At 33.3% G+C, this 461,373-nt stretch carries 401 protein-coding genes, 10 tRNA genes, 2 rRNA genes and 1 pseudogene (2 of these 414 cut by a window edge); 203 read left to right on the top strand and 211 right to left on the bottom strand.

What is annotated here, in order from left to right; all coding sequences use genetic code 11:
- A protein-coding gene (locus tag OZP06_RS07715) for an SPOR domain-containing protein (RefSeq protein ID WP_269224363.1) crosses the window boundary here: on the top strand, positions 1-172 show its final stretch. Its footprint begins 809 nt before the window's first position; the window shows 172 of its 981 coding nt (coding positions 810-981); its start codon lies beyond the left edge, outside the window; its stop codon occupies positions 170-172.
- Between the two features lie 302 nt (positions 173-474).
- Here OZP06_RS07715 and OZP06_RS07710 read toward each other — a convergent pair whose 3' ends face one another.
- From OZP06_RS07710 to OZP06_RS07675, 8 genes are all read right to left on the bottom strand, one after another.
- Entirely contained in the window at positions 475-2,745 is a 2,271-nt protein-coding gene (locus tag OZP06_RS07710; protein ID WP_281324438.1) for a helix-turn-helix domain-containing protein, read from the bottom strand.
- A 53-nt stretch (positions 2,746-2,798) separates the two neighbouring features.
- Positions 2,799-3,557 (bottom strand): hypothetical protein, encoded by a 759-nt coding sequence (locus tag OZP06_RS07705; RefSeq protein ID WP_269224362.1) that lies wholly within the window; start codon positions 3,555-3,557, stop codon positions 2,799-2,801.
- Between the two features lie 87 nt (positions 3,558-3,644).
- The gene (locus tag OZP06_RS07700; protein ID WP_269224361.1) at positions 3,645-4,199 is read right to left on the bottom strand and encodes an OmpH family outer membrane protein; all 555 of its coding nucleotides are present in this window, start codon (positions 4,197-4,199) and stop codon (positions 3,645-3,647) included.
- A 248-nt stretch (positions 4,200-4,447) separates the two neighbouring features.
- Positions 4,448-5,296: a class I SAM-dependent methyltransferase gene (locus OZP06_RS07695; protein ID WP_269224360.1), complete on the bottom strand. Its 849-nt coding sequence runs from the start codon at positions 5,294-5,296 to the stop codon at positions 4,448-4,450.
- An 85-nt stretch (positions 5,297-5,381) separates the two neighbouring features.
- Complete coding sequence (locus tag OZP06_RS07690; protein WP_269224359.1) at positions 5,382-5,849, bottom strand: hypothetical protein; 468 nt, start codon at positions 5,847-5,849, stop codon at positions 5,382-5,384.
- 268 nt (positions 5,850-6,117) lie between these two features.
- Positions 6,118-7,989 carry a tRNA uridine-5-carboxymethylaminomethyl(34) synthesis enzyme MnmG gene (gene mnmG / locus OZP06_RS07685; protein ID WP_269224358.1) on the bottom strand — a complete coding sequence of 624 codons (1,872 nt, stop codon included), beginning with the start codon at positions 7,987-7,989 and terminating at the stop codon, positions 6,118-6,120.
- A 387-nt stretch (positions 7,990-8,376) separates the two neighbouring features.
- Positions 8,377-8,796, bottom strand: a complete 420-nt coding sequence (ybeY, locus tag OZP06_RS07680) for an rRNA maturation RNase YbeY (RefSeq protein ID WP_269224357.1) — start codon at positions 8,794-8,796, stop codon at positions 8,377-8,379.
- Positions 8,793-11,558, bottom strand: coding sequence for a hypothetical protein (locus tag OZP06_RS07675; RefSeq protein WP_348651444.1), 2,766 nt, complete (start codon positions 11,556-11,558; stop codon positions 8,793-8,795). Before OZP06_RS07675 ends, ybeY begins: the two co-directional genes overlap by 4 nt.
- Positions 11,559-12,264: 706 nt before the next feature.
- Between OZP06_RS07675 and gltX the strand changes: the two genes are divergently transcribed.
- A complete protein-coding gene (gene gltX, locus OZP06_RS07670) occupies positions 12,265-13,776 on the top strand; it encodes a glutamate--tRNA ligase (protein WP_281324436.1) in 1,512 nt (503 codons plus the stop codon).
- A gap of 96 nt (positions 13,777-13,872) precedes the next feature.
- The gene (locus OZP06_RS07665) at positions 13,873-14,862 is read left to right on the top strand and encodes an SPFH domain-containing protein (protein WP_281238390.1); all 990 of its coding nucleotides are present in this window, start codon (positions 13,873-13,875) and stop codon (positions 14,860-14,862) included.
- Between the two features lie 19 nt (positions 14,863-14,881).
- On the opposite strand, the gene OZP06_RS07660 is transcribed toward OZP06_RS07665, so the two are convergent.
- The 4 genes from OZP06_RS07660 to OZP06_RS07645 all read right to left on the bottom strand — a co-directional run bounded on the left by OZP06_RS07660 (position 14,882) and on the right by OZP06_RS07645 (position 18,482).
- Positions 14,882-15,136, bottom strand: a complete 255-nt coding sequence (locus OZP06_RS07660) for a DUF6327 family protein (RefSeq protein ID WP_269224355.1) — start codon at positions 15,134-15,136, stop codon at positions 14,882-14,884.
- Between the two features lie 2 nt (positions 15,137-15,138).
- The gene (locus OZP06_RS07655; protein ID WP_269224354.1) at positions 15,139-15,489 is read right to left on the bottom strand and encodes a competence protein; all 351 of its coding nucleotides are present in this window, start codon (positions 15,487-15,489) and stop codon (positions 15,139-15,141) included.
- Positions 15,490-15,501: 12 nt separating this feature from the next.
- Positions 15,502-15,831, bottom strand: a complete 330-nt coding sequence (locus OZP06_RS07650) for a YtxH domain-containing protein (RefSeq protein ID WP_269224353.1) — start codon at positions 15,829-15,831, stop codon at positions 15,502-15,504.
- A gap of 554 nt (positions 15,832-16,385) precedes the next feature.
- Positions 16,386-18,482, bottom strand: a complete 2,097-nt coding sequence (locus tag OZP06_RS07645) for a glutamine--tRNA ligase/YqeY domain fusion protein (protein WP_269224352.1) — start codon at positions 18,480-18,482, stop codon at positions 16,386-16,388.
- Positions 18,483-18,721: 239 nt separating this feature from the next.
- Here OZP06_RS07645 and folB point away from each other — a divergent pair, with 239 nt between their 5' ends.
- Together folB and OZP06_RS07635 are read left to right on the top strand one after the other, a co-directional pair.
- Positions 18,722-19,090: a dihydroneopterin aldolase gene (gene folB / locus OZP06_RS07640; protein ID WP_269224351.1), complete on the top strand. Its 369-nt coding sequence runs from the start codon at positions 18,722-18,724 to the stop codon at positions 19,088-19,090.
- A gap of 84 nt (positions 19,091-19,174) precedes the next feature.
- Positions 19,175-19,245, top strand: a tRNA-Cys gene (locus tag OZP06_RS07635).
- Between the two features lie 1,300 nt (positions 19,246-20,545).
- Here the strand turns inward: OZP06_RS07635 and OZP06_RS07630 are convergent.
- From OZP06_RS07630 to rnr, 3 genes are all read right to left on the bottom strand, one after another.
- The gene (locus OZP06_RS07630) at positions 20,546-21,223 is read right to left on the bottom strand and encodes a LysE family transporter (RefSeq protein WP_281324435.1); all 678 of its coding nucleotides are present in this window, start codon (positions 21,221-21,223) and stop codon (positions 20,546-20,548) included.
- 127 nt (positions 21,224-21,350) lie between these two features.
- The gene (locus OZP06_RS07625; protein WP_269224350.1) at positions 21,351-22,016 is read right to left on the bottom strand and encodes a head GIN domain-containing protein; all 666 of its coding nucleotides are present in this window, start codon (positions 22,014-22,016) and stop codon (positions 21,351-21,353) included.
- 38 nt (positions 22,017-22,054) lie between these two features.
- Complete coding sequence (rnr, locus tag OZP06_RS07620) at positions 22,055-24,235, bottom strand: ribonuclease R (protein WP_269224349.1); 2,181 nt, start codon at positions 24,233-24,235, stop codon at positions 22,055-22,057.
- A 107-nt stretch (positions 24,236-24,342) separates the two neighbouring features.
- On the opposite strand from rnr, the gene OZP06_RS07615 reads away from it, so the two are divergent.
- On the top strand, positions 24,343-24,576 hold the full coding sequence (locus OZP06_RS07615; protein WP_269224348.1) for a DUF2007 domain-containing protein: 234 nt from the start codon (positions 24,343-24,345) through the stop codon (positions 24,574-24,576).
- A 734-nt stretch (positions 24,577-25,310) separates the two neighbouring features.
- Entirely contained in the window at positions 25,311-25,742 is a 432-nt protein-coding gene (gene rpiB / locus OZP06_RS07610; protein WP_269224347.1) for a ribose 5-phosphate isomerase B, read from the top strand.
- A 69-nt stretch (positions 25,743-25,811) separates the two neighbouring features.
- Here the strand turns inward: rpiB and OZP06_RS07605 are convergent, their stop codons facing one another.
- A complete protein-coding gene (locus OZP06_RS07605; protein ID WP_269224346.1) occupies positions 25,812-26,090 on the bottom strand; it encodes a DUF1294 domain-containing protein in 279 nt (92 codons plus the stop codon).
- Between the two features lie 89 nt (positions 26,091-26,179).
- Between OZP06_RS07605 and OZP06_RS07600 the strand changes: the two genes are divergently transcribed.
- From OZP06_RS07600 to OZP06_RS07560, 9 genes are all read left to right on the top strand, one after another.
- Positions 26,180-27,001, top strand: a complete 822-nt coding sequence (locus OZP06_RS07600; RefSeq protein ID WP_269224345.1) for a Bro-N domain-containing protein — start codon at positions 26,180-26,182, stop codon at positions 26,999-27,001.
- A gap of 52 nt (positions 27,002-27,053) precedes the next feature.
- Positions 27,054-29,177, top strand: coding sequence for a Tex family protein (locus tag OZP06_RS07595; protein ID WP_269224344.1), 2,124 nt, complete (start codon positions 27,054-27,056; stop codon positions 29,175-29,177).
- Positions 29,178-29,196: 19 nt separating this feature from the next.
- Entirely contained in the window at positions 29,197-29,502 is a 306-nt protein-coding gene (locus OZP06_RS07590) for a hypothetical protein (RefSeq protein ID WP_269224343.1), read from the top strand.
- Positions 29,457-29,966, top strand: coding sequence for a nucleotidyl transferase AbiEii/AbiGii toxin family protein (locus OZP06_RS07585; protein WP_269224342.1), 510 nt, complete (start codon positions 29,457-29,459; stop codon positions 29,964-29,966). Before OZP06_RS07590 ends, OZP06_RS07585 begins: the two co-directional genes overlap by 46 nt.
- 541 nt (positions 29,967-30,507) lie before the next feature.
- The gene (locus OZP06_RS07580) at positions 30,508-31,212 is read left to right on the top strand and encodes a Crp/Fnr family transcriptional regulator (protein ID WP_269224341.1); all 705 of its coding nucleotides are present in this window, start codon (positions 30,508-30,510) and stop codon (positions 31,210-31,212) included.
- Between the two features lie 307 nt (positions 31,213-31,519).
- A complete protein-coding gene (locus OZP06_RS07575) occupies positions 31,520-32,965 on the top strand; it encodes an alginate export family protein (RefSeq protein WP_269224340.1) in 1,446 nt (481 codons plus the stop codon).
- A 27-nt stretch (positions 32,966-32,992) separates the two neighbouring features.
- On the top strand, positions 32,993-34,228 hold the full coding sequence (locus OZP06_RS07570; RefSeq protein WP_269224339.1) for a CmpA/NrtA family ABC transporter substrate-binding protein: 1,236 nt from the start codon (positions 32,993-32,995) through the stop codon (positions 34,226-34,228).
- A 389-nt stretch (positions 34,229-34,617) separates the two neighbouring features.
- Complete coding sequence (ntrB, locus tag OZP06_RS07565) at positions 34,618-35,505, top strand: nitrate ABC transporter permease (protein WP_269224338.1); 888 nt, start codon at positions 34,618-34,620, stop codon at positions 35,503-35,505.
- A 223-nt stretch (positions 35,506-35,728) separates the two neighbouring features.
- A complete protein-coding gene (locus OZP06_RS07560) occupies positions 35,729-36,535 on the top strand; it encodes an ABC transporter ATP-binding protein (protein WP_269224337.1) in 807 nt (268 codons plus the stop codon).
- Positions 36,536-36,865: 330 nt separating this feature from the next.
- Here OZP06_RS07560 and tatA read toward each other — a convergent pair whose 3' ends face one another.
- On the bottom strand, positions 36,866-37,039 hold the full coding sequence (gene tatA, locus OZP06_RS07555; RefSeq protein ID WP_281324434.1) for a twin-arginine translocase TatA/TatE family subunit: 174 nt from the start codon (positions 37,037-37,039) through the stop codon (positions 36,866-36,868).
- Between the two features lie 211 nt (positions 37,040-37,250).
- On the opposite strand from tatA, the gene OZP06_RS07550 reads away from it, so the two are divergent.
- The 13 genes from OZP06_RS07550 (at position 37,251) to OZP06_RS07490 (ending at position 52,040) form a co-directional block, all read left to right on the top strand.
- Complete coding sequence (locus tag OZP06_RS07550; protein WP_281324433.1) at positions 37,251-37,763, top strand: peptidase; 513 nt, start codon at positions 37,251-37,253, stop codon at positions 37,761-37,763.
- Positions 37,764-37,824: 61 nt separating this feature from the next.
- A complete protein-coding gene (locus OZP06_RS07545) occupies positions 37,825-39,309 on the top strand; it encodes a GH3 auxin-responsive promoter family protein (protein ID WP_269224336.1) in 1,485 nt (494 codons plus the stop codon).
- 107 nt (positions 39,310-39,416) lie between these two features.
- Positions 39,417-41,096 carry a hypothetical protein gene (locus OZP06_RS07540; protein WP_269224335.1) on the top strand — a complete coding sequence of 560 codons (1,680 nt, stop codon included), beginning with the start codon at positions 39,417-39,419 and terminating at the stop codon, positions 41,094-41,096.
- An 8-nt stretch (positions 41,097-41,104) separates the two neighbouring features.
- Positions 41,105-42,097: a hypothetical protein gene (locus OZP06_RS07535; RefSeq protein WP_281324432.1), complete on the top strand. Its 993-nt coding sequence runs from the start codon at positions 41,105-41,107 to the stop codon at positions 42,095-42,097.
- A gap of 72 nt (positions 42,098-42,169) precedes the next feature.
- Positions 42,170-43,456, top strand: coding sequence for an oligosaccharide flippase family protein (locus OZP06_RS07530; protein WP_269224333.1), 1,287 nt, complete (start codon positions 42,170-42,172; stop codon positions 43,454-43,456).
- Positions 43,446-43,979, top strand: a complete 534-nt coding sequence (locus OZP06_RS07525; RefSeq protein WP_269224332.1) for a class I SAM-dependent methyltransferase — start codon at positions 43,446-43,448, stop codon at positions 43,977-43,979. Before OZP06_RS07530 ends, OZP06_RS07525 begins: the two co-directional genes overlap by 11 nt.
- A 213-nt stretch (positions 43,980-44,192) precedes the next feature.
- Complete coding sequence (locus OZP06_RS07520; RefSeq protein ID WP_269224331.1) at positions 44,193-45,263, top strand: O-antigen ligase family protein; 1,071 nt, start codon at positions 44,193-44,195, stop codon at positions 45,261-45,263.
- Entirely contained in the window at positions 45,247-46,332 is a 1,086-nt protein-coding gene (locus OZP06_RS07515; RefSeq protein ID WP_269224330.1) for a glycosyltransferase family 1 protein, read from the top strand. Before OZP06_RS07520 ends, OZP06_RS07515 begins: the two co-directional genes overlap by 17 nt.
- Positions 46,329-47,594, top strand: coding sequence for an O-antigen ligase family protein (locus tag OZP06_RS07510; protein WP_281324431.1), 1,266 nt, complete (start codon positions 46,329-46,331; stop codon positions 47,592-47,594). Before OZP06_RS07515 ends, OZP06_RS07510 begins: the two co-directional genes overlap by 4 nt.
- Positions 47,575-48,702 (top strand): glycosyltransferase, encoded by a 1,128-nt coding sequence (locus OZP06_RS07505; protein WP_281324430.1) that lies wholly within the window; start codon positions 47,575-47,577, stop codon positions 48,700-48,702. Before OZP06_RS07510 ends, OZP06_RS07505 begins: the two co-directional genes overlap by 20 nt.
- Positions 48,703-48,855: 153 nt before the next feature.
- Complete coding sequence (locus OZP06_RS07500; protein ID WP_269224325.1) at positions 48,856-49,839, top strand: UDP-glucuronic acid decarboxylase family protein; 984 nt, start codon at positions 48,856-48,858, stop codon at positions 49,837-49,839.
- 82 nt (positions 49,840-49,921) lie between these two features.
- Positions 49,922-51,274: an exopolysaccharide biosynthesis polyprenyl glycosylphosphotransferase gene (locus tag OZP06_RS07495; RefSeq protein WP_281238420.1), complete on the top strand. Its 1,353-nt coding sequence runs from the start codon at positions 49,922-49,924 to the stop codon at positions 51,272-51,274.
- A gap of 1 nt (position 51,275) precedes the next feature.
- Complete coding sequence (locus OZP06_RS07490; protein WP_281324429.1) at positions 51,276-52,040, top strand: glycosyltransferase family 2 protein; 765 nt, start codon at positions 51,276-51,278, stop codon at positions 52,038-52,040.
- Between the two features lie 10 nt (positions 52,041-52,050).
- Here the strand turns inward: OZP06_RS07490 and OZP06_RS07485 are convergent, their stop codons facing one another.
- The 4 genes from OZP06_RS07485 to OZP06_RS07470 are packed head-to-tail and all read right to left on the bottom strand — an operon-like array spanning position 52,051 to position 54,528.
- Entirely contained in the window at positions 52,051-52,578 is a 528-nt protein-coding gene (locus OZP06_RS07485) for an ORF6N domain-containing protein (RefSeq protein ID WP_269224324.1), read from the bottom strand.
- Between the two features lie 41 nt (positions 52,579-52,619).
- The gene (locus tag OZP06_RS07480) at positions 52,620-53,930 is read right to left on the bottom strand and encodes a phenylacetate--CoA ligase family protein (protein WP_269224323.1); all 1,311 of its coding nucleotides are present in this window, start codon (positions 53,928-53,930) and stop codon (positions 52,620-52,622) included.
- Positions 53,931-54,233, bottom strand: coding sequence for a HigA family addiction module antitoxin (locus OZP06_RS07475; RefSeq protein WP_269224322.1), 303 nt, complete (start codon positions 54,231-54,233; stop codon positions 53,931-53,933). It lies immediately after the preceding gene.
- Between the two features lie 13 nt (positions 54,234-54,246).
- Complete coding sequence (locus tag OZP06_RS07470; protein ID WP_269224321.1) at positions 54,247-54,528, bottom strand: type II toxin-antitoxin system RelE/ParE family toxin; 282 nt, start codon at positions 54,526-54,528, stop codon at positions 54,247-54,249.
- Positions 54,529-54,643: 115 nt separating this feature from the next.
- On the opposite strand from OZP06_RS07470, the gene purD reads away from it, so the two are divergent.
- Entirely contained in the window at positions 54,644-55,918 is a 1,275-nt protein-coding gene (gene purD, locus OZP06_RS07465; RefSeq protein WP_281238427.1) for a phosphoribosylamine--glycine ligase, read from the top strand.
- A gap of 67 nt (positions 55,919-55,985) precedes the next feature.
- Here the strand turns inward: purD and OZP06_RS07460 are convergent, their stop codons facing one another.
- Positions 55,986-56,219, bottom strand: a complete 234-nt coding sequence (locus OZP06_RS07460) for a uracil phosphoribosyltransferase (RefSeq protein ID WP_269224320.1) — start codon at positions 56,217-56,219, stop codon at positions 55,986-55,988.
- Positions 56,220-56,363: 144 nt separating this feature from the next.
- On the opposite strand from OZP06_RS07460, the gene OZP06_RS07455 reads away from it, so the two are divergent.
- Complete coding sequence (locus OZP06_RS07455; RefSeq protein WP_281324428.1) at positions 56,364-57,293, top strand: DUF6427 family protein; 930 nt, start codon at positions 56,364-56,366, stop codon at positions 57,291-57,293.
- Here the strand turns inward: OZP06_RS07455 and upp are convergent.
- The gene (gene upp / locus OZP06_RS07450) at positions 57,288-57,941 is read right to left on the bottom strand and encodes a uracil phosphoribosyltransferase (RefSeq protein WP_269224317.1); all 654 of its coding nucleotides are present in this window, start codon (positions 57,939-57,941) and stop codon (positions 57,288-57,290) included. The genes OZP06_RS07455 and upp overlap by 6 nt on opposite strands.
- Positions 57,942-58,030: 89 nt before the next feature.
- On the opposite strand from upp, the gene OZP06_RS07445 reads away from it, so the two are divergent.
- Positions 58,031-58,636, top strand: coding sequence for a DUF4254 domain-containing protein (locus tag OZP06_RS07445; RefSeq protein ID WP_269224316.1), 606 nt, complete (start codon positions 58,031-58,033; stop codon positions 58,634-58,636).
- Positions 58,637-58,682: 46 nt separating this feature from the next.
- Complete coding sequence (locus OZP06_RS07440) at positions 58,683-59,696, top strand: glycosyltransferase family 9 protein (protein ID WP_281324427.1); 1,014 nt, start codon at positions 58,683-58,685, stop codon at positions 59,694-59,696.
- Positions 59,697-59,777: 81 nt separating this feature from the next.
- Here the strand turns inward: OZP06_RS07440 and OZP06_RS07435 are convergent, their stop codons facing one another.
- Together OZP06_RS07435 and OZP06_RS07430 are read right to left on the bottom strand one after the other, a co-directional pair.
- A complete protein-coding gene (locus OZP06_RS07435) occupies positions 59,778-60,086 on the bottom strand; it encodes a hypothetical protein (protein ID WP_269224315.1) in 309 nt (102 codons plus the stop codon).
- A 102-nt stretch (positions 60,087-60,188) separates the two neighbouring features.
- A complete protein-coding gene (locus tag OZP06_RS07430; RefSeq protein WP_269224314.1) occupies positions 60,189-61,241 on the bottom strand; it encodes a ferredoxin--NADP reductase in 1,053 nt (350 codons plus the stop codon).
- A 151-nt stretch (positions 61,242-61,392) separates the two neighbouring features.
- Between OZP06_RS07430 and OZP06_RS07425 the strand changes: the two genes are divergently transcribed.
- The 26 genes from OZP06_RS07425 (at position 61,393) to hflX (ending at position 87,964) form a co-directional block, all read left to right on the top strand.
- Positions 61,393-61,728, top strand: a complete 336-nt coding sequence (locus tag OZP06_RS07425) for a helix-turn-helix transcriptional regulator (RefSeq protein ID WP_116796638.1) — start codon at positions 61,393-61,395, stop codon at positions 61,726-61,728.
- 10 nt (positions 61,729-61,738) lie between these two features.
- On the top strand, positions 61,739-62,410 hold the full coding sequence (locus OZP06_RS07420) for a hypothetical protein (RefSeq protein ID WP_269224313.1): 672 nt from the start codon (positions 61,739-61,741) through the stop codon (positions 62,408-62,410).
- Between the two features lie 7 nt (positions 62,411-62,417).
- Entirely contained in the window at positions 62,418-63,089 is a 672-nt protein-coding gene (locus OZP06_RS07415; RefSeq protein ID WP_269224312.1) for a hypothetical protein, read from the top strand.
- Between the two features lie 3 nt (positions 63,090-63,092).
- Positions 63,093-63,782 carry a hypothetical protein gene (locus OZP06_RS07410; protein ID WP_269224311.1) on the top strand — a complete coding sequence of 230 codons (690 nt, stop codon included), beginning with the start codon at positions 63,093-63,095 and terminating at the stop codon, positions 63,780-63,782.
- Between the two features lie 60 nt (positions 63,783-63,842).
- Positions 63,843-65,303: a DUF5687 family protein gene (locus tag OZP06_RS07405; protein WP_269224310.1), complete on the top strand. Its 1,461-nt coding sequence runs from the start codon at positions 63,843-63,845 to the stop codon at positions 65,301-65,303.
- Between the two features lie 69 nt (positions 65,304-65,372).
- Positions 65,373-66,068: an ABC transporter ATP-binding protein gene (locus tag OZP06_RS07400; protein WP_269224309.1), complete on the top strand. Its 696-nt coding sequence runs from the start codon at positions 65,373-65,375 to the stop codon at positions 66,066-66,068.
- Positions 66,069-66,155: 87 nt separating this feature from the next.
- A complete protein-coding gene (locus tag OZP06_RS07395; RefSeq protein ID WP_281324426.1) occupies positions 66,156-68,777 on the top strand; it encodes a tetratricopeptide repeat protein in 2,622 nt (873 codons plus the stop codon).
- A gap of 2 nt (positions 68,778-68,779) precedes the next feature.
- A complete protein-coding gene (locus OZP06_RS07390; protein ID WP_269224306.1) occupies positions 68,780-69,166 on the top strand; it encodes a polymer-forming cytoskeletal protein in 387 nt (128 codons plus the stop codon).
- A 58-nt stretch (positions 69,167-69,224) separates the two neighbouring features.
- Positions 69,225-69,386 (top strand): AtpZ/AtpI family protein, encoded by a 162-nt coding sequence (locus tag OZP06_RS07385; protein WP_281324513.1) that lies wholly within the window; start codon positions 69,225-69,227, stop codon positions 69,384-69,386.
- Positions 69,387-69,910: 524 nt separating this feature from the next.
- A complete protein-coding gene (atpB, locus tag OZP06_RS07380; protein WP_269224570.1) occupies positions 69,911-71,065 on the top strand; it encodes a F0F1 ATP synthase subunit A in 1,155 nt (384 codons plus the stop codon).
- 99 nt (positions 71,066-71,164) lie between these two features.
- The gene (gene atpE, locus OZP06_RS07375) at positions 71,165-71,356 is read left to right on the top strand and encodes an ATP synthase F0 subunit C (protein ID WP_185965906.1); all 192 of its coding nucleotides are present in this window, start codon (positions 71,165-71,167) and stop codon (positions 71,354-71,356) included.
- A gap of 131 nt (positions 71,357-71,487) precedes the next feature.
- Complete coding sequence (locus tag OZP06_RS07370; protein WP_269224305.1) at positions 71,488-71,988, top strand: F0F1 ATP synthase subunit B; 501 nt, start codon at positions 71,488-71,490, stop codon at positions 71,986-71,988.
- 2 nt (positions 71,989-71,990) lie between these two features.
- Positions 71,991-72,524 (top strand): ATP synthase F1 subunit delta, encoded by a 534-nt coding sequence (gene atpH / locus OZP06_RS07365; protein WP_269224304.1) that lies wholly within the window; start codon positions 71,991-71,993, stop codon positions 72,522-72,524.
- 38 nt (positions 72,525-72,562) lie between these two features.
- Complete coding sequence (gene atpA / locus OZP06_RS07360; protein ID WP_077374826.1) at positions 72,563-74,140, top strand: F0F1 ATP synthase subunit alpha; 1,578 nt, start codon at positions 72,563-72,565, stop codon at positions 74,138-74,140.
- Between the two features lie 71 nt (positions 74,141-74,211).
- Positions 74,212-75,072: an ATP synthase F1 subunit gamma gene (atpG, locus tag OZP06_RS07355; RefSeq protein WP_269224303.1), complete on the top strand. Its 861-nt coding sequence runs from the start codon at positions 74,212-74,214 to the stop codon at positions 75,070-75,072.
- Positions 75,073-75,447: 375 nt separating this feature from the next.
- Positions 75,448-75,852, top strand: a complete 405-nt coding sequence (locus OZP06_RS07350) for a GNAT family N-acetyltransferase (protein WP_269224569.1) — start codon at positions 75,448-75,450, stop codon at positions 75,850-75,852.
- 98 nt (positions 75,853-75,950) lie between these two features.
- Positions 75,951-77,420, top strand: coding sequence for an oligosaccharide flippase family protein (locus tag OZP06_RS07345; protein WP_281324425.1), 1,470 nt, complete (start codon positions 75,951-75,953; stop codon positions 77,418-77,420).
- 354 nt (positions 77,421-77,774) lie between these two features.
- Complete coding sequence (locus tag OZP06_RS07340) at positions 77,775-78,935, top strand: IS110 family transposase (protein WP_269222240.1); 1,161 nt, start codon at positions 77,775-77,777, stop codon at positions 78,933-78,935.
- 74 nt (positions 78,936-79,009) lie between these two features.
- Complete coding sequence (dut, locus tag OZP06_RS07335; protein ID WP_269224302.1) at positions 79,010-79,444, top strand: dUTP diphosphatase; 435 nt, start codon at positions 79,010-79,012, stop codon at positions 79,442-79,444.
- 92 nt (positions 79,445-79,536) lie between these two features.
- Positions 79,537-80,547: a sugar phosphate nucleotidyltransferase gene (locus tag OZP06_RS07330; RefSeq protein WP_281324424.1), complete on the top strand. Its 1,011-nt coding sequence runs from the start codon at positions 79,537-79,539 to the stop codon at positions 80,545-80,547.
- Positions 80,548-80,678: 131 nt separating this feature from the next.
- Positions 80,679-82,031 carry a tetratricopeptide repeat protein gene (locus OZP06_RS07325; RefSeq protein WP_269224301.1) on the top strand — a complete coding sequence of 451 codons (1,353 nt, stop codon included), beginning with the start codon at positions 80,679-80,681 and terminating at the stop codon, positions 82,029-82,031.
- On the top strand, positions 82,031-82,834 hold the full coding sequence (locus tag OZP06_RS07320) for a DUF4292 domain-containing protein (RefSeq protein ID WP_281324423.1): 804 nt from the start codon (positions 82,031-82,033) through the stop codon (positions 82,832-82,834). The genes OZP06_RS07325 and OZP06_RS07320 overlap by 1 nt, the downstream gene beginning before the upstream one ends.
- A gap of 23 nt (positions 82,835-82,857) precedes the next feature.
- Positions 82,858-84,102, top strand: coding sequence for a peptidoglycan DD-metalloendopeptidase family protein (locus OZP06_RS07315; protein WP_281238445.1), 1,245 nt, complete (start codon positions 82,858-82,860; stop codon positions 84,100-84,102).
- Between the two features lie 101 nt (positions 84,103-84,203).
- Positions 84,204-85,634 (top strand): peptidoglycan DD-metalloendopeptidase family protein, encoded by a 1,431-nt coding sequence (locus OZP06_RS07310; protein ID WP_281324422.1) that lies wholly within the window; start codon positions 84,204-84,206, stop codon positions 85,632-85,634.
- 160 nt (positions 85,635-85,794) lie between these two features.
- A complete protein-coding gene (locus tag OZP06_RS07305) occupies positions 85,795-86,556 on the top strand; it encodes a Bax inhibitor-1/YccA family protein (protein WP_269224299.1) in 762 nt (253 codons plus the stop codon).
- Between the two features lie 163 nt (positions 86,557-86,719).
- Positions 86,720-87,964 carry a GTPase HflX gene (gene hflX / locus OZP06_RS07300; protein WP_281238447.1) on the top strand — a complete coding sequence of 415 codons (1,245 nt, stop codon included), beginning with the start codon at positions 86,720-86,722 and terminating at the stop codon, positions 87,962-87,964.
- Between the two features lie 41 nt (positions 87,965-88,005).
- Here hflX and OZP06_RS07295 read toward each other — a convergent pair whose 3' ends face one another.
- From OZP06_RS07295 to OZP06_RS07265, 7 genes are all read right to left on the bottom strand, one after another.
- Positions 88,006-88,935, bottom strand: coding sequence for a DUF3078 domain-containing protein (locus tag OZP06_RS07295; protein ID WP_269224298.1), 930 nt, complete (start codon positions 88,933-88,935; stop codon positions 88,006-88,008).
- A 75-nt stretch (positions 88,936-89,010) separates the two neighbouring features.
- The gene (locus OZP06_RS07290; protein ID WP_281238449.1) at positions 89,011-89,520 is read right to left on the bottom strand and encodes a DUF2480 family protein; all 510 of its coding nucleotides are present in this window, start codon (positions 89,518-89,520) and stop codon (positions 89,011-89,013) included.
- An 85-nt stretch (positions 89,521-89,605) separates the two neighbouring features.
- On the bottom strand, positions 89,606-89,929 hold the full coding sequence (locus tag OZP06_RS07285; protein WP_269224297.1) for an SUF system Fe-S cluster assembly protein: 324 nt from the start codon (positions 89,927-89,929) through the stop codon (positions 89,606-89,608).
- 79 nt (positions 89,930-90,008) lie between these two features.
- A complete protein-coding gene (locus tag OZP06_RS07280) occupies positions 90,009-90,422 on the bottom strand; it encodes a GxxExxY protein (protein ID WP_269224296.1) in 414 nt (137 codons plus the stop codon).
- Positions 90,423-90,460: 38 nt separating this feature from the next.
- Entirely contained in the window at positions 90,461-90,883 is a 423-nt protein-coding gene (locus tag OZP06_RS07275; protein WP_281324421.1) for a SufE family protein, read from the bottom strand.
- Positions 90,880-91,308, bottom strand: a complete 429-nt coding sequence (locus OZP06_RS07270) for a hypothetical protein (protein ID WP_269224294.1) — start codon at positions 91,306-91,308, stop codon at positions 90,880-90,882. Before OZP06_RS07270 ends, OZP06_RS07275 begins: the two co-directional genes overlap by 4 nt.
- 13 nt (positions 91,309-91,321) lie before the next feature.
- On the bottom strand, positions 91,322-92,536 hold the full coding sequence (locus OZP06_RS07265) for a cysteine desulfurase (protein WP_269224293.1): 1,215 nt from the start codon (positions 92,534-92,536) through the stop codon (positions 91,322-91,324).
- Between the two features lie 185 nt (positions 92,537-92,721).
- On the opposite strand from OZP06_RS07265, the gene OZP06_RS07260 reads away from it, so the two are divergent.
- Positions 92,722-94,071, top strand: coding sequence for a serine hydrolase (locus OZP06_RS07260; protein WP_281324420.1), 1,350 nt, complete (start codon positions 92,722-92,724; stop codon positions 94,069-94,071).
- 104 nt (positions 94,072-94,175) lie between these two features.
- On the opposite strand, the gene OZP06_RS07255 is transcribed toward OZP06_RS07260, so the two are convergent.
- The 7 genes from OZP06_RS07255 to OZP06_RS07225 form a co-directional block, all read right to left on the bottom strand.
- On the bottom strand, positions 94,176-94,775 hold the full coding sequence (locus OZP06_RS07255; RefSeq protein ID WP_269224291.1) for a Uma2 family endonuclease: 600 nt from the start codon (positions 94,773-94,775) through the stop codon (positions 94,176-94,178).
- A 219-nt stretch (positions 94,776-94,994) separates the two neighbouring features.
- Positions 94,995-96,341 (bottom strand): Fe-S cluster assembly protein SufD, encoded by a 1,347-nt coding sequence (gene sufD / locus OZP06_RS07250; RefSeq protein WP_269224290.1) that lies wholly within the window; start codon positions 96,339-96,341, stop codon positions 94,995-94,997.
- A gap of 83 nt (positions 96,342-96,424) precedes the next feature.
- Positions 96,425-97,177 carry a Fe-S cluster assembly ATPase SufC gene (sufC, locus tag OZP06_RS07245; RefSeq protein ID WP_281324419.1) on the bottom strand — a complete coding sequence of 251 codons (753 nt, stop codon included), beginning with the start codon at positions 97,175-97,177 and terminating at the stop codon, positions 96,425-96,427.
- Positions 97,178-97,291: 114 nt separating this feature from the next.
- A complete protein-coding gene (locus tag OZP06_RS18030; protein WP_348651443.1) occupies positions 97,292-97,462 on the bottom strand; it encodes a type II toxin-antitoxin system YoeB family toxin in 171 nt (56 codons plus the stop codon).
- Positions 97,453-97,650: a DUF2683 family protein gene (locus OZP06_RS07235; RefSeq protein WP_269224289.1), complete on the bottom strand. Its 198-nt coding sequence runs from the start codon at positions 97,648-97,650 to the stop codon at positions 97,453-97,455. Before OZP06_RS07235 ends, OZP06_RS18030 begins: the two co-directional genes overlap by 10 nt.
- Before the next feature lie 41 nt (positions 97,651-97,691).
- A complete protein-coding gene (gene sufB, locus OZP06_RS07230) occupies positions 97,692-99,140 on the bottom strand; it encodes a Fe-S cluster assembly protein SufB (RefSeq protein WP_269224288.1) in 1,449 nt (482 codons plus the stop codon).
- A 117-nt stretch (positions 99,141-99,257) separates the two neighbouring features.
- On the bottom strand, positions 99,258-99,587 hold the full coding sequence (locus OZP06_RS07225) for an iron-sulfur cluster assembly accessory protein (RefSeq protein ID WP_281240383.1): 330 nt from the start codon (positions 99,585-99,587) through the stop codon (positions 99,258-99,260).
- A 207-nt stretch (positions 99,588-99,794) separates the two neighbouring features.
- Here OZP06_RS07225 and OZP06_RS07220 point away from each other — a divergent pair, with 207 nt between their 5' ends.
- On the top strand, positions 99,795-100,652 hold the full coding sequence (locus tag OZP06_RS07220) for an MBL fold metallo-hydrolase (RefSeq protein ID WP_269224287.1): 858 nt from the start codon (positions 99,795-99,797) through the stop codon (positions 100,650-100,652).
- A gap of 69 nt (positions 100,653-100,721) precedes the next feature.
- Here the strand turns inward: OZP06_RS07220 and OZP06_RS07215 are convergent, their stop codons facing one another.
- Together OZP06_RS07215 and OZP06_RS07210 are read right to left on the bottom strand one after the other, a co-directional pair.
- Entirely contained in the window at positions 100,722-102,029 is a 1,308-nt protein-coding gene (locus tag OZP06_RS07215) for an NCS2 family permease (protein ID WP_269224286.1), read from the bottom strand.
- Between the two features lie 129 nt (positions 102,030-102,158).
- Positions 102,159-105,965 carry a T9SS type A sorting domain-containing protein gene (locus OZP06_RS07210; protein ID WP_281324418.1) on the bottom strand — a complete coding sequence of 1,269 codons (3,807 nt, stop codon included), beginning with the start codon at positions 105,963-105,965 and terminating at the stop codon, positions 102,159-102,161.
- Between the two features lie 248 nt (positions 105,966-106,213).
- Here OZP06_RS07210 and OZP06_RS07205 point away from each other — a divergent pair, with 248 nt between their 5' ends.
- Complete coding sequence (locus OZP06_RS07205; protein WP_281324417.1) at positions 106,214-107,809, top strand: S8 family peptidase; 1,596 nt, start codon at positions 106,214-106,216, stop codon at positions 107,807-107,809.
- A 63-nt stretch (positions 107,810-107,872) separates the two neighbouring features.
- Complete coding sequence (locus tag OZP06_RS07200; RefSeq protein WP_281324416.1) at positions 107,873-109,747, top strand: M1 family metallopeptidase; 1,875 nt, start codon at positions 107,873-107,875, stop codon at positions 109,745-109,747.
- Positions 109,748-110,496: 749 nt separating this feature from the next.
- Here the strand turns inward: OZP06_RS07200 and OZP06_RS07195 are convergent.
- Both OZP06_RS07195 and OZP06_RS07190 read right to left on the bottom strand, forming a co-directional pair.
- Complete coding sequence (locus tag OZP06_RS07195; RefSeq protein ID WP_269224283.1) at positions 110,497-113,169, bottom strand: glucosidase; 2,673 nt, start codon at positions 113,167-113,169, stop codon at positions 110,497-110,499.
- A gap of 546 nt (positions 113,170-113,715) precedes the next feature.
- Positions 113,716-114,678 (bottom strand): L-threonine 3-dehydrogenase, encoded by a 963-nt coding sequence (locus OZP06_RS07190; RefSeq protein ID WP_269224282.1) that lies wholly within the window; start codon positions 114,676-114,678, stop codon positions 113,716-113,718.
- A gap of 415 nt (positions 114,679-115,093) precedes the next feature.
- Here OZP06_RS07190 and OZP06_RS07185 point away from each other — a divergent pair, with 415 nt between their 5' ends.
- The 4 genes from OZP06_RS07185 to OZP06_RS07170 all read left to right on the top strand — a co-directional run bounded on the left by OZP06_RS07185 (position 115,094) and on the right by OZP06_RS07170 (position 121,165).
- Entirely contained in the window at positions 115,094-115,735 is a 642-nt protein-coding gene (locus tag OZP06_RS07185) for a hypothetical protein (protein ID WP_281324415.1), read from the top strand.
- Positions 115,728-119,096 carry a transcription-repair coupling factor gene (gene mfd, locus OZP06_RS07180; protein WP_281324414.1) on the top strand — a complete coding sequence of 1,123 codons (3,369 nt, stop codon included), beginning with the start codon at positions 115,728-115,730 and terminating at the stop codon, positions 119,094-119,096. The genes OZP06_RS07185 and mfd overlap by 8 nt, the downstream gene beginning before the upstream one ends.
- A gap of 81 nt (positions 119,097-119,177) precedes the next feature.
- Positions 119,178-120,107 (top strand): AraC family transcriptional regulator, encoded by a 930-nt coding sequence (locus OZP06_RS07175; RefSeq protein WP_269224281.1) that lies wholly within the window; start codon positions 119,178-119,180, stop codon positions 120,105-120,107.
- A gap of 290 nt (positions 120,108-120,397) precedes the next feature.
- Positions 120,398-121,165, top strand: coding sequence for an SDR family oxidoreductase (locus OZP06_RS07170; RefSeq protein WP_269224280.1), 768 nt, complete (start codon positions 120,398-120,400; stop codon positions 121,163-121,165).
- Between the two features lie 87 nt (positions 121,166-121,252).
- Here the strand turns inward: OZP06_RS07170 and OZP06_RS07165 are convergent, their stop codons facing one another.
- From OZP06_RS07165 to OZP06_RS07145, 5 genes are all read right to left on the bottom strand, one after another.
- Positions 121,253-121,969: a (Fe-S)-binding protein gene (locus OZP06_RS07165; protein ID WP_281238469.1), complete on the bottom strand. Its 717-nt coding sequence runs from the start codon at positions 121,967-121,969 to the stop codon at positions 121,253-121,255.
- Between the two features lies 1 nt (position 121,970).
- On the bottom strand, positions 121,971-124,082 hold the full coding sequence (locus tag OZP06_RS07160) for an FAD-binding and (Fe-S)-binding domain-containing protein (protein ID WP_269224278.1): 2,112 nt from the start codon (positions 124,080-124,082) through the stop codon (positions 121,971-121,973).
- 160 nt (positions 124,083-124,242) lie between these two features.
- The gene (locus tag OZP06_RS07155; RefSeq protein ID WP_269224277.1) at positions 124,243-124,899 is read right to left on the bottom strand and encodes an aspartate kinase; all 657 of its coding nucleotides are present in this window, start codon (positions 124,897-124,899) and stop codon (positions 124,243-124,245) included.
- Positions 124,900-125,005: 106 nt separating this feature from the next.
- Entirely contained in the window at positions 125,006-125,365 is a 360-nt protein-coding gene (locus OZP06_RS07150; protein ID WP_281238471.1) for a YraN family protein, read from the bottom strand.
- Between the two features lie 274 nt (positions 125,366-125,639).
- Positions 125,640-126,542 carry an LD-carboxypeptidase gene (locus tag OZP06_RS07145; protein WP_281324512.1) on the bottom strand — a complete coding sequence of 301 codons (903 nt, stop codon included), beginning with the start codon at positions 126,540-126,542 and terminating at the stop codon, positions 125,640-125,642.
- Between the two features lie 231 nt (positions 126,543-126,773).
- On the opposite strand from OZP06_RS07145, the gene OZP06_RS07140 reads away from it, so the two are divergent.
- Positions 126,774-127,886 (top strand): endonuclease/exonuclease/phosphatase family protein, encoded by a 1,113-nt coding sequence (locus OZP06_RS07140; RefSeq protein ID WP_281324413.1) that lies wholly within the window; start codon positions 126,774-126,776, stop codon positions 127,884-127,886.
- 95 nt (positions 127,887-127,981) lie between these two features.
- On the opposite strand, the gene OZP06_RS07135 is transcribed toward OZP06_RS07140, so the two are convergent.
- Positions 127,982-128,932, bottom strand: coding sequence for a 3',5'-cyclic-nucleotide phosphodiesterase (locus OZP06_RS07135; protein WP_269224276.1), 951 nt, complete (start codon positions 128,930-128,932; stop codon positions 127,982-127,984).
- 257 nt (positions 128,933-129,189) lie between these two features.
- On the opposite strand from OZP06_RS07135, the gene OZP06_RS07130 reads away from it, so the two are divergent.
- On the top strand, positions 129,190-130,743 hold the full coding sequence (locus OZP06_RS07130) for an aldehyde dehydrogenase family protein (RefSeq protein WP_269224275.1): 1,554 nt from the start codon (positions 129,190-129,192) through the stop codon (positions 130,741-130,743).
- A gap of 95 nt (positions 130,744-130,838) precedes the next feature.
- Here the strand turns inward: OZP06_RS07130 and OZP06_RS07125 are convergent, their stop codons facing one another.
- Positions 130,839-133,487, bottom strand: a complete 2,649-nt coding sequence (locus OZP06_RS07125) for a TonB-dependent receptor (protein WP_281324412.1) — start codon at positions 133,485-133,487, stop codon at positions 130,839-130,841.
- A gap of 351 nt (positions 133,488-133,838) precedes the next feature.
- On the opposite strand from OZP06_RS07125, the gene OZP06_RS07120 reads away from it, so the two are divergent.
- Entirely contained in the window at positions 133,839-134,726 is an 888-nt protein-coding gene (locus OZP06_RS07120; RefSeq protein ID WP_269224273.1) for an S-adenosyl-l-methionine hydroxide adenosyltransferase family protein, read from the top strand.
- A 95-nt stretch (positions 134,727-134,821) separates the two neighbouring features.
- Here the strand turns inward: OZP06_RS07120 and OZP06_RS07115 are convergent, their stop codons facing one another.
- From OZP06_RS07115 to OZP06_RS07100, 4 genes are all read right to left on the bottom strand, one after another.
- On the bottom strand, positions 134,822-135,319 hold the full coding sequence (locus OZP06_RS07115; RefSeq protein ID WP_269224272.1) for a DUF6646 family protein: 498 nt from the start codon (positions 135,317-135,319) through the stop codon (positions 134,822-134,824).
- 40 nt (positions 135,320-135,359) lie between these two features.
- Positions 135,360-136,091 carry a metallophosphoesterase family protein gene (locus OZP06_RS07110; protein WP_269224271.1) on the bottom strand — a complete coding sequence of 244 codons (732 nt, stop codon included), beginning with the start codon at positions 136,089-136,091 and terminating at the stop codon, positions 135,360-135,362.
- A gap of 384 nt (positions 136,092-136,475) precedes the next feature.
- Entirely contained in the window at positions 136,476-137,615 is a 1,140-nt protein-coding gene (locus OZP06_RS07105; RefSeq protein WP_269224270.1) for an ATP-binding protein, read from the bottom strand.
- Positions 137,616-137,700: 85 nt separating this feature from the next.
- Entirely contained in the window at positions 137,701-138,573 is an 873-nt protein-coding gene (locus tag OZP06_RS07100) for an aldo/keto reductase (protein ID WP_269224269.1), read from the bottom strand.
- A 225-nt stretch (positions 138,574-138,798) separates the two neighbouring features.
- Here OZP06_RS07100 and OZP06_RS07095 point away from each other — a divergent pair, with 225 nt between their 5' ends.
- From OZP06_RS07095 to OZP06_RS07060, 8 genes are all read left to right on the top strand, one after another.
- Positions 138,799-139,803 carry a MoxR family ATPase gene (locus OZP06_RS07095; RefSeq protein WP_269224268.1) on the top strand — a complete coding sequence of 335 codons (1,005 nt, stop codon included), beginning with the start codon at positions 138,799-138,801 and terminating at the stop codon, positions 139,801-139,803.
- Positions 139,804-140,000: 197 nt separating this feature from the next.
- Positions 140,001-140,864, top strand: a complete 864-nt coding sequence (locus OZP06_RS07090; RefSeq protein ID WP_281238481.1) for a DUF58 domain-containing protein — start codon at positions 140,001-140,003, stop codon at positions 140,862-140,864.
- A 158-nt stretch (positions 140,865-141,022) separates the two neighbouring features.
- A complete protein-coding gene (locus OZP06_RS07085; protein WP_269224267.1) occupies positions 141,023-142,651 on the top strand; it encodes a hypothetical protein in 1,629 nt (542 codons plus the stop codon).
- Positions 142,651-143,652, top strand: coding sequence for a VWA domain-containing protein (locus OZP06_RS07080; protein ID WP_281324411.1), 1,002 nt, complete (start codon positions 142,651-142,653; stop codon positions 143,650-143,652). The genes OZP06_RS07085 and OZP06_RS07080 overlap by 1 nt, the downstream gene beginning before the upstream one ends.
- A gap of 148 nt (positions 143,653-143,800) precedes the next feature.
- Positions 143,801-144,835 carry a VWA domain-containing protein gene (locus OZP06_RS07075; RefSeq protein WP_269224266.1) on the top strand — a complete coding sequence of 345 codons (1,035 nt, stop codon included), beginning with the start codon at positions 143,801-143,803 and terminating at the stop codon, positions 144,833-144,835.
- Between the two features lie 66 nt (positions 144,836-144,901).
- Positions 144,902-145,666, top strand: a complete 765-nt coding sequence (locus OZP06_RS07070; protein ID WP_269224265.1) for a tetratricopeptide repeat protein — start codon at positions 144,902-144,904, stop codon at positions 145,664-145,666.
- 71 nt (positions 145,667-145,737) lie between these two features.
- On the top strand, positions 145,738-147,486 hold the full coding sequence (locus tag OZP06_RS07065) for a BatD family protein (RefSeq protein ID WP_269224264.1): 1,749 nt from the start codon (positions 145,738-145,740) through the stop codon (positions 147,484-147,486).
- Between the two features lie 60 nt (positions 147,487-147,546).
- The gene (locus OZP06_RS07060; RefSeq protein ID WP_281238487.1) at positions 147,547-148,290 is read left to right on the top strand and encodes a tetratricopeptide repeat protein; all 744 of its coding nucleotides are present in this window, start codon (positions 147,547-147,549) and stop codon (positions 148,288-148,290) included.
- A gap of 318 nt (positions 148,291-148,608) precedes the next feature.
- On the opposite strand, the gene OZP06_RS07055 is transcribed toward OZP06_RS07060, so the two are convergent.
- Complete coding sequence (locus tag OZP06_RS07055; RefSeq protein WP_269224263.1) at positions 148,609-149,109, bottom strand: CvpA family protein; 501 nt, start codon at positions 149,107-149,109, stop codon at positions 148,609-148,611.
- 176 nt (positions 149,110-149,285) lie between these two features.
- Between OZP06_RS07055 and OZP06_RS07050 the strand changes: the two genes are divergently transcribed.
- From OZP06_RS07050 to OZP06_RS07035, 4 genes are all read left to right on the top strand, one after another.
- The gene (locus OZP06_RS07050) at positions 149,286-149,642 is read left to right on the top strand and encodes a hypothetical protein (protein ID WP_269224262.1); all 357 of its coding nucleotides are present in this window, start codon (positions 149,286-149,288) and stop codon (positions 149,640-149,642) included.
- 120 nt (positions 149,643-149,762) lie between these two features.
- The gene (gene pheS, locus OZP06_RS07045; RefSeq protein ID WP_281238489.1) at positions 149,763-150,782 is read left to right on the top strand and encodes a phenylalanine--tRNA ligase subunit alpha; all 1,020 of its coding nucleotides are present in this window, start codon (positions 149,763-149,765) and stop codon (positions 150,780-150,782) included.
- A gap of 322 nt (positions 150,783-151,104) precedes the next feature.
- Positions 151,105-151,512 (top strand): hypothetical protein, encoded by a 408-nt coding sequence (locus tag OZP06_RS07040; RefSeq protein WP_269224261.1) that lies wholly within the window; start codon positions 151,105-151,107, stop codon positions 151,510-151,512.
- Positions 151,513-151,660: 148 nt separating this feature from the next.
- On the top strand, positions 151,661-156,292 hold the full coding sequence (locus OZP06_RS07035; protein ID WP_269224260.1) for an FG-GAP-like repeat-containing protein: 4,632 nt from the start codon (positions 151,661-151,663) through the stop codon (positions 156,290-156,292).
- A 73-nt stretch (positions 156,293-156,365) separates the two neighbouring features.
- On the opposite strand, the gene OZP06_RS07030 is transcribed toward OZP06_RS07035, so the two are convergent.
- From OZP06_RS07030 to OZP06_RS07020, 3 genes are all read right to left on the bottom strand, one after another.
- The gene (locus tag OZP06_RS07030; RefSeq protein WP_269224259.1) at positions 156,366-157,361 is read right to left on the bottom strand and encodes an NAD(P)H-dependent glycerol-3-phosphate dehydrogenase; all 996 of its coding nucleotides are present in this window, start codon (positions 157,359-157,361) and stop codon (positions 156,366-156,368) included.
- Between the two features lie 301 nt (positions 157,362-157,662).
- The gene (locus tag OZP06_RS07025) at positions 157,663-158,826 is read right to left on the bottom strand and encodes an iron-containing alcohol dehydrogenase (protein WP_269224258.1); all 1,164 of its coding nucleotides are present in this window, start codon (positions 158,824-158,826) and stop codon (positions 157,663-157,665) included.
- Between the two features lie 96 nt (positions 158,827-158,922).
- Positions 158,923-159,693, bottom strand: a complete 771-nt coding sequence (locus OZP06_RS07020; protein WP_281238494.1) for a type 1 glutamine amidotransferase domain-containing protein — start codon at positions 159,691-159,693, stop codon at positions 158,923-158,925.
- Between OZP06_RS07020 and OZP06_RS07015 the strand changes: the two genes are divergently transcribed.
- On the top strand, positions 159,692-160,678 hold the full coding sequence (locus tag OZP06_RS07015; protein ID WP_281324410.1) for a LysR family transcriptional regulator: 987 nt from the start codon (positions 159,692-159,694) through the stop codon (positions 160,676-160,678). The two genes, OZP06_RS07020 and OZP06_RS07015, sit on opposite strands and share 2 nt — an antisense overlap.
- Here the strand turns inward: OZP06_RS07015 and nadD are convergent, their stop codons facing one another.
- From nadD to OZP06_RS06980, 7 genes are all read right to left on the bottom strand, one after another.
- Entirely contained in the window at positions 160,679-161,290 is a 612-nt protein-coding gene (gene nadD / locus OZP06_RS07010) for a nicotinate (nicotinamide) nucleotide adenylyltransferase (protein WP_269224255.1), read from the bottom strand. It lies immediately after the preceding gene.
- Between the two features lie 84 nt (positions 161,291-161,374).
- Positions 161,375-161,947, bottom strand: a complete 573-nt coding sequence (gene gmk, locus OZP06_RS07005; RefSeq protein ID WP_269224254.1) for a guanylate kinase — start codon at positions 161,945-161,947, stop codon at positions 161,375-161,377.
- 97 nt (positions 161,948-162,044) lie between these two features.
- Positions 162,045-162,905, bottom strand: a complete 861-nt coding sequence (locus OZP06_RS07000) for a YicC/YloC family endoribonuclease (RefSeq protein WP_269224253.1) — start codon at positions 162,903-162,905, stop codon at positions 162,045-162,047.
- Between the two features lie 77 nt (positions 162,906-162,982).
- Positions 162,983-163,879: a DMT family transporter gene (locus OZP06_RS06995; protein ID WP_281324409.1), complete on the bottom strand. Its 897-nt coding sequence runs from the start codon at positions 163,877-163,879 to the stop codon at positions 162,983-162,985.
- A 68-nt stretch (positions 163,880-163,947) separates the two neighbouring features.
- Positions 163,948-164,280, bottom strand: coding sequence for a hypothetical protein (locus OZP06_RS06990; protein ID WP_269224252.1), 333 nt, complete (start codon positions 164,278-164,280; stop codon positions 163,948-163,950).
- On the bottom strand, positions 164,270-164,503 hold the full coding sequence (locus OZP06_RS06985) for a hypothetical protein (protein WP_269224251.1): 234 nt from the start codon (positions 164,501-164,503) through the stop codon (positions 164,270-164,272). Before OZP06_RS06985 ends, OZP06_RS06990 begins: the two co-directional genes overlap by 11 nt.
- A 110-nt stretch (positions 164,504-164,613) precedes the next feature.
- Positions 164,614-164,964 (bottom strand): ArsC/Spx/MgsR family protein, encoded by a 351-nt coding sequence (locus tag OZP06_RS06980; protein ID WP_269224250.1) that lies wholly within the window; start codon positions 164,962-164,964, stop codon positions 164,614-164,616.
- Between the two features lie 74 nt (positions 164,965-165,038).
- Here OZP06_RS06980 and OZP06_RS06975 point away from each other — a divergent pair, with 74 nt between their 5' ends.
- Positions 165,039-165,494, top strand: a complete 456-nt coding sequence (locus OZP06_RS06975) for a DinB family protein (RefSeq protein ID WP_269224249.1) — start codon at positions 165,039-165,041, stop codon at positions 165,492-165,494.
- Positions 165,495-165,556: 62 nt separating this feature from the next.
- On the top strand, positions 165,557-166,702 hold the full coding sequence (locus OZP06_RS06970; protein WP_269224248.1) for a cystathionine gamma-synthase: 1,146 nt from the start codon (positions 165,557-165,559) through the stop codon (positions 166,700-166,702).
- A gap of 65 nt (positions 166,703-166,767) precedes the next feature.
- On the opposite strand, the gene OZP06_RS06965 is transcribed toward OZP06_RS06970, so the two are convergent.
- Positions 166,768-167,553 (bottom strand): glutamate dehydrogenase, encoded by a 786-nt coding sequence (locus OZP06_RS06965; protein WP_281238500.1) that lies wholly within the window; start codon positions 167,551-167,553, stop codon positions 166,768-166,770.
- A gap of 278 nt (positions 167,554-167,831) precedes the next feature.
- On the opposite strand from OZP06_RS06965, the gene gdhA reads away from it, so the two are divergent.
- The 9 genes from gdhA to OZP06_RS06920 all read left to right on the top strand — a co-directional run bounded on the left by gdhA (position 167,832) and on the right by OZP06_RS06920 (position 182,359).
- Positions 167,832-169,175 carry an NADP-specific glutamate dehydrogenase gene (gdhA, locus tag OZP06_RS06960; RefSeq protein WP_281238501.1) on the top strand — a complete coding sequence of 448 codons (1,344 nt, stop codon included), beginning with the start codon at positions 167,832-167,834 and terminating at the stop codon, positions 169,173-169,175.
- A 476-nt stretch (positions 169,176-169,651) separates the two neighbouring features.
- Entirely contained in the window at positions 169,652-170,167 is a 516-nt protein-coding gene (locus tag OZP06_RS06955) for a GNAT family N-acetyltransferase (protein ID WP_269224246.1), read from the top strand.
- 287 nt (positions 170,168-170,454) lie between these two features.
- The gene (locus tag OZP06_RS06950; RefSeq protein WP_269224245.1) at positions 170,455-172,749 is read left to right on the top strand and encodes a T9SS type A sorting domain-containing protein; all 2,295 of its coding nucleotides are present in this window, start codon (positions 170,455-170,457) and stop codon (positions 172,747-172,749) included.
- A 71-nt stretch (positions 172,750-172,820) separates the two neighbouring features.
- Positions 172,821-173,534 carry a DNA repair protein RecO gene (gene recO, locus OZP06_RS06945; protein ID WP_269224244.1) on the top strand — a complete coding sequence of 238 codons (714 nt, stop codon included), beginning with the start codon at positions 172,821-172,823 and terminating at the stop codon, positions 173,532-173,534.
- 113 nt (positions 173,535-173,647) lie between these two features.
- Positions 173,648-175,534: a PQQ-binding-like beta-propeller repeat protein gene (locus tag OZP06_RS06940; RefSeq protein ID WP_281238506.1), complete on the top strand. Its 1,887-nt coding sequence runs from the start codon at positions 173,648-173,650 to the stop codon at positions 175,532-175,534.
- 49 nt (positions 175,535-175,583) lie between these two features.
- Complete coding sequence (locus OZP06_RS06935) at positions 175,584-177,503, top strand: hypothetical protein (RefSeq protein ID WP_281324408.1); 1,920 nt, start codon at positions 175,584-175,586, stop codon at positions 177,501-177,503.
- A gap of 333 nt (positions 177,504-177,836) precedes the next feature.
- Complete coding sequence (gene ileS / locus OZP06_RS06930; protein WP_281324407.1) at positions 177,837-181,286, top strand: isoleucine--tRNA ligase; 3,450 nt, start codon at positions 177,837-177,839, stop codon at positions 181,284-181,286.
- Between the two features lie 4 nt (positions 181,287-181,290).
- Positions 181,291-181,671, top strand: coding sequence for a TraR/DksA C4-type zinc finger protein (locus OZP06_RS06925; protein WP_264566230.1), 381 nt, complete (start codon positions 181,291-181,293; stop codon positions 181,669-181,671).
- A gap of 85 nt (positions 181,672-181,756) precedes the next feature.
- Positions 181,757-182,359 (top strand): lipoprotein signal peptidase, encoded by a 603-nt coding sequence (locus OZP06_RS06920; protein ID WP_281324406.1) that lies wholly within the window; start codon positions 181,757-181,759, stop codon positions 182,357-182,359.
- Positions 182,360-182,627: 268 nt separating this feature from the next.
- Here OZP06_RS06920 and OZP06_RS06915 read toward each other — a convergent pair whose 3' ends face one another.
- From OZP06_RS06915 to OZP06_RS06905, 3 genes are all read right to left on the bottom strand, one after another.
- The gene (locus OZP06_RS06915; protein WP_281324405.1) at positions 182,628-183,191 is read right to left on the bottom strand and encodes a 5-formyltetrahydrofolate cyclo-ligase; all 564 of its coding nucleotides are present in this window, start codon (positions 183,189-183,191) and stop codon (positions 182,628-182,630) included.
- On the bottom strand, positions 183,160-184,422 hold the full coding sequence (locus tag OZP06_RS06910) for a pyridoxal-dependent decarboxylase (protein WP_281324404.1): 1,263 nt from the start codon (positions 184,420-184,422) through the stop codon (positions 183,160-183,162). Before OZP06_RS06910 ends, OZP06_RS06915 begins: the two co-directional genes overlap by 32 nt.
- Positions 184,423-184,500: 78 nt before the next feature.
- Positions 184,501-185,487, bottom strand: coding sequence for a succinylglutamate desuccinylase/aspartoacylase family protein (locus OZP06_RS06905; RefSeq protein WP_281324403.1), 987 nt, complete (start codon positions 185,485-185,487; stop codon positions 184,501-184,503).
- Positions 185,488-185,638: 151 nt separating this feature from the next.
- Between OZP06_RS06905 and uvrC the strand changes: the two genes are divergently transcribed.
- From uvrC to OZP06_RS06845, 12 genes are all read left to right on the top strand, one after another.
- The gene (gene uvrC / locus OZP06_RS06900; protein WP_269224235.1) at positions 185,639-187,432 is read left to right on the top strand and encodes an excinuclease ABC subunit UvrC; all 1,794 of its coding nucleotides are present in this window, start codon (positions 185,639-185,641) and stop codon (positions 187,430-187,432) included.
- Positions 187,433-187,483: 51 nt separating this feature from the next.
- Positions 187,484-189,637 carry a patatin-like phospholipase family protein gene (locus tag OZP06_RS06895; protein WP_269224234.1) on the top strand — a complete coding sequence of 718 codons (2,154 nt, stop codon included), beginning with the start codon at positions 187,484-187,486 and terminating at the stop codon, positions 189,635-189,637.
- A 244-nt stretch (positions 189,638-189,881) separates the two neighbouring features.
- Positions 189,882-191,045 (top strand): homogentisate 1,2-dioxygenase, encoded by a 1,164-nt coding sequence (locus OZP06_RS06890; protein WP_269224233.1) that lies wholly within the window; start codon positions 189,882-189,884, stop codon positions 191,043-191,045.
- A 118-nt stretch (positions 191,046-191,163) separates the two neighbouring features.
- Positions 191,164-192,324 carry a 4-hydroxyphenylpyruvate dioxygenase gene (hppD, locus tag OZP06_RS06885; protein ID WP_269224232.1) on the top strand — a complete coding sequence of 387 codons (1,161 nt, stop codon included), beginning with the start codon at positions 191,164-191,166 and terminating at the stop codon, positions 192,322-192,324.
- A 281-nt stretch (positions 192,325-192,605) separates the two neighbouring features.
- Complete coding sequence (locus tag OZP06_RS06880; protein WP_281324402.1) at positions 192,606-193,379, top strand: DUF3108 domain-containing protein; 774 nt, start codon at positions 192,606-192,608, stop codon at positions 193,377-193,379.
- Entirely contained in the window at positions 193,376-194,314 is a 939-nt protein-coding gene (locus tag OZP06_RS06875; RefSeq protein WP_281238518.1) for a tryptophan 2,3-dioxygenase family protein, read from the top strand. Before OZP06_RS06880 ends, OZP06_RS06875 begins: the two co-directional genes overlap by 4 nt.
- A gap of 13 nt (positions 194,315-194,327) precedes the next feature.
- A complete protein-coding gene (locus OZP06_RS06870; RefSeq protein WP_269224230.1) occupies positions 194,328-195,545 on the top strand; it encodes a peptidoglycan DD-metalloendopeptidase family protein in 1,218 nt (405 codons plus the stop codon).
- Positions 195,546-195,795: 250 nt separating this feature from the next.
- Positions 195,796-197,439 (top strand): glucose-6-phosphate isomerase, encoded by a 1,644-nt coding sequence (gene pgi, locus OZP06_RS06865; protein ID WP_281324401.1) that lies wholly within the window; start codon positions 195,796-195,798, stop codon positions 197,437-197,439.
- 300 nt (positions 197,440-197,739) lie between these two features.
- On the top strand, positions 197,740-201,069 hold the full coding sequence (locus tag OZP06_RS06860; RefSeq protein ID WP_281324400.1) for a TonB-dependent receptor: 3,330 nt from the start codon (positions 197,740-197,742) through the stop codon (positions 201,067-201,069).
- 49 nt (positions 201,070-201,118) lie between these two features.
- Positions 201,119-202,174, top strand: coding sequence for a fasciclin domain-containing protein (locus OZP06_RS06855; protein WP_281238522.1), 1,056 nt, complete (start codon positions 201,119-201,121; stop codon positions 202,172-202,174).
- Positions 202,175-202,264: 90 nt separating this feature from the next.
- Entirely contained in the window at positions 202,265-202,693 is a 429-nt protein-coding gene (locus tag OZP06_RS06850) for a hypothetical protein (protein WP_269224227.1), read from the top strand.
- A 74-nt stretch (positions 202,694-202,767) separates the two neighbouring features.
- A complete protein-coding gene (locus tag OZP06_RS06845; RefSeq protein ID WP_281238523.1) occupies positions 202,768-203,262 on the top strand; it encodes a septal ring lytic transglycosylase RlpA family protein in 495 nt (164 codons plus the stop codon).
- Positions 203,263-203,303: 41 nt separating this feature from the next.
- On the opposite strand, the gene OZP06_RS06840 is transcribed toward OZP06_RS06845, so the two are convergent.
- Positions 203,304-203,771: a CYTH domain-containing protein gene (locus OZP06_RS06840; protein WP_269224226.1), complete on the bottom strand. Its 468-nt coding sequence runs from the start codon at positions 203,769-203,771 to the stop codon at positions 203,304-203,306.
- A 195-nt stretch (positions 203,772-203,966) separates the two neighbouring features.
- Here OZP06_RS06840 and dinB point away from each other — a divergent pair, with 195 nt between their 5' ends.
- Entirely contained in the window at positions 203,967-205,049 is a 1,083-nt protein-coding gene (dinB, locus tag OZP06_RS06835) for a DNA polymerase IV (protein WP_281238525.1), read from the top strand.
- A gap of 93 nt (positions 205,050-205,142) precedes the next feature.
- The gene (locus tag OZP06_RS06830; protein ID WP_269224225.1) at positions 205,143-205,658 is read left to right on the top strand and encodes a PAS domain-containing protein; all 516 of its coding nucleotides are present in this window, start codon (positions 205,143-205,145) and stop codon (positions 205,656-205,658) included.
- A 26-nt stretch (positions 205,659-205,684) separates the two neighbouring features.
- Here OZP06_RS06830 and OZP06_RS06825 read toward each other — a convergent pair whose 3' ends face one another.
- The 9 genes from OZP06_RS06825 to rseP form a co-directional block, all read right to left on the bottom strand.
- Complete coding sequence (locus OZP06_RS06825) at positions 205,685-206,635, bottom strand: transglutaminase family protein (protein WP_269224224.1); 951 nt, start codon at positions 206,633-206,635, stop codon at positions 205,685-205,687.
- Between the two features lie 6 nt (positions 206,636-206,641).
- A complete protein-coding gene (locus tag OZP06_RS06820; RefSeq protein ID WP_269224223.1) occupies positions 206,642-207,595 on the bottom strand; it encodes an alpha-E domain-containing protein in 954 nt (317 codons plus the stop codon).
- A 519-nt stretch (positions 207,596-208,114) separates the two neighbouring features.
- A complete protein-coding gene (locus OZP06_RS06815; RefSeq protein ID WP_269224222.1) occupies positions 208,115-208,474 on the bottom strand; it encodes a hypothetical protein in 360 nt (119 codons plus the stop codon).
- 29 nt (positions 208,475-208,503) lie between these two features.
- Positions 208,504-209,940, bottom strand: a complete 1,437-nt coding sequence (locus tag OZP06_RS06810; RefSeq protein ID WP_269224221.1) for a circularly permuted type 2 ATP-grasp protein — start codon at positions 209,938-209,940, stop codon at positions 208,504-208,506.
- 524 nt (positions 209,941-210,464) lie between these two features.
- Positions 210,465-210,538 (bottom strand) — tRNA-Asn (locus OZP06_RS06805).
- 496 nt (positions 210,539-211,034) lie between these two features.
- Positions 211,035-211,316: a GIY-YIG nuclease family protein gene (locus OZP06_RS06800; protein WP_269224220.1), complete on the bottom strand. Its 282-nt coding sequence runs from the start codon at positions 211,314-211,316 to the stop codon at positions 211,035-211,037.
- A 120-nt stretch (positions 211,317-211,436) separates the two neighbouring features.
- Positions 211,437-211,694: a GIY-YIG nuclease family protein gene (locus tag OZP06_RS06795; RefSeq protein WP_269224219.1), complete on the bottom strand. Its 258-nt coding sequence runs from the start codon at positions 211,692-211,694 to the stop codon at positions 211,437-211,439.
- Between the two features lie 59 nt (positions 211,695-211,753).
- A tRNA-Asn gene (locus OZP06_RS06790) sits at positions 211,754-211,827 on the bottom strand.
- A gap of 83 nt (positions 211,828-211,910) precedes the next feature.
- Positions 211,911-213,254, bottom strand: coding sequence for an RIP metalloprotease RseP (rseP, locus tag OZP06_RS06785; protein WP_269224218.1), 1,344 nt, complete (start codon positions 213,252-213,254; stop codon positions 211,911-211,913).
- Positions 213,255-213,453: 199 nt separating this feature from the next.
- Between rseP and OZP06_RS06780 the strand changes: the two genes are divergently transcribed.
- From OZP06_RS06780 to OZP06_RS06760, 5 genes are all read left to right on the top strand, one after another.
- On the top strand, positions 213,454-214,524 hold the full coding sequence (locus tag OZP06_RS06780; RefSeq protein WP_269224217.1) for an NADH:flavin oxidoreductase/NADH oxidase: 1,071 nt from the start codon (positions 213,454-213,456) through the stop codon (positions 214,522-214,524).
- A 114-nt stretch (positions 214,525-214,638) separates the two neighbouring features.
- The gene (locus OZP06_RS06775) at positions 214,639-215,685 is read left to right on the top strand and encodes a Gfo/Idh/MocA family oxidoreductase (protein WP_281324399.1); all 1,047 of its coding nucleotides are present in this window, start codon (positions 214,639-214,641) and stop codon (positions 215,683-215,685) included.
- 308 nt (positions 215,686-215,993) lie between these two features.
- Positions 215,994-217,208 (top strand): MFS transporter, encoded by a 1,215-nt coding sequence (locus OZP06_RS06770; protein WP_269224564.1) that lies wholly within the window; start codon positions 215,994-215,996, stop codon positions 217,206-217,208.
- Between the two features lie 401 nt (positions 217,209-217,609).
- Positions 217,610-220,447: a carboxypeptidase-like regulatory domain-containing protein gene (locus OZP06_RS06765; protein WP_269224216.1), complete on the top strand. Its 2,838-nt coding sequence runs from the start codon at positions 217,610-217,612 to the stop codon at positions 220,445-220,447.
- Between the two features lie 18 nt (positions 220,448-220,465).
- On the top strand, positions 220,466-221,815 hold the full coding sequence (locus OZP06_RS06760) for a DUF5689 domain-containing protein (protein WP_281324398.1): 1,350 nt from the start codon (positions 220,466-220,468) through the stop codon (positions 221,813-221,815).
- A 117-nt stretch (positions 221,816-221,932) separates the two neighbouring features.
- On the opposite strand, the gene OZP06_RS06755 is transcribed toward OZP06_RS06760, so the two are convergent.
- The 7 genes from OZP06_RS06755 to OZP06_RS06725 form a co-directional block, all read right to left on the bottom strand.
- Complete coding sequence (locus OZP06_RS06755) at positions 221,933-224,050, bottom strand: glycoside hydrolase family 97 protein (protein ID WP_281324397.1); 2,118 nt, start codon at positions 224,048-224,050, stop codon at positions 221,933-221,935.
- Positions 224,051-224,334: 284 nt separating this feature from the next.
- Positions 224,335-225,945 carry a DUF6377 domain-containing protein gene (locus OZP06_RS06750; protein ID WP_281324396.1) on the bottom strand — a complete coding sequence of 537 codons (1,611 nt, stop codon included), beginning with the start codon at positions 225,943-225,945 and terminating at the stop codon, positions 224,335-224,337.
- 140 nt (positions 225,946-226,085) lie between these two features.
- Complete coding sequence (pyk, locus tag OZP06_RS06745; protein WP_269224211.1) at positions 226,086-227,516, bottom strand: pyruvate kinase; 1,431 nt, start codon at positions 227,514-227,516, stop codon at positions 226,086-226,088.
- A gap of 5 nt (positions 227,517-227,521) precedes the next feature.
- Positions 227,522-228,010 (bottom strand): IPExxxVDY family protein, encoded by a 489-nt coding sequence (locus OZP06_RS06740; protein ID WP_281238539.1) that lies wholly within the window; start codon positions 228,008-228,010, stop codon positions 227,522-227,524.
- 114 nt (positions 228,011-228,124) lie between these two features.
- Positions 228,125-228,865: a ribonuclease III gene (gene rnc, locus OZP06_RS06735; protein ID WP_281324395.1), complete on the bottom strand. Its 741-nt coding sequence runs from the start codon at positions 228,863-228,865 to the stop codon at positions 228,125-228,127.
- Positions 228,866-230,125: a beta-ketoacyl-ACP synthase II gene (gene fabF, locus OZP06_RS06730; protein ID WP_269224210.1), complete on the bottom strand. Its 1,260-nt coding sequence runs from the start codon at positions 230,123-230,125 to the stop codon at positions 228,866-228,868.
- Between the two features lie 188 nt (positions 230,126-230,313).
- On the bottom strand, positions 230,314-230,550 hold the full coding sequence (locus OZP06_RS06725) for an acyl carrier protein (protein WP_007137004.1): 237 nt from the start codon (positions 230,548-230,550) through the stop codon (positions 230,314-230,316).
- A 178-nt stretch (positions 230,551-230,728) separates the two neighbouring features.
- Between OZP06_RS06725 and OZP06_RS06720 the strand changes: the two genes are divergently transcribed.
- The 5 genes from OZP06_RS06720 (at position 230,729) to OZP06_RS06700 (ending at position 236,345) form a co-directional block, all read left to right on the top strand.
- Entirely contained in the window at positions 230,729-231,304 is a 576-nt protein-coding gene (locus OZP06_RS06720) for a phosphoribosylglycinamide formyltransferase (protein WP_269224209.1), read from the top strand.
- A gap of 16 nt (positions 231,305-231,320) precedes the next feature.
- On the top strand, positions 231,321-231,800 hold the full coding sequence (gene rnhA / locus OZP06_RS06715; RefSeq protein ID WP_269224208.1) for a ribonuclease HI: 480 nt from the start codon (positions 231,321-231,323) through the stop codon (positions 231,798-231,800).
- A 327-nt stretch (positions 231,801-232,127) separates the two neighbouring features.
- On the top strand, positions 232,128-233,144 hold the full coding sequence (locus OZP06_RS06710; protein ID WP_281324394.1) for a cytochrome-c peroxidase: 1,017 nt from the start codon (positions 232,128-232,130) through the stop codon (positions 233,142-233,144).
- 241 nt (positions 233,145-233,385) lie between these two features.
- A complete protein-coding gene (locus tag OZP06_RS06705) occupies positions 233,386-234,309 on the top strand; it encodes a PfkB family carbohydrate kinase (RefSeq protein ID WP_269224206.1) in 924 nt (307 codons plus the stop codon).
- 137 nt (positions 234,310-234,446) lie between these two features.
- Entirely contained in the window at positions 234,447-236,345 is a 1,899-nt protein-coding gene (locus OZP06_RS06700; RefSeq protein ID WP_281324393.1) for an amidophosphoribosyltransferase, read from the top strand.
- Between the two features lie 1,278 nt (positions 236,346-237,623).
- On the opposite strand, the gene OZP06_RS06695 is transcribed toward OZP06_RS06700, so the two are convergent.
- Entirely contained in the window at positions 237,624-238,232 is a 609-nt protein-coding gene (locus OZP06_RS06695) for a superoxide dismutase (RefSeq protein WP_269224205.1), read from the bottom strand.
- A 295-nt stretch (positions 238,233-238,527) separates the two neighbouring features.
- Here OZP06_RS06695 and OZP06_RS06690 point away from each other — a divergent pair, with 295 nt between their 5' ends.
- The 5 genes from OZP06_RS06690 (at position 238,528) to OZP06_RS06670 (ending at position 248,409) form a co-directional block, all read left to right on the top strand.
- Entirely contained in the window at positions 238,528-241,764 is a 3,237-nt protein-coding gene (locus OZP06_RS06690) for a UvrD-helicase domain-containing protein (RefSeq protein WP_281324392.1), read from the top strand.
- A 78-nt stretch (positions 241,765-241,842) separates the two neighbouring features.
- Positions 241,843-243,036 carry a glycine C-acetyltransferase gene (gene kbl / locus OZP06_RS06685; RefSeq protein ID WP_269224203.1) on the top strand — a complete coding sequence of 398 codons (1,194 nt, stop codon included), beginning with the start codon at positions 241,843-241,845 and terminating at the stop codon, positions 243,034-243,036.
- Between the two features lie 111 nt (positions 243,037-243,147).
- A complete protein-coding gene (locus OZP06_RS06680; protein ID WP_269224202.1) occupies positions 243,148-244,608 on the top strand; it encodes an OmpA family protein in 1,461 nt (486 codons plus the stop codon).
- A gap of 66 nt (positions 244,609-244,674) precedes the next feature.
- Entirely contained in the window at positions 244,675-247,440 is a 2,766-nt protein-coding gene (locus OZP06_RS06675; protein ID WP_269224201.1) for a PD-(D/E)XK nuclease family protein, read from the top strand.
- 297 nt (positions 247,441-247,737) lie between these two features.
- Positions 247,738-248,409, top strand: coding sequence for an ATP-binding cassette domain-containing protein (locus OZP06_RS06670; RefSeq protein WP_281324391.1), 672 nt, complete (start codon positions 247,738-247,740; stop codon positions 248,407-248,409).
- Here the strand turns inward: OZP06_RS06670 and OZP06_RS06665 are convergent.
- From OZP06_RS06665 to aceB, 5 genes are all read right to left on the bottom strand, one after another.
- On the bottom strand, positions 248,406-249,188 hold the full coding sequence (locus OZP06_RS06665; protein ID WP_269224198.1) for an alpha/beta hydrolase: 783 nt from the start codon (positions 249,186-249,188) through the stop codon (positions 248,406-248,408). The two genes, OZP06_RS06670 and OZP06_RS06665, sit on opposite strands and share 4 nt — an antisense overlap.
- A gap of 138 nt (positions 249,189-249,326) precedes the next feature.
- Entirely contained in the window at positions 249,327-250,133 is an 807-nt protein-coding gene (locus OZP06_RS06660; protein ID WP_269224197.1) for a TIGR00266 family protein, read from the bottom strand.
- Positions 250,134-250,390: 257 nt separating this feature from the next.
- The gene (locus tag OZP06_RS06655; RefSeq protein WP_269224196.1) at positions 250,391-251,683 is read right to left on the bottom strand and encodes an aminopeptidase P family protein; all 1,293 of its coding nucleotides are present in this window, start codon (positions 251,681-251,683) and stop codon (positions 250,391-250,393) included.
- Between the two features lie 290 nt (positions 251,684-251,973).
- Positions 251,974-253,254 carry an isocitrate lyase gene (gene aceA, locus OZP06_RS06650; RefSeq protein ID WP_269224195.1) on the bottom strand — a complete coding sequence of 427 codons (1,281 nt, stop codon included), beginning with the start codon at positions 253,252-253,254 and terminating at the stop codon, positions 251,974-251,976.
- Positions 253,255-253,328: 74 nt separating this feature from the next.
- Positions 253,329-254,930 (bottom strand): malate synthase A, encoded by a 1,602-nt coding sequence (gene aceB, locus OZP06_RS06645; protein WP_269224194.1) that lies wholly within the window; start codon positions 254,928-254,930, stop codon positions 253,329-253,331.
- A gap of 120 nt (positions 254,931-255,050) precedes the next feature.
- Here aceB and OZP06_RS06640 point away from each other — a divergent pair, with 120 nt between their 5' ends.
- On the top strand, positions 255,051-256,532 hold the full coding sequence (locus tag OZP06_RS06640; RefSeq protein ID WP_281238555.1) for an XRE family transcriptional regulator: 1,482 nt from the start codon (positions 255,051-255,053) through the stop codon (positions 256,530-256,532).
- A gap of 149 nt (positions 256,533-256,681) precedes the next feature.
- Here OZP06_RS06640 and OZP06_RS06635 read toward each other — a convergent pair whose 3' ends face one another.
- Positions 256,682-258,043, bottom strand: a complete 1,362-nt coding sequence (locus OZP06_RS06635; protein WP_269224193.1) for a hydroxymethylglutaryl-CoA synthase — start codon at positions 258,041-258,043, stop codon at positions 256,682-256,684.
- A gap of 379 nt (positions 258,044-258,422) precedes the next feature.
- Here OZP06_RS06635 and OZP06_RS06630 point away from each other — a divergent pair, with 379 nt between their 5' ends.
- The 4 genes from OZP06_RS06630 (at position 258,423) to OZP06_RS06615 (ending at position 262,852) form a co-directional block, all read left to right on the top strand.
- Positions 258,423-259,088, top strand: coding sequence for a succinate dehydrogenase cytochrome b subunit (locus OZP06_RS06630; protein ID WP_269224192.1), 666 nt, complete (start codon positions 258,423-258,425; stop codon positions 259,086-259,088).
- 100 nt (positions 259,089-259,188) lie between these two features.
- Positions 259,189-261,198, top strand: a complete 2,010-nt coding sequence (locus OZP06_RS06625; RefSeq protein WP_269224191.1) for a fumarate reductase/succinate dehydrogenase flavoprotein subunit — start codon at positions 259,189-259,191, stop codon at positions 261,196-261,198.
- Between the two features lie 7 nt (positions 261,199-261,205).
- Positions 261,206-261,967 (top strand): succinate dehydrogenase/fumarate reductase iron-sulfur subunit, encoded by a 762-nt coding sequence (locus OZP06_RS06620; protein ID WP_269224190.1) that lies wholly within the window; start codon positions 261,206-261,208, stop codon positions 261,965-261,967.
- Positions 261,968-262,087: 120 nt separating this feature from the next.
- Entirely contained in the window at positions 262,088-262,852 is a 765-nt protein-coding gene (locus OZP06_RS06615; protein ID WP_269224189.1) for a nitrilase family protein, read from the top strand.
- On the opposite strand, the gene OZP06_RS06610 is transcribed toward OZP06_RS06615, so the two are convergent.
- Positions 262,844-264,517, bottom strand: coding sequence for an Ig-like domain-containing protein (locus OZP06_RS06610; protein ID WP_281324390.1), 1,674 nt, complete (start codon positions 264,515-264,517; stop codon positions 262,844-262,846). The two genes, OZP06_RS06615 and OZP06_RS06610, sit on opposite strands and share 9 nt — an antisense overlap.
- 409 nt (positions 264,518-264,926) lie before the next feature.
- Between OZP06_RS06610 and OZP06_RS06605 the strand changes: the two genes are divergently transcribed.
- Positions 264,927-265,379 carry a 6-carboxytetrahydropterin synthase gene (locus OZP06_RS06605; protein WP_269224188.1) on the top strand — a complete coding sequence of 151 codons (453 nt, stop codon included), beginning with the start codon at positions 264,927-264,929 and terminating at the stop codon, positions 265,377-265,379.
- A gap of 16 nt (positions 265,380-265,395) precedes the next feature.
- Positions 265,396-266,148, top strand: coding sequence for a UDP-2,3-diacylglucosamine diphosphatase (locus tag OZP06_RS06600; RefSeq protein ID WP_269224187.1), 753 nt, complete (start codon positions 265,396-265,398; stop codon positions 266,146-266,148).
- Here OZP06_RS06600 and OZP06_RS06595 read toward each other — a convergent pair whose 3' ends face one another.
- Together OZP06_RS06595 and recJ are read right to left on the bottom strand one after the other, a co-directional pair.
- A complete protein-coding gene (locus tag OZP06_RS06595) occupies positions 266,149-267,417 on the bottom strand; it encodes an MFS transporter (RefSeq protein ID WP_281324389.1) in 1,269 nt (422 codons plus the stop codon).
- Between the two features lie 6 nt (positions 267,418-267,423).
- Complete coding sequence (gene recJ / locus OZP06_RS06590) at positions 267,424-269,112, bottom strand: single-stranded-DNA-specific exonuclease RecJ (RefSeq protein WP_281324388.1); 1,689 nt, start codon at positions 269,110-269,112, stop codon at positions 267,424-267,426.
- Positions 269,113-269,310: 198 nt separating this feature from the next.
- On the opposite strand from recJ, the gene OZP06_RS06585 reads away from it, so the two are divergent.
- Together OZP06_RS06585 and OZP06_RS06580 are read left to right on the top strand one after the other, a co-directional pair.
- A complete protein-coding gene (locus tag OZP06_RS06585; RefSeq protein WP_269224186.1) occupies positions 269,311-269,658 on the top strand; it encodes a helix-turn-helix transcriptional regulator in 348 nt (115 codons plus the stop codon).
- A 2-nt stretch (positions 269,659-269,660) separates the two neighbouring features.
- The gene (locus tag OZP06_RS06580) at positions 269,661-270,953 is read left to right on the top strand and encodes a type II toxin-antitoxin system HipA family toxin (RefSeq protein ID WP_269224185.1); all 1,293 of its coding nucleotides are present in this window, start codon (positions 269,661-269,663) and stop codon (positions 270,951-270,953) included.
- Positions 270,954-271,018: 65 nt separating this feature from the next.
- Here OZP06_RS06580 and OZP06_RS06575 read toward each other — a convergent pair whose 3' ends face one another.
- From OZP06_RS06575 to OZP06_RS06555, 5 genes are read right to left on the bottom strand one after another with little or no spacing between them, the layout of a single operon-like run.
- Positions 271,019-271,363 carry a HopJ type III effector protein gene (locus OZP06_RS06575; RefSeq protein ID WP_269224184.1) on the bottom strand — a complete coding sequence of 115 codons (345 nt, stop codon included), beginning with the start codon at positions 271,361-271,363 and terminating at the stop codon, positions 271,019-271,021.
- Positions 271,364-271,378: 15 nt separating this feature from the next.
- The gene (locus tag OZP06_RS06570) at positions 271,379-272,431 is read right to left on the bottom strand and encodes an FAD-dependent oxidoreductase (RefSeq protein WP_269224183.1); all 1,053 of its coding nucleotides are present in this window, start codon (positions 272,429-272,431) and stop codon (positions 271,379-271,381) included.
- A 3-nt stretch (positions 272,432-272,434) separates the two neighbouring features.
- Positions 272,435-273,148 (bottom strand): 16S rRNA (cytidine(1402)-2'-O)-methyltransferase, encoded by a 714-nt coding sequence (gene rsmI / locus OZP06_RS06565; RefSeq protein WP_281324387.1) that lies wholly within the window; start codon positions 273,146-273,148, stop codon positions 272,435-272,437.
- A gap of 10 nt (positions 273,149-273,158) precedes the next feature.
- Complete coding sequence (locus OZP06_RS06560) at positions 273,159-274,337, bottom strand: leucine-rich repeat domain-containing protein (protein WP_269224182.1); 1,179 nt, start codon at positions 274,335-274,337, stop codon at positions 273,159-273,161.
- Positions 274,338-274,394: 57 nt separating this feature from the next.
- A complete protein-coding gene (locus OZP06_RS06555; protein ID WP_281324386.1) occupies positions 274,395-275,405 on the bottom strand; it encodes a hypothetical protein in 1,011 nt (336 codons plus the stop codon).
- Positions 275,406-275,632: 227 nt separating this feature from the next.
- On the opposite strand from OZP06_RS06555, the gene OZP06_RS06550 reads away from it, so the two are divergent.
- The 10 genes from OZP06_RS06550 to OZP06_RS06505 all read left to right on the top strand — a co-directional run bounded on the left by OZP06_RS06550 (position 275,633) and on the right by OZP06_RS06505 (position 287,427).
- Entirely contained in the window at positions 275,633-276,259 is a 627-nt protein-coding gene (locus OZP06_RS06550; RefSeq protein WP_269224563.1) for a thymidine kinase, read from the top strand.
- Positions 276,256-278,730: a bifunctional UDP-N-acetylmuramoyl-tripeptide:D-alanyl-D-alanine ligase/alanine racemase gene (locus OZP06_RS06545; protein WP_281324385.1), complete on the top strand. Its 2,475-nt coding sequence runs from the start codon at positions 276,256-276,258 to the stop codon at positions 278,728-278,730. The genes OZP06_RS06550 and OZP06_RS06545 overlap by 4 nt, the downstream gene beginning before the upstream one ends.
- Before the next feature lie 74 nt (positions 278,731-278,804).
- On the top strand, positions 278,805-279,233 hold the full coding sequence (gene mscL / locus OZP06_RS06540; protein WP_269224178.1) for a large-conductance mechanosensitive channel protein MscL: 429 nt from the start codon (positions 278,805-278,807) through the stop codon (positions 279,231-279,233).
- 245 nt (positions 279,234-279,478) lie between these two features.
- Positions 279,479-280,468: an aspartate-semialdehyde dehydrogenase gene (locus tag OZP06_RS06535; RefSeq protein WP_269224177.1), complete on the top strand. Its 990-nt coding sequence runs from the start codon at positions 279,479-279,481 to the stop codon at positions 280,466-280,468.
- A 78-nt stretch (positions 280,469-280,546) separates the two neighbouring features.
- On the top strand, positions 280,547-280,891 hold the full coding sequence (locus OZP06_RS06530; protein ID WP_269224176.1) for a hypothetical protein: 345 nt from the start codon (positions 280,547-280,549) through the stop codon (positions 280,889-280,891).
- Positions 280,892-281,250: 359 nt separating this feature from the next.
- Positions 281,251-283,458: a TonB-dependent receptor gene (locus tag OZP06_RS06525; protein WP_269224175.1), complete on the top strand. Its 2,208-nt coding sequence runs from the start codon at positions 281,251-281,253 to the stop codon at positions 283,456-283,458.
- A gap of 292 nt (positions 283,459-283,750) precedes the next feature.
- A complete protein-coding gene (locus OZP06_RS06520; protein ID WP_269224174.1) occupies positions 283,751-284,299 on the top strand; it encodes a 30S ribosomal protein S16 in 549 nt (182 codons plus the stop codon).
- 14 nt (positions 284,300-284,313) lie between these two features.
- Positions 284,314-284,838, top strand: a complete 525-nt coding sequence (gene rimM / locus OZP06_RS06515) for a ribosome maturation factor RimM (RefSeq protein ID WP_269224173.1) — start codon at positions 284,314-284,316, stop codon at positions 284,836-284,838.
- A 94-nt stretch (positions 284,839-284,932) separates the two neighbouring features.
- Entirely contained in the window at positions 284,933-285,652 is a 720-nt protein-coding gene (locus OZP06_RS06510) for a methyltransferase (protein ID WP_269224172.1), read from the top strand.
- Positions 285,653-286,020: 368 nt separating this feature from the next.
- The gene (locus OZP06_RS06505; protein ID WP_269224171.1) at positions 286,021-287,427 is read left to right on the top strand and encodes a carbohydrate porin; all 1,407 of its coding nucleotides are present in this window, start codon (positions 286,021-286,023) and stop codon (positions 287,425-287,427) included.
- A 328-nt stretch (positions 287,428-287,755) separates the two neighbouring features.
- On the opposite strand, the gene OZP06_RS06500 is transcribed toward OZP06_RS06505, so the two are convergent.
- Positions 287,756-288,142, bottom strand: a complete 387-nt coding sequence (locus OZP06_RS06500) for a hypothetical protein (RefSeq protein WP_269224170.1) — start codon at positions 288,140-288,142, stop codon at positions 287,756-287,758.
- A gap of 366 nt (positions 288,143-288,508) precedes the next feature.
- Between OZP06_RS06500 and OZP06_RS06495 the strand changes: the two genes are divergently transcribed.
- The 3 genes from OZP06_RS06495 to OZP06_RS06485 all read left to right on the top strand — a co-directional run bounded on the left by OZP06_RS06495 (position 288,509) and on the right by OZP06_RS06485 (position 291,351).
- Positions 288,509-289,687 (top strand): acyl-CoA dehydrogenase family protein, encoded by a 1,179-nt coding sequence (locus tag OZP06_RS06495; protein ID WP_269224169.1) that lies wholly within the window; start codon positions 288,509-288,511, stop codon positions 289,685-289,687.
- A 91-nt stretch (positions 289,688-289,778) separates the two neighbouring features.
- Positions 289,779-290,561, top strand: a complete 783-nt coding sequence (locus OZP06_RS06490) for a DUF3050 domain-containing protein (protein ID WP_269224168.1) — start codon at positions 289,779-289,781, stop codon at positions 290,559-290,561.
- Positions 290,562-290,613: 52 nt separating this feature from the next.
- Positions 290,614-291,351, top strand: a complete 738-nt coding sequence (locus tag OZP06_RS06485; protein WP_269224167.1) for an SGNH/GDSL hydrolase family protein — start codon at positions 290,614-290,616, stop codon at positions 291,349-291,351.
- 2 nt (positions 291,352-291,353) lie between these two features.
- Here the strand turns inward: OZP06_RS06485 and OZP06_RS06480 are convergent, their stop codons facing one another.
- The 9 genes from OZP06_RS06480 to OZP06_RS06440 form a co-directional block, all read right to left on the bottom strand.
- Complete coding sequence (locus tag OZP06_RS06480; RefSeq protein WP_269224166.1) at positions 291,354-291,671, bottom strand: 2Fe-2S iron-sulfur cluster-binding protein; 318 nt, start codon at positions 291,669-291,671, stop codon at positions 291,354-291,356.
- 44 nt (positions 291,672-291,715) lie between these two features.
- Positions 291,716-292,189, bottom strand: a complete 474-nt coding sequence (locus tag OZP06_RS06475) for a hypothetical protein (protein WP_269224165.1) — start codon at positions 292,187-292,189, stop codon at positions 291,716-291,718.
- Positions 292,190-292,500: 311 nt separating this feature from the next.
- Positions 292,501-292,740: a NifU family protein gene (locus tag OZP06_RS06470; RefSeq protein WP_116759479.1), complete on the bottom strand. Its 240-nt coding sequence runs from the start codon at positions 292,738-292,740 to the stop codon at positions 292,501-292,503.
- Positions 292,741-292,778: 38 nt separating this feature from the next.
- Positions 292,779-293,909 (bottom strand): Mrp/NBP35 family ATP-binding protein, encoded by a 1,131-nt coding sequence (locus OZP06_RS06465; RefSeq protein WP_281238579.1) that lies wholly within the window; start codon positions 293,907-293,909, stop codon positions 292,779-292,781.
- A gap of 270 nt (positions 293,910-294,179) precedes the next feature.
- Positions 294,180-294,512, bottom strand: coding sequence for an MGMT family protein (locus tag OZP06_RS06460; RefSeq protein ID WP_269224164.1), 333 nt, complete (start codon positions 294,510-294,512; stop codon positions 294,180-294,182).
- Between the two features lie 5 nt (positions 294,513-294,517).
- Positions 294,518-295,153, bottom strand: a complete 636-nt coding sequence (locus OZP06_RS06455; protein WP_269224163.1) for a LysE family transporter — start codon at positions 295,151-295,153, stop codon at positions 294,518-294,520.
- 61 nt (positions 295,154-295,214) lie between these two features.
- On the bottom strand, positions 295,215-295,889 hold the full coding sequence (gene trmB, locus OZP06_RS06450; RefSeq protein WP_269224162.1) for a tRNA (guanosine(46)-N7)-methyltransferase TrmB: 675 nt from the start codon (positions 295,887-295,889) through the stop codon (positions 295,215-295,217).
- Between the two features lie 76 nt (positions 295,890-295,965).
- On the bottom strand, positions 295,966-296,472 hold the full coding sequence (locus OZP06_RS06445; RefSeq protein ID WP_281324384.1) for a nuclear transport factor 2 family protein: 507 nt from the start codon (positions 296,470-296,472) through the stop codon (positions 295,966-295,968).
- A gap of 104 nt (positions 296,473-296,576) precedes the next feature.
- Positions 296,577-299,045 (bottom strand): AsmA-like C-terminal region-containing protein, encoded by a 2,469-nt coding sequence (locus OZP06_RS06440; RefSeq protein ID WP_281324383.1) that lies wholly within the window; start codon positions 299,043-299,045, stop codon positions 296,577-296,579.
- Positions 299,046-299,335: 290 nt separating this feature from the next.
- Between OZP06_RS06440 and OZP06_RS06435 the strand changes: the two genes are divergently transcribed.
- Together OZP06_RS06435 and OZP06_RS06430 are read left to right on the top strand one after the other, a co-directional pair.
- Entirely contained in the window at positions 299,336-299,866 is a 531-nt protein-coding gene (locus tag OZP06_RS06435; protein WP_269224158.1) for a porin family protein, read from the top strand.
- A 104-nt stretch (positions 299,867-299,970) separates the two neighbouring features.
- Positions 299,971-301,563, top strand: coding sequence for a L,D-transpeptidase family protein (locus tag OZP06_RS06430; protein WP_281324382.1), 1,593 nt, complete (start codon positions 299,971-299,973; stop codon positions 301,561-301,563).
- A gap of 569 nt (positions 301,564-302,132) precedes the next feature.
- Here OZP06_RS06430 and OZP06_RS06425 read toward each other — a convergent pair.
- The 8 genes and pseudogenes from OZP06_RS06425 to OZP06_RS06390 form a co-directional block, all read right to left on the bottom strand.
- Positions 302,133-302,447, bottom strand: a complete 315-nt coding sequence (locus OZP06_RS06425; RefSeq protein WP_269224155.1) for an HPF/RaiA family ribosome-associated protein — start codon at positions 302,445-302,447, stop codon at positions 302,133-302,135.
- A gap of 222 nt (positions 302,448-302,669) precedes the next feature.
- A pseudogene (gene vsr / locus OZP06_RS06420) lies at positions 302,670-302,998 on the bottom strand (DNA mismatch endonuclease Vsr).
- Positions 302,999-303,112: 114 nt separating this feature from the next.
- A complete protein-coding gene (locus OZP06_RS06415) occupies positions 303,113-303,736 on the bottom strand; it encodes a hypothetical protein (protein ID WP_269224154.1) in 624 nt (207 codons plus the stop codon).
- On the bottom strand, positions 303,733-304,812 hold the full coding sequence (locus OZP06_RS06410) for an HpaII family restriction endonuclease (RefSeq protein WP_269224153.1): 1,080 nt from the start codon (positions 304,810-304,812) through the stop codon (positions 303,733-303,735). The genes OZP06_RS06415 and OZP06_RS06410 overlap by 4 nt, the downstream gene beginning before the upstream one ends.
- Positions 304,809-306,068 carry a DNA cytosine methyltransferase gene (locus tag OZP06_RS06405; RefSeq protein ID WP_348651442.1) on the bottom strand — a complete coding sequence of 420 codons (1,260 nt, stop codon included), beginning with the start codon at positions 306,066-306,068 and terminating at the stop codon, positions 304,809-304,811. The genes OZP06_RS06410 and OZP06_RS06405 overlap by 4 nt, the downstream gene beginning before the upstream one ends.
- Before the next feature lie 2 nt (positions 306,069-306,070).
- Positions 306,071-306,292, bottom strand: a complete 222-nt coding sequence (locus tag OZP06_RS06400) for a helix-turn-helix transcriptional regulator (protein ID WP_281324381.1) — start codon at positions 306,290-306,292, stop codon at positions 306,071-306,073.
- A gap of 448 nt (positions 306,293-306,740) precedes the next feature.
- On the bottom strand, positions 306,741-307,262 hold the full coding sequence (locus OZP06_RS06395) for a threonine/serine exporter family protein (RefSeq protein ID WP_281238588.1): 522 nt from the start codon (positions 307,260-307,262) through the stop codon (positions 306,741-306,743).
- Position 307,263: 1 nt separating this feature from the next.
- On the bottom strand, positions 307,264-308,037 hold the full coding sequence (locus OZP06_RS06390) for a threonine/serine exporter family protein (RefSeq protein WP_281238589.1): 774 nt from the start codon (positions 308,035-308,037) through the stop codon (positions 307,264-307,266).
- Positions 308,038-308,732: 695 nt separating this feature from the next.
- Here OZP06_RS06390 and trxA point away from each other — a divergent pair.
- From trxA to OZP06_RS06360, 6 genes are all read left to right on the top strand, one after another.
- On the top strand, positions 308,733-309,050 hold the full coding sequence (gene trxA, locus OZP06_RS06385; protein WP_269224149.1) for a thioredoxin: 318 nt from the start codon (positions 308,733-308,735) through the stop codon (positions 309,048-309,050).
- 388 nt (positions 309,051-309,438) lie between these two features.
- Entirely contained in the window at positions 309,439-310,365 is a 927-nt protein-coding gene (locus tag OZP06_RS06380) for a DUF58 domain-containing protein (RefSeq protein ID WP_269224148.1), read from the top strand.
- Positions 310,366-310,451: 86 nt separating this feature from the next.
- Positions 310,452-310,525 (top strand) — tRNA-Asp (locus tag OZP06_RS06375).
- A gap of 242 nt (positions 310,526-310,767) precedes the next feature.
- Positions 310,768-310,841, top strand: a tRNA-Asp gene (locus OZP06_RS06370).
- A gap of 578 nt (positions 310,842-311,419) precedes the next feature.
- Positions 311,420-312,640 (top strand): site-specific integrase, encoded by a 1,221-nt coding sequence (locus tag OZP06_RS06365; protein ID WP_269224147.1) that lies wholly within the window; start codon positions 311,420-311,422, stop codon positions 312,638-312,640.
- A 79-nt stretch (positions 312,641-312,719) separates the two neighbouring features.
- Entirely contained in the window at positions 312,720-313,901 is a 1,182-nt protein-coding gene (locus OZP06_RS06360; protein WP_281324380.1) for a cysteine desulfurase family protein, read from the top strand.
- Here the strand turns inward: OZP06_RS06360 and OZP06_RS06355 are convergent.
- From OZP06_RS06355 to dndC, 6 genes are read right to left on the bottom strand one after another with little or no spacing between them, the layout of a single operon-like run.
- Positions 313,898-314,683 (bottom strand): hypothetical protein, encoded by a 786-nt coding sequence (locus tag OZP06_RS06355; protein WP_281324379.1) that lies wholly within the window; start codon positions 314,681-314,683, stop codon positions 313,898-313,900. The two genes, OZP06_RS06360 and OZP06_RS06355, sit on opposite strands and share 4 nt — an antisense overlap.
- Positions 314,684-314,689: 6 nt before the next feature.
- A complete protein-coding gene (locus tag OZP06_RS06350; RefSeq protein ID WP_281324378.1) occupies positions 314,690-316,261 on the bottom strand; it encodes a DGQHR domain-containing protein in 1,572 nt (523 codons plus the stop codon).
- Positions 316,254-316,697: a hypothetical protein gene (locus OZP06_RS06345; protein ID WP_281324377.1), complete on the bottom strand. Its 444-nt coding sequence runs from the start codon at positions 316,695-316,697 to the stop codon at positions 316,254-316,256. Before OZP06_RS06345 ends, OZP06_RS06350 begins: the two co-directional genes overlap by 8 nt.
- A gap of 6 nt (positions 316,698-316,703) precedes the next feature.
- Positions 316,704-318,266 carry a DndE family protein gene (locus OZP06_RS06340; RefSeq protein ID WP_281324376.1) on the bottom strand — a complete coding sequence of 521 codons (1,563 nt, stop codon included), beginning with the start codon at positions 318,264-318,266 and terminating at the stop codon, positions 316,704-316,706.
- Positions 318,256-320,352: a DNA sulfur modification protein DndD gene (gene dndD, locus OZP06_RS06335; protein ID WP_281324375.1), complete on the bottom strand. Its 2,097-nt coding sequence runs from the start codon at positions 320,350-320,352 to the stop codon at positions 318,256-318,258. The genes OZP06_RS06340 and dndD overlap by 11 nt, the downstream gene beginning before the upstream one ends.
- 6 nt (positions 320,353-320,358) lie before the next feature.
- Positions 320,359-321,678: a DNA phosphorothioation system sulfurtransferase DndC gene (dndC, locus tag OZP06_RS06330; RefSeq protein ID WP_281324374.1), complete on the bottom strand. Its 1,320-nt coding sequence runs from the start codon at positions 321,676-321,678 to the stop codon at positions 320,359-320,361.
- Positions 321,679-322,043: 365 nt separating this feature from the next.
- Here dndC and OZP06_RS06325 point away from each other — a divergent pair, with 365 nt between their 5' ends.
- Positions 322,044-322,220 (top strand): hypothetical protein, encoded by a 177-nt coding sequence (locus OZP06_RS06325; RefSeq protein ID WP_269224136.1) that lies wholly within the window; start codon positions 322,044-322,046, stop codon positions 322,218-322,220.
- 6 nt (positions 322,221-322,226) lie between these two features.
- On the opposite strand, the gene OZP06_RS06320 is transcribed toward OZP06_RS06325, so the two are convergent.
- Positions 322,227-322,502, bottom strand: a complete 276-nt coding sequence (locus tag OZP06_RS06320; protein ID WP_269224135.1) for a helix-turn-helix transcriptional regulator — start codon at positions 322,500-322,502, stop codon at positions 322,227-322,229.
- Between the two features lie 135 nt (positions 322,503-322,637).
- On the opposite strand from OZP06_RS06320, the gene OZP06_RS06315 reads away from it, so the two are divergent.
- From OZP06_RS06315 to OZP06_RS06295, 5 genes are all read left to right on the top strand, one after another.
- Positions 322,638-323,390: a hypothetical protein gene (locus OZP06_RS06315; RefSeq protein ID WP_269224134.1), complete on the top strand. Its 753-nt coding sequence runs from the start codon at positions 322,638-322,640 to the stop codon at positions 323,388-323,390.
- Positions 323,391-323,821: 431 nt separating this feature from the next.
- Positions 323,822-324,202, top strand: a complete 381-nt coding sequence (locus tag OZP06_RS06310; protein ID WP_281324373.1) for a helix-turn-helix domain-containing protein — start codon at positions 323,822-323,824, stop codon at positions 324,200-324,202.
- On the top strand, positions 324,189-325,829 hold the full coding sequence (locus tag OZP06_RS06305) for a DNA primase family protein (RefSeq protein WP_281324372.1): 1,641 nt from the start codon (positions 324,189-324,191) through the stop codon (positions 325,827-325,829). The genes OZP06_RS06310 and OZP06_RS06305 overlap by 14 nt, the downstream gene beginning before the upstream one ends.
- 229 nt (positions 325,830-326,058) lie before the next feature.
- Positions 326,059-326,964, top strand: a complete 906-nt coding sequence (locus tag OZP06_RS06300) for an IS1595 family transposase (RefSeq protein WP_269222159.1) — start codon at positions 326,059-326,061, stop codon at positions 326,962-326,964.
- Positions 326,965-327,099: 135 nt separating this feature from the next.
- On the top strand, positions 327,100-327,780 hold the full coding sequence (locus OZP06_RS06295) for a PriCT-2 domain-containing protein (protein ID WP_281324371.1): 681 nt from the start codon (positions 327,100-327,102) through the stop codon (positions 327,778-327,780).
- 146 nt (positions 327,781-327,926) lie between these two features.
- On the opposite strand, the gene OZP06_RS06290 is transcribed toward OZP06_RS06295, so the two are convergent.
- Positions 327,927-328,000 (bottom strand) — tRNA-Ile (locus tag OZP06_RS06290).
- Positions 328,001-328,136: 136 nt separating this feature from the next.
- Positions 328,137-328,538 carry a methylmalonyl-CoA epimerase gene (gene mce, locus OZP06_RS06285; RefSeq protein ID WP_281238591.1) on the bottom strand — a complete coding sequence of 134 codons (402 nt, stop codon included), beginning with the start codon at positions 328,536-328,538 and terminating at the stop codon, positions 328,137-328,139.
- Positions 328,539-328,794: 256 nt separating this feature from the next.
- Here mce and rbfA point away from each other — a divergent pair, with 256 nt between their 5' ends.
- Together rbfA and OZP06_RS06275 are read left to right on the top strand one after the other, a co-directional pair.
- Complete coding sequence (gene rbfA, locus OZP06_RS06280; protein WP_100432845.1) at positions 328,795-329,187, top strand: 30S ribosome-binding factor RbfA; 393 nt, start codon at positions 328,795-328,797, stop codon at positions 329,185-329,187.
- A gap of 3 nt (positions 329,188-329,190) precedes the next feature.
- Positions 329,191-330,390 (top strand): FtsX-like permease family protein, encoded by a 1,200-nt coding sequence (locus tag OZP06_RS06275; RefSeq protein ID WP_281324370.1) that lies wholly within the window; start codon positions 329,191-329,193, stop codon positions 330,388-330,390.
- Positions 330,391-330,439: 49 nt separating this feature from the next.
- On the opposite strand, the gene OZP06_RS06270 is transcribed toward OZP06_RS06275, so the two are convergent.
- The 3 genes from OZP06_RS06270 to dusB form a co-directional block, all read right to left on the bottom strand.
- A complete protein-coding gene (locus tag OZP06_RS06270; RefSeq protein ID WP_269224132.1) occupies positions 330,440-330,742 on the bottom strand; it encodes a type II toxin-antitoxin system RelE/ParE family toxin in 303 nt (100 codons plus the stop codon).
- Complete coding sequence (locus tag OZP06_RS06265) at positions 330,732-330,965, bottom strand: hypothetical protein (RefSeq protein WP_269224131.1); 234 nt, start codon at positions 330,963-330,965, stop codon at positions 330,732-330,734. Before OZP06_RS06265 ends, OZP06_RS06270 begins: the two co-directional genes overlap by 11 nt.
- Before the next feature lie 64 nt (positions 330,966-331,029).
- The gene (dusB, locus tag OZP06_RS06260; protein ID WP_281238594.1) at positions 331,030-332,022 is read right to left on the bottom strand and encodes a tRNA dihydrouridine synthase DusB; all 993 of its coding nucleotides are present in this window, start codon (positions 332,020-332,022) and stop codon (positions 331,030-331,032) included.
- Between the two features lie 496 nt (positions 332,023-332,518).
- Between dusB and lepA the strand changes: the two genes are divergently transcribed.
- The 3 genes from lepA (at position 332,519) to OZP06_RS06245 (ending at position 335,054) form a co-directional block, all read left to right on the top strand.
- A complete protein-coding gene (gene lepA, locus OZP06_RS06255) occupies positions 332,519-334,315 on the top strand; it encodes a translation elongation factor 4 (protein WP_269224130.1) in 1,797 nt (598 codons plus the stop codon).
- Between the two features lie 186 nt (positions 334,316-334,501).
- Complete coding sequence (locus tag OZP06_RS06250; protein ID WP_269224129.1) at positions 334,502-334,723, top strand: addiction module protein; 222 nt, start codon at positions 334,502-334,504, stop codon at positions 334,721-334,723.
- A 4-nt stretch (positions 334,724-334,727) separates the two neighbouring features.
- Complete coding sequence (locus OZP06_RS06245) at positions 334,728-335,054, top strand: type II toxin-antitoxin system RelE/ParE family toxin (protein ID WP_269224128.1); 327 nt, start codon at positions 334,728-334,730, stop codon at positions 335,052-335,054.
- Positions 335,055-335,138: 84 nt separating this feature from the next.
- Here the strand turns inward: OZP06_RS06245 and OZP06_RS06240 are convergent, their stop codons facing one another.
- Positions 335,139-336,071: a 1-phosphofructokinase family hexose kinase gene (locus tag OZP06_RS06240; RefSeq protein ID WP_269224127.1), complete on the bottom strand. Its 933-nt coding sequence runs from the start codon at positions 336,069-336,071 to the stop codon at positions 335,139-335,141.
- A gap of 198 nt (positions 336,072-336,269) precedes the next feature.
- Here OZP06_RS06240 and OZP06_RS06235 point away from each other — a divergent pair, with 198 nt between their 5' ends.
- Positions 336,270-340,328 carry a T9SS type B sorting domain-containing protein gene (locus tag OZP06_RS06235; RefSeq protein ID WP_281324369.1) on the top strand — a complete coding sequence of 1,353 codons (4,059 nt, stop codon included), beginning with the start codon at positions 336,270-336,272 and terminating at the stop codon, positions 340,326-340,328.
- A 553-nt stretch (positions 340,329-340,881) separates the two neighbouring features.
- On the opposite strand, the gene OZP06_RS06230 is transcribed toward OZP06_RS06235, so the two are convergent.
- The 3 genes from OZP06_RS06230 to OZP06_RS06220 form a co-directional block, all read right to left on the bottom strand.
- Positions 340,882-342,078: a C1 family peptidase gene (locus OZP06_RS06230; protein ID WP_269224124.1), complete on the bottom strand. Its 1,197-nt coding sequence runs from the start codon at positions 342,076-342,078 to the stop codon at positions 340,882-340,884.
- A gap of 86 nt (positions 342,079-342,164) precedes the next feature.
- Positions 342,165-344,066 (bottom strand): S9 family peptidase, encoded by a 1,902-nt coding sequence (locus OZP06_RS06225; RefSeq protein ID WP_281324368.1) that lies wholly within the window; start codon positions 344,064-344,066, stop codon positions 342,165-342,167.
- A gap of 124 nt (positions 344,067-344,190) precedes the next feature.
- Positions 344,191-344,604, bottom strand: coding sequence for a hypothetical protein (locus OZP06_RS06220; RefSeq protein WP_269224123.1), 414 nt, complete (start codon positions 344,602-344,604; stop codon positions 344,191-344,193).
- A 237-nt stretch (positions 344,605-344,841) separates the two neighbouring features.
- Here OZP06_RS06220 and OZP06_RS06215 point away from each other — a divergent pair, with 237 nt between their 5' ends.
- The 4 genes from OZP06_RS06215 to OZP06_RS06200 all read left to right on the top strand — a co-directional run bounded on the left by OZP06_RS06215 (position 344,842) and on the right by OZP06_RS06200 (position 349,156).
- Positions 344,842-345,954 (top strand): FAD-dependent oxidoreductase, encoded by a 1,113-nt coding sequence (locus tag OZP06_RS06215; RefSeq protein WP_281324367.1) that lies wholly within the window; start codon positions 344,842-344,844, stop codon positions 345,952-345,954.
- Position 345,955: 1 nt separating this feature from the next.
- Positions 345,956-346,699, top strand: a complete 744-nt coding sequence (gene mtgA / locus OZP06_RS06210; protein WP_269224122.1) for a monofunctional biosynthetic peptidoglycan transglycosylase — start codon at positions 345,956-345,958, stop codon at positions 346,697-346,699.
- Positions 346,700-347,469: 770 nt separating this feature from the next.
- Positions 347,470-348,672, top strand: a complete 1,203-nt coding sequence (locus tag OZP06_RS06205; protein ID WP_269224121.1) for an ATP-binding protein — start codon at positions 347,470-347,472, stop codon at positions 348,670-348,672.
- A 118-nt stretch (positions 348,673-348,790) separates the two neighbouring features.
- Positions 348,791-349,156 (top strand): RNA-binding protein, encoded by a 366-nt coding sequence (locus OZP06_RS06200; RefSeq protein WP_116759447.1) that lies wholly within the window; start codon positions 348,791-348,793, stop codon positions 349,154-349,156.
- 109 nt (positions 349,157-349,265) lie between these two features.
- On the opposite strand, the gene leuB is transcribed toward OZP06_RS06200, so the two are convergent.
- The 10 genes from leuB to leuC form a co-directional block, all read right to left on the bottom strand.
- Positions 349,266-350,327: a 3-isopropylmalate dehydrogenase gene (gene leuB, locus OZP06_RS06195; protein ID WP_269224120.1), complete on the bottom strand. Its 1,062-nt coding sequence runs from the start codon at positions 350,325-350,327 to the stop codon at positions 349,266-349,268.
- Between the two features lie 87 nt (positions 350,328-350,414).
- Entirely contained in the window at positions 350,415-351,938 is a 1,524-nt protein-coding gene (locus OZP06_RS06190; RefSeq protein WP_281238603.1) for an alpha-isopropylmalate synthase regulatory domain-containing protein, read from the bottom strand.
- Positions 351,939-351,973: 35 nt separating this feature from the next.
- Positions 351,974-352,165, bottom strand: a complete 192-nt coding sequence (locus tag OZP06_RS06185; RefSeq protein ID WP_269224119.1) for a hypothetical protein — start codon at positions 352,163-352,165, stop codon at positions 351,974-351,976.
- A gap of 15 nt (positions 352,166-352,180) precedes the next feature.
- Positions 352,181-352,528, bottom strand: coding sequence for an ORF6N domain-containing protein (locus tag OZP06_RS06180; protein ID WP_269224118.1), 348 nt, complete (start codon positions 352,526-352,528; stop codon positions 352,181-352,183).
- Positions 352,529-352,578: 50 nt separating this feature from the next.
- On the bottom strand, positions 352,579-353,370 hold the full coding sequence (locus OZP06_RS06175) for a methyltransferase domain-containing protein (protein ID WP_269224117.1): 792 nt from the start codon (positions 353,368-353,370) through the stop codon (positions 352,579-352,581).
- 5 nt (positions 353,371-353,375) lie between these two features.
- Positions 353,376-354,080: a class I SAM-dependent methyltransferase gene (locus tag OZP06_RS06170; RefSeq protein ID WP_269224116.1), complete on the bottom strand. Its 705-nt coding sequence runs from the start codon at positions 354,078-354,080 to the stop codon at positions 353,376-353,378.
- A gap of 16 nt (positions 354,081-354,096) precedes the next feature.
- Positions 354,097-354,399 (bottom strand): antibiotic biosynthesis monooxygenase, encoded by a 303-nt coding sequence (locus OZP06_RS06165; protein ID WP_269224115.1) that lies wholly within the window; start codon positions 354,397-354,399, stop codon positions 354,097-354,099.
- Positions 354,400-354,475: 76 nt separating this feature from the next.
- Positions 354,476-355,072, bottom strand: a complete 597-nt coding sequence (leuD, locus tag OZP06_RS06160) for a 3-isopropylmalate dehydratase small subunit (protein ID WP_269224114.1) — start codon at positions 355,070-355,072, stop codon at positions 354,476-354,478.
- A gap of 60 nt (positions 355,073-355,132) precedes the next feature.
- Positions 355,133-355,486, bottom strand: a complete 354-nt coding sequence (locus tag OZP06_RS06155; RefSeq protein ID WP_219319148.1) for a four helix bundle protein — start codon at positions 355,484-355,486, stop codon at positions 355,133-355,135.
- Positions 355,487-355,559: 73 nt separating this feature from the next.
- On the bottom strand, positions 355,560-356,954 hold the full coding sequence (gene leuC / locus OZP06_RS06150; protein ID WP_281324366.1) for a 3-isopropylmalate dehydratase large subunit: 1,395 nt from the start codon (positions 356,952-356,954) through the stop codon (positions 355,560-355,562).
- Between the two features lie 884 nt (positions 356,955-357,838).
- Here leuC and dnaE point away from each other — a divergent pair.
- Both dnaE and OZP06_RS06140 read left to right on the top strand, forming a co-directional pair.
- Complete coding sequence (gene dnaE, locus OZP06_RS06145) at positions 357,839-362,362, top strand: DNA polymerase III subunit alpha (RefSeq protein WP_281324365.1); 4,524 nt, start codon at positions 357,839-357,841, stop codon at positions 362,360-362,362.
- A 130-nt stretch (positions 362,363-362,492) separates the two neighbouring features.
- The gene (locus OZP06_RS06140; protein ID WP_269224113.1) at positions 362,493-363,425 is read left to right on the top strand and encodes an outer membrane beta-barrel protein; all 933 of its coding nucleotides are present in this window, start codon (positions 362,493-362,495) and stop codon (positions 363,423-363,425) included.
- Between the two features lie 420 nt (positions 363,426-363,845).
- On the opposite strand, the gene OZP06_RS06135 is transcribed toward OZP06_RS06140, so the two are convergent.
- Complete coding sequence (locus OZP06_RS06135) at positions 363,846-365,942, bottom strand: prolyl oligopeptidase family serine peptidase (RefSeq protein ID WP_281324511.1); 2,097 nt, start codon at positions 365,940-365,942, stop codon at positions 363,846-363,848.
- A 313-nt stretch (positions 365,943-366,255) separates the two neighbouring features.
- Positions 366,256-366,329 (bottom strand) — tRNA-Ala (locus OZP06_RS06130).
- Positions 366,330-366,549: 220 nt separating this feature from the next.
- Between OZP06_RS06130 and OZP06_RS06125 the strand changes: the two genes are divergently transcribed.
- The 4 genes from OZP06_RS06125 (at position 366,550) to OZP06_RS06110 (ending at position 370,724) form a co-directional block, all read left to right on the top strand.
- A complete protein-coding gene (locus OZP06_RS06125) occupies positions 366,550-367,308 on the top strand; it encodes an enoyl-CoA hydratase/isomerase family protein (protein ID WP_281324364.1) in 759 nt (252 codons plus the stop codon).
- Between the two features lie 2 nt (positions 367,309-367,310).
- Positions 367,311-367,481: a hypothetical protein gene (locus OZP06_RS06120; protein ID WP_269224112.1), complete on the top strand. Its 171-nt coding sequence runs from the start codon at positions 367,311-367,313 to the stop codon at positions 367,479-367,481.
- A 161-nt stretch (positions 367,482-367,642) separates the two neighbouring features.
- Positions 367,643-368,503, top strand: a complete 861-nt coding sequence (locus tag OZP06_RS06115; RefSeq protein WP_281324363.1) for a hypothetical protein — start codon at positions 367,643-367,645, stop codon at positions 368,501-368,503.
- Positions 368,463-370,724, top strand: a complete 2,262-nt coding sequence (locus OZP06_RS06110) for a hypothetical protein (RefSeq protein WP_281324362.1) — start codon at positions 368,463-368,465, stop codon at positions 370,722-370,724. The genes OZP06_RS06115 and OZP06_RS06110 overlap by 41 nt, the downstream gene beginning before the upstream one ends.
- 268 nt (positions 370,725-370,992) lie before the next feature.
- Here the strand turns inward: OZP06_RS06110 and OZP06_RS06105 are convergent, their stop codons facing one another.
- Positions 370,993-371,676, bottom strand: coding sequence for a ComF family protein (locus tag OZP06_RS06105; protein WP_281324361.1), 684 nt, complete (start codon positions 371,674-371,676; stop codon positions 370,993-370,995).
- A gap of 96 nt (positions 371,677-371,772) precedes the next feature.
- Between OZP06_RS06105 and OZP06_RS06100 the strand changes: the two genes are divergently transcribed.
- From OZP06_RS06100 to OZP06_RS06080, 5 genes are all read left to right on the top strand, one after another.
- On the top strand, positions 371,773-373,314 hold the full coding sequence (locus OZP06_RS06100; RefSeq protein WP_269224107.1) for a glycine--tRNA ligase: 1,542 nt from the start codon (positions 371,773-371,775) through the stop codon (positions 373,312-373,314).
- A 299-nt stretch (positions 373,315-373,613) separates the two neighbouring features.
- Positions 373,614-374,423 carry a LytTR family DNA-binding domain-containing protein gene (locus tag OZP06_RS06095; RefSeq protein ID WP_269224106.1) on the top strand — a complete coding sequence of 270 codons (810 nt, stop codon included), beginning with the start codon at positions 373,614-373,616 and terminating at the stop codon, positions 374,421-374,423.
- A gap of 174 nt (positions 374,424-374,597) precedes the next feature.
- The gene (locus tag OZP06_RS06090; protein ID WP_269224105.1) at positions 374,598-374,858 is read left to right on the top strand and encodes a hypothetical protein; all 261 of its coding nucleotides are present in this window, start codon (positions 374,598-374,600) and stop codon (positions 374,856-374,858) included.
- A 98-nt stretch (positions 374,859-374,956) separates the two neighbouring features.
- The gene (locus tag OZP06_RS06085) at positions 374,957-376,987 is read left to right on the top strand and encodes a sensor histidine kinase (RefSeq protein WP_348651441.1); all 2,031 of its coding nucleotides are present in this window, start codon (positions 374,957-374,959) and stop codon (positions 376,985-376,987) included.
- 13 nt (positions 376,988-377,000) lie between these two features.
- A complete protein-coding gene (locus OZP06_RS06080; protein WP_281324359.1) occupies positions 377,001-377,696 on the top strand; it encodes a response regulator in 696 nt (231 codons plus the stop codon).
- Positions 377,697-377,763: 67 nt separating this feature from the next.
- On the opposite strand, the gene thiL is transcribed toward OZP06_RS06080, so the two are convergent.
- From thiL to pdxA, 7 genes are all read right to left on the bottom strand, one after another.
- Positions 377,764-378,810 (bottom strand): thiamine-phosphate kinase, encoded by a 1,047-nt coding sequence (gene thiL / locus OZP06_RS06075; RefSeq protein ID WP_269224102.1) that lies wholly within the window; start codon positions 378,808-378,810, stop codon positions 377,764-377,766.
- Between the two features lie 365 nt (positions 378,811-379,175).
- Positions 379,176-380,522 (bottom strand): acetyl-CoA carboxylase biotin carboxylase subunit, encoded by a 1,347-nt coding sequence (accC, locus tag OZP06_RS06070; RefSeq protein ID WP_269224101.1) that lies wholly within the window; start codon positions 380,520-380,522, stop codon positions 379,176-379,178.
- Positions 380,523-380,710: 188 nt separating this feature from the next.
- Positions 380,711-381,190, bottom strand: a complete 480-nt coding sequence (gene accB / locus OZP06_RS06065) for an acetyl-CoA carboxylase biotin carboxyl carrier protein (protein WP_269224100.1) — start codon at positions 381,188-381,190, stop codon at positions 380,711-380,713.
- 22 nt (positions 381,191-381,212) lie between these two features.
- Positions 381,213-382,211, bottom strand: a complete 999-nt coding sequence (locus OZP06_RS06060; RefSeq protein WP_269224099.1) for a beta-ketoacyl-ACP synthase III — start codon at positions 382,209-382,211, stop codon at positions 381,213-381,215.
- Positions 382,212-382,384: 173 nt separating this feature from the next.
- Positions 382,385-382,579: a 50S ribosomal protein L32 gene (gene rpmF / locus OZP06_RS06055; protein ID WP_022828950.1), complete on the bottom strand. Its 195-nt coding sequence runs from the start codon at positions 382,577-382,579 to the stop codon at positions 382,385-382,387.
- Positions 382,580-382,588: 9 nt separating this feature from the next.
- Positions 382,589-383,140 carry a DUF177 domain-containing protein gene (locus OZP06_RS06050; RefSeq protein ID WP_281324358.1) on the bottom strand — a complete coding sequence of 184 codons (552 nt, stop codon included), beginning with the start codon at positions 383,138-383,140 and terminating at the stop codon, positions 382,589-382,591.
- A gap of 84 nt (positions 383,141-383,224) precedes the next feature.
- A complete protein-coding gene (gene pdxA / locus OZP06_RS06045) occupies positions 383,225-384,274 on the bottom strand; it encodes a 4-hydroxythreonine-4-phosphate dehydrogenase PdxA (protein WP_269224559.1) in 1,050 nt (349 codons plus the stop codon).
- A 58-nt stretch (positions 384,275-384,332) separates the two neighbouring features.
- Here pdxA and OZP06_RS06040 point away from each other — a divergent pair, with 58 nt between their 5' ends.
- On the top strand, positions 384,333-384,920 hold the full coding sequence (locus OZP06_RS06040) for a riboflavin synthase (protein WP_269224097.1): 588 nt from the start codon (positions 384,333-384,335) through the stop codon (positions 384,918-384,920).
- A 34-nt stretch (positions 384,921-384,954) separates the two neighbouring features.
- On the opposite strand, the gene OZP06_RS06035 is transcribed toward OZP06_RS06040, so the two are convergent.
- Positions 384,955-385,164: a FeoB-associated Cys-rich membrane protein gene (locus OZP06_RS06035; RefSeq protein ID WP_269224096.1), complete on the bottom strand. Its 210-nt coding sequence runs from the start codon at positions 385,162-385,164 to the stop codon at positions 384,955-384,957.
- 386 nt (positions 385,165-385,550) lie between these two features.
- A complete protein-coding gene (locus OZP06_RS06030; RefSeq protein WP_269224095.1) occupies positions 385,551-386,051 on the bottom strand; it encodes a DUF456 domain-containing protein in 501 nt (166 codons plus the stop codon).
- A gap of 112 nt (positions 386,052-386,163) precedes the next feature.
- On the opposite strand from OZP06_RS06030, the gene OZP06_RS06025 reads away from it, so the two are divergent.
- On the top strand, positions 386,164-386,640 hold the full coding sequence (locus OZP06_RS06025; RefSeq protein WP_269224094.1) for a hypothetical protein: 477 nt from the start codon (positions 386,164-386,166) through the stop codon (positions 386,638-386,640).
- Positions 386,641-386,752: 112 nt separating this feature from the next.
- Here OZP06_RS06025 and OZP06_RS06020 read toward each other — a convergent pair whose 3' ends face one another.
- Both OZP06_RS06020 and OZP06_RS06015 read right to left on the bottom strand, forming a co-directional pair.
- Positions 386,753-387,850, bottom strand: a complete 1,098-nt coding sequence (locus tag OZP06_RS06020; protein ID WP_269224093.1) for a glycosyltransferase — start codon at positions 387,848-387,850, stop codon at positions 386,753-386,755.
- The gene (locus tag OZP06_RS06015; RefSeq protein WP_281324357.1) at positions 387,847-388,824 is read right to left on the bottom strand and encodes a lysylphosphatidylglycerol synthase domain-containing protein; all 978 of its coding nucleotides are present in this window, start codon (positions 388,822-388,824) and stop codon (positions 387,847-387,849) included. The genes OZP06_RS06020 and OZP06_RS06015 overlap by 4 nt, the downstream gene beginning before the upstream one ends.
- A 162-nt stretch (positions 388,825-388,986) precedes the next feature.
- On the opposite strand from OZP06_RS06015, the gene OZP06_RS06010 reads away from it, so the two are divergent.
- The 3 genes from OZP06_RS06010 (at position 388,987) to OZP06_RS06000 (ending at position 390,464) form a co-directional block, all read left to right on the top strand.
- A complete protein-coding gene (locus OZP06_RS06010; RefSeq protein WP_269224092.1) occupies positions 388,987-389,409 on the top strand; it encodes a DUF1003 domain-containing protein in 423 nt (140 codons plus the stop codon).
- 32 nt (positions 389,410-389,441) lie between these two features.
- On the top strand, positions 389,442-389,996 hold the full coding sequence (gene ruvC / locus OZP06_RS06005; RefSeq protein WP_269224091.1) for a crossover junction endodeoxyribonuclease RuvC: 555 nt from the start codon (positions 389,442-389,444) through the stop codon (positions 389,994-389,996).
- A gap of 96 nt (positions 389,997-390,092) precedes the next feature.
- A complete protein-coding gene (locus OZP06_RS06000) occupies positions 390,093-390,464 on the top strand; it encodes a four helix bundle protein (RefSeq protein ID WP_269224090.1) in 372 nt (123 codons plus the stop codon).
- Positions 390,465-390,508: 44 nt separating this feature from the next.
- Here OZP06_RS06000 and OZP06_RS05995 read toward each other — a convergent pair whose 3' ends face one another.
- On the bottom strand, positions 390,509-390,634 hold the full coding sequence (locus tag OZP06_RS05995) for a hypothetical protein (protein WP_269224637.1): 126 nt from the start codon (positions 390,632-390,634) through the stop codon (positions 390,509-390,511).
- On the opposite strand from OZP06_RS05995, the gene hemW reads away from it, so the two are divergent.
- From hemW to OZP06_RS05965, 6 genes are all read left to right on the top strand, one after another.
- Positions 390,587-391,759 (top strand): radical SAM family heme chaperone HemW, encoded by a 1,173-nt coding sequence (gene hemW / locus OZP06_RS05990; RefSeq protein WP_269224089.1) that lies wholly within the window; start codon positions 390,587-390,589, stop codon positions 391,757-391,759. The two genes, OZP06_RS05995 and hemW, sit on opposite strands and share 48 nt — an antisense overlap.
- 148 nt (positions 391,760-391,907) lie before the next feature.
- Positions 391,908-392,285, top strand: coding sequence for a GxxExxY protein (locus OZP06_RS05985; RefSeq protein WP_269224088.1), 378 nt, complete (start codon positions 391,908-391,910; stop codon positions 392,283-392,285).
- Between the two features lie 60 nt (positions 392,286-392,345).
- On the top strand, positions 392,346-393,098 hold the full coding sequence (locus OZP06_RS05980) for a cyclase family protein (RefSeq protein WP_269224087.1): 753 nt from the start codon (positions 392,346-392,348) through the stop codon (positions 393,096-393,098).
- A complete protein-coding gene (locus OZP06_RS05975) occupies positions 393,095-393,493 on the top strand; it encodes a GNAT family N-acetyltransferase (protein WP_269224086.1) in 399 nt (132 codons plus the stop codon). The genes OZP06_RS05980 and OZP06_RS05975 overlap by 4 nt, the downstream gene beginning before the upstream one ends.
- On the top strand, positions 393,493-393,843 hold the full coding sequence (locus OZP06_RS05970; RefSeq protein ID WP_281324510.1) for a DUF4260 domain-containing protein: 351 nt from the start codon (positions 393,493-393,495) through the stop codon (positions 393,841-393,843). The genes OZP06_RS05975 and OZP06_RS05970 overlap by 1 nt, the downstream gene beginning before the upstream one ends.
- Positions 393,844-393,849: 6 nt before the next feature.
- Positions 393,850-394,215 carry an MmcQ/YjbR family DNA-binding protein gene (locus OZP06_RS05965; RefSeq protein WP_269224085.1) on the top strand — a complete coding sequence of 122 codons (366 nt, stop codon included), beginning with the start codon at positions 393,850-393,852 and terminating at the stop codon, positions 394,213-394,215.
- Positions 394,216-394,256: 41 nt separating this feature from the next.
- Here OZP06_RS05965 and OZP06_RS05960 read toward each other — a convergent pair whose 3' ends face one another.
- The 15 genes from OZP06_RS05960 to OZP06_RS05890 form a co-directional block, all read right to left on the bottom strand.
- Positions 394,257-395,336, bottom strand: coding sequence for an MraY family glycosyltransferase (locus tag OZP06_RS05960; RefSeq protein WP_281324356.1), 1,080 nt, complete (start codon positions 395,334-395,336; stop codon positions 394,257-394,259).
- 33 nt (positions 395,337-395,369) lie between these two features.
- A complete protein-coding gene (locus OZP06_RS05955; RefSeq protein ID WP_269224081.1) occupies positions 395,370-396,581 on the bottom strand; it encodes a DUF1972 domain-containing protein in 1,212 nt (403 codons plus the stop codon).
- A 119-nt stretch (positions 396,582-396,700) separates the two neighbouring features.
- Complete coding sequence (locus OZP06_RS05950; RefSeq protein WP_281324355.1) at positions 396,701-397,771, bottom strand: glycosyltransferase family 4 protein; 1,071 nt, start codon at positions 397,769-397,771, stop codon at positions 396,701-396,703.
- A 2-nt stretch (positions 397,772-397,773) separates the two neighbouring features.
- Positions 397,774-399,000, bottom strand: coding sequence for a glycosyltransferase (locus OZP06_RS05945; protein ID WP_269224078.1), 1,227 nt, complete (start codon positions 398,998-399,000; stop codon positions 397,774-397,776).
- Positions 398,993-399,688, bottom strand: a complete 696-nt coding sequence (locus tag OZP06_RS05940; protein WP_269224077.1) for an acyltransferase — start codon at positions 399,686-399,688, stop codon at positions 398,993-398,995. Before OZP06_RS05940 ends, OZP06_RS05945 begins: the two co-directional genes overlap by 8 nt.
- Positions 399,685-402,048 carry a hypothetical protein gene (locus OZP06_RS05935; RefSeq protein WP_281324354.1) on the bottom strand — a complete coding sequence of 788 codons (2,364 nt, stop codon included), beginning with the start codon at positions 402,046-402,048 and terminating at the stop codon, positions 399,685-399,687. Before OZP06_RS05935 ends, OZP06_RS05940 begins: the two co-directional genes overlap by 4 nt.
- 132 nt (positions 402,049-402,180) lie before the next feature.
- A complete protein-coding gene (locus OZP06_RS05930; RefSeq protein ID WP_281324353.1) occupies positions 402,181-403,470 on the bottom strand; it encodes an O-antigen ligase family protein in 1,290 nt (429 codons plus the stop codon).
- A gap of 2 nt (positions 403,471-403,472) precedes the next feature.
- Positions 403,473-404,585, bottom strand: a complete 1,113-nt coding sequence (locus tag OZP06_RS05925; RefSeq protein WP_281324352.1) for a glycosyltransferase — start codon at positions 404,583-404,585, stop codon at positions 403,473-403,475.
- On the bottom strand, positions 404,576-405,805 hold the full coding sequence (locus OZP06_RS05920; RefSeq protein ID WP_281324351.1) for a hypothetical protein: 1,230 nt from the start codon (positions 405,803-405,805) through the stop codon (positions 404,576-404,578). The genes OZP06_RS05925 and OZP06_RS05920 overlap by 10 nt, the downstream gene beginning before the upstream one ends.
- A 10-nt stretch (positions 405,806-405,815) precedes the next feature.
- The gene (locus OZP06_RS05915) at positions 405,816-407,966 is read right to left on the bottom strand and encodes a Wzz/FepE/Etk N-terminal domain-containing protein (protein ID WP_269224069.1); all 2,151 of its coding nucleotides are present in this window, start codon (positions 407,964-407,966) and stop codon (positions 405,816-405,818) included.
- A gap of 10 nt (positions 407,967-407,976) precedes the next feature.
- Entirely contained in the window at positions 407,977-408,705 is a 729-nt protein-coding gene (locus tag OZP06_RS05910; protein ID WP_269224068.1) for a polysaccharide biosynthesis/export family protein, read from the bottom strand.
- A gap of 24 nt (positions 408,706-408,729) precedes the next feature.
- Complete coding sequence (locus tag OZP06_RS05905) at positions 408,730-409,164, bottom strand: response regulator (RefSeq protein WP_269224067.1); 435 nt, start codon at positions 409,162-409,164, stop codon at positions 408,730-408,732.
- A 141-nt stretch (positions 409,165-409,305) separates the two neighbouring features.
- Positions 409,306-413,124 carry a PAS domain S-box protein gene (locus OZP06_RS05900; protein WP_269224066.1) on the bottom strand — a complete coding sequence of 1,273 codons (3,819 nt, stop codon included), beginning with the start codon at positions 413,122-413,124 and terminating at the stop codon, positions 409,306-409,308.
- 2 nt (positions 413,125-413,126) lie between these two features.
- A complete protein-coding gene (locus tag OZP06_RS05895) occupies positions 413,127-414,269 on the bottom strand; it encodes an FIST N-terminal domain-containing protein (protein WP_281324350.1) in 1,143 nt (380 codons plus the stop codon).
- 5 nt (positions 414,270-414,274) lie between these two features.
- Positions 414,275-415,624 (bottom strand): sigma-54 dependent transcriptional regulator, encoded by a 1,350-nt coding sequence (locus OZP06_RS05890; RefSeq protein WP_281324349.1) that lies wholly within the window; start codon positions 415,622-415,624, stop codon positions 414,275-414,277.
- A gap of 330 nt (positions 415,625-415,954) precedes the next feature.
- On the opposite strand from OZP06_RS05890, the gene OZP06_RS05885 reads away from it, so the two are divergent.
- Both OZP06_RS05885 and OZP06_RS05880 read left to right on the top strand, forming a co-directional pair.
- Positions 415,955-416,653, top strand: coding sequence for a PH domain-containing protein (locus OZP06_RS05885; protein WP_269224062.1), 699 nt, complete (start codon positions 415,955-415,957; stop codon positions 416,651-416,653).
- A 126-nt stretch (positions 416,654-416,779) separates the two neighbouring features.
- Entirely contained in the window at positions 416,780-417,982 is a 1,203-nt protein-coding gene (locus OZP06_RS05880) for an FAD/NAD(P)-binding oxidoreductase (protein ID WP_269224061.1), read from the top strand.
- A gap of 56 nt (positions 417,983-418,038) precedes the next feature.
- Here OZP06_RS05880 and OZP06_RS05875 read toward each other — a convergent pair whose 3' ends face one another.
- From OZP06_RS05875 to OZP06_RS05865, 3 genes are all read right to left on the bottom strand, one after another.
- Positions 418,039-419,139: a DUF4407 domain-containing protein gene (locus OZP06_RS05875; protein WP_269224060.1), complete on the bottom strand. Its 1,101-nt coding sequence runs from the start codon at positions 419,137-419,139 to the stop codon at positions 418,039-418,041.
- Between the two features lie 371 nt (positions 419,140-419,510).
- Positions 419,511-421,112: a phosphoenolpyruvate carboxykinase (ATP) gene (gene pckA / locus OZP06_RS05870; RefSeq protein ID WP_269224059.1), complete on the bottom strand. Its 1,602-nt coding sequence runs from the start codon at positions 421,110-421,112 to the stop codon at positions 419,511-419,513.
- A gap of 64 nt (positions 421,113-421,176) precedes the next feature.
- On the bottom strand, positions 421,177-421,578 hold the full coding sequence (locus OZP06_RS05865; RefSeq protein ID WP_281324348.1) for a DUF423 domain-containing protein: 402 nt from the start codon (positions 421,576-421,578) through the stop codon (positions 421,177-421,179).
- A gap of 313 nt (positions 421,579-421,891) precedes the next feature.
- On the opposite strand from OZP06_RS05865, the gene OZP06_RS05860 reads away from it, so the two are divergent.
- Positions 421,892-423,262 carry a saccharopine dehydrogenase C-terminal domain-containing protein gene (locus OZP06_RS05860; protein ID WP_281324347.1) on the top strand — a complete coding sequence of 457 codons (1,371 nt, stop codon included), beginning with the start codon at positions 421,892-421,894 and terminating at the stop codon, positions 423,260-423,262.
- Positions 423,263-423,345: 83 nt separating this feature from the next.
- Here OZP06_RS05860 and OZP06_RS05855 read toward each other — a convergent pair whose 3' ends face one another.
- From OZP06_RS05855 to OZP06_RS05840, 4 genes are all read right to left on the bottom strand, one after another.
- Positions 423,346-424,689: a M56 family metallopeptidase gene (locus OZP06_RS05855; RefSeq protein WP_269224058.1), complete on the bottom strand. Its 1,344-nt coding sequence runs from the start codon at positions 424,687-424,689 to the stop codon at positions 423,346-423,348.
- Positions 424,686-425,057 carry a BlaI/MecI/CopY family transcriptional regulator gene (locus tag OZP06_RS05850; protein ID WP_269224057.1) on the bottom strand — a complete coding sequence of 124 codons (372 nt, stop codon included), beginning with the start codon at positions 425,055-425,057 and terminating at the stop codon, positions 424,686-424,688. The genes OZP06_RS05855 and OZP06_RS05850 overlap by 4 nt, the downstream gene beginning before the upstream one ends.
- A 53-nt stretch (positions 425,058-425,110) precedes the next feature.
- Entirely contained in the window at positions 425,111-425,536 is a 426-nt protein-coding gene (locus OZP06_RS05845; protein ID WP_269224056.1) for a hypothetical protein, read from the bottom strand.
- A gap of 313 nt (positions 425,537-425,849) precedes the next feature.
- Entirely contained in the window at positions 425,850-427,238 is a 1,389-nt protein-coding gene (locus OZP06_RS05840; protein ID WP_269224055.1) for a dipeptidase, read from the bottom strand.
- Between the two features lie 108 nt (positions 427,239-427,346).
- Between OZP06_RS05840 and OZP06_RS05835 the strand changes: the two genes are divergently transcribed.
- Positions 427,347-427,428: transfer RNA gene (locus tag OZP06_RS05835), tRNA-Leu, on the top strand.
- A 162-nt stretch (positions 427,429-427,590) separates the two neighbouring features.
- Here the strand turns inward: OZP06_RS05835 and OZP06_RS05830 are convergent.
- From OZP06_RS05830 to OZP06_RS05705, 26 genes are all read right to left on the bottom strand, one after another.
- On the bottom strand, positions 427,591-427,842 hold the full coding sequence (locus tag OZP06_RS05830; protein ID WP_281324346.1) for a hypothetical protein: 252 nt from the start codon (positions 427,840-427,842) through the stop codon (positions 427,591-427,593).
- A 64-nt stretch (positions 427,843-427,906) separates the two neighbouring features.
- Positions 427,907-428,707 carry an endonuclease/exonuclease/phosphatase family protein gene (locus tag OZP06_RS05825; protein ID WP_281324345.1) on the bottom strand — a complete coding sequence of 267 codons (801 nt, stop codon included), beginning with the start codon at positions 428,705-428,707 and terminating at the stop codon, positions 427,907-427,909.
- The gene (locus tag OZP06_RS05820; RefSeq protein WP_269224053.1) at positions 428,707-429,006 is read right to left on the bottom strand and encodes a DUF6804 family protein; all 300 of its coding nucleotides are present in this window, start codon (positions 429,004-429,006) and stop codon (positions 428,707-428,709) included. The genes OZP06_RS05825 and OZP06_RS05820 overlap by 1 nt, the downstream gene beginning before the upstream one ends.
- 13 nt (positions 429,007-429,019) lie before the next feature.
- Positions 429,020-429,556 carry a PrsW family glutamic-type intramembrane protease gene (locus tag OZP06_RS05815; RefSeq protein WP_281324509.1) on the bottom strand — a complete coding sequence of 179 codons (537 nt, stop codon included), beginning with the start codon at positions 429,554-429,556 and terminating at the stop codon, positions 429,020-429,022.
- Positions 429,557-429,558: 2 nt separating this feature from the next.
- Positions 429,559-430,047, bottom strand: coding sequence for a hypothetical protein (locus tag OZP06_RS05810; protein WP_281324344.1), 489 nt, complete (start codon positions 430,045-430,047; stop codon positions 429,559-429,561).
- Between the two features lie 17 nt (positions 430,048-430,064).
- Positions 430,065-431,075: a TerC/Alx family metal homeostasis membrane protein gene (locus OZP06_RS05805; protein ID WP_269224050.1), complete on the bottom strand. Its 1,011-nt coding sequence runs from the start codon at positions 431,073-431,075 to the stop codon at positions 430,065-430,067.
- Positions 431,076-431,108: 33 nt separating this feature from the next.
- A complete protein-coding gene (locus OZP06_RS05800) occupies positions 431,109-432,620 on the bottom strand; it encodes a serine/threonine-protein kinase (protein WP_269224049.1) in 1,512 nt (503 codons plus the stop codon).
- 3 nt (positions 432,621-432,623) lie between these two features.
- Positions 432,624-434,033: a PP2C family serine/threonine-protein phosphatase gene (locus OZP06_RS05795; RefSeq protein WP_269224048.1), complete on the bottom strand. Its 1,410-nt coding sequence runs from the start codon at positions 434,031-434,033 to the stop codon at positions 432,624-432,626.
- Positions 434,034-434,036: 3 nt separating this feature from the next.
- Complete coding sequence (locus OZP06_RS05790) at positions 434,037-435,089, bottom strand: TerY-C metal binding domain-containing protein (RefSeq protein WP_269224047.1); 1,053 nt, start codon at positions 435,087-435,089, stop codon at positions 434,037-434,039.
- A 120-nt stretch (positions 435,090-435,209) separates the two neighbouring features.
- Positions 435,210-436,064, bottom strand: a complete 855-nt coding sequence (locus OZP06_RS05785; protein ID WP_281324343.1) for a hypothetical protein — start codon at positions 436,062-436,064, stop codon at positions 435,210-435,212.
- 4 nt (positions 436,065-436,068) lie between these two features.
- Positions 436,069-436,767, bottom strand: a complete 699-nt coding sequence (locus tag OZP06_RS05780; RefSeq protein WP_269224044.1) for a hypothetical protein — start codon at positions 436,765-436,767, stop codon at positions 436,069-436,071.
- A 2-nt stretch (positions 436,768-436,769) separates the two neighbouring features.
- Positions 436,770-437,225: a hypothetical protein gene (locus tag OZP06_RS05775; protein ID WP_269224043.1), complete on the bottom strand. Its 456-nt coding sequence runs from the start codon at positions 437,223-437,225 to the stop codon at positions 436,770-436,772.
- A gap of 28 nt (positions 437,226-437,253) precedes the next feature.
- Entirely contained in the window at positions 437,254-437,505 is a 252-nt protein-coding gene (locus tag OZP06_RS05770) for a hypothetical protein (protein ID WP_269224042.1), read from the bottom strand.
- A gap of 353 nt (positions 437,506-437,858) precedes the next feature.
- On the bottom strand, positions 437,859-438,494 hold the full coding sequence (locus tag OZP06_RS05765) for a VWA domain-containing protein (RefSeq protein ID WP_269224041.1): 636 nt from the start codon (positions 438,492-438,494) through the stop codon (positions 437,859-437,861).
- 1 nt (position 438,495) lies between these two features.
- A complete protein-coding gene (locus OZP06_RS05760) occupies positions 438,496-438,654 on the bottom strand; it encodes a hypothetical protein (protein WP_269224040.1) in 159 nt (52 codons plus the stop codon).
- Between the two features lie 11 nt (positions 438,655-438,665).
- Positions 438,666-439,304: a VWA domain-containing protein gene (locus OZP06_RS05755; protein ID WP_269224039.1), complete on the bottom strand. Its 639-nt coding sequence runs from the start codon at positions 439,302-439,304 to the stop codon at positions 438,666-438,668.
- Position 439,305: 1 nt separating this feature from the next.
- A complete protein-coding gene (locus OZP06_RS05750; RefSeq protein ID WP_281324342.1) occupies positions 439,306-439,917 on the bottom strand; it encodes a TerD family protein in 612 nt (203 codons plus the stop codon).
- Between the two features lie 12 nt (positions 439,918-439,929).
- Positions 439,930-440,484, bottom strand: coding sequence for a TerD family protein (locus tag OZP06_RS05745; RefSeq protein WP_281324341.1), 555 nt, complete (start codon positions 440,482-440,484; stop codon positions 439,930-439,932).
- Positions 440,445-441,293, bottom strand: coding sequence for a phosphoribosyltransferase family protein (locus OZP06_RS05740; protein ID WP_269224038.1), 849 nt, complete (start codon positions 441,291-441,293; stop codon positions 440,445-440,447). The genes OZP06_RS05745 and OZP06_RS05740 overlap by 40 nt, the downstream gene beginning before the upstream one ends.
- A 3-nt stretch (positions 441,294-441,296) precedes the next feature.
- Complete coding sequence (locus tag OZP06_RS05735; RefSeq protein ID WP_269224037.1) at positions 441,297-441,962, bottom strand: HAD family hydrolase; 666 nt, start codon at positions 441,960-441,962, stop codon at positions 441,297-441,299.
- Between the two features lie 10 nt (positions 441,963-441,972).
- The gene (locus OZP06_RS05730; RefSeq protein WP_269224036.1) at positions 441,973-442,731 is read right to left on the bottom strand and encodes a TerD family protein; all 759 of its coding nucleotides are present in this window, start codon (positions 442,729-442,731) and stop codon (positions 441,973-441,975) included.
- Positions 442,732-442,739: 8 nt separating this feature from the next.
- Positions 442,740-443,315 carry a TerD family protein gene (locus OZP06_RS05725; RefSeq protein ID WP_269224035.1) on the bottom strand — a complete coding sequence of 192 codons (576 nt, stop codon included), beginning with the start codon at positions 443,313-443,315 and terminating at the stop codon, positions 442,740-442,742.
- Positions 443,316-443,823: 508 nt separating this feature from the next.
- A complete protein-coding gene (locus OZP06_RS05720) occupies positions 443,824-444,090 on the bottom strand; it encodes a hypothetical protein (RefSeq protein WP_269224034.1) in 267 nt (88 codons plus the stop codon).
- A 116-nt stretch (positions 444,091-444,206) separates the two neighbouring features.
- The gene (locus tag OZP06_RS05715; RefSeq protein ID WP_269224033.1) at positions 444,207-444,875 is read right to left on the bottom strand and encodes a response regulator; all 669 of its coding nucleotides are present in this window, start codon (positions 444,873-444,875) and stop codon (positions 444,207-444,209) included.
- 7 nt (positions 444,876-444,882) lie between these two features.
- Positions 444,883-446,601, bottom strand: a complete 1,719-nt coding sequence (locus tag OZP06_RS05710; RefSeq protein ID WP_281324340.1) for a tetratricopeptide repeat protein — start codon at positions 446,599-446,601, stop codon at positions 444,883-444,885.
- Positions 446,602-446,646: 45 nt separating this feature from the next.
- Positions 446,647-446,820 carry a hypothetical protein gene (locus tag OZP06_RS05705; protein ID WP_269224030.1) on the bottom strand — a complete coding sequence of 58 codons (174 nt, stop codon included), beginning with the start codon at positions 446,818-446,820 and terminating at the stop codon, positions 446,647-446,649.
- A 344-nt stretch (positions 446,821-447,164) separates the two neighbouring features.
- Here OZP06_RS05705 and OZP06_RS05700 point away from each other — a divergent pair, with 344 nt between their 5' ends.
- The 3 genes from OZP06_RS05700 to OZP06_RS05690 all read left to right on the top strand — a co-directional run bounded on the left by OZP06_RS05700 (position 447,165) and on the right by OZP06_RS05690 (position 450,016).
- Positions 447,165-448,025, top strand: coding sequence for a hypothetical protein (locus tag OZP06_RS05700; protein ID WP_269224029.1), 861 nt, complete (start codon positions 447,165-447,167; stop codon positions 448,023-448,025).
- 285 nt (positions 448,026-448,310) lie between these two features.
- Entirely contained in the window at positions 448,311-449,096 is a 786-nt protein-coding gene (locus OZP06_RS05695) for a type IV toxin-antitoxin system AbiEi family antitoxin (RefSeq protein WP_269224028.1), read from the top strand.
- Positions 449,087-450,016, top strand: a complete 930-nt coding sequence (locus tag OZP06_RS05690) for a nucleotidyl transferase AbiEii/AbiGii toxin family protein (protein WP_281324339.1) — start codon at positions 449,087-449,089, stop codon at positions 450,014-450,016. The genes OZP06_RS05695 and OZP06_RS05690 overlap by 10 nt, the downstream gene beginning before the upstream one ends.
- Positions 450,017-450,348: 332 nt before the next feature.
- Here the strand turns inward: OZP06_RS05690 and OZP06_RS05685 are convergent, their stop codons facing one another.
- The 3 genes from OZP06_RS05685 to OZP06_RS05675 form a co-directional block, all read right to left on the bottom strand.
- Positions 450,349-452,550, bottom strand: coding sequence for a VapE domain-containing protein (locus OZP06_RS05685; protein ID WP_269224026.1), 2,202 nt, complete (start codon positions 452,548-452,550; stop codon positions 450,349-450,351).
- A gap of 87 nt (positions 452,551-452,637) precedes the next feature.
- Positions 452,638-452,925, bottom strand: coding sequence for a helix-turn-helix domain-containing protein (locus tag OZP06_RS05680; RefSeq protein WP_269224025.1), 288 nt, complete (start codon positions 452,923-452,925; stop codon positions 452,638-452,640).
- A 309-nt stretch (positions 452,926-453,234) separates the two neighbouring features.
- A complete protein-coding gene (locus OZP06_RS05675; protein ID WP_281324338.1) occupies positions 453,235-454,569 on the bottom strand; it encodes a tyrosine-type recombinase/integrase in 1,335 nt (444 codons plus the stop codon).
- 715 nt (positions 454,570-455,284) lie between these two features.
- On the opposite strand from OZP06_RS05675, the gene OZP06_RS05670 reads away from it, so the two are divergent.
- From OZP06_RS05670 to OZP06_RS05650, 5 genes are all read left to right on the top strand, one after another.
- Positions 455,285-456,340 carry a glycoside hydrolase family 130 protein gene (locus OZP06_RS05670; RefSeq protein WP_281324337.1) on the top strand — a complete coding sequence of 352 codons (1,056 nt, stop codon included), beginning with the start codon at positions 455,285-455,287 and terminating at the stop codon, positions 456,338-456,340.
- A gap of 2,682 nt (positions 456,341-459,022) precedes the next feature.
- Positions 459,023-460,536, top strand: a 16S ribosomal RNA gene (locus tag OZP06_RS05665).
- Positions 460,537-460,740: 204 nt separating this feature from the next.
- Positions 460,741-460,814 (top strand) — tRNA-Ile (locus tag OZP06_RS05660).
- Positions 460,815-460,951: 137 nt separating this feature from the next.
- A tRNA-Ala gene (locus tag OZP06_RS05655) sits at positions 460,952-461,025 on the top strand.
- A gap of 187 nt (positions 461,026-461,212) precedes the next feature.
- Positions 461,213-461,373, top strand: a 23S ribosomal RNA gene (locus OZP06_RS05650); it runs 2,728 nt beyond the window's last position.
- The 16S and 23S rRNA genes sit together here with 2 tRNA genes alongside, the layout of an rRNA operon.

The following is a 461,373-nucleotide window of genomic DNA, read 5'->3' as shown; positions in this document are numbered from 1 at the left end:
CAATCAATTAATAGCAAAAGGTTTTAAAGCGCGAGTTTTGGGTATTAATAAAAATGGATTATATCCTGTTTTATATGGCAGTTATTCTACTTTTGCAGAAGCAGAAAAAGAAAAAAATACAATTACAACATCAGATAATCCAGAAGCTTGGATATTAATTCAATCTTTATAGAAAATTAAATAAAGTCAACATAATCAAATCACAAATAGAACCATTATTGAATGGGGATATTTGTGATTTTTTTGCATCAATATTTGACACAATGCCTATTTTGAATTAAAATAATTAGTGTAATTTCAACAATCCATACTTATTTTGACCTAAATTCGGTTTTAGAAATACGAAATATAAATTATACTGTTACATATTTTGAACTGTATTTATAATACTTTATTTTACTTTAGTTAAATTTATAAAAGAAGTTTACCATAACCTGTCTCCACGTTTTATAATAAAAAAAATATTTATAAAATTTATACATTCAAACTCGCTTTAAACATTCTAAGCTCTTCCCAAGAAAATTGGTCTCCGAATTTTTCTTTTAAGGGAGAAACCGATTCCTCTTTGTAACCAGCAAAAGCCTCAGACAGAGCCGTTATTTTTTCTTCAGAAAATACTTCATTAATCCTAATGGTTTTAGATTGAATCAATTTGGTGAGATGTAACAAAATGGTTTCCTGGGTAAACTTGCGGATAGTGGCAATTTCTTGAACTGTTTTCTTTTCCAACCAAAGCTCGTAAGTTTCTTGTACAGTAGATTTTTTGGGTTCCTTTTTGGCTGATTTCTTGGGAGCGTAACGTTCAGCATCTTTTTCGTCCTCAATCAAAGTAATATTCGCCTTTTTAAAATCTTCTATGACGCGTTCTATCTTTATGGCTTTGTACTTTTTTATTTCTTCGGAGGTCAATTTTTCTTTAGAGATCGTTTCACCTTTTACCAATGTGGCCATCATTAATTTGGCTTTCATCAGTTGAAGTACCGCTTTGGTTTGCAAATCGTCAAGTAGGGTTAATTCATCATAAAAAGCTTTGGCCTTTTTGATTCGTTTTACCTCTTCTATTTTCCAAAGGATTTCGTAAACCAACTTGTCCATCGGATCCATAAAATAATTAAAGGCAGCATTTATCCGATCTGAAATATGACTGAACTCCAACTGTTCACTGTGGAACAATCGATCCAATTGCATTAAAAACTTAGAAGAAGGTTCTAACAATTGCCAAATAACTCCAGCTTGGTTGTGAACCCATGCTTTATGTTTATATTTTACAGAGTTTTCGGCATCTTCGTTGTAACTGAACTGGTGATTGCGCCATTCTTGTGCCAACTCGTTCCAATCAAAGCTGTTTTTGAGATAGTTCAGAATAAAATTCTTGGTTTCTCGTTTTAAGGCATTCGCAAGCGCTTCTTCAGTGGCTTTGTTCTCTGCGTAATCCATCACATCCTGATCGTTTGAAATGCCATTCATTCGCAATGGAGAAAGCAAAACAAGCCCGTTTAAGGAACGCAAACGTGATAATGCCACATAAGCCTGTCCAGGCAGGAAAACTTGCGATACATCGAGCGCAGCTTTGTCAAAAGTTAATCCCTGACTTTTGTGAACGGTAATCGCCCATGCCAACTTGATCGGGTAATGCACAAATGTACCCAATACCTCCTCCTCTATTTCCTTAGTCATTTCGTTTACAGTGTACCGAATATTTTGCCATTCGTACTTGTCGACTTCAATGGTTTTATCTTCATCTGGAAAATGAACCCAAATTTCTTTGCTGGTCATTGTTTTGACAATACCCATTTTTCCGTTGAAATAATTTTTATCAAGCGACAAATCATTTTTGACAAACATAATCTGAGCGCCTACTTTTAAATGCAAATTGGGATCTACTGGATATATTTTTTCAGGGAAATCACCAGTAATCTCAGGAAAAAAGGTAGTTAACTTCCCTTCCAAGTCTTCAAGTGATTGCGCATTCATCACATCGGCTTTGGCATTGTGGGTCGTCAAGGTAATGTAACCTTTATTGGATTTCAAATCAAAATTAGGTTTAACAAATTCGTTCAGCATCAAAATATCAATCGGCGTGATTTCATTATTCCGCAGATTATTCAAAACAGAAATGAATCGATCATCGGTTTGTCTGTAAATTTTAGACAATTCGATGTACAATGGTGGAAATTGCTGAATCACATGTGCATGAAAAAAGAATTTTCCTCTGTAATAATTTCGAAGTGTACGCCATTCATCATCTCGAATGATAGGCGGAAGCTGTAATAAATCCCCAATAAATAATACTTGGACACCACCAAAAGGAGCCGATTTCCTTCTAACGGTTTGCATCATATAATCCATTGCATCTAACAAATCAGCTCGTAACATACTGACTTCATCTATGATAAGCAATTCCATATTCCGAATGACTGCGCGTTTTTGTCCACTCATTTTAAAATGCCTACGCAAAGTAGCTTTGGTTTCAAACTTAGTCGTATCAGAAAACTGGGGAGCAGAATTGTCAGGAATAAATCCACCAAAAGGCAATTGAAACATAGAATGAATTGTAACCCCACCAGCATTCAGCGCTGCAATACCCGTTGGAGCCACAACCACAGTATTCTTATGAGTAGTTGCGATGATTTCCTTTAAAAGTGTAGTTTTACCTGTTCCTGCTTTTCCAGTAAGAAAAACAGATTGATGGGTTTGATTGATAAAACGGAGAGCATAAGAAGCGGCTTCAGATAAAGATTGCATTCGGCGTATAAATTAAAAAGTGATACTATTGAAAAAGCTAAAATGATGATTAATTATTTGGATACGATATTTTTAGCCATTTTATTTTTTGAAATAAGTATTAAAATAAAAAGAATAAAAAACAAAACTAATGATGATCCAATTGTTCCGAGGTTAAAGCCTCCTTTTAAGTTAGATTTAGTTAATAAATCACCAAAAGTAGCGCCAAAAGGACGTGTTAAAATAAAGGCGATCCAAAACAAAAAAATGCGAGATATTTTTGTAAAATAATAAGCCAAACTTATTAATAATAATAAAATTCCTATAAAAATAGCGCCACCAGAAAAACCTAATCCAGAATTGTCAGCTAAATAATCTCCAAATGCAGTTCCTAAGGTATTAGAAAAAAGTATGGCCGTCCAATAAAACAATTCACTATTCAAGTTGGTAATAGTAGTAACGGACAACGATTTTTCTTTATAATACCATATTGCTAAAGTTAAAAGTAATAAACCAATTAAAAGTAAAGAACCTTTTGCATAACCCAATTCTAATGTTCGATCCATAAAATCAGAAATTGTAGTTCCTGCAGTGCTAGTTGCAAGAATTACAGCCCAGTATTTTATAGGATCATACTTTTTGGACTTTAATTGAATAATTAAAGAAACAAGAAAAAATCCAAGTAGAAGTAAAGAACTAATAGCATACCCAAAATCTAAAGTCATAGAAAACAAATCACCAGCTGTTTCTCCTAGTGTAGTAGCACAAATTTTCATTATCCAAAAAGAGAATGTAACTTCTGCTAAAGTACTTCTATGTTGTACGTGTGTCATTTTAGGTCCTTTAAAATTCAGTAAATAAACAAAAAAACCTTCAATCTTATTCAAGATGAAGGTTTTATAAATATTTTATAAAAGAAATTACTTTTTAGTTTCTTCTGTTTTAGCAGCAGATTTGTATTTTTCATTTAATAATTTTACAATATCTTTTGTAATATCATATTTTTCTTCAGCATACAAAACAGAAGCAGCATCACCAGTTCCGTAGATATAATCATATCCTTTTTCTTTACCGTAATCCTTAATAAATTTTTTAACTCCTTTTACAAGAGAATCCATTTCTTTTCCACTTTCTTGTTGTAATTGCATTTGCAAACCTTGCTGTGCCTGAGCTAATTGTTGCTCTCTACGTTGCAATTCAGCGCCATTTTTTTGAGCCCATTCTTGTCCATTTGCTTGAGCATTACGTTGAAAATTTGCAGCATCTTGTTTGAATCTGCTAATTTCGGCTTCTAGTTGTCTTCCCTTTTCAGCAGCTTGCCCTTTATATTTTGCTTCTAAATCTTTAGTCTCGGTATATTCTTTCATCAATTCAGCTGTATCTACATACGCTGTTTTAAATTCTTTTACTTCTGATTTTTTATCACAAGAAACAAGTGATATTGAAATTGCGATAAATAATAATGCTTTCTTCATTTTGGTGTATTTCAAGTTTTTTTAGTATGATGACAAAAATATAAAAAAATAGATAGTATTGATAAAAAGTTTTATAAATGCTACTATAAAATTAGCAATAAATTAAAATTATTAAAATATATAAAAATAATCAGGAAAAGCTATTAAAACCAAACTCATCAGCTTAATTCTTATCGATAAAAAAAATAATTCTAATAAATGCTATAAAAAGAACATAAATAAGGCTTTAAAATAGCTTAAAATGCTTTTTAGTTGTTTTTAAGGATGTAAATATGCGATGAATATTCCATTTTTTGTTTTGCTTTCCAATTCGATTGCAAACCTATGATAAAGGCTTTAATATAATTCATTTTTCCTGTTTTGTATTTTTCAGAAAGTAGACTTACATAAAAAGAATCAAACTTCATTGGAAGCACTTTTTCTAATTTCATATTCTCAATAGCAAATAATTTTTGAATAGCCGTTTTTGAGAAATGCCAAAAATGAATAGGCACATCATAAGCAGCCCAAAAACTTTCGTAATATTTTGCATCAAAAGATTTGAAATTAGGAACTGCAATAATTAAAGTTCCATTTGGTTTAAGCAATCGTTTCAACTCTTTGATTTGTTCTTCTAAATTAGGAACGTGTTCTAAAACATGCCACATCGAAATTACATCAAAAATATGGCTTTGCAATTCAACAGTGTTTCCAACAAAAGAAACACCTTTTCCTTTGGCAATAGACTTAGCTTTTTCACTAGGCTCTACTCCTATTGTTTTCCAACCATCCTTTTGTGCAACAGTTAAAAAATCTCCAGTACCAGCACCAATATCCAAAATCAAACCTTTTGAAGGTTGATGGGAATTAATTAAATCGAGTTTATTTTTTAAAGCTATATTTTTAACAAAATGATAAGCCTTCTCAAACAAGGATCTTTTGGAGTCCGTATGTGAAATATAGTCAACACTTTCATAGTATTTTCCTAAAACATCCAAACTAGGTTGTGGATGTGTGATAAGCATATCTAAATCTTCATCATGAAAAAGCTCGAAAACTTCTTGAGAAACTGAAAAATCTTTAACCGTAAGAAAATGTTTTTTGTTTGTAATGTCCATTTGTGTTTTTAAATAAATAAATCCAACTCTATACAAAGAGTTGAAAAGAAATTCTTTTTTATTCTATCATGCAATGAGAATCTTTCTATTCTCTTATCCAACTGATTTTAACAGCTGATATATAATTATTTTCCAATCTTATGTTTTGGTTAACTTTAAAACCATTTTTGATATAAAAATCTAAAGGTGAAAAATAAGTATCCTTATTTTGTTTTTTATCATTTTGATGATCGACTACCCAACCATTCAAATTTGATTTAGATATTTTCAATTCATTTAATAAAAAAGTTCCAAAACCTTTTCCGTGTATATTTGAATTTAAAATAATTGCAAACCAATCTTCTTCTTCTCTAAAAAAAGTAAATGCCCAACCTTTCAATTGATTTTGATCATTTATCAATAAAAAATGATTTGTTTTAGAAAGTCCGTCAAGATAAGATTCAAAATCGGACAATACCTTATAACAAATACTTTCTGGATACTCCAAATTCCAAAGTTCAAACAACGATTGTTTCTGATCTAAAGTTAAACCCGTTACTTCGACAATTTTCATTTTCAATAGAAATATAAACCATTTATTCAACAAATATAGGCATTACAGCCGTAGTTTCACGTGGAACAAATCATTTTAAATCAAAGAAATTAGATTATATGTTCCATTTCAAAAACAAAACAAAAGAGTAAAAATTGCCATTGAAATACAAATTACGAAATTAATTTAAATCCAAAAAAAATCACTTAAAGTAAAACTTGAAATGATTTAAAAATATCGAAAATTTATACAACAATAAAGCAACTCTAAAATCAATAAAAAAAATCCTCTACCTGCCCATATAAATCAAAAGCACCGAAACATCACTAGGAGAAACTCCACTAATTCTAGAAGCTTGAGAAATGGTAACAGGACGTATTTTAGCTAATTTTTGTTTAGCTTCAATTGACATCGATTTGATTTTATTATAATCGAAATTTTCTGGAATTTTCACATCTTCCAATCGTGTAAGCTTATCAGCATTATTTCTTTCTTTTTCGATATAACCAGAATACTTAACTTGAATTTCAGCTTGCTCTAAAATTTCTTGATCTAAATTATTTTCAGCTACATACTCCTTAACCTTTTCAAACTTCATAATATCTTCCAAATCGATTTGAGGCCTAGAAAAAACTTTAAACATTTTATCTCCTTGAGAAATAAGAGCCGTTTCTTTAGATTCTAAAATAGGATTAGTCTCAGCTACAGAAACACTTGTTTCCTTAAAGAAAGAAACCATTTTTTCAGACTCATTCAGTTTATGTTCCATTCTACGCAAACGTGCTTCCGATGCTAAACCAATTTCATACGAAAGTGGTGTTAATCTAAAATCAGCATTATCCTGACGCAACAAAGTTCTATATTCCGCACGAGACGTAAACATACGATAAGGTTCTTCAGTTCCTTTCGTAATTAAGTCATCAATCAAAACACCGATATAAGCTTCATCCCTTTTTAGAATTAATGGAGCTTGTTCATGTACTTTCAAATGCGCATTGATACCAGCCATCAAACCTTGAGAAGCTGCTTCTTCATAACCTGTAGTTCCATTAATTTGTCCAGCAAAATACAAACCTTCTACCAATTTAGTTTCAAGAGTATGTTTCAACTGTGTTGGCGGAAAATAATCATATTCGATAGCATAACCTGGACGAAAGAATTTTACATTCTCAAAACCAACAACAGAACGCAAAGCTTTAAATTGAATATCCTCCGGCAAAGAAGTTGAAAAACCATTCACATAAACCTCACAAGTATTCCAACCCTCAGGTTCGACAAATAATTGGTGTCGCTCTTTATCAGCAAAACGATTAATTTTATCTTCAATAGACGGACAGTATCTCGGACCAATACTTTTTATTCTTCCGTTAAACATTGGAGAGCGATCAAAACCTTCTCTCAAAATATTATGCACCTCATTTGAGGTATAAGTCATATGACACGATTTTTGAATAACTAAAGGTTTGGTCAAATCAGAATATGAAAACTTATCAGGTTTTGCATCTCCTTTTTCTTCATTCATTTTTGAATAATCCAAAGATCGCCCATCAACTCTAGGTGGCGTACCCGTTTTCATTCTCCCTGCTTCAAAACCAGCTTTAATCAAATCTTCGGTAATTCCATACGCAGCACTCTCCCCTGCACGACCTCCGCCAAATTGTTTTTCACCAATATGAATTAAACCATTTAAAAAAGTTCCATTAGTAAGGACAACCGATTTGGAACGAATCTCAACTCCAAGCGAAGTTTTAATACCTTTAATTTTTCCATTTTCAATAATCAACCCCTTTACCATTTCTTGATAAAAATCAAGATTTGGCGTTCCTTCTAACATCATTCTCCATTCTTCGGCAAATCGCATACGATCACTTTGAACTCTTGGCGACCACATTGCAGGACCTTTCGATTTATTCAACATCTTAAATTGAATTGCAGTTCGGTCTGAAACAATCCCAGAGTAACCACCAAGCGCATCAATTTCACGAACAATTTGTCCTTTTGCAATTCCACCCATTGCAGGATTACAAGACATTTGCGCAATGTTTTGCAAACTCATTGTTACCAATAAAGTTTTAGATCCCAAATTAGCAGCTGCTGCTGCAGCTTCAGAACCAGCATGACCCGCTCCCACCACAATTACATCGTATTCTTCTAAAAACATTCTCTTTTTATATTAATCCTACTAATAGGAATTATGGAAATCAAAATTTCGTTCCACGTGAAACATTCTAAACATTCTAAACATTCTAAACATTCTAAACATTCTAAACATTCTAAACATTCTAAACATTCTAAACATTCTAAACATTCTAAACATTCTAAACATTCTAAACATTCTAAACATTCTAAACATTCTAAACATTCTAAACATTCTAAACATTCTAAACATTCTAAACATTCTAAACATTCTAAACATTCTAAATATTCTAAATATTCTAAATATTCTAAATATTTGTTCCACGTGAAACACATATAATAAAAAATAAAAAATTAACAACGTTCCACGTGGAACGTATTGCTTTTTTATATAATTTTATTAGATTTTTAACTACTGTTTCACGTGGAACATAGCAATTTTTTCATCTTCTTTGTTGCGCATAAGTTTTTCATCGGATGAAGATTTATCTTTATATCCACAGTAATGTAAAACACCGTGAACTAATACGCGTTTCAATTCGTCTTCAAATAAAGTATTATAATCTTTTGCATTATCAATAACTCTTTCGATAGATACAAAAATATCACCACTAATTTCATTACCCATAGTGTAATCGAAACTTATAATATCAGTAAGTGTATCATGATTAAGATACTCTAAGTTAATCTTGTGAAGGTATTCATCATCACAAAAGATATAATTAATTTCACCTTCTGTTTTCTTTTCAGAAAGAATAACAGCGCTTAACCAAGTAGCAATTGCATCTTCGTTATCTAAATTAAAATCGGATTCGTAGTTAAAATTGATCATTTATGTTTAAAATATACTTGAACTTTTTGATTAAAATTCGAGCGCAAAGGTAACGATTGTCTATTTAATATTTCGATGCTATTTAAATAATCTGAAAGAACCTTAGGTAAAGGATTAGATTGATTCGAAAAGTTTTTTAAATTGCTCTCCGATTGTCGTTTTGGATCTTCACCCTGCAATCGAATAGCAGTTTCTAATTTTAAAAGTTCTTGTTTAATGTTATTCATTTTTTGAATGGATTCATTACTAAATCCTTTGTTTAATAACAGCTTTTCTAATTGCTTCATTTGTTCTAAAGTATTTTGACCATTATTACCTAAGCCTTTTTTATTTAATTCTTCTTGTAAAGCTTCACGTAATTGCTGCTGCTGTTTATAGATATCCATCGTGGCTTTAGCGTCACCTTCACCATCACTATTTATATCACCATTTTGTCCTTGACCTTTACCAGATTGAGAGCCTTTAGTATTACTGTCTCCGGGTTTGTTTCCTTCACCAGGTTTGCTACTTGGTTTCATTCCTTGTTTAATTTTATCTGACAATTCTCCTTGTTTTTTTATAATATCAGGTAATTGCATTCCTGAACCTTGACCTGGTTTTGGCTTACCGCTACTACTTCCTGACATTTGCATTTGCATACTATTTAAAGAATTACTCAATAAATCAGCCAATTTATTAGCAGATGAAATTGCATATTGTTGTTGTGAAAAACCTTTAGAAAATTGGGATTCTGTTAGACTTTCAATTGATTTATCAATATTGTATTGTACATTAGCGACTTCCTTAGTTACGGATTCAGCAATTTTTGGTTGACGTAAAGACAATGTAAAAAGACTATCGTCTATGTGTTTGAATTGAGTTTTTAAATTCTGTTGTGTTTTTATATATTTATTAAAAGAAGGTGAACCTATTTTAGTTGCTCTAAATTGATTCATTACGTCCTCTTGAGAAAAAGAATAAGCTAATAAATTATCTAATATTTGACGAAGCATTTTTACATCTTCTTCAATTTGATCTTTAGCTGAATCTTCCATAGACTTCTCAATTGATTTAGACATTTCTTGCATTTTTTTTGCAGCACTTTTTTGACTTGGTTTAGCCTTAGTTTTATTGTTGTATTGCAAATCTGAACTTGCTTTGTTAAGATCTTCTTTTATACTTTTCTCCATATCTAAATCAGAAGGAATATCCATAGGAGATTTTAAATCATCATTATCTTTGTTTAAATTTTTCAACTCTTCTTGAATAGCATCAAATTCTTCAGATAATTTCTTTTGTTCCTCAAGCGTATTTTCTTTATCACTCTCAGATAATTTATCTTCTTTTTGAGATAATTTATGTAATTTATCAGCTAATTGTTCAGCCTTTTTTTCTACATAATAACGTTTGGTCAACTCTACTAATTGAGCTAGATTTCGATTTTGACTTTTACTGTTTTCTTTATATTTTTCTAATTTTTGTACAAAGTCTTCATCCTTTATTTTTTTGTATAATTCATTAAGCTCGTCCAATAACTTTTTATTTTTATCAAATTCTTTAGTTGTATTATCTAACCGTTTTTGAAGTAATTCTTTTTTATCATCAAATTGATTAACATTCGATTTATCCAAATTGTTCTTCATTTTATTAGCAAACTCTTTCATTAAATTATTTTGTAATTGCTGTTGATTTACAAAATCATTAATTTTTTGGCGATCTTTAAAATTTAAATCATTCTTTTCTTTATTCATTTGTTGTAATTTATCTAAGTCCGAAAATTGCTTATCTTGTTTAGAAAGCGTTTTTTGCAAACTATTGATAGTACTATTTTGTTCTTTTAGCAAAGAATTTTGTTTCTCTTCATCAGATAAAATTCGATTTGAAAACACACTGGAACGAGAACTTTTAAAATGATGAATAGCATCATTATCAAAAACCTCAAAATAAAAATCATAATTAGTGCCTTTTACTAAATCAAGATTACTTGGGAATTCAAAAACAAATTGATCAAAAGTAGCCTGTTTGATAGCAATTGTTCCACGTTTGGTATTTACAGGTTTTCCAGATTCGTAATATACAATTTGCAATTTTGACAAACCATAATCATCTGATAGTTGACCAATAAAATAAGCATTACTAATAGCCAAGCTGTCTGATGCTTTGGTAATATTAATGGTTGGAAACTGATCTTTGATAACATTTATTTGATAATTTAATTTTTCAAAGTTTTTTATAGCATTATTTGATGTAATTATTTGATATTCTGTATTTTGAACTATGTTTTTAGTCAATTGAAAAGAATTAGAACTCTTTGAGAATGGAAAGGTTTTAAAATCATTAGACCACATCACATTCTGTGTAGCATTAGTACTTATTATCCAAGTAACTTGAGTTCCTTCAGGAATAATGGCGTTTCCAGTACCTTTAATAATAGTGCTTTTTAAATTTAGATAAGCAGGATAAACTAAATTCATTTGAAAATTAGAAATTGTCGGAACAGCTATAACTTTTAATTCATAATCAGAAGATACTACATCATTGGCTTTAATATAAAATGAAATAGTATTTACAGGCTTTGTGATTTTGAATTGAAACTCACCAGGTTTAATAGTTTCTAAAAAATAGCTTTCTTTACCAATAAATATCATAGCACTTTCAGGTACAATTTTACCTTGAGTTTTAATATGTAAAATAAAATCTTTGTCTTGTTCAGTAACTAAAGTTGAATTTAATATTCTAAAAACAAACGGTGCTGGAGGTGAAAAAGCAGCATTAAAATGCACTACCCTATTTAAACTTTGGGATATAATTAAACTATTTCCAGAAACAAAAAAATAGATTAAAAGAAGAATTGGAAAAATAGCTAGCGGTAAAAACTTTTTATTAGCACGAAAATTAATAGCATTTCCAAAAGGTATTGGTCGCAAAGCATTTGCTTTTTGATCAATAGAAGCTAATAATAATTCGGAATTTTCAACTGAAAAATTCGATTTTGACAGTTGTAAATAGTTTATTAAAGTATCGTTTACTTCAGAAAAATGATTTCCAATAATCAATGAAGCCTGTGTATAATCGATTCCTTCTTGAAATTTAAAAATTTTAAAAATTGGAAAAAAAATAAAACGAACTAATAAAAAACCTTCAACAATGATAAAAATCCAAAATAACAAAGTTCTTCCTTGTGGCTTTAACCAAAGGAAATACTCAATAAAAAGAGTAAAAAGAAAATAAATTAATCCTAAACCAATAAAAAAAATGATTCCCCGAATTAATTCATTAGTATAATACTTCTTTATAAAAGCTTCAAGTTTTTGTTGTATCAAATTAGAATGTTCCAAAATTATAGTACTGAATTAATAACCAATAAAAGTAATAATTTTAATGCGTAATAAAATGTAAATAAAACATAATATTAGTCTATTGAATAAACAATTAGTACATCTATTAAAACGAAAATTGAAATTGTATATTTGCAAAAAATTTATAATAATGTCTAAACCAGTTCGTGTGCGTTTTGCACCTAGTCCAACAGGACCTTTACATATTGGCGGAGTACGTACCGCTTTATTTAATTATTTGTTTGCAAAAAAAAATGGAGGAACTTTTTATTTACGAATAGAAGATACCGATCAGAACAGATTTGTACCTGGAGCAGAAGAATACATACTAGAAGCCTTAGAATGGTTAGGAATTTCTCCTGATGAAACGATTGGAAAGAATGAAAAATTTGGTCCATACAGACAAAGCGAAAGAAAACATTTGTACAGACAATACGCAGATCAATTGATTGAATCAGGAAATGCCTATTATGCGTTTGATACAGCAGAATCATTAGATAACCATAGAAAAAAACATGAAGCCGAGGGTAAAACATTTATTTACAACCATCACAATCGTGAAAAATTAGATACTTCATTAGTACTTTCAAAAGAAGAGACTGTGAAAAGAATTGCAAATAATGAAGATTATGTAATTCGTTTTAAAACACCTGTAAATGAAATTTTGCATTTACAAGATAGTATCCGTGGTGAAGTAAAATTTGATACCAATCTTTTAGATGATAAAGTATTATTCAAAAGTGATGGAATGCCTACCTATCACTTGGCTAATATTGTAGATGATCATTTAATGGAAACTACACATGTAATACGTGGTGAAGAATGGTTGCCTTCAATGCCTTTGCATGTAATGTTGTATCGTGCTTTTGGTTGGGAAGCACCAGAATTCGCCCATTTACCTTTAATACTTAAACCTATAGGTAACGGAAAATTATCCAAACGTGATGGAGATAAAATGGGATTTCCTGTTTTTCCTCTAGAATGGACAACTACAGAAGGAGTTTCATCTGGTTATAGAGAAAAAGGATTTTTCCCAGAAGCTGTGATAAACTTTTTAGCCTTATTGGGTTGGAATGACGGTACAGATAAAGAACTGTTTACTATAGAAGAATTATCACAAGCTTTTGATTTAAAAAGAGTGCATAAATCTGGAGCTAAATTTGATCCAGAAAAAAACAAATGGTTCAATCACCAGTATTTAATGAAACAAGAGGATCTGGTATTGGCAGAACAGTTTTCTAAAATTATTGAATCGAAAGATTTGAATCGATATTTCTCATTAGTTGACTTAGCTAAAATTGTATCTCTTATAAAAGAAAGAGCTGACTTCGTTTCTGAATTTTATGAAATGAGTGATTTCTTTTTTATAGCACCAACAAGTTATGATGAAAAAGCAAGTAAAAATTGGAAAGTCGAAACGCCAGCATTAATGCAAGAATTGATATCCGTACTTGAAGAAATAAGTGATTTTACATCAATAAATATTGAAACTATCGTCAAAGATTGGATGACCAAAAATGAAATTGGAATGGGAAAAGTAATGCAACCCTTCCGATTGAGTTTAGTAGGAGCACTCAAAGGGCCTCACCTATTTGACATTGTTGAAGTCATTGGTAAACAAGAAACGATTTCAAGACTCCAAAATGCCATAACCGCATTCTAAAAAAAATAAAAGCTTCCAAATAATTGGGAGCTTTTTTTATTTGTAACTTTAAAGTTATTCTTACGTATAACATGTACAAACTAAAAAACAGAAACTATGAACATTGCTCTAATTTTTTTAATCATTTTTGGATTTATTATTTTCCTCTCTTCCTTTTTTACAGTAAAACAACAAACCAGTATTATCGTGGAACGTTTTGGTAAATTTCATAGTATAAGACAATCTGGTTTACAATTGAAAATACCATTAATAGATCGAATAGCCGGAAGAGTAAATCTAAAAATTCAACAATTGGATGTTATTATTGAAACAAAAACTAAAGATAACGTATTTGTAAAACTAAAAGTTTCAGTACAATTTATGGTAGTTAAAGAAACCGTATATGATGCATTTTATAAATTAGAATATCCACATGATCAAATTACCTCTTACGTGTTTGATGTTGTACGTGCCGAAGTTCCTAAGTTAATTTTGGATGATGTGTTTGAAAGAAAAGATGATATTGCTATAGCTGTTAAAAGGGAATTGAATGAAGCAATGACAACGTATGGATATACAATAATAAATACGTTAGTAACAGATATTGATCCAGATATTCAAGTAAAAAATGCCATGAACAGAATAAATGCTGCTGATAGAGAGAAAACGGTTGCTGAATATGAAGCAGAAGCATCAAGAATAAGAATTGTTGCAAAAGCAAAAGCAGAAGCAGAAAGTAAGCGTTTGCAAGGTCAAGGTATTGCAGATCAAAGAAGAGAAATTGCAAAAGGACTTGTGGAAAGTGTAGATGTTTTAAATAAAGTAGGGATAAATTCACAAGAAGCTTCAGCATTAATAGTGGTAACACAACATTATGATACTTTACAGGCTATTGGAGCAGATGCAAATTCAAACTTAATTCTGTTACCTAATTCACCGCAAGCTGGAAGTGAAATGTTAAATAATATGGTGGCCTCCTTTTCTGCATCTAACCAAGTAGGTGAAATGATGAAAAAAAACAAACCTAAGGTAAAAATAAAAAAAGAAGATAAGTATACAAATCCAGATTTAACAATTCAACCAGAAACAGATACAAATGAAATATAATAAAAATAGAAAAAGAGGCTTAATCGCCTCTTTTTCTATTTAGAAAATAACTGATAATAAATGGAACAATAGTTTTAATAATTACAAGTAGTTTATTAGGAATAGCTTCTTTGTAGGGAGCTAGAAAACCACTAACGATATTTTGAGGAGTAATAGCATCTCTAGTTTGTTGTACACTTAAAACTAATTTTTGATAACTAATTTCTTTTTCTAATTTTAAAATTTCTAATTCACGATCAATTTCTGCGTAGGATGAATACTTTTTAGTTTCCATAATTAATCATTAAAAAAGATTTCCGAAAATTTTTCTAAGATTGGACCTTCAATTATTTTATCTTTAACTAAAAATAAAAGAAAAGTAGCAACAAGATAAAAACCACCAATAAGAAGAAAACCAAAAGCATAACTATTGTAATAAGTACCAATTGCCAAAGCTGCAGCAACAGAACCAAATAGTAAAACCATACTAAAACATAACAAAATTAAAGTAAACTTTAAAATCATAGTAGTAGATTTCATAGCTACCTTAAAACCCCATAACTTATAATATGAGGCTGAAGTTTCAAAATAAGCATGAGCTTGATCTTGAATATTCTCTGTTTTTTCTTTTATTTCATCAAAAGCCATAGATGCTAAAATTTATTTTTGAAATTTAGCATTTTTCAATTTAAGTTCCGCAAGTTTATTTTCTAAAAAAGAAATAACATCTTCAGTTTTATGACTAAGAGTGGAAACAATATTTTCATAATTTCCATCGATATCATCTTTGGCAATTAAAACTTTTCCAATTATTTTATCTGATACATCATACAATTTGTCTTGAAGATTGTGTTTGGCATCATCAAAACCATCTTTTAACTTTTCTCTAGTTTTAGAACCTTTATCTGGTGCAAACAAAATTCCTATTCCTGCACCAATTGCTGCACCTGCTAAAATTGCAACTATTGTATTTCCAGTATTATTTGACATGATAATTACTTTTTTAAAATTATACATATAAATTTACAACTTTATTAACAAGAGTATGTTAACAAGCAGTTAAAGTGTAAAACAAGACTACAAAAGTTAAAATAAAGATCCGTAGTGATTAAAATACACAAAAACGTATAAGAACATTCCAATAAATAAATAGTTCTTTAAAAAAGATATATAGAGCTTGATTTTAATCAGTTAATACTATTGAATTAGTTATAATTATAGAATATATTAATAATAATAAATAATTATAACATCTATATTATTAATAAAAAATTACAATATAATTATAAAAGGAAAAAAAACAATAAATAAAAGAGATAAAAAGGCTTTTTTAAAATAAAAAACGTAAAATAACACTTTTAAGATACTAATTTTAAAAATACATATTTATGTATAAAATAAACAAATAAAGGTCTTAAAATTAAAATATAAAAGTTGTTTTTAATAAATAATATCTATTACTAATAAATAATTAATATAAAAATATAATAATAAAAAAAGCGCTTTTAAAAAAGCGCTTTCAATAGATGAATACTATAATTAGTTTATATAGAATTTAATACTTCCAAGACTTTCTCATTCTTTTCTGTATTTCTTAAATCTGTGATTTGTGATTCAAAAAAGGAATCATTAACAGCATCTTTTTTAATATTCAATAAAACGAAAATACGAACATTAGCTAATTGACTTTTCAAAGACATAGAATATAATTTATGAAGTATATCTTGATCAATATCTTTGGGAGTCACTTTATCAGAAAAATGTAAAAGTAGATTGGCAAATAATAAAGAATTATTATCATTCTTTACATTCTTTGTAACTGTTTGACAAAGCAAACTAAAATTATCTATAGATTTAATGTTATCAACAATATTGTTTAAAAGTATAGAAGCATTTTTTTCCTCTTTTTCTTTTACATATTTATTGATATCTTTTTGGGTATGCATTAATAAATTAGATTCTTTTTTATCCTTCTCTTCCCAGGCATCTTTAAGACCAACTGTTTTATTAAAAACTAAATTTGAATCAATTGTATCTTTATCAACAACAAAATAACCCAAACGTTGAAATTGAAAATGAGTACCAATATTTGCATGTAATAAACTTGGTTCTACAAAACCTTTAACGATTTGTAATGAAGAAGGATTCATAAATTCAAGAAAACTCTTTTCCTTATGACTGTCAGGAGCCTCATCGATAAACAAACGATCATACAAACGAACTTCTACTTCAACAGCTGTACTTACAGCTACCCAATGCAAAGTTCCGGCAACTTTTCTTTGACTCGCTTCACTCCCACTCCCACTTCTGGAATCCTCATCATAAGTTACATGAATCTCCGTTATTAACCCTTTAGAATCTTTTATAACATGTTCACCTTTAATAATATAACCATTTTTAAGACGAACTTCATTACCTATACTCAAACGGAAAAATTTAGCAGGAGCTACTTCAAGAAAATCATCTCGTTCTATGTATAATTCACGAGAAAAAGGGACTTTTCTAAAACCAGCAGATTCATCTTCTTGATTATTTTCAGCTTCAAGCCACTCCTCTACTCCAACTGGATAATTGGTAATTATGACTTTTACAGGATCTAAAACTGCCATAACTCTTGGCGCTGTTTTATTTAAATCTTCACGTAAACAAAAATCCAAAAGAGAAACGTCTATTATATTTTCACGTTTAGCTACCCCAATTACCTCACAAAACTTACGAATTGAAGCAGCAGTATAACCACGTCTTCTTAAACCTGAAATAGTAGGCATTCGAGGATCATCCCAACCATTAACTATATTTTCCTGAACCAATTGCAAGAGCTTTCGCTTACTCATTACAGTATAATTCAAATTTAATCGAGCGAACTCATATTGGTGCGGACGAACTTTATTTGAATCATAAATTTGATCCAAAAACCAATCGTATAATTCACGGTGCATTACAAATTCTAAAGTACAAATAGAATGCGAAATTTGTTCAATGTAATCACTTTCACCATGTGCATAATCGTACATAGGATAAATATTCCATTCATTTCCTGTACGATGATGATGACGATGCAATATTCTGTACATCAATGGATCACGCATTAACATATTAGTAGAAGCCATATCAATTTTAGCTCTTAAAACGTGACTACCTTCTGGATAATCGCTATTTTTCATTCCTTCAAACAGCGTTAAATTTTCTTCGATTGAACGATTTCTAAAAGGACCATCAACACCTGGTTGAGTTGGAGTACCTTTCTGAATTGCCATATCTTCAGAAGACTGACTGTCAACATACGCTTTACCATTTTTTATCATAGTAACAGCCCAATCATATAATTGTTGAAAATAATCTGAAGAATACAATTCTTCAGTCCAATTGAAACCCAACCATTTTAAATCTTCTTTAATGGCATCAACATATTCTTGCTCTTCTTTAGCTGGATTTGTATCATCAAAACGTAAATTAACAGGCGCATTATATTTTAAACCTAATCCAAAATTAAGACATATCGATTTTGCATGGCCTATGTGTAAATATCCATTAGGTTCTGGTGGAAAACGAAAGCGTAATTTGTCTTGAGGAAAGCCGTTAGTTAAACTGTCTTCTATAATTTGTTCAATAAAATGAAGTGATTTCTCTTCTGATGCCATTTTTAAATAATTTTAGCAAAGATAAAAAATAGATGATAGATAATGGCCAATAAGATAATAGACTTTAAAGAAAAAACAGTTCCTTATTTTTAATACATTTGTATAAAAACTTTGTTTAATTAACAAAAAAAGAAAATATTAAAGATGTAAAAATCATTGAAAAAATGATGTCGTTGATAAAATAAATATTTAAAATCAAAATGATTTTAAAAAATTACTTAAATCCTAAAAGATAAAAAATGGGAACAATAAAATTAAAAAACATACGTACATATTCATATCACGGATGTTTAATAGAAGAAGGTAAAATAGGATCAGATTACAGTGTAGATTTAGAAATAAGAACTAATTTAAAACTATCATCTGAGTCGGATAATTTGAATGATACGGTAGATTATGTTCATTTAAATACAATTGTAATAGAAGAAATGGCTATTCGATCTAATTTATTAGAACATGTAGCCAAAAGAATTATCGATAGAGCATTAGCAGAACTTGAAATGATTTCAAAAATAAAAGTAGGTGTTTCTAAAATAAATCCTCCTATTGGTGGTGATGTAGAAGCGGTTACCATAGAAATGGAAGAAGAGCGTTTTTATAATTTATAAGAATTGAGATAAAAAAAGAAAAAAACTAACTTTAAACTTTTAAACTTTAAAATTTTAAGTTACTTTTGCCATCCGTTCAACAATGGCGTCGTGGCCGAGCGGCTAGGCTGGGCTCTGCAAAAGCTCCTACTCCGGTTCGAATCCGGACGATGCCTCTAAAACCTCTAAAGCAATTTAGAGGTTTTTTTTATGTCTCATTTTTAGAAAAAATGAAGTAAACTTAAGGTTCGAATCCGGACGATGCCTCTAAAACCTCTAAAGTAATTTTAGCCGTATTTTTTATGTCTCATTTTTAGAAAAAATGAATTAAAGTTAAGGTTCGAATCCGGACGATGCCGCTAAAACCTCTAAAGTAATTTTAGCCGTTTTTTTTTATGTCTCATTTTTAGAAAAAATGAAGTAAAGTTAAGGTTCGAATCCAAACGATGCCGCTAAAAACTCTAAAGTAATTTTAGCCGTATTTTTTATGTCTCATTTTTAGAAAAAATGAAGTAAAGTTAAGGTTCGAATCCAAACGATAACTCTGAACCTCATAAGCAATTCAGCAGTTTTTTTTATGTCAAATTTTTATAAAAAATGAAGTAAAGTTAAGGTTCGAATCCAAACGATAACTCTGAACCTCATAAGCAATTCAGCAGTTTTTTTTATGTCAAATTTTTATAAAAAATGAAGTAAAGTTAAGGTTCGAATCCGAACGATGCCGCTAAAAACTCTAAAGTAATTTTAGCCGTATTTTTTATGTCTCCTTTTTAGAAAAAATGAAGTAAAGTTAAGGTTCGAATCCGGACGATGCCTCTAAAACCTCTAAAGTAATTTTAGCCGTTTTTTTTATGTCAAATTTTTAGAAAAAATGAAGTAAAGTTAAGGTTCGAATCCGGACGATGCCGCTAAAAACTCATAAGCAATTCAGCCGTATTTTTTATGTCTCATTTTTAGAAAAAATGATATAAAATTTATGTTCGAATCCGGACGATGCCGCTAAAAACTCTAAAGTAATTCAGCCGTATTTTTTATGTCTCATTTTTAGAAAAAATGAAGTAAAGTTAAGGTTCGAATCCGGACGATGCCGCTAAAACCTCTAAAGTAATTTTAGCCGTATTTTTTATGTCTCATTTTTAGAAAAAATGATATAAAATTTATGTTCGAATCCAAACGATAACCCTAAACCTCATAAGCAATTCAGCCGTTTTTTTTATGTCAAATTTTTAGAAAAAATGAAGTAAAGTTAAGGTTCGAATCCGGACAATGACTCAAAATCACTAAAGTAATTAAGCCGTATTTTTGTGATATTTATATAAAAAATGAAGTAAAATTTATGTTCAAATCCGGACGAAGTATCAAAACCAGTAAAGTAATTTTAGCTATTTTTATTAAATTATTTATAATAATTACAAATTATTAGCAAAAAAAAAGAGACTTATTACAGCCTCTTCTATATATTTTTTTATTCAAAAATTATTTCTCTATTTTCTCAAAAGCATTTTTTACCATTTGCTTTTCTTTGGGAAACCAGCCCTGAAAGATTAAAACCAGTCCGAAAATCATTAAAACTATACTTATTCCCCTTTTAATTTTATAGATATTAGTAGGCGTCATTTTGTGTTTTAATTGTTTTGCCAAAACTATTTTTATACAATCAATTCCTAAATAAGTTAATATTACAGAGATAAAAAAGGTAAAAACTCTTGAAGTTTCCATTTCTAATTTTGGACCTACAGAAATAATAACCGCCAACCAAAAACCTAAAACACCAATATTAATAACATTAAGAAAAAAACCTTTTAGAAAAAGTCCCAGATAATTCTTTTTTATAATCTCATTATCGATGTTTTTTGTATTCACTTTCTTTTCTTTTTTGGTTCCAATAAAAGAAATGAAACCATATGCCATCATAATAAATCCTCCAAAAATAAACAAGGAAGAATTATCGTTTAAACTTTGAATCAATCTGTAACTACCCAAATAAGCTATTGTTATAAAAAAAACATCTCCTAAAACAACCCCTAAATCAAAAACCAAAGCAGCTCTAAATCCTTTAATAATACTGGTTTCCAGTAAAATAAAAAATACAGGGCCAATCATAAAACTCAATAGAACTCCCCAAGGAATACCCGTTAAAATATCGTTTATCATTAAAAAATGACTTTAAAAAATTAAAAAATAGTAATTACTAGTAATTATTAAGAGTTACTAAGATACTAAGTCTATATTAAAATTAAATACAAAATTGAGAAAATAAGAATTTAGGTATCTCAGAAACTTATTTCTGAATAACAGTTCCACCCATTAGAGTTTCCTGTCTAATTTCTTTTGGTTTACCATAAATCATAACAGTTCCTCCAGCTTTAACTTTTGCATCAACGAGCGTACTGGCTTTTATTTCAGCACTACCACCTGCAGCAATACTCACGTTAGTTTGGGATGTTTCAAACTCACTTGCTTTTAAAATTCCTCCAGAATTGATTAAAACAGTTTGAGAGACTGCTTTACCTGTTACAATTATTATTCCGCCTGAATACGCTTTAATTGTCGTTTTATCCACATCTAAAACCACTGTAATACTAGCACCTTCTTGAGTACTTAAATCAAAAGTAGTCTGTTTGATAATATCGGCACAGATTACAGTACTTCCTTCATTTGCATCAATAGACTGAATTTTTTTATAATACAAAACTACTTTTGCTTCATCTCCTGTCATCATCTTTGTTAAAGGCATCCGTATTTTTAAAAGTCCATTCTTATTAACAACTTCGACTTTATTATGACTTATTCCTGTGATAACAGCTTTATTTTCGTTTGAAGCAATTAAAGAAACATTTAATTTATCAAATACTTTTACATCATCAAAATCCTTAAGTTCAATGGTTGTTTGAGTAAAAGCGAACTGAATAAAAAACATAAAACTTACTACAATTATCTTTTTCATTTTATAAAAATTTAATTATTTATATCATTTGTATATTCTTATTCATTTCTTTTTATAAAATTGAAATCCAATTGTTTTTTAACTAAATCAGCATTTTTAACCTTAACATAAATCTCATCACCCAACTGCAATAATCGATTAGAATTCGCACCCACTAAGGCATATTGCTTCTCGTCAAATGTATAATAATCTTCTTTTATGTCACGGGTTCTAACCATTCCTTCACATTTATTTTCTATAATTTCTACATAAATACCCCATTCTGTAACCCCAGAAATAACACCTAAGAATTCTTGATCTTGATGGTTCTGCATATATTTAACTTGCATATATTTGATAGAGTCCCTTTCAGCATTCGTTGCTAAACCTTCCATAGTTGAAGAATGTAAACATTTTGCTTCATAAGTTTCTTCATCTACTGATTTACCTCCATCCAAATAATACTGTAATAATCGGTGTACCATAACATCTGGATAACGACGGATAGGCGATGTAAAATGCGAATAATAATCAAAAGCCAAACCGTAATGACCAATGTTATCCGTAGAATATTTAGCTTTACTCATGGATCGAATAGCAAGAGTATCAATTAAATTTTGCTCTTTTTTACCGTTTACTTCTTTCATCAAAGCATTCAATGATTTGGAAATATCACCCTTATTTCTGAAATCAATTTTATAACCAAACTTAGCAATTAAATTTTGCATGGCTATTAATTTGTCTTCATTGGGCTCATCGTGAATTCTATAGATGAAAGTTTTCTTTTGTTTACCAATGTATTCAGCGACTTTTCTATTAGCCAAAAGCATGAATTCTTCAATCAAATGATTGGCATCTTTTGAAACTTTAAAATAAACACCTTCTGGTTCTCCTTCTAGATCTAAATTGAATTTTACTTCTACTTTATCAAAAGAAATAGCTCCTTCGTTCATTCTATTTCTTCTGAATATTTTGGCTAATTGATCCATTTTTAGGGTAGCAGCCACGATTTCATCTGAAACTACATAGGAAGTTCCAGTAATCGAAATATCAACAGGAATTGTATTGTCCTTGGTTTCTATGATGTATTGCGCTTCTTCATAAGCAAAACGCTGATCGGAGAAGATTACAGTACGACCAAACCATTGGTTCACCACTTGACATTTCTCGCTGATTTCAAAAATAGCAGAGAACGTATATTTTTCTTCTTGAGGACGCAAAGAACAGGCAAAATTAGACAGCACTTCGGGTAACATTGGCACTACCCTATCCACCAAATAAACGGATGTTGCTCTTTGATAGGCTTCATCATCCAATATGGTACCTTCTTCCAAATAATAAGAAACATCGGCTATGTGAACTCCAATTTCATAATTTCCATTTTCTAATTTTTTGAAAGACAAAGCATCATCAAAATCCTTGGCATCTTTTGGGTCAATCGTAAAAGTCAACGTATCGCGCATGTCACGACGTTTGGCAATTTCACTGGCTTCAATTGATGTATCAATTTTTTGGGCAAAAGTTTCTACTTCAATAGGAAACTCTGCTGGTAATCCATATTCGGCCAAAATAGCATGAATTTCGGTATCGTGTTCTCCTGGTTTTCCAAGCACTTTTACCACTTTTCCAAAAGGGCTATCGGCTCTGGATGGCCAATCCTCAATATGGACTAAAACAACATCTCCTTGCTCCGCCTCCCCTATTTTATCTTTTGGAATAAAAATATCGGTGTACATTTTAGGATTGGCAGTCGAAACAAAAGAGAAATTCTTTTGAATGTCAATCACTCCAACAAAGTCAGTTTTATATCTTTCGATCACTTCAATTACTTCACCTTCAGCTCTTCGACCACTTCTTTTGTTATAAACATACACTTTTACGGTATCTTTATCCAGAGCGTGATTTAGATTATTGGATGGAATAAAAACATCTTCTTCAAATTCAGGACAAATGAAATAGGCCGTTTTACGACCCGTCATATCAATTGTACCTTCGTAATACTCTTTACTGGCAGCTTTTATTAAATATTTTCCAGGTTCAGATTCTATAATTTTTTTGGATGCGGCCAAAATCTTTAAATCCTTTATGATTTGATTGCGACTTTGAGTGTCATCAAGTTCTAACTTTGCTCCTATTTGCTTATAATTAAATGCTTTATTGGCATTTTGCGATAATATTTTTATAATTTTATCTGAGAAATCTTTCTCTTTCTTTATCGGCTTTCTTAATCTTTTACTCATGTATCTTTTCTTAAAAGTCTAAAATTACAAAATTGTATTCACTATTCCCTATTCTACTTAGAGTTTTAAACTAATAATAACTTTATTACTTTTATAAAAAAAATAAAATGAAAGACTTTAAAACGATTGCAATATTTAATTATCCACATGAAATTGTGGTACTTAGACATATTTTGGATCAGGAAGGAATTCATTATTTTTTTGAAAACGAACACATTGTTTCCATTGACCCGTTGGCAAGCTTTGCTTTTGGCGGAATCCAACTCAAAGTGCATCCAAACGATTTTGAACAAGTTCAAGAAATACTAGACAATTTGAATTCGAAACTTTCAATTGTTTAAAAAATTTAAACTTTCAATTTAATTTTTTTGTTTTCAAATTTCAAAGTTGTCAACATATATTAAATACAACAAAAAGAAAATTTAAATTAAATTAATTTTTTGGTGGTTATTATAGTGTGTTAATAGTTACTATAAATTTCTATAAAAATGTGCTGAAATGAAGTTTTAGGTTTTTATATTGAGTTATTAACATCGTTATTGATACTTAAATATTTAGTTTTTAGGGAGTTTTTTAAAATAATTAACAACTGTTAACAAATCAAAAATTATATAAATTGTAAATAAGTGACTTTGTGTTTTTTGTTTACAACCCAATTTTAAGTATTGATAACTTTTCTAAAAATTCATTAAACTTTATTTGGATTTCTGATATAGGTTTTGGATTACTTATTTTTTGTTTACAAACTCAAAAAACTTCTAAAATTCTATCCAAAGTTATAAACATTTTATGTTAACTTAAGGTTAATTGAATATCAAGTAGTTAGCTTTTACTATTAACAATGCAAAATATTAACATTATAATTATATTCTGTGTACTGATTTGCAGACTATTGTATATTTATAAAAATGTTAATAAACTCCAAAATTTCTAATAATCAATTAGTTGTGTTTTTATTTAAAAAATAGAATTTTGAAGTTTAATCTTTATCTATTATTACAACTGAAAAATACTTTTTGTATTGTATCTAAAATACTTTGGTTAAATTTGCAATTCAAAAACTAATTCAGAAAAAATGAAAATTTCGATAGGGAATGACCACGCCGGACCAGATTATAAAAAAGCAATTGTTCAATTTTTAGAGTCAAAAGGGCATCAAGTGACCAATTATGGTACAGATACAGAAGCTTCTGTTGATTATCCTGATTTTGGGCATCCTGTTGCAACGGATGTTGAAGAAGGTAAAGCTGATTTTGGTATTGTGATTTGCGGAAGTGGAAACGGAATTGCAATGACTGTTAATAAGCATGCAGGTGTTCGCGCCGGTTTGTGTTGGACTAAAGAGATTGCTTATTTAACGCGTTTGCATAATGATGCTAATATTGTAAGTATTCCAGCGCGTTTTACGTCTATTCCGCAAGCTGTAGAAATTGTTGAAACGTTCTTAGCTACCGAATTTGAAGGAGGAAGACATCAAAATAGAGTGAATAAAATTGCTTGTCAATAATAAAATCCGCGGGGTGCTTCGCACCAAAATTTAGTAAAAGCTCAGTCTAAAACTGGGCTTTTATTGTTTTTAAAGTTGAATAATGTAGTTTGATATCAATAAATAAACAGTCAAAATTTGAATTAGTGTAATACTGAAAAATTTTAGCAAGTAACTTGTTTTAGCCGTTTTGTGTCGAAAAATCGACATCGCAAGCAATGAACCAATGGTACCACCAAGCGCCACCCAGAACAGAAGTGTTTGTTCGGATATTCTTCTTTTATTATTTTTTGCTAATTTTTTGTCATAGCCTATTAACACAAAAGCAATTAAATTAACAAGAAAAAAGGTGAATATTAATAATACCATTTAAATAGAAATAAAAGTCAAAGATAGCAGAAGTTTATTATTTTTCTTATATTTAAAGTCTTTATTTAAGCCTTAAAAATGTATGTAGTATGAGCCCAATTAAATTATTTGAACAAAAAAAAGTACGCAGCCATTATGATGCTGAAAAAGAGATTTGGTATTTCTCGGTTATTGATGTAATCGAAATTTTGACGGGAAGTACTATACCTAAAAGGTATTGGACGGATTTAAAAAAGAAACTTACTAAAGAAGGAAGTCAGTTGTACGATGAAATCGTACAACTGAAATTTGAGTCATCTGATGGTAAAAAGTATAACACAGATTGTTTGGATACACAAAAATTATTACGTCTTATCCAATCCATTCCCTCTCCAAAAGCGGAACCTTTCAAACAATGGTTAGCCAAAGTTGGATATGAACGCATGCAAGAATTAGCAGATCCAGCGCAAAGTTTAGATCGTGCCCGCGAAAATTGGCAAAAATTAGGTCGAAGCGAAAAATGGATTCAGCAACGAATGACGGGACAGGAAACTAGAAACAAACTTACCGACTATTGGAAAGAAAGCGGAGTTGAAAAGCAGGACGAGTTTGCAATGCTTACCAATATTATTCATCAAGAGTGGACAGGATTATCTGTAAAAAAACACAAAGAGGTCAAGGGTCTGGAAGCCCAAAACCTTAGGGATCACATGAGTGAGGCAGAATTGATTTTTACCGCATTGGCTGAACTTTCTACCAGACAAATTGCCGAAAGCGATAAAGCCAAAGGGCTTATCGAAAATGCAAAAGCAAGCAAAAAAGGAGGTGCTATTGCTAAAAATGCTCGTATTGCTTTGGAAGATAAAACTGGTAAAAGCGTAGTAACTGGCGAGAATTTTTTGCCTCCCGCAAAAAAAGAATTAAATGAATAGAAATACATTCCTTTTTCTATTTTTACAGGATAATAAAATTACAGCATAATCAATGACCAACTTACAATTCATTTCAAAATACGTTGCCACAGCAACAATCAACATTCAAAATACGGTTCAATTATTACAAGAAGATTGCACGATTCCCTTTATTTCTCGTTATCGAAAAGACAAAACGGGAAACTTAGATGAAGTTTTTATCGAGAACATTGCCAAATTCCAAAAAGAATACGAAGTCATCGTAAAACGAAAAGAGGCGATTTTAAAATCGATTCAGGAGCAAAATGCATTGACACCGGAATTGGATAAAAAAATCCAACAAAGTTTTGATTTACAGGAATTGGAAGATTTTTATCTGCCGTATAAAAAGAAAAAAAGAACCAAAGCCGATGTAGCGAGAGAGAATGGATTGGAACCTTTGGCGAAAATTATAATGGCGCAAAGTAAGGATGATGTTGATTTCTTGGCAACACAATACTTGAATGAAAATGTGATTAATGAGGAATCGGCTTTGCAAGGCGCGCGAGATATTATTGCCGAATGGATCAATGAAAATATTTACGTTAGAAAACAGTTGAGACGATTGTTTGAGCGCAAGGCGACAATCACGACCAAGGTAGTTAAATCCAAAAAAGAGGAGGAAGGCGCCCAAAAATTCAATCAGTATTTTGAATGGGCGGAACCGTTGACCAAAGCGCCATCACACCGTTTATTGGCTATTATGCGAGCTGAAAACGAAGGTTTTATCAAGTTCAAAGTAGATGTAGAACTAGATGATGCTTACGACATTATTGATGAATTAATTATAAAAGGAGACAACAGTACCACGCCGCATATTCAATTGGCGATTGAAGACAGTTACAAACGTTTGTTGAATCCAGCAATTTCGAATGAAGCGTTGCAGGAAGCAAAGGCGAAAGCGGACATTAATTCGATTCAGGTATTTGCTAATAATTTAGGGCAATTGTTGTTGGCACCACCGTTAGGAGAAAAAAGAATTTTGGCAATAGATCCTGGATTTCGTTCGGGTTGTAAAATTGTTTGTTTGGACGAGAAAGGGGATTTGTTGTACAACGAAACTATTTATCCTCACGCTCCCCAAAAAGAGGAAGCCATGGCGATGAAAAAAATCCGTTCGATGGTCAATGCATATCAAATTGATGCGATATCGATAGGAAACGGAACGGCTTCACGCGAAACAGAATTCTTTATTAAGAAAATTGCTTTTGACAAACCAGTTCAGGTTTTTATTGTCTCGGAGGCGGGCGCTTCTGTATATTCTGCATCGAAGATTGCGAGAGAAGAGTTTCCTAATTATGATGTAACGGTGCGAGGATCGGTTTCTATTGGACGAAGATTGTCCGATCCGTTGGCTGAATTGGTAAAAATTGACCCAAAAGCGATTGGCGTTGGACAATATCAACACGATGTAGATCAAAACAAATTAAAGGAAGAATTAGACAATACCGTGATTCGTTGCGTGAACTCGGTGGGAATCAATATCAATACGGCGAGTAAACATTTGTTGAGTTATGTGAGTGGAATAGGAGAGAAGCTTGCCGAAAATATTGTAACGTATCGTTCTGAAAATGGTCCTTTTACTGACAGAAAACAACTCAAAAAAGTACCTCGTTTGGGTGATAAAGCCTATCAACAAGGAGTTGCTTTTATCCGAATTTCGAATGCTAAGAATCCTTTGGACAATTCGGCAGTGCATCCTGAAGCATATGCTATTGTTGAAAAAATGGCCAAAGATTTGAAATTGACCGTAAACGATTTGATTGCCAATGCAGCAAAAACAGCTTTGATAAAACCTGAAAACTACATTACGGCGGATATTGGAGTTTTGACTTTGAAAGACATTATAAAAGAGCTCGAAAAACCGGGATTGGACCCTAGAAAAGCAGCGACGGTTTTTGAATTTGACCCGAATGTAAAAACAATTAAAGATGTTAGAACCGGAATGATTTTGCCTGGAATTGTGAACAACATTACCAATTTCGGTTGTTTTGTGGATATAGGTGTGAAAGAAAGCGGATTGGTTCATATTTCGCAACTCAAAGCTGGTTTTGTGAGCGATGTGAATGAAGTGGTCAAATTACACCAACATGTTACCGTAAAAGTTGTGGAGGTTGACGAGGATAGAAAGAGGATTCAATTGACAATGGTGATCTAAAAATAATTATCTTTGTTATATGAAGAAGGAAATAAGCATAGACGATTTTTCTCCGCATCTTTTTTGGGATGTTGATTTATCTGATTTTGACTTTCAAAAACATAAAATTCATTTAGTTCAAAAAGTATTAGAACATGGCTTAATAAAAGATTGGAATTTATTAAAAGACGTCTATGGTTTAAATACAATTAAGGAAATTTCACTTAATATAAGAAGTTTGGATGCCGTTACACTTTCTTATTTAGCGGCACTTTTCAATATTGATAAAAAGGAATTCAGATGCTACAAACACAGACAGTTGTTCCCGAATTACTGGAACTCCTAAAAAAAATAATGTGCGAAGAATTGTTTCTTGATTATCATTTAGTTGGCGGCACTTCATTGTCATTGCAAATGGGTCACAGAAATTCGATAGATATAGATTTGTTTGGCAATTGTGAAATAAACCAAAACCTATTTATTGATAAACTAAAAGATTACGGTCAAGTTATTGTTACTCAAAGCACCAAAAATATTTTGATTGCTGAAGTGAACGGAATAAAAGTTGATTTTGTAAATTATAAATACCCTTTGTTATCAAATCCTATTCTAATTGGACATATAAGAATGTTGTCTACAATGGATATTGCAGCAATGAAATTAAACGCAATTGCAGGACGTGGCTCAAAAAAGGATTTTATTGACTTATATTTTTTGTTGGAAAAATTTTCAATGCGAGAAATGCTTGATTTTTATAATCTTAAATATTCAGATGGTTCGGAGTTTATGGTTTTGAAAAGTTTGTCCTAATTATGATGATGCCGATGAACAATTAAATCCTAAAATGCTTCACAAAGATTTTAACTGGGAAATTTGCAAACAAAAAATAATTGAGGAAGCTTTAAAACTATAAGTATTTGTCGCGATTATTGATGCTAAAAAGTGTATTTAGTTGGCGGTGGCGATTAAAATTTCTAATAATATTCAAAAAAATCCCAATCCAAACATTTTGGATTGGGATTTTTGTTTCAGTAAAAAACTACAAAACACATAAAACTACGTATTTTTACTTATGTGTAAAGAATTACGGATTTCTAAAAATGTACCGATTCTAAGTAGATGAAATGATAGTTGATGTTATTTTTTCGTGCTCATTTATAAAGAATGCACAAAAAGCAAGCTGTTTTTCGAGCTGATTGGGCGGCCTGTTGGGTTGTGCCAACTATTGTGTATTGCGAAAAACTCATATATTTACTTCAAAAGAAGACAGTTACAGTATTTTTTTTACTGATTTTGTCAATTAACCAAGATTTGTTCATTGGATTAAAAAATAAACAATAAAGAACTACAGATGAAAGAAAATCAAGCCATTTGCAACAGTTGTAGTAATGAAAATTGTTTTATCAAAAAGCATATTCATTTGTCCAACATGCAAAGTTATATAGAGAAGAAACACAGTTTTAGCTGCAAGAAATCGCAACAGTTTATTATTGAGGGGGCACCTATTCAGGGGCTCTATTTTGTGCAAAAAGGAAAGGTAAAAACGGTAAAAACAGGAATCAACGGCAGGGAACAAATTGTAAGGTTTACGACCGATGGGGATACGGTTGGTTTTAGGGGTTTTGGAACGAGCAATCGGTATTTGATTGGAGCTTATGCCTTGGAGGATACCATTTTGTGTAATTTTAATAATGAGGTGATGATGGACATTCTTCAAAATATTCCCGAATTCACTTATGATATGATGCTTTTTTATGCCGAGGAATTAAACAAGAGCGAGAACAACATTCGGAAAATCGCCCACATGAACGTGAGAGAGCGCGTGATTGATACCTTATTATACATTCACCGAAAATTTGGTCAAAAGAATGAGCTGATTAATCTTGATTTGTCCCGTAAAGAGATTGCCGATTTTGCTGGTACGACCGAAGAGCAAGTGACTAGGGTGATTTCGAGTTTGAAAAGAGAGGAATTAATTAAAACGGTTGGTAAGAAAATAGGTTTGCAACAAATTAACAAAATGAAATCGGAAATTATGGAACATAAGTATGTCTAAGTAGTTTTGGATTTACACTTTGAATTTAATAAGCCCTTTTGGGGCTTTTTTTGTGGAAATATATTTCCTTTTTTTGGCAAAATATTTTTTAGGCTTTACAAAATACGTGCTTCTGTTTAAAAGATAAGTATTGGTTGATGCCATTAATCAAAGGACTTCGCGAAAAATTATTGCGTAAACGCAGTTAATGAATTGTTTTCTGGATATTTTTTGTTGTGTAAAAAAGAGGTTTTATACTGTAAAAAGCAAATACGTAAGTATTAATACGTATGTATATTTGCTTCATACTAATCAAAACCAATTTATTATGCAAAAGAGTACTACCACAATACAAAAAATAAAAGCACTAAAAGAAGGCCGAAATTTAAAATCTTTGGTATTAGGTTTGACTATAACATTATTGGGTTGCAATACCGCCAAGGCACAGTTAACCGCGACAGGACAGTTAAGAACACGATCAGAATTTAGAGACGGATACAGTACTTTGCAAGCAAAAGACGCTGAGACTGCCATATTTACTTCACAAAGAACGCGATTGAATGTTGGTTTTACGGGATACAGATTCAAGTTTTTTGTAGCCATTCAGGATGTACGTGTTTGGGGGCAAGATGCTTCAACAATTAACAAAACTACAACAGCAGAAAATAACGGTGTACAACTGCACGAAGCTTGGGGAGAAATTATGTTGAACGACACTATAAGTAACATTCAAAATTTATCTTTAAAAATAGGACGTCAAGAGATTTCGTATGATGATCAAAAAGTAATAGGAGGACTAGACTGGTTGCAACAAGCGCGTTACCACGACGCGATTGTCTTGAAATATTTCAATAAAGGATGGACTGCCGATTTTGGAGCCGCTTTCAACCAAAACAAAGAGCAATTGGTAGGAACAATTTATAATGGTGTTCCAGCGGCAACTTCTGGCTATACCGCAGGTACAAACGGTTTGGGCACCAATTACAAATCATTGGAGTATGCTTATATCGCTAAGAAATTTTTCTTTGGAGACATTTCCTTTTTATTCTTAAGTGATAATTTTAATAAATATACCAATGTAACTACGGGAACTCCGGCGGTGACAACCAAAGTAAATGAGCAAGGAATCTGGACCCGTAACACTACCGGTTTCTACTATAATGTAAATCCAACCAGAAAACTGAAACTAGAAGGTAGTGTGTACCACCAATTTGGACATGACAAAAATGGTCGTAGTTTGAGTAGTAATCTGGCTTCGATTACTACGACTTTGCAAGTGGGCAGAAAATTATTTGTAGGTCCTGGCGTTGATTATTTATCAGGAAATGATGGTACAAAAGCAGTTACAGCAACCTCTACCAACAATCAATTTGACCCGCTTTATGGTACGCCTCACAAGTTTTGGGGAACTATGGATTACTTCTATGCCCCAAGCGGTTTTGGCGCACAAGGTTTGTTAAACTACTTCTTGAAAGCCAAATACAACTTGAAAGACAACCTAACCCTTTTTGCTGATTTGCACGGTTTTGAATCGGCTAACTCTTTGTCAAATGGAGCAGGAGGAAAACAAACCAGTTATTTAGGAACTGAATTGGATTTAAAAATGAATTACAGCTTGACCAAAATGGTCAATATTGAAGCAGGTTATTCTGTAATGAAAGCTACCAATTCTATGGCATCGGCACAAGTCAAAAATGTAGCCAATGCAAATCTTACTCCGCAATGGGCGTATGTGATGGTGAATATTAAACCCAACTTTTTGAACAAAAAATAATGGAATCAATCTTTAAAAAATAAAAAAATGATACAGACTAAAAAACAGAGAAGCACGATTTTTACCACCTTGATGTTGGTAGCGTGCGTGGTTTTGTTCTCTTCTTTCAAAACAAATTCAAAACCCCCAGTTAGCGAACCTATCAAGCTCGGTTTTATTCCCTTAACCGATTGTTCGCCAATTGTCATGGCCAAAGAATTGGGTTTATTTAAAAAATATGGAGTTGAAGTGGTGGTAACCAAAGAAACCTCTTGGGCCAATATCCGTGACAAAATCTTAACAGGCGAATTGGACGGCGCTCACTGTCTTTATACTATGCCTTTTTCTGTGTATACTGGAGTAGGAGGAAAGGCTGGCTCCGAAATGAGAATTGCCATGATGCTAAATGTAAACGGTCAAGCGATCACATTATCGAATGACTTTTGCGGAAAAGTAGGTTTCAAACAAATGAATAAAGTGACTCCAGTTGTGGCCGCCAAATTGAAAGCCGAAAAAGAAGTGACTTTTGCGATGACTTTCCCTGGAGGAACCCACGATTTGTGGTTGAGAAACTGGATGTCATTAGCAGGTTTAAACCAAAAAGCGGTAAAAATCATCACGATTCCGCCTCCGCAAATGGTGGCGAACATGAAAGTAGGAAACATGGACGGATACTGCGTAGGAGAGCCTTGGGGAGGTGTTGCCGTAAAGCAAGGAATTGGATTTACGCAAATTGCTTCACAGGATATTTGGAAAGACCATCCTGAAAAAGCATTGGTTGTCAACAAAGAATTTAGCGAAACCCGTCGTGAGGATCTTAAAAAAGTAATGAAAGCCATTCTCGAAGCTTGTATCTGGCTGGATAATCCGGCCAACCGCAAGAAAGCCGCCGCCATCATTGGGAAATCGCCTTATGTAAATGCCGCTGCAGATGTTATCGAATCGAGATTGATGGGCGATTACAACTTAGGTTGCAACCAAGGAACCGAAGTTTATACCGATGATTATATGTTGTTTTACAAAGGAGGAACCGTAAATTATCCTCGTAAATCTTACGCTATTTGGGCGATGGCACAATATGTTCGATTTGGATATTTGAAAGAAGAACCCAATTACAAAGCCATTGCCGATAAACTAATCATGCAGGATTTATACGAAGAAGTAGCCAAAAGCATGAAGATCAAAATCCCTACGGATGATATGAAACCTTTCTCTCTTACAATGGACAAAACAGTTTTCAATCCAGCAAACCCATCCGCTTATTTAAAAGTGGTGAAACGTTAAAAATAGTTGGGCGTGACCCAGTTGAGCAAAGGGGCTTACTTATAGCACCGCTCATACAGCCCCTTTGCTCAACTCGGTCGGGCTATCCGCGCTACTTCGGTAGCTAGCTTTTATCCCTCACGCAGCTTCACGGATTTCAAGAGCAATTGATCTAATAGGTTTTCAAAAACTGTTAACCTGAGAGCGATCATTACTCTAAAAACCTATTTATAAATAATGTACTTAATACTCCTGCAAGGTTTTTTCAGAACCTTGTAGGTATCTTTTCTTCGGTATTTATACCTACAAGGTTCTGAAAAAACTTGCAGGATATACAATGAAAAACAAATTATTAAATAATCGAAATCAGGTTGTTTGGTAAAATCAAAAAAAAATTAAAATTCACAATTATGTCACATTCAACTACAGCAACAATCGAAACTCAGGGGCAAGATATAGCCCACACTAAGAAGAAAATTATAGGTGGATTAATCAAGAAAAAAACACTTAAAAAAGCGTCACGCTATATTTTAGAAAAAGCAAAATCGATCCTATTTGCTTGTATTGGATTGACCATTTTTTGTGGATTTTGGAGTCTATTGAGTTATTATACCAAAGAGGCGCTTCCTGGGCCAACAGCAACCTTAACCGTATTATTCGAAATGTTAAGCGACCCTTTTTATGATTATGGCCCAAATGACAAAGGAATTGGTTTGCAATTGTTTGTCTCCATCAAAACCGTTTTATCGGGATTTTTATTGGGTTCTTTGTTTGCAATTCCTTTTGGAATTTTGATTGGTGCCAGTTCAATTTTCAAAAAAATATTTTACCCTATCGTTCAGTTCTTAAAACCGGTTTCGCCTTTGGCATGGTTTCCTATTGGTTTGGTGGTTTTCAAAGACACAGGGATGGCGACTATATTCATCGTGTTTATCACTTCTTTGTGGTCTACTTTAATCAACACTTCTTTTGGGGTGAGTACCATTCCGCAAGATCATAAAAATGTAGCCAAGGCATTTGGGTTTTCAAAATGGAGATACTTGACCAAGGTTGTTTTTCCGTACACTTTGCCACACATCATCACAGGATTGCGATTGAGTATCAGTGTGGCTTGGTTGGTTATTGTTGCTGGCGAAATGTTATCGGGTGGAGCAGGAATTGGATTTTTTGTTTGGGACAGCTGGAATGCATTGAGTTTGGAAAAAGTGATTTCGGCCATCATCATCATCGGCTTTGTCGGAATTATTTTTGATGGATTTTTTACAATGATTGAAAATAAAGTGTCTTATAAAGCGTAAAAAAGACTCTAAGATACTGAGACGCTATGTTTCTAAGATTTAGCAACTTCAGTAACTCAACATCTTAAAAAAACAGAATGCTGATTTTTAGCCCCGATAGCAGTGGAAATCCTTGTGGGCTGGGGTTCAGCCCGCAAGATTGCAACGAATAGCGGGAGGACACATGTTAAAAAAACAAATGCTTCTGCTCCCCAAAAACGTAGAAACTTAAAAACTAAAAAAAATGAGCTATTTAGAAATAAAAGATTTGGAAATTTCTTTTCCAACTCCAAAAGGGAAATACATTGCAGTAAAAGATATTAACCTTTCGATCAAAAAAGGTGAAATCATATCCATCATCGGACATTCGGGCTGTGGAAAATCAACGATTATGAACGCGATAGGAGGGATGCTTACCCCAACGGGCGGATCGGTAGTATTAGACAATAAGAATATCAAAGGACCAGGACCGGATCGCGGAATTGTTTTCCAAAACTATTCGTTATTGCCTTGGTTGACGGTGGAAAACAATATTTTTCAAGCGGTGGATTCGGTTATGGATTGTTCCAAAGCCGAGAAACACGAGATTGTGATTCAGAACCTCAAAATGGTTAATCTGTTTCAACATAAAGACAAATTACCGGGACAACTTTCGGGAGGAATGAAACAAAGAGTGGCTATTGCGAGAGCTTTTGCCATCAATCCGGGAGTTTTATTGATGGACGAACCTTTTGGTGCATTGGATGCTTTAACCAAAGGCTCGATGCAACTCGAAGTTTTGAAATTGTGGAATCTAAATAACAGAGAGAAAACCATCGTGATGATTACGCATGATATCGAAGAAGCGCTGTTCTTATCAGACCGAATTGTGGTTTTGCACAATGGCCCAGCTTCTACAATTAGAGAAATTGTTGAGGTTCATTTACCAAGACCCAGAAATAAAATTGAAATTGTAAAAACTCCAGAGTATATTGAGTTGCGAGACCATTTATTGCATTTATTGACGGACCATTTTTCTATTGAAGATATGGGAGTTTCTTATAAAAATTAGTTAAGTTAATTTGTAAAATTCTACTACAATACAAACCGTTTTTAATTTTAAACATATAAGTCATATAAATTATAAAAGAAAGAGTTAATCAAATTACGCGTAAAAGAGAATATAAGTTATAAGGTTCCTAAATAAGGTGAAGCAACTTTACTTAAATGAGCTTTTGATTTTACTTTATCGTAATCAAATTAAAAACTTAAATGACTTATATGTTTTAAAATGTATTAGACTAAATAATGTTGTTTGTAGAATTAAATAAAAAATCCCAAACTCCTTATATAAATAGTGGAATTTGGAATTTAAGATTTAGGAATTTTTTATAAAAAATTCTTATTTCGTTTCTTCTTCTTTTTTGTCAGCTGTCTGATCGTCTTTGGCGGCGTTTTTAAATTCTTTAATTCCGCTTCCTAAACCTTTCATTAATTCTGGAATTTTTTTTCCTCCAAAAAGTAATAATACAACTCCAACTATAACAAGGATTTCTGTAAGACCTAATCTTCCCATGATTGAATATTTAATGCCGTAGCAAATTTGTAATAAATCTAATGTGCAAATGTATATAGAATAACTTAATAGCCACTCATTTTGACTGATTTATTTGCTTTTGATAGCGTTAAATATTTGATAAAATAGTTAGGCTAAGAATGCAACTACTTAAAACAGGCTAGTGTTGGCAACGCTTTTAATTATTATATTTGTGACTTAAACACATCTCATGCCTACTAATCGATTAAAAAGAAAGAATTTTTTTGACAGATTATTAATCAAAAACCGATTAATAATTTTGAATGAGGATACTTTTGAAGAAATTTTTTCGTTCAAGTTGAACATTATGAGTGTTTTTGTTTCGCTTTCATTGGGAGCTATTTTCTTAATTTCAATTACAACCGTATTGATTGCTTTTACACCATTAAGAGAATTTATACCAGGATATTCTTCTTCTAAATTAAAAAGAGACGCGACCGTTTTAGCATTAAAATCAGACTCCCTTTCTTCAGCGCTAAAAAAAAACGAGCTCTATATCAAATCGATTCAAAAAGTATTGAATGGAGATTTAGAATATGCCAAATTCAATAAAGACTCCATACTTTCTAGCAATGACAATACATCAGAGCCAGTAGATTTGTCTCCTTCTACAAAAGAAAATGAATTGAGAGAAAGAGTGAATAAGGAAGAAAAATTAGATGCCAAATCTCAAAAAGGAGATTCTAAAAAGAAAGCGAGATAACATCAAAAGCGATTTCAAACATAAAAAGCACAAATAAAATTTAAAAATAAAGCCCAATAGAATGTCACTAAAATCGGTTGCAGCAAAATTATTTGCACAAAAAATATATAAAAAGACACAGGTTTGGGCCAATTCTCCTGTTGAAACCCAAAAGGCAGTTTTCTTAAACTTGATAAAAGAAGCAAAGCAAACTCAATTTGGAAAAGACCATCATTTTGATGAAATTAAGAATTTTGAAGATTTTACAAAGCAAGTTCCTGTTCGTGATTATGAAGCCTTAAAACCATATGTGGATCGAGTGGTAAAAGGGGAGGAGAACGTACTTTGGAAAGGAAAACCACTCTATTTTGCCAAAACTTCGGGTACAACTTCGGGTGCTAAATACATTCCGCTAACCAAAGAATCGATGCCATATCATATTGAAGCGGCTCGAAATGCGATTTTACTTTATATACACGAAACCAAAAATGCCGATTTTGTAAATGGCAAAATGATATTCCTGCAGGGAAGCCCAATTCTTGAAGAAAAATACGGAATAAAACTAGGTCGTTTGTCTGGAATTGTAGCGCATTTTGTTCCAAAATATTTGCAAAAAAATCGGCTGCCATCTTGGGAAACCAATTGTATTGAAGATTGGGAAACCAAAGTCAATGCGATTGTCGGCGAAACGATTGACCAAGATATGACGGTGATTTCAGGAATTCCATCTTGGGTGCAAATGTATTTTGAAAAATTGCAGCAAAGAAGTAAAAAACCAGTCGGAGAAATTTTCAAAAACTTCAATTTGTTTATTTATGGAGGGGTTAATTATGAACCGTACAGAGCCAAATTCGAAAATTTAATTGGTAGAAAAGTAGACAGTATTGAATTATTTCCAGCTTCCGAAGGATTTTTTGCCTATCAAGATTCCCAAAAAGAAAAAGGAATGTTACTGTTATTGAATGCCGGGATTTTTTATGAATTTATAAAAAGCGAAGACTTTTATGCCGAAAACCCAAAACGTTATACGATAGGAGAAGTAGAGTTGGGGGTTAATTATGTTTTAATTATTTCTACCAATGCAGGACTTTGGGGATACAATATTGGTGATACCGTTCAGTTTACATCATTGAAACCCTATCGCGTTATTGTTTCGGGACGCATCAAACATTATATTTCTGCCTTTGGCGAACATGTCATTGGGAAAGAAGTCGAATGTGCGTTGCAGGAAGCTATGAAAGGGACAACCATAAGAGTGAATGAATTTACTGTGGCACCACAAATTACGCCTACCGAAGGATTGCCGTATCACGAATGGTTTGTCGAATTTGAGAATGAACCCGATGACAGCGACACTTTTGCGGAAGCACTAGACAATGCCATGCGCAAACAAAACATTTATTATGATGATTTGATTGTGGGACATGTTTTAAAAAAATTAGTAGTAACCAAAGTTGCCAAAAACGGTTTTCAAAACTACATGAAATCGATTGGAAAATTGGGCGGTCAGAATAAAATACCAAGATTATCGAATGACAGGAATATTGTTGATTTATTGGCGTTATAAAGCATAAAATATTTTGATTTTAAAAAGGGAATAAAAGAGTTACAATACTATAACATTAACTAAAAGAACAAAATCCCTACATTTGAGAATTATAAAGTTATAAAAAAATGAAAGAGACTAAAAATATATCCAGATCCAGAGCACAAGAATCATCGGCGGCTATTGAAAAAATGTACATCACGATGCGCCATCTTTTCAATAGAGGATTTTACAAACCCATGGGAATTTCTGGTGATACTTTAAGAGAAGCATTATTGGCTTTAAGACCCGAAATTTATGGAAATATAGCCGAAGAGAAAGTCGAATTAAACGGACTTTTATATGTTATAGAACGTCTTCCTGTAGGAATCGAAGAGTGCCGTTTTATTAATTTAACATCGGATGAAGGCTATTCCAAATCGCACTTCAAAGCAATTGTTCCTCCAAAAAGACGTCGCAATTGTTACCGAATTGACGAAGAACAAATGAATGTGGAAATCACTCGAGGGCGATCAGACATTTATGATATTTTGACGCATTTGACCTTTATTTTCATCGAATCACATAAAATAAGAAATAGAGTTTTATTAGACGATGCAGGGGAAGTTTCCCGTGATTGGACAAAACTGGAAGCAGCGGTATTTCAACAAAAAAAACTGACTTTGGTCGAAAAAGAAAAAGCCATTTCGCATGCGGCTAATATTCTGGGAAGAACTTTTGAGGAAGTTTTGGATATTTATGATTCTTTTGGAAATGAAGCGGCACCAGATCGGTTTTTGCATGTTATTTATTGGTTGGGGAAACTAGCCATAGAAGAAGTTATTGACAGTAATAAAAGAACGATTACGTTCAGTCCAATTCTACGGGAGCGTTTGGGACACCATATTCACGGTGAAGTTTGGGCGACCAACATTAAGGAAGTCTTGAAAGAAAACCAACTCTTGGATAGACCCATTCACGTGATTAGTGCCAATATGCACTCAGTGATGAATTCTATTTTTGCCACTCCTATTTTGAAAACAAAATTCAAGGACAAGTCTGATTTTTTTATTTACGAAGAATTGAGTAAATCGGGAGCCAATGAGCTTCGCAATCAAGTAGAAGCTGTAGCACTGAAACAAGGAATGATTTTCTTGCCAGATACTTCAGGAACCAATATAGACGTTCAAATTTTTGACACAGCCAAAATAGATTGGCCCAAAACTTCTTTTCCAAAGGCCGATTTAGGAGAGCAAAAACCAGTGCTTATTGTGATGGATTATGCTTTTGGTGAACAAGCTTATGAAACAATAGACGAGTTGTTAAAACCTTATAAAAAAGAAATCTTACTCAATGTAAAATCGGTTTCGATTATGGGGAAAGCAGGAATCCTTGAAGGGGGAAAAGGAGATATTATGATTCCGAATGCCCATATTAATGAAGGAACCGCGGATAATTATTTCTTTGAAAACGAATTAACGGCTGACATGTTTGATGGCAATGACATTGCTGTTTTTGCTGGACCAATGGTTACCGTTCTGGGAACGTCTTTGCAAAACAGAGATTTATTAAAGTTTTTTCATGAATCAACTTGGGGCGTTATTGGTCTGGAAATGGAAGGTTCCTATTATCAAAAAGCCATTCAATCGGCTTCAAAAATCAGAAAAAGTGTCCCTCAAGATATAAAGGTACGATATGCCTATTACGCTTCGGATAACCCATTAGAAACAGGAAGTACATTGGCTTCAGGTGGTTTGGGAACTACTGGAGTGAAACCTACCTATCTGATTACCATTAAAATTTTGGAACAAATTTTCAATATAAAATAAATTAAGAAATGAGTACAAAAGTACCCCAAAATAAAGAGGACCAAGAAATTGATTTGCTTCAAATTCCTCAAAAAATAAGCGATTTTTTTGGATCTGTAAGTACATCGATTTTTAAAGGGATCCAATTTTTTGTTCGAAACAAGGTTTTAGTTTTGGCTTTGATTCTTGTTGGTTTTGGAATGGGCTGGTATTTGGATTCGAATAAGAAGATATTTGATAATCAAATCATTGTAACACCAAATTTTGAAAGTGTTGATTATTTGTACTCAAAAATTGATTTATTACAATCAAAAATTGCTTATGGAGACACTCTTTTTCTTAAAAATGTTGTTGGAATCAAGAAGCCAAAAGCAATTAAAAAAATTGCAATTAAACCAATTGCAGATGTTTATGGTTTTGTGGAAAACAAAGAACAAAATTTCGAATTATTAAAACTAATTGCAGAAGACGGAGATATAAACAAAGTTTTGATAGACAATGTAACGAGTAAAAATTACACCTATCACACCATTTCATTTACAACAAATGAATTAACAGATGAAGAAAATGTCGTTCAGCCAATATTAAATTACTTGAATAATTCGAAGTATTTTAGTACTGTTCAAAAAATTGGACTAAAGAATTTAGACCAAGAAATTGCTCAAAATGACACCATTATAAAGCAAATAAATGATGTTTTAGCTAGTTTTACAAGCAATAAGAAAAGTGTTCAAAAAGACGGAAAATTGGTTTATTATAATGAAAATACTCAGTTAAACGACCTTATTAAAACTAAACAATATTTAATAGGTGAACAAGGCAAAAACAGGGTTAAATTAGTTAGATATGATAAAACTATAAAACAAATAAACACTGTATTAAACCTAAAAAAAACGAATTTTATCAGTGGTAATTTAAGTCTGATTCTGCCCCTTTTATTTGTATTATTGTTTGTTGCATCGCATTCTTTTTTAGCATTTTACAAAAAGCAATCATTAATAACGGAGTCAAAGAAAGAATAGAATGTATGCTTGAAAACAGTACTGATATTGTATGGTTTATTTGCGTGAAATCGTTTTTAAATTTAGTAACCAATGTTTAAAAACAGACTCATAGAGACACTAGTTTCAAATAAAAGGCATATCAATTCTTCCTTTTTTTTGTTTTTTATCAATCTTTTAAATTTTGTATTTCCACTTTTAATTTCTCCAAGGATCATTCAAAAATGTGGGCTTGAAGGTTTTGGTATTGTTATATTATTTCAGTCTATTGCAATTTTTGTCTCTTCTATAACTGAATATGGTTTTAATATCAATGCCACAAGGGACGTAACTTTAAATCAAGACCATCCAGATTTTATAAACAAACACTTTTTTACAGTTACATACTGCAAAACTATTTTGTTAGGGATTGCTATTTTACTCTCTATTCTTATTTATTTCTTTTTTCCAAAAGCAAATGATTATAGTTTTATATATTTTACATCTTTGTTTATTTTAATCGGTAGGACTTTCAATCCGCTTTGGGTTTTGAGATCGTTACATAAATTGAAATACATTTTTTATTTTTTCATTTTCTTCAAAATAATAAGTCTTTTGGTGATTTATCTTTTTCTTGAAAGTGGAGCTAATTTATATCTTGTTAATTTAACCATAGGATCAATGGATTTATTAACTTGTATATTTTCTATTTTGGTATTGATGAATAGAATGAAATGGAAGTATTATAAACCAGATTTTAAAGCCATAAAAAATGAAATAGTAACTGGTTTTGGGATTTTTGTTCAAGTAATTTCGATTAATGCCAATGCTTATCTTAACCCAATGATTTTGGGATTGTTTGTAAATGAATATGCACTGGGAATCTATTGTGTTGTCGAAAAAGTGATATTAGTAGTACGGTTTTGCGGGTCATTTATAATTCAGAGTCTTTTCCCTAAAGCTTGCGAAATGGCTGGAAAAAATCATCAGGATTATAAGGTTTTTGCTCGAAAATTATTTATTTTTTTAGTAATAAGCATGCTAATAGCAGCAATGTTGTTAGTAGTTTTCTCAAATTTAATAGTTTCCTATTTCGTAAAAATGAATATAGCTGAATGTAGTGCCTTTTTGGTTTATAACTCACTGATTCCTTTTGTAGTTGCTTTTAATATGGTTCCTTATCTTACATTTATGGTGTATAGCAAACAAAAAGCCGTTACAAAAATCATTATTTTATCGGTTTTTATTAATGTTATATTGAATACAATTTTGTCTAAACAATTTGGAATATTTGGAATTTCTGCGGGAATTTATATTACAGAATTATTTGTTTCGATATCTTTATGGGCTGTTTTAATTTTTAAATTCCCAAATCTTAATTTTTTAAAGAATGAAAAATAAGCTTAACATTGGCTGCGGAAATGATATAAAAGAAGGATTTGTTAATTTAGATATTACTCAATTACCTGGTGTAGATGTCGTTTGCGATATTGAAAATAGTTTGCTTCCTTTTGAAAATGAAACATTTGAATATATAATGTGTATAGACGTTTTGGAGCATGTGGATTATCCTAAGGTTTTAAAAGAAATTCACCGGGTTTTAAAACCAGAAGGTATTGTTGAAATCAGAGTTCCACATTTTACATCAAGTAATAATTATATAGATCCTACGCACAAAAGAATGTTTTCGTTTCGAACTTTTGATTTTTTTGTAAATAATACAAGGTATAACAGAAATTATTATTTTGATTTTCAGTTTAGCGAATTACTGTTTTCCAAAATTACATTCATGAACAAGAATCCATTAAATTGGCCTTTTCTTATTTGGGTAAATGCAAATAAAACAACCCAAAAAATATATGAGGAAACCCTTTTGAGAAGTATTGCACCTGCCTATAATGTTGAGGTAAAACTCAAAAAATAGATCAAATAATATGATTAGGAATTTATAAATCAATTTCAATAAGTGAAAATAAAGACACAGCATCTTACAATGATATTGATTGTTTGTTTGATTACATTTTGTATTCAAACAGCAGATATTAAATTCGGCTTTATCAAAGTTTCAGAACTTATTTTATTGCTCTTTTTGCCTTTTTTGATAAAAAAATCCATTAATAAATTCATTTTTTATTTTTTGATATTCTTTACTATAGAAGCGGTATTAGGGTTAATACTAACAGCAACACATGAATTCGACATTCTTGGATCCTCAAGGTTTAAAGCTCCTTATGTGATAACCATTGGGCGTTATATTGAATTAGTATCTTGTTTGATTTTAGGTATAATTACTTTTAGATTATTTCAAAAGCAGTATGCAAATTCTAGAATTATTGTTGATTATCTAGTTAATTGGAATATTGCAATCACAATTGTTTTTGCTGTAATTTATGTTTTGGTTTTTTCGCGGATATTACCTCTTCATAGTTCAATAGTAGTATATGAAAACTATCGGTTAAGGGGGTTTTATAATGAGGGAGGTCCATACGGATTAATGCTTTCATTTATTTTTATGTTAACTTTTTTCCAGCCAAAAAGCAGCAAAAGAATTCTAAAACAAATTTTTCTGTTTTTTATAATTGCATTCTGTGCAAGGTCTAAGGCTGGTGTTTTATTAATTGTTGTGTGGATTGGAATGTTGAATTTTGATTACCTGAAAAATAAATTCAAAGTTCTGGCTTTTCCGGTAATTGTTTTGTTTTTGATAGGGTTTTACTATTTATTTATCAATATTAGTTCAATGTACATTACAGAATTAAATCGAGTAAAACTTTCAGTTGTTGAGCGTCCTACAGATATTAATTTAATTTTGGGTCGTGTTTCGGGTACATACATTGTGCCTAATATGGTCAAAGAAAACCCAGTATTTGGGATTGGTCTTGGGAATTATCCTTTATTGAGAAATAATGCAGAGTACCGTGCTTTTTTTCCAAAGCCACCAAAAGAAGTTCTTAATATAGACGCACACGGTTTTGGAGGATTGGTAGATATTATTGTAGAAATGGGGATTATTGGGTTTATATTATTTGCTTCAATTATTTATCAATTACACAAAGAATTAAAAAAATTAAATAGAGGATATATTTTATTGACAGGTTTTCTATTGCTATTTTGTTTTGGAGTACAAATTTATTTTTTATACCCTTGGGCATTTTTAGGAATCATTTTGGCATACCAAAACAACTATATAGATGAAATTAGTAATTGATATCCGTTTAATAAATGCCTCGGGAATCGGTACCTATTTAAAGAATATAGTACCGGGTATTTTAGACATTTTTGACCAAGTTATAGTGCTAGGTAATACAAAAGAAATAAGCAGATTTCATTGGAATAATCGAGTTGAAATCATTGAATTCAACGCCAAAATTTATTCTTTGAAAGAGCAAATACTTTATCCAATTGTAGTTCCTAAATGCGACATTTTTTGGGCACCACATTTTAATGTACCATTATTACCAATCAAAGCACAAAAAATTGTGACAACAATTCATGATCTAAATCATTTGGCAGGTGTATCTCCTATTTCTATGGTGAAGAAAAAATATGCCGAACTTTTATTTCAAAATGCAGTAAAAAAAGCCAATTTAATTTTTACAGTTTCTGAATTTTCAAAAAAGGAACTCCTAAAATACACGTCGGTATTTCCAAACAAAATAAAGGTAGTCTATTGTGGAGTTAATAAGTATTTTTTTCAAAACACAATAAATGATACCGATTTAAAATTGCCTTCAAACTATATTTTGTATGTTGGAAACGTAAAACCACATAAAAATTTAATGATCCTATTAAAAGCCTATTGCTTATTATCGAAAGAATTAAAATCTAAATACCAACTGGTGATTATTGGCAAAAAAGAAGGTTTTATCACACGAGATAAACAGATTGATAATTACATAAAGAGTCATAATTTACAACACCAAATTACTTTTACAGGATATATAGATGATTTAGATTTGCCAAAGATTTATCAAGAGGCTTCATTATTTGTTTTTCCTTCTTTGTATGAAGGTTTTGGGCTTCCTATTTTAGAGGCATTGGCTGCAGGAACCATGGTAATAAGTTCAAATGCATCCAGTTTGCCAGAAATAGGAGGAGAAGCGGTTATTTATTTTGACCCAAATGATCATACAGAATTGATTCAAAAAATAACGAAATATCTTGAAAAAGGAACTGATAATTCATTTTTAAGAAGTCAGAGCGAAATCCAATTGGGAAAATTTACTTGGGAAAAAGCGATCGAAAATCATATACAAGGATTCAAAATAATAGAATGAAACAGTACATTATAAATCAAAACCGTAAGATTACTTACTTTTTCTTGATTGCATTATCTTTTTTCCCAGTTTTGCCAACAGGAGTAGAAAGTGTCTTGATGATTGCTGCATTTTTGTTTTCACTTTCCTATTTTAGCATTGAAGGAAAGAAATTTTGGAATAGAAAGAAGACTTTATATAGTTTACTTTTTTCAAGTTTATTTCTTATTTATGCATTTTCATTATTTTATACCCAAAATATAGGTAATGGTATAAAGTACATAATTAGACTTTTGCCAACCATTTTATTTCCTGCCATTTTTTTGTTTAATGACAAAGAGATAATTAACAATAAGCAGTTGGAGTTTATAAAATCGATGTATATCATGGCTTTAATTTTGGCTTTGGTTTATTTGAATTTCACTTTATATGATTGCCTTTATAAGAGCGAAATTCAGTTTTGGGACTTTAGGCAGCTGATTGAAAAAAAGATAAAAGTTCACGGAACTTATTTGTCGATGTGGATTGGTTTTGGAGTTATTCTTCTTTTTTTTAAATTTAAAAAAGAGGTCTTTAATAGAAAAAATCTTTTGGTTTATATTGCCATGCTAGCCATTATTAGTTATTTCATATATTGGCAATATCTCATAGGATCCAGAATGCCTTTTGGTGCAACACTTTTGATATCTTCTATTTTGATGTTTAAAAACAGAAAGCAAATGTTTGTTTTTAGTATGTTTTTTATCGTTTTAGGATTCGTTATAATTTTAAAAACAGATAGACTAGGAGATCGTTTTCAAAAATTGTCTCAATATAATTTTTCTTTTCCAGAAGGCAAATACGAAGATAATTATCCTAATATAAGTACAGAACAAATTAGAAATGGAATCTATTATTGCAGTTTCGAAAAAATAAAACAGCAACCAATTTTAGGGTATGGAGTTGGCGATGTTGATGCAGAGTTGCAGTCCTGTTATGACAATACATTTACAAATACGGATACTTATAAAGTGACAAGATACAATTCGCACAATCAGTTTTTAAAAATTATTTTATCTGCAGGTTTTGTTGGATTGGTTTTGTTTTTAATTTCAATTTTATGCTTGATTAAAAATGCTATTGAACATAAATTAGTACTTTATATCAGTTTTATTTCCTTTGTTTTTCTTAATTTTTCCTTTGAAAACATATTAAGCAGACACGATGGTGTACTTTTTTTTGCTTTTTTTAGCGCCCTATTTTTTTTTACAAATACACAACAAAATGAAAAAAGCATTAATTAACGATTGGTATTATGTAAATGGTGGAGCCGAGAAAGTGATTCATTCGTTGAATCATATTTGGGATGATTTTGATCATTATGCTTTAATTGATTTCCTGAACGAAACCGATAGGGATTTTATTTTAAAAGGGAAAAAAGCTAAAACCAGTTTTATTCAAAATTTACCCACCGCCAAGTCCAATCACCGAAAGTTTTTGCAACTTTTCCCGTGCGCCATTGAACAATTTGACTTAAGCGAGTATGATTTAATACTGAGTTCTTCTTCATCAATTGCGAAAGGTGTTCGAACCCGTAAAAACCAGTTGCATATTTGTTACTGTCATTCTCCTATGCGGTACGCTTGGGATCTACAAGAACAATATCTACAGGATTCAGGTCTAAATAAAGGATTAAAAGGAATTTATGCCAAATATGTTTTAAATAATATTAGAAAATGGGATGTAACAAATTCAGAGAATGTCACTTATTTTATTGCCAATTCAAAAAACATTGCCCAAAAAATAAAAAAAATATACAACCGTGAATCAACTGTAATTTATCCTCCTGTTGATGTTGATTTTTTTACATTAGAAGAAAACAAAAAGGAGTATTATTTTACAGCATCCAGAATGGTTTCGTACAAAAAAACGCTCTTAATTGTTGAAGCTTTTAATGAATTACCACATCTGAAATTGGTAGTTGCAGGTTCTGGTCCTGATTATGATGCAATAAAAAAAATAGCCAAAAGCAATATTATACTTATTGGTCATATTGATAAATTAGAATTAAAAAAACAGATGCAAGAAGCAAAAGCATTTGTTTTTGCAGCCGAAGAAGATTTTGGAATTGTACCTGTAGAAGCTCAGGCTTGTGGAACTCCCGTTATTGCTTTTGGAAAAGGAGGAGCACTTGAAACTGTAATTGAAGGTAAAACAGGCGTTTTTTTTAAAGAACAAACAGCCCAAAGTTTAAAAGAAGCCATACTGAATTTTGAAACCTTAAAATTCAATCCAAAAGAAATACGGGAACACGCTTTGCAATTTTCAAAAGAAAGATTTGAAAGCGAAATTAAAGCTTTCGTAACAAAAAAACACAAAGAACATCAAAGTTTATATGCAGATAGTTTATAATAAAATTTTTCTTTTAAGATGAATTGCATATCTCATTCTCACTATATTTGCTGTCTATAATTATTTTCATGAAATCGCCATGACAGTTTTTGTCGCAAACACAAATGAAGATTTGGCGATTCCATATTCCAACTAAAACAATATTATCTTCTTATGAAAAGAATACTCATCACCGGAGCAGCAGGATTTTTAGGATCTCATTTATGTGATCGTTTTATCAAAGAAGGTTATCATGTTATAGGAATGGACAATCTAATTACAGGTGATTTAAAAAATATTGAACATTTGTTCAAACTAGAACATTTTGAATTTTATCATCACGATATCACAAAGTTTGTACATGTTCCAGGCGAGTTAGATTATATCCTGCATTTTGCTTCGCCGGCAAGTCCAATTGATTATCTCAAAATTCCAATTCAAACCTTGAAAGTAGGCTCATTGGGTACACATAATTTATTAGGTTTGGCAAGAGTCAAAAAAGCAAGAATTCTTATAGCTTCTACTTCTGAGGTATATGGTGATCCATTAGTTCATCCTCAAACCGAAGATTATTACGGAAACGTAAATACCATTGGACCAAGAGGAGTGTATGATGAAGCCAAACGCTTTCAAGAATCTATCACTATGGCTTATCATACTTTTCATGGAGTAGAAACTAGAATTGTTCGAATTTTCAATACTTACGGACCTCGTATGCGACTCAATGACGGTCGAGTTATTCCCGCTTTTATAGGACAAGCCATTCGTGGAGAAGATTTAACAATTTTTGGAGATGGCATGCAAACGCGATCTTTTTGTTATGTCAATGATCAAGTTGAAGGGATCTTCAGATTGTTACATTCGGATTATGTTTATCCTGTAAATATTGGTAATCCTGATGAAATTACGATCAAAGATTTTGCAGAGGAAATCATAAAACTAACAGGAACCAATCAAAAAGTAGTTTATTATCCGTTGCCTATAAATGACCCTTTGCAACGTCAACCTGATATTACCAAAGCAAAAGAATTATTGGGATGGGAAGCCACAGTAAATCGTGCCGAAGGAATGAAAATCACCTACGATTATTTCAAGTCATTATCCAAAGAAGAATTATCCAAAGAAGAACATAAAGATTTTTCTAAGTATATCAATTAGTGATTTGACTATGATTCAAATAGTTCAAATTAGATTGGAGAATGACGATACATATTCCATACAAAGTAAATAGTATCTTCAAATGAAAACTAAAACAGGAAGATATTCCGGTTACATTAGGCCTTTTTCACGCTTATTAGATTTGGTTATAATCAATTTCTTCGCAGCGTATTTTTCGGGTATTCCTGTTTTTCAAGATTTTTATGCTCTTTTTATCAGTACTGCTTGGTTTATTATTGCTGCCAATTTAGGGTTTTATGAAGTGTACCGTTATACCAAAGTTATTGCTATCTTGAATTGCACTTTGAAGCAAGCCATTGTTTTTTTAGTTTGGTGTTTTGCTCTAGCTTATTTTTATCCCGATAGATATAGTTTGTATTCAATTTTAGAATTCACATTTCTTTCGGTAATTATGATTCTTGTTTTTAAACTGTTTATCTACTTTTTTCTTAAAAAATACCGAATAATTTTTGGTGGTAATTTTAGAAGAGTTGTACTTATCGGTAAAAATAAAAGCATTTTACCATTAAAACATTTTTTCGAGGAAAATCCAGATTATGGCTATAAATTGATAAAGGTGTTTGATCTGGATTTAAACAAATCCGAACTACTTCAAGAGTGTTTTTCTTTTGTTTTAGAGCATAAAATAGATGAACTTTATTGCTCACAGGTTGATTTATCATTTAAGCAAATAGAAGAATTTGTGTTTTTTGCCGATAATAATTTAAAAACACTAAAGTTTATTCCAGATCAAAAGCAATTATTAGCATTAAACACCACTTTTGAATATTATGATTATATTCCTGTAATATCACAAAGAACAATTTCCCTAGATGAGTCCTTACATTATAATATCAAACGTGCTTTTGATATTGTTTTTTCAACTGTAATAATTGTATGTATATTATCATGGTTGATTCCTGTTTTGGCAATTATTATTCGAATGGATTCAAAAGGCCCTCTTTTTTTTATGCAAAAGAGGAACGGTTTAAATAATAAGGAATTCAATTGTTTCAAGTTTCGGTCTATGGAAATAAATGAATTGGCAGATATTGAACAAGTTTCCAAAAACGATTCAAGAATAACGAAGGTGGGTAAATTTATACGTAAAACAAGTATCGATGAATTGCCTCAATTTTTCAATGTTTTGTTGGGAGACATGTCAGTAGTAGGTCCTAGACCACACATGGTTAGTCACACGAATATGTATGCGGAACGGATTGATAAATTCATGGTGCGTCATTTTATAAAACCAGGAATAACGGGTTTAGCCCAAACAAAAGGATTTCGTGGAGAAATCGAAACGGACAAAGACATTATAAATAGAGTACGATATGATATTTTTTATATCGAAAAATGGTCTTTATTATTGGATTTAAAAATCATCTTCAATACCATTTACAATACTTTAAAAGGTGATAAAAAAGCATATTAGTATGGAAACAGCTTTAGTATCCATTATTACTCCTTCGTTCAACTCAGAGAAATTCATAGCTGAAACGATTCAATCCGTGCAAAATCAAACCTACCAAAACTGGGAAATGATCATAGTTGATGATTCTTCAACAGACCAGACTATTTCTGTTATTGAACAATTTGTTAAAAATGATATTAGAATTCGTCTTTTTCAATTGGATAAAAATTCAGGTGCTGGAATTGCTAGAGAAAAAGCATTGTCTATTGCAAATGGGGATTATATTTCGTTTTTGGATGCAGATGACCTTTGGAAACCACAAAAACTTCAAAAACAACTTCAGTTTTTAAAAGAAAACAAAGTACCTTTTACATTTTCTTTCTACGAATGTATTGATGAAAAAGGAAATGCATTAAATAGAATAGTTGAAGCTCCAAGAAATCTGACCTATCATCAATTGTTTTTTTGTAATTATGTTGGTAATCTTACGGGAATTTATGAAGTTAATTTTTTTGGAAAAATTGCTATTTCTGCAACCCGAAAACGACAGGATTGGATGGTCTGGCTTACGATTCTAAAAAAAATTAGAAAAGCTAAACCCGTTCCCGAAAGTTTGGCTTTTTATCGCATTAGAGATAATTCACTCTCTGCTTCAAAGGTCGATTTATTGAAACATAATTTTGCAGTTTACCGAAACTTTCACGGGTTTAGTTATATTTCTTCTTTATTTATTATGATTGGATTTTTAATCACTCAATTACTAATAAAACCGCGTTATATAAAGTAGATTTAGGAGATTATTTTTTATATCCAATTTTAATTCTTTCGCCTTCATTTTCTTTTTTCTCAGTCAATTCATCCAAATAGGAGAAAACCAACTCGATATTTTTATCATGATTTTCTAGTTTTTTTTGAATTTGAAGGATGTCAATTTTAATTTCAGTAGTATCCAATAACATTTGCCTCACTTTAGTAAAAATGCGCATGATTTGGATATTGGTCTGAATCGCTTTATCGCTTTTCAATACACTAGACAACATCAATACCCCGTGTTCAGTGAATGCTATCGGTACATAACGCAAACCCATCTTGTCCGAATTGGAGGTCGCAAATTGCGACCTCCAATTTTCGAACTCTAATTTAGTAAGCTCAAACATAAAATCTCCTGGAAATCTAGAGATATTGCGTTTGACTTGCTCTTTTAATCTTTTGGTTTCAATCCCATAGAGTTGTGCCAAATCACGATCAAGCATGACTTTTTGATTGCGGATAAAATAAATTTTGTTTGAAATGGTTTCTTCTGAAAGCAAAGACAGTTCACTCATCGTTTGTCAATTTTAACGGCCAATATACGATTTTATTTACATTACAAAAAAGAGGAAAATTGTTTTAATTTTCCGCGTTTACTTCTTTCCAAGGTTTTTTTACGAATAAAAGTAAAGTATAGATTCGGTTCCAAGTACAAAGCTACGGCCTGATTTATTTTTTCGATTTGTTCTGCATTCAATTCAAAATCACTTACATATTCTACTTCAAATTGGTCAATCTTAGTTTGTTTAATGATGAACTCTTTTACATTTCCATCGTCTTCAATGATACTTTTGGTTACATAATAAAATGTTAATCCAGGTGATTTTTTACCACTGGGTAAAATAGCCACATCATTGGTTCTTCCAATTAATTGTTTAAGAATAGGTTTTTTTAAAGTGCTTTTTTCATCCAATATGCCAATGTCACCAATATCGTATCGAATAAAAGGATGCGCTTTGTTAAAGAGGGAAGTAATTACAATCCGACCCGAAGTTCCGTTTGGAACCGCCTGATTATTTTCATCCAAAATCTCCACAAACAATGTTTCCGAGTTGGCTTGCCATTCATCCTCTAGATTTTGAAAAGCAATTAAATCCAATTCTGAAGCGCCATATTCATTGACAATAGGAATGCCAAATTGTTTTTCCAAAAGCAGTTTGTCTTCTTCAAAAAGCATTTCGGAGGTGACCATACATACTTTTAAAGTGGGACAAATTGCTGCTAAAAAGATATCTTTTTTCTGTAAAAATTTAGCAAACAAAACAATCGATGAGGTGTAACCATTTATATAATCGAATTTCTTAGTTTTAAAATGTCTCAAAAAAACCTCCAAAACTTCATCAGATAAATCGAATATGGAAAATCGATACCGATGACTCAAATAATCCTTGAATCTTTCTTTTTGGTTTCCAATAAAATGCATCGGAATACCATAAAATCGCGCTTGATAAGAAGTGTTAAAATCAATTCCATACCAGCCAAAACGATACATATTGGATGCCCAAGTTAGTGCATGACAATATTTGTCTTTGGCAAAAACAAAAGGATGTCCGCTGGACCCCGATGTTTTATTGAGATACACGGATTTTTCCGTAAAACCCAATGAAAGTCTTTCTTTCAAAGGCTTCTGTAAGTTTTTCTTATTTAAAATGGGTAAATCAGACCAATTTGCAAAAGAGTCAGAACCGACCAATTCTTTATAAAACGAATTATTGTTAAGGTGAAAATGGACAATTTCCGCTTTTTTTTGTTCGATAAAACGACTATAGTTTTCCTCAGGAATGGCAAGAATATTTTGCAATTCAGCTTTGGCTTCCTGCATAGGAAAACCGTTTATTAGGAGTGTTAGGTCGAATAGTTTGAACATCTACGCCACTTTTTGATTATCAAAAGGCTTGATACCTTGAATTTCTTCCCCTTTGTTTTCTTGTTCTTCCTCTATATCATAATCGTCTTGTAGTCCAAGCCAAAATTTAGGGGAGTTTCCAAAATATTGACTCAAACGCATTGCTGTATCTGCTGTAATTCTCCGGTTTCCTTTAGTAATTTCTGAAATTCTAGTTTGCGGAATTTTCAATTCTTTAGACAGCCGATATGGAGTTATGTCTAAAGGAATAAGAAATTCTTCAAGTAAAATTTCTCCCGGATGTATATTTTTTAATTTTTCCATTTCAAATCTAATTTTAATGATAATCTACAATTTCTACATTTGAAGCATTTCCATTTTCCCAATTAAAAATGATGCGCCATTGATTGTTAATCAGAATGCTATAAAATTCCTTTAAATTACCGCTTAATTTTTCTAAACGATTCGATGGAGGAATTCTTAAATCTATTAAATCTTGAGAGTTGTTTAACATTCTCAGCTTTCTTCTCGCAATTTGTTGAATTTCTATTGAAGGTTTTTTTACAACAATTCCATTCCAAATTTTTTCGGTTTCTTTTGATCCAAATGAAATTGTCATATCTTTCACGTTACTAACGTCAAAAGTAAGTAAAAAAAATTATTATTTCACGGCAAAACAAACTATTTTTGCACCGTCTGTCAAAAGACAGCAATGCAACTAAAATAACTACATCATGAATATTTTATTACTAGGATCGGGGGGAAGAGAACACGCTTTTGCTTGGAAAATGATTCAAAGTCCTCTTTGTGACACCCTTTTTGTAGCTCCAGGAAATGCGGGAACTGCTCAAATTGCGAAAAATGTTGACATCAGTGCCACCGACTTTGATGCCATAAAAACATTGGTTCTCAAAGAAAATATAGAGATGGTAGTGGTCGGTCCAGAAGATCCTTTAGTAAAAGGGATTTATGATTTTTTTCTAAACGATCAAGATTTGGCAGCTATTCCTGTTATTGGGCCTTCAAAAATTGGAGCAACATTAGAAGGAAGTAAAGAGTTTGCCAAAGAATTTTTGATGAAACACAACATTCCAACGGCAGCCTACGATAGTTTTACGGCCGAAACAGTTGAAAAAGGATGTAAGTTTCTAGAAACATTGCAACCACCGTATGTTTTGAAAGCAGATGGTCTAGCAGCCGGAAAAGGAGTTTTGATCATTCAGGATCTGGCCGAAGCACAAGATGAATTAAGAAACATGCTAGTTCATCAAAAATTTGGTGCTGCAAGTTCCAAAGTGGTTATTGAAGAATTTCTGGACGGTATAGAATTAAGCTGTTTTGTATTGACGGATGGTAAAAGTTACAAAATTTTGCCAACTGCCAAAGATTACAAACGTATAGGTGAAGGTGACACAGGTCTGAACACTGGTGGAATGGGAGCTGTTTCTCCAGTTCCTTATGTGGATGCTGTTTTGATGGAAAAAATCGAAACCCGTATCGTAAAACCTACAATCGAAGGTTTTCAAAAAGACGGAATTGCATATAAAGGATTCGTTTTTATTGGGCTAATCAATGTCAACAACGAACCAATCGTTATTGAATACAACGTGAGAATGGGAGATCCAGAAACCGAAGTAGTGGTTCCTAGATTAAAATCAGATTTGGTTGAATTGTTTTTGGCTGTAGCCAATGAAAAACTGGACGAATTCAACTTAGAAATTGATGAAAGAAGCGCCACAACTGTAATGATTGTTTCAGGAGGATACCCAGAAGATTTTGAAAAAGGAAAAGTAATTACCGGTTTAGAAAAAGTGACGGATTCTATTGTTTTTCATGCGGGAACCAAATTAGAGAATGGTAATGTAGTAAGCAACGGCGGAAGAGTTATGGCTATTACATCTTATGGAGATAATTTTCAAGAAGCTTTGGATAAATCATACAAAAATGTAAATCAGTTGCATTTTGACAAAATGAATTTCAGAAAAGACATTGGGTTTGATTTGATCTAGAAAATAAAAAACGGTTTAAACTTAATAGAAAGTTTAAACCGTTTTTATAATCTATTCGACAAAGAATTTATTTAGTCAAGAAAGAATGAGCAGTTGTATCCTGAAACTCTTCTCCATTTTCTTTATGTAATTTCAATTGTTTGATCCAATAAACGATAGCAACTGAACAAATAATCATAAAGATCCAGTTGATAGTGTTGGCACCAAACCAAGTTTTTAGTTCTAGTGAACGTAAAAAGTCTAAAGGAGCGAATAAAATGTTTACAAATAAATATTGTATTCCTTCAAAAAATGATGTCATAATGTATCTCTTTTATTTTGTTATTTTGTGTTTTGGAATTCAGAACATCAAAAAATAAATTTTCTAATGAATCTTTTTTAATCTTGTCCCGTTCCTTTTTAAACAAGTATTATATTTACAGTCACAAAAGTATAAAATATCCTTATGATAACAAGTGTTTTTAAAAAATCTACACCATTAAATTTTTCATTGGTCGTTATTTTAATGCTGGTTTTCTTTTTTCTATATCAAATTCAAGATGTAACTTGGACAAATTCTGTTATTTCGATACTTCAAAAAATAGGCACATTGGTACTATTATTGGGTGCAATTTTCTTAACTAGTTTTATTTCAAAACGCAATGGTTTGAGTAAAGACAGTACATACACTGCCTATTTCTATTTTTCATTTCTGATTTTTTTTCCTAATTTATTCAACAATCCCAATTTAATTTTAGCTAATTTATTTATACTTTTAGCCATTAGACGATTGATTTCTTTGCAAACCTTAAAACAAACAAAAGAGAAACTTTTTGATGCCTCTCTGTGGATTTTTATAGCGGCATTGTTTCAATTTTGGAGTATTTTATATATTATTTTGGTTTTTACCTCGGTTATTTTTCACGTATCTAGAGATTATAGAAATTGGGTTATTCCTTTTATTGCTCTTTTTGCAGTATCTATACTATTTGTTTTAACCTCCTTAATTTTTGATATCAACAGTATAGCCTTTTTGCAGGAGAGTAGTAAAATCAATTTAAATATTGATTATTTTACTAATAATTATCAAAATGCTGCTTTCTCCATTTATAGTACTGTTGCATTATTTTTTGTTGTTTCAATGTTTGTATCATTATCGAGCCGACCTTTAGTGCTGCTATCTTCTTACAAAAAGGTGATAGTATCGTTCTTTATTGGAATTATTATATTTGTACTTTCAACAAATAAAAGCAATGAGTTATTAGTTTTTACTTTTGCACCGATGGCAATAATGGCGACAGCTCATATCGAAATCTCTCAGCCCAAGTTGAAAGAGGAAATCGTAATGTTTGTGCTTTTAGCTTGTAGTTTTTTTACGTTTTTTTCCCAATTATAACTTATTTCCGTAAGCCAGATCACCTGCATCTCCAAGCCCAGGAACTATATAACTTTTTTCATTAAGTTTTTCGTCTAAGGAAGCAATCCAAAGGTGACAACTATCTGGTAAATGTTGCTTTAGATGTTCGATTCCTTCTGGCGCAGCAATAATCACGGCAATATGAATTTCTTTTGGAGTACCTCTTTCCATTAGTTTATTAAAAACAGCAACTATAGATTGTCCTGTGGCCAACATTGGATCTAATAATAACACATTTTTATCATTAATATCAGCTATAGCTTGGTATTCTACTAGTATATCAAAATAGTCATCATGATTGGGATGGTGTCTATAGGCCGAAATAAAACCATTTTCAGCATGGTCAAAATAGTTTAAAAAACCTTGGTGTAAGGTTAAACCAGCTCTTAAAATAGAACAGAGCACCAATTGTTCAGCAATTTCGGTGGTTTTTTTGATGCCAAGAGGTGTTTGTATATCAACTGCTTTGTAATGCAATGATTTACTCATTTCATAAGCCATAATTTCACCAATTCGCTCAATGTTTCTTCGAAAACGCATACTATCATTTTGAACGCTGATATTTCTAATTTGGCTTAAAAAGTGATTTAAGACACTGTTATTTTCTGATAAATAATGAATTTCCATGGATTTGTTATTAGAAATTTAATTTGTGGAGTTTTTTTTACACTATAAAAGTATAAAAAGTATCTTTGTATTTCTAAAATCATAAAGATATGTTTTCAAAATTAGCTTATTCAGTATTTGAGCAAAGTATAAAAGATTATCATCAATTTGATAATGTTGACCAACCTATAAATAACCCTTTTCCAAAAGAAAAATTCGAGCATTTGTTGTATCTAAAAAACTGGATCGACACCGTACAATGGCATTTTGAAGATATCATTCGTGATCCGAATATTGATCCAGTTGCGGCTTTGACTTTGAAAAGAAGAATCGATGCATCCAATCAAGAACGTACGGATATGGTGGAGTATATTGATAGTTATTTTCTTCAAAAATACAGCCATGTTGCCGTAAAAGACAATGCAAAAATCAATTCAGAAAGTCCAGCATGGGCTTTTGACAGATTGTCTATCTTGGCATTAAAAATTTATCACATGAACGAAGAAGCTACTCGCGCCGAAGCTTCACAAGATCATAGAGACAAATGTCAGGCAAAATTGAACATCCTTTTGGAACAAAGAACCGATTTGTCATTGGCCATCGATGATTTATTGACAGATATCGAAAACGGAGACAAATTCATGAAAGTGTACAAACAAATGAAAATGTACAACGACGATGATTTGAATCCTGTTTTGTATCAAAATAAAAAATAGTTTTTTGGCAACGAATTTGTACCCAAAAATTAAGCATATAGCCGTCATGAGACTTTCCGCAATGGGAGATGTCGCCATGACGGTTCCTGTTTTACGTGCTTTTGTAAATCAGTATCCCGAAGTAAAAATCACGGTCGTTTCTAGACCTTTTTTCAAACCTTTTTTTGATGGGATTCCCAATCTTTCCTTTTTTGCTTTCGATGAAAAAGAAAGACACAAAGGATTCCTTGGTTTAATCAAATTGTTTCAAGATTTAAGAGCGTTGGATATCGACGCTTTTGCTGATTTGCACAATGTTTTGCGTTCCAAAATCGTGAAAACACTTTTCGCCTTGAGCGGAAAAAAAACAGCTTCGGTTGATAAAGGAAGAGCCGAGAAAAAAGCCTTGACCCAATCTGAAAATAAAGTTTTCAAACCATTGACTACCATGTTCGAAAGACACACAAAGGTGTTTGAACAACTCGGTTTTCAGGTGAATTTGGATAACCCAATATTTCCTCCAAAAGCCATTTTAGATTCTGATATTCTGAATATAATTGGTACTTCACATCAAAATTTAATTGGAATTGCTCCTTTTGCACAATACGAGTCTAAAGTTTATCCTTTGGATTTAATACAAGAAGTAATAAACACTTTGTCATTAGATTCAAATAATACTATTTTGCTTTTTGGTGGAGGGAAGAAAGAAATTGAAACTTTGAATTCACTAAGTTCAGGCAAACAGAATGTCATTAATATGGCTGGAAAAATCAAGTTTACCCAAGAGTTACAACTCATCAGTAATCTGGATGTGATGCTTTCTATGGATTCTGGAAATGCTCATATTGCCGCAATGTTGGGTGTAAAAGTCATCACACTGTGGGGTGCAACTCATCCGTATGCTGGTTTTTCACCATTCAATCAGCTTTTAGAAAATGCTTTGGTATCGGATAGAAATTTATATCCAAAATTACCCACATCGGTGTATGGTAATAAAAAAGTGGAGGAGTATGAAGATGCAATGCGGACGATTAAGGTAGAAGATATTGTTTCAAGTATTCAAACAAAGCTTTCAGAGTAAGAGTTCTAAAATTTCAATAAAAAAATTCCAAATTCCAATTTGACACAATTGGAATTTGGAATTTTATTTTTAGACTTTTTTTTACAAATAAATCTTTTCATCCTTACATCTACCATAAATGTAGCGTTTCAAATTTGAAATGGTTTCTTGGTAATTGGGCGCTTCATATCCAAAACGTTCGTGTTCTGCTTGTTCTTTTTCGATAGCATTGCAACCTTTTATGACTTCTTTAAGCATATCGAGCATGGCTAGCTCTTTGTTATTGGTTTTTTCAAATTTGAATTCAACGATCTCATCCTGTAATTGCTCACAATATTCCAATAGCTTTGCCACTTCGGGCTCATCAAGTAGGGAAGGGTTACTTTTAAAAATTTCTCGAGTTGATTTCATAAGTAATGGCAATATCAAAAATCAATTTCAATAACAATAGTTGAATTTCAAATTTACAAACAGCAACTGATTACTAAAAAATGGAACACTGAACACTATTTTTTAAACATCATCATAATCTACACGAATAGTGGCAGAGGTAGGATGTGCTTGACAAGTTAGTATTAAACCTTCGGCAATTTCACTGTCGGTAAGGATAGAATTTTTCTTCATTTCGGCAGTACCTTCGGTAACTCTGGCCAAGCAACTGCTGCATATTCCGCCTTGGCAAGAATAAGGCGCATCAATTCCTTGTTTTAGAGCCGCATCTAGAATGCTTTGTTTTTGAGACATTTCAAAAGTCGTTTCTTCATCATCTACCATAACGGTGATTTTGGAATGACCGCTTAACGATTCTTTGATGGTATTTTCTTGTGTTGAAGTTGTAAATAATTCAAATTTTATTGCTGATTCTTTTACGTTTTTTTCTTTCAAAACACTAGAAACCGTATTGATCATTTCTTCTGGACCACACAAATAGAATTTGTCAAACTCCAATGTAGAATGCTTGGTATTCAAGGCATAATTTACTGTTGATTTATCAATTCGACCAAACAATGCATTTTCAACATTAGCCTGACTGTACACATAATGCACAAACAAACGACCTACATATTGCAATTGCAAATCATGTAATTCTTGGTGAAAAATAGTTTCTTCTGGAGATTTGTTTCCATAAACCAACACAAAAGAACTTTTAGGTTCGCTTTTCAAAACCGATTTCAAAATCGATAAAACAGGTGTAATTCCACTCCCTGCAACAAAAGCAATATAGTTTTTTTGACGATCGTTTTCGGGTTCAAAAGTAAATTTCCCTTCTGGTTTTCCTACTTCAAGAACATCACCTGCTTTTAGTTTGCTATTGGCAAATTGAGAGAAAGCACCGTCTTTTACCGCTTTTACTGCAATTCGTAATTCCCCACTTCCAGGAGTCGAACAAATAGAATACGCACGACGAATTTCTTGATTGTCTAGTGTCAAACGTAAATTTATGTATTGACCAGCAATAAAAGTATAATTGGATTTCAATTCTTCGGGTACATTAAAAAGTATCGAAACGGCGTCTTTGGTTTCGCGTTTTACTTCTTTTACTATTAATTTTAGAAAGGATGGCATAGGAATATTTTTTTACAAAGATACTAAACGTATTACTTTCCTTAAATGATACAGTTTGAAATTTTTTATACCTAATTTAATTATGTATAAGAATCTTATGTATATTTGTAGGAGAATAGAAGAACATTAGGTACTTCGTAACGACCGAAAAATGAAAAATTCACAGTTGTATAAAGGCAGTCTCAATACCATTATTATGAAATTGCTGGAAGAAAATGGCAAGATGTATGGCTATGAAATTACCCAAAAAGTAAAAGCAATTACTCAAGGTGAATTGCAGATTACCGAAGGGGCATTGTATCCTGCTCTGCACAAATTGGAAGCCGAAGGTATATTGGATGTTGAAATTGAAAAAGTAGACAATAGACTACGAAAATATTATAAACTAACAGAAAAAGGCACTACCGAAACCGTAAACCGACTATCCGAATTGGAAGATTTTATCCGAAACATGCAGAGTTTAGTGAACCCAAAACTTGAATTTTAATTTTATAGATATGAAATTAACAGCAGAACAAATAGACTATATCTCTAATTACATTCAATCATTTGACATAAAATGGTATGAACTCCAAGTAGAACTGACGGATCATTTTGTTTCCATTATGGAAGAAATTTGGGAGGAAGATGAGGAGCTTACTTTTCATCAAGTAAAATATAGAGCAGAACAACGTTTTGGAAAAGACTATTTTAAGGAAGTGGAAGAAGAGCGCACAACCATTTTAAGAAAAGAATATAAAAAGCAACAATGGTTTATGGTTGCGGAATATTTGAAATTCCCTAAAATCATTATGAGTTTTTTGTCAGTCATTTTAGTGTATCGAGTATCGTTTTATTTTGAGAATATTTTATTGTACATAAAAATTTTATTTGGAATATTACTTGGGGCTTCTGTAGTTTTATTACTTAATTGGCTTCGGTATAGAAAGATAAATGGAGAAAGATTTTTATCAATTGAAATGACAAAAATAATCAATAATAGTTCCATAATTATTACTCAATTCGTTCTTTTGTTTGTTAATAATTTTAAAGAAACTTTTCAAGAAAATCATTTGTATTTGCTCCCTTTATGTTTTCTATGGGTATTGGGAGTATTACTACTAGTTACAGGTAAGCATTTAACAAATAAAGTTGTTTCGGACATCAAAAAACAATATCAACATACATAATTTAGTTATGAAATTAACTTCCCAACAAATCGCTCAAATAGAAGAAACTTTAGTTTTAAACGGAATTCAATATGATGATATTAAATTGGAACTAACAGATCATATTGCTTCTGCGGTAGAAGAAAAAATAACTTTTCATGGAGTTTCTTTTGAAGTGGCTTGTCGTGAAGTTTTTGAAAACTGGACAGAACAATTAAGACCTACTTCCTCCCATTGGGTTGGGCTAATTAATTCTTCTCCCAAAATTGTTTTGGACAAATGGGTCAGGACGACTAAACAGTTACAATTAAAGGCACTATTAATTGCACTTTTTCCAACAGTTTTTTTTGCTTATTTTTTTAATGGGAAACAAAATAAATTTGATTATACCCTTTTAGTTCAGATTTTTAAAACAATGTGTTTTGCTATTTCACTTTCAATAATCATTTTTAAATTTTTAATTTTCAAATCAAACATAAAGACTTCTTTCAGCCTTTATTTCAATAAAAACTCTACTGTTTTCTTTATTTTTTTATTTTTTTATGGATTAGGGTTTATTCCTATAAAATTAAGTATTTGGGATTTCGGGACTAGTCTGTTCTTTATTTTATTGTTATCTTTTTTATTTGTGTATTCCCTTTTTTGTATAGGGTTAGCCTACCAACATTTACAATTTGTAAAAAAATTAAAATTGTCCTAATCTATGAAACTCAAAACCCAACAAATCCAACAATTATATACTTTCACTCGTCAGCATTATGTAGAATGGTATGATTTGCAATCTGAATTAGTGGATCATTTGGCAAATGCGATAGAACAGGAATTGGAAAGAAATCCAAAATGCACCTTTGATGAAATCCTGAACAAAGAATTCAAGAAATTTGGGGTTTTTGGTTTTATGGATGTGGTCGAGGAAAGACAAAAGTTTTTGAATAAAAAATACACTCGCCTTATCTGGAGTTACTACAAAGAATTTTTCAGCTTGCCCAAAATTATATTAACCATGGCATTATTTATTGGATTACATACTATAATACATTTGGTTGCCAACCCAAATATTTTTCCAACTGTTGTCGTTTCTTTTTTATTAGTTTCTGGATTTTTTACATTTAAAAAACGATACGATTTTAAGAAGAAAGGAAAGGAAACTGGAAAGAAATGGCTTTTTGAAGAAATTATGCTCAACAGGGTTAGTCTTTTGTTGTTTTTATTGCCTTCAGCGATTATTAATATTTTCAATACTTTTAGGGATAAAATTGAATTTTATGATTGGAGTTTAATTCTTGGAGAAATTGCATTTGTTTTAGTTGGACTGCTTATTTTTATTCAGATAAATATAATTCCAAAGAGAGTTGCTGAAGATTTAGCCAAAACGTATCCAGAATATTCTTAGCATCAATCGTAACATTTTCCTACCCCAAACTACTAACTACCAAAACCAAACCAAAAAACCATGTTTGCAAAATTTATTTATCTCGAATGGAAATCTTTTACGAGATCTGCTTCCTTCGCTTCAAATTTGGCGTTAAAAATTCTAATGGGATTTTTAGCCCTTTATTTTATTGTGCTTTTTTTAGCTATTGGGATTGGCGCTTTTTATATTCTAAGGGAAATGAAATTAGATCCTTTGGTAACGGTGAACAAGTTCTTACTTTATTATTTTGTAATGGATTTGATTGCTCGATTGATGCTGCAAGCGATTCCGGTAATGAACATACGTCCGCTTTTGTCTTTGCCTTTTAAAAGGCCTACTATTGTACATTTCTCTTTGTGGAAAACCGTTTTATCTTATTTTAATCTGATTCACGCTTTTTTCTTTCTGCCTTTTTGTGCGGTTTTGATTTACGAAGGTTATGATGTAATTAGTGTGTTGCTTTGGTTGATTGGACTCTATTCAATTATATATGCAAATAATTTTCTAAATATTTTATTGAATAACAAAGACAACTTATTGGGCATTTTTATTACGATAGCTTTGATTTTGGCTGGTTGCCAATATTACAAATTATTTGATATTACGCTCTATACCTATCCCTTTTTTGAAGCATTATTTCACACCAAATGGGTTTTTGCGCTTCCTGTTTTAGTAATGATAGGATTGTATTATTGGACGTATAATTTTCTGAAAGGTGATTTGTATCTAGACGCTGGATTAACAGTTAAAAATGATATTGCCAAAACAGAACAGTTAACTTGGTTGAATCAATTTGGAACTCTAGGGACCTTTTTGAAAAACGACATTAAATTAATCAAAAGAAATAAACGTTCTAAAACTACTATTGGTTTGAGTATTATGTTTTTATTTTATGGTTTAATCTTTTTCAATAGTAATTCTCATCAACCCGAGGTGATGCGAATTTTTGCCGGAATATTTGTTTCAGGTGGATTTTTGATCACATTTGGTCAGTTTGTACCGAGTTGGGATAGCGCGTATTATCAATTAATGATGACGCAAAATATTCCGTATCGAGGCTATTTGAATTCTAAATGGTGGTTGATGATTATTGGCACCGTCATTTCAACAATTCTAGCTTCTTTTTATTTATACTTTGGTTGGCAAATATATTTAACGATTGTGGTTGGTGCAATTTATAATATTGGAGTCAATTCCTTATTAGTTTTATTAGGAGGCGCTTTTACCAAAACTCCAATTGATTTAAGTTCAGGCAAAGGTGCTTTTGGAGACAAAAAAGCATTTAATGTCAAAACAATGCTTATCACTATTCCGCAGTTAATTTTGCCAGTGCTATTGTATTGGTTGGGTACTTATATAATGAATGCAAATTTAGGATTAGCTTTTGTTGCTATTGTAGGTATTTTGGGTTTAGCCCTTAAAAACAAAGTTTTTGTATTTATTGAAAAAACATATAAAAAAGAAAAATACGCTACCATTGCGGCTTATAAACAAAAATAAACTCCAATCAAAAATAGGTATAATTGCAGGTTTTCAATTTAAAATCTTAATTCTAAAATATTACAGTTCATGATACAAGTAAATACTCTTTCCAAAAAATACAATGATACTTCGGTATTACATATAGAATCATTAGCCATTCCAAAAGGGCAAAGTTTTGGACTGGTAGGAAATAACGGAGCAGGAAAAACCACTTTTTTTAGTTTGCTATTGGATTTGATCCAGCCAACAACTGGAAATATTATAAATAATGAAATCCAGGTAAATACTAGTGAAGATTGGAAACCTTTTACGACTTCATTTTTAGATGAGAGTTTCCTGATTGGTTATTTAACTCCCGAAGAATACTTCTATTTCATTGGAGATTTAAGAGGACAAAACAAAGCTGATGTAGACGCTTTATTGGCGCAACACGAAGGGTTTTTCAATGGCGAAATTCTAAAAAACAAAAAGTATTTGCGTGATTTATCCAAAGGAAACCAAAAGAAAGTAGGTATTATTGCCACTTTGATAGGCAATCCTGAAGTTATTATTTTAGACGAACCATTTGCAAATTTAGATCCAACTACAGTAAACAGACTTAAAAAAATCATTAAAGATTTGGCCGAGAATCCTAACGTAACAGTACTCGTTTCAAGTCACGATTTACTGCATACTGTTGAAGTTTGTAATCGAATTGTGGCACTCAATAAAGGAGAAGTGGTCAAAGACATTCAGACTTCAAAAGAAACACTTCAGGAATTGGAATTGTTTTTTGCGGTTTAAATTTATATATTTCAAAAAGAAACGTATTTTTACCAGTCATTATACTAAAATACTTTTTTAAAAGTTTAATGAACTAAACGTTTACCTTTGAATAGTAACACATCAAAATATTTTTTTTCAGTACTATTTTTGTCTTTCTTGATAGCTTGTTCTACCAAGAAAGATACTTTTGTGTCCAGAAATTCCCATGCCCTTAGTACTAAACTCAATATATTGTATAATGGTCAAATTGCCTTAGACAAAGGTGTAAAGGGCATAAACGATAATACTACCGAAAATTTTTGGAAGCGTTTGCCTGTAGAAAAAATGCAAATTAATGATGATGTGCCAGTAGAAGGAAAGCCCAAAAATGTTGATTTTGAACTTGCCGAAACCAAAGCTACCAAAGCCATTCAGAAACACTCCATGAATATTGATGGTCGCGAAAAGAATTATCAAATAGACGAGGCATATTTGCTACTTGGAAAAGCCAGATATTATGATCAAAGATTTATCCCTGCATTAGACGCATTCAATTATATTTTATATAAATACCCTAATAGCAGCAATATATATGATGCTAAAATTTGGCGTGAAAAAACCAATGTTCGGCTTGGAAATGATGCGATCGCCATCAAAAATACTTCAAAACTCATCAAAGACAATGAACTTGGTAAACAAGATTTCGCAAATGCAAATGCAATTTTAGCAGCAGCTTTTTTAAATATTGAAGAAAAAGATAGTGCTGTCGTAAAACTAAAATTGGCCAATGCATATACTAAAGTTCATGAGGAAAGAGAGCGTTATTCTTTTTTATTAGGACAGTTATATGAAGAAGCAGGTCAAAAAGATAGCGCCATTTATTTTTATCAAACCGTTATTGATATGAATAGAAAGGCTGAAAGAAAGTTTGTAATTCAGGCTTATGCCAAAAAAGCAAAACTCAATAATTACAAAGGTTTAGAATATGATGAATTTGTAAAAAAATCTAAAAAGATAATAGAGGATAGAGAAAATCGTCCCTATTTGGATGTAATCAATCACAGCATTGGAATTTTTTATGACAATAACGAACAGAAAAAATTAGCATTAGACTTTTACAAAGCTTCTTTGGATACCAAATCGACTGATCCTTATTTGAATGCATCCAATTATCGAAATATTGGAAATTTATATTTCAAACACACAGAATATGTAAATGCAGCCAAAAATTATGATAAATGTTTAGAACTGTTGGATCCTAAATCTAGAGAATATCTTCAGATTTTAAAAACCAGAAAAAATTTAGATGAAGTTATACTTAATGAAGCTATTGCAAAACGAAATGATAGTATTATTTATGTTGCCCAATTAAAAGAGCCTGAGCAAATAGTTTATTATGAGGATTACATCCAAAAGCTTAAAAGCAGTGATGAGCTTAAAAAAATAGTGGATGAAAAACAAAAGAAAATTGACAATAATATTGCCTTAAATGCTGGTGGTAATATGCCAAAAGAGGCAATTGTGGATTCAAATGGACAAAAAGAAAATGTTCCAGTTTTTACACCAGCTGCAAATTCAAATACATCTGCTACGAATGTTGTATTCTATTTTTACAATCCAAATACAGTTGCTTTTGGAAAATTAGAATTTAAAAAAATGTGGGGCAACAGAGCTCAAAATGGCTATTGGAGGTTTGCATCAGGAACAACACAAAATCAAAATACAATAGAAACAGGAACTTTAACAGAGACTAAAGACAAACCAGTAGTTGTTGAAGAGGTGAATGAAAAATACACCACCGATTATTATTTAAAACAATTACCTAAGACAGCAGCAGCAATTGATAGCATTAGTAAAGAAAGAAATGAAATCTATTATCAATTAGGTGTTGCATATAAAGAAAAATTCAAAGAATACAATTTAGCAGCCACAAGATTAGAACAATTATTGGTGTATCAACCTGATGAAAAATTTATTCTTCCAACAAAATATAATCTATATAAAATTTATCAAATTACAAACCCATCTCAAGCAGAATCTTTAAAATCTGAAATCATAAGTCAATATCCAAACTCAAGATATGTACAGATTATTACCAATACTGCTCCTTTAGATGGAAGTGCAAATGATACTCCAGTTGGTGAATATGAAAATTTATATCGATTGTTTCAACAGGAATATTTCACTTCAGTTTTAGAAAAAGTAGACGGTTTGATTAATCATTTTGCAGGTGAACCAATAATTCCAAAATTCGAATTGCTAAAAGCAAATGCTATTGGTAAACTTTATGGACTTGAAGCTTACAAAAAAGCAATTCAATATGTTGCAGATAATTACGCCACAAGCAATGAGGGAAAAGAGGCCTTAGAAATTATTAAAACCCAAATTCCGCTTTTGGAACAGTTGAATTTCACTAAGACTGATTCTAAAAATTGGAGGGTACTATTTAAAATAGACAAAAATGATGAAAAAAGCAGTGCAGCTATAGAAAGTAAGTTGGCCTTGTTTTTTGCAAATGAAAATGTAGAAAAGTTAAATTACACCTGTGATTTATATACTGAAAAAGAAAGTTTTATATCTATTCATGGAATACATTCAGAATCGTATGCCTTATTTGTAGCAGCCCTTTTTGCTGAAAACGGAAAATTTAAAATTGCCCAACCTGGAATAGTTATTTCAAATGAGAATTATAAAATAGTACAAATCAAGAAAAATCTTGAAGCCTATCTTTCACTAAATAAATCATAATTATGTTTGATAAAAAACCAAAAATGTTAACAGACGTTTTAGGAAAAACCAATAGAATTGTCGAAGGAACTACATTACATGGAGATATTATTTCCCCTGCCGATTTTAGATTGGATGGAGAACTAATAGGGAATTTTACATCCAATGGTAAACTGGTAATTGGACCAGCAGGAAGTGTAAAAGGAGATATCATTTGTAATAATGCAGATATAGAAGGTACGTTTGAAGGCAAAATTCAAGTAGAAGACACTTTAAACATAAAAGAAACGGCTAGTATTATAGGCGAAGTTGTTATTGGTAAATTGTCAGTAGAGCCTGGAGCTATTTTTAATGCATCCTGTGTTATGTTTTCCAAAAAAAGTAAAGAAACAACAAGTGCCGTCGAATAATAATCCAAAAAAAAACAACTACAATAAATGGTTGTCATTGATTAACATACCTATTCAAATGGGGGTGATTATTTTCTTGTTTGCCTATTTGGGAAATTGGATAGATGAAAATCATCCTAGCACCAAAGTATATTATGTAAAAATAATGGTGATGGTCGGTGTTTTTTTGGCGCTGTACAATGTGATAAGACAAGTTAACGAAATCAATAAAAATCAATAAAACCAAAAGTATAATGAACCTTAAAAAGTTGTTCCCATTTCTAACATTAATGGGTATTTCGCTCCTATTTTATACTATTCATAAAATTGTTTTCTTCTGTTTTGATCTCAACCAAGTAACATTTCACTATTCTTTAGAAACGCTTTATTTGTTTTTTTTTATATTATCGGCGATTATTTTTAAGATTTTATTACTAATTAAAGAAAGAAGTTTTGACAATGTTGGAATGTCATTTCTTCTAGTAACCAGTATTAAGATGGTTTTTTGTTATCTGATTTTAAGACCCTTATTGCAATTACCAAAGTCGGATAATTCAATAGAAAGAATAAATTTTTTCATACTGTTTATTGTCTTTTTAGCAATTGAGACCCTTTTCACGATACGCTTAGTAAATGAAAAGCAATAATCAACACTTCAGTAAATCAAATTCTCAAAAAAATACTTTTATATGCTTTTGAGTATTAATAAAAAATGTACCTTTGCACCAAATTTTAGAATCGTTAAAAAAAAGATATTTAAGAGATATGGTGATTTCCAACAAAGCACTTAGATTTATTATAGCGACTTTCGTTATATGTCTTCCTTTTACTAGTATGGCAAATCCTGAAAAGGATACTACAACTGTTCAAACTGAAGTTACACACGGAGCCACATCAGAAAGCCATGAAGCTCATGCCGAACCTACAGATGTTAAATCTAAAGTAAAAGCATTTATTAAGCACCACGTTTTAGATTCTCACGAATTTTCTTTTGCACAAGACGATGAAACAGGAGTGCATTATGGTTTTGCATTGCCTATTATTCTTTGGGATAATGGATTTCAAATATTTTCTTCTTCAAAATTCGAACACGGAGAAGCGGTTGCTGAATCAAATGGTAATTTCTATAAGTTAAACCACCATGACGGAAAAATTTACAAAACGGATGCTGCTGGAACTATAACTGAAGATGAAAAAACAGGTTTTCCAACAAATGTTCGTCCTTTGGATTTATCAATCACAAAAACAGTTTTCTCCATTTTTCTTGCAGCAATTTTGATGTTTGTGATTTTCACAAGTTTGGCAAAATCATATGCTAAAAATAATGGAATTGCTTCTGGTATTGGTCGTATTTTTGAACCAATTGTATTATACGTTCGTGACGAAATTGCAATCCCAAATATTGGAGAGAAACATTATAAGAAATACATGAGTTATTTATTGACTATCTTTTTCTTTATATTGTTCTTGAATATTTTTGGTTTGATGCCTTTTGGTATCAATGTAACTGGAAATCTTACCATTACTTTTTCATTAGCTATTCTTACTTTTTTAATTACCAATTTTACGGCTAATAAAAACTATTGGGGTCACATTTTCTGGATGCCAGGTGTGCCAAAAGTGATGCGTCTTGTTTTGGCTCCAATTGAATTGTTAGGAGTTTTTATTAAACCATTCTCATTAATGATACGTTTGTATGCAAACATTTTTGCAGGACATATTGTATTGATGAGTATTATTGGTTTAATGTTCATTTTCAAAAGTTGGTTAGGAAGTAGTTTGTCTTTTGGTTTATCATTTGCACTTTCTATTCTTGAGATATTAGTTGCTTTTTTACAAGCGTATATTTTCACGATGTTATCTGCTTTGTACTTTGGTAGTGCAGTAGAAGAACATCACCATGAGGAAGCTCATCATTAAAAGTTAGAAATTAGAATTCAGAAATTAGAAATCACTTCTAATCTCTAAATTCTAATCTCTAAATTCAAAAAGAATGTTTAATTTTTAATTATATATATTATGGAAATTCCACAAATCGTAGGAGCAGGATTGATCGTTATCGGAGCAGGTTTAGGTATTGGTAGAATTGGTGGTTCAGCAATGGACGCTATTGCTCGTCAACCAGAAGCTTCTGGAAAAATCCAAACTGCAATGCTTATTGCAGCTGCACTTATTGAAGGTATTGGTTTTGCTGCGTTATTCGCATCTTAATTAAAACTAAAAAAACAATAGTTGCAACGGTTGGTTGTAACTATTGTTTTAATTAAATGTTGAAAATTATATTAAACAGATTAAATTTTATTTTTTAAAATACAATTTACATTATATACAATTTATAAAAAATGGAAAAGTTAATAAATCAGTTTGAGTTGGGTTTGTTCTTCTGGCAAGTATTAATATTTATCGGATTAATAATCTTATTGAAAAAATTTGCTTGGAAACCTATTCTTGATGCAGTTAATGATAGAGAAGAAGGAATTAAAAACGCTTTGCTTTCTGCTGAAAATGCTAGAAAAGAAATGCAAAATTTGCAAGCAGACAACCAACGTATTTTACAAGAAGCAAGATTAGAGCGTGACAACATGCTTAAAGATGCTCGTGAAATGAAAGACAAAATGGTTGACGATGCTAAAACTGAAGCTCAAGCTCAAGGGCAAAAAATGATCGAGCAAGCTAAAGCGGCTATTGAAAGTGAAAAAAATGCAGCTATGGCTGAATTAAAATTACATGTTTCTACATTATCTCTTAGCATTGCTGAAAAATTATTAAAAGATGAACTATCTAACAAAGAAGCTCAAACTAAATTGGTTGAGAAATTGTTAGGTGACGTAAAATTGAATTAATCATGGCAAGTACTAGAGCAGCAATTCGTTATGCAACCGCAATTTTAGATTTATCCAATTCAAAAGGAACATCTGAAGCTGTGAATAATGACATGAAATCTATTGCTTCAACGATTAAAGGAAATGAGGAGTTGAGTACTTTTATTCAAAACCCAACCATTAAAGTAGAAGTGAAAGAGAAAGCACTTTTAGAGGTTTTTGCTACTGTTGATAATGTTACTAAAGGATTACTTCATTTGTTGTTTGAAAACAAAAGGTTCGAAATCCTAGATATTATCGCTGCAGAGTATAGCAAATTATTTGATATCATGAATAATGTTGAAGTAGCAAAAGTAACTACAGCAATTGCTATGGATGCAGCACTTGAAGCTAAAGTTTTGGCTAAAATAGCAACATTATCCGATAAGAAAATCACAATTGAAAATACCGTAGATCCTTCTATTATTGGTGGATTTATTTTAAGAATAGGCGATCAGCAGTATAATGCTTCTGTTGCCAACAGATTACAAATATTAAAGAGAGAGTTAAGTAATTAGTTTTATTACACATAAAAGTGTCTAAATTATAAATTAAGATGGCGGAAATTAAACCTGCTGAAATATCAGCAATATTAAGAAAGCAAGTAGAAGGTTTTGAATCTGGTGCTACGCTAGAGGAAGTAGGAACGGTACTTCAAGTTGGAGATGGTATTGCTCTTATTTATGGGCTTTCAAATGTTCAATATGGTGAATTAGTTGAATTCGAAAACGGATTAGAAGCTATCGTTTTGAATCTTGAACAAGACAATGTTGGGGTGGTACTTTTAGGACCTTCAACAGGAATCAAAGAAGGATCTACTGCAAAAAGAACACAACGTATTGCTTCCCTTAAAACAGGTGAAGGAATGGTAGGACGTGTAGTGAACACGCTTGGTTTTCCAATTGATGGAAAAGGACCGATCGGTGGTGAATTATTCGAAATGCCATTAGAAAGAAAAGCTCCTGGAGTTATCTTCCGTCAACCCGTTACTGAACCATTACAAACAGGAGTAAAAGCAGTTGATGCGATGATCCCAGTTGGTCGTGGACAACGTGAGTTGGTTATTGGTGACCGTCAAACAGGTAAATCTACTGTTTGTATCGATACCATCTTAAATCAAAAAGAATTTTATGATGCTGGGAAACCAGTATTTTGTATATATGTTGCGATTGGTCAAAAAGCTTCTACTGTTGCAGGAATTGCAAAAATGTTAGAAGAAAAAGGAGCAATGGCTTATACTGTGATCGTAGCTGCAAATGCTTCTGATCCAGCTCCGATGCAAGTTTACGCTCCTTTCGCAGGTGCGGCTATTGGAGAATATTTTAGAGATTCAGGTCGTCCAGCTTTAATTGTTTATGATGATTTATCTAAACAAGCTGTTGCTTACCGTGAGGTTTCTCTTTTATTAAGAAGACCACCGGGACGTGAAGCATATCCTGGAGACGTTTTCTACTTACACAGTCGTTTATTAGAGCGTGCTTGTAAAGTGATTGCTGATGATGGAATTGCAAAAGACATGAATGATTTGCCGGATTCTTTAAAAGGAATCGTAAAAGGTGGAGGTTCATTGACTGCATTGCCAATTATCGAAACACAAGCTGGTGACGTTTCTGCATATATCCCAACAAACGTAATTTCGATTACAGATGGTCAAATTTTCTTGGATGGAGATTTGTTTAACTCTGGGGTTCGTCCAGCTATTAACGTAGGTATTTCTGTATCTCGTGTTGGGGGTAATGCTCAAATTAAATCAATGAAAAAAGTAGCAGGTACTTTGAAACTGGATCAAGCACAATTCCGTGAATTGGAAGCGTTTGCAAAATTTGGTTCTGATCTTGATGCGGTTACGTTGAACGTAATTGAAAAAGGAAAAAGAAACGTTGAAATCTTGAAACAAGGGTTGAATGATCCTTATACTGTTGAAGACCAAGTTGCCATTATCTATGCTGGATCTAAAAACTTATTGAGAAATGTTCCTGTAAATAAAGTTAAAGAATTTGAGAAAGATTTCTTGGAATTCTTAAACAACAAACATAGAGCCACTCTTGATGCTTTGAAAGCAGGAAAATTAACAGATGAAATTACAGATGTATTGGAAACTGTTGCAAAAGAAATTTCAGCGAAATATAACTAATCTAGTGAATAGTGAAAAGTGAATGGTTTTGACTATTTACTTTTCACAACTCACTTTTCACTATAAATAAAATGGCAAATTTAAAGGAAATCCGTAATAGAATTACTTCCATTTCATCTACGATGCAAATTACATCGGCAATGAAAATGGTTTCTGCAGCAAAGCTAAAGAAAGCACAAGATGCGATCACAGCAATGCGCCCTTATGCCGAAAAATTAACGGAATTATTACAAAATCTTTCTGCTTCGCTAGATGGTGATGTTGGTGGAGAATTTACAACACAGCGTGAAGTAAAAAAAGTTTTAATTGTTGCCATTACTTCTAATAGAGGTTTATGTGGTGCTTTTAATACCAATGTAATTAAGGAAGCTAAAAATCGTTCTGAATATTATGCTGGTAAGCAAGTTGATATTTTTGCAATCGGTAAAAAAGGAAATGATATTTTGTCTAAAACATTGAGTGTTATAGACAATCAAAGTTCAATTTTTGATCATCTTACTTTTGATAATGTGGCTGCTATTGCAGAAACATTAACACAAAAATTTGTTACAGGTGAATATGATAGAATTGAATTGGTTTACAATCAGTTTAAAAATGCAGCTACTCAAATTGTACAAACGGAGCAGTTTTTACCATTAGCACCTATTCAATCTGATAAACCAGTTTCAACAGGAGATTATATTTTCGAGCCTGCAAAGGACGAAATTGTTTTGACTTTGATTCCAAAAGCTTTGAAAACACAATTGTATAAAGGGATTCGTGATTCATTTGCTTCTGAGCATGGAGCACGTATGACTGCAATGCACAAAGCAACAGACAATGCAACTGACTTAAGAGATCAATTAAAATTGACTTATAATAAAGCTCGTCAAGCTGCGATTACCAATGAGATTCTTGAAATTGTTGGTGGAGCAGAGGCTTTGAAAGGATAATTTTAAAATGCATAAAAAAGAAAAAAGAGCCATTTGGCTCTTTTTTTATGCTTTGTTTTATAGGAACAAATAGCTTTATAGTCCTTAGCTCTGTATTTAAGGGAGATTCTTAGCTTTACCCTGGCTCTGTTTTTTATTGGCGAAACTTAGCTTTGACCATGCTCTGTTTTGTGGGGACCGATTAGCTTTATTAACCCCTTATCTAAATTTTATTTTACAAATATCTGCAATAAAACGGGTTTGTGCAATACCCACTTTTAGTGATATTTCAATTAAATTTCTTTATTCTTTGAATTATTTCTTTTTCAGTATTTTTGTATTTTATTTCTAAACATTGTTCAATTGAATATAGTCGAATTTTCCACCGTTACTGAAATGCTTGCTCAAATTGAGACAATGCAACATTTGTACCCTAATCTCACTTTGGAAAAATATGAATCCTATCTACAACAAATGGTACCTCATAATTATAAACAAGTAGCTGTTTTTGATGGCGATATTTGTGTTGGATTATCCGGTTTTTGGACAGCCGTTAAGTTGTGGACTGGTAAATATATTGAAATAGACAATTTTATTGTTCATTCGGAACACCGTTCTAAAGGGATTGGCAAAATGATGACGGATTATATTGACACTAAAGCCCGTGCAGAAGGTTGTACAGCAATTGTTTTGGATGCTTTTACCGGAAATTTCACAGCACACCGTTTTTATTACAATCAAGGATATGTGCCAAAAGGTTTCCATTTTCTAAAAATGATTAATGAGGAGGGATTAACTTAGGAATTATTTTTTTTGAAACTTTATTCAACCACAAAACACAAAAAATAACCAAAGAATTGGTTATTTTTGTTTTTATAATATTTAACAAATAAATAATTTTGGGATTATACAAAAAGCTTTTTCAACAAACTGCCATATACGGACTTGCCACAGTAATACCTAGAATGTTCAGCTTTTTGCTGGTACCACTTTACACGGGATTATTGCCTCAAGCAGAGTATGGAAAGGTATCCATAATATTTGCTTGGATGATTTTTTTCAATGTGATTCTGGCTTACGGGATGGAAACCGCTTTCTTTAGATTTTATAATTCTGAAAAAAACAAAGATAGTGTAGTAGAAACAACAATTGTTTCTATTTTTTGGTCCACTATTCTTTTTGTCTTTATAGCCTTGTTATTTCGCAATTCATTAGCGCATTGGTCTGGAGTTGATACACAATACATAACCTTTTCTATTTGGATTTTAGCATTGGATGCTTTAGTGATCGTACCTTTTTCTAAATTGCGTGCCAATCAAAGACCAAAGTTTTATGCTTTAATCAAAATTGGAAATGTTTTAGTTAATCTATCTTTCAATCTTTTTTTTCTGTTGTATTTGCCAAGCATTTCGGTTTCGCAACCCGATAGTTTTTTAAGTTCCGTTTATATTGATAATTTTCAGATAGGATATATTTTTCTGGCCAATATTATTGCTAGTTTCCTAACTTTTGTGGTGCTATTTCCTGATTACTTTACAATCAAATGGAAATTTGATTACGAGCTCTGGAAACGAATGATGCAATACGGTTTGCCTATTATGGTTGCCGGCATTGCTTTTGCCATAAACGAACAGTTTGACAAAATCCTTTTAGGAAAACTGCTGCCTGCCAATATCGCCGCAGAACAAGTTGGAGTGTACTCCGCTTGTTATAAGTTAGGACTTTTCATGGTGTTGTTTAGAACCGCTTACACTTTAGGAATCGAACCTTTCTTTTTTAGTCATGCTTCGAATGATAATGCACCACAAACGTATGCAACGGTGACCAAATATTTTGTCATTTTCGGTTCTTTTATTTTATTGTCAGTAATCGTATTTGCTGATCTTTTGAAACAAATTATGATCCCAAATGCTGCTTATTGGGAAGCAATGAAAGTCGTTCCGTTGATTATTTTAGCTAATTTTTTTCTCGGAATTTACACGAACCTTTCAGTTTGGTATAAACTTATCGACAAAACATATGTAGGTGCTTATATTTCAATTGTTGGAGCATTAGTAACCTTAATTTTGAACTATTTATTGATTCCAAAATACAGTTATTATGGTTCTGCGATTGCTACCATTTCGGCTTATGGGAGTATGATGTTTATATCGTATTATCTCGGAAATAAATACTATCCCATACCGTATGACAAGAAGAAAATAGGAGGTTATTTAGGATTATCTATTGGTTTTTCATGTATTTCCTTTTACATTTTTAGAGAGAATTATTATATCGGAATTGCACTTTTGGCAGTATTTATGGGCTTTATATATTACAATGAAAAAGAAACACTTTTACGAATTTTAAAACGTCCAACTAAAAATTAGGAGCTTAATCCTGCTATCCGCTGTATTCCCACTTTAGAAAAACTACGGCAAAAAAGCCTTGTTTTTCTAAAGCGGGAGATGCCGCTTCTATCAGGGCTCATATCTTTGACTATGTTAAAAATATGAAATGTATCTTTGAAATACAACAATTGATAAGCAAAACGAAATGGCCAAATTCTATCGGGGCGAAATACATCTTTTGATGATATTGTAGACATTAGGTTAATCCATTTCGTTTTTATTACATTTCGAGTCACAATAGTACTTAAAGACCAGAATTTAATTTGGATCTTGTATAAAAAATGAGCAAAGATTTATGTAATATTTTGTTTATTGATTCTAAATCAAAGAGTTATGAATTTAAAGTATTCTGTTGGATTAGACGTTTCAAGCAAAAAAATTAATGCTTGTATTAGTGTTATTGATGAAAAACAAAAGGTAACTGTAAAGTCAAGTACCATTATTTCTAACACATTAAAAGGATTTTCTTCTTTGGAAGAGTGGATTTTAAAGCATAAAAAGGAAACTATTCCTGTGGTAATTTGCATGGAAGCTACAGGGATTTATCATGAGAATTGTGCTTATTGTTTGTTTGGGAAAGGATTTGATGTTTCTATAATTTTGCCTAATAAAGCAAAAAAATATTTGGAAGCTATTGGGCTCAAATCAAAAAATGACAGCATTGATGCCAAAGGATTATCACAAATGGGAGCCGAACAGTGCTTAGATTTATGGCAACCAATGGGATCCTTTTTCTATGAATTACGATTGTTGACAAGGCAACATCAAAATGTTACCGAATTGAAAACGGTTTTAAAAAACCAATTAGATGCGTTGAGTTTTGCAATGCACCATTTGGATTCAGTTACAAATCAATTAGAGCAAACCATAATTTTATTTGAGACACAGCTCAAAGAGTTGGACAAAGAAATAAAGATTCATTTGAAATCTAATAAAGAAGTTTATGACAAGACTGAAAATATATTGAAAATGAAAGGATTAGGAATTTTAACATTGAGTACTATTTTGGCTGAAACCAACGGTTTTACATTATTTACGAATTACAAACAGTTAGTGTCTTATGCGGGTTATGACGTAGTTGAAGCACAATCAGGAAAGCGTGTTGGTAAAACCAAAATATCAAAAAGAGGGAATTCAAGAATAAGACGCGCCTTACATATGCCGTCATTGGTAGTTATTCAATGCAAAGTTAAACCCTTCAAAGATTTATATGATAGAACCTATGAAAAACATGGAATAAAAATGAAAAGTTATGTGGCGGTTCAAAAAAAGATACTGACAATGATTTATCATTTATGGAAAAAGAATGAAGCTTACGATGCTATTTATCAGCTAAATATCCAAGAAGAGGAGCAAAAGTTGACCTCTCGGGCAATTGGCTTCGAAGAAGACACAATAGCAAAAAATAGCCCCAACATAAAAATTGAGGCTACACAAGGTAAACATCCAGTGAATAATCGCAAGAAGCTTCCTCTCGGTGTAACAAATATATAAAAATTAACCAAAATAAATTAGGTATTGAAGATAGTACCTAGGGCTTTTTACAATCAATAATATTTAGAGTAAACATGACAATCAATATCATAAACAAATCGCAACACGCATTACCAAATTATGAAACTATTGCTTCGGCTGGAATGGATCTAAGAGCCAATTTGACCGAATCTATAACCTTGAATCCACTGGAAAGAACCATTGTAAAAACAGGACTTTTTATAGAATTACCTATTGGTTATGAAGCTCAAGTGCGGCCAAGAAGTGGTTTGGCAGCCAAAAATGGTATAACAGTCCTAAATGCTCCAGGAACAGTCGACGCCGATTATAGAGGCGAAATTGGAGTAATTTTAGTAAATTTATCTAACGATCCATTTGTTATCCAAAATGGAGAGCGCATTGCCCAACTCATCATTGCCAAACACGAACGTGCGGATTGGATTGAAGTACAAGAATTAACCGAAACATCCCGTGGAGAAGGCGGTTTTGGAAGTACAGGAGTAAAATAAATTAATTTAATAATTTAAAGATTAAATAATTGAATGATTTTTGATTCTAATCTTTCAATCTTTTAATTTTTCAATCTTTTAATAAAAAGAATATGAAAATAATTGTACCAATGGCAGGACGCGGATCTCGCCTTCGCCCACATACATTAACCATTCCTAAACCTTTAATCCCAGTTGCTGGAAAACCAATTGTACATCGATTAGTCGAGGATATTGCTGGGGTTTTAAATCAAGATATAGAAGAAATAGCCTTCGTTATTCACGAAAGTTTTGGAAAAAAAGTAGAAGAAGATCTAGTTGCAATTGCTCAAAAACTCGGTGCCAGAGGAACTATTTATTATCAAAATGAAGCGCTTGGAACAGGACATGCCATTATGTGCGCCAAAGATTCGTTAAGCGGGCCGGCAGTAATTGCTTATGCCGATACTTTAATCCGTGCCAATTTTGATTTGGATGCAAATGCGGATAGTGTTATTTGGGTAAAACAAGTGGATCAACCAGAAGCTTTTGGTGTGGTAAACTTAAACGATGCCAATGAAATAATAGAATTGGTTGAAAAACCAAAGGAATTTGTTTCGGATCTTGCAGTTATCGGAATTTACTATTTTAAAGATGTTGCCGTTCTAAAAAATGAACTTCAATTAGTGATAGATAATAACATTATTCATGGAGGTGAATATCAAATTAATGACGGAATAAAACAAATGATGGCCAAAGGCATGATTTTTGTTCCAGGAGAAGTAGATGAGTGGATGGATTGTGGTAACAAAGATGTAACGGTTGAAACTAATTCTAGAATGCTCGGCTTTCTTCAAAACGACGGAGTGAATTTAGTGGATCCATCAGTTAAATTAGAAAATTCCACCATTATTCCTCCTTGTTATATTGGGGAAAATGTTGTTTTAATAAATTCTACTGTTGGTCCTAATGTCTCTTTAGGGGATGCTTGTCATGTTCAAAATAGCACAATACAAAACAGTTTGATACAAACACATTCGCATATTAAAAATGCCAATTTAGACAATGCGATGATTGGTAATCATGCCAGTTTTGACGGAAATTTTAAAAACATAAGTATTGGAGATTATTCGGTTTTAGAATAATTTGAAATGAGTATAGTACAAAAAATTAAGCAGCATTTTTAAGTTTTTATTATGCTGCTTTGTTGTTTTTTTAATTTATTTTGCACAATAAGAAATCATAACGATTTTATTTTCAAAGACTTCTTTTCTCAATGATAAGTAAATGGACATACATATTCACTTTTTGGGTATTGCTAAGCAATACTTTAAGTGTATTGGCTCAAACCGAACCAGAGGAAATAATAGTGGAAAATGATAAATTCCAAGATTTTTTCTATGAGTCTATTTTTCAAAAAAGTATTGAAAATTATGATAAATCATTAGCAGCATTGGACCAATGTTTAAAAATGAAGCCCAATGAAGCTAGCATTTATTTTGAAATGGGAAAAAATTATTTAGCTTCCAAAGATTATAAAAACGCCTATTCCTCCTTTGAACATGCTACACAAATAGATCCTACAAATAAATGGTTTTGGGTAGGAATGTATGATGTATGTTATGAAACCAAAGATTTCAATCAAGCCATTATCATTGTTAATAAAATCATTCCTTTTGATGCAGAATACAAGGAAGATTTAGTTTCACTTTACATGGCAACCAAACAATATGACAAAGCATTAGTTGGAATTAATGAATTGAATGAAAAAGTTGGAAAAACCGAGAGAAGAGAAATGTATAAAATGGAAATCCTCTCGGAAGGGAAATTTCAAAATTCTGAAATTGATAATTTAAATGCACTGATTGATAAAAACCCAAAAGAAGAATCCAATTACATTGCATTGATTTTTTTATATTCTAATAATAATGAAGAAACTAAAGCACAGGAAGTTGCTAAACAATTGGAAAAAGCAATTCCGGAATCGGTTTGGGCACAAGTAAGTTTATTTAAAAATTATCTCGAAAATAATGACGGTACCAATGCAGTAAAATCGATGAATATAGTTTTGGCAAGTCCTAAAATTGATTCGAAGATTAAGCATAGAATTCTGAATGAATTTTTACTTTTCACCAATACAAATCCTCAATTTATTCCAGATTTGGATGCCGCAATTGGGTATTTTGAAAACGACAATGAGATAAATGTAGCTAAAGAAATAGGCAAGTTTTTTCACAATAAAAAGCAATGGGATAAGGCAATTAAATATTATGATTTATCAGCAAAAAATAATTCAGAAATTGATTTAGAAACCAACTTGCTTTGGCTTCAAGCCAATACAGAACTTAAACAGTTTGAACCCGTAGTCAAAAAAGCAATGGCAATGATAGATAGCTATCCATCCGAACCGCAGTTTTATTATTATGCTGGAATGGCCAACAATCAGTTGAAATTGTTCAAGAAAGCCAAGGAGATACTTGAAATGGGAATGGATTATGTAGTAGATAATCAAAGTTTAGAAATCAATTTTAATATACAACTTGGTGAAGCCTACAGTGGTTTAGGCGATACTACCAAAAAAGAATTATATTTTAATAATGCCAATCAATTAATAAAAGGAAAAAAATAATGAATCGATTTTTAGTAAGAGTACTTTTTGTTTTTATGATTTGTTTGAGTAGTTCACTAACATTAGTGTCCTGTAAAGCAAAAGCAAAAGTGGTAAAAGAAAACAAAAGTGAAGACACAAATCGCATGACAGCGGAGCGAATTATTAAGAAACATTATAACAATAGCAATGAGTTTTCTACCTTATACATTAAATCAAATGTAAAATACAGTGACGAAAAACAGTCACAAAATGTTACTGCCGAAATCAAGATAAAGAAAAACGAACAAATTTTGGTAAGCATCCGTTTCCTAGGAATTACTATGGCCAAAGCTTTAATAACCCCAACGATGGTTAGTTATTACGAAAAAATCGGAGGCACTTATTTTGAAGGTGATTTTAGTTCCTTGAGTCAATGGTTAGGAACCGATTTGGATTTTTTTAAAGTTCAAAATATGTTAATTGGCCAAGCTATGGACGATTTAACCAAAGGAAATTACCAAGACTCTTTAGTTGAACAGTCTTATCGATTAGAAGAGATTTCTAAAAATGATGTAAAAAAATATTTCTTTTTTGACACCGGAAAATTTTTATTAAACAAGCAAGAAATAGCACAAATTACTCAAAATAGAAAGATGGATGTTTCCTATTCCGATTTCAAAATGTATAATGATTCTTCATTTCCTTCCTCTATTTTTATAACGGCAGAACAAGACAAAGGGAAAACAGAAATTAATATGACTTACAATGCAATTACCTTAAATGAAGAACTTTCTTTCCCTTATAATGTGCCAAATGGTTATAAACGAATTTTAATTAAGTAAATTTGAACAAACATATTTGTACGATGCAAAAATTTCTCTTAAGTCTGTTTTTTATAAGTCTGACCTCCGTAATATGGGGACAAGAAACGCAACAAGAAAAACTGGAAAAACGCAAAGCCGAAATTCAACAAGAAATTTTGGCCAATGAAAAACTATTACAATCGGTAAAGAAAAAAGAAAAATCGGCAGTTAATGTGATTATTTTACAAAGCAATAAAATAAAATTAAAAGAAAAATTGATTCATACTACAGAGAAACAAACTAAGATTCTTAGTAATGACATGTATGTTAATCAAATTAAAATCAACAAGTTGAATCGAGAATTGGTAATTCTAAAGGAAGATTACGCCAAGATGATTGTCAAGTCCTATAAAAGCAGATCGGAACAAAGTCGTGCTATGTTTTTATTGTCTTCAGAAAATTTTTTACAAGCCTACAAAAGAGCGCAGTATATGAAACAATATACAAGTTTTAGAAAGATACAAGGCGAAGAAATTAAATCCAAAACCAACGAACTTTTAGGATATAATGATAGACTTAACATTCAAAAAATAGCCAAAAAGAAATTATTAGCCGAAAACACTAAAGAGAAATTGTCTCTTGAAATTGAAAAGAAAAAACAATTAAAGTTGGTTAATGCCATCAAAAAAGACAAGAAAAAAATTACTGCCGAAATTAAAAGAAAGCAGCAAGAATCGCGAGCTATTGACCGACAAATTGATCGATTAATACGAGAGGCCATTGCCGAAGCCAATAGAAAAGCGGCAACCGAAAATGCCAAAGCAAATCCAAATGCTCCAGTTGTAGCTTATACATCTTCAAGGATTATATTAACGGCTGAGTCTAAAATATTGGCAGATAATTTTAGAGCGAACAGAGGTAAATTGCCTTGGCCAGTTGAGAAAGGTTTTGTTTCACTTGGATTTGGTGATCAGCCACATCCCGTTTATCCAAGTCTAGTTATTCACAATAGTGGCGTGGAAATCACTACAGATCAAGGTTCAAATGCCAGAGCAGTTTTTGGTGGCGAAGTAACTAGCGTAATCGTTTTGTCTCCTGTGAATAAAGCAGTAATGATTCAACATGGGGATTGCTTCACAGTATATCAAAATCTATCTTCTGTTTTTGTGAGCAAAGGTGATAAAGTAAGTATCAAACAAAGTTTAGGGAAAATAAGAACCAACGGAGAAGGAAAAACAATTTTAAAGTTCACAATTTCACAAAACACAACCTATAACAACCCTGCTTCTTGGTTGTATAATATGTAATTTCATGTAAACTAAATAAGAGCACTATTTTTTTGAAATGAGAAAATAGTGCAGTTTTATTATTAAATCATTCATTAAGTTTGCACCATATATAATCTAATATGTTAAAATATTTTCTAAGTTTTGTTTTTCTAATTTCAACATCTGCAATTTTTTCTCAGGTCAATCAACAAAAAAAATTAGAAGAAAGAAAAGCTAAAATTCAACAAGAAATTCGTGAAAACGAAACCAAACTTCAATCCGTTAAGAAGAAAGAAAAAACAGCTACCAAAGCGATTGTTTTACAAAGCAATAAAATTAAACTTAAAGAAGAATTAATTGCCACTACAGAAAAACAAACCAAATTATTAGGAAACTCAATAGTTGTCAATCAATCTCAAATTGATAAATTAGAACAAGAGCTTAAGTCACTCAAAGAGGATTATGCCAAAATGATAGTTCAATCTTATAAAAGCCGTTCTGAAGAAAGTCGAGCTATGTTTTTATTGTCTTCCGAAAGTTTTTTGCAGGCATACAAAAGAGCTCAGTATATGAAACAATATACGAATTACAGACGCATTCAAGGCGAAGAAATTTTTTCTAAAACCAACGTATTATATACTTTTAATGCCAAATTGGATGTTCAAAAAAGTGCTAAAGAACAGCTCATTACGGAGAATGAAAAAGAAAAATTGTCTTTGGAAAAAGAGAAACAAGAACAACAAAAATTAGTTGAAACATTAAAAAAAGACAAAAATAAAATTCTAGCCGAAATCAAGAAAAGGCAAAAAGAGGCCAAAACGATTGATAATAAAATTGATAAATTAATTAGAGAAGCTATTGCAGAAGCCAATAGAAAGGCCGCTAGAGAAAAAGCCGCTAAGGAAAAAGCGAAAGCGGATGCGATAGCCAAAGCCAACGCAATTGCCAAAGCCAAAGCAATAGAAAAAGCAAAAGCTATAGCCGCCGCCAATGCTGCTGCTGCTGCCAAAGCCAAAGCCAATTCCAAACCAATTCCAAAACCAATTCCAATACCGAAGGATGTAGCCATCGCCATCGCCAAAGTGGATCCTGTAGTTGTAGCAAAAGCCGCAGTTTCATCTACCAAAATGGAATTAACATCAGATGGTAAAATTGATTCAGACAGCTTTAAAGCCAACAAAGGAAAACTCCCTTGGCCAGTTGAAAGTGGTTTTGTCTCCATGGGATATGGAGATCAAGCACATCCAGTGTATAAATCATTAGTAATTCACAATAGCGGACTGGAATTTTCCACCAGTTCTGGTGCAAATGCAAGGGCTGTTTTTTTAGGAATAGTAAATAGTGTCATCGTAATTTCTCCGGTAAATAAAGTAGTTATGTTACAGCATGGAGACTTTTTTACAATATATCAAAACTTGATATCAGTTAATGTAAGTAAAGGCGATAAAGTAACAGCGAGACAAAGTTTAGGAAGAATAAAAACAAATGGAGATGGAAGAACAATATTAAAATTTGCAATCACTCAAAACACGACATACACCAATCCAAGAACTTGGCTGTCGCCTAAATAGAAGGAATAATTTAATAAAATTTAAAGAGTCTTCTAAAAAATTAAAATTATATTTGATAAAATTTAAAATTATGAAATGAGCATGACCGTATATTGGTAACAAACACCAATGACGATATGCGAATTACATATGACCAATAAAAAACAATAAATATCTACATATGAATTCGAATAACCCTTTTTTAAATAACAAAACATTTTCAACTGCTGTTTCTAGAAAAGACGAAGTACATCAAGCAACAATTATAGATGTCAATCAAGACATGACAGTCGCTGGAACCATCAACAGAAGTTTAATCCTTTTTTTATTACTTATTGCTTCTGCAACTGTAATTTGGTGGGCTACTTTTAATGGAATGAACCCGATTGTTCCTGCATTTGGAGGCGCCATTGTTGGGTTGATTTTAGTAGTAATCGCCGCTTTTAAACCACAATATTCCGCCTATTTAGCTCCAGGTTACGCCTTGTTCGAAGGGTTATTTATCGGAGGTGTTTCGGCTATTTTTGAAGTTCAATATCCTGGCATAGTAACACAAGCTGTTGGGGCTACATTTGTTACTTTTGCGGTTTGTTTGGGATTGTATAAATATAAAATAGTAAAAGTAACAGAGCAATTCAAATCAGTTGTAATGGCGGCCACTCTTGCTATTGCCACTTATTATTTAATTTCTTGGATATTTTCTATGTTTACAAGTTTTACTCCGGTACATTATGGAAATTCTATGATGAGTATTGGGATTAGTGTTTTTGTAATTGTAATTGCTGCTTTAAACTTGTTTTTGGATTTTGATAGAATCGAAAAAGGAGCAGAGCAAAAAATGCCAAAATACATGGAATGGTATGGAGCAATGGGATTAATGATCACATTAGTTTGGTTGTATATTGAATTTTTAAGATTGCTTTCAAAATTATCGAAAAAATAAAATGTAGCAATTGTTTTTATATAATGATGCCCTTCCAAAAGAAGGGTATTTTTTTTGATACTAAAGCATTTTATATACTGTATAGTTTCAATGTATCATTTTATATTAGGATAAAAGGGATTGTAGCTATCAAATCATTAAATTTGTATTCTTATTTAAAGACATGTTAGAAAAAGAAACAATAAATTTCGAGAAAACGGCTATTGTTGGTATAGTTACACAAAACCAAAGCGAAGAGAAACTTAATGAATATCTTGATGAATTGGAGTTTTTGACGTTTACCGCAGGTGGAGAAGTGGTCAAGCGCTTTTCACAGAAGATGGAACGTCCGAATCCTAAAACTTTTGTTGGAACCGGAAAACTGGAAGAAATTTGTCTTTTTGTAAAAGAGAATGACATTTCAACTTTAGTATTTGATGACGAATTGTCTCCGTCTCAACAAAAGAATATTTCTAAGATTATCGATTGCAAAATTTTAGATCGTACACATCTAATACTTGATATTTTTGCTCAAAGGGCCGAAACTTCTTATGCTAGAACTCAAGTAGAGCTAGCACAATGTCAATATTTGTTACCCCGACTTTCTGGAATGTGGACGCACTTGGAGCGTCAAAAAGGGGGTATCGGGATGCGTGGACCTGGAGAAACAGAGATTGAAACGGATAGACGTATTGTGCGTGATCGTATAGCGTTATTGAAAGAAAAGATTAAAACTATCGACAAACAAATGGGTGTGCAACGAAGTAATCGTGGCGCAATGGTTCGTGTTGCTTTGGTAGGATATACCAATGTTGGAAAATCAACATTGATGAATGCCGTTGGGAAAAGTGATGTTTTTGTAGAGAACAAACTTTTTGCAACTTTGGACACGACCGTTCGAAAAGTGGTTATTAAAAACTTACCTTTCTTGCTTTCGGATACCGTTGGTTTTATTCGAAAATTACCTACACAATTGGTAGATTCTTTTAAGAGTACATTGGATGAAGTTCGGGAAGCTGATTTGTTATTGCACGTTGTTGATATTTCACATCCTGAATTTGAAGATCATATCGAATCTGTAAACCAAACCTTGATGGATATTAAAGCCAATGATAAACCGGTTATTATGGTTTTCAATAAAATAGATGCCTACAAACATTTGACCATTGACGAAGATGATTTAATGACAGAAAAAACACCGAGACATTTTACATTGGAGGAATGGAAACAAACATGGATGCACCGATTGGGTGGAGAAAAAGCTTTGTTTATTTCGGCAACAAATAAAGAAAATTTCGAAGAATTCAGAGAACGTGTTTATGAAGCTGTTCGACAAATACACATTACTCGTTTTCCTTACAATAAGTTTTTATATCCTGATTATAAAGATGCAGTAGAGAAAGAAGAGAATGTTGATCAAGATGAATAAAAAAAGACCTTTTAGTAAATTGCTAAAAGGTCTTTTTTTTGTTAAAAATTGTAGTTTAAAGCGACTCCAAACACTTCTTTGGTTTGAAAACCAGCAAAAGCATCGTCATCATAAATCGCTTGGAAATTAAAATTTGCTGATAATACTTTGTTGATTTTCATCAAAATTATCAAGCTGTAATTGATGTCAATATTTTGAGGTTTTTCTAAATAATTGGAATATAAATTCAAAAGATTTTCCGCACTTACGTTTTCCATTATATTAAATTTATAGTAAGCTGTAGCATTGAATCCCAATTGATACAACATGCTTTTGTTGGCATCTACTCCAAAATAGGAGCCATCTACATAACCCGGAATTGAAGTATAGCGGCTATTTACAAAAGTGAATTTGGAGGTTAGAGGAGCCAAATTAATTTTAAAATTCTCATTCTTTTTCCAATACATTCCAGGACCAACAAGCAAATACCCTGGAGACATAAATTTGGTGTTTTCTTCTCTTATTTCTGCACCATTTACATCTTTGTCATACAAAAAACCTCTTGTAAATTGGGACCTGAAATTGACTAAAAACGAATAATACCAATAGCTTTTGGTTTTTTTGGCTACAATTGAATTGATTTCGAGTTGATCATCGGTTTTCTTTTCAAAACTGGAATTTTGTGTTTGTAATAAACCATAGGAAGCCAGAATTCTGTTTTCCCAGGTATAATCATCTTTTTTGTAATCAATTTTATAATCGAGACCAAGATTACCTGAGAAGCTATTCTCTCCACCGGCAATCCAGTTATTGAAGCTGGCTTGATTAAATAGAAATGTAACTTTTCCTTTTGACTTCCAGCCATTTTTAATGGTATCGTCTATGGTTTTTGCTGCATCTTCTGTTTTTTTTATTAGATCTTTTTCAGCAGATTGAGCAGTAATCAAAGTTGAAAGGAGAAACAGACATATTAATAGAATTAGTTTTTTCATTGTAAGAGTATTAGTTGTAATACAAATATAATAAAAAGAATAAAACGTTAAAGGTCAGGTTGTTAAAAAATAAAATTATTTTTTAGGCGATTTGTATAAAGGCACAGCTGAACATGCTTCGCCGAACATGATACTTTTGGCATGCCGTTGCAAATATTGTGCTGCCAAAACATAAGCCAGCATTGGAACAGGTTTTCTAGAACAACCTTTTATAATTACTGGTTTGTCTTGATAAACAGTATAATCGATTCTAGAAAGTATTTCGACATATAAAGCAGCATCTAAATCTTCCAGATAACCATTTATAATTTTTTTGGCAAAGGGAGCCAAATGCATCGTTACCAAAATAATGGCCCATTTGGGAATAATGGCATCAGTGCCACAAGTAACTGCAACATATTGATCTTGGTATTGGGACCAATCTTGTTTGTTAAGCTGTTCTCTAAAGTCTTTTTCTTTCAATAAAAAGCCTTCATAAAGCCATTGTGAAATATCGATTTGCACACGAATTCCAGCTGGATAATAGTCTTCAAGATCGAAAACTTCCAGTGTACTATTTGCTACTTTATTGATTATTTCTTCCATTCTAAATATTTAGTGGTCAGTGGTCAGTATTTAGTAGTCAGTTTCTAACTGAACACTAAAATACTGAACACTGCCTACTTTTTTGTTACAACATTCCCAATTCTAATTTTGCTTCTTCGCTCATCAAATCTTTGCTCCATGGTGGATCAAATGTGATTTCAACTTCGGCATCTTTTACATGCTCTATTGATTTTATTTTTTCCTCCACTTCTCTTGGTAAACTCTCGGCTACCGGACAGTTTGGCGAAGTAAGTGTCATGAGAATTTTTACTTCATAATCGGTGTTGACCATTACATCATAGATCAATCCCAATTCGTAGATATCTACAGGAATTTCTGGATCGTAAATGGTTTTCAATTTTGCTACAATCGATTCTCCTAATGCTTCTGTGTTTATTTCTTCTATCATAATTTATATTTTTTAAACCATATAAGTCATATAAGGTTATTTTTTGTTAATGTTTTAGCTAAATATAAGTTCAAAAAAGTTAATCTTCTAACATTCGATAATATTCATTGACCATTGTTTTTTGACCTTCATAGTAAATGTTTTTTACATTAAAATTAATTAATAAACCAATCGGAGCTTTTAATAAGTTCATATAAGTCAGCAATTGCGCTTCAAAAATGGGACTTATTTCATTTACCGATTTTAGTTCTACAACAAGTGAATTCTCTATAAATAAATCACATCTAAGTTTCGATTCTAACTGATATCCTTTATAATTTAAAGGAATCTCAAGTTCGGAGGAAAAATTTATTTTTCTTAATTCTAATTCTTTTTTAAGACATTGATGATAAACATTTTCCAAAAGACCTGCGCCTATACTTTTATGAACTTCAATTGCCGCTCCATTTACCTGATAGACTAAATCTTTGAGAGTACTTCTGTTTATAATCATATTTTTTATAGAATTAGCTTATATGACTTATATGTTTTTTATTTTTTTTTAGCATCAAATGCCAAAGCGTACATTTTAATATTTTTAATCATTGATACCAAACCATTGGCTCTTGTTGGTGATAGATGTTCTTTTAATCCTATTTCGTCAATAAAATTCATATCGGCGTTTAAGATATCCGTAGCTTTTTGGTTCGAGAAAGCACGGATTAAAATAGCGATTATACCTTTGGTCAAAATGGCGTCACTATCTGCTGTAAAGACAATTTTATCACCGTTTTGTTCTCCTTGCAACCAAACTTTGGATTGACATCCTTTGATCAGATTGTCGTCTGTTTTGAATTCTTCTTTGATTAATGGAAGATTTTTGCCTAAATCAATTATGTATTCATATCGTTGCATCCAGTCATCGAACATGGAAAATTCGTCTATAATTTCGTTTTGTATTTCTTTTATTGTCATTCTTCTTTAATTGAAAAGGATAGTACTGTATTTACTAAATTTTTTATTTTTTCATTCGGAAATCCATTGTCGAAAGTTTGGCTTTCATAGGTTTTCCCTTTATAAGTTATTTTCAAATTGGCCATTGCAGCTCCATCATGAAAGCGCTTTTGAGTCGGTGCTTTTAAACTTGGAATTTCCTCCAAATTCACTTTTTGAAATTCCTTAATCAAGGTATTCCATTGTGAATCTGTTAACGTATTTGAATCAGGTTTTTCATCTCTGGCATTAGTGACCGAAATTGTTTTATTTTGAATCACAATATTTTTATGCAATCCTCTTGAGTTTGCTGTGTATTCTATTTTAGCAGTTTCCATATCTAGATTTTGACTTTGGCAACTTTTTCCAAGAAACAGTGTTAAAAACAAAAGGGATAAAATTTTCATAGCGTTTTATGTTTTAGGACAACATCATTTTTGCTTTTTTGACCGCATCAACCATTATGTCTATTTCTTCTTTGGTGTTGTAAAAAGAAAACGACGCTCTTATTGTCCCTGGAATTCCGAAGAAATTCATAATAGGTTGTGCGCAATGATGGCCTGTTCTTACAGCAATTCCTAATTTGTCTATTATGGTTCCAATGTCATAAGGATGAATGCCTTCTATATTAAAAGAGATTACCGAAGTTTTTGCTTCAGCAGTACCATGAATTTTCAAACCGTCAATTTCTAGTAATCGTTTTGTACCGTATTCTAATAATTCTAATTCTTGTTTCTGAATGTTTTCAAAACCAATTTCATTCATATAATCAATGGCAGTTCCTAAGACAATTCCACCCGCAATATTGGGTGTTCCGGCTTCAAATTTATGAGGTAAATCCGCATAAGTGGTTTTTTCGAAAGTTACTTCTTTAATCATTTCACCACCACCTTGATACGGAGGTAATTTATTCAACCAGGCTTCTTTTCCATATAAAATTCCAGTTCCTGTTGGGCCACACATTTTATGTCCCGAAAACACATAGAAATCACAATCCAAAGCTTGAACATCTGGTTTTAGATGCGGAACTGCTTGTGCACCGTCAATCAAAATAGCGGCACCAACTTCATGTGCTTTGTCAATCATATATTTAATAGGATTGATGGTTCCCAGTGCATTCGAAATATGATTTACCGTTACAATCTTAGTTTTTGGAGAAAGCAACTTATCGTATTCACTCATGATTAATTCCCCGTTTTCATTCATCGGAATGACTTTGAGTAGGGCTCCTGTTTTTTCACAAAGCATTTGCCAAGGCACAATATTACTGTGATGTTCTAGAGCAGAAACCAGCACTTCATCACCCGGTTTTAAAATCGAAGCAAATCCATTGGCCACCAAGTTGATTCCAAAAGTTGTACCCGAAGTAAAAAGCACTTCGTGAAGGAATTTAGCATTAATATGATTCTGCACTTTTGCTCGGGAAACTTCATAAGCGTCTGTTGCCAATTGGCTTAATGTATGAACACCTCTATGAATGTTAGCATTAATTTCTTGATAATAGGTTGCAATTGCATCAATAACCACTTGCGGTTTTTGTGAAGTGGCACCGTTATCGAAATATACTAAAGGCTTTCCGTTTACTTTTTGTGATAGAATTGGAAAGTCGGCTCTTATTTTTTGAATGTCTAACATTTCTTTATTTAGAATTTTTCTAAATACAAAAGTAATACAATTGATTTAGTTTTCTAAGAAACAATAGTTAATAATTGTAAAAATTGTAACAAAGAATGGAGCGATAGTATTGAAAATGGAATAGGATTAAATTGTTTGTGGTTGGCATCCCTTTTTTTATTAATTTGGTGTAATAATCTTTCAATATGAAAAAATATTTTAGAATAGGAGCGCTTGTTTTTTTATTTTTTTTAGGTTATTTGGGTTTTACCAATTATCCTAAGCTTGAATTGATATCTGGATTTTCTGCAAAAAGTATTGCTTCTGGCCATTTCATTGATAATCGTTCACAAGAAATTATCGAAAAAAACGATAATGATTTTGATGTAATTGGTTGGGCTACCAATCAAATCAATGAATCGGGAAAATTTGCTACGGCCAATGTTTTAGGTTTAAAAAAGCGAAAAGCAATTTATAGAGCAGGTTTGGGAGCGACTTTGATTAATGATAATTTTGACATAAACAAACCGTATGCTGTTCCCAAAAGAACTAAATCTAACAATAATTTACCTTTTCCTTATGGAGATGTTGAACCCAAAGACACGGTTTTTACTAATGTCGATTATGACAAATTGAACCGTGTTGTTGCCAATGCATTTGATGCCAAAGGCAATGATTATAAAAGAACACGCTCCGTTTTGGTTATTTATAAAGATAAAATCATTGCCGAGAAATATGCGGAGGGTTTTACGAAAAACAGTGTTATTTTGGGTTGGTCGATGACCAAGAGTATTACGGGGACGCTTTTTGGAATCCTTCAAAAGCAAGGGCGATTTGACATCTACAAACCCGCTCCGATTTCCGAATGGCAAAACGACGATCGAAAATACATTACGACCAATGATTTATTGCATATGAATTCAGGTTTGGAATGGGAGGAGAAATATGACAGAATTTGTGATGCGACAAAAATGCTTTTCCAGTCGGAGGATATGTCAAAAGGGCAATTGCTAAAACCAGCGATTTTCAAACCCAACACGCATTGGAATTACTCTTCGGGAACAACAAATTTATTGTCGGGAATTTTGCGGAAGCAGTTCAAAACCCATCAAGAATACTTGGATTTTTGGTATTCGGCATTGATTGATAAAATTGGAATGCATTCCATGCTTGTGGAAACGGATATGGCGGGGAATTATGTTGGATCGTCTTATGGTTGGGCAACCACAAGAGATTGGTCCAAATTGGGATTGTTGTATTTGCACCAAGGCAATTGGAACGGTCAGCAATTATTTGATCCCAGTTGGGCAAAGTATGTTGCGACTCCCACAGATACTTCACACGGAAGATATGGAGCACAATTTTGGCTTAATGAAGGATACTATTTTCCAGATGTTCCAAGAGATATGTATTATTGTAGTGGTTTCCAAGGGCAAATGGTAGCTATAATTCCGTCTATGGATTTGGTAATTGTGAGAATGGGTTTGACAGAAGAATCTCAATTTGATTTTAATGGATTGTTGAGTGGAATTGTGTGGAGTGTGAGAAAAAATTAACCGCAAGGACACAAGGTAAAAAATCGCAAAGAGCGCAAAGTATTTTTACATATACTTTGCGCTCTTTGCGTAATCTTAGCAAACATTTCGGTTAAAATCACGAATCAATCTCTAAAAATTTCTTCCACATTAAAACTCAATTCTGGAAATAAGGGACTGTTTACCAATCCTTCTTCGGCAATTGGTTTTAGTCCGATGTATTTGTCGTTTTGGAGAGTATAAATCAAAATCGATTTTTGATAAGGTTCTACTATCCAATATTCTTTAACGCCGTTTTCTTCATATAAATCAAATTTGATATCCATTTCTTTTTTAGAATTTCCCGGAGAAAGAATTTCTATAATTAAGTCGGGCGCTCCAATACATCCTCTGTCGTCTAGTTTTTCTTTATCACAAATTACACAAATGTCAGGTTGAAATACAGTTGTAATTTCTTTATCTGAGGTGCTTTTTTTGAAGTTTTTCAAGCGCACATCAAATGGCGCAACATAAACATTACATGGAGTTTTTTTGAAATAATTATAAAAAATACCCGTAAGCTCAATTGATATTTCTTGATGTTTTCTACTTGGAGCTGGGCTCATTTTAAAAATTCTACCTTTCAAAATCTCCAACCTTTCTTGGAAATTCCAAGTAAGATAATCGGCGTAAGTGTATGATTTGCTTAAATCTAAATCATTTATGTCGGTTATAATGGTTGCCATAGTACATTGATTTTAATATTCAAAGATACTGATTTTTTTAATTGATGCGTGTTTTGCCTTTGATGGAAATGGAAAGCGTTTTACAGCAATAGCGCAATTTTTCTAAACAAAAAAGAGCGACAAATCCCGATAGCTATCGGGACTCTTTTTTGTTTTTAGAAAAATACGGTAGTGCCAAAAAGTTTGCAATGTACATCAGGATAAGGCACTTATTATAATTTACAAATCAAATCCAATTTTAACGCCCAATTTGTTAGCGATAATAGTAGTAATTCGTTGTTTCAATTCCGGTATTTTGATGTTTTCGATAACGGCATTTGAGAACGCGTACATCAATAATGCTTTGGCTTCTTTTTTCGGGATTCCGCGTTGTTGCATGTAGAACATAGCGGTTTCATCCAATTGACCAATGGTACAACCGTGCGAACATTTTACGTCATCGGCAAAAATCTCCAATTGCGGTTTGGCGTTAATAGTTGCTTTGTCGCTCAAAAGAATATTATTGCTTTTTTGGAAAGCGTTTGTTTTTTGAGCTTCTCTTTCTACATATACTTTTCCGTTGAAAACTCCTGTTGAACGGTCGGTAAAAATTCCTTTGTAATCTTGAAAGCTTTCACAGTTAGGTGTCGCGTGGTTCACCAAGGTATAATGGTCAACGTGTTGATTGCCACCAATGATTGTAATTCCGTTCAAGGTACTTGTTAGTCTTTCACCAAAATGATAGAAATTCAAATTGTTTCGGGTTAGGTTTCCGCCAAAAGAGAAAGTATGCACCGAAACGTGACTTTCCTGTTTTTGGGAAATATACGTATTGTCAATTAAATTGGCTTCCAGGTTGTCATTTTGAATTTTGTAATAATCAACAATCGCTCTTTTTTGAGCAAAAATTTCGGTAACCGAATTGGTTAAAACTGGATTAGCTTCGCTCCGTTCGCCGTTGGCTCGGGTTTCGTTCAAACTTTGATGGCGTTCTATGATTTGAACATGTGAGTTTTCACCAACAATAACCAAGTTTCTTGGTTGTACCAAAAGAGCCGATTCGCTTCCTGTAGAGAAATACATGATCTCAATAGGTTTGTCAGCAACTTTGCTTTTTGGGATATTGATGTAAGCTCCTTCATTGGCGAAAGCCGTATTCAAAGATGTCAAACTTTCGTCTTTACTAGCCACTTTATTGAAATAATTATCAATAATCATTTTGTATTTTGGCTTGTTTAATGCCGATGACATTAAGCATACATCGATACCGTCGTGAGTAGTTGAAGATAAATGTGAACTAAAGACACCATCTACGAAAACTACTTTGTAGGTATCAATTTCGTGTAAAAAGTATTTTTTTACATCACTATATTGAATGGTATTTTCTGTTTTTGGAAAAACGCTAAAGTCATTTTTTAAGATAGCATTTAGCGAAGTGTATTTCCAACTTTCTTCTTTTTTGGTTGGAAAGCCCTTATTTTCGAAGTTTTTTATAGCTGCTGTTCGCACATCGTGAAGTTCGGAATGAACATCAATACGCTCTTCAAAAGCCATAAAAGACGATAGTAATTTTTCTTTTAATTCCATATTCTTTAATTGTTTAAAGTTTAAGGTTTAAAAGTTTAAAGTTAGCTTGAGTCTACTTTAAACTTTAGACTTTAAACAAATTTTTAAGCTTCTTGTTCTTGTTTAATCCAATCGTATCCTTTTTCTTCCAGTTCATGCGCTAATTCTGCACCACCAGATTTTACAATTTTTCCGTTGTAAAGCACGTGCACAAAATCGGGAACGATATAATCCAATAATCTTTGGTAATGCGTAATTACAATGACAGCATTTTTATCACTTTTTAATTTGTTGACACCATTGGCAACAATTCTCAAAGCATCGATGTCTAGACCAGAATCGGTTTCGTCAAGGATGGCTAGTTTTGGTTCTAGCATCGCCATCTGGAAAATTTCATTTCTTTTTTTCTCTCCACCAGAGAAACCTTCATTAAGAGAACGCGAAAGAAACTTTCTGTCGATTTCTAATAGTTCCGATTTTTCACGAATCAATTTCAGCATTTCGTTGGCAGGCATTTCGTCTTGACCTTTAGCTTTACGAGTTTCGTTGATTGCCGATCTCATGAAATTGGTTACCGAAACTCCAGGAATTTCCACTGGATATTGGAACGAAAGGAAAACACCTTTATGTGCTCTTTCTTCTGGAGCTAATTCGGCAAGATCTTCTCCGTCCAAAATCACTTCTCCGTCCGTTACTTCATAATTTTCGTTTCCTGCAATTACAGCTGAAAGTGTACTTTTACCAGCACCATTTGGTCCCATTATAGCATGAACTTCTCCTGCTTTCACTTCAAGGTTTATTCCTTTTAATATTTCTTTGTCACCTATAGAGGCGTGTAAATTTTTTATTGATAACATCGTTTATTTGGTTTATTCATAATGTCCTTTTAAAGACAATATATCTAATATTTCTACTTTATTTTCTTCTGTAACTCTGTATATAATGCGGTGTTCTTTATTAATTCTTCTTGACTATCTTCCAGAAAGTTGATGTTTCAATTGTTCTGGTTTTCCAATTCCTTCAAAAGGATGCAAAATAATATCTTGGATTAAAGCAGATATTTTATTCATTATTGCTTTGTTACCAGATTTCTTCCAAAATTCTCTGTCTTTCTGAGCTTTTTCAGAATAAATTACTTCCACAAATCCTCTAGCTTTATTTTTATTCCTTTTCCGTCCTTAATGCTTTTTTCGGCTTCCAAAATTTCTTTTACAAATTTTGGATTATAAGGCTTTTCGATTTCTTGAACGATTTCAAAACCCAATGATTTTGCCAATGATTTCAAGACTGGAAAATCTTTTTTCTCAACGTTTTTTAAAATGAGTTCCATAACAATCTGGATATAATAATGTTTATACAAATTTATAAAAATTAACCCACAGAACCTTCTAAACTTATTTCCAATAATTTCTGTGCCTCAACAGCAAATTCCATCGGTAATTTATTCAACACATCTTTACTGAATCCGTTTACGATAAGCGCAATTGCTTTTTCGGTTGGGATTCCACGTTGGTTGCAATAGAAAACCTGGTCTTCACCAATTTTACTGGTTGTTGCTTCGTGTTCAATTTTTGCTGTTGGATTTTTGCTTTCTATATACGGAAAGGTATGAGCTCCACAATGGTTCCCCATTAATAAAGAATCACATTGTGAAAAGTTTCTCGCGTTTTCTGCTCTTGCTCCAATTTGAACCAAACCTCTATAACTGTTTTGTGATTTTCCTGCAGAAATACCTTTAGAAATAATGGTTGATTTGGTGTTTTTACCCAAATGAATCATTTTGGTTCCCGTATCGGCCTGTTGGTAATTATTGGTAACGGCAATCGAATAAAATTCTCCAATTGAGTTGTCTCCTTTTAAAATCACTGAAGGATATTTCCAAGTAATGGCAGATCCAGTTTCTACTTGTGTCCAAGAGATTTTTGCATTTTTCTCGCAGAATCCTCTTTTGGTTACAAAATTGTAAACTCCACCTTTACCTTCTTTATTACCAGGATACCAGTTTTGAACGGTAGAATATTTTATTTCAGCATCGTCTAGTGCAATCAATTCAACCACAGCGGCATGCAATTGATTTTCGTCACGAGTTGGCGCTGTACAGCCTTCTAAGTACGAAACATAACTGCCTTCATCTGCAACTAACAATGTTCTTTCGAATTGACCCGTTCCAGCTTGATTAATTCTAAAATAAGTTGATAATTCCATTGGACAACGAACGCCTTTTGGAATATAACAGAACGATCCATCTGAGAAAACAGCCGAATTCAATGCTGCATAAAAGTTGTCTTTTTGAGGAACAACGGTCCCCAAATATTTACGAACTAATTCAGGATGTTCTCTGATGGCTTCAGAAATACTCATGAAGATTATACCTTTTTCGCCTAATGTTTTTTTGAATGTTGTAGCGACTGAAACTGAGTCAACCACGATATCCATGGCAACATTATTCATCATTTTTTGCTCATCAACAGAGATTCCTAACTTTTTATACATTTCTAAAAGTTCAGGATCTACATCATCAAGAGTTTTATTTGGATCTGCTTTCTTTGGGGCTGAATAATAAGAGATGGCTTGAAAATCTGGTTTTTCATATCGAACATTTGCCCATTCTGGTTCTATCATTTCTTCCCAAGCACGGAAAGCCTCAATACGCCAGTCGGTCATCCATTGCGGTTCGTCTTTCTTTTTTGAAATAGCGCGAACAATATCTTCATTTAAACCAATCGGAAACGTTTCCGAGTCTAATTCGGTGTAGAATCCGTACTCATATTCTTTAGTCTCTAATTCGATTTTTAAATCGTCTTCGGTGTATTTTGACATATTAGCCCCCTAGCCCCCAAAGGGGGAACTCCTATTAGGGGTAAATAGGAATTTATAGTTATTATTAAATAATTTCTAAGTCTTTATAGCCTTTTATTTCCTTTTGGGAGTTGAGTACTATAATGAGAAACTCTCTCCGCAACCGCAAGTTCTATTTGCATTTGGATTATTAAATACAAAACCTTTACCGTTTAAGCCTCCTGAAAATTCCAATATGGTCCCTGCTAAATATAAAAAAGATTTTTTTTCGACAGCGATGGTGATTTCGTTATCCACAAAAATTTTATCGTCTTCACCTTTATTTTTGTCAAATTTCAAATCATAGGACAATCCAGAGCATCCGCCACTTTTCACGCCTACTCTCACGTAGTCGACAGCAGCATCAAAACCATCGTCTTTCATCAAATCGATGATTTTCTTTTTGGCAGTATCAGAAACTTGTATCATTGTTATTTTGATTTTGTCTAAATTAACGACAAAGATATTACTTTTAATGCTTTTTGCCATGATTCATAACATTTTTATAACTAATGATACTATAGAAAAAGTCTATTTGATACCTTTGACGTTATAATTTATATTCAACTGGAAAGATATCAAATAGATTTTCTCCATATAAACATTTAATTATTTAAGTATTTAATTCAAATTACAATGAAATTATATCCTATAGAAACAGGAAATTTTAAACTTGATGGTGGAGCTATGTTTGGTGTGGTACCTAAAACCATATGGAACAAAACCAATCCTGCTGACGAAAATAACTTGATCGATATTGCCGCTCGCTGTTTGTTGATTGAAGATGGAAATCGATTAATTTTGATTGATACTGGAATGGGGAATAAACAATCGGATAAGTTTTTTGGGTATTATTCGCTTTGGGGGACACATTCTATGGATAAATCGTTGGCTCAATTCGGTTTTCATCGCGATGATATTACAGATGTTTTTATGACGCATTTGCATTTTGACCATTGTGGAGGAAGTGTGCAATGGAACAAAGACCGAACAGGCTATGAGCCAGCTTTTAAAAATGCCAAATTTTGGAGTAACGAAAATCATTGGGAATGGGCGACAAAACCAAACGCTAGGGAAAAAGCTTCTTTTTTGTCTGAGAACATTTTACCTATGCAGGAAGGCGGTCAACTGCATTTTATTGCTAAACCTGACGGAGATTTTGGCATTTCAAATGAAATGGGATTTGGCATTTTTTATGCCGATGGGCATACCGAAAAACAAATGATTCCGCACATTCAGTACCAAGGCAAAACCATTGTTTTTTGTGCTGATTTATTAGCTACAGCTGGACACTTGCCCTTGCCTTATGTCATGGGATATGATACCAGACCTTTATTGACGATGCCCGAGAAATCAAAATTCTTGAACGCCGCTGCCGATAATAACCATTATTTGTTTTTGGAACACGATGCGCATAATGAAATTATAACGGTACAACATACTGAAAAAGGAGTACGATTGAAAGAAGTATTCTGTTGTGGTGATATTTTTTAAGAGTAGATTATAATAATTCTAATAGAAAAGTCCCCATTTTCATCGATTTGAAATGGGGATTATTCTTTATTATTTCATCTGAGCAATTACGATGCTTAGAATTGAAAAAACACCTACACCCCACATCATTGGTGTCACTTCTTTAGTATTTTTGGTGAATAACGCCAAGATTATAAAGGAGGAAAAACCATAGGCAATTCCGTTGCTGATACTATAGGTTAGGGGCATCATTATCATGGTTAAAAATGCAGGTACGGCAATATGTAAATCCGTAAAATTGATTCTGGATAGATGTTTGGACATATAGATTCCAACAAGGACTAGTGCTGGCGCTGTTGCATATGCTGGAACGATTGTTATTATAGGAGAGAAAAACAATGCTAAAAAGAAAAACAGTGCTACAAATACCGAACTTAATCCTGTTTTGGCTCCATTGGCAATTCCTGTGGCCGATTCAATAAAAACAACGGTATTACTTGTTCCCAAAATACCGCTGAACATTGTTGCAATACCATCGGCTTCCAATACTTTTTTGAGGTGTGGCATTTTGCCCTTTTTACCAACGAGATTTGCTTCATAAGAACAGGCAATCGCCGTTCCAATAGAATCAAATAAACTTACAAAAAGAAAAGAAAAAATAGCGGAAGCAAAACTTAGTTTTAAAACCCCCAAGATATTTAGTTGCCCAAAAATGGGCGTAATAGATGGCGGTAATGAAAATAGGTGAGTTGGTAAGTGAACAGAGGGATCAAATGCAATTCCTAAACAAGTGCCGAAAATGATTCCAATTAAGATGGCACCTTTTACTTTGTATATTTCTAAAATTATGGTTATTAATAGAGTTACTAAACCAATTACAACAGCTGGTGTAAATTTACCCAATGTAACCAAAGTATCTGGATGAGCAACGATAAGACCTAATTGTTTGAATCCGATAAAGGCAATAAAAAAACCAACACCACATCCCATAGCCACCTGTAATGAGGGAGGAATAGCTTCTACAATTTTATGCCGAATTCCAAAAAATGAGATAATTGTAAAAAATACTCCTGAAAGAAAAACAACGCCCAAAGCATCCTGCCAAGAAACGCCTTGTCCCAAAACTAGGGTAAAGGCAAACATAGCGTTTAGTCCCATTCCTGGTGCCATGGCAAAAGGGACTTTGGCCCAAATCCCAACCAATAAAGTACCAAAAATAGCTGCAATACAAGTAACCGAAATAAGCGCTTCTTTTGGCATACCCGTCATGGAGAGTATGTTTGGGTTTACAAAAATAATGTAAGCCATAGACAAAAAAGTAACCAAACCACCTAGAGCTTCTTGCTTTACAGAAGTTTCTCGTTCTTTTATTTTGAAATATTGAAGTATTTTATTCATTTGGTTTTTTATTTATTACTATTGAACCAGCGTTCTGTTTTTTTCGAAGAACTCAAATTTACGATAAAAAACAAAACCCCCATTTTCAAAATGAATGAAAATGGGGGTTTTGATTATAATTGATATATGTTATTCTACTATAATTTTTTTAGCAGTATTGGCACCTTCGCTTTCTAGATAAACAAAATAAATTCCTTTTGGTAATCCAGTTAAATATATTGTATTGTCTAAGGATCCAGTAGTAAATGTAGTTGTTTTTACTAATTTTCCTAAAGCATCATATACGGTTGCTTTTTTAAGAACAATATTGTCAATATGCAATTCTCCTTTGGTTGGATTAGGAAAAATGGCAACTTTGTCAAAAACAGAATCTTCGATTCCTAATGCAGAACATGTTGTCGAAAAGGTTGCTGTAGCATCTTTGTAAAAAGGAGCTGCAAAAGAATCGGCATAGTTTGCATCATCTACTTGAATACAAGATAAATTTGGGTTTTTAGTTGCTATGAAAGCAGTTATATTTGTGTTATTTCCATTTTTTATATTCAGTTTATTTAGTTTACCGTCACTACAATATAAACTTGTTAACTTTGTGTTTTTCGAAACATCTAAATTTGTAAATTGGTTTAGTCCACATGATAAGTAAGTTAGTACTAAATTATTTGAGAGATCTAAACTTGTTAATTGATTTGTATGACAAATTAAATAATCAAGGTTACTGTTTTTCGAAAAATCTAAATTAGTTAATTGGTTTTTTTCACAAAACAAATTAGTCAGGGCAAAGTTTTTTGAAATATCTAGACTAGTCAGTAAATTATCACTACAATTCAGCCTTTTTAGAGCAGTAAAATCCTGAATACCTGTCATATCAGCAATAGCAGAACTTCTAACATCAAGATCTACTTGGGAGTTAATACTAGAAGTTTTAACTTTTCCGTTTTTACCGTCGGTATCTATTCCTATTGAAATTAATTGATTTTCAAAATTAGAATCTGGTATTATAGTATAAGGCACACAAACAGTGTTATAGGATGCGATTTTATCTTTTGCCAATCCCCAATTTGCAATTGAATAAGCCTCGTTATCTACGAGTATGCAAGTTAATTTTGGGTTGTTGGTAAAATTGCCAAACATCATATTTTGCATATTGGCGTTATTCCCGTTTTGTATATTCAAATACGTCAAGTTGTTGTTTGAACATTCTAATTGTTTCAGCGATTTATTGGCAGTTACGTTTAAGGTAGTCAGCAAATTAAAACTACAACTCAAAACTGTAATGGCAGTGTTTTTTGAAATATCTAAATTTGATATTTTATTTACACCACAATATAATTTGTCTAAACTTTGGTTTTTGGAAACATCCAAAGCGGTAATAGCATTATTGCCACAGGTTAGCGAAGTTATCATTCTAAAATCTTGAATTCCTGTTAAGTCTGTGATTCCACTATAGGAAACATCCAAAGTACCTACATTAAATATACTAGCAGAAAGAACTTTCCCGTTTTTACCGTCTTTATCAATGCCAAGAGCGATTAATTTATCCTCAAATTTTGCGTCAGGGATAGTGGTATAAGTATTTGCTAAAGCGGAACAATCTGATGAATAACCCGCTGTTGCATCTTTAGCTTCCCAATTGCTATTACAAAAAGCAGCGTTGTCTACTTGAATACATAGTAGATTTGGGTTTTGCGCCAAATTTGCAAAATACATGCGTTTCATATTGATGTTGTTGCCATTTTTTAGATTCAAAGACGTCAAGCTGTTTTTGTAGCAGTTAATTTCAGTTAAACCGATATTTTTAGAAACATCAAGAGTAGTAAGTGTATTTTCTGAAACGTTTAATTTGTTCAACACAAGATTTTTAGAAACATCAATAGTTGTTAATTTATTGGTGTTGCAATACAAATCGGTTAAACTAGTGTTTTTGGACACATCCAATGTTGTAATCTCATTAGTTCTGCAATCCAAATAAGTTAAAGCGGTATTTTTTGTAACATTCAAAGCAGTTAGGACATTGTCGCTACAATCTAAATAATTTAAAGAGACAAAATCTTCAATACCCGTTAAATTGGCAATATTGCTGCTGTATACTTCAAGAGAGGTAAGAGCTGCTACGCTGGCTGTTTTTACTTTTCCGTTTTTACCATCGGTATCAATTCCAAGAGCAATTAACTTATCCTCAAAATTGGTGTCTGGTAATAAAGTATATGGAGTACAGTCTGTATTATAAGTTGCCGTAGCATCTTTTTTACTTGACCAATTTGTATCGGCATAAGAGACATCATCTACCAGAATACATTTTAAATCTGGATTATAATTCAGTGTAATTTTGTCATTGGTTATTAAATTGTTTTTTCCATTTTTCAAATTCAAACTAGTAAGTTTATTACCGCTGCAATTTAAAGATGTTAAAGCCGTATTCTTAGAAATATCTAGTGACGCCAATTGATTGTATCTACAACTGATAAAAGTTAAAACGACATTTGCAGAAACATCTAAAGCTGTTATTTTATTAAAATCACATCCAAAAATAGTTAAAGCTGTGTTTTTTGAAATATCTACAGACGTTAATTTATTACTGTCACAGCCCAAATAAGTCAAAGCAGTATTTTTTGAAACATCTAGTGTTGTTATTTGATTTTCGTAGCAATGTAATTCAGTTAGTGATTTAAAGTCTTGTATTCCAGTTAAATCAGTAATGGAGCTAAAGCCAACATTGAGATACGTTACAGAGGCGATACTTTCTATTGCGACTTTACCATTTTTTCCGTCTTGGTCAATTCCAAGAGCGATTAGTCTGTCTTCAAATTTAGAGTCCGGTAGTAAAGTATATATGGTACAGTCTAAACTAAAACTAGCTGTTGCATTTTTTATGGTAGCCCAATTTGTGGTTGCATAATCAACATCAGCTACTTGAATGCATATTAATGCTGGATTGTTTGAGCAATTTAAAGTTGTTAAAGCAGCATTTTTAGAAAGGTCTATTTTTTTTAATAAATTTCCTAAGCAATTTAATGCAGTCAATGCTGTGAATCCTTCAATACCTTTTAAATTAGCAATGGAACTGTTCGAAACATCTAAGGAAGTTATTGCGGCAATACTTGTGTTTAATATTATACCATTTTTTCCATCGGTATCAATTCCAAGCGCTATTAACTTGTCTTCAAAATTAGCATCAGGAATTTTTGTAATAGTTGAGCATTCATAAGGGGAAAAAATAGCAGAAGGATCTTTTTTGTTTTCCCAATTAGTATTTGAATAAGTAATATTATCAACAGCGATACAGGTTAAAAACGGATTTCCTAAAAGATCAATATTATTAGTGGTCAATAAATTATTTCCGCCATTTTTAAGATTTAAACTCCTTAATTTATTGGAACTGCAATCTAAATTCGTCAATACAGTATTTTTTGTAATATCCAAAGCTGTCAGCAAATTGTATTCACAGTTTAAAACTTTTAAGGATATGCTTTTAGATATGTCTAAAGTTGTTAATTGATTTGATTTACAATGTAAGTTAATCAATTTCATATTTTGAGAGACATCCAGTGCAGTTAACTGATTAGAATCACAATATAAGTTTGCTAATTTTATATTTTTATAAAAATCCAGACTTTTCAAATTATTATATCTGCAATCCAGATAGTCCAGAGAAATATTTTTTGAAAGATCCAAACTTGTCAATTGATTACTGTAACAAGTTAATTGTGTCAAAGAAACAAAATCCTGAATTCCTGTCAAGTCAGTAATAGAACTATAAGAAACATCCAACGAAGTCAATTGGTTAACACTATTAGTCAACACTTTTCCATCAGTTGCACCAGAATCAATTCCTAGTGCAATCAGTTTTTTCTCAAAATTCACATCGGGAATAGTAGTGTATTGAGCATAAGTAGTTAATGATGCTAAAAATAGCAAAATAAGTAATTTTGTTTTCATAGGTTATAACGCTTTGAGGTTGGTGCGAATGTACGGTAATTCCTTTTAAATTATAAGAACTTTTTTAAAAAATAGACAAAAGTCTAATATGACTGTCGAATAGCTAAATTATTACATTTTAACAAAAATATTCTAATAAAATTAAGACTGTTTCAGGGTGCTTCCTAAAATTAAGTTAACAATTGCATAATATCTAATTCACTTCCACTATTTTTGAAGTGTATTACAAAAACAAGAAACTACAATCCATGAAAAAAATAAATCTTACAGCTTTAACTCTTCTAGCCGCATTGACTTTAAGCCTTTCTGCCAATGCACAAACAGCCACAAACTATACTGCCAAAAAAGGAAAACTTAGTGAACCTGAATTGCAAAGATGGTCGCATTTGGATTTGGCCAAAGACAGTATTCCAGGGATGAGTGTAGACAAAGCCTATGCCGAATTGCTAAAAGGAAAGAAAAATGTAAAAGTAATTGTAGCTGTTGTAGATTCGGGTGTAGACATTGATCACGAAGATCTAAAAGACGTAATTTGGACCAATAAAAAAGAGATTGCCGGAAACGGAATTGATGATGATAAAAACGGTTTTATAGATGACATTCATGGTTGGAATTTTCTAGGTGATGCGCTACACGAAAGCCTCGAAATGACGAGAATCGTAAAAAAAGCAGATGATGGATCTGCTACTTATAAAAATGCTTTGGTTGCATATAATTTAAAATATGACAAAGCAATGAAGGATAAACAACAAATTGATTTCTTGCTTAGTGTGGATAAATCCATTCAGGAAAATCTAAAAAAAGAAGTTTATACTATTGAAGATTTGAACGGAATTGACACTACTGATCCTGAATTGGGAAGGAACAAAATGATAATGACTCAAATCATGACTGATGCTGGCCCAACTTTTAGAACCGAATTAAACGAATATGGAAAATACGTTTACAATCAACTGAATTACAATTTAAACAAAGAGTATGACGGCCGCAAAGTAGTTGGAGATAATCCTGAGGATATAAAAAACACAAAATACGGTAACAATATAGTTTATGGCCCAGACAAAGAAGAGGCCGATCACGGAACTCACGTTGCGGGTATTATTGCGCAAGTGAGAGGCAATAATCTTGGAGGGGACGGAATTGCCAATAATGTTGCTATTATGGCGGTGAGAGCTGTGCCAGATGGTGATGAATATGACAAAGATATTGCTCTAGCAATCCGTTATGCTGTAGATAATGGAGCAAAAGTAATCAATGGTAGTTTTGGGAAAAGTTATTCTCCACACAAACAATGGGTATACGATGCTATAAAGTATGCTGAAAAGAAAGATGTACTTTTTGTTCATGCTGCAGGAAATGATGGAGAAAATATTGATTTGGATCAAAATGCCAATTTCCCAAATGACTCTGATGATAATAAAATAGAATTTGCTTCGAATGTGTTAACAATAGGAGCTTTAAACAATCAATATGGAGAAGGTGTAATTGCTGATTTTTCAAATTATGGCACTTTTAATGTAGATGTTTTTGCACCGGGAAACCAAATATATGCTACAATTCCAAACAACAAATACAAATATTTGCAAGGAACTTCAATGGCTTCGCCAAATGCAGCTGGAGTAGCTGCCTTGATTCGTTCGTATTATCCGAAATTATCAGCCAAACAAGTAAAACAAATCTTGATGGAATCTGGAACACCACTTCCTGCTAAAGTAATTTTGGGTGAAAACCCAAATCCTGCTCAAGAGCTCAGTGCTGTTGCATCATCCCAATCATCAAAATCGGCAAGAATGGTTAATGCATACAATGCCTTATTGATGGCCGAAAAAATGACTAAGAAGTAATTTTCACTTTTAATTATACAATGGAAGAGACTATTACTCTTCCATTTTTTATTTTTATATACTATGCGCAAACTTTTTTTATTCCTACTCTTTTCGGTTAGTATCGGAAATTTATTCGCCCAAAACACTGGGTATTGGCAACAACATGTCGATTATAAAATGGACGTCACTATGGATGTCAAAACATATCAATACAAAGGGAAACAAGAATTGGTTTATACCAATAACTCTTCAGATACGTTAAAAAGTGTGTATTACCATTTGTACAATAATGCTTTTCAACCCGGAAGCGAAATGGATGCTCGATTGCAAACCATCAAAGATCCTGATGGACGTATGGTCACCAAAATAAAAGTCGATGGCAAAGATGTAAAAGAAAGCCGAATCAAAAACCTAAAACCCAACGAAATTGGATATTTGAAGATTTCTAATTTCAAACAAGATGGCGTTACCGCTGTTGCAAAAGAAGTGGGAACAATTCTTGAAGTGACTTTGGCCAAGCCCATTTTACCCAATTCAAAATCTACTTTTACACTTGATTTTGATGGTCAGGTTCCCGTGCAAATTCGTCGTTCAGGACGAAATAATACTGAGGGAGTTGAATTGTCGATGGCGCAGTGGTACCCAAAAATGGCAGAGTTTGATTTTGAAGGATGGCATGCCGATCCCTACATCGCTCGAGAATTTCATGGTGTTTGGGGGAATTTTGATGTAAAAATCACCATAGACAAGGATTATCTTTTGGGAGGTTCTGGTTATTTGCAAAACCCAAATGAAATAGGGTATGGGTATCAAGATGCTGGAGTTACAGTAGTTTATCCTAAAAAAACAAAAACGTTGACTTGGCATTTTATTGCACCAATGGTACATGATTTCACTTGGGCGGCCGATAAAAATTACCAACACGATATTGTCAAAGGGCCTAATAATGTAGATCTGCATTTTATCTATAAAAATACTCCCGCAGTTGTAGAAAACTGGAAAAAACTAGAGCCTTTGATGTCTCGAGTTATGGATTTTTACAATAAAAATGTGGGTAATTATCCATACAAACAATATTCATTTATACAAGGTGGTGATGGCGGAATGGAGTATGCTATGTGTACTTTAATGCTAGGAAATGGTACAACCGAAGGAATGTTAGGAACTGCCACTCATGAAATGGGACATTCTTGGTTTCAACATATTTTGGCATCCAATGAATCCAAACACCCTTGGATGGATGAAGGCTTTACAACCTATATCGAAGATTTGGCTCTAAATGATTTAAAAGACAAAAAAGAAGAAAACCCATTCAAAGGCAATTATGCGGCCTATTATAAATTAGTAGAATCTGGAAAAGAACAACCACTTTCTACACACGGAGATCGTTATGATGAAAACCGTCCGTATAGTATTGCTTCTTATGTAAAAGGGAGTATATTCTTGTCTCAACTAGAATACGTAATTGGTCAAGAAAATTTAAGAAATACACTTAAAAAGTATTTTCAAGATTTCAAATTCAAGCATCCATCTCCAAACGATATCAAGAGAACGGCCGAACGTGTTTCGGGAGCCAACCTCGATTGGTATTTGGTCGATTGGACGCAAACCTTAAACACAATCGATTACGGTATCAAAGACGTAAAAGAAAATGCAGATAAAACAACTGTAACTCTGGAACGAATTGGTCGTATGCCAATGCCTATCGATGTTTTGGTCGAATACACAGATGGCACCAAAGAAAGTTTCTACATTCCGTTACGCATGATGAGTTTTGAAAAAGCAAACCCAACGCCAGCCATCACTAGAACTGTTCTTAACGATTGGGCTTGGGCGTATCCAACATTTGAATTTAATATTGCAAAACCAAAAGCAAGTATTAAGAAAATTACCATTGACCCAAGTGGTTTAATGGCAGATATCAAACAAACCAATAATAGTTACGATCTAAAGTAATTTTTAGGTTTACATACCAAAGGCTCTTTTAAAAGGTAACGTTTTAAAAGAGCCTTTTTTTGTCTAGAATTAGTAGGGGGTGCCCCCGTTGCGCAAAGGGGCGTACTTAGGGTGCCGCTTATACCGCCCCTTTGCGCAACGGCGTCGGGCTCTCCACGCTACTTTGGTAGCTAGTTCCTATCCCTCACCCAATTCTAACACCATTAGAGAAAATATAGAAACCTAGGTTTTTTTAAACGTTTCAATTTTTATAATTATAAATTTTATTAGTAAATTTACGATATAAAGTAATTTTAATTACTGTAAAATAAAGATTCCTAGACTTTTTTTATTAGTAAGCATAAGTAAAAAAAGTGAATAATTTAACAGGCATACCTTTGTCAAAGTCTGAAACTTTGACAAAGGTTCAAACTAAAACAATTTGAGAACAATTAGAAATACAGTTGTCGCGAACCCACTTTTGTCAAAGTTCAAAACTTTGACAAAGGTTCACAAAATAGCAATATGATAGCTGTTGGAATTTCAGATGTCGCTTTCACCTTTGTCAAAGTCTGAAACTTTGACAAAGGTTCAAAGTAAAACAAATTGAGAACAATTAGAAATACAGTTGTCGCGAACCCACCTTTGTCAAAGTTCAAAACTTTGACAAAGGTTCACCTAAAATAACATGATAGCATTAAGCATTTCAGATGTCAATTTCACCTTTGTCAAAGTCTGAAACTTTGACAAAGGTTCACAAAGGTCTTTATCTATTCCTCTTTTTCATGCAGATGCCTAATAATTTCAGCAATAAGTCCTGTCCATCCTGTTTGATGATTGGCGCCTAAACCTTTGCCGGTATCACCATCAAAATATTCAAAAAACAAATGATTTTTATTAAAAAGGGTATCCTTTTGAAATTTTTCATATTCGCCATACATCGGAATCTTTTTGTTCGTATCTGGGATAAATAGCGCTAATAAACGTTTGGCTACACCCTCTGCGGCTTCTCTCAAATTTACCGAATTTCCGGATTCACTTGGGAATTCTACCTTGAAGTCTTTTCCATAATAACCATGAAATTTATCTAAAGAGTCAAGTATTAAATAATTCATAGGGAACCAAATAGGACCTCTCCAATTCGAATTTCCACCAAACATATCTCCAGTGGCTTCTGCTGGGGTATAATCTACTTGAATGATTCCACCATCATGTTTGAATACATAGGGGTGGTCTTTATGGTATTTGGATAAAGAACGTACCCCAAAATCAGATAAAAATTCCTTTTCGTCAAACATACGTTTAAGGATCATCTTCATTCTATGTCCTCTAAGGGTTGATAGTAAACGAGTTTCACCTTTACCAGGATTGTACCAACTTGATACGAGACCAGCTAAGTCGGGACGGTTTTTCAATACCCATTCTACACGACGCTTGAAAACAGGAAGTTTTTCGAGCAAGTCTGGAGTTAAAACTTCGACAGCAAATAGTGGAATTAACCCAACCATCGAGCGAATTTTCAATAATTCGGCATCACCATTTGGCTTATGAAGCATGTCATAATAAAACTGATCGGTTTCGTCCCAAAGGCTTACGTTGTTGTCTCCCAAAGATTGCATAGCTCCCGAAATATGAAGGAAATGCTCAAAAAATTTGGATGCCATATCTTGATAAACAGGATTTTTCAAAGATATTTCACAGGCAATTCGTAACATATTCAAGCAATACATTGCCATCCAACCGGTACCGTCAGCTTGTTCGAGGTGACCACCTGTTGGCAAATCGGCGGAGCGGTCAAACACTCCAATATTATCCATTCCAAGAAATCCACCACCAAAAATATTATTGCCATTTTCATCTTTAAGATTCACCCACCAAGTAAAGTTGAGCAGCAATTTATGAAAAACACGTTCCAAGAAAACGGTATCACCAACACCTCCATTGGCTTCTTTGTCAATTTCGTATACCTTCCAAGTGGCCCATGCGTGAACAGGAGGATTCACATCCGAAAACGACCATTCATAAGCTGGGATTTGCCCGTTGGGATGCATATAATATTCCCGAAGGATAACCATCAATTGTCGTTTGGCAAAGTCAGGATCTAATCGTGCCAGTGGCAAGGTATGAAAAGCCAAATCCCAAGCTGCAAACCATGGATATTCCCATTTGTCGGGCATGGAAAGTATGTTTGAAGTGTACAAATGTTTCCAAGAACTGTTTCGTCCTTCTTTTCTATTGGCATCTGGCCTAGGAGTAGATGGATCTCCTTTTAGCCATTCGTGTACATTATAATAATACCATTGTTTGGTCCACAGCATTCCAGCATAAGCTTGACGTTGTATGGATTTTAATTTTTCGTCGGCAATATCTTTTTGTAATGGGGCGTAAAATTCATCTGCTTCTAGAAGTCTTTTTTCAAATAGAACATCAAAATCTTCGAATGGTTTTTCTGGTGATGTATTTGTAAAACGAAGGCGGTATTCTTTTTTACCATTAGCAGGTATAACATCATCATAATGAACAGATGCTTTTGTACCAACGGCTTCTGGATTTACACTTGTACGTTTTTGATTGACTATATAATCATTGATCCCATCTTTGGCATAAGGAGATTGTTTAGGGGACTTATATAATTTTTCAAAATTAGTTTCATTGTCACAAAACAAAATTTCTTTAGCATCTTCTGCATACAAGTTAAAGTGTCCTACCAAGCGATGGTTAACTTCTATAACTGATTTTCCAATTCCGGTTAAAGTAGGTTTGTGTTTGTAATTATCATAACCCCAACTCCACGTATTTCGGAACCAAATGGTTGGTAATACAGTTAGAGGTGCTGGCATTTTGGAGCGATTCTCTACAGTTATTTTGATGAGTATGTCTTGCTCATCGGCTTTGGCATAGGCAATTGTGATATCAAAATAATCATTGTTGTCAAAAATTCCAGTGTCTAACAATTCATATTCAGGTTCTAATCTGGATCTCTTTTTGCTCTCTTTGATTAATTTTTCATAGGGAAATGAAGAATGAGGATACTTATAAAGCATCTTTTGATAGGAATGCGTAGGAGTAGAATCTTGATAGAAATAAATTTCTTTTACATCTTCACCGTGATTTGACTCGGCTGGTGTTAAACCAAAAAAGCGTTCTTTTAAAATACGGTCATTATGATTCCAGAAGGCCAAAGCAAAACAAATGTGTTGTTTATTGTCTGAAATTCCTCCAATACCCTCTTCTCCCCATCTGTATGCTTTGGAGCGTGCCATATCATGTGTTACACTTCCCCAGGCATACCCACTTTGTGAGTAATCCTCGCGAACTGTTCCCCATTGTCTTTCAGTTAGGTACGGCCCCCATTTTTTCCAACCTTTATTGTCAATTCTGGATTGTAAACGAATTTTTTCTGCGTTTTTTTCTATTTCTTTTTCTTCAACTCTTTCTGACATTCCCTTTCTGTATTGATTCTAGTGTGCAATTTATATAAATCGCATTTAAAAACTGGTATATAATTATTAAAAATAGAGAGATAAAATTAACGAAATAGCATTAATGGTTTGTTTTATTATTTTATTTACAGAATTGCCTTAGGTATTGAATTTACTGTAGTTTTTTTAATATAATTTTTTACAATTCTCTTCGTTTCCAGATAGAAGATATTTTTGTCTTTGCTCTTTTTTCTAAAAAATTTAAGCTTCAAATGGTTTGTTTCTGAGTAGTAATTTTTTTGAGTTTAATCAGTTCTTGGGTAACAGTTTAGAATAGGTTACAATAGCGTATTGTAATATAAATGGAAAATTGTTTTTTCTAACGAAAAATAGTTTGATAGCACTGATGCCGAGTGAGGGATAGAGCAAGGCGCCAAAGCGCTCGTGATAGCCCGACCGCGATTTGTAAAGGGGGCGAATAAGCGTTGTCTAAAGTTGGCCCCCTTTGCAAATCGGGGGCACTCCCAAATGGGTTTTGACAAACTGATGAAGTAAGTGTTGGGTATTTTATTGTATATCGGTATTGTATTGAGGACTTAGATTTTTTAACATATCTACGGTCATCATTTCGAGATCAAATTCGTGATTCCAACCCCAATCTTCTCGGGCACGACTGTCATCGATACTCGCAGGCCAGCTGTCGGCAATTTTTTGACGAAAGTCGGGTGCATAAGTAACTTTAAGTTCTGGAATGTGTTTTTTGATTTCGGCAGCGATTTCGGTTGGGGTGAAACTGATAGCAGCCAAATTATACGAAGAACGGATCTTGATTTGTTCTACCGGTGCTTTCATAATGTTGATGGTGGCGGCAATGGCATCGTCCATGTACATCATAGGCATTTTGGTTTCAGAGGTCAAGAAACACTCGTATTTGCCTTCGCTTAAGGCTTTGTGGTAAATGTCAACGGCGTAATCGGTAGTTCCTCCGCCAGGTAAAGTAGTCCAACTGATAAGACCTGGGTAGCGAACACTTCTCACATCGACACCAAAAATGTTATGATAGTATTCGCACCATCTTTCACCCGCTTGTTTGCTGATTCCATAAACTGTGGAAGGTTCCATGATGGTGTATTGTGGTGTATTTTCTTTGGGTGTTGTTGGTCCAAAAACGGCGATACTCGAAGGCCAAAATATCTTTTTTATTTTTCCGGCTTTGGCCAAATTCAAAACGTGAAACAACGAATTCATATTCAAATCCCAAGCAAAAGCAGGATTTTTTTCGGCAGTTGCAGAGAGCAGTGCAGCCATCAAATAGACATCGGTGATTTGGTGGATTTCGACTAAATGTTCGATTTGGTTAAAATCTAATGCATTGACTACTTCAAAAGGACCTGAATTGACCACGTCATTATTCAGTTTTCGAATATCCGAAGCTATAACATTATCGGTTCCATAAAGAGCTCTAAGTTGATGAGTCAGTTCGGTACCAATTTGCCCGCAAGCGCCTATTATTAATATTTTTGGATTCATGGTGTGTAGTTTTGAAATGCAAATATAGCGATTTCGCAAATTATCAAGAATAAAGATAATAAATTTTATGAATGTTGTAATAATAAAGGCTGAATTACCGAAAGGTCATAATTCTGGATGTTGTCATTTTGTGACTGAGGCTGTAATTGTATGGGGTAATAAATGACCGCAGATTGCTTCGCCTATTCGTTATCACTCGGGTCACTGATTTTTTTGAAAAAGTAGATTTTTGAAACTTTAATAGATACTAATTGGCGTTAATTCCGCGGAAAGCGGTTAAGTCACAATATAAAGTCACATTAAAATTTGCGAATCAGTTGTAAAAATGACCCGTGTATTTGCCCATATTGCCCTTTATTTTAAGATTGCCATTGTACAATTTACTTTGTAACTTTGTGCTTCAAACAATGAAGAAATGAAGAATAAATTAACGCTACTTTTTTTGGTGCTTATGATGCAGTTTTCGTGTAAAAATGACAACGAAGAGCGACTTGCCGATAACCTGAGGGACGCAAAAAAGAAAGAATTAATTTTTACAACTATTAACAAAGGGTGGAATTTTTTTGACAAGCCTATCAATACTGTCTCTGAAGCCAATATGGCTACTTGGCCAGCTTGGAGGGATTTTATGAATGAATTGGCAATTAAACCCAAGAAAACCATTACTGCTTTTCAAAGAAAGTCAAAAACTTTATCTACCAAAGTGATGGCTCTGAATATCAATATTCCCACACAATTTGACACGCCACAAATAAGAAGCAGAATTGCGACATTGACAACTCAAGTCCGAATGTTGGATTTATACATTAATCTCGATAAAGTTTCGGACAAAAAAGTAACAAAGCTTGTTGCAGAAATAAATATTGAGCTAGTTTCATTGCAAAGACAAATGGATAAAATAATTGAAAAAGGCAAAATACCATTGGAAGTTGGAGAATCAGAAATGTTAATGATGCTGGATACCACAAGAGCTATTCCGTCTGGAAGGCCAATGATTCCAGGTAATCCTGGAGGAGCAACTAGTCCAAAAAACCCTAACGAAGCACACGTTGAGTAAAGTGACTATATATTCGGTTTATGATTCTTCTCCCAAAACGGCTCAAATTGTAGCGCACTTACAGGAAAATAATTCTGTAAAAATGCAATTGGATGGTTTGATTGGGTCGGCAGTTTCTTTTGTCATACAGTCTATTTTTAAGAATGCAGAACTTCCTTTTTTAATCGTTTTTAATAATAAAGAAGAAGCAGCCTATTATTTGAACGATTTGGAACAAATGATTGGTGAACAGGATGTGTTGTTTTATCCCGGATCTTTTCGTCGTCCGTATCAAATTGAAGAAACGGACAATGCCAATGTTCTGCTTCGCTCCGAAGTACTTAACAGAATCAATTCTCGTAAAAAACCTGCCGTAATTGTAACGTATCCAGAAGCACTTTTTGAAAAAGTTGTTACGAGACAAAATTTGGATAAAAATACTTTGAAAGTTACTGTTGGCGATAAAATTTCGATTGATTTTCTGAACGAAGTCTTGTTTGAATACGAATTCAAACGAGTAGATTTTATAACAGAACCAGGCGAATTCTCGGTTCGTGGTGGAATAGTTGATGTGTTTTCATTTTCGAACGATAATCCATATCGAATTGAATTTTTTGGCAATGAAGTCGAAAGCATTCGTAGTTTTGATGTGGGCACTCAATTATCATTAGAAAAAAAGAAAAAAATCACCATTATTCCGAATGTTGAGAATAAAATTTTTCAGGAAAATAGAGAGAGTTTTCTAGATTATATAAACGAAAAAACCGTTTTGTTTTTTCAAAATACAGAGAATCTTTTATACGAATTGGACAAGCAATTTGGCAGAGCCGAAGAAGCATTTGAGAAATTGTCCAAGGATATTAAACATGCCACGCCTGAACAATTGTTTGTAAATCAAAAAACATTTGTAAAACGAGCATTGGATTTTTCAGTTGTTGAATTCAATTCCAAGCCCGTTTTTAAAATTCAGAAGAAATTCGAATTTCACATTCAACCACAACCGTCTTTTAACAAACAATTTGATTTGTTGTTGAATAACTTGAGTGAAAATCAATTTAATGGGTTCAAAAATTATCTGTTTTGTTCGAATGAGGCTCAGGCCAAACGCTTCCATGATATATTTGAGACGTTAGACGAAACCAATTCGGAGAATATTCGTAAACAATATAAAACCATCGTATTGCCTTTGTATCAAGGTTTCATCGATCCCGAAAACCAGATTTGCTGTTATACCGATCATCAAATTTTTGAACGTTATCATAAATTTAGCATTAAAAATGGCTATTCAAAAAAGCAAAATTTAACTTTAAAAGAACTGACCACTTTGTCCGTAGGGGATTATGTGACGCATATTGACCACGGAATTGGGAAGTTTGGTGGTTTGCAAAAAATACAAGTTGAAGGCAAAACACAGGAAGCGATCAAGTTGGTGTATGCTGATAATGATATCGTGTACGTCAGCATTCATTCATTACACAAAATATCAAAATATACAGGAAAAGATGGAACGCCACCCAAAATTTATAAATTGGGTTCGAATGCTTGGAAGTCTTTAAAGCAAAAAACAAAGGCTAGAGTCAAAAATATTGCGTTCAATTTGATTCAATTGTATGCCAAACGAAGATTGGAAAAAGGATATCAATTTGCGCCCGATAGTTACTTGCAAAACGAATTGGAAAGTTCTTTTATTTACGAAGACACTCCCGACCAAATCAAATCGACACAAGAAGTCAAAGCCGATATGGAAAGCGAGCGTCCTATGGATCGCTTGGTTTGTGGAGACGTAGGATTTGGCAAAACCGAAGTTGCCATTCGTGCCGCTTTCAAGGCAGTGGATAATTCGAAACAAGTGGCGGTTTTGGTTCCAACCACTATTTTGGCGTACCAACATTACAGAACTTTTAGCGAAAGATTGAAAGATATGCCCGTTTCTATTGGTTACTTAAACCGTTTTAGAACCGCCAAACAAAAAGCCGAAACCCTTAAACAATTGGCCGAAGGAAAACTCGATATTGTCATAGGAACGCATCAATTGGTGAACAAAAATGTAGTTTTCAAAGACCTCGGATTATTGATTGTCGATGAGGAACAAAAGTTTGGTGTTAATGTAAAAGACAAACTCAAAACCATAGCGGCCAATGTTGATACCTTGACTTTGACCGCGACTCCTATTCCGAGAACTTTACAGTTTTCGTTGATGGCAGCACGAGATTTATCGGTTATTACAACACCGCCACCAAACAGATATCCTATAGAAACCAATGTGGTGAGTTTTAATGAAGAATTGATTCGAGATGCGATTTCGTATGAAATTCAGCGAAACGGACAGGTTTTCTTTATCAATAATAGAATAGAAAATATTAAGGAATTTGCCGGAATGATTCAGCGCTTGGTGCCCAACGCCCGAGTAGGGATTGGTCACGGGCAAATGGAAGGCGCGAAGCTAGAAGAATTAATGCTGGCGTTTATGAACGGAGAATTTGATGTTTTGGTAGCCACGACTATTATCGAAAGTGGATTGGACGTTCCGAATGCAAATACCATTTTCATCAATAATGCAAATAATTTTGGTCTGTCAGATTTGCATCAAATGCGAGGTCGAGTAGGGCGTAGCAATAAAAAAGCGTTTTGTTATTTTATCTGTCCGCCGTATTCGCACATGACTGAAGATGCTAGAAAACGAATTCAGGCTTTGGAACAATTCAGCGAATTGGGAAGCGGTTTGAACATTGCCATGAAAGATCTTGAAATTCGTGGAGCAGGAGATTTGTTGGGAGGAGAACAAAGTGGTTTTATCAACGACATAGGTTTTGATACCTACCAAAAAATAATGAACGAGGCCATCGAAGAATTAAAGGAAAATGAATTCAAGGATTTATATCCCGAAGAAAGCAATATAGAAATCAAGGAATATGTAAAAGACCTACAAATCGACACTGATTTTGAGTTGTTGTTTTCAGACGAATACATCAATAATGTCACAGAGCGTTTGAGTTTGTACAACGAATTGGGAACCGTCAAAAACGAAGAAGAATTGATTGTTTTTCAAAATAAACTAATTGACCGTTTTGGCCCAATGCCACCAAGAGCCCTTGCTTTAATGAACAGTATCCGCATCAAATGGATTGCTACTCGCGTGGGTATCGAAAAGCTGGTAATGAAAAAAGGCAAGATGATTGGTTATTTTGTTTCGGATCAGCAATCGGATTATTACCATTCGGCACGTTTTCACAAAGTGATTCAGTTTGTGCAAAAAAATAGCAGTATTTGTGTCATGAAAGAAAAACAAACGCCAGCTGGTCTACGATTGTTATTGACTTTTGATAATGCCAAAACAACCCGAAGATGTTTGGAGTTGATGGAGTTGTTGGGTGGGGAGTAAAGTAAAAAAAACTTCTGGTTTTTTAAAGAAGATGAGGCACTATTTTATTTTGTATATTTGATTTTTACAAATTCATTTCCAATGAAATCAAAATCAATCGAAGAGTTTTACCAAGATATTGTTAGAGATTCCGATATTAAACCAAGCTCGTTATTACCCAGTGGCATCCAAAAAGAAATTGGACATTTTAATGTTTTTAATATTCAAGAACTTTTTGAAAAGATGAAGCAAAAACCGGTTATGCCTTATGACCGAAGAGCTTATTTTAAAATAAGTTTGATACAGGGTAAAAACAGAGTGGAGTATGCCGATCGGGTAATTGATATTGAAGAGAACGCACTTCTATTCGCCACTCCCAAAATCCCGTATCATTATGTGCCACAGGATACAAAGCAGGCAGGTCATTTTTGTGTTTTTACCACTGAGTTCTTGACCAAAGACAAGAGTGGAATTGATTTGGATAAATTACCAATTTTTCAAACGGACGGCTATCCTGTTTTTCAGCTTACGAAAGAGGAAACAATTGCAATAGATCTGATTTTTAAAAAGATACACGACGAAATCAATTCGGATTATGTGTATAAATACGATTTGATTCGAAACTATGTGGCAGAGTTGATTCATTTTGGGCAAAAATTGCAACCAGTAACCGCCTTGTATTCTAAGCACAATTCGGCAGCCAGAGTTTCTTCTTTATTTGCCGAATTACTCGAAAGGCAATTCCCGATTGAATCACCTCACCAACGGTTGGAATTGAAATCGGCCAAAGATTTTGCTACGCGTTTGTCCATTCATGTCAATCATCTCAATAAAGTTTTAAAAGAAAATACAGGTAAAACCACCACCGAATTGATCAGCGACCGATTGATTCATGAAGCCAAAATTTTATTGAAACAAACCGACTGGAATATCTCGGAAATTGCCTACTCCCTCGGATTTGAAGAGTTGGCTCATTTTTCTAATTTTTTCAAGAAACAAACGGCACTGACTCCCTTATCTTTTCGAGTTTAAATAAATTGTTCCGCCAATTTTTTAAATAAAAAAGCACTATAATTCATTTAAGTTGGATAGTTGCTTAATAAGGAATTCTTAAAAATATAATCTGTCAAATCTGCAAAAATTAGCGTAAAAATAATTAATTGGCACTCAGTTTTTGCAGATTTAAAAGCATGGCTTTTTCTGGCTGTTATTTATCTATACAATTTTCTAATTTGAATTTTGCAAATTATCGATTGATTTTTGCAATTCTGGAGCTTACCCTCTGTTCTAATTTTGTCCCATCAATTTAAAACAAAATAAAGATGGAAATTAAAAAAAGTAAAATAGCATTTGTTACAGGAGGAAGCCGCGGTCTAGGAAAAGACATGGCTTTGAATCTAGCTCAAAAAGGGATGGACGTCATTTTAACTTTCAATAGCCAAAAAGAAGAAGCTGAAGAAGTAGTATCCGAAATCGAAAAATTAGGACAAAAAGCAGCCGCCATTCAATTGAATGTTGCTGAGGTGAATAGTTTTGATCTTTTTTTTCAAAAAGTTTCAGCAACTTTAAAAAACACTTTCAATACCGATAAAATCGATTTTTTAATCAACAATGCGGGAGTTGGTCTTCACGAAAGTTTTTCGACAACCACTGCAGCACAATTTGATGATTTGGTTAATATTCAATTCAAAGGCCCCTTTTTTCTAACCCAAAAAGCATTGGAAATATTGAACGATGGCGGCGGAATTGTAAATATTTCATCGGGATTGACTCGTTTTTCATTTCCGGGATATTCAACGTATGCGAGTATGAAAGGTGCAATGGAGACATTGACGAAATACCAAGCAATAGAATTGGGAGCTAGAAAAATTAGAGTGAATGTTGTGGCACCTGGAGCGATAGAAACCGATTTTGGTGGTGGGGTGGTTCGAGACAATGAACAACTAAATCAGTTAGTTGCTTCATTGACCGCTTTAGGTCGTGCTGGTTTGCCAGATGATATTGGAAGCGTTGTTGCCTTTTTGTGTACTGATGATGCCAAATGGGTAAATGGACAGCGCATTGAAGTTTCGGGAGGGATGAATTTGTAATTATCTAAGAAGTAAATTTCAGGTACAGATTTCACTAATTTTCACAAATTACTTAGTGGAAATTAATGAAATCTGTACTTGCTTTTTTTACCTAGTCACTTCCTCAATTAAATAAAAAATAGATTTAAAATCAATTCCACTCATTTTTTCAAAACCAATTTCACAGGTTCTACTGGTAGAATATCCTTCTTTGCAATTGGTAGGAATTTGAGTTTTTAAATCTCGCAAACCATGTTCGTTCAATTCTGGAACTAGAAAACCTCTATCTCCAGCAAAACCACAACAATTGCTGTCAATAATGGTTACATTATTGGCACACAAATTGGATAAGGCAAGGAGTTGGTCCATCTTCCCGATTTTTTTAACAGAGCAAACTGGAAAAACAACTACAGCATCTTTTTTGTTTTTTATAGTCAAAAGGGGCATTACATAATCCAACATAAATTCAATAGGATCTACTATTTTTAAGTCGCTTTTAAACTCTTCTTTCGAATGGTAAAAACAAGGACTCATGTCATACAAAATGGGATGTTTTCCGTTTTCTGAAACTTTGAGTAGGTCTTTTTCTAAAGCTTCTGATTGGGCATGATTGGCTTCGTCAAAACCTTTGCTGGAAAATGGCATTCCACAACAATGCGTGTCTAAAGCTTCAGGATAAATTATAGTAAAACCTGCACGGACCAATAATTGATGAGTAAGGGAAGTCAATTGAAGATCATCCGAATCCTGGAAACTGTTTTTACCCATGCTTCTGTTGATGCAGGAAGGAAAGTAAACGACTTTTAAATCAGTAGTTGTATTCATTTTAATGCTTTTGATTTAAGTTTATTTTATGGGCTCCTTTTGGCATTTCGGGAATCCATTTCGGAAGTTTTCCAAAGGTAATAAAGTGAGCTGCGTTCGATAATGCAGTCATAATAGTGGTTCCAAGAATGGTATGAAAAACCGAAATTATCTTCAATCCAATTCTCAAAATCGCCGTAGTTCCCGCCATGTGAGAACCAATATAAGCAGCCACTTTTTTATCGTTTGAATCCAACTCGGAGGCACGCCATTCTTTTACAAATTTACCGGTATCGATATGAACGGGACATGCCAATGCACAAAGCCCATCGGTTGCACAAGTCTCATCCAGTTGGTATGTGACATCTTTTCGAATGTCGGCCAATCGCTGTGGATTATCCTTTGTACTCTCTAATCGGCTGATTTCTCTGGCAATCACAATGCGTTGTCGTGGGGATAAAGTCAGTCCTTCGGATACGCAATGCGGTTCACAAAATCCGCACTCCATACATTTGTCAATAATAGCATTGGATTCTGGGAGCGGTTTTAAATTTTTGAGATGCGCTTTGGGATCGGGATTGATTAATACATCGGGATTTATTTTATTGTGAGGGTCAAAAATAGTCTTGATGCGTTTCATAATTTCGTAAGCCGCAGTACCCCATTCTTTTTCTACAAAAGGAGCCATGTTTCGTCCTGTTCCATGTTCTGCTTTTAAGGAACCATTAAAACGATCGACTACCAAAACGGCTAATTCGGACATTAATTTTTCATAACGATCGACTTCGGTTTGGTTCGAAAAGTCTTGGGAAAAAACAAAATGCAGGTTTCCTTCTAAAGCATGTCCGAATAAAACCGCATCGTGGTATTCGTATTTTTTAAACAAATCTTTCAGTGCTAAGCAGGCATCAGCTAGTTGAGGTAGTGGGAAAGCTACGTCTTCAATAATAACTGACGTTCCATTTTTTCTGAGTCCGCCAACTGTTGGTAACAATCCTTTTCTAGCTTTCCAATTAAAATAATATTGTTTAGGATCACTTGTAAATTCATATTCCGTAAATGTTGGTATCGACTGAATTTGTAAACGAACAGCTTCCTGTTTTTTATTTAAAATAGCCAAATCATTGTCACGGCATTCTACTAATAAAGCACATGCCGATTCTGGTAATGTTTTAAAATATTCAGGCGCATCATCGTCATTTTCTACAGAACGAATGGATTCCCTATCCAGTAATTCAACCGCAGCAACGGGAGCAGATTTTAATAAAATAGTGGCATTGCAAGCATCCTGTATTGTATTAAAAATGAGTAAGGAACAGGATTTGTGTTTTTCGTCTATAACCGTTTTGAAAGTTACATTCGAAATAAAAGCCAGCGTACCTTCAGACCCTACCATTAAATGCTTTATAATCTCAATTGGTTCTTGATAGTCGACCAAGGCATTGATGCTGTAGCCCGTAGTGTTTTTTATTTTGAATTTATTTTTGATCAAATGATACAGCGTTTCGTTGCTTTTGATTTGGTCTCTGAGATTTTCAATTTCTTGAATTAAAACGATTTTATTTTTTGTAAAAGCATTTACACTCTCCTCATTTGCAGTGTCTAGAATGGTTCCGTCATTCAATACAATTCGGATATCAGCTATGGTTTGATAGGAATTTTGGGCTGTCCCACAACACATTCCACTGGCATTATTGGCAACAATTCCGCCTATCATTGCAGCCCCGATTGAGGCAGGATCAGGACCAATTTTGAGTCCATGAGGAGCCAAATAATTATTGGCTTTGGTACCAATAATTCCAGGGTCTAATTTAATTTTTTGATTGTTCTCCAAAAGCTCAAAACTTTTCCAACCGTGAGTAGCTACTACCAAAACAGAATCTGTAATTGCCTGTCCGGACAAACTAGTTCCTGCCGCACGAAAAGTTAATGCGATATCAAGTGATTTGGCTTGTTTTATAATCTCGATTACTTCCAACTCAGTGTGGGCCAGAATAACAATTTTTGGAATCAGTCTGTAAAAACTAGCATCGGTTCCATAGGCAAGTGTTTGCAACGGATTGGTTAAAATACGTTTGGGATCAATAGTGGCTGATAGTAGGTCTTTTAACTTTTGATAAGAAGGAGCTAACATGGTGATTGTGTTTATAAATAGACTGATTTTATTGCACAGAGGCGTACTCCACACTTTTTGTGATAAAAATGTAAATTTAGGAATTAGCGAATGTTATATCAGGATTTGAACAAAAAAAAACGAAGCAATAAGCTTCGTTTTCAATTATAAGAACTAATTTTTAATTTTTCAAGTCTTTAATCACTTTAAAAGCAACATCTACTTCATTTTCACTAACCAAAATAGTAAATTCATTCGAAGTCGAAATTACCTCATTGATAATAATTCCTTCCCATGCCAAACGTTGAAATATGAAATAATAAATTCCAGGAACAACAATGTTTTCTTTTGGTAATTTAACGGTAATGGAAGCTAAATTATCCAGTTTTTGGATCATTTTTTCAGCAGTAAAATGTTTTTCAACCAAATGATTTACACTATTACTAACCACAATATTAGTCTCGTTTACTCCTTTGGACGAAGTGTAAAAAATATCAGGTAACGAATTGATATCGGTAATTAAGTCAGCTTGTTTGTTCAAAACAGTATCCGAAACGGCAAATGTATAATCAGTCAGTGCAGATCGAACGGTAATTTCACCAATGTTTTTTATTACTTTATTGATTTTATGATTCAATCTAAAATCTAATTCTTCTGTTAGTCTTTTTAGTGCCATTACAACGGCTCCTTGTTTTACTTCTTTTCCAAATTCACTTTCCAATTCGGTCATGATATTTCGGGACAAAGAAGTCAAATTGATGATTCCAAGTGACAATGCATTCAGCAAAAAAGGCTTTGTTTTGATGTAATTTTCAACAATAGATGAAACTGTTTTCATAATGTATAGTGGTTTTTACGTAGTTAGTACTTAGTTTTTGTGTCTAATTTTATTGCAAATATACATAAAAAACAATTTGTTACAAATATAACATTGTTAAATTTCTTTAAAAGTGATAAAAAGCATCTATAAGGTGTTCAATTGCAAAGGATTTCCCTTCTTTATTGATGGCAATAATATCAAAACGGACATCAATATCCAAATCTCTTTCAATTACGTAGGCGTCTACGGCTTTTACTAAGAGTTGAATTTTTTTTGGCTTTACAAAATCTTGAGGCAAACCAAAATCCAATGACGAACGGGTTTTTACTTCTACAATGGCAAGTGTATTTTCGATTTGGGCAATAATATCAATTTCGGCTTTCTGAAACGTCCAATTGGTTTCCAAAATAGTATATCCATTTTTCCGAAGATATTCTACTGCAAGATCTTCTCCCAGCTTTCCCAGTTCATTGTGTTCTGCCATTTTTAAAGTTAGAAATTATTGATATGAAGTTATAAAATAAAAAAAAGAGTAAAATTATTTATTTTTTGAAGCAGAAAGATTAGGCATTTTTGTTAGCATCGTCCCGCTTTTCGTTACAATCTCCCGAAGAAAAATCGGGAGGATTTTCACTGCAATCGGGGCTAGAAGCAAGCATTTTGTCTTTTTTGCCATCATTTAAAAAAGAAAAATAGTAATAATCGAGTTCAGGCAATTATAAAATTGCTTTATTCACTACAATTCCCCCTTTCGAGATTTAGGGGGCTTCAAAAACCACCGTATTACAACTCTCATTCACATCCATAGTCACAATGTTGCCCATGATCAAGGCTCGATTATCGTGAACGTGTCCTGCAGGAAAATTATAAAGAATAGGAATATTGTATTTTTGAGTCACATCTTGCACAATTTCATTGGCATCTTTGCCCCACGGAATATCATTGTCTTTCATTTTGGTCATTCCGCCCACAATGATTCCTTTGATACTTTCGAGGCAACCATTGCGTTTCAAGTTCATCATCATTCGGTCAATATGATAGAGATATTCGTCCAAATCTTCAATAAACAAAATTTTATCAGTACAATCAATAGCCGATTTAGAACCTAACAAACTGTATAAAATCGATAAATTACCACCTACCAATTCTCCGGTTGCTTTACCAAAACGATTCATCGGGAACGGATCAATTTTATATCCCAAAGGATCACCAAACAAAGCTGTTCTCAAACTAGAGATCGATTCGGGAGCTGTTCTTTCAACACTTACCGGCATCGTGCCGTGAATGGATTTGTAGCCCATGGTATTGAGATGATTGTGCAAAACCGTTACATCACTAAATCCAATAACCCATTTTGGGTGCTGTTTGAATTTGGTAAAATCCAGTAAATCAATCATTCGAACCGTACCATAACCGCCACGTGCGCACCAAATTGCTTTGATATTTGGGTTGTCCAATTGCTGTTGAAAATCGGCAGCACGTTGTTCATCTGTTCCTGCCAATTGATTCAAATCTAATCCGATGGTACTCCCAATAACCACTTCCAAACCCCAAGAATGCAGTAAGTCAATAGTAGGTTTCAGGTTGTCATCAACATTTTTTCGGGCTGTTGCCACAATAGCAATGGTGTCGCCTTTTTGCAAATAGGGTGGTGTAATCATGATAGTTTGAGCTTGACTGTTTGTAGATTGTAAAACAAAAATAAGCAATAGAAATTGATACAAAACACATTTGTTTGTCATAAATAGAAATGGATTAGTATGCATGCTTAATTTTTTGGTATAATTTTTTATAAAGACAAAAACAAATATAGACAATTCTAAAACAAACCCAATAATTGTAATCAATTTACTATTTTTACGAAATACAAACCAAATTTTATACCTTAACTAATGATAAGAGCAACCGTTTCATTCTTATTTGTATTTCTTTTTTTATTTAAAGGCAATGCACAGAACAAATCTTTTATCATTCATACTGCTGCCTTTTATAATTTTGAAAATCTTTTTGACACAATTAATGACCCTATTACCAATGATGAAGAATGGACACCAGCGGGAGACCAACATTGGAATACCAAAAAATACCATCAAAAATTAGAAAATTTGGCTCGCGTTTTATCCGAAATTGGAACCTCCGAAAATCCAAATTCCCCAACATTCATAGGCGGTGCCGAAATAGAAAATCAAGACGTTTTGGAAGATTTAATCAAGCAACCCAAACTGATCGACAAGGATTATGGAATCATTCATTTTGATTCTCCCGACAAAAGAGGTATTGATGTCGCCTTGCTGTATCAAAAAAAACAGTTTCAGCCCACCAGTTATTTGAACATTCCATTGTATGTATATAAAGGAGAACAACCGATTAAAGAAGAAGCAAAAACGGATTCATCTGAGAATTTAGAAACCGAAGACGTTATCCAAGTCAGTGCTAAAAACCATCGGGTTTACACTAGAGATCAATTGCTGGTAACTGGTTTTCTAAATGGAGAAGAAATTCACATTATTGTCAATCACTGGCCGTCGCGATCTGGAGGTGAAAAGAAATCGAGTCCATTTCGAGAAGCTGCAGGAGCTTTGAACCGAAAAATCATTGATTCTCTGCAACGCATCAATCCAAATGCGAAGATAATTACCATGGGCGATTTAAACGACAGTCCTTTTAATAATAGTGTAAAAAAAGCATTGGGCGCCAAAGGCAAAGTCCAAGATGTTGATTCCTTTGGAATTTACAACCCTTTCGAAGAAATGGCCAACAAAGGACTCGGAACAATTGCTTTTCGGGATTCTTGGGATATTTTTGACCAAGTCATGGTTTCGGGTTCGCTGTTGCAAAAGGATTACAGCTCCTTTCAATATTGGAAAGCTGGAATTTACAACAAACCTTTTTTAATTCAGAAAAGCGGAAAATACAAAGGGTATCCGTTACGGCATTCCCTCACCGAAATTGGTTTCAGCGACCACTTTCCAGTTTATGTTTATTTGATAAAAGAGAAAAAGTAAAGGTTGCTTAACCGCAAGGGTTCGCAAAGTATTACGCAAAGTTCGCAAAGCTTTGCGGGCATAGCGCTTCCTTTGCGAACCTTGCGGTTAAATAGCTACAATTCAAAACGTTCTCCTTGTTCGGGAAACACTAATTGCACTCCCAAATCATTTTGTTTTTGCAATTGTTCTTTGATTTTTACCCTGTTTTTGGTTGGCGGTTTCAAATGAGTAATGATAATTTTAAAATTCTTCAAAGAACCTTTTCCGCTAAAATCTTCCAGTTTGTGCAATTCTGCCATTAAATAATTGGGAGTTAAATGTCCAAATAGAGAAGAGTCTGGTTGTTCATTTGGAAATGAAACTTCAATGAAAATACCTCTCAACTGTTTGCTTTGAATCAGAGGAGTAATTGTTTTCCATAACTCACTTAAAGTATTGTTTTTTTCAACCAAATCTGGACCTGTATCCCCCAAATACAAAACAGCATCTTTTCCGTTTTGAATCAAAAAGGCAGTGCTCTCAAAAGGATTTCCGTGACTTAAGGGAAAAGCTTTTACAGTCATTGTGGTATTGGTAATTTTCGTTTCCTCCCCGAGAGTAAGCGTTTGAAAATGGTATTTTTTCAATTGAAAACCGGGACCTTCATCTCCAAAATTGGCCCAAGTCTCTCCATTAAAATAATGGTTTTCCATCATTTCCATGCATTTCTTTGTGGTGTAAACCGTTTTGGAAGAATCGGCTGGAGAGTTAATAATCAAACCCGATACATGATCCAAGTGGGCATGAGAAATACAATATCCTTTAATGTATTTTCGCAAAACTTCACTTGCCGAAACTTTGAAAACTTTGTTCGAAATGGCTTTTTCAATACCAGCATTTATAGTTCCGGCATCGAGACAAATGTAATCATGGGTATTTATGGGAGCAACCAAATAGGCCGAAAGATTTGTTTCGTCAATTCCACCTTTTACGCCTAATGGAACGATATCAAATGCTGCTTTTTGAGCAAACAATTGAATGGATATTAAAAACAAACCAATAAAGTATCGATTAATAGAAGTCATGTTTGAAGCTGTTTTAAATTTAATTTCAGTTTATAAAATTACTTCCTTCTTTTTTAATGAAAGTATTTTTTTTGTCAAAAATGACAACATCCGATTAAAAATGCTATAATTTTACTATTCGTGAATCTAAAGGTTGGATGTTTATAAGGAGGTAGGTTTTGTACCGATTTTGATTTTAACATCAAAAGAGTATCAATATTGACCTTAAAATAATATCTTTACGCAAAAATATAACAATTTTAACTAAAAAAGTTACAATGACAACAATAGCAGATCAATTTGGGATGAAAGAGGCATTAGCGCAATTGGGAGTTAAAGCCATAAACGAAGGAACTTCAACAGGGATTAATCATTTTTCAAACGGAGCAATTCTTGAAAGTTTTTCGCCCGTAGATGGTCAATTAATTGCTTCTGTAAAAATGAGTACACCGGCAGATTACGAAAAAGTAATGCAAACGGCTACCGAAGCTTTCAAAACATTTCGATTGATGCCAGCACCGCAACGTGGCGAAATTGTACGTCAGTTTGGAGATAAATTGCGTCAAAATAAAGAAGCTTTAGGGAAATTGGTTTCTTACGAAATGGGGAAATCATTGCAAGAAGGATATGGCGAAGTACAAGAGATGATTGATATCTGTGATTTTGCAGTTGGATTGTCACGTCAATTGCATGGATTAACCATGCACTCCGAACGTCCAGGACACAGAATGTATGAGCAATACCATTCTTTGGGAGTTGTAGGAATCATTTCAGCTTTCAATTTTCCAGTAGCGGTTTGGGCTTGGAATACGGCTTTGGCTTGGATATGTGGTGATGTTTGCGTTTGGAAACCATCAGAGAAAACACCATTGTGTGGAATCGCCTGTCAAAATATTATTGCTGAAGTCATCAAAGAAAATAACCTTCCAGAAGGAATTTCTTGCTTGATCAATGGAGATTATACGATTGGTCAATTAATGACTGCCGACAAACGTGTGCCTTTAATATCGGCTACCGGTTCTACTCGTATGGGTAAAATTGTAGCACAAACTGTTGCAGGTCGTTTAGGAAGATCATTATTGGAATTAGGTGGAAACAATGCAATCATTGTAACGCCAGATGCCGATATCAAAATGACCGTTATCGGTGCTGTTTTTGGAGCCGTTGGAACTGCAGGGCAAAGATGTACATCTACTCGTCGTTTAATCATTCACGAAAGTATTTATGATAAAGTAAAAGATGCCGTAGTATCTGCTTACGGACAATTGAGAATTGGAAATCCATTGGACGAGAAAAATCATGTTGGACCGTTAATCGACAAACAAGCCGTTGAAATGTACAATTCTGCATTAACAAAAGTGGTTGCCGAAGGAGGAAAAATCCTTGTTGAAGGAGGCGTTCTTGCTGGCGAAGGCTACGAAAGCGGTTGTTATGTAAAACCTGCAATAGCCGAAGCGCAAAATTCATTCGAAATTGTACAGCACGAAACGTTTGCTCCCGTTTTATACTTAATTAAATATTCTGGAACTATAGAGAATGCAATTGATGTTCAAAACGGAGTGGCTCAAGGATTATCTTCTGCAATTATGACCAACAATTTGCGTGAAGCAGAACATTTCTTATCTGTAGTAGGATCGGATTGTGGAATTGCCAATGTAAATATAGGAACTTCAGGAGCCGAAATTGGTGGTGCTTTTGGTGGAGAAAAAGAAACAGGTGGCGGTAGAGAATCTGGTTCTGATGCTTGGAAAGTGTATATGCGTCGTCAAACCAATACAATTAATTACACCACAAGTTTACCTTTGGCACAAGGAATCAAATTTGATTTGTAGTACTTATAATTTTTTGAATCTCATTAGGAGTTCGTAAATAAAAAGAGCCGTCTAAATTTTTACTTTTAGACGGCTCTTTTATTGGTTTTACTTTTTTATAATTTAAAACTTAATCTACCAAAATAGTAAGCACCTGTTGTTCCCATTTGGACTGGAGCATATTTAAAAACTCCAAAATAGCTGTTCTCATAAACTTGTCTGTCTGGGAAAACATCAAATAAATTATTAGCACCTAAAACAAATTGGATTTTAGGAGTTATTTTATAGGCCACTGATAGGTCGGTTACTGTTTTTCCTTTGTGGGTTTGAGAAATTCCAAAAGGAAATCCGTTTCGAATAACTTCACCAAAATAAGTATTTCTTACTAAAAAGTTGAATTTATTTATGGCGTAATTTAAAGATAGTGTTCCTTTATTTTTTGGGGTGTTGGTTTCTATCAAACTTCTTTCCTGAGGACCATAATACACATCTTCTTGACCAATGAAGATAGAAGGAATATTATTTAATTTATCATCTACTTTATTTTCGTTGAAGTTGTATAATAACGAAACGGCAAGGTTTCCATTTCCTATATTCATGTCATAATCTGCCACAAAATCGATACCTTTAGTTGAAGTATTAATGGCATTGGTAAAGAAACGACCCGTTTGTGCACCATACGTTTCAAATAATGCTTGTAGTTCTGGAACTGGATCGCCATAAGGATCATTCCCTAAATTTCCAGTTAGGATAATTCTATTGTCTATTTTAATTTGATAAGCATCAACTGTAAAATGTAAATTTTTTAGTGGAGAATATACAATTCCAAAACTGTAATTTTTAGAAGTTTCTTCTTTTAATTCAGGAATTCCAAGTTGTTTGGCAATATCACTATCGTTTCTAAAAATACCCGAATTTAAATTTTTTCCATCTACAATATCAGTTGCAATATTATTGAAATATTGTTGTTGCAATGATGGAGCTCTAAATCCTGTACTTATAGAGGCACGTACAAAAAAGGTATCCGTAATTTTATATCTAGAAGATAGTTTTCCATTAAACGTATTTCCAAAATCAGAATAATTTTCAAAACGTCCTGCAACACCTACCAAAAATTTATCTGAAAAATCTACTTCAACATCAGTGTAGATACTAAAGTTATTTCTCTTTTGGTTTACCTCATTCAAAGGAGAAAATCCTGGGAAAGATTGTGCACCACCATTAATATAAGAAGCCTCTTCGCCTTTACTAATTTGGAATTTTTCTGTACGGTATTCTGTTCCAAAAGCAAATCTCAATTCGTTAAAAATAGTTTTAAACGAACGAGAAATATCGGCATTCAAAGTGTTTTGTAAAAAAGAGTGATTTCCGGCATTAAAATCAGTTGGACTATTTACGCCTAAAGAAAAATTATTGGTATTAGACACTTCATATTTAAATACATTTTGACCTACAGTATTACTAACGTCTAATTTCCAATCTGAAAATTTAAATCTCAAACCCGAAATCAATGAGGCATCAGAGATGTCCGATTTTAATTCTGGTTGAAAGCCAAAAGGGAATAATTCTGGCACAACATTTTCGGTCTCACTTGGTAAACGTCTAAATCCAAAACCAGTACCATTTCTTTGGCTAAAACCACCTGAAGCGTAAAATTCGATATTTTGGCTTAAAGGAATCATTGAATTTACAAATCCTTGTATGTTTTGTATTTTGGCATCACCAATTTGAAAATTAAAATCATCTCGAGAAAGACCTGAAGCCGCAAGTAAATCATCGTCTATTTGGCGTGCATTTGGATTACTGAAATCGTATGCAAAATAATTATCATAAGCAGATTGATCAAAAATAATTAAATTATGATTTTGAGAACGATTCGTTTTTTCACGATTGTTAAATTCGGCGGTTAGATTGATAAAACCTCCTTTATCACCCAATTTATGACCGTAATTCAAATTCAAGTTGGTTGTTTGTCCATCGTTTCGAGAAGTTTGCCCATAAGTAGTATTGACTTCCAATCCTGAATTTTCTTTTAAAACTAAATTAATAACTCCTGCAATTGCATCGGAGCCATATTGTGCAGCAGATCCATCACGAAGTACCTCAATACGTTTTATCGCAGATGCCGGAATGGCACTTAAATCAGTTCCTACAGATCCATTACCTGTTGTATTTTGATAATTGACTAATGACGTAGTGTGCCTTCTTTTACCATTTATCAAAACCAAAGTTTGATCTGGACCTAAACCTCGTAACGACGCAGGGTCAATATGTTCGGTTCCATCAGAAGAGGATTGACGATTCGAATTAAAAGCGGGAATCATATACGTTAAGATGTCGTTTATGCTTGTTTGTGGCGTAACGTTTCTAATTTTCGCTAAATTCACGACATCAATGGGAACTGTAGTTTCGAGCTTACTTTTATTCGGGTTTCGGCTACCAACTATTACAATCTCATCAAGCGTATTGTCTTGTGCAATCAGTTGAATTTCGGTATTATCACCTTTAACTTCAACATGTTTCGAGTTATAACCAATCAAAGAAACTATTAAAACGGCAGTGTTTGTTGGTGCCGTAATAGTGAATTTTCCAAACGCATCACTTGAAGCGCTAGTGTTAGTTCCTTTGACAACAATTGTTGCCGATTCTAATGGATTTCCTTTTTCATTCGTCAGAATTCCGGATATAACATGGGTCTGACCGTAGAATTGTGCGCTGAAGAAAAATAGTAATAAAGGAATAATAGTTTTAGTAATTTTTTCCATACTTTTTTGTTATTGATTTTAATTAATTTAAAAACATAAACCCTCTGTTTTTGGCAGAGGGTTTATTGTCTATTTTAATGATTTAAAATGATGCAATACGATTACTCTGCAGAAGTTCCCCACATCATCATACAAATATTACATATTAGTAATTTCATTTTTTTTCGATTTTTTTCTGCTACAAATTAAATGTTTTTTTTTATTTAAAAAAAACAAACAGCAATAAAAATAGTGGTAGTTACAAAGTTGAGTTAATTGTAAACGCTAAGTAAAATAGCTTTTTTCAAATTTTTGAAATTGAGAATTCACTCAAAATAGAATATATTTGCAAAAATTATAAAGTATAAAAATATGAAATTACGTTTTCTAATCCTTTTGTGTGCCTTTTCTTTTTATGGTTTTTCACAAAACAATGTACTGGTTTTCCAGTCGGATTTTGGCACAAAAGATGGAGCAGTTTCTGCTATGAAAGGAGTTGCCTTAGGGGTTTCTACAGATATCAAAATATTTGATTTGACACATGAAATACCTGCATTTAATATTTGGGAAGCATCTTATCGTCTATCTCAGACGGCTCAGTATTATCCAGCAGGAACTGTTTTTGTTTCTGTTTGCGATCCTGGAGTTGGTACTTCAAGACACTCCGTAGTTCTGCTTACAAAATCAGGGCATTATTTTGTTACGCCAGATAATGGTACTTTGACTTTGATTTCAGAACAATTAGGAATACAAGAAATTAGAGAAATTGATGAAGTTAAAAACCGTCGTAAAAATTCGAATGAATCTTATACTTTTCACGGTCGTGATGTATATGCTTACACGGGTGCAAGACTGGCTTCCAAAGCAATCAAGTTTGAAGAAGTTGGGCCTAAATTGCCAAATGAGGTTGTAAAAATACCATACCAAAAACCTGTTTTTGAAAATGGAATTATTAAAGGCGGTATTCCAATTTTAGATATTCAATATGGCAATGTTTGGACAAACATTGATAAAAAAACATTTGAGAACCTAAATTTAAAATCGGGTGATTTTGTAAAAGTGCAACTATTTAAAGGAACCGAAAAAGTATATGACAATCAATTACAATTAGTAAACACTTTTGGACAAGTTGCTGTTAACAATGACATTTGCTACTTTAATAGTCTTTTGAATTTTTCATTAGCTGTAAATCAAGGTAGTTTTTCTGAAAAACATAAAATTTATAGTGGATCAGAATGGAGTATCATTATAAGTAAATAATTGATATTGCATCTGTTTATATAAATATTAATTTCCAATAAAAAAGCGTCTTGTTTTAATCAACAAGACGCTTTTTCTTTTACTATAAATTCAGCTTACATACTAAATGAAGCACCAATATTGAATGTGAATTGATTGTTTAAATTTTCAAATCCTGAAGCATCCGTATTGTATTTTGCAATTGGGAACCCAGCTTCGGTAAAAAGTCCAAATCCTTCTGTAAAGAAATATCGTGCTCCAATATGTGCACCAAAGTTTTTTAGACCTAAATTCAAACCTGGATAAATGTCTAATTTTTCGTCAATGTTAAGGACACTTCCTAAGTTAGCATTGATTCTAAATTTGGCATCAAAACGATCGTGAAATTCAGGTGTTTGTCCTAAAACTTCATCTACATTCAATAAGTATGAACCAACTAAGCCATACGATAAGTTTTCACCTAATCCAAAATCAGTTGAAATTTGAATTCCAGTTCCACCATTTTGAAGGTTTGCTCCAACATTAAATCTAGCATCTCCTTTTCCTTTAAAGGCTTGTTGTGCATTGGTTAAACCAAAAGTAACCAACGCTAAAAGTGTTATAATTTTTTTCATAAATATAAAAATAGGTAATAAATTTTTACAAATATAGTATTTACATTTTATTTCTACCTTTCTCGTTCGGATATAAAGTTGGTAAAGGTTCACTTTGCCAAAATTCTTTGGTGTCCACATCCATTATCGTTAATGGCCCTTTGAAAGCTGCACTAGTGTCAATATTCCAGATATTGGCTTTTTGAACGGGAGTGGTTTGACCAATTCGTGAAACAGGAGTATGGCCAATATAAATCTCTTTGTATAATGTGAATCGTTTGGGATAGTACAAATGATCTGGTTTCATATTTGGATCCAATGCCAATGCAGTTTCCCAAAGTGTTCGATCCCAGTAAAATAATTTAGGGAAATATTCGAATATAACTCCGTTCATATTAGTAAATCCAGCATGGATAAACATCCTATTTTGCTCGTCCAAATAATAATTCTCCAATGATTCTAAGAATTTTATATGCTTATTTTTGGTTTCACCATTCACATTTTGATATGCCAAAACAGTAGCTTCTCCGCCATGTTGGTACCATTGTTCATTGTCTTTGCTGTCTTTGAGCCATTCTCGTAACAATTCGTCATGATTTCCTCTTATGCAAATAATGTCATGTGTTTTTTTTAATTCAATCAAAAAATCGATTACTTGTGGTGATTGACTCCACCCATCTACATAATCTCCCAAGAAAATAAGTTTGTCTTTCGGGCTTACATTAGCTCTCTCCATTATTTGGTGCAATGCTCTCAAGCCACCATGTATATCTCCTATTACTAATGTTCTCATTTTATGCGGTATTTGTTCTTTTGCAAAAATAAGGGAAAAGAAGTGTGTTTTCTGCTTTTTTTAATAGAGATGATACAAGTGACTTCATTTTGATGATTTTAAGTTTTTATTAAGAATAAATCCGTTGAATTGCTTGTTATATCCGTTGAATTCTAAGCTTGTATGGTGTTATGGTATATTATTTTTAAGTACATTTGACTTTCAAAAATATCACTGTTTTTAGTGATTGCTCAGTATAAAGAATCATTGTAATTTTACTTAAAATTTATAAAATGAACGCACTTCTTACCTTATTGCTATTAATGACCAATTTTATTTGCCAAGTTATAAATGAAATAGTGGTTTGGATAACAGGATTATTCAGTTAAGCAACTCAGCTGTTTTTTATTGAACATCATATTTCATTTTTCTTAGTATGCGGAGTGCTTCTTTAAAAGAAAGGTAAACTTGTGAAAACGGTTTTAATAGCAGTTTTGCATCAATTAGTTTTTGCTTGGCATCTTCAAAACCATTGAGGTAGCATATCATAAAAGTAGAGGGCAAATTATTCAAATCTTTTCTTTCCCGATCCGATAATTTAATATTTTTTTCAAGTTTTCCTAGTAAGGCTAAATTTGAATTGTAGATATGGTAAAGCATTTTTTTGTTATATTCTGGCGGCTCAAAAAGTATTTTTCGATCAATGTTATAATAGCCATTTTCCTGAAAACGGATGGTTTGTTGTTCAAGAGGGTAATAACTGGTTCTATCGTTCAAACCTAACGGTACATATTCAACAATGGTAAAACTATCGTCATCATAACTAATCTCAACGACATCTTGAGCCGAATAAAACAGCTTAACTTGTTCGTTAATTAATTCAATATCCACTCGGGACAAATAGGTTTTGTTTCTTGATTTTTTTGTAATTCCAGCCCAGCACATTACAAATAGTTCTTTAAAAACTTTATATTTTGGACTCATGTCTTTGTGGCGAAAATTCATAAAATCAATTACGCCATCCAGTGTATATTTGATACTGTTTCTCGAATTGTTTTCGATGCCAATTACGGTTTCAATATTCTGAAAATTCTTCTCAATTTCTCCTTTCGCTGGCATTGTATTACTGCCTTGTCTGATAAAAACACTATTGATAGGAATGGTATGAATTCCTTTTTTAAAATAGGATGTTTTATTATTGGGTTTTATCGTTACAAGGCCAACTACTTTGTCCTTTGGTAAATTAGGGAAAGGGACATTTTCGTATTGAATTTTGGGTGGATTTTCAAGAAAAGCATTCACTAAATTTTGAATTCTGCTATCATCAAAAAAATCATCTCCAACAATTTGATTGTTCTCATCTTCTACACCCACAACGATGTATGAATTATTGGTCGGATTCGAATTCGATAAGGCACAAATGTGCTTCAAAAATTTGGCTTTTCCTTCTCTTGAGTGCAAATTCAACTGCCTTTTTTTATCATAGAAACTGCTCTCATCGTTGTGAGCCAGTAAGTTTTTGATAAGAATACGCTTATTGATCATTTGAACTTTGCAATTTTTATGAATACTTTAAATCTTCTAATTTATTAATGAACCATTCTATTTTGCAACTAAATATTAAAAATAGCTATGGAATTTCATTTCCAGTACTCGCTGTCCAAAGTGCAAACCAATCCTGCAAATCCATTTCAACGGTTGTGGCTTTCATCAAAAGCGAAAGTCTCTTTTTGTCTGAGGTGCCACAAACGGGTAAGATTCCTGCAGGATGTTTTATGATCCATGCCAATAAAATGATATCCTCAGACACATTATATTTAGCAGCCAATTCATGAGTTACTTTCTTAATACGTTGTGATTGTTCATTCTCATTTCGAAAAACGGTTCCAAGTGGTGACCAGCACATAGGCGTGATTCGGTTGGTTTGCATGTGATCCAAACTGCCATCGAGCATTGGTTCTAAATGGGTAATTGAAAACTCAATTTGATTGTAATTAATTTTTGTTTTTGTTTCAATCAAATTGCTTTGACTTGGTGTAAAATTAGAAACACCAAAATCTAATATTTTTCCCTCAATTTTAAGCTTTTCAACGGCTTCAGCAATTTCATCTGCTTGTATCAGTGGACTTGGTCTATGCAATAGCAAAAGATCCAAATAATCCGTTTGCAAATTTTTTAAAGATAGCTCTGCTGAGGCTATGATATATGCTTTTGAATATTGATAATGTTTGATAGTATTTTTTCTGCTTTCAGAGACCATTTGGATCCCACATTTAGAAATCAATTGGATGTCTTTACGGTTGATTTTACTTTCGTTAAATGCTTTTCCAAAGGCTTCTTCTGTAGTATATCCCCCATAAATATCGGCATGATCAAAGGTTGAAATGCCATTTTCAAGGCATATATTCATTAGTTCTATCATTTGTTCAGTGGTGCAGTTTTTGCCCCAAACTCCCCAAGTCATTGTGCCTGCAATAATTTTTGAAAAAGGTATTTTGCTCATGGTTTCATTTTTAGATTACCCCTTGAAAATTAGGGGTTTATTCAACTAATTTGAAGTTAATTTTTTTTAGTTCTTAAAAATAGACAAATACAATCATAATTCGTCCTTAAAATTAGGGGATTTGTCGAAGTTTTAACCATTCTTTAACATCTTACTTCTAAAAAAAAATTCAATTTGCACCATCAAACAAAACAGACAATAAAACAAGGGTTTAAAAATAACAATATGGAAGAAAATACAGCGACTTTAGACATTAGAGCAATCAATGAAAAAATCGAAAGAGAAAGTGCTTTTATTGACCTTCTCACTATGGAGATGAATAAAGTTATTGTGGGACAAAAACACATGGTCGAAAGATTATTAATTGGACTTTTGGGTCAGGGACATATTCTGTTAGAAGGTGTGCCCGGATTAGCAAAAACATTAGCGATTAATACCCTTTCTCAAGCCATTCAAGGTTCTTTTAGCCGAATCCAGTTTACTCCCGATTTATTACCTGCGGATGTTGTAGGGACGATGATCTATAATATCAAGCAAAATGAGTTTTCTATCAAAAAAGGACCAATTTTTGCTAATTTCGTTCTTGCCGATGAGATTAACCGTGCGCCAGCCAAAGTGCAATCAGCATTATTAGAGGCCATGCAAGAAAAACAAGTCACTATTGGTGATACTACATTTAAATTGGACCGACCATTTTTAGTATTGGCAACTCAAAACCCTATTGAACAAGAAGGAACCTATCAATTGCCGGAAGCGCAAGTCGATCGTTTTATGTTAAAAACGGTTATCGATTATCCGAAGATGGAAGACGAGCGTTTAGTTATTCGTCAAAACCTTAAAGGAAGTTATGATAAAGTAAATCCGGTAGTTTCTGTAGAGCAAATTTTACGTGCTCAAGAAGCAGTTCGAGAAGTTTACATGGATGAAAAAATAGAGAAATACATATTGGATATTATTTTTGCAACTCGTTATCCTGAGAAATATAAATTGGCTGATTTGAAACCTTTGATCAGTTTTGGAGCATCACCGCGTGGAAGTATTAATCTAGCTACCGCTGCAAAATGTTATGCATTTATCAAACGTCGCGGGTATGTAATTCCAGAAGATGTTCGTGCTGTAGTTCATGATATTTTGCGCCATAGAATTGGAATCACTTATGAAGCCGAAGCCGAAAACATTACATCGGTAGACATCATAAATAAAATCATAAACGAAATCGAAGTACCATAAGAAAGTGTTCAGTGTTCAGTTTTTTAGTATTCAGTCAGGCTTGTTTCAAAAAGTGTGGTTGTAAAAAGATTTTAATTTTAAAGACTTTGGAGAATAAACTTATAATAAAAAATTTGCTGAATTCAATTTACTGAATACTTATTGTTGATCGCTAAAAAACTGAACACTGTTCACTGAACACTGATCACTAAAGAAAAATGGATACAAAAGAGCTTTTAAAAAAAGTACGTAAAATAGAAATAAAAACCCGAAGATTGAGTGATCATATCTTTTCGGGAGAATACCATACATCGTTTAAAGGACGAGGAATGACCTTTAGCGAGGTGCGTCAATATCAATTTGGTGATGATATTCGTGCCATCGATTGGAACGTAACTGCGCGTTATAACGAAGCACATGTCAAAGTTTTTGAAGAAGAAAGAGAATTGACCATGATGTTAATGGTCGATATTTCGGGTTCTGAAAGTTTTGGTTCCAAAAATCAATTCAAGAAAGAAATTGTTACCGAAATAGCTGCAACAATGGCATTTTCGGCTACTCAAAACAATGACAAAATAGGATTGATTTTGTTTTCAGACCAAATAGAATTGTATATTCCACCCAAGAAAGGTAGATCTCACGTATTGCGTATCATTCGAGAATTGATAGAATTTGAGCCTAAAAGTTATAAAACCGATATTGCTCAAGCTTTAAAATTTTTATCGGGTACCCAAAAAAAGAAAGCGATTGTATTTGTTATTTCGGATTTTATGTCGGGAGATTATGAACAAACGTTGAAAATCGCTTCTAAGAAACACGACATTACGGGTATTCGAGTGTATGACATTCGAGAAGAAAAAATGCCCAATCTAGGAATGGTTTCAATGACCGATGCAGAAACAGGACAAACAAAATTGATTAATACAGGTTCAAAATCCGTGCGTATGAATTATGAAAAATACTATCATGATAATGTACACTATTTTAAAGAAACTTTCAGTAAATCAGGTTCAGGTGTTGTAAATACTAGAGTGGATGAAAGTTATGTAACCAAATTATTAGGCTATTTTAAATCCCGATAAAGATTTCAGATTTTTGATTAACTATTTATAAGTATAAAAACAGCAAAAACAACTTTGAAATAATATTTTTTTGGATTGAAAATAATCTTTTATTTATAGAGAAATCGTAAATCAAAAATCGTTAACCTTCAATCAAAAATCAAAATTTCCCAAAATCAATGCTTAAAAAATTAATAATATTCTTACTGCTGATTTCGACTTCTATTTTTGCACAGCAAAAAGTAGTTACCAGTATTGATACCACAAAAAACAAAATTGGAGCTGAGTTTAAATTGACTTTAAAAACTTCGGTAGATACGTTGTCTAAAGTGGTTTTCCCAAGACTAAAAAATATTGGTGCGCTCGAGGTAATTCATTCCTATCCAATTGATACTATTAAAAAAGACGATCGGTACGAATTAATCAAAAAATACGGTTTGACTCAATTTGATTCCGGAAGATATACGATTCCAAGCTTCAAAATTCTGATCAATAAAAAAGCATTTTTGACTGATTCTATAAAAGTTGAGGTGGCTAATGTTCAAGTAGATACATTAAAACAAAAAATGTATGACATTAAAGACATAGTAAAAGCCGAAGATTCATTGGGAGATTGGTGGAAATATCTTTTGGGAATTTTATTAATATTAGGAATTGGAGGTTTCATTTATTGGTATGTCAAAATTCGTCAAAAGAAAAAAATTGAAGAAGAAATCTATAAAACTCCCATAGAAAAAGCGACCAGTTTACTCAACACTTTAGAGAAAAAAGAACTTTGGCAGCATGGTGAAGTAAAAGCATATTACAGTGAATTGACGGATATTGCCCGAAATTATATTGAAGAAGCTATTGAAATTCCTGCCATGGAAAGCACTACATCAGAATTGATTGCAGGACTAAAAGCGGCATCGTTAAAAAAGAAAATGAAGCTCTCCCAAGAAACAATTGAGAATTTATTCACTGTTTTAAAACAAGCCGATTTAGTGAAATTTGCTAAATCAAAACCATTAGAATTCGAAATTACCGAGGATAGGAATAAAATTCAAAGAGCAATTCTAACACTTGATGAAGCGATTCCTGTTGAAGTGCCTGTGGATGAAGATTTGATTTTGAACGAAGCTCAGAAGCAGAAACAAATCAAAACAATGTTAAGGAAGAAAAGAAATCAACGAATTGCAATTTCGGTGGCTTCTGTGCTTTTCCTGCTTTTTGCTACAGCAACTTATTTTATTGCAACCAAAGGATTTGATTTTGTAAAAGATAATATTCTAGGCCATCCAACCAAAGAATTATTAGAAGGGGAATGGGTAAAAAGTGAGTACGGAAATCCAGGGGTAATTATTGAAACACCAAAAGTGTTGAAACGAATGGATTTGACCAAAACATTACCCAAAGAGGGAATGGCTTTGATAAAAGAGATGCAATCTTTCGGATACGGGAGTTTATTGGATAATTTTTATATCATGGTATCAACCATAAAATACAAACAAGAAGGTGCTTTAGATTTGTCTAAATCTATAGAAAGTTCTTTAAAAGCATTAGAATCACAAGGTGCTCAAAACATGATTGTCAAGCAAGAAGATTTTCAAACGGCTAACGGGATTACTGGTAAAAAAGGATTTGGTACTTTCTCAAGAATAGATGGAAACAGTCAGAGCAGTACTAAAATTTATTATGAAATCCTTCTCTTCGGACAAGCTGGAGGATTACAACAAATTTTGATTTTGCACGAAGAAGGAGATCGTTATGCAACAGAATTAACAGACCGTATTTTGAACGCTGTAGAACTTAAAACAACTAGTAACTAATGGAAAAAATAACCTTTTTAAATCCAGAATTTTTTTGGTTGTTTCTTTTGCTTCCATTTGCTATTGCTTGGTTATATTGGAAAAAAAATCAACAAACGGCTACTTTAAAAATAAGTTCGCTTCAAGGATTCAAAGGAACGGAATCAGTACTCGCAAAGTTAAAACCCGTTTTGAATGTGATGCGAATAGTTGCATTGGCTTCATTAATTATAGCAATGGCAAGACCAAGAACGGTAGACATTAGCAATAAAACCAAAACGACAAAAGGAATCGATATTGTGGTTGCGGTCGATGTGTCAGGAAGTATGCTAGCCAAGGATTTGAAACCAAATCGAATGGAAGCACTAAAAAGAGTTGCAGCCGATTTTGTTGAAGAAAGGCCCAATGATAGAATTGGATTGGTAGTTTATGCTTCTGAAGCCTATACAAAATCACCCGTAACAAGCGACAAAGCTGTAATTCAAGATGCCATTCGAAGTATAAAATATGACAATGTTTTGCAAGATGGAACTGGAATTGGAATGGGACTAGCTACAGCGGTTAATCGTTTAAAAGACAGTAAGGCCAAAAGCAAAGTGGTGATTTTATTGACAGATGGTGTAAATAATGCGGGATTTATCGAACCAGAAACCGCATCAGATATCGCTCAACAGTATGGCATAAAAGTCTATACAATTGGAATAGGAACTAATGGAATGGCGGAATTCCCATACGCGATTGCACCAAATGGTCAATTTCTATTTCAAATGATGAAGGTAGAAATTGATGAACAATTAATGAAGAATATTGCCAGGAAAACCGGAGGTAAATATTTCAGAGCAACCAGTAATGATAAATTGGCTGAAATTTACAATGAAATCAATAAACTCGAAACCACAGAAATTGAAGAATTGAAGTTCTATGATTATGACGAAAAATTCAGACCTTTTGTTTTACTTGCAGGGTTTTTATTGTTGTTGGAAATAGGGTTGCGCAATACAGTTTACAGAAGTTTTATATAAGCCCCTAACCCCCGATTCAGGAATTTGGAGCAACTAAATTAAATAGGAAAATATCAAAATTTAGATTTATAATTTTAGAATAAAAATCTAAAATCTAAATTCAGACCCGAGCCAAAGGCGAATTGGCGAAGCAAATCTAAAATTAAAAATGGAATTAGACGAACAAAATTATTTATACCTTCTTTTTATATTACCGCTTGTGGTGGTGGTTTTTCTATTTAATTTATATTGGAAAAGAAAAAAACAACGCGAGTTTGGAGATTTAGAAATCATTAAAAGATTAAGTCCTGAACGTTCTATTTTTAAGCCTGTTTTGAAATTGGGTGTACTGATTTTAGCTTTGATCGCTTTAATTGTTGGATTAGTAAATCCGAAGATAGGAACCAAAGTAGAAACGGTTAAAAGAGAAGGAATTGATATCGTTTTTGCAATGGATGTTTCCAAAAGTATGCTTTGTGAAGATGTTGCTCCAAGCCGATTGGATAAAAGCAAACAAATCGTATCTCAAATCATCAATCAATTAGGGAGCGACAGAATAGGAATTGTTGCTTATGCAGGTAGTGCATTTCCGGTATTGCCAATTACAACTGATTATAGTGTTGCCAAAATGTTCTTGCAAAGCATGGGTCCAGGATTGGTTTCGTCTCAGGGAACTTCACTAGATGAGGCCATTAAATTATCGGGTACTTATTTTGATGATAAAAGTAAGACCAGCAAATTAATGATTATGATTTCTGATGGTGAAGACCATTCTGAAGGAGCCGAAGCAGCCGCTGAAGAAGCAAAAAAACTAGGAATGAAAATCGTTACCATAGGTTTGGGCACCGAAAAAGGAGGGACTATTCCTTTAAAAAGAAATGGTGTTGTTGAAAGTTACCAAAGAGATAATGCAGGTGAAATTGTAATTACTAAATTGAATCCAAATAGTTTAGCGACTATTGCCAAAATTACCGGCGGAGGTTATGTCAACGGAAACAATACCAAAGAAGTATTGGAATACATAAAAGCGACATTGGATAAAATACAAAAAACCGAATTTGAAGCCACGGAAATGGCCGATTTTCAATCGCAATTTCAATGGTTTTTAGGATTGGGGTTTGTGCTGTTATTTTTGGATATTTTCTTTTTAGAGAGAAAAACCCAATGGGTCAAAAAATTAGATTTATTTAACGAGAATAAATAAAGTATCAAAAGAGCATTAACGAAAATTGAAGTTTTTTAAAATACGTTGAAAGGAACATAAATAGAAATGAAAAATAAAATCATATACATATTACTATTACTTTTTGCTTTTGGCGCCAATGCCCAAGAGAAAGATAAAATATTGCCTAATGCAAATGAAGAATATACAGCTAAAAATTATGTAGAGTCTGAAGCAAATTATAGAATTTCACATTCAAAATTCCCCAATCGAACAGTGGCTCCATATAATTTAGGAAATGCAATATACAGGCAAAATCAATTTTCAGAATCCAAATTTGCGTATGCAAATGCGTTAAAGAATTTAAAAACAAGATCCCAAAAGCATAAGGCATTTCATAATTTGGGTAATGTTTATATGAAAGAGAAGGATTATACGCAAGCAGTAGAAGCTTATAAAAACGCATTGCGCAATAACCCAGAAGATGATGAAACTAGATATAATTATGCTTTGGCCAAAAAAATGCTAAAGGATAATCCTCCTCCAAAAGACGATAAAAAGAAAGACAAGAATAAGGACAAAGATAAAAATAAAGACAAAAAAGACGACAAGAATAAAGATAAGGACAAAAAAGACGATAAGAAAGACGGCGATAAAGACAAGGACAAAGATAAAAAAGACGGCGATAAAGACAAGAAAGACGGTAAACCAAAAGATGATCAAGGGCAACCTAAACCAAAACCTGGAGGAATTTCAAAACAACGAACCGAAAATTTATTGGATGCTGTAAATAATGAGGAAAAGAAAATTCAAGATAAAGTAAATGCCAAAAAAGTAAAAGGTTCACCTGTGAAAACCGAGAAAGATTGGTAGTTTTTTATAATAGGAATTGACAAGAGATATTTTAAATTTATACAAATAAAACAGTAACGATTAAACCAGTAATGAAAAGATTTTTAATTCTATTACTATTATGTTTTCAAGGACTTATGGCTCAAGTTCAATTTGAGGCAAGAGTTAGCAAAACGACGCTTGGACTCAACGAGAGACTTCGTATCGATTTTGTAATGAATATTGATGGCGATAATTTTGTGCAACCTTCTTTTGAAGGTTTCCGAATTATTGCAGGACCGAGTCAACAAGTGAGTCAATCATGGATTAATGGAAAAACATCTTTCGAGAAAAGTTATTCCTATTATTTGTTGCCCAATCAAAAAGGAAATTTGGTCATCAAACAGGCTATGATTGAATATAATGGGCAGATTTACAAAACACAACCTATAAAAATCAATGTTACAGCAGCCACGGAGCAACCAAGAGATCCAAACGATTCTCAAGTTTCTGCCGATGACAATCTGTATTTAATTGCTAATATTTCGAATACCAATCCCTATATTAATCAACCTATTACAGTAGTATATAAATTGTATTTTAGTTATAATATTGGAATTAACAATTGGAATGAACTCAGTAAACCCAAATACAATGATTTTTGGAGCCAAAACATTGACATTAAACAATTAGTTGGCGAGGAAGGAATGTTTAAAGGGGAAAAATACCGTTTTGTAGTATTAAAAAAAGTTATTTTATATCCACAAAAGTCTGGTAAACTAGTCATAGAGCCTTTGTCGTTAGACATAAGCGTAAAATTACCAACCAATCGAAGAGATATGTTTGGTCGGGTATTATTAGTCGATGGGAATAAGAGAGTTTCAGCAGGAGCTAAAACTATTAGTGTAAAACCTTTGCCAGAAGCAGGAAAACCAGCCGATTTTACAGGAGCTGTTGGTAAATTTGATTTTAAAGCAATACCATCCAAAACAACTTTGAAAAATGGCGAAAGCTTGGATTTAACTTTGAGCGTTACAGGTACTGGAAATTTAAAATTATTTACTTTACCAAAACCCGAAGTACCAAATGCATTAGAAATGTATGATGCGGTTCATGATGAAAAAGTAAACACACCACTGTCTGGAATGAATGGCAAAATCTCAGATTCTTATACTATTATTCCACAATACAAAGGGGATTATGTTATAAAACCAATGCAATTTTCATACTTTGATTTGAGTTCAGGAACTTATAAAACCATTAGTTCAAAAGAAATTAAAATTAATGTTCTAGATGGTCCTACCCAAACTGCCGAGGCTCCTTCTAATACCAATGTAGGTAAAAATAAAATTGAAAAAATTGAGCAGTTTAAATTTATTGACTTAAAAACAGAACTTCTAGCAAGAAAACAGCCTGAATTTTTTGGTTCTACGTCATTTTACACCTTGTTGTTTTTGCCCTTTTTAATACTTCCTTTGATTGTTTTATTCAAAAAGAAAAAAGAAGCAATTGATAGTGATGTTTTTGGAAACCGAATTAAAATGAACAATAAATTGGCTAAGAAATATTTATCAGAAGCCAAAAAGCAAATTAATAACAAAGCCCCTTTCTATGTAGCTTTAGAAAAAGCAATGCATAATTTCCTGAAAGCCAAGTTGCATATCGAAACTTCAGAAATGAGTAAAGATAATATTCAGGAATTATTATTGTCTAGAAAAGCCAATCCAGAAGTAGTAAATAGTTTTATTGCACTTACTGAAAACTGTGAGATAGCCCGATATGCGCCATCATCGAGTGCAACGATTCAACATGATTTTGATAAAGCGGTAACTATTATTTCCGAATTAGAAAAACAGATTTAACACCTAAGAAACTTAGAATCTCAGCAAATTAGAATCTTAGCATCTTAAAAAAAAATGAAAATGAAAAATATTTTTTATATACTATTATTAATCTCGCAAGTTTTCTTTGCACAAACGGGTTTCGAAAAAGGAAATAATTTGTACCAAAACGGGAAATATGATTTAGCGGCCAAAGCTTATGAATCAGTTTTAAATGACAATAAGGAATCTGTTGAATTGTATTTTAATCTGGGGAATTGTTATTATAAATTGCACCAAACTGCTCTTGCAATTTATAACTATGAGAAAGCTTTAGTTCTAGATCCTAGCAACCCAGCCGTTTTAAACAATATTAAATTTGCCCAAAAGCAAACCATAGATGAGATTAAAGTAGTCCCAAAAGTGGGTTTTGCAAAGTTGCTTCGTGATTTTACGGGTATTTATCCTTTCGAAACTTGGGCTTGGATTTCAATAAGCTTCTCAATGTTGGTATTGGTTTTTTTTATAGGCTATTATTTTTCACAAAACGTAGTGATGAAAAGAGTTTTCTTTTTTGGAATGTTTGTAATTCTATTGCTTGTTGTGATGAGTATTTCGGCTGCCTTTTTTGAGAAAAGCCATTTTGATAATGAAAAACCAGCTATCGTTTTTGCAGAATCATCCGATGTAAGAAGTGAACCTCAAAAGGCTGGTTCAGTCATTTTTGTTTTACACGAAGGAACCAAAGTATATGTAGAAGAAACGCTAGGCAACTGGAAAAAAATTCAATTGACTGATGGAACCGAAGGTTGGATTGATAGCGGAGCCATTAAGGAAGTGAAGTAGTAGTCAGTATTCTGTCTCCGATCTAAAAAAATGATAAGACTGTCCAGAAAGTGTACCCAATATATTTTTATGCTATTGATAACACTGAATCTCATAGGTTTTATATGCATTATAAAAGAAATCTGTGTAAATCTTTTGAATCTGTGATCTACTTTTTCGTTTTGGGATTAGTCACGGATACTGATAAAAAATTATTATATAAAAGAATAGCCCGTAGTTTTTGACTATGGGCTATCTTATTTTAAGAACGCATTCAACTGATTGAACGGAAAAAGATAATCCTTTCGACTAAAATCGGATTACTGAAAACTTCGAACGCTACTTCCTCGCTTTGTCATACCATTTTTCGATAGAAGGAAAAATATATCCAGCTACTTTTTGAATCGGGTTAAAGAAAATCGATTTGTCAAGGGTCTCTTTTTTGGCTAAATAATTATGGTAATTCATTTTTTCGAAAATTGTTAGAAATATACTCATGATTAAAACAGTTTTCAATACTCTAAAAAAACCACCACCTAGACTGTTTATCCAACCCAGAAAAGCAAAATCGGCAATATTGGTCAGGAATTTGCCCAACATATAAATCCCAATTACAACCACAATAAAAGTCAAAATAAAGGCAAAAAACTGTACCGTGTAAGGATTCCAATGCAGCCAATTCGATAAAAAATCTTTGACAATTGAAGAAAATTTAATAGCAATGTATATTCCTAATATTAGTGAAAGCAAAGAAGCCAATTCTACAAAAAGTCCGTTTCTAATTCCTTTGTAAAATGAATAACATAAGAACCCACCAAGAATAATATCAAAAAAACTCATTTTTTTTATTTTAAAATTTAAAAGCGTAAAGATAAAAGAATTGTTCGGTAACCATTGTCAAATTTCAAGTTCTTATCTTTGCTGGAAATAATTTTAGATTGAAGTGTTCGGATTGTAGATAAAGAAATCTACACAACAACTAGTATAAAATCTAAAATCTAAAATCTATAATAAAAATGTCAAGAGACACACAACTGAAAGAACGCTGGGAACGGCTTGTCGATATACTTTCCAATCAATTTTCGCAAGGAGAAGATTTAGATTTGGATGCTATTATTTATTTAATTGGAGTACAGGAACTCGGGAAGGTTCATCGTGAATACAAAAAAGATGAAAAACTCAATTTGATGCACATTGCTATTTGCCGTTTATTAGAACCTTATGGATTTTATGAATTCGAATTTTTTGATGAAGACGGCTGGCCACACTATAAAGTAAAAGAAGAATTACCTCCTTTGAAAGCGGGCGAACAATCCGTTTTGATGAAAGAAGCAATTGTTAATTATTTCTTGGAAAGAGAATTGATTGATTAGGAATTAGTTGTAAGTGATTAGAAATTAGCTTTATTGTTAATTTTTTTTAGACTTATCACTAATTACTTTTCACGAATCACTAAAAAAAGCTAAATTTGCACTCTCAATTACGGATCGAAAATGATAGACAAGATAAAAGAATATATTGGCGAAGCACAGGCTTTCTCTACACAAAATCCTGCAGAATTAGAAGCATTTAGAATAAAATTCTTAGGAACTAAAGGATTGTTGAAAGACCTTTTTGCCGAATTCAAAAATGTACCAAATGACAAAAAAAAGGAATTTGGACAAGTGATTAATTTACTTAAAACTTCTGCCGAAGATAAAGTAAAATCAATCCTAGAAACATTAGAAAACAAAGAAGAAAGTAAAGGGTTTTATGGCGATTTAACGCGTACAGCCGAACCTACAATTATTGGTTCTCGTCACCCAATTTCATTGGTAAAAAACCAAATTATTGATGTCTTTTCAAACATTGGATTCAACGTTTCCGAAGGACCAGAAATTGAGGACGATTGGCATAATTTTACGGCATTAAACTTGCCAGAATACCATCCGGCGCGTGATATGCAGGATACTTTTTTCATACAAACCAACCCAGATATTTTGTTGCGTACGCACACTTCATCCGTGCAAGTGCGTTACATGGAGAACAATAAACCGCCTATTCGAACTATTTCTCCAGGGAGAGTTTTTCGTAATGAAGCTGTTTCTTCCCGTTCACACTGTATCTTTCACCAAGTGGAAGGATTGTATATTGACAAAGACGTGTCTTTTGCCGACTTGAAACAAACCCTTTTGTATTTCACCAAAGAAATGTTTGGAAAATCAAAAATTCGTTTGCGTCCATCCTATTTTCCATTTACGGAACCTAGCGCTGAGGTTGATATTTATTGGGGACTAAAAACAGAAACCGATTATAGAATTACCAAAGGTACTGGTTGGTTAGAAATTATGGGTTGCGGAATGGTAGATCCTAACGTACTTAAAAATTGCGACATCAATCCAGACGAATACAATGGTTTTGCATTCGGAATGGGAATTGAAAGAATTGCGATGTTGTTGTATCAAATTGGTGATATCCGTATGTTTTATGAAAATGACGTACGTTTCTTAGAGCAATTCAAATCAAGTATATAAAGATTTTAGATTAACGATTTTTATTATCATAATCCAGAAAATGAGCTATTTCCAGCTGTCCACAATATCTTTTATGCCGAACACCGGCATAAAAGGATATTTGCTCCCATCTGGGCTAGGGAATTCCGTAATCAATATATTTAGTGGAATAGATTATCCTGCAAGGTTTTTTTAACCTTGTAGGAATTACATAAAAGACAAATACCTACAAGGACTGGAAAAAGACCTTGCAGGAAAGCAAAAAACAAAACATACAAGCGTTTTTTAATTTTAGAAGTTTAAATCTAAAATCTAAAATCGTTAATCTGTAATCAAAGATCAAATGAAATCTGACATCACCATCCCCGAAGTAGAAAACGTATTCCTTGCTGCCGTTCAAGAATGGAGCGACGATTTTATGGAAAAAGTATGGTATGCCTATTTGATAAACGACAGTGATTTTCAATTGGACAGCGTAATGGTAGTTTCTAAAGCTTTTGGTACGATTGACGGAGAAATGAAAAAAACATCACTTTTGCGTCATGCTTTTATAGAAGTTCCAGCAGTCTCGGCAGTAAAAATCGAAATGATTGAAAAAAGTGTTTTGGCACTCAACAATGAGTTTATGGTGACTTATTTCATCGGCAACACCTTATACGATAAAAAATTTATTTTCAAAGCCAATTCTATCAATGAAACCGCAGTCGAAGAAGTACCTCTTTTATTTGTAGATGGAGTGGTAGTGTATTAAAAAACAGCGCTTTATATTCTAAAATTTAATAAAACTTTCCAAAATATGGAAAGTTTTTTGTTTTAAAAAAGTTGGCAGTCCTTGAAAACACTATATATGGTAATTTAGGCACAAGTATTGATTTTGATTTTTCGTAAAATCAAATATCATGAAAAAAACTTTATTTTATTTTTTACTTCTCTTCTTGACGACAAGTAAAATATTGGCTACGGGCGAACCGTCTACGTATTTTCAAATTTATCTTTCTCCAAACAACGATGCTGTAAAGAGGGACGTTTGTCTAATAGTCACGGCTATTTATGATGACACCCAATTTGAAATTATTGATGATGGAGCTGATGGTGACACCGATGATAGTAAGACGGGTGTATTGAAAGCTGGACAAAGTTACATTCTGTACATCAAAGACAACGGTATCAATGATGATGCCCGTTATGCTTCTGGCGGAGTTCTAAAATGGGATGGAGATTATTTTATTATTAAATCAAATAAATTAGTCTACGCTTCCCAAAGTACCAATAGCGATTGGCAACACGATTGGGTTCCTAGTGTCGATAAAAGTTCAATTGGGCAAAAATTCATAGTTTATGCTCCAATGATTAGTTCTTCAAATCGGGATATTAATGTGTTTGCTTATCAGGATAATACAGAGGTACAGTTTCATAAAATTTCTACACAAGCCAAAATCAATACCGGATTTACGGATGTAAACTCAGAAAATCCAATTCTAATTTTCAGTAAGAATTTAAACATAGGGCAAGACCTTATTTACAGTTCCGCCGAAGGGAAGAATGTTATGATATCCGGCGAAACGTATGTTGTTACTTCGAATAAACCCATTACGGTCCAATACGGTGCATTATTTCAAAACGAAAGAGACGGAGGTGGTTATGTACCAACTTCTAATGGTAGTTCCTCTGGTGAGTTACTGTATTTTGGAGTGCCTTATCAATCTGGAGGTGAACAAGAAATCCGAATTGTAAGTTGGGATGATTCGAATGCCATAAAATTGGATCGATACTCCAATGGGAATTGGGTTGCTGTCAAAAGTTTCACCCTAAATAAATCAAAAGCAGGAGACTGGGTTGGAAAAACAGATGGAAATGTTTCATACAATACCGTTTTTAGAATCAGTTGCAGTCCAGGTAAAAAAGTATCTGTTTTTGAAGGGAATTGGTTTGAAACGGGTTCTCCAGGAACTTCCGATATGGCTACTATGGTTTCTTCAGACAATGGAACTTCGGCTGGAAAAAATTTCTTGGCCTACATTCCGCCACCAGGCAACGAAGCAAATGCAGTCGATCCTTTTACAGGCTTAAAATTTGGAGGTCAATTTTCGCATTTGTACTTGTTTTCAAAAAATGGTGCAACGGTAACAATAAAAGATGCCAATAGCGACGGGAAAAAGTTCAAGAAAACCTACACAATTCTTCCAGAACGTTATGCCGATTGCTCCATAAGTTTAGCGGAATGGAAGGCAATTTATAACGGTACAGGAACCAATTCGGGTCCGGATAAACCCTATTTATCCGTGACCAGTGATGCTGATATTTCTGTAATGAATAGTAATTTCAACGACAATTGGATGTGCTATACCGGAAGTTCTCTTGGTCATTCGTTTACCCAAACGGGTTCCATAAATGACAATACTTTGATTCCTACTGAAAAGGCAAAAGCGGTTTCTGTCATTACTACGACTTCAGAAGTTACAGAACCATTAATTGAAGTTATTGTTCAAGATGGATTAAAAGTGATTGATTCTAGAATAATTGATTCAAATAATCAAAGCACAATTGGAGAAATTCAAGAACTTACCGACAAAACTAAAGTAGTATTTAACGACCTTAAAACCTTAGAACCTAACGCTGTTTACTCAGTTGAAACTACTGTTGTTGCTACAGTCGGGGCAAATAATGGTGAGATTTTAAGTCAAACTATTAATGCAACAATTGAAACCGTTATTACAGGAAAAATAAATAATGAAATTCAACAATCTACTATTGCAAATTCTATTTCTGTAAATACAAAAAACACTTCAAAATTGATTTTTTCTCATTTTGAAGATGCTGTGTTTAATTTGAATGCAACAAATTCATGGACAGTAAGTTGGGTAGATATCGACTCTGATGGTTGGGACGATTTGTTTGTAACCGATACAGATTTAACGGCTCCCAATTCCATTTTCATGAATAATAAAAAAGGAGGTTTCACAGCAGGTCAAGTGTTGCCAGAAGCAGGAATTTCAATGAGTAATACTTGGGCAGATACAGATAATGATGGCGATCCAGATTTATTGGTATTGAACAATACAAGAACTTCAAATAGTTTTTATAGAAATGATAAAGGGACTCTGGTTTTAGACAACACAAAATCATTTACTAAAGACGTTTCTTATTATCATGGCGGTACTTTTGCAGATTATGATAATGACAACAAAGTTGATTTGTTTATGTGCAATTATTTTCCAACGAAATATAATGAATTGCATAAAAATAATTCCAATGGAACCTTTAGTAAAGTCACCACCGAAGCAATTCCTCTAGAAGCTAATTCTTCTTTGGGACCAACATGGGCAGATTATGATCAAGATGGTTTTATGGATTTATTTGTTCCAAATGGAATTGGGAAAAATAATTCTTTATTTCATAATGATGGAAACGGAACATTTTCAAAAGCAAATAATGTTATTAATGCCGAGGGCGGAAAATCTGTAGGAAGTTGTTGGGGTGATATAGACAATGACGGTGATTTGGATTTGTTTGTAACCAACTCAAATAGTACTACTAATTTTTTATATAAAAATAACGGAAAAGGAAGTTTTGAAAAAATTTCAAATTCGGTTGTAAATCAAGGAGGAAGCTCACACGGTTGTAGCTTTGCTGATATTGATAATGATGGTGATTTGGATTTGTTTGTAACCAATGATAAAAGTCGAAAATATCTGTATTTTAATGACGGCAAAGGAAATTTCACTGAAGATCAAAGTGAAATGATTACGTTTAATTTTGGATTATCATTTGGCCATTCTTGGAGTGATTTTGATCATGATGGTGATTTAGATTTAGCCGTTGCCACACATTCTAATCAAAAAAATCACATTTTTGTAAACAACGGAAATGTCAATAATTGGGTAGAATTCAAATTAAAAGCGACAGTTAGTAACGGATCTTCAATTGGAGCCAAAATTAGTACTCATACTACAAATGGTATACAATATAGAGAAATAAACAGTCAAAGCGGTTTTGGAGGACAGAGTTCTTATAACCAGCATTTTGGATTGGGAGCTACAACTGTCATAGATTCAGTTGAAGTAAAATGGCCAAGCGGAATAAGACAAATAGTAAAAAATGTAGCTATCAATTCAATAGTTGAAATTACGGAACCGTATCAGCAAAAAGTAAATGGATTGGTTTATTTTGATGCAAATAATGATGGACAAAAACAAGCAGAAGAACCAATTATAACTCGAGCTGGTATAAAAATCATGCCAATGGATAGTAAAGTTTATTCAGATGTCAATGGGTTATTTAGCTTTTTTAGCACGGATAAAAAATGTAATTTAAGTATACTTGAAGAAAATGGCTTGTCTGCTTCAGCAACTGCAAAAGAAATCGATCTTACAACTTACAATGTTTCAGATGTATTAGAAATTCCTGCGATTCCAGTTTGTAGCACTTCAGATTTGAAATTGAGTATGGGAGGAACTGCGATACGAAAAGGATATACTAATGGACAATTTAATATTGTAGCTACAAATCAAACCAGAAATGTTGCACAAAATTTTACAGTGAATTTTGTAGCACCATCAGCAATTACAATTCAAAACCCATCGATACCGTATTCTCAACAGCAATCCTTTGTCGAAAACGGGATTACTTATAATAGATATTCATGGTCAATAAGTAATTTGAATGCGTTCGAAAACAAAACAATTTCATTCTCTCATGGCAATGATGCTTCGGTACAAATTGGGAATACATTTGTATTTAAAGGAGAAATTCTGTCGCCAGACACGGATTGTACGCCATTAAATAATCTTGTAGAGCAAACCTATTTGGTTTATGGAGCTATTGATCCAAATGATATTTTGGTTTCGCCAAAAGGATATGGAGAAGAAGGATATATTTTGCTAGACCAAGTTTTGAATTATACCATTCGATTTGAGAATGTTGGAAATTTCCCTGCTCAAAAAGTGATTATAGTAGACGAATTGCCTGCCGAATTGGATATTAATTCCTTAAAAGTGATGGCATCAAGTCATCAAAATGTAAAAACTGAAATTGTAGGCAGAGAAGTGAAATTTACTTGGGATGCCATCAATTTACCTTCTTCAATAGAAAACAGTTCAGAAGGACAAGGTTATATTTCGTTTTCTGTGCAACCAATAGCGGGATTGAATTCGGAGACTAAGATTGTAAATACGGCAAGTATTCAATTTGATCAAGATGCTGCATTGGCAACAAACAAAGTTATCAATACGATTCAATCCAAAACGGTTGAGAATGATTTGGTAGTAGTCAAAATGTATCCAAATCCAGTCAATGATGTTGTATTTGTAAGCCTAAGACATGAAAAAGGAAATGAATTTACAACAAAATTAATTTCTAAAGTTTCAATAATAACAATGCAAGGAATCACCGTTTTAGAAAAGAAATTTGAAAACGAGACCGAGATTAGAATGGATTTGCCTTTGGAATTACACGGTTTCTATTTTGTAAAAATAATGGATTCTGAGGGTCAAAGTCATGTTGAAAAAATGATTGTCAAGGATCGTTTTTGATGTATCCCAAAACGACAAAAGGCCCTATTTAAAAATTTTAAATAGGGCCTTTTTATGTTTTTTAAAATAGGTGTTAATCCAATTCCTCAGTCAATTTTTTAAATACCGCTTTGGCTTCTTTTCCTTCATATAAAATGGCATAAACAGCATCGATTATTGGTGTTTTGGCTCCATAACCTTGGTTGAGTTTATAGGCGCTTTTTACGGCATAGTATCCTTCGGCAACCATGCTCATCTCCATTTGTGCCGATTTTACTGTATATCCTTTTCCGATCATATTACCAAACATTCTATTTCTCGAAAAAACAGAATAACCCGTAACCAATAAATCGCCCAAATAAGCCGAATCATTGATATTTCGCTTCATTTTATGCACTTTCTTGATGAATTTTTTCATCTCCCGAATTGCATTACTCATGATAACCGATTGAAAATTATCACCATAACCTAATCCATGTGCAATACCAGCGGCAATGGCGTAAATGTTTTTAAGCATTGCGGCATATTCGGTTCCGATAATGTCATCAGTAATTTTTGCTTTGATATAATTACCTGATAAATTTTTGGCAACAATCGAAGCTTTTGCAGGATCGCCACAAGCAATGGTTAAGTAAGATAGTCTTTCCAAAGCAACTTCTTCTGCGTGACAAGGACCGGTAATTACACCAATATTGTAATACGGAATGTCATATTGAAAATGAAAGTGTTCACCAACAATCAAACTGGTTTCAGGAACAATTCCTTTTATGGCAGAAAAAATTATTTTGTCTTTTAGGGAAACAGTTAATTTTGCTAATTCACCATCTAAGAAAGCAGACGGAATAGCAAAAATAATATAATCTGCGTATGCAACCGCTTCGTTTATATCATTGGTAAGTTTGAGTTTTGTGTTGTCAAACTCAACAGAACTTAAATAATTTGGATTGTGTTTGTGTGTTTTAATGTGTTCTATTGCAGCATCATTTCGCATATACCATGCAATCTCAGGAAGATTTACGCACAACATTTTAGCTATAGCAGTTGCCCAGCTTCCACCACCAATTACTGCAAATTTTAAATTATCGGCCATTTTTTTATTAAATTTAATCAAAAGTACTTAAAAATATACCAATAATACAAATTAATTTTTTTTGCGAAGCCTAGAATTTAGGGGGCTATATAAATATTTTATTAAAAAATTAAAATATTTATATTTTTTTTAGATTTTACACAATATAAATACAATACTTACGTTGTAAGTGATTATAAATAAATTGTTTAGAATTTTAAATATGAAAATTGAGTTAGTTAGTTTTGTTTTAGTATTTTAAAAAGGCGTTCTTGTTGGTTAAGTGAACGCCTTTTTTTTATGTATTATTTTATTGTAGCAATTAATAACTCATCGTTACAATTTCTTTCACTTTTTCTAAAGTAATATTTTGCTTTTCTCCTAGAGCTTTCCAGCCTCTTTTCTCAAAACGGTCCACTATAAAATCAGCTGTTTTTTCGATATTTTCTGCATTTTCAGATAACAAGGTTTTCATTCCCATTGTATGAAAGAAAGCTACAGTTTTATCTATGGCAGCCAAAGCAATTTCTTCTTCAGTACCCGTTAAATTGAATACGCGTTTTCCGTATTGTGCTAATTTTCCTTTTTTAGTTTCAAACATAACTTTGTATAAGTTTGGTCCTATAATAGCCAATGTACGGGCATGGTCAATTCCGTAAAGTGCTGTCAATTCATGACCAATCATGTGAGTAGCCCAATCACTTGGAACTCCTTTTTGTATCAAACCGTTCAATGCCATCGTACAACTCCACATAAAATTAGAAGCCAAAGCATAATCAGTTGGTTTTTCTACTACATCTGGTCCTATTTGAAGTAAGGTTTGCAAAATACTTTCCGCAATTCGATCTTGCAGATATCCTTCGTGTACATACGTTAGATATTGTTCGAGAACGTGTGTATACGCATCTACAACTCCATTTTGCAATTGTCTTTTTGGTAAAGAAGCAATTACCGTTGGATCACAAATTGAAAACTTTGGAAATAAAGCCGCACCTCCAAAATCTAATTTTTCTTGAGTAGCAGCAATAGTTACCACGGATCCCGAATTCATTTCACTTCCCGTTGCAGGCAAAGTTAATACGGTACCAAACGGAATTACATTTGATCCTTCTTTAAAAATAATTCTCTTTTTAAGAATATCAATTGGGTCTCCTTCAAAAGGAACAGCGGCCGAAATAAACTTCACACCGTCAATAACGCTTCCGCCACCAACAGCAAGAACAAAATCAATTTTTTGTTCTCTGATGATTGCAACGGCTTTCATCAAAGTCTCAAAATGTGGATTGGCTTCAATTCCTCCAAATTCAACAATTTCAAATCCTTCCAGACTTTTACGAACTTGCTCGTGGATGCCGTTTTTAAAAATACTTCCTCCACCATAAGCAAGAAGAATTTTTGCATTGGCAGGAATCAGTGTTGGTAATTTTTCTATTTGTCCTTTTCCAAAAACCAATTTGGTAGGATTGTATAATTCGAAATTTAACATGATGTTTTTTTTAAGAGATACTAAGTTACTGAGAAGCTAAGAAACTAATTTTTTAAATCTTAGCAGCTTAGCTTCTTGGCATCTTAGCAACTTTAATTATTTTTTTGAATTCAATTGAGCTAATAATTTTTCAGCCACTAATTTTGACGAAGCAGGATTTTGACCCGTAATTAGTAAACCATCTTCTACTGCATAAGGATGCCAATCGGCTACTTTACTATAAGTTGCGCCATTGGTTTGTAATGCATCTTCTAATAAGAATGGAACAATTTTAGTTAATCCAACTGCTTCTTCTTCGGTATTAGCGAATCCAGTTACTTTTTTTCCTTTCACCAAAAATTGGCCATTTACCTTTACATTTTTCAAAGCTGCTGGTGCATGACAAACAAAAGCAACTGGTTTTTTATGAGTATAAAAATCTGAAATCAAAGCAATAGAAGTTGCATTCTCAACCAAATCCCAAAGTGGACCGTGACCTCCTGGGTAAAAAACCGCATCATAATCAGCTTGATTTACGTCTGCTAATTTTTTGGTGTTTTTTAGTTTTTCCAATAAAACGGTGTCAGCATCAAATCGTTTGGTGTCTTCGGTTGCCGATGCTGGATCAGCACTTTTTGGGTCAATTGGAGGTTGTCCTCCCTTTGGAGTTGCTATGTCTATTGCTACTCCTTGATCAAGTAATGCATAATAAGGAGCAGCCAATTCTTCTGTCCAAAATCCTGTTTTTTCTCCTGTGTTACCCAATTGATCGTGACTCGTAACTACAAATAATACTTTTTTCATCTTTTTGTTATTTTGTTTTTGTGCTGTTGCTATAAAGCAACTTACGGTTAATGCTAGAATTGTTAATACGGTTATTTTCCTCATGACTGATTTTTTGATACTGCAAATTTATGGCGAATATGGTATTAGTAAAAATAATTTAAATTATGTTTGTGATAAATATATTTATATCATGGTTAATCTAGAGTGGTACCGAACGTTTAAATCGGTGTATAAAAACGGAAACTTTTCTTTGGCTGCCAAAGAATTATTTATCAGTCAACCAGCAGTAAGTCAGCAAATAGTGATGTTGGAGGCACATGTGGGTTACAAACTTTTCAATCGAAAGTCCAAGGGGGTTGAACCGACAGAATATGCTAAGTTACTCAATAATTTAATCATTGATGCCTTAGATCGACTGGAAAATGTAGAAAATGGTTTTCGAGCTAAAGCTTTCAATGCCAATCGTTTATTGTCGGTCGGTATTTCCAGACATTTAATGAGCAGTATTGGGAGCGCATTGATTGCCAAATTTGATTTTATCGATTTTACATTCCATACTAATGATGCATTGTTTGATTTGGTAAATTCCAAAAAACTTGATTTTGCTATAGTAACCAAGAAATTTGACACTTTTGATACGCTTCAAAAAAAGGTGGGTGAAATCAAACAAATTATCGTGGGTTCAAACAATATTGATCTTTCGAGCATCCAACAAAATTGTAAGATCAATGATTATGTTTCCGTTGAAAATTGGCTTAACGATCAAAAATGGTACAGTCATGATGCTGGAATTCCGCATATTAAATTATTTTGGTTGCATGTTTTTGCCAAAAAAAGACCTTCGATAGTAGCCAATTATATTATTCCATCCGAATACGAAATGCTTGAAATCCTTAGCAAAAACACAGGTGTTGCAGTTACCTGGAATATCAATGCGAAAAATTTGATCCAAGAAAATAAATTGCAATTGATCTGGGACAGCAAAGAAATGCCCACTACCGATATGTTTTTATTGTCGGGAAAAAATGATAATTTGAGTGCTATTTTTCAGGATATTGAAACTGAATTAAAAGCAGTTTTAATCTAACTACTTTCTATAAAAATTATTATGATCAATATATTCCCAAACTTTATGAGGTAAAAGAGGCTGAACATTTTTTCCTCTCTTAACATTTTCTCGAATAAAAGTCGAAGATATTTCCACAACAGGAGCATCTATCATGTGTACTTTGGGATGGTTTTTCAAATCCAAATTTTGATGCACTAGCTCGTCTTTAAGGCTTGTGTCAGCTTCGGAAGAAATCCGGGGATATACATAAATATCATGGTGTGCCATAATCACTTCAAAGTTTTTCCATTTGTGTAATGACTTTAAATTGTCTTCTCCCATAATCAAGGAAAACTGGTGATCTGGATATTTTTCCTGTAAATGTGCTAAAGTATGAACGGTATAGTTGGGTTGTGATAATTTGAACTCTATGTCCGAAGGTTTTATTTTAGGAAAATCCTCAGTGGCCAAATACACCATTTGTAAACGGTGATAATCATCGAGCAAAGTGCTTTTCTTTTTCAGTGGATTGTGTGGCGTAACCACCATCCAGACCTGATCCAAATCGGCATGTTCGGCCATGTGATTGGCAATGATAAGATGCCCAACATGAATGGGATTAAACGTTCCGAAATAAAGTCCGATTTTCATGAGTTTAATTGAAAGATTTAAGAATTGAAAGATTTAAGAATTACGAAAAGTGAATTTAATTTTTAAATCTTTCAATTTTTAAATTTATTTGTTTACAAAATCCTTCACCAATTGGTACGCCTCTTCCAGAGCAATTGTCAAATCGTAATTTTTGATTATTACATCAAATTGTGGTGCTGTAGCCAGTTCTACTGAAGCTTTAGCAATTCGCATATTGATTTTGTCTTCGCTTTCGGTGGAGCGTTCTTTCAGTCTTCTCTTGAGTTCATCAACACTTGGTGGCTTTACAAAAACAGCCAATGTTTCCTCTGGAAATTTATGTTTGATACGCAATCCGCCGGCAACGTCAATATCAAAAATTACGTTTTTCCCTTTGGCCCAAATGCGTTCTACTTCGCTTTTTAATGTACCGTAGAAATTATCTCTGTAGACTTCTTCCCATTCTACAAAATCTTCGGCTTTGATGTGTTTTTTAAACTCTTCCAAAGACATAAAGTAATAATCCTTGCCATTTACTTCTTCGCCGCGGGCTTCACGTGTAGCTGCCGAAATCGAAAATTCAAGATTTAAATCTTCTTTTCCTAATAAATGTCTAACTATAGTTGTTTTTCCTGATCCCGATGGTGCCGAGAATACGATTAATTTTCCTTTCTTCATTGCTTTATGCTTTTCTTGCAAGGTTTTTTTGAACCTTGTAGGTATGGTTTTAAAATAGGAAACCTACAAGGATTAAAAAAAACCTTGCAGGTTGACTTTATAGTACATTCAATACTTGTTCTTTAATTTTTTCCAATTCATCTTTCATCTGAACCACTAGTTTTTGCATTTGTGCGTGATTCGATTTAGATCCCATAGTGTTGATTTCGCGACCCATTTCTTGAGTAATGAAACCAAGTTTTCTACCATTGGCTTCGGTTCCGTTGATGGTTTCCAGGAAATAATCCAAATGATTGGTCAAACGTACCTTCTCTTCGGTGATGTCCAGTTTTTCTAGATAATAAATCAATTCTTGCTCAAAACGGTTTTCATCTACATTGACTTTCAATTCGGTAATGGCAGTTTGCAATCGGTCTTTTATCGCTTGAACACGCTCAGGATCCAGTGCCAAAGCCTCGTTCATATATTGACGAATATTCCCAATACGCAATTGAAATTCGTTTTCCAAAGATTGCCCTTCGTCTTTACGGAAATTCAAAATATTTTGTAACGCTTCTTCGATTACGGTTTGGATTTGAATCCAATCATTTTCGTCGATTTCCTCGCGTTCAATTTTCATGGTGTCGGGCATGCGCACGGCCATTTTCATCAATTCGGTTTCATCAGCATTGGCATATACTTCTCTCAATTGATTGATGTATGCTTTTACGATAGGCACATTAACTTTGGTCGAAGTTTGTTCTGCGGTACTTTCGATAAAAATAGAAAAATCTACTTTACCTCTTTCTAGTTTCAGTGCGATTTGGTTGCGTAAACCCAATTCCATTTCGCGATATAGAGAAGGCATTCGTACATTTAAATCCAAACCTTTACTGTTTAAAGATTTTACTTCTACTGTAATTTTTTTGGATGGTAATTGCAAAGTGGCTTTACCAAAGCCTGTCATCGATTGTATCATGTGTTTTTCTAAAAGTGTTCAAAGATAAGAAAAAAGTTTCTCAGTCTCAGTCTCCGTTTTCAGTCTGCAAAAACAGTTCAAAATTGTGACTGCGACCTCTTTTCCATGGTTACCAAATAAACACCCGAAAAGATCAATAGAGCGGAACCGATCTTAACTAAACTCAAGGTGTCTTTACCTAAACTAATGGCAAAAATGGAGGCAAATAAGGGTTGCAAGTAAATGAAAACGGCTACTGTGGTTGGTTTTAATTCTTTCATCGAAAGTAAATTTAACAAATAAGTTAAGAAGGTAGAAATTACGACCACAAAACCTATTTTCCAGTAAATAGCTGTTGGAACAATAGTCCAATCAACAGTTGAAAATTGACTCCATCCAAAAGGCAAAACCATTATAAAACCAAACAAATAAATCCATTTTACAAACGTAAAAACACTGTATTTATTCATTAATTTTTTGACGATAATTAGGTAGAATCCATATGATATGGCGTTGACCAAAACCAAAAAATTTCCTAATCCAGATTGCGAAGTGTCGCCAATCGATTTTCCGTAAAGAATGAGTGAAGCCGTTCCAATTAATCCGAGAATAATTCCCAATACCATTCTTTTTTTTAGGCGTTCTTTCATAATGATGGCTGAAAGTACCAAGACAATCATTGGTGTCGAAACCATAATGACCGCGGCCGAAATAGGAGAGGTTAAGCTTAACCCTTTGAAAAAAGTCAGCATATTAAAGGCAACTCCAAAAAATGCAGCAGCAATTATTCGAGGAAAATCATTCAGTGCAATTTTTTCTTTAGGCATAAAAAGCCAAACCAACCAAAACAAAAGCATGGAACCTCCAGCGCGCATAAGGATGAATCCGTAGGCATCGATGTATTTTGGCATTACATCTTTGGCAATGGTAAAAGTGATGCCGTAAATTATAGAAACTATAGTGGCGCCAATTAAGGCAAGATTTCTTTTAGACATTACTAAATTTGGGGTTTTGATTATTTTAAATCTCCATCTATTTCGAAGAAGAGTTGAGGTTGGGTCTTTTAATCTAAATCTAGACTTTTTATCAAATCCCGAATAACAGCATCAGAAATTGAAGTGTGCTCGGATTTGTCGTAAATAGAAAGTAAATAAACCGTTTCTTCTTGAATATAAATATAAGAAATTACTCTAGCACCACCACTTTTACCTTTCCCTTTGGAAGCAATTGCCATTCGGATTTTATAGCAATTTTGAAGAATTTCATCACCCCTTTTGGGGTTTGATTCCAAGTCGTCCAAAAGTTTTTCATAGTCTTTTGGAATTGAGCGATGTTTTTTTGACAATGATTTTAGTTCTTTATCAAATGTTGGGATAGCGATTATTTTATAGCTCATCTAGCAACTCTCTTGCGGGTTTTCCTTTTAGTTTACCAGCTTTTATCAACTTCATTTCTTCAACAGCTTGGCGGATGTTGTTTAGGATTTCTTCTTCGGTTTGTTCTGGTTCATCCCAAGTTTCCAGATCTTTATACTTTGCTTTCATCTGTTTCCATTCTTTTATAGGAATAAAAACTCCCGCAGCTTTTCCTTTTTCGTTTTGAATGATTTGTAAACTCATGACATTGAAATTTAGAGTGTAAAGATAAAGAAAAAAGTGTTCAGTGTTCAGTCGTAATTTAGAGTTAAGTCACTGTATATTGTTTTGACCCCAGAGTAATCCTTTCTTTTTTACACCAAGGCTTTCATTACTTGAAGTATATTTTGTTGTGTATTGCCAATGTATATTTTTTCATTAATGATAAAAACTGGACGACTCAAGAAGGTATAATGCTCTAGTATGAATTTTTTGTAATCGGCTTCGGTAAGGGATTTGTTTTTTAAATCCATCGATTTATACAATTGTGCTTTTTTACTAAACAAGGCTTCGTAACTCCCTGAAAGGCGATGCATTTCCTCTAGTTCTTCAATAGTAATAGGGTTTTGTTTGATGTCATGAAAAACCAAATCATGATCTTTTGGTAGTGATTTTATAATTTTGCGGCAGGTGTCACAAGAAGCGAGATAGTATATTTTATTCATTTTTTTCTTTTTTCTGAATGCAAAGGAAATCATTTGACACTTAAAATGTTTAATTTTATGCAAAAATTACAATCATGCAAGATACATTTGAAGTAAACAGAACAGGCAGAAAAATGTTGAGTTCTTATTTTGAAAATTACACATTAGAACAACTGAATAAAATTCCAGATGGATTCAGTAATAATTTAATTTGGAATTTAGGTCATATTGTGGTGACGCAACAATTATTAGTTTATAAATTATCAGGTTTGCCAATGGCGGTGTCTGATGAGATGGTTGAAAAATATCGTAAGGGTACCAAACCGGAACACGATGTGACACAAGAAGAAGCCAATCAAATCCAAGCATTGTTATTTCAAACAATAGACCAATTAGAAGTTGATTATAAAAACGGAATTTTTGTGAATTATCAAGAATATCCAACTTCTACGGGGTATATTTTAAAAAGCACAAAAGGAGCAATTGAATTTAATAACTTTCACGAAGGCTTGCATATTGGAATTATGATGAGCATCAGAAAGTTTATTTAACTTTGCAGGTCAATTTATAAAAAAGAGGTTAGCTAAGAACTAACTAAAAAACAAAAATCCAAATGAAATTCAATACCAAAGTTATTCATGGTGGACAACATCATGATCCAAGTACAGGAGCGGTAATGCCTCCAGTATACCAAACCTCGACCTTTGTACAAACAAGTCCAGGAAAGCCTTTAAATCCAGATTACGAATACAGTAGAGCCGCAAATCCTACACGTACAGCGCTTGAGAATGCTTTGGCGAGTATCGAAAACGGAACACGCGGATTGGCTTTTTCATCAGGATTGGCCGCTACGGATTGTATTTTAAGATCGTTTAAAGCGGGTGACGAAATCATCGCTATGGATGATTTATACGGTGGTACCTACAGAATGTTTACCCGTATTTATAAAGATAGCGGAATTGTATTTCATTTTGTCGATATGAATGATTTGGATAAATTCAAGAAGTTGATTACTAAGAAAACCAAAATGGTTTGGGTAGAAACACCAACAAACCCTTTAATGAAATTGGCCGACATTCAAGAAATTGCCAAAATTACCAAAGCGCATAATATCCTTTTTGCTGTTGATAATACTTTTGCAACACCTTATCTACAAAAGCCTTTGGACTTAGGAGCTGATATTGTTATGCATTCGGCCACTAAATATTTAGGAGGGCATTCAGATGTAATTGCTGGTGCTTTGATTGTAAAAGACGAAGCTTTGGGAGACCAATTGCATTTTCAGCAATTTGCTACGGGAGCGACCTTGGGGCCAATGGATAGTTTTTTGGTACTTAGAGGTATAAAAACCCTGCATTTAAGAGTGCAAAGGCACTGTGAAAATGGCGCTAAAGTGGTTGAATTTTTGAGTAATCACTCCAAAATAAAAACAGTTTATTACCCAGGATTGCCGAGTCATCCACATCATGAAATCGCGATAAAACAAATGAGCGGTTTTGGAGGAATGGTTTCGTTTACATTTGTTTCAGGTAAAAAAGAAGAAGCAATTGATTTTCTAGAAAGACTAAAAGTATTCACTCTAGCAGAATCTTTGGGTGGAGTTGAATCCTTGGCCAATCATCCAGCACTAATGACGCATGCATCAATTCCGGAGGACAAAAGAAAAGCAATTGGAATCACAGACGATTTGGTACGATTGAGTGTTGGTATCGAAGATGCTGATGATTTGATTGCCGACTTGATTCAGGCATTAGAATAAAGGTGTAAAAAAAATCCCAATTTTATTAAACGAATAAAATTGGGATTTTTTTTGAACTATTTTGTCTAGTATTCTAAATAATAGATATAACCCACACCAACAAATGTTAGCCAGTCATTTTGTTTATTTTCTAGATACAATTCTTTATTTGGATTAAGACCATCAACCCAATCTGAATTGAAATATTGAACTCTTAGATCAAGTACAAGATCCGACATTCTATTTAATTTATATCGTGTTCCGATATTTACAGTTTCCGAAAGAACGGCTTTACTTTCATTAGAAAAGCCATGAGGACGACCTTCAGATGGAACCAAATATTTAGGGTGAGTAGTAGTCGCATTTCCTAATTCTCCCATAGTCGATGTCGCAGTCGCTGTATAATAGCTCATTTGAGCTCCCAATCCTATATAAGGCGCGAAACTTCCAATTGTATTTTCAAAATCATGAATATGCAAAGGGAAATATTCCAGTTGGAAACCTAAATTAATCAATTGAGTAGTACCTCTCATCGCTTCGAGCTGCTTGGATCCAATGGAATTTTTTTTGATCCATTCGCCATAGTGCTTCAAACTTGATTTGCTATAAGATAATTCGGATCTTAATTTGAAATGTTCTTTAAAATAGATGTTCTCATTGTCGTTGTACGAGAAGTTCATATAATCGACAATTGCAATACCAAAGCCCATATTGTTTAAATTGGTTTGGGTATTGTCACGTTGCCCATAATCGGACCGGAATTCGACGCGGCCAGTAATTACTCCAACTTCGTGTACAATTCCAGATTGGGGGAAAGCTGGAACGATACATCCAAATAGGATAATGATTACTAATAGTTTGTGTTTGATCATAGTAGGTTATTTTTCAAAATGGCGCAAAGATATAAAAACTATGTGCACTCAAATTATTATTCTCAAATATTTAAAAAACAGTAGGTTTTTATCGATTCATTACGAAAACTACATCGATTTCGTAAAATACATGGGCCATATATTGAATTTATTATAAATGATTAATAAAAAGATAATTTTGTAGTAAATGATCAAAAAAAAAGTTAAAATATTTAAAGAAGATGTATCTTTGCAAAACTAACGGAAGCGTTTTTTGAAACGTTTATAATTTAATAATCATGTCACAAAGTATTACAGATTTTATCGAATTAGTTGCCAAAAGAAATCCGAACGAGCCGGAATTTATGCAAGCTGTTACAGAAGTTGCTGAAACAGTAATTCCTTTTATCGAAGAAAACAAGAAATACCAAAACAAAATGCTTTTGGAAAGAATGGTCGAATCAGATCGAATCATAATGTTTCGAGTAGTTTGGACAGACGATAAAGGTGATACACAAGTAAATAGAGGATACCGTATTCAAATGAACTCGGCAATCGGACCATATAAAGGAGGAATTCGTTTTCATCCATCAGTAAATTTAAGTATTTTGAAATTCTTGGCTTTCGAGCAAACGTTCAAAAACAGCTTGACTACATTGCCAATGGGTGGTGGAAAAGGTGGAGCCGATTTTGATCCAAAAGGAAAATCAGATAATGAAGTAATGCGTTTTTGTCAAGCATTCATGACCGAATTGTCTAAACACATTGGCGCTAATACCGATGTACCTGCAGGAGATATCGGAGTAGGTGGAAGAGAAGTTGGATACATGTTTGGTCAATACAAAAGACTGAGAAACGAATTTACTGGAGTTTTAACCGGTAAAGGAATTTCGTTTGGAGGTTCATTAATCCGTCCAGAAGCTACTGGATACGGAGATGTATATTTTGCACAAAGTATGTTGGCAACCAAAGGAGAAAGTTTTGCTGGTAAAACAGTTGTAATATCAGGCTCTGGAAATGTAGCACAATATGCTGCTGAAAAAGCAACTCAATTGGGTGGTAAAGTAGTAACAATGTCTGATTCTGCTGGATATATCTACGATGCAGACGGAATTGATGCTACCAAATTAGCACACGTAATGGAAATCAAAAATGAGCTAAGAGGAAGAATTAGCGATTATGTTGCTAAATATCCAAATGCCAAATATGTAGCAGGTAAGCGTCCATGGGAAGTAAAATGTGATGTAGCCTTGCCATGTGCGACTCAAAATGAGTTAAACGAAGATGAAGCCAAAACTCTTGTGGCCAACGGATGTATCTGTGTTGCCGAAGGAGCAAATATGCCTTCTACTCCAGAAGCAGTTCACGTTTTCCAAAAAGCAAAAATCTTATTCGCTCCAGGAAAAGCATCAAATGCTGGTGGAGTTGCAACTTCAGGACTTGAAATGTCTCAAAATTCATTGCGTTTAAACTGGACTTCAGAAGAAGTAGACGAAAAACTAAAAACCATCATGAAAGACATTCACGCATCTTGTGTGAAATACGGTTCGGATGCCGCAGGTTATGTAGACTACGTAAGAGGAGCCAACATCGCAGGATTTGTAAAAGTTGCAGATGCAATGCTTGCTCAAGGAGTGGTATAATTTTTGACTTCAGAATTTAAATATATTGAAATGCCTTTTTTCTGTAAAGAATAAAGGCATTTTTTTGTGCTTATAAAATTCAGTTTTAAGATCATCAACTTCGTCAGTTCGCAAAAGCTCGTGTGGGCGAAACCCCATTGTAGAAAGGGAGCTATTTTAGACACCGCTTATTCGCTCCCTTTCTACAATGCGGTCGGGCTATCCACGCTACTTCGGTAGCTAGTTCCTATCCCTTTCGCGAACACCACAACTTCAAGGAAAATGACATATTTATGTTTTTTCAAGACCAAAAGCAAAATCACATATTCAAAAATTTTTCAAGAAATTATAAGTATTATTGAATATATTTGAGAACAGTACAAGTAAGTTATGGAGATGTATGTGTTCATTCAGTTTTCGGTGGATTTAATTAATCCCAACCTCTTTTTGCAGCACTAGATAGTTACTGCAATTGTATAAATAAATAAATTACACTAATGGAATACCACTTTAGAAAAGCCAAAATAGCTGAAATCCCTTCAATATGGGCTATTTTGCAATTGGCTATAGAAAGGAGAAAAAAGGACGGAAGTAATCAATGGCAGGATGGTTATCCAAACCCCGATGTGGTACAAAAAGATATTGAAAAAGAGACAGGATTTGTATTGACCGATGGAGAAACAATAGTTGGTTATTGCGCCATATTGATCAATGATGAACCTGAATATGCAAAAATTGAAGGAAAGTGGTTGACCAATGATGATTTTGTTGTGTTTCATCGTGTGGCTATTTCCGAGGCTTATTTAGGGAAAGGTTGTGCCCAAAAAATGATGGAACATATAGAAGACTTTGCTCGCCAGAACACTATTTATAGCATAAAAGCAGACACAAATTTTGACAACTTTGCCATGATTAAAATTTTCGAAAAGTTGGGTTACACTTTCTGTGGTCACGTTTATTTCCGAGGTGGACAAAGAAAAGCATACGAAAAAATGTTAGTTAAATTTTTCTAAGATTGGATAGGTACAAAATCTCCTAAAACCATCAGCAGTCATTTTTTAAACCGAGATTCCTCAATAGGAAAAATTTCATAAAGATGCGCAAAGGATTCGCAAAGACACGCAAAGGGAAATCGAATTCATTGAATGGAGCTTAAAAAACTTTGTGATTCTTCGTGTGACTCTGCGTAATAATGTCTATTGCTGAATCCGGGTTAAACTCATGCGTTTAACCGAGAATCATTATTCCAGAATCTTTATTTCTTTCCTTTGTACTATATTTGTGAATCAATATCCATTCCATGCAAAAAAGGCTTTTATACCTACTTTTTTTATTCGTATTACAAAACACTTTTGCCCAAAGTAATTTGTCTTGGCAAGGCTATTTTTCTTTTACCCAAATCAAAGCATTATCTCAATCGCCAACTGCTATTTATGCTGCTTCCGAGAATGTACTGTTTTCCAAAGACAGCAATACAAATAGCATAAAAACCACCACAACCGTTGATGGTCTTTCGGGCGAAACTATAACAGCGCTTTATTACAGTCCAACTTTTAACAAAACGATTGTTGGTTATCAGAATGGATTGCTCATTGTCATCAACGAAGCCGATGGATCGATGCTCAAAGTGGTCGATATTATTAATAAAAATTTACCTGCCAACATTAAGCGAATCAATAACTTTGATGAATTTAATGGAATTGTTTATGTTGCAACCGACTTTGGAATCGTGCAATTCAATTTGGCCTCGTCCAAGTTTGGAGATACCTATTTTATTGGTGACAATGGCTCCGAAATAAAGGTAACTCAAACTACAGTTTTCAATGGAGTTATTTTTGCTTCCACTTCGAGCGGAATTCGAAAAGGGGATACCACCAATCCTAATTTAATCGATTTCAAACAATGGCAAGTGACAACCGCAGGTGATTGGTCAGGGATCACTGCTTTTGGCACCGATTTATATGCTGTAAATTCAGTAGGTTACGTTCATAAATACGATTCGGGTTCCAATACGTTTATTGGTTTTTTGCCATTGGCGGAAGTAATCACTAATTTTCGTTCTACTACCGATTACTTTATCATAACGACAGCCTATAACATCTTTATTTATAACAATCAAATGGTATTGCAACGGCAAATTAACAGAAACCAAATTCCAGAAATAAATTCAAGTTTTAGCAGTACTACGATAATAAAGGATACGATTTATATTGGTACAACCGCAAACGGATTGATTACGACTTCGCTTTCGTCCACATCAACCTATGAAAATATAACACCGATTGGGCCATCCCGAAACAATATTTTCTCGTTGCAAGTGACTCCAACACAACTTTGGACAGTATATGGTGATTATGATGTTTTTTACAATCCGTATCCACTAGACTATTATGGCATAAGTAAATACAGTGCTTCTGGTTGGTTGAATATTCCTTATGATTCAGTTTTTGGAGCCAAATCGATGACCCAAATTGCAATCAATCCAACCAATGAGAATAATGTGTACGCCAGTTCATTTTTCTCGGGTTTGTTAAAAATTGAAAATGATATCCCAACAATTTTATACAATAAATCCAATAGTAGTTTAGAATCATTAGCTATCAGTCCGCCAGATCCTAATTATATTGATATCAGGATCAATGGTTCTGCCTTTGATAAATCGGGTAATTTATGGGTGACGAATTGCAGGGTTGCCAATGGTTTAAAAATGCTTAGTTCTAGTGGGCAATGGAAAAGTTATGCCATGGATAAAATATTATCGGACTTTAATAGCAATGATTTTGCCACTATGGTCATCGATAAATATGGTACAAAATGGATGGCAACCAATAAAAATGGTGTAATCGGATTTAATGAAAGCAGCAATACCTTCAAGAAAATCACTTTTGGCACAGACCAAGGAAATTTACCGATTCAAGACGTTCGAGCAGTTGCTGTAGACACCAAAAACCAGCTTTGGATAGGAACAACAAAAGGGTTAAGGGTTTTATCAAACGTAAATAATTTTCAAACCGAGAGCCAGTTGACAACCCAAAGCATTATTATTTTGGAAGATAATTTGGCTCAAGAATTGTTATACGAACAATTTATAACCGCTATCGAAGTTGATGGAGCCAATTATAAATGGATAGGAACAGCCGATGCAGGTGTATTTATGGTGTCGCCAAATGGTCAGGAAACCAAGTACCATTTTACGACAGACAATTCGCCATTACCGAGTAATGTAATAAACGATATTAGTATCAACAGCAGTACAGGAGCCGTTTTTATAGCGACTTCCAAAGGATTGATTTCTTTCAAAGGAATTGCAACAACAGCCAGTAATGACTTGAGTAATGTATATGTGTATCCCAATCCTGTTCGCCCAGAATATGAAGGTACTGTAAAAATTAACGGATTACTCAATAAAGCCAATGTAAAAATTACAGACGTGGCAGGCAATCTGGTTTATGAAGCGACTACCGAAGGTGGAACTTTAGAATGGGACACAACAGCTTTTGGAAAATACAAAGTAGCATCGGGAGTATATATGATTTTTGTTTCTGCTCAAGATGGCGTAGAAACCAAAGTCAAAAAAGTGATGATTATAAGGTAGTGTTCAGTGTTCAGTTTTTTAGTGATCAGTGAGCCGTATAACTGATAACGTATAACACATAACCCAACAAAATGTTAGTCAAAACCAAAGCCATAGTCATTTCGTCCTTAAAATTTCAAGAAAAAAGCTTGATTGTAAAATGTTTTACCTTATCGAGCGGACTGAAATCTTATTTTGTTCGGGATGCTTTTTCGTCTCGAAAGGCGAGTCAAAAAATGGCCTATTTTCAACCTTTGACGATCATCGAAATTGAAGCAGTTCATAAAAACAAAGGGACTTTAGAAAACTTCAAAGAAGTAAAAATTTCGTCTCCTTTTCATTCCATCCATTCCGATATTTACAAAAGCACCATGGTGATGTTTCTTTCCGAAATTTTACACCATTCAATACATGAGGAAGAAAAAAACGAATCCTTGTTTACTTTTCTCGAAACTGCTTTGCATTGGTTGGACCAACACGATGAAATTGCCAATTTTCATTTGATTCTAATGCTGGAAACCTCAAAGTACCTTGGTTTTTATCCAGACACTTCGGATATGGATATGCCTTTTTTCGAAATGACCGAAGGAGTTTTCGCTCCTTTTCATGCCATTAGTTCCCTTAGTGAACATGAAAGCCAATTGTTTAAAAAACTAATTCAATTGAAATTCGACACCGACCAAAAAACGTTTCATGTCATAGAAAGACAATTGCTTTTGAAAATTTTAATCGATTATTACAGTTTTCATCTCGACGGATTCAAAAGACCAAAATCTTTGGATGTTTTGAAAGAAGTTTTTTCCTAAAATAAATATAAAATTATATATTTGCTTTCAATCAAAATGCATTACTTTTTTTGTGAATTTATTGCATTTTAATAGAAAAAACAAACCAAAAGTTATTTAAAAAAACCAACAAAATGAAAAAAATGAAGTTTTCAATGTTGCTGATTCTATTTGTCAGCATATCGGTGTTTTCACAAAGAAGTTTCGATGAAGTTATTAAGACAGATAGCAATATCTCAGATTTGGTCCAAAACGAAATTACTGGAATTATTGTGTTTAAAGGAAGTGGAAAAATTAGCGGGATAGATGCTGAAACCAAAAAAGTAGTATGGACATTAACCAAAGAGGATTATGGAAATCCATCAACTATGGAAATTTTAGGGGATGGCGATTTTGACAAGATGTTTAAAGAAAAAAAAGAATTAAAAAGTGTTCCTAATAGCCCTTATGTAGAAGCTTATATCAATTCTAAATTCTTAATCATAAACACTGATACTGGAAAAATAGTTTACAATTCATCCAATGAATCTTTTTGGGTTGTACAATCTGATTTTCTTCCTGAAACGAATGAATATTTGATCACTGTAAGAGAAAAAGGAAATATGAATATTGCCTTAATAGATATGTCAACAGGAAGTATCAAGTGGAAAACTGCTGTTGATAAAGCAAAATCTATATTTAGTTTGTCTCTAAAATCAATTATCAATAAAGCTCAGGTAAATGGAGCTACAATTTATTACCTATTATACGGAAAACTATATTCTTTTAATAGAGAATCAGGAAAATTAAATTGGCAAGCCGAAGAAGAATATACTAAATTTTTCCCAACTCAAAACGATAATAATATTGTTGTAATTAATTCTGCTGGAACATTTTCATCAAAAGAGTACCTAAATGTTTTGAGTACTGAAACTGGAAAAAGTATCTGGAAAGAGTCTATAAAAACAAAATATGTAGTTTATCTTGAAGATTGGGGAACCAAATTATTGATAGCACATTTCGGAGGATTTAACTTTTTCGACCTAAAAACAGGTGAAAAAATATGGAAAAAAGATGCTCGTGGAGATGGATTGAAAAAAGTGATTCCTATCGATAAAGACTTTTTGTATGTTGCCGAAAATGAAATGATGTTGATCAACAAAGACGGAGAAAAACTTTGGAAAAACTTTATTGAAATTGCAGATGACAAAGAAGATCCTATTTTCTACTTAGGAAAAGTGGGAGAAAAAGTAATGTATCTTACTGGAACTTATGGGAATATGGTAGATTACAAAACGGGTAAAAAATTATGGAAACGTAACATACAGTTTAATAAAGATCGTCCAGTTTTACCAACTTTTGATGAATTAACCAATTCGTACTTAGTATATAATGACGAGAAATTATACAAATTCAATCCAACAATTGATGATAAACCAGAGCCCTTTGCAAAAGTGAATATCAAAAGAGAGAAAGAATTAAACAGTATCGAAATGTTTCCTTGGGGAGTTGCGCTTTCTGGACCTGTAGAAGTAATGGGTGTTGCACTTGATGGAACAATAAAATACCATGTTACGTACAGTCAACCGGGTGAAACTGGAAGACAGTTTATAAAAGGAGGTGCAATGTTAGCTAGTTTTGCATTGGGAGCCACATCTGTAGCCACAGGAATTCAAGGTTCTGAATGGACTATGACTACTCGTGATGCCGATGGTAACGAAACTACATCTGTAGTAAAACAAAAAGACAAAGCAAAACTAAATCAATCTGCTGCTGCTGCTGCTGGAGCTGGTGCAATGGCAATGGTAGCCGAAAAATTTGGATCTCGTTTTAATGCGATGAAACAAAATAAAGATTTTGCCTATATTTTTGCAAAAACCGAAACTGGTGAAAAAATGCTAGTAAAAGTTAGAAAATCAGACGGAGTTGAAGTTGATAAATTAATATTTAAAAACAATCACCCCGTTTATGAAATTGATCCAGCCACACAAAACATTTTTTATGTTTTGGATGATTCGATAGAAATTTTTAATAAAAAATAAAAACACTAGAGCCATCAAAATTTAATTTGATGGCTTTTTTTTTACACATATGAAAAAAACACTACTGCTACTTTTACTATTTTTAGGATTTAATACAATCCATGCGCAAGATAAAGTTGCCTCCAAAAAAGGCAAATTTTTTATACCTACAATTCTGTATTCGCAGTATCCTAGCTTAGACAATGTGATCACTCAAACCACTTTTTATCAAATAGATCCGGAATTAAAAACGGAAGAGCAAGTTTTGAAAAAAAATTATTTCAATATTGATGGTTATTTAAAGGATCCTTCAAATGGGAAGTTAAAAATTTATATCACTATTCCTCTTCCAAAATATACCGTTACTCAAATGGATAGTGTTTACAATTCTAAAACCAAAGATTGGGACTATTATCCATATTCTAAATTTGATGTAAAAATTAATATTGAAGTGAAATGTGCCGATAAATTAATTTATTCCAATGAATTTGTAAGTTCTGAGAAAAACGTTTTTCAAGGGAATTATAAAAAAAGTGAAGCCACAGAAGCCGTATCCAACAATAGAAAAATAATGAGTCATTCGGATATTAAAAATGACTTCAGTATTGAGGAATTAGGAATGGATGTGGTCATTTATGCAACAATGGATCGTATTCAAAATTTATTAAATTATAAATTGGGATATTCAAGTGAAGAAAGAAAAGAAAAGTTTGAGTTTATGACCTCCAAGTCGCATCCTGAATACCAACAAATGCTAGCATATGAGAATGAGATTACCCAGCAAATGAATAAAGTGACTTTAGAAAACGGTTTAAATGCCAAAGCATTAATGCCTCATTTGCAGTATTTGGAAAGCCTTTTGACTAAATATCCTCAAATTCCTGAAAATGAAAACATTCGATTTATAGTCTCTTATGATTTGGCTTTAACGTATTTGCTTTTAGAAAATAAAGAGAAAGCATTGTATTTTGCTGATGTCTTAATAAAAAACGACAAACAAAGTTCGAAAGGAACAAATATTATAGATCGTGTCAATAAAGCTAACTTTGTTGATAAAATAGTCAGAACACATACCAATCGTTTTGTTGAATTAAAAAAATTAGGTTTTAAAATTAAGGAAGAAAAGGAAGAAGCTCGACTTGCTTTTTTTGAGCGAATAATTCAAGAAGATGCCGATTGGGAACAAGAGAAAATAGACAGACGAAACGCTATTGAGAAAAGTATTTCGGAAAGAATGAATATACTTGACTCTGTTTATTTTCAAAAAAATTCTGAATTATTGAGCAAAATCATAAATAGTTTGGGAGGAAATGAAGCTATAAAGAAAATAGAAAAAACACATATTTTATCGAAATTAAAATTAGATGATAATAACATGCCTCAAACGGAAGAAAAGTGGTCAACGGCAACAAATTATCTTTTAAAGAAAAAAACACCCAATAATTATTTTGAAATTGTGAATGGACCAGAATCATGGATGCATGACGATTTGGATAACAGTACCGAAAAATGGAAAAAAATAAATAGTTCCGATTATTCCAATATTGTTACCAATCTAGATCCACTAAATTTGTTGACCTCATTTCGTATTGACTTATGGAATAAGTTTGATTTAGTTGCGGATGAAATGGCAGACGGGAGATCGTGTTATCACCTTACTTATTTTGAGAAAACACTGAATTCCAGTAACCGAATGGTTCCCAAAACCGAATATAATCTCTATATAGACAAAGAAAATTTCACCATTGTTTCTTTTGAAAAAACAGAATATTTCAAGGGAAACAAAAGTTCATTTGAACGTAAAATATTTCAAGATTACAGAGAAATTGGAGCGTTAAATAACGGAAAAATTCCACATAAAATTCTGAATGAAATAGAAGATTATTATGGAGAAACCTCCTATCAAGAACTTAGAGAAAAAGTAGAGGTAAATCCTGTTTTTGGCAATAGGATTTTTATGAAAGAAGTTTATTTTGGTGGATTTAAATAAAACTAAATTTTTAAAAACCCGAACTGAAATTGTATTTAGTCGGGTTTTTTTATGCAAATTAAAATCTCTTTGCACACCAAAGTCGTTATAAAGGAAAATCAATTTTGGGTTTTTAAAAGTCCTTTTTCGATTCATGACCTTGTTTCCGTTATGGAAACTGTCAGAATCAGTATTATTTTCAATAGTTTCAAGCACTTCAGTGTGAAGGATAGTTTTTTTTACGTTGGAAATTAATTCAAAAAACAAAAAAAGCAATATGTAACTTTTGCCTATGTCTTTGTCTTTTTATTTTAAAATTTCTTACTTTCGCACCACGATTAAGAAAAGGATAAAATGAGCACAAAATTTACTGAATACAAAGGACTTGACTTGCCAACAGTGGCGTCAGAAGTACTGGATTTTTGGAAGGAAAAAAACATCTTTGAAAAAAGTGTAACCACTCGCGAAGGAAAAGAACCTTTCGTGTTTTTTGAAGGTCCTCCTTCGGCTAACGGATTACCAGGAATTCACCACGTAATGGCACGTGCGATTAAAGATATTTTTTGCAGATATAAAACCCAAAAAGGGTTCCAAGTAAAGCGTAAAGCAGGTTGGGATACCCACGGATTGCCTGTAGAATTGGGTACAGAGGCAGCACTTGGAATTACCAAAGAAGATATTGGAAAAAAAATAACCGTAGCCGAGTATAACGAAGCGTGTAAAAAAACCGTAATGCGTTATACCGATGTATGGAATGACCTTACCGAAAAAATGGGATATTGGGTTGATATGGAAGATCCGTATGTGACTTACAAATCCAAATACATGGAATCGGTTTGGTGGTTGTTGAAACAAATCTACAATAAGGATTTGATGTATAAAGGGTACACCATTCAGCCGTATTCTCCAAAAGCAGGAACTGGTTTGAGTTCTCATGAAGTGAACCAACCCGGAAGTTACAGAGATGTAACTGACACTACAGTTGTGGCACAATTTAAAAGCCCCCTAACCCCCGAAGGGGGAAATGAGGAGAACTCAATTTCAAAAGCATTCGGTCTTAGCTCCCCTCTTTCGGAGGGGCTGGGGGAGGCTTTTTTCTTAGCATGGACTACTACGCCTTGGACTTTGCCAAGTAACACGGCCTTGACTGTTGGTCCTCGAATAGAATATGTTTTGGTAAAAACATTCAATCAATATACGTTCCGTCCATCGAATGTGATTTTGGCGAAGAATTTGGTTGGGAAACAATTTGGCAAAGGATTTTTCGAAAGTAGTGAACCATCCGATTTTGAAAATTTCAAAGAAGGAGACAAAAAAATACCATTTCTAATCCTTGCCGAATGCAAAGGAGCTGATTTAGTTGGAATTCGTTACGAACAATTAATGCAATATGCATTGCCTTACCAAAATCCAGAGAATGCTTTTAGAGTAATTTCAGGAGATTTCGTAACCACCGAAGACGGAACCGGAATTGTGCACACTGCCCCAACTTTTGGAGCCGATGATGCCAAAGTAGCCAAAGAAGCTACACCAGAAGTTCCGCCAATGTTAGTATTGGATGAAAATGAAAACCCAGTTCCATTAGTCGATTTGCAAGGAAGATTCACCTCACACATGGGAGAGTTTGGCGGTAAATATGTTAAGAACGAATATTATACTAATGATGATGCGCCAGAACGTTCTATCGATGTAGAAATTGCCATTCGATTAAAAGAAGAAAACAAAGCATTCAAAGTAGAAAAATACGTGCACAGTTATCCACACTGCTGGAGAACCGACACGCCAATTTTATATTATCCTTTGGATTCTTGGTTTATAAAAATTACCGAGGTCAGAGATCGTATGTTCGACCTGAACGAAACCATCAATTGGAAGCCGAAAGCTACAGGAGAAGGTCGTTTTGGGAATTGGTTGAAAAACGCTAACGATTGGAATTTATCCCGCTCTCGTTATTGGGGAATTCCATTGCCTATCTGGAGAACCGAAGATGGAACCGAAGAAATGCTAATCGGATCCGTAGAAGAATTATACAACGAAATCGAAAAAGCAGTTCAAGCAGGAGTACAAGGGGAGAATCCATTCAAGGAATTCCAAGTTGGAAATATGTCCGAAGAAAATTATGATTTGATTGATTTGCATAAAAATGTTGTCGATGAAATTACCTTGGTTTCTGCTTCTGGAAAAGCAATGAAGCGTGAGGCTGATTTGATAGATGTTTGGTTTGACTCCGGTGCCATGCCGTATGCGCAATGGCATTATCCTTTTGAAAACAAAGATAAAATAGACGAAAACAAAGATTTTCCAGCCAATTTTATTGCCGAAGGTGTGGATCAAACCCGTGGTTGGTTTTATACACTACACGCTATCGGAACTTTGGTTTTTGATAAAATAGCGTATAAAAATGTAGTTTCCAACGGTTTAGTGTTAGATAAAAACGGACAAAAAATGTCCAAACGTTTAGGAAATGCCGCAGATCCTTTCGAAACCTTAAAAGAATACGGTCCAGATGCTACGCGTTGGTACATGATATCGAATGCCAATCCTTGGGACAATTTAAAATTCGATTTAGAAGGAATTGCTGAGGTGCGTCGTAAGTTCTTTGGGACTTTATACAATACCTATTCATTCTTCAGTTTGTATGCCAATATTGATGGTTTTAAATACGCAGAAGCTGAGATTCCTGTAAACGAAAGACCGGAAATTGATCAATGGATTATTTCAGAATTAAATACTTTGATTGCAGCCGTTGATAGCTATTATGACGATTATGAACCTACAAAAGCGGCTCGTGCGATATCCGAATTTGTACAAGAGAACTTGAGTAACTGGTACGTTCGTTTGTGTCGTCGCCGTTTCTGGAAAGGAGACTATGCACAAGATAAAATTGCAGCTTATCAAACACTTTATACCTGTTTGTTAACCATAAGTAAATTAGGTGCACCAATTGCTCCTTTCTTTATGGATAAACTTTACAAAGATTTAACAGGAGCTACACAGAGCGAAAATTTTGAGTCTGTACATTTGGCACTGTTTCCAGTTTCAGTTGAAAAGTATGTTAATAAAATGTTAGAGAGCAAAATGCAGAAAGCACAGACGATTTCGTCACTGGTTTTGTCACTCAGAAAAAAGGAGATGATCAAGGTACGCCAACCATTGCAAAAGGTAATGATTCCAGTACTTGACGTGAATCAAAGACTCGAAATTGAAGCCGTTTCAGACCTCATAAAAGCAGAAGTAAATGTAAAAGAAATCGTACTTTTGGACGATGCTTCGGGAATTTTGATCAAACAAATAAAACCAAATTTCAAAGCTTTAGGGCCTCGATTTGGAAAAGATATGGGATTGATTTCCAAAGAGATACAAAATCTAACTACAGAACAAATCTCACAATTTGACAAGGAAGGATCTTTAACTATTGTAATTGCGGGAAATAGTGTAATTTTATCACTAGAAGATGTTGAAATATCCTCTCAAGATATCGAAGGATGGTTAGTCGCTAATTCAAACGGAATAACAGTTGCGTTAGATATTACGATTTCTCCCGAGTTGAAACAAGAAGGAATTGCAAGAGAATTGGTCAACAGAATTCAGAATATCCGTAAAGATGCAGGTTTTGAAGTAACGGATAAAATTAAAGTGCATTTGCAAATGAATGATACTTTGGAAACAGCAGTAAAGGCCAACGAAGACTATATAAAATCGGAAACATTGACAGAAGTGCTTGTTTTTGAAGAGAATATAGCTCAGGGCACGGAAATTGAGTTTGATGGAATAACAACAAATATAATCATAACAAAAAATTAGTATTATGGTAGATGAAATTGCAAGATACTCTGACGCTGATTTGGCAGAGTTTAAGGAGATCATTCAAAACAAAATCGAAAAGGCTCAAGCCGATTTGGATTTGATAAAAAGTGCCTATATGAATGACCTTAACAATGGAACGGATGATACATCTCCCACTTTTAAAGCATTTGAAGAAGGTAGCGAAATCATGTCTAAAGAAGCTAACTCTCAATTGGCCATTCGTCAAGAAAAGTTTATTCGTGATTTGAAAAACGCACTTTTCCGTGTTGAAAATAAAACATACGGAGTTTGTAGAATTACAGGAAAATTAATCGGAAAGGAAAGATTAAAAATCGTTCCTCATGCCACAATGAGCATCGAAGCCAAAAATTTACAACGATAAATTTCTTTTCATAAAATAATTAACGCTCCTTTGGGAGCGTTTTTTTTGATTAAATTAGTACTTTTACGCCATTAAATTTTCAAAAATGTCATTATTCAAAGCATACTTTCTCATCATTATTATATTATTAGTTGATCAATTTTCTAAAATTTATATAAAAACAAATTTTATTTTAGGCGAAGAAGTCCATGTCTTCAATTGGTTTCAAATTCATTTCATCGAAAATGAAGGGATGGCTTGGGGCACCAAAATACCGGGGGAATACGGAAAATTAATTTTAACCGTTTTTAGACTGTTTGCCGTTGTCGGAATTGGATATTGGTTGTGGGACGCCGTAGAGAAAAACAGCTCTAATTATCTCATAGTTGCCATCGCTTTAATACTTGCCGGCGCATTCGGGAACATCATCGACTCTGTTTTTTATGGCGTGATTTTTGACGACAGCCACCAGCAATTAGCCACTATATTTTCAGACAAACCCTATGGCACATGGCTCAACGGTCAAGTAGTCGATATGTTTTATTTTCCATTCATAAAAGACTATCCAATGCCAGAATGGGTTCCATATTTTGGTGGACGAAATTTCACTTTTTTCAATGCCATTTTCAACGTTGCCGATATGGCCATTTCAACTGGAGTTGGAATTTTAATCGCTTTCAACAAAAAAGCATTTCATAAAAACAATTAGTATTTATATCCCATTTCTTTTCAGAAGAATTTGGGCAAGACCACAATAAAAAATGGGGCTACTTTGCATACGTGCTAGTGGCCCCATTTTTTATTGCGGTCGGGCTATTGCCATTACTTCGGTAATTTGGCGCTATCCCTCTTGCGGTCGTAAAACAAGATCATTTGTTTAATAAGAATCCTTTTGATTTTAAACCATTAAGGCATTAAGAGTAATTAAGCTTCAAAACTTAATTGCTCTTAATGCCTTTTAATTTTTGCTTCATATTCTAAAACGCCCAAACTCCATTTGGAGTTACACAATAATCCAGCAACACATCACTCTCAAAAACATCCGAAATTTGTTCTTCGGGTGCAAAGAACGAAAGACCAATTTTTATAGTTTCTGGTTTGCAGTCGGCCAAGAATTTATCATAGAAACCTTTGCCGTAACCCACTCGGTTTCCCTTTTTGTCAAAAGCCAAAAGCGGGACAAAAACCACATCAATTTTTGTAGCAGGAACTTCTAGGCCATCAACAGGTTCTGGAATGTTGTACTCGTTTTTTTTTATTTTGGTATTGTCCGTCAAAAGAAAATGAGTCATTTCTCTAGTTGCAAAATTACTTTTCGAAATCACAATTTCCTTGTCTTTTCCAGCCAGTAGGTGAAGAATAAATTCAGTATTGATTTCCTTTTGCTCTTCAATAGGTAAAAAAATGTGGAAATACGTTTTCTCCCAAATAGTAAGTTTGATTATTTCATTGGCAATAGCCAAACTCTTTTCTTCAATTTCAATTTCAGAAAGGTGGTTGCGTAAGGCCTTATATTTCGCTCGTAATTCTTTTTTTAGCATAAAGTGATTCTTTTAGATCGGTGATAAAAGTACTCAAATGATCTACTTCTACGTGATCCATAATCACAATTTTATACCAGGAATTATCACCATTGTGTTTTTGAGGAACCAAATCGAATTTTTTGACCAAACTTTCTTCGATAAATTGCGCTTGAATGGTTACAATATTCATAAACGGTTCTCTAAAATACCCTACTTTCAATTCGTCCAATTGATCACAGAGCCACTGTGTTCTCATTTGTAAAATTCGAACTTTTTCACACCATCCAAAAGGTCCATAAGTAAACAAAATCATCCAAACTGCAACTGCATTGGCTCCCGATCGACTGCCACAAAGGGTTAAGTCCATTCCTTCTACATACTCAGCTTCTTTGGTCAAAACGTTTTCTATTAAGCCTTTTCGGCATAAAAATATTCCGGTTCCATAAGGAGCTTGGAGCATTTTATGTGCATCAATGGTTATTGAACTAATTTTTGGATTTTCAAAATTCAGATCACTTTCTTTATTGCTAAAAGGGTAGATAAAACCTCCGTAAGCGCCATCAACATGGATTTTATACAGTAAATTGTGTTTTTCCAGTATATGGATATAATCGTTAGGATCATCAATAGCACCAAACATAGTAGTTCCCATATTTGATATGACAATAAAATATTTCTTTCCTTTTTCTTTGGCTTTTATAATGATGTTTTCTAGTTGAAACGTATCAATTTCACGAGTATTAAAATCAACAGGGACTTTCAGCCAATCCAACATTAGTATATTGGCAGCTTTTGGAATAGAGTAGTGGGTATCTTCAGAGGCAAGTATGGCAATTTCTTGAGGATTAGCGCCTAGTTTATAACTAAAATAATTACGATACATCCAAATGGCTTGTATGTTGGCTTCGGTACCTCCTGGAGAAATATACCCGTCATAAGTTTTGGGTTGCGCCTTAAAAACATCTACGGCGAGTACATTCAAGACCTCACGTTCCATTTCTTGAGTGCCTTTAAAAGCTTTTTCTGATGTGCCTAATGTGTGGCAACCTATATGATTAGGATTGGCTACATAGGTTTTCAGAGTTGGAGCGTCTTTTAAGAAGGAAGCTTCCTCATTGTAGACTTTACTGTCGAGTTTTGAGGCGGGATATCCTAAAGAAGTATCTAAAGAAAAATTTACATTCTCTTCTAGGGCTTTTTCAATGCGGGCTTTTTTCTCTTTTTGAGATAATTTTTTCCAATACAACATAATCGCTATAATTTGTCCAAAATTACAAGTATAGAATTTTAGAAAATATGATAAATGTTAGTTTTTGGTTTCTAATAGTTAAAGTGTTTCTTCTATGGCATTTTCAGCAGTATTCGAAAGGTGATAAATGGCATCTCCTTGATATACAATTGGTGAGTGGTTGGCATTGAGTACATAACCATCGTTTGGTGCTTTTATTTTTCGTTCAAATTTTCCAAAAGGGTCAGTTATCATGCCTAATACGGTTCCTTTTTTGACAAATTGACCTACCAAATTTTGATCAATTAACAAACCTGAACATTTGGCTCTTAACCATCCTGATTTTTCAATATATATAGTTGGTTTTTTTTGGATTGGTACATCATGTTTTGGATCGAGCATGTCTAAATGGTTCAAAAGTCGCTTGATTCCATTGATTCCTTCTTGTGCAACATCGTGATTAATATCTAAAGATTTTCCACCTTCAAAGAGCAACATTTTTACATTCAGTTTCTCGCTGGAACTTCTAAAAGAGCCTGCAATATTTTTTGAAAATAAGGTAAAAGGCGCATTAAAAGCATCGGCCAATATTTTTACATTAGGGTTATTTGGTGTAAGCCTAATTTGAGGCGCGTTAAATCGGCTGGCACCGCCCGCATGAAAGTCGACGGCATAATCTACAAGCGGCATGATGTCGGTTATGATATGATAGGCAAATCGGCTGGCTAATGATCCTTTTTTGCTGCCAGGAAAGACCCGATTCAAATCCCTTCCATCGGGGAAATCTCGAGATCGATTGATAAATCCGTATATATTAATAATGGGGATACAAATTATAGTTCCTTTTTTGGGTTTGTTTATTTTTTTACTGATGATTTGCCTTACGATTTCGATGCCATTAAATTCGTCTCCATGAATCCCTCCAGAAAAGAGAACAACAGGACCAGCAATTTTGGAACGTTTAATAATTATCGGAATTGTTAATTTTGTTGTGGTATGTAGTCGAGCTATTTCCAGTTGGATGGTTTTACTTTCGCCAGGCAAAACACTTTCGCCAAAAATTACTAAAGGTTTATAATCTTTCATGGTTTAAAAATAAAAGCTAAATATAGAAATTATTTATTTGGTATTAAAAATTTGATTTTGGTTTACGTCAATGTTATTTGTAAATTTGAAAAAATGAAGAATTGAGATTTGTCTACTGCAATCTATTAATTATCAGAAGTTTTAAAAAAAAATGACCAATCCTAATTTAGCCCTGCAAATACAAACCCTACCTGACGGTCCTGGTGTATATCAATATTACGATAAAGAAGGGAAAATTTTATATGTAGGTAAAGCTAAGAATTTAAAAAAACGAGTTTCTTCTTATTTTAATAAAATTCACGATACCGCGAAAACCAATGTATTGGTCAAGAAAATTGTTACTATCAAGCATATCGTGGTTCCTACGGAAACAGATGCTCTTTTGCTAGAAAACAATTTGATAAAAACCTTGCAACCCAGATACAATGTGTTATTGCGTGATGATAAAAGTTACCCTTGGCTGTGTATCAAGAAAGAGCCTTTTGCGCGCATTTTTGCCACCCGAAGAATGGTCAAAGATGGATCAGAATATTTTGGGCCTTACACCAGTTTTAAGACCGTACACACTATTTTAGATTTGATAAAAGAATTGTATCCCTTGCGGACTTGTAATTATGATTTAAGTAAAAATAATATTGACAGCGGTAAATTTAAAGTCTGTTTAGAATACCATATTGGCAATTGCAAAGGCCCTTGCGAAGGGTTTGAAACATTAGAAAATTATCAAAAACAAGTCGATGCGATTCGGGAAATTTTAAAAGGGAATTTCAAGGAAAGCATGAAAGATTTCAAACGTCTCATGACCAGTTTGGCACAAGACATGCATTTTGAAGAAGCCCAAAAAATAAAAGAAAAAATAGAAGTGCTCGAGAATTACCAATCTCGTTCTACAATTGTAAATCCGAAGATAACCAATATTGATGTTTTTTCTATCGTTTCTGATGAAAGTGCGGCTTTTGTCAACTTTTTGCAAATTTCTCATGGTTCCATTATTCGATCGCACACGATGGAAATCAAAAAGAAGCTTGAAGAAACAGATGAGGAATTATTAGAATTGGCTATAATCGAATTGCGGGAGCGCTTTCAATTATTGTCCAAAGAAGTGATTGTTCCTTTTGAAGTAGATTTGGGACCAACATTAAAAATTACAGTACCACAACTAGGAGACAAAAAACAGATACTTGATTTATCCATTCGAAATGCCAAGTTTTATAGAATAGAGCAACTCAAACAATTGCAAATTGTAGATCCAGATCGCCATACCAATAGAATTATGGCACAGATGAAAAGTGATTTGCGTTTGCCAGTGGAACCGAGACATATAGAATGTTTTGACAACTCTAATATTCAAGGAACCAATCCCGTGGCGGCTTGTGTGGTTTTTAAAGACGGGAAAGCAAGCAAAAAGGATTACAGACATTTTAATGTAAAAACCGTAGTGGGGCCAGATGATTTTGCTTCGATGGAAGAAATCGTTTATCGCCGTTACAAAAGATTGTTGGACGAAAACGAGCCTTTGCCCAATCTAATTATTATTGACGGAGGAAAAGGGCAATTGTCATCAGCATTAAAGAGTATTGACGCTTTGGGACTTCGCGGTAAAATTGCTATTATCGGTATTGCCAAAAGGCTAGAAGAATTGTTTTATCCTGGAGATTCTATTCCATTATATCTGGATAAAAAGTCTGAAACACTGAAAGTCATTCAGCAATTGCGTAATGAAGCCCACCGTTTTGGAATTACATTTCACCGCGACAAAAGAAGTAAAGCGGCATTGAATTCTTCTATAGAAAGTATTCCAGGAATTGGCGAAAAAACAATGCTGACGTTAATTCAACATTTTAAAAGTGTTAAAAGATTGAAACTGGCAACCGAAAAAGAAATTTCGGACGTTATAGGAGTATCAAAAGCCAAAAAAATTACCGACTTTTACAACACAAAGTAACCTGCCCTTATGTATAGAATAGTGTTTTTTATTATTTTATTTTTTTCTTGTTTGAATTCATTTTCTCAAGACACTGTAAAAAAACCTAAAATAGGTTTGGTGTTGAGTGGAGGTGGAGCCAAGGGACTAGCGCATATCGGAGTTTTAAATGTGCTTGAGGATGCTGGAATTAAGTTGGATTATATAGGTGGAACCAGTATGGGGGCTGTTATTGGAGGTCTTTACGCAATGGGATACAATGCCAAACAGATTGATTCTATAATTGATGTGACCAATTTTAGTAATGTTATAAATGATTTTATTCCACGTTCTTCTAAAAATTTTTATGAAAAAAGGAATGATGAATTATATGCATTGACGCTTCCATTTAATAAGTTTAGTATTGGTACGCCTGAAGCATTGTCCAAGGGGATGTATAATTTTAATATGTTAAGCCGATTGACCTTGCCAGTGCGGCATGTTAGGGATTTTAAAACCCTTTCTATTCCTTTTTTGTGTGTTGGAACTAATATTGCAATAGGAGAACAAGTGGTGTTTGATAAAGGAATTTTGGCACAGGCAATAACAGGAAGTTCATCCTTGCCTTCGGTATTTTCACCAGTGATAATTGATAATAATCTTATTGTGGATGGTGGCGTGATAAATAATTATCCGATAGATGAAGTTCGAAAAATGGGAGCTGATATTATAATTGGTGTAGATGTTCAATCCGGTTTGCTTAGTAAAGACGAATTAAAAAGTGCTTCAAAAATTTTCTTTCAAATCACCAATTTGCAAATGATTGAAAGGATGAAATTAAATGCAAATTTAACAGATGTTTATATCAAACCCGATGTAAAAAATTACGGAGTGGTTACTTTTGATAAAGCTACAGAAATAATAAAAAAAGGAGAAGATGCCACATTTGCTGTTTATGAAAAAATAGATCTTTTGGCAGATAAAACAAACCCGTATCATAAACCTAAATTAAAGATCGAAACCGATAGTTTGACTATTGTTGATATCAAAGTAAATGAATTGATAAATTATTCTAGGGATTATGTTATCGGTAAATTAAATTTTAAACCAGGTGCCAAAATAAGTTTCAAAAACTTAGAAACAGGAATTAATAATCTGAATGCCACTCAAAACTTTAGTGCGGTGAGTTATTATTTTGAAAAAAATGGTATGTATGATGATTTGATTCTGACATTGACCGAAAGTCCTGTAAAAACTAATTTAAAATTTGGATTGCATTATGACGGTTTGTTCAAAAGTGCTATTTTGGCTAATGTTACCAATAAAAAAACATTTTTTAAAAATGACTTTTTATCAGTGGATTTGGTAGTGGGGGATAATGTGAGGTATTATTTTGACTATTATATTGATAATGGATTTCAATTGAGTTATGGTTTCAATTCACATTTAAGCCGATTTAATAAAAACATTCCGGTAAAAGTGATAACTTTTAATAAAAAAGCCTCAAATTCTATAAATGTTGATTATGTGGATTTGTCTAATCAAGTGTATATTCAATCGGTATTTGCTCAAAAATTTCTTATTGGAATTGGAGCTGAATTTCAGTATTTAAATATTACCTCAGAAACACTAGAATTGAATTCTACAATTACAAAAAGTGATTATACCAGTGCATTTGGCTATATAAAATACGATAGTTACGATAATAAATACTTCCCGAAAAAAGGGTGGTATTTTTCAGGTAATTCCCAATTTTATATGTTTTCATCTGAAGATTCAGATACATTCGAACCTTTTTCTATTTTGAGTGCAGAAGCAGGTATTGCTCAAACAATTTTTAAAAATGCAACTGTTAAACTTCAAGCAGAAGCTGGAGCATCTATTGGGGATAAAAGTTTGCCTTATTTTGATTATATGTTAGGTGGCTATGGATTTAATACAACAAATAATTTTAGGTATTTTTATGGATATGATTATTTGAGTCTATCAGGAAATAGCTATTTGGAAACTACAATCACTTTAGATTATGAGATATTCAAAAAGAATCATCTCAACTTTTCAGCCAATTATGCCAATTTAGAAGATGATTTATATGATTCCTTAGATTGGATTTCTTGGCCCAAATACTCAGGCTATGCGCTTGGTTATGGTTTAGAAACCATTATTGGTCCTGTGGAAATAAAATATTCATGGTCACCAGAAATATCAAAATCGCACCTTTGGTTTTCGGTTGGATTTATTTTTTAATTTGTGTTTTTTATCGATAAAAATTACGACATTTGTAATTATGAAAACAAATTGGATCGGTTTATTAGAGTATCTTCAATTCTTAATCAAAAGAAATCCAGAGTGATTCTTTGGGTTTTATCCCTATTGTAGGATCATAGAATAAGATGCTTTTATGATGTTTAGCAATGCATTTGCAATGCAAAAGGCAACTTTTATATGGACTATTGCTTTAAAGAATTGTTTACTATCTAATCTAATTGTTATGCCAATATATCACAAACTAGGAAATATTCCTCCTAAAAGACACACCCAATTCGAAAATCCAAACGGTGGCTTGTATTTTGAGCAACTCTTTGGTACCGAAGGTTTTCACGGTCATTCTTCTTTATCCTATCACATTCACAGACCAACTCAGGTAAAAGAAATTCTTAATTCCTATTCCGTTGAACCCAAAATTGCAATTGGGAAAAACATAAAATCATTATTACTTAAAGGCTTCGAATTGAAACCGGAAGATGATTTCCTAGACAGTCGTAAAGCCATGTTGGTCAATAAAGATTGTACTATTGGACTGGCAGCACCCAGAAAATCATTGACCAGCTATTTCTACAAAAATGCCGATGCCGATGAGATGCTATTCATTCACAAAGGCAAAGGAAAACTCCGTACGATGTTGGGAAATATTCCTTTCGAGTATGGTGATTATTTGATCATTCCACGTGGTATTATTTATCAAATCGAGTTTGAAACCGAGGAAAATCGCTTGTTTTATGTAGAGTCTTATGCTCCTTTTTATACTCCAAAAAGATATAAAAATGACTCTGGACAACACTTAGAACATTCACCATTTTGCGAACGCGATTTTATTTTGCCAACCGAACTAGAATCGCATGACGAAAAAGGAGACTTTGTTATCAAAATGAAAAAAGAAGGGATGATGCACGAAGTGGTGTATGCCACTCACCCTTTTGACGTAGTGGGTTGGGACGGCTACAATTTTCCGTACGGTTTCAGCATTCACAATTTCGAACCTATTACAGGTCGTGTGCATTTGCCACCTCCTATTCACCAAACTTTCGAAACTAGCACTTTTGTGGTCTGTTCTTTCGTTCCAAGATTGTACGATTACCATCCAAAAGCCATTCCGGCACCTTACAATCACAGTAATATTGACAGCGACGAAGTGTTGTATTATGTAGACGGTGATTTCATGAGCCGCAACAATATTGAGCAAGGACATATTACTTTACACCCAAAAGGGATTCCACACGGCCCAGCTCCTGGTGCTATGGAACGTAGTATCGGACACAAAGAAACGCAGGAATTGGCCGTAATGGTTGACACCTTCCGACCACTTATGGTGACCGAAGAAGCAATGGGAATAGACGATGGACAGTATTATAAATCTTGGGTAGATGCCCCCTAGCCCCCAAAGGAGGAATTATAACTTCTCAACACTAAATAGAACGTAAAGTATAAATTGTTAACTAAAATCCTATTTACCCCTAATAGGAATTCCCCCTTCGGGGGCTAGGGGGCTTATCATGGCAAAAGAAGTAAAATCAGTAGAATACGGATTAGAAAAAATATTCGAAGGAGCTCAAGATTTCCTTCCATTACTAGGAACCGATTATGTCGAATTCTACGTAGGTAACGCAAAACAATCGGCACATTATTATAAAACCGCTTTTGGGTATCAATCATTGGCCTATGCTGGACTGGAAACAGGCGTAAAAGACAGAACATCTTATGTCTTAAAACAAGACAAAATCCGAATTGTTTTAACCACTCCCTTAACACAAGATTCGCCACTACACGACCATTTAAAAAAACACGGTGACGGAGTAAAAGTTGCCGCACTTTGGGTAGAAGATGCAAGAAGTGCCTACGAAGAAACCATGAAACGTGGCGCTCGTTCTTTTATGGAGCCAACGGTGGAACAAGATGAATTTGGTGAAGTAGTTCGCTCTGGAATTTATACCTATGGCGAAACTGTGCATATTTTTGTAGAACGAAAAAACTACAACGGCGTTTTCTTACCAGGCTACAAGGAATGGAAATCCGATTACAATCCAGAACCAACTGGTTTGAAATACATTGACCACATGGTAGGAAATGTGGGTTGGAACGAAATGAACACTTGGGTAAAATTCTATGAAGACGTCATGGGATTTGTGAATTTCCTTTCTTTTGATGACAAACAAATCAATACCGAATATTCGGCTTTAATGAGTAAAGTAATGTCAAACGGAAACGGAAGAATCAAATTCCCAATAAACGAACCAGCTGAAGGAAAGAAAAAATCACAAATTGAAGAATATTTGGATTTTTATGGTGGACCTGGAATTCAGCATATTGCTATTGCAACTGATGATATTATTAAAACAGTGTCAGAGCTAAAAGCAAGAGGAGTTGAGTTTTTGTCTGCTCCACCTCATACCTATTATCAAGCTATTCCCGAACGATTGGGAGTGCACATGGAAATGATGAAAGAAGATTTGAACGAAATTGAAAAATTAGCCATTATGGTCGATGCCGATGAGGATGGTTATTTGTTGCAGATTTTTACCAAACCCGTTCAAGATCGTCCAACTTTATTTTTTGAAATAATTCAAAGAATGGGAGCCAAAGGGTTTGGTGCTGGGAACTTTAAAGCGCTTTTTGAGTCCATAGAACGAGAGCAGCAATTACGAGGTACATTATAAAATTTAGTTATTTTTGCGGTATCAATAAAAATAATAGTTAATTAACCCTTAAAATTGCAAATGTTGTGTTAAACTTGACTTTTCGCTAAGAAAACCTTGATTTATACAATACCTTTGCACTCGCAAATCAGGAAGGGGTGGTTTCCTTCTTAGTTTCATATAAATTTTCATAATTTATAGTTTTTTGGTTAGTTAATAGCATAAAAACTCAGTCATTAATTTGACTGAGTTTTTTTGTTTTAATACATTTGAGGTTATTTTAGTTATAATGTATCGAATCTATGAAAAAAAATATAATTTTCTCGTTGTTGCTTTTCACTTTAGGTTTCGATACACAAAAAGATGAAGCTTTTTCATCAGGTGAATATCTAAAGTTTAGAGTGCATTATGGAATCATAAATGCCGGCTATGCCACAATCGAAGTTAAAGATGCTACGCTAAACGATCAGGCTGTTTTTCATGTTATAGGGAAAGGGTATTCTACTGGTATGACCAAATTCTTTTTTAATGTAGAAGATATTTATGAAAGTTACATTGATAAGAGTACAAGGAATCCCTATCGATTTGTTCGAAAAATCAACGAAGGAGGGTATACCAAAAACCAGGAAGGTTTTTTTAATCAAAAGACCAATAAAGTTTTGGTAAAAGATTACAAGCATAAAACCGAAAAAACTTTTGACTTTCCCAAAAACGTTCAGGACATACTTTCTTCCTTTTATTATTTACGAAATTATCCCAATGTTAATAAAATTAAGATTGGAGAGTCGGTCATTATTGATATGTTTTTTGACAATGAGACTACAAAATTTAAGTTAAAATTCATCGGGAGAGAAGATATTAAAACTAAATTTGGTGTTGTATCCACTATGATTTTTAGACCTTTGGTGCAGTCTGGACGGATTTTTAAGGAAGAAGAAAGTTTAACAATTTGGATTTCAGATGACTATAATAAAATACCTATTCGGATAAAAGCAAACCTTTTGGTAGGATCACTCAAAGCCGATTTGGAGGAATACAAAGGATTGAATAATCCGTTTAAAATTAAATCAAAATGACAATTAATGATACCACAGCATCAATTTTGGATGAAATTGATCATAAATTTCAAGCTATAAATCAAAAAACAGATACGCATCTTGAAGGACTACTTTGGTCCAAACCTATAACCTATTGGGATTACATTCAAACAGATGCTTTATTGAATTTGCAAATTCAAAGAACAACATTGCCCGACGAAATGGTTTTTATTATGTACCACCAGGTCAATGAATTGCTTTTTAAAATGATACTTTGGGAAATGCATCAAATCTCTTATGCCGAAAAATTAACAACAGAGTTTTTCACAGAACGGTTAATGAGAATAAGCCGTTATTTTGATATGTTGACCACTTCTTTTGATATAATGGGAGACGGTATGGAAGTAGAACAGTATATGAAATTTAGAAATACGCTTACACCTGCAAGTGGTTTTCAAAGTGCACAATATAGAATGATTGAAATTGCTTCAACCGATTTAATCAACCTTATCGATTACCGTTTTCGAGCAACAATAGACAGAAATACACCTTATGAGCATGCCCTAGATCACATGTATTGGCAAGCAGCAGGGAAAGATCATGAAACAGGTGAAAAGTCTTATTTGCTTTTGGAATTTGAGCGTAAATACAAAACTGCATTCATAACTCAAATGCAGGAATATAACACCATTAATCTTTGGCAAAAATTCAAACAATTACCCGATGCTGATCGTGAAAATCCAGATTTGGTAAAAGCAATGCGCCATTATGATCATACGGTAAACATTACATGGGTGATGGGGCACCTCAATGCAGCCAGAAAATATATAGACAATGGTAAAGGTGATGGAGAAGCAACCGGGGGAAGTGACTGGAAAAAATACATGCATCCCAGATACCAAAGAAGAATTTTCTTCCCGGAATTATGGAGCGAGGAAGAATTGAGGAATTGGGGAATTGAAAACTTAAATTAAAAGTAAGCAAAGTTTGAAAAAGATAATTCTAATTTTAGTACTATTGTTTTCCATCATATCCTGTAATAGGAAAGAAGAAATTATGGAAAACCAAGTAATTGCAAAATCCAAAAAGAGTGATTTTGGATTCAAGTTTTCTGATTTTAATGTTGTCCAAGATTCTGTAAAATCAGGAGATACTTTTGGTAGTATTTTGCAAAGACAAAATATTGGCAATAAAAAAGTATTCGATATTGTAGCGCAAGTAAAAGATACTTTTGATGTTCGAACCATAAGATTAAACAAACAGTACACCCTACTTCGTTCAAAAAACAAAACTAATACGCTGGCTGTTTTTATATACCAACCGGATGCATTAAATTATTACGTAGTAGATTTGAGAGATTCAATAGCAAAAGCCTATAAAAAAACAAAACCTTTGACATTAAAAAGGAGAACTATAGGCGGGATTTTAAAGGGTTCGCTTTCGGAAACATTAGAGTCTGCAAATGTGGAAGGAGCATTAGCCACTAGGATTTCAAAGATATTTGCTTGGTCTATCGATTTTTTTAAAGTAAAAAAAGGAGATCGATTTGGTCTGACTTTTACCGAGAGGTACATCAATGATTCTATTTATGATGGTGTAGACAGTCTTGAAGCCGCTTTTTTTGAATATAAAGGAAAAATTATTTATGCTTTTCCATTTGAACAAAATCCTGGTTCAGGTAAAATGGATTATTATGACGAAGATGGTAAAACGCTAAAGAATTTTTTTCTTAAAACACCTATAAAATTTAGCCATATTACTTCTCATTTTTCGATGAATCGTTTTCATCCCGTACAACAAATTTGGAAAGCACACAAAGGGACAGATTATGCCGCACCAACGGGTACTCCAATTTCTACTACAGCTGCAGGTATTGTTGAGCAAACGGGCTATACTGCGGGTAATGGGAATTTTGTAAAAGTAAAACACAATAAAACCTATTCTACTCAGTATTTACATATGTCTCGAATACTAGTTAGAAGAGGGCAACATGTGAATCAAGGGCAAACTATAGGACTGGTTGGAAGTACAGGATTGGCTTCAGGACCACATGTGTGTTATCGTTTTTGGAAAAATGGTGTTCAAGTAGATGCCCTGCGTTTAAAATTACCAAATGGAGAACCAATGAGCTCAAAAAATAAAGAGCGGTTTTTAAAGAAAATAGAGCCATTGAAGTTCGAATTGGATAGTGTGTCGAATTTATAAATATTAAAAATAAAGAAACTATTCTAAGTTGTGTTTTTTAGGTAGTGTATAAAGTTAATTTTAATGCAGATTTCTCAAGTTATTACAGTTTATTTTGTGATTTTTTGAGAAATCTGTTTTCTTTTTTTAACAAGGTTGTTTTTAAAGCATTTCTGTTTTTTTTAACTATTTAATAGTTATATAATGTCCTGATTTTAGTCCATTCAAACTTATTTCAGTAAATTTGCACAATTATAAAAAACTAGAATAAATGGCTTTAAATACAATAAACCCAACTGAAACTTCTGCTTGGAAAAAACTTCAAGCACACTATACTGAAATGCAAAAGGCTTCAATGACAGCAATGTTCCAAGCCGACATGTCAAGAACTGAAAAGTTCCATTTGAAATGGAACGATTTTTTAGTAGATTATTCCAAAAATAGAATCAATCAAGAAACTCTAAATTTGTTAGTTGAATTGGCTAATGAAACAGGTTTGAAAAATGCAATCACCGAATATTTTGGAGGAGCAATTATAAATCAAACAGAAAATAGAGCAGTTTTGCATACTGCATTACGAGCCACAGCAACGGCTGTAATAAATGTAGATGGTGTTAATGTAATACCAGAAGTATACGAAGTAAAAAACAAAATTCAATCATTTACAAACGAAGTAACCTCTGGACAAAGAACAGGGTACACCGGAAAACCATTTACCGATATCGTTAACATTGGTATTGGTGGTTCCGATTTGGGACCTGTTATGGCTGTTGAAGCTTTGCAATATTATAAAAATCATTTGAAGGTTCATTTTGTGTCCAATGTTGATGGAGATCACGTTAATGAAATTATAAAAAAGCTAAATCCTGAAACAACATTATTTGTTATTGTTTCCAAAACGTTTACCACGCAAGAAACCTTAACCAATTCTGAAACCATCAAAGCTTGGTTTTTGAAATCGGCAAAACAGGAAGATGTTGCCAAACATTTTGTAGCGGTTTCAACCAATTTACAAAAAGTAACCGAATTTGGTATTAATCCAGACAATGTGTTTCCAATGTGGGACTGGGTTGGAGGACGATTTTCTCTTTGGAGCGCAGTCGGACTTTCTATTAGTTTGGCGGTTGGTTTTGATAACTTCAACGATTTGTTAAGTGGTGCTAATGAAATGGATGAACATTTCAAAACTGCAGATTTTGATAAAAATATTCCTGTAACACTTGCTTTATTAAGTGTTTGGTATAATAATTTCTTTGGTGCCGAAAGTGAAGCTTTGATTCCTTATACACAATATTTGCAAAAACTTGCACCTTATTTACAACAAGGAACGATGGAGAGCAATGGCAAAAGTGTAGGTCGTGACGGAAAACCGGTAAATTATGAAACGGGAACCATTATTTGGGGTGAGCCAGGTACAAATGCTCAACATGCATTCTTTCAATTAATTCATCAAGGAACCAAATTGATTCCTTCTGATTTTATTGGATTTGTAACTCCTTTATATGGTGATGAAGATCATCATGATAAATTGATGTCCAATTTTTTTGCTCAAACTGAAGCTTTGATGAACGGAAAATCTCAAGAACAAGTACAAGCTGAATTTGACAAACAAGGATTAAGTGCTGAGAAAGCAAGTGAACTTTTGCCTTTCAAAGTTTTCTCTGGAAACAAACCAACTAATACGATTTTGATTCAAAAATTGACTCCTAAATCATTAGGTTCACTTATTGCAATGTACGAACATAAAATATTCGTGCAAGGAATTATTTGGAACATATTTAGTTTTGATCAATGGGGGGTAGAACTTGGAAAACAATTGGCGAATTCAATTTTAGACGAGATTAACACCAAACAGGTAAAAAATCACGATAGTTCAACACAATTTTTATTGAATCATTTTTTAGAAAATAAATAGATTTATTAAGAAATATAATAATTACAAAAGCCTTGATATCTGAAAATCAAGGCTTTTTTTTAGTCTAAAAACGAATAAAGATTTCAAGTATTCAAAGTAATAATATTGTTTTGCAAAATTTTGTTATCATATTCATATTTTTTAATTCTTAATTCAGAATAAATCGCAAAAAATTAATTAATAAACGTAAATATGTTTATTTAGTATGCGTGTATTGTAAAAGGAGCATTTTCTTAATACAATGTTAACATTTATTGATTCAAATGTTATAATTTTGCCAAACTAAACAAACAAAATAATATGAAAAAAATCACCTTTATTTTTATTTTTTTTCTGTCGGTTATTGGTTACTCTCAGGTAACTACTTCAGGAATTTCAGGAACAGTGAAGTCTGTTACTGGCGAGAACATAGCGGGAGCGTCGGTGCAAGTGATTCACTTACCTACTGGAACAAAGTATAATGCAATTACAAATTATACAGGCGGTTACTCAGTTCAGGCTATACGTCCAGGAGGGCCATATACTGTTAAGTTTACTTTCATTGGTACAAGATCAAGTGAAATTACAGATATTACAGCTCCTTTAGGAAGTACGATTACTGTAAACACAGTTCTCGTAGATGAAACAAGTCAACTAAAAGAGGTTGTTGTTTCTTCTTCAAAATCAAATGGTGCTTTTTCTAAAGGAAAAACAGGTGCTTCCCAACAGTTTTCTAATAGACAAATTAATGCTGTACCAGTTATTGGAGCTCGATCTATTAATGCTATAACTAAATACAATGCCAATGCTGGAAGCGGTGGTACTTTTGGAGGTCAAGATTCAAGGTTGAATAACTTTACTATTGATGGTTCTGTTTTTAATAATGGTTTTGGTTTGGGTAGTGATGCGCAAGCAGGAGGTAGAACGGGTTCTACAGCAATCTCTCTAGATGCTATTGAACAATTACAAGTAAACATTGCTCCTTTTGATGTACGTCAAACGGGTTTTACGGGATCTGGAATCAACGCGGTAACTCGTAGTGGAACAAACGAAGTTGAAGGATCAGTCTATAACTCATTCAGAAGTAATAAAGAAAGTTTTGTTGGAACAAAGGCAGGTGAAGTAAAAATTGTACCAGCTACTTTTGATGAAACAATTTGGGGGGCTAGAATTGGTGCTCCAATTATAAAAGACAAATTATTCTTTTTTGGTAATTTTGAAACGATTGAAAATACAAGTCCTGCAACGACTTGGACGTCTACAAATTCTCCAAATGGAGGTGCACAAGTATCTGCTCCAACATACGATCAAATGCAAGCGCTTTCAACTTTTATGCAAGACAAATTCAATTATACTACAGGGCCTTGGGAGAACTATGACGCTAAGAAAGAATCTAAAAAATTCCTTGGTAGAGTAGATTGGAACATCAATGATGATCATAAATTATCGGTACGTTATGTACATAGTGATTCTTCCTCGGATGAAGTTACATCATCATCGAACTCTTTAGGATTTGGGGGTAGAACAAAAAATGTAAATTCGATGTCTTTTAAAAACAGTGGCTATGTAATTGAAGACAATACTAGGTCTATCGTTGTACAATTGGACTCTAAACTGTCTGATACATGGAGCAATAACTTTATTGCTGGTTATGATAAACAAATCGAAGATAGATCCCTACAAGGAGGAGGATTGTTCCCAACCATTGACATCAAAAATGGAACGCCTAGTACTGTTGGTAATTTAAACTTTATCTCTGTAGGTTTGGATCCATTTACTCAAGGAAATAAATTGAGATATTCTACTTTGCATTTTACAGACAATGTAACTAAAACTTTTGGAAAACATAGTTTGTTGTTTGGTGCCAATTATGAGCATTTTAAATCAGAAAATTTATTTTTCTCTGGATCAAACGGAGTTTATATTTTTAATTCTTTGGATGAATTTTATAATGCAGCAAACGAATCTTTAGCTCTTAATGGAGCTCCTTCTAAAGTGAATTTGCCAGTTCGAACTCAATTTCGATATTCTGCATTGGATGGAGGTGTAGAGCCTATGCAAATAATGGAATCTGATAAGATAGATTTATATGCACAAGATGATTTTAAAGTAAATGAAAATTTCAGAGTTATTTTTGGTTTACGAGCTACATCTGTTTCATTTAAAGATACAGCAATAGAAAATAAAGCTATTACAGGCATGACTTTTGCAAATGGAGAAAAATTTAACACAGGTGATATGCCTGATACACAATATTTATTTGAGCCTAGACTAGGTTTCAACTTGGATGTTGCTGGTGATTCAAAAACTCAAGTGAGAGGGGGAACAGGAATTTTTACCGGAAGACCTCCTTATGTGTTTTTGTCTAATGCTATTGGAAACAATGGGGTCCTGACTGGATTTGTTGACGCAAGTGATGTAGCAGTTGCTACTGGTGGATATGGATTTACTGCTAATCCTTCACAATATTTTACACCTGCAACACCTACTTTGCCATCTACATTTGATTTAGCATTTACTGCTAAAGACTATAAATTTCCTCAAGTTTGGAAAACGACTATTGCTGTAGATCAAAAATTACCTTTTGGTTTTGTAGGAACTGTAGAAGGAATTTTTAGCAAAAACATCAATGAAGTAGGGTACTATAATGCGAATTTAGCCAATCCAGTTGGAAAAATTGCTGGGCCAGATAACAGACCCTTATATGCAGGTAATGATAATGGTGTTCGTATAAATAATACTGTTTCAAATGCTATAGTGTTGACAAACACGAATCAAGGGTATTTTTATTCTACTACTTTTAAATTAGAATATCCATATAGTAAAGGATTGTGGGGTTCATTTTCTTATACACATTCTGCAGCTTATGATTTGCTTTCAGCTGGTTCTATCGCTTCTGGTTCTTGGACAGGTGCAAAGTCTATTAATGGAAACAATGATTTGGCTTTAAGTCTATCTAATAATAATACTCCTCATCGTTATGTTGGTATTATTGGATACAAAATTGACTATGGCACAAAGTATGGTGGATCTACTTCTATAAATTTAGGTTATATTGGAGAACAAGCCAGCCCATTTACTTATGCCTATGGAGGAGATTTAAATGGAGATAGAGTAAATGGGAATGATTTACTTTTTGTTCCTCTTAAAGCTACAGACATAAGATTTAGTCCAATTACTCAAAATATAGCTGGAACTTCAGTAGTACTGTATACTGAAGCGCAACAACAAGAGGCTTTTGATAAATTTATAGATCAAGATTCTTATTTATCTAAAAGAAGAGGGCAATATGTAGAAAGAAACTCTAATATCTTACCAATGTTGCATAAAATAGATCTTTCTGTTACACAAGATTTCTTCGTGAATATCGCTGGCAAAAGAAACAGTTTTCAGTTTAGAGCAGATATCTTAAACTTTACAAATTTCTTGAACAGAAATTGGGGTATTTCTCAACGAGCTACTGCATCAAATATATTGAGTGTAGCTCAAGCACCAAGTGGAGCTAATGGTAATATTCCTTTTTATACTATGGCTCTTCAAACAGATAATGAAGGAAAAAGATTTTTAGCTAGAGACACTTTTCAAAAAAATGCATCTATATTTGATGTTTGGCAAGCTCAATTTACCTTAAGATATACTTTCGGGAAATAATATTTATTAAAAACTAGACGAATACTTTATAAACAGAAAAACAAAAATTATGAAATTTAAAAATCAAATCCTATATTTTGTTGCCGTTTTATCGGTTGCATTAATGACTTTTTCTTGTACTAATGATGATAACAAAGATGTAGTAAAACTTCCTTCTATAGTTGATATTGCAAAAGCAGATCCTGCTAATTTTAGTATATTAGTAGATGCATTAAATAAAACTGGATTAGCAACTACATTAAGTAATCCGGGTTCTTATACTGTTTTTGCTCCTACAAATGCTGCTTTTACAGCTGCAGGGGTTACAAGTGCGTCTATTATTGCTCTTGACCCAGTTGTTAATGCTCAACAAATTGCTGATTTAAAATTATCTCTTCAAAATCACATTATAGGAGTAGGAACAAGATCGGCAGATTTAGTTGCCACAGCTTCTTTTAAAACTTTTGGATATTATAGAAATAATCCTTTGGCTTTTACAGGTGCTAACTTGAATATGACTATTAGTAAAACTGGAACAGATATTTTAATAAATGCCGGGGAAACAAATGGAGGTGCCAAAATAACTAGTGTAGATATTGAGGCTAGTAATGGAATAGTTCACGTAATTAATAGCGTATTAAAATTACCAACAATAGTAAATCAAATTATTTCAACCCCAAGTTTATCATCTTTATTAGGAGTTGTAAGTAGCCCTGCTCAAGCAAGTGTATTAGCAATTTTAACAAATGCAACATTTACATCCACTGGCGCTGTTACGGTATATGCTCCAAATAATGATGCTTTTACAACTGCATTGGGAACAGGTGGTTATTTAGTTGGAAAAACAGATGCTGAAATTACAAATATCTTAAAATATCATTTACAAACAGGAAATAATACAGCAAGTTCTGCAACCTCTTATACTTCTTCAACGGCTTTTGCAGACGTTAAGGTTAATACTTTATTTAGTACTCCTGCACCTGCTAAAACATTTACTATTACCAAAGGAACAGTTAAAATTACAGATTTAGTTACTCCCGTAGTTAATGGAAATATTAAAGTTATAAATATTCAAGGTACTAATGGTGTTATTCAAATAATTGATAAAGTATTACAACCAATGTAGAATATATTTTTTTTCTAAAAAACCCAGAAATTTTTTCTGGGTTTTTTTATGACTTTTTTGCTTATATTTGTTTAAATTAAAAAACTATTTATGTACACTATTTTACAAAAATTTCACTCTGGCTGGGCATATATTGCATTGTTAGTTCTTGTTATTGCTGTTGTTAATGCTTTAATTGGATTGGCTACTAAAAAAGAATTTACGGCCAAAGACAGAAAAATTGCGCTGTTTGGTTTAATTGGAATACACACACAATTGTTGTTTGGTATAATTTTATACTTTGTATCTCCACTAGGACTTGCCTCTTTTGGGCTAATGTCTGATAAAGCTTTACGTTTAACTTCATTGGAGCATCCGTTAATCAATCTAATCGCAATTGCCTTAATTACAATCGGTTGGTCAAAACATAAAAAATTGACTACAAGTGAATCAAAATTCAAAACCTTCTCTATATTTTACGGTCTAGGGTTGTTATTGGTATTAAGTAGAATTCCTTGGTCGCTATGGTTTAAAAACTAATGAAAAGTCCTGAAAAGGACTTTTTTTACCCATAATTTTTTTTATAAATCAGAGTTTCACCTAATAAACTATAAATGAAAAAAATAATCACATTGTTGTTTTTACTTGCCAATATTGGTCTAGTAAGCAGTCAAAGTTCCATTATAAACAGCAAAAAATTTACCATTAATAAAGACACCGTAAAAAAATCAACAAAGGTTGTACTAAAAGATGTTGAGCCAATTGCTGTCGCCCCAGACTCAGCAATTATCGAAACTGGTAAATTTGTTTTCTTCAAAAAAAATGCACATGCTTCCTATTACCATGATAAATTTAATGGAAAGAGAACAGCAAGTGGCAAACGTTTTGATAATCAAAAATTAACTGCAGCTCATAGGAAATTCCCTTTCGGAACCAAACTAAAAATTACCAATGAAGCCAATGGAAAATCCGTTATTGTAGAAGTGATTGACAGAGGCCCTTTTGCCAGAGGAAGAGAAATTGACTTAAGTAAAAAAGCTTTTATGGATATAACGTCCAACAAAAGGAGTGGTGCTGTTAATGTGAAAATTGAGGAATTGAGAAAATAATTGCTTTTTTAGGAACTAGTAAAAAAATATTACTCAAACAATTACCAACTCTTAAAGGGATTCTTACTCAAAAAAGCATTGTAGTATCTGTTGTCATTAGTGACTTCTTCTCCCAGCCAAATTGGTTTTTCAAAGGATTCTTCTTCTGACTGTAATTCAATTTCAGCCATAATCAATCCTTCATTTTCGCCATAGAACTCATCTACTTCAAAAATATGATGGCCCGTTTTGATTTCAAAACGGGTTTTGTCTATTACGCCCTTTTCACATAAAAGCAATAATTTCTCGGCTTCATCAACAGGGATCTCTTTTTCCCATTCAAATCTGGACATGCCTGATTCGTTTGATATTCCTTTTATAGTCAAAAAACCTTTGTTGCCTTTCACACGAACGCGAACCGTTCTTTCAGGAATGGAGCTTAAATAGCCTTGCTTTATTCTGTTTTGATTGAAAGCCACTTCTTTGAAAGCTTTCGAAGTAACCAAAAATTTTCTTTCTATTTCTACCATTTATTTGAAGTATAAGGAGCTTTTTCCAGCTGTACACTATATTCCCAATTAACAAAAACTACGACAAAAAAGTTTTGTTTTTCTAAATCGGGAGATGCCGTTTCTATCTGGGCTAGTCAGTGCATCAAAGATATTCATTTATTTTTTAACAGTTCCGTTGTTCCATTTTTTTCAAAACGTTTTTAAATTTGTAAAATGCTCGAACCACCTCCATATAGAAAAATCATACACATTGACATGGATGCTTTCTATGCTTCAGTCGAGCAAATGGACAACCCTGATTTAAAAGGAAAACCTATAGCAGTAGGCGGTGCCGAAAATCGAGGTGTCGTTTCTGCGGCTAGTTATGAGGCTAGAAAATTTGGTGTTCGTTCAGCTTTGAGTGGAGTTTTGGCTAAAAAAAATTGCCCAGAACTTATTTTTGTAAGCCCTCGTTTTGACCGATACAAGGAAATATCCAAAAAAATCCATAAAATATTTCGAGATTATACAGATTTGATTGAGCCTCTATCTTTAGACGAAGCTTATCTGGATGTTACTCAAAACAAGAAAGGAAATCCTAGCGCCAGTTTATTGGCACATGAAATTCGCCAAAGAATTTTTAATGAAGTTGGGCTTACGGCTTCGGCTGGAATTTCGGTCAATAAGTTTGTCGCCAAAATTGCCAGTGATTACAATAAACCCAATGGTCAAAAAACGGTAAATCCTGACGAAGTTATTCCTTTTCTGGAGCAATTACCCATTCAAAAATTCTATGGAGTGGGGAAGGTAACAACCGAAAAAATGTTTCAACTTGGGATTTTTACAGGCTTAGATTTAAAAACAAAATCAATCGAGTTCCTTGATAAACATTTTGGAAAGTCTGGCGGTTTCTATTACAATGTAGTGCGGGGCATTCACAACAGTGAAGTAAAATCAAATCGGATTACAAAATCAGTGGCAGCAGAACATACTTTTGATATCAATCTTTCTTCTGAAATATTTATGATTGAGAAACTTGAAAAAATTGCGGCCGAATTAGAACGCCGTTTAAAAAAACACCAAATTTCAGGCAAAACGATTACGTTGAAAATAAAATACAGCGATTTTACTCAACAAACACGAAGTAAAACAATGCCTTATTTTATTTCGAATAAATCGCTTATTCTGGAAATTGTAAAGGAGTTATTGTACCAAGAAAAGATGAAAGACTCTGTTCGACTTCTTGGAATTTCCTTAAGTAATTTGAATACAGAAATTAAAAAAACAATTGTCGTACAGCTTAAATTTGATTTTTGATCAATAAAACTTTGGTTCAACAATAGTTAAACCCTAACGAATTGTATTGTGTTCTTTGTATTGTTTTTATATTTGAACCTTAAAATCAATATTATGGCAATTCAATATGACAATAATAATCCTAAAGCAAAGTATCTCTGCTCCTTAAAGTGGAATGCCATTCCTTTAATTTCTTGGGGTTTTAGTGCTACTTATAAAACGGAACTAAAAAATGTAGTTTTGGATTATAATAAAATCGCGATAATTTCCAATTCAAAAAAATGGAAAAATGCAGATTGGGATTTCAAAAATAAATTGGAAGAAAAGGTCATTTTGATCACAGATGCCAATTTGAATATTGTTTTTGCATCACATAGTTTGCATAAAATGAATGGATATAGAGAGCAGGAAGTGCTTGGCAAAAGCCCAAAAATGTTTCAGGGTAAAGAGACTGTTATGACAACCTCCCTTGAAATCAGAGAAGCTATTTCGCTTCAAAAACCATTCGTTAAACAAGTTTTAAATTATAAAAAAAGCGGAGAACTATATTATTGCAATATTGAAGGTTTCCCCATTTTTAATAAAAAAGGAGAGTTAGTAAACTTCATAGCATTTGAGCAGGCTGCTTAACTTATAAAAGATACTTATTTAGAATACTATTGTTGTTGCTGCTGCTGATGTTGTTCTATATAGCTTATTTGTTCCTTAACTTCCTGTGGAATTTCTTCAAGAAGAACATCGTTTATTTCTTCATAATGTCTGCCGTCTTCATAGCCTATTGATACACATACAGAGAGCGTTTGTCTTGCAAGTCCTTTAAAAGTTCCTTTAATTGGGGTGCAATCATAAAAATTTCTTCCTACAGCCAATTTTACATGATTGTCCATTGTCCATATATTATTGGTGGGATCTAAACCTAACCAGCCTTGCGAAGGGGTGTAAATTTCGACCCAGGCATGTGTTGCACCTTCGCCCCTTAAGCCGCTTTCGTAGGGGCAAATGTATCCACTCACGTATCTGGCAGGAATGCCAAAAGTACGAACTAGTTGCAATAATACATGCGCAAAATCTTGGCATACTCCCTTTTTAAGGGTTAGAATTTCATCAATTGTAGTTTCGATATTCGTAATTCCTTTAGTGTAAGTAAAGTTATCGAATATGTACTGATTGCATAATTGTGCAATTTCTATAATTGGTTTATTGGCTACATCTATTGATGTCAAAATGGTTTTTATCTCCTCTTGTTTTACAATAACCTCTGGATAACTAAGTCTTAATAAGGTTATGTTTTCACTTTTTTCTTTCTCAATGTCTTTTATGGTATTACTGTCAAAAGCGGGTATTTTTAGAGAATGATTCACTTGAACAGTCATTCTGGATTCAATGACCATTTCTTCATGTGCCTCAAGATTGTTAAAATTGGCAACTTTATTACCGTAGTAGTCATGATAATATTCTACTTCTGGATTATGAGTGATTAAAAGTTGGTAATCGATGACGTCTTGATTGCTAAAATTATGAGGAAATAGGCGTAACTCGTTTATACTTTCTTTTATTGGCCAGTTGTATTGGTATTTTGTAATGTGAACTATTTTGAATATTGCCATAAGTTATTAGGTGTAGGAAAAAAATAATTTTGAGAAGTCAACTGAAAACTGATTTAATTGTGTTTTTGTAGTTTCCAGAACCTCTTCTAACTGTGTGCCAGTTAGGTGATGATAGTCTGTAAAGTCAACATAACTTTTTAATCTTCCAAATTGATTGTATAATTTTCGAGCTTCACTTATTTCACTGTCTTTAACGAGGCAATCCAAATATTTATTAATTAAATCTAACGTATAGATTACAGAATGAGCAAAATCGCGATTGAAAATCACATGTTGAACTATTTTTCTGTTGTGTTTAAGGTTACTGTAACTTTTTAGATATAATTCATATCCAGATAATGAAAGTAATAATCTTCTCCAGTACATTACATCTTCATTTCCTTCCAAATTGTATTGTATCGGTGCATAATAGGCTTGAGTCATTGAGATGGTTTGTAAGCATCTCTCAATTAGTTTTCCAATATTCGAAAAACTCCATCCAAGTCCTCTTGGCATAGTAACATGTAATATACCATTATAGAGCAAGAGGTCTTTATTGAGTTTATTTACAATTTGTAAAGCATCTGAAGTTTCTAGTTTTTTGGGAAGATCTGGGGAATTCATAAAGTGATACAATGAATTGATATGTTCCCAAAGCTCTTTGGTTATTTTGTCTTGAGATCCTCTCGCATTTTCCCGAGCTTTTAAAATCAAATTTTTTACCGAATTGTGGTTTAAGCTATCGCAAATAATGTATTTCAAAACAAAGTTAGTATCGTATTGAAATTCGTTTATCTGACTGCATGTTAGGTCAGTGTAGTATTTTAACAGCGGTTTGTAGCCTTGGCAATCCTCGGTTTCTTTGTCGAATGACAATATGTAACTGGTATTAAGAGTTAGCAGCATGCCATCGGTTCTTTCCATATATCTGTTGAGCCAAAACATTCCGTCTGCAACTCGACTTAGCATATTTGCTTTCATTTGATCCGATTTATAAAATGTAAAAAAACTTTGTTTAGTAATAGATTTGGGATAGCTTTTCAATCCTAATTATTGGGGCGTGACTCTGTTGAGCAAAGGGGCTTACATACAGTGCCGCTTATACAGCCCCTTTACTCAACAGAGTCGGGCTATCACGAGCGCATGGCGCCTTGCTCTATCCCTCACGCAAAATGACGTTAAGTTTAGATGTTTTAGATTAAGGATTGCCGATTTTTTATGACAGAGCTAGTTTTGAAAAAATATTAGATTGTCTATTTCACGACCATTTTTATATCTGTTGTCTAAAAGCGTAGATCAAAAATTTGCAATCATTTTATCCTTAACTTTATCAAATTGCCTCGGTAAACCCCATAAATCATCAGCTCGTAAATAGTTGCGAGTTCATAATGATTGGAGAATAGTGCCTAAATGATGCTCTATTTTAACATTTGTAGATAATAGGCTCCACAATTGATTCTATTATAGATTCTATAATAGCAGCTTGATTTTCAATTTGACTTAACATGTTTGTTTCCATTTTGTTTGATTTATAAATTGATAATAGTAGTTTTTTAATTTATGTAAAAATTGCATTATAGAATTTTCTTCTGATTTGCTTTTTGGACTTTCCAAAATTGGTTCAAGAGTTGTTTTAGACGGTTTTCTTTTTTCTTTTTTTGGGATAATTTCAATATTGGATTCTAAATTCGGGATTTCTGGTTCTGCTGATATTGTTATTTTTTGGATTATCGGTTCTTCTGAAATCTCTGCTATAAGTTCATTTGGTTTCGCTTCGTTTAAATGGGTTAAAACCATTTCTGGTAAAAAAGCAAACATTGGTTTGTCGTTTTTTTCTGAGTTTAAGATTTTCTTTTTCATTTTGATTCATTTTAAAATTTAAAACGAAATTACTTTATGATCCAAGTGTCTTTGCTTCCTCCACCTTGAGAAGAGTTTACAACCAATGAACCTTCTGTTAGTGCGACTCGAGTAAGTCCTCCAGGTACTATTTCTACTCCATTGGGTCCACATAAAGCATAAGGTCTTAGATCAACATGGCGTAATTTCAATTGGCCATCTATTAAGCAGGGAACGGTGCTGAGTTGAATGATAGGTTGTGCGATAAAATTTCTGGGATTGGCAAGAATGGCTATTTTGCCATTTTCAAGTTCTTCTTGGGAAGCTTTGTTTCCCATAATCATTCCATAACCGCCGCTGCCATTGGTTTCTTTGATTACCATATTTTCCATATTTGCAAATACCAATTCTCTTTCTTCTTTGTTTTCCATTTGGTATGTTGGAACATTTTTAAGTATGGGTTCTTCGTTAAGGTAATATTTTATCATATCAGGAACGTAAGCATAGACCGCTTTGTCATCGGCAACTCCATTACCTACAGCATTGACTAATGCTACGTTGCCGTGGCGATAGGCGCTAATAAGTCCGGGTACGCCCAGTGTGCTTTCGGGTTTAAAAACCAATGGATCGAGATAATCATCATCTAAACGTCGGTAAATTACATCCACTTGATGCAGTCCCGAAGTGGTTTTCATATATACTTTGTTATTATTAACTACCAAATCTCTTCCTTCTACAAGCGGAATTCCCATTTGGCGGGCCAAAAAAGTATGCTCGTAGTATGCCGAATTGTAGACACCCGGTGTAAGTAAAACCACGTTAGGATTGGATATATTTCGGGGAGATAGCGATACTAGTATATTATGAAATATCATTGGATAGTTTCCTACCATGCTTACTTTGTTGGAGGTAAGCATGTCTGGAAAAATTCGTTTGGTAATTTCGCGATTCTCCAACATGTAACTCACACCGCTGGGACATCTCAAGTTGTCTTCAAGAACGTAAAATTCACCTTTTGCACCACGAATTAAATCAATTCCAGCAATATGTACATGAATGTTATGAGGTACTTTTATTCCGTGAACTTCCTGTATATAATGCGGACAAGAGGCTACTAATGAAGCAGGAATTATTCGATCTTTTATGATGTGCTGTCCATTATAGACATCTTCCAAAAATAGATTAAGGGCTTTTAGACGTTGTTTAATCCCCGTTTCTACTTCGCTCCATTCGGCTTTTGTTATGATTCTTGGAATGATATCAAAAGGGAATATTCTTTCTATCCCTTGATCATCATCACTATATACTGTAAATGTAATGCCCTGGTTCATGAACAAATCCGAAGCCTGAATTTGTTTGTCGTTTAGGTTTTCTGGATTTAATCTTTGTAAGGTTTGAAGAACTTGAGCATAGGAATCTCTCACGCCTTCATTGGAGAACATTTCATCCCATCCTTTTGGGTTTAGTTTTGGCATCACTTTCATCATATTTCTCAGTATTAAATAATTAATAAGTATGATTCAAAATGGCTTTTAGAGCTTAATTTTGAACTAAAATATTAAATTATTATCACCAAAAAATACAATGTTGTGATTATTTGGTAATTTATATGACTTTCTTTTTGAGGGAATCATTTTTTGTCAATTCTAATTTTTTTGATTGAATTTTTTTTTGATTTCGCATTTGGAAAATGGAATTTATTGACAACACCCTTGTTTAGTGATGGGTGTTATAAAGTTTATATCGAAAATTACTTGAAAATTTCAATTTGTTTTTCAATATTTAGTGTTTGTGCTTTGTTTTTATAGGGAGTCTGAGGAAATGACTCTCAATCTTATGCGTTTTTATGAAATTCAAGTCTCATATCAAAATTAGAAGTGAATCCAATATAGAAACGTTTTTGACTTGATCCGTTTTAGTTTTGCTGAATATAGAATGTAAACACAATTTATAGTTTTGGATTTTATGCAAAAAAAAAAGACCATCATTGCTGATAGTCTTTTTAATAATGCTCCCTCTCTTGGGCTCGAACCAAGGACCCTCTGATTAACAGTCAGATGCTCTAACCAACTGAGCTAAGAAGGAAAGTGTGATTCACTTTTGAAGCGGTGCAAAGATATAATTTTATTTGAATGTGGCAAACATTTTTTTTAAATTTTTAAAAACCTTTTGAGGTGTTGGATTTGCTGTATTTTAAATAGAAAAAAGGGTGTTATTTTTAATAAATTATGTTTCTCATTAGCTTTTAATTTTTTTATTGATCGTAATGGAATCTTTCGTTTGGTTTCTTGTTGAACTCTTGATGCTTGTGTAGATTTTATGGGTGGTGTTTGTTCTAAATTGTTCTAAAATGTTTTATTTTTTATAGCTTAAGAAAAGGAGTTATTTATAGAAAGGAAAACTTTGCCTGATAATTAGTTTTACGGAATATAGAATGTAAACGCAATTCATAGATTTGGGTTTTATGCAAAAAAAAGACTATCATTTCTGATAGTCTTTCTGCTTATTGCTCCTCCCGATAACTATCGGGACTTGGGCTCGAACCAACCCCGATAGCTATCGGGGCTTTGATTAACAGGCCTTATTTGTATTTATCTTTAAGTTTTAAAATAATATCTGGATACTTTACTAGATTTTCGATATAAGTTTTGCTTTTCATTTTTTTGATGTGTTTTTCAATGCTGAGGCCTTGTGTTTTATTTGCGCAGGGAATTCTAAGGAATAATTCCCAATCTTCCGCTTTTGCAGTAAATTTATGCGATTCTGCATTTTTATGAAAATCAAGCCTCGTGTCAAAATCAGATGTAAATCCAATATAGAAGCGGTTTAGTTTTGCGGAATATAGAATGTAAACGCAATTCATAGATTTGGGTTTTATGCAAAAAAAAAGACTATCATTTCTGATAGTCTTTTTGCTTATTGCTCCTCCCGATAGCTATCGGGGCTCTGATTAACAGGCCTTATTTGTATTTATCTTTAAGTTTTAAATAATATCTGGATACTTTACTAGATTTTCGATATAAGTTTTGCTTTTCATTTTTTTGATGTGTTTTTCAATGCTCAGGCCTTGTGTTTTATTTGCGCAGGGAATTCTAAGGAATAATTCCCAATCTTCCGCTTTTGCAGTAAATTTATGCGATTCTGCATTTTTATGAAATTCAAGCCTCGTGTCAAAATCAGATGTAAATCCAATATAGAAGCGGTTTAGTTTTGCGGAATATAGAATGTAAACGCAATTCATAGATTTGGGTTTTATGCAAAAAAAAAGCCTCACATTTCTGTAAGGCTTTCTGCTTATTGCTCCCTCTCTTGGGCTCGAACCAAGGACCCTCTGATTAACAGTCAGATGCTCTAACCAACTGAGCTAAGAAGGAAAGTGTGTTCACTTTTAAAGCGGTGCAAATATATGACTTTATTTAAATGTAGCAAATAAAAAAGGCAAAAAAAACATTCTTTTTTACTTGCCCACAATAGCTTTGTAGATGTCATTTCCATTGGCAAAAAGCAACAGACTGATAAGTAATACGAAACCAACCATTTGAGCATTCTCTAAGAATTTATCGCTTGGTTTTTTACCGCTTACAATTTCAAATAATAAAAACATTACGTGACCACCATCAAGTGCTGGAATAGGCAATAAGTTCATTACACCAAGCATAATCGATAAAATCGCTGTGATGCTCCAGAAAGTTTCCCAACTCCAATAACTTGGAAAAATATCAAATATTGCTTTAAAACCACCTACTTGTTTGTAGGCTTTGGTTTCAGGATTGAAAATCATTTTTAATTGTTTTCCATAACCTACTAATTGATCTTTCCCTTTTTGAATGCCAAAAGGAATCGATTCCATAAAACTGTATTTTTGATGTGTAATGGTATAATAGCCAAGTTTTTCTAAAGAGTCAAGACCTAAACCACCAAGTTGTACTCCTAGTTTTCCTTCGCCATTTATTTTTACTTGAACAGGAACTTGTTTTTCTTCTCTTAGAACAATTGCAGTAACTGTTTTATTTTTGTTGTTTTCTAAAATTACTTTGGCTTGATCAATATACTTAGTGGTTTGACCATTTAATTTCAAAAGAATGTCTTTTGCTTTAAGCTCTTTGTTTAAAGATTCATCAGGAATGTTTCCAATAACAAATGGGCTTCTGATAGTTAGTAAAGAAGATTTTTCAAATTTAGACAGTTGATCTATAAAATCATTTGGCATTTTTATCGTTTGTAGTGCGCCATTTCGTTCAACAACTACTTCTTTTGCCATAACCACTTTTGAGTTCATCTCCTTGTCAAAGCGTACTATTTTTTCACCATCAACAGCGATTATTTTATCACCAGTTTTAAAACCAGCATTAATCATCGCTTGGTTTTCTATCAAAACACCATCTTTCAAATCTGAATTAGCAATATAGGAATCCCCATATACAAAAGCCATACCAATATATATGATGAAAGCTAGTATAAAGTTGACCGTTACACCACCCAACATAATAATCAAACGTTGCCAAGCCGGTTTGGATCTAAACTCCCAAGGTTGCGCAGGTAATGCCATTTGCTCCTTGTCCATACTTTCATCAATCATTCCGGATATTTTTACATAACCACCAAGAGGCAACCAGCCAATACCATATTCGGTTTCACCAATTTTCTTTTTTAGAAGGGAATATTTTACGTCAAAAAATAAATAAAATTTCTCGACTCTGGTTTTGAATAATTTTGCAGGAATGAAATGTCCTAATTCGTGAAGTATAATAAGTAATGATAAGCTCAATAAAAATTGAGAAAGCTTGATAACTATTTCCATTTTTTAATTTTCGGTTCTTTAATGACTGACAAAAGTACTATTTTCTATTTTATTATTTACGGTATATTTTTGGGTATCGTTTTAAATGTTTGTTAATTAATTCATTTTTCATTTTTATTTTCGTGTTAGTACGATAACTTTACTAGATATAAATCTAGTTTTAATTCAAAATGGTTAAAACATTAATATACTTATATATATGTCTTCACAATTATTTTCTCGTCTACAAATAAAAAGTATTGTTTTCAAAAATAGAATCACAATTTCCCCTATGTGTCAATATTCTGCACAAGATGGTTTTGCAAATGATTGGCATTTGGTACATCTTGGAAGCCGCGCTGCAGGTGGTGCTGGTTTAATCATTCAGGAAGCTACTGCTGTTTCTCCCGAGGGAAGAATTTCTCCAGGCGATTTAGGGTTGTGGAGTGATGACCACATCAAGAAATTACAGGCTATCACCAAATTTATCATTAGTCAGAATTCGGTTCCCGGAATACAATTGGCTCATGCGGGTAGGAAAGCCAGTGTCTCGTCTCCGTGGTACGGCAATAAAAAATTGACTCAAAATCAAGGCGGATGGGAAACGGTTGCGCCAAGTGCGATTGGGTATCATGACAATGAGCAGGCTCCTGTAGCCTTGGATAAAATTGGAATTCAGAAAGTTATTGCTGATTTTAAATTAGCTACACGAAGAGCGGAGCAAGCAGGGTATCAAGTTCTTGAAATTCATGCTGCCCACGGATATTTATTGCATCAATTTTTATCTCCTTTGTCTAATACACGTACCGATGAATATGGTGGCTCTTTTGAAAACCGTATTCGGTTGCTTCTGGAAGTATTGCAAGCCGTACAGTCTGAATGGTCAAAAGTATTTCCTTTGATGGTTAGAATCTCAGCTACAGATTGGGCTGATGAAGGTTGGAATGCTGAAGAATCAGTTCAACTTTCTAAAATTCTAAAAGAAAAAGGTGTTGATTTAATTGATGTTTCTTCAGGCGGATTGGTATCGCATCAACAAATTCCTTTGGCGCCTAATTATCAGGTACATTTTGCCGAAAAAATCAAAAAAGAAACAGGGGTTTTGACTGGAGCGGTTGGTTTAATAACCACTTCTCAACAAGCCGAAGCTATTGTGGCGAGCGGGAAGGCTGATCTTGTTTTCTTTGCCAGAGAATCGCTTAGAAATCCAAATTTGGGATTGACTTTTGCGCAAGAATTAGGTGTTGATGTTCAATGGCCAAAACAATACGATAGAGCCAAAACGAGATAAATTATTTTCTATTCAATTTTCCTGCAAGGTCTTTTTTGACCTTGTAGGTGCTAAATTAATTATACCTACAAGGTTTTTGGAAACCTCGCAGGATTGTAAAATACCATAAAAAATATGCAAAAAATAAAAGCTGCATTACTGTCTTATGGGATGTCTGGAAAAGTTTTTCACGCTCCTTTTTTGGAATTTCATCCTGGATTTGAATTGGTTGGTTCTTGGGAAAGAAGCAAACATTTAATTCAATTGGATTATCCAAATGTAAAAAGCTATCCAACTCTTGCGACATTACTTCAGGACGATATAGATTTGGTCATTGTAAATACGCCGGTAGGAACTCATTTTGAATATGCTAAGCAGGTTTTGCTTGCTGGGAAACACGCTGTAGTAGAAAAAGCGTTTACGACGACGGTTGCTGAAGCTCAGGAATTGGTGAATTTGGCCAAAGAAAAAGGATTAAAACTTTCGGTTTTCCAAAATCGAAGATGGGACAGTGATTTTAAAACGGTACAAAAAGTGGTTACCGATAAAGTGTTGGGAGAATTGGTGGAAGCTGAGTTTCATTTTGATCGCTATAATCCGCTTTTGAGTCCGAAGGGGCATAAAGAAACGGTTAATTCTGGTGCCGGCATTCTAAAGGATTTAGGACCGCATATAATTGATCAGGCATTGTCCTTATTTGGATTCCCCCAAAGTGTTTTTGCGGATATTCGAATCACACGAGAGCATTCTTTGGTCGATGATTGGATAGATATTTTGTTTTATTATTCGGATTTTAGAGTGCGATTGAAAGCTGGTTTTTTTGTTCGTGAAGCAAACCCTGCGTATGTTATTCACGGTAAAAAAGGGTCTTTCCTGAAACCACGTGGTGATGTGCAAGAAGACGAATTAAAGCTCGGAAAGAAACCAAACCTTGATTCATGGGGGAAAGAAGTTTCTGGTAACGAAGGATTGTTGCATACGGAGATTGACGGGAAAATTATTAAAGATAAAATTCCAACACTGCAGGGAAATTATTATGACTTTTTTGATGGTGTTTATCATTCGATTGTGAATGATACCAAAGAACCAGTTACTGCTCAAGAAGGTTTGCAGGTAATGCAAATAATAGAAGCTGCTATTGAAAGTAATGCTCAAGGGAAAATTATTGGGTTGAAGGAATGATGTTTTTAATACTCAATATCTCGTTTTGCAGTTTGGGTGAGGGATAGCGCCAAGTTACCGAAGTAACGGCAATAGCCCGACCCCGTTGAGTAAAGGAGCGGAATAAGCGGTACTAAAAATTAGCTCCTTTGCTCAACGGGGGCACCCCCACACGAGCTTTTGCGAACTGACGAAGTAAATGATTTTTACTTTGGATAGAATTGGATTTATTTTCTAACAATAACGTTATAAATAATACTTACTGATGGGTTTGCGCCTTTGAAATGTTTCTTTTTGTATTTTTGATGACCACAATCCCAAAAACAAACATTTTGACAGATTTAGATCTTATTGGTAGTTCTCAGCCCAAAGGCAAATACAAGAAAATATATAAGGATGCAAAAGCCTCTTATTTATTTAGAATTCGTGGAGCAGTTTCTATGTTTTATTTTGCTATGGGATTGTGTTTCGCTACTTGGGCAAGTAGAATTCCAACTATCAAATCGGATCTGCATTTAAGTGATGGTCAATTAGGAACCATTCTGTTTGCTTTGCCTGTTGGTCAGTTATCGATGATGTATTTTTCTGGTAAATTAGTAACTCGTTTTGGTAGTCATCGTATTTTACTTTTTTCTATTTTGATGTATGCGATTAGTTTGACTAATTTGGGATTGGCACAAAATGCATGGCAACTTGCTCTTGGATTGTACTTTTTTGGAGTTTTTAGTAACCTAACGAACATTTCTGTAAACACACAGGGGGTTTATACCGAAGGACTTTTTAAAAGAACCATTATGTCTTCCTTTCATGGAATGTGGAGTATGGCTGGATTTACTGGTGCATTGGTAGGATTGGGAATGTTAGCATTAGGTCTTAGTACGTATTCTCATTTTCTTATTGTTGCTTTCATTGCTTTTTTGTTGATAGCATTCAACTTTAAATTCTTAATTAAAGCCAAAGAAACTATTAAAACAGAGAAGAAAAAGGGATTCCGAAAACCAGATACGACTTTAGTTTTACTTGGTATTATTGGATTTTGTAGTATGGCTAGCGAAGGAATCATGTTTGATTGGAGTGGCGTATTCTTTAAAGATATAGTCAAAGTTCCTGGAGCTTTAGTGATTTTAGGGTACACCTCTTTTATGATTATGATGGCCAGCGGTCGTTTTTTTGGAGACAAATTAATCAATAAATTTGGACGAAAAACGGTAATGCAAATTAGTGGAATTATGATTTCATCCGGTTTTTTTACAGCGGTTATATTTCCATATTTGATACCTTCAATGATTGCTTTTATGGTTATTGGTTTAGGGGTTTCAACAATAGTTCCTACTCTCTATAGTATTGCAGGGAAACATCCAACGATACCTACTGGTGAAGCTTTAACAGCTGTTTCTAGTGTAAGTTTTCTTGGTTTTCTAATGGGACCACCTATGATAGGATATATTGCAGAAGCTTCTAGTTTGCGTTATTCCTTTGCTTTTATTGGCATTTTTGGTGTTTTCATTGCATTTATGGTAAGCAGAATTAAGACAATTAATTAAAAAACAAAGAAAATAATTACTTTTTACATACAACTTAATAGTTTTTTACTTAAGTTTATCGCTTGAATTTCAATCGGATGTTATTTTTTTGATTGAAAATTCAAAATACCACATTTTTTCCAAAACTTTTTTTTCTTTTTGGTTCTACCACGAATTGTGTGGGGTTTTTAAATTTAAGATTAAATTTAAAACTCTAAGCCATTAAGGAATTAAGATTCATCAAGGTTACAATGGCTTAATGAATCTTAATTCCTTAATGGTTTATTATTTATCAAAATTTATTTTGATAAAAGTCTCTATTTGATAAAACCCACACAGTTGAGGTTAGAACCTACTTTTTTAAACGAATCTAATTCTTGGATGCGCCACTTGCTGTATCCAAATAAGTTTACAAAATAAGTATGGGTAAATCTTTGTTAGGAATGCTTTTTTTATTGAAAATTACTTTTGTGTTTTCACAAAAACCAACTGGAATTAAAGGGAAAATTATTGATGCTAAAACTCAAAAACCATTAGAAAATGTAGTGGTTACGATTGAAAATACGCAGTTGATGCAACTCACAACAACTGATGGTATTTTTAGTTTTTATGCAGTAGTCCCCGGAAATCAATTGTTGCTTTTGCACAGTCAAGGGTTTAAGGATATGATACTGCCAGTTGTTATTATCAAAGATGAAATGGTAGATTTGGGTACTATTCCATTAGAAGACAATCAAACATCAGAACAACAAACAGGAATAATTATACTTCTTGAAAGTGATTTGAGTGATGATAATAGTGGTTCCGAAAGCACTTCGGGGCTTTTACAATCTTCCAGAGATGCTTTTCAGCAAGCCGCAGCTTTCAATTGGGGACAGGCTCGCTTTAGAATTCGGGGGTTAGACAGTCAATTTGCAACGACCATGATTAATGGGGTTACAATGAACAAACTGTTTGACGGAAGACCACAATGGGGGGACTGGGGTGGGTTGAATAATGTGGTTCGGAATCAGGAATTTACTGTGGGTTCCTTTCCTTCGGATTATGCTTTTGGAGGGATTTTGGGAACACAAGAAATTAATACTAGAGCTTCGATTTATAAGCCAGGGACGATTCTTTCTTTTACAGGAACCAATACCAATTATTCTTGGCGAATGGTAGGTACTTATGCTTCTGGAATGAATAGCAAAGGGTGGGCATTTGTGGTTTCAGCAGGAACTCGCTGGGCCGAAGAAGGGTATTTTGAAGGAACCAATTATAAAGCTTTAGCGGGTTTTGTTAGTGTTGAAAAGAAAATAAGCGACCATCATTCATTAAATTTCTCAGGATTTTACACACCCAATTCACGAGCCAAAAATTCACCAAATACCGCTGAAGTCACAGAATTAACAAGCTACAACTACAACTCTTATTGGGGTTGGCATGAAGGAAAAAAGCGAAATGCCAGAATAAAAACTATCGAGGAACCCATCTTGATGCTGAATCATTTTTATGCAATTAATGAATTTACGACTCTAAATTCAAGTTTGACATATCAATTTGGAAAAATCATCAACAGCAATATTGATTACCAAAACAGTAATAGTCCGGATCCAACGTATTACAGAGAGATGCCGAGTTATTATAGTTCCCAGTATGCACCAGATAATGGTTCGTTTTCAGGAGAATTTACTCCAGATTATGTAAATGCGGGCAAAAGCAAGGAACAGTTTTTAGCCAATAATCAAATTGATTGGAAGGCCCTGTATTTTGCAAATCAAACTCCAATTATAGATGCAAACGGTCAAATAACAGGATATGCTCCCGCCAAAAGCAATTACGTTTTATATGAAGATCGTACAGATGACCAAACGACAACGGCTGCTTCGACTTTCAATTCGCAAATAAGTGACAATCTTTTCTTGACAGCCGGTGGTTTTTACAGCCATTTAAAATCACATAATTACCAACAATTAACGGACTTACTGGGAGGTTTGTATTTTGACGATTTAGATGTTTTTTATAATGGAAGTCAAGCGCAATCCGATTTGAATCATCCCGATAGACAGGTTGTGGAGGGAGATAAATATGGTTACAACTTTAATTACAATGCAAATACGTTAAACCTTTTTACCAACTTTAAATTCACCTATGACAAAGTTGATTTTTATTTGGCTCAAAATTTTATAAGCACCAATTATCAAAGAGAAGGCTTGTACCAAAACGGAATTTATTCAACCAATTCTTTCGGGAAAAGTGAGAAAGTTCAATTTGAGAATTTTGGATTTAAAGGTGGAATACTTTTCAAAATTTCTGGTAAACAACAATTGAATTTTAATGGAGCGTATCTTTCTAATGCACCAACTATCAGGAATACATTTCCAAATTCGAGATTGAACAATTCGGTTGTTTCTGGTTTAGAAAGTGAAAATATAAGCAGTTTGGATGCGAGTTATTTTTACAGGACTCCAAAATGGCAAACCCGTCTCACTCTTTTTTATGCCAAAATAAAGAACATCACTCAAACTTCGTTCTTTTATGCCGAGGGAATTTTTGATGATGGAGCAGGATATGCCAATACAGACGCTTTTGTGAGTCAGACTTTGAAACATTTGGATAAGAAAAATTTAGGTGTGGAATTCAGTTTTCAATACCAATTAAGCCCAACACTAATGGCAAATTTCTCGGCTGGATATGGTCAATATACAATTGACAGCAACCCGAATGTTACGATTACCAATGATGCTCAGGCAACTTCTGAAAATCCAAATCCGGTATTTGATTTTGGAACAGCATCATTAAAAAATTACCATCAGGCGGGAATGCCCCAGCAAGCTTTTGCATTAGGAATCGAATACAGAGATCCAAAATATTGGTGGATTGGTGCCAACTTCAATTATTTGGCTGACAGTTTTATAGATATTTCTCCTATTTCCAGAACGGCAACTTTTTATAAAAATCCAGCTAGTGGTTTTAATTTTCCAGAAGCCTCAGAAGAAAGAGCGAGGGAATTATTAAAACAAGAAGTATTTGATCCAACAACTTTGTTAAATATTTCAGGCGGAAAATCATGGAAAATAAAGGGAAAGAATATTGGACTTTTTGCTACAGTAAATAATGTTTTGGATCTAACGTATAAAACCGGAGGGTATGAGCAAGCTCGAAATGCCAATTTCAGACAATTCAATCAAGATGTTTCTAGTGGAACTCCCAATTTTGGAAACAAATATTTTTACGGTTATGGGAGAACGTATTTTGTAAACCTGTACATCAATTTATAAATTTTAAAATAAAAGAATATGAACTTAAAATTCTATACTGTTTTTTTAGGAATTACATTGACTTTTGGCAGTTGTGCTACAGAAGAATTTGATATACCAAAATTAACTTGCACCCAACCCGATTTGAAAGTAAACCGCACCGTTGAAGAAGTTCGAGCCGTTACAGGTTCCATTGTAACACAATATACGTACGATGATATTATTGAAGCGTATGTGATTTCGAGCGATGAGGCTGGAAATTTTTTTAAGACCATTTCGTTTCAAACTTTGGCTACAGCCGCAACCCCAGCAGTAGGTTTTAGTGTTCCTGTAGATGCTTCGTACACTTATATTGATTTTAGATTGGGTAATAAAGTCTATATCAAAATGAAAGATCAATATACGGATGTTAATTTTGGAGGGATGCGAATAGGAAGCATTTACGTCAATACGTACAATGAAGGAGGTGTGGGTAGAATTTCTCCAAATGATTATAAAAAAGTACTGAACGCTTCTTGCACAATGGTGAGTGAGGAACTTTTAGTGCGTCCTGTTTCTATTCCTGATTTGTTGCAGGATGCCAATATAAATACCTTGGTAGAATTGTCTGATGTGCAATTTACTTCTGATGCCATTGGACGCCATTATTACGAAGAATCGAACGATGTTGGTGGAGCGACCAACTGGAGTTTGACCGATAGATTGGGAAATCAAGTGTTATTTAGAACCAGTAGTTTTGCTGATTTTGCAGATAAAATTGTTCCCGACGGAAGTGGAAAAGTACGAGGCGTTTTGACCAAGTTTGGCTCGGATTATCAATTGTTGGCACGATTTGAAAAAGATGTTGAGTTTACAGGAACGGCTGTAGTTCCGTTCTTTGCAGAAAATTTCCAAAGTGTGGAAACCAATACCAAACTCAATCTTTCAGGTTGGACAAATTTGGTGCAAAAAGGAACGAAATATTGGTTGGGAACCGTGTATGCAGGCAATGGTTATGCCGAATTCAATACTACAGGAACCAAAGTAGTATCCAATATTGCATGGCTGATTTCTCCAAAAATTGATATGGATTTGCATACCAAAGAAGTACTCACTTTTAGATCGGCGCAACATCACTTAGATGTGGATTCGTCATTAAATTCACTCGAAGTTTATGTTTCCCAAAATTTTGATGGTTTGAATATTGACAAAGCCACTTGGATTTCGCTAAAAGTTGTATTGCCTAAACAAGCTACGCCTTGGTATCAGTTTGTGGGTTCGGGAGGAGTTGATTTGTCATCGTATACTGGAAAAATAAACATTGCTTTCAAGTACACAGGCTCAGGAAAAAACCTTGCTTTGGATGGCGCTTTTCAAATAGATGATGTTCAGATTTATGGAGATAAATAATATAAACTTTAAAATTTTAAACCATTAAGAAATTAAGGCTCATTAAGTTTTTAATCCTTAATGAAGCTTAATGTCTTAATGGTTCACTTTTTTTAATCCGTTCGGATTAGGAAAAAATTATTTCTTATTTTGAATGATGCTTATTGCGTAACCGCCTCCAGCTGCACTTAGTTGAGAAAGTTTAGAAGTATTGGTTACCTCTATTTTTCGAACGGTATAAGCCTGTGGATTTGTTTTGTAATTAGCGTCTTTCCCATCAGCATAAATCGTGGCTGTGTATTTTTTTCCTTTTTCTAAAAATGAAAAATTGATACTTGAAGTACGAGGTTCATAACCATTTACATTCCCAACAAACCAGTTGTTGGTTCCTTTTGCTTTTCGGGCTACGGTAATATATTGACCAGGCTCAGCTTCCAAATAATTGCTTTCGCTCCAATCTACAGCTACGTCTTTAATGAACTGAAATGCATCCGGAAATTTATTGTAGTGTTCAGGAAAATCGGCAGCCATTTGCAACGGGCTGTAAAGGGTTACATATAAAGCCAATTGATTGGCAATCGTGCTGTTTACGTGCGATTTATTGTTGGGACTAAATTTACTTAAATCCATTTCAAAAATACCGGGAGTATAATCCATTGGGCCACCAATTAATCGAGTAAAAGGCAATAATGTTACATGGTTTGGTTTGGATCCAGCAAAAGCTTGATATTCTGTTCCTCGAGCAGATTCGTTGCCAATTAGGTTTGGGTAAGTTCTGCAAATACCCGTTGGGCGAACTGCTTCATGGGCATTAACCATAATTTTATAATCAGCTGCTTTTTCTAAGGCATATTGATAATGGTTTATCATAAATTGATTGTAATGATTGTCTCCATTAGAGATGATGCTCCCTACATAACCACTTTTTACCGCATCGTATCCATTGTCTTTCATAAATTGGTACGCTTGATCCATATGACGTTCATAGTTACGAACCGATCCGGAGGTTTCATGGTGCATAATCATTTTCACACCTTTGGATTTTGCATATTCTTGTATGCCTTTCACGTCAAAATCGGGGTAAGGCGTTACAAAGTCAAAAACATAATCTTTAGAATGACCAAACCAATCTTCCCAACCTTCGTTCCAACCTTCAACCAATACAGCACCAAATCCATTAGCAGCAGCAAAATCAATGTATTTTTTCACATTGGCATTATTAGCACCATGTGTTCCGTTTGGTTTTGCTTTAGAATAATCAGTAACACCCAATTGTACCGAGGGAAATTCATCGGTGTACGACCAGGAACTTTTTCCGCTAATCATTTCCCACCAAACACCAACATATTTTATGGGTTTTATCCAAGAAGTATCTTCAATTTTGCAAGGGTCATTCAAGTTTAAAGTCATTTTGGAAGCCAGAATTTCTCGAGCATCATCACTCACGATAATGGTACGCCAAGGCGAATGCATTGGAGCTTGAATGTTCCCTTTATCTCCTTTTTCATCAGGAGTTAACCAAGATTCAAAAACCATATTTTTATCATCCAGATTCAAGTGCATACAGGAATAATTAATCAACGCCGCTTCATGTAAATTGATGTATATTCCATTTGCTGTTTTCAGCATTAGAGAAGTTTGAACGCCAGTTGGAGAAAAGGAGGTTTGCGATAAATTACTGGTTTTAGCTTTTTCAGTTAATCCTTTTATTTCAGATAATTTCGAAATGGTGTAATCGTATTCTTGGGTGTCATAATCTCCCGGAATCCAATATGCAGTATGGTCTCCCGTCATAGCAAATTGTGTTCTTTCTTCTTTTATAACAAAATATACCAAGTTTTTTTGGGTTGGAAATTCATATCGAAAGCCCAATCCATCATTAAACAATCGAAAACGGACGATGATTTGTCTATCTGTTTCTTTCTGGTTTAGCGTAACAGCCAGTTCGTTATATTGATTTCTAATATTTTCCACTTCTCCCCAAACGGGTTTCCAAGTCTCATCAAAAGTGGCAGTTTTGCTATCAATTATAGTAAAATCATTCAACAATGATTTTTTATCATTTTTAAGTTCAAGTCCTAATTTACTTGGTTTTATAACCGCTTTGTCTTTATAGTTTAAACTATAACTTGGAGTGCCGTCATTTTGTAATGTAAAGTCCATCGTGAATTTTCCATTAGGAGATTTCAACTGTTGGGAATTCGCAGACTGCAAAACCAAAAAGCAGAACAGCGCTGTATAAAGTAAATGTTTCATTTTAAAAAAATAATTAGAGGTTGATTTTTCGAATGGCTTTTACGAAAACGATTTATCAAGGTGCTAAAGTGAGATATCGTTTTCGTGAAAGTAAAAGTAGATGCTTTGTAGTTTAAAAAAATTTGTCACTTTAAAAAAGTAGATTGTGATTTTTAAAAATAACTTAAAAATACTAAAAATCAATACTTTAAAATTATTTTGATTTAAAAAAAAGTGGTAATGAAGTAAAAATATATTTTAAATTAGGATAAATTTAAATCCAATAAATTCTTAGATGAAGCGTTTTATTTATTGCTTGTTCCAATTCGCATTACTTTTTCTTCAAATTCTTCTCTTGGCCCAGCCGATTTGTTTTTGAGTTGTGATCGGTAATTGTAAATGGTAGAAATGGAATAACGAAGAAAAACAGCAATTTTAGCGCTATCTTTTATCCCCAAACGAATGAGTGCAAAAATTCTCAACTCGGTATTGAGTTGTTCACCTTCCTTTAGTTGAATGGTTTCTTCTGAAATTAATAAAGTATTAAAATCACGAATAAAATTAGGGAAGAGTTGCAAAAAGGTTCGGTCAAAGTTGGTATAAAAGTCTTTCAGTTCATTTTCAATGTATTCTTTTGATTTTACTGCACTTACCAAATCTTTAATTTTTCCGGTAGTTGCCAATACATTTAGTTTTCGTTGGTATTCATCCAGTTTTCCTAAATAATCGGAACATTGATCCATATAGCGACCAATGTATATTTCCTTCAAAAAATTAGCTTCCGTCAAGGTGTTGTTCGAAAGATTTAATTTTTCATTAAATGTGTTTAGTTGATCGTTCAATTCTGAAAGTTTATTATTAGCGAAACTTAAATCTTTTTTTGCCGTTGACAATTTTTTCATTTGTTTGGATAATAAAAACAAGAGTGCAAGCAAAATAAGTACCAAAATGCCTGCACTAACTAGAAATAGAACCAATTGAAATCTGTTGGTTTCGTTTTGTTTCTGATAGGATTCGCTGATAATAGGCAACATCTTAGAAATCTCGTACGTTCTCAAGCGGGCATTACAAAAAACAGCATCGTCAAGAGAACGTTTTATATAGGTATAGGATCGCTCAATGTCACCCTCTTCATAAAGCAGGAACGCTAATGATCGTAACGAAATGTATTCTTTTTTGTCCAATTGCAAATCCGATAATGTCGAAATGCTAAGCCATTTTTTTTCCAGTTTTCTATCTTTTTTCTGCTTGTAGGCTTGTGAAATGATATAAGATATAATAGCCCGATTGGGGTCGTTTTGATGAATTTTTGAAAAAAAAGGAAGTAATAAATCTAGCGTTTCGTTCTGTTTGGCATGGTCTAAATACCAATCAGCCTTAGCGATAATGTATGGTACCGTATTTGTTGGGTAATAACCCACACAGGAATCTCGGTATTGTTTGGAAAGCAAAAGATATTTTTCTTTTTCTTGTTGCGAGGATGCATTATCGGCCATTTGTCCATAAATGACTCTAGTCATACCATAAAAAGAACCTTTTAAATTGGGCGTAGATGCAATATTTATGGCATTCAGTACATCAATTCCTTCTTTGTACATACCCAATGTTCCCATTATGGACACGAGATTCAATTTGGCCTGATTTAATTTTTCAGGTTCGTTTAGATTTTCCGCTATTTGAAAATTCTTTCTGGCATAAACCAAAGCAGAATCAGATTGATACGACTGGTAATCATTGTATAATTTTCTCGTTATATCATATTTTTGCTCTAGACTAGTAGTATGTTTTAAAAATGCTTTGAGCTGAGTAATCTTGTGTTCTTTCTTTTGGGTATAATACGTTTTGTTTTCTATGGTTTTGTCTATTTCAATCAATAATACATTTGAATTGTTTTGAGCAATTAAATGGAATGACATTAATAAAAAAATACAAAAGAATATAAAACGATTCATTGAGGGAAGATTTATTTCTTGTAAAAATAATTAAAAATTTAAATGCAAAAACCGTCTTGAATTTTTAAAATCAAGACGGTTTTACAATTTTTATGTACCAAAAGTTATTCTATTTCTGAAACTCTTAAGGTGTTTACCATTCCTTTGTCAGTAATCGGCATAGCGGCCAAGTTGATCAAGAAATCGCCTTTTTTTACATATCCTTTATCTTTAACAATATTGTTAACATCGGTTACAGTATCGTCAGTGCTTACAGATTTTTCATAATAGAATGATTTTACTCCCCATAATAGGTTAAGTTGAGTTAAAATTCTTTTATTAGATGTAAATACAAGAATATGTGCTGATGGTCTCCAAGCTGAAATTTGAAATGCAGTATATCCACTATTTGTTAATGTACAGATTGCCTTAGCTTTAATTACATTAGCCATAATCGCTGCATGCTGACAAACAGTTTTTGTTATAAAACGATTTGTTCTTACTTGTGGAGAATTTTGAGGTACTTGAATAAGCGGAGAATCTTCAACTGCTTCAATGATTTGAGTCATTTTTTGAATTACTTGAACTGGATAATTACCTGCTGCTGTTTCTCCAGAAAGCATTACTGCATCAGCTCCATCCATTACAGAGTTAGCTACGTCATTTACTTCAGCACGAGTAGGAGTCAAACTAGTGATCATTGTTTCCATCATTTGTGTGGCAACAATAACTGGAATTCTTGCAGTTTTTGCTCTTCGAATTAATTCTTTTTGAACTAATGGTACTTCATGTGCAGGAAGTTCAACTCCTAGATCCCCTCTAGCTACCATCAAAGCATCACAATAGGCAACAATTCTATCAATGTTTTCTAATGCTTCTGGCATTTCGATTTTTGCAATAATAGGAATTTTATGTTCAGAGTGTACAGCAATTAGGTCTTGTAAATCTTGTAAATCTCTTGGAGTTTTTACAAAAGAAAGAGCAATCCAATCTAATTTTTGTTCAATAGCAAATTTTGCATCAGCTACATCTTTCTCTGTCATTGCAGGCAAAGAAATTTTTGTATTTGGTAAATTAACTCCTTTCTTAGATTTTAATTCTCCTCCTTGGATAACACGTGCTATTACCTCTGTTTTTTTATCTGTCTCAACGATTTCGAAAATTAATTTTCCATCATCAAGTAATATTCTTTCGCCAGGATTTACGTCATTAGGAAAGTTTTTATATTTCATAAAAACTTTCTTAGATGTACCAAGAATGTCTTCTGCAGTGGTGAAAGTGATAAGATCTCCATCATTTACAACTACTCCGTCTTCCATTACTCCAACTCGAAGTTTTGGCCCTTGTAAATCTCCAAGAATTCCTGTAGTGTATCCAAATTCTTCGTTTATTCCACGAATAATGTTTATTTTATTTTTTACATCTTCATAATCAGCATGTGAAAAATTTACTCTAAATACATTTACACCTGCCTCAATCATGTCTTTTATGATTTCTCGTGTACTACATGCAGGCCCAAGTGTGGCTACAATTTTGGTTTTTTTGTTTGTAAGCATTTGTATTAAAAAATTAAATTGTTTTTAGATTTTATTTTATTAGTATCGACTATATATATTGTCGATATGTTTTCTATTGAATTCAATGTATTTTGTATTTTCAAAAGATTCAAACTCTCATCGGTGTTTTCTATTTTTAAAAAGTAATCTACTTTTTTAAATTCTGGAAGCATAAATACTTTTGTAGCAACTTCTATATTAACATTCGAAAATAAACTTTGGTTTTCTTCATTTTGTTGTTGAATGACTTCGTTTTTATTCTGTATCAAATCCCATGTGATTTCTTTCTTTTTTTCATAATAATGAAATCTAGAAAAATGAGCTTCTCCTTCTTTAACAGCAATCTGAATATCTTTTATAGATTTATTCAGATTTACATGAAGCCCTTGATTAATAAAATAAGCCAATCTGTAATCCTCTAATGTGGTGTGAATAGCAATTAAACTATAATCTATTTCGTCAAATTCGCCAAAATCTAGTTTATGAATTGCCATTTCATTAAAAAATAAGATGTAAAGATACTATTTCTAATTTAGCAAAAGGATGCTTGATGGCTAGGATTTTGATATTTTATTAACGAAAACGATGTAGTATTGATAATAGAATAGTTATTTTCTGTCAATTTTCTCTTGAAATGCAAAGTAAGCTCGTTGGGATGCTTTTTCTTCTGCTTTCTTTTTTGAAGTAGCTCTAGCTTTAGCAATGACTTTATCATCAATACTTAGTTTTACTCCAAACAACCGTTGCCCATCTATAGCATTGTCTTCAAAAATATCATAGTGAAACAGTTTTTTTTCTTTTTGACACCATTCTATTACGAGGCTTTTATAGCTGATTACTTTTCCTTCAAGACGAGCAATATCTACATATGGAATGATAACTCTCTTCTGAATGAATTTTTCGCAATATTCATATCCCCTGTCCAAATAGATAGCACCAATTAAAGATTCAAATATGTTACCATGGATGTTTTCGCCAAAATGTTGTACAGGGACTTTACTTTCAACAAATTTTATCAAGTTCAAATCTTTTCCCAATTCATTTAAATGTTCTCTGCTGACAATTTTAGAACGCATCTTAGTCAAATATCCTTCATCTCCTAAAGGTGCTTCATTGAATAAATAAGCCGCAATTACTGCACTTAACATGGCGTCACCTAAAAACTCAAGTCTTTCATAATTAATTGGATTTCCTTTTAAATCAAGGCGATTTGAGGAACGATGAGTGAATGCTTTTTTATAACATTCTAAGTTAACGGGATTGAAACCTAGAATGGGTTGAATAGCATCAAAAAAAATCCCGTCTTCAAGAGAACGGGATTTTGAGAATATTTTTCTAACTATACGCATTTATGATTTGTAATCTAATTTTTTAACTAATACGCATGCATTATGTCCGCCAAAACCAAAGGTATTACTCATTACCACATTCATCTCTCTTTTTTGAGCTACATTAAATGTAAAGTTTAATTTAGTGTCAATGTTTTTATCATCTGTAAAATGATTAATAGTTGGAGGGACGATACCATGCTTTAATGATAATATGGATGAAATGGTTTCTATAGCTCCAGCAGCACCTAGTAAATGCCCTGTCATTGATTTTGTGGAATTCAAATTCATGGTATAAGCATGTTCTCCAAATACATGTTGAATCGCTTTTGATTCTGCTAAATCTCCTAATGGAGTTGAAGTTCCGTGCATGTTTACACCATCAACATCGGTTGGTTGCAAACCAGAATCTCTTAAGCAGTTTAGCATTACATTTTTGGCGCCCAATCCTTCTGGATGTGGAGCAGTTATATGGTATGCATCTGCAGACATACCGCCACCACCAATTTCGCAATAAATTTTTGCGCCACGGGCTACAGCGTGTTCGTATTCTTCCAAAATTAATGCTCCAGCACCTTCTCCAAGTACAAAACCATCTCTGTCTTTGTCCATTGGTCTAGAAGCAGTTTTTGGATCATCATTTCTTGTAGATAAGGCATGCATTGCATTAAAACCTCCCATACCAGCAATTGTTACTGCGGCTTCTGAACCTCCAGTTACCATAATATCGGCATGACCCAAACGAATATAGTTGAAGGCGTCAATAATAGCATTTGTTGATGAAGCGCAAGCTGAAACGGTTGCAAAGTTAGGGCCTCTAAATCCATATTTTATAGAAATATGCCCACAAGCAATATCCGAAATCATTTTAGGTATAAAGAAAGGATTGAATTTTGGAGTTCCATCACCTGCAGCAAAATTTAGGACTTCAATTTGAAAAGTTTCTAATCCGCCAATTCCAGATCCCCAAATTACTCCAGCACGATCTTTGTCTATAGTGTCTAGATTAAAATTTGCATCTTTCATAGCTTCTTCAGATGAAACCATCGCATATTGCGCATATCGGTCCATTTTACGAGCTTCTTTGCGTTCTATAAAATCTTCAACATTGAAGTTTTTTAATTCGCAAGCAAAGTGAGTTCTGAATTTTGAAGCATCAAAGTAAGTTATCGGTGCAGCTCCACTGATACCGTTAATAAGTCCATTCCAATATTCTTCTATAGTATTTCCAATGGGAGTAAGAGCACCAAGGCCTGTTACAACAACTCTTCTTAAAACCATAACGTTTTTATTTTTGTTATCTTTTAACAAATAAAGCCCATGCTTTCTATACTAAAAAGAGTAACTAAAAGAGTCATGGGTATTATTATGTATGTAATTTGATTGAAATTCAATCGAAAAATTTTTTATTAAAATAAGAACACCCGATTCTTAAAATTTTAAATTTTTAGAAATCGGGTGTGTCATTATTATTTTTTAGCTTCCTCGATGTAAGAGATAGCTTGACCTACAGTAGCGATGTTTTCTGCTTGATCATCTGGAATTTGAATATCAAATTCTTTTTCGAATTCCATAATAAGCTCAACAGTGTCTAATGAGTCAGCTCCCAAATCATTAGTGAAGCTTGCTTCTGTTACAACTTCGTTTTCGTCAACACCTAATTTGTCTACGATAATCGCTTTTACTCTTGATGCAATGTCTGACATAATCTTTTAATTTTAGAATTTAATTTGTTGGCAAAAATAAAACAACTTTATTTTAAAACAACTATTTAGTTAATAAATATGACTACTAATTTATAAAATTTATTTCAACAAAGATTTCGCAAACCTATTTATTTTCGTTTTTTATTCCTTTTTTTGCATAAATTTATAAAAAATAATTATGAAAAAAATACTGATATTTGCTTCTGGATCGGGTACTAACGCTGAAAATATTATTAATTTTTTTGCAAAAAAATCTACAGGAACTGTAGTGGCAGTTTTTACAAATAATTCTACTGCGTCCGTTATTCAGAAAGCAAATAAGCTACAAGTTTCAACAGTAATTTTTTCAAAAGACGAGTTAAATTCAGGAATAGTATTACAAAAAGTTAATAACTTTGAGCCTGATTTAATTGTTTTAGCTGGTTTTTTATTAAAATTTCCTCAAAATTTGATCTTTGCTTACCCAAATAAGATTATAAATATACATCCTGCATTATTACCAAAGTTTGGTGGTAAAGGAATGTACGGTATGAATATTCACAAATCTGTAGTTGAAAATAAAGAAAAAGAAACTGGAATAACCATTCATTATGTAAATGAAAATTATGATGAAGGAAATATTATATTTCAACAAAGTGTTTTGCTTGCTGATAATGAGACACCAGAATCAGTAGCTATAAAAATTCATACCCTGGAGCAAGAATATTTTCCTGAGGTTATTGAAAAACTTCTTACCGCTACTTCAAACCTCTAACTTGAAATCTCTGACTTTGAATTACGATGTACATATATATACGGATGGAGCTGCAAAAGGGAATCCTGGAAATGGCGGTTATGGTGTAGTCATGGAATGGGTTGGTAAACCTTATAAAAAAGAATTCTATGAGGGTTTTCGCTATACTACTAACAATAGAATGGAACTGTTAGGTGTTATTGTGGGTTTAGAAAAACTAAAAAATGATAATACGAGCGTTTTAGTAATCTCTGATTCTAAATATGTGGTAGATTCTGTGCAAAAAAAATGGGTTTTGGGATGGGAGAAAAAAGGTTTTGCAGATAGAAAAAATGCGGATTTATGGAAAAGATTTCTCATTGTTTATAGAAAACATAAAGTCGATTTTAAATGGATTAAAGGACATAATAATCACCCCCAAAATGAAAGGTGTGATGAATTGGCTGTTATGGCTTCTATGCAAAAAAGCCTTTCTGTTGATGCTTTTTATGAAAATGTAGAGGGAAAATTGTTGTGATTTGTTTGTGTTTTAATATATGATTGGGAACCAATTTTTTTTCAACAAAATTGCATTTCTAAATGCAAATTACTTATTGTTGTATATTTCAATTCTAATATAATTGTTACTATGAAAGTATCTAATTTAAGTTCAATGTACATTTTAGAATAAAATAATATTTGACTTGTTCTCTTTCTTTAAATGTACTAAATATTGATTTTTGTAGTAATTTCAAAAAGTACTTTTTTGTAGTCTTAATGTTTGCTTAAAGGATTATCTAGCAAGTGTTTGTAATTTGTATTCTACTAAGTTCTAATCTAACTTTGAATAATAAAATTTATTAAAATGAAAAAGTTAGTTTTTATTATCCTAGGGTTAGTTTTTTTTGGTTGCAAAAAAGAAACTAAAGAAGATTTCTCAATAAAGCCAATAATTGAGAAATCAGAACTCGCAAAAAAAGCAAATAATTTTTTTAAATCCATTTCAACTATAGAGCCTGTGACGATTGCTCAAAATAAAATTGATTTAGGGAAAAAGTTGTATTTTGATAAAGCTTTGTCAAAAAACGGAACTGTTAGCTGTAATTCGTGTCATAATTTGGCAACTTATGGGGTTGATAACAAATCGTTTTCACTTGGAGACACCAAACAATTAGGAGGAAGAAACTCTCCCTCGGTAATTTATGCTTCATTACATGCAATGCAATTTTGGGATGGTCGTGCCAAAGATGTTGAGGAACAAGCTGGAGGGCCGTTATTAAACCCAGTTGAACATGGAATTCCAAACGAAGCTTTTTTAGAAAAAAAGGTAAGAGATCTGCCTGAATATCAAGCCGCTTTTAAGATCGTTTTTCCAAATGATAAAGAACCCATAACTTTTGCAAATTTAACTAACGCTATTGGGGCATTTGAGCGCCAATTAAATCCAAAAAGTAAATTTGACGATTACTTAGATGGCAATGAAAAAGCCTTAAATGATCAAGAGAAAAAAGGATTAACTGCCTTTATCGACAATGGCTGTATTACTTGTCATAGTGGAGTTGCGGTAGGAGGTCAATTGATGCAAAAATTTGGAGTGTATGGCGATTATGCTAAATTGACACACAGCAAAAAAATAGATATGGGACTTTATGATAGAACTAAAAAAGAAGGGGACCAATTTATGTTTAAAACTCCAAGTTTAAGAAATAGCGAAAAGACGTATCCTTACTTTCATGACGGTTCTGTTGCTTCACTCAAGGAAGCTATAAAAGTAATGGGAAAAATTCAGCTCAATAAAGAGCTTTCAGATGCCGATATCAACGATATTGAGAAATTTTTGAAAGCTTTAACGGCTGATGTAGATGCCAAATACAAAGAATAATAAGGGTTTAAAGTTTTGATTTAATAAACATTATATACTAAAAAGTCTGAGATTTATTTTTCAGACTTTTTTTATGATTTTTTTATTTTTAGAACTATTATTAGATCTTTACAGTAGTTGTGATTTAGTTTTAAAGAGCATCTTTTTTTTGTGAAAACTTTGAGAGCTTCATCCTTTGCAACTCTAAAACTTATAAACTATCTTTGCGCCTTAATTCGAATCACCTATATTGAAACTATTTATGAATAAATTATTGATTGTTGGAACAGTAGCTTTCGACGCCATTGAAACTCCTTTTGGGAAAACAGATAAAATTCTTGGTGGAGCAGCCACTTATATTGGTATCTCCGCTTCTTTTTTTAATGTAAAATCTGCTATAGTTTCTGTAGTTGGCGATGATTTTCCTCAAGAATATTTGGATTTATTAGTAGATAGAAATATTGATATTTCAGGGATAGAAGTTGTAAAAGGAGGTAAAACATTCTTTTGGAGTGGGTTGTATCATAATGATTTAAATTCTAGAGATACTTTGGTTACAGAACTTAATGTTTTGGCTGATTTTCAACCAAAAGTTCCTCAAGATTATAAAAACGCCGAAATTGTGATGTTAGGTAACTTGCATCCCTTAGTTCAAAGCAGTGTTTTAGATCAAATGGAAACCAAACCAAAATTAGTGGTTTTAGATACTATGAATTTCTGGATGGATTGCGCTTTGCCTGAATTATTGGAAATTATCAAGAGAGTAGATGTTATAACGATAAATGACGAAGAAGCACGTCAGCTTTCTGGAGAATATTCATTGGTTAAAGCAGCTGCCAAAATCCATAAAATGGGACCTAAATATGTGGTAATCAAAAAAGGGGAACATGGTGCGCTATTGTTTCATGGTGAAGAGATTTTCTTTGCTCCTGCATTGCCTTTAGAAGAAGTATTCGATCCAACAGGAGCTGGAGATACTTTTGCTGGTGGTTTCTCTGGATTTATTACACAAAGTGAAAATGTTTCTTTCGATAATTTGAAAAAAGCAATAATTTATGGTTCAAATTTAGCTTCTTTTAGTGTAGAAAAATTTGGAACGGAACGAATGATCGGCTTAACTGAAAATGAAGTGTTAACAAGGTTGAAGCAATTCAAAGCTCTGACCCATTTTGATATAGAATTATAATATCAAAAAGCCTCTAAAATGAGGCTTTTTTTAATTAGTACAGTCAATATTTATAAAATAACGTGCGAATTTGCATCGTTATATTAAGAGTATAAATAGACACACCATTAAATACAATAACTACAAACAAAAAAACAATGAGCGACGCTTTAAAACACGAATGTGGGATAGCTTTAGTTAGACTTTTAAAACCTCTTGAATTCTATAAAGAAAAGTACGGCACTGCATTTTATGGTATCCAAAAAATGTATTTAATGATGGAGAAACAGCACAACCGTGGTCAAGATGGTGCTGGTTTTGCAAGTATAAAAATGGATGTAGAACCTGGTGAAAGATACATTAGTCGGGTACGATCCAATCATGCACAACCCATTCAAGATGTTTTTAAACAAATCAATGATCGTATAAATGAAGAAATGGTGGCTCATCCTGAATATGCAGATGATGTGCCAAAATTGAAGGCAAATATTCCTTATATTGGAGAACTGTTCTTAGGCCACGTCCGTTATGGTACTTTTGGTAAAAACAGTATCGAAAGTGTTCATCCTTTTTTGCGTCAAAGCAATTGGATGCATCGAAATCTAATTTTGGCTGGAAATTTTAACATGACTAATGTTAAAGAGCTTTTTCAAAACCTTGTAGAATTAGGACAACATCCCAAGGAAATGGCGGATACCGTTACAGTTATGGAAAAAATTGGTCATTTTTTGGACAAAGAAGTGATGCAATTGTACCAGGATTGTAAAACGGAGGGGCTGTCAAAAAGAGAAGCTTCGCCTGTTATTGCTGAACGATTGGATGTTGCCAAAATTTTAACCCGTTCTTCAAAAAATTTAGACGGAGGATATGCTATGGCTGGTCTTTTAGGGCATGGCGATGCGTTTGTGTTTAGAGATCCTGCAGGTATTCGTCCAGCATATTATTATCAAGATGATGAAATTGTAGTAGTAGCATCTGAACGCCCTGTGATTCAAACTGTTTTCAATGTTCCTTTTGATAAAGTTAAGGAAGTAGAACCAGGTAGCGCTTTGATTATCAAAAAAAACGGAGACGTTTCTATGAAAGAAATCCTTACTCCTACTGTAAAAAAAGCGTGTTCTTTTGAACGCATCTATTTTTCTAGAGGAAGTGATGCCGAAATTTATCAAGAAAGAAAAAAATTAGGAAAACTTATTTTGCCAGCCGTTTTAGAATCGATAGATAATGATACTGATAATACCGTTTTCTCTTATATTCCAAATACAGCTGAAACTTCTTTTTACGGTTTAGTTGAAGCTGCTCAAGATTTTTTGAACCAAAGAAAGAAAAATTATATTCTTGAAAACAAGGAGGTACTGAATGCGGATTCTTTAGAAAAATTATTGTCTGTAAAAATCAGAACGGAAAAAGTAGCCATAAAAGATGCGAAATTAAGAACTTTTATCACCGAGGATAGTAGTAGAGATGATTTAGTGGCGCACGTCTATGATGTGACTTATGGAGTTATAAAGCCATCAGATAACCTTGTTATAATTGATGATAGTATTGTAAGAGGAACTACTCTTAAAATGAGTATTATCAAAATGATGGATCGTTTGAATCCTAAACGAATTGTTATTGTTTCTTCTGCTCCTCAAATCCGTTTTCCAGATTGTTACGGAATTGATATGGCAAAACTAGAAGGACTGGTAGCTTTTAAAGCAGCTTTAGAATTATTAAGAGAGCGAAATTTGTATCACATTGTAGACGAAGTATATGCAAAATGCAAAGCACAAGAGAACTACAATGATTCTGATGTTGTAAATTATGTTACCGCTATATACGAACCTTTTTCAGCTCAAGAAGTTTCGGATAAAATAGCTGAAATGCTTAGTTCTCCAGAAATTAAAGCAGAAGTGAAAATTATATTCCAAACGGTAGAGGATTTACATATTGCATGTCCAAAAAATCTTGGCGATTGGTATTTTACTGGAAATTATCCAACACCAGGAGGGAATCGTGTAGTAAATAGAGCTTTCATGAATTTCTATGAAGGCAAAGACGCTAGAGCATATTAATTAATTTTCCCGATAATCGATTATATGGGTACTTAGTCGGATTTATTTTTAAAATTTTATTTATAAAAGTACATTTGTTCTACCATGATTTAGTAGGTTAAGTTTATGGTAGATTTGGGGCAAAAAGGGTGAAAGTAAAATTTCACCTTTTTTATTGGAATAAAGTCAGGGTTTAGTTTTTTTGTTTCAATTTTCAGAAACTAAATTTTTTTAAGTGTGCTGAAAATCAATATTTTAGTAGGTTATCGACTATTTGAGGAATTTATCGACTATATTTTTATTCATAAACTTATCATAGTATATTTGACTACCATGATTTTAGTAGGTTAAGTTTATGGTAGATTTGGGGCAAAAAGGGTGAAAGTAACATTTCACCTTTTTTATTGGACAATAGTCAAGATTTTAATGTTCAATAAAATTTTTAACCATAAAATAATTGCTAAATACACTATTAAAAGTATTGAAAATCAATTAGATAGTAAATAAACGAGTATTTAGGATGTTCATCGAATATATTTCTATTAGCAGTAATACTATCGTATATTTGACCACCATGATTTTAGTAGGTTAAGTTTATGGTAGATTTGGGGCAAAAAGGGTGAAAGTAACATTTCACCTTTTTTATTGGAATATAGTCACCTTTTAAATTCTATATGTTTGGCATCAATACCTATTAATTACAATAATAAGTGCTATAATGAATCTGTAAATCAGTTAATTATCAATTAAACGAGTATTTAGGATGTTCATCGAAAATAATTTTATAACAGTATATTTCAAATTATATTTGACTATCATAATTTTTAGTAGGTTAAGTTTATGGTAGATTTGGGGCAAAAAGGGTGAAAGCAACATTTCACCTTTTTTATTGGAATATAATCAAGATTTTAGTTCTATAAAATATTTTTTGAATTCTATAATTAAGAATATAATAACAAGTCAAATACTCTGAAAATCAATTATTTAGCATATAAACGAGTATTTTGGATGTTCATCGAAAATATTTTAAAATAAAGAATTACCATCGTACATTTGAGTACCATAATTTTTAGTAGGTTAAGTTTATGGTAGATTTGGGGCAAAAAGGGTGAAAGTAACATTTCACCTTTTTTATTGGAATAAAGTCAAAGCCCCATAACCCTTAAAGGAGGAATAAAAAGCAATTATAAGAACAAATTTTCGAGGATATTAAAAAAAAAGAGGTAAGTAGAAGATTTTTAAAATCCTTTTCTTACCTCTTTTTTTTATTCTATAATTCCCCCTTGAGGGCTAAGAGTCTTATTTTTCTAAAGCAAAACGTCTAGCCACTTCAGTCCAGTTAATTACATTAAAAAATGCTTCAATATAATCCGGTCTTCTGTTTTGGTAATGCAAGTAATAAGCATGTTCCCAAACGTCCATAGCAAGAATTGGAGTCCCTCCACATCCATTTTCTGGCATCAAGGGATTGTCTTGATTTGGAGTTCCGCAAACTTCAAGTTTACCTCCTTTTTGTACACACAACCATGCCCATCCAGAACCAAATTGTGTTGCACCAGCCTTCGAAAATTTCGCTTTAAATTCTTCAAAAGTACCAAAAGAACTTTCAATAGCGTCTAACAATTCACCAGTAGGCAAACCTCCACCATTTGGCGACATTACTGTCCAAAACAAATTGTGATTGTAAAATCCACCACCATTGTTACGAACCGCTGCATTCGTTTTATCTAGGTTAATTAAAATGTTTTCAATCGTTTTTCCTTCCAAATCAGTTCCAGCAATAGCTGCATTCAAATTGGTGGTATACGCATTGTGATGTTTTGTATAGTGAATTTCCATTGTACGAGCATCAATATGAGGTTCTAATGCGTCATACGCATAAGGTAATTGTGGTAATTCAAAAGCCATAATATAGTTGTTTAATGATTTATAAATATTTTATTCAAAATTAAACATTTAACTTTGGAATATATAATTCTATTTTGTTATAATTTCATCAAATAAAATGATAGTGTAATTCTTACTATAAAATCTCTAGTAATTAGGAGCTATTTCCTGCTGTACACTATATCTTTTTATCTCGTCCAAAAAAAAGACGAGATAAAAAGGATGCCGTTCCCATCAGGGCTAGGGCATTAGGCATTTTAGGAACCATTAGTAAAATTCAAAAATATAAATCGTTAATCCTCATTCAAAAATAAAAATGGAAAGACCTTCTTTCGCCATATACGATGCTTCCGCAGGTTCGGGAAAAACATACGCTCTTGTCAAAGAATACCTCAAAATTATTCTTACGGCAAACAAGAACGACGCTTACCGAAATATCCTTGCCATTACGTTTACCAACAAAGCGGTGCACGAAATGAAAAGCCGAATTGTAGGTAGTTTGTCCGAATTTGCCAAAGACGAACCCAATGCCAAAGCGTTGGAATTAATGCAGGATTTGGCAATAGATACGGCACTTTCAATCCTTCAAATTAAAACCAAATCCCAGCAAATCATCAAGCATATTATTCATAATTATGCTGCTTTTGATATATCCACGATTGATAAATTTACGCACAAAGTCATCCGCGCATTCGCACACGATTTAGGATTGCCCATGACTTTTGAGGTGACTTTGGATACCGAAAACCTTTTAATTGAAGCCGTAGATGCGATCATTGCACAAGCAGGTGAAGACGAAACTCTAACCAAATTGCTCATCGATTTCACAATGGAAAAAATCGATGATGATAAATCGTGGGACATCTCACGTGAAATTCTGGAAACAGGAAAATTAGTGCTGAATGAAAATAACCGAAACGAGATTGTCCATTTTCACGATAAATCGATAAGTGATTTTATAGCTGTAAAAGAAAAATTAGTTAAGGTCTGTGCAACTTTAGAAAAAGAAAATGCAACCCTTGCCGTAACTTCGTTGTCATTAATTGATAAAAATGGAATCGATTTAAAATCTTTTTCCAGAGGAACTTTTCCCAATCATCTTCAAAGTATTGCTGATGAAAAGTTCAATCCGAAAAATAAAATGTTTAGGGAGTTCGAAGACATTGCTATCAATAAAACAGCCAAAGACCGAGCTTTAATAGAAAATATCATCCCTGAATTACTACAAACTCTTGCTGAAATTTACAAGAACTTCGAAAAAAGGAATTTTTACAAGGCGTTCTTAAAAAACATTACACCTTTATCTTTATTGAATACAGTAAGTAATGAATTGGCTAAAATTCAGAACGAGCAAAATGTGCTTTCGATAACGGAGTTCAATGCGATTATTCATCGCGAAATACAAAATCAGCCTGCTCCTTTTATATATGAACGATTGGGCGAGCGCTACCGTCACTTTTTTATTGACGAATTTCAGGATACTTCCGAAATGCAATGGCAAAACTTGATTCCGCTTATTGATAATGCGCTTTCGGGTCAAGATGATTCGGGTCAAAAAGGAACTTTAATGATTGTGGGCGACCCAAAACAGTCCATTTACCGCTGGCGTGGCGGAAAAGCAGAACAGTTTATTGAGTTGAGCAAAGACCAAAATCCTTTCAACAATCCCGATAAAAAACTGGAGCATTTAGACAAAAATTATAGAAGTTTTTCGCAGGTAATCGAATTCAACAATGATTTCTTTCAATTGTTGTCGAATGAGTTTAACAATGCAGATTATAAAGATTTATACGAAAATCACAGCCATCAAAAGATAAATAATAAAGTAGGCGGTTATGTAAATATTTCATTTTTGCCCAAAATTGAAGAGCCAGAAACCGAAGACGAAGACGTCCTGGATAAAACGGCACAATATGTTTTGGCTACTTTAGAGACCATTAAAAAAGTAACTAATGAAGGATTTGAATACAAAGATATTGTAATTCTGACCCGAAAAAGAAGTCAGGGAATTGCGGTTGCCAATTATTTAACGGAGCAAAGCATTCCGCTTTTGTCTTCCGAAACATTAATGATTCAAAACGCCACCGAAGTCCGATTGATTATTCATATTTTAAAATATTTAAAAAACAGTTCCGATTTAGAATCAAAGGCTAACTTTTTGCAATATTTGGCACAACACAAACAAAAGGAATTGCCTATTCATGACTTTATAGCCAAAGGAATGGAATTGAAAGAGGAACTGGCTTTTGAACAATGGTTGGAGAACTGCAATATTGAGCTTTCTTTTCAAAATATTAGAAAAAAATCATTGTATGAAGCGGTTGAGATTATTGTTTCAAAATTCCTAGCCTCCCCCGCACCCGAAGGGGGAGCTACTAAGATTGAGGAAATGCTTACGTCTAGTTTGTCAGCTCCCCCTTCGGGGGCGGGGGGGGCTTGTGGTGGGGCTTATGTTCAGTATTTTCTAGACATTGTTCTAGAACGCGATGTTCGTAATCAAGCAGGAATTTCAGATTTTCTCAATTATTGGGATAAAAACTCGGAGAAATTTAGTATTCCTTCTCCCGAAGGAACAAATGCGGTTCGAATAATGACCATTCATAAATCAAAAGGATTAGAATTTCCGGTGGTTATCATGCCTTTTGCCGAAGAAGATTACAACAGAAAACCAAAAGATAAATTATGGTTGAACTCGGAAGAGCAAGATTTTGATATGCCGAAAGTGCTAGTGGATAACAGTAGCGCTATTGAGGAATTTGGTTCAGAAGCTTCAGCGGTTTATAATTTAAAGAAACAAGAGGAATTGTTGGATAATATTAATGTGTTGTATGTGGCTTTGACCCGAGCTGAAGAGCAATTGTATATAATCTCTCAAAATCTAAAGCCAAGAAAAGATGGTGAATATCCAAGCAATATGGCTTCTTTTTTTATAAAATATTTGATTCAACAAGGACCTTACGATGAAAATCAATTGGAATATCCTTTTGGAAATCCTGCAAAGTTGTCTGCTAAAGAAAAACATATTGATACGACCAAGAATATCCCAGTTGTTTTGGAGGTATTGAATCCTAAAAATATAAAAATAGCACAAAAGGAAGCATTAATGTGGGGAACGCATCAGCAGGAAGCAATCGAATTTGGTAATGTAATTCACGAAATTCTTTCTTTTGTAGCGACAAAAAAGGATGTAGAACAAGCTATAAATAGAGCGCTAGAAAGTGGATTAATTTCGGCACTTCAAAAAGAAATTGTTTACAATGCTATAATTGAAATAGTAAATCATCAAGATTTAGGAATGCATTTTGCTGAAGGGAACGAGGTTTTGAATGAAAAAACGATTATTCAAAAAGAAGGAGGAACAATAAAACCGGACCGAATAGTGTTTAATAAAGCCAAAGAGGTTTTTTTATTGGATTATAAAACTGGGCTTTCTAGTCCAAAGTATAAATTTCAATTGGATAATTATCAAATGGCTATTGAGAAGATGGGCTACAAAGTGGTAAAAAAAGCTTTGGTATATATAGGAACCGAAATCGATGTAGTACATTTGTAAAAAATAAATTAATTGTCAAATAATAGAAGTTTGCAGTACTTTTGGGCTCTAAACTTTTAGCTTTTAAATCAAAATAAAATGTACGGTAAAATTCAACAACATTTACAATCTGAACTTCGAACTATTGAAGAAAACGGAATTTTCAAAAAAGAAAGAATAATTACTTCACCACAAGGAGCTGAAATCACTATTTCAACGGGAGAAACAGTTTTAAATTTTTGTGCCAATAATTATTTGGGACTTTCTTCACATCCAGAAGTAGTTCAGGCGGCCAAAGACGCTATGGATACTCATGGTTTCGGAATGTCATCGGTACGTTTCATTTGCGGAACTCAGGATATTCATAAAACCTTAGAAAAAAAGATAGCCGATTTTTACGGAACAGAAGATACTATATTATATGCTGCAGCTTTTGACGCCAATGGAGGCGTTTTTGAGCCTTTATTTGGAGAAAATGACGCCATTATATCGGATAGTTTAAATCATGCTTCTATTATAGACGGTGTTCGTTTGTGTAAAGCAGCTCGTTATCGCTATGAAAATAGCAATATGCAAGATTTAGAGCAGCAACTAATTAAAGCAAATGAGGCAGGAGCTCGTTTTAAAATAATAGTAACTGACGGTGTTTTCTCTATGGATGGAGTTGTAGCGCCATTAGATAAAATATGTGATCTTGCAGATAAGTATGATGCTTTAGTTATGGTGGATGAATGCCATGCTGCGGGATTTATAGGTGCTACAGGCAAAGGAACACTTGAAGCCAAAGGAGTTATGGGGCGTGTCGATATCATTACGGGGACACTAGGAAAAGCATTAGGAGGAGCAATGGGAGGTTATACTACCGCTAAAAAAGAAATAATTGAATTGTTACGTCAGCGTTCTAGACCTTATTTATTTTCGAATTCGTTGGCTCCGGCTATTGTAGGTGCATCTATTAAGGTTTTTGAATTGCTAGAAAAGGATACATCACTAAGAGATCAACTAGAATGGAATACCAATTATTTTAAAGCAGGGATGAAAGAGGCTGGTTTTGATATCGTAGAAGGAGATTCCGCAATCGTACCAGTTATGTTATATGATGCGAAATTAGCTCAAAATATGGCTAATGAGTTGTTGAAAGAAGGAGTTTATGTTATTGGTTTCTTTTTCCCAGTGGTGCCAAAGGATAAGGCTAGAATAAGAGTACAGTTATCAGCAGCTCACACAAAACAACATTTAGATAAGGCAATTAGTGCATTTGTAACTGTAGGCAAGAGACTTGCTGTAATATAATTGTTAAATTTTACAATTCCGAGGTGTATTATTTAACATTTTATTTTGATGTTACAGAAAATCATCCTACTTTTGTTTGAAATTAACTAATTGTAATTAAAATATCAAAGTATGAAACATCTTAACAAACTTTTAGTTGCTGGTATGATGGTGATGGGATTAAGCTCTCAGGCACAAGACAGTAACAATAAATGGGCTATCGGTTTCGGAGTAAACGCGATTGACTACAGATCTAGTGCTGGAGGTGACTTTATGAGTCATTTTGATCAGCCATTTAAAGTAAGCGACAACTGGAATATTCTTCCTTCAGTTTCTTACATCAACGTTTCAAGATACGTAGGAAGTGGTTTTATCGTGGGAGTTACAGGTTCTATCAACCAAGTAGATAAATTTGTTGTTCCAGTTGCTGGACGTACACCAGATAAAAGTGATTATTTAGCAGTAAATCCTGGAGACTTAATGTACTACGGAGTAGATGCTACACTTACTTATAGTTTCATGGAATTATTAAAATCTAAAGTAATTGAGCCTACGTTAAGCGTTGGTGGAGGTTATACTTTCTTAGGTGACGAAAGCTACGGAACTGTAAACCCAGGAGTTGGATTAAACTTTTGGTTTACTGAAAATGTAGGTCTTTCTTTATTAGGAGTTTACAAAAAATCTTTTGGAGACAGACAATATGCTGGTACAAATACTCCTGATGCTCCATCTTACACTCAATATTCTGCAGGACTTGTTTTCAAGTTTGGTGCTAAAGATACTGATGGTGATGGAATCTATGATAGAGATGACGCTTGTCCAGAAGTGGCAGGTTTAAAACAATTCAATGGTTGTCCTGACACAGATTCTGATGGTATTACAGATGCTTCAGATAAATGTCCTACAATTGCTGGTCCAGCTGAATTCCAAGGATGTCCTGATACAGACGGTGACGGTGTAGCAGATCCTGATGATGCTTGTCCTACTGTTGCAGGTTTGAAACAATTCCAAGGTTGTCCTGATACTGACGGAGATGGTATTACTGACGCTTCTGACAAATGTCCTACAGTAGCTGGTCCTGCTAGCAATAATGGATGTCCTCTTCCATTAGATGCTGATAAAGATGGTGTACCTGATACAGAGGATGATTGTCCTATCCTAGCTGGTCCTGCAAGCAACAAAGGTTGTCCTGAAGTAACTGAAGAAGTAGTTAAAGAATTAAGAGTTCAAGCTAGATCAATTTTCTTTGTAACTGGTAAAGCTACTTTAGATGCTGCTAAACCTGCAACTGCAACTAGTTTGGATGCTATCAAAGAAATTTTGAAAAACTATCCTAATGCTAGATTTGAAGTTAATGGACATACTGACAATGTTGGTAAACCAGCAATGAACAAAAAACTTTCTGAAGCTAGAGCAAAAGCAGTTGTTGATGCTTTAGTATCAAGAGGAATTAATCCAGCTAACTTGACTGCACAAGGTTTCGGAGATACTAAACCAGTAGCTTCAAACAAAACAGCTAAAGGAAAAGCTGCAAATAGAAGAACTGAAATTGTATATGTTGGTGGACCTTCTGGAATGAAAGTAAACCCATAATACTATTTAAATATTATTTTTCTAAAAAGCCGTTCTTAATTGAACGGCTTTTTTTATATTTATAAAATGAATACTATTTCTTTTTTAGATAAAATTGCAACTGTACTACTTACAGATTATAGAAATATACTAGCCGAGACGGTTATAGTTTTACCCAATAAGCGAGCCAAAATATTTCTTATTGAAGCTTTAAAAAACCAAACTGAGACAAATATATTTTCGCCTGAAATTATAAGTATAGAAGATTTTGTTCAAAACATTTCAGGAATAAGAACTATTGATCCTATAGAATTGTTATTTGAATTCTATGAAGTTTATTTGTCTATTACGGAAAAAAAGAATCAACAATCTTTTGAACTTTTTGCCAATTGGGGCAAAACCTTACTTCAGGATTTTAATGAAATCGATCGTTATTTATTAGACTCCAAACATGTCTTATCCTACTTGAAAGATATTGAAGATATTAAAAAGTGGGGAATTGAAGTCGAAAATAAAACTCAGTTACTCGAAAACTATATTGATTTTTGGAAATTATTACCCAATTATTACCAATCTCTTTACGAACATTTGTTAAAAAAAGGAATCGGATATCAAGGATTGATATATAGAGAGGCCGTAAATAATATGTTGAATTTTTCAAAATTAATTCAAGGGAAACAATTTGTTTTTGCTGGTTTTAATGCATTGAATGCAGCAGAAGAAAAAATAATTCAACATCTTATTGCTAATGAGCAAGCTAAGATTTATTGGGATTCGGATCAAACTTTTCTTAACGATCCATATCATGATGCGGGCTTGTTTGTACGTCGTTTCAAAGAAAGTTGGAAACATTATAAATCACACCCCTTTGAATGGATAGTAGATGATTTTTCGGCAACCAAAAACATTCACGTTATTGGTACACCAAAAACGATTGGTCAAGCCAAAATTGCTGGGAGTATTATTGAAAAAATCAATATTGAAAATCCCAATACTCCATTAGATAAAGTGGCTATTGTATTAGGAGAAGAGAATTTATTGATTCCACTCTTGTATTCTCTTCCAAATTCTGTTGGTGCTTTGAATATTACGATGGGATATTCTAGTAAAAACAATCCAGCGCAAATATTGATCGCTAAATTGTTTAAAATGCACACCAATGCATTGTCTAGAAGCAATAGTAGTTACGTTTTTTATTACAAAGACGTTTTGGATATTCTTACCCATCCATTAATTGAGCCATATGCCAACACTAGTGCTTTGGTTAGCATTATCAATAAGAACAATTACACATTTATCAGTCATCATAAATTATTGGAATTAAATGATAATGCCAGTGATTTATTCTCGCTTGTTTTTCAAAAATGGGAAAGTGGTTCTATTGCTGTTTTAAAAATAATTTCGAGTTTGTTACTAAAGGTGAAGAGCAATTTGAGTGATGAAAATGAAGAGGAAAAAATAACTAAATCTTTTGTTTACGCCATTTTTAAAGTAATTAATAAGTTGATTAATTATTATTCTCAACACAAAGAAATTGATACAATTGATACTTTACATACCATTTACAAACAAGTAATTGATCTGGCTGAAGTTTCTTTTGAAGGAGAACCTTTGAATGGACTTCAAATCATGGGTGTTCTCGAAAGTAGAGTATTGGATTTTGAAACGGTTATAATCACTTCTATGAACGAAGGGAAATTCCCTGCTGGGAAATCACAGAATTCTTTTATTCCTTATGATGTGAAACGTGAATTGGGATTGCCGACTTTTAAAGAGAAAGATGCCATTTACACCTATCACTTTTACCATTTGTTGCAACGCGCCAAAAACATTTATTTATTGTATAATACCGAAAGTGAAGGTCTTGATGCAGGAGAGAAAAGTCGTTTCATAACTCAACTAGAAGTAGAGAAACAACCCAAACACAATTTAACCCACGAAATTTACAATGCTGTTTTGCCTGAAACTGCGTATCAGCCAATGGTTATTCCGAAATCAGAGAAGGTGGTGATGAGGCTGAGAGAAATTGCTGAAAAAGGTTTTTCACCTTCGGCATTAACAAGTTATATTAGGAATCCGATTCAGTTTTATTTTCAAAAGATTTTGCGGATTAGTGAAGTCGAAGAGGTTGAAGAGAATATTGCTTTGAATACGTTAGGTACAATTATACACGAGACTTTACGGGTTTTATACGAACCTTTCGTTGGTAAGTTTATTTCAGAAATGGATATTCAGAATTGCATTAAGCGAATTGATTCTGAAGTTTTGATTCAATTTAAAGTGGTGTACAAAGAAGGGGAAATCAAAAAAGGAAGGAACTTATTGGCTTTTGAAGTAGCAAAACGAAATGTTTTCAATTTCTTGAAAGTAGAATTAGAAAGTATTAAAAACGGAGATGCTATAAAGATTCTGGAACTTGAAAAAACGTTTGAAAGAATGGTGCAACATCCGAGTTTGCCTTTTCCTGTTTTGATTAAGGGAAATGTGGATCGAATTGAAGAACGCAACGGTATCATCAGAATCATTGATTACAAAACGGGTAAAGTAGAGAAATCCAGTGTTACGCTTAAATCTTGGAAAGGATTAACGGATGATATTAAAAATGACAAAATCATTCAGGTTTTGGCATACGCCTATATGTATGAGGAAAATGCAAAAGGCAAACCTATTGAGGCAGGAATCATTTCGTTCAAAAATCTAAAATCAGGTTTTTTGCCCTTTAATTTTAAAGAAGAAAAAGAGAGTGTTTCCATTATTAACAATGATATCCAATCCAATTATTTGGAGCAAATTGTTTTGTTACTGAATGAAATTTTGGATGTCACAATTCCTTTTGAGGAGAAAATTTTATAAAGGAATGAGTAGAAAATGGAACAACCTGTTTGCGTTTTTCAAAAGCACGCTTGTGATTAATTTTGCAGCTAGTTTTTTTGTCTTTCTTTTTGGTGGACTTATAGCTTTTAATTATTCGGTTCTGACTTTTGGTTTTGGTTTAAGTTTACTCTTTAAAGAAGTTAACTCCAAAAATGAATACGTGTTTTATTTCAATAATAAAATTTCTAAAATGCAGCTTTGGATGTATTCTTGGTGTTTTACTTTTGCTTTTTTAATTATTTCGGTTTGTATTTTTAATGTAATAAAGAGGTTGTTTTGAAAAATCATTTTTTAGAAATAGATAGTGTTCAGAAATCTTTTGACAACAAAAACATTTTGTCGGATGTTTATTTAAAATGCAAGACTAATGATATTATTGGACTTCTAGGTAGGAATGGTTCGGGGAAGTCAACTTTGCTAAAAATTATTTTTGGAATTGAATCTGCCGATTTTAAGTTTGTTAGAATTGATGGTAATGTAAAAACAAAGACTAAGGATTTATTCGATGAAATTAGTTATCTGCCTCAAGATAATTGTATTCCGAAGAGGTTGACAGTTAAAAAAGCGATTCAACTTTCAGTTTCAAAAGAAAATATTTCAGCTTTTAATGCAGATGAAATGATTGCATCGATTTTAGATAAAAAAATTGCGCATTTGTCAGGAGGTGAATTACGTTATTTAGAAATTAAAATTATACTGAATAATTCTTCAATATTTGTTTTGTTAGATGAACCTTATAATGGTTTATCCCCTTTGTTAGTTTCTAAAGTGAATGAATTGATAGTTGCCAATTCAATAAAGAAAGGGATTATTATTTCTGATCACAATTATGAAAATGTAATCAAAGTATCAAACAAATTGGTTTTGCTCAAAGAAGGCAAGGCGCATCATCTGCTTTGGAAAGAAGAATTGATTGAGAAAGGCTATTTGAAAGAAGGAATGCTTTAAATTTTTTTGAAAAAGTTTCCTAAAACAGTTAGTAATTCGGCTTGATTTTCAATAGAACTCATATGTCCATCTTCAAAAGTGACCAATTCAACATCAGTGCCTTTTATTTGTTCGAGGTTTTCTTCGTAATTGAGAACGGGATCTTTTTCCCCTAGAATCAATAATTTTGGATAAGTAGTGGTGTGTAAAAGAAATTCTCGGTCTTTTCGAACTTTCATTCCTTCCAATGAGGCGACAATTCCTTGCAAAGGAGTTTGTAAAGCTTGAATTTTGACTTCTTCAATTTCTTTGATAAGTATTTCTCTGTTGTCTTCGCTAAATAAATTGGCAATAGAAAGTCTGATAAAGGTTTCGTAATCTTTCTTGACAGCTTTGATGGCGCGGTCTCTGTTTTTCTTTCTTTCGGGACTGTCTTCTTTGGAAGTAGAGTTGAGCAATACCAATCCTTTCATTTTTTCTGGATACAATTCGGCGAAAGCCAAAGCGACATAACCGCCCATGGAATGTCCCACAAGAATGGCTTTTCGAATTCGTAATTTGGATAAAACCTCGTGAACCACATCGGCGTTTTCTTCCATGGTTTGTATGTAACCCAAACTTTGGGTTTTGCCGTGTCCCAATAAATCGATGGTTATGATTCGGTTTCTTTTGCTTAATTCAGGAACAAAAGCATCCCACATGGTTTTGTTTTCTAGAAAACCGTGCAGCAATACTACAGTCGTTCCTTTTCCGGAATCCGAATACGAAATTTGCGTGTTTTTGTAGAGAAGTGTTTCCAAAAGAGTGAAGATTATGTTGATAGTTTACAATTGCAAAATTAATTTTTTAAATTCCTAAATGCTACATTTGAGGAAAGCATTTTATAAATAAAAACGGCTCCCATTTCTGAAAGCCGTTCGTATTAAATTTATAAAAAATTAAAAACGATTATCCCCATCCAAAAGATTGCCAAGTCCGCCTAGCAAACTTCCTTCTTCGCGACTGTTACCGCCAGATCTAGGTGCCGATGCAATGATTCTATCGGCCAATCTGCTGAAAGGCAATGACTGAATATAAACTGTTCCTGGTCCTTTCAAGGTAGCATAAAACAAACCTTCTCCTCCAAAAATGGAGTTCTTGATTCCGCCTATAAATTCAATATCATAATCAACATCTTTGGTAAATCCGATGATGCAACCGGTATCTACTTTTAGGACTTCGCCTGGAGCCAATTCTTTTTTGGCCATTGTTCCGCCAGAATGAACGAAGGCCATTCCGTCTCCTTCTATTTTTTGCATGATGAAACCTTCACCTCCAAAGAAACCACGACCGAGTTTTTGGGAGAATTCTATTCCAACCGAAACACCTTTGGCAGCGCATAGAAACGAACTTTTTTGGCAGATAAACTTCCCTTGAAATTGTGTTAAATCAATTGGGAGAATTTTTCCGGGATAGGGAGAGGCAAATGAAACCTTACTTTTGGTATTGCCTTGATTTAAAAAAGCGGTCATGAATAAGCTTTCGCCTGTAAGAACTCTTTTTCCAGCATTTAGAAGTTTTCCAAATAATCCTGAATTTGATTGTTGCTGGGATCCATCTCCAAAAATGGTTTCCATTTGGATGTTGTTTTCCATCATCATAAAACTGCCAGCTTCGGCAATTACGATTTCTTGTGGATCCAATTCTATTTCGACATATTGCATTTCTTCGCCAAAAATCTGGTAATCTATTTCGTGTGCTTGCATGATTTCTAGAGTTTTAATTTTTTTAATGAGTCGGTTAGAGATTTAGAATGTTACAAACGGTTACCAAAATATGTGGTTTTACGCGCGAGGGATAGCAACGGAAAGCCCACAGTCCCGACTTTTTTCGGGACGAGGACTTGTAGTGAATAGCCCGACCCAACTGGAGTTTACGGAGGTTGGGACGCGCCCAAATTATGTAGGAACAAAAAAACGGCTTCCATTACTGAAAGCCGTTTAGGATAGTATAAAATATAGATTTAAGAATGCATCAAACTTTCGATTTCTTCTACTTCAATCGGGATATTTCGCATTAAGTTGAAAGGCTCGCCAGTTTCTTGAATGACTAAATTATCTTCAAGTCGAATACCGAAACCTTCGGCCGGGATGTAAATTCCTGGTTCAACGGTAAAGACCATGTTGGCTTTCATGGGTTCGTGCAATAATCCGTAATCATGCGTGTCTAAGCCCATGTGATGTGAGGTTCCGTGCATGAAATATTTTTTGTATGCTGGCCATTCTGGGTTTTCATTTTGTACGTCGGCTTTGTCAATCAATCCTAGACCCAGTAATTCGGAAGTCATGATTTTGCCCACTTCTATATGGTATTGTTTCCAAAGTGTTCCAGGAGTCAGCATTTTGGAAGCTTCGTTTTTTACTCTCAAAACAGCATTGTACACCTCTTTTTGTCTGTCTGAATATCTTCCGGATACTGGAATTGTTCGGGTCATGTCGCTGGAATAGTTGGCGTATTCTGCTGCTACATCCAATAAAATCAAATCACCAGCTTTGCATTGTTGGTTGTTTTCGATGTAATGCAACACATTGGCATTATTTCCAGAAGCAATAATTGGGGTATATGCAAAACCTTTGGAACGGTTGCGGATGAACTCGTGAATTAATTCGGCTTCGATTTCATATTCGGTTACGTTTGGTTTTACGAAAGAAAGCAATCTTCGGAAACCTTTTTCGGTAATGTTGCAGGCGTTCTGAATCAAATCTATTTCTTCAGTTTCTTTAACCGAACGGATGCGTTGCAAAATAGGGTTGCTTTTGGCCACTTGATGCGCAGGGTATTTGGCTTTCCACCATTTTACAAAGCGTGCTTCGCGGGTTTCAGTTTCTACAGCAGCGCGGTAATGTTCGTTGGTGTTGATGTACATGATGTCTGAATATGTCATCATTTCGTTTAAGATTTTTTCAAAATCTTGTAACCAATACACGGTTTTGATTCCTGAAACTTCAAAAGCACGTTCTTTGGTTAGTTTTTCACCTTCCCAAATTGCGATATGCTCGCTGGTTTCTTTTAGGAACAATATTTCTCTTTGATTTGCATAAGGCGCATCCGGAAAAAGTAATAAGATACTTTCTTCTTGATCTACACCCGATAAATAAAAGATATCACGATGTTGTGCAAACGGCAAAGTACTATCTGCAGAAACCGGATAAATATCATTGGAGTTGAATATAGCTACACTATTTGGCTTCATTTGAGCCGTGAATTTTGCTCTGTTTTTTATAAAAAGAGCACGATCTATTTGATGATATTTCATACGAATTTATTATTTGCTTTTTAATGAATATGGAATTGCCACTTTTTTTGGAAATTTGTGTTTTTAAATTGTGGCAATTTCATTCTAAAACGAATTATGGTATTGAATTATCAAAAATACTAACTTTAAGGATGTAATTAGGTTTTGTTTTAGTTTTTTTAAGATATAAATTAAGGTTAGTTTTATAAAATAATGAAAATCTTTATGTTGTCATTTTTAGTGTTTTTTTTAAATATAAAAAGCACGAAGAAATGAGCGTATCTTCGTGCTTTTGAGAAAAGTATTTAAAATTAAAACTGGGCTGTTTCAGTAGAATCTTTCATGGCTGTAGTAGACGATTTTCCTGTAGTAACCGTGTTTTGTACAGCATCAAAATAAGAGGTTCCTACGAAATTTTGGTGTTTTACAGCTCTAAATCCATGTTGTTGTAGTGCAAATTCTCTTTCTTGTAATTCAGAATAGCCTGCCATTCCTCTTTCTTTGTAAGCTTTAGACAATTCGAACATACTGGTGTTCAAAGCATGGAAACCTGCCAAAGTGATGAATTGGAATTTGTAACCCATTGCTGCCAAGTCTTCTCTGAATGTTTCCATTTCGGCTAAGGATAATTTGGCAGCCCAGTTGAAAGAAGGCGAGCAATTGTAAGCTAACATTTTCCCTGGAAATTCTTTGTGGATGGCATCGGCAAAGCGTTTAGCATAAGCCAAATCAGGGTTGCTGGTTTCCATCCAAATCAAATCGGCATAAGGTGCGTAGCTTAATCCACGGTCAATTCCTTGTTCAACACCGCAGTTTACATAGAAAAATCCTTCGGCTGTTTTTTCTCCAGTGATGAATTTGGCATCTCTTGGATCAATGTCGCTGGTTAGTAAATTGGCAGCATCGGCATCAGTTCTAGCTACTACTAATGTTGGAGTTCCCATAACATCGGCAGCCAAACGTGCAGCAATTAACTTGTTGATTGCTTCTTGAGTTGGAACCAATACTTTGCCGCCTAGATGGCCACATTTTTTGGCAGAACTCAATTGATCTTCAAAGTGAACACCTGCAGCACCAGATTCGATCATAGATTTCATTAATTCGAATGCGTTTAAATTCCCACCAAAACCTGCTTCGGCATCGGCCACAATCGGCACTAAATAATCTTTTTTATCAGCAGTTCCATTCACTACTTGTATTTGATCGGCACGTAAAAGTGCGTTGTTGATTCTTTTTACTACCAAAGGAACGCTGTTGGCCGGATATAAAGATTGGTCTGGATACATTTCGCCAGCCACATTGGCATCGGCCGCTACTTGCCACCCGCTTAAATAAATGGCTTCAAGACCTGCTTCAACTTCTTGAATAGCTTGGTTTCCTGTAAGTGCGCCCAATCCTGCTACAAAATCTTGAGAATTTAGTTTGTCCCACAATTTGTTGGCACCAATTTTGGCAACACTATGCTCAATTTGGTAGGAGCCTTGCAATTTGATAACTTCTTCGGCGGTGTAAGGACGTTCTATTCCTTTCCATCTTGGGTTTGTAATCCAGTCAGTAACTAATTCTTGAATTCTTGTCTCGGTTGTTTTCATAATTTTAAGTTTAATAGCGTTTGTTGGTTATTTTTTTTTGGTTTATTTTTTATTTTAAAATTGATATTGACATTTTACAGGTATTTATAACCGATAAGAGTTAGAAACTCGATAAAATTTTCATTTACAACCAAAGTATCTAGCAATTGTTCCGCTAAGTGATAATTTTGGGTTTCATGATTTTCGTCTCCTACACTTTTTTTAATTTTTTCAAATTCTTCCATGGCAATACGATGGTAATAATCTTCGGTCAATGTTTTTCCATTGTCTAAAATCACTTCATTTTGAAGCCATTGCCACAATTGAGATCTTGAAATTTCGGCAGTTGCAGCATCTTCCATTAAGTGGTGTAAGGCCGCAGCACCTTGTCCGTTAAGCCAAGAAGCAATGTATAAGACAGAAATGCTGATGTTTTTTCGAACCCCTTCTTCTGTTATTGTTCCTTTTGGGATAGCCAACAAATCTTCAGCGACCACATTTACATCCTCCCTGGTTACAAAGATTTGGTTGGGAGTAGGCATGTATTTGTCGAAAACAGATTTCGCTAAAGGCACTAAATCAGGATGGGCTACCCATGTACCATCATGTCCGTTTTTTACTTCTCTTCTTTTGTCGGTTACTACTTTGTCAAAAGCGATGTTGTTAGCTTCTATGTTGTTTTTAATCGGAATTTGTGCTGCCATTCCTCCAATAGCATGTATGTTGCGTTTGTGACATCTTTGGATAACCAATTGCGAATAGGCACTCATAAATGGCGTAGTCATGGTTACTTGATCACGATTTGGAACGATGTAGGTTTTGTTTCTTCTTAGTTTTTTAATGAAAGAAAAAATATAATCCCAACGGCCACAATTTAGTCCTACAATATGATCTCTTAATTCGAATATGATTTCGTCCAATTGAAAACTTGCTGTAATTGTTTCAATCAAAACGGTCGCTTTGAAAGTGCCATTTTGTTCCCCCAAATATTCTTGGGCAAATTCGAATACTTCATTCCACCATCTTGCTTCTAAATAGTGTTCTAATTTTGGCAAGTAGAAATACGGAGAAGTTCCGTTTTTGGACAATTGTTCATGATTATGAAAAGCATAAAGACCGAAATCAAGTAAAGAGCCTGAAGTTTCCTGACCGTCAATTGTAATATTTTTTTCGTTCAAGTGTAATCCTCTGGGCCTTACAATTAAGATTGCCGTATTGTCATTTAGTTCATATTTTTTGTTTTTGGCTGTATCTTCAAGTGTAATAGTTTTGTTTACGGCATCTATGAGGTTTTGCTGTCCTTCTATCAAATTTTTCCAAGTAGGAGAAGTACTGTCTTCAAAATCAGCCATAAATGTATTGGCGCCAGAATTGAGTGCATTGATGACCATTTTGCGATCCACTGGTCCTGTAATTTCGACTCTTCTGTCTAATAAATCTCTAGGAGTTTTGGCGGCAATCCAATTGCTTTCTCTAATCATTCTTGTTTCGGTAGGGAATGAAGGCAAAGCACCTGCATCAAAGAGGACTTGTTGTTTTTTGCGGTCTTCTAATAACGAAAGTCTTTTGCTATTGAATTTTTCATGCAATTCTGTCAAGAATTCGATCGCTTCTTCCGTTAAAATTTCAGGATACTGTTGTGTGATTCCATTTGTGATTTGGAATTTTTTTTCTGTGGTTTCAGTTTGGTTTTTCATAACAAATTCATTTTGATACTGCAATACTACAAAAAGTTTTTTACAAAACAAGCGAACGTTCGCTAAAATTGAAAAATATTTTTTTTGAGGATTTTATTTTTTTAGTTTATCTTTGATTTTATGAATGTAGAAAAAGAGTATATCAAGTTGATTTTTGGCCTTAAACTCAAGCAGGCTCGAACAAATAAAGATTTGTCATTATTTGGCTTGGCCAAAATAACGGAGCTGTCTAAGTCGTATTTGAATGAAATAGAAAAAGGAAAAAAATATCCAAAAACGGAAAAGATTATTCTTTTGGCAGAGAAATTAGATGTTTCTTACGATCATATGGTGTCCTTAAAACTCGATAATAATCTCGCTCCAATTGGAGAAATATTAAAATCGGGAATTTTAAAAGAGATTCCATTAGATTTATTTGGTATTCAAGAAGCCGATTTAATTGACATTATTGCCAATGCTCCTGCGAAAGTCAATGCCTTTATCAGTACCATTATTGAAATTGCACAACATTATAACTTAACCCGAGAAAGTTTTTTCTTGGCTTCCTTGCGCTCCTATCAAGAAGCGTATAATAATTACTTTGAAGATCTGGAAGAGAAAGTTTTGTTGTTTTGCAAAGCATTTCATATTACAAACACAACCAATATTTCAATTGATGAATTGTCTGCCATCTTGATTGAAGAATATGGATACTCTATAAAAGAAATTGTTTTTTCGGAACAAGAAGAATTGGGGGATTTGAGATCTATTTTTGTACCCAAAAGCAGGACTTTATTGCTTTCATTAGGAATTGACGATTCTCAAAAAGCGTTTATTTTGGCCAAAGAAATTGCATATAATTTTCTTGAAATAACAGAACGTTTGTATACTTTCAGTTGGATCAAATTTGATAATTTCGATCAGGTTCTCAATAATTTTTATGCTTCCTATTTTGCGGGAGCGTTATTGTTGCCAAGACAACATTTGATAGATGAGTTAAATGTGTTTTTATCCAACAGCAATCCAAAGCCTCAAGAAATGGTTCAATTGATGGGAAAATTCAATGTTTCTCCAGAATCTTTCTACCAACGATTGACCAATATACTGCCGAAAGATTTTCAAATAAAGAATCTCTTTTTTCTTCGCTTATCACATGATATTGGAACAGATACCTATCAAATTAAAAAAGAATTACACATTACCAATCAGCAAGAACCTCACGCCAATGAAATGAATGAGCATTATTGCAGAAGATGGGTTTCTATTAAAACAATAGTAGAATCTTTGAAGCAAAAGAAGGCACATTTTTTTGATGCTCAAATTTCTCGTTATGAAAATAGTAATAATGAGTACCTCGTTTTTTCGTCGGCAACACCAGATCCTTTTAAGAAAAATTGTTTGCGTAGTATTTCGGTTGGAATCTTAATTACACCTTCGGTTAAGAAAAAATTCAAATTCATCGAAGGCGATTCGGTAAAAAAACAATTAGTAGGGGTTACTTGCGAAACCTGTTCGGTTAAGGATTGTTTGGAAAGGGCTTCACCTCCAATTCATCTAGATCGCAAAATTAGAAACGAAAAGACGGATGTTACTGTTCAGGACTATATGGCTAAATATAGTTAAAGTAATTAGTATTTGCATGGATGCAAATTCAATTTTAGATTTTTTTAAACCCTTAAGAAATTAAGAATCATTTAGACTGAATGCTTAATGATTCTTAATTTTTTAATGGTTAAATTTTTGGACTAAAGCTTTTATTAGTAATGCTAAAGTTACTCAACCCATTTGTAATAGCGGGCTCCAATTAAATTTGGTATTTCGCTTTCAATTCGATCCAGAATCCATTCGTTTTTGGGTGCTTGAATGCTTTGTTTTTGTTCCTTTTTGTGTAATTTTTCATAAGTTTCAAAATCAATTTCAAAGCTATTTTCCAGTGTTTCAAAAAGAGAAACAGTAGCTAGAGCTGATTTCCATTCGGATTGAATAGTGCCTTCGAAAACTTTTGATTTAGAGCCACTTCCATAAGCAAGAAAGCCAAATTTTTCGGCTGCAATTTCTTTTTTGGAATCATAAAAATGCGCCAAAGTAGAAAGTAATCCCATGAAAATAGAACCAGTATATAAGTTTCCAATCAAAGAAGACGCGATTTCTGCAGGTTGTAATTTTTCGGAAACGAATGTTTTGTACTCCTCAGATTTGCTGATTTCTTTTAATTTGTTTTGGTATTCAGAAGCGGTTTCTTCTCCTGAAATAAACGGAGTTGAAGCATCCAAAGCGTATATTTCAGACAACATTCTTCGGCCTTGAAAAGCATAAGGCAAATGCATTACAATACTTTTCCAAGAATGGTAAATAGTATCTTGGGTGTTTTTTAGTTTCTTGAATGAAAAATAGGCGTCTCTGGTTCGGTCCATATAGCACTGATTGGAGTATTGACCATCAAAAACGGGTTGGTCTTTGTGGATTTCAATTTCGCTTTCTAAATTGTCAAACCAAGATTCGTTATTTGTATTTCCAGTAATCTCTTGTTTTGAAACCGTTCTGTATGGTTTGAAAAAATCAAAAACACCTTTTGTGCTTACTCCCCAGTGATTTTCAAAAGTAATAATTCTTGGGTTTGAAGCAATCAGCATCGCTACTGCACCTGCGCCTTGTGTGTATTCGCCTGTAGAATTTAAGTCGTATTTGGCAAAATCTGTCGTAACAACTATCGCTTTTTTGGTTGGATTAAGTTGAACAAAATCAAGGCAGTTTTGCATCGCATCAACACCTCCAATGCAGGCAAAAGTAAAATCAACCACATCACATTCTGACAAAGTACCTTCTCCAAATTTTTGTTCCATCAGGGAAATCAAAAAAGAACTTATGGGTTTTGAACTGTCAATAGCACTTTCGGTACCAACGTATATTCGGGCAATATCTTCTAATTTTATGTTATTGTCTTGGACTAATTTTGTCAAGGCATTGGCTCCAAACACTACGGTATCTTGGTGCGCATCTGGCAAAGTCATTTTTAATAGGCCCAATCCTTTTTCGAGTTTCTCGGGTTCTATATTTCTAGCAAGCGCTAATGTTTTTATGGGTAAGTGTAATTTGGCAACATCAAAAGCTATTGCATCAATTCCGATTTTCATCTTTAATTTTTTTGGCAAAATTATAACACCACTTTTGAATATCTATTGTTTTGACATATAAAAAATGATGATTTGGTTGTTTTTATTTATTTGAACTCTAAAAGCTCATTTTTTAAGATTTTTGATAATTTTTATTCCCTTCCTAAAGTTTTTTTTGAGTTATTTATAAAGGATAAATTAGTGTTTTTTTAAGCTTTGTTTAATTAACATACGGATTTGCAAAGTGTTAAGCTTTGTTTTTTTTGCACTTGAAAATAGGCAGGTTAAACACTTTAAAATGATTATAAATAGAGCAGTAAAAAGGGTTAAAAGGTTGTGATTCTTTATTAATTAACCTAAATTTGTTCGACTTTTTAAAAAATAAAACATTTATATTATTATGGCAAAATCTGCAATATTGAAGTCGTCTATAGCTAAAAAAGTAGCTATGGCGCTTTCAGGACTTTTTTTGATTATGTTTCTATCGCTACACGTTTTTATTAATTTCGTTTCGGTTTTTAGTGCCGATGCTTTTAATGCGATGTCACATTTTATGGGTTACAATCCGTTAATCCAATTTGTAATGCAACCCATCTTGGTTGCAGGAGTAGTTTTTCACTTTGTTATGGGATTCGTTCTTGAATTGAAAAACAGAAGTGCTAGACCTGTTGCTTATGCAAAATATGATGGTGCTGCAAACGCATCATGGGCTTCTAGAAATATGATTATTTCCGGTTTAGTTGTGTTGGCTTTTTTAGGTTTGCATTTCTATGACTTTTGGGTTCAAGAAATAGCATACAAATATTGTTTAGGGAATCCTATAGATGAAACTCGTTATTATGGCGAATTGGTTCATAAATTTGAAAGCCCAGTTCGTACAGGTTTATACAGTATTGCTTTCTTGTTATTATCCGTTCACCTTTGGCATGGATTTACTTCTTCTTTGCAATCAATAGGATTCGATAATAAAATCGGAAAATCATTGCATAAAATCTGCTATGCTTTTGCAATTATAGTTCCTTTTGGATTTATTTTCATTGCACTATTTCATCATTTTAATAATTAATATCACTCTATAATGAAATGAGCATTTCTAATTTGGTTTCTTAAAATCAAATTAGTTAAGTGAATTACATAAGACCGATAAAAAAAATAAAGATCAACTTATGAAACTAGATTCTAAAATACCTGAAGGTCACATTTCACAAAAATGGACTGATTATAAAGATCACTTAAAGTTGGTTGCTCCAAACAACCGACCAAAAATAGATATTATCGTAGTAGGAACGGGATTGGCGGGTGCTTCAGCAGCAGCGTCTTTTGCCGAAATGGGTTATAATGTAAAAGCATTTTGTTACCAAGATTCTCCACGTCGTGCGCACTCAATCGCTGCACAAGGAGGGATCAATGCTGCAAAAAATTATCAAAATGACGGTGATAGTACGTTCCGTTTATTTTATGATACAATCAAAGGAGGAGATTACAGAGCACGTGAAGCAAACGTTCACCGTTTAGCCGAAGTTTCTGGAAATATTATTGACCAATGTGTGGCTCAAGGTGTTCCTTTTGCTCGTGATTACGGTGGATATTTAGATAACCGTTCTTTTGGAGGAACTCAAGTACAACGTACTTTTTATGCAGCAGGTCAAACAGGTCAACAATTGTTATTGGGAGCGTATTCTTCTTTGTCTAGACAAATTGGTTTAGGTAAAGTTGATATGTACAACCGTCACGAAATGTTAGAATTGGTAAAAGTAAACGGTAAAGCTAGAGGTATCATTGCTCGTAACTTAATTACCGGTGAATTAGAAAGACATTCTGCTCATGCTGTAATTATTGCAACTGGAGGATATGGAAACGTTTACTTTCTTTCTACCAATGCAATGGGATCAAATGTAACTGCTGGTTGGAAAGTTCACAAACAAGGCGCTTTGTTTGCAAATCCTTGTTATGTTCAAATTCACCCAACTTGTATTCCTGTTCACGGTACCAATCAATCTAAATTAACTTTAATGTCTGAGTCCTTAAGAAACTCTGGACGTATTTGGGTACCAAAGAAAAAAGAAGATGCTGAAGCTATTCGTGCTGGTAAAATGAAACCAACTCAAATCGCAGAAGCAGATAGAGATTATTATTTAGAAAGAAAATATCCAGCATTTGGTAACTTAGTACCTCGTGATGTGGCTTCAAGAGCAGCAAAAGAAGTTTGCGACGCAGGTCATGGTATCGAAGCTAATGATACCAATGAAGGAGTTTATTTGGATTTCTCTACAGAAATTCAATCTAAAGGAAAACAAACGGCTTACGCCAAAGGAAATCATAATCCTTCTCAAGAAGAAATTCTTTCATTAGGAAAAAAATGGTTAGAGGAAAAATACGGTAACTTGTTTACCATGTACCAAAAAATCACCGATGAGAATCCTTATGAAACTCCAATGAAAATTTATCCTGCTGTTCACTATACCATGGGAGGTGTTTGGGTAGATTATAATTTACAATCAACTATTCCAGGTTGTTTCGTTGCAGGAGAAGCGAATTTCTCTGATCACGGAGCGAATCGTTTAGGAGCTTCTGCTTTGATGCAAGGATTAGCCGATGGGTATTTTGTATTGCCATACACTGTTTCAGATTATTTGGCAGATGATATTCGTACTGGAAAAATCTCTACAGATTTACCAGAATTTGTTGAAGCTGAAAAAAATGTAAAAGATTCAATTGATAAATTCTTATCTAATAATGGAACAAAAACGGTGGATCATTTCCACAAACGTTTAGGTTTAATTATGTGGAATAAAGTAGGAATGGGTCGTAATGAAAAAGGTTTACAAGAAGCTATTACTGAAATTGCTGCTTTAAAAGAAGAATTCTACAAAGAGGTTTACGTTCCTGGAAGTGCAGATGAATTAAATCCAGAATTGGAAAAAGCACTTCGTGTGGCTGATTTCATTGAATTGGGACAATTAATGGCTATCGACGGATTACAACGTAAAGAATCTTGTGGAGGTCACTTCCGTGAAGAATACCAAGATGCCGAAGGAGAAACACTTCGTGATGATGAAAACTTTAAATTTGTTGGTGCTTGGGAATACAAAGGAGACGACATCAGCAAAGAAGAGCTTCACAAAGAAGAATTGAAATATGAATTTATCAAAATAGCCGCAAGAAATTACAAATAAAAAAATTATGAGTGCAGCAAAAAATATCAATATAACCCTTAAAATTTGGCGTCAAAAAAACTCCAAAGAAAAAGGGAGCATGGAAAGTTATAAATTAGATAATGTTTCTACTGCTAGTTCATTTTTGGAAATGTTAGACCAATTGAACGAACAATTAGTAAACGAAAGAAAAGAACCAATTGCTTTTGACCACGATTGTCGTGAAGGTATTTGCGGAATGTGTTCTTTATACATCAATGGGCGTGCTCACGGACCAGATACTGGGATCACAACTTGTCAATTGCACATGAGAATGTTCAATGACGGAGATACTATTGTAGTGGAACCATGGAGAAGTGTTGCTTTCCCAGTGATCAAAGATTTAGTGGTAGATAGAACTGCTTTTGAAAGAATTCAACAAGCTGGTGGATTCGTTTCAGTGAATACTTCTGGAAACACAATCGATGCCAATACTATTTTAGTACCCAAAGATGATGCAGACAAAGCTTTTGAAGCGGCAGCTTGTATCGGTTGTGGTGCTTGTGTAGCTACTTGTAAAAACGGATCAGCAATGTTATTTGTTGGAGCAAAAGTTTCGCAATATGCATTATTGCCACAAGGAAAAGTAGAAGCTACAAACCGTGTATTAAACATGGTACGTCAAATGGACGAAGAAGGTTTTGGTAACTGTACCAATACCGGAGCTTGTGAAATCGAATGTCCTAAGGGAATTTCATTGGAAAATATTGCTCGTATGAACAGAGAATATTTATCTGCAAGTTTGAAATAGTATTTCAATATAGTTTATATCAAAAACGTCCCAATTATTGGGACGTTTTTTTGTTTAATAAAACCTTTGTGAATCTCTTTTTATCTTTGTGTATCTTTGTTTAACAGTAAAGTATTCAAAATGAAAATCGCACTCGTACAATCGGCATTGTCCTGGGAAAACGCAGAAAAGAATCGAAAAAAACTTGGTGAGAAAATCAATGCTATTACCGAAAGTATTGATTTAATTATACTACCCGAAATGTTTACTTCGGGCTTCACCATGCAACCCAATATTGTTGCCGAAACGATGCAAGGAGAAACGATTATTTGGTTAAAACAGTTGGCAAAAGACAAAAATTGTGCCATTACAGGAAGTTTGGTTATTTCTGAAAATGGTAATTTCTATAACCGATTGGTCTTTGTTTTTCCAACAGGTGAAATTCAATTTTACAACAAAAAACACTTATTTACACTGGCAGGAGAAGATGAAGTTTATACTGCTGGTGACAAAAAATTAATTGTAGAATATAACGGATGGAAAATTTGTCCGTTAATTTGTTATGATTTACGTTTTCCTGTTTTTGCTAGAAACGTCGAAGAATATGATGTGTTGCTTTATGTTGCCAATTGGCCAAAAGTACGAATCAATGCTTGGGATGCTTTGCTAAAAGCACGTGCTATAGAAAACATGAGTTATGTCGTTGGAGTCAATAGAATTGGTGAAGATGCCAACAAATTTGAATATAATGGTCATTCCCAAGGGATCAATTTTATGGGGGATTATATTTTAGAACCAGTTGAAATTAAAGGAGTTATTATAATCGAATTAAATAAAGCAGAACTTCTTTTAGCAAGAGATAGATTTAATTTTTTAAGCGATCAAGATTCTTTTTCTTTAAAATGAACTAGATTTCTTTTTTTCTTTTTCTTTTTTCTTTTTCGGTTCTGGAGTAAATGGAATACTCAAATCAAATGTTTGCGTGACATCCCAATTTGTTCTTACATCTACCTCCTTCGAAAGATAGATCACTTCTTCGGCCTGTTTTTTTTCAAGATAACTTCCAGTATCCCATTGTTTATTTTTATTGTCATCATAAATCGCTCGAAGCGTATATAAAAAAGGTTCAAGAAGATTGAATTCTATTTCTGTTTTACTGTCTGTATACTCAGTTGCTTTGACAATGGTGCCTTTTTCATCCGTCAATTGAATGATAACTGGGAAACGTTTTACGTTTTTCAAACTCAAAATAAGATTCCCGTAATCAGCACGATTTCTTGTAGTGGTGCTAAATGATATGGTGTCATTTGTTTTTTCAAAAAAATCAGTAACAGCACCTGGCATCATTTTCAAATTGTATTTCTGTGCTTCTTCAATTTTAAAATCAATATATAATTCTTGAGTGTATTCATCATATGCTGTTGTAAAGTTGACTGCTGCCGAATCTTTATCAATAAGTTTTATTTTGGATTTATCAAATTTCACCAATGGTGTATTGGATTCCAATGTAAATCGGTCTCTAAAATTCAATAAACCACTTTGTACTGCTTTGAGTGTCAAAGTATCGTTTTTTTGATTTTTAATTTTAAAATTAAAGTCCTTTTTGTAATTATCTTTTACAACATTTAAGGAAAGAGAATCGACTTTCAACGGTTTAAACCAGATTTGTAATGAGTCTTTTTTGGCTATTTTTGTTACAATTGTTGGTAATATGTCGCCTTTGCTTTTTAATGTTATTTTAGGTTTCGTTTCTTGGGTATAATTCTTGCCTTCGTAGCCCATAATTATTCTGTTTCCAGACACTTGTACGGGTTTTATAGCTTTAAATGGCAAATCTTCCTTGAATAATTCCAGTTCAAAAACAGTATCATTGGGGATGGTCACAATTTGTTTGTTAAACCCAATTCGATCTGATTTAGGATTGAATTTGTTATTTTTATTGTTGTCTTTCAAAGCAATCAAAAAATATTTACCCGCTTTTAGATTCTCCAGTCGAAACGTTTTTAAACTGTCTAAAGTATTGGTAACATATCTAGGGTTTTCTTTGTAAATAGTAGAATCATTAAATTTTTCATTAGCTTCATAAAGCATAATCGACACAAAAGAAGCAACTTCTTTATCGTAGGCATCTTTTACTTTTCCGCCCAGTGCCAATGAATCAATATAATCGCCTGTAGAAAACACATATTTGAATTGGTTGTACGGATTTCCCTCGTTATTATCAGCAATACTCTGTCCAAAATTCAAGCTATAAGTTGTATTAGGAAGTAAGGTGTCTTTTAATGTAATAGTAAGATTCTTTGTTGGAGTTGTCGGAATGATTAAGGGTTCATTCTTCATCGGAGGCGAAATAATCAACTGCTTGTTTAGATCTTTAAGTTTGATATTTTCATCAAAAACAAGTTTAATTTTATTGCCTTGAAATTTAATCGAATAATTTTCAGGAAAACTAGATTTCAAAGTTGGTGCAATAGTATCTTTTGCACCGCCAGTTATAGAACCCCTTTTTGCGCAACTCATAAAAAAAAGCAAGAGTAAAAAAGGAATATATTTAAAAATGTTTTTGAACATAATACGTCGAAATTTGATTCTACAAAATAACAATTATATTTACTGTAATCGAAATATTTTGCCAATTATTAGGAGCTATTTCCTGCTGTACACTATATCTTTTTATGAGGTGAAGAAAAATCACCTCATAAAAAGGATGCCGTTTCCATCAGGGCTAGGGCTTTACGGTAAAATACCTATTTTGAAAACCAATCAGCCACAGACGAAACACTCACACTTTTTTCTTGTAAATTCGCTACAGCTACATTAGGAGTTTAGATACAATTACCAAACGATCCTAAAAATCTTTAAGGGTCTTTATGAATACTTCGAGAATCTTTGTGAAATTATTAAACAAAAACGTTTGTCCAACATTTACGGGTCATTTCTCATGCTAATTCATTAAATTTGCAACCAAAATCGATCTTCAATGAGCAATATTAGAATCACCAAACAATTTAATTTTGAAACCGGTCACGCTTTATACGGTTATGACGGGAAATGTAAAAATGTTCACGGTCATAGTTACAAATTATCGGTTACAGTTATCGGTAAACCAATTACGGATCGGAATAATGTAAAGTATGGAATGGTCATTGATTTTTCGGATCTAAAAAAAATTGTCAAAGAAGAAATTGTCGATCAATTTGATCACGCTACCGTTTTCAATGAGACAACTCCTCATATCGAATTGGCAAACGAATTAAAAAATCGCGGACATCATGTTATTCTGGTTGATTATCAGCCTACTAGTGAAAATATGGTGGTCGATTTTTCGCAACGAATCATTCGTAGATTGCCCAATAATATTCAATTATTTTCTTTGAAATTACAAGAAACCGAATCGTCATTTGCCGAGTGGTTTGCCAGCGACAATCAATAATATACACTTCATTTTCATGCAATTATCAAACCATAAAAAAATCTATTTCGCTTCCGATCAACATTTTGGAGCTCCAACCCCAGAGTTGAGTTTTCCAAGAGAACAAAAGTTTGTAGCTTGGCTCGATGAAGTCAAACAGGATGCCGAAGCTATTTTTCTTTTAGGTGATTTATTTGATTTTTGGTTCGAGTATAAAACCGTTGTTCCCAAAGGCTTTGTTCGAATTTTAGGAAAATTGGCCGAAATTCGTGACAGCGGTATTCCTATTTATTTCTTTGTAGGCAACCACGATTTATGGATGGCAGATTATTTTGAAACAGAATTGAATATTCCAGTATATCATGATAATCAAGAATATACTTTTGGAAATAAAACTTTTCTAATAGGGCATGGCGATGGAAAAGGACCAGGTGATATGGGATACAAACGCATGAAAAAAGTATTTACCAATCCCTTTTCAAAATGGCTTTTTAGATGGCTACACCCCGATATTGGAGTAAAATTGGCACAATACCTTTCAGTAAAAAACAAACTTATTTCTGGAGCTGAAGATGTTAAATTTTTAGGTGAAGAAAACGAATGGCTGATGCTTTATGCCAAACGAAAATTGGAAACAAAGCATTACAACTATTTTGTTTTTGGCCACCGTCACTTACCAATGATTAAATCAGTAGGCGAAAATTCTGAATACGTTAATCTTGGGGATTGGATCAGTTATTTTACCTACGGAGTTTTTGATGGGGAAACATTTGAGGTCAAAAAGTATTAATTACTCTTGTTTTTCATGGTCTTCCAGATCTTTTGTTAAATCTAAGTTTCTAAATTCGGGAGAAATAAATCCAGTAAATAATACAATAATTAATGTCATAGTTCCGCCAAAAACGACTGCTGTTACTGTTCCCATTAATTTGGCTGTCAATCCGCTCTCAAAAGCACCCAATTCATTCGATGAACCTACAAAAATCGAATTTACTGACGCTACACGACCTCGCATGTGATCCGGAGTTTTGAGTTGTAAAATGGTTTGACGAATCACCATTGATATTCCATCTACAATCCCACTAAAGAATAATACCAAAAGCGAAATCCAAAAGATTGTTGAAAGTCCGAAAATAATAATACAAACACCAAAAAGAAAAATAGCAGTTAGTAATTTCATTCCTGCATTTTTATTCACAGGAACATAAGCTGTAAAAAACATGGTCAAAATAGCGCCAACTGCTGGAGCTGCCCTCAAGAAACCAAATCCTTCTGGTCCTACTTTTAAAATATCTAATGCAAAAATAGGGAGTAGAGCAACAGCGCCTCCAAACAATACAGCAGCCATATCGAGTGTCAAAGCACTCAAAATGGTTTTGTTGTTATACACAAATTTAACTCCCTCAATCAAACTGTCCATTACAGGTTCTCCAATTTTTGGATTCAAAATAGGTTTTTTTTCAATTTGTGTTAGCAGAAGCGAAGCAAATACAGAGCATCCAAGAACGGTGCTCAAAGACCAATGAACCCCAATTAAATGAATAGAAAATCCCGCAACGGCAGGTCCTACGACAGAACCAACTTGCCAAACCGAACTACTCCAAGTTGCAGCATTCGAGTATGCTTTTTTAGGAACGATCAATGCCAATAGCGAAAAAACGGTTGGTCCCAAAAAGGAACGAACAATTCCTCCTAAGAATACCAAGAAGTAAATGGTGTATAATACAATTGGGGTAGATAATCCTGTATTTACTATTGGCCAAGTGATTAAAAATAATCCTAAACTGATAACAGAGAAACCCAAAATGCACTTGAGTAAAAGTCCTTTTTTTTCATTTTGATCGACAAAGTGACCAGCAAATAATGAAACTGCGATAGCAGGAATAATCTCCATTAATCCAATAATTCCAAGGGATAAAGCACTTTTCGTCATTCTATATACTTCCCATTCAATAATGATAAACTGCATGGACCAAGCAAATACCATGGCGAAACGAATTAATAAAAAAGTATTAAATTCTTTATATCTCAAGGCTGCGTAAGGGTCGTTTTTTTTCATTTTAAATTATTTAATATCTTTTAATCGTAATTGAATGCTCACTTTGTCTTTCCATTCATTTTCATCGATGCAATATACGGCTTCAAATTCTTTTTGGTTGTCAGTAATTTCTTTTTTATTTCCTAGTCCAAAACCTATAGCTGTTAAGCCTTCGGAGTTGTTTTGTTTGACGAATAGTTTTAAATGCTCCTCATCAGAACCCAAAGTTTTAGCATAGCCAGTATCTTTTATTTTTTTGGTTAAAAAAACAGGAGTCATATTCAATGGACCAAATGGTTCGAATTGTTTTAAAATCCGAATTAATTTAGGAGTGATATCACCAAAACTAATTTCGGCATCAATAGCTATTTCCGGCGTTAATTGATCGGGCTGAATGGTTTTTTGGACTATTTTCTCAAATGCATTTTTAAAATTTTGGTAATTCTCTGCTTTCAAAGTCATTCCTGCAGCGTACATGTGTCCTCCAAATTGCTCTAAATGTTCGGAACAGGCTTCGAGAGCATTATACACATCAAAGCCTTTTACGGATCGTGCTGAAGCGGCATATTTGTCACCACTTTTTGTAAAAACTAGAGTGGGACGGTAGTAGGTTTCTATCAATCGCGAAGCTACAATCCCGATTACTCCTTTGTGCCAATCTTCTTGAAAAACGACTGATGTGAAGTTTTTTTCTTCTTGATTTTCGATTATTTGCAAAAGTGCTTCTTTGGTGATTTGCTTGTCTAAATCTTTTCGATCCGAATTGTATTGCTCAATTTCGGAGGCAAATTGTTGTGCTTGTTCAAAATTGAATTCAGTCAATAATTCAACTGCATGGTTGCCGTGTTTTATTCGCCCCGCTGCATTGATTCTTGGAGCAATTATAAATACAACATCTGTTATATCGAGTGTTTTCTTTTTTACTTGATGTACTAATGCCTTGATTCCAGGTCTTGGTTCTGCATTAATAACTTGAAGTCCGAAGTAAGCCAAAACCCGGTTCTCTCCGGTCATTGGGACAATATCTGCGGCAATTGCTGTAGCCACCAAGTCAAGGTACAATACGAGGTCTTCAATAGTTTGATCCCGGTTTGTTCCTAAGGCTTGAATGAGTTTGAATCCTACTCCGCATCCGCATAGCTCATCATAAGGATAATGACAATCTTCTCTTTTTGGATCCAAAACGGCAACTGCTTCTGGCAGCGTTTCTCCTGGTCTATGGTGGTCACAAATTATGAAATCGATGTTTCGTTCTTTTGCGTAAGCGACATGATCGATTGATTTTATACCACAATCCAAAGCAATGATGAGTGAAAAGCCATTATCATCTGCAAAGTCAATCCCTTTATACGAGATGCCATATCCTTCGGCATAACGATCTGGAATATAGGTAGCAACGTTTGGGTAAAAGGTTCTTAAATAGGAAGAAACAAGTGATACGGCGGTGGTTCCATCGACATCATAATCACCAAAAACGAGTATGTTTTCTTGATTTGCAATCGCCTTTTCAATGCGTTCGACGGCTTTATCCATATCTTTCATCAAGAAAGGATCATGCAAATCATCTAAACTTGGTCTAAAAAAAAGACGAGCTTGCTCAAATGTTTCAATACCTCTTTGTATTAATAAAGCAGCAACAAATTCTTCTACATTCAAAGCTTGAGCTAGATGCTCTATTTTTTCTTCAGTAGGTTTTGGCTTTAAAGTCCAACGCATTTTTTATGAAAATTTGATAGGTTAGGTGTAATAAAGAGATGTACTCAAGTAAGAATCTTTGGAATACGAATTTAAAATTTTTAAATTAAATACAGCATTAAAAAAGGTTTTTAATTTGTTTGTAAAGATGGTTGAAAACAAAATAAAATTTGTATTTTTGATACAAATAAGCGTCGTTATAGTTTAATTTATGATATAATGGAACAAAAAAGCTACTACAAAAATTGGTATGCATTAACAGATAATGCTATTGTGGAGACCCTTTGCAAAAGCATAAAACAAATGCGTTTGAATAAAAACATTTCGCAGGAAGAACTTTCGGAAAAATCGGGTGTTAATAGAATTACCATAAGCAGAATGGAAACAGGAAAAGCAATCAATTTAATGACTTTGATACAGTTGCTGCGTGCTTTAGAAAAATTAGAATTATTAAATTACTTGAATGAAGAACCCGAAGTAAGCCCGATAATGGTTATGGAAGCTCAGAGAAAGCTTCGTAAAAAAGCTTCACCTACTTCAAGAAATTCGGATCCTAACTCCTATTAATTATGATTGCAATTGCCGATGTAAAAATTTGGAATCACAAAGTTGGGGTTGTTCTTTGGGATCAACAAAGGAATTATGGTGTTTTTGAATACGACAAACAGTTTTTTAAATTGGGATTGGATCTTTCTCCTTTAATGATGCCTATTGCAGACGCTCAAAGAGGTAGAAAAGTTTTTTCGTTTCCGTTATTAAATCCGGATACTTTTAAAGGATTGCCAGGATTATTGGCAGATAGTTTACCGGATAAATTTGGTAATCAAATCATTGATGCTTGGCTGGCACAACAAGGTAAAAGCAGTGACGATTTTAATCCTGTGGATCGTCTTTGTTATATTGGCAAAAGAGGGATGGGCGCTTTGGAATTTGAACCTGCAAGTAATGCTACTGTTGAAAAATCGAATCCTATCGAAATTCAGGAATTGGTAAAATTTGCCAAGGAAGTTTTGGATACGCGCAGTGATTTCCATTCCAATATGGATTCCGAAAAAGGGTTTTCGGATATTTTGCAAGTGGGAAGTTCTGCAGGAGGAGCAAGGGCCAAAGCCATTATTGCGTACAATAAAACTTCGGGTGAAGTACGTTCTGGACAAGTTGATGGACTGGCAGGTTTTGATTATTGGCTGATTAAGTTTGATGGTGTTACCAATCATCAATTAGGAGATCCCAAAGGGTACGGAAATATTGAATATGCTTATTATTTGATGGCTATCGATGCTGGAATTGCTATGTTTGAGAGTAAATTGATGACAGAAAATAATCGTTCGCATTTTATGACCAAGCGGTTTGATAGGCAAAACAATCAAAAAATTCACATGCAAACGCTGTGCGGGATTGCTCATTTTGACTACAATCAACCACGGGCTTATTCTTATGAGCAGGCTTTTCAGGTAATGCGTCAAATGCGTTTACCGTATTCGGATATGGAAGAATTGTACAGGCGTATGGTTTTTAATGTAATGTCCAGAAATCAAGACGATCATACCAAGAATATTTCTTTTTTGATGTTTCCGAATGGGGATTGGCAATTGTCTCCAGCCTATGATGTGACTTATGCTTACAACCCAGACAATTTTTGGTTAAAAGCGCATCAAATGAGTGTGAATGGAAAAAGAGAAAATATTTTATTGGAAGATCTTTTGGCAGTTGCTAAAAACATTAACCTCAAAAAGCCAAAACCAATAATTGAGTTGTGTAACGAAGTACTTTCGAATTGGAAAGATTATGCATTTAAAGCAGGAATAGACCAAACACAGATAGAGCAAATTGGCAAACAAATTATGAATTATAAAATGTAGCATTTATGTTTCGTTATAGTCATATATATATAATAGCGAAACATAAAAGCTACAGAAAGTATATTTTATTTTTGCACTAATGCTACTCCTTCAAATTGAATTCCGTCCCAACCTGTTTTTATAAAGTTGCGAATGTTTTGATGATTGGTTCCGTTTGGATCTCCTAAAACTTCTTCAAAATAATAGGCTCCAAAACAAGCTAATGTTTCTGCAGCAGATAGTTTTTGCAATTGTGCAAAAGCAAATAATTTACAAGAACCTGAATTTTCTTCAGCATTATTAAGTTGTTCTCCGTTTTGAAAAGCGGTTGGTGTAAATGTGTAGTTTTCTTCTATTGTTGCAATAGTTTCTGCAAAGGTTATAGATTTTGGAATTTCTTTTAGTTTTTCTAAAAATGTAGATATAGACATGTTGATGAATTTATATTAAAATTGAGAGGCAATAGTTTGAGCAGCGTTTACTGCTCCATCCATGTAGCCTGGATTCTGTGTGGCTGTTTCTGAACCTGAAATGTATAATTTGTCTTCAAAAAATTTATTTTTATACATTGCATGCCCATTGTTTTGATGCGCCATTATTAATTGTTCATAGGGAAGAAAGGCAAGGGGCTCCTCTCTCCAAACTTTCTCATAATAGACAGTATAATTTTTCGCTTCCACACCAAAAAAGGCAATGAGTTGTTGAATTACTTTTTCTTTTCTTTCTTCTTTCGAAAGGGTGTTTGTCCCGCCATTCAAGAATCCTTTTAGTGCAAATTTTGTGTGATCTGCACTACTGTGATCGTACATTTCTTGAATGATGCTAGCTTGACTGAATAAGGTTCCCGAAAAATTATTTTCTTTCCAAAAGGCAGTTGGATATTCTACTGCAAATTTAATGGATTCTCCCATCCAAGTATGCGTTTTCTTGGCCAATTGTAATAAAGAATCAGGTAAATTGGGTTCAAATACTATTGTTTTTACTAGCAAATGAGGGGGTAAGGTAGATATCACTTTATCGGCCAAATAGGTTTCGCCTTTTTCAGTTGTAATTTCGATTTGGTTATTTAGCAATTTTAAAGCAATCACTTTTGAGTTGTTTTTAAGGTTGTCCAAACCAATTTTTGCAATCAAAGTGTTTATTAGTTTCGCAGTCCCACCCTCTATTCGATAGGAAGCCGCCTCTGCATCTGGAATTTCAAATTTTTGAGGAGGCACAAAAGACATCGTTTCAAAAAGTGAAATACCACTAGTATGTTGTTTAAAATAAGATAGCTGGAGTTCGTCTAATAAAGCCAAAAGGGAAGGATGTTGTTGACTGAACCACGTAGCACCCATTTCTATAGTTACGCCAGATTCTCCTGAAACAGTCTCAATTCGTCCGCCAATTCTAGAATTAGCTTCTAATAATTGACATTGAATTCCTTTCTTTTGAAGTAAATAGGCAATGGTCAGGCCAGTTAGTCCAGCACCAAGAATGTAAATTTTAGGTTGAGGCATGATTTATTCGTCTTTCGAAAATTTACTTTTCTTGGCTTCTTTTACAATTGGTTTTCCAGCTACCACGACTACAATTTCACCACGAGGTGCAATTTTTTCAAAATGAGTTAAAACTTCACGAGTTGTACCTCTTACGTTTTCTTCGTGTAATTTTGATAATTCTCTACTCACACAAATGCTGCGTTCTTCGCCAAAATAAATTATAAACTCAGCTAAAGTTTTGACTAACTTATGTGGGGAAACATACAAAATCATGGTGCGAGTTTCTTCGGCAAGTTCTAAATATCGGGTTTGTCTTCCTTTTTTTTCGGGAAGAAAACCCTCGAAAACAAATTTGTCATTGGGTAAGCCACTATTGACAAGAGCAGGGACAAAAGCCGTCGCACCAGGCAAACATTCTACTGTTATTCCGTTTTCGATGCAAGCACGAGTCAGTAAAAAACCAGGGTCTGAAATGGCCGGTGTTCCTGCATCCGAAATCAAAGCGATTGTTTCTCCCGCTTTCATTCTAGAAATTAAATTCTCGATAGTTTTGTGCTCGTTGTGCATGTGATGGCTGTACATGTGCGTGCCAATCTCGAAATGCTTGAGCAATTTTCCGCTGGTTCTAGTGTCTTCAGCTAGTATTAAATCTACTTCTTTTAGAATCCGAATGGCACGAAAAGTCATGTCTTCGAGATTGCCAATAGGAGTAGGGACGATATATAATTTTGACATTTTTTTTAAATTAAAAACAATTTGTGGTTACTTGACAATTATATCCATATGTATTAATTAAATTTTTAACATATTCAAGTTCAGTTGGGTTACAACAAATTGAATTTAAATTTGGATTTAAATAAAATGAATAACTAATCGTTGAGCCATTACCAGTACCAATAGTTTTAACAATCAAGTATTCTAATTTATTTGAATAGCAATTTAAATTCGTTAATAGGGGGCAATCACGTGCATCTAAAGTTTTTAATTGGTTAAAAGAACAGTCAATATAGTTTAGTTCTTTTAATCCCTTTAAATTCAAGGATGATAATTGGTTTCCATCGCAATTAAGGGAATTCATTTTTGTACAATTATCAATTATTAATTCTGTTATAGCATTATGATTGCAATCTAACCATCCTAGGTTTGTACAATTGGAAGTATTTAATTTCGTTATTTTATTTGAACTACATTGTAAATCATGAATAATTTTTAAGTCGCTAATGTCTAATGAAGTTAATGAATTATAATTCACACTTAAATATTCCAAATTAGCTAAATGTTTTACTGAGAGTGTAGTTAATAAATTATTGTCACCAGTTATATATTTTATTTTATCAGAATTGTTAATATTTAAGTCACTAATTTTATTACTCTCAAATCTTACTATTTCTAATTTTGGTAATGATTTCAAATTTAGAGATGTTAATTGATTGCCATAGCATAAAAGTTCTTGCAGATTGTTTAAACCTTGTACGTTTAAATTTGTAATTTTATTAGAATGGCAATATAAAATTTCTAATTTTTTAAAACTAGAAACATCTAGGCTACCAATATTGTTATAGCCACAGTATAATCTTTTAAGATTAGGAAATGATTGTAAACCTTCTAAATTCGTAATATTTGCACTTTGAAGATCTAAAGCGCTAACATTTTCGGCTTCACAAACTTGAATAATCCCGTCATCATTTGTATCAATTTTAAATTGAAAACCTTGTAAATTTGTGGCTATAGAGTTAATATCATTTTTTGATGATAACAGTTTTGCTTTAAAATTGGCGTCAGGTATGTTAACTATTTGTTTGCAATCTGGATCAGAATTTATTGTTTTTAATTCATCATTTAATTGATTGTCAGAATTAGAGCAACTTAGGATTACTAGGCTAAAACAAAATAAGAAATAAAAACCAATTGATTTGATATTCATTTTTTTATGCAAATTTAGGATTAAAAAAACGTGAAATAGTATTAAAAATGGAAATTGTTAAAAAGACAGAAACTTTTTCTCAATGATTTCCACAAAGCGAAGTTCATATTCTTCTTTTCCTTCCCAATTATTATAATCAGGTTTTACCATTTCGTCAATAAAAGTTTTGGTTTCTAAAAAAGTGTCAAATGTAATGAGTTGATTAAGAACTCGGTTGTAATCTTCATTATTTCCTCCAAACAAATGTTTGACAAAAGCAATTCGGTCATTTAGTCCAATGGTGATTTCCTTTGCTAATTTGTCATTCAGAGGAACTGGTTTGGGCTCTTCTTTTTCAAATGGTGTTGGTTCAGCAGTTGTAGTCGTTTCTTTTTTAAAATTAAATGAAGGGGCGGAATTACTGGAATCAGATTCTTGCTTTTTTTCCGATGGAGAAACTTTTACAAAATCGGGGTCTATATATTTTCCACCAAGAAGATCATCAAAGGAAATTTGAACCGCTTCTTTTTTCTTTTGAGTTTCTGGTTTTTCAGATTCTATTGGCTTAGTAATAGGTTCAATTTCTGTTTTTTCTAAAACGAACAGTGGTGCTTCAAGGGAGGCAATTTCTTCTTTTTTTTCAGCTATAACTTCTTTTGATTCTTCAATTTCAGCTATAGGTTCTACAGGTATTGATACTGGAATATCATCTTTAGTAGCAATGACTTCTTCTAGTTGCTCTTTGGTTTGTTCGTTTTTGGTTTCTTCAATTTCTGCTGTAGGAATAGGTTCTTCCTCTATGATTTTATCTTCAGGAGATTCTTCTACGGCGGATTTGATAATTGCAGGGGGTCTTTGAAATTCTGGTACAGCAATGTTTTCGAAAAATTCTTTCATTTTCGCTACAACTTCTGCTTGACCAATGGTTGGTTTAGGCTCCCCAAAATGTTCCTCAACAAAACGTAGAACAGCTAATTTTTCATATAGTTTCTGGGTTTCTAAAAACAGTTGATTGACATCAGATTTGTTTTTAAGTTGCAAAATTCTATGTGCTATGCTGATTAAGTCGGCTTCCAATTTTTTTTTCATGGCTTCTGAAATTATAATGAATATGGCTTTTTGTACTATTGTTCTTTGTTTGTAATTGTTGGCAAGGGATTAACTTTTTTTTATTATCGAAATAAGACCTCTCAAATTTCTGAATTGATAAAAATTATCTACTTTTGAAACGAGGTAAAATTGAAGTTTACCCAATTGATTTATTACCGTTACAAAGTAATAAAAACTATTCATTTTTTAAGGTAGAAAAATACAAAATGTTTCTCGAAAACACAGTAAATCATAAAGAGCAGTTTGGTTGGATTGAAGTCATTTGCGGCTCCATGTTTTCGGGAAAAACCGAAGAGCTTATTCGTAGATTAAAGCGAGCACAATTTGCCAAACAAAAAGTAGAGATTTTCAAACCCGCTATTGATACCCGTTATCATGATGAAATGGTAGTGTCTCATGACAGTAATGAAATTCGTTCTACACCCGTTCCTGCTGCAGCCAATATTTCGATTTTGGCACAAGGCTGTGATGTGGTTGGAATTGATGAAGCACAGTTTTTTGATGATGAAATTGTAACCGTTTGCAATGACCTTGCTAACCAGGGAATTCGTGTGATTGTTGCAGGTTTGGATATGGATTTTAAGGGAAATCCTTTTGGTCCAATGCCAGCGCTTATGGCCACTGCAGAGTATGTAACCAAAGTGCATGCCGTGTGTACCCGAACGGGGAATTTAGCCAATTATAGTTTTCGAAAAACCGACAATGATAAACTCGTAATGCTTGGTGAAACCGAAGAGTATGAACCTTTAAGCCGCGCGGCCTATTATCATGCAATGCGGAAAGATGATAAAAATGAGGAGAGTCAAAAAACTAAAAATAAAGACCAAAATTGAATTTAAATACTGCAAATATTGAAAGTATCCTAAAATCGAAATGGAATGGAAATCCAATAGCAGAAACTATAGACACCATTTCAATCGACAGTCGTTCTTTGCAAAATAATCAAAAAACACTCTTTTTTGCATTAACAGGAATCAATAACGACGCGCATATTTACATCAAGGATTTAATTAGCAAGGGAGTTCACAATTTTGTTGTAACCCATATTCCTGAAGGGCTTGAAGGGAAGGCTAATTTTTTAATTGTCCAAAATACATTAGAGGCTTTACAACAAATTGCGGCCTATTACCGAAGCCTTTTTTCATTTCCAATTATTGGTGTGACAGGAAGTAACGGTAAAACGATTGTGAAGGAATGGCTTAACTTTCTATTGAGCCCTGATTATAACGTTATTCGAAGTCCTAAAAGTTATAATTCGCAAGTAGGCGTTCCCTTGTCAGTGCTTGCTATCAACGAGCAGCATAACCTTGGGATTTTTGAAGCAGGAATTTCGACCGTTTCAGAAATGGAGAAACTGCAAAAAATCATTCAACCCACAATTGGAATTTTAACCAATATAGGTTCTGCGCACGATGAAGGTTTTACTAATTTGGAAGAAAAAATAAAAGAAAAAATACTGCTTTTCCAACAATCGGAGGTTTTGATTTATCAAAAAAGTAAATTAGTTGATAACTGTTTATCTTATTGTAGTGGACATATTCCCCATTCGAAGGCTAGAGAGCTTTTTTCTTGGTCTTTCACAGATACAACAGCTACAGTTTTTATATCCAAAAAAGAACATACCCACGACAGTACGATTGTCGAATGCCATTATAAAGGGAATGTTTCGACTTTGCAAATTCCTTTTGTAGACGATGCTTCGGTCGAAAATGTAATGAGTTGTCTTTTGGTTTTACTGTATTTAGAATACGATACCAAAACCATTCAGAATAGAATTGAGTTGTTGTATCCGATTGAAATGCGCTTGAAAGTAAAAAAAGCAATCAATAATTGCAGTATTATCGATGACAGTTATAGTTCCGATTTTCAATCTTTAAAAATAGCATTGGATTTTCTGGAAAGTCAAAAACAACATCAGAAAAAAACCGTCGTGCTTTCAGATATCTTTCAGAGTGGATTGTCAAATGAAGTATTGTATTCTAAAGTCGCCGAATTGATAGTCTCTAATAATATCAGTCGCGTTATTGGAATTGGCGAAACGATTTCAACTTTAAAAACCAAGCTTCCCAATGCAGTTTTTTATAAAGATACCGAAGCGTTTTTATTGCATTTGGGGCAATTGAATTTTGAAAACGAAACTATTCTAATCAAAGGAGCGCGATCTTTTCAATTTGAAGAAATCGTGGCGGCATTGGCTGAGAAAACACATGAAACGGTTCTGGAGATTAATCTGAATGCGATAAGTCACAATTTTAATTTCTTTAAATCAAAACTAAAACCCAAAACCAAAATGATGGCGATGGTAAAAGCATTTGGTTATGGAAGTGGCGGTTTTGAAATCGCAAAATTATTAGAACATCACAAAGTTGATTATTTAGGTGTGGCTTTCGCCGATGAAGGAATCTCTTTGAAAACGGCGGGAATCAAATTGCCTATCATGGTTTTGAATCCTGAAAATACGAGCTTTCCTGCAATTATTCAGCATCAATTGGAGCCAGAGATTTACAGTATAAAAGGACTGAATGCCTTCTTGAAAATCGCAGAGCAAAAGAAACTAAAAGATTTCCCGATACATATAAAGTTAGATACTGGAATGCATCGTTTGGGTTTTGAAGCCAATACAATCGATGATTTGATAACTACTTTGAAAGGAAATCAATCGGTAAAAGTAAAAAGTATTTTATCTCATTTGGCTACAAGTGATGATTTGCAACATATAGATTTTGTAACATATCAAATTAATTTATTCGAAAAATTATCGTCTCAGTTGATGAATGAATTGCAAATTACACCCATTCGTCATATTTTGAATACTTCCGGAATTAGTAATTTTCCACAAGCACAATATGATATGGTTCGTTTGGGAATTGGACTTTATGGCGTTTCTAATGATCCAGAAGAACAAAAATACCTTGAAAATGTAGGGACTTTAAAATCCATTATTTCTCAAATTAGAACCATTCAATCGGGAGAAAGCGTGGGCTATGGCAGACGATTTATAGCAAACCGAGAATCGAGAATAGCCACCATTCCTATTGGTTATGCCGATGGTATTGCTAGGAGTTGGGGAAATGGAGTGGGATTTGTAACCATAAAAAATAAAAAAGCACCCATTCTAGGAAGTGTGTGTATGGATATGCTCATGGCAGATGTCACTGAGATTGATTGCAAAGAAGGGGATTCGGTAGTGATTTTTGGCGAAAGCCCAACAGTAACTTATATGGCGGAGCAATTAAAGACGATTCCGTATGAAATCATGACGAGTATTTCACAACGGGTAAAACGTGTTTTTTATAGAGAATAATAACATTTTGTTTTCAAAAAATAAGTATATTCGTTATTCGATATCTTTGTAAAACTAATTAAAACCAATATGTTATGGGATTCATAAGTGATTTTAAGGCCTTTTTAATGAAAGGTGAAATAGTAAATTTGGCAACAGCAGTAATCGTTGGAGGTGCTTTTGGAAAAATTGTAACCTCTTTTACCAATGACGTTTTAATGCCGCCAATTGGGTTGTTACTAGGGAAAGTAGATTTTAAAAATCTAAAAGTGGTACTTCAAGATGGCGTTCCTGCAGTCATGGAAAAAGGAACGGAGAAAGTTCCTGCAATTGCTGAAGTCGCAATTAATTATGGTGCTTTTGTTCAAACCATTTTTGACTTTGTCATTATTGGATTCTGTATTTTTATGGTATTAAAAGCATATGAAAGGACCAAAAAACAAGAAGTTGTGGTTGAAGCTCCACCTGCTGGACCAACACAAGAAGAATTGCTTACACAAATTAGGGATTTACTGAAGAAATAGACTCTAAGGAACTAAGTTATTAAGGTTTTAAGTTAAATAAAAAAGAACATAATTTCAAATCTCAGGAACTATTTCAAACCCGCTTTACACTATATATTCTAATCAAACCACTCTGTAAAGGGGTGGTTTTTCTATTTTGTTTGATTTATAACAATTTGTTAATTTTTGTGAATCCCCTTGTTATCTTTTGAATATTACTTACTTTTGTACTTCAAAAATAAATATACAAATATAAAACATATACGATGAGAATAGCAGTTGTTGGTGCTACCGGAATGGTTGGCGAAATAATGTTGAAAGTATTGGCAGAAAGAAATTTTCCTGTAACCGAATTAATTCCAGTTGCTTCTGAGAAATCAGTAGGAAAAGAAATTGAATTTCAAGGAAAAAAATACAAAGTGGTAGGAATGCAAACAGCCGTTGATATGAAAGCGGATATTGCATTGTTCTCTGCAGGTGGAGGAACATCATTAGAGTGGGCTCCAAAATTTGCTGCAGCAGGAACAACTGTTATTGATAATTCTTCGGCTTGGAGAATGGATCCAACTAAGAAATTAGTAGTTCCAGAAATCAACGCAGGTGAATTGACAGCAGCAGATAAAATCATTGCCAATCCAAACTGCTCTACTATTCAAATGGTATTGGCGTTGGCTCCATTACATAAAAAATACAACATCAAACGTGTGATTGTTTCTACTTACCAATCCATTACGGGTACTGGTGTAAAAGCAGTTCAACAATTTGAAAACGAAGTTGCTGGTATCGAAGGTGACATGGTTTACAAATACAAAATCAACAGAAACTGTATACCTCAATGTGATAGTTTTGAAGATAATGGTTACACCAAAGAAGAAATGAAATTGGTAAACGAAACCAAAAAAATCTTAAGTGATGATTCTATCAAAGTTACAGCAACTGCTGTTCGTGTGCCAGTTGTTGGTGGACATAGCGAAGCTGTAAATGTTGAATTCACCAATGACTTTGATGTAAACGAAGTAAGAAACATTTTGCACCATACAGATGGTATCGTTGTTCAAGATAATTTAGACACTTTTACTTACCCAATGCCTCGCTATGCTGAAGGGAAAAATGAAGTTTTTGTAGGTAGAATTCGTCGTGACGAAAGCCAAGACAATACATTAAATATGTGGATTGTAGCTGATAACTTGAGAAAAGGAGCGGCAACCAATACGATTCAAATTGCAGAATACTTAATTGCAGCAAAATTGGTTTAATCCATTTTTAGATATTTTAAATCAGAAAACTACAACTTTAAGCGGTTGTAGTTTTTTTGTTTTATTACCTTTGCGGTGATGAAAAGAAAACAGCTCCTACTTAATCTTTCTTTGATTGTTGCAGTATTGTTCTCAATAGTGTTTCAGTCGGTGGACAGTATTGGGCATTTACGAGATAAATTTTCTCAAAAACAATGTCATCATACCTATAATTCTAGCTCTGAATTTACCCATCAGCATCACAGTTTTGAGCATTGTTATGTATGCGAATTTGGCTTCAGTAGTTTTATAATACCAACAAATTATTCCCCAGCATTCTACGCTGACAATTGGAATATCCCTTATTTCTTTGCTAATCCTAAAACCATTATTTCGTTTTCGGGTAGTTTGTATTCCCTTCGCGGACCTCCAAATCGAATCTAAATAATCCTTTATTTTATTTAAAGATAGTACAGTCAAAAGTTATTAGAAACGAAAGAATTGGCTTTATCAGTAAACATAGTTCCTGCCCTTGATAGCTATCGGGGTTCTAATCTTTTTGTCCGCTGGAAAAGCGTTCAAAAAGGATTTTCCCTTTCATCAGGGTTAAAAAGCCAGTATATTACATTTTTACAAACATTGCCCAACATAACGATTTGGGTTGTTGTTTCATTATTACTGTATTTAAGGATAACTTTCTTTTCTAAAAGATTTTTTCGACTGTGTTATTATTCACAAAACCATTTCCAATCACTTGTTACTCTTTTATAGTACACTTTGATTAGGAGCAATAAATTATTCAAATGAAACAATATATTTTGGCTCTATTTCTGGGGCTTACCTCTTTTGTACAAGCCCAAAATTCGATAACAGGAAAAGTTACGGATTCAAAAAACAATCCTTTGATTGGAGTTACCGTCGATGCCTCCGATTTGCACAAATCAACCAAGACAGACGAAAATGGAGTGTACACTTTGTCGGCACTTCCAAATGGAAATTTAACTTTAGTTTTTACTTATTTGGGTTTTTTAACTTTAAACAAGAAGATTGAAAAAGCTCAAAACACAAAAACACTAGATGTTATTTTGGATGAATTGGCTTTTCAAATGGATGAGGTAATTGTCTCTACACCATTTTCTAAATTACAGTCCCAGAATGTGATGAAAGTGGATCGCGAAAGTGTCAAATCGATGCAGGAAAAAGGGAGTGCTACTTTGATAGAAGGCTTAGCTACTATTCCTGGAGTTTCTCAAGTTTCTACAGGAACTTCAATCGGGAAACCTGTAATTCGAGGATTGAGCGGCAATCGAGTGTTGGTCTATACACAGGGCGTACGATTAGAAAATCAACAGTTTGGAGACGAACACGGCCTGGGGCTAAACGATGCAGGAGTAGAAAATGTTGAGGTTATAAAAGGACCAGCTTCTTTGTTGTATGGTTCTGATGCTTTGGGTGGTGTCTTGTTTTTTAATCCCGAGAAATTTGCTTTGGCCAATACTTTTCAAGGCGATTTTGGACAACGATTGTTTTCGAATACGCTTGGAAGTAGTACTACTTTGGGTTTAAAAACATCTACTACAAATTGGAAATACTTAATTCGCGGCGCTTATAATACCCAATCCGATTATAAAATCCCAGATGGAGATCGTGTTACCAACACGCGCTTTCAGGAAATGGATTTCAAAGCAGGAATTGGATACAGTAATGCTAAGTTTTCGAGTGTTTTGAGATACAATTACAATAATTTGGATATTGGAATCCCAGAAGATGGTATTGCAGATCAAACTACAACCAAGAAGACTACTTTCCCCAAACAAGGTGTTTTTAATAATTTATTCTCTTTAAATAATACATTGTTTTTTAGCGATTCAAAATTAGATGTGAATTTAGGATATATTCAGAACGATCGAAGCGAATTTGAAGATAGCAATGTTGCAGTTTTACACATGATTTTGCATACTTTCGATTATAATGTCAAATATTATTTACCAAAGATTGGTAAAGTAGAAACAATTGTAGGTGTTCAAGGAATGTCTCAGGAAAATAAAAACCGTGCCGAAGAGTTTTTAATTCCAAATGCGAAAACCAATGATTTTGGAGTTTTTGGAACTGGAATTTATGACTGGGGTTCAAATTCCTTGCAAGCGGGTATTCGCTTTGACTATAGACATTTAGTTGCTGAAGAGCATGGGGTACTTGGAGAGGAAGGTTATTTTGAAGCACTTCATAAAAATTATGATAGTTTCAACGCTTCATTGGGATATAAAACCAATTTTGATAAGGATTTGACCTTCCGATTGAATGCTGCAACTGGGTTTAGAGCGCCAAATTTGGCAGAGTTGTCTTCAAATGGAGTACACGAAGGTACTTTCCGGTATGAAGTAGGAAATCCTAATTTAAGAACGGAGCAAAATTTACAAACCGATTTGGATTTGGAATATAAAAGCACTCATTTTGAATTTAGTGTTAGTGGTTTTTACAATCATATTAACGATTATATTTATTCATCGCCAAGTGGTGCTGAAATAGGTGGATTTAAAGTGTATGACTACATTCAAAACAATGCCAATTTGTATGGAGGGGAAGTTGCATTGCACATTCACCCGCATCCTTTAGATTGGTTGCATATAGAAAGTAGTTTTGAAACCGTAACTGGAAAATTGCAAACGGGTGGATATTTGCCTCAAATTCCAGCTAACAACTGGGACAATACCATAAAAACTGATTTTGAAATTGGAAAATGGCTTCAAGAAGCATTTGTTACTTTTAATGTTTCAACTACTTTCAGTCAGGATAAAGTTAGCGGTTTTGATATTTCTTCGGATGGTTATACTCTACTGAATATGGGTTTTGGAGGAAAAGTTAAGTTGGGAAAATCTACTTTTGATCTAAATTTAAACGGAAATAATTTGCTCAACAAAACCTATATTCCTCATTTATCGCGACTGGCAACAGCTGGAATACCGAATCTAGGAAGGAATTTTGTTTGCGGTGTAGCTTTTAAATTCTAAAGTGAAATCTGTCGACAAACCACTATTGGAATCATAGAATTGAATTTCACAAGGGATTAAAATAATGCGGAATCAAAACAAAAAACGTATTCCTAATAATTTATTTAGAGTAGTAAAACTAATTAAATTAGATACGATTCCTAGTTTTCTTTGAGAAACAAAATGTCTTAAAAAGAGATAATAAACTATGAATCATAAAAATATAAAAGATTTAAAATTATTTGGATAAAAAATGTATCTTTGCACCCTTAATTAATCGAGGTCGAGTACCTCAAAATTTAATCATAAGATTATGTCAGTAAAAATTAGATTACAAAGACACGGTAAAAAACAAAAACCTTTTTACTGGGTTGTAGCAGCAGATGCTCGCTCAAAAAGAGATGGTAAATACTTAGAGAAAATCGGTACTTACAATCCAAATACTAACCCAGCAACTATCGAATTAAACCTTGATAGTGCAGTGAAATGGTTGCACAATGGTGCTCAACCAACGGATACTGCAAAAGCAATTCTTTCTTACAAAGGTGCTTTATTGAAACACCACCTTGATGGAGGTATTCGTAAAGGAGCTTTAACTCAAGAACAAGCTGATGCAAAATTAGCTGCTTGGTTAGAAGCTAAAGCTGGAAAAGTGGATGCTAAAAAAGAAGGTTTGACTAAAGCTCAAGCTGCTGATAAAGCAAAAGCATTCAAAGCAGAACAAGAAGTAAATGCAAAACGTTTAGCTGCTGCTGCTCAAGCTGAAGCTGACGCAATTGCTGCTGCAACTCCTGCTGTTGAAGAAGTAGAAGCTGAAGAAGCTCCTGCTGCAGAAGAAAATAACGAAACAACTGAAGCATAATTTAGTAGGCGACGATGCGTAAAGAAGATTGTTTCTATTTGGGTAAAATCGCCAAAAAATTTAGTTTCAAAGGGGAAGTTCTTGCTTATTTAGACACGGACGAACCTGAGTTGTACGAAAACTTGGAATCAGTGTTTGTTGAATGCAACAAACACTTGGTTCCTTTTTTTATAGAAAATAGCTCGTTACACAAAAATGATTTCCTAAGAATTCGTTTTGAAGATGTTAACACGGAAGAAGAAGCGGATGCCATTTTAGGCAACGATCTTTATCTTCCTTTAAAAATGTTACCCAAACTTACGGGTAACAAATTCTACTTTCATGAAGTTATTGGCTTTGAAGTAGAAGATAAACGTCTGGGAATTGTTGGTCAAATTCAATCGATCAACGATACCACTGCGCAACCACTATTTGAAGTATTAAATGGTGATGTTGAAATTTTGATTCCCATGATTGACCATTTCTTGGTTAAAATAGACCGTGAAAACAAAAAGGTCGTGATGGATTTACCAGAAGGACTCATTGAAATGTATTTATAACAAAAAAAATAATTTTTTGAACCATTAGATTAAAGAGATTAAGAATACACTTAATGAAACTTAATTTCTTAATGGTTTAATTTTTTTAAATATCATGAGTGTGTCAAAATTTTCCTTTAAACAATTCTCAGTAGAACAAGACCGTTGCGCCATGAAAATTGGCACTGATGGTGTTTTATTAGGTGCTTGGACCCCAGTAGGTCATAATCCTTTTAGTATTCTAGATATTGGAACAGGAACAGGAATTATCGCTTTAATGCTTTCGCAAAGAAGCTATGCCGAACAAATTGATGCACTAGAAATCGATGAGGATGCATACGAACAAGCAGTAGATAATTTTGAAAATTCACCTTGGAGTGATCGACTTTTTTGCTTTCATGCTGGACTTGATGAATTTGTAGAAGAGCCAGAAGATGAATATGATCTTATTGTTTCCAACCCTCCATTTTATACTGAAGATTATAAAACTGAAGACGGGAAACGTGATTTGGCTCGATTTGCTGATGCCTTGCCTTTTGAAGATTTAATTGAAGCTGCAGCATTGTTACTTTCAGAAAATGGTGTTTTTTCGACCATAATTCCATTTAAAGAAGAAGAAAAATTTTTGGCTCTTGCTATTGAATATGAATTGTATCCAATGAAAATCACCAGAGTTAAAGGTACACCTTCCTCTGATATCAAACGCAGTTTGTTGGCTTTCAGTCGCGATAATAAAACATCCGTTATCATTGAGGAATTAGTTATCGAAACTGCAAGGCACGTCTATACTCCTGAATATATTGAACTGACAAAAGATTTTTATTTAAAAATGTAGTTTAATGTTTTTTTTATTTCTATGCTGTTTCTTAATTTATAATCATGATATTTGATTATCCATTTTAATCACATTTGTTATTATAAATCAATTAATGGGTTTCTTTCTTGAAAAACATGTTCAGTAAGGTGTTATTATTTAGTAGTTTGAAAAAAAATAATATTTTTTTTGAGAAAATTAACACAAAAAAACAATTTATTCCTTGTCCTTCAATTCTTTATTTTAAATCTTATTTTTTTTACTAAAAATTACTTAAATTTGATTTGAATCAAAAATTCAATCCTTTTGAATTCTATTTATCAATACGGATTAGTTATCATAATTGATAAATATGAAAATGCTTTTGGATTTCATTTAATATTTGAGAGATGAAAAGACATTTAATACTTCCATTCGTTTTTGCTTTATCACTACAAATAATAGCACAATCTCCGACAATATCGAATAAAAAAATTTCACTTGGAAGTTATGGTCGAGTTGGAATAGGGTATAGTCTTGGAGCTGAAAATAGTGATTTTCCTCAAGCTCTTAATTTGAATGGTATGGGGTCTATTGGAGGTCGTTTTGAAGAGAATGACTACTTTGAATTAGCGGCTGCCATGCACTTTACTCCGACAATTGCAAATAAAGAAACTACCCAGATTAATGTTCAATCGCGATTTTCATTTTATACCACTCGAGGGCAATTGATTGGCAATGTTTCTAACAAATCAATAGGAGGAATTACAACCGCTCTGCCGGAATTATATGCTGAAGCCTTAAACATAATGGGAAGTGATTGGAGTGTATGGTTAGGAGCACGATTATTTAGAGCAGATGATATCCAGATTATAGATCATTTTTATTTTGATGATCATTCAGGTCAAGGAGTAGGTGTTAAATACAAAAAAACTCAATTTTCACTTATTTTTACTGGCTCAATAGATACTACATCGACTTTGCCACCCAATTTCTATCTTAATATTGTAAACGGGACACCTACATTGGGATTGCGAAACAGATATGTTTCCATCTTGGAACATACAATAGATGTAAAAAATGGAACTGTCAAGTTAATGGGTGAATTTCAACGTTTACCTTCTGGTACCACAAAAGATGCTAATTCAAAATATAATTATCCAGCCGATTTTGGCTATGTCGTTGGTGCAAAATACTTCAAAACCATCCCATCCAAAATTTCTGGTTCTTTTAATGCTATAAGTGCTCGATATGGTGCTGGTATTGCCAATGGCGGAGATGGAGGTAGTAGTAGAACTTATGTTACTTATGGAGGACCCAATCTGGAAACAAATAGTTTTAGGAAAGCTTATTCATTGGCATTGACTGAAACTTTCTTGTTGAATATTAATAAAAAATATTCCTTGAATGGATATGCTATTTATACCAAAAGTAAAGGGGCAAGTGATAGTCTAAACACCACTAGTGATTATCTTGGAAAACAAAAATTATTCAATAGAAAACAAGATATCGCTTTTGGAGCACGAGGAACTTGGTATATTAAAAACTGGCTTCACCTGCTTCACGAATTTGATCTTACTTGGAGGAAAGATGGTACGCAAGATTTTGCACAAATGACAAAATTTACTATAGCCCCAACAATAGTGCCTACTGGTCAACAAGATGTTTGGGCTAGACCCCATTTTAGGCTAGTGTATAGTGTAGCACATTATAACCAGTTTGCTGCAGACAACCTATATTCTCCCTATCTAGCTCAGAGTGGTACCAAAAATTGGGGACATTATTTAGGCTTTAAAGTAGAGTGGTGGGTTTGGTAAATAATACTGAATAACCCGTTTTGTGAAATTTAAATTAAAAATAATAATCATATAGAATTATAGATATGTGCTAAATAGGCAAAGAATAATTGGGAATAGTACTTTTTCAGACGTAGAATATCTATTTGAATAGTAAAACTTCTATTTTTTTGTTTTAAAAACTATAAATTATTATGTTTATGTGTTGTAAAAAAAATAATTTCAGCCAATGGGTATTGAAAAATTAAAAATCCCTATCTATAAATAAATAGTGGTAGGGATTTTTAAATGTCAAAAAAAATAAGTTGACAATAATTTGGACTAGAGTAAAGTTTACTTCATATAACTGTTATTTCGATAAACAATAAGTACTCCCTGGATCTATATCTCCTTCTGGAAAGTTTTTACAATAGAAAGTTCTTTTGAGAGTAAAACAATCACCGTCTATACTTACAATATCCATTACTATTCTATCGCCAACTTCGATTTGATTCTCCACTGTTTTTTTAGTGCAGGTTACTTCATATTGACAATCTGTTATCCATTTTACACTCCATACCATTTGAAGGATGCCATTGTCATAACTTTCTTGAGTTGCCCCTTTTATCAGAAAAGTCTTTTTCGGATAGTCTGGATTGAATGCTTTAATATTTTTAAATTTACTGCAATCAAGAGTTTGTGAATACCCAATTGCTCCTACTAGTAGTAATAAAATAAGTGCTGCCTGCTTTTTCATATTTATTTATTGATTAATTTCTTCTTGTATTACTAAATTAAATTATTATTTTGATTGACTTTTCTTTTTTAAATGTTAATAATGACTAGCCTTAATTTGAATTTTTAAAAAAGCTAAAATGCTAATATTGTATAGATTAGATGTTTGTTTTTTAAAATTTAAGTGAACTTTAAAAACTTTTCAAATATATATGTTTATTTAGACAAATGAAAGATGAAATTAGGAGTAACAATTGTTAGTTTTAAACATTCGTTTTTTAATGCCTATCCAACAAGTATATAAAACATCTGCTTTTGCATTTATAACATTTTAGATTAGTTTTGTTATATTTCTTTGTGTAGATTTGTATCACTAAAACGTTTTATTATGAGACCCGATTTATTTCAAGCCCCAGATTATTACAATCTTGACGATTTATTAAGTGAAGAACACAAACTTGTTCGTGACTCAGCTCGTGCTTGGGTAAAACGCGAAGTTTCTCCCATCATAGAAGAATATGCTCAAAAAGCCGAGTTCCCGAAACAAATCATAAAAGGTCTTGGAGAAATTGGTGGCTTTGGTCCTTATATCCCAGAAGAATATGGAGGTGCAGGATTAGACCAGATTTCTTATGGCTTAATTATGCAAGAAATAGAAAGAGGGGATTCTGGTGTTCGTTCAACTTCTTCTGTGCAATCTTCTTTGGTTATGTATCCGATTTGGAAATATGGAAACGAAGAACAAAGGATGAAATACTTACCCAAATTGGCTACTGGTGAATTTATGGGTTGTTTTGGATTAACAGAACCCAATTACGGTTCTGATCCTGGAAGTATGATTACCAACTTTAAGGACATGGGAGACCATTATTTATTGAATGGTGCCAAAATGTGGATTTCGAATGCTCCATTTGCAGATATTGCCATCGTTTGGGCAAAAAATGAAGAAGGAAGAATTCATGGATTAATCGTAGAACGTGGTATGGAAGGTTTTACAACTCCTGAAACACATAACAAATGGTCGCTACGTGCTTCGTCAACTGGAGAATTGATCTTTGACAATGTAAAAGTACCTAAAGAAAATTTACTTCCTAATAAGTCTGGACTTGGAGCACCTCTTGGTTGCTTAGATTCGGCTCGTTATGGAATTGCATGGGGCGCAATTGGTGCCGCTATGGACTGTTACGATACAGCTTTACGTTATGCCAAAGAAAGAATTCAGTTTGACAAACCTATTGCAGGAACTCAACTTCAACAAAAGAAATTGGCTGAAATGATTACTGAAATTACCAAAGCACAATTATTAACGTGGAGACTTGGAGTTTTAAGAAACGAAGGAAGAGCGACAACGGCTCAAATTTCTATGGCAAAAAGAAACAATGTAGACATGGCTATTCATATTGCACGCGAAGCGCGACAAATGCTTGGCGGAATGGGAATCACTGGTGAATATTCAATCATGCGCCATATGATGAACTTAGAATCGGTAATTACTTACGAAGGAACGCATGACATTCATTTATTAATTACTGGAATGGATATTACTGGAATTCCAGCTTTCAAATAGCACTAAACAACTATTAAAGTATTTATAAAGTTAATAGTAAAAGCTTCTTGGAAACGAGAAGCTTTTTTAATTTTACATAAAAAAATCCCCAATGAATATTTCAGCTATAAATTCGAAAATACAAAATCATAAACAGCAATTATTAGATCATTCTTTATATGAAAAAGTAAATACGATTGATGATTTACATTATTTTTTGGAAAACCATGTATTTGCAGTTTGGGATTTCATGTCATTATTAAAAGCATTACAAAATAAATTAACGTGCACTACTATACCTTGGTTTGCTACAGCAAGTCCAGAAACTAGATATTTAATTAACGAAATTGTATTGGCCGAAGAAAGTGATTTAAGCTTTGATGGTCGTCGTTTAAGTCATTTTGAAATGTATATTGAAGCCATGCAAGATTGTGGAGCTGACACTTCTGGTATAGACTGTTTTTTAGAAGAGGTAATTTCACTTCAAAATATATTTGTTGCCATTAAAAAGAGTACACTGCATCCAAATATAAAAGCTTTTCTAGATTTTACATTTAGAGTAATAGAAGAAGGAAAACCACATGAAATAGCTGCGGCATTTACATTTGGCAGGGAAGATTTAATACCAAGTATGTTTACCGAAATTCTAAAAAGTTTTCAATCGAATTTTCCAGAAAGAGATTTGAAAAAATTGCTTTATTATTTTGAAAGACATATAGAATTAGATTTGGATGAACATGGACCAATGGCAATGACAATGATCACAGAACTTTGTGGGGATGATTACAAAAAATGGTCAGAGGTAGAAGCGATTTCAATTTTAGCATTAGAAAAAAGAATTGGCCTTTGGGATGCCATAGAAGAACAAATTATTCGAAGACCTGAAATGGCTTAAGAGGTAATAGGATGACTTTCAGCTAAAAACAAACAAACATAAAATACTGAATATGTTTCGAAAATCAAGGTTGCTAGTTTGTATAATAATTCTATTGAATAGTAGCTGTCAAACGGATAACAGTTCAAGTCAGCAAACAACTATTGTTCCATCCACAAATATACCAGTATTAACTTTAGATACTAAAACGGATGTCATTAAGTATTTAGCGCTTGGTGATAGTTACACTATTGGTCAAAGCGTATGCGAAACCTGTAGATTTCCAGAACAATTAAAAAATAATCTCTTTAACTTAAACAAACAGAATACTTTTTATTTGAATATCATTGCGAAAACGGGATGGACAACAGGAAATTTAATCTCATCCATAAATAGTCAAAACCCAAATAATGATTATGACTTAGTTACTTTGCTTATAGGAGTAAACAACCAATATCAGGGAAACTCTTTTTCCGTATATGAAAAAGAATTTCCTGAATTAGTAAATAAAGCCATTTATTTGGCCAAAGGGGATAAATCAAATGTAATTGTTGTTTCTATTCCGGATTATGCTTTTACTCCTTTTGGAAATGGAAATAAAACAATTACTGCTGAAATAGATCTTTACAATGCTTATGCTGAGAGTTTTTGTTCAAAAAACGGTATTGCTTTTATAAACATAACAGATATTACACGACAAGGGATTATTGATCCAAGCTTAGTAGCATCCGATAATTTGCATCCTTCTGAAAAAGCATATCGTTTATTTGTAGAACGCATAATGCCAAAAGCGGTTATGATACTACAATAAAATTAAGATTCGGGTGCCAATTCCAATTCTAAGCCTACTAAACTTTCCGTTATAGGAATTTGACAACCTAAACGACTGTTTGATTTTACATAAAAAGCTTCCGAAAGCATCGCCTCTTCGTCCTCGCCCATTTCAGGTAACACAACATCATTAAGAACATAGCATTGGCAAGATGCACACATGGCCATTCCGCCACAAGTTCCTTCAACTGGAAGTTCATAAGCTTTGCATAATTCCATTATGTTCATTGCCATATCGGTTGGAGCTTGCAATTCATGAACTACACCTTCTCGATCTTTTATCTTTATTAAAACGTCCATTCGTTTATTTAATTTTTTTCACAAAGTGGTTTCCACTTTTATTTTTATTCTTTTATTTCAAGATTTAATAAATATTCTTTATTATTTTCCTTGTTAACAATTCTAAGTCCAATTACATCTGCATTGTTGATGATAAATGTAACTTTTGAATTGGGAGTATAAGTTCCGTCATGGGTTTTAAACACCAATTTCCCTTCATAGGTCACATTTAATAAGCCATTTTTTTCTTCTTTTTCTTTGGTTAGAATTTGAGAAGATAAAACAGCTGTGCTATACGCACTATCATCTAGCATATTGGCCTTTCCTCCACTAAGGTCAGTCAAAAATTCTGCATTTTCAATTTTTAGCTGTCCTTTTCTATTTGAAGAAATATTTACCATTTTACTAAAATTCAGTTGACTCCATTCTTCATCAACAACGGTTAACATCTTGGACACATAAGACTCTTGAATTGGTTCTTGCCCGTAATTTTTATAAAAACATAAAAATAAAACAATCAATAAGTACTTCTTTTTCATAATTCAAATTTGTAGGTTAGTGCTACAAAAGTAAATTTTTATTTGAATTTTCAAAGTAAAAAAAAATGAATTATTTATATTAGTTTTTGAATAAAACGAAATTATCCTTGATTTTATTGGTAATTCACTAATAATAATTACTAATATAATTTGAATTTGTCACTATTTAACAAGTAATACCAAATCTTCTAGAGTAGTAAAAATGATTTTTATCTTATAATAAAAGATATTAATTCGCTATTGAATTTAATTATCGAAGCTATTATAGTGTTAAAAAAAAATAGCTTCAATAATTAATTATTAGAAAAATATTACAAAACATTTACAACTGTTTCAATTTGAGGGGCATATTTTTTAATTGTAGTTTCTACTCCTGCCCTTAGCGTCATTTGATTTACGCTACAACTTGTACAAGCTCCTTCAAGGCGGACTTTTACATGTTTTCCTTCGTCAATTGAAATAAGGGTAATATCACCTCCATCTGAATTCAAAAAGGGTCTGATTTCATCTAGCGCTTTTAGAACATTATTTGTCAATTCTTCTGTTTTCATACTTTTTAAATTTCTTCTTTAGATAGAGATTAAGAATCTTATTTCTTAACTGATGAACATCCTGCCATTGTTGTGATTTTGATTACTTCGGTGGGTTCTAAATTTTCATTTCTATTTACTACTTCATTTACTACATTGCGGGTAATATCATCAAATACATTTTCAATAATTGAGCCTGCTTGTAATGCAGCTGGACGACCAAAATCACCTGCTTCACGAATTGATTGAACAATTGGTACTTCTCCTAGAAAAGCAACACCTAAATCTTGTGCCAAATCTTTTGCACCTTCTTTACCAAAAATGTAATATTTATTATTAGGCAATTCTTCAGGGGTGAAATAAGCCATGTTCTCGATAATTCCTAAAACGGGTACATTAATTGCTTCAGACATAAACATAGAAACCCCTTTTTTAGCATCGGCCAAAGCGACTGCTTGAGGAGTACTTACTACAACTGCTCCAGTTACTGGCAATGACTGCATAATTGATAAGTGAATGTCTCCTGTTCCTGGTGGTAAATCAATTAACATAAAATCCAATTCGCCCCAATTTGCATCAAAAATCATTTGATTCAAGGCTTTGGAAGCCATAGGACCTCTCCAGATTACAGCTTGACTTGGTGAAGTAAAAAATCCTATCGAAAGTATTTTTATTCCATAACTTTCAACTGGTTTCATTTTTGACATTCCATTAACTTCAACTGATAATGGTTTTTCATTTTCAACATCAAACATTATTGGCATTGATGGCCCGTAAATGTCTGCATCTAATACTCCTACAGCAAATCCCATTTTGGCTAATGTTACTGCTAAATTTGCCGTAACAGTAGATTTTCCAACTCCTCCTTTGCCTGAAGCTACTGCTATGATGTTTTTAATCCCAGGAATTGATTTTCCTTTAATTTGATTTGGATTTTCTGCTGCTTCTACTTTTATGTTAACTTTAATTTTTGCGTCTGGCGAAACTAATTCTAGGATTGTTTTTTTAATATCATCTTCGGCTCTTTTTTTAATGTGCATTGCCGGAGTATGTAAAACCAAATCCACAACGACTTCGTCCCCAAACGTAACTACATTTGCAATCGCTCCACTTTCAACCATGTTTTTTCCTTCTCCAGCAATTGTTATTGTTTCTAATGCTTTAAGAATATCTTTTCTTTCTAATTTCATATTTAAATATTGTTTTATATTGAAAATTCTTTTTTTTTTTTTATTAAAATTCTTTTTTGTAGCTTACAAGATCATTTTATTATTTTTTATACTAAAATATAAAAGTAACTATTCTTATTTAAACTAATTTTAGATTACAAAGATAACGGATTAAGTTCTTATTTTAAAGGATTTGGATTGTATTTATTGATCGTATTATTCAATAAATGATATATTTCATTTTCTATTTATCAACTTTAAAATCTACCAAAAAAAGGTGTGTTATATTATTTATTCCTTTAGTATTGGTTCCCAAAAAACAGATTCCAAATCGATGATTTGATTCTCTTTAACAATAATGCCTTCACTTTCCAGTAATTGTTGCATGAGATTGGTTCCATCAAAATGGTGTTTTCCTGTTAATAATCCTTTTCTATTGACCACTCTATGCGCGGGTACATCTTCTAGATTATGTGCTGCATTCATTGCCCAACCTACCATTCTTGCAGAGCGTGTTGCGCCTAATACTTTAGCAATTGCGCCATATGAGGTTACTTTTCCATATGGAATTTGCCTAACGACTCTATATACTCTCTCAAAAAAATTGTCGCTATTTGATTCCATTGGTTTTATCCAAAATAGGCTTTAATAAGTTTAAATAGTGTGATTATCGAAACAATTCCAGTTATTGTACCTATAATATAATTTCCGTTATTCATTAAAAAAGAGGACTTAGATTCCCTTTTTTTAAAGTAAATAATATAAAGATAAAAAACCAAAAAGGAACCTGAAACTACTCCTGTTACAAAGGAATATATAAAATATTGAGTAAAGTAAAAATAACCGTAACTACTGAGTGTTATAGATACAAAAACATAATAAGGTACGGGAAACAAATTCAAAGCCGACAATAACATTCCCAAAAACAAACGGTTTGTTTTACTGCGAATTTTTGTTTCAGACTCTGGTATTTTTGGTTTTTTGGCTTTCCATAAGAAATAAATGGTCAAAGCGATAAAGATAAACAACCCAATTTCTTGAAGTCTATTGATAATATCTGGCCTGCTATTGATGAAATTAGCAAATAATATTGCCAAAAGTGTTTGAAAAAACACAATTAGTGTAGCGCCAATAGCAAAGAAATATGCTTCATTTTTGCCATCTTTTAAACTCACTTTTGCAGCTGTCATATTGATTAGACCTGGAGGAGCAATACCGATTGCAGCAACAATAAACCCGAGTATAAAAGGTAAGATTAGCGTCATATATAGATTTTACAGTCTAATGTACAGTCACAGATTTGTTGCTAAAGGCTGTAACAAAAAACTATTTTATTTTAAAACGAATGTACGTAATTGCTTTATTAATTTCTAAATATTGTTTTTCATAAAAGGTCTGAAAAGCGGTAACTTCCTCAGGACTTCCTTCGTTTACATACACATTGTGGTTGGCATATAAAACTTCATGTCCTTCACCATGAAGCAATCCTAATGTATAGCCGTGCATAAACTCACTATCGGTTTTAAGGTTTACAACACCGTCTTTTTTCAATATTTTTTTATACAATTGTAAAAATTCAGAATTGGTCATTCTGTGTTTTGTTCTTTTGTATTTTATTTGAGGATCTGGAAAAGTGATCCAAATTTCGTCGACTTCATTTTCTGCAAAAATATGGTTGATTAATTCGATTTGAGTTCGAATGAATGCTACATTATGCAATCCCGTTTCAACAGCTGTCTTTGCACCTCGCCAAAAACGAGCCCCTTTGATATCGATTCCCACAAAGTTTTTGTTAGGATATCTCTCGGCCAAACCAACGGAGTATTCTCCTTTGCCACAACCCAATTCCAACACTAATGGATTTTCATTTTTAAAGAAATCTGAATTCCATTTCCCTTTTAGCGGAAATAAATCTCCTACTACTTCTTCTCTTGTTGGTTGAAAAACATTATTGAATGTTTCGTTTTCCTTGAATCTCTTTAATTTATTTTTGCTTCCCACGATCTAATTACTATTTCGGCAAAATTAAGGAATTATATAAGAACGAAAGCTCAAGTATCGAAAAAATCAGAAATTATCATTTGATTTGCTTATTTTGTATCAATACATCTTCTATTGGCGCAATGATTTTGATTACTTGGTCGGTATTTTCGTTGGGAATTGTCATGGATAGAACATAATGCTTTATTTTCCAATCTATACCAATTTTGACCAAAACTCCAGAACCCCTACAAATTTTCATTTGTGTATTTAAAAGTTCATCAAACCAAGCTATTTTTCCTGATTCATCAAAATAAATATGACGTTCCATTGCTTTAAAATTCCATGCCCTGCCTTTATCGAAAAAGGGTTTTGCAAAAGCTTGAAAGTTTTTATAATTCCAATTCTCAGACGGATCTGTCCCAATAAAAATGGCATCTTCGGTCATTAATCCAAAATAGGCATTAAAATTTGCTTCGGAAGCCGCTTTGTGCCAAGCATCAAGTGTTTTATTTACCTCTTCTTTTTTGTCTAATTCTTTATGTTGAAAAGCGTCAAAACTAAAAACTGATAATATTGCTAAACTTAAAAAAAATACTTTCATATGTAGTTACTATTTGTTCTTTATAGGATTCCGATAGCTATCGGGAGGTATTGTTATATCTTCATTGGTGTTTGCAACCAATTTACAGTCATGCTCCTTTCATATTACTGTAATTTTTTATCTGGGAGACTTCCTAATTTAATTTTCATTTCGTCATTTTTTCCGTCGACTACTAATAGATGCAATACAATCCCTTTATAACGTTTTGTTTCCCTTTCTTTTAAATCTTTAATTTTTAAATCATCTGCTGGGTTTCGCAGCGGTATCACTACTCCCAATTTGGTTCCTTTCTGGAATGAATAGACACCTCCAACGTCAAAATTCAATACATTCGAACTTACTTTAAAATAATCAACTTCAAGAAAATTTCCTTTAACGGTAACACTTCCATACAAATCATTAAAGACAATATGTTTCACATCTCTGTTAGGAAAGGCAAATTTACCGATTTTGATAATGGGATTAAAATTGATTAAAGATCCGTTTTTGATTTCATATTTTAAGTTTCCTCTCGCAGATTCATTTATTAAATCTCCGTTTGAGGTAATTTTTAATGACAAATCGGCCTTTGCCGAAAGTTTTCCATTAATATTTTGAGGGTCAAAAGATTTGACACCAAAATTATTAAAAGACGATAAAAATTGAGGAATATCAACTGATGAGATAGTTACTTTGGTTTTTACATCATATTTATTTTGTTGTGGAATAAGCTCTGAATCAAAGGTGATTTTTCCTCCGCAACTTTCTATTGATCCTTGCTTGATGAAAAAGCGCTTGTCATTGGCCGAAATGATAATTTTTGCATTCTTGGCCGTCAAATTGGAATACACCATTTTATCCAAATTCAAATTCAATACTACTTGGCATTTTTGTAAAAAAGCAATTCTTTTTTTTATAGTTATCTGGTTCGTAATTGTATTCGTTTTGCCTCTTTTTTCATTACTTGCTAAGATACCCATAAAATTCTTTACATCCATAAACGGACTCTTGAGGTGGAGTACAGCAATCATTTTTTCGGGATTGTTATAATACAAATTTAGAAAGTTATCTATTCTACCATCCAAATAAACAACGTTTTTGTCTCTTTGATATTTAATGTTTCGAAGGAAAAAGGCTTTATCTGTAAAATCCAGTAAGATATTCGTTTGAAAAGTCAAGTTCTTGGGAACATAAAGTAGGTTAGCATTTTTTATATCCACTTTTCCTGTAAAATGAGGTTTTGAAATATGCAAGTCCACAATATCAACATTGAATTTAAAGTCAACATTGGCTGTTCCTCCACTGAATTTAAAAATATCTTCTCCAATAACCTTTCCTAATTTATTTACTTCAAAATTTGAATGAAAATCTCCAGTGGCAATGGGTTTTTCTAAATTATTGATGGCAGCAACAGGAATAGAAACTGGAATTCCCTCGTAGTTTCCTTTAAAATTTTTAATGATAACCGCAGAGTTAATGTCATTATTACCTAACTCTTTATTAAAATTATTTATATATCTCCCTATAAAATTGCATGCTGTAACAGTTCCATCAGGAAAAACTAATGTGTTGTTTTTTATTTGTGCATCAACTATAATTTGAGGATCTCCTTCGGCGTTCATATCTCCAATAATACTACATTGCGCATCCAAGGGTTTTGTGATATTAAAATGATTTAGAATTTTAAATAAATGCGGATCCAATAAATGAGCAGCATTCAACCACAAAATATGCGTTTTTATGTTGAGATTCATCATCGGGCGAACCTTTTCGAGACCAAAACTTGCTTTTATGTCAAAATCGTCGTCACCTATTTTAAGAGCTTTGGATACAACTTCAATTTTATTCTTTTTATCAGTGTATTGAACAACAAGTTTTCCCTTAACTCTTTGGTTTTTTATAAAACTGCCCTTAATAGTATTGAAAGCCATGTTTTTGGCAAAAACATCCAAATATATATCGGTATGAAAACCATCATCTGTATAATCAATTTTACTTTTTAAAGAAGCCACTTCAAAATGGAACAATTTATTTCTTTGGAGATTTTGAGAAATAAACACTACATTTTTAAAATTCACCTCATCGATTTCTGTTTCTGTATCTGTTTTGGGCCTACTTATTTTGTCTTTCTTTTTAAATATATTAAAATTAGATATGCCATTTTTATCTTTAAACAAATCAATTTTTGCGTTAATCAATATTACTTTGTCAATGTTTACCTTTTTATGCAATAAACTCAGCACATTCAAACGCACTTCAATTTCTTGAGCTTTAAGAACGCTTCTTTTATGAACGGCATACAAACTGTCTTGTATTTCTACTTTTTTTAGGACTACCGTAAAATTTGGAAAACCAGTCAAAAACCTATAGTTAATATCTTCGATACTGGCATGACCCGAAATAGTTTCATTGATTTTCCGATTGATTTCGGTTGTTATAATGTCTTTATTTTGAATGAAATACATTCGCAAACCAATAAAGAAAATCAAGATTATTCCAAAAAAGCCAATGATAAAAAAAGCCAATTTTTTTAAAACCTTTTTAAATCGTTTTGTCTTCAAAAATTGTTTTCCTTTTTCTATAAATTCTTTCATACAAATGCTATAAATAGTATAATAAAAAAACATTTTGGTTCCAATCAGCAGCATTTTATTATCTGCAAAGCAAGTCGCTTCTTATCAAATCTAACATAATATTTTTAGAAAACAGCCGTTATATCTTAAAATGTTTACATTGTATTGTATTTAATATCAATATTTTATAAACTATCATTATCGAACAACGAATACTCGATTGAAAATATTTATCAGTATAGTAATATGAAAATTGAAAAATTATAGTACTTTTAAATGAAGAACGAGTAATTAATTTAAAAACAAAAAATATGCGATTATTTAAAATTTTACTACTGGGTGCGTTTGTTGTATTAGTTTCTAATACCTTATCAGCACAAGCGATTGGAGTTAGGGCAGGAGCCAACATTTCGAATATTGATGTAAATGGCTTGAACACAAATGCCAAAACAGGACTTTATGTTGGTATTTATAAAGAAATCCCATTAATTAAGGGCTTGCTTTTTGTACAACCGGAACTTCAATACTCACAAGAAGGATTCTCCACCAAAAATGCTCCAGACACAAAGATAGATTACCTTACTGTGCCCATTTTAGCAAAAGTATATGCTGTTAAATTATTGAGTTTTGAAACAGGACCACAATTTGCATTTAAAGTCTCAGACAATGCGAATTTTTTAGATGCAAAAAGTTTTGTGCCTTCATGGGCATTTGGAATGTCGCTAAACTTACCACTAGGATTATCCATAAATGGCCGTTACATTTCTAGTTTAAATGATACTTTTAATAATGTGGATGGAAAAAATCAAGTTTTTCAAATAGGTGCTGCTTTTCAATTTTAAAAAAGAGCATTCCATATTCCTACACTTAAAAAGTTGCCTTAAAGTTCATTTCTTTAAGGCAACTTTTTTTGTACTTTTATAGTGTCACTTAATTCATTCGATCTATGAGAAAATCAATTGTGTTGCTTGCCCTCTTTGTTTTTGGTTCCTCACTTTCTGTACTTTCTTGCAAAAAAAAGGACGATGACACTATAAAATCACCACTTGCTAGTACTACTCCTGCCAAAGCATCCAGTCTAATTCCATTTGACAGCACTTTGGTAACTGTTTTTTTTAAAAAGTATCCAGAATTAAATAAATATCATCAAGAAACTACCGAATTATATCAAAAACGAAATTATCAATACGTTTGGTTTGATTCAAAAGGAATGCTAGAAGTTGGTCATTTGCTGTATAACAAATTAAACAATATTGAAGAGGAAGGAATTAAAACTACTATTCCGTATAAAAATAAATTGGACAGTCTTTTTCTGACCAAGGTAGAGAACAACAAAATAAATATTGATGATGAATTATTACTGACCACACTTTATTTTTTTTATACCCATAAAGTATTAAAAGGAATTGATCCCAAAAAATCAATAGAATTGGGTTGGTACTTGCCTAGAAAAAAGGAATCGTATGTTGGTTATTTGGATTCTATTATTGCTAATCCTTCCTTGATTAACAAAAACGAGAAAGAACAACTAAGCCAATATTACAAATTAAAAGAGGTATTGCAAAAATACAGAACGTTACAAAAAAACGATTCTTGGACTCCTATAGAAATGGATTCAAGTCGAGTGGCATTAAATCCTGGAGATTCTACCACAACTATTGCGCAAATCAGAAAACGGTTGTATCAGTTAGAAGACCTAACAAAGGACTCGAAAAGTGCAATATATGATGAAGATCTAAAAGCAGGAATTCTAAAATATCAAGCTCGAAATGGAATAAAAGAAAACACCACAATAAACAAAAAACTAATTACCTCATTGAATGTTTCAATAGAAGATCGAATTAAAACCATCATGGTCAATATGGAACGTTGCCGCTGGATTGACGTAGATATTTCAAAGGTCGCAGCCTTGATTTTAATTAATATTCCTGCATTTCAATTGACTTATTTAAAAGAAGGGAAAGTAGTTTTAAACTCCAATGTTGTGGTGGGGAAAGATATAAATAGGACTGTAATTTTTAGTGCAGACATGCGCTATATCGTTTTTAGTCCGTACTGGAATGTTCCCAAAAGCATCATCACAAAGGAAATTAAACCTAGCATAGCCAAAAATCCAAACTATCTGGCCCAACACAATATGGAATGGCATGAAGGGGGCATTAGACAAAAACCAGGTCCGAAAAATTCATTGGGATTAATAAAATTCTTGTTTCCCAATAACAATTCAATTTACCTGCATGACACGCCTTCCAAAAATTTATTTAACGAAGAGAAAAGGGCCTTTAGCCACGGCTGCATCCGAGTAGCTAAACCTGTAGAACTCGCAAACGAAATACTAAAAGACGATAAAAACTGGACACCCGAAAAGATCGACGCCGCCATGCATAAAGGCAAAGAATCTTGGTACACACTAAAGAATAAAATTCCGGTTTACATTGGTTATTTTACCGCATGGGTAGATGACAACGGTGAAATCCATTTTTATGATGATGTTTACAAAAGAGACGATCGGCTAGCTACCATGTTGTTTGAGGAATAATACTATCTAAGCATAGAATTTACTGCAATAAAACATTCTTTTTTATGACTGTCCGTAACTCATACCAAGAGTCTAAAAATTGAAAATATACCTTTGCGCCTTTGCGAGCCCAATTTCACGCAAAGGCGCAGAGACGCAAAGAACAGAAAGGGAAAGTTTTGTGAATAACATTCAATAATTAATCTATTCTTTGAAATGGTACTAGTCACGGATAGTCATATTTTTTTTTTACTATCTTATTCAAAATAAAAAGAAACCGTAGTCCAGCTATGCTTGATTTTTTTTTCTGATAAAAAAAACGGCTGTTTTAATTAACAGTAAATTCTAAACTTAAATGGTACAAACCCAGATTCAGCATTAGACATTATTACGCAGAGTCACACGAAGAATTCGCGAAGAATCACAAAGTTTATTAAGCTCCATTCAAAGAATTCGATTTCCCTTTGCGCATCTTCTTGAAATTTTTTCTATTGCGGAATCTTGGATAAAAGGATTCAAAATAAATGCCAAAGGCTGTCTAAATATTAGACAGCCTTTGTTTTATGTATTACTTACGTTAGAATACTCTTTTAGTGTGCTTTTTGTTTATCGAAGGTTGTGTTTAGCACTTTTTTGATTTTGTCTAAGGCGCCATTGAATGCTTTTTCAATAGAATCCGAATGTTCTGTTACGGCTATTGGTTGCATATTAGCCGGTCTAGCCTCAATAATACAACGTTTGTCGCCAAAACCTGTCTTGGCATTATTCTCGTCTCCAAAATGCACTTCAATACGTGTTACTTTTTCATCAAAACGGGATAACACTCTTTGGATTTCTGTAGAAAAATAAGCTTCCAATCTATCGCTACCCTCAATATTCTTGTCTGTGTTGATTTGTACTTTCATATTATTTTTTTATTAATTACATAATGCTATATCTCAAAGTTAAGAAATTTTCTTCATTTTTTTAGCCTTTTAATAAAAGATTATGAAAGAAAAAACCCGTTTTTTGATTTAAAGACAGAAGTGTCTGAAAACGAAAAATTTAGTTTTTATTTGATTGGTAATTAGCCTTGTTTTTGCATTAAAATAATTTCTTGTTGGTTTACGGCAATATAATTCTCTAGATTATTTTTCTATTTCGAGACTCCAAAAACGGATAACTTTCCATTTTTGAGCTTCCAGATAATTGTTTACATCAACATCTTTTTGAATGTTTCGTTCTATTTTCTTTTGCCAAAATTCTGTATTGGTTTTGACACGATCTTTTTGAATTTCCCAGTCTTTGCCGTAGAAGAATTCACTATCGACAAATATGGCAATTTTTAGTTTTTTGAAGGTTAAATCGGGTGTGCCAAAAACTGCTCTATTGTTTTACGATAACGGTAACCGAGATGCCACAAGGCTTTGCCCAATCGCACCTCCTCTTTGGTATTGGTGGAGTGAATGGCAGACATGATTTTGGAACGTTGGGCAGATGTAATACGATCCATGATGCAACGATTTAAAAATTGCTAGTTAAAGTTAAGGAGATTGTTTGGGAAATTTTACAACAAGAAATGAAACCTTTTTTATTTGAGATTTAAAACCTTTTCCCTAGTTATAATTTGATTACTTTCGATTACTTTAACTATTGGAGGATCAGAAAATTTATATTGTTTTAATTCATCAATTAAATCATTGAATTCATTACTAGTGGCTACAACAACTTTATCAATTCCAATAACATCTCCAGTTTTAATTTTTTCTTTAACTTTTTTGGCTTCACTAACATCAAGAGTCACCAAATAACATAATGCTTTTCTATGAACATATTTTAAAGCGATAGCTTCGAGGTCTGCTTGTTTATATCTTTCTCGCAAACTTGTCTTTGCTGAGATACATATTGGACCTCGTTCTGTCGTATAAAACATCAAATCATATACTACGTTCGGCACGAATGCAACATTTGCATTTAAATATAATGGCAAAATATTTTCACGAACACATAAAGTAGCAAGAATGTATTCAAATATCTTCCCATTAAGACTTTTATTCCCTTCAGAATGCTTTTTATATGCTTCCCAATAAATCGAAATGTATTCGGATGGTTTACTATATTCAATTTCTAAAAAATTTAAAAATAGACTATCAAATATAATATTGGCTTTCCCACTTTTTCCTACGACTATACCTAGTTGATTCAGTTTACTCATTTTATAAATCGTATTTGTAAATTCAGTTTAAAAAATAGTTCTTCATTTTCTTGGTAAACGATACCAAATCCATGTCTAGAAGAACTTGCAGTGTCCAATTTTGTGTTATTTATCAAATAGTTTTCAAATTCATTTTTGTTATAAACATGATAACATAATACTTCGCCATCTTCCTTTACTATCAGATAACCTCCCGTTGCATCATACTCTCCAGCCCAAACCTTTGATGGCATCATTCCTAAAGCAATATCCGTCAAAAGTCGTTTAGTTTTGTATTCATAAAATTTATGCTTGTTTGAGATATCAAAATTTAAAGGATTATCCTCTTCTACTTTTGAAATTAAATCGATAATTTTCGAAGAGTTACTTGTATAAAAATTGTAAATTATATTTGCTAAGATCTCAGGTAGTAAACTATCAATTAAAATCAAATTATTAGAAAAAACTTGTTGTTCAGTCCCAATAAACTGAAAAACACCGCCTTTATTTACTACGTATTCAATACGATCTTTTATTTTACTTCTTGTATCAATGGTATTAATCGTATCTATTTCATCCTGATTAAGATTCAATCCATTAATTTTAAAAATAAAATTTGTTGTTTTTCCTGCATTAAGAAGAGTTGAAGGATTCCCTAACTGTGATTTAATGCTAAACCCAAGAGTTGGTTGCTGATTTGTCCTTTGGTCGTGAACAACAATTGTAATATCAGTTTTAGCACTTGAATCTGCCTTTAAAGAAATACAATTAATACTAAGCATAAACTGTTCAATCTCGGGTACAGAAAAAGTAGTTTCTCTGTTAGATTTAATTAAATTTAACAATGAAATAGCCTTATCCTTAAACTCTTGTATAGGGATTCTTAAAACTTCTTCATTGCCTGAAATTAATACGATGTCATCCTGAATAGAATATTCAAAATCGCCATTTGTACCTGAACGCAATATTCTAATAATAGGGTAAAAGACATTTTTTATTTTTATGATATTTTCATCTCCAGGATGGAGAATCTTATCCCCCAAGAGTTTGAACAAAGTGTATATTTCACTCCATTCCCCTTTATTTCCTGTTATCATAATTTAGCTTTTATTAATTCAATAATTTTCTCCGCCGTTGCCTGAATTGCAGGAACTGCAACAGAATTTCCAAATTGTTTATAAGCTGAAGCATCTGCAACTGGAATAATAAAATTATCAGGAAAGCCTTGTAATCTTGCCCATTCTCGAGGAGTCATTTTTCTGATTCCTTCACGATTAACTTCGCCTTTAATATGTGTTGTTGGCGTAAAATCTGTTATTCGTTTATCAATAACAAGATTTCTTTCTCTTCCCATTCCACCAACTAGAATCGAATTTGATATTTCATCATCTTTAATAATTGCGAAACCAAATCCATTTCCTTTACCAGCATGTCTCGCTTTGTGATTAATCAGAGTTTGTAAATACTGAGTTGATAAATAATATTTAGTTGGAACAACTTTTTTCTCTTTTACATTTTTAAAAAACACCTTTTCTTCAAAAGGTTCAGGATATTCAAAAGAATTTATTTCCAAATCTTTTCTAAAACCTACAATGTAAATACGTTCTCTATTTTGTGGCACACCAAATTCTTTGGCATTAATTATTTGTGGCTCTGGAACAAAATATCCTAAATCATTTCTCAAAACGTTTAAAATGGTCTCTAGAGTTTTTCCTTTATCATGGCTTCTTAATCCTTTAACATTTTCTAAGAAAATTGCTTTTGGTTTCCTTGTCTTTATAATTTCTGCCACATCAAAAAAGAGAGTTCCTCTTGTATCTTCAAAACCGCCTCTTTTTCCAGCTATAGAAAATGCTTGACATGGAAAACCTGCACATAGAACATCAAAATTATTTGGTATATAATTTTTAGTGCTTACTTTTGTTATATCTCCAAAAGGAGTTTCTCCAAAATTTGCTCTATAGGTTTTTTTAGCATTTTCATCCCATTCGCTTGTAAACACACACTTTCCTCCTAGATTTTGCATTGCCATTCTAAATCCACCAATTCCAGCAAACAAATCGATAAATTTGAAAGTATAATTTTTTGGAGTTGGAAAAGGAACATTTTCTACTTCAAATAACAATTGTTGCAAGGCTACATCAGAAACAATATCTAAATTTTCTTCTTCATTTTTATATTCAACAATCTCCTTTAAATAGATTTTAGCTTCTTTTTCATAGTGTTTTTTTACACCATTATGATAATTATGAAGATAATGTGTCACAACAGCTTTCTTATTATCATCTTCTTCCAATGTTCGAATCTTAAACTTTTTCCCGTCAAACTCTTCTATTGATATCTGCTCTTTCATTTTCATTTCTTAAAATCTGATTCGTTAAAAAAAGTTGCAAAATCACTATCCAATGCGATGATTATTTTATCTAAAATCTTTACAGTAACATTCCTTTTTCCGGTTTCTACTTTCGTCATATATGTTCTATCTACTTCCGCAATGTTTGCTAATGCTTCTTGCGACAAGCCTTTAGCCTTTCTTAGTTCACGAATTCTATCGCCAATTTTGATATTAATATCCATTAATTTTTAAGTATTGAAGTGAAACAAATCTATCCGAATGTTGCTTTTGGTGCAACGGCATAAGAGTCACTTGTTGTTATTGTTTATAAGTTTTCATGCAAAAAAAAACCGCCAATCTTTTGACTGACGGTTTTCTCAAAGGTTTTAATAATCCAATAATTCCCTTTTTATATTTTACAATCAAATTGCCATCGGCAAGAATTTAGCCCAAAAGCGTCAAATTTGGAGTTGTAGAGGTCATACACGGAGTTTTAGACCTCAAATTTGGTATCTCGAACGTCATTTTTGGAGTTTTTTACGTCATTTTTGACGTCACGAACGTCAAATTTGAGGCTCAATACGTCAAATTTGACGTAAAAAGCTCCAAATTTGACATTTTAGGGAATTTTTCAGACCAAAAAAAAACGCCAATCTTTCGATCGGCGTTTTGAGTATAAAAATGTTTATTCTAATTTTCTTCTTCTAAGTTTTCGAGTTGTTTCTCGAGAACAGCATCAACTTTTATTCGCTTCACAGTTTCCTTACGGGTGATAAGCATCGGGATCGCAACTCCTGCGGCCAATGCCAAAATGATAAATAAAGCTTTTAGTCCATTGCTTGTTGTTTCAAAAAAAAGTTTGGAGTACAGTTCAGGATCCTTTTCGGCAGTCAATTCCATAACGCCTACCATGGCTTTATAGGCAAACAATCCCGGAATCATTGGGATTAATGCCGGTAATGCAAATGTCATTGGGGGCGCTTTTCTATAATGAGCGGCCAGGACACTCAAAAAACCAATGGTGCTGGATCCGCATAAGGCTGCAAATACCAATCCTATTTCTTGTGAAATCAAATAAAATTTAATCAATCCGCCAAGAGCAGCTATAATGTAAATAATTCCTAAAGTTCTACGAGGCACATTGAATAATACTGCAAAACCTATTGCTGCACAACCCAGCCAAATTCCTTTTTCTAATAATACAAAATCCATTTTAGTGTAAATTAAAAATTAATAATGAAGTCATCAATCCTAAAGCAATGGCAAATGCAATAACAAGCACATTTACGCCTCTGGTGGTTCCGTTTAATATGTTACCGTCAATTAAATCGGAGAAAGAATTGATCATTGGAACTCCAGGAATTAAGAACAATACTGAAGTGGATAAGGCATGAACGTAGGTTGCATCTGGATTCAAAAAAGAATATAGACCTACAGTAAAAGAGGAGGTTAGTGCTGCAAAATAAACGCACAAATAGAAGTTAAATTTGAGCTTCATGGTTTCTTGTCTTGCATAAAGGCCTAAGAAACTCCCTAGGAAACAAATTATCATTTCGATTAATTCTCCACCTAGAATTCTACAAAAAGAAGCTCCTGCCAAAGCCACCAAAAACAAGACAGCAAATCTAGGGTATAAAGCTTTCCTGTCTAACGATTTCATTTCTTTGTTGATGCGTTCGACAGACCATTTTTCTTCTACAATTTTCCAACTCATGGTGCTGATATCGGCAATAAGGTTGAAGTTAAGATGCATGTTGGGCACCCATTTTACACTGGTAAAGGTTTTGATTTTGTTTTGATAGGTCAAAGTAATCATTAAGGCATGATTGGTAATCATCAAATCAGAATCACAACCAAATGCACCAGCTATTCTGCTAATCGTCATTTTGACACGTTCTGTATTGGCTCCAGAGACCATAAGCAAGGAACCTATTTCTAGGAGCATTTCTCCTAATTCATATTTATTGGGTTTTGCAATTACTTCCATTTAAAAGTGGTTATTTATTATACCTTCAAATTTAAAAAAATAAGACCTTAAAAAAGATGATATTTCCCCATAAAACGATAATTTATTTAGAAAATAAATAACAAGGCATTTCCAACGTTTTCGCTTGTTGTAAATTGTAAAAAAAAGAACATTTTGATTTATTTTGACGGTTTTTGAACAGCCTTTTTACCGATTTTAAAAAGATTTCCCCAGTTTTAAAACTCAAAAAACGTCAGCAAAACGACTTTGGTTTGTCAAAAACGCATTTTTAGATATGCTTTTTTATTGAATTTTTGATTTCGACTGCTATAAAATAAAGTTATGAGAATATTGAAAAAAAAATAAAACATTAAGGCTTTCATTTATCATAGAATGTAGTTTGCCCCCTTTTGAATACAAAACCGTTGATGCCCTACTATATCAAACAACAACTTTTTTTAAAATAATATCCAAATGCATTAAAACAAAATGAACTGCAAAAAAATTAAAACAAACTAGAAAATGAAATTATTCTATCGCTAGGCTACCAACAGTAAGGTCATCCAATTTAAAAACAATCATTTGTACAAAATAACTATTAGCAATGTATTTATAATGAAAACTAATTTAAGAAAGACGTTTGATTGGGTTTTAATTTCTAAATTTGTACCTAAGTTAATAAACAAACAGGGAATTTAAATAAAAATAAAAATAGTATGGCATTAGCAATAACAGATGCTACTTTTGAAGAAGTAGTTTTGAAATCGACACAACCAGTTATGGTTGATTTTTGGGCAGCTTGGTGTGGACCATGTAGAATGGTTGGACCAATCATTGACGAGATAAGTAAAGAATACGAAGGAAAAGTGGTTGTTGGTAAAGTAGATGTAGATGCTAACCAAGAATTTGCTGCAAAATACGGTGTTAGAAACATACCAACTGTATTGGTTTTCCATAATGGAGAAGTAGTAGGGAAACAAGTAGGAGTAGCTCCAAAACAAACGTATGCAGATAGCTTAGACGCATTGTTGTAATCGTAAGATTAAAATTTATATAGAAAGGTTTGGCGAAAGTCAAGCCTTTTTTTTTGATTTGTATTTAAATCAATTTCTCAAAGTGATTTTCTATTTGCAATCTTTATAACTATTCAGTCTAACAAAATTTTGACACAAATTTCACGAATTAGCACAAATTAGATACAATTAGAAAATAATATATCACTAATTTGATTTACATTACTAATTTATGAAATTAAAACAACTGTTGTTTCGTGTAAATTTGTGCAATTTGCATCTGCTTTTATACAAAATCCTACATTAATTTCCTGTAAGCTGAATAGATCCCAATCTTTTAATTTTTAAATCATTCAATCTTTCAATCTTTCAATTTTTAAATCATTCAATCTTTTAATACATTTGGAATATGAAGATCGAATCGCAAATAGAAAAGATATCCAGTTTTCAGCATTTGGAGTTGTTGGCTAATCAAGTGGTGGAAGGTTTTATTTCGGGAATGCATAAAAGTCCGTTTCATGGATTTTCAGCCGAATTTGCCGAACATAAAGTATATAATATAGGAGAAAGCACCAAACACATAGATTGGAAATTATTTGCCAAAACGGATCGTTTGTACACCAAATGCTTTGAGGAAGAAACCAACTTGAGGTGTCATATAATAATTGACAACTCTTCGTCGATGCATTATCCTAAATTGAAGGACAATCAGCCCTTTTACGAGAGTAAAATAGGATTTTCGGTATTGGCATCGGCAGTTTTGATGAATTTGTTAAAAAAGCAGCGAGATGCCGTAGGTTTAAGTGTGTTTTCGGATCGTTATGAATATTATGCACCAGAGAAAGGAAGTGATCGCCATCACCGAATGATATTGAACAAGCTCGAAGGTCTTTTGGAAACCACAAAAGAGAGTAGGCAAACCGATACTATTACGTATTTGCATCAAATAGCTGAAAAAATTCACCGCCGATCGATGATTATTTTGTTTACAGACATGTTTCAATCCGAAAATGAAGAAGCACTTTTTAATGCCTTGCAACATTTGAAACACAACAAGCACAAAGTTGTTTTATTTCATGTGATAGACAAAGAAACGGAGCTAAAATTTGATTTTGACAATGCCCCTAGAAAGTTTATTGATCTGGAAACTGGAGATGAGGTTGTCATTTTTGCCGATAATGTGAAGCAAGAATATGAAAAACAGGTGAGCGATTACTTCAAAAAGTTGGCTTTAACCTGTGCTCAAAACAAAATAAAGTACATTCCGGTGGGTGTTGATGAAAGTTTTGAAAAAATTTTAACGGCATACTTAGTTGAAAAACAAAAGTTTGGATAAATCGGCCGAAAAATATTTAAAATTCTCTAATAAAAGGCTTGTGTAAACGAAAATCTATTGTATCTTTGCCACCGCAATAAAGCAGAGGTTTGGTAGTTCAGTTGGTTAGAATACATGCCTGTCACGCATGGGGTCGCGGGTTCGAGTCCCGTCCAGACCGCAATATTGGGGAAAGCCTTTCGTAACAGAAAGGCTTTTTTGCCCAAATACGGTATCTAAAGCTAGTTGTGTTGTTTCTCGTCCATTATGACGAGATCGGTTTGTAGTTAGACCAATGAAAAGCTTTCCACTTTGTGGATGGCTTTTTTGATTTTAGAGTGTTTGTTATTTTTTTTAAAGTTGTGTTATAAAATAGTTGTGGATACGAAAATCTATTGTATATTTGCACTCGCAATAAAACAGGGTTTGGTAGTTCAGTTGGTTAGAATACATGCCTGTCACGCATGGGGTCGCGGGTTCGAGTCCCGTCCAGACCGCAACATATTGTTTGAAGCCTTTCCTAACGGTCAGGCTTTTTTTTATGCTTAAAAAACAACTGTTGCTTTTATTAAACGAATGCATTTCAAAAGTTGTGAACTAAGAGAGATTCCATCAGATCCGGAAATTGCTTATTTTGTTTTCACGCAGATTTTGCAGATTTACGCAGAAAAAGGAGTGTAGAATGTGCTGATTTTGTGATTCCTTTTTTTTTCTTCTTAGTTTAATTCTTAACTTTTAAACTTGATCCAAAAGTTGGCAAGTTGACTATTTCTGAAAATCTACAATTATATAGAAATCCTTATTTTACTGGGTTTAGTGTATAAAAAAAGCCTTTCAATTGCTTGAAAGGCTTGTAATCTGTGGTCCCACCTGGGCTCGAACCAGGGACCACCTGATTATGAGTCGTAATCCATCCTTTTTCTTCTGTTTTCTTCTCTTTTCAAATAGCTTCCAAAGTACTATAGAATATGACAAATATAAAAAATCCTTTTTCATTTAGTTTCTTTCTTTTTCTTTTTTCTGCTACTTTTGTGTGCAACGTGTGTGTTCCATTACACACAAAATCCAAAACTATATGTTTAGTTACTCAAAAGATGGTATTACTATAGCCTCAATCCTTGATAATCGTAAAGAAAACAAAAAAGGAACATATCCTATAAAAATACGTGTTACATACAAAAGGCTAAGAAAATATTACTCAACTGGTAAAGATTTAAAAATTGAGGAATGGGATTCATTGCCCACAGTTAAAAGCCGTAAATTAAAAGAGACTAGAGAGAGTATAGAAAATAGTTTTTCTTTGGTTAAACTTAATGTAGAAACTCTTGCGGAAAAGGGAGGTTTTTCTTTTGATAGCCTAAATTTACGATTAAGCAGAGCTACTGGAGATACAGTCAATAGTGCTTTTAGAGCCAAAATAGAAAATTTAAGACACGACGAAAGAATTGGCACAATGCATATCAATGAAAATGTTATAAATACTATTGAGAAGTTTGCAGGTAAAAATTTGACATTTGAAAATATCTCTATAGATTGGTTAAAGCAATATGAAAAATATCTCCTTATTGATAAAAATCATACTACTGTGGGGATACATATGAGAGAGATTCGTACAATAATGAATCAGGCAAAAAAAGCTGGTATTATCAAAGAAACCCAATATCCGTTTGGTAAAGATAAATATGAGATTCAAACTGGGGAAGGAAATAAAAAAGCTTTAACTTTAAGTCAAATAGGTCAAGTTGTAAATTTTACCGATGGTACTGAGACAACTGATAGATATAGAGACCTATGGTTTTTTATATACTTATGTAATGGAATTAATGTCGCCGATGTGATTAAATTGAAATTCAAAAACATTAAAGATGGTGAAATCTATTTTATTCGACAAAAAACTGAAAGGACTACAAAAACCCGCAAAGAAATTCGAGCCACAATAACTGTTGAAATGGAAAATATAATCAAAAAGTGGGGTAATAAACCTCACCCAGAAAGTTATATTTTTCCATATATCACTGGAAAAGAAGATGCAGAAAAAAGAAAAAGCATGACTAAGAGCTTAACCAAACGAATTAATATGCGTATGAAAATAATCGGCAAGCATTTAGGAATAGGAGACATTACGACTTATACTGCCCGTCATAGCTTCGCTACTGTGTTAAAAAGAAGTGGAGCTAATATTGCCTCCATTAGTGAAAGTTTAGGTCATAATGATTTAAAAACTACAGAAAGTTATTTAGCTAGTTTTGAAAAAGAAGAGCGCACTAAAAATGCGGGCTTGTTGACTAATTTTTAATTTAAATAATAAAAAATATTTCAAATATAATTTAGTTTAATTTTGCTTAAAGGATTTGAAACCTGACTCACAATAAATTATGAAACCTGAAAAAAGATTAATCTACCTTGACAATAACTCTACTACTCCTGTTGACCAAAGGGTTTTAGATACTATGATGCCATTCTTTGCAAACAATTTCGCAAATGCAAGTAGTACTCACCAATTTGGAGTAGGAGCTCATGAGGCTGTTAAAAAGGCCCGTAATCAAGTTGCTGATATAATTGGTGCTGAAACGAATGAAATTGTTTTCACTAGTGGCGCAACAGAAGCTATCAATATTGCAATAAAAGGTGTTGTTGAGAATTATTCGGAAAAAGGGAAACATATTATTACTGTTCTTACTGAACATAGTGCCGTTTTAGACACATGTAAATATCTTGAAAAAAAGGGATTTGAGGTTACATATCTAAAAGTTAAATCTGATGGTTTGATAGATTTAGATGAATTAAAAAATTATTTAAGAGATGATACTGTTTTAGTTTCTGTTATGTATGTTAATAATGAAACTGGAGTTTTGCAACCAATAAAAGAAATATCAAATTTAACTCATAGTTTTGATGCGCTTTTTATGACAGATGCGACTCAAGCTGTTGGGAAAATACAAATAGATGTTGATGATTTAGGTATAGATTTACTTTGTTTTAGCGGTCACAAAATTTATGCTCCAAAAGGAGTGGGTGCACTCTATGTAAGACAAAGACAAACTAGAATTAAGATTCCTGCTTTATTTCATGGTGGTGGACATGAAAGAGGTTTACGAAGTGGAACTCTAAATGTACCTGGGATAGTTGCTTTAGGAAAAGCTTGTGAATTATCTAAAGAAGGGATGAAGTCTAATGCTGAGCAAATTAAAACAATGCGAGATTATATCGAGTCAAAGTTACTTTTAATATCCGACACATTTGTTAATGGTAATATTTCACACCGTTTATATAATGTGACTAATATTTGCTTTGTGGGGGCAGATAGCGAAGCTGTAATTATGGGACTTAGTAATTTAGAAAATAATTCTCCTCTAATTGCTGTAAGTAACGGTAGCGCTTGTACATCAGCTAGTATTGAACCATCTCACGTTTTAATTGCTATGGGCTTAGATGAAAACAAAGCATTCAATAGTATTCGTATTTCTTTGGGGAAATTTAATACTATTGATGAATTAGATATTGTTATTGATGAAGTTAAAAAAGTCGTTGAAAATTTAAGAGCAATGATACACTAACAATGTCGATATGATTTTTTATGAAGATTGATAATAAATTTGTCCGCTTTAGCTCCAGCTTCTTCATCTTCATGTAATTGAGGTACTTTAAAACCTAGATTATTATTAGCATACAGTAACATTTGCATTGTAAATAATACAATTCTACTACTTGCTGAAATAATTTCTACATCTAATGGTTTAGTACCATTCCATCCTTCGGGCTCGCTAAAAGTAAAAGCACCATGAGCAAATAAATTTCTGATCTTATAAACTATCTTTAATCCCAATAGTTCCTCAACTTCGCATACATTTGGTTTAAATAATATTTCACTGTTACCATACCATGGATTAAGAATAATCATTTTTTTCAAAGTGTCAACCACCTTATTATAATGTTCAGGTATCGGATGATTATTTAAATATTTTTCCTTTAAAAAATAATTTATTTTATTAATTTCCCCTCTATATTTTTTACAATTAGGTAAATCTAAAGTGTCTATATATGCCTCAAATCCTCCCCAGACAAAATTAAAAAATGTTAAAGCATGAATTAATTTTGAATGAAATTTTGATTTTTCATTTTCATAATCAATTGCAGGCCCACACCATTGAACATAATTATCATATTTATCACTAACATAATGAACTTTATTTATTCCTGAAGCAATTCTAAACCAAGGACTAATTAATTCTTCATCATAAATGTTTTCATAAATTAAAAAACGAGCAATATTATGAGCGTGTCTATCTAGACCAATCAAAGGACCATGTTTGACGCATAATATTGATTTACATTCCATAATAAACTATTTCTGCCAGCCAATTTTTTTCAAATTATCTTCATAATCAATTAAACAGCTTGAAACTAATTCCTCAACATCAAATTTTTCCCTTTGTTCCTCAGCATATTCATTATCACTTGGTAGGCTTGACACATATGCCATCTCTGCAATAAGAACTAATTTATTAAAGAATTCTTCATAATTCTTTAATTTAACTACATCATCATATTCATATCCTTCAAACAAACTGGCAGTATTATCATCATAATTCCAATTTAGATTTTCTAAACTACTTATAACAGCATTTTCCGCTTCTTCTTCCCAAAATAATTTTTCTTTTAAAGTATTTGTGTCTTGACCAATAATCAATGCATCATAAAAAGGAATATCATTTTTCTTTATTTTTTCTTTACTAATAAGTCCTGATTGAAGTCCAATAGTATTTTTTATTCGACTTCTTCCTATACCAGAAGCTTGATAGAATTTGTCTCCGAAGTTTATATTTTTTGCTTTTTCGATATATTTTTTAAAATCAATTTCATTTGGTTGTAATAAATTTTTCTCTTTAAGTAGAATTAATTTTAATATATCAAATAAAGCCTGAATACCGACTGTTTTATTTATGTATGATTTTGAACTAACATTTTTAAACAATTGCTCATCAACAATCTTAAAATAAATTATTATAGTATCATAAATCGTTTTGTCTTGATTTTTTAGAAATAAGGTTCGTAAAGGAGAATAATCTTTAATTTTTACCAACATTTCTCTATTTCTGCCCGTTAGCATTTGCTTTTGTTGCATAATTACCCTGTCCCTCTTAGGATTAGAACTAATTAAACCACAAATACCATCAACTACGGTTGCAGTTGAAACAACCCAAGTATTTATATTCTCATTGTTAAAGAGAATTTGAGAATTAAGAGGCGCAACCTTTATGTGTTTATGTAATGCGGAGTTCTCAGAGTCAATGTTTAATTTTCTAGATAGAAATACGGAAAATTTTTCTGGAGTCCAAGCTTTTTCAGGTTCATCATCCACATTATATCCAAATTGATCTAAAGCTAAACTTCTATCTACTTTTTTTTGATTAGAATTAATTGTTGCAAATAAAAATGCCTGGTATGAATTAGGCAAATCAAAATATATTGAAACTAGTAATTGTAAATCAGTAAACCTTTCCTCATTTGTAACAAATTCAAAAGCATTTAATCTATGTTGACCATCAATGATCGCAGCAAGTTTAACTTTTTTAGGTATAATTAGTTTATAAGTGCCGGTTCCTTCATTCTCAATAACTTTCCATCGCTCATTTTCATCTTTTGAAATTTCGCCATTTTCATTATAATTTGCAGCTAAAATTATTGAGTTCGGAAAAGCCATTTCAACAGAATCAATATATACTGCTATATCTTTGAGTCTTTTTGGATCTTGTGGTCGTTGACTACCTTTTACGTTGCCTGAATTATCAATGTATTTCATTGGTTCAGAAAAGGTTATCTCCAATAACTCTTTAGCAGATATTGAAATGACAAAAAAATCTCCTAAAGGTTGTTTAACTTTTAAAGCTGGTATTTCGAGAAAATTTTTATCCATTTTTTAAATCATTATTTGCATTACCTCCTAAAACACTATTCCCTGGTATAAAATTAGGATTAGTCTCATTTGCAATCCACCAAATTCTATATGAAATCAAAACCCCTATAATCCCTAAGAATAATGAATAAAAATCATGATGATAAATATTAAGTAAGATGGATCCAATTACTAAACCTAAACCTAATATTACGATTGTAATTAAATTAAAAAAAACATTAATTACCCCATCTATATTTACATCTCTAACCTTATTTAAAAAATAATCAATACATCCTGCAAATAATAAACTGACAAAATATGTAGTGACATTAGATGGTATTTTATTTAATGTTACTTGCTTTTCTATTAATGCTTCTAATCCTATAGGCATCCAAATACCTACGGAACCAATTAAAACAACCGCAATAAAAAAATATTTTGATCTTGTACCCATAATAAACTATGCTTTAAATAGTTCCCCAACCTTAAACTCTTTAAGATTAGACACTAATTGATATTTTTGTATTTTCTCCATACTCGTTTTCAATCTTATGGCTTCTTTTTCACCAATTCCCATGAACTTTTGCATCATCTTTAAATTGGTTTTGTCTTTAATATCAAATAGAAAAGCTGTTTCACACATACTACTGAAATCAAATGATGGTTGGTTAAACTCTTCAATGCCTTGAGATAATAAAATAACTGACACTCCTTTCGAGCGTATTTCACGCAGTATTTTTTCTAATAAATCCTGTGATTTTTTTTCTTTAAATATTGTATGAGCCTCGTCAATTAATAACACATAACGCATTCCTTGGTAATCACCTTCTATTGGTGCATTATCCATATTCATAAATGTATTATAAATGTAGTTAATTATTAAAAAAACTGATGTAAAACGAACATTTTTAGGCAAATCACCAGATAAGCTTAAATAATAATTACTATTTAAGAAATTGTTTTTAATATCAACAGTAGTTTCAAATAAATCCAATTCACTTAAACTTTCTAAAATCTCTCTTAAAGTGCTAGCTTTATCTCCTTCGTAATCTAATACCTTTTCATAAATTTGTTTGAATGAAGGGTATTGTCCACCTTTCATGTCCGCAAAGACATCTTTAGTAGCATCCTTTAAAGTTTGTTGTTGGTTTTTACCAATATTACTATAACTAGTAATAATGTCAACAAATTTATTGATTCCCATAATTTTATTTTTCTCATTGATATTATCAATAAAAGAAAGAGGATTTACAGGGAATGGTTTATGAGGTGCTTTGATTAATTCACAATTAGTAGCATTAAAAAATTCGCTATTTTTCTTTTCATCTTCTTCGGTTATTCCTTTGAAATCTAAAAAGATAAAATTTACTTGACCCTTACTTTCCTTTACAACTTGTTTTAAAATGCTATTGGCAAAATAAGTTTTTCCGGTTCCAGAATTTCCAGCTACGGCAATATGTGCATTATTATGAATTGAAGTATCATTAAGCTTAAAATAAATATCTTCATCTTCAAAAGATTTTCCAACCAATAATTTAATACTTTCGGCAAAGTAGTTTTTGTTAACTATTCTATTTTGCCTAGTATGCTCATCGTAAATTATAGGTTCATTAGAAACTTCATTCTCTTCAAGCTTTTCAATACCAGTCTCTATGTGTTCTAAAAGAAAGTCAAGACCTGAATAATTTTTATTTTCTTCAAATATCTTATTCATTATAGTCAAACCATGATCGATATGCATTTTAATATACTTACCAATGTCTTTATCAGTTTTATATAGAGCATAATGTTGACAAATCAAAGCAATATAATAATCACGATATTTTCCGAATAGAATATCGTCTTTATACTCTTTCCCTTTACTATCAAACAAATCTTTTTCTAAATCAAGCTTAATGTTTTTTGATAATGAGAATGAGAAAGCAATTCTTGAAACGACATTTTCAGCACCTAAGTTTAAACGTCGTGTTAATTCTTGGACAACAGGTTTGTTTGCCTCTGATGTTCTAATATTAATCAGCATTGTTATACATTTTGTTGTATGTTGAAATAAAATCTTTTGGTTCTAATGGCAAAAATTCGCTTTTATCTTCATGAATATTAGTAATCAGGAATGTTTTAGCAATATTATTTGATAAAATATTGTATTCTCTTTCGGTTAATTCTTTATTGATTAAAGGAAAAATTACAACTTGATCGGATATATTTGGATAGAAATATTTGACAATATTTTCAGCATGTTGTTCGTCAAATTTTTGCATAGGAGAATCTATGAATACAGGAAATTGAATATCACTTCCTTCAACCAAAGCACGAAGTAAGGCGGTAGCATACATTTGTTGCTCTCCCTTGCTTAATGATTCTTTTTTGATTTCTTCGCCACGAACATTTTTTAAAATAATATCAATCGTTTCTCCAATGATTTCGACTTCTACTTTTTTTACAAAACCTTTTTTGTGGAGTAATGTTTCTAATCCTTCAAGAATTTGCCCCTCTAATGACTCTTTCTTTTTAGTTTTAAATTTTTCAATAAAGTCTCTAAGATTACCTATGTTTCTAGTTATAATTTCATCTTTAACTTTATTCTTTTCAGAAACTTTAAGTTTTTTAGAAAGTTCTTCGATACGCTTTCCTTTTTGAGTTTTTTCATTAATAAACTCACCAATTTCGCGATTTAAAGAACCAATAGTTTCATCAATCCTAATGATTTCTTTGTCTAAAACTTCTTTATCTTTTCTGAACTCAGCAATCATTGGACTTTCTTGATTGGTCTCAGCATCTCTAATTTTTTTTCTAATAGAGTTGATCTCATTTCTGGCTAGATTATATTCAGAAGTAATTCTTTTAAATGATTCTTTAAATGAGTATCTAATATTATTAAATAAAGCTTGGAGTTCATTTTGCTCTAAATCGGAGAATTCTTGAAGCATTTTAAAATCTTCGGGGAGTTCTGGAGCATCAGAAAAGAAATGCTTGCGAATTAATCTTTCAAATGTCTCGGCAAAATGTTTCTCAATTTGATAGTCAATTACCAAGTCATTTGGTTTAGGCTCCTTAATCAAATCAGTTAAAATTTTATTTGTGACACCTCTTACGTTGTCATCTTTAAATTTTGCTGTCTTAAAATTAGCCTCATTTACAAGTTGATTACTAACTTCCAAAAATTTCTCTCCTGCAATTGCGAAGGGGATAATATCATAAGAATCTTTTAATTCATTTTGTAACTCAGCGAGTTTCTTAGTTAGCTCTTCTTCGTTAGTTCTAATTGTTTGTAGTTCTTCTACAGTGATTAAGCTACCAGATTTTATAAGTTTTTCCTGTATATCTCTAGAATTTTTATTCTTTTCACTTCTCTTTTCTTTTAAATCTAGGATTTTAAATTCGTTTTCTTTGATTTTATCGTCACAGTTATCAAAATCTGCTTCAAGCGATCTTAACTGACTTTTTTCTGAAGCACTAGCGGAATCTTGTCTTATTTTTAATTGTAAACCTTCAAGTTCACCTTTAATATCTTCATATTTTTTTATTCCTAAAACTTCTGAATAAGCTTTACTTAGTCTTCGTTTTTGTTCAGGAGTATTAACTTCTGCAAGACTTACTATTTTTTCAGCATCAAAAAAGAAGAATTTTGCTATTTCAATTGGCATAATGAATTCACGAATGAATATTTCTTGTCCAACTTCTTTTGCTAATTCACTAGGAGAACCATCAATTAAAACTTCTACTTCTTCTGATGTACTTGTTTTTGTGTTATAACTTCTCTTAATAACAATTTCTTTACAAGGAACTTCAGGAATATTAAGATTGTGAAATGTAATAGAAACATGAAATTTATAATCACCTTCAGATTTTGACAATCTATTTAGTGAATTAGCAATATATTTACTATAACCGCCTTGGTCATCTATTTCTTTTTTGTAAATATCATCAACATCTTGCATTTGTCTTCCATACAAACACCAAACAAGAGACATTAAAAATGTTGTCTTTCCAAAACCATTTCTACCACTAATTACAAAAATATTTTTATCTTCTTGGTTAGAAAAATCGACCTGATTAGAATTTTTGTAAATTCTAAAATTGTATAATTCTATTTCTTTTATTGTCATCGGTAATTATTTGCTTTTTTTAGCGGCATCTATATATTGGTCAAGACGATTTTCAATATCAGCTTGTAGTCCTCTTTTTTTAATCATTAAGATTTTTGTTTTTTGTAGAGCTAAAAGGTCATGAATCAAATCAACATCATCTATATTGTCTTTACAAGACTCCTTTAACAAGTCAGACTCTTGCTTAAATTTTTCTTCTTGCTTGCTCATATCAATTTTAGTTTTATATATGGAGTTATAAATATCCGATACTTTTGTTTTAAAATAACAATCTCTAAACCAATAATATTGGATCATTACAAGTTCTTGATGTGTTATCAATTCAATCCCTTCTTCGCGTTGAATATCACGTTGTGCTCTTAAAATTCTAGTTAAAATTTTAACTCTAGTATCAAAAGTATAAGGACCCCACAGATTTTCTGAAACAGTTTTATTTCTTCTTTCTTTTTGTCTGTATTTTTCAGGATTGTCTCTAGTAACAACTAAAAAGTTCCTAATATCCATCAAGGGAGTCATCCATTCCTCTCCGTTTTCAATTAGCCCCTCCATACTTTTGTCTTTACTGACAACCGTGCAAGTCCAACAACCAAATCGGCTATTTCCACAACTAGGAGTTGTTTCATCTATTACTAAAGGACAATCGCCGGCATTAGCATTTCTATAAAGTGTAATTAATTCTTTATTAGTCCCTCCCCATGGAGGAGAAACTTGATTCAAGTATTGCCATAATTCATTTGTTGTAACATCTTTTATAGGAGCATAAACATAGGAGTTTGGCAACTGATGTTTTCTCAATCGTTGTCCTTTTATTTCGTGTTTTTTTATTGATGCAGCTCTATTAGAACTTTCAGCACTTCTAGTTCCTAAAAGAATAATGGCCTCCCCATTTTCATGAATTTTTTCAGTTATAAATTTAGTTGTTGGACTGATCTTTAAACGTTCTGTACACCATCTGTAAAATTTATTTGGAGCAGGATATCCAAGACCTATAAGTTTGACCCAAAAACTTTCTTCTAATACTGGTGTTGTTTGATGAACCGTTATAGGTAATTCATATTGAATAGCAGCTTCTTGTATTTTTGCCAAAGTTGCATTTATGAATTTTACGATTCTAGGATTTTCAACCAATGTGTCATTACAGACAACATAAATTCTTCTTGATTGTCTTAGAAAAGGATCTATTTTTAAGAGAGATCGCCAAACTACTTGCAGCAACATTGTACTGTCTTTCCCCCCACTAAATCCTATAATCCAGGGTCTTTTTGAATCATCAAATAAAAACTGATCAATAATTTCATTTTCTAAGTGGTTCAAGTCTAACGACATATATAAATTTACTTTTTGTAGTTCTTAATAAAAATTCTTAATCGAACAAAGTAACAAAATATTATAAGGTTTTTAGCATTTAAACCTAATATTAATTGCTTAGAGTGGATTTTTTTTGATTTTTATTTGTAATAGTGAAGTAAGTGAACTAAATATTTAAAAAAGAAATTATAAAAAGAAATAGTAATTTTTAAAATATATAATTTTTTTAAATATTTAGTTCACTATTATAAAAAATTATAGTATTTATTTTTTTAAATATTTTAGTTCACTTACTTCACTTTTAACAATCAAAAAAAATCAAAAACTCTTATAAAAATTAAATATTTCGGATATATACTGATATAACTTAAATCATTTGAATTATGAAAGGATTAATTGATCATTACATTATTTCGTTAGATAAAATTGAAAAAGAATTACGAAAGGATTCTAACGAAAAAGCAACGTTGTCTATAATAGAATCAAATTACACAGGAGTGTCCGACGAGGATTTAGACAATGCAATTACAAAAATTTTAGAAGGGAATAATTGTGTTTGAGGATTATTAAAATCTAAAAAATTCGATTACATCTACTTCTAAAGCTTTAGAAACAGTCTCTAATGTAGAAAGTGTTGCATTAGATCTTCCTGCTTCTAATCTTGACATGTTACTTTTTTCAAAATTACATTTCGCAGCTAAATCTTGTTGAGATATATTCTTCTCAATTCTGATTTGCTGAATGCGTTTTCCAACTTCTATTTGCAGGGATTTTTTCAAATTTTGACTTATCATAAATGATAAGTCAAAATTTGTTTTATATTTGCTTATAGCGGTTATCATAAAAGATAACTTATTTTAATTCAATGAGGAAACCCGTAATGGGCGTATCCTTAAAAGAGCTAAAATTGCATATGAAACAAAAATACATTGCTTTGACAATGTATAAATTAAAACTAAAAACACACATTACTCATTATGAAAAGACTATTAGTACTATTATCATTATCACTTGCCCATTCAATATCTTTTGGTCAAACTATTTGGGATAAATCAAATTGCGAAAAATGCAGTGAAAATCAATTCACATTTGATAAAGTAACTATATTGAAACTTGAAAAAGATCCTTCATTTAACAAATTCGACAATCAAATTTATAAATATAATTTGTCTTTGGGAGCAATGATTATAAAAAACGAGAATGATGATGAGTCATTAGGCAAGTACATTAAATTGTCTGACATCCCAAGTACAGATAAGTTTATTTTGATTGGTGACTCATTCAAAAATGTTTTGATTCAAAACGTGAAAACTAAACTATTTTACGTGACGAACTCAGCAAGTTTTAATTATATGGATTACAGTAAATCAGATGAAAACGGTTTTAAAACATTGATTAAGCATGTCCCTAAAGCTCTTACAGTTAATGAACAAGAATTACTAAATAGATATAAATCTTTAATTAAAAGTGGACAAGCAAACGCCAATGTACTAAAGTCAATACAAATAAAATGTATGACAAGAGGATATTTTGATCCTCAAAAAATGAATAAAACACATAAACAAATCTGGAATAAAAATATTTTAGCTTTAAAAAGCAAGGCTGATAAATTATCCGACATTAAATATGAAGATACAGACAATAAAGCACTGGATAAATTGACAATGTCTGAACTTGGGTCAATTCACAATATAAACCAATGGGATTCGAATTTTTCAACTATTGAGTAAATTACTGGATTAATAAAAAGATGAATGTGGTTTAGTCCATTACTTACGATTACTTAATTTTTAAAAGCTGCTTAGATACTCTAAGTAGCTTTTTTTTTGCTCAAAATAATTTTCAAAATCATGAATCAAAATGTGTTTTTTCTCTCTTTTATTTATCTTTAAAAAGCTACAAAAAGTAAGGTTTTTTCAATCAAAAAATTCGACAATATAACAAAAACAACTTTATATGTTTAATTTACAACAAAAAATGTTAAATTTTATTTTATTTATTAAATTTTAATATACTGATATTTAGATATTAGTAAAATTAAAGTAAGTTAATACTCGTGAAATCACATATTGAAAAATTGAAAAATTGACTTCTTGTCAAAAGTACGTGCATATATAACTCGTGATTTGAACGATTCAAATTGCTTTAAAATATGTATGATATGAATAATTTTGAAGAGCTTAGTTTTGAAAAACTTCCAGCAGCAGTTTCAAAAATCTTGTTAGATTTAGAAGACATAAGAAAATTGCTTTTGCGAAAACATACAAGAGAACCTACTGATAATGAAATTTTATCTTTAGAAAAAGCACTTGCTTTTCTTTTAGATAATGGTTGTGCAATGAGTAAAAGTAAAATTTACAAATTGACTTCTAAACAAAGAATACCACATGCTAAACTTAGCAATAAATTGATTTTTAGCAAACATGAACTAGCTCAATGGCTGGAATTACAAACTGCTAAAAATCCTAATACTCAAACTGAATCAATTATAAATTCAGCAATAATCTTATCCAAAAAAAATTATAAACATGGAAAAAGATAAAATTTTCATACCTCTTGATACTGATTTTAATAAAATATCAATCACGGAAAAAGAAGAAATTAAGAAAGAAGGACTCCTGAAAGCTGAGGTTGCAGAAATGCCAATTTTTGAGAATCTGATGCAGATAAATATTCGGCAAGACGATATTTTTAATAATTTATTAGAAGAAATAGAGCCAATTGATTTTGAATATGAGACTTATGGTAATGATATTAATATTCTGAGAGATCAAATAACTGAAGCTTCCGATTCTAAATACAAAGCTAGATTTCAAAAAAATTATGAGAAATTTTCGTTGATTATTTCGAAAAAGTTTGTCATTATCATACAGTTTTTGTTGTCGATCGCACATGAAAAAGGGTATGGTATGGGCATATCGCGTGGAAAATTTTACTTTTATAACAAACGTTTTTGGGAAAATAGGGATTATGAATTTCTCTATAGTTTTTTAGGTGAATTTGCTCAAAAGGCCGGATTAGATCGCCTTGACGCAAAACAGTTCAAAAACAAAGAGCTTTTACTCAAACAATTTGAGTCTGATGCTATGTTACCTACATTTAATGATAAACCAAAAGACAATTTGATACCTCTACAGAATTGTGTATTGCTTGTTGAAAATGGAGAAGTTGAACTAAAGTCTTTTAAAAAAGAATACTATCTGAAATCTCTATTGCCTTTTAAATATGACCGAGAAGCGAAAGCACCAATTTTCATCAATGCCTTAAACAGAATTTTGCCCGACCCTATTTTACAAAATATACTGTTTGAATTTTTTGGTTCGGTTTTTATAAAAAACCTAAAACATGAAAAAATGCTATTTCTGCACGGAAATGGATCTAACGGCAAATCACTGATCCATAATGTCATAAATGCCGTTTTTGGTGAAGAAAATGTAACAAATCATACCTTACAGAGTTTATGTGATGCTGATGGTCAAGCCAGAGCTTCAATTGAAAATACCCTAATCAATTTTTCATCTGAAATTGGAAATGGTAAATTTGATATTGATACTTTTAAACAATTAATTAGCAATGAACCTGTTTATGGAAAGTTCTTGTATAAGGATAAATTTAGAGTTACAAACTATGGTAGATTTGCGTTTAATGGTAATACACTTCCTTCTTTTGTTGAAAACACAGATGCATTTTATCGGAGATTTATAATAATACCTTTTAACGTACATATTACCGACGAGGAGAAAGATCCTTATTTGTCTCAAAAAATCATCTCTGAGGAATTGCCAGGAGTCTTTAATTTGATACTCGAAGGAATGAAGCGATTGCTTACCCAAAAAGGTTTTTCTAAGTCCGAAATTATCGACGAAGAAGTAAAAAAATACAGGAGAAAATCGAGTAGTATTTTATCATTTTTAGATGACGAAAGCTACATTAAATCTACTAAAACACATATGAGTTCCGAAACTTTTCATGTATTATATAAAGACTATTGTATAAAAAACGGATTTCATCCCTTTTCAACAAGAGCATTTAATGATCAATTGAGAAATATGGGTTTTGAAATCAAGAGAAGTACAAACGGTTACTATCATATAAATGTTGAAAAAAGCATACCAGGTATTGATGATTCATCTATTGTTATCAATATAAATAGACATATAAATCTTTAATTAACTTTAACAGACTAGCTTTTTCTAAATATTCAGAGGCTAGTCTGTTATTAATAATATAAAATCATGAAAAATATATTAGTGAGCAAATTTGCCAATTATAAAACTCCTATTCCTGTTGAAAACGTAAATCTTTTAGAATATTTAAAAGATGACACTTATAAAAATATTTGATTGTCCGTAATCACTCATAATTAATAAAAAGTGTTATATTTGATAAAAAAAAGCGATGAATTTATTCAGTTTTACAGCAAATTTCGGGAGTGAAGAATCTTGTAGACTTCATTTTAAAGAGGAAAGAGATAAAATCGGAGTTCAATGTAAATGCGGATGCAAAGAACATTTTTGGATAAAAAGCAGATGGAGTTATGAGTGTAAAAAATGTAGAAGTAGAATATCATTACGAAGTGGTACGATAATGCAAAGCTCTAATTTGTCATTTTTGATTTGGTACAAAACCATGTTCTTATTAACGGCAACTAAAAAAGGTTTTTCAAGTAAAGAAATTCAAAAACAATTGGGATTGAAGCGATACGAACCGGTTTGGTCTATGGTTCATAAGTTGCGAAAAGCAATGGGCAATAGAGATGCGCGTTATACTTTGGAAGGGATGATTGAATTTGATGAAGGATATTTTACAATTGAATCTACCGAAATAGAACAAGAAAAAGGAATTCGTGGACGTGGTGCTGTTGGTAAATCTAACGTTGCAATTATGGCTGAGTCGACTGTTTTAGAAGATATTGAAACTGGTAAAAAATCAAATCAATGCAGGTATTTTAAAGCAAAAGTTTTGACTGATCACACATCAGAACTGATAAATCAAACAATTCAGGAATCCATTTCGGAAAAAAGTATTCTTTTTACAGACAAAAGCACATCATATATAGATATTGCAGATTACGTGGAAATTCATATTACTGAAAAATCGAATAAAGAAACAACTACGGAAACTTTAAAGTGGGTGCATATTGCAATTAGTAATGCTAAAAGGAATTTTCTAGGAAATTATCATAAAATTAAAGGCAAATATCTTCAACTGTACCTAAATGAGTTCGTCTACAAGCTTAATAGAAGATATTTTGAGGAACAATTATTCGATAGGCTAGTAATAGCAAGTATTACAGGGTTATGACTAAAAACGGACAATCAAAAAAATATTGTTGAATACATTAGAACTTTAACTGATAAAGATGAAATTAGATATAATAAGTCCAAACTTCCTGCTATTACACCAAGTGGCACCTTTCAAGAACGAAATAAAGACGGATTGATAGAACATAGTGGTTATATCTGTATTGATATAGACGGAGGTGGAGAAAATCAACACATTAGTGACTTTAATATGGTTAGAGATGAATTAAAAAAATGTTTAAATGTTTTTTACGCTTCTCTTTCGGTTAGTGGTAAAGGTGTGTTTTGTATAATCCCTATAAAAGAACGAGAAAAACATAAAGAACATTTTGAAGCTTTAAAAATAATTTTTAAAACTTTCGGAATCACTATTGATAAGGGTTGTGGAGATGTAACTAGACTGAGGGGCTATTCTTATGATTCAAATGCCCATATTAATGAGGATGCTGTAGTTTTTAATCAATTAGTTGAATATAAACAAAAAACTTCGCAAACTCAATCGCCGAAAAAAGAAATAAAACCAGCTTATAAGAGCACGTCAAATAACACGGAAGCGAGAGTAATTGAAATTATTCGTGAAATAAATAGGAAGGGAATTGATATTACAGAAAATTATGAGCAGTGGTTTCAAATCGGTTGCGCACTAGCTAATGAATTTGGGGGAAGCGGAAGAGATATGTTTATTCTTGTTTCTCAAAATCATCCTAAATATCATCCTGAGGTTGCTGATAGTATGTTTGACAAATGCCTTGAAAACTCGTACGGATATAACATAGGAACGTTTTTTCATTGGGCAAGTCACTATGGCTTAAAATAGTATAAACCTCTAAATTTGAAAAGGCCACATTAACTTTGTTAATGTGGCCTTTTTTGTGTTTTATCAATAGTTGTGTGTAATCTGTGTGCAATGAGCAAAAAAATAGCACCTACAAATTACTTCGTAAGTGCTTGATTTTCAATTAGTGGTCCCACCTGGGCTCGAACCAGGGACCACCTGATTATGAGTCAGGTGCTCTAACCAGCTGAGCTATAGGACCGGTTAAGAGTTTGCAATATTACTACATTTATTTTATTGTTACAAGTATTTTGGGGGTAGATTTTAATAATATTTCAGTATTAATCGCAAACGATTTGGAAGAAACTGATTATGAATATACTAATTCTTCCTTTTTTTTATTTTATTTCCTGACACAGTTCGATTAATACGCCATTTGTACCTTTTGGATGCAAAAAAGCGACCCATTTATTGTCGGCTCCCTTTTTTGGGGTTTCGTTAAGGACGGTGAAACCTTCGGATTTGAGGCGCTGGATTTCGGTGTGGATGTCTTCTACGTCAAAAGCGATGTGATGGATTCCTTCTCCTTTTTTTTCTAGGAATTTGGCAATAGGGCTTTCGGGATTGGTGGCTTCGAGTAATTCTATTTTGTTAGGACCGTTCATGAAGAAAGATGTTTTTACACCTTCGCTGGCAACTTCTTCCTGCTTGTAGGCGGGTGCGCCAAAGAGTTTTTCGAATAACAAATTGGATACTTCAAGGTTTTTGACTGCGATGCCAATGTGTTCTATTTTTCTCATGGTGTGCTGTTTTGTGTTTTTTAAATAGTTTCATAGAGAAACCATCGCTTCTCTTTAGCTCTGATGGGAGGGAAAATCCTTTTGTCTTGTCCTCAAGCAAGACAAAAGATTAGAACCCCGATAGCTATCGAGGGGCAGGAACTTTGTCTCCTAAAAAGCCTAATTTTCTGCTCCTAAATCATAAAACAAATATAAAAAACTTTATGAGTTTATGACTTTGTAAGGTGGTCTCTCAAAAAAATAGTATTTTTGCAGGATGGAAACAAATAGACAGAAAAAAATAGGTGGGGTGATCCAAAAAGATTTGGTTGACATTCTGCAAGGTGAAGTGAGAAAAAATGGAATTACGAATTTAATAATTTCAGTATCCAAAGTTGTTGTGACTACAGATTTGTCTGTGGCGACGGTGCATTTAAGTATTTTTCCTCAGGAAAAAGCAGCGGAAACGTTGGTGGGGATTAAGGCTAATTCGACTTTAATTAAGCACGATTTATCGCAAAGAGTGCGTTTGCAATTGCGCAAAGTGCCAAATTTGGTTTTCTTTATCGATGACTCTTTGGATTATATCGAAAAGATTGACAATGCCTTGAAAAATCAAGAAAACCCGATAGAGAATAGAGATTTGTTGGACAAACGCAGATTTCAATAAGATTTGAATTTCCCTCTTTACATAGCCAAGCGGTATATTTTTAGCAAAAGCAAAAATAATGCTATCAATATTATTAATCGTATTGCTAGTATGGGGATTGTTGTGGGAGCCATGGCATTATTTGTTGTGCTCTCGGTTTTTACGGGTTTGAAAGAATTTAGTCTTTCGTTTACCAATGATATTGACCCTGACCTTAAAGTAAGCAGCACACTTGGGAAATCTTTTTTTGTGGTACCCAATCAGGAAAAAGAGATTGCCGCAATTGAAGGTGTTGCGCACTATTCTAAAATTGTTGAAGAACGGGTATTGTTTACTTTTAATGGAAAACAAGAGGTTACTTACTTAAAAGGTGTCGACTCTACTTTTAACTCCGTTAGTGATTTTAATAAAAAACTTTACAATGGACAATGGCTAAAGCCAGACACTTATCAAGTGGTGGTAGGCTATGGCATTGCTCAAAAGTTCTCGATGGGTTTGTTGGATTACAATAATGCCTTTGAGGTTTTTGTACCAAAACCAGGTAAAGGAACTATTGAAAATCCTGCTCAAGCGTTTAATTCGACGGATGTTTTTCCGGTTGGGATTTATGCAATTAGCGAAGATTTGGATTCTAAATATGTGTTTGCCGATTTGGGTTTGGCACAGGAATTATTAGAATACAAGACCAATCAGATTTCGAATCTTGAAATCAAATTAAAGAAAGGAGCTGATGAAGATGCCGTTATCGCGAAACTTCAGTCGATTTTCCAGAATAAAATTACTGTAAAAAACAAGGAACAGTTGAACGAAGCTTTGTATAAAATGTTGAACACCGAGAATATTGCGGTGTATTTGATTTTTACTTTGGTGATTATTGTGGCGCTTTTTAATTTGATTGGTGCGCTTATTATGATGATTTTGGATAAAAAAGGAAACCTAAAAACCCTTTTTAATCTAGGTACGGATATCAAAGATTTGCGAAATATATTTTTACTGCAAGGAACACTGTTGAGTGTTTTTGGTGGAATTATCGGTTTGTTATTGGGTGTTGTATTTGTAGTATTGCAACAACAATACCAACTGATTATGATAACCCCTACACTGGCTTATCCGGTGGTTTTTACATTAGAAAATGTAGGGATTGTAATGGCAACTATTGTTACGCTTGGTTTTATTGCTTCGCTTATTGCAAGTAGTCGAGTGAGTAAGAAGTTGTTGGATTAGAGATTTATAATTAATGATTTCTGGTTTTTGATTTTTTTTAAAATACCGATTATAAAATCTGTAAAATTTTGTTAGGAATGTCTTCTTTTGTATGCCAAAACGCTAAGATTGAAACCTCATTATTTTTCCAAATATAATACAAACCATAAGGAAATTTATTCAGCCAAAATATTCTGACTTTAGAATAACGGCATTGGAAACTTTCGGGGTTTTTTGCAATAGTTTTAAAACCTAATCGAATTTCCTTTTCTATTCGTTTTGCTAGAATGGTGCTTTTTGAAGCATAATTGGAAATTATATTTTCGATTTCAACCGCTGCATTTGTTTTTAAAAGGAGTTTATTATAACTCATATTTAGATTTTAAGGAATCTAAAAAATCAAATGCATCAATTCCTGATCTAGGGTTTTCTTGATGTTCTAATAATCGTTTATCGAGTTCTTTTTTTTGATTTTCTGATAAAGAAACAGGCTCGATTTCGTGCAATATAAAATCCTTCACTTTCTGAATGATAGAAGCGTCATTGATGTTTTGAAGTAAATCAATTAAAAAAGATTTTTCGGTTTGAACACTCATAATAAAGATTGTTTACAACAAATATAATGAAAATTAGAAAACAATATTTTAGGTTGATTAATTTTTACACCACTTCATAACCACTATAAGTCTCTTCTATTTCTTTTAAAACGGCAAATAATTCTTCGGGATGATCTAGAGTTACTAGTTTTTGTTTGAAGGGTTTGAACGAATGGATTCCTTTGAAATAATTGGTGTAATGCGGTCTTGTTTCTACAATTCCGAGTCTTTCGCCTTTCCATTCCATTGCCCAGGTGAGGTGATTTCGCACTGCTTCGGCACGGTCGGCAACGGTAGGTTTTGCAAGATGTTCGCCTGTTTTAAAGAAATGTTTGATTTCGTTGAAAATCCATGGATAACCAATGGCGGCGCGACCAATCATAATCCCGTCGATACCGTATTCATTTTTATAATGCAATGCTTTTTCGGGTGAATCGATATCGCCGTTTCCAAAAATGGGCATGGTAATTCTTGGGTTGTTTTTGACACGGGCAATGTGTGACCAATCGGAATGGCCTTTGTACATTTGGGCACGTGTACGAGCGTGTATGCTCAAGGCGGCTACGCCAATATCTTGCAAACGCTCGGCAACTTCGTCTATATTTATGGAATTGTCATCCCAACCCAAACGGGTTTTTACGGTAACTGGCAAATGGGTGCTGTCGATAACGGCTTGAGTCAAGCGAATCATTAAATCAACATCTTTCAAAACTCCGGCACCGGCGCCTTTGCAAACGACTTTTTTGACAGGACAACCAAAATTGATATCGATCAAATCTGGGTTCACGGTAGATACTATTTTTGAGGAAAGTGCCATTGCTTCTTCGTCTCCACCAAAAATTTGGATTCCAACTGGGCGTTCGTAATCGAAAATGTCTAATTTCATTCGGCTTTTGATGGCGTCACGGATTAGACCTTCGGAAGAAATGAATTCGGAGTACATTAAATCGGCTCCATGCTGTTTGCATAATCTACGAAATGGAGGGTCGCTCACATCTTCCATAGGTGCTAACAGTAGGGGGAATTCGGGTAATATAATGTTGCCAATCTTGATCATCTTCCTTAAATTTTTTGCAAAATTACGGTTTTTAGACGAATAGAAGAAAGAGTAAAGAAGAAAGACTTCTTATTAAACGTGTTAGTTTACGAATTCGACACTTTGAAACTGTTTATTTTAGACTATATTTGCAGATTAATTGTCGCTTTACGGTACGCGCGTGAGGGCAATGTCATTAAGTTAAGCTTTGTTTTTTCTCGCCAAGACGCAAAGGCGCAAAGTTAAGAGCCGATTTCTTAGCGTCTTTGCGAGAGTTATATTTTGAAAAAGCGTAGTAAGAAACCCTTAACTTAATGACATTGCGCGTGAGGGATAGTAGCGAAAAGCCCACAGTAAAGTGTAGCGATAGCGGAACTGAGCGAGGACTTGTAGCGGATAGCCCGACCCTTGTGGTCACGCCCATACAAAGGCTACGCTCAGGAGGACATAAAATTTGATATTAGGATAAGAGACTTGCGGAGCATTGCCTGTTCCAAAAAGTAAATAAAAATGACACATGAAACATATTAGGAATTTTTGCATTATTGCACATATTGATCACGGAAAAAGTACATTGGCAGACCGATTATTGGGGGCAACCCAAACGGTAACTGCTCGTGAAGAAAAGGCGCAATTGCTTGATAATATGGACTTGGAGCGCGAACGTGGTATCACGATTAAAAGTCATGCCATACAAATGGAGTACACTTACAAAGGCGAAGAGTACATCTTGAACTTGATTGACACTCCGGGTCACGTGGATTTCTCATATGAAGTTTCCCGTTCTATTGCGGCTTGTGAAGGTGCGTTATTGATTGTGGATGCGGCACAAAGCATACAGGCACAAACAATATCCAATTTATATTTGGCGTTAGAAAATGACTTGGAAATTATTCCTGTTTTGAACAAAGTAGATTTGCCAAGTGCCAATCCGGAGGAAGTAAGTGACGATATTATTGATTTACTAGGTTGTAAGTTGGAAGATATTATTCACGCTTCGGGTAAAACTGGTTTTGGTGTAGAAAATATTTTGGCAGCCATTATTGAAAAAATTCCACATCCAAAAGGGGTGAAAGACGAACCGTTGCAGGCATTGATATTCGATTCGCATTACAATCCGTTTCGTGGTATTGAAGTAATTTTTCGTGTGAAAAACGGGGAAATTCGCAAAGGACAAAAAATAAAATTCATGGCTACTGGCAATGAATATTTTGCCGATGAAGTAGGGACTTTGAAATTGAATCAAGTGCCTAAAAATGTAATTTCGACAGGAGATGTTGGGTATTTGATTTCGGGTATAAAAGAAGCCAAAGAAGTAAAAGTAGGAGATACAATTACGGATGCCAAAACGCCTACAACGAATATGATTACTGGTTTTGAGGATGTAAAACCAATGGTATTTGCTGGAATTTATCCTGTAGATACTGAAGATTATGAGGATTTGCGTTCTTCGATGGAGAAACTGCAATTGAATGATGCGTCATTAGTATTTGTTCCGGAAAGTTCTGCTGCGTTGGGATTTGGTTTCCGTTGCGGGTTCTTAGGAATGTTGCACATGGAGATTATTCAAGAGCGATTGGAGCGTGAGTTTGATATGACAGTAATCACTACGGTTCCTAACGTTTCGTATTTGGCTTACACCAAAAAACATCCTGAAACTGCTTTTACGGTAAACAACCCGTCAGATTTGCCAGAACCATCTCGTTTAGACCGAGTTGAGGAACCTTATATCAAAGCGACTATTATTACCAAAGCTGATTTTGTTGGAAATGTTATGAGTTTGTGTATCGAAAAACGTGGTCAAATTACAAATCAGACGTATTTGACAACCGAGCGTGTAGAATTAAATTTCGATATGCCTTTGGCAGAGATAGTATTTGATTTTTACGATAGATTGAAAACGGTTTCAAAAGGGTATGCTTCATTTGATTATTCTCCGATTGGAATGAAAACTTCTAAATTAGTTCGTTTGGATGTTTTATTGAATGGTCAAACGGTTGATGCACTTTCTGCGTTGATACACGAAGACAATGCGTATAACATTGGTAAAAAAATGACCGAGAAATTGCGTGAATTGATTCCGAGACAGCAATTTGATATTCCGATTCAAGCGGCAATTGGTGCTAAAATCATTGCTCGTGAAACGATCAAAGCTTTACGTAAAGATGTTACTGCTAAATGTTACGGTGGGGATATTTCCCGTAAACGTAAATTGTTGGAAAAACAGAAAAAAGGTAAAAAACGTATGCGCCAAGTAGGAAATGTAGAGATTCCGCAGGAAGCATTTATGGCAGTTTTGAAATTGAATGATTAGAGCCTCCTAACCCGCCAAGGTGGGAAAATAACAATATTGAGAAACCTGATGATGTAAAAATTGTCAGGTTTTTTGTTTTTAGTAAAAATCTTATTTATTTTCAAACTAATAATAAGACTTATTATACTTTAGAAAATAGCTTAAGGTAAACAGGTTACAAAACCTTTTTTCGTTAACTTTGTTTTTATGGAAACAATAAAATTAAACATTGATTTAAGTGTAAGTCAATTACTTGAAGCAGTTAAACAATTATCTCCAAAAGATCGATTGAAAATCAATGATGCGCTTTGGAATGAAGATGTTGAAATTCCTATAGAACACCAACAAATTGTTTTAGATCGAATAGCTAAAGCCAAAACTAATCCTGAACGCCTTTTGGATTGGGACAAAGTATCTAAAACACTATAAAGGTTTGGACTATAAATTAAAGATAGATATTGACGCATTCAATGACATCCTTGAAACCTCCGAATGGTATGAAATACAATTAAAAGGTTTGGGTTTTCGCTACAAAGCTCAAGTTAAAATACAAATTAATTCTTTAAAGAAAAACCCTTACTTATACGCTATAAAATACGACGAGGTGAGATGTCGGAAAATTGAAAAATTCCCTTTCCTAATTCATTATCTAGTACACGAAGAACTAAAGTTAATCACTATTTTTGCCATTTTTCATACTTCAAGAAATCCCGAAATTTGGAAAAACGAAATAAGTAACTTGTTTTTTCTGCAAATATAGCTTTAGCTTTTATGACAAAAACAGAAAACCTGATGATGTAAAAATTGTCAAGTTTTTTTGTTCCCCCTTTGGGGGCTAGGGGGCTTATTTATCCTTCAACCAATCAAATAAACGTTGCGCATCAGAACCTTTAAACAATTGAGTTCCTTCGTTCATGGTGGCAGCAGAACCACAGGCAACGCCCCAACGAATGACTTCTTTCAGGCTTTTATTTTGAGAAAGCGCCCAAACCATTCCACCCACCATACTATCACCTGCACCAACGGTACTTTTTTTGGCGACATTGGGAGCGGGAACAAATTCATAATGATCTTTGGTTACTAGCACTGCACCTTGAGGTCCTAGAGAAACCACAACTATTTCGGCTCCGCCTTTGGCAATAATTTTTTTGGCAGCTTCATTGACTTCTTCCATTTCTAGACGTTCAACACCTACTAATTTGGCCAGTTCTCCTACGTTTGGTTTGATGAGATAAGCTCCAGTTTCTAAGACTTTTTTTAAGGCATCTCCCGAAGTATCAACTATCAATTTTGAATTGGATTTTTTAGCAATTTCGGCTACTTTTTGATAAAAATCTGCAGACAAACCTTCGTTAAGACTGCCGCTGGCTACCATGAATTTTGGTTTCAAGTTGGCTATGGCGTCAAGTACAGCTTGTTCTTCTTCATTGGTGATTTCTCCTCCAGTAAAACCAAAACGATATTGAGAATTGGTATTTTCATCTACAGCAACAAAACTTTCTCTAGTCCAAGTTTGAATAGGAATGGCTTGAAAGGCGATGGCTTCTTTGGCAACCAATTCTTCTAGCATTTTCCCCAGTGGTCCACCTGAAGTGAATACAGCTAAAGATGATCCACCCAAACGCGAAATAGCTTTAGAAACATTGATCCCGCCACCTCCGGCATCAAAACGAGGTTCGGAGCAACGAATTTTTTGTTCAGCAACCAATCCTTTAAAATGAGTGCTTTTGTCTAAAGCTGGATTTACGGTTAGGGTAACAATATCGAATGAGTTCATTGTATGTTTTTTAGTTGTGTTAGGATCCTCTAAAAAGAGTTTGTCTATTTTATGCAATTTACTAAAATATAAACCAATAATAGATTGTATAATCCGATTAATGAGAATGATTTTTAAATTTTAATATACTGAAATTCATCATATTAAAATTTAAAATAATCGTATCTTTAATGTCCCCAAACTGATAAAATCGGAATTATGAGAAAAACTCTACTTCTACTTTTATTATTTTGTTCGACTAAATCTTTGTCACAGGGAATTATTGTCGATACTACTTCGTTGACTATACCCCAACTTATTCGTGAAGAGCTTATGCAAAATGCATGTGCTAATGAAAGTAACTTTCAATTTTCATCACACCAAGGCATTGGGAAATTTATAAATACCAATCCCAATTTCCCAATATCGGAGGGTATTATTATTCGAAATGGTTTGGCCAAATATACTGAAGGAACTTATACCGGAATTAATGAAAGTAGTCAATTGAACATCAAAACAGATAATGATTTACAAGCCATAAGTGATAGCAACGGACAAGTAGTCCCCATTATTGATGTTGGCTATATCCAGTTTGATTTCACTCCTTTGTCGAGTAATTTTAGTTTTGATTTCCTGTTTGCCTCCAATGAATATGGCGAATTTCAATGTGGTTTTAGCGATGTTTTTGCTTTTGTTTTAACCGATTTAACTACAGGAATCGCTACCAATCTGGCTGTTTTGCCAAATACAACAATTCCGGTTTCTGTCAAAAATATCCGTGATGAACAATACAATACCTCTTGTTTATCTGCCAATGCTAATTTGTTTGACCATTATAACGTAACCAATCCTGGAGCATCAGCTATTAATATGAGAGGGGAAACTAAAGTTTTGACTGCCTCGTCTACTGTCATTCCGAATCGGACTTACAGCATAAAACTGGCCATCGGCGATTACAATGACAGCAGTTATGATTCGGCAGTTTTTATAAAAGGAGGCAGTTTTAAAACGACTATGGATCTAGGTCCCGACAAAACCATTTGCGAAGGCGAAAGAATTACACTTCAATCCAATCTTGTGGGGAATTACACTTATGTTTGGACATTCAATGGTACTGAAATTGCAGGAGAAACTTCCAGTTCCTTGATTCTAAACAAAGCAGGGATTTATGGTGTTACCGCAACACTTTCGGGTTGTGTAATAAAAGATGAAATTGTGATTACCGATTTAATAATTAATACACCCAAAAATCTAATCACTTGTTACACGGGAAATTCAACGTATCAGTATGATTTAACCCAGAACAATTTAATCACATTAGGTTTAAATCCTGCAGAATATTCACTTAATTATTTTGATTCTTTGGCAGCAGCCAACTCAAATGGCCCAACAATTCCTGATAATCAATTGGCTTCATTCAACAGTGTGGGCAACCAAACAATCTATATTAAACCTGTACATGTTGCTAATAAAAATACGTATTGCAACAACTTGCTTTCCTTTGATTTACTAATCACCGCACCAATTAATGTTGCGATACCACCCGATTTAAGTTTTTGCGATACAAATTTTGGGAGAGTACCCGTTGATTTAACGGTTCAAGAAACTCCAATTCTCAATGGGCTAAATCCATCAGACTACAAAATCACATTTTATAACAGTCAGGCAGACGCAAACAATGCTTCCAATGCAATTGCCAGTCCGCAAAACTACATCACCTCATTATCCAAATCTCTAGAAACTATTTGGGTACGAATAGCGGATACTAAGAGTTCCGTTTGTTTTGCAACCGTAAATTTTAAAGTTATGGTATATTCACTTCCAACCGTTGATGATATTCCAGATGTAATTGCTTGTAGTAGTTACATATTACCACCAATAGTTTCAGGAGAATATTACACTGGACCAAATGGAACAGGTATTAAACTGAATATTGGCGATGTCATTACCAAAACAGGAACCTATTACATATACAGCGGCCCAACATCGACCAATTCGTGTACCAATCAAAATACATTTAGGCTTACTTTTATCAATCAAATTAATTTCCCAAAAGAAGGTTGCGGCAAATATTTCGTGCCAATTGTTGATGCAGGCGCTTTTTATACATCAACTGGAGGTACTGGAAACCTAATTCCTGCAGGAACAGCATTAACAACAAACCAAACTATATATTATTATGCGGTAATAAATGGAGTTGTTTGTCGGGATGAAGCTATCCCAATAACAGTCTATCCCTTGCCGTTGGTAGATCAGCCTAAGGATGTTATTACCTGTGATGCTTACACTTTAGAACCACTTACTTTTGGTCATTACTTCACACTTCCAAATGGTTTAGGATCAGCTTTAAATGCAGGGGATATTATTAATTCAAGCCAAGTAATTTATGTTTTCGCGAATGACGGCAAATGTACTAACGAAAACTCCTTTAGGGTTGACATTATAAATTCTGCTGCATTTATTCCAATAAGCAATTGCGGCAGTTATACGTTACCCAATTTGACTATTGGCGGTTATTTTGATCAACCCAATGGCAAAGGAAATTCGATACCAGCAGGAACAATACTAACTACTTCACAAACGGTTTATTATTATGCGGTAACCACCACTACTCCTAATTGTACCGATACTCTAAAATATGAAATCACTATAAAGCCATTGCCTTTAGTAGACACTCCTGTAGATCGATTAGAGTGTCAAAGTTACATTCTCCCTCCTTTAACCAATGGAAAATATTATACTCAACCACAAGGAAATGGCATTTCGTTAAAGGCAGGAGATCTTATAACCAAAACCCAAATTTTATATGTTTATACTATTGGAACCGATTGCAGCAATGAGCATTCTTTTAAAATAGAGATCAGACCTCTTCCAGAAGTAGATAGTTTCACAGATGTTGTTAGCTGTAGTGATTTTATATTACCTAAGTTAAAAAATGGTGCTTATTTCACCGCAACAGGAGGACCTCATGGTCTAGGAAAACCATTAGCCGTTGGAACAGTTATAAATACTACTCAGACCATTTATATATACAATGAATGGACTGATTTTACCAAATGCAGCAATGAATCTTTTTTTAAAGTTAATATAAACGGGATCGATGTTGGTCCTTTTGCAGATATAAACGCTTGTGATAGTTACACATTACCACCATTAAAAATTGGCGACTATTATTCGCAACCTAATGGGAAAGGCTCAATAATACCAATGGGAACCCTTTTGAGAACCTCCCAAAAAATATATGTGTACGCCAAAGTCGGTAATCGTTTAACCTGTTCTAGCGAGAGTAATTTTTTTGTAAATATTGCAACGGCACCCGTTTTAGTAGCGACATCAGATGTTGCTGTTTGCGGTAGCTATACTTTACCAACATTACCGATTGGCGATTATTATTCGGAACCAAATGGAGGTGGAATACTTTATTTAGCAGGCCAAACTATTACTGCCAGCCAAAAAATATACATTTTTGCCAAATCAGTAACCAATTCCAATTGTGTTTCTCAAGATGATTTTAATATTACCATTTATCCTTTAAAAAATTTGCCATTGAGGGACGGGGTAATCTGTGTCAATTATCAAACAAAAGCGATTATCAATCCAGCACAATTAAGTTCAGGACTTAATCCAATAGATTACACCATAGATTGGTATTTAGAGGGTGCTAAAATAAGTACGGGACCAACATATTCAGCCATTCAAGAAGGAACTTATACCGTCATTAGTACCAAAAATACCCCTAAAATTGGGAATGATTGTGGTTATAATCCTGCGGCAATAACCGTAGAAAAATCCAGTCCCGCCATTGCAACCGTAACCGTAACCGATTCTTTTGAGGACAACATCGACATTATAGTCTCCATTACAAATGGTTTTGGAATCTACGAATTTCAAATGGATGGCGGCAATTTTCAGACCAGCACTGTTTTCTCCAATGTAGATTCGGGGCAACACATTATAACCGTAAAAGATACCAAGGGCAACTGTGACAATAGTGTTTTAATTGCCAATGTACTCAAATATCCTAAATTTTTCACCCCAAACAACGACGGTTTTCACGATACTTGGAACATCATAGATCTGGCTTTTCAGCCGGAAGCAATAATAAATATTTTTGACCGTTACGGAAAATTTCTAATTGAAATCAGTCCATCAGGGCCAGGCTGGGACGGCAATCACAATGGGAATCCACTTCCCTCTACTGATTATTGGTTCCAAGTTTTCTACACTCAAAACGGAACACCACAGGTCTTCAAATCACATTTTGCCATGAAACGTTAATCTTTATTCGATCCAAACGAATATGCAAATAAGGGCGTGACCCCAATGGTATTACGTTAAGGATTTCTCACTACGCTTTTTCAAAATAGAGCACTCGCAAAGTCGCGAAGACGCAAAGAAATCGTCTCTAAACTTTGCGTCTTTGCGAGAAAAAACAAAGCTTAACTTAACCGAGATTCCGCAATAGGAAAAAATTCAAGAAGACGCACAAAGGGAAATCAAATTCTTTGAATGGAGCATAAAAAAAATTGTGATTCTTTGCGAATTCTTCGTGTAACTCCGCGTAATAATGTCTAATGCTGAATCTGGGCTTAATGACCTTGGGCGTGACCCTGTTGCGAAAAGGGGCTTAGATACAGCACCGCTCATTCAGCCCCTTTGCACAACAGCGTCGGGCTATCACGAGCGCTTTGGCGCCTTGCTCTATCCCTCACGCAAACTGCAAAACAACAACTTCAGTTTGAACAAGAATAGTTCCTTAACCGTTTTTCGAAAACAAAAAAAATCCCGACTTTAGATTAAGTCGGGACTATAAAATTTAAAAAATAAAAAACTAAGCTCCTATTTTCTTAGCAATATCTGCTGGAACTCCACCTTTATTTACCATCAATGAAGTAGTTTTGTATTTTACAAAATTCTTACTCACATACAAATAGCCTTTGTAGTCATTTGTAGCTCCCCAAGAATTTTTTACAATATAATACTCTTTACCCATTTGGTCTTTGGCAATCCCAACAATGTGCATGGCGTGATCATCTGTTGTTTGATAATTGTCAAAAGCTTTTTGACGGATTTCCTCAGTGATTTCCAATTCTTCTTTTGGACCATTAAACATGTTCTCTTTTTCAATAGCAGTCATGTCCTCATATTTTTTGGTAGGAACAAAAGCCACACCATTTTTCCAACTGAAACTTTTCTCACTCACATCCGAAGCCCACGCAACAGTGTAACCGTTTTTCAAGGCATTGTCAATTATTGCCGTCATATCATTCATTTTGATATTATAAACCATGTCAAAAGACCAGTTGTCTGGAACCATCATCATTGTTTTGGTATAATAAGGCACATTGGCATATGAGGCAAACTCTACATATTCATCAGCATTAATGCCTACAATTTCTTTTGCAAAAGATTGTGGAGTATAGCTTTTTCCTTTATACATAAAATTTTCAGGAACTTGACCTAAATAAGAATCAATAACTGCGGCATATGCTTTTTCCCAGTTTGGCGTCAATTCTCCATTAGGATTTTTTACCACTGCTGCTAATAATGCTTCTGTCAAAGCACCCATTTCAGCAAATTTATTTTTAGAGGTTCCATAATTCAAACCAGTATACACTTCTTGAGGAACAGCTCCGTATTTTTTGTACATATTAGTTACATCATGCAATTCGCCACCATCTCCCAATGTTACAGCACCATGCATGCGTACATAATTTTTCCCTTTTTCGATGTAAGCATTTCGAGCAGAGAAAACTTGTGATAATTCTACTGGCTGTTTACCCAATCGTATCATTTCAGATTCTAAAAATGAATTGGTAGAATAACTCCAACACGTTCCAGAAGAACCTTGATTTTTTACAGTCGTATTGGCCAAATTAATTACATCAGTAAATTTGAAACTTTCTACACTTTTTTCACTAGCATTTGCCTTCAATGAATTGACTAATCCATCTTGAGCCATTATGGTATTCATTCCAACAACCAAAGTTGTAGCAATAAATAATGATTTAATTGGTAATTTGAACATTTTGAAAAATTTTATGGTTTAATAATTTGTAACAATACTACTTGTTTTGTTACATTTATTCGAGTTAGTTTTTTATTTTAAACGAATTACAAGGTCTCTTTCAGCCATTTATAAAATTCTTTTTGCCAAATTTGAGCATTCTGAGGTTTTAAAACCCAGTGATTTTCTTCTGGAAAATAGAGAAATCTACTTTTAATACCACGAATTTGAGCCGCTTGAAAAGCTTCTTGCCCTTGCCCAATCGGCACTCTAAAATCATTACCGCCTTGTATAATTAAGATGGGAGTATTCCAGTTTTGAACAAAATTAATTGGATTGAATTTTTCATACGTTTTTTGGGCGACTGCATTGTCTTTTTCCCAATACGGACCTCCAAAATCCCAATTATTAAAGAAAACTTCTTCGGTTGTTCCAAACATACTTTGTAAGTTAAAAACACCATCATGAGCAATAAATGTTTTAAATCTATTGTTGTGAATTCCCGCCAAATAAAACACAGAATAACCGCCATAGCTTGCACCTACACAACCCAAACGCGATTTATCTACATAGTTCTCCTTGGCCACATCATCTATTGCCGAAAGGTAGTCCTCCATTACCTGACCACCCCAATCTTTGCTAATTTGCTCGTTCCATTCTACTCCATGTCCTTGCATTCCGCGACGGTTAGGTGCTACAACAATATAACCATTAGCAGCCATCAATGAAAAATTCCAACGGAAAGAATAGGATTGAGTCAATGGAGATTGTGGTCCACCTTGACAAAATAATAATGTTGGGTATTTTTTGGAAGCATCAAAATTAGGTGGTAAAGCTACCCAAACTAACATTTTCTTTCCATCGGTAGTGGTCACGTAACGTCTTTCTATTTTACCCAACTGTAAGGAAGCGTAAGTTGCTGTATTTACATTTGTTAATTGTTTCCAAGTATTTTTCTTTAAGTTGAAAGAAAAAATTTCAGCAGCATGATTCATATCGGTTTTGGTCACAATAATATCCTCTCCTGAAAAGCCTACTAAATCATGTACATCAAAATCTCCACTTGTAATTTGTTTTACTGTAATTGCAATTTTTGTCATTCCAGGGAAGTTAACCTCAAAAAGTTGTACTGTTCCATCAATTGGAGCTAAAAAATAAATCTTTTTTCCGTCTTTACTCCACAGGAAACTATTTACAGTTCCATCCCAATGTGCAGTAAGATTCATATTTATCCCTTTAAAACTAACGATTAAGTCATTTTTGTCAGCTTCATAGCCATCTCTTTTCATTTGCAACCAAGTCAAATCGCCTGATGGTGAAAATTGAGGCGCAGTATCATACCCTAAATTTTCTTCTGTTCGGTTAATCGTTTTTCCTGATTCAAGATTGTATTCATAAATATTGGTGTCTGTAGAAAGAGCATATTGAGTTCCTGCTTTTTTCTTGCATACATAAACTATACTTTTTCCGTCTGGAGACCAATTATAATCTTCATCATCTCCAAAAGGTTTTTGTGGACTATCAAAGTTTTCTCCTTTTAAAATATCAATACCTTCAGATCCTTCTTTGTTTTCTCTGTAAAAAACATGGTTAAATTTACCTTCGTTCCAAGTATCCCAATGGCGATAATCGAGACCATTATATATTTGAACATTGGATTTATCTAAATTAGGGTAGAAATCTTTCCCCAAAATATTATCAATTTTAACTTCTTGGTTGTAAACTATGTATTTCCCGTCTGGAGAAACGTTTTTATCTGCCAAAATTTCTTTGGTATCCTTAATTTCCAATATGGTTCCTGTGCTAATTGCAACAGTATATAATTTTGAATTGGATTTGTTTTCTTCGACAGAAGGTGTCGATACTTTATAGACAACATTTTTGCCATCTTTTGAAATTCCTAAAGGTGTAATTCGTCCTAACTTCCAAAGTAATTCCGGAGTCATAACATTTTGAGCGATTGCATTTAAACTCATCATTGTTAGCATTAAAAAGAGTAATTTTCTCATTATTATTGAAAATTTATGTTCAGATTCCAAATATAGCACTATAATTCTCAAAAAGAATAGATAGTCTAACATAAAAAAACCTTAATTTTTCAATACACTCAAGTGCTAACAAATCTGTAGAAAATTAAGATACTTTAAAAAATTGAATAGTCAAGAATGTGATTACAAAACACAAAACCAAAACAGCAACACCAACGATAATGGCTCTTTTCAAGAAAGATTTCTTTATTTTTATAACTTCGGAATCTATATTCACAATGGTTTTGAATTTATCAAAGGATTCAATAGTTTCCAAATATTTTATCCAACCACCACTCTCATATATTTGCTTGCCAAATTCAGTTAAATCACACCGAAACTCTTGCTCTTTTTCTAAAACAACAAGGCCTTTCTTGTCAAGAATTTCAGCAAATACTTTAGAATTTTTTAAATTAAAACCACATTCATCTTTAAAATTGATTCGCATCATAAATTGAGATTTCGATAAATAAAGTAATTTTAAATTTACCTCAATAATTTCATCGATATTTTCCAACATAACAAATATTTTATATTTACATTCATGCCCCATTTATACTTTTACAAATTATAAAAGCGCTTTTTTCAGGGTCTTTTTTCATTAATCAATTATAATGCCAAAGACTTCATTTTCATAAATTTAACACATTTCTATTTCAAAACTGAAGTATTCTAAAAAACAATACTATTCAATACATATTCATATAGGAAGTTTATATAACTAGAAAAATTATTTAATTTTATAAAAAAAAATAAGATGGAACTAAGCTATTGGGAATTGAAAAATTGGTTTAGCCAAGTTGATTATACTATTGTTGGTAGCGGTATAGTAGGATTGCATGCTGGATTGCGCTTGCGTGAAAAATACCCCAACAGTAAAATATTGATCCTCGAGAAAGGAATGTTACCACAGGGAGCCAGTACCAAAAATGCTGGATTTGCTTGTTTTGGAAGTATTTCTGAAATCATCGACGACCTAAAAACACATACTGAAGAGGACGTAATTCAGTTGGTACAAAAAAGATGGAGTGGTTTGCAATTACTCAGAAAAAGACTTAATGATACTACAATAGATTTCAAACCTTATGGTGGATATGAGTTGTTTTTAAAAAATGATGAAAATAGTTTTAGTGAATGTTTCAATAAGTTACCGTTTATAAATGATATTCTAAAACCACTATTCAAAACCGATGTATTTGCCAAAGAAATAGACCGATTTGGTTTTGGAGGCATTCAGGAATATTTAATTTTTAATCCTTTTGAAGCTCAAATTGATACCGGAAATATGATGCAAGCCTTATTGAAACAAGCCATTGCTCAAGACATATTAATACTGAACCAACAAACCGTTACTTCTTTTTTGGATAACGAAAAAAATGTTGAGGTAGCACTAGGCGATTTTAGTTTTACTACCAAAAAATTATTGTTTGCCACCAATGGTTTTGCCAATACGCTAACAAAAGGGGAAGTAAAACCAGCGAGAGCACAAGTTTTAATCACCAAACCAATTCCTAATCTGGATATAAAAGGTACATTTCATTTGGATAAAGGATACTATTATTTTAGAAACATCGGTGATCGTATTTTACTGGGAGGCGGAAGGAATCTCGATTTTGAAACGGAAACCACAACCGAGTTTGGTCAAACAGAAATTATTCAAAAAAAATTGGAAGATGTATTAAAAAAAGTAATTTTGCCCAACCAAGATGTCCAGATTGAACACCGTTGGAGTGGTATTATGGGAATTGGCAATAGCAAAAAACCAATTATTACTCAATTGTCTGAAAACGTGTATTGTGGTGTACGACTTGGTGGTATGGGAGTAGCAATAGGCAGTTTAATAGGAACCGAATTAGCAGATTTAATATAAAATGGCGACCAAAATAACACCAAAAAAAACGACAAAGAAACCCGTTAAAAAAAACACGGGAAATTTTATTACCAAAGTAAAATGGTTTTTATTGAAGGCTTTGCTATGGTTTTTTGGGATTTCGATAGCTTTTGTAGTATTATTTAAATTTGTACCCGTTCCATTCACCCCTTTGATGGTGATGCGTTATTTTGAAAACAAGGCCGCTGGAAAAGAAATATACTTTAGCCATAATTGGGAACCGCTGGATAAAATTTCGATGAATTTACAAAAAGCCGTGATTGCCAGCGAAGACGGAACTTTCTTAACCCACAATGGTTTTGATTTTATCGCTATGCAAAAAGCTTATAAAAGCAACGAACGCGGTCGAAAAATAAAAGGTGGAAGTACCATATCGCAACAAACCGCCAAAAATGTTTTCCTTTGGCAAGGACGTAGCTACCTTCGAAAAGGTCTGGAAGCTTATTTTACCGTGCTAATAGAACTTATTTGGGGTAAAGAACGCATCATGGAGGTCTATCTCAACAGCATCGAAATGGGTGATGGTGTTTATGGTGCCTATGCCGCAACAGAACATTGGTACAGGAAAGATGCTTCAAGCCTTACAATGACACAAGCAGCAGGAATCGCAGCGATATTACCTAATCCTAGAAAATACAAAGCCACCAGTTCTTCTTCGTACATCAACAATAGGAAAACAAAAATTGTTCGAATTATGAGGCATATCGGTAAAATTGAATATTAAAAACAAACCTCAATCATAAGACTACCCCCAAAAAAGTTAAACACTATTTGGGGGTATTTTTATAAATTCCCACTTAAAAAATCATATACAAGTAAAAGAATAACATTGCAAAAGGATTCATTTTAGACATCCAGCAAAAATTGTTTTTTTTAAATGTAATTTTTTTTTTGGCATCCTCTAATGGTTGTGCTCAATATCGTTACGTTAAGGATTTCTCACTACATTTTTTCAAAATATAGCTCTAGCAAAGATGCGAAGGCACAAAGAAATTGTCTCTAAACTTTGCGCCTTGGCAAGAAAGACAAAGCTTAACTTAATGATATTGACATCAAGCTGTACGTACTCGCTTTTTTTGTGAGCCTAAAAAGGCTTACAAAAAAAGAGTTCCACTGCCATAACTTACGAGACATCAAGACATAGTATCGTATTTGTATAAATAATTACCTTCATAAATGGAGTTAAAACAAAATATTTTTAAAAAAAACATGATTTTATTAAAAAATACTAAAACTGGCATTGTTATTGTTTTGATTATAACCCCGATTCAATATTAGATTTCGCTATGATTCTGGATTATTCAATAAAAAGAAGTGCCCAAGAACTTTTTTAGAAATAGAAGATTTATTTCTTTCAATTTTAAAAATAGAAGAAAGTGCTTGGCTTTGAAGAAAAGAATCCAAACAAAGTAGATTTCTAATATAGCTGGGTTTATTATATTATGTACAAACCCCAATTTATTCGGATTTCAAATAAGTTACAAAAGAGAAACTATGATATCACCTACAATTCCAGACAATGAAAAAATACGTATAAAAGCTTTAAAGTCTTTCTCTATTTTGGACACTTTTTCCGAAAAAGAATATGACGAAATAACCCTTTTAGCTTCAGTCATTTGTGATACCCCAATATCTTTAATTTCTCTTATTGATGAAGACAGACAGTGGTTTAAATCAAAAACGGGAATCGATATAGAAGAAACACCACGTGAGTTTTCTTTTTGCGGACACGCAATTTTGGATAACAGTCAACTGTTTACAATTGAAGATTCTCGGCTTGATGAAAGATTTCATGACAATCCATTAGTAACAGGTTATCCAAATGTGGTTTTTTATGCTGGAGCCCCATTGATTACATCTGATGGATTGGCTTTGGGGACTTTATGTGTTTTGGATAATAAGCCAAAAACACTAACGCCCATGCAGCAACAAGCAATGAAAGTACTTTCTAATAAGGTAATAAGCCTTTTTGAACTCAAAAAAGCGAATTTACTTTTAAAACAAAAAAATAAAGAGTTGGAATCACAGCGAACCGAATTGGAAATGTTTGCAAATGTGGCGGCCCATGACATTAAATCTCCTTTAAAAAATATAGGTAGTTTAACCCAACTTTTACTTGAAGAATATGGACCCAAATTAGATGAAGGAGCGAATGAAATGTTGAATATGTTGCACACATCTTCCCTTATTTTGAATAGTTTAGTCGATGGAATTTTAAATCACAGTAAAGCAGGATCAATTTTAGAAATTAATAGAGATAAGTTTGATTTAAAATACTTCATAGACAATACAATACAACTTATGAATAGTCGAGGGCAATATGAATTCATAACCTTATTTGAAAATCAGTTCATAGTCGTTAATAGAGTCGCTTTGCAGCAAATTTTTATTAATTTAATCGGTAACGCAATTAAGTATAATAATAAGGAACAAATTGAAATTACAATCGGTTTTTCAGAAACCAAAAGTCATTATCATTTCTATATATCGGATAATGGAATGGGAATGGTTAAAGAACATCAATCAAAAATATTTAAAATTTTCGAGATTTTAGGGGTCGAAGATCGATTTGGCAATAAAGGAAATGGAATTGGACTTTCTACTGTAAAAAAAATAATTGAAGGTCTTGGCGGTAGTGTTTCAGTTGATTCTGAAATTGATAAAGGAACAAAAGTTAGTTTTTCAGTGTTGAAATAATGATTTGTTAAAAAGTTAAATAGCTCTAAATCATAAAAGATTTCACAAATATGCTAATTTATAGTTGATTAGAATAAAAATAGAGTACATTTGCTTCAATTATTATAAATAAGTACTTATGAATATTTTTGTTGGAAGCCTTCCATTCAGTATTGAGGAAGCAGATTTAAGAGAGTCTTTCGAGGCTTACGGAGCAGTTGATTCAGTTAAAATTATCACAGATAAATTTACAGGAAGAAGTAAAGGATTCGGATTTGTTGAAATGACAAATGATGATGAAGCTCAAAAAGCAATTGACGAATTGAACGGAGCTACTGTTCAAGGACGTGCAATCGTAGTAAACAAATCTGAACCAAAACCAGAAGGTGAAAGAAGAAGTTTTAACAATAACAGTCGTGGTGGAGATTCACGCGGTGGTTATGGTGGTGGAAACAGCCGTGGTGGAGACAACCGTGGAGGTGGAGACAGAGGAGGAAGATATTAATATTCTTTTCAATCATATAAAAAAAGGTGTCAATGTAAATTGACACCTTTTTTGTTTACTCACTTTCCACCCTCTCCAAAGGAAAGGGATTGAAAGCGGACATTTTATGTTACAAATTAGCAACCAACCAGTCACCAACTTCACTAGTTTTATATGCTTTTGCGCCTTTAGATACTAAATCTTCTGTCACAATTCCTTGTTCCAATGATTTGTTCACGACGGTTCTGATTGCTTCGGCTTCTTCTTTTAATCCAAAAGCATCTTCAAACATCATTGCTGCCGATAAAACAGTTGCTAATGGATTGGCAATATTCAAACCAGTTGCTTGTGGATAAGAACCGTGAATTGGTTCGTATAATGAAGTGTGTTCCCCAACAGAAGCTGATGGCATTAATCCCATTGATCCTGAAATAACAGAAGCCTCATCAGTCAAAATATCTCCAAATAAATTTTCTGTAATCAATACATCATAAGAGTTTGGCCATTGTACCAAACGCATGGCTACAGCATCCACAAATTCGTAAGACACTTCAACTTCTGGATAGTCTTTTTCCATTGCCTGAACAGTTTCTCTCCACAAACGAGATGTCTCTAATACATTGGCTTTATCCACACAACATAATTTTTTGGAGCGCGTCATAGCCAATTCAAATCCTTTTTTGGCCAAACGCTGCACTTCAACTCTAGTGTACACACAGTTGTCAAAAGCAGTTTCTCCGTTGTCTCTTCTTCCTTTTTCTCCAAAATAAATTCCTCCAGTCAATTCTCTAAGGAAAACCAAATCAGTTCCTTCTATACGCTCTCTTTTTAATGGAGAATTGTCAATTAATGATGGGAAAGTAAAGGTTGGGCGTACATTGGCAAACAAGCCTAATTTTTTACGCATCAATAATAATCCTTGCTCTGGACGAACAGGAGCGCTTGGGTTGTTATCGTATTTTGGGTGACCGATAGCTCCAAAAAGAACCGCATCGGCAGCCATGCAAATTTCATGCGTTTCGTCAGGGTAAGGAACACCAACGGCATCAATAGCACAAGCTCCTGTAAGTGCAGGTGTCCAAGTGATTTCGTGGTTGAATTTTTTTGCAATGGCATCCGAAACTTTAACGGCTTCGTTAATTACTTCTGGTCCGATTCCGTCTCCGGCTAAAAGGGCGATATTTAATTTCATTATAAAATATTTTATTTAAAGATTGAATTATTTAAAGATTTAAAGATTGAAGTTTTAATTTTTCAATCTTTAAATCATTTCATTTTTTTAATTAGTAACCACATTGAGCATTTTTTGCGTAGCAATGATAGCGGCAACGGTTTGATCCGAGTCTAATCCTCTTGTTTTAAATTCTTTTCCATTATTAGTCCAAGTGATAATGGTTTCGCATAATGCATCCGAGCTACTTCCTGGTGGAATGCGAACCGCATAATCAATCAATTTAGGCAAAATCATTTTTCTGGATTTGTAAATTTTAGAAAGGGCATTCATGAAAGCATCAAATTGACCATCTCCTTGTGCATTTTCTTCAAAAATTTCACCTTCAATTTTTAAACATAGCGTTGTCGATGGGCGCAACCCTTTGGCATGAACCAATATATAGGATTCGACTACAATTTTTTCTTCATAAGACTGACTGTCCAATACATCCGAAATGATATAGGGCAAATCTTCTTTAGTAACGGTTTCTTTTTTGTCTCCCAATTCGATGATTCGTTGGGTTACCAATTTTAAATCCTCAGGGTTTAGTTTCAATCCCAATTCTTGTAGATTTTTTTCGATATTGGCTTTCCCGGATGTTTTTCCTAAAGCATATTTTCGCTTTCTTCCAAAACGTTCTGGAAGCAAATCATTAAAATACAAATTGTTTTTGTTGTCACCATCGGCGTGAATTCCTGCCGTTTGTGTAAAAACATTATCACCTACAATAGGCTTGTTGGCAGGGATTCTATAGCCAGTAAAGGTTTCAACAAGCTTGCTTACAGAATATAATGAGGATTCTTTGATGTTGATTTTTACCTCGGGCATAAAATCATTAATCACTGCAACGGTACTTTCCAGCGGAGCATTTCCAGCGCGTTCTCCCATTCCGTTTACGGTAACGTGCAGTCCGCTGATGCCTGCTTTTACAGCTTCCATCACATTGGCAACACTTAAATCATAGTCATTATGGGCGTGAAAATCAAAATGAATTTCAGGATATTTTGTGGTAATTTTAGAAATAAATTCAAAAGTATCGGATGGAATAAGCACACCTAGTGTATCTGGCAAAAGTACTCTTTTGATGGGCTGCGTTACTATAAAATCCAAATACTGAAAAACATATTCAGGAGAATTACGCATACCATTACTCCAATCTTCAAGATACACATTGGTGGCGATTCCATTTTCGTTAGCCAAAGCAATAGATTGTGCGATTTCGGCAAAATGTTGCTCCGGTGTTTTTTTTAATTGATGCGTCAAATGATTCAGAGAACCTTTGGTCAATAAATTTTGCACTTTGGCCCCCGCTTTTTTCATCCATTCGATAGAAATTCCGCCATCAACAAATGCCAATACTTCAATTCTGTCAGTATATCCCTTTTCTTCAGCCCAAGACATAATTCCTTTAACGCCTTGAAACTCTCCTTCGCTCACACGAGCGGAAGCCACTTCTATTCGATCAATGTTTAATTCTTCTAATAATAATTGCGCAATGGTTAATTTTTCTGTAGCAGAAAAGGATACTCCCGAGGTTTGTTCACCGTCGCGAAGTGTGGTATCCATTATTTCAATTTTTCTTTTTTCCATGTTTGATATTACTATTTGCTTTTGGCTAGTATATTCTAATCGTTTTTGTATCCAATTTTCACTCGTGGTTTTTCATCTTCCTTTTTCTCATTTAGTTCATCTAAATAAGAAAACACCAATTCAATATTCTTATCGTGATTTTCGAGTTTCTTCTGTATTTGCACTATGTTTAACTTCATATCACTTGTATCCAAAAGCATTTGCTTTACTTTTGTGAAAGTGCGCATGATTTGAATATTAGTTTAGCTTCGCTCCGTTCGGCTCTGCCTCGGGTGAATGGCTTTGTCGCTTTTAAGAACACTAGAAAGCATCATCACACCATGTTCAGTGAAGGCCAAAGGAAGTTTTCTTGTTCCACCCCAACTTGATGTCACAATTTGTGATATCAAGTTGTCAAATTCAACTTTTGAGACCTCAAACATAAAGTCATCAGGAAATCGACCGATGTTTCGTTTAACGGCTTGATTTAAAACTCTTGTTTCTACCCCATAAAGTTTTGCCAAGTCTCTGTCTAGCATTACTTTTTGGTTTCGAATAATGTAAATCTTATCCGTGATTATTTGTTCAGGAATTGTTAAATTCTCATTCATAATTTATACAGAATCTATATTTTCAGTATTTTTTAATAATCGATATAATTTTATATTTTTCCTCGCACTTCGTTTAATTTCATTGTCATAGAAATTGCTTCGGTTTCTATCCAATGGTTGTATTCTTCTATGGCTTTCAATCGCAAGTCATTTTCCAAATAACCTTCTTCTACCATTTGAATAGAACCAGCTACTTTCGACCAAATTCCTATTTTTGATTTATAATCCAATCGCTCTTCATTATATAACTCATCGGAATTGATTTTCTCTATCGAATGAAAACCTGCTTCTTCTAATAAACGAGGTAAATCTTCGGCAATTTTATTGTTCATTCCAGCATCTTGTCTCCATTTTAGAAAAGTATTATAAAAAGCTTGCATACTTTCTGGCGGCGACGGATTCCAATCTAGATTCGTATGGTCATAATCTAAAATTGAAATTTGACCGTTTGGTTTCAAAAGGGATTTCATTTTTAGTAAAGCCTCTTTTGGATTGCTCAACCATTGTAATACTCTTGCTGAAATAATTAAATCAAATTTTTCTTCTGGATTAAAATCAAATAAATCAACGTGAATTAATTCTAAATTTGTGACGTTTTGATGCGATTCTTTCCCACTTAAAATTAAACTTTCGGTATTGTCAATCCCAGTAACTTTTCCGTTTACTCCAACTATATTTGCAATGTCTTTTGAAATAAAACCTGTCGCACAGCCGATATCCAAAACTTTCATTCCTGGTTTTAAAATAGAGGATAAATGCTTGTAATCATTTATTAGGCTTCTGTCATTATATACTTTATTGGCTTCTTGATCGTCTCTTTGTATGTGTTTGTTAGCTTTCATGTGATTTATTTTATACCTCCAAACACGGAAAAATTACTATTTTTATGCAATACATCCACATAATGAAAACCTGCTTTTTTCAAAACCTCTAATTGATATATTACTGATCTTGGCGTATCTTCTTTTGAGATATATGCAAATACATTTTCTTGATACGCTTTGCCTCCAACACCTTCTAAATAATCAGCATAACGTTTCCACATCAATTGGTCAATGGCGGGATGGTCGTGCTTGATTAAATCGCATATCCAAAAGCAGCCTCCTTTTTTGAGACTTTTATATATTTTAGAAAAAACTTGTTCCCACTCTTCATCCGATCTTAAATGATGCATTGCTGCTCCTGTAACCACAATATCAAAAGTGTCTTCGGGTAATTCCATATTCAAAAAATCAGTTTGAATAGTAGTAATTTTTCCTTCTGAAACTTCAAAAATTCTTTCTTTTGCTTTATCCAACATTGGTAGACTTAAATCAATCAAGGTGGCATCAAAGTCAGGAATAAGCCCTAATAATTTTAATGTATAATTACCCGCACCACAGCCTAAATCCAAAACTTGTTTGGCATCAGGACAACAAACGCTAGCAGCTTGGGTCAATAATTCTAAACTCAAAGTGGCATCAACGGTACTGATTTGGCCTGTTTCTAAATTTGAAAAACGGGCTACTTCGTTGTCAAAACGCTGTTGTATTTCAGATAATGTTGATTTCATTTTATATGATTTAAAATTATTTTTTAGACTCCAAAACCATTTCATAATGCTCCACAATCGGGAACGGGTTATAATAATGATGCAACAATTTTTTCCATTCTAAATACGCTTCAGATTCTCTAAAGCCGATGGTATGATTTTCCAATTTCTCCCAATTAACAAGCAATAGGTATTTGTTTTCTTGCTCTAAACATTTTCTCAAACTGTGGTTTACATACCCAGGAATCGATTGTATGAATTGGCTGGCAATTGTAAAGTCTCTTTCAAATTGAATACCTGAACCTTCTCTAACCTGCAGAGTAGCCATTTCTAAAATCATATCTATTTTTATTTATAAACCCGACAGATTTAAAAAATGTGTCGGGTTTTTTAACTAAAACTAATTGTATTTATTTTTAGTAAGGCAGTTTGTCTGCAAACCCTGTAATCTCTTCTTTAATGTTTTGCAAGTAGTCAATATCATCAAATCCGTTAATCATATTGTCTTTTTTGTAACCAGAGATATCAAAAGACTCTTTTTGACCCGTTACTTTAAGTGTAATGGTTTGCTCTGGCAAATTGATTTCCAATTCTGTTTTTGGATCGGCTTCGATTGCTTTGAAAATAGTTTCAGCAAATTCTGGACTAACTTGAACAGGTAAAACACCAATGTTTAAGCAATTTCCTTTGAAGATGTCTGCGAAGAAACTAGAAACAACGGCACGGAATCCATAATCGTAAACCGCCCAAGCTGCGTGTTCTCTTGAAGAACCTGAACCAAAGTTTTTTCCGCCGACTAATATTTGACCGCTGTATGTTGCGTCGTTCAAAACGAAATCTGCTTTTGGAGTATCGTCTCCATTGTATCTCCAGTCTCTAAAAAGGTTGTCTCCAAAAGCTTCACGTTTAGTAGCTTTCAAGAAACGAGCTGGAATAATTTGATCCGTATCTACGTTTTCTATTGGTAGTGGCACTGCACTACTGGTAAGGATGGTGAATTTATCGTATGCCATTTTTATTTGTTTTTGGCAGTCGGCTTTGAGCTTTGAGCTTTGGGCAAAACTGCACTAATTTTATTGATTTAATTTTAGTCTTAATTGGTAAATCTGTTTTCTAATTTGAATAACTTTGCTTTCTAAAGTCTGATGAATTTCAGGTTTTAAATATTTCAAGTCAGAAGAAAGTAATAATAAATATTCAACTTCTGAGCAGGAAGCAATTGCAATATTCAAATATCTTGCAAATTCTTTTTCGGAATTAGAACCACAACCTTCAGCAAAATTTGTTGGAATAGAAGAAACTGCTCTTCTCAATTGACTTGTTAATCCAAATAATTCTTCTTTTGGAAACTCTTTTGTTACTTGATAAACTTCAAGTGTAAACAAATGACTTTCTTGCCAAACATTATATTTTCTAAAATCTCTCATATGGGCTTTGGGTCATCAGCTTTTAGCTTTCGGCTGATAGCCCATAGCCGAAAGCCCAAGGCCGACTGCTTTTTTACATCAATTCTCTTGGATCTGTAAGTTTTCCGGTAACGGCAGCAGCCGCCGCCATAATTGGACTAGCCAATAGGGTTCTTGAACCTGGACCTTGACGACCTTCAAAGTTTCTGTTGGATGTACTTACCGCATATTTTCCGGCAGGAACTTTATCATCATTCATTGCCAAACAAGCCGAACAACCTGGCTGACGCAATACAAAACCAGCTTCGGTAAGAATGTCTAGAAGACCTTCCTCTTTGATCTGAGCTTCTACAACGTGAGAACCTGGAACCAACCAAGCGGTAACATTGTCTGCTTTTTTTCTGCCTTTAACAATTTCTGTAAAAGCTCTAAAATCTTCAATACGACCATTAGTACAGCTTCCCAAGAAAACGAAATCAATTGGTTTGCCAATCATTACGTCATTTTCGTGGAAGCCCATATAGGCCAAAGATTTTTTGTAGGTTTCCTCGCCACCTTCTACTTGGTTGGCGTTTGGAATATTTTTTGAAATACCAATTCCCATTCCAGGATTGGTTCCGTACGTAATCATTGGTTCAATATCCGCGGCATCGATATTCAATTCAGCATCAAAAACAGCATCAGCATCCGTTTTCAAAGTTTTCCAGTATTCAACTGCTTTTGTCCAAGCTTCCCCTTTTGGAGCATATAAACGTCCTTCTAAGAAATCGAAAGTTTTTTGGTCAGGAGCAATCATACCACCACGGGCACCCATTTCGATACTCAAGTTACAAACGGTCATACGACCTTCCATAGACATCTCTTCAAAAACATTTCCGGCATATTCAGCAAAATATCCTGTACCTCCAGAAGTAGTTAATTTTGAAATAATATATAGTGCAACGTCTTTTGGGCCAACACCTTTGCTCAAAATTCCGTTTACGTTGATACGCATTTTTTTTGGTTTTGGCTGCATAATACATTGCGTAGCCATAACCATTTCCACCTCAGAAGTTCCGATACCAAAAGCAATCGCTCCAAAAGCACCGTGAGTAGAAGTGTGAGAGTCACCACAAACGATAGTAGCACCAGGTAAAGTAATTCCGTTTTCAGGCCCTACCACGTGAACGATACCATTTTTTTGATGTCCCAATCCCCAGTGCGAAATTCCATATTCGGCAGCATTATCTTCCAATGCTTTCAATTGATTCGCAGACAAAGCATCAGCAACAGGTAAGTGTTGGTTTATAGTTGGTGTGTTGTGATCGGCAGTTGCAAAAGTGCGTTCCGGATACAATACCTTAATGCCTCTTTCTTTCAAACCTAAAAAAGCAACAGGACTAGTTACCTCGTGAATAAAATGACGGTCAATAAAAAACACATCTGGTCCATCTTCTATTTTACGCACCACGTGCGAATCCCATACTTTGTCGAATAATGTAGTACTCATTTTAACTATTTTTTAGTGTATTTTTCTTTTATAATTTAGATAGTTTCCTACCAATTATATCATTGGCAACAAATTTAAAAAAGAAAAGAGAGTTGTCAATTTCGAAAAGCGGTTATATACGATACCCAAAAGAATATTACAACACTATTGTACTTTGGTTCGCTGTTTTTGGTCAAAAAATACGCTTTCTTGTTTTGACTTTGAATTTCTTTTCAAAGTAGATTTGATGCTGTTGACTCTGTTTTTAATAATTTGCAAATTTATTACAAATAAAACGCATAAACAGACAATTTGTTTAAAAAATAACAACAAAAATTTAAAAAATAGTGATTATTGTTATATTTTATGTTGAAGATATTTGATATAAAAGAGTAAAAAAAACAATTTAGGGAGCTGAAAATAATGCTATTTTTGAGTTTTTAGACCTCCTTTTTTTTGCTAAAATACTACGACATCCAAAAAAGAGAAGAGATGAATATTTGATAGTAAAGAAGGTTTTCGGATGAAATAAAAACTATAAATCAGTTGGGCGTGACCGCGTTGAGAAAAGGGGCTTGATTATGATACCGCTCATACAGCCCCTTTCCTCAACGCGGTCGGGCTGTTGCTGCTACTTCGGTAGCTTAGCCCATCCCTCACGCGATCGCAAGAACATTTAGGAAGTTCTGTAAAAATTTATTTTACGAATGAGATTTAAAACGTACAGACAAGTGCCTCTTTTTTGTTAATAACTTAAGGCTTTCAATCCCCATAAAAAACCTAAATTTGAATTTCATTTTTTGAATTTACAATTAATTTTAAAGTGTTTATAGCCAGTTAAATGCACTGTTAAAACCATAAAGGTTTTAGCCCCCTCCCTTTCGGGGAGGGCTGGGGAGGGGCTTATGTACTTAATATTCGATACCGAAACCACAGGATTACCCAAAAAATGGGGCGCACCCATTTCTGACACCGACAACTGGCCCAGATGTATACAAATCGCGTGGCAGTTGCATGATGACATGGGGAAACTCATCGAGCATCAGGATTATTTGGTAAAACCCGAGGGATTTAATATTCCCTATGATGCCGAGCGTATTCACGGAATCTCCACTGAATTGGCCGAAGCCGAAGGAATTTCATTGGGCGAGGTTTTAGAGAAATTCAATGTGGCGCTGGGCAAAGCCAAATTTATAGTGGGTCAGAATCTAGGTTTTGATATCAATATTATGGGCTGTGAATTCTATAGAATGGGTGTGACTTCGACTATGGGTTCAATGCCAATTCTGGATACTTGTACCGAGGTTACCGCTTCGTTATTGCGTTTACCCGGAGGACGTGGCGGGAAATTCAAATTGCCTACTTTGACGGAATTACACTCTTATCTTTTCGATAAACCTTTTGCGGAAGCACACAACGCTACCGCCGACGTTGAGGCAACTACGCGTTGTTTCTTGGAATTAATTCGTCGTGATATTTTTACCAAAGAAGAGCTGGATGTAGAAATTGGTTATTTCAAGGATTTCAAAAATAAGAATCCGCATGAAATTGAGCTGATAGGGTTAAAACACATTAATTTAAAAGAAGCTTCGGAGAAAATCCGACTTCAATTTGGCGAGAAGCAAGCCGTCTCCGTTTCCAAAGAAGAACTAACGGAGAATAAAAAAGTATTGGTAGATGCCTCTTTTGTGCATTTACACAACCACACACAGTTTTCGGTTTTGCAATCGACTATTGGGATTGGTAATATAGTTTCGGTCACAGCTCAAAATAAAATGCCAGCTGTAGCCATGACCGATACAGGAAATATGATGGGGGCTTTTCATTTTGTGAGTGCAGTGATGAATCACAACAAAGCGGCATCAGCTAAAAACAAAGCCTTAGTAGAAAGTGGTGAGGAGCCTACAGAGACCGAGATAAAACCAATTGTAGGTTGCGAATTTAATATTTGCGAAAATCATTTGGATAAAACTAAGAAGGATAATGGTTATCAAATTGTGTTATTGGCCAAAAATAAAAAAGGCTATCACAATTTGGCCAAGATGGCTTCGATTGCCTATACTGAAGGTTTTTATTATGTTCCAAGAATTGACAGAAACATTGTTGAAAAATACAAGGAAGACATCATGGTTTTGTCCGGGAATTTATACGGAGAGATTCCGAGTAAAATTCTGAACATTGGAGAGAACCAAGCAGAGGAAGCTTTAATTTGGTGGAAAGCACAATTTGGGGATGATTTGTATCTCGAAATTATGCGTCACAATCAAGAAGATGAAAATCGTGTAAATAAAACCTTGGTTGAATTTTCCCAAAAACACCAAGTAAAATTAATTGCCACCAATAACACCTACTATTTAAAGAAAGAGGATGCGAATGCGCACGATATTTTATTGTGTGTCAAAGATGGTGAAAAACAAGCCACCCCGATTGGTCGAGGTCGTGGCTATCGTTATGGTTTGCCCAATCAAGAGTATTATTTCAAGTCGGGCGAAGAGATGAAAAAACTTTTTGCCGATTTGCCTGATGCCATAATTAACATTCAGGAAATTGTAGATAAAGTCGAAATCTACTCGCTGTATCGCGACGTATTGCTACCTAAATTTGATATTCCAGAGGAATTCATAGTTCCCGAAGATGAAGCGGATGGTGGAGTGAGAGGAGAGAATGCTTATTTGAGGCATCTAACAATGAATGGTGCCAAAAAAAGATATGGCGAAATTACTCCTGCTATTCAAGAACGATTGGATTTTGAGTTGTTGACCATTTCGAATTCTGGATATCCAGGTTACTTTTTGATTGTTCAGGATTTTATTGCCGAAGCTCGAAATATGGATGTTTCGGTAGGACCTGGTCGTGGTTCTGCGGCGGGTTCTGCAGTGGCTTATTGTTTAGGGATTACCAATATTGACCCGATTAAGTACGATTTGCTTTTTGAGCGTTTCTTGAATCCGGATCGTGTGTCCATGCCCGATATTGATATCGATTTTGATGATGAGGGTCGTGGTCGAGTTATGGATTATGTGATCAATAAATATGGTAAGAATCAGGTAGCACAAATTATTACCTACGGTAAAATGGCAACCAAATCAGCGATTCGTGATACGGCCCGTGTATTGGACTTGCCATTGTTTGAAGCCGACAGGATTGCAAAATTGATTCCAGGAATGATGCCATCCAAATGGAATTTGGCACGTTTTATTTCTGAAAGTGAGGATGAGGTTAAAAAAGCCTTACGTTCAGATGAATTTGATAATGTAAAAGAGTTGATCGCTATCGCCAATTCGGGGGATTTGGCTGGAGAAACTATTCAACAAGCGAAAATTTTGGAGGGTTCTATGCGAAACACCGGAATTCATGCTTGCGGGGTGATTATTACACCATCGGATATTACGAATTTTGTTCCGGTTACTACGGCCAAAGATTCTGATTTGTATGTTACTCAGTTTGATAACTCAGTAGCAGAAAGTGCCGGATTGCTGAAGATGGACTTTTTGGGTCTGAAGACCCTAACTTTGATAAAAGATACCGTAAAATTGGTAAAGTACAGAACCGGAATTCAACTCGATCCTGATACTTTTCCGATTGATGATACCAAAACGTATGAGTTGTTCCAAAGAGGGGAAACCGTTGGGATTTTCCAATACGAGTCACCAGGAATGCAGAAATACATGAAGGATTTGAAGCCAACGGTTTTTGGGGATTTGATTGCGATGAATGCTTTGTATCGTCCAGGACCTTTGGAGTATATTCCATCATTTGTTAGAAGAAAAAATGGCGAAGAAGAAATCAAATACGATCTAGATGCCTGCGAGGAATATTTAGGGGAAACTTATGGAATTACCGTTTACCAAGAGCAGGTAATGCTTTTGTCCCAATCGTTAGCAGGATTTACCAAAGGTGAAGCCGACGTATTGCGTAAAGCGATGGGTAAGAAGCAAAAAGAGGTGCTGGATAAAATGAAACCCAAGTTTGTTGCCCAAGCTGCCGAAAAAGGCCATGATGCAACCGTTTTGGAGAAAATTTGGAAAGACTGGGAAGCATTTGCGAGTTATGCATTTAATAAATCCCACTCCACTTGTTACGCTTGGATAGCCTATCAAACCGCTTATCTCAAAGCGCATTATCCAGCTGAATATATGGCGGCGGTACTCTCTAATAATATGAATGATATTAAACAGGTGTCCTTTTTTATGGAAGAATGCAAGCGTATGGGCTTACAGGTTCTTGGGCCTGATGTAAATGAATCGTTCTACAAGTTTACCGTAAATGATGATTATGCGGTACGTTTTGGAATGGGTGCCATAAAAGGGGTTGGTTCTGGAGCGGTTGCGACTATTGTGGAAAACAGAAAAGATGGAAAATACAAGTCTATTTTTGACTTGACCAAGCGTATTGATTTGCGCGCTGCTAATAAAAAAGCACTGGAGAATTTAATTTTGGCGGGTGGTTTCGATTCGTTTGAGGGAACGACCAGAGCGCAATATTTTCATGATGATGGTGACGGAATAACCTTTTATGAAAAATCCATTAAGTATGGATCTAAATTTCAAGAGAATGAAAATTCATCGCAAGTAAGTCTATTTGGAGAAACTAGCGAGGTGCAAATTGCCGAACCCGTTGTGCCTCCTTGTGAAGACTGGAGTACGATGGAAAAATTGGCCAAAGAGAAAGAAGTGGTTGGGATTTATATTTCGGGGCATCCGTTGGACGATTACAAATTTGAGATGAAATATTTTTGCAATGCTAAACTCGAAGCCCTCAAAAACATGGAGATGTATGTGGGTAAAAATCTAACTTTTGGAGGGATCATTACCAATGTACAACACCGTGTAGCCAAAAACGGAAAAGGATGGGGGACTTTTGTGTTGGAAGGCTATGATGAGAGTTATGAGTTTAAAATTTTTGGCGAAGAATATTTAAAGTTCAGGCATTTCTTTATTCAAAACAATTTTACTTTCATGAAAGTGATGATAAAAGAAGGTTGGGTAAATCAGGATACAGGTAAAAAAACCGATCCTAGAATGCAATTTGTATTAGTGCAATACCTTCAGGATGTGTTGAGTACTTTTGCGAAAAAACTCATTCTTTTGTTGAATATAAAGGATTTGGAAACCGATTTTATCCACCAATTGAACCGACTGTTTCAAGAAAATAAAGGAGACAACACCGTGACTTTTGAAATTATGGAATTAGAAAAAATAAAACGAATCGTCGAGACCACTTCTGAGTTTGAAGAGAGCGAGGAGGAATCTTTTGTGGATGAAAACGAAGAAGCAACCGAAGTGATTGAAACAAAAACAGTCACCGAAGTTGAAGAAATAAAAGTGGTGACCAAATTATCGATGCCAAGTAGAAAATTAAAAGTTCAAATTTCAAATGAATTATTGTTTGAATTGGAGAAAATGCAGATTAATTTTAAATTGAATTAAAAATAACAATTAAAAATATGCTCGCATAATATATTTTTACTAATATTGCCGTGAATTACAACGATTTCGCATCAATTCAATTAGATACAAAGTCTTGTCAATTTGAATAACTTAAATAACTCATACATACATGAAAACAAAATTATTTTTATTAGGATTACTAGCTTCTACAATGACTATGGTAGGGCAAACTTCAAACACTAGCGATAGTAAGCCAGAAACTTGGTATTTTAAATTAGGCGGTTCTTATTTTATGCAAACAGTTGCTACAGAATTTCCAACTGTTGGAGGAAATCTTCCTTTAGATCAAACTTATGTTGGAGGGAAATTAGTTTCAAAAGAAAGTGTGACTGGTTCTTTTGGAGAAGGTTTTAGAACAGGACTTACAGCAGGATATAGAATTAATTCACGTTTAGGAGTAGAAATGGGTATAAACTACTATTCAAGTAAAGACAAAACTATGGCACAAACAAAATCAGATTTACCTATCACACCAAGTGGAGTCTATAGTTTTAAATCCGTAGGACAAATTACAGCATGGGATTTGTCTCCATCGCTAGTTTTGTTTTTAGGAGAGCACAAAGGATTTGAGCCTTATACAAAAGTTGGTGTTTTAGTGCCAGTTCATGGTGATTTAGAAATCACTTCTGATGCGTATGCACCAATTGCATTTAATTCTTCGGGTGTTCCTGTTGCTTTTGGAAATGTTCACAGTGTTGATCAAGTAAAGCCAAATCCAACATTAGGATTTACTGCAACTTTAGGTACGTCATATAAATTAGCAAAACACATTTCTCTTTATGCTGAATTAGAATACCGTAACTTTACAGTACACGGAAAGACTAAAGAGACTACAGAATTTACTGTTAATGGTAAGGATGCTATGGCTACTAGAAGTCAAGCACAACTTCATACTAATTACCAAGACCGCTTAGATGTTAATTCTAATAACGCAGCAACCAATCCATCTGGTTTGGACAAAACTAAACCAACTGATGAATTAAGTTCTTACGTTGGAATTTCTGGATTAGGTATGACTATTGGAGTGAAATACAGTCTATAATCAAATACGATTGAAAATATATTGAAGACCTTCTGAAAAGAAGGTCTTTTTTGTTGCCTAATGTTTTTTGAAATTCGAAGAAGCTAATTCTGCAATAGAAATCCACTATATCTGGATTCTTCTGAAGAGCCCAAATTTACGCCTAATCTTAGAATCGAAAGAGAAGATTCTTTCATTATTAAAATAATCCGTCAGTACTTGTTTTATTGAGTAATCTAGCTTCGTAATGAAATATAATGTGGAATTTTAGGTTGAAGCCCTAGCCCTGATGGAAGTGAAAAGCCTTTTGAAATAAAAGGCCCTTTTTCTTGAACAAAAAGAGCGACCAGAGGAAGCTCCTTTTTATTCTTAGAAAAAGGGCGTTTTATGATAAAGCTTGTAGCAAACAGCAGGATTAAGCTCCTTATTACTACAGCTTCTTTATTTTGGCAATGCTGTAAATCCCATATTGTATAAAGTAAAGGCTTGTATATCGCAACTTTCCTGAATGGTAGCAGCCAATGATTTTCCGGCTCCGTGACCTGCATTGATGTCGATTCGGATTAAAACGGGGTTGTTTCCGGTTTGCTTTTCTTGTAACTCGGCTGCAAATTTAAAACTGTGTGCTGGAACTACCCTGTCGTCATGATCACCCGTAGTGACCATCGTGGCGGGATATTGAACTCCTGCTTTTACGTTGGCCACTGGTGAATATCCTTTGATGTATTCGAACATTTCTTTGCTGTCTGCCGAGGTTCCATAATCAAAAGCCCAACCGGCTCCCGAGGTAAAGGTGTGGTAACGCAACATGTCCATTACACCAACGGCAGGCAACGCCACTTTCATTAAATCGGGGCGTTGTGTCATAGTGGCGCCTACCAATAACCCTCCGTTGGATCCTCCGCGAATGGCTAGAAAATTGGATGAAGTATATTTTTGCGCTATTAGATATTCGGCTGCGGCGATGAAATCATCAAATACGTTTTGTTTTTGCATTTTGATTCCTGCATCGTGCCATTTTTTGCCGTATTCTCCGCCTCCGCGCAAATTGGCTACTGCGTAAATACCGCCGTTTTCCATCCAAACGGCATTGGAAATACTAAAACTAGGCGTTAAACTAATGTTGAATCCGCCATATCCATAAAGAATAGTTGGGTTTTTGCCGTTGAGTTTTAATCCTTTTTTGTGCGTGATAATCATTGGGATTTTGGTTCCATCTTTGGACGTATAAAACACTTGTACGGATTGGTAATCTTCGCTTTTGAAATCAACTTTTGGTTTTTGATACACAGCCGATTTTCCTAATTTAGGTTCAAAAGAATAAATTGAAGGCGGCGTAATATAATTGGTAAAGGAATAATACAGAATTTTTTCTTCTTTTTTACTTCCAAATCCAGAGGCTGTACCTATTCCTGGTAATGTAATTTCGCGAACCAATTTTCCGGAATAATCATATTGTTTAACGACCGAAACGGCATCTTTCATGTAATTGGCAAAGAAATACCCGCCTCCTGTTGTTGGGGTCAACACATTTTCGGTTTCGGGAATCAGATCTTTCCAGTTTTCTGGTTTTGGATTGTTCACATCTACACTTACAATGCGTTTGTTGGGCGCATTTAAGTCGGTTTCTATGAATAATTTTTCACCTTCGTTTTCAATGATGTTGTTGTCACTATTAAAATTATCCACAATCGTTACTATCGGACTGTTGGGTTTGGTCAAATCCTGAATGTACAATTCGTTTCCGTAAGTGGCATTGGAGGCAGAAATCACTAGATAATGATTGTCTTCGGTCACGCCTCCGCCTACATAACGGCGTTTTTGGTCTGCTCCAAAAATGACCTGATCGTCTTTTTGAGCCGTTCCCAATTTATGGTAATACAATTTGTGTTGGTCGGTTTTGGCCGAGAGTTCACTTCCTTTTGGTTTGTCATAACTGGAATAATAAAATCCTTCGTTCCCTTTCCAGGAGATACCGCTAAACTTGACATCGACCAAAGTGTCTTCGAGTTTTTTGAAAGTGTTGACATCCATAAGGACTACTTTTCGCCAGTCACTTCCGCCTTCAGAGATAGAATAAGCTACTTTGGAGCCGTCTTTAGAAAAATCTACTCCTCCCAAAGAACTGGTTCCTAATTTTGAAAAGGTATTCGGGTCCAGAAAAACTTCTTCTTTGCCTTTGGAGTCTTTTCGATACAAAACCGATTGATTTTGCAAACCGTTATTTTTGTAATAATAAATAAAACTTCCTTCTTTGAATGGTGCACCAATTTTTTCGTAATTCCACAGTTTTTCGAGTCTGGATTTCAAAGCGTTTCTAAAAGGGATTTGATCCAAATAATCGTAGGTTACTTTGTTTTCTTCTTTTACCCAAGCAGCTGTTTCGGGAGATTTATCGTCCTCGAGCCAACGGTAGGGATCGTTTACTTTGGTGTCAAAATAGACATCAACCGTTTCCCCCTTTGCTGTTTTGGGATACGTTAATGGAGTTGCTTTTTGGTTTTGCCCTAGAGAAGTTAACGAAGTTGATACTGCCATCAGAAATAAGATTTTTTTCATTTTGAAGTTAGTTTAAGTACCTAACAAAAATAGGCAAAGTTTTTTTAGTAAATTGTATCGAAGGAAGGATTGGAAAACAAAAGTTCTCATGGTCAACAAAGAAATTTGGGGCATTACCAAAAAGGTCATAGCCATTCTTTTTTTTAAACCATTAAGAAATTAAGATTCATTAAGATTCGAGGTCGTTCTTAATGAATCTTAATTTCTTAATGGTTCAATATTTCTGAGAATTTATTGCTCCCTTTTTTTCAGGACTAGGCATAAAAAAACCCAAACAAGGTTTGGGTTTTTGTGGAGAATATCGGATTCGAACCGACCACCTCTTGCCTGCCAGGCAAGCGCTCTAGCCAAATGAGCTAATCCCCCAATATTTTAATAGAATTCAAAAGTTTTATAACTAATTAAAACCGAACCTTCCCGATCATTATCGGGACGCTCTAGCCAAATGAGCTAATCCCTCAAGTACGGCGCAAATATAACATTTAATTATAGGAATATGCAAATTTCAAAATCACTATTCTTCAATTCCTAAAAAAATATATTTTGCTATGATTCCTTTTTTTAACTTTACATCAAAATATACCTTATGCTTACACCAGACAAAAACGGAACATTACTAACAACTATAGAAAACAAAATTGCTACGGTTCAGTTTGGTCATCCAGCAAGCAACTCTTTTCCAAGAGTATTACTCGATAGATTGACAAATGAGCTTACTTTTTTGAGTGATAATCCAGAGATTTCTGTAATTGTATTAAAAAGTGAAGGTACAGGCGCTTTTTGTGCAGGTGCTTCTTTTGATGAACTTTTGGCAGTAAGTACACTTGAAGAGGGGACACGCTTTTTTTCTGGATTTGCCAATTTGATCAATGCTATGCGTACTTGCAAAAAAATAATAGTAGGGCGGATACACGGAAAAGCAGTGGGAGGAGGAGTTGGTATTGCTGCCGCTTGTGACTATGCATTGGCCACCTCAGAAAGTGCCATAAAATTATCTGAATTGGCTATTGGTATTGGCCCTTTTGTAATTGAACCTGCTGTGAGTCGAAAAATTGGAAAAATGGCAATGTCAGAAATGGCTTTGGACGCACACGAATGGAAATCGGCTTCATGGGCTCATCAAAAAGGACTTTTTGCTAAAATAGTGAATTCACAAGAAGAATTAGATAAAGAAGTTGTTGCATTCTCCAGAAAACTGGCACTTTATAATCCAGAAGCACTTTATGAAATAAAAAAAGTATTTTGGGAAGGAACGGCGCATTGGGATAAACTTTTAAAAGAAAGAGCTGCAATTTCAGGTAAATTAGTACTGTCCGATTTTACAAAAAACGCTTTAATCAAATAATAATGACTCATATTATTCTATTACTTCAAAATGTAGATATTGCAAAAAAAATTAAACAAGCTCCCGATGAAGGGTATCAAATTGGGGTTCTAATTGGTTCTTATTTGCCTTTTGTAATTTTAGTAGTATTGGCTTATTGGACCTATAATCGAGCCAAAAACCGAAAAGAGTAACTTTTAAATTTCCCCTTTTGAAAAAAATAGTTCTTATTGGGCTCATAGTCTGTTTCTTTTTTTCCTGCCAACAACAAGAACAGCCAATTGTCTCTTTTTATTATTGGAAAACAATTTTTAGGCTTTCACCAAAAGAAAAAAATACCCTGATATCAAACAAAGTGCAGCGAGTTTATATTAGATATTTTGATGTCGACTTAAATCCAAAAACACAAAATCCGTATCCTAAAAGTCCAATTCGTTTTGAGGATTCAACTCTTAATTTTGAAATCGTACCTGTAGTATATATCAAAAATAAAGTAATGCTTGATAAAAAAGTAGATCTTTTGGATTTGGCACAAAAAACAAACCATTTTATCCAACAAATCAATACTAAAAACAATATCAGCATTGAAGAAATTCAAATAGATTGCGATTGGACTTTGAGAAGTAAAGATAATTATCTGCGATTTATTCAAATTTTTAAAAAAATTTCAAGCAAGCAACTCTCCGCAACGATACGACTTCATCAAATAAAATATTTCAAGAAAACAAAAATCCCTGCTGTAGATCGGGGTGTTTTAATGTACTATAATATGGGCAAAATTGCTCCAGATTCCCTAAATTCAATTTACGATCGCAACATAGCCAAACGTTATTTAGCAAGTCTAAAAAATTATCCACTACCAATAAATATTGCATTGCCAATCTATTCTTGGGGTATACATATTAGAGACAGAAAAATAATTGGTTTAAGAAATAAAATTGATGTTAATAATTTAAAAAATAACAGTAGTTTTGTTCTTACAAATAAAAATTGGTTTTTAGTTAAAAAAGCAACCTTTCAAAATGGTATTTATTACAAAGAAAAGGACCAATTAAAAATAGAAACCATTTCAGAGTCTGATTTGTTTGAAATGGGAAATGATCTTAAAAAACACACAAATCAAAATCCAAAAGAAATTATCTTTTACGATTTAGATGAATTTAATTTAAAAAACTATGATGCAGCCATTTTTAAAAAAGTTATTGATTGCTTTTAGCACCATTTCTCTTTTGGTTTACGGTACCATTTATGCCTGTTCAGATGGTGATTGGGGGTGGTCTTTTGATTCCAACTTTGCTCCAGAAACTTTTGTAGATAAATCGTATTCTCCTTTGTTTTTGTCTACCGATTTCTTTTATGAAATAGGGTATGATACCGAACATCGCACCCGTTTCAACTCAGATAATATCAAAGACTGGAATACGTATCTTGAAGGGAAAATAAAAGAAAAAGAGCTGACTTTTTTCTTAACCGATTCCAGTAGTGCTGATGTGGCCGATTTGATGGTATATTATAAAAAAGAGAAACCGAATAAAGTCTCTGAGAAATGGAATAAAAAATTCAAATTAAGTGAAGCAAAAATTAAAGATTTTTTCTTTTTTTTAAATGAAGCACAAATTATTGAAACCTATTCCACCCAGCAATATGATTCTTGGAATTATGATGAAACGGTAAAACCAGAAGTTTTATCCGATAGCAATTGGATTAAATCACTGGAAAAAAAATACAACGATACCAAAGATCCTTTTCTAAAAAACAGGTATTGGTTCCTTGTTATAAAAGCAAGTTTTTATAGTGATAGACAAGTAAATGGGGTGACATTTTTCAATCAAACTGAAAAGACAATGCCAAAAAACACCTTGTATTATAGAGCACTTGCTTATGTTGCCGGAATTGAATACAAACAAAAACACTATGCGAAATCCAATTATCTGTACAGCCAGGTTTTTGATAAATGTTCTGCAATGCGCGTAGTTTCAGCTTATTGTTTCCATCCTCAAGAAGAAAAAGACTGGAAACAATCCTTGGCGATGGCCAAAACGAATGACGAAAAAGCGGCGCTTTGGGCTATTCAAGGGTATTATAACGATGAAGAAAAAGCAATTAGTGAAATCTATAAATTACAACCCAAAAGTCAGCATCTCGACTATTTATTGACTCGATTAATAAACAATCAAGAAAATAAAATAGACCGTAATTTTAAAGACAAATCCGTTCTTGAAAATAAAAAAAGCAACAAAGACAGTATTAATAAAACGACAATTGATCTGGTTAATAAAGTAGCACAATCCGATAAAACGACAAAACCCTATTTGTGGAATGTAGCAGCTGCTTACCTTGAAACCTTAAATGGAAACTTCAAACAAGCCGACAAAAATTTTGACAAAGCCGAAAGTAAGATGCCAAAAACTCCTCTGGCCATTGCTCAAGTTCGTTTGCTTCGTTTTGTAAATAACCTTAGCAAAATAGATCAATTGAATCCTGAAAATGAAAAAACAATTCTAGCCGATTTGAATTGGTTGTATCTAGAATTGCCAAAAAGTACGATTGAGAATCTTAGATATGAAAATGCAACCGCTTGGAGCAAAAATTATTTAGCAGCGCTTTACCGCTCTCAAAAAAATAGTGTGATGAACGAAGTTTTCAATCATAATTCCAGTTTTTATGATTCAGAGCAGCAACTTTTAGATATGAAAGCATTTCTTTCTAAAGAAAATAAAACGAAAATTGAAAAAATTGGCGCTTCCATTTATGAAATAAAACTAGCCGATATAAATTATTTTCAAGGAGTCAAAGCAACTTTCGAGAACAAAATTCCGGAAGCCATTGCTTTTATGAAACAAGCAGAAGGAATTCAAACAACGGTTTTTTACGGGAATCCATTTTTAGGGAACATCAAAGATTGTCATGATTGTGACCATCAAGCTCCACAAAAAAAGAAATACAGCATGCTTGATTTTTTGACAATAATTCAAAAAATGCAAGACAATTTAGCCAAAAAAGTGGATGTTTACAACAGTAGTCTTTTACTTGGAAATGCTTTTTATAACATTACACATTTTGGTAACGGTCGCCTTTTCTATGAAGGAAAAATAGCAGGAGAAGGTTCAACTCCAGACTATTTTAGAGATCCTATTCGAGATATGATTATCAATAGTTCTTTGGCAAAAGCCTATTACGCAAAAGCTTTTCAAGCAACCAAAAACAACGAACAGAAAGCCAAAACCCAATACTTGTTAGCCAAATGTGAGCGCAATGATTATTACAACAAAAAATATTATTCACTGAATTTATCTACTTGGGACATTCAAGATGACCAAACCAATTTTATCGCTTGGCAAGGCTTCAAAAATCTAAAAGAAAATTATTCGAAAACTAAATATTATAAGGAAATTATCAATGAATGCGGGTATTTCAAGACCTATGCACGAAAATAGTTTTAAAATTATTGGGGCGTGCCACCATAAGGAAAAGTGGCCTAACTTAGAAACCGCTTATTCGGCCACTTTTCCTTATGCTGTCGGGCTGTTTGCGCTACTTCGGTAGCCAGCGTCCATCCCTCACGCATATTTACAAGGCCTTTTAGTCTAACCCAGATACAGTAGATTTCTAACGCTGAATATGGCTTTTATCTAGATATTTAATTTTTCTAACACATATTTCATCCCCTAACGGGCCTCCATGACTGGTTAAAAAAAAAGGAAATCAAGAATGTGCCATCGCCATACAAACAATACTAATTTTTGCTCCCGGAATTTTAAGCAATGCTTTTGAACAAGCTTCGAGCGTAGCGCCTGTGGTCAATACATCATCAATCAATAGATAATGTTTGTTCCAGTCTTCTTCACAGAAATCAACATCAAAAACCGTTTCAATTCCTTCGATTCTCCCCAAAAGATTCTTTTTTGATTGCGTTTTTGAATATACTTTTCGCATTAGAATGGAATCGTTCAACGGAATTTTAAAATTTTCAGACAAAGCCAAACCAAAATTAGTGACTTGATTATAGCCCCTTTCTTTCATGCGTTTTTTATGCAATGGAACAGGAATGATACGATCCACATCCTTTATAATCGGATTGTCTTTTAGCTCGGAAGCGTACCATTCGCCCAAAACGGTTCCGATTTCTTCATGACCTTTGTATTTCAAATTATGTATGAGTTCTTGAACCATTCCCTTTTTATGAAAATACAACAATGCAGAAACATGTTCTACGGGAATTCGACCATAAAACTTTTTAAAGGCTTCATTTTCTGGATTCAAATGATGATTGGTCAAAGGCAATTCATGACGACATACGGTACAAATTACATTTTCATTTGTACCAATGAATGATTTGCAGCCGGCACAAACGGGCGGAAAAAACAGATTGATCAAGGAATTAAGCATATAAAAGTAGATTTATCCATAAAAATAAGAAAATCACCATTTCTAACTTCATTTTTTTTCTTTTATTAATTTCCCTTTTTATATTTTTGCACTATTATGGCAAAACAAGAAGATTTATTTAAGAATGTAGTTTCGCACGCAAAAGAGTACGGATTTATTTTTCCGTCAAGCGAAATATACGATGGTTTAAGTGCAGTCTATGATTATGCACAAAACGGAGTAGAATTAAAAAAGAACATACGCGAATATTGGTGGAAATCGATGGTTCAAATGAACGAAAACATCGTAGGACTAGACGCGGCTATATTGATGCACCCAACCACTTGGAAAGCATCGGGTCACGTGGATGCCTTTAACGATCCATTGATAGACAACAAAGATTCCAAAAGAAGATACAGAGCCGATGTCCTGATTGAAGATTATGCCGAAAAGCTAAATCTAAAAGCTATCAAAGAAATCGAAAAAGCGCGTGCTCGATTTGGGGATGCGTTCAACGAACAAGAGTTTGTGACCACCAACGCAAGAGTGATGGAATACAAAGCAAAAGAAAGACAAATTCTGGAAAGAATGGGTCGCTCTTTAGGAGCTGGTGATCTAGACGATGTAAAAGTATTAATCGAAGAACTGGAAATTGCTTGTCCAGAATCAGGTTCTAGAAATTGGACCGAAGTGCGTCAATTCAACTTGATGTTTGGTACTAAATTGGGTGCTTCTGCAGATACTGCAATGGATTTATACTTGCGTCCAGAAACAGCTCAAGGTATTTTTGTGAATTTCTTGAATGTTCAAAAATCAGGAAGAATGAAAATTCCTTTTGGTATCGCTCAAACTGGAAAAGCGTTTCGTAACGAAATTGTTGCCAGACAATTCATCTTCCGTATGCGTGAATTTGAGCAAATGGAAATGCAATTTTTTGTACGTCCAGGCGAAGAAATGCAATGGTACGAACACTGGAAAACCACTCGTTTGAACTGGCATTTATCCCTTGGTTTAGGAAAAGAAAATTACCGTTTTCACGATCATGAAAAACTAGCTCATTATGCCAATGCAGCGGCTGATATTGAGTTTAATTTTCCTTTTGGTTTCAAAGAATTGGAAGGAATTCACTCCAGAACTGACTTTGATTTAAAAGCGCACGAACAATTTTCGGGTAGAAAATTGCAATATTTTGATGCCGAATTGAATCAAAACTACGTTCCTTATGTGGTTGAAACTTCCGTAGGATTGGACAGAATGTTCTTGGCCGTTTTCGCTACTTCCTTAAAAGAAGAAACACTAGAAGATGGTTCAACAAGAACTGTATTAAAATTGCCAGCCGTTTTGGCTCCAACAAAAGCAGCTGTTTTACCATTGGTTAAAAAAGATGGATTACCTGAAATTTCCAAAAAAATCATTGATGATTTGAAATGGGATTTCAATGTTTCCTACGATGAAAAAGATGCAGTAGGAAGACGTTATAGAAGACAAGATGCTTTGGGAACTCCATTTTGTATCACTGTTGATCACCAAACAATAGAAGACCAAACGGTAACCATTCGTCATAGAGATACTATGAAACAAGACCGTGTCGCTATTGCCGACTTGAAATCAATCATTGAAAATGAGGTTTCTATGAAAAATTGGTTGATGAAAATGTAATTTTTTATTTAAAATAGATGAAAATGCTTCTCAGTTGGGAGGCATTTTTTTTTGCCTGAAATTTTAAAAAATAAGCTGATACAGTGATTGTTTGAATTTCTAAACCAATGCATATTAATTTTAAATTATTTTTATTAACCCATACTAAAAAAAACATAACTTTGAATGTTTTTCTTTAAAATTATATCGTAATTAGTGTGATTTTTGTTAATTAAATAGGATAGATATTATAAATGGTTATTTTGAATTTTAGAAAAAGTAAATAAGAGAACATAAAAATAAAGTATTCCAACGAAAAAATGAATTATACCTACATAATCATAGACGATGATCCAGAAAGTGCTTTGCGAACAAAGGCTATTGCCAGTGAGTTTTCCGAATTAAATTTTCTCGGTACTGCAGATAATTATGCAGACGGAGTAAATCTTATTTTAGAACACATGCCCAAACTGGTTTTCTTGGAAATAGATCCTATTAATAAAAATAGCAATTTATCCTTACAGTTAATCAATGGATTATTGATGTATTTAAAGGAGTTGCCTAAAATAGTAATTACAACCAAGAAAAAAGATTTTGCATTTGATTGCATCAAATATGAAGTTATAGATTATTTGCTAAAACCATTATTAGTAATCGATTTTGTAAAATTGATTCATAAATTAAATAAAATAAATACTGATGATGAAGTATTATTGGTGCAAAGTCCAAATGCAAAGGAAAGACTAGCGCTAGAGAATTTTGAAATAAAGAAAAATAAAAAATCATTTATATTATGTGTTAAATCATATGGCGATCATAGGTATATTGATTCGGATGACATTTGTTACTTTCAAGCAGATAATAATTCTACTGATATTCATTTAAAAAGTGGTGAGATGATAACAGCTTTCAAGACATTAAAGCATTTTGAAACTGTTTTGACAAATCCCTTTATCCGAATACACAATAGTTATATTGTCAATCGAAATTACATCTCAAGAATCCATACGGGAAACTCGTTATGTTATATAAAAAAAACCACTATAAAATTGCCTTTTTCAAAATCTTACAAAACCAATGTTGACTTTATAATAGCTGAATTTGCCAATGAAAATTATATCGAAACCTAATTAATTGTCATTTGCCCTGATTTGCTATCCATTCACTATCAAACGAATACCATTGACCATAAACGCCTTTTTTTGAATTGATTATCTCGGTTTACTGTTTAGTTTTACAAAAGAATTCCAACACAAATGGAATCAAAAAAGTAAAAAATAACAACAACATAAACCCCAGAAATCATGAAAAAAGCAACTTTAACAATCGGATTATTTACATTAGTATTGTCATTAACTTCATTTGCAAATCCTACAACAGCAACGGCCTCAAATCTTGAAAATACAGTTATAACTGATGTTGACGGAACGGGAACTCAAGATACTGGAGGAAATAAAAAAGTTGATTTTTTTGGTAATGTTTCTAAAATTGAGGCATCAAAAACTTTAGTTTCTATTGATGGTACCGGTACACAAAGTACTGGAGGAAACAAAAAAGTTGACTAACAATTAAATTATAATTTAAGATAAAGACTGTCATTTACTTGGCAGTCTTTTTTTATATGAAAAGTTTTAGTATTTTTGATATAATTCAAATTATACTATTGAAAAAACAATATTACATACTATTCCTTTTATTAGTTATTTTTATTAGTTGCACGAATAATAAAGTGGTCAAACAAAATTCAAATAGCAAAAATGATAGTCTTTCTGCCTATCTTACTTTGGCCAATGATGAAAATCTGTCTTTTACTTATAAAAAAAAATATACTCAAAAAGCATTAGCTATTATTCTAACTCAAAAAGATGACTCCATTAACAAAGTCAATCTTTTTAAAGTGGCCAATCGCTATTACAATATGAGCGAATGGAATGGCTATCGCGAAACTTCAAAGCTTATTTTGGAACGAACCAAAAATAGTAATGACTCTGCGAATATGGCTAAAGCATTTACCTATTTAGGGGATTATTATGTCGAAAAATCCATTTCGGATAGTGCTTTCTATTGTTATTTTAAAGCTGAAAGACTATATCTTAAACTCAATGCCAATTACAATTTAGGAAAAACATTAATAAGTAAAGCTAATTTACAATTCAATGAAAGTGATTATTTTAATAGCGAAATTGCTGTTTTTAAGGCATTACGTATATTAAAAGGTGAAAAGGCTAATGATTTACTTTATGAATCCTATAATCTTTTGGGGATTTTATATAACGAGCGAGAAGAATATGGTAGAGCTTTAGAATACCATAATAAAGCACTAGTCAGTATTGATGATAAATCTATTCCATCAGTATTCCAATCGAAAGCCTCTTCTTTCAACAATATGGGCTATGTTTACTTGAACTTAAAAAACTACAATCAAGCTAAAAATTATTTTGAAAAGGGACTGCAACAAGAACATTTATTTGTGGATAAGCCCAAACTATATGCGATGTTGTTGGATAATTTGGCTTATGCCAAATTTAAACTTAATGAATCTGAAGGTCTTCCTGATCAATTTTATCAAGCATTAAAAATTCGGGATAGTTTAAAAATTACATCTGGGATTATTGTAAGTAAAACTCGTTTGTCAGAATATTTCGCTTCTAAAAAGGATACCTTAAAAGCGGTTCAATATGCCAAACAAGCGCTATTACTTTCTCGTAGTACCAATCGCTTGAGAAGTATTTTGGAAGCGCTGAAACAAATGGAAGCGGTAGATCCCAAGAATGCTTCTACTTATTCCAAAGAATACATCCTTATTAATGATCGTTTGCAAAAAGCAGAACGTAAAATGGGGGAGAAGTTTTCTCGTATAGAATTTGAAACAGATGAAATAAAAGTTGAATACATTAATTTAGAGGGTCAAAACAAGACACTTTTATTGATTTTTGCTTCTTTTGTGATCTTAGCGGTATTATTATATACCATTAAATTACAAAAAGTTAAACAACGCGAATTATTATTTAAGCAACAGCAGCAACAAGCCAATGCCGAGATATATAATTTATTAATCAATCAGCAAAACACAATTGAAATCAATAATATAAAAGAAAAAAAAAGAGTAGCAAGAGAATTACACGATGGTGTTTTAGGAAGAATGTTTGGAGTTCGAATTAATCTAGACAGTTTAAATAAAATTAAAGACGATTCTGGAGTAGAAAGGCGATTGAATTATTTGACAGAACTTAAAAATATTGAACAAGATATTCGTGAAATTTCACATAACTTGAATAGAGAAAAATCAGAATTAATTAATAACTTCGTTGCTATAGTCGCTAACTTATTTGAAGAACAAAAAAAGACATATGCTTCAAAGTTTCTTGCTCACATAGACGCTGCAATTAAGTGGGAGTTTATCGATAACACTATAAAAATCAACATTTACAGAATTATTCAAGAATCTCTTCAAAATTGTAATAAATATTCTAAGGCTACAAAAATTAAAGTAGAATTTAGAAAGCAGGAAGATAATATAGTATTAAAAATAAGTGATGATGGAATTGGGTTTAATGTTTTACGTGCAAAAAAAGGTATTGGTCTTCAAAATATAAAAACAAGAACTATAGAATGTAATGGGACTCTAGATATTAAATCAAAAAAAGGAGAAGGCACGACCTTAACAATAGTAATACCAATTAAAAAAATATAAAACCTACAATATAATGATAGAGGATATTAAAGTGGAAAGATTAATTAAAAAAAATATTTTAATAGTTGACGACCATCCCTTTATAATTGACGGATATAAAAACGCAATCACCCGATATAAGCCGAATCTTTATGAATATTCATTTTCGCAAGGTAAAGATTGTAAAACAGGTTACACTATTATAACAGATCCTGACACCTTACCTTTTGATGTTGCTTTTTTAGATATAAGCATGCCAGTATATGAAGAAGAAGGCATTTATTCAGGTGAAGATTTAGCCAAATTGATCATGGAATTAATGCCTGATTGCAAAATTATCTTGCTTACCATGTTTAATGAGTTGCTGAAAATTAAAAACATTATTGATACCATAAATCCATCAGGATTGGTAATAAAAAGTGATTTAACCTTTGATGAATTGCTTTTTGGTTTTGATATTATTTTGAAAGACGAAATTTATTACAGTCACTCCGTAATTAAAATGGCCAATCAAGATATTACTGATGTTGAAGGAATTGATCAATTTGATAAGTTAATTCTTTTTCATATTTCTAAAGGAACCAAAACCAAAGACATCCCGCAATATATTCCCATATCCTTGCAAGCAATTGAAAGGCGGAAAGTAAATCTTAAAGAACTTTTTAAGATTGAAGAAGGTAGCGATATCGATTTGATTCAGGAAGCAAAAGTTAGAGGAATCATTTTTTAATACTTATATTGAACAAAAAACGACACTATTTTAGTGTCGTTTTTTGTTGATTAGAATGTGAATTAATCTATTCGCTTATGGCATCCCAGCCTCTGGCTTTTAAAGGTATTTTGGTATTGGCGCGTGTTATCAGATGTATGCCTTCACTTTCTTGAGTCATATGCCCAATAATGCTGAAATTTGGATTCCCTTTTATTTTTTCGAAATCTTCCATAGCAATTGTAAATAGTAATTCATAATCCTCACCGCCATTTATTGCAACTGTAGTACTATCAATATCAAATTCCTCGCAAACATTTATGAATTGTGGATCAATCGGTAATTTATCCTCATATAAATTACATCCAACATTTGATTGTTTACATATATGTATAATTTCAGACGATAAGCCATCGGATATGTCGATCATTGATGTGGGTTTTATTTCTAGCGCGTGCAATAAAGTTCGAACGTCTTTTCTAGCTTCTGGTTTTAATTGACGCTCAATAAGGTAGGTGTAAGCATCCAAGTCAGGTTGTGAATTGGGGTTTACTTGAAATACTTGCTTTTCTCTTTCTAATACTTGTAATCCCATATAGGCCGCGCCAATATCACCAGTGACTACTAAAAGATCGCTTTGTTTGGCTCCATTTCTATACACGATTTCGTTTTCATCCGCCTCGCCAATGGCAGTGATACTGATGATTAATCCTTTTTGTGAAGAGGTTGTGTCTCCTCCAATTACATCAACTTTGTATTCTTGTGCTGCGTGTGTAATTCCTGCAAATAATTCTTCTAATGCTTCTAGAGGGAAACGATTGGAAACAGCAATAGAAACTGTAATTTGAGTTGGTTTAGCATTCATCGCACAAATATCCGAAACATTGACAACTACCGCTTTATACCCTAAATGCTTTAGAGGCATATAAGATAAATCAAAATGCACACCTTCTATCAATAAATCTGTTGAAATGACTACTTTTTTATCTTTGAAATCCAATACTGCGGCATCATCTCCGATCCCTTTTAGTGTTGAAGGTTGGTTGATTTCGAAGTTTTTTGTTAAATGGTCTATTAGACCAAACTCGCCTAATTGGGCTATACTGGTGCGTTGTGGAGTTTTATCTTCAATCATTATGTTTGTATATTTTTTGTTTTTACAAGAAAGCAAAGGTACGAAGTTGATTATGTATTAGCTATAAATATATAGGAAAGGGAATTGTTGGTGAAAAAAATATTTAGTTTAATGGTAGAATTAATGGTCTACGGAAAGTTGGATATGTTGTTTATTCGAATGGTTTTGCGAGCGCGTGAGGGATGGGCTAAGCTACCGAAGTAGCAGCAACAGCCCGACAGCATAAAGAGAAGTGGCCGAATAAGCGGTGTATATGTTGGGCCACTTCTCTTTATGGTGGCACGCCCAACTATTTTTTATACTTGATATTTGAAATATTTTGTTTAAAAAAAATCCCATTCATTGTAAGAATGGGATTTAATTTTTTATTCTGGATCATTCATTTTGAAAGTATCCATGAAGGCAGTGGTGTACTCTCCTGCGATGTATCTAGGTTCATCCATTAATTGTCTGTGAAATGGAATGGTTGTTTTTATACCTTCGATTACAAATTCGTCTAAAGCTCTTCTCATTTTACTAATAGCTTCTTCACGAGTTTGTGCTGTAGTAATTAATTTGGCAATCATAGAATCGTAATTTGGTGGAATCGTATATCCAGAATACACATGGGTATCTAGACGTACACCGTGTCCGCCTGGCATATGAAGTGTAGTGATTTTTCCTGGTGAAGGTCTGAAGTCGTTGTAAGGATCTTCGGCATTGATACGACATTCAATAGCATGTAATTGTGGTAAGTAATTTTTACCTGAAATTGGCACGCCAGCAGCAACTAAAATTTGCTCTCTAATTAAATCGTAATCAACTACTTGTTCAGTAATAGGGTGCTCTACTTGGATACGAGTGTTCATTTCCATGAAGTAAAAGTTTCTGTGTTTGTCTACTAAAAACTCAACAGTTCCTGCACCTTCGTATTTTATATATTCTGCTGCTTTTACAGCTGCTTCACCCATTTTGGCACGTAACTCGTCGGTCATAAATGGAGAAGGAGTTTCTTCGGTCAATTTTTGATGGCGACGTTGTACCGAACAATCTCTTTCTGAAAGGTGGCAGGCTTTACCGTAAGAATCACCAACAACTTGGATTTCGATATGACGAGGTTCTTCAATAAGTTTTTCAAGATACATTCCGTCGTTTCCAAAAGCAGCCGCAGATTCTTGACGTGCACCTTCCCATGCTTTTAGTAAATCTTCTGGAGCCCAAACAGCTCTCATTCCTTTACCTCCACCACCAGCAGTGGCTTTTAACATTACAGGATATCCAAATTTATTGGCTAATTCTGCTGCTTGTTCGAATGATTCCAAAATCCCAACTGAACCTGGTACACAAGGTACTCCTGCTTCAATCATAGTGGCTTTTGCGGAAGCTTTATCTCCCATTCTGTCAATCATTTCTGGAGAAGCACCAATGAATTTTATGTTGTGTTCTTGGCAAATTTTAGAAAATTTAGCATTTTCTGAAAGAAACCCGTAACCTGGATGTATTGCATCTGCATTTGTAATTTCTGCAGCTGCAATAATATTAGACATCTTTAAATAAGATAAATTACTAGGAGGAGGTCCTATGCAAACAGCTTCGTCAGCAAATTTAACGTGTAAGCTTTCAGCATCTGCAGTAGAATAAACCGCTACTGTCTTGATACCCATCTCTCTACAAGTACGGATAACACGAAGCGCTATCTCTCCTCTATTGGCTATTAGTATTTTTTTAAACATATTTTTTAAAATTAGATAATTAGACGGTTTAGAGAATTAGACAAACCGATTATAGAAAAATGAAAAATAGATTCATAGTATAAGTGAAATTTATTTTCAAAAATGACAACTACATAAAACCTAAAACACTATTTCAGATTTAAAAACCTGAAATCTATAATCTGAAATCTATAATCTAAAATCTAAAATTAAGAAGGGTCTACTAAGAATAAAGGTTGGTCAAATTCAACAGGAGACATATCATCTACTAATATTTTTACAATTTTACCAGATATTTCAGATTCAATTTCGTTGAATAATTTCATGGCTTCAATAACACAAAGAACATCTCCTTTTGCAATAGATTTACCAACTTCTACAAACATTGGTTTGTCTGGAGACGGTTTTCTATAAAAAGTACCAATGATTGGTGATTTTATTGTAATATAATGTGCGTTTTCTACAACAGCAACTTCTGGAGTAGCTGCAACTGGAGCAATTTGTTGTGGAGCAGCAGCTTGTGGAAGTGCATTTTGAGAAGGTAGCTGTTGAACATATGTTGTTTCGGTTACACTTCCTTCTAAAGTAGTTCTGATGGTGATTTTAACATCATCCATTTCTAATTTAACTTCTGCAACACCTGAATTTGCTACAAATTTGATTAGATTTTGAATTTCTTTTAAATCCATAATTATTTCTTTTTAGTTTAATTTATTTTTTATCGTAGGCCCAAGTTAAGTAAATAGATCCCCAAGTAAAGCCACCACCAAAAGCGGCAAAGATTATGGTATCTCCTTTTTTGAAAAGGTGTTCAAAATCATAAAGTACTAAAGGCAATGTTGCTGATGTAGTGTTTCCGTATCTTTCAATATTCATCAATACTTTGGCATCCTCTAAGTTCATTCTATGCGCTGTTGCATCAATAATACGCTTATTTGCTTGGTGTGGAACTAACCAATTTACATCTTCGTTGGTTAAATTATTTCTTTTGAGAATTAATTCGCTAGCATCGGCCATATTGGTAACTGCATATTTAAAAACGGTTTTTCCGTCTTGTATAATATTATGCATATTGTCATTTACAGTATCTAAACTCGTTGGAAGAAGTGAACCTCCAGCTGGAATTTTCAAGAAATCACGACCTACGCCATCGCTTCTTAAATATTCATCTTGTAAGCCATATCCTTCGTAATTTGGCTCAAACAATACTGCTCCAGCACCATCTCCAAAGATTATACATGTAGCTCTGTCTTTATAGTCGACTATTGAAGACATTTTATCAGCTCCAATTAGTAATACTTTTTTGTATCTTCCAGATTGAACATATGCGGCAGCTGTAGACATTCCGTAAAGAAAACTAGAACATGCAGCTTGTAAGTCGTAGGCAAAAGCATTGGTAGCTCCTATTGCGGTTGCTACATATACACCAGTAGAAGCTACTGGCATGTCTGAGGTTGCAGTTGCCATTAAAATTAAATCAATTTCAAGAGGGTCAATGTTTGCTTTTGCTATTAAATCTTGAGCAGCTTTTATTGCAAGAAATGAAGTTCCTTTATCACTATCTTTTAGTATTCTTCTTTCTTTAATTCCTGTGCGTGTGGTTATCCATTCGTCATTTGTATCGACCATTGTTTCTAATACTTTGTTTGAAAGAACAAAGTCGGGAACATAACCACCAACTGCGGTAATTGCGGCTGTAATTGTACTCATTATATGCGATTATTTATTGTCAAATGTTGCCATTTGCAAAATTTTTAAAAGACTTTAAAATTACAATAAAAAAACTAAACTAGCTGTTTTTAAGTTTTCTTATTTGGGGAAATTATAAACAACAAAAAAAACTCTCACGTAGTGAGAGTTCCAATATTATTTACAAAAACGTATTAAGCAAGAGCTACAGATTTATCTATAACAACTTGTCCTCTGTAATACATTTTTCCTTCATGCCAGTAGGCTCTGTGGTATAAATGCGCTTCTCCAGTGATAGGACATGTAGCGATTTGAGCTACAGTAGCTTTGTAATGTGTTCTTCTTTTGTCTCTTCTTGTTTTCGAGATTTTTCTCTTAGGATGTGCCATTTTACTATATTATTTATCCGTTAATAGTTGCTTTAATTTGTCCCAACGTGGGTCTATATTCTCTTCTTTTTTCTCTTCTTTTTTTTTCTTCTTTTGTTCTTCAATTGCTAATTCTTTCAGTTTTGTCAAAGCTTCTGTTTTTAAACTTCCATCTTTGATTCCTGGATGAACCCTTCGTAATGGAATTGAAAGAACGATCATCTCATAAATATATTGAGAGATGTCAATCTCAAATTCGCCAAACGGTACGATTAACAATTCCTCATTATCATTATTATAAGTATCTCCAAATCGAACAATTAATTTTAATTTCCCTTTTACGGGTAAATCAAAATCTTCACTTGTTAGATCACAAGGCACATTAACTGTTCCTTTATGTTTGAAATCAATTTCTAAAAGGTTGCTTTTTTTGTCTAAAACTACACTTACTCTGATATCTGAATTTTGAAATTCATTATAATCAAAGATTTCAAAGAACGCGTTATTTATTTGATACTCAAATTTGTGTTTTCCTAGCTTCAATCCTACGAAAGGAATTACATATTCTTTAGTCTTGCTCATTTCAACAACAATTTGCCCTAAACTTCGGGAGTGCAAAGATATAAAATAAATGGAAATCTAATAATGTTATTCACCTTTTTTTGTTTACAACTGTTTTTCTTTTGTTTTTAGAGGCTTTTGGCTGATTTCAGCATATTGATTTCTGGAATTATAGATATCAATTGCAAGATAAACCGCTTCTTTGAAAGAATTATAGTCGGCTTTATTTTTGCCAGCAATGTCATAAGCAGTTCCATGATCAGGAGAAGTCCTAATTTTATTTAGACCTGCTGTATAGTTTACGCCGTTTCCAAATGAAAGTGTTTTAAAAGGGATTAGCCCTTGATCGTGATACGTAGCGATAATGGCATCATATTTTTCATATTGATTGCTTCCAAAGAAACCGTCAGCGGCAAATGGGCCAAAAACTAAAGTGCCTTTTTCGAATAATTTTTTTAAAGCCGGCTTCAGTACAGCATCATCTTCGGTACCTATAACACCGCCATCTCCACAATGGGGATTTAAGCCTAAAACTGCAATTTTTGGTTTATTGATACTAAAATCTTGAATTAAGGTTTTCTTTATTGTTTCTATTTTCTTAAAAATCAACTCTTCAGTTAAATGAGAAGCTACTTCGTTAATAGGCACATGATCTGTCAATAAACCAACTCTTAAGTTGTCTTGAACCATTAACATTAAAGCATTGCCTTCCAATTCTTGATCCAAATAATCTGTGTGTCCAGGAAATTTAAACGTATCTGATTGAATGTTGTATTTGTTGATAGGAGCAGTTACCAAAACATCAATAGTTCCTTCCTTTAGTGCTTTAGTGGCTGCAATAAAGGACTTAATGGCATATTCCCCAACTTTTTCGTCATTTACTCCAAGATTTATATCAATCCCTTCTTTCCATAGATTAAAAACATTGACTTTGCCAACGACAATTTGATCTAATTTATCTATGCCATGAAGCGCAACAGTAGATTCAAAATTTTTTCTAATAAACGACAGTATCTTTACATTGGCAAAAATAACTGGGGTACAAAGTTCAAGCATACGAGAATCCTCGAATGTTTTTAGAACCACTTCGCTTCCAATACCGTTCAAATCTCCTATTGAAATCCCTACGATTATATTTTCTGCTTTTTTCATAATGTCCTTAAGTTATTTATTGCTATTTTTGAAGTGCAAATTTAGTAAAATAAAACAAGAAATGTTTACAGGAATTATTGAAACACTAGGAACTGTTCAAGAAGTTAAAAAAGAACAAGATAATCTCCATATTACTATCGATTCTTCCATCACTGAAGAATTAAAAGTAGATCAAAGTGTGGCGCATAATGGAATATGCTTAACCGTTGTTGCTATAGATAAGGATCTTTATACTGTTACTGCTATAGGAGAAACAATAAAGAAGACAAATATTTCAACTTGGGACGTAGGTGATAAAATTAATCTAGAACGAGCGATGAAATTAGGTGATCGATTAGACGGTCACATCGTACAAGGACATGTTGACCAAGTAGGGTCATGTGTTGCGGCAAATGAAACTAATGGGAGTTGGTTTTATACCTTTGAATACGATTCTTCATTACAAAATATTACTATTGAAAAGGGATCTATCACTGTAAATGGGGTTAGTTTGACAGTTGTGGATTCAGGTAAAAATAATTTCAGTGTTGCAATTATACCTTATACTTATGAGCACACCAATTTTCATACTTTTGTAGTTGGAACCAAAGTGAATTTGGAATTTGATGTAATTGGGAAGTATGTCTCTAGACTTTATAGTAACAAATAAATTACAGATAATGTCTGTATCAAAAAAGCGTCAATTAAATTGACGCTTTTTTGTTTTTTATGTGTTTGTAAATTGTATACAAGCCGTATAGAGTTACTATTGTTAATACAATTGTTAAATTCTCGTCTATTGGTAGATCTGGAGGTTTTCCTTTACCTGTTGGTGAAGGGGGATTTGGTCCAGCAAATCCAAACATACTGAACAGCAAAAGAATAAGTGTGCTAAAGGATTTTTTGAAGACCATATTTATAACTTATTGTAAAAACAGAAAATAAATTTATATTAATTCCAGAAGTAATTTAGTTTTTCTAAAAAAAACATTCTTTACTAATTTTAATGCGCAAACTTACAACTATTTTTTTTATAAGCTTAATTGAAAATAGCGTCAATCTGCATAATTTAACGCTTAAAATTTAACTTATTGCTATTTTTGTATGAAAAGTAAGGGTAATTTAAAAAATAGTATCTTTTTTAATACAAACCAAAAAGCGTAGAATTTCATAAATTCTTTTTTTGAATAGTATGATACCAGCGAAGAGGATTCAATTAAACCTCATGGTGTTAAAAATTAATATTGTTCTGTAAATTTGATTAAGGTGAAAATATCTGTTTTTTAAAGAAGTTATTTTTCTAAAACAATGCATTACTATTTTTCCACACAATCCAAAGAAACAATCCCAAATACATCATACAAACCACAAATTTCATAAAAGAAGAAGCCAGAAAGCCCAGAAGGGAGCCTGTTGCCGCTTTCAAAGCACGTTTGTGGTTTTTGTTGTCATATATAAGTTCTCCTATAAATGCACCAACAAACGGCCCGATAATAAAGCCCAAAGGAATTGGAGCAAAAATACCAATAATCAAACCAATATTGGTTCCCCAAATGCCATAGGAACTTCCGCCAAATTTTTTGGTTCCCTTGGCAGGAATGATATAATCCAAAACGGTAAGCACAATAGTAATCAACAAGGAAATGCCCAAAATCCAATAGTTGGCGGGAACAGCAGTTGTAAAATACAACAATACAATTCCAACCCAGCTTATGCTTGGTCCAGGCAGAACAGGCAAAAAACTCCCAAAAACACCTACAACAACACAAACAAAACCCAATAACAAAAGCAGGATATCCATAAAAATATTTTTAGTAATTTTGATGCCAATAATACAAGACCTTAATCATATACGAATATGAGGAAAATAATTGTATTTTTATAACATATTTGTCCCATTCAAAAAACAAACATTGAAGCAGTTTCCCTTTTTTATAGTCTTTATACTTTTTAATTCCTGTCAATATTTTGACAAGCAGGTTCCTTCCGAAAAGGAATTGCTGCAAAAGGAATTGAAGTCCATCAATTGGAAAGAGGTAGACGAATATCCATCGGTTGTCGATTGTGACAAAATCGAGGATAAAAAACAACGCCAACAATGTTTCTTTGAGGTTTTAACCCAGTTAATTCAAGAGAAATTGTGCAATGACACCTTAGCCATGCTTTATCCGGAGTTGGACACGATTGAAGTCAAAGTGACCGTTTTCCCGAATGCCACCATGAAATTTGAACCGCAATTCCCAAAAGATTCAGTGGCTTATGATAAAATAAAAATTGACAGTATCCTGAAAGCTCGTTTAGTCGATTTTCCTAAAATAAATCCAGCAATCAAAAGAGGATTACCCGTAAAAACCCAGTTTATACTTCCTGTAATTTTAAAGGTCGAGTAGTTTTTTAAGGAGCAATTTCCAGCTGTACACTATATCTGTTGCCCTGAACCCCAGGACAACAGGATGCCGTTTCCATCTGGGCTAGGGCATTCATTTTCATTACAAGATTTGTTTAAAACCGTCTTCCTTTCCATTCGTATTTTCCGAACAAGCAATACAAAGCCACAGCAGTGCTGAAAACGGGATACCACAAACTACTTAAAAGCAAATAATGGATTTTATGCTTAGTCAAGAATCTATTTGTTTGCTGAATCAGCACAGTGTCAATTCCAAATTTGATCAGGAAATAAAACACAGGAGAAAAATAGGGAAGAATTCCAAAAACGGTCAGCCCCAAACAACAAACCAACCCAAAATTCATCACAAACACAAGCAGTCCCAATCTTTTTCCAAAATCACTTTGGTACGAAGTAGTTTTGGATGCCCAGCGCACGCGTTGGTAAAACAATGATTTCCAGTTGTTCAAAGGTTTTGTAGTCACAATGGTATCTTTCGATTTTAAATACGCTACTTTTTCAGGGTATTTGGCAATTGCCTTTTGCAACAGAAAAACATCATCGCCACTGGCTATTGCAGAATTTCCATCGAAACCTTTTAACTTTTGAAAAAATGATTTGGTATAAGCAAAATTGGCGCCATTGCACATAAAACCCTTTTTAATTCCAAAACTTCCTATGGTAGCCCCTTGCAAACTCGCCAAATCCAATTGCTGAAAATGATGCAAAAACGAATTTTGGCAATCATAAGTAACTGCTCCAGCAATCATCGAAGCGTGATGCAACTGTATAAAATTATCCAAAGCCAGCAACCAATTTTTATGTACCACACAATCAGCATCAGTGGTGATGACCCATTCAGTTTTTACGATTTGCATAGCCGTTGTAATGGCATCTTTCTTTGGTGAATTTGAAATCCGAACATTATTAACAACCGAAACTTTAAACTTTAAACCTGAAACTTTAAACTCTTTATCCGATTGATCATCAACCAGAATCACTTCAAACAAATCCGTCGGATAATTCAATTGTGAAAAGCTTTCTAATAAAATGGGCAAATTTTCAGCTTCATTCCGAAAAGGAACAATAATGCTAAAGCTCGTTTTTGGCGGCAAGCCAATGTATTCGAATAAATTTATTTTGGTAAAACCATAAATGAGCCAACTTATAGTCAGCACATAAACGATTGCTATGCCTAGTAAAGCAAAAATCATTGTTTTTCTTTGAGATTAGCAATTGTCCCTTCGGGGGCGAGGGGGCTTTTGAAATTCAGCACATAATAGCTCCCAATCACCACCGGTAAAACTACATTCAAAAACCACATTAACGTAGTGACAAAAACCACTACCCATTCATTAACGCCCAATATTCCAAAGAAATAAACTGCCACACTTCCTTTTACAGCAAAATCCAAAAACTGGAATGTAGGCAAAGAAGAAGCTAGAAAGTAAACACTGGAAATGGCTGAGATGAGAATTAAATAAGGTAAATCAACATCAAAAGCCAAAAACAAAAAGTAGTATTGATGCGAGAAAACCAAATACCGTAAAATGGCCAAAAGGGTATTTTTTTGATGAATCGATTTTGGAATTTCGTTAATTTTATGAATCAGTTTTTCTATCGAATAGCCTTTGATTTTGATTTTTTTGACTGAAAATAAAACCACAAATAGGAATATCAGAATTCCGAAAAGTACAGCAACCGTTTTGGTCGTAATTACATTGTATTGTGCATTGAAATACAACAATCCAAAAATCCCAAAAACGACAGTTAAGATCATTTGTATTCCATTGCAAATCAAATTTAAAAACACGACTTTCTTGGCTTCTTTTTTGTCAAAATACAATGCTTTTCCGGCATATTCTCCAACGCCATTTGGAGTAAATAATCCTGCAGTCAAACCTGCCAAAACTTGCTTGGTGGCTTCTGCCAAAGAAATAGGATGGAGGTAGGAAACCAAATATTTCCATTTTAAAATTTCAAAGAAGCGGTTCAAGACACTCAAAAGCAGAATAAATCCAATTCCCAAAACAGACTGATTTTTATGAAACAATACCAAGAATTTTTGCCAGTCGAGTTTGTCATTGTTGGCCAATTGATTGTATATAAAATAAAAGGCACCACCTACAATCAAAAGTTTGACTAGAAGTACGAGGAATTGCTTAGTTTTGTGTGAAATTGAAATCATACCGCAAAGTAAAGGAAAATCGTCGTGAAAATGCTATTTCGCAAAGATTCGCAAAGACTCTTTATTTTGTTAGCGAATTCAAACTTCGCGAATGGCTGTGTGCACTTCGAGTATCTTTGTCTAATAACAGAAATGATTCAAATAAAACAAATTTTAAAAGAGATGAAGAATAACAAAACTTGGCACGAAAAACATATAGAAGCATTAAGTTTTGGCAGTCGTTTGGCTGATTCTGTTGCTAAAGGAATGGGGTCTTGGAAATTTATTATTATTCAAAGTGTTTTTGTAATAGTATGGATGGGATTAAACCTTCTCGCGTATATGAGTCATTGGGATGTCTATCCTTTTATTTTGCTGAATCTAGTTTTCTCCACTCAGGCGGCTTATGCAGCACCAATTATTATGATGTCGCAAAACAGACAAAGTGAAAGAGACCGAATTCAAGCGCAATCCGATTATCAAACCAATATAGATGCAAAATTGGAAATTGAAGCTTTGACCATTAAGTTGGATAAAATTGAAGCCGAAAAATTGGATAAGATAATTGCCATGTTGGAAGAGATGAAAAGCAATTCTAATAAATAAAAAATATCAGTACCACAATTTAAAAACAAAAGGTGACAAAAGAACGCATTATATTAGGAATTGACCCTGGAACCACGATTATGGGTTTTGGATTGATAAAAATTGTGAATAAGAAAATGGAATTTTTGCAACTTAACGAATTGCAATTGTCCAAATATGACAACCATTATCAGAAACTAAAAATAATATTTGAACGAACCATAGAATTAATAGAAACGCATCATCCAGACGAAATTGCGATTGAAGCTCCGTTCTTTGGCAAGAACGTACAATCGATGCTGAAGTTGGGTCGCGCGCAAGGTGTGGCAATGGCTGCGGGACTTTCCAGAGACATACCAATAACTGAATATGAACCCAAAAAAATAAAAATGGCCATCACCGGAAACGGAAATGCCAGCAAAGAACAAGTGGCCAAAATGCTTCAACAATTATTGGGACTGAAAGAATTACCTAAAAACTTGGATTCAACAGATGGCTTGGCAGCAGCTGTTTGCCATTTTTTTAATTCTGGGAAAGTGATCGGTGAAAAAAGCTATACAGGTTGGGATGCTTTTGTAAAACAGAATGAGGAAAGAGTTAAGAAATAGTGATCAGTGGTCAGTTTTTTAGTGATCAGTCGCAAAAAGTAATCAGTTTTCAGAAGTAGTGTTTAAAATAGAATATTCAATTTAAAAAATCCATATATGAGATTTCAGGATTTATTAGCTTTTAAAAAATCATTTTCGTTAGCAATGAAGATTTTTGAAATAACAAAAAGCTTTCCAAAAGAAGAGACCTATTCATTGACTGATCAAATTAGACGTTCATCCAGAAGTGTTCCTGTTACTATTGCCGAAGCGTATAGAAAAAGAATTTATCCAAGACATTTTCACAGTAAATTAACCGATTCTGACGGCGAAAACTCAGAAACACAAGTTTGGTTAGAATTTGCATTTGCGTGTAAATATATTTCAGAGACGATTTATCAAGAACTTATTTCGGAGAGTTTAGAAATCGGGAAACTCGTTAATTATATGATATTAAATCCAGAGAAGTTTGGAGTAAAGAAAGAGTAATTAGTGTTCAGTTTTTTTAGTATTCAGTAATAATCCGACGAAATTCAATAAGTCTGACCACTAAAAAACTGACCACTTATCCTAGACTGATCACTAAAAAACTGAACACTGAACACTACTAAATGAGCGGCATCTACATACACATACCCTTCTGCAAGCAGGCTTGTCATTACTGCGATTTTCATTTTTCGACTTCAATGAAGAAGAAAGAAGAGATGGTTTTGGCTATTGCCAAAGAATTGCAAATGCGCAAAACGGAATTTCAGGACGAACTTGTTGAAACGATTTACTTTGGTGGAGGAACACCTTCTGTATTGACCACAGAACAAATTGAATTTTTGATTGCCGAAGTTTACAATCATTATAGCGTTGTTGAAAATCCAGAAATTACCCTCGAAGCGAATCCAGATGATTTGACAAGTGAGCGAATTGTAGAATTGTCCAAAAGCCGAATCAACCGACTCAGTATAGGTATTCAATCTTTTTTTGAAGATGATTTGAAGATGATGAATCGTGCTCATAATTCGGTCGAAGCCAAAAAATGTTTGGAAGAAGCGACACACTATTTTGATAATATTTCCCTCGATTTAATTTATGGAATTCCAAGAATGAGCAATGAAAAATGGAAGCATAATATCGAAACTGCTTTGTCTTTTGGAATACCGCATATTTCCAGTTATGCCTTGACTGTCGAACCCAAAACGGCTTTGAATAAACTCATTCAAACTGGAAAAATAGCCAAACCCAATGACGAATCGGCTCAGGAACACTTTGCCATTTTGGTCGAAACATTGGAAGCGAATGATTTTATTCATTACGAATTGTCCAATTTTGGAAAAGAAAATTATTTTTCAAAGAATAATTCGGCCTATTGGTTGGGGAAAAAATATTTAGGAATTGGCCCATCAGCCCATAGTTATGACGGTGTTTCTCGAAGCTGGAATGTCTCGAATAATTCCTTGTATTTAAAATCCATACAGGAAGATAAATTACCCAATGAAATTGAGATTCTCTCCGTTGCCGACCGTTACAACGAATATATTATGACTGGTTTGCGAACGATCTGGGGTGTTTCTTTGGATAGAATTGAAACTGAATTCGGAAGTGATTATTTAGAGTATTTATACAAACAAGCGAAAAAATATCTAAACGATGATTTGCTTGAAATCGTCACTTCGAGTGATTCCGCTTTTGGGCGGAATAGTATCGAGAAGATTTTGAAACCAACTCCAAAAGGAAAATTTTTGACAGATGGAATTGCAAGTGATTTGTTTTATTTAAATTCGGAGGTTTAACCGCAAGGTTCGCAAAGTTTTACGCAAAGAACGCTATTTAAATATTTTTCTTATATTTATTTCCTTGAAAAGATTTAGGAGTCTAGCTTTGCAAACTTTGGTTAAAACTTTGAGCTCCTTGCGGTAAAAAAACCTTGCGGTAAAAATTATGACTGAAAATGAATTATCTAGAGTTGTTTTTGATTGTGCGCTAAAAGTACATCAAACTTTGGGTCCAGGACTTTTAGAAAGTGCTTATGAAGAATGTTTGTTTTATGAATTAAAAAAGACAGGATTAGAAATTCAAAAACAGAAACCTTTACCTTTAGTTTATGAAGAAGTTAAATTAGATGTGGGATATCGTCTAGATATTATAATAGAAAACAAATTAATTTTAGAAATAAAATCCATTGATGCTTTAAATGACATTCATTTTGCACAACTATTAACCTATTTGAAATTAACAGATTGTAAATTAGGTTTGCTTATAAATTTTAATGTTGTTTTAATAAAAAACGGAATTAAGAGAGTAGTAAATAATCTCTAGTTAAATAATAATTTCTTTGCGAACTTTGCGTAAAACTTTGCGGACCTTGCGGTTAAAATTATGATAGCAACCATCAACAACGAATTTAAAGTCGATCTATCAAAACCGATTGATATTTCGATTCCGTTAACTAATTCAGACGAGAATCCTATTGCTTGGTACATCGAAAAACCAGAAATAGAACCCGTTGTTTTTGGCGATTGGATAGGAAGCATAAAAGAAGGAGCCTCTACAAATTTCAATACCATTTCCTTCAATCCTCACGGTCATGGAACACACACAGAATGTCTGGGTCATATTACTCGAGAGTTTTACAGCATCAATCAATGTTTGAAACAGTTTTTCTTTTTGGCCGAACTGGTTTCAATTGTGCCGGAAATGCAAGCGGAAGACTGGGTGATCAGCAGAAATCAGGTTAAAAAAGCATTGGGCTTGAAAACTCCTGAAGCAATCATTATTCGAACATTACCCAATTTTAAAATAAAAAAATCACAGAAATATTCCAATACCAACCCGCCTTATTTGGCAGAAGATGCGGCGCTTTTTATTCGCGAAAACGGAATTAAACATTTGCTGATCGATTTACCGAGTGTGGACAAAGAACATGATGAAGGAAAATTATTGGCACACAAAGCATTTTGGAATGTAAAAGATGTCAACATTTTAAATGCTAGTGCGAGATTGGATTGCACGATTACCGAAATGATTTATGTCGCTGATGAAATAGAAGACGGCAGTTATTTGCTGAATTTGCAAATTGCTTCTTTCGAGAACGATGCGAGTCCGAGTAAACCTATTTTATACCAAATATGATACAAGTTTCCACCGATAAAAAGAAACTCGACGTTCCTTTTATTCAAAATTTTCTAAAAGATATTTATTGGGCTGCGGGCAGAACGATTGAAGAAGTGCAGAAAACAATTGACAGTTCCATTTGTTTCGGGATTTATTTGGATGAGCAACAAATTGGTTTTGCTCGGGTAATTACCGATTATGTGGTTTTTGCCTATGTGATGGATGTTTTTATTACTGAAGAGCACAGGGGAAAAGGATATTCGTCTATTTTGGTTTCGACAATGATGGAAGAACCTATTTTGCGAAATATTAAAATATGGAGATTGGCAACCAAAGATGCTCATTTTTTATATGAGAAATTTGGGTTCAAAGCTTTGGCATACCCAGAAAGAATGATGGAAAAAATAGTATGATGAAAACAATTATCAAACTCGAAGAATTAGGTTTATTTATACTCGGTATTTATTTTTTTAGCCAATTGAACTATGCTTGGTGGTGGTTTTTGGCACTAATTTTAGTTCCTGATTTCTCTATGATTGGCTATGTATTTGGAGATAAAGTTGGTGCTTTTTGTTATAATTTGGCTCATCATAGAGGCATTGCCATTGCGGTATATTTGATTGGAATTTATTTTTCTAATACTGCAATTCAGCTTTCAGGAGTAGTTTTATTTGCCCATTCGTCTATGGATAGATTGTTTGGTTATGGATTGAAATATGAATCGGGTTTTAAGTTTACCCATTTGGGCGAAATCGGAAAATAATTAAATATGAACCTAGAAACCTATTACGAATATTGCCTTTCTAAAAAAGGAGTCACGGAACATTTTCCTTTCGACGAAGACACTTTAGTTTTTAAAGTAGGCGGAAAAATGTTTGCTTTATCCTCTTTATTACAATGGGAAAAGGGCAATCCCTCTATGAATCTAAAGTGTGATCCCGAACGCGCACAAGAACTACGAGCCGAATACGATGCCATACAACCCGGTTTTCACATGAGCAAAATACATTGGAATACAATTGCTATAAATCAAGATGTTCCTGATGTTTTATTGAAAGAATTGATAGATCATTCGTATAACTTAGTATTTAAAAGTTTAACCAAGAAAATTCAAAAAGAGGCCGAAGGGTGGTAAGACCTTCGGCAGATCTTCACATTCAGGATTTGTTTTTGGACTTATCGCTGTTCTAATTTTTTTAAAGTATTTTTCCATTCTTCAAGTTTTTTTATCATTAATAAAAACCGAATAATGGACCAAAACACCAAAAAAGTAGTTATAATTATTAAAGTAATGGAGAAAAAGGAAATTAGCCCAAAACCAATAAAATAGAAAAGCAAGCTAAGTGCAACTACTACTATCGAAACTTTTTTGTGAGTTAAGCCAGCTGTCAATAGCAAATGATGTAGATGAGATTTATCAGCACTAAAGGGTGAGTTTCCTCTTTTAATGCGCCCCATATAGACTCTTAAGGAGTCCAATACTGGGATAGCAAAGAAAGCCAGTAATAATATAAAACCATAACCATAACTAGTGTTTGTTACATTTGATTGTTTTTCCATGAGTTGTATTCCTAAGGAAATTAATATAAAGCCCAAAAAGAGAGAGCCTGCATCACCCATAAATATTTTTTTTGCAGACAAATTGAATCTTAAAAAACCAATAATTGCTCCGATAAATACAATACTAATGTACCCTAAATTTGCATCTTTGAAATAAAAGGAGGATAGCAAAAACATGGTGAATCCTAGTAATGATAAGCCGCCAACAAGGCCATCAACACCATCCATTAAATTAAAAGCATTGACTACACCTGTAATCACAATGATCGTTAACACATATTGTGCCCAAACAGCAATTTCATAAATGCCAAATAAACCAAAAAGAGATGTAATTCGAATAGAAGAGGCAGCAATTATAAACGACAATAACAATTGAATCGCTAATTTGTATTTAGCTTTTACATCCATTTTATCATCAATAATGCCGACGATTAAAAGTATAAATGCTGACACTAATATGGTTATGTATCCTTTTGTATAGGTAAACAATAAAGATTGAATTGCGAATACTAGAAAAAAAGTGATTGCAATTGCAATTCCACCAACAAGAGGAACAGCATCTTGATGTATTTTTCTGTAATTGGGTTTGTCTACAAGATTGACTTTTACTGCTATTTTTTTAAAAAATGGAATAAGAATTAAAGTAAGTAGAAATGATAATATTCCAAACGATGCATATATAATATTAGTTTTCATAATTTTTCTTTTTTAAAAAGGTATGCTTTATAATTATCGATTTTCATAAAACAAGAAGTTATTGTGTAAGTGCGCCAATTGATATTCTTGTAAAAAGGAAAGTTCTAAACTTTTTATTTCAGCATGTACGCTATGTTTGTTTTTTGTAACTAGAGCTTCTTGAATTAATAATTCATATTGTTTGGCAATTACTTTCCAAGTATATCTTCGATTGGCAATGCTTTTCATTTCATGTTTTAAAACCTCTTTCTGTGCAATTGATAACGTATTTAGTTTTTGGATTAATTCTTTGGATGTTGAAAAGTATATTGCTTTGTTTTCGGTAGTTGTGATATTATAAGAAACTTTGAAAGCAAGAACCGGAAGTGCCAAATACATGGCCTCTACAAGTGAAGGATTTGTTCCTCCAGCCGAATGGCCATGTATGTATAAAGTGGCATTTCCTCGAATTAAATCGATTTCTCGTTGATTGTAAATGGGGTCAAAAAGGGAAATGTTTGGGGTATTCATGTAGGTTTCTTTTAATAGTTTTCCATAATCGCTGTTGTTCCAATTGCCAACAATTACCAAATTTATTTCTTGTTGCATTTTAAAGGCTTCCAGAACCAAATGGACGTTATTTTCGGGTTCGATTCGGCAAACTTTTACAGCATAATCATTTTTTAAAAAAGGATACTTTTCAATATCTTGAAGTGTAGGTTTTACTTCAAGCGTATGATCGGCTCCATATTCAATCACTCGACTTAAGGTTTCGTATCGTAGTGCAGTATAATCTTGTATGGATTCATTGTCAGAAATGTCAATATGCGAAAATCGAACCGCCATTTTTTCGGCCCACCACAAATACAGTTTAGCTAGCATGGACCATTTATCTCTTTTCCATTCAATACCATCAATGGAGATAATGATTTTTTTGTTGGAAAATAAACGAACAAATGGCAATATCCAAGCACCAGCCACTCCCAAAATAAGCAATACATCTGAAGTGAATACAGCATGAAGTATTGAAATCGTATCGTAAGGAATACTTTGTACTCCATTAGCTTCTAATGATATGTATTTCAATTTGGCTCCTTTATAGTTTTTAATTTGCTCTTCCTTTTTGTATTTTTTTTGAGAGCAATAAACCGTAAAATCATATTGATCAGACAAATGGGATACCAAGTGTTCTGCAAGGGTTTCAAATCCGCCGTATTTTGCGGGTAATCCTACTGTGCCAATGATGGCTATTTTATCTTTTTTCATTTTAGTTCCATTTGATATTAGTATGCCAATAATCATGCTATTTTTTACAAATCCAACAAAACAGGGGGTTCATTAAATTGGCACAATTAAATATTTTCCATATTTTGGAATATTTGCAATTAATTGGAAAGAATTCGGGTAGATTCATTTTCAAAATAGTCCTCACAAAAGAACTTACTATAGGCCAATGCGCTTTCACTCATTTGAGAATATAATGTAGAATTTAGCAAAAGATCATTTAGTTTTTTTGAAATAAGAGCAATGTTTTTACTGTCTATTAAATACCCATTTTTACCTTCTTCAACAAGTTCTATGACACCTCCAATTGGAGGTACTATCGTTGGTAATCCATACGCCATTGCCTCAAGAATGGTTAACCCAAATGTTTCAACCCATAAATTAGTATCGGATAAATTGAGTACCACACTCGCTTCTTTATAAAAGGAATGAGTATCTTTTTGAGTGGGATAGATAATTAAATTACTCGGAATATTTTCTTTTTTAAAATAATCATTGATTTCATTTTGAGAGGCATTTACAACCAGTTTAAAGGTGAATTTTGAATTAACTTGTGCTAGTTTTAGAAATTCATTTACTCCTTTGTAGGCTTTTAGCGAACAAATCATTAGGACTATTTTGGATCGTTTTTCTGGATTAAAATTCAAGCGGGATTGTTTGATAAAACTGCTTTCCAGAACATTATAAATTACATTTTTTTTCACTTTCAAAGGTTCCTGATTGGCCAGAAAATTGGAAACATAAACGACTTCCGATGCCGTTATTTTTACAATCCCAAAAAGGAATGATTTTAAAATTTTTGGTTTCATTGTAGTTTCATGTATATGATACATTACTTTGCAACCTCTTAATTTGCCTGCAATTGCCGCTCCAAAAGGCAGAACAGTATTGATATAGACAATATCATTTTTTTGTAATTTAAAAAGTAATTTAACAAAAAGGAGAAATTGACTTGTCATTAAAAACAATAGTCGGATAAAGGGATTTTTAGCAAAACGATACCAATAAAAATGGTTTTTTACCTGTGTAATATTTGATAAAAATCCATCTCTCCCGCTGCAGGTGTATAGATGAGTTTCTATATTTTTTTTAGTCCAGCCTTTTAGTAATTGCATTAATACTTTTGGGCTTCCGCTATAATCGTTTAATAAATGGATGGCTATAATTCTCATGGCTATAATTGATTATAAATGGTTTGTAAATGTTGACCTCGGCTATTCCAAGTAAATTTTTCTTCGTATTTTTTTCTGGCATTTATACTCATTTGATGTAATAAATCCGGATTTGAATATAATTTTTGAATGGCTTTTTTTAAATCAGTAATTGTTTCTAGGTAATCTGATTTAGGAATTGCAAATCCACAATTGTTGTCAATATATTGTCCTGGACCTTCGTTGTCCAGGCAAATGATGGGTAACCCAAAGGATAATGCCTCAGCGACAACCATTCCGGCTCCTTCATGGGACGGGAATAGAAAAACGGCTGATTTTTCATATAATTTCATTAATTCAGATCGGTCAATCCATTCTATGATTTCCACATAGTCTTGAATATTGTTTTGAATCATTATTTTTTTATATAATTCTTTTTCTGGTCCAGATCCCACTAGGGTAAGTTTGCATATTTTTCTCTCTGATAATGTGAGCGAATTAACAAAAGCAGCATAAGAGTGCAACGTTAAATCAAATCCTTTGAGAGTCACAAAACGACCTACACTTATAATATGGAAGTTTTCCTTTTTTGGAATAACATTAGTATAAAAATCCTCAGAAGCTACTGATGGAAAAATAGAGAAGGACTCATTTTTTAGTTTTAAAGCACTTGGAACACCATTATTCATGCACCAAATATGATTGGCATTTTTGATGGTTTTGTTCAATGCAGGTGACCATTTCCAAAAGAAATTTTTCACAAGCCAAGTTAAACGGTCTTTTACTTTAAATGAAGTGGAGGCCAATTTTAGATATTGTTGTGGAATAATGGGATGATGTCCAACAGGTCCCCAAACCATTGGTTTTTTTAATTTATATAAAAAACTCGGGGTCCAATCATTATGAAAGTTTACGTTGTGTGCAATATCAAAATCAATATTTTTATTTTTGATGAAACGTACAATTCCTTTTTGCCACATATAATAATAAAGCATTGCGCCACGGCCTCCTTTTTTCCAGAATCGCATCCAATAGGGCAAATCAAAATAAAGAAATGTAATATTGTTGTACACATCATCTGGGTTTTGACTCATATATTTCTCTATAGATTCTTGGTTATTTTCTCTTGTAACAGCAAATACTTTATTGAAACGGGCAATTTGGTAAACAAAATTCCATCCCATCCCGTCTTCAGAGCCTTTGTATGGATTTATGGCATAGCAAGTGGCTACTATAGTTTTGTTACTCATGATTTCTATTTTTTAAAAGTTTGGCAGGAACACCACCAATTATACTATTCTCAGGAAATGATTTGTTTACGACACTCCCAGCGGCTATGATGCTACCGTCTCCTATTTGTACTCCATCCAGTATGGTTACTTTGCTTCCAATCCAGCAATTTTTTCCAATTTTAATACCTTTTCTAGTCACTCCTTGGTGTCTTATAGAAACATTTAAATCTTCATAATTGTGGTTTTCGGGATGACAGCTCCAATATTGGCCAACAATGCATTCGTCGCCAATTTCAAGACCGCCAGCACCACCCAAATACGCAAATTCTCCAATTCCTACGCTGTTGCCAATGATGATTTTATCTCCAAGATCGTGTAATGAAGTAGAAACAATAATCCGACTAAAGGCTCCAATGCTTACATTATCGCCCAATTGAATACCATTTTTACTCAAAGCAGACAAAGAGACTTGATTGCCTAATCTTAGAAATTTTCCCCATTTTATTTTGGAACTATTAAAAAAAGAAACCCCAGTTCCCAGCAACATTCCTTTTGGATTTCGGAACAAAAAAAGAACTTTGCACCCTCTCAATAAACTCCAAATTTGAATCCAAATAAATTGAATCAACGCGCCAGAATTTAATGCTTCATCAAAGAAAAAGGTAGGGTTTCTTAATTGGATGATTTTTAAGAGGAGTGTTTTCATTTTTCATTTTGTATTAAAGTACCTACTATTCTATTTAAAGTAATTTCCAATTCTATGTTGTTAATGGTTTCATAAGTTGAGAAATGACTTTTTGAACTCAACGATTCGAATAATGAATGATAGTCATGTGTCAGTTTTTCGATGGTTATTTTACTCAATTCTTGCTTTCTTTTTAAAATAATGTCCGCATCTGCAAAAAGGAAAAAATTGAATTTTGGTTTTAATAAAAAACGATAGCAAAACACCGTTAGTTTCTTTGGTAATTCAATATTGCTTCGCTTACTATCATTTATAAAATCAAAATAATATCGGTCATAAATTACCACATGACCTCGAAAAATGTGTTTGAAATAAACAACAAACTGACCCAAAATGTAATCCGTATAATAATAAGAGAATCGAAATAAAGAAGATACCAAACTATTGTTTTTTCCTTGTCTCGGTAAACTTTCTATGGCGTCTTGATGTGCTTTTTCTTTCCCTTTTGTCCAAACACTCAATATGGGCAAAACCGAAGGACGGTGACGCAATACAACCACTTTTTTGCGCAATTGTTTTTCGACTCTTACCGCTATATTTTCTATGACAGTAGATTTTCCGGCACCATCAACACCGCTAAAGGTGATTACAAAACCTTTGTTGTTCAAGCTATTTTTTAGGGTATCCATAAAATAATTCATTGTGTTTTTGATGTAATGAAACGAGGTATTTGGTTTTTCTTTTTTAATAAAATTCAACACCTCTTTTGGGCTGTTTTGAAGCATTACATCAAAAGAAGAAGTTGTGTTTTTAAGGTAATTTTGTGTTGCCAGATATTTTGTTGGAATTTTTGAACCATTGAGTAAATAGAACAAAGCGATAAATTGTGCCGTATCTCTATCTGATGCATTTTTAACGCCGTATCTATTTCGAGAGCCGCTTGCAATTATTTTTTTTGCATCCATTATCTCAATGTTTTTTACCTTCAATTGAGTGATTAAGTCTAAAGCCAATAGCGAACCATCCTTTAAAAAAACAAGAATACTAGTCATAAACGATTTCTTATTGGTTTTGATTTTTGAGACTAGTGCATGTTTTTTTAGAAAATAGACTAAACTTTTACTGGTGTTTTTATTTACAATCAAGTCAATATCTGAATTCTCGTTTAAGGATTCAGGAAAACCAAATTCTAGTTTCAAACCGGCATATTCTTGGTTTTGAATACAATCAAAAACATCCATAATCAGTAATTCTCTTGACGATTTTTCATCGGATATAAATTCATTCAATGCCTCATTCCAAACGGGTAGTAACCACTCAATTTGTGCATGCCATTTGGGTTGTGCAGCATATACTTTCAAATAATACATGCAATTCAATATGAGATACCATTTTAAGTATTGTTTCATTTGATCAATGTCATTATCAAATAGTGTAGTTGCAAATGCGCCAGAACAGTTTTCTTTTATGGATTTATAAATTTCTGTCCAACTTTTTCGCTCTACCATAATGCCATTTTGAATGATGAAATGGAAATAATCAAAAGCTTTTGGCCGATCAAAGCTGGCAAGTTCCCAGTCATAAAGAGCGATTGTTTCGTCTACTTTATACATATTCCATTGTGTAAAATCGCCGTGGGAAAGTGTAAGGGTTACTTTTTCATATGGGTTCGCATTATCTAAAAGGATATTCATCTTTCGAATCATATTTACTGGGATTCTATCGTCATTTATATTCTGAAAATTATTTTTTAAGGTTTTATAAAACTTCCAATCTTTTAATAAAATGGTATTACTTCTTTTAGAACTTATGGCTGATAAAATGTTGAGGTGTGTTGGAGTACAATTTTTGGATCTTTTACCATCTTTTGAAACATCCGTTAAGAGAATTATTTCATTTGATATTTTGATGGATTGTGGAGTTTTCAAATTTGGAATTGATCCATGTACTTCTTGCAACATTTGATGCTCATTGTCTATTAATTTTTGCGCCGAAAGGGAAGTGGCGATTTTATAAAATGAATTATTAGTATATAAAATGGCTTTATTATTGGGGCCAACTGTACCGGTAAATAAAGCCCAGTTATCATTTAAGTTGAATAATGGATTCAGTTTGTTTACAACAAAAAACTTTTTGCTAGGGAAAACTAATTTTTGAAGTTTTGCATAAAACAATACACGAATCATTGCCGCAAACATTTTTGCTCTAATACTGCTAGTGGAATAGAATTTTAAAAATAATGGTTGATTTTGGGTTTTACTCCAAATCCATCTTGGAGTGCCATCAGGATTTTTGATATAAAGAAATTCGACTACTTTTTCTGTAGAATTAATTGAGGCTTTAGAAATAGTGTATCCAAGAGTTTTAAAAATAACTTCCATAATATTCGTTTTATAGTATGACTATTAGAAAAACCGTGCCAGAAAACAAAAACCCATATATTATAAGGGTTTTATGGTTTTTGCTATTGTGCTATTTTCCATAATTTGGAAAAATTTTGTTTTTTGGAAATTTTAAATCACTAAATCAGGTCTTCTTTTTCTTAAATACAGTTTTTGAAGTGAGGTTAAATGAGGATTGTTTTTAAAAGAAACTGAGAAAATTATCATTTGGTAAAACATGATTCCATAGTTGCTTTCGCCAAAAATTCCAAACTCGGTAAAGGAATTGATTATAATTGGGATCAGTATTCCAATCAGCATTAAGCGCGTTTCTTTGTTCTCTGTAGTGAAAGCACATAAGGTAAAAAACATTTGAAGTAAGGCAATACACAAACCTATAAATCCTAAGTTCATCAGTACTTGCATGAAGGTGTTGTGCGTCATTTTGCCCGGATAGGTATGTACACTTTGAAAAAATTCTTTATAATCAATTCTCATATACCCAAAACCCAATAGTGGTTCCCTTGGAAGTCCTTCGGAAATTAGCGCTTGCCAAAATGGTAATCTTCCAGTTAAAGTTAATATTTCTTCCATTCTAGCTTTGTCTCCTCCTTTTAGAATGATTTGATTGATGGCAAATGGAATTACCAATAAAACACATCCTATAATCGCCATTTTTAAACCTTGTTTTTTGGTTTGATTAATGTGGAAAAAGATGATTATTAAAACACCAATTAGTGAAGAACGTGATCCCGTCATGAATAAGGCATAGAAAATAACCAAAATTTTGATAATGGTCCACGCTTTGTTTTCTTTTCGGTACAAATCAAAGATTAAGCAGGCTACACCAACTCCAGCAAGCATACCAAGCTCATTCGGGTTCATCATTACACCACCCAAACGCGCTTCTTCTCCTCCATTTGTCAATCGGAAGAAAGTATCTGGATCAATCCACATTCCCACCACAAATATCAATTGTAAAACGAAAACGGTATTCCCCAAAAGATGGTACAAACGAATGTGGTGACCTTCAAAAAAAGAGTCTAATAGTTTGATACTTTTTATAAAAAAATAAGCAAATACAAAACTCTGAAAAGTCATAAACCATTGCAAAGCACTAAAGCCAGGGTTGGTACTCCACATAAAAGACAAAAAGCCTAAACCCAAATACCCTAAATAGAGTAATGGAGAAAAAGTATTTTTATAGCCCAAAGTGTTTACCGCCCCGTAGCGTATAATTTTATAATAAATACCAATGGAGGATAGCATCAATCCCATTCTGCCCACCACTTTTATAGCTCTAGTAATGTTTATATTTTCACTCCAGGTAAAAAAACAGGCTACCATCAATAGTAAAATGATAAACATATAGTTGTTTATTTTTTTTAGGAAAGCATCGTGAATGGTGGTACTGGTTTGCATGACTAATGGTATAATTCGATGTTAAACCGAGATATAAGTTGTTTCCAATTGTAATTTTGTTTCACCATTTTGATGGCATTGTATTGCATTTCGATAAAATAGTTTGGATTTTTCCAGCAAGAGAATAAATCTGACATAGCATTTTCCAGTAAATTACTGCTTTGTGCATATATAGTTTTTCCTGCTTGGTTTTTAGTAATTAGTTGACCAATATTTGTCGCATCGGTTACAATACAAGGTTTTCCAAAACTAGCTGCTTCAATTACTGAAAGTGGTAGCCCTTCATTGCGGGAAGGATGTACAAAAACATCTATTTTTTGAAGTAAGTCGTTTTTTTCTTCTCCAAATTTACTACCAAATAGAACAACGTTTTGTGCAAATGCTTTGCCTTTTAGTTGTTGTTCTAATAGCACTTTTTCTGGGCTATCACCTATAATCCAAAGTTTTGAATTGGGTACTTTTTCTTGAAATTTCTGAAAGGCTTCGAGTAAAGTATCTAAACCTTTGGTATAAATATCCAACCGACCGATAAAACCAAAAATAATTTCAGGGTTAGTCGATTTTTCTATTACAACAATCTTTTCATTCTCATAACCATAGGGTAATAAAATAGATTTGCTGTTTTTGAAAATCCTTTTTAAACCAATAACTTCGCTTTGGCCAATACAATGAATTTTTGATGAATTGTTGAGTACTGTTTTTTCGAATAATAAGAAATATACTTTTTTTCTCCAAGAACTTCTTTGCATGGCAATTGTATTGTAAGCACCATGAGGAGTGAAAACAAAAGAGATGTTGTTTTGGTGTAATAATTTAGACAAAGTATAAAAAATAGGAATCCAACCACCGTGAAGATGAAATACAGCTTTATCTTTTTTTTGGATAATGGCGCTTTTTAATTCTTCAGAAATGGCAAAAGGATTTCGTTGTTTTAAAAACAATTGGGTTTTGTAATTGCGTTCACCATAATTGTTTTCTAAATCTTTGGTAATGCCCCAAACTGCAACTTTTTCTCCAAATTCAGTTTGCTTGGTCGCTAATTGATGCACTACTTTATTAACGCCATTCATTCTTTGAGGATTTGCTTTTCCTAATACGATGTGAATTATTTCCATAACTGAAATTGATTTTTTTTCAATTGATTTTGCCAAAACAAAATCATAATGATTTGATTCATAATAAGTCCCGAAACTGCTCCATAAAGACCAAAACTGTTTAATAAAAAATGAAAAGAAATTAAAGAAGAGACGAATGAAAGCACATATCCAAAAAAGAATATTTTGTTCAACACCAATATTCTTACCGCTATTCGAATGGGGTAACTCAAGAAAATAAAGAAGTATAAAACCGAAATAATTCGGACCACATAACCGTAGTTTTGATATTTCTGGCCACCTGCCAAAACAATTATTTCATTAGAGAAAATAGAAAAAATACTCAAAAGGGTAGCAAATAACAATGCTCCAAATAAGGTGATTTCCAATAGATATTTCTTTGCTTTAGCGCTATTCTCGTTATAAATTGCTGCTACTTTTGGCAAATAATAGTTTTCAATTGTTTGCAGTCCTATATTTAGAATCCCAAAAAAAGATTGAACCAATCGTAAAGCACCAAGGGCTTCAATACCTAAATAGACACCAGAAACCAATACGAAAAAATTGCTGGAGCACCACTGCAAAAGAGCCACACTAAACAACCATTTGCCTTGAGCAAAATGATGATTTAAGAATAATTTCCAAGAACTGGGACGTTCAAAGTTTTTCGCAATAAAGTACATTCCCGGTAACGCAGTAATAAGATTTGACAATCCAATGATCCAAAGGGCATTTGATAATTGAATTGTCTCATCCAAGTAAAAAATAACAACAATTAACAACAAAAAAATAAAATCCATGGCAAAAACAATTCTTACTTTGTTAATGCCTAAAAGTAATTTTCGGAAAAAATCATTTATGATAAAACCCAATATGAAACAGCTTATAGCATAAGTATTTATTCGATATTCATTGCCATTAGATAAAAAAAGCACTGCAAATTGAATTATAAAAAATATGAAAACAGACAATCCTATCAATCCATAAGTCAAGAAAACCTGGTATTGTTTTTTTTCAATTATTCTAGAAATGGAAACCTGAAAAGGTTGAATGAGCAAGGCATTTGTAATGCTAACGATTAAATAGCTGACCAAAACTATGGCCGAAAACACACCAAAACTCCTATTGTCTAATTTTTGAGCCAAAAAAAGAGTCAACAAAAAAGTGGTTCCACTACTAATTGCTTGGTCAGCAAAGACCAAGAGAGTGGGAGATGACACTATTTTTTTTAGTAGGCTCATGTTTAGCATTTTATTTTGTAATGTATTTTTTCCAAAGTTTTTTTACTTCAAAAAACACGCTTGGGCTGTAGTTTAATTTATTTAATACAAACCAAACATTTGGTAATTTGTATTCATCTTTTAATAGTTCGATTTTTAGAACTGTTTTTTCGGCAGATTTTCGGCTGTCTAAAACAATTAGGTTTTCGCTTGCCAAACTCATAAAAAGCAACGCAAGTTTGTCTTCTTTTATAGCTTGATTGTGAATGATGCACAACTCAAAATAGCTCATTATTTCCTGAATTTCATTTTGAAATGCAGTTTTGGTATAGCTTAAGTATTTTGGATCTGAAAAATTGCGGTATTCAGCAGTTTCAAACTCATTTTCTAATTGTCCTGTTACATCAAATACAACGATTTTTCGTCCTTGTTTTTTGAAAGCATAGGCTAAATTTTTGGAGTGAAATAAATGATCTTTATCACTGTCATAAGAACTTATGGCCAAAATATTTTTGTCTTTTATCATTCCTTTCAACTCCATTTGAATGGCTTCTTTCAAAAAGTTAGTTTTAATTTCTATTTCTGATTTCAAAAAAGGGGTTGCTATTGCTACTGGAATAGTGCTATTTTTTTCGATGGTGTAGATGTCATTTACTTTTGCTTTTGCAAAATGAACAATATAGATCAGAACAACAGATCCAAACAATCCCATCAATGCAGCGACTACAATTATTATTCCGCGAATAGGAGAAACTGGAGTTTTCGAAATTTCGGCTGGAGTGATAATTTTATGAAAAGCAATTTTTGCAGATCGTGCAATTTCAGCATCAATTCTTTTTTCATTCAAAAAATTATAATTCGATTCATAAAGATTAAATTCTCGGTTTAAAATGGTTAATTCTTTTTCTTTTTCAGGCAAACCGATAAATACTTTTTCTGATTCGGTTATGTCATTTGTAAGATCGTTGTATTTTATTTGTAAATTTTTCTCCGTGTTTTTGATACTTTCAATTTGATAATCGATGAGGTCTTTTAGTTTTGCATCTATAATTTTTACTTTTTCATTTTCGGGTGTATAAGTCATCAATAAATCCTTTTTGTCCGATTGTAGTTTTTTGATGTTTTTTACCATTTCTGTTGAAAGTAAATCAGTAAAAGCTTCAAAATTGGGAGCCAAATCCAAATAATTGGTTTTTCCGGCTGCGATATATTTATTCAAATCTTTGATCGCATTTAGGTTCATTTTTATATTGGTTTGCTCAATTTTTAATTGTGATATTTTGCGTAAATCGGTTTCGGTTTCTTGTCTTACATTGACAATGTTTTTTTTATCTCTATAATTTTGAATATTATTTTCAGAACTGGATAATTTTTTATTTGAGTTACTGATTTCTTTTTGTAAAAAATCCACTGTGGTATTTGCGGCTCGAAACTTATTTTCGATATAATCTTTGATATACATTTCGGCCAATTTATTTACAAAAAGAGCTGCTTTCTCAGGCACATTACTTTTCATATTAATGCGAATCACAGGTACATCCTTGTCAACCGGGACGATATCTAAATTTTTGTTGATTTTTTCCATCAATTTTTGGTTACTCAAAAATTCAAATTCGTAAGTGTCAATTATTTTTACTTCTTTTTTGGATAGAATAAAAGGTTCGTTTAATGTAATTAAGAAGGTAGCACCATTAATTTTTAAAGGTTTGCCAAATTTCCCGGGTATGCTTTGATTTGAATTAGGGTAAAAAAATTGAAATTCTTTATCCGAAATGACATTTAAGGAATAGCGTTTGTCCAATGCTTTTTCGGTCTGAAAAGTACCTTCTATCAAAATAGGAGAGTTGCCAAACAATTCAACGGTTAGCATATCGCCTTTTCTGTATATTTCTTTATTGAAAGGGACTTCTTTTAAAGATTTTTGAATCAAATTTGCTGATTTTAATACTTCAATTTCAGTTGCAATTTTATTGGCAGATGCAAATACATCCAGATCCTTGAATAAATTAGCACTTGGCACTCCTTCTTGCACATCGGCTAGTTTGAGCATGGTGGTGCTTTCATACATAGGAGTTACATAATTTAAATATTTTTTGGCCGCCAAGACAGATACAACCATGACCAAGATGATGATTGGTAATCCTCTTAAAAAAGGCTTAAGTAATCGTATGTTTTCGTTCATGTTTCCTTTTTTAAAATAAGCCAATTAAAATCGCAGCTGTTGTTATCGTCGTGGTAAGAGGTATAATAGTGGCTATACGTTTGTCAAATTCTTTGTTCTTTTTGGAAGGAACAATTACTACGTCGCCAGGATGAAGCTGTATATTGGTGTTTACAATATCATTATCATTGGTCAAGTCAAGATTGGTTATTTTTACAGTTGTTCCTACTTGGCGAAGTATTTTAATTGATTTTAAGTTGGCATAAAAGTCGAAACCTCCCGATTTACTGATCATTTCGAATAGTGTCACATGATCTTTATCTATTTTTATCGTATTTGGATTTTTGACTTCACCAAGAATTGTAATTTCTTTATTCAATACTTTGATATCTACTATTGGATTCACCAGCCATTTTTTAAGAGCAGTTCTCAATTCTTCTCTCAATTCAGGAATTGTTTTGTTTACTACAATAGTTGGCCCAATTTTAGGAATTTCGATACTGCCATTTGTATCGACCATAAGCCATTTTCCATATACTTCATTTGAATCATATATTCCATAAACCGAACCTACGCTCAAATTATCTTCGCCCCAAACAGAAATAGACAGTTTGTCATCTACTCTTATTTTATATTGATACGTTGAATCATATAGAAATGCAGCTTGATCTACAACAGGTTTTTTGCTGACCAATAGATTTTCTGTTTTACAAGATGTAAAAAATAAAGACAGTAAAAGTATTTTTAAAATTGTTTTCATTTGGGGTACTATTTAATAATAATCCTAGAAAATGGATAAAAATCGTCTTGTTAAAGAAGGATTCGTTTTTTTGAGTTCTTCTTTTACTTTTATGATTTTAGAAATAATTAAATCCATTTTTTCACAAACCATTTTATCCTTTATGATATAATCAAAAGCGCCATATTTTAGTGCGTCCACTGCTGTTATGATGTTTTCTTGACCAGAAATCATCACCACATAAATATTGGGATTTTGTCTTTTTATTTTTTTCAATACTTCAAAACCAGTAATGTCTTCCATATTATGGTCCAAGAAAATAATATCTGGTTTTTTATCAAGATTGTTTAAACAATCATTTCCATTACTATAATAAGTAATATCCGTATAATTTAAGTTCAATAAGTATTGTTCGTACATATTGGCATAAAACATATCGTCGTCTACGATAAAGAATTTAAATTGAGCTGAATTTTTCATAGTATATGTTATTTTGATAACAGCTATACCAATATCAAGCCAAAATTTCTAAATCATTGAAAAACAAGCGATTACCTGTTTTTTATGTTTTTATTTTTTCCATATTTTGGAAAATTTTTCCATTTAAATAAAAATAAAGAATTATTTATTAAGCTCATTTTCATTAAGTAAGGAAATGACTTGGAGTAAAGTAGATTTGATAATCGAAAAAAGAGACGTTATTTGTTCTTTGTCTATAGTTTCCTGTGCTACTTTTTCAAGGGATTTCATCTCCTCTTCGATAGATTTTATACCTAAACTTTCTACACTTGGTTTTATTTTATGAATCAATCTGCCTATTTCGGAAAAGTCATCAACAGATATTGCGGTTGTGATGTTTTCTATTTCAGTAGTAGTTTGTTTTATAAATAGGTGAATCATTTTGGTTACAAATTCCGAGTTTCCTCTGCTTAAGTTGTTTAGAGAGTTAAGGTTATAAAGATTTTCAGTATTCAAAGGTTTGTTTTCTTTAAAATTCGCAATTTTTTTATGTACAGTATACTTTGCAATGGTATTTAACAGAATTGTTTCGTCAAACGGTTTTGTCACATAATCATTCATCCCAGCTTTTTTGCATTTTTCGATTTCGGCTTTAAAGGCATTGGCGGTAAGCGCAATAATAGGAGTAGTCAATTTAAAATCGTTTCTAATAATTTGGGTGGTTTCATATCCATCCATTTCAGGCATTTGAAGATCCATTAGGATAATGTCAAAATTTTGGTTTTTCAAAATAGTAATGGCTTCCATTCCATTTTCCGCCTCGGTAACAGTACAATCATAATATTGCAGCGTATTTTGCGCAACCATTCGATTCATTTCATTATCCTCAACCAATAAAATAGAAAGTCCATTGAGTTCTACCATCTTTTCTTGTTGTTTTAAATTCGCAATGTTTTCAGGATTTCCTTTTATAAAACTGGCATAAATACGAATAGTGGTTCCTTCATTTTTTTTACTTTGAATGTCAATTTTTGCATTCATTAATTGAATAAGTTCATAGGTAATTGCCATACCTAAACCAGTTCCGCCAAATTTTCTAGTAATGGTTTTGTCTTCTTGCGAAAATTTCCTGAAAATATTTTCAATAAAACTTTCATCCATTCCTATTCCCGTATCAGATATAGATAGGCATAATTCCTGAAAGGTGATATTGTCCTTAATTAGTTCACATTCTATAGATATTTTGCCTCTTGAAGTAAATTTTAAAGCATTTCCAATGAGGTTATAAAGTATTTGCTCCAATCGTAAGGTGTCCCCTTTTAATACGGTATTTACTTGATCCGAAATTTTAAAATTGAGTTTTAATCCTTTCTCTTTGGCTTTTGGTTTTAGAATTCGGATAACATTTTTGATAGAATTTTTAATAATAAAATCTTCTTTTTCAAGGGCCATTTCACCTGCTTCAATTTTAGAAATATCCAATATGTTATTAATTATGGAAAGCAAATGTTTGGATGCGATAGAACTGTTTTCTATGTATCTTTTTTGAATTTCAGTAAGTTCCTGTTTTTCTAGTTCTCTCAAAAAGCCAATAATTGCATTTAGAGGAGTTCGTATTTCATGACTCATATTGGCCAGGAAGGTTTCCTTTGCTTTAGACGCTTCTTCGGCTTTAATTTTCTCTGCCTCAAGGTCTATTTCAAGTTGCTTTTGCTCAGTAACATCTAAATGAATCCCTACTGAACCGATAAGGTTTCCATTGTCGTCATAATTGGGACCTCCACTGATGGTCCACCACTTGAGTTCACCTCTTTTGTTTTTAATGGGAACTTGATATAAGTCGGATATGCCTTGTTCTCGTAATTCTATTTTCGAGGATATTTTTTCTTTATTTTCCCCAAAAACAAATATATCTGATGGGTTTTTCCCCAAAAGCTCACTCACTTCGTATCCAGACATCGTGGCAAAACTCTGATTGACAAATTGTATAATCTCATTATTGTCAACTTCTATTAAGCCTAAATTCATGTTGGCAATAATATTTCGATATTTTTCTTCTTGAAATCTTAAATTGGATTCCGCTTTTTTTCTTTCGGAAATATCTTGAATAAAAGAACAAAAGAATAACTCATCATTTTCTCTAATAGGTACTATTGAAATTTCAATTGGAAATTCTATACCCTTTTTGTGCAAAGCTGGAAGCTCTATTTGTTTGTTTAATATTGGACCTTCTCCCGTATCAATATAATGTTGCATTCCTTTAGCATGTCCAGCTACATGTTGTTTTGGAATAATGGTTTGATTTAGTGTTTTTCCCAAAACCTCATTTTCGGACCAACCAAAAATAGATTCTGCTTGACTGTTCCAAAAGGTAATCTTTCCTTTTGTATCAATCATTATTATTGCATTCAAAGAGGCGTTCATAATATTACGGGATCGCTCTTCGCTTTGTTCCAGAAGTTTTTGATTTAGAATTCGATCGGTGACATCCGTATATTTCCAGAGATGTCCTTTGTATTTGTCATCAATAAAAAGAGGGATATAATCTCTTTCATAAAATGTATTTTTGCTTGTTTCTATTAGTTCTCCAATTATAGTTTTTCTCTGTACTAAAATTTCTTTAACTCTCGATACAAAATTATCGGGTTGTTTGTATAAAAGTTTATTTTCTTCAAATTTTATCGAAAAATCAATACCTTCTTCGTTCTCAGGGGTTGTTTTTTTGTTTTTCTGATCCCAATACAACTGATTTGAAAAAAGAATAAATTGGTTTTCATCTTCAACCAATATTCCAGATTTGAGGTTATTTAGTAATGTTTTTAAGAGTTCAACAGTTCGATAAAGCTGGTTTTCGGCTTCTTTTCTTTTAGAGATATCTTGAATAAAGGCACAGAAAAACGTTTCTCCATTCTGATTGATTGGAATAATGGAGACTTCCGTTGGGAATATAGTTCCTTCTTTATTGATGGCATCCAGTTCTACTTGTTTGTTTAAATAATAGTCTTCACCGTTAGCCAAATAATGCTTAATTCCATTGTCATAATTCTCTTTACTATAATTAGGAACGATGTAATCTGAAAATATTTTACCTACTATTTCTTCTTTTTTCCATCCAAATATAATCTCGGCTTGTTGGTTCCAAAACGTTATTTCTCCTTTGTCATCTACTGTGAGTATGGCATTTAGCGAAGCATTCATGATCTGTCTGCTTCGTACTTCACTTTGTTCTAATGATATTTGGTTTTGAATTCTATCGGTTACATTATTATATTTCCAAAGATGTCCTTTGTATTCATTATTTATATAAATCGGGATGTAATCTCTTTCTAGAAATCGATTGTCCGAAGTTTCTAGTAATTCATTGGTCACAATTTCTCTTTTGGCTAATATTTCATTAATTCTGGAACAAAAATGTTCTGGTTTTTTGAACATCAATTTTGAATCTTCGGCCGAATTTGTGCAATCAAATCCAATCATAGATTCTGGATTTAAAGGTATCGAGAAAATAGAACAGAACATTAAGTTGGTAAACAGAATACTACGGTTTTCATCTTCAACTAGTATTCCAGAATTAAGATTGGCCAGTAAAGTTTTTAATAATTCTACTGTTCGGGATAGATTTTCTTCAGTTGCTTTTCTTGATTCTATTTGTTGGTTCAAATACCTAGAAATAAAGAGTAAATCATCAACATTGTCATCTGGATTTATTCCTAAAAAACTGTCGTCTAAAGTTTCAATACTGTCGTATAAATTTGAAATGGATTCTTGTTTTAAAGCATACTCTTTTTTCAAATTTTGATTGATTTCATGGTATTCTTTCTCGCTTTCCTGAAACGAATGATCCATCAATTCTTTATCTCTTTCAAATGAAAAATAGGAATCGTTAATGGATTGTAGAAAAGTTTGCAACATTGGATCATTTACCAATTCATTTGGTAGATACTTTTTGATTTGTTTTTGTAGTTGTTTATGAAAATCCATACTTAATCGATTTCGTTTAAACATGTAATAGTCATGGTTTGATTGTGTAATTCACAATTAGCCATTGGTTTGAGAGGCGAAATTTCACCATAGGAATAGAAACCAGTGAGTAGGGTTTTGTCACCAAATATTTCCGAAACGGCTTCAATTTCTTCTTCGGTTCTATTGCTTAATATGAGTTTTCTTCCTACACAACTTATTAAGATTGCCAATTTTGGATTACTCGTATTCATTTTTAAACAAGTAGAAGCAGCATCGCTAGCAGCATCAATCAAACGATCAAAATTGGCTTTCATAAAACGAACTTTACTTCCTAAAGGAATGTCACCTGCAAAAGTCATCGACTGATTTTTTTCGTCAATAGATAATATGGTACGTACAATTGGATCTTCACTTTCATTTAATTTTATGGATAAAGGAAATAATAATGCAGACCCTGGTAGTTCATCAGCATATTTGCCCAAGTAGGTTTTATACAAATCAAGCGCATTTTTGCCGTCTATCTCAAATAGCACATTATCGGTTGCTTTTGTAACAGTTCTTTCGAGTCCAAAACTTTCCCAACCCCCAAGAGATCCATGAGATACTTCCAGTTGGGAGCCATAAAAACCAACTGCAATAATTTTGCCTATTTCTGGCACTTTATTTAAGCCTACATACGTTTTTTCAAATTTGGCACCATCTCCAGCTAATCCTCCAGTAATTAATACGGATTCCTTTTTGGCATGATTCATCCCTTTTACTAGTTCACTGCCATTTACTTTTCCTCCATCAGAAAGCACAAACACAAGCTTTAAATCTTCCTGGGGGAAAGTATTTATTAAGGATGAACCAGCTTCAAAACTGGTTGAAAAATCATTAATATCTACTTCAGATGTTTTTATTTTGGTTTTTGAAAATGATATAGCTGTAATTGAAATGGTATTGTCAATAACTTCATTGTCATAAATTTCTCCAGAGGAGGAACATAAAAGTATTTCTGCATTTGGAAATTTATTCTTTATGGCATCAAATGAATTTGGATTCGATATCAAGTCACGTGACCCGAATCCAAGGACTAAATGTGCTTGATCCAAAATTAAATTTTCTTTATTTTTTCCTTCAATAAATGAATTTTCTTTATAAAGTGATGCTGCTACTTTCATATGTTTTATTTTTTTAAATCCAAAGACTGAATTAAATTGTAAATGGTTGATTTACCTATGTCTAGTTTTTTTGCCGTTTTTAAAACATCATTGTTATTCTTTTTTAGGTAGTGCATTATAATTTCAGCATTATATTCTTTTAGTGTTTTCTCTTCCGAAAGAAAAAAATCGGTATCATGAATACTGTTAAATGAAAAATCATCGGCAAGAATTTCATTTGATTCACACATTACACAAGCTAGATCTATAACCGACTTCAATTCACGAATATTTCCCGGAAAAGGATATTTCAATAATTTATCCTTTGCTTCTTTAGATAGTATAATTGGTTTCATTTTATTATCTTTTACAAACAAATCAATAAAATGCTTTGCCAATAGCAAGGTATCATTTCCTCGTTCTCTTAAAGGCGGCAACTCAATAGGTAATCCTATAATTCTATAATATAAATCTTCTCTAAAAGTTCCTTTTTTGACCTCTTGAGCCAAATCTTTATGAGTTGCAATAATTAACCTTGCATTGAATTTTATTTTTGTGGATCCACCTAATCGTACCACTTCTCTTTCTTGTAAAACTCGAAGTAACTTACTTTGAAGATTCAAATCCAATTCAGCTATTTCATCCAAAAAAATAGTGCCTCCATCGGCTTGTTCAAATTTTCCAATACGTCTAGTATCAGCACCTGTGAAAGCCCCTTTTTCATGCCCAAAAAATTCACTTTCTACTAATTCTTTTGGAATGGCGGCCATGTTTACCGCAATAAAAGGCTTGCTTTTTAATTCGGAATTATAATGTATGGCTTTGGCAACTACTTCTTTACCTGTTCCGGTTTCTCCAGTTATCGAAACATTTATATTGGTATTGATCGACTTGTTTATTTTATTAAAAACACTTTTTATAGCTTCACTTTGACCAACAATTGTTTTTTCAAAGCTAAATTTCTGTTCTAATTTTTCTTTGAGTTCTTCAACTTCATGGACTAAGTTTAGATTCCCTTTAATTTTAATAATCGAGTTCCACAACAAGTCTTTGGTGTGGTTGTTTTTTACAATATAATCGTCAGCTCCAGATTTTAAGAATTCTACAGCTACTTCAATATCTTCTTGTCCACTTATGATTATTATTGGAATCGAATTATTGATTTCCTTTATTTTTTTTAAAAGCAAATCTCCAGAAATGTCCGGCAAACCAAAGTCCAAACAAATAATATCGGGCTTTAAATACAAATGACTTAAACACTCTTTTCCTGAGTAAAAAAGATGAACTTCAAAATCTGGATTTAACTTTAAATGGTATTTTAAGGTTTCACCAAAAAAAGCATCGTCTTCAATTAGAAATATTTTTATTAGACTCATAGCGTTTTTTATTTACTTTCATCAATTAAAGGTATGAAATAAAAGTAAAGCTTTTCTGTTTTATAACAAAAAAAACGGTATTTAGTCGATATAAAATGACATTTAATAGCTAAAAACGGTTTTTTTAGTCTGAGAATTTCAAATTATTGTGTCGAATTAGAAAATAGACATTACTTTTGTAGTGAAGATAAGAATTAAAAATATATTTTAAAATATATTCTGCACACTATTAAAAGGTTATAAAAAAATTTGATAAAGTGCATCTGGAATTCAAAAAAAATTCTCTCGATAATTTTCGTGGGGTTATAAATAAAAAAACATTATTTACTGATGAAAGAACAAATTAAAAAGTTTTTAAACGAAGAACAAGATCCAAAAGCAATTGAGAAAGTTACATCAAAATTGAAGGATATTTTAATGAAAAATGAGGAAGTTGGATATATTGCTGTGCAAAAAAAACCTGCATTGACCGTTCTTCCAGACAGTATTGTAATGACCAATAAAAGAATAATTATCTGTCAGCCTAAAAATTTGGGCTTGTCTATGAATTTTATTGATTACACATGGGATGATATTGAAGGGACTTTTGTCAAAGAAAATATTCTTGGATCAGAATTTTCTTTTTCAACTAAAACCGATATGCAAGTTTCGATTGATTATATTCCGAAGATTCAAGCCCGTAAAATATTTACATATGCCAAAGAACAATTGGATATTTTAAAAAATCATACAAATTTTGTTTCGCCTGTTACCGAAGAAATTGCTCCGACATTAATTGAAGAGTCTGAAATGATTGAAGAAATGGAAACAGAAGAAATTACGGATTATGCCGAAATTATGCCAGTAGTTTCAAATTATGCGGAGCCTATAATTGACAATACCTTCACTTCAACCGAAAAAAGGCCAAGTGAATTGACACAAGACGAACTTTTTGCAAAGCTTCAAAACTATAAAAAGTTACTCGATAATGGTTTAATTTTACAAGGCGAATACGACGCCTTCAAAAAAGAGATTTTGAGTTATATGTAGTCTATTACAAAAAAAATAAATCAACCCGACACTTCATACATGTCGGGTTTTTTTTGGTCTTGTGTGATAATTGTTACTGTTTAAATTATTTTGTGAATTTAACTTTACACTATAAAATTTAAAATTATGACAACGACAGTAGTAGTAGGAGGGAGCTTTGCTGGAATGACGGCAGCACTCGAAATAAAAAGAAAAGGCAAAGAGGAGCACAAAGTAATTTTGATAGACAAATCCCCTTTGTTTTTATTTATTCCATCCCTTATTTGGGTGCCTTTTGGAAGAAGAGAAATAAAAGATATTTCTTTTAAAAAAGAAGAAGTATTAAAGAAAAAAGGTGTTGATTTTGTTCACGCAGAAGCCCTAAAAGTTGATACTACAACCCAAACGGTGTCTACAACCAAAGGGGATTTTAAATACGATAATTTAGTAGTGGCCACAGGTCCAAAAGTGAAATATGATATCGCCCCAGGAGTTGAAGAATTTGCTCATTATATAGGTACTCCAAACGGGGCTATGAAAATCCGAACTACCTTGGAGGAATTCAAGAAAAACCCAGGGCCTATTGTAATTGGTGCTACTCAAAATGCAGGTTGTATGGGAGCTGCTTATGAATTTTTATTCAATATCGAAAAATGGTTACGGGAACAAAATATTCGCAAAAAAGTCGATTTGTATTGGATTACTCCCGAAGATTATTTGGGACATTTTGGAATAGGAGGAATGCCAATGGGTGAAACCATGCTCAAAACTTTTATGAAAATGTTCAATATTCACTACAGAACAGAAGTCGGTGTAAAAGAAGTTTTTGCTGATGGAGTAGAATTGTCTAATGGTGAAGTTTTACCAAGCCGTTTTACCATGTTGATGCCGCCCTTTGTAGGTGTTGAGTTTGTTACAAATTCGCTAGATCTTAAAGCTACTCCTGCAGGCTATATCCCAATTGGAGACGATTACAAACATCTTTATGTTCCAAATGTTTGGGCAGCAGGAATTGCTGTTGATGTAAAGTTGCCTTTTACCCCAAAAAGCATCCCGTTTGGATCTCCAAAAACAGGCTACCCATCTGATGAAACAGGAAAAATTGTAGCTGAGAATATTATACGTACTGCCAAAGGAAGAACAGATTTGGTGAAAAAATCTTGGGGACGAATTCCTGGACTTTGTATAATGGATGCTGGAAAAAAAGAAGTACTTATAATATCCAGTTCCTTGTTTAAACCGCGTTCTTTTGCAATTATGATTCCTAATATTCTGTATGATTTTAATAAAGTTTTACTCGAAAAATATTTTCTTTGGAAAACTAAAAAAGGATTTGCATTTTTGCCCTAACTTGATTTTGATCAATAAAAAAAAGCCTTTCAGTTAATGCTGAAAGGCTTACTTAATTATAATGTTTTCATTTGCTTCTCCACAAAATTATTCGATTGCTGCTCTAATAATTCGGTTGCATTCTTTCTTTGCAAATTATAAAGCTGTTTATCTTCGGCAATATCAGCATAAACTTTATCATGCATCGTTGCACTGGTTTTTATTAAGAGCTGACGTTGGTATTTGTCTTGTTCGATAGTAGCTTTGAGTGCCGTTTCTAAGTCTTCCAATTTATAATCATATTCTCCTCTGGGTGATAATAATTTTGCAATAATAGGAGAGGTTTCTATTGCCAAAAACAATAGCATAATAAAAAAGGAAGGAAGCCAAGGCAATTTATTCAAGGCATTTATTCGAGCCATCAATCCATCAAATCCATCAATGATAGGTTGTGTTTCAGTTACTTTTTTGTCCAAATCGGTTTGCAAAGTTTTAGTTCCTTTTTCCAAAACAGCAATTTTGGCCAAATTGTTTTTCCGAATGGTATCCAATTCATTTTTTGCCAAATCGTGTTTGGCTATTTTTTCTTTAAAAACGGGGCCTTTGCCTAGTTTTTTTGTACCGGCAGTTCCTTCAGCTTCTTTAATGTAGGTTTCATAGAGTGTGTTTACTTCCTTTTCTTTTGCTATGATTTCTGCTTTTAGACTTGTAATTTCGGTTCTGTTCTTGGCTAAATCCGATTGAAAATAGTTAGCGACTTCTTTTTTGTTGTTTAAGGCCATCGCATTTTTTTCTTTTAATAAAACCGTATTGATTTCTTTTTCAAAAATTTTGATTTCCAAAGGTTTTGAAATCACAATAGCAATGATGAAAGCCAATATAATTCGTGGAGTAGCTTGCAGAAATTCATTGGAAAAACTATCTCTTTTTCGAATAGTGGAGACAATAAAACGATCTAGATTAAAAATGAGTAAACTCCATACAAAGCCAAAAAGTAAAGCGGGAATAACGTTGTCAAAAACGGTAAAAAGGGCATAAGCGCTGGCAATAAAAGCCATTACAGCAGTAAAAAAAACAGTGGCACCAATACCAACAAATTTGGTTTGTTCGCCATCAGAGCAGCCTTCAAGTAGCTTCTTGTCGGCCCCTGAGCAGAGGATGAAAAATTGTTTTAACATGATTGATTTGATTTTTGATTGATGATGCAAATTTAAGGCCAAAAAGTTAATATAGACCTAAAATGTTGATTTGTTTTTGGTTATGTTTTTAATTCAAAAAAAAAAAGAGCTGTTCAGTAACGGAGGGCACTGAAAAAGTCCCTATTTTCAAAAATCATTAAAAAAAGCGATTAAATAAGGCTTTGATTTTATTTAATCGTCTTTTTTTAGTCAAATTTAATCTTCTTAGATTACAAGGGGCTTATAATAACTAAAAGGAGCGAAACCATAGTGTTTTCGCTCCTTTTCAGTTATTTTCATTTTCCTTATTCGAGAGACTTTTTCAGTGCCCTCCAGTAACGAACAGCTCTTTTAATAAATTAATAATAAACTTAGGCAATTGGAGCACCAGCCAATATTTCGGCATTGGCGAATTCTTTAAATTTAGCAAAATTATCTTCAAATTTTTGAGCCAGTTCACTGGCTTTTTTATCGTATAATTCCTTGTCTTCCCAAGTATTTCTAGGATTTAAAATTTCGATTGGAACTTCTGGACAAACTTGTGGAATAGCAATTCCGAATACGTCATGATTTACAAATGCAACAGTATCCAATTCTCCATTTAAAGCTGCAGTAATCATGGCACGGGTATATTTCAATTTCATTCTACTTCCTGTACCATAAGGGCCGCCAGTCCATCCTGTATTGATAAGCCAAACTTTTACATTGGCATCTTTCATTTTTTTGCTCAACATTTCGGCATATTTTGTTGGATGCAGTGGCATGAATGGAGCACCAAAACAAGCTGAAAAATTGGGTTGAGGTTCAGTAACTCCTGCTTCAGTTCCCGCTACTTTTGCGGTATATCCAGATATAAAATGATAGGCCGCTTGTCCAGCAGTTAATTTTGAAATTGGAGGTAAAATTCCATAAGCATCTGCCGTTAAGAAAAATATGTTTTTTGGATTTTCCCCAATAGATCCTGGTTGAATGTTATCAATATGCTCGATAGGGTAGCTAACTCTTGTGTTTTGCGTGATGGAAACATCTTCAAAATCAACTTCATTGGTTCCTGATTTGAAAACAATATTTTCAAGAATGGCTCCTTTTTTGATAGCTCTAAAAATATCAGGTTCGTTCTCCTCAGTAAGATTGATTACTTTGGCATAACAGCCTCCTTCAAAATTGAAAACGGTATTCTCATTTGTCCATCCATGCTCATCATCACCAATTAATTTTCTCTCAGGATCTGCAGATAATGTTGTTTTCCCTGTTCCTGATAAACCAAAAAAGATGGCTGTATCTCCATTTTTTCCAACATTAGCGCTACAATGCATTGGCAAGGTATTTTTGAAAACAGGTAAAATAAAGTTCAAAGCCGAAAAAATCCCTTTTTTCATTTCTCCTGTATATCCTGTACCACCAATTAAAGCAATCTTTTTTGTGAAATCTAAAATAGCAAAATTGCCTTGACGTGTTCCGTCGATTACTGGATCTGCAACAAAACCAGCTGCACAAATTACGGTCCACTCAGGAGTAAAATGCTCTAGCTCTTCTTTTGTAAGTCTCAAAAACATATTGTGACAAAACAAATTGGCCCAGGCAGTTTCTGTTACCACACGCACATTTAATTTGTAATTGGTGTCTGCGCAAACATAAGCATCTCTTACAAATACTTCTTTGTTTGATAAGTACGTAGTCACTTTTTTGTATAAAGCATCAAATGCTGTAGGCTCAAACGGAATATTTACTTTACCCCACCATACTTTGTCTTGGGTGATGCTATCTTTAACAATAAAACGGTCTTGTGGAGAGCGTCCAGTAAATTCTCCTGTAAGAACTGCTAAAGCTCCAGTAGAATTTTCAACTCCTTGTCCAGTTTGAATAGTAATGTCTTGTAACTCATTTGGAGTCAGCTGATATTGAATCGTTGCATTTTCAATTCCCAATTCTTTTAACGAAATCGATTTCGTAATTAAGGCGTAGTTGTCCATAAAAATAAATATTTTTGAGTGTTGTTTATTTCACTGCAAAAGTATAATTATTTTTTTATTCTATTTAAATATTATTTTTCTTTTTTTTAGGCGCTATTAAGTCAAATATTAAAACAAACCATGCTGAAATAAGAAATAAACCACCAACAGGAGTAATGAAACCCATCATTTTGAAGTCAATATGGGTCAAAGAGTTGGTCGCAAGGAAATAAATAGAGACAGAAAAAAAAGTCACTCCATAAACAACTAAATTATAGATTCTTTTTTTGATTTTTTGATTGATTATCGTAGTTGTTCCAATAAATAATAAAAATAAAGCATGGTACATTTGATACCGTACACCCGTCTCAAAAGTGGTGAGTTGTTCTACAGACAGTACTTTTTTTAGGGCATGTGCTCCAAAAGCACCTAATATTATAGCAACCATTCCAAATAGTGCGGCTGTTGTAACTATTTTTTTATCCATTTTTTATGTATTTTTCTTAGACAAAAGTATTCTATTATTTTTAAAGAAAAAGAATTTATGGCTGAACTTTGAACGTATTTTTTTTAAACATAATTGCATAATTTACTTAGGTTTTATTCGTTTTTAAGAAAAACTAAATTTTATTTAAAATGTTTTTTCAAAAACAACTTGTTATAAATACAACAATATTGTATGTTTGTGTTATAATTATGTATTTCATTACGAATAATACAATTTTAAATAAAGATAAAAATATCCGCTTTTTATTTAATGGCAGAATCTTTTAATCGCGATTGTAAAATAAAGACAACTCATGAGAACAATTCTTATTATTGGTGCAGGAAGATCGGCTTCTTCTTTGATTCAATATCTTTTGAATAAATCGGAATCAGAAAATTTGCATCTTGTAATTGCTGATTTATCTTTGGCTTTAGCCGAAAAAAAGACAAAAAATCATCCGAATGCTACTCCTATTGCTTTGGATATATTAGATAAGGAGCAAAGGGGGAAAGCCATTCAAAACGCAACTATAGTAATTTCGATGTTGCCCGCTCACCTCCATATAGAAGTAGCTAAAGATTGTATTGTTTATAAAAAACATCTGGTTACTGCATCCTATATAAGTGATGCGATGCAAGAATTGGATGAACAAGCCAAAGCAAACGGCCTAATTTTTATGAATGAAATTGGACTTGATCCTGGAATTGATCATATGAGTGCGATGAAAGTAATTGATGAAATTAGGGATCAAGGTGGAAAAATGCTTTTGTTTGAATCTTTTTGTGGTGGTCTTGTAGCTCCTGAATCGGATACTAATCTTTGGAATTACAAATTTACTTGGGCACCAAGAAATGTTGTGCTTGCTGGACAAGGCGGTGCAGCAAAATTTATTCAGGAAGGGGCTTATAAATACATCCCTTATACGAGTTTGTTTCGAAGAACAGAGTTTTTAGAAGTAGAAGGGTACGGTAAATTTGAAGCGTATTCGAACAGGGATTCACTGAAATATAGAAGTGTTTATGGCCTTGATGATGTGCTTACCTTATATAGAGGAACTATTCGTAGAGTTGGTTTTTCCAAAGCTTGGAATATGTTTGTTCAATTAGGAATGACAGATGATAGTTATAGTATGGAGAACACGGAGAATATGACTTACAGACAATTTGTGAATTCCTTTTTGCCTTACCATCCAACTGATTCCGTCGAAATTAAAATGCGTTTAATTCTAAAAATTGATCAAGATGATATCATGTGGGATAAGCTATTGGAATTGGATTTGTTCAATCGCAATAAAAAAGTAGGGTTAAAAGATGCCACACCTGCTCAGATTCTTGAAAAAATATTAGCCGAAAGTTGGTCGTTACAGCCCAATGATAAGGATATGATTGTAATGTATCACAAATTTGGATACGTTCTTGATGGTGATGAAAAACAAATTGATTCCAAAATGGTTTGTATTGGCGATGATCAAATCTATACTGCAATGGCAAAAACAGTGGGATTGCCGGTAGCGATGGCTACTTTGTTGATATTAAATGGAAAAATAAAAACACCAGGTGTGCAACTTCCTATTCGAAAAGAAGTATATCAGCCAATTTTGAAAGAATTGGAAGAATATGGTGTGCTGTTCCATGAGCAGGACATGCCCTATGTGGGATACAATCCCGATAAAGTTTTTAGTTAAGGTTTTTTTTTAATTTTTTTTAGATTTTTTTTTTAGATTTTTTTTCAAATCCGCTCCGAAAGAGGCGGATTTGTTGCTATTATCTATTTGTTTTCTGGTTCGATTTGAATTGGCAAACTGTATTTTACCCTTACCATCTCATTTTTTTCTTTTCCTGGTATCCATTTTGGAGATAATTTTAATACTCGAATAACTTCATCCGCAGTTCCAAAACCCATATCCTTTAGAACCTCGAATTCAGAAAGTGTTCCGTCTTTTTCTACTATAAAAGTCAAAAAAACTTTACCACCAGTTTTTAATTCTGCAGGGACTTTAAAATTGGTACCAATAAATTTATAAAATTCTAAAACTCCTCCTGGAAATTCTGGTTGTGTTATCTCCGTTATAGGATTGGCTTCAGTATTAATAGAATCTATAATTTGATTTTTTTGGGCTATATTTTTTTCTATTATAGTTGGATTTAATGTATTTGTTTCTTGAAGAGATTCTTTTTTATTTGGAAGATTTTCTTTTTGAATTTCATTTTTGGAAATGCTGTTTTTAGTCTGAACTAAATGTATGGATGGGTTTTCTCTAGCCACAGTTTTAATTGAAATACAATAGAAAACAGCACCGAAAACTGGAATTAAAGCGATTTGTTTTAGAATGGCTTTGGTTTGTGTTGTGTTTTTTGTCATCATAAGAAGTCTTTTTTTGGTCGCTAAAAAGGTTAAGTTGCTAACTAAAAGAAGAGGCTGCTTTACATTTGCTTTGGATACCAGTAAAGATTGATAAAACGGAATGTTTTCATAAGAACGTATCACAAATTCATCGGCCAAGAATTCATGGTTGAGTTGAATGGCTTTTTTATAAAAAATGAAAATCGGGTTAAACCAAAATATTGTTTTCAAAAATTCGATTAATAGAACGTCCAAAGTGTGAATCTGCCTTACATGTGTAAGTTCATGAGCATATAATTCAGCTTCGATGTTTCTGTTGTTATAATCAGTTTCATTAATGAAGATATAATTAAGAAAAGTATATGGAAGTATTTTTTCTGGTATCAAAACGAGTTTGGCATTATGATAATCTAGCGTTGTATTCGTTTTTATTTTGGCAGTGATTTTTAGAATATTCCTAATGAATCGGATGCTCCAAAATAGTGTAATTATTCCATAAATTATCCAAAGCCAATAAGTGGTATAATTTGTTTCCTTTATTATTTGTGAGCTTCCTTGTAAAAACAGAATGTTTGCTGGGTTTTTTACAGATTGGATTATTTCGGTTGAAAGTTCTATTGTAATGAAAGGAATTACAAATGAAAAAACAAGACTGAACAATAAGTAAAACCTATTGAATTGGTTCATTTTTTCTTTTTCTAACACTAAATGGTAAAAGATTAAAAGAGCCAAAAGGCTGATCGAGGATTTGATTAAAAAGTCAATCATTTTTTCTTTTTTTGAATTTCACTATCAATTATTTTTTTGAGTTCTTCCAATTCAGATGCCGATAAATTGGTTTCGGTGGTAAAGAAAGAAGCAAATTGCGAAGCCGAATTATTAAAGAAATTGCTAATCAATCCGTTTACGTGTTTCGAGAAATAATCGGTTTTTTTGACCAATGGATAATATTGTCTTGAGTTTCCAAATTCGTTATAAGCAACGAATTTCTTGTCAATCATTCTCTTTAGTAAAGTGGCAACTGTTGTAGTGGCCGGTTTGGGCTCTGGGTATGCTTCGAGTAAATCCTTCATAAAGGCTTTCTCGAGTTGCCAAAGATGTTCCATTAATTGTTCTTCGGAGTTGGATAGTTGCATGTTTTATTTTTTTATATTTATAATTGAAATTGCCATTGCCTTTGAAATTGTAATTATTGAATCAGTTCTACTTCGGAAATTAATTCTCCATTATTGTATTTTTTTACAATAGTTGGTTTTCCTTTTTCATTGTAGAAATTCCAAATTCCATCATAAAACCAATGAATTTCAATATTATTTGTGGTTGTTTTGGTATGTCCTTTTGATTGAATTTTTCCGTTTTCAAAATAGGTTTTTGTTTTGCAAATGGTTCCCTTGTATTTTTCTCTTTTGATAATTTTTCCATTTAAGTAATAACGCCACTTTTTTATGGGATCATCATTTTTATACTTTCCAACCGATTTGTATTGTGTGCTGTCAATTGAATATTGTTCAATCCAAAGCCCTTCTCTTTTCTTGTTTACCTTTTGATTGATGGGAGCTGTTTTGCATCCAATAAGGCTAAATATAAAACATAAAGTAATGAATAAGTGTTTCATGAATTGATTTTGCTCTACAGAAATAGATGATACTCTACAAATGTAGAATAAAAATTAATTCAGCAAAATTTTTTGAATGTTTTTTTTATAGAAAATATTTATTTCTTATGCAGGTTAATATTTAAAACCAATGTTTTATGAAAACGAAAAGGCCTAGCCCTGATAGAAGTGAAAATCCTTATGAGCCGGTGTTCGGTTTATAAGATTGTAACGAATAGCAGGAAATAGCTTCAAATTAAATATATATCATTTCAGAAAAGCATAAAAAAAATCCGCTCTTTGCAGAACGGATTTAGTTATTTTTAAAGAAGTCTTATTTGGATAGCTCCACAAAATATTTGTAAAATAACGGAATGGTTTCAATCCCTTTTAGGTAATTGAAAATCCCAAAATGCTCGTTTGGCGAGTGAATGGCATCACTGTCAAGACCAAATCCCATAAGTATTGTTTTGCTTTTCAGCTCTTTTTCGAACAAGGCAACAATAGGAATACTTCCTCCTGAACGTACCGGAATTGCGGGAACACCAAAGGTATCGGTGTAAGCCATATTTGCTGCTTTGTAACCGATGCTATCTATTGGAGTCACATAGCCCTGACCTCCGTGATGAGGTGTAACTTTTACGGTAACTCCCGCGGGAGCAATATTGATGAAATGTTTGGTGAACAAGTCAGTGATGACTTCCCAATCTTGGTTGGGTACTAATCGCATCGAGATTTTGGCGAAAGCCTTACTTGCTATTACTGTTTTTGCACCTTCTCCTGTATAACCTCCCCAGATTCCGTTTACATCCAATGTTGGGCGAATTGAGTTTCTTTCGTTGGTCACATAGCCGCTTTCTCCATAAATATCGTTTAGGTTCAATGCTTTTTTGTAGTTTTCAAGACTAAACGGTGCTTTGGCCATCTCTGCTCTTTCTTCCAGAGATAATTCTTCTACATTATCATAAAATCCTGGAATGGTAATGTGGTTGTTTTCATCATGTAAAGAAGCAATCATTTTTGCCAAAACGTTAATTGGATTAGCAACGGCACCCCCATATAGTCCAGAGTGTAAATCACGATTTGGCCCTGTAACTTCAACTTCTACATAGCTCAAACCACGAAGACCCGTAGTGATAGATGGTTGCTGATTGGAGATCATTCCAGTGTCTGAAATTAAAATCACATCGTTTCTAAGTTTTTCAGTGTTGTTTTCTACAAAGGTTTTAAGGTTGACACTACCAACTTCTTCTTCACCTTCAATCATGAATTTCACGTTGCAAGGCAATGAATTAGTCTGGATCATATATTCAAAAGCTTTTAAATGCATGTACATTTGACCTTTGTCATCACAAGCTCCGCGCGCAAAAATAGCGCCTTCTGGATGTATCTCGGTTTCTTTTATGATTGGTTCAAATGGTGGGGAAGTCCAAAGTTCTATTGGATCTGCAGGTTGAACATCATAGTGGCCGTAAACCAAAACAGTAGGTAATTTTGGATCGATTGTTTTCTCTCCATAGACAATTGGGTAGCCTGCAGTTTCGCAAATTTCGACCAAATCGCATCCAGCTTTTACTAAACTTTCTTTTACAGCCATTGCAGTGTCAAGAACATCTTGTGAAAAAGCGGTGTCGGCACTTACAGAAGGAATTTTTAATAATTCAATTAACTCGTTGATAAAGCGATCTTTGTGTTTTGTAACATATAATTTTATATCATCCATGGAATCAAATTTTTTTAAGAATCAAAAATACAAAAAATAGAATGAATATTTTTTTTAAAAAAACCTTTGAAAATTGGAAGATATGATTATCTTTGCACCCACAATTACGCGGATATGGTGAAATTGGTAGACATGCCAGACTTAGGATCTGGTGCCGCAAGGCGTGTAGGTTCGAGTCCTATTATCCGCACTTTAAAAACCTCTAATCTCTTGTTTTTCAAGATTTTAGGGGTTTTTTGTTTCTATTTTTGCCGAAATTTTGCCGAAAATATTTTTTTTAAAATAAATAAATACGGATCAAGAAATTTTGCTTTTTTTGTTTTCTACTTTTTTTTAAATTCATTAAAACGAATTAAGTAAACTTAATTCTAGTATTTGTTCCAAGTTTTTTTTCAACTGTGTTTATTTTTTCTATTTTTTCAGGTAAGCCATAATAGATGAAATAGTAGCAGCTGATTCTTTTTGTGTGTCTTTCATACAGTACTTCAATTCCTATGGCATCATTTGATTTTTTGGCTAGTCTATATTTTGAATAATACCACCAACTACTTCCAAGCAGTAGTGTCATCACTATCATAACTATTGACCTTGATTTTTTAATCATTTTGTAGTAGTATACTAAATAGTGTGGGTATTAAAAATTATATTTCAATTTTAGCTGTCATCTATTAATTTAGAGCAAATTCCATCCAAATCGGAATGTGGTCTGATATTTTTCTGGCTTCTTGTAGGGAGGGGAAGCTTTTGTAAAAATGAATCACTCCGCCATTTTTCTTTTGAATCGGTTTGGAATACCAAATGTTGTCAAATTCTGACGCCAGACTTTGACCGTTTTTGGTTTCCCTTTTTAGAGATGTTTTTTGGTTGATAAGGAGTGGTATATAGCCCATTTTTCGTAAGGGATTAAAAACAGTGTGTGATTGGGGACAATTGAAGTCGCCTACAAAAATCAAATTCAACGTGGGATATTGGGCAGGTAAGAATTTGAAATATTTGATTTCGGTCTCGGGTTGTTTGCTCTTGGTAATGGCGTGAAAGTTCACCACGGTGAAGGACTTGTTTTGGTATTGGAACGTGGCATAAAACGGTTCGCGATCTATTTCTAAATGGAACTTTTTCTCCAACCAAGGGCGCCCTATCTTTTTAAGTTGTGCCGTTTTCCATAAAAAGGCATAGCGCTCGGTTTTGTAGGCACTACTACTTGTAGGGTCGCTAATCACATAGTCCCATTTACTCCCTTTGCGATTTAGTTCATCGGCTAAAAGTGCTACCGCCTGAGCACCACCATAGCCCGCTACCACTTCTTGTAGGGCTACAATATCGTAGTCTTTGATGGTTTGCGCCATAAAAGCAATCTCTTGTGCTGATTTTGATTTTCCTAAATTTTCGATGTTCCAGGAGAGGATTTTGATTTGGGAAAAGGAGAGTGTTGTAAAAAGGAAAAGGAGTAATACAAAAGTGTTTTTCATTATTTTGCTTTATCGTCATTTTGAAAAAGAGACCACAATAGGCCTATAGCTACAATTACATCAACGAAATTCCATAGTTCTCTACCTAATGCTATTTTGAAAAAAGGCTGAAACAGCAAAGCAAGACCTCCATAAAGCATTATTTCGTTTGTTTTTCCATGTTGGTTGGACTGGTAAGCTAAATAGGAAAACCCCATGAACGCAGCAAAGCGAACGAATTGGAAATAGACGTAGGGCATTTCAAGTACACAAAGGAAAAGTATTATTGATAAGAAAACCTTTAAGAGGCTTGTAGTCATAGTTAAATTTGATTTAAAATGTAATTTTTGATTGAAATTCTTTTGCTTTTTTCAGATAAATAATTAGTAATGCAACTCCAAAATAAGCAATAAAAAGCCCAATTAAAGACCAGGTAAATACATCATATAACCCGTGAAGAATTGCAGGAATAACTATTGCTAATAAAAACATAGCATATCTTTTTGTTGGATATAAGAAGTAGAAAGCAATAAAGTATGAGCTAATTCCTGACCAAACTGCGTGAAGAAATGGAAGAGAAGTTAATCTAGCAATGTTCATAAAAAAGGAGCTGTTATAATCTAATTTTGAATTGACACTTATTTGATATATAACACCTTCAAATACACCAAAACCAATCCCTGAAATTAAACCATAAAACACAACAGTTTGTGGAAGTAAGGGCTCTTTAGAATGTTTAATAAAAAAAAATACTGGAATTAATTTTATCAATTCTTCAAATATGCCAACACCAAAAACATAGCCGATTACCTGATTAATAAACGAATCGTTTTCGTCAATTAGTCTGTAAAAAGGATTGAATTGATTTATATTTAAGATATCGACACTAATAAAGACAAGAATTTGTACAGTAAAAAAAATGAAAATTGTTTTTTTACTGAAACTTGGGTTGTTTTAAAAACGGTATAAAAAAACAATCCCCAAATGAGAGAGAAGTATAAAGCAATTGCATAAAATGTAAAAACAGATGCACTTGTAATTCTAATCAAAAAAGCAGGAGCTAAACCAATAAATGATATTATTAATAGTTTACTATCTCCCTTCAATGTTTTGTATGAAATGGAATCTTTTGGTAAAAGCAAATTCAGTCCAAAGGACTGAATTTGACTAAAAAAATTACCAGTTTTTATTCTATATTTTAACTTATTCGATTTTAAAACATCTCTAACAGATAAATCTTTTCCATTAGTATTGACAACTTTGTCTTGTAGCAAAATTTTACCTTCACTAACATACAATTGAATGGTACTTATTTCATAAGGACCAAATACTTGATTATTTCGAATAATAGAATATTGCATTTTTTATATTGACCAATTTATTTTGCTAATTCTTCCTCCTCTTTATTAGGAAACATAATAGATGCAAGTACAGATAAAGCTAAAATACCACCAATAACCATTAATGAGTAAACAGACTCAATGTGGTAGAAAGGTGCTATTATCATTTTAATTCCAATAAATGAAAGTATGAAAGCTAAACCATAAGTTAGTTTACTAAATAAATGAATGAAATTATCTAAAAGAAAAAACAAGGCTCTTAAACCAAGTATCGCAAAGATATTAGATGTATAAAGTATAAAAGGGTCGCTTGATATTGCAAAAATTGCAGGTATTGAATCCACTGCAAAAAGCAAATCTGTAAATTCAATTACAGCAACAACTACTAACAATGGAGTTGCTAATTTTTTACCATTCTCAATTGTAAAGAATTTATCACCTACATAATTATCACTTACGCTGAAAAATCTTCTAATTAACTTGGCTCCTCTAGTATCATTATAATCTTCATCATCGTCTTCATCTCCAGCTGACCAAGATTTAATTCCTGCATAAACTAAAAATAATCCGAAGAGAGTCATAATTATATTAATATCGTATTTGAAGCCTTGAATTCCTGCAAGACCTAATAGTTTGTTTAAATAAGTCAATTCAATTAAAAATGCTCCCGAAAAAATAAAAATTGCTCTTAGCACTAAAGCACCAATTATTCCCCAAAATAATACTTTATGCTTATTTGAATTTGCTACATCAAAAAATTTAAAGACTAAAATAAATACAAATAGGTTATCTACTGATAATGCTTTTTCTATCCAATAGGCTGATTGGAATTCATAAAACTTTACCGATCCAGCATAGTAATATACCAACCCACTAAAAAGCATGGAAAGTGATATCCATACTAGAGACCAAGTTACAGCCTCCTTATTTGAAACTTCATGACTTTTTTTACTAAAAACGCCTAAATCTAGTAAAAGCATTACTACTATTGAAATTGCAAAGGTTACTATTAACCATGGGTGTTCCGATATTATTGGATGATTGTTCATTTGTTATAATTTAAAAGTTATTTATTTATTTATTTATTTATTTGCCATTGTTATTACTACTACTCTTCCGCCATCTTCTTTTGATAATAAGAGTTTTTTTCCATCGGTTAATTCAACCATTGACCCGATTGGGACTTCTTTATTTTCCGTTACATCTTTCATAGATGTTAATTTTTGATTTACGAAAACCCATTTATTATTATGAAATGTGAAATAACCTACTGGAACTTTCTGTTCTGCGGTTGTTTTTTCGTTTCTGGTAACATTTCGATTAACGTGCCATTGAAACAAATATTGATTATCATAAACCATTAATCTATGATTTTCAGGTTTCCAAACAGATTCTTTAAATTGATAGTACAAATCTAACATTGGCAAAGTACCTTTATGAGCGGTGCCACAAAATGGGCATTTAGGTGTATTTGTATTATCAAAGACATACCATTTTTGTTCACAAGAAACATTGTGGCATTTCTGCATTAAATCGGTTGTTTTCAGCAATCCTATTTCCCATTCTTCAGCAGTTGGTCTTTGCATTGGATTGTGTAAACCGTCAATAAAAACTTTGTCAAACAAAGTTTTTAAATACGGACCAGTAATAGAATATGGAAGTTTTGCAATATCTGCCCAAGGCAAATCCCATTTAGAAACTTGGTTTAATTTAGGTCTATTGGTTGCGTCTTTTGGATGCTCAATAAACATTGCTTTCTCACCCATCGATAATAAATCATCTTTTTCAGTATCTAAATCGTGAACTTTACCTCCTTTTAGTGGATGTCTATGTAAAAGAAACATATAAATAAGTACTGGTAAGGCGTGTAAATCTGTTAGTCTGTTTGGTAATTTTCTATTAGGGTCTGTTTTGTTTAAATGTTTTGAAGATAGTACTTCAGGTGCTATAAATTCAGCTGTCCCAATTACTTCTGCAGGAAACATCCCAGGAACTACCAAACCATCTAAATCAATCATACAAGCAGATTTTTCTACTGGATCTATAAGAACATTATTGTATGATAAATCAGAGTGAGCCAATCCCATTGCGTGCATTTTTTTGACTCCACGAGTTAAATTAACACACACTTGAAAATAGCTTAACCAATCACCTAATTCGGATTTAGCCACTTTCAAGGGAAATTGAGGATTTCTAAATTTTGCCCCTGCAAACCACTTACCGTTTTTTTCGTTCCCTTGAATCAAATCACTGCTTTCGTACCCTTTTTTAAAGAAAAATTTGGAATTATATATAGGAACAATTATTCCTGTTAAACCTTTATGTTCAATGACATCTGTTGGCCATCTATATACTTCATTTAAATAATAATCTCCTGCTTCTTTATTTTGAATTTGAGGTAAGTAATGATTGGTTATTCTTTGAAGTCTTTCCTTTTGATTAAAATCTAACTTATCTCTAAAAATAGCTACAACATATTTTTTATCAGGACTAAAAAATACATCTTTTACTCCACCACGCATCGGTTCGCCATTATCTACAAACTGATATGTTTTAGAGGTATCGTTAATTGATTTTACTGTTATTATACTCATAGTCTAATAGATTATTGCAAGTGTTCTGTCATCGTGATTCCCTGGATTCCAAAAATCCATCCAAGTAGAAAGTTGATTTGCAATTTCTGTATTTTCTTTATTGAAATCAACTTTACAATTTTCTTCGTTTTTCCCATTTAAATCTTCAAGGAAATCCTTCCAATTTTCTATTTTTTCCAGATTTGCTTCAACTACAAATTTAGGGTCATAGATTCCATCAGTCATTAATATTAAATAAGAGAAATCATCGACTAATTTAAAACCAAATCGAGTTGAGAATTTATCGCTTTGGAATATTTCCGGCATCGTAATAAAACGAGTTCCTCCACCAAATTCTCCAACATCCAACCAATTCATTAATTTTATTTCGGTTAAATCTTTGTTTAATATACCTATTGGACAATCTCCTACACCAAAAGTTAAGATGGCATATCCAAAATCATATTTTTTGACTAATGCAAAAATTAAAGTGGCGTGTAAATCTTTTAATGGTCTTTCAAGTTTTATCGCAAATTTCTCTAATTCCTTATGGACATACCACGCTGCTTTTGAAAGATTGTCATAAACAAAATGACTTATTTTCTTTGATGAATCTTCATCTGTTTTATTATGATGATTTAAAAGGTTATCGTCAAATTCTTTTAAAAATTCCTCCGTGAAGTTTTCTTCAAAATAAGACACCACTAAATCGCAAGACATTTTAGAACCTTGCCTTGATAAACTAGCAGAACCTGCTCCATCTGACACTGCTAACACACTCCAACCTGTTTCGTTGATATTCTTGAATGCAAAATCATCGTCTCTAAAAGAACCCACATTAGCGTGACTTCTGCCACGTTTAGAAGATATTACTATATTTTTATCTAAAAAACTAGCAGACACATTAACATTATCCTCTTTCCAATAAGGATCATTTTTATCACTTTCAATGTCTTTCCACAATGATTTAGGGTCAGGATTTATAATAATTGTTATTATTTTTTCATTTAATTTAGAATCTACTGCTTCTCCTTCAATTCTAAATAACAATTTTATTTTTAAATCTCCACTTATTAATGGATTTCCAAAAAGCAATTCTTCATCATTATTAAATTCAAGACCTGTTTCTTCTAAATCTTTAATTTCAGAATAAATAACGTCATTCCAACCTAAGGTAATAAAATCAAATTTTGCTTCGTACTTTTTATTTACTGTACCGTTTGGTAACGAAATTTGATGAGAAATTATATCATCAATTCTTGTTTTTAGTTTCCAATTTGCCATAATTACCTTCTGATTTTCTTGAATTATTTTAACTGAATTTATATTCTGTTCATTAGCAATAAATTCATCAAAAAGGGACAATTTATTTGGCGGAACTTCTATTTTATTTTGTGATAAAAATGCCTGAATATATTTTTTTGTTTCTTCCATGAATTATCCTTGTGTTCTATTTACATCAAAACCACCTTCACCACTTCCATAAGTCCCTTGATTACCACACCAAGGACAAGTACTCAATTCTTCATCACCAATACAATGAATTTTACCACAGCTACAAACAGCGAAAGCAATTTGATTACCACAACACGGACAAGTTGGACCTCCAATTAATTCATCTGTATTTACTTTATTAGAAAAATTAGTGTTGTCTGCCAATTCAAAATAAGAATTATCAACTTGATACGCTCCAACTAGTCTGTAACTTTTAGTCCCTAATTCAATACCAGCAAAACTTGAAGGCGCAATTGTTTTACGGTATTTCATTAGGTAGGGTCTTTTGGTATTTTGACATTTACCATTTAGTACTACAAAATTATCATCTACAAATTGGCGGTTTGGTTCTGATTTTGTTAAGTCAATCTTTTCAATAGTAACACCATCCAATTTTGCTAATTCAAATCCAGTTGAATTACTCTCAACACTTATACTACTTGTCTTAATAGAATCTGTAACCCATTTGAAAAATTCTTTATAAGATTGCACATTAGTGTTTTTGAATTCTAATACCGTGTCTGTTAATTCACCGAGTAGATGAGCATCCGTATTGTTTCCAAAGGAAACAGCAATTAAATTGGCAGTTCTTTGCCAATTTTGTTTCCACTCATTTATGGCTGCTTGGCTATCATCCGTTGGCACACCATCAGTAAATAGAAATACAATTGGTTTCCAATCTCCTTTTACTTCATAAGTTGTTTTGACAATATTAGTTCTCAATTCATGCATTAAATGCCCCAAACCTTTACTTAGTGAAGTTCCGCTACCGATAGGGAATTTTGGAGGATAGAAACTGACAATTTCTTGCAAAGGGACTAATGTTTTTGGTTGGCCAGCAAAAACTATAATAGAAACAAAAACAGTTTCCAAAGCATGTGGATCTGTTTTTAGTGCTTGGATAATTGTTGCTAATCCTTCTTCAACTTGTTGAATAGGTTCGCCAACCATTGATTCTGAAATGTCTATTAGGAAATATATTGGTAATCTTCTCATAGTTTTTCTGTTATTAAATTCAAATACAACTCTAAATTTTCTAAAAACATGTTAGTAATAAAATTCATTATTAAATTTTAGTTCTCTACTTTAATATATGGCTTAGACATATATTTTTTTTCATTTTATTGATGTTCCCTTGTCAGTTTTATTATAACCTGCACAGATATTCATTAATTGAGCAATTTTTAAATTTATGTCAGCTGTTGGTGTAATTTTGTTTGAACTTATTTCGTTCCAGAATTGCTTTAATATTGGTTGTCTTGATACGAAGTTATTTATTTCAGAATATTTTGTTGTAAAAACACTATTATTTACATTTAGAACTTTTCCAACTTCAATTATTCGTCGTGTTTCTGTGTAAACAATTTCTGCATCGGAAAATAATTTATTAATTATAGATATTACACGTTGTTTTTCTCGTTGTATTTGTTTTCTCTGTTTCTGTATTTCACCATTATACTTTAAAGCCTGTGAAAAACCTTCGAATATTGTCTCAATTGCAACTACCCCAGCTTCTAACAAAAATTCATCTTTTGAAATATCTTTAATGTTTCTACCTTTATGTCTTTTGAATGAGTTTTCGACAGAAGTGGAAAAAGTATTGGTTATTGCTTCCAAATTTTTACCAAAACTATCATTGTAGTTAAAATTTTCCTGTTGAAAATCCTTAATTACTACGTTTGTGACATTATCAATTGTTCTTGAATTTTGATTATTACTAACATTTTTAAATTTTTTTAATAAATTTTTTGCAATTACAAAATTTCTATGCGCTTCAAGTCTTTCATGTTCAAGATTTGTGTAAGCTTCTAAACGATCTTTGTATAGATCTGAAAAAGAAGAGCTTATATGAGAATATCTTTTTTTTAATATTTCAAATTCTATTTTTTCATCTTCTAATCTACCATAACCACCACCAGTAATTATGTTTTTTCCAAGATCTATTATGCCGTCTAATATATTGTCTAACATATAGTTATTGTTTCCATTGATTGTATTCTTGTAACATTAAATTATTGTTAATTTCTAATGATTTTTTGATTTCTAAAAAGGCAAGTTCTCTTTCCTTTGAAATTTTAGGAGAAATATTATCTCTAAACGATTTATTTATTCTAAAAACTTGAATTGAAATAGTAAATAAATCAATAGTAGCAAAAAATAAAATCAGACATATTATAACTTTACTGGCTAAATTTTCATTTATCGTATAAATTAAAACACTTGGATTATTATAAAAGTTTGAGGTAATAAATGTGTTTATATGTAAAAACATTAATAACAAAATAGAGTAAATCCAATATTTCCAGTATTTACCTAAATATATAAAATGGCCACCAAAAAAGGATGAAAAAATAAAATATAAATAAGCGGTTTTAATCTTTCGAGTATCATAAATGGTTTTACTAACTTTTGAATTTAGTTTATTTCCAATTAAAAAATATATCACTGAAAATAAAACCCAATACTTGTATTTGTTGAAGAAACCTTTTGAATTCCAATTAGCTAAAGCTTCTTTTTTTAATACTGTATCAACCTTATTTAGCTCTTCTACCTTAAAATTGAGAGATGTTATATTCTCTAAAATTTTAGAGTCTAATATTTGTTTTTCAGAATCTGTATTAGAGATACAAGACACAAACATAATAGATAGTAATATGTAAAATATTTTTTTCATTTTTAAAAATCTAATTCAAGTGTATCGTTGCTTTCTAAAATACTTAATGTATTTTGGATCTCTTGTAAAGGATCTGTGATTACTAAACTATTTACAGCTGATAACCCCATCAAGACTAAATTATCATTACCTGTTTCAAGGCCTTTATCAATTACCTCAAAGTATTTTGAAAAAACTAAACCTCTTTCTTCAAATCTTTTTTCAATTACAGTCATATTTCTTTGATGTTTATAAAGAATTTGACTAAATTGATTTTGAAGATTTATCCTTTCATTATCTAATCTTTTATTTTCATTGATTAATTCTCCAACAGTTACAAGTTTTCCAGCAAAATCAATAACCTTGTCAATTCTTTCATTATTAAATTGGATGATTTGAAGTTGTTTTTCCTGAATTATTTCTATTTTATTCGAATATTCAATTAATTTATCAGCATCATTTTTGGCTTCGTTATTCATTTTTTTTTTTATTGGTTAGTTGCTGTTGCTATAGTGAAGGTGAGTGTTTTCCTTTTCCACTACCGTTTGGATGTCTATGACAAGAATTTCCAGTTAATCCAGAAATATTTGATGAAGAAGTGCCACAATATTTACAACTATATTGGTTTTTTTCAGTTCCTTCATACAATTTATGCTTCCCTTTTCCACTTCCTAAAATGTGACGATGACAAGAGTTTGCAGTTAAACTTGAAATACTTGAGCTTTTAGTTCCACAGTATTCACAATAGAAATTTGACATTAGTTTTATTGTTATTTAATACTTAATTCGTTTTTATTTTATTAGTAAATATCACACTGTGTTTAATTATACCAAATGGTAGTCCAAAATACAATCTTCATTTTAAAAAAAATTTAAGAGCATTAAAAAGATAATTAAAAGCACAATTTGAGACATATCAACAGACAATCCTATTCCAATTTGAAAAGGTTTAACCATATTTTTTAAAAAAATAAAAATTGGAGAAAAAAGACTGTTGAAAAAATCAAAAATATTTTTGTATTGTGGATTCAATTTGTCTTTATACGGCAATAATTTTGAATATAAAAACAACCCAACAATAAGAATATTTATAAAAATCGGAATTAATTGCATCATATTACAACCGTTATTTCACTTGGTGGTGGTGGTAATGTTACACTTTCTCCTGTTCCTTGACTTTTATTGCCTTGTTCAATCGTTTCTGAAACCCATTTAAAGAATTGTTTTAGGGTTGAGCTATCAGCTGAATCTAAATGAACTACATTATCTGTTAATTCTTTTAGGATATCATCGTTAGCCATATGACCAGCAGCACAACCCACAACAGCACCAAAGTTTAGACTCTTAATTTCGGGTGTTTTTTCTCTGTATAATTGTATATCAGAAGGTTTGCCATCAGTAAAAACAAAAAGTAGTGGCTTCCAATCTCCTTTTTGAGAGGATGAACCTTTTATAACATCTTTTTTTACTTTTTGAATAACAAATTCTAAACCTGCTCCAGTATTTGTCGGACCGCTTTGCGGGCATGTTATTTCTGGAAGTTGAAAACTAACCAATTCTGTTAATGGGACAATTTCCTTTACTTCCCTGTCATAAGTTATAATACTTATCCAAAGAGAATCTAACGCTTGAGCATCTGAACGTAAAGTGTTAATCATACCACTCAAAGCATTATTTAATGCTTGAATCGGTTCACCGTACATGGAACCTGATGTATCTAATAAAAAATATACTGGTAGTCTTCTCATATTATTTTTTTCCGAATAACGATTTAATTATTAAATTGCCTAATTTTCTCTCTACACCACCTCTAGTGGTTGGAACGCCTGTTTTTCTAGCAAAACTTTGTTTGGCACTAGTAATACCTAAAAGTCGATTTAAAGAAAATGAAAATCCAAATTTGCTCATATTTTTAGGATTTAAACGACAATATTTAATTCAGATGGTGGAGGAGGCAATTCATTCAGTCCTGTAACTTCTTTTCCGGAATCTTCTACTTTTGTAGAGCTTACTCCAATAGAAGCAGTCACCCATTGAAAGAATTTACCAATGCTTGCACTATCAGCAGTATCTAAACTAACTACATTATCTGTAATTTGTTTCAAAATATTAGCATCAGCTCCACTTCCTGCTGCACAAGCAACCGTAAAAGCAACTTTAGATTTTTTGAATTCATTTAATCCATTTTGCCAGTCATCAGTAGGAATCCCATCAGTCATAATGAACACCAGAGGTTTCCAATCACCTTTTTGTTCAGTAGTTGTTTTGGCTACTTCAGTATCAATTTTATGGGCTACTAATTTTAAAGCTTCTCCAAGAGCGGTTACTCCAGTTGCTTTAATATCGACCATTTGAAAAGATGCTAAATCCGTCAACGGAATAATTTGTTGAGCTGTACTATCAAAAGTTATAACACTTAAAAAAGCTGTTTCGATAGCTTGTGGATTTTGGCGTAATGAACTAATCATTATTTGAACTCCATTTTTTACTGCTTCAATTGGTTCTCCTGACATTGAGCCAGAAGTGTCCAATAATAAATATACGGGTAGTCTTCTCATTTTATAAATATTGATTGGTTACAGTGCTTAATGTTTGTTCTAATTTTTTGTCTCTTGTAGGTTCTCCAATGGCATTGAATTTCCATTCGTTATTTTTCTTGTAAAAAACACCCATAACCATAGAAACGTGACCTGCAAAACCTGAACCGTTTGCAATATCAAATGTTGCGAAAACCTCGTTTACTCTTGTTGGTGTTCCTTCGTAAATTCTAATAGAAGCAAATGGAATTGTTCCAAAATCGTGTCCTTGAAAACTGTTTAAAACGAAAGCTACATTACTAACTGAAGGATTTAGTTTTGAAAAATCAAGTGTAATAATTTCATTGTCTAATCCATCATCCCCACCCAAATCTCCTGTTAAATCATCTCCACTATGGGCTATGGAACCATCTTTAGAGCGAAGATTTCCGAAGTAAATAACTTCTAACAAATTTTTATTATCATCATACAAAGCACAAGATGCATCCAAGTCAACTGCTTCTTTTTTGGTGTTACCAAAAAAGCCTTTTTTTTCTATTGCCCCCCAGTTTATACCAACACAAATGTTTTGTAATGTACTTCCACTACTTTTTACAAGGTTTATTCTTTGACCTTTTTGAAGATTTATTGCCATTTATATATTTATTTAGTTGTATTTATTTAAAAAGTCTTCCAATCCACCTTTTTGCCCCATTCCAATAGCTTCAAATTTCCATTGCCCATCTTTATTATAAATTCTTCCGAATTCGACAGCTGTTTCAATTGAAAAATCTTCTTCTAATTCATATTTCACTAATTCTATATTATTGCTATCATCAACAATTCGAATAAATGAATTACGAACTTGGCCAAAGTTTTGTTTTCTAGCTTCTGCTTCGTGAATTGTCACAACAATGCAAATCTCTTTAACAGCAGAATTAATTTTTGTCAAATCAATTTTAATTTGCTCATCATCGCCATCGCCATCGCCAGTTAGATTATCACCAGTATGGATAACCGAATCATCTGGAGACTTTAAATTGTTGAAGAAAACAAAATGTTCATCTGAAACAAGTTTTTTATTTTCCCCTAAAATAAAAACGGATGCATCTAAATCAAAACCTGATCCAGTAGAGCTACTGTTTGTGTCCCATCCTAATCCAATTGTGAACTTTGGAGCATTTATATTTTCTCTTTGTCCTTTTTGTAAGTTGATTGCCATAATTGGTAATTATTTATTTGATTAATATTCGTTTGATATTCAGAAATTTGATGATAATTGTTACTAATAGCTAAATGAAACAATTCATCACATTTAGCGATTGATATATTATTCATCAAGAAATTAAATTGTTCTCGATCAAGCTTCAATATGTATTTAATTATTCTTGTGTTATATTGAAATTTATTTTTGTTAATAATAGTTACTATATCCTGTAGATTTTTTATAGCGAAGTAATTGTAATGATTTTCAATTTTTGGATGAATATTTTTGTTTACTAATTCCGCAAAATAGACAAAAACAAATTCTCCTTTTACACCATATTGATTCAATATTTTATTAACTGTGTGCTCATGACTTCCAGTAATCTTAATGTCATCAACAAAAATACACAGCTTATCATTTATGAATTTTTGGTCTATATAATAAGTATCATTTGAAATTAATTGTAACCTTTCATCAAAGCTTAAATTACCATAATCAGTAACATAAGTTTGATTTCTGTAAATTTTAGATTCAATACTTGCTTTTCTATTATTCTTAAACAGAAAGCAATTTAAATGCTTTTTAAAATAATGGCACAAAAAATTCGAAGCTGTAGGTATTGATAAATAAGGACTTGGCAGAATGACAATTTCTTTGTTAGATAAAAGCAAATCGCTGTATTTTTCTATAAATCCCTCAAACAATTCTCCCGCGAATTTTTCTGCATAGTGCTTATCGCCAAATTTAAACCAGCTATATTCATTTGCATCAAATGGATATTCGTTTTCATGGATAATTTTATGTAAACTATAACTACTCTTCACTTTTTAAATTTTAATTAACAAAGCCTCAAAACCAAATTTGATTGCTCCACTATAATCTGCTATTATATTATCTCCTATGTGTAAAACCTGCTTTTTCTCTACTATTTTTAAACGCTCTATTTGATTATAAACCAACTGAAATATTTCATTATTTGGTTTTGATAATCCAGTTTCATCAGAATAAATTTGAAATGAAAAGTAACTATTCAATTCGTAATACGAAAGCAACTTTTTTAAAGTTTCACCTTTTATAAATCCTGTGTTACTTAAGATGCTTATCGTTTTTTCTTGTTCAACAATTTCATCAAACAGTAATCGAATTTTTGGATAAATTAAATCGGGTTTGAATTTCATAAATAACAATTCTGTTTCTTTATAAAAGGCACTTAATTTCTCAATTTCAAAATCATTAACCTTAACATTTAAGGCATTTAGTATTAAATAATAAATCTCAAACGTATCAATGTTTAACCCTGTCTTCTCATTTATATTGTTACACAAAACATCATAATACCTTACAACCTCTGTTACCTTCTCAATTGTACAATCTACTTCAAAAAAATCTTTAAATAGTAAATTCCTCTTACTCTTAAATTGTGGATTTGACTTTATTAATGTTAACCATAAATCAAAAGAAAGATGTTGATAGTTTGAATATTCTAATTTCAATTTCAATTTTTTAGTTCACATATTTTTTTAGAATATCCACAAAATTATCTGTATGAAGTGGTTCTCCAATCGCTCTGAATTTCCAACCTCCATTATGTCGATAGGTTTCTCCAAAAATTAAAGAGTGTTTGTTTTCTAACTCTGGACTATTTGATAGTGTATATTTTGCAATTTCTTTGTTATTCTTATCGCATGCTCTAATAAAAGCATTTTCTACTTTACCAAACTGTTGATTTTTACTTATCCCTTGATAGATACACACTAAAAAGATTATTTTTTCAATTTTTGCTGGTAATGCATCTAGCTTAATAATAATTTGTTCGTCATCACCATCTCCTTCTCCAGTTAAATTATCTCCAGTATGAACGATAAGTTCACCATTATTTAAAAGTTGGTTGATTTTTTGCTGCATAGTATATTTTGAAGCACCCTCTGGAAAAAGCATATTTGAAGTACCTGTTCCTGATGGATAAGTCATACTGTTAAAATAAACAACATCACCCCCGTGTAACCCAACTTTATTGCCATTTGAAAAAGTTAAATCACGACCAAGATTAGCGACTTTTCCATTTGAATCAAGCAAAAATGCAATAACATCTAAGTCGTACTCTTCTTCATTGGAACCTCCAAAAAGTTTACTTAAAAAACCATTTTCTTTTTGTTTTACATCCCAACCTAAACCAATTGTTACTTGTGATAAATCGAATGTTTCGCCTCTATCGTTTTTTCTTAGATCAATTGTTTGACCCTTTTGAAGATTAATTGCCATTTTAATGTTTATTTAATAATAGTACCTGAATAATATTTTTCTAGAAAGAATCCTAAATCAGCTTTGTAACCAATTCCAGAAGCTTCAAATTTCCATTGACCATTTCTTTTGTATAATCTGCCGAATTCAACTCCTGTTTCTATTGAAAAATCCTCATCCAACTCATATTTCGCAATCTCTTGACAAGTAGCATCATCAACGATCCTAATGTATGAATTTCTAACTTGTCCAAAATTTTGTTTTCTTCTTTCAAAATCTTCAATTGTAACTACAAAAAGTATTTCTTGAACTTTGGTGTCAATTTTGTTTAAATCAACTTTTATTGCTTCATCATCATCACCATCACTATTACCACCAGTTGGGTCATCACCAGTATGTTCCAAAGCACCATCTGGAGAATTTAGATTGTTGTAAAAAATAAAATAATTTTCTCCTAAAAGTTTACGTTCTGAATTAATCATAATTGCAGACGCATCTAAATCAAAATCATTTCCTGTTCCTTCATTTGGATCCCAACCCAACCCAACAGTGATTTTCGATAACCCAATATCGATTTTTTGTCCTTTTTGTAAATTAATTGCCATTTTAAATTAAATTTTAATGTTTTATGTTATTAAACAATAGTATTTGATTAATCTTATCGCTTGAATGTTTAAAATTTTATTGATTATCAGATTCTTAACTAAATTATTTTTATTAACTTCTTTTTTCTAAAGTTATAGAAAAAAAAATATTAATTCCTATCCCCATTTCTAATGATTTTTTACTTTTTTTTAAGAATTGCAATTTTATTTAAAAACTGGGTCATTATATATGATTAATATCAAAGTTGGGCATTAAAGTGTAAATAATCATTTTGTTCTTAAGATATTAGGCGTCTAATAACTGCGATCTGAAAAGTTTTAAGGAATAGAAGTTTTAATTTTTTTTCCTTAAATCTTGATACCATTTCTTAGTCTGACCCTTTTTTTGTTTAAATAGATTCCATTTAATGAATTGATCTCTGGACTCCATTTTATTTAATCTATCAAACTTAAACAGTTCAAAATTCAATTCCTTACGGTTTCCCTCATTTTGTAAAAAAATGGGTTATTATTCTGTAAAGGCTATTTTTCCTTTTCGTTTTTTAGAGAATTTAATTCTTTTAGAAGGCATGAAATAAGTGTTTTGGAATGCTTTTAGTGCAGGTAATTGCATATAAGAACAGCAATCATTCGGATCTTTTGAAAATGTTGCGTTGCCACTATATTCATCAATTTCGATTGATAAAGATTGAGCAACTTTTCCTTTGGCCCAAACAAGCGAAAAGCAAGATAATAAAAGACAAACTAACGTTTTGGTATTGTAAGAAGGCGACATAGGGATTATTTTTGAACGAAATCAAAAGTAGTGTCCTATGCCAAAACTTCCTTACGGGAAACCGTAAAGGGGTGTTTTTTTATTACCGTAATTATTGGAGGAAGAGGATTTTTATTTTAAATCAACCCTAAATCTTTGGTAATCGATACCAAATGGGTTGTATTAAGTGCTTTGAAGTAGATTTTGAGTTTACTGATGCGTTTTTCGATGGTGCTTTTGCTATTGGGCGTAATACCGGCTTGTTTCAAAACGGATTCCATCGCTTCCTGAGAAACGCCTTTTGAGAGATACTCCAGCAGTTGGATGTCATAATCATCAATTTCGTTGATCAATTTATCCTGAAAAATATACTGCAAATCTGCGGGTAAGTAGGGAGCGTCTTGACTCGCCACGGCTTCTACGGCTTTGCGTAGCTCGATCATGGTGTTGCGTCCTTTCATGACAAAAGCGTTGATGTCCAATTGGTCAAACAAGGATTTGATGCGATAGGATTTGTCTTCGATAGAAAAAGCAATGATTTTGATTTCCGGAAACAATCCTTTTACCGCTTCGATTAAGGCTTCACCCGATGTAAGTTGATTGGTTCGATGGTCGGCTTTGAACGATAAATCGGTAATCAATAAATCATAAGGTTCATGCTCTAGATAGCCTCTTTTGAGTTTGAGCAAGGCATCATCACAGTATTTAGCAAAGTCTATTTGAGGTACAGCCAAAGCTTCTAGTACACTGACGGCTGCTACATCATTGAAATCAATATCATCTACGATCAAAACTTTTTGAAACATACTTGGTTTATTTAGGAAACGTTAGTTTGATTTTAAGCCCTTTTGAACTTGATGTGTCAAAAATAATACTTCCGCCAATAGCATGAATACGGTTTTCCACATTATGAAGGCCATTTTTTGAAGGAATCGGATCGGGAATACCGATGCCATTGTCTGAATAGTGCACCAAGTATTGTTTGGAATCGGCTTCAAAACGTAGGATTGCAAAGGAACCATGGCTGTGTTTTTTCATGTTAACCATGAGTTCTTGTAGGATCCGATAGAGTGCAATTTTTTTCTCATCTGCCACTTTGTTCCAAGGAATTACGTTTACGTCTTTTAAAATGATTTGTACATGGGAAGATGAAAAGCCCGAAAGCATTTCTTTTAACTCCATTTCGTAGGAATCGCCGGTACCAATGAGACTGTTTTCACGGGATATATTTCGCGTTCGTGTGTAAATTTTATCCAAATTATCCAATAGCGTTTCTTTCTGCACAGGGTTGTGCAAGTCTTGAGTTTCAGCAAAAGCAATGGTTTGATAGACATCATTGGCCAACTCGTCGTGCAGTTTTTTGGCAATCCGAGTTTCACTTTCATAAATAGCGGCTTGTTTTTCTTTCTTGCTTTTGTTTTGCAGGTAGAAATACAATAACACCACCGAGATCATTAGTAGCAACAATATAAAAAATAGTATGTAATTGTTGAATTTTTCATTTGCTAAGGCCAAGTCATTTTCTGCTTTTGCCGCTTTTAATTGTAAATTCTCATTGCGCTCTTGAGTCGCATCGTATTTGATTTTGGCAAACTGATTTTTCGCGATTTGCTTGACTTTGCTAATACTGTCGTTAAGTTGCAGGTAGTGTTTAGTGTAGGTAGGAAGTTGTGAAGGCGTACTTACTTCCATTAAGAGGGCTAGGGCTAACAAACGATCTTCAGTACTCTGGATGGCAGTAGCTTTGGTATAGGATTGTTGGGCATAGGTAAAAGCCAATTGGGGTTGACTCTTTTGATAGTATTTTGCCAAATTGCTGTAACTGGTAATCAAGCCATAATCAAATTGCAACTGTTGATGAATAGCTAATGCTTTCTTTAAATAAGCACCACTTCTGGAGTCTTGGATTTTAAAATAACAAACGCCCAAATTGTCCAAAACTCGGGCTTGATGCTCCAAATTATTCGGTACGATAGGAGATTGAGAGAGAATAGTCAATAGCTGAATAGCTTGCTTGTAGCGCTTTTGTTCCATATACACCACAGCGATGTTGTTTTGAATGACTGCTTTTTGTAGCGGTGTGTCGGCCAAGTTACTTGCTTTTTGATAATACCGAATGGCATTCGCGTAATCAAAAAGATGTTGGTAATTAATACCTAGGGTGTTGTAAATGGCCACTTTGTATTGGGCTTCGGTGTTTTTTTGAAAAAACGATAAGGCTTCGGTAGCCGTAGCTTCACTCCCTACATAATCACCTTGCGTTTGCTGAATAGCTGCCATTTTGAGCAAGGCATAGACAATTTTATCCCCTTCAATTTTGGTATTGCTCTGCGTTCGAATTTGATTGTAGTAATAATAAGCACTATCGTATATACCCTTGGCATAAAAATCTTCTGCGGGGGTAATATATTGATGATAAGGGCTAACTGGGGTTACCTCGTTTACAGTAGGAGTTTTACGAGTACAAGAAAAGAAAAAACAACCAAAAAGGAGTAGAGAAATAAAAAACGGGAAATGTATTTTTTGAAACATTCCCCGAAAATATCAAATTAATTCCAATTAATAGAACATCATATTTTATTTTTTTGGCGGAGTTGTTGGGGTTTGACCCGTTGAGTTTCCTCCTAAATCACTATCTGCAGTTAGTTGTTGTTTTGAAGGGGTTGTAGTAGACTCTAGATCATCATTGGTACAGGAAACAAAAGTAATACTGCTTGTTATAAAACATAAAAGGACAATTATTTTTTTCATTGGATTTGATTTAAAAATTAGACATAGGAAGGGCTGTTCGATCATGAAATCGAAAATTTTTGGATAAGGAGTGTTTCCTTAAAAGCCCTTTGGATTGATGCTACTGGGAAGTGAAGTGTGCTAAAATAGTTGATCCAGAATTTATACTTCCCGGATAAATCTAACCCACTGTTTAGCCCACTTTTTTTAAACTAGTTTTGTACATTTGTTCGTATCGCGAAATAGAACAAGAACTAATTCTGAAGCAAAGGAATGATGTTTCTAGGTGCTAAGACTAAGGTGATTCCGATAATTCCAGTAATTCCATTGCGTTCTACTAATTCTAATACAATCCGTTGGTGTTTATGAGTACAATTACTTTTGAAGAATATAAAGAGGGGATAAAAGCGCAATTTCAAGCGATAAAAAGAGTGGGTGTTTATGGTAGTGGTGATTTGTCCAATGTAACACCTGCACAACTGAGAGATTTGTGTTTGAGGAAGGCAGAAAACGAGTTGAATCCAAAAGATGAAATGGTCTTCAGGTATTTTTTTAATGCAAAAGAAGGGGAGAAATTGACTAGAGCCATAGAAAATTTTGAAATTGGAAAATTAAAATCGGTGATTTCCTTTTTAAAGGGAGAGAAGAATTCTGAAAATAGAAACAGAATAGAATTGGCCGCCATTTTGGTGGATTTTAGTCCAAGACCTTTTCATAGTTTTTTTACAAATGTTGGGAAGGAGATAAAAATAGAGGAGGAGTCTTTACAAGTGATAAAAGGCAAAAAAGAAGAAGCGGTACTATCTTTAGTTTCTGAAGAGGGCATAGCGATAAAAGGTTATCAAAATAAATCAATACTAGACCGATATAAAAAGGTATTGACTAAAGGTGCTGTGTTGTGTAGTCTAGGAATTGGAGTGGTCACATTACTTCCTAAAAAAGAATGTATGCAATGGAATACCAATCATTATGAAGTAGTAGATTGCTCCACAGAGAGCAGTAGTTTTTTAGACCCACGTATACCAATAAATAAAGAAAGATTAAGTTTAAAAAAACTAGATCCAAAGACCATAAAATGCTATTTTGAAAATGGCGAACCATGCGTTTGGTATACTAAAATTGAGGGCAAGATAGAACTTTTCAATCAACCAGGATTGCATCCCACTACTGGAAAAACTTTAAAGCCGATTACAAAATATATGATTAATAAGTATTTAAAACCATGATCAAGATAGGGTAATCATTCGGTAAATAATGAGTGTTTTCATGATTTTGAAGCACGCAGTAAAGATTCTGAGCAAATCTCTATTTCTAGTAATTTACTATAAATCGAGTTTGCTTATTTATAAATATTCAATCAATAATTAATTTGAAAAGGTTTTAACTCTATAAAGCGATAAGCCTCAAATAACGGCGATTATCGCCGTTATAGCAACGTTTTGTAAATAGATTTATTTATATTATCTTTGTTTTGCGGCGATAATCACCGCAGTAATCAATATTATTAAATTATGGCACTTAATGTAACCCGCAGAAAAGAACTATATGACATGATGCCTGAAGGAGTGGTTGCCACCAGAAAATGGCTAATGGAAAAGAATTTTAGTCGTCATGCAATAGACAATTTGGTAAAGAGTAATCAGTTAGAATCCATCAGTAAAGGAGTCTATGTTAGAAATTCTTCCAAAATAACTTGGCAGTCGGTGGCATTTTCTTTGCAGACGATATTGAAAACAGATTTGGTTGTGGGTGGTTTAACTTCACTTGAATTGCAGGGTTTGGCCCATTACTTGTCCTTATCTGACGCAAAAATAGTTCATTTGTATGGGAAAGATCCACTGCCCGAATGGGTTACTACTTTGGCTTTGAATGTGAAATTTGTTAAACATACAATCAAAGGCCTACTTGAAATACACCAAGAAGAGAATAAGCCATACTATGCATTTACAATGCAAAGGGATTGGGGAAATGAAAATAAAAATCTACTACTTTCTACCCCCGAAAGAGCCTTTTTGGAAGTGCTTTTGGATGTTCCCCAAAAAACAACCTTTGAACATGCTGACCAACTCATGCAAGGATTGACAACCTTATCACCACGAAGCCTTCAAAAACTATTGGAAGGATGCCAAAACGTGAAAGTCAAACGACTTTTCTTTTGGTTTGCGGATCGCCATAATTATGTTTGGTTAAATAAAATAAACAGAGAAACCATAACATTGGGTTCAGGAAATCGATTGATCGTAAAAGGGGGTAAATTAGAACCTAAATATAAAATAACAATTCCGCAATGGCTATAGACAGTAACAATATATACAGCAAACAAGTACAACTTTTAGTTCGTGTTTTACCGTTAGTGGACACCGAAAAATGTTTTGCACTAAAAGGAGGTACGGCAATTAATTTATTTTACAGAGCACTTCCTCGCCTTTCGGTTGATATAGATTTATTATACATACCAATGGATAATCGTGAAAATGCACTAATAAACATTAGGGCTGCTTTATCAAACATTAGCAAACTAATCACGCAAACAATACCAGGAAGTAAAGTACAGGATGCACATGAACAAAGTGATGCATTAAGACTAATTGTAAGCCAAGGCGAAGTTCGCATAAAAGTAGAATTATCACCTGTAATTAGAGGTACAGTTTTTCCTGAAGAAAGAAAAGAAGTAAGTGTAGAAGTAGAAAGAGAATTTGGATATGTAGAAATGCAAGTGGCCTCTCTACCTGATTTATATGCTGGTAAATTATGTGCCGCGTTAGACAGACAACATCCAAGAGATTTATTTGATGTGAAATTCCTTCTTGAAAATGAAGGTCTAACTGAAAATCTACGTAAAACTTTCCTAATATTCTTGGTAAGCCATCAAAGACCCATGTCAGAACTCTTGGCGCCAAATCGTAAAGACATCAGTGAAATTTATGTTTCGGAGTTCATGCAAATGGCGAAGGTAGATGTTCCTTTAGAACAACTAGAAGAAGCAAGAGAAAATCTAATACACCAAATTAACTCACAAATGACAGAAAATGAAAGGGAATTTCTTTTGTCTTTTAAAAACAAAATGCCTGATTGGAATTTACTAGAAATGGAAAATATTGAAGTTATCGCCAAACTTCCATCGGTGCAATGGAAAATGATAAATCTGAAACAAATGCCAACTCAAAAGCATAAAGAAGCATTTGATAAATTAAAGAATGTACTTTATCCTAAATAAGAATGATTTTCAAAGTAATTTTTCAGCAAGAAAGTAAAGTTAATTCTTTAAAAAATCTCATTAGGTCAAAAACAACGAAAAAACCTTACCCATCTTACCCAACCCAATGATAACAAGAGATTGCAGTAAAAAAGGCAATCTTACCCTTGTTACCCATCTTACCCACTTTATTTTTGTGTTAAGGCAAGAAAGGGTAAGATTGGGTAAGAAGAAAAAGTTATAAGTTACCCTAGTTAGGGTCAATGATTATAGGCCTTTACAAAGATTGGGTAAGATGGGTAAGAAGAAATGTGTTTTTGAAATGATTTTTTGTTTTTACTGGAAATTATTTGTCAAATCGTTTTCTTGATTACCCAGTATCCGTAGACTTGGTTGCGTTTTTCTCTTTTAAAGCCAATGCTTTTTAAGGCTTTTCCGATTCCCACGTTCGAAAGCCTGATGCCAGCCGTATACAAGTTGATATGGTGTAACATTTCGGTGGAGGTGAGGAATTCTGCCTGTTCTATTTTTGATGGAATGTCAAAATATTTATGAATCAAATCTTTCTCAGGGGAAATAATTTGGAATTTTTCATTTCGCAATTCATTTTGACGGATATCTTCGATGCTCAAGGTTTCATCAAAGGTGTTGTCTTTAGAAAGAAAATAAGCCTGTGCCCACAAATTATCAATCACGAATTCACTTTTATACTTCCAATTGATGGACTTTACAATAAAACACAACCAACGAACCGAACCAGTTTCGTCCTGTAAAAAAGTAGTCATATTGGTAGAACCGATAAAACTAGCGACTCTTTGAATAATGGAGTTTTTTCTATCATAGGGCAAGCGCTCATTGATTTGCGCCTTGCTAAAATAAGATTTCAACTGATTTATTTCCTTTCGGGATAAAGCAGCCAATTCGTCAAGGTTGATTAAAAAGTTTTTGCAAAGCAAGATACGTGCATCTTTGTCATCGCTCATGTCTTCGGCTAGATAGTTGGAAAGTTCGCTTGGACAAAGAAACCTGCACCACGAACTTTTGCCTATATTTTGTCCATTCCCATCATCGGTTAGCACAAAGGCTTGCTTGTTGAAATAATTATCAATAGTGGCGCATTTTACCGCACGAACACACCATTTTTTAAAATGATACTCAAATTGTTCTTTGTCTTCTTCTTGTTCGAGTTGAATGTATTCTGAGAATTGTTTGATAAAATCTGTTTTTTGATCCCATTGGGGTAAACTCGTGAAGTAATTGATTAGTGGGTTATAGTTCTGCACAAAATCACTTTTCAAAATAGCAATCAAAGAGTTAATGGGGATTTTGATGCTTTTCTTTTGAATTTCGAGCCAAAGAGAATTTTCATTGCAGGAAGTCCATTCGTTTTGATCTTTAGGACTGCACTCAATTTCGAGGGAAATAATATTGTTTCTGAAATCATAGTGCTCTTTGAGGTATTTTTCAGCGATATGAAAAATGGTAGTCAAATCATTTTCAGGAATCACTTCGACTTTATTTTGCAGGGCTATGTCCATCAACTTTCTAAAATCTTCAGAAGAATAGTCTTGAAAATAATCGGTGAGATCATATCCTTTAATGTTGTCATTGGGTGGTAAGGCAATTGGAATAATCTTTGGAAAACGTTGCACCATGGTCTGACTGCCTTTTTCTCCTGTAGCATCGTTGTCATAACAAATAAACAGATTTTTGCAAAGGGTTTGGAGTTTCGTTATTTGTTCTTCTTTGGGATAAATGGATTCACTCCCAAAAGTGACCGCATGAAATCCACGTGAATGAGCAACAATGGTGTCTTTTTCGCCTGCGCAAATAATAATGTCTTGCTTTGTTTCGGTACCTAATTGTGCCAAACCAAAAATACCATTTGGGAAAGGTGGTAATACATTTTTCTTTACTCCAACTTCGATTTGATTGGGGATGTAGAGCTTGAAATTTCCATGGAGTTCAATAGCAAAAGCCACACTTTCTTTTTTAGTGTACATTGGCTTTTTGCCAGTCCACGCATAACTAGAAATGGAATGCAATTGAAATTTTTCAAGAATCTCCTGTTTAACGCCTAATTGGTTCCAATACGCCAAGTCTAATTCGGTGAAATTTCGTTTTTCTACAGTTAAAGTCGCTCCTCCTTTTTCCTTTGCAACGGGTTTTGCGTTTTGTTGCAATGGTGTTTGCAATGGTTTTTGCAAAGCCTTTGCAAAATTTTGATTTCCCTTTGCAACACTTTTATATGGCGTGGCATCGTCCAAAATAATATTCATTTCAGAGGCAATACAGTTTAAAACTTCATGGAATTGGGTTTTACAATCTAATTTTTCTAGGTCGGCCACCAATTGAAAAACATCTCCTTGATGGCCTGAACTAAAACATTTGAAGCTTCCGTTTTTGTACACTTTAAAAGAAGGATGAGCATCCTTTGTATAAGGACTTGAAATGTTTCCCTTCGGAAAATCGTTAAGATTTAGGAACTTCCTATAAATTTCCTCAGGAGTTGTTTGGTTCAAAATGGCTTCTTTGGTTGCATTTTTTTCTAACATATTTTACTTTATTAGCTTTAAAAAAAGTTGGGCGTTACGATTTTTTCTGCTTAATTGCTTTGCTATTGAAATAAGCATAGATGTTTTTTATTTGAACTTGTTCATTTTTTGTAAAGCTTCCAGTACTTCCCCTTTTTTGTAGCGTACTTTATTCCCAATTCTATAAGCGGGGATGAGGTCTTTTCTAGTCCATTCCCAAAGCGTCACTAATGAAACGGATAGCATTTTTGCAGTTTCTTCTCTTGTGAGTAATTTGTTGTCTTCTTGGTTGTTGAAATTTGGTGAAAATTTCAAGAGTAAATTTTCTAAAACTTCTGAAATTTCGTTTTTAAAATCTACAGCAGTAGTGTTTTCTAATTGTAATACAGTTTTCATTTCTTAATGTTTTTAGGTTAATGATTAAGCAAACTTAACTTGCATTAAATGAAACTTTTCCGGATTGGACAGGATAGGGAAGGATTGATTAAGATAGCTTAAGGTTGGAAAGGATAGAGCAGGATTGTTGTTAAGTTTTTTCGGTATGAAAAAGTGGTTTTGGGTTTAAAATGAATTCAATGGAATTATCCTAAAGATTTATAAGGGTGTTTTTTCTTCCCTAAGAAAGGAGAGGTTTTTGTCAGGATTATATTTGAAGTTTGTTTTGTAGAAAAGAGATTTTATTGACTCTTATATAAGGTTATCGTGTTAGAGAGCTTCGTCCTTTTTAGCTTGTTTTTCAATTTCTATTTTTTGCCAATGCTCTTTGAGTTTTTCAGCATGTTCCCTAGGTGTGATTTTGATATATTTCAAAAACATTGCTTCGGTTTTATGCCCTGTGATGGCCATTATGGTATGATTATCTAATTTCCCATAAAGATTACTAGCAAAGGAACGTCTACAGGTGTGAGAAGTGATTAATTCATGTTTTGGAAACGTACCAAACACTTTTCTCATCTTACTTTTTATTTTGACTTTGCTATCACCAAAAAAGTCTTTTTCGTCTTTTTTGTTGACCATTTTTGCACCTTCAATCATTTCATTAAAGCCTACTATTTGGCAAACTTCTTTTATGTATTCATTGAATTTTGCGTCAGATATTTGATGTGGTAAGTTCCCGTTTCTTTTTGCTAAGATGCTTTTTATTTGGTTATGTAGTGGAATCACCACAGGGTGTGAGGTTTTTTTAGTTGTGATTTCGATAAAATCACCAATGAAATTGTATTTTTCTAGACTTAAAAAATCTGAAATTCTTAATCCTGTGCGCAATCCAAATACAAAATTATCTCTTACATTGTCCAATCGCTCTGAATCACTAAAATCATGTTGGTAAACTTTATTGATTTCGTTTTCATTGAGGTAGACATCCTTTGTTACATTGGAAATTGTTGAGAATTCAGAATGTCTGTATTGGGGGTTTATAGGAAGACCTTCAATATCAATAATCTTGCACCATTTTTTTAAATTTGTAATGTATCCCCCAATAGTATTATTATTGATTTTTTCAATGTTTTGAGAATAAAAAACAAAGTTGCGGTAGAAATCTAAGTTTATATCTTGAAATCTAAGTTTTATATTGAAATGTTTTTCGTAACCTTCAAGTTTGTATTTTGTTGTTGTGTAATGTTGTATGGTTCTTTTTTTTACCGGTTCTCCTTTGTAAAGGCGAGTAGGACATTCGTCTATATATTTTTGGACCCAATCTGTAAAGTAGATTTTATACAATTCTTCTTTGTCAGCCTTGCCAAAAAATGTTTTTATTTTTTCCTTTAGCCAATTTTTATTGGTCGTTTTTTGGTTGATGTAGTCGGTGTTGTATTGTTCAATTAGAAAATTTTCTAGTTTTCGAATGGTGTCGTTTATTAAATCTTTTTCAGGCGTAAGAATGTTGTTTTTTACTTGTTTTTTGGATTCACTCCAATTACTATATTTAACAGTTAGTCCTGTTTTTGTTTTTTGGTCAATGCGATTGCTATCCCAAAATCGTACGTAAATGCTTGACAATTCTGTTTTTGATTTGATGACAAAAAATCTAACTCTCATAGTGAATATCTTGAAAAACAAATATAAATATTTTGCCGAAATATTGCCGAAAAAAAGCTTGTTTTTGCTAATTTGTCTTAATCTTGCCTAATTTTTTTGTAAGAACAATATCTTTTAAAGTCTTAATATATTTGATTTTATTGTGGTTTTTATGATTTTTTAAATTCTTACAAATTCGATAGGTGGTCAAACTATTATCCGCACAAAAGCCCAAACTTACGTTTGGGCTTTTTTTTATGAAAATAGGTAAGGAGTTTACTTTTTTTTTAAGGGTTGTAGGATTAAAATAAAATGGATCCCAAAAAACAGCTTCTGCATAAATCTGCAAAATCGGAGTGAATATAAAAATAGCATTTTCTTGATGTAACGGAATTGCTCTTAATTCCCAACTTTCGAACTTGAACCCGACTTCTTTTATGCAATCAAAAGTTTCTGTACTCGAAAAGCTTTTTCTGTTTTATTTATCTTGTTAGTAAAATCCTCCGTATCTTAGTGTGATTAAATCGGTTAGAAGCAATAAATCTAAATTTCATTAATTCTGTTTTATAAATTCAAGCTGATTTGTGAAAGCTGTTTTGGTTTTTTAAATTCCTTAATAAATTAATTTAGAATGGTATGAAATCGCCATGAAAGAAGCTGTTGCAAGCACCAATGAAGATCTGGCGATACCTCCCGATAGCTATCGAGATCCATAAAAAACAAATAGTATCTGTATATGAAAGATATTGCTAAACGTTTTCCTGAAAATCCATTATTATCCCCCGCAGATATAGTACCCAGTCAGGAGGGTTTGCAAGTAGCTTGTCTTCTTAATCCAGGTGTTTTTCAATTTGATGGTAAAATTTGGATGATTGTTCGTGTTGCCGAAAGACCGGAACAAAGAGGGGATGCAATTTCATTTCCAATTTTAACAGAAACCGGGGTCAAGATCATAAATATCCCCATTGACGATCCGGAATTAAATGCCAAAGATGCTAGAGTTATTAAGTACAAGGGAATCGATTATTTGACAACTTTATCTCATTTAAGATTAGTTTGCAGTCAAGATGGTCGTAAATTTATCGAACCAGAAGGCTATTACCCATTAATAGGTCAAGGTCTTTTGGAATCATTCGGAATAGAAGATTGTAGAGTGTCCTATATAGATGGTGTTTATTATTTGACTTACACCGCAGTGTCACCAAATGGCGTTGGCGTTGGTTTACGGACAACGAGAGACTGGAAAAATTTTCGATCTCATGGAATGATTTTTCCTCCACATAATAAGGACTGCGCTATTTTTGAAGAAAAAATAAAAGGAATGTTTTTTGCTTTACATCGCCCGAGTAGTCTTGAGATTGGAGGGAATTTTATTTGGATAGCCTCTTCAATAGATGGAATTCATTGGGGAAATCATCAATGTATCCTAAAAACTAGAGAAAACTCATGGGATAGTTCTAGAATTGGGGCAGGAGCTTCTCCTATAAAGACCGAGCAAGGTTGGCTCTCTATATATCATGGTACTAATCGCGATAATCAGTATTGTCTAGGAGCTTTTTTGATGGATTTACAAGATCCTTCAAAAGTAATTGCAAGAACCTTAGTTCCCATTATGATGCCAATAGAAGAATATGAACTGGCAGGATTCTTCGGAAATGTAGTTTTTACTAACGGTCATGTCAAAAGTCCAGATAATGATACACTAATAGTATATTACGGCGCTTCTGATGAATTTGTTTGTGGAGCCGAATTCTCAATCAAGGAAATCATTTCGCTATTGCAGTATAGTTAATGAATTCTGGCTACAAATAATATTCAGTATCGTTTAGATACTATTTCACAAAAGGGCATCGCGAATTCTCTCCTATACATAATCACGAAAATTTCAACCGTCAAAGCCATTCGATTTGATTAAAGATTAATCTTAGTTTAGGTAAGGAGCTTAAACCTGCTATCCGCTTCAATCTTATGAGCCGAACACCGGCTCATAAGGATTTCCACTACTATCAGGGCTAGGACATTCGTTTTCATGAGGTCGTATTCATAAATAAAACAACACCTAATATATAGGTAAAGAAGAAACAAAGAAAATCCGCATCTCACCCCGCCGAATTAGATTAAGTTAAGCTTTGTTTTTCTCGCCAAGACGCCAAGGCGCCAAGTTTAGAACAATTTTCTTTGCGCCTTCGCGCCTTTGCGAGAACTGTGTTTTTTAATAGGACACAGCTATAGATAGCTACAAAGACCACATTATATTAAGGAAGGGAATAAAAATCCGCGCTCCTCCGTGCCTTCGCATTAGCGAATCAATAAAAACCGCGTCCCACCGCGCCGAATTAGATTAAGTTAAGCTTTGTTTTTCTCGCCAAGACGCAAAGGCGCCAAGTTTAGATCTGTTTTCTTTGCGCCTTCGCGCCTTTGCGAGACCTATATTTTATAATAAGATACAGCTATAAAAGCCCCACTATATAAAGGAGGGAATAAAAATCCGCGCTCCTCCGCGCCTTCGCATTAGCGAATCCGTCAAATCCGCGTCCCACCAAACTGAATTACATTGAGTTAAGCTTTGTTTTTCTAGCCAAGACGCCAAGGCGCCAAGTTTAGAACAGTTTTCTTTGCGCCTTCGCGCCTTTGCGAGATCTATATTTTATAATAAGATACAGCTATAAAAGCCCCACTATATAAAGGAAGGGAATAAAAATCCGCGCTCCTCCGCGCCTTCGCATTAGCGAATCCGTCAAATCCGCGTCCCACCGCGCCGAATTAGATTGAGTTAAGCTTTGTTTTTCTCGCCAAGACGCCAAGGCGCCAAGTTTAGAACAATTTTCTTTGCGCCTTCGCGCCTTTGCGAGAACTGTCTTTTTTAATAGGACACAGCTATAGAAAGATACAAAGACCACATTATATTAAGGAAGGGAATAAAAATCCGCGCTCCTCCGCGCCTTCGCATTAGCGAATCCGTCAAATCCGCGTCCCACCGCGCCGAATTAGATTAAGTTAAGCTTTGTTTTTCTAGCCAAGACGCCAAGGTGCCAAGTTTAGAACTGTTTTCTTTGCTCCTCCGCGCCTTCGCATTAGCGAATCAATAAAATCCGCTTCCCACCGCGCCTAATTATATTGAGTTAAGCTTTGTTTTTCTAGCCAAGACGCCAAGGCGTCAAGTTTAGAATAGTTTTCTTTGCGCCTTCGCGCCTTTGCGAGACCTATATTCTATAATAAGATACAGCTATAAAAGCCCCACTATATAAAGGAGGGAATAAAAATCCGCGCTCCTCTGTGCCTTCGCATTAGCGAATCCGTTAAATCCGCTTCCCACCGCGCCTAATTATATTGAGTTAAGCTTTGTTTTTCTCGCCAAGACGCCAAGACGCCAAGTTTAGAACTTTTTTCTTTGCGCCTTCGCGCCTTTGCGAGACCTATATTTTTTAATAGGACACAGTTATAGAGAGGTACAAAGACCACATTATATTAAGGAAGGGAATAAAAATCCGCGCTCCTCCGCGCCTTCGCATTAGCGAATCCGTCAAATCCGCGTCCCACCGCGCCGAATTAGATTAAGTTAAGCTTTGTTTTTCTCGCCAAGATGCCAAGGCACCAAGTTTAGAACAATTTTCTTTGCGCCTTCGCGCCTTTGCGAGAACTGTATTTTTTAATAGGACACAGCTATAGAGAGGTACAAAGACCACTTTATATTAAGGAAGGGAATATAAATCCGCGATCCTCCGTGCCTTCGCATTAGCGAATCCGTTAAATCCGCGTCCCAAAGAGTGATAAAAGTCTATTAGTAAAACCCAGGCGAATACAACCAGGAACAAAGAGTAGTACTAACAAGCGGTAAAAAGGGCGATACATCTGGTATGAATCCCTTCTGAAAAGGCACAAAAAGTAATAAAACCGTAAAAAGGGCCTAAAATTTTCAGTAAAAACGATGGATTTGATAAAAAAGGGGTTGTATAAAGCTCAATATACCAATAGATTAAAAAATAAATCAAAAAAACCTCAAAAAAGTCATTGTTTAAAGGGATAAAGGGTCTACTTTTGCACCCGCAACAGCGACTAAGTTCTTTAAAACACTGACAAGTAATAAAAATCACAAAGAAGATTTATTTTCAAAAAAGATTAAAAAAAGCTTGTGGGAATTAAAAGAGTATGTTACTTTTGCACCCCGCTAAACGCGCAACGTTCCTTGAGAGGCTGATAAGAAAAGAGAAGAAACTGAGAAAAATATTTTTCAAAAAAACTTCAAAAAGTTCTTGCCAGTTACAAAAAGAATTGTTAGTTTTGCACCCGCTTTGAGAGACAACGAAAAGCGGATTAAACGATAAGAATACGTTCCTAGACATATTGAATTGACAGCCGTTTTAACAGAGATGTTAGAACAAAAGAATAAGAGTAATAGAATCGAAAGATTTGAGAATAGACCACTAGAATTGGAGTCGCATAATAATAGCTTAAGCAATTAAGCGTACAATATACGATGAAGAGTTTGATCCTGGCTCAGGATGAACGCTAGCGGCAGGCTTAACACATGCAAGTCGAGGGGTATTGTTCTTCGGAATGAGAGACCGGCGCACGGGTGCGTAACGCGTATGCAATCTACCTTTCACAGAGGGATAGCCCAGAGAAATTTGGATTAATACCTCATAGTATAGCAGTTTCGCATGAAACCACTATTAAAGTCACAACGGTGAAAGATGAGCATGCGTCCCATTAGCTAGATGGTAAGGTAACGGCTTACCATGGCTACGATGGGTAGGGGTCCTGAGAGGGAGATCCCCCACACTGGTACTGAGACACGGACCAGACTCCTACGGGAGGCAGCAGTGAGGAATATTGGACAATGGGCGCAAGCCTGATCCAGCCATGCCGCGTGCAGGATGACGGTCCTATGGATTGTAAACTGCTTTTGCACAGGAAGAAACAACATTACGTGTAATGTCTTGACGGTACTGTGAGAATAAGGATCGGCTAACTCCGTGCCAGCAGCCGCGGTAATACGGAGGATCCAAGCGTTATCCGGAATCATTGGGTTTAAAGGGTCCGTAGGCGGTTTAGTAAGTCAGTGGTGAAAGCCCATCGCTCAACGGTGGAACGGCCATTGATACTGCTAGACTTGAATTATTAGGAAGTAACTAGAATATGTAGTGTAGCGGTGAAATGCTTAGAGATTACATGGAATACCAATTGCGAAGGCAGGTTACTACTAATGGATTGACGCTGATGGACGAAAGCGTGGGTAGCGAACAGGATTAGATACCCTGGTAGTCCACGCCGTAAACGATGGATACTAGCTGTTGGGAGCGATCTCAGTGGCTAAGCGAAAGTGATAAGTATCCCACCTGGGGAGTACGTTCGCAAGAATGAAACTCAAAGGAATTGACGGGGGCCCGCACAAGCGGTGGAGCATGTGGTTTAATTCGATGATACGCGAGGAACCTTACCAAGGCTTAAATGTAGATTGACCGGACTGGAAACAGTTTTTTCGCAAGACAATTTACAAGGTGCTGCATGGTTGTCGTCAGCTCGTGCCGTGAGGTGTCAGGTTAAGTCCTATAACGAGCGCAACCCCTGTTGTTAGTTGCCAGCGAGTCATGTCGGGAACTCTAACGAGACTGCCAGTGCAAACTGTGAGGAAGGTGGGGATGACGTCAAATCATCACGGCCCTTACGCCTTGGGCTACACACGTGCTACAATGGCCGGTACAGAGAGCAGCCACTGGGTGACCAGGAGCGAATCTACAAAACCGGTCACAGTTCGGATCGGAGTCTGCAACTCGACTCCGTGAAGCTGGAATCGCTAGTAATCGGATATCAGCCATGATCCGGTGAATACGTTCCCGGGCCTTGTACACACCGCCCGTCAAGCCATGGAAGCTGGGGGTGCCTGAAGTCGGTGACCGCAAGGAGCTGCCTAGGGTAAAACTGGTAACTAGGGCTAAGTCGTAACAAGGTAGCCGTACCGGAAGGTGCGGCTGGAACACCTCCTTTCTAGAGCTTTAGTGTTAGTTGAAAGACACGCTAAAGAAAGAAGACGAAGAGACTATTGGTTACAGATTTAAGGTTATATTACTCTTGCTGTTAATTTAAAAAAATAATTGAAAGATTTAAAAATTTAAAAATTTAAAGATTAAAAAATTCGCAAGAATGGTTCAATCTTTAAATCATTTAATCTTTAAATCAAAGAAAAAAGAGTGTCTCGTAGCTCAGCTGGTTAGAGTACTACACTGATAATGTAGGGGTCGACAGTTCGAGTCTGTCCGAGACAACAAAACAGTTACGAATTTGTAAATTACGAATTACGAATTGAAAAGTTCATAAACATAGATTGAAAGGAAATTCTAGGGTTGAAAGATTACGAATTACAACAATTCATAATTCATAATTCACAATTCATAATTAAATTGGGGGATTAGCTCAGCTGGCTAGAGCGCCTGCCTTGCACGCAGGAGGTCAACGGTTCGACTCCGTTATTCTCCACTATTGTAGTGAATAGTAAAGAGTGAATGGTAATTAGTTTAGGCTAATCACTACTCACTAAAAACGACTCACTTAGAAAAAAGTTCATTGACATATTGAGATAAGAAATAATAAAAAGTAGAAAGCAGTTTTCTTTAATTTATTAGAGAGAACGAAACAAAACGGCATTCTTAAATGAATGTTGGTACAATAAGCAAAATAAGGGCGTATGGGGGATGCCTTGGCTCTCAGAGGCGATGAAAGGCGTGATAAGCTGCGAAAAGTTACGGGGAGCAGCACACATGCATTGATCCGTAAATACCTGAATGGGGCAACCCACTATGTTGAAGACATAGTACACCGATAGGT

Source organism: Flavobacterium sp. IMCC34518 (genome assembly GCF_027111095.2).
Taxonomy (GTDB): domain Bacteria; phylum Bacteroidota; class Bacteroidia; order Flavobacteriales; family Flavobacteriaceae; genus Flavobacterium; species Flavobacterium praedii.
The sequence above is the reverse complement of the archived record's forward strand: the minus strand, read 5'-3'. Positions and strand labels throughout refer to the sequence as shown.

Bases quoted from the DNA above. Each gene is read 5' to 3' on its own strand.
- OZP06_RS06615 (WP_269224189.1), top strand. From the start codon at position 262,088: ATGAAAATCGCACTCGTACAATCGGCATTGTCCTGGGAAAACGCAGAA.
- OZP06_RS06910 (WP_281324404.1), bottom strand. From the start codon at position 184,422: ATGTTGTATTGGAAAAAATTATCTCAAAAAGAGAAAAAAGCCCGCATT.
- trxA (WP_269224149.1), top strand. From the start codon at position 308,733: ATGGCATTAGCAATAACAGATGCTACTTTTGAAGAAGTAGTTTTGAAA.
- dnaE (WP_281324365.1), top strand. From the start codon at position 357,839: ATGTACTTAATATTCGATACCGAAACCACAGGATTACCCAAAAAATGG.
- OZP06_RS06445 (WP_281324384.1), bottom strand. From the start codon at position 296,472: ATGAAAGTATTTTTTTTAAGTTTAGCAATATTATCAGTTTTTAGTTTT.
- OZP06_RS07420 (WP_269224313.1), top strand. From the start codon at position 61,739: ATGAAATTAACAGCAGAACAAATAGACTATATCTCTAATTACATTCAA.
- OZP06_RS07035 (WP_269224260.1), top strand. From the start codon at position 151,661: ATGAAAAAAACTTTATTTTATTTTTTACTTCTCTTCTTGACGACAAGT.
- OZP06_RS07030 (WP_269224259.1), bottom strand. From the start codon at position 157,361: ATGGCCGATAATTTAAAATTTGCAGTAATTGGTGGTGGAAGCTGGGCA.
- OZP06_RS07275 (WP_281324421.1), bottom strand. From the start codon at position 90,883: ATGACAATAAAAGAAATACAAAACGAAATTATAGACGAATTTTCCATG.
- OZP06_RS07540 (WP_269224335.1), top strand. From the start codon at position 39,417: ATGAAAGAGACTAAAAATATATCCAGATCCAGAGCACAAGAATCATCG.
- sufC (WP_281324419.1), bottom strand. From the start codon at position 97,177: ATGTTATCAATAAAAAATTTACACGCCTCTATAGGTGACAAAGAAATA.
- OZP06_RS06940 (WP_281238506.1), top strand. From the start codon at position 173,648: ATGAAAAAAATGAAGTTTTCAATGTTGCTGATTCTATTTGTCAGCATA.
- OZP06_RS07455 (WP_281324428.1), top strand. From the start codon at position 56,364: ATGATAACAAGTGTTTTTAAAAAATCTACACCATTAAATTTTTCATTG.
- OZP06_RS06925 (WP_264566230.1), top strand. From the start codon at position 181,291: ATGGTAGATGAAATTGCAAGATACTCTGACGCTGATTTGGCAGAGTTT.
- OZP06_RS06485 (WP_269224167.1), top strand. From the start codon at position 290,614: ATGTTTCGAAAATCAAGGTTGCTAGTTTGTATAATAATTCTATTGAAT.
- thiL (WP_269224102.1), bottom strand. From the start codon at position 378,810: ATGATTGAAGATAAAACTCCACAACGCACCAGTATAGCCCAATTAGGC.
- OZP06_RS06740 (WP_281238539.1), bottom strand. From the start codon at position 228,010: ATGGCAATTCATAAACTAGATTTTGGCGAATTTGACGAAATAGATTAT.
- OZP06_RS07320 (WP_281324423.1), top strand. From the start codon at position 82,031: ATGAATCGATTTTTAGTAAGAGTACTTTTTGTTTTTATGATTTGTTTG.
- OZP06_RS05915 (WP_269224069.1), bottom strand. From the start codon at position 407,966: ATGAACGAAAACATACGATTACTTAAGCCTTTTTTAAGAGGATTACCA.
- OZP06_RS06185 (WP_269224119.1), bottom strand. From the start codon at position 352,165: ATGCGCACTTTCACAAAAGTAAAGCAAATGCTTTTGGATACAAGTGAT.
- OZP06_RS06200 (WP_116759447.1), top strand. From the start codon at position 348,791: ATGAATATTTTTGTTGGAAGCCTTCCATTCAGTATTGAGGAAGCAGAT.
- OZP06_RS06965 (WP_281238500.1), bottom strand. From the start codon at position 167,553: ATGATCAAACACAAACTATTAGTAATCATTATCCTATTTGGATGTATC.
- OZP06_RS05775 (WP_269224043.1), bottom strand. From the start codon at position 437,225: ATGAATAACGAAGCCAAAAATGATGCTGATAAATTAATTGAATATTCG.
- OZP06_RS07160 (WP_269224278.1), bottom strand. From the start codon at position 124,082: ATGTTAGCTCCTTCTTATCAAAAGTTAAAAGACCTACTATCAGCCACT.
- OZP06_RS06415 (WP_269224154.1), bottom strand. From the start codon at position 303,736: ATGAGTAAACTGAATCAACTAGGTATAGTCGTAGGAAAAAGTGGGAAA.
- OZP06_RS05745 (WP_281324341.1), bottom strand. From the start codon at position 440,484: ATGGCAATCAACTTACAAAAAGGACAAAGAGAAAATATAAATGCTCCA.
- OZP06_RS07025 (WP_269224258.1), bottom strand. From the start codon at position 158,826: ATGTTAAATTTCGAATTATACAATCCTACCAAATTGGTTTTTGGAAAA.
- OZP06_RS06425 (WP_269224155.1), bottom strand. From the start codon at position 302,447: ATGAAAGTACAAATCAACACAGACAAGAATATTGAGGGTAGCGATAGA.
- rbfA (WP_100432845.1), top strand. From the start codon at position 328,795: ATGGAAACAAATAGACAGAAAAAAATAGGTGGGGTGATCCAAAAAGAT.
- OZP06_RS07575 (WP_269224340.1), top strand. From the start codon at position 31,520: ATGCAAAAGAGTACTACCACAATACAAAAAATAAAAGCACTAAAAGAA.
- OZP06_RS06395 (WP_281238588.1), bottom strand. From the start codon at position 307,262: ATGGATTTTGTATTATTAGAAAAAGGAATTTGGCTGGGTTGTGCAGCA.
- rnr (WP_269224349.1), bottom strand. From the start codon at position 24,235: ATGAGTAAAAGATTAAGAAAGCCGATAAAGAAAGAGAAAGATTTCTCA.
- OZP06_RS07325 (WP_269224301.1), top strand. From the start codon at position 80,679: ATGATAAGTAAATGGACATACATATTCACTTTTTGGGTATTGCTAAGC.
- OZP06_RS05690 (WP_281324339.1), top strand. From the start codon at position 449,087: ATGGCTATAGACAGTAACAATATATACAGCAAACAAGTACAACTTTTA.
- OZP06_RS07310 (WP_281324422.1), top strand. From the start codon at position 84,204: ATGTTAAAATATTTTCTAAGTTTTGTTTTTCTAATTTCAACATCTGCA.
- OZP06_RS06060 (WP_269224099.1), bottom strand. From the start codon at position 382,211: ATGAGTACAATTACAGCCGCAATTACCGCAGTTGGTGGTTATGTTCCC.
- pgi (WP_281324401.1), top strand. From the start codon at position 195,796: ATGGCTTTAAATACAATAAACCCAACTGAAACTTCTGCTTGGAAAAAA.
- atpA (WP_077374826.1), top strand. From the start codon at position 72,563: ATGGCGGAAATTAAACCTGCTGAAATATCAGCAATATTAAGAAAGCAA.
- OZP06_RS05710 (WP_281324340.1), bottom strand. From the start codon at position 446,601: ATGTTTCAAAAAATACATTTCCCGTTTTTTATTTCTCTACTCCTTTTT.
- mnmG (WP_269224358.1), bottom strand. From the start codon at position 7,989: ATGTTTTTAGAAGAATACGATGTAATTGTGGTGGGAGCGGGTCATGCT.
- OZP06_RS05765 (WP_269224041.1), bottom strand. From the start codon at position 438,494: ATGAGAAGACTACCAGTATATTTTTTATTAGATACATCAGGTTCCATG.
- OZP06_RS06550 (WP_269224563.1), top strand. From the start codon at position 275,633: ATGTTTCTCGAAAACACAGTAAATCATAAAGAGCAGTTTGGTTGGATT.
- OZP06_RS07060 (WP_281238487.1), top strand. From the start codon at position 147,547: ATGAAAAATATTTTTTATATACTATTATTAATCTCGCAAGTTTTCTTT.
- OZP06_RS06305 (WP_281324372.1), top strand. From the start codon at position 324,189: ATGGAAAAAGATAAAATTTTCATACCTCTTGATACTGATTTTAATAAA.
- OZP06_RS07105 (WP_269224270.1), bottom strand. From the start codon at position 137,615: ATGATCAATAAGCGTATTCTTATCAAAAACTTACTGGCTCACAACGAT.
- OZP06_RS06810 (WP_269224221.1), bottom strand. From the start codon at position 209,940: ATGATGAAAGTGATGCCAAAACTAAACCCAAAAGGATGGGATGAAATG.
- mce (WP_281238591.1), bottom strand. From the start codon at position 328,538: ATGAGAAAAATAGAACACATTGGCATCGCAGTCAAAAACCTTGAAGTA.
- OZP06_RS06855 (WP_281238522.1), top strand. From the start codon at position 201,119: ATGAAATTTAAAAATCAAATCCTATATTTTGTTGCCGTTTTATCGGTT.
- OZP06_RS06830 (WP_269224225.1), top strand. From the start codon at position 205,143: ATGGCAATTCAATATGACAATAATAATCCTAAAGCAAAGTATCTCTGC.
- OZP06_RS07040 (WP_269224261.1), top strand. From the start codon at position 151,105: ATGAAATCTGACATCACCATCCCCGAAGTAGAAAACGTATTCCTTGCT.
- OZP06_RS06500 (WP_269224170.1), bottom strand. From the start codon at position 288,142: ATGAAAAAGCAGGCAGCACTTATTTTATTACTACTAGTAGGAGCAATT.
- OZP06_RS07705 (WP_269224362.1), bottom strand. From the start codon at position 3,557: ATGACACACGTACAACATAGAAGTACTTTAGCAGAAGTTACATTCTCT.
- OZP06_RS06520 (WP_269224174.1), top strand. From the start codon at position 283,751: ATGTCAGTAAAAATTAGATTACAAAGACACGGTAAAAAACAAAAACCT.
- OZP06_RS06030 (WP_269224095.1), bottom strand. From the start codon at position 386,051: ATGGATATCCTGCTTTTGTTATTGGGTTTTGTTTGTGTTGTTGTAGGT.
- OZP06_RS05920 (WP_281324351.1), bottom strand. From the start codon at position 405,805: ATGAGCCTACTAAAAAAAATAGTGTCATCTCCCACTCTCTTGGTCTTT.
- lepA (WP_269224130.1), top strand. From the start codon at position 332,519: ATGAAACATATTAGGAATTTTTGCATTATTGCACATATTGATCACGGA.
- OZP06_RS05995 (WP_269224637.1), bottom strand. From the start codon at position 390,634: ATGACAAGCCTGCTTGCAGAAGGGTATGTGTATGTAGATGCCGCTCAT.
- OZP06_RS06015 (WP_281324357.1), bottom strand. From the start codon at position 388,824: ATGATTTCAATTTCACACAAAACTAAGCAATTCCTCGTACTTCTAGTC.
- OZP06_RS07150 (WP_281238471.1), bottom strand. From the start codon at position 125,365: ATGGCAGAACACAATGAACTGGGAAAGCTGGGAGAAGATCTTGCAGTA.
- OZP06_RS07225 (WP_281240383.1), bottom strand. From the start codon at position 99,587: ATGATACAAGTTTCTGATACTGCCAAAAAGAAAATCATCGATTTGATG.
- OZP06_RS06000 (WP_269224090.1), top strand. From the start codon at position 390,093: ATGAGATTTCAGGATTTATTAGCTTTTAAAAAATCATTTTCGTTAGCA.
- OZP06_RS06625 (WP_269224191.1), top strand. From the start codon at position 259,189: ATGAAACTAGATTCTAAAATACCTGAAGGTCACATTTCACAAAAATGG.
- OZP06_RS06140 (WP_269224113.1), top strand. From the start codon at position 362,493: ATGAAAACAAAATTATTTTTATTAGGATTACTAGCTTCTACAATGACT.
- OZP06_RS06120 (WP_269224112.1), top strand. From the start codon at position 367,311: ATGACTCATATTATTCTATTACTTCAAAATGTAGATATTGCAAAAAAA.
- OZP06_RS06300 (WP_269222159.1), top strand. From the start codon at position 326,059: ATGAATTTATTCAGTTTTACAGCAAATTTCGGGAGTGAAGAATCTTGT.
- OZP06_RS06250 (WP_269224129.1), top strand. From the start codon at position 334,502: ATGGAAACAATAAAATTAAACATTGATTTAAGTGTAAGTCAATTACTT.
- OZP06_RS06495 (WP_269224169.1), top strand. From the start codon at position 288,509: ATGAGACCCGATTTATTTCAAGCCCCAGATTATTACAATCTTGACGAT.
- atpG (WP_269224303.1), top strand. From the start codon at position 74,212: ATGGCAAATTTAAAGGAAATCCGTAATAGAATTACTTCCATTTCATCT.
- OZP06_RS06975 (WP_269224249.1), top strand. From the start codon at position 165,039: ATGCAAGATACATTTGAAGTAAACAGAACAGGCAGAAAAATGTTGAGT.
- OZP06_RS06875 (WP_281238518.1), top strand. From the start codon at position 193,376: ATGACAATTAATGATACCACAGCATCAATTTTGGATGAAATTGATCAT.
- recJ (WP_281324388.1), bottom strand. From the start codon at position 269,112: ATGCGTTGGACTTTAAAGCCAAAACCTACTGAAGAAAAAATAGAGCAT.
- OZP06_RS07315 (WP_281238445.1), top strand. From the start codon at position 82,858: ATGCAAAAATTTCTCTTAAGTCTGTTTTTTATAAGTCTGACCTCCGTA.
- nadD (WP_269224255.1), bottom strand. From the start codon at position 161,290: ATGAAAATCGGACTTTATTTCGGAACGTTTAATCCCATTCATGTTGGG.
- kbl (WP_269224203.1), top strand. From the start codon at position 241,843: ATGTACGGTAAAATTCAACAACATTTACAATCTGAACTTCGAACTATT.
- OZP06_RS07525 (WP_269224332.1), top strand. From the start codon at position 43,446: ATGAAAAATAAGCTTAACATTGGCTGCGGAAATGATATAAAAGAAGGA.
- OZP06_RS06890 (WP_269224233.1), top strand. From the start codon at position 189,882: ATGCCAATATATCACAAACTAGGAAATATTCCTCCTAAAAGACACACC.
- OZP06_RS05865 (WP_281324348.1), bottom strand. From the start codon at position 421,578: ATGGATAAAAAAATAGTTACAACAGCCGCACTATTTGGAATGGTTGCT.
- OZP06_RS05925 (WP_281324352.1), bottom strand. From the start codon at position 404,585: ATGGAAATAATTCACATCGTATTAGGAAAAGCAAATCCTCAAAGAATG.
- OZP06_RS06640 (WP_281238555.1), top strand. From the start codon at position 255,051: ATGAATGTAGAAAAAGAGTATATCAAGTTGATTTTTGGCCTTAAACTC.
- OZP06_RS06405 (WP_348651442.1), bottom strand. From the start codon at position 306,068: ATGAAAGAGCAGATATCAATAGAAGAGTTTGACGGGAAAAAGTTTAAG.
- OZP06_RS07265 (WP_269224293.1), bottom strand. From the start codon at position 92,536: ATGTTAGACATTCAAAAAATAAGAGCCGACTTTCCAATTCTATCACAA.
- OZP06_RS06020 (WP_269224093.1), bottom strand. From the start codon at position 387,850: ATGATTTTTGCTTTACTAGGCATAGCAATCGTTTATGTGCTGACTATA.
- OZP06_RS07200 (WP_281324416.1), top strand. From the start codon at position 107,873: ATGCGCAAACTTTTTTTATTCCTACTCTTTTCGGTTAGTATCGGAAAT.
- OZP06_RS06800 (WP_269224220.1), bottom strand. From the start codon at position 211,316: ATGAATTGCGTTTACATTCTATATTCCGCAAAACTAAACCGCTTCTAT.
- OZP06_RS07085 (WP_269224267.1), top strand. From the start codon at position 141,023: ATGCTTAAAAAATTAATAATATTCTTACTGCTGATTTCGACTTCTATT.
- OZP06_RS05805 (WP_269224050.1), bottom strand. From the start codon at position 431,075: ATGAACAATCATCCAATAATATCGGAACACCCATGGTTAATAGTAACC.
- OZP06_RS06980 (WP_269224250.1), bottom strand. From the start codon at position 164,964: ATGAATAAAATATACTATCTCGCTTCTTGTGACACCTGCCGCAAAATT.
- OZP06_RS07505 (WP_281324430.1), top strand. From the start codon at position 47,575: ATGAAAAAAGCATTAATTAACGATTGGTATTATGTAAATGGTGGAGCC.
- OZP06_RS07660 (WP_269224355.1), bottom strand. From the start codon at position 15,136: ATGGAAACTAAAAAGTATTCATCCTACGCAGAAATTGATCGTGAATTA.
- OZP06_RS05760 (WP_269224040.1), bottom strand. From the start codon at position 438,654: ATGAGCAAATTTGGATTTTCATTTTCTTTAAATCGACTTTTAGGTATT.
- OZP06_RS07690 (WP_269224359.1), bottom strand. From the start codon at position 5,849: ATGAAAATTGTCGAAGTAACGGGTTTAACTTTAGATCAGAAACAATCG.
- pyk (WP_269224211.1), bottom strand. From the start codon at position 227,516: ATGCTTACAAACAAAAAAACCAAAATTGTAGCCACACTTGGGCCTGCA.
- OZP06_RS06985 (WP_269224251.1), bottom strand. From the start codon at position 164,503: ATGAGTTTACAAATCATTCAAAACGAAAAAGGAAAAGCTGCGGGAGTT.
- OZP06_RS06620 (WP_269224190.1), top strand. From the start codon at position 261,206: ATGAGTGCAGCAAAAAATATCAATATAACCCTTAAAATTTGGCGTCAA.
- aceA (WP_269224195.1), bottom strand. From the start codon at position 253,254: ATGAAAACAACCGAGACAAGAATTCAAGAATTAGTTACTGACTGGATT.
- OZP06_RS06950 (WP_269224245.1), top strand. From the start codon at position 170,455: ATGCAAAAAAGGCTTTTATACCTACTTTTTTTATTCGTATTACAAAAC.
- upp (WP_269224317.1), bottom strand. From the start codon at position 57,941: ATGGAAATTCATTATTTATCAGAAAATAACAGTGTCTTAAATCACTTT.
- OZP06_RS06795 (WP_269224219.1), bottom strand. From the start codon at position 211,694: ATGAATTGCGTTTACATTCTATATTCCGCAAAACTAAACCGCTTCTAT.
- OZP06_RS06240 (WP_269224127.1), bottom strand. From the start codon at position 336,071: ATGAACTCATTCGATATTGTTACCCTAACCGTAAATCCAGCTTTAGAC.
- atpE (WP_185965906.1), top strand. From the start codon at position 71,165: ATGGAAATTCCACAAATCGTAGGAGCAGGATTGATCGTTATCGGAGCA.
- OZP06_RS06860 (WP_281324400.1), top strand. From the start codon at position 197,740: ATGAAAAAAATCACCTTTATTTTTATTTTTTTTCTGTCGGTTATTGGT.
- OZP06_RS06635 (WP_269224193.1), bottom strand. From the start codon at position 258,043: ATGAAAATCGGAATTGATGCAATAGCTTTTGATGTTGCCAAATTACAC.
- OZP06_RS06125 (WP_281324364.1), top strand. From the start codon at position 366,550: ATGCTTACACCAGACAAAAACGGAACATTACTAACAACTATAGAAAAC.
- OZP06_RS06265 (WP_269224131.1), bottom strand. From the start codon at position 330,965: ATGAGTGTTCAAACCGAAAAATCTTTTTTAATTGATTTACTTCAAAAC.
- OZP06_RS05900 (WP_269224066.1), bottom strand. From the start codon at position 413,124: ATGGATTTTCATAAACAACTACAAAAACAAATCAAAAAGTATCTACCA.
- OZP06_RS07415 (WP_269224312.1), top strand. From the start codon at position 62,418: ATGAAATTAACTTCCCAACAAATCGCTCAAATAGAAGAAACTTTAGTT.
- OZP06_RS07535 (WP_281324432.1), top strand. From the start codon at position 41,105: ATGAGTACAAAAGTACCCCAAAATAAAGAGGACCAAGAAATTGATTTG.
- OZP06_RS06780 (WP_269224217.1), top strand. From the start codon at position 213,454: ATGTCTTCACAATTATTTTCTCGTCTACAAATAAAAAGTATTGTTTTC.
- ybeY (WP_269224357.1), bottom strand. From the start codon at position 8,796: ATGATCAATTTTAACTACGAATCCGATTTTAATTTAGATAACGAAGAT.
- OZP06_RS07100 (WP_269224269.1), bottom strand. From the start codon at position 138,573: ATGAGCAAAATACCTTTTTCAAAAATTATTGCAGGCACAATGACTTGG.
- OZP06_RS07475 (WP_269224322.1), bottom strand. From the start codon at position 54,233: ATGGAAAAATTAAAAAATATACATCCGGGAGAAATTTTACTTGAAGAA.
- OZP06_RS05715 (WP_269224033.1), bottom strand. From the start codon at position 444,875: ATGTTTCAAAAAGTTTTGATCGTAGATGATATTGATTTCAATGATGTA.
- sufD (WP_269224290.1), bottom strand. From the start codon at position 96,341: ATGGAATTAAAAGAAAAATTACTATCGTCTTTTATGGCTTTTGAAGAG.
- accC (WP_269224101.1), bottom strand. From the start codon at position 380,522: ATGTTTAAAAAAATACTAATAGCCAATAGAGGAGAGATAGCGCTTCGT.
- OZP06_RS06760 (WP_281324398.1), top strand. From the start codon at position 220,466: ATGAACTTAAAATTCTATACTGTTTTTTTAGGAATTACATTGACTTTT.
- accB (WP_269224100.1), bottom strand. From the start codon at position 381,190: ATGGATTTAAAAGAAATTCAAAATCTAATCAAATTTGTAGCAAATTCA.
- aceB (WP_269224194.1), bottom strand. From the start codon at position 254,930: ATGAAAAACCAAACTGAAACCACAGAAAAAAAATTCCAAATCACAAAT.
- OZP06_RS06220 (WP_269224123.1), bottom strand. From the start codon at position 344,604: ATGTTGGAAAATATCGATGAAATTATTGAGGTAAATTTAAAATTACTT.
- OZP06_RS05905 (WP_269224067.1), bottom strand. From the start codon at position 409,164: ATGAAAAATTCAGCTCAATTTAAATTCTTTATCGTAGACGACGATATG.
- OZP06_RS06605 (WP_269224188.1), top strand. From the start codon at position 264,927: ATGAGCAATATTAGAATCACCAAACAATTTAATTTTGAAACCGGTCAC.
- atpB (WP_269224570.1), top strand. From the start codon at position 69,911: ATGGTGATTTCCAACAAAGCACTTAGATTTATTATAGCGACTTTCGTT.
- ileS (WP_281324407.1), top strand. From the start codon at position 177,837: ATGAGCACAAAATTTACTGAATACAAAGGACTTGACTTGCCAACAGTG.
- OZP06_RS06750 (WP_281324396.1), bottom strand. From the start codon at position 225,945: ATGTCATTCCATTTAATTGCTCAAAACAATTCAAATGTATTATTGATT.
- rseP (WP_269224218.1), bottom strand. From the start codon at position 213,254: ATGGAAATAGTTATCAAGCTTTCTCAATTTTTATTGAGCTTATCATTA.
- OZP06_RS06205 (WP_269224121.1), top strand. From the start codon at position 347,470: ATGATATCACCTACAATTCCAGACAATGAAAAAATACGTATAAAAGCT.
- OZP06_RS07580 (WP_269224341.1), top strand. From the start codon at position 30,508: ATGAAAGAAAATCAAGCCATTTGCAACAGTTGTAGTAATGAAAATTGT.
- hflX (WP_281238447.1), top strand. From the start codon at position 86,720: ATGTTAGAAAAAGAAACAATAAATTTCGAGAAAACGGCTATTGTTGGT.
- OZP06_RS06010 (WP_269224092.1), top strand. From the start codon at position 388,987: ATGAAGAATAACAAAACTTGGCACGAAAAACATATAGAAGCATTAAGT.
- OZP06_RS06765 (WP_269224216.1), top strand. From the start codon at position 217,610: ATGGGTAAATCTTTGTTAGGAATGCTTTTTTTATTGAAAATTACTTTT.
- OZP06_RS06095 (WP_269224106.1), top strand. From the start codon at position 373,614: ATGAATTATACCTACATAATCATAGACGATGATCCAGAAAGTGCTTTG.
- OZP06_RS07665 (WP_281238390.1), top strand. From the start codon at position 13,873: ATGAACATTGCTCTAATTTTTTTAATCATTTTTGGATTTATTATTTTC.
- OZP06_RS05770 (WP_269224042.1), bottom strand. From the start codon at position 437,505: ATGTCAAATTTCTATTGTGAATACTGTGGAACTAAAAGCTCAAGTATT.
- ntrB (WP_269224338.1), top strand. From the start codon at position 34,618: ATGTCACATTCAACTACAGCAACAATCGAAACTCAGGGGCAAGATATA.
- OZP06_RS05730 (WP_269224036.1), bottom strand. From the start codon at position 442,731: ATGGCAATTAATCTTCAAAAGGGTCAAACAATTGATCTAAGAAAAAAC.
- OZP06_RS05820 (WP_269224053.1), bottom strand. From the start codon at position 429,006: ATGACTACAAGCCTCTTAAAGGTTTTCTTATCAATAATACTTTTCCTT.
- OZP06_RS05845 (WP_269224056.1), bottom strand. From the start codon at position 425,536: ATGAAACACTTATTCATTACTTTATGTTTTATATTTAGCCTTATTGGA.
- OZP06_RS05810 (WP_281324344.1), bottom strand. From the start codon at position 430,047: ATGCAATATTCTATTATTCGAAATAATCAAGTATTTGGTCCTTATGAA.
- OZP06_RS06340 (WP_281324376.1), bottom strand. From the start codon at position 318,266: ATGCTGATTAATATTAGAACATCAGAGGCAAACAAACCTGTTGTCCAA.
- leuB (WP_269224120.1), bottom strand. From the start codon at position 350,327: ATGAAATTAAATATCGCCCTTTTAGCCGGAGACGGAATCGGACCAGAA.
- OZP06_RS05780 (WP_269224044.1), bottom strand. From the start codon at position 436,767: ATGAAAAAAATATTTTACATATTACTATCTATTATGTTTGTGTCTTGT.
- OZP06_RS06530 (WP_269224176.1), top strand. From the start codon at position 280,547: ATGAAAAGAAAACAGCTCCTACTTAATCTTTCTTTGATTGTTGCAGTA.
- OZP06_RS05985 (WP_269224088.1), top strand. From the start codon at position 391,908: ATGACTGAAAATGAATTATCTAGAGTTGTTTTTGATTGTGCGCTAAAA.
- OZP06_RS06595 (WP_281324389.1), bottom strand. From the start codon at position 267,417: ATGAAAAAAAACGACCCTTACGCAGCCTTGAGATATAAAGAATTTAAT.
- OZP06_RS07050 (WP_269224262.1), top strand. From the start codon at position 149,286: ATGTCAAGAGACACACAACTGAAAGAACGCTGGGAACGGCTTGTCGAT.
- OZP06_RS07210 (WP_281324418.1), bottom strand. From the start codon at position 105,965: ATGAAAACAAAATTACTTATTTTGCTATTTTTAGCATCATTAACTACT.
- gltX (WP_281324436.1), top strand. From the start codon at position 12,265: ATGTCTAAACCAGTTCGTGTGCGTTTTGCACCTAGTCCAACAGGACCT.
- OZP06_RS07340 (WP_269222240.1), top strand. From the start codon at position 77,775: ATGAATTTAAAGTATTCTGTTGGATTAGACGTTTCAAGCAAAAAAATT.
- OZP06_RS06575 (WP_269224184.1), bottom strand. From the start codon at position 271,363: ATGTCTATATCTACATTTTTAGAAAAACTAAAAGAAATTCCAAAATCT.
- OZP06_RS06430 (WP_281324382.1), top strand. From the start codon at position 299,971: ATGAGAAAATCAATTGTGTTGCTTGCCCTCTTTGTTTTTGGTTCCTCA.
- OZP06_RS06360 (WP_281324380.1), top strand. From the start codon at position 312,720: ATGAAACCTGAAAAAAGATTAATCTACCTTGACAATAACTCTACTACT.
- OZP06_RS06365 (WP_269224147.1), top strand. From the start codon at position 311,420: ATGTTTAGTTACTCAAAAGATGGTATTACTATAGCCTCAATCCTTGAT.
- OZP06_RS07185 (WP_281324415.1), top strand. From the start codon at position 115,094: ATGAAGAATAAATTAACGCTACTTTTTTTGGTGCTTATGATGCAGTTT.
- OZP06_RS07385 (WP_281324513.1), top strand. From the start codon at position 69,225: ATGGGGGTGATTATTTTCTTGTTTGCCTATTTGGGAAATTGGATAGAT.
- OZP06_RS06710 (WP_281324394.1), top strand. From the start codon at position 232,128: ATGAAAAAGTTAGTTTTTATTATCCTAGGGTTAGTTTTTTTTGGTTGC.
- OZP06_RS05785 (WP_281324343.1), bottom strand. From the start codon at position 436,064: ATGTTAGACAATATATTAGACGGCATAATAGATCTTGGAAAAAACATA.
- OZP06_RS07330 (WP_281324424.1), top strand. From the start codon at position 79,537: ATGAAAATAATTGTACCAATGGCAGGACGCGGATCTCGCCTTCGCCCA.
- OZP06_RS06215 (WP_281324367.1), top strand. From the start codon at position 344,842: ATGGAACTAAGCTATTGGGAATTGAAAAATTGGTTTAGCCAAGTTGAT.
- OZP06_RS06720 (WP_269224209.1), top strand. From the start codon at position 230,729: ATGAAAAAAATACTGATATTTGCTTCTGGATCGGGTACTAACGCTGAA.
- OZP06_RS05950 (WP_281324355.1), bottom strand. From the start codon at position 397,771: ATGAGAATTATAGCCATCCATTTATTAAACGATTATAGCGGAAGCCCA.
- OZP06_RS06585 (WP_269224186.1), top strand. From the start codon at position 269,311: ATGGAACAAAAAAGCTACTACAAAAATTGGTATGCATTAACAGATAAT.
- OZP06_RS06995 (WP_281324409.1), bottom strand. From the start codon at position 163,879: ATGTCTAAAAGAAATCTTGCCTTAATTGGCGCCACTATAGTTTCTATA.
- OZP06_RS06230 (WP_269224124.1), bottom strand. From the start codon at position 342,078: ATGTTCAAATTACCAATTAAATCATTATTTATTGCTACAACTTTGGTT.
- OZP06_RS05935 (WP_281324354.1), bottom strand. From the start codon at position 402,048: ATGGAAGTTATTTTTAAAACTCTTGGATACACTATTTCTAAAGCCTCA.
- OZP06_RS07370 (WP_269224305.1), top strand. From the start codon at position 71,488: ATGGAAAAGTTAATAAATCAGTTTGAGTTGGGTTTGTTCTTCTGGCAA.
- OZP06_RS07655 (WP_269224354.1), bottom strand. From the start codon at position 15,489: ATGGCTTTTGATGAAATAAAAGAAAAAACAGAGAATATTCAAGATCAA.
- atpH (WP_269224304.1), top strand. From the start codon at position 71,991: ATGGCAAGTACTAGAGCAGCAATTCGTTATGCAACCGCAATTTTAGAT.
- OZP06_RS05720 (WP_269224034.1), bottom strand. From the start codon at position 444,090: ATGTCGCCTTCTTACAATACCAAAACGTTAGTTTGTCTTTTATTATCT.
- OZP06_RS07115 (WP_269224272.1), bottom strand. From the start codon at position 135,319: ATGAAAAAAATTATAACACTTTTAGCGTTGGTTACTTTTGGTTTAACC.
- OZP06_RS05725 (WP_269224035.1), bottom strand. From the start codon at position 443,315: ATGGCAATTAATTTACAAAAAGGACAAAAAATCGATATTGGGTTATCG.
- OZP06_RS06610 (WP_281324390.1), bottom strand. From the start codon at position 264,517: ATGTTCAAAAACATTTTTAAATATATTCCTTTTTTACTCTTGCTTTTT.
- leuD (WP_269224114.1), bottom strand. From the start codon at position 355,072: ATGGCATACGATAAATTCACCATCCTTACCAGTAGTGCAGTGCCACTA.
- OZP06_RS06175 (WP_269224117.1), bottom strand. From the start codon at position 353,370: ATGAAAGCTAACAAACACATACAAAGAGACGATCAAGAAGCCAATAAA.
- tatA (WP_281324434.1), bottom strand. From the start codon at position 37,039: ATGGGAAGATTAGGTCTTACAGAAATCCTTGTTATAGTTGGAGTTGTA.
- OZP06_RS07070 (WP_269224265.1), top strand. From the start codon at position 144,902: ATGAAAAATAAAATCATATACATATTACTATTACTTTTTGCTTTTGGC.
- rpmF (WP_022828950.1), bottom strand. From the start codon at position 382,579: ATGGCACATCCTAAGAGAAAAATCTCGAAAACAAGAAGAGACAAAAGA.
- OZP06_RS06180 (WP_269224118.1), bottom strand. From the start codon at position 352,528: ATGAATGAGAATTTAACAATTCCTGAACAAATAATCACGGATAAGATT.
- OZP06_RS05890 (WP_281324349.1), bottom strand. From the start codon at position 415,624: ATGAGTCTAATAAAAATATTTCTAATTGAAGACGATGCTTTTTTTGGT.
- OZP06_RS07255 (WP_269224291.1), bottom strand. From the start codon at position 94,775: ATGGCAACCATTATAACCGACATAAATGATTTAGATTTAAGCAAATCA.
- OZP06_RS05975 (WP_269224086.1), top strand. From the start codon at position 393,095: ATGATACAAGTTTCCACCGATAAAAAGAAACTCGACGTTCCTTTTATT.
- uvrC (WP_269224235.1), top strand. From the start codon at position 185,639: ATGACCAATCCTAATTTAGCCCTGCAAATACAAACCCTACCTGACGGT.
- dut (WP_269224302.1), top strand. From the start codon at position 79,010: ATGACAATCAATATCATAAACAAATCGCAACACGCATTACCAAATTAT.
- OZP06_RS06555 (WP_281324386.1), bottom strand. From the start codon at position 275,405: ATGAAAAAAAAATTGGAAGCCGACTTAATCAGCATAGCACATAGAATT.
- OZP06_RS07515 (WP_269224330.1), top strand. From the start codon at position 45,247: ATGAAATTAGTAATTGATATCCGTTTAATAAATGCCTCGGGAATCGGT.
- OZP06_RS06725 (WP_007137004.1), bottom strand. From the start codon at position 230,550: ATGTCAGACATTGCATCAAGAGTAAAAGCGATTATCGTAGACAAATTA.
- OZP06_RS06480 (WP_269224166.1), bottom strand. From the start codon at position 291,671: ATGGACGTTTTAATAAAGATAAAAGATCGAGAAGGTGTAGTTCATGAA.
- OZP06_RS05680 (WP_269224025.1), bottom strand. From the start codon at position 452,925: ATGAAAACTGTATTACAATTAGAAAACACTACTGCTGTAGATTTTAAA.
- OZP06_RS06905 (WP_281324403.1), bottom strand. From the start codon at position 185,487: ATGAAAGATTATAAACCTTTAGTAATTTTTGGCGAAAGTGTTTTGCCT.
- OZP06_RS07560 (WP_269224337.1), top strand. From the start codon at position 35,729: ATGAGCTATTTAGAAATAAAAGATTTGGAAATTTCTTTTCCAACTCCA.
- OZP06_RS06345 (WP_281324377.1), bottom strand. From the start codon at position 316,697: ATGGGTACAAGATCAAAATATTTTTTTATTGCGGTTGTTTTAATTGGT.
- pheS (WP_281238489.1), top strand. From the start codon at position 149,763: ATGATAGACAAGATAAAAGAATATATTGGCGAAGCACAGGCTTTCTCT.
- OZP06_RS06660 (WP_269224197.1), bottom strand. From the start codon at position 250,133: ATGCAAGCACACGAAATAGATTACCAGATTTTTGGCGAAGAAATGCAA.
- OZP06_RS06915 (WP_281324405.1), bottom strand. From the start codon at position 183,191: ATGCTAAAAAAAGAATTACGAGCGAAATATAAGGCCTTACGCAACCAC.
- OZP06_RS07500 (WP_269224325.1), top strand. From the start codon at position 48,856: ATGAAAAGAATACTCATCACCGGAGCAGCAGGATTTTTAGGATCTCAT.
- OZP06_RS05700 (WP_269224029.1), top strand. From the start codon at position 447,165: ATGAGTACAATTACTTTTGAAGAATATAAAGAGGGGATAAAAGCGCAA.
- OZP06_RS06465 (WP_281238579.1), bottom strand. From the start codon at position 293,909: ATGAAATTAGAAAGAAAAGATATTCTTAAAGCATTAGAAACAATAACA.
- OZP06_RS07425 (WP_116796638.1), top strand. From the start codon at position 61,393: ATGAAAAATTCACAGTTGTATAAAGGCAGTCTCAATACCATTATTATG.
- rpiB (WP_269224347.1), top strand. From the start codon at position 25,311: ATGAAAATTTCGATAGGGAATGACCACGCCGGACCAGATTATAAAAAA.
- OZP06_RS07595 (WP_269224344.1), top strand. From the start codon at position 27,054: ATGACCAACTTACAATTCATTTCAAAATACGTTGCCACAGCAACAATC.
- OZP06_RS06700 (WP_281324393.1), top strand. From the start codon at position 234,447: ATGAGCGACGCTTTAAAACACGAATGTGGGATAGCTTTAGTTAGACTT.
- OZP06_RS06040 (WP_269224097.1), top strand. From the start codon at position 384,333: ATGTTTACAGGAATTATTGAAACACTAGGAACTGTTCAAGAAGTTAAA.
- OZP06_RS06135 (WP_281324511.1), bottom strand. From the start codon at position 365,942: ATGGCAGTATCAACTTCGTTAACTTCTCTAGGGCAAAACCAAAAAGCA.
- OZP06_RS07630 (WP_281324435.1), bottom strand. From the start codon at position 21,223: ATGATAAACGATATTTTAACGGGTATTCCTTGGGGAGTTCTATTGAGT.
- OZP06_RS07530 (WP_269224333.1), top strand. From the start codon at position 42,170: ATGTTTAAAAACAGACTCATAGAGACACTAGTTTCAAATAAAAGGCAT.
- OZP06_RS06170 (WP_269224116.1), bottom strand. From the start codon at position 354,080: ATGAAATCAACATTATCTGAAATACAACAGCGTTTTGACAACGAAGTA.
- mtgA (WP_269224122.1), top strand. From the start codon at position 345,956: ATGGCGACCAAAATAACACCAAAAAAAACGACAAAGAAACCCGTTAAA.
- OZP06_RS07485 (WP_269224324.1), bottom strand. From the start codon at position 52,578: ATGAGTGAACTGTCTTTGCTTTCAGAAGAAACCATTTCAAACAAAATT.
- OZP06_RS07570 (WP_269224339.1), top strand. From the start codon at position 32,993: ATGATACAGACTAAAAAACAGAGAAGCACGATTTTTACCACCTTGATG.
- OZP06_RS07215 (WP_269224286.1), bottom strand. From the start codon at position 102,029: ATGAATAAAATACTTCAATATTTCAAAATAAAAGAACGAGAAACTTCT.
- OZP06_RS07000 (WP_269224253.1), bottom strand. From the start codon at position 162,905: ATGATACAATCGATGACAGGCTTTGGTAAAGCCACTTTGCAATTACCA.
- OZP06_RS07095 (WP_269224268.1), top strand. From the start codon at position 138,799: ATGGAAGAAAATACAGCGACTTTAGACATTAGAGCAATCAATGAAAAA.
- OZP06_RS06675 (WP_269224201.1), top strand. From the start codon at position 244,675: ATGAATACTATTTCTTTTTTAGATAAAATTGCAACTGTACTACTTACA.
- OZP06_RS06920 (WP_281324406.1), top strand. From the start codon at position 181,757: ATGTCATTATTCAAAGCATACTTTCTCATCATTATTATATTATTAGTT.
- OZP06_RS06955 (WP_269224246.1), top strand. From the start codon at position 169,652: ATGGAATACCACTTTAGAAAAGCCAAAATAGCTGAAATCCCTTCAATA.
- OZP06_RS06270 (WP_269224132.1), bottom strand. From the start codon at position 330,742: ATGAGTTATAATAAACTCCTTTTAAAAACAAATGCAGCGGTTGAAATC.
- OZP06_RS06440 (WP_281324383.1), bottom strand. From the start codon at position 299,045: ATGAAAGAATTTATAGAAAAAGGAAAACAATTTTTGAAGACAAAACGA.
- gdhA (WP_281238501.1), top strand. From the start codon at position 167,832: ATGTCACAAAGTATTACAGATTTTATCGAATTAGTTGCCAAAAGAAAT.
- folB (WP_269224351.1), top strand. From the start codon at position 18,722: ATGGGAACAATAAAATTAAAAAACATACGTACATATTCATATCACGGA.
- OZP06_RS06580 (WP_269224185.1), top strand. From the start codon at position 269,661: ATGATTGCAATTGCCGATGTAAAAATTTGGAATCACAAAGTTGGGGTT.
- OZP06_RS05875 (WP_269224060.1), bottom strand. From the start codon at position 419,139: ATGTTAAAACAATTTTTCATCCTCTGCTCAGGGGCCGACAAGAAGCTA.
- OZP06_RS07440 (WP_281324427.1), top strand. From the start codon at position 58,683: ATGAGACTTTCCGCAATGGGAGATGTCGCCATGACGGTTCCTGTTTTA.
- OZP06_RS06100 (WP_269224107.1), top strand. From the start codon at position 371,773: ATGGCAAAACAAGAAGATTTATTTAAGAATGTAGTTTCGCACGCAAAA.
- OZP06_RS06845 (WP_281238523.1), top strand. From the start codon at position 202,768: ATGAAAAAAATAATCACATTGTTGTTTTTACTTGCCAATATTGGTCTA.
- OZP06_RS07205 (WP_281324417.1), top strand. From the start codon at position 106,214: ATGAAAAAAATAAATCTTACAGCTTTAACTCTTCTAGCCGCATTGACT.
- OZP06_RS07220 (WP_269224287.1), top strand. From the start codon at position 99,795: ATGAAATTATATCCTATAGAAACAGGAAATTTTAAACTTGATGGTGGA.
- OZP06_RS07645 (WP_269224352.1), bottom strand. From the start codon at position 18,482: ATGGCATCAGAAGAGAAATCACTTCATTTTATTGAACAAATTATAGAA.
- OZP06_RS07460 (WP_269224320.1), bottom strand. From the start codon at position 56,219: ATGACATCATTTTTTGAAGGAATACAATATTTATTTGTAAACATTTTA.
- OZP06_RS05830 (WP_281324346.1), bottom strand. From the start codon at position 427,842: ATGATTAAAAAATCAAGGTCAATAGTTATGATAGTGATGACACTACTG.
- OZP06_RS07165 (WP_281238469.1), bottom strand. From the start codon at position 121,969: ATGAATACAACTACTGATTTAAAAGTCGTTTACTTTCCTTCCTGCATC.
- OZP06_RS06460 (WP_269224164.1), bottom strand. From the start codon at position 294,512: ATGGAATCAAATAGCGACAATTTTTTTGAGAGAGTATATAGAGTCGTT.
- OZP06_RS05840 (WP_269224055.1), bottom strand. From the start codon at position 427,238: ATGGATGATATAAAATTATATGTTACAAAACACAAAGATCGCTTTATC.
- OZP06_RS07280 (WP_269224296.1), bottom strand. From the start codon at position 90,422: ATGATTATAAACAGAAGTACTCTCAAAGATTTAGTCTATCAGGTAAAT.
- OZP06_RS06435 (WP_269224158.1), top strand. From the start codon at position 299,336: ATGCGATTATTTAAAATTTTACTACTGGGTGCGTTTGTTGTATTAGTT.
- OZP06_RS06680 (WP_269224202.1), top strand. From the start codon at position 243,148: ATGAAACATCTTAACAAACTTTTAGTTGCTGGTATGATGGTGATGGGA.
- OZP06_RS05695 (WP_269224028.1), top strand. From the start codon at position 448,311: ATGGCACTTAATGTAACCCGCAGAAAAGAACTATATGACATGATGCCT.
- OZP06_RS06655 (WP_269224196.1), bottom strand. From the start codon at position 251,683: ATGAAATATCATCAAATAGATCGTGCTCTTTTTATAAAAAACAGAGCA.
- OZP06_RS06525 (WP_269224175.1), top strand. From the start codon at position 281,251: ATGAAACAATATATTTTGGCTCTATTTCTGGGGCTTACCTCTTTTGTA.
- OZP06_RS06775 (WP_281324399.1), top strand. From the start codon at position 214,639: ATGCAAAAAATAAAAGCTGCATTACTGTCTTATGGGATGTCTGGAAAA.
- OZP06_RS06880 (WP_281324402.1), top strand. From the start codon at position 192,606: ATGAAAAAAAATATAATTTTCTCGTTGTTGCTTTTCACTTTAGGTTTC.
- OZP06_RS07140 (WP_281324413.1), top strand. From the start codon at position 126,774: ATGATAAGAGCAACCGTTTCATTCTTATTTGTATTTCTTTTTTTATTT.
- OZP06_RS06825 (WP_269224224.1), bottom strand. From the start codon at position 206,635: ATGGCAATATTCAAAATAGTTCACATTACAAAATACCAATACAACTGG.
- OZP06_RS06315 (WP_269224134.1), top strand. From the start codon at position 322,638: ATGAAAAGACTATTAGTACTATTATCATTATCACTTGCCCATTCAATA.
- OZP06_RS05945 (WP_269224078.1), bottom strand. From the start codon at position 399,000: ATGAGTAACAAAACTATAGTAGCCACTTGCTATGCCATAAATCCATAC.
- OZP06_RS06755 (WP_281324397.1), bottom strand. From the start codon at position 224,050: ATGAAACATTTACTTTATACAGCGCTGTTCTGCTTTTTGGTTTTGCAG.
- hppD (WP_269224232.1), top strand. From the start codon at position 191,164: ATGGCAAAAGAAGTAAAATCAGTAGAATACGGATTAGAAAAAATATTC.
- OZP06_RS07615 (WP_269224348.1), top strand. From the start codon at position 24,343: ATGAAAGACTTTAAAACGATTGCAATATTTAATTATCCACATGAAATT.
- OZP06_RS07625 (WP_269224350.1), bottom strand. From the start codon at position 22,016: ATGAAAAAGATAATTGTAGTAAGTTTTATGTTTTTTATTCAGTTCGCT.
- OZP06_RS06690 (WP_281324392.1), top strand. From the start codon at position 238,528: ATGGAAAGACCTTCTTTCGCCATATACGATGCTTCCGCAGGTTCGGGA.
- OZP06_RS06970 (WP_269224248.1), top strand. From the start codon at position 165,557: ATGAAATTCAATACCAAAGTTATTCATGGTGGACAACATCATGATCCA.
- OZP06_RS05895 (WP_281324350.1), bottom strand. From the start codon at position 414,269: ATGAAAGTAGCAGCATCACTTTATAAAGAAAATTCATTTATTGAAGGA.
- OZP06_RS06490 (WP_269224168.1), top strand. From the start codon at position 289,779: ATGAATATTTCAGCTATAAATTCGAAAATACAAAATCATAAACAGCAA.
- OZP06_RS07295 (WP_269224298.1), bottom strand. From the start codon at position 88,935: ATGAAAAAACTAATTCTATTAATATGTCTGTTTCTCCTTTCAACTTTG.
- OZP06_RS06600 (WP_269224187.1), top strand. From the start codon at position 265,396: ATGCAATTATCAAACCATAAAAAAATCTATTTCGCTTCCGATCAACAT.
- OZP06_RS07120 (WP_269224273.1), top strand. From the start codon at position 133,839: ATGAAATTACGTTTTCTAATCCTTTTGTGTGCCTTTTCTTTTTATGGT.
- OZP06_RS06455 (WP_269224163.1), bottom strand. From the start codon at position 295,153: ATGACGCTAATCTTACCTTTTATACTCGGGTTTATTGTTGCTGCAATC.
- OZP06_RS07700 (WP_269224361.1), bottom strand. From the start codon at position 4,199: ATGAAGAAAGCATTATTATTTATCGCAATTTCAATATCACTTGTTTCT.
- OZP06_RS07470 (WP_269224321.1), bottom strand. From the start codon at position 54,528: ATGACAATTTCATTTGGATCAAAAGAAACCGAAAAAATTTGGAATGGA.
- OZP06_RS06410 (WP_269224153.1), bottom strand. From the start codon at position 304,812: ATGATAACAGGAAATAAAGGGGAATGGAGTGAAATATACACTTTGTTC.
- OZP06_RS05675 (WP_281324338.1), bottom strand. From the start codon at position 454,569: ATGAGAGTTAGATTTTTTGTCATCAAATCAAAAACAGAATTGTCAAGC.
- OZP06_RS07170 (WP_269224280.1), top strand. From the start codon at position 120,398: ATGGAAATTAAAAAAAGTAAAATAGCATTTGTTACAGGAGGAAGCCGC.
- OZP06_RS06035 (WP_269224096.1), bottom strand. From the start codon at position 385,164: ATGGTCTTCAAAAAATCCTTTAGCACACTTATTCTTTTGCTGTTCAGT.
- OZP06_RS06390 (WP_281238589.1), bottom strand. From the start codon at position 308,037: ATGGAAGTAATTGCAAAACCCAATAAATATGAATTAGGAGAAATGCTC.
- hemW (WP_269224089.1), top strand. From the start codon at position 390,587: ATGAGCGGCATCTACATACACATACCCTTCTGCAAGCAGGCTTGTCAT.
- OZP06_RS06105 (WP_281324361.1), bottom strand. From the start codon at position 371,676: ATGCTTAATTCCTTGATCAATCTGTTTTTTCCGCCCGTTTGTGCCGGC.
- OZP06_RS07430 (WP_269224314.1), bottom strand. From the start codon at position 61,241: ATGCCATCCTTTCTAAAATTAATAGTAAAAGAAGTAAAACGCGAAACC.
- OZP06_RS07260 (WP_281324420.1), top strand. From the start codon at position 92,722: ATGAAAAAATATTTTAGAATAGGAGCGCTTGTTTTTTTATTTTTTTTA.
- OZP06_RS05790 (WP_269224047.1), bottom strand. From the start codon at position 435,089: ATGAGAAGATTACCAATATATTTCCTAATAGACATTTCAGAATCAATG.
- OZP06_RS07135 (WP_269224276.1), bottom strand. From the start codon at position 128,932: ATGACTTCTATTAATCGATACTTTATTGGTTTGTTTTTAATATCCATT.
- OZP06_RS07290 (WP_281238449.1), bottom strand. From the start codon at position 89,520: ATGGAAGAAATAATCAATAAAGTAGCAAATAGTACACTGGAAGTTTTC.
- OZP06_RS07080 (WP_281324411.1), top strand. From the start codon at position 142,651: ATGGAAAAAATAACCTTTTTAAATCCAGAATTTTTTTGGTTGTTTCTT.
- OZP06_RS06110 (WP_281324362.1), top strand. From the start codon at position 368,463: ATGATGCAGCCATTTTTAAAAAAGTTATTGATTGCTTTTAGCACCATT.
- recO (WP_269224244.1), top strand. From the start codon at position 172,821: ATGTTAGTCAAAACCAAAGCCATAGTCATTTCGTCCTTAAAATTTCAA.
- OZP06_RS07235 (WP_269224289.1), bottom strand. From the start codon at position 97,650: ATGGAACTCATTTTAAAAAACGTTGAGAAAAAAGATTTTCCAGTCTTG.
- OZP06_RS06350 (WP_281324378.1), bottom strand. From the start codon at position 316,261: ATGGATAAAAATTTTCTCGAAATACCAGCTTTAAAAGTTAAACAACCT.
- OZP06_RS05960 (WP_281324356.1), bottom strand. From the start codon at position 395,336: ATGAAAACTAATATTATATATGCATCGTTTGGAATATTATCATTTCTA.
- OZP06_RS07710 (WP_281324438.1), bottom strand. From the start codon at position 2,745: ATGCAATCTTTATCTGAAGCCGCTTCTTATGCTCTCCGTTTTATCAAT.
- OZP06_RS06165 (WP_269224115.1), bottom strand. From the start codon at position 354,399: ATGATTTTAGAAATGGCTACTCTGCAGGTTAGAGAAGGTTCAGGTATT.
- OZP06_RS06475 (WP_269224165.1), bottom strand. From the start codon at position 292,189: ATGAAAAAGAAGTACTTATTGATTGTTTTATTTTTATGTTTTTATAAA.
- OZP06_RS05965 (WP_269224085.1), top strand. From the start codon at position 393,850: ATGAACCTAGAAACCTATTACGAATATTGCCTTTCTAAAAAAGGAGTC.
- OZP06_RS05685 (WP_269224026.1), bottom strand. From the start codon at position 452,550: ATGTTAGAAAAAAATGCAACCAAAGAAGCCATTTTGAACCAAACAACT.
- OZP06_RS05860 (WP_281324347.1), top strand. From the start codon at position 421,892: ATGAGAACAATTCTTATTATTGGTGCAGGAAGATCGGCTTCTTCTTTG.
- OZP06_RS05940 (WP_269224077.1), bottom strand. From the start codon at position 399,688: ATGAAAACACTCCTCTTAAAAATCATCCAATTAAGAAACCCTACCTTT.
- pckA (WP_269224059.1), bottom strand. From the start codon at position 421,112: ATGGACAACTACGCCTTAATTACGAAATCGATTTCGTTAAAAGAATTG.
- OZP06_RS07390 (WP_269224306.1), top strand. From the start codon at position 68,780: ATGTTTGATAAAAAACCAAAAATGTTAACAGACGTTTTAGGAAAAACC.
- OZP06_RS07190 (WP_269224282.1), bottom strand. From the start codon at position 114,678: ATGAATCCAAAAATATTAATAATAGGCGCTTGCGGGCAAATTGGTACC.
- OZP06_RS06705 (WP_269224206.1), top strand. From the start codon at position 233,386: ATGAATAAATTATTGATTGTTGGAACAGTAGCTTTCGACGCCATTGAA.
- OZP06_RS05885 (WP_269224062.1), top strand. From the start codon at position 415,955: ATGAAAGAACAAATTAAAAAGTTTTTAAACGAAGAACAAGATCCAAAA.
- sufB (WP_269224288.1), bottom strand. From the start codon at position 99,140: ATGTCAAAATACACCGAAGACGATTTAAAAATCGAATTAGAGACTAAA.
- OZP06_RS05670 (WP_281324337.1), top strand. From the start codon at position 455,285: ATGAAAGATATTGCTAAACGTTTTCCTGAAAATCCATTATTATCCCCC.
- OZP06_RS06080 (WP_281324359.1), top strand. From the start codon at position 377,001: ATGATAGAGGATATTAAAGTGGAAAGATTAATTAAAAAAAATATTTTA.
- OZP06_RS07435 (WP_269224315.1), bottom strand. From the start codon at position 60,086: ATGAAATCAACTCGAGAAATTTTTAAAAGTAACCCTTCCCTACTTGAT.
- purD (WP_281238427.1), top strand. From the start codon at position 54,644: ATGAATATTTTATTACTAGGATCGGGGGGAAGAGAACACGCTTTTGCT.
- OZP06_RS06630 (WP_269224192.1), top strand. From the start codon at position 258,423: ATGGCAAAATCTGCAATATTGAAGTCGTCTATAGCTAAAAAAGTAGCT.
- OZP06_RS07155 (WP_269224277.1), bottom strand. From the start codon at position 124,899: ATGAAAACAGTTTCATCTATTGTTGAAAATTACATCAAAACAAAGCCT.
- OZP06_RS07695 (WP_269224360.1), bottom strand. From the start codon at position 5,296: ATGGACATTACAAACAAAAAACATTTTCTTACGGTTAAAGATTTTTCA.
- mscL (WP_269224178.1), top strand. From the start codon at position 278,805: ATGGGATTCATAAGTGATTTTAAGGCCTTTTTAATGAAAGGTGAAATA.
- OZP06_RS07065 (WP_269224264.1), top strand. From the start codon at position 145,738: ATGAAAAGATTTTTAATTCTATTACTATTATGTTTTCAAGGACTTATG.
- OZP06_RS06050 (WP_281324358.1), bottom strand. From the start codon at position 383,140: ATGAGCAAGACTAAAGAATATGTAATTCCTTTCGTAGGATTGAAGCTA.
- OZP06_RS06815 (WP_269224222.1), bottom strand. From the start codon at position 208,474: ATGAAAAAGAAAATCTTAAACTCAGAAAAAAACGACAAACCAATGTTT.
- OZP06_RS07090 (WP_281238481.1), top strand. From the start codon at position 140,001: ATGGATACAAAAGAGCTTTTAAAAAAAGTACGTAAAATAGAAATAAAA.
- OZP06_RS06840 (WP_269224226.1), bottom strand. From the start codon at position 203,771: ATGGTAGAAATAGAAAGAAAATTTTTGGTTACTTCGAAAGCTTTCAAA.
- dinB (WP_281238525.1), top strand. From the start codon at position 203,967: ATGCTCGAACCACCTCCATATAGAAAAATCATACACATTGACATGGAT.
- OZP06_RS07075 (WP_269224266.1), top strand. From the start codon at position 143,801: ATGGAATTAGACGAACAAAATTATTTATACCTTCTTTTTATATTACCG.
- OZP06_RS05795 (WP_269224048.1), bottom strand. From the start codon at position 434,033: ATGGAAGAAACAAAAAAATATATTCAGGCATTTTTATCACAAAATAAA.
- OZP06_RS05855 (WP_269224058.1), bottom strand. From the start codon at position 424,689: ATGATTGACTTTTTAATCAAATCCTCGATCAGCCTTTTGGCTCTTTTA.
- OZP06_RS07270 (WP_269224294.1), bottom strand. From the start codon at position 91,308: ATGAAAATTTTATCCCTTTTGTTTTTAACACTGTTTCTTGGAAAAAGT.
- dndD (WP_281324375.1), bottom strand. From the start codon at position 320,352: ATGACAATAAAAGAAATAGAATTATACAATTTTAGAATTTACAAAAAT.
- OZP06_RS06310 (WP_281324373.1), top strand. From the start codon at position 323,822: ATGAATAATTTTGAAGAGCTTAGTTTTGAAAAACTTCCAGCAGCAGTT.
- OZP06_RS07605 (WP_269224346.1), bottom strand. From the start codon at position 26,090: ATGGTATTATTAATATTCACCTTTTTTCTTGTTAATTTAATTGCTTTT.
- OZP06_RS06935 (WP_281324408.1), top strand. From the start codon at position 175,584: ATGAAAAAAACACTACTGCTACTTTTACTATTTTTAGGATTTAATACA.
- OZP06_RS06225 (WP_281324368.1), bottom strand. From the start codon at position 344,066: ATGAGAAAATTACTCTTTTTAATGCTAACAATGATGAGTTTAAATGCA.
- leuC (WP_281324366.1), bottom strand. From the start codon at position 356,954: ATGAGTACTACATTATTCGACAAAGTATGGGATTCGCACGTGGTGCGT.
- rsmI (WP_281324387.1), bottom strand. From the start codon at position 273,148: ATGTCAAAATTATATATCGTCCCTACTCCTATTGGCAATCTCGAAGAC.
- OZP06_RS05800 (WP_269224049.1), bottom strand. From the start codon at position 432,620: ATGAGTATAATAACAGTAAAATCAATTAACGATACCTCTAAAACATAT.
- OZP06_RS05980 (WP_269224087.1), top strand. From the start codon at position 392,346: ATGATAGCAACCATCAACAACGAATTTAAAGTCGATCTATCAAAACCG.
- OZP06_RS06510 (WP_269224172.1), top strand. From the start codon at position 284,933: ATGAGTGTGTCAAAATTTTCCTTTAAACAATTCTCAGTAGAACAAGAC.
- OZP06_RS05750 (WP_281324342.1), bottom strand. From the start codon at position 439,917: ATGGCAATAAATCTTCAAAAAGGTCAAAGAATAAACCTTGTAAAAAGT.
- OZP06_RS05825 (WP_281324345.1), bottom strand. From the start codon at position 428,707: ATGAAAAACACTTTTGTATTACTCCTTTTCCTTTTTACAACACTCTCC.
- OZP06_RS07055 (WP_269224263.1), bottom strand. From the start codon at position 149,109: ATGAGTTTTTTTGATATTATTCTTGGTGGGTTCTTATGTTATTCATTT.
- fabF (WP_269224210.1), bottom strand. From the start codon at position 230,125: ATGGTTTTAAGAAGAGTTGTTGTAACAGGCCTTGGTGCTCTTACTCCC.
- OZP06_RS06570 (WP_269224183.1), bottom strand. From the start codon at position 272,431: ATGCCTCAACCTAAAATTTACATTCTTGGTGCTGGACTAACTGGCCTG.
- OZP06_RS06090 (WP_269224105.1), top strand. From the start codon at position 374,598: ATGAAAAAAGCAACTTTAACAATCGGATTATTTACATTAGTATTGTCA.
- OZP06_RS07145 (WP_281324512.1), bottom strand. From the start codon at position 126,542: ATGATTACACCACCCTATTTGCAAAAAGGCGACACCATTGCTATTGTG.
- OZP06_RS07600 (WP_269224345.1), top strand. From the start codon at position 26,180: ATGAGCCCAATTAAATTATTTGAACAAAAAAAAGTACGCAGCCATTAT.
- rimM (WP_269224173.1), top strand. From the start codon at position 284,314: ATGCGTAAAGAAGATTGTTTCTATTTGGGTAAAATCGCCAAAAAATTT.
- OZP06_RS06155 (WP_219319148.1), bottom strand. From the start codon at position 355,486: ATGAGAGATTTTAGAAAATATAATGTTTGGCAAGAAAGTCATTTGTTT.
- OZP06_RS07585 (WP_269224342.1), top strand. From the start codon at position 29,457: ATGCTACAAACACAGACAGTTGTTCCCGAATTACTGGAACTCCTAAAA.
- OZP06_RS06380 (WP_269224148.1), top strand. From the start codon at position 309,439: ATGAAGATCGAATCGCAAATAGAAAAGATATCCAGTTTTCAGCATTTG.
- OZP06_RS07195 (WP_269224283.1), bottom strand. From the start codon at position 113,169: ATGTCAGAAAGAGTTGAAGAAAAAGAAATAGAAAAAAACGCAGAAAAA.
- OZP06_RS06470 (WP_116759479.1), bottom strand. From the start codon at position 292,740: ATGAAAACAGAAGAATTGACAAATAATGTTCTAAAAGCGCTAGATGAA.
- OZP06_RS07490 (WP_281324429.1), top strand. From the start codon at position 51,276: ATGGAAACAGCTTTAGTATCCATTATTACTCCTTCGTTCAACTCAGAG.
- OZP06_RS05955 (WP_269224081.1), bottom strand. From the start codon at position 396,581: ATGAAAAAAGATAAAATAGCCATCATTGGCACAGTAGGATTACCCGCA.
- OZP06_RS05705 (WP_269224030.1), bottom strand. From the start codon at position 446,820: ATGAAAAAAATAATTGTCCTTTTATGTTTTATAACAAGCAGTATTACT.
- OZP06_RS06235 (WP_281324369.1), top strand. From the start codon at position 336,270: ATGAGAAAAACTCTACTTCTACTTTTATTATTTTGTTCGACTAAATCT.
- OZP06_RS07480 (WP_269224323.1), bottom strand. From the start codon at position 53,930: ATGTTCAAACTATTCGACCTAACACTCCTAATAAACGGTTTTCCTATG.
- OZP06_RS05755 (WP_269224039.1), bottom strand. From the start codon at position 439,304: ATGAGAAGACTACCCGTATATTTATTATTGGACACTTCTGGCTCAATG.
- OZP06_RS07405 (WP_269224310.1), top strand. From the start codon at position 63,843: ATGTTTGCAAAATTTATTTATCTCGAATGGAAATCTTTTACGAGATCT.
- OZP06_RS06505 (WP_269224171.1), top strand. From the start codon at position 286,021: ATGAAAAGACATTTAATACTTCCATTCGTTTTTGCTTTATCACTACAA.
- OZP06_RS07510 (WP_281324431.1), top strand. From the start codon at position 46,329: ATGAAACAGTACATTATAAATCAAAACCGTAAGATTACTTACTTTTTC.
- OZP06_RS07020 (WP_281238494.1), bottom strand. From the start codon at position 159,693: ATGAGGAAAATAACCGTATTAACAATTCTAGCATTAACCGTAAGTTGC.
- OZP06_RS07125 (WP_281324412.1), bottom strand. From the start codon at position 133,487: ATGGAAAAAATTACTAAAACTATTATTCCTTTATTACTATTTTTCTTC.
- OZP06_RS05970 (WP_281324510.1), top strand. From the start codon at position 393,493: ATGAAAACAATTATCAAACTCGAAGAATTAGGTTTATTTATACTCGGT.
- OZP06_RS06190 (WP_281238603.1), bottom strand. From the start codon at position 351,938: ATGGAAAAAAGAAAAATTGAAATAATGGATACCACACTTCGCGACGGT.
- gmk (WP_269224254.1), bottom strand. From the start codon at position 161,947: ATGAAGAAAGGAAAATTAATCGTATTCTCGGCACCATCGGGATCAGGA.
- OZP06_RS06400 (WP_281324381.1), bottom strand. From the start codon at position 306,292: ATGGATATTAATATCAAAATTGGCGATAGAATTCGTGAACTAAGAAAG.
- dusB (WP_281238594.1), bottom strand. From the start codon at position 332,022: ATGATCAAGATTGGCAACATTATATTACCCGAATTCCCCCTACTGTTA.
- OZP06_RS06990 (WP_269224252.1), bottom strand. From the start codon at position 164,280: ATGAGCTATAAAATAATCGCTATCCCAACATTTGATAAAGAACTAAAA.
- OZP06_RS07305 (WP_269224299.1), top strand. From the start codon at position 85,795: ATGAATTCGAATAACCCTTTTTTAAATAACAAAACATTTTCAACTGCT.
- OZP06_RS07495 (WP_281238420.1), top strand. From the start codon at position 49,922: ATGAAAACTAAAACAGGAAGATATTCCGGTTACATTAGGCCTTTTTCA.
- OZP06_RS05930 (WP_281324353.1), bottom strand. From the start codon at position 403,470: ATGCAAACCAGTACCACCATTCACGATGCTTTCCTAAAAAAAATAAAC.
- OZP06_RS07545 (WP_269224336.1), top strand. From the start codon at position 37,825: ATGTCACTAAAATCGGTTGCAGCAAAATTATTTGCACAAAAAATATAT.
- OZP06_RS06850 (WP_269224227.1), top strand. From the start codon at position 202,265: ATGTACACTATTTTACAAAAATTTCACTCTGGCTGGGCATATATTGCA.
- OZP06_RS06560 (WP_269224182.1), bottom strand. From the start codon at position 274,337: ATGAATATCAAATCAATTGGTTTTTATTTCTTATTTTGTTTTAGCCTA.
- OZP06_RS05850 (WP_269224057.1), bottom strand. From the start codon at position 425,057: ATGCAACTATCCAACTCCGAAGAACAATTAATGGAACATCTTTGGCAA.
- rnc (WP_281324395.1), bottom strand. From the start codon at position 228,865: ATGCGTATAGTTAGAAAAATATTCTCAAAATCCCGTTCTCTTGAAGAC.
- OZP06_RS06535 (WP_269224177.1), top strand. From the start codon at position 279,479: ATGAGAATAGCAGTTGTTGGTGCTACCGGAATGGTTGGCGAAATAATG.
- OZP06_RS07130 (WP_269224275.1), top strand. From the start codon at position 129,190: ATGACAACAATAGCAGATCAATTTGGGATGAAAGAGGCATTAGCGCAA.
- OZP06_RS07400 (WP_269224309.1), top strand. From the start codon at position 65,373: ATGATACAAGTAAATACTCTTTCCAAAAAATACAATGATACTTCGGTA.
- OZP06_RS06325 (WP_269224136.1), top strand. From the start codon at position 322,044: ATGAAAGGATTAATTGATCATTACATTATTTCGTTAGATAAAATTGAA.
- OZP06_RS06320 (WP_269224135.1), bottom strand. From the start codon at position 322,502: ATGATAACCGCTATAAGCAAATATAAAACAAATTTTGACTTATCATTT.
- OZP06_RS06355 (WP_281324379.1), bottom strand. From the start codon at position 314,683: ATGGAATGTAAATCAATATTATGCGTCAAACATGGTCCTTTGATTGGT.
- OZP06_RS07445 (WP_269224316.1), top strand. From the start codon at position 58,031: ATGTTTTCAAAATTAGCTTATTCAGTATTTGAGCAAAGTATAAAAGAT.
- OZP06_RS06695 (WP_269224205.1), bottom strand. From the start codon at position 238,232: ATGGCTTTTGAATTACCACAATTACCTTATGCGTATGACGCATTAGAA.
- OZP06_RS05910 (WP_269224068.1), bottom strand. From the start codon at position 408,705: ATGAAAACAATTTTAAAAATACTTTTACTGTCTTTATTTTTTACATCT.
- dndC (WP_281324374.1), bottom strand. From the start codon at position 321,678: ATGTCGTTAGACTTGAACCACTTAGAAAATGAAATTATTGATCAGTTT.
- OZP06_RS05880 (WP_269224061.1), top strand. From the start codon at position 416,780: ATGACAACGACAGTAGTAGTAGGAGGGAGCTTTGCTGGAATGACGGCA.
- OZP06_RS07590 (WP_269224343.1), top strand. From the start codon at position 29,197: ATGAAGAAGGAAATAAGCATAGACGATTTTTCTCCGCATCTTTTTTGG.
- OZP06_RS07410 (WP_269224311.1), top strand. From the start codon at position 63,093: ATGAAACTCAAAACCCAACAAATCCAACAATTATATACTTTCACTCGT.
- OZP06_RS07650 (WP_269224353.1), bottom strand. From the start codon at position 15,831: ATGTCAAATAATACTGGAAATACAATAGTTGCAATTTTAGCAGGTGCA.
- OZP06_RS07550 (WP_281324433.1), top strand. From the start codon at position 37,251: ATGCCTACTAATCGATTAAAAAGAAAGAATTTTTTTGACAGATTATTA.
- OZP06_RS07110 (WP_269224271.1), bottom strand. From the start codon at position 136,091: ATGAGAACATTAGTAATAGGAGATATACATGGTGGCTTGAGAGCATTG.
- OZP06_RS07175 (WP_269224281.1), top strand. From the start codon at position 119,178: ATGAAATCAAAATCAATCGAAGAGTTTTACCAAGATATTGTTAGAGAT.
- OZP06_RS07285 (WP_269224297.1), bottom strand. From the start codon at position 89,929: ATGATAGAAGAAATAAACACAGAAGCATTAGGAGAATCGATTGTAGCA.
- OZP06_RS06820 (WP_269224223.1), bottom strand. From the start codon at position 207,595: ATGAAAGCAAATATGCTAAGTCGAGTTGCAGACGGAATGTTTTGGCTC.
- OZP06_RS07350 (WP_269224569.1), top strand. From the start codon at position 75,448: ATGCTTGCTCAAATTGAGACAATGCAACATTTGTACCCTAATCTCACT.
- OZP06_RS07015 (WP_281324410.1), top strand. From the start codon at position 159,692: ATGACTGATTTTTTGATACTGCAAATTTATGGCGAATATGGTATTAGT.